Consider the following 339,362-nt stretch of genomic DNA (forward strand, 5'->3'; position numbering starts at 1 on the left):
GCACACCCGCGGGCCCCCCCGCCCAACCCGCCCCGCCCGCCCGACGGGACTACTGGGAGACGGTGCCGCCCGCAGCCACGATCTTGTCCTGGGCCGAGCCCGAGACCTTGTCGACCGTGACCGTGAGCGCCACGCTGATGTCACCCTGACCGAGAACCTTGACCTTCTCGTTCTTGCGGACCGCGCCCTTGGCGACGAGGTCGGCAACGGTGACGTCGCCACCGTTCGGGTAGAGCTCCGCGAGCTTGTCCAGGTTCACGACCTGGTACTCGACGCGGAACGGGTTCTTGAACCCGCGGAGCTTCGGGGTGCGCATGTGCAGCGGCATCTGCCCACCCTCGAAGCCGACGCGGACCTGGTACCGGGCCTTCGTGCCCTTGGTGCCACGACCGGCCGTCTTGCCCTTCGAACCCTCACCACGACCGACGCGGGTGCGGTCCTTCTTCGAGCCGGCGGCCGGACGAAGGTGGTGCACCTTCAGGATCTGGACGCGCTCGTTCTTCTCGTCGCTCATGCGTCGACCTCCTCGACCTTCACGAGGTGCGCCACCGTCGCGATGTACCCGCGGTTCTGGGAGTTGTCCTCGCGCAGGACCGTACGGCCGATGCGCTTGAGACCCAGGCTGCGGAGCGTGTCGCGCTGGTACTGCTTCTCGCTGATGACGGACTTCGTCTGCGTGATCTTCAGCATGGCCATCAGGCACCTGCCTTCTCGGTCGCTGCGGCACGTGCTGCCGCCTCGGCCTTCAGGAGGCGAGCCGGCACGACGTGGTCCACGTCGAGGCCACGACGTGCGGCGACGGCGCGGGGCTCCTCGAGCTGCTTGAGGGCCTCGACCGTGGCGTGCACGATGTTGATGGTGTTGGACGACCCGAGCGACTTGCTCAGGACGTCGTGGATGCCGGCGCACTCGAGCACGGCGCGGACCGGACCACCGGCGATGACACCGGTACCCGCAGCGGCCGGGCGGAGCAGGACGACACCGGCAGCAGCCTCACCCTGCACGGGGTGCGGGATGGTGTTGCCGACGCGCGGGACGCGGAAGAAGTTCTTCTTCGCCTCCTCGACGCCCTTGGAGATCGCCGTGGGGACCTCCTTGGCCTTGCCGTAGCCGACGCCGACGAGGCCGTTGCCGTCACCCACGACGACGAGCGCCGTGAAGCTGAAGCGACGACCACCCTTGACGACCTTCGAGACGCGGTTGATGGTCACCACGCGCTCGAGGAACTGGCTGTCGCCACCGCGGTTGTTGCGGTCGCGGCCCTGCTGACGGTCGCGTCCGCCACCACGACGGCCACGGTTGTCGGCCGAGTCGCGGTTGTTGGACGCGGAGCCCGCGGCGGTCTCGACCGGACGCTCGGCGACGGGGGCAGCAGCCTCCGCCTTGGCGTCGGTGGCCTTGGTCTCGGTGGCCTCGGTCGTCTGCTCGACGGCCGGGGTCTCCTCGGCACTGCTGTTGTTCGCGATGTCGCTCACAGGTTCAGCCCTCCTTCACGGGCACCATCGGCGATCGCGGCGACGCGACCGGCGTACTTGCTACCACCGCGGTCGAACACGACGGCCTCGACACCGGCGGACTTCGCACGCTCGGCGAGGAGCTCGCCGACGCGACGCGCCTTGGCGGTCTTGTCGCCGTCGAACGAGCGGAGGTCGGCCTCCATCGTCGACGCGCTGGCGAGGGTGTGGCCCTTCGAGTCGTCGATGACCTGCACGAACACGTGACGTGCCGAGCGGGTGACGGCGAGACGGGGACGTGCCTCGGTGCCGGTGATCTTCTTGCGGAGACGGTTGTGACGGCGGGCCTTCGCGGCCGCCTTGCTCTTGCCTCGAGTTCCGATGGCCATGATCACTTACCTGACTTTCCGGCCTTGCGGCGCACGTTCTCGCCCGCGTAACGGACACCCTTGCCCTTGTAGGGCTCGGGCTTCCGCAGCTTGCGGATGTTCGCAGCGACCTCGCCGACGGCCTGCTTGTCGATGCCGTTGACGGTGACCCTGTTGTTGCCCTCGACGGTGAAGCTGATGCCTGCCGGCGGCTCGACCGTGATCGAGTGCGAGTAGCCGAGCGCGAACTCGAGGTCCGAGCCCTTCGCCTGGACGCGGTACCCGGTGCCGACGACCTCCAGGCCCTTGGAGTAGCCCTGGGTGACGCCGGTGATCTGGTTCGCGATGAGGGTGCGGGTCAGGCCGTGGAGCGAGCGCGAGGTGCGCTCGTCGTCGGGACGCGTGACGAGGACCTGGTTCTCCTCGACGCTGGCCTGGATGGGCTCAGCGATGACGAGCGCGAGCTCGCCCTTCGGGCCCTTGACCGCGACGTTCTGACCGTCGATGGAGACGGTCACGCCTGCGGGGATGTCGATGGGGAGACGTCCGATTCGTGACATGTTCGATCACCAAACGTAGGCGAGGACTTCCCCACCCACGCCCTTCTGCTCGGCTTCGCGGTCGGTCAGGAGACCCGAGGAGGTCGACAGGATCGCCACGCCGAGGCCACCGAGGACCTGGGGGATCTCCGTCGACTTCGCGTAGACCCGGAGACCGGGCTTGGACACGCGCTTGATGCCGGCGATCGAACGCTCGCGCTCGGGGCCGTACTTCAGCTCGATGGTGAGGGTCTTGCCCACGCGGGCGTCCTCGACCTTCCACTCGCTGATGTAGCCCTCACGCTTGAGGATGTCGGCGATGGTGGTCTTGAGCTTGCTGCTCGGGAGCGAGACGGCGTCGTGGTGCGCCGAGTTCGCGTTCCGCAATCTGGTCAGCATGTCTGCGACCGGATCGGTCATCGTCATGATGTTGTCCGTTCTTCGCCTGGTTTCGACACCCGTTCCACGAATGCCGACCTGAGCGATCGAGTGACTCCAGGGCGATTCCCCGGAGTCTGGTGTTCGTGCGTGCGGGCCGGAGGACTCGAGAGTCCTTCGGCCCGCAGCGCCCGAAGTAGTTTAGACCGTCTGCTCGGCAGAGCGGAACGGGAAGCCCAGCTGCTTGAGCAGTGCGCGTCCCTCGTCGTCCGTCTTCGCGGTGGTCACGACGGTGATGTCGAAGCCGCGGACACGGTCGATGCGGTCCTGGTCGATCTCGTGGAACACGCTCTGCTCCGTGAGACCGAAGGTGTAGTTGCCGTTGCCGTCGAACTGGCGGTCGGAGAGACCACGGAAGTCGCGGATACGGGGAAGCGCCAGGGAGAGCAGGCGGTCCAGGAACTCCCACGCGCGGTCACCGCGGAGGGTGACGTGCGCGCCGATGGCCTGGCCCTCACGCAGCTTGAACTGCGCGATGGACTTGCGGGCCATCGTGACCTGCGGCTTCTGACCCGTGATCGCGGTGAGGTCCTTGATGGCCCCGTCCATGATCTTCGAGTCGCGAGCGGCCTCGCCGACACCGGTGTTCACGACGACCTTGACCAGGCCGGGGACCTGGTTGACGTTGCCGTAGCCGAACTGCTCGGTCAGCGCCGCCTTGATCTCGTCCTTGTACTTCTGCTTCAGGCGCGGCTGAACTTTCTCAGTCGTCGCGGCAGTCGTGTCAGTCATCAGAGCTTCTCACCAGACTTCTTGGCGTAGCGGACGCGGACGGTCTTCTTGACGCCGTCCTTCTCCACCTCTTCGGTGCGGAAGCCGACGCGGGTCGGCTTCTTCGTCTTGGGGTCGACGATGGCGACGTTGGACACGTGGATCGGAGCCTCGTGCTGCTCGATGCCACCGGTCTTCGAGCCGCGCTGCGTCTGGCCGACGCGGACGTGCTTCGTGACGAAGTTCACGCCCTCGACGACGACGCGGTTCTTGTCCGTGAGGACCTCGATGACCTTGCCCTGCTTGCCACGGTCGCCGCCACGCTCCTGCGTGGCGCCCGTGATGACCTGGACCAGGTCACCCTTCTTGATGTTCGCCATGGCTTACAGCACCTCCGGCGCGAGCGAGATGATCTTCATGAACTTCTTGTCACGGAGCTCGCGACCGACCGGACCGAAGATGCGCGTTCCGCGCGGGTCGCCGTCGGCCTTGAGGATCACTGCCGCGTTCTCGTCGAACTTGATGTAGGAGCCGTCGTTGCGACGCGTCTCCTTCTTGGTGCGAACGATGACCGCCTTGACGACGTCACCCTTCTTCACGTTGCCGCCGGGGATGGCGTCCTTCACCGTGGCGACGATGACGTCACCGAGACCGGCGTAGCGACGACCCGAGCCACCGAGCACGCGGATGGTCAAGATCTCCTTGGCACCCGTGTTGTCGGCGACCTTCAGGCGGGATTCCTGCTGAATCACTGCTGTCTCCTATTTCCGCAAGCGGGCCGCGAGGCCTACTTGGCCTTCTCGAGGATCTCGACCAGGCGCCAGCGCTTGGAAGCGCTGAGGGGACGGGTCTCGCTGATCACGACGAGGTCGCCGACACCGGCCGAACCGGCCTCGTCGTGCGCCTTCACCTTGGAGGTGCGGCGGATGACCTTGCCGTAGAGGGCGTGCTTCACGCGGTCCTCGACCTCGACGACGATGGTCTTGTCCATCTTGTCGCTGGTCACGTAACCGCGGCGCGTCTTGCGGTAGCCGCGGGTGAGGGCGGCGGAGTCCTTCTCTTCGTTCGCCATCAGTTCTCCTCGGCGGTCTCGGCCTCGGTCGACTCGGCCGGCTTGTCAGCCTTCTTCGTCGACTTCTTGGCCTTGGTTGCGGTCTCGACGGGCGCGGGGGTGGCACGGATGCCGAGCTCGCGCTCGCGGAGGACGGTGTAGATCCGGGCGATGTCGCGCTTGACGGCGCGGAGACGACCGTGGCTCTCCAGCTGGCCGGTGGCCGACTGGAAGCGGAGGTTGAAGAGCTCCTCCTTGGCCTTCTTCAGCTCGTCAGCAAGACGCTCGTTCTCGAACGTGTCGAGCTCCGTCGGACGGAGCTCCTTGGAACCGATCGCCATTATGCGTCGCCCTCCTCGCGCTTGATGATGCGTGCCTTGAGGGGCAGCTTGTGAATTGCACGGGTCAACGCCTCACGGGCGATGTCCTCGCTGACGCCGGAGAGCTCGAAGAGCACACGGCCCGGCTTGACGTTGGCGATCCACCACTCGGGCGAACCCTTACCGGAACCCATACGGGTCTCGGCCGGCTTCTTGGTGAGCGGACGGTCCGGGTAGATGTTGATCCACACCTTGCCGCCACGCTTGATGTGACGCGTCATCGCGATACGAGCGGACTCGATCTGACGGTTGGTCACGTAGGCGGGGGTCAGGGCCTGGATGCCGTAGTCACCGAAGGAGACCTTGGTGCCACCGGTCGCCTGACCCGAACGCTTCGGGTGGTGCTGCTTGCGGTGCTTGACTCGACGGGGGATAAGCATGGTTACGCCTCAACTCCTGCGCCGGCCGGCGCGTCCTGCGGGGCCTGCTGCTCGCGGCCGCCACGGTCGCCGCGGTCGCCGCCACGGCGGTCACCGCGGTCGCCGCGCGGGCCTCCACGACGCTCCGGGCGCGACGAACGCTGGTTCGCCTGCTCGCGAGCGAGCTCCTTGTTCGTGATGTCGCCCTTGTAGATCCACACCTTCACGCCGATGCGACCGAACGTCGTCCGGGCCTCGTAGAAGCCGTAGTCGATGTTGGCGCGGAGCGTGTGCAGGGGCACGCGGCCCTCGCGGTAGAACTCCGAGCGCGACATCTCGGCGCCGCCGAGACGACCGGCGACCTGGATGCGGACACCCTTGGCACCGGCGCGCTGTGCACCCTGGAGGCCCTTGCGCATGGCGCGACGGAACGCGACACGAGCGGAGAGCTGCTCCGCGATGCCCTGCGCGACGAGCTGGGCCTCGGTCTCGGGGTTCTTGACCTCGAGGATGTTGAGCTGGATCTGCTTCTTGGTGAGCTTCTCGAGCTCGCCACGGATGCGCTCCGCCTCGGCACCGCGGCGACCGATGACGATGCCGGGGCGCGCCGTGTGGATGTCCACGCGGACACGGTCACGGGTGCGCTCGAGCTCGATGCGGGCGACGCCGGCGCGGTCGAGGGTCTTCTTCAGGTACTGACGCACCTTGATGTCCTCGGCGACGTAGTCGGCGTAGCGCTGACCCGGCTTCGTGCTGTCGGTGAACCAGTGCGAGACGTGGTCCGTCGTGATCCCGAGACGGAAGCCGTACGGGTTGACCTTCTGGCCCATTACTTGCTCGCCTTCTTGCTCGTCGCGGCAGCTGCCTCGGCCTCGTCCGGGGTCGCGAGGACCACCGTGATGTGGCTGGTGCGCTTGTTGATCCGGAAGGCGCGGCCCTGTGCACGCGGCTGGAACCGCTTGAGGGTCGTGCCTTCGTCGACGAAGACGCGGCTCACGTAGAGGTCGCGCTCGTCCAGGAAGCTGTTCGTCGAGTCCGCCTTGACACGTGCGTTGGCGATCGCCGAGGCGACCAGCTTGTACACGGGCTCCGAAGCGCCCTGGGGGGCGAACTTCAGGATGGCGAGCGCCTCGTGGGCCTGCTTGCCGCGGATCAGCTCGATGACGCGACGGGCCTTCTGAGGCGTGACGCGGATGTGTCGCACGCGTGCGATCGACTCCACCATTTCGTTCCTCCTTCAGCGTCGCCGCGCTAGCGGCGACGGCCCTTCTTGTCGTCCTTCACGTGACCGCGGAAGGTACGGGTCGGCGCGAACTCGCCGAGCTTGTGACCGACCATCGATTCGGTGACGAACACCGGGATGTGCTTGCGCCCGTCGTGCACCGCGATGGTGTGCCCGAGCATGTTCGGGACGATCATCGAGCGGCGCGACCACGTGCGGATCACGTTCTTCGTGTTGGCCTCGTTCTGCGTGACGACCTTGCGAAGCAGGTGCTCGTCGACGAAGGGGCCCTTCTTCAGACTGCGTGGCATCTTCTGAACTCCTACTTGCGCTTCTTGCCGGCGTTACGGCGACGGACGATGAGCTTGTCGCTCGGCTTGTTCGGCTTGCGCGTGCGACCCTCGGACTGGCCCCAGGGGCTGACCGGGTGACGACCACCGGACGTCTTGCCCTCACCACCACCGTGCGGGTGGTCGATCGGGTTCATCGCGACACCACGCACGGTCGGGCGGACGCCCTTCCAGCGCATGCGGCCGGCCTTGCCCCAGTTGATGTTCGACTGCTCGGCGTTGCCGACCTCGCCGATCGTGGCGCGGCAGCGTGCGTCGACGTTGCGGACCTCACCCGACGGCAGACGGAGCTGCGCGTAGGGGCCGTCCTTGGCGACGAGACGCACCGAGGCGCCGGCCGAACGCGCGAGCTTGGCGCCGCCACCGGGGCGGAGCTCGATCGCGTGGATGACCGTACCCACGGGGATGTTGCGCAGCGGCAGGTTGTTGCCGGGCTTGATGTCGGCGCCGGGGCCCTGCTCGATGACGTCGCCCTGCTTGAGCTTGTTCGGCGCGAGGATGTAGCGCTTGGTGCCGTCCACGAAGTGCAGGAGCGCGATGCGCGCCGTGCGGTTCGGGTCGTACTCGATGTGCGCGACCTTGGCGTCGACGCCGTCCTTGTCGTGACGACGGAAGTCGATCACGCGGTACTGGCGCTTGTGGCCACCACCGATGTGACGGGTCGTGATCCGGCCCGAGCTGTTCCGGCCACCGGTCTTCGGCAGCGGGCGAAGCAGCGACTTCTCCGGCGTCGAACGGGTGATCTCGGCGAAGTCGGCGACCGACGAGCCGCGACGACCCGGGGTCGTGGGCTTGTAGTTACGAATAGCCATGATGTTTTCCCTCTGGTCCTCAGCCGACAGCCGTGAAGATGTCGATCGAACCGGACTTGAGCGTCACGATGGCGCGCTTGGTGTCCTTGCGCTTGCCGATGCCGAAACGCGTACGACGGGTCTTGCCAGGACGGTTCAGCGTGTTGATGCCGGCGACCTTGACGTCGAAGATCTTCTCGATGGCGAGCTTGATCTCGGTCTTGTTCGCGCGGGGGTCCACGAGGAACGTGTACTTGCCCTGGTCGATGAGGCCGTAGCTCTTCTCCGACACGACCGGCGCGATGATGATGTCGCGGGGGTCCTTGTTGAAGCCGCTCATGCGGAGATCTCCTTCGCGGTCTTCGACGCGATGAAGGCGTCGAGGGCGCTCTTGCTGAAGACGACGGCGTCCGAGACGAGGACGTCGTAGGCGTTCAGCTGGCCGTACGAGAGCGCGTGGACGTTCGGCAGGTTGCGGATCGACTTGAGCGTCAGCTCGTCGTCCGACTCGAGCACGACGAGCACGTTCTTGACGGGCGCGACCTTCTCGAGGAGCGTGCGGGCGGTCTTGGTCGACGGCACCTCGGCCGCGACGAAGCCCTCCACAGCGGAGATGCGGCCACCGCGGGCGCGGTCCGAGAGCGAGCCGAGCAGGGCTGCGGCGATCATCTTCTTCGGGGTGCGCTGCGAGTAGTCACGCGGGGTCGGTCCGTGGACGACGCCACCGCCGGTGTGCTCCGGAGCGCGGACCGAACCCTGACGGGAGCGGCCGGTGCCCTTCTGCTTGAACGGCTTGCGACCGGCACCGCGGACCTCGCCGCGGTTCTTGGTCTTGTGCGTGCCCTGACGCGACGCGGCGCGCTGCGCCGTGACGACCTGGTGGATCAGCGGGACGTTGGTCTCGACGTCGAAGAGCTCGGCGGGGAGCTCGACGGTGCCGGACTTGGCGCCCGAAGCATCGAGGACGTCGATCGTGGTTGCAGTCGTGGTGGCCATGATCACTTACCCTTCACGGCGGTGCGGACGAAGACGGAGCGACCGCGAGCACCGGGGACGGCGCCCTTGACGAGCAGCAGACCCTTCTCGGCGTCGACGGCGTGCACCGTGAGGTTGAGGACGGTCACACGCTCGCCACCCATGCGACCGGCCATGCGCATGCCCTTGAAGACACGCGACGGGGTCGAGGAAGCACCGATCGAGCCGGGCTTGCGGTGGTTGCGGTGCGCACCGTGCGAGGCGGAGACGCCGGCGAAGCCGTGGCGCTTCATGACACCCGCGAAGCCCTTGCCCTTGCTCGTGCCGACGACGTCGACCTTCGCGCCGGCTGCGAACGTGGCGTCGACGGTGAGCTCCTGGCCCAGCGTGTACTCGCTCGCGTCCGCGGTGCGGATCTCGGTGAGGGTGCGGCGCGGGGTGACCCCGGCGGCCTCGAAGTGGCCAGCGGCCGGCTTGTTCACCTTGCGGGGGTCGATCTGGCCCGCGGCGATCTGGATCGCCTCGTAGCCGTCGCGCTCGACGTTGCGGATCTGGGTGACCACGTTCGGGCCGACCTCGATCACGGTGACGGGGATGAACTTGTTGTTCTCGTCCCACACCTGGGTCATCCCGAGCTTCTTGCCGAGGAGGCCCTTGACGGTCTTGGTTGCGTTCGCCATCAGTCCAGCCCCCTTACAGCTTGATCTCGATGTTGACGTCGGCCGGGAGGTCGAGACGCATGAGCGAGTCGACGGCCTTCGGCGTCGGGTCGACGATGTCGATGACCCGCTTGTGCGTGCGCTTCTCGAAGTGCTCGCGCGAGTCCTTGTACTTGTGGGGCGAACGGATCACGGCGATCACGTTCTTCTCGGTGGGGAGCGGCACCGGGCCGACCACGGTCGCACCGGCACGGGTCACCGTGTCGACGATCTTCCGGGCCGACGTGTCGATGACCTCGTGGTCGTACGACTTGAGCCGGATGCGGATCTTCTGTCCCGCCATGTCTTCTCTGTCCTCTCTGCGCCGCGCACCCTCGGGCCGCCTGACGCCGCCGGGTTCCGCCCTGTGCGGACCTGGCTGTTTACGTGGATCACCGGACGCATCCGCTGGGGGATGACCGCTGTTCTCCTGTCAACCGCGCGGACGGTCATGCCGTGGTGCACACGACGGCCCGCGTGGACGTGTCGCCGCTCCCGCTGCCGGACACGGGTGTCCGTCACGTGGTGGAGCGTCGAGCTGTTCTGCTGCCTGCGGCCCAACCCAGCCCTGCTGGACAGGGGGGTTGTGCACTGCCAGAGCAGTGATCCGACAGAGCGCGAGCCCTGCGGAATTCCGGAACCGGACAAGTCTCCCATAGCCCGGGGATACGTGCAACCCGGGCGTGTCGCGCTTTGTCGGGCGTGTCGCCGCGGTGCTCCTCCCCCGTCCCGCCGCGGATCCACCGGCCTGGAGGCTCGGCTCGGCTCCGGCACGTTCGTCCCCGCGCGGACGTGCTCCGGGCCCACGCCCGACGCGACGCACCGCGCCCCCGCACGAGGACCGCGCCCCGCCGTGACGGGGCGCGATCGACGTGCGAGGGCGCGTCGCGGAGCTGGAGGTCAGTCCTCGTCCGGGACGACGGGCGGCACGAACCACGGCGGGAACACCGCGACGCGGGGCACGTGCCCGCCGTGCTCGGCGAGGATGTCCTTGACCGCGTGCCGGGCACGGTCGTTCGGCACGCCGATGACCGCGACCGAGGAGAACGGCACGCTCGGCCCGGCGAGGACCTCGAGACCGTGCATCTCCGGATCGGTGAGGTCCGTGCGGCGGAGCAGGTTCGCGGCGGCCTCCGGCCCGACGGCGAAGCGGACGTCCTCGGCGTCGGCGTCCTTGTCGGCGAGGATCACCGAGGCACCGAAGGCCGCCGTCGGGATGACGAGCACGACGTAGTCGGTCGCGCGGGCCTGCCGCGCGGCGTCCGACCAGCGCTCGGTGTCGAGGGCACCACGACGGACCTCGTCCCAGCGGGCGCTGTCCGGGGAGAGCGAGAAGGGCACGTGGCCCGCGACGCTCGACCCGTCAGGAGCGGTCGCCGCTGCGCGCGCCTGCCTGGTCGTCGGCGCGCTGATGTCGTAGGACGGCGTCACGGCGTCGGACGCGAGGATCGCACCGTCCGCGACGATGCCGTCGAAGTTGTCGATGTGCGTCACGTGGTGGGCGCGCAGCGTGCCGAACCGGCGCGGTGCCGGCATCTCCGGCTCGACGGTGCGGAGCGCGGTCGCCTTCGCCCGGGCAGGCGAGCCACCGGGCGTCGACCGGAGCGAGGTGCTGACGCGGGTGCGGCGGGGTGCCGGCACCTTGGGGACGTCGGGCACCTCGCGCTGGCGCGGCGCGCAGATGTCGCAGAGTTCGGTGGGGAATCCGTGGATGCACTCGTCGGTCACGACTGATGAGGGTCCTTCCGTGCCGCGTGGGGGTGGACGGCACGAGGGTCAACGGTACGTCATCGCGGGCCCGACCGGACACCCGCTGCCCTCACTGGCGGTAGAGCAGTGCCCGAACCTCGGCCTCCGCGGCGTGCAGACGCGCGGGGTCGATCGTCTCGCCGTGCTCGTACGCGTCGAGCAGCCGCGGGTCGATGTAGCTCGCGCGGGCGACCGTCGGGGTGTTGCCGAGCACCTCGCTCGCGGCCTTCACCGCGTGCGAGATCGCCTTCTTCCGCTTGGCCACCGTCGGCTCGGGACCGGTCTCGGCCAGGTCGACCGCGGCCGCCACGGTGCCGTGCAGCGTCCGGAAGTCCTTCGCCGTGAACTCGTCGCCCGCTCGCTCCTTGACGTAGGCGTTGATGTCCTCGGCGCTGAGCGGCTCCCACTCGGCGCCGCGGGCGACCCGGTAGGACAGCAGGCGCGCGTTCGGACCCCGGCGCTTCATGCCGCTGATCACCTTCGCCAGGTCGTGGTCGTGGATCGAGGACGACCACTCCTGGTGGCTCTTGCCGGGGAACGACAGCTCGATGTCGTCGCCGGACACCTTCGCGTGGGCGCAGAGCAGCGTCGACAGACCGCGGCTGCCGTGCTCGGTCGCGTACCGCTCGGACCCGACCCGGAGCGAGCCCTGGTCGAGCATCCGGAACGCGGCCGCGAGGGACCGTCGCTGGTCCGGCTCCGGACGGCGGAGGTCCTGCGTCACCATCCGACGCGCCACCGGGAGCGACTCGGCCAGGGCGAGGGCGCGGTCGTACTTGATCTTGTCCATCCGGTCACGCCAGGACGGGTGGTACATGTACTGCCGCCGGCCGGCACCGTCGATGCCCGTCGCCAGGATGTGCCCGTTGTCGTACGGCGAGATCCAGACGTCGTCCCACGCCGGCGGGATGACGAGCTCCTCGAGGCGGTCACGGACGTCCTCGTCCTGGACGGTCTGCCCGTCCGGGTCGCGGTAGCTGAAGCCCCGTCCGCTTCGGACACGGTGGTACCCACGGCCGTTGGTCTTGGATCTGCGGAGACGGGTCACGGATCGATGCAACACGACGGGGCCTGGACGTGACCACGGCGACGCCGGCGCGGGGCGTGGTGCAGGTCCGCACCACGCCCCACGCCCGGCAGCCGTTCGGCCGGTCAGCCCGTCAGCCCGCTGGCCCGTCAGCCGAGCAGCCCGTCAGCCGTCCGACCGTCGGCGGACCGTGGGCTGCCGCCGACGCAGCAGCATGACCACCAGGCCGGCCAGGACCGACGCGAGCGCCAGCGAGCCCGCGACGCCCAGACCGACCACGCCGGTGAAGGCGAGGTCACCCGACGGACGCGGCGCAGCCTCCACGGCGGCCGGGTCGGACGCCCGCAACGGGTCACCGGGCCGGACCGTCGTCGGGTCGGTCGGCGCCACCTGCGCCGTCGGGGTGGTGACCGTCGCGGTGTTCGTGATCCGGTCCGGCGCGTCCGCGGCGACCCGCACGGTCAGCTGGAACGCGACCTGCGCCCCGGCCGCGAGCGGCTGGCCGATCGTGCACGCCACCGTCGAACCGGTCGTGCACGTGCCGGCACGGTCGTCGACGCTCACGAAGGACAGCCCCGTCGGGAGCGCGTCGGTCACCGTGACGGGCCCCGGGTCCTCGGTCGGGCCGTCGTTCCGGACCGTGATCGTGTAGCCGACCGTCGCCCCGCGGACGACCTGACCGAGGTGGGTCTTCGTCACCGACAGGCTCGACGCGGCGGCGACGACGATCCGGTCGTCGGCGGTGTTGTCGGCCGTCGTCGACTCGGTCGTGCTCGTCGCCACCGCCGCCGACGGCGTGGTCCCGGGGTAGGCAGCTGCCGTCGGCGTCTGGTGCACCGTGATCACCGGGGCGAGTGCCCCGGCCGGCAGGGTGCCGGCGAGGGCGAACGACACCGTGGTGCTGCCGTCGGCGTTCGTCACCACACCGGTGACCGTCCAGGCGGGATCGGCCTCGGTCGAGACGTACGTCAGCCCGGCCGGCAGCGTGAAGGTCGCGGTGACCTCGGCCGCGTCGGAGATCCCGGCGTTCCGGACCTGCACGGTCTCCGGCAGGTCCTTGCCGATCACGGCGGTGCCGTCGTGCGCCAGGGCGATCTGCACGTTCGCGATCCGGTCCACGGGCAGCGCCGCGTCCGCGGAGCCTCCGGTGGTGCCGGGCAGGGCGGGGGTGCCCTGCGCGGTGATCGCCGCCGTGTTCTCGATGCTGTCCGCGGTCACGGCGGAGGCGACCTGCGTCGTCAGCCAGAGCCCGGGAGCGTCCGTGCCCGCGACGACCGTCGTCGGCAGCGTGCAGGTGACCAGCGTCGGGTCGGTCGTGCCGTCGCATCGCCACACCGAACCGTCGGACGCGGCCGACACGAACGTCAGCCCCGCGGGCAGCCGGTCGGTGACGACGGTGTCCGGCTGCGCGTCGGACGGTCCCGTCGAGTGGACCTGCAGGTACCAGACCTGCTGTCCACCGGCCGTGACCGAGATCGCACGGTCCGTGCCGCCGACCTCCGTCACCGGGGTCTTCGCGAGCGTCAACGCGGCGTGTGTGGTCACCGTCACGTCGTCGCCGGCGGTGTCGCCCCCCGGGTCCGGGTCGGTCGTCGCCGAGGACACCGTCGCCGTGTTCCGGAGCGTCCCGGCCGGCGTCGACGAGGCCACCGTGGCGGTCACGTGGAACGTCGCCGAGGCGCCGGACGCCATCGTGTCGGCGGTCCAGGTGCCGAGGTCGCCCTGCGTCCACCCGTCGGCGTCCGTGGTGACGGAGCGCAGCGTCATCCCGGCCGGCGGCGTGTCCGTCCACGTCGGGCGCTGTGCGTCCGAGGGACCGGCGTTCGTCACCGTCACGTCGTACGTCACGTCCGTCCCGGCGTCGGCAGCGGCCGGGCTCGTGCGCACCTTGGTGATCGACAGGTCCGCGCTGGTGGTCACGCCGACGGTGACGTCGTCGTGCGCGGTGGTGCCCTTCGCCGTGACCGGGGCGGCCGTCGCGACGTTGTCCACCGATGAGCCGGTGAACGACGACGGGACGTGCACGACGACCCCGATCGTGTGCGGGTCGTCCGTCCCGGCGGCGATCCCGTCGGTGCTGGTCAGGGTCAGGACCCGTCCCTCGAGCGACGCCACGCGCCAGTGTGCGGCGGTGCCGGGCGTCAGGCCGACGTACTCGAGGCCGGCGGGCAGGGTGTCCTGCACCTGCACGCTCGGGGTGTCCGCGGTGCCGGCCGGCAGGTCCGAGGGACCGTCCGGGTTGCCGACGCGGATCGTGTACGTCACGTCACGACCGGCGTCGACGGACGCCACGTCCGCCGTCTTCGTGACGGCGAGCCCGACGGTCTGGGTCGCGGCGCTCGAGGTCCGGGCGGACTGCGGCTGCGCGTTGTCCGCCTGCACCGTCGCGGTGTTGCCGAGCGTGCCGGTGAGGGACGACGGCGTGGTGACGGTGAAGGTGAACGAGGTGGTCGCGCCCGCGGCGAGGGTGCCGTCGAGCGTGCACTGCACCGGTGATCCGGCCGCGCAGGTCCAGTCGCCGTCCCGCTGCGACGCGCCCTGGAGGCTCGTCCCCGACTCGAGCGCGTCGGTCACCCGGACGTTCCGCGCGTCGGCCGCGCCGGTGTTGGTCACCGTGACGGTCCAGGTCGCCGGCGACCCTGCAACGAGTGCGCCGCTGGTGAACGCCTTCGCGATCGTCAGGCTCGTCGTGTCGTCGACGGGCGTCGTCGTGCCGGAGCTGTCGTTCCCGCGCGACGGGTCCGTCGTCGTGCGCGTCGGGTCGGAGCTCGGCGCGATGCGGACCGATGCGGTGTTGTCGACGGTCTGCGCCGCCGTGGTGTCGGCCAGCACGAGGGCGGTCACCGTGATCGTCGGGGCGGTCGTCCCGCTCGCCAGACCGTCCCGCGTGCAGGTGACCGTGTCGCCGTCGGTGTCGCACGTCCAGCCGCTGTCCGCCGAGGCCGTTGCGCTCTGCAGCCGCACGGTGTCCGGCAGCGTGTCGGTCACCGTGACGGTCCCGCGGGCGTCGGAGACGCTCTGCTCGGACGCGTCGCGGAGGTTCGCGACGGACAGCGTCCAGGTGGCGACGCGTCCGGCCGCGAACGTCGACCCGCCGGCGGTCTTCGTGATCGCGAGGTCGGCGACCGCGACCGGCGTCACGCTCGCGGTGTCGGAGTCGTCCGCACCGTTCGGGTCGAACGTCTGCCCGACGCCCTGCTCGATCGTCGCGGTGTTGCGGATCGCGGTGAGCGATGCGTCGGCGGGCAGGGTCAGCGCCACGTCGAGCTCCGGGAAGCCGTCACCCGCCGCGACGACGGCCCCGTTCACGCAGCGGTACGTGGTCGGGCCCGAGGTGGAGGGCTGCGGCGTGCAGGTCCACCCGGACCCGCTGAACGCCACCGTGGCACCAGCAGGCAGGGCCGGCGACTCCACGACGGTGGTGCCGTGCGCGTCGTCCGTGCCGGTGTTCGTCACGGCGATCGTCCACGCCTTCGCGGTGGTCGCGCCGGCGACGACACGGGTGGTCGTCGCGGTCTTGGTGACGGACAGGTCCGCCGCGCCGATCGTGGCGACGGCGGTCGCGTCGGAGCCGCCCTTCGGGTAGGACACGAAGGAGCCGTCCCCGCCGTCGTAGCTCGTGCCCCCGGTCGCGTCGGTCACCGTCGCGGTCACGTGGTTGACGTGCTGCACGCTCGACCCGGCCGCGCTGGCCGCGTCCGTCGTGGGGGCGGCCTGGTAGTGCAGCGTCAGGGTCTGCCCGGCGCCGAGCGCGCCGAGGTCGGCCCAGGTGAGGGTCCGGCCGTCGACGGTCGGGTCGGCGATCGACACCGCGGCGGCTCCCCCGACGGAGGCCGTCGCGCTCCCGGCGGTGAAGGTCCAGCCCGCGGGCAGGACGTCACGCGCCGAGACGTGCGTGGCCGCGCTGCCGGAGTTGGTGAACGTCACGGAGAAGTCCGACGGCACGCCGACGTAGCTCAGGCCGCCCGCGGTCGTGTTCGTCTTCGCGACGGCCACGTCCGGGAACGCCGGCGTCACGCTGGCCGACGCGGTCGCCGGTCCGTAGCTCGCACCGGCGCCGTCCGGCAGCGACGTGTACGAGCCCGTCGACGCGGTGTTCACGAGCGCGGCGCCGGACAGCTCGCTGTCCTCGGCGAGGGTCGCGGAGTAGGTGTGCGTGACGGGGTTCGTCCCCACGGTCGTGACGGGCCAGGTGATCACGCCACCCGGGCACGCGGCGGCGCCGGACCGGATGGTGCCGCCGTCCGAGATGCTCGTCGCGTCGACGACGATGCCGTCCGGCACGCAGTCGGTCACGGTGGTGCCGTACGCCGGGGAGCCGGTGTTCTTCACGCTGACGGTGTACGTGACCTGCTGGCCCGGCTCGGCCTTCGCGGTCGTCATGGTCTGGCCGGCGACCGTCGCGGTCTTCGTCATCGTGAGCGCGGGGGCGACCGAGCGTGCGTTCACCGCGTTCGACGTCACCGACGCGTCGGTCGGCGTGCCGCCCTTCGCACTGCGGTCGTAGGCGAAGGTCGCCGTGTTCCGGTAGGTGACGCCGGCGGCCTGCTCGCTGTCGACACGGACCGGCACGGTGATCGTGATCGTCGCAGGCGCGGCGAGACCAGAGGACACGTCGCCGAGTTCGACGACCACCGCGCGGGCTGCGACGCTCGCGGACGTGGTGACCGAGGCGTCGGACGACGTCACGGTCGGGGGGCCGGTCACGTCGAGCCCCGCCGGGACCTGGTCGGTGACCCGACCGTCGTAGATCGCGACCTTCGCCGGGATCGTCGCGGTGACCGTGTACGACGCGGCGTCACCGACGCGCACCGACCGTGCGGTCGCGGACGTCGTCGTGGTCGTCCCGGTGCCCGTCCCGTCGACCGCGTTCCACGTCGGCGCGGTGAGCGACTTCGCGATCGTCGGACCGGTGACCGTGACGTCGTTCGTGGCCTGTGCGACCTGAACGTAGGACGTGTTCGGCGTCACGTAGTCGGTGTCGAGGCTCGAGGCGAGGACGCGCGCGGTGTTCCGGTAGGTCTGCCCCGCGGGTGCGTTCTGGCGCACCGTGCCCGTCACCGTGACCGTGCTGCTCGCACCGGCGGCGAGGGTGCCGACGTTCCAGGTGTGCAGGGTGGTGCCGGTCGGGCAGGTGCCGAGCGCCGCCTGCTGGGGGTCGGTCGGCGTGCTCTCCGCGACCGAGCTCCGGGTCAGGTCGAGCGTGTCCGGGAAGCAGTCCGCGATCACGGTCGAGCGGGCGTCCGCGGCGGCGGCGCCGTTCGTCGCGGTCAGGGTCCACGTCACCGTGTCCCCGCCGGCGATCGTCCGGTTGCCGAGGTCGTTCTTCTTCGTGATGCTCAGCTGCGGGGCCTGGACCGCGGTGGTCACGGGCGCCGAGGGGACGGTCGTCGTGGTCCCGCCCTGCGGCTGCGAGGTGAACGTCGCGACGTTCTGCACGGAGCCGTTCGCGAACGGGGTGCCCGTCGGTCCGTGTGCACCGACCCCGGTGGTGACGCCGAGGCCCGTGACGGTGACCGTGAACGAGGCCGGCGTCGCGCCCGTGTTGTCGAACGTCGTCGGGAACAGCACCGCTCCGGCCTTCGCCGAGTTGCCGGTCCCGGTCAGCGTGAACTGCTGGCCGCCGTACGTCGCGGTGACGTCGGCGCCCTGCGCCGTCGCCGGCACCGTCGTGGTGCTGCCGTCCGGGAAGGTGAGTGTCCACGTCGTCGCCGACGTGATGGCGACGCCGGCGGGCAGCGGATCGACGAGCGTCGCCCTGCCGACGCTCGTCCCGGCGGGGACGGTGACCCCGTACGTGTACGTGAGCTGCTGACCGGGCGCGGCCGTGCCTCCCGTCAGGTTCGTCGCCGACGAGGCGACCGCACCGCCGGTCTTCGTGACGGTCGGCCGCGGGATCGTCACCGTCCGGACGGCGTCGGCGTTCGGCGCCGTGCCCTGCCCGGCGGTCGGCTTCGCGGAGAACGTGCTGTTGGCACCCGTCGTCGGGATCCACGTGGTCGTGGTGCCGCTGTCGGTCGCGGTCGTGAAGCTCGTCACCGACGCCGTGTTCGTGAAGGTGGTCCCGACGTACCCGGGCGTGGGCACGGTGACGTCGTAGGTGAGCTGCTCCGTCGCGCCGGCGGCGATGGCCGGGATCGTCCACTGCAGGTACTGCCGGCCGCTGAACTGCGACGCGGCGCCGGCGGGTGCGCTGTCGCACTTCCCGCCGTCGGAGATCGCGGTGACCATCCCGCACGTCACGCCGGCCGGGAGGGCGTCCCACACGGTCACCGAACCGATCGCCGCGGTCGAGCCGGACGCGGCCCGGTTGCCGACCGTCAGGCGCTGGTGGAGGACCTGCCCCTCGGTCGTCGTCGCCGGGTTCGTGACCGTGCCCTGGCCGTCGACGATGTCCTTCGCCAACGTCGCCGTCGGCGTGCCCGCGACCGGGTACCCCACCGATGCCCGGAGGCTGGACACCGCGCCGGCGGTGTTCTGCTGCGCGAACTTCATGAGGTTGTCGACGAGGTCCGGCTTCGCGGCCGAGGACCCCTGCGTGCCGATCCGCGCTGCCACGTACAGCACGAGGGAGGCACCGTCGGTGTCACCGTCGACGTACGTGCCGTTCGCACCCGACACCGTGTGGCCGACCGTGAAGACCGCCATCGTCGAGGACGACGTCTTCAGGCTGACGTCACCGGGTACGACCGTGCTCTCGGTGCCGTAGGTCCAGTCGGTGTCCCGCTGCCACGGCGACCCCGACGCGGTGGTGCCGACGGGCAGCATGTCCGTGACGGTCGCGTTGCGGCTCTGCACCCCGGCGGGGAAGTCGACCCGGAGCTGGAAGCACACGAGGTCGCCGAGGCCGAAGGCGTCGCTCGGGGTGGTGGTCACGTAGGACCCCGTGCGGCTCGTCGCGGCACAGTCCGCCGAGCTCGTCACGCCGCCGCTCTTGCCGGCGGGCAGCACGGCCTTCGTGATCGACGGCGCGTTCGACGCGATCGATGCCTTCGAGTCGTCGACGACCCGCTGCGTGCCGGCGTCCCCGTGCACGCCGGTCGACGTGCCGGTCATCCGGACGTGGTTGTCGAAGGAGTCGCCGGCGGCGGTGGGACCGCCGGACCCGGTCACGGAGTACGCGTCGCGCATCAGGGCCCGGTACGACACCGTGGTCGAGCCGTCCGTCGCCATGTCGGCGATGTGGAACGCGATCGTGAAGGTCCCGGCCGCGGCGTCGTAGGAGACGCGGTCGACGGTGCCGTTCGTCATCGGCTGGTCGAGCCGGCCCCCTGCGGTCGGGACGCAGTCCGCCGGGAACGTCCCCGACGTCGGGGTACCGACCGGGAACGCGGGGCACAGGCCGTCGTCGAGCGTGTCGGTGAACGTGATGCCGGCGGAGGACTCGTACTCGCTCGTACGGACCAGGAGCGAGTACGTCGCGAGCTGCCCTGCCCCGAAGTGGTCGTCGGCGACCGGCGTGCTGACGGACTTCCGCACGGCGAGGTCCATCGCTTCGACGGTCAGGGAGGTGGTCGCGGTCTGCGTCGTCGTCGCTCCCCCACCGACGGCGCCGGTGTAGGTGCCGGACGCGATGACGGTGTTCTGCTGACCGTGTCCGTTCGACGTGGTGTCGGACGTGTCCTGACGCGTCGACGGGCCGTTGTTGTTGTCGAGGTTCGCCTCGTCGTGGAAGGCCGTGGCAGCCGGAGCGGCGACCGTGCCCACCGGCGCGGCGGCACCCTGGCCCGAGAAGGACATCGTGTTCTCGAACAGCGGGACGGCCGCGAGGTACTTGATCGTCACCGCGTCGTTCGTCAGGGTCGGGATCGACCAGACGACCTTCGTGAACACGGCGGAGCCCTTGCCGGGGACGTCGTCGACCGTGGTGACGCTCTGCGGCGTCATGCAGTCCGCGGCGTCCCAGTCGCCGGTCGCGTTCGCGGGCGTCGCCACCTGGACGGACGGTGCGCCCGGGTACTCCGGGCCCGACGTGGTGTTGTCGATCGCGCCACACTGCAGGAACTCGAGCCCCGCCGGCAGGTAGTCCGTCACGGTGACGCCGGTGCTCGGCGCCGTCGCCGTGTTCTGCACCGTGAGCGTGTAGACGGTTGGGTGGTCGTGCACGCCACGGACGAGTTCGTTCTCCGGGCTCCCCTCGGCCTTGGCCACGGTGATCGCCGAGATCGTCGTCGCGTTCGACGTCGCCGTGGCGGTGTCCGAGGCGTCCGTCGCGGGCTTGCCCGTCGCGTCGAACGTGGGGACGTTCCGCGCGTCGCTGTTCGCCGCGGCCTGCACGCTGCCCGAGAACGACGTACCGACCGGGAACGTCGAGGCCGCCGCCTGCACCTGGAACGTCACCGACTTCTGGTCGCCCGTGACCAGGTCGGAGACGTTCGAGAACACGAGCAGCGTGCCCGCCCCGTCCGCGAGCGGTGTCTGCACCGGATCGGGCAGTACCGAACCATCTGCCTTGCCCGAGGCCGCCACGTAGGACACACCAGCCGGGAGCGTGTACGAGTACCCGAGGTTGTAGAGGTCGGTCCCGCCGGATGCGTCCGCGGTGTTCTTCGCGGTGAGCGTCACGGACGCCGGAGCACCACTGAGCACCGACGCGTCGGCCTTCGCCGTGACGCTGATCGTCGATGCGGCCGCAGCGGGCTGGACGATCACGACGACCGCCAGCAGGGCGGTGACGAGGGCCACGACGACGGTCATCGCGAGTGCTCGGGAACGGGCGGTGAGCAGGGTGAAGCGCATCAGGGTCCAACGGTTCGGGTTCGCTGACCCAGTGCGCGCACGTCGTGCTGTCGAGCGGACCCGTGCTGTGGTCTGCTCCGATGGTGTCAGGAGGGGTCGGGTACCCCTCGGTATCGACCGTATCGGCAGACTGGAACGGCCCAGAAGACCCCGAGCGGGGGCGCACCGACCTGTCTGCCCCGAGATGACGAAAGCGGGGCCGGGCCCGAAGGCCCGACCCCACTGACGCAGGTGACCGGAGTTACTTGATGATCTTCTCGACCGTGCCGGCGCCGACCGTACGACCACCCTCACGGATGGCGAAGCGGAGGCCCTCCTCCATGGCGATCGGCTGGATCAGCTCGACCGTCATCGAGACGGTGTCGCCGGGCATGACCATCTCGGTGCCCTCGGGCAGCGTGATGACGCCGGTGACGTCCGTGGTGCGGAAGTAGAACTGCGGACGGTAGTTCGCGTAGAACGGGTTGTGACGGCCGCCCTCTTCCTTGTTCAGGATGTACGCGTTCGCGGTGAACTCGGTGTGCGGCGTGACCGAACCCGGCTTCACGACGACCTGGCCGCGCTCGACGTCCTCGCGCTTGAGGCCACGGAGGAGCAGACCGGTGTTGTCACCGGCGACCGCGGAGTCGAGCAGCTTGCGGAACATCTCGATGCCCGTGACGGTGGTCTTCTGCGTCGCGCGGATGCCGACGATCTCGACCTCGGCGTTGACGTTCAGCTCGCCACGCTCGACACGACCGGTGACGACGGTGCCACGACCGGTGATCGTGAAGACGTCCTCGATCGGCATCAGGAAGGGCTGGTCGGTGGCGCGCACCGGGTCCGGCACGCTCTCGTCGACAGCGGCCATCAGGTCCTGGACGGACTTGACCCACTTCTCGTCGCCCTCGAGCGCCTTGAGCGCCGAGACCTGCACGACGGGGGCGTCCTCGTCGAACTCCTGCGAGCCGAGGAGCTCGCGGACCTCGAGCTCGACGAGCTCCAGGATCTCCTCGTCGTCGACCATGTCGGACTTGTTCAGCGCGACGACGATGTACGGCACGCCGACCTGGCGGGCGAGCAGCACGTGCTCACGCGTCTGGGGCATCGGGCCGTCGGTGGCGGCGACCACGAGGATCGCGCCGTCCATCTGGGCCGCACCGGTGATCATGTTCTTCACGTAGTCGGCGTGACCAGGAGCGTCGACGTGCGCGTAGTGGCGCTTGTCGGTCTGGTACTCGACGTGGGAGATGTTGATCGTGATGCCGCGCTGGCGCTCTTCGGGAGCGTTGTCGATCTGAGCGAAGTCACGGGCCTCGTTGAGGTCCGGGTACTGGTCGTGCAGAACCTTGGTGATCGCCGCCGTGAGCGTGGTCTTGCCGTGGTCGACGTGACCGATGGTTCCGATGTTGACGTGCGGCTTGGTGCGCTCGAACTTGGCCTTGGCCACTGTGGGTCCTCCTCAGGACTCGGATGCGGGCCCCCCGGGAGCACCCCGGTGTGGGATGCCGAACCGTTGGCTCGCGGTGTGTGTGTTGTTACTTTACTTGGTGGCGAGGGGCCCGTCGCCGGGCACCCCCGCCTGTGGAGAGCACGCTGTGGAGCGTTACTCGCCCTTGGACTTCGCGACGATCTCCTCGGCGACGTTGGCCGGGACCTGGTTGTAGGTCTCGAACGTCATCGAGTAGACGGCACGGCCGGAGGTCTTCGACCGAAGGTCTCCGACGTAGCCGAACATCTCGGACAGCGGCACGCTCGCGCGGACCACCTTGACGCCGGAAGCGTCCTCCATCGCGGCGATGTTGCCACGACGCGAGCTCAGGTCGCCGATGACGTCGCCCATGTACTCCTCGGGCGTACGGACCTCGACGGCCATGATCGGCTCGAGGATGACCGGACCGGCCTTGCGGGCCGCTTCCTTGTAGGCCATCGAGCCGGCGATCTTGAACGCCATCTCGGACGAGTCGACGTCGTGCGACTGGCCGTCCTTGAGGATGGCCTTCACACCGACGGTCGGGTACCCGGCGAGGATGCCGACCTGCATGGCGTCCTGGATACCGGCGTCGACCGACGGGATGTACTCACGAGGCACGCGACCACCGGTGACGGCGTTCTCGAACTCGTAGACCTTCTCCGCCGTGACCTCCATCGGCTCGAGCGCGATCTGCACCTTCGCGAACTGACCGGAACCACCGGTCTGCTTCTTGTGGGTGTAGTCGTAGCGCTCGACGGTCTTGGTGAGGGTCTCGCGGTAGGCCACCTGCGGCTTGCCGACGTTCGCCTCGACCTTGAACTCGCGCTTCATGCGGTCGACCAGGATGTCGAGGTGGAGCTCGCCCATGCCCTTGATCGTGGTCTGACCGGTCTCGGCGTTGAGCTCGACGCGGAACGTCGGGTCCTCTTCGGCGAGCTTCTGGATGGCCGTGGAGAGCTTCTCCTGGTCAGCCTTGGTCTTCGGCTCGATCGCCACCTCGATGACGGGCTCCGGGAAGGTCATCGACTCGAGGACGACCTGGTCCTGCGGGTCGCACAGGGTGTCACCGGTGGTGGTGTCCTTGAGGCCGATGACCGCGTAGATGTGACCAGCGGTCACCGCGTCGACCGGGTTCTCCTTGTTGGAGTGCATCTGGAAGATCTTGCCGATGCGCTCCTTCTTGCCCTTGGTCGAGTTGACGACCTGTGCGCCGGACTCGATGTGGCCGGAGTACACGCGGACGTAGGTGAGACGACCGAAGAACGGGTGCACGGCGACCTTGAAGGCGAGCGCCGAGAAGGGCTCGGAGGCGTCCGGCTTGCGGATGATCTCCTTGTCCTCGTCCTTGACGTCGTGGCCGATCATCGGCGGGACGTCGAGCGGCGACGGCAGGTAGTCGATGACCGCGTCGAGCATCGGCTGGACGCCACGGTTCTTGAACGCGGAACCGCAGAGCACCGGGTAGAGCTCGCTGTTGACGGTGAGCTTGCGGATCGCAGCCTTGATCTCGGCCACCGAGAAGTCGGTGTCGCCCTCGAGGTAGCGCTCCATGAGCTCGTCGTCCGCCTCAGCCACGCGCTCGATGAGCTTCTCGCGGTACTCGGCGGCGCGGTCTGCCAGGTCGGCCGGGATCTCTTCGATCTCGTACTTGGCACCCATCTGGACGTCGCCCTTGGCGTCGCCGCGCCAGGTCAGCGCACGCATCTCGACCAGGTCGACGACGCCCTCGAAGGAGGACTCCGCACCGATCGGGAGCTGCAGCACCAGGGGCTCGGCGCCGAGGCGCTTCACGATGGTGTCGACGGTGAAGTAGAAGTCCGCACCGAGCTTGTCCATCTTGTTGACGAAGCAGATGCGCGGGACGTTGTACTTGTCCGCCTGACGCCACACGGTCTCGGACTGGGGCTCGACGCCCTCCTTGCCGTCGAAGACGGCGACGGCACCGTCGAGCACGCGGAGCGAGCGCTCCACCTCGACCGTGAAGTCCACGTGACCGGGGGTGTCGATGATGTTGATCTGGTTGTTGTCCCAGAAGCAGGTCGTCGCGGCCGACGTGATCGTGATGCCGCGTTCCTGCTCCTGCGCCATCCAGTCCATCGTGGCGGCGCCGTCGTGGACCTCACCGATCTTGTGCGTGATGCCCGTGTAGAACAGGATGCGCTCGGTGGTCGTGGTCTTGCCGGCGTCGATGTGCGCCATGATGCCGATGTTGCGGACCTTGTTCAGGTCGGTGAGCACGTCCTGTGCCACAGGGTTCCTCCGGAAGAGTTTGTAGGAGAGATGGCGTCCGTCCGGGCGCCGAGGTTCTTGACCGCCGACGCCCGGACAGTGCCTGGACTACCAGCGGTAGTGCGCGAAGGCCTTGTTCGACTCGGCCATCTTGTGGGTGTCCTCGCGACGCTTGACAGCGGCGCCGAGACCGTTGGACGCGTCGAGGATCTCGTTCATGAGACGCTCGGTCATCGTCTTCTCGCGGCGGGCCTTGGCGTACGAGGTCAGCCAGCGCAGGGCCAGCGTGTTCGCACGGTGCGGCTTGACCTCGACCGGGACCTGGTAGGTCGAGCCACCGACGCGGCGGCTGCGGACCTCGAGGGTCGGTCGGACGTTGTCGAGCGCCTTCTTCAGCGTGACGACGGCGTCCTGGCCGTTCTTGGACGAAACGCCTTCGAGTGCGTCGTACACGATGCGCTCGGCGAGGCCCTTCTTGCCGTCGAGCAGGATCTTGTTGACGAGCTGGCTGACGATCGGTGCGCCGTAGACCGGGTCTGCGACGACGGGACGCTTGGGGGCGGGACCCTTACGAGGCATTGGCTCAACCCTTCTTCGCGCCGTAGCGGCTACGAGCCTGCTTACGGTTCTTGACGGCCTGCGTGTCGAGCGCGCCGCGGATGATCTTGTAGCGCACGCCGGGGAGGTCCTTCACACGACCGCCGCGGACGAGCACCATCGAGTGCTCCTGCAGGTTGTGGCCCTCACCGGGGATGTAGGCCGTGACCTCGGTACCGTTCGAGAGCTTCACACGAGCGACCTTGCGCAGTGCCGAGTTCGGCTTCTTGGGGGTGGTGGTGTAGACGCGGGTGCACACACCACGCTGCTGGGGGTTCGCCTTGAGGGCCGGTGCCTTGGTCTTGACGACCTTCGGCGTACGACCCTTGCGAACCAGCTGCTGAATAGTAGGCAACTGTTCTCCTGGTTCTTCGCTCGTGTTCTCTGACCGACGCGGTCCGTCGGCATCCTCGCCCACGCGAACGACCGCCGTTCAGGCGGACGTGGATTCGGGGGGCGGACTGTCCGGAGCGGGTCGGAGACCCGCCGGACTTTTCAGGCGCGCCCATGGGCGCACACCCAGAAGAGGCTACCTGGGCGACCGGGGGAAATCAATCCGGGCGCGTCGTCACCGGGCCCGTGGGATCGGCCCGCAGCGAACACGACGGCGACCGCGGTCTCGGCCGAGCCGAGGCGAGCCCGCGATCGCCGCACCGACGACGTCGGCGGCGGGTCGGGCCTCCAGTCCGGTGCGGTGTCTCGGTGGTCAGGAACCGGTGTCCGACGACCCGTTCCCCACCGCCGACCGGAACGTCGCTCCGGCGTCCGAGAAGCCCGTGATGATGCCGGTGGCGTTCACGTTGATCGGACCGGCCGTGGCGCGGCCGCTCCCGGCCGGGCCCGTGAAGTCGGCCGTGAACGTCGCCGATCCGAGCGACGACGTCGTGACCATCCAGCCGTCCGACAGCCAGCCGTCGACCCGCACGGTCGGACGTGCGTCGAGCGTCCACTTCTGGTTGGTGTACGTGTTCGCCGGGTTCTCGCCGTAGGCGTAGAAGCTGCAGCCGTCCGGCGCGGTGGAGGTCGACGCGACGCAGCCGTCCACCCAGGCGTTCACCGCGTTGGTCGCCGCCGTCGTGCCGTCCGCCGTGAGCGTCGTCGTCATCGTGACCGGCGTGCTGTCGCCCGTGCGGAAGCCCTGCACCTCGGCGCGCTGCGTGTCGGCGGTGAACCACTTCCCGCCGTCGACGCCCACGTCGTACGAGCCCGGCAGCGCGCGGAGCGTGACGTCGCCGCCCTTGCCCGTCGTCACGCGCTGCCCCGCGACCGTGACGGTGGTGCCGGCCGGAGCCTGCACCACCACGTCGACCGCGCCGAGGTCTGGTGCCTCGAGCTCCCACTCCGGGAACACGCCCCAGTCGGTGCCCGTGCGCTCCAGGGTGAACGTCGCGGGGACCTGCCGCCCACCCTGCGTGAGGTAGGCGCCGACCGTCGCGGAGTCGTCAGTGGTCTCCGTCGCGGCGATGCGGTACCCGGTGATGCGGGACGTCGCCTTCGCGTAGGCGGCGTCGGTCAGCAGGACGTCGTCCTTCCCGTGCTCGATCCCGGCGTCACGCAGGGCGCGGTCGACCTTGCCGGCCTGCAGGTCGTCGAGGAACGCCTCCACCTGGTGCTCGGGCGCATGACTGCTCGTGCCGACGGCGTACCCGACGCCCCCGGCCACGGCGAGGAGCACCACCGCTGCTCCGCCGGCGACGAGCCCGACCAGGGCGCCGCGGCGCATGCGCCTGCGCCGACCCGATGCGGGGACGTGTGCGGGTGCGGCCTGCGGCGCCGGTGCTTCCCGCGTGCCGCTGATGTCGGCGACGTGCGGTACGGATCCCCAGCCCTCCGGCTGGGTCGTGCTCGGCTCCGTCTGCATGGATCCCCCGTGGTGTCACTGCCGCGCTCGTCCGTCGGCACGTGGGATCCTACCGGCGGTCGCCGTCGCTGAGGTGCTCGTCGCCGTCCCCAGGACCGGTCGTCCGGTACCGAGCCGCTCGCCACATGCCGCCCGTCAGCGGGACCGTGTCGTCTGGTGCCGAGCCGCCCAGATCCCACCGATCACGCAGAGCAGCGCGACGACGACCGACCCGACCACGAACGGCCCGAGGGCGTAGCCGGCCGGGAACACCAGCAGCTCGGTGACGTCCTGCCGGATCAGCGCGTAGCCGACCGACCCGACGCCGAGCATGACCAGGTACGCCGTCGCCGCCGCCACCAGCCCGGTGACGCCGGGGTTGCCGTCCGGGATCCCGAACGCCGTCGCGAGGAAGACGACCACCGCTCCGCCCACCACCATCGCCGGGCCGAGGTACGGAGTGGCGTCGGGCTGCGTGATGACCTCGACGTTCGCCAGGAGCGCCTCGAACCCACTCACGGCGATGACGAGCGCGATGAAGAGGACCGACGTCATCGTCGCCACCAACCACCGGGACATGGTGCGATCGTATCGCCGCCGGGCCCGCTGGTGCGGGTGGGTGCGCGTCCGGGCGGGTGCCGCTCGTCCGCGGCGAGTGCTCGTCCGCTGCGGACCGGGATCCGGACACAGCACCGTGGAGATCCGCGGCGCTGTGTCCGCTCCGCGGTTCCCGGAGGACGTCAGCGCGCCTGCTGCGCCTGCTGCTCCTGCGCATCGCGCTCGGCACGGCGCTGTTCCTGTGCCGCGCCGACGAGCGCGATCGCGATGGTCGCCGTGATGACGGGGACGCTCGCGGTGATCGGGGCCACCGGCTCGGGCGCCACGGACGCGCCGGTCGGGCGAGCCGCATCGGTCGTGTCCGCCGGGCGAGCCGCGTCGGCCCGGCGAGCCACGTCGGTCGTGCCCGTCCCGCCCGTCGCGTCGGCAACGCCGGCCTGGAGGCTCGGGGCGGGGTCCGGCACGTCGGTCCCGGTCGCGGTCGCCACCAGGACGGGCGCACCCGGATCCGCCTCGTGCTGGCGGAGCGCTGGCCCGACCACGGGCAGCACGGCGGTCGTCGCCAGCGGCTCCGGGGAGAGCTCGGCGGCCGTCTCGAGTCCTGCCCGCTCGGCACCCCGGCGCGCCTTCGCCATCCGCACCAGGACGACGACGGCGACGATCGCCCAGATGCCGTTGACGATCGTGGAGGGGACGGCCCCGTGAGCGGCGACGTTGACCGCCACGGCCAGACCGCCGACCAGGTTGAAGAGCTGGTACACCGGGCCGTTCGGGAGCTTGCCGGTCGAGAACAGGATGTATCCCGCCAAGACAGTTACTGCTCCGAACCAGCCGAGGAACTCCACGATTCCAGACAACACGCGCGACTCCGGGCACGACGAGGAACGACCGATTCGAGCTGGCCGTTCGAGAGGGTGGGACGAGCCGCGGGACACGGCATCGGGAGCATCGTAGGCACAGCGGGAGCCGCCACGGAAGTCGGCCCGGCGTGGCGGCGGGTCCCCCAGTTGGTGGGGGTGCTGGAGCGGTGGACCGTCAGCCCTTGGTCTGGGGAGCTCCGGCTTCGTCACTGAGCACGTAGACGTACCCGCTGAAGGTCCAGCTCGGGGTGGCCGCGGCCGAATCGGAGGAACCCGTCGATGCGCTGCCGTTCTCGGTCGCGGACGAGATGGAGTCGATGAGGTAGAGCCGTCCGTCCGACTGCATGCCCTTCACGAAGGCCAGCGCCTGCGAGAACGACCCGTTGACCGACACCGCCACGGGGATCACCGAGAAGTTCTGCGACGTGATCGCACTGTTCGTGGTGGCTCTGGGGACCGCGGGAGTGCTCGCGGTGGGGGACGCTGTCGGTTCCGACGTCGCCGACGGGCTCGGGCTCGGGGTACTGCCCCCCGTGGCCGCGGCGGCGGACCCCGTCGGGCTGGTCGCAGCCGGCGGTGAGTACGCCTGCGGATCACCGATCGTGACGGTCGCGACCGTCACGCCAGCGGCGTCGGCCGTCGAGTTCAACTCCGTCAGCAGTCCGGACGTGTTCGGTACCGACGGGACCGACGTGCGGAGCGCTGCGAGGGACGCCTGCATCTGCGGGAGGGACTTCGCCTGTTCCCGCAGCCGGTCGATCTCGGCACGGGTCGTGGCGTTGCTGCTCGCCGTGTCCGCGGTGTCGCTCCGGGCAACGGATGCGCGGGCGAGCTGCGGCTGCACGCCGAGGAAGTAGCCGCCCAGGACGACGACGACGGCTGCGACGCCCGCGATCAGGAGCATCATCCGGTTGCGGCTCATCACTTGCCCTTCAGGTCGTACTTGCCGTCGAACACGCGTTGGTCGAGGTGGATGGTCATGTCGACCGTGTACACGTTCGACGAGGTGTCGAGCGTCACGGCATTGGCGTTCGCATCGACGAAGCCGTTGATGCCCTTGACGGACTCGAGCCATGCCGGGACCGAAGGCAGTGTCCGGCTCTGGGCGTCGATGGTCAGCGTCGCGATCCGCTGCCCCTGCAACGGCCCGTCGGCTTGGGCGTACGCCTCGAGTGGGGATGCGGAGTCGACCTGGACACCGGCGATCGTCACCCCGGCGGGCAGCGAGTCCTGGACACCCTGCAACGTCGACTGCCAGTCGACCTCCGTCGACCCGCCCACGGCCTGCGCGGCGCGGAGCAGGTCGGACTGCGTCTCCACGCTGCGGACGTCGCGGTAGCGCTGCTGTTCGAGCAGGAGCGAGTCGGTCTGACCGCGCTCGGCAGCGAGGCGGTCCTCGGCTTGGACCGCCGCTGCGGAGGAGACGACCACGGCCATCCCGACCGCGACCGCGACGACGACGACTCCGAGCCATGCTCGCCGTACGACCGCGCGCTGCCGACGGTCGACGAGCACCTCGGTCGGCAGCAGGTCGACGCGGGGCACCCCGCCGAGGACGAGCGACTGTGCGGAGCGCCCCTGGCGCTTCGCGCGTTGTGCGCTCTCGGCCGCGACCTTCGCCGCCTGTGCGTCTGCACCGCGAGGACGAGAGGACCTGGACGACCGCTTCGGTTCGAGGACCTTCGTCATGCTGCTGCGCTCCCGGAGGCGAGCCCCCACGCGACGGCAGCGGCGAGGCCACGGTCGGCGAGGTGCTCCTTGGTGATGGAACGGGTGGTCGCCGCGTCAGCGAACGCGTCACCGGCGACGACGGGGAGGCGAGCCTGGTCCTGCAACGCCTGAGCGAAGCCCGGCAGCTGTGAGCCGCCGCCCGCGAGCACGATGCTCGACACCGTCGAACCGGGTCGGGTGCTCACGTAGTAGTTGACCGTGTTGCGGAGGCTGCTGAGCAGTTCACCGGTGACGTCACGGAGCTTCAGCGCGGCGCGCACGTCGTCCGGTGTCTGCGCTCTCGTCCCCAGTCCGACCCAGCGCTTCACGGCTTCCGCCTGGTCGGTCGGGATCTCGAGGGACGCTGCGAGCGACTTGGTCACCTCGTCGCCGCCCGTCGGCACGATGCGGACGAACTGCGGGACACCGTCATGAGCGATGACGACCGTGGTCGTGTTCGCACCGACCTCGACCAGGGCGTGGGTTCCGGGGAACCGGGACGACGGGAGGTACACCCGGGTCAGGGCGAACGGGATGAGGTCAACGGCCACGGGGTTGAGCCCGGCCAGCTGCACGGCGCGGACGTTCGCCAGGACCGCGTCCTTGACCGCGGCGATGAGCAGACCGTGCACGACTGGGCCCTCCGGAGCGTCGGACTCGGAGATCGGGTAGAAGTCGAGGATGGCGTCGCCGACCGGCACCGGGAGCATGTCCTGCACCTGGAACGGCAGGGACTCGCGGATCTGCGCGAGTGGAGCGCGGGGCACGGTGAGGTCGCGGGAGAGCACCCGCTGGTTCCCGATGCCGAGCACCACGTTCTTCGACCGGAACCTGCCGACGCGCCACAGCTCGCGGAGGCTGCCGGCGATGGTGTTCGGTTCGAGCACCTCACCCCGGCTCGTCGACAGCGGGGGCAGCGGGACCTCGGCGATGCGGGAGATCACCGGTTCCGGCTTGTCCGGGTTCGTCACCTCGACACCGCGGATGAACTCGCCACCGATGTCGATCCCGACCACGCTCTTCGCCATGGGATTCCTTTCGCCCTCAGGCCAGACCGATGATCCGGAGGTACTCGTCGAGTACCTCCGGACCGAAGAAGATGCCGACCCACGCACCCCCGAGCATCCAGGGGCCGAACGGGATCCCGCCGCCGCGCTTCGCACGTCCGATGGCGATGAGGCCGATCGCGAAGGTACCGCCGAGGACGAACGCCGCGAAAGCTCCCACTGCGAGGGGTCCCCATCCGAGGTACGCGAGCACGAAGCCGAGCACACCGGCGAGCTTCACGTCACCGAGGCCCATCCCCCCGGGCACGGCGAGCGCGAGCGCGAGGTACGCGCCACCGAGCACGACCAACCCGGCGGCACCGCGGAGCAACGCCCACCAGTCCCCCTCGAGCACGGCAGCTGCGCCGAGCAGGACGACGAGGACGGGGTACGCGGGCAGCACGATCGCGTTCGGCAGCCGACGGACGTCGAGGTCGATGAGTGCCAGGGACACCGAGACCGCGACGAAGTACAGCATCGCCACGAGCACGCAGGTCGACACCAGGGCGCTGCGTGCATCGGTCGACTGCAGGAGGGAGGGCCCGAACCGCGCCACCACGACCGTGAAGGCGGCACCCGTCGCGAGCTCCACCAGGGGGTACCGGGCCGAGATCGGTGTCGCGCAGTCCCGGCACCGGCCGCGGAGGACGAGCCACGACAGCACGGGGACGTTGTCGCGCGCACGGATCTCGTGTCCACATCGTGGGCAGGCACTCGCCGGCGAGACGACCGACAGACCCGCTGGGACGCGGTACACGACGACGTTGAGGAAGGACCCGACCGCCAGGCCGACCAACGCCGTGAAGCCGACGATCATGAGCGCCCCGGTCATCGTGGAGCGCCGCTCGCGTCGTAGGCCGACCTGACCTCGATCTGAGACGTCACCTTGTACGTCGTCACGACCGGCTGCGGGAAGAAGGGCGGGGTGTAACTCCCCAGGCTGCTGTCGTAGCCGTACGCCTTCAGGTACCCGTTCGAGCCCTGACCGACTGCGCCGCGGTAGCGCTGCGCGATCGCCCCGTTGACGGTCAGGGTGCCCCGCGCACCGCCGACCGAGTAGTTCTGCACCGTGAAGGTCCCCTGGTTCGACAGGATCGCGGCCTCGATCCTGCGGTCGGCGTCGAGGATCGGCGTGCTGCCGACCATCGGGTTCCAGACCATCACCGCCTCCTGCCCGACGAGCCCGAGCACCGTCGATGCCGCTCGGGGCGTCGCGTAGACCAGGTCGTCCGTGATGTAGACGTAGTTCTCAGCGACGAGGGACACCGACTGGTCGACCTTGCCCGACACGAAGAGGTCGCCGTTCCCGCACCCGTAGGCGGTGGCGTAGTCGAAGCTGCCGCCGCTGGCCTTCACGGGCTTGGACTCCGTGTAGTTCACGGTCGTCGTCCCGCCCCACCATGTCGTCTGCTTCATGGTCCCGGTGGCGGGGAACCCGAGCCCGTTGTCGACCGTGCTCGGGCTCTTCATGCACGCCGAGGTCGCGGTCTTCGCGGTGAACGCGTTCCAGTAGTAGTTCGGGTTGGTCGTCGCTCCGGTGCCAGCGGAAGCGGGCTCGTCCTGCACGTAGAGGAGGTCGTCGGCGAGGAGCTTCGTGCTGACCGTCGCTCCGGAACCCTGCAGGTCGGAGATCGAGCCGCACTTCGCGGGGGCGGACCCGTAGGGGGACGCCTTCTGCAGATTGGTGGCTATCGTCAGCGGGGAACGGATCTTCATGGTCCCGTTGCCGAGGAACGTGATCTGCGTGGGCCCGGTGTACAGGCAGCCGGTCCCCGGCTTGGTTCCCGTGATCGCACTGTTGTCGGAGTACATCCGGTCGAGTCCGGCGCTGATCGTGGACGGGGGCGTGTAGGAGCCGACGACCTCGGGTTGGTACCCCGTGTAGTAGGAGAAGTTCGGGGTCTTCTTCGGCGAGCACTTCTGGTCGCTCCATCCGATGGCCGACTGCACGGTGCTCTTGAACGTGCCACCACAGATGAGCATCATGTCGTTCGACCGGATCGGTCCGTTCAGGGAGTCACCGTCCTGGAACTGGATCCTCGTGCAGGCCGGCTTGCCGGTCGTCGGCGTCACGGTGTACGCGGCGTTCTGGTAGACGTTCGTGCAGCTCTCGCCGGTCACGTCCGGGTCGCCGGACTCGTAGTCGGTCCAGTACAGGTAGTTCGAGAACCCGTCCGGCTTGACGTTCGCGACCAGGGTCCGTGTGGTCGTACCGGCCCTGCCGGTGACCTGCACCCTGACGATGCCCTGCTGTCCGTAGATGCTGTTGTCCACCGCGTACCGGTACGACGTCGTCCCGGTGGCGCCCGTCGAGTCGGGCACAGCGACCCAGCTGTCGAACGCCGCGTTCCCACCCTTGCCGTTCACGAACCGGTCGCCGGAACTGAACGGAGCCGTCTCGTCGCCGTACTTCGTCGCGTAGGCGTTGTCACCGTTCACCCGCGACTGGTAGTCGGCGAGCCCGGCGTACGCCGCTGCCATCGCGTTCGCGTAGTCGCGGTCCGAGGTCGTCTTGGCCGCGCCTGACGAGGCGACGCCGACCAGCGTGGCCGCCAGGATCATCACGACCATCCCGATGCCGAGCACGGCTGCGAGGGCGATGCCACGGTCGTCGTCGTGGGACCGGATGAGGTGCAGGATGCGTCGCATGGTCAGGGTCCGAACTGCAGGTTGGGCATGCTCACGGTGCTCGTGAGCGTCACGTTGTCGGCGGCGGCGAGCCGCGTCAGGTCCTTCTCGCCGACCGTGACCGAGAACGTCACCGATCGCACGGCCTGGAGGTCCGCATCGCTCAGCCCGGCTGCCGTCGGCGTGAGCGGGTTGTTGCCGGCGTCCCGGTAGGTGAAGAGCGTCCCGGGGACGACGTTCGTCCCGAGGATGATGGTGGAGGTCGGGGTGTCGGAGAGCGCCGCGGTCGCCGACCGGGGGAAGTCGAAGTAGGTCTTCGTGGGATCGGTCGGCGTGCCCGACCACTTCGTCTCGGTGATCGTGCCCTTCGTCGGGTCGAGCGTGAACTGGACCTCGACGGGTTGCACCTCGACCGCGGAGTTCAGGTTGATGTAGGCGAAGAACCGGACGGACGTCGCGGACGCGTACTGGAAGGCGTACTGCGTGTCGGTGCCGCTCTGCACGGGGTTGTTCGAGGCGACCCGGAGCATGCGCTGCACCTCCCGCATGACGGTCGTGGACACCCGGGTGTTGGCGTCGACGCCGGTTCCCGTCGCGGAGGCCCTCGCGACCGAGACGAAGAAGGCGCCCGCCATCGCGAGGACGAGGACGCCGACGCTCATCGCGACCAGGAGCTCGGCGAGGGAGACACCGCGATCCTCTCGACGGATGCGGTGGAGGAGGCGGATCACGGGGTCGGCACCCGTCGTGGGTCGAGCATGGTCTTCCCGGGGGTGATCGTCACACCGTTCGCCGGTGTCGCGTTCGCAGTGCCGGGTGAGAAGGAGATCTGGATGATGCCGCCGAGGATCTTGAGCACCTTGCCGGACGAGAACGTGTACGTGCCGTACGGGAGCGCAACGGTCGGGTTCTTCGACACTCCGGTGAAGGTGTACGTGGTGGTCGTCGCGCACCCGGGATCGCCGGAGTTCGCAACGGGCGTCGTCGTCGTCGCGGTGAGCACGTTGTCGTTCGGGTCGGCGAGGGTCACCTGGACCGCCTGCACCGGCGCGTACGCCGTCACCGGGTCACCGGCGTTCGCCGGCGCGACCGCCGCGACGGGAGGCACGACCGCCGCACCGTTGGCCGGCCAGTTGACCGGGTCGGTGCTGAGACACTTCGACGGGCTGCCGGCGACCGCACGGTACCCATCGGTGAAGGGGAAGGCCTGTGTGGTGGTCGTCGTCAGCGGACCGATGTCGGTGGTCTTGCGGCGGAGGGTCACCGGTGCGCTCGTCGGCAGGGTCATCGCCGCGGTCGTGTTCGTGGGGTCCTGCCACTTCAGCGTGTAGGTCGACGCGCTGTCGTAGTTGAAGTTCGCCGCCGACGTCTGGTTGGCCCCGACGGTCACCGTCGCCGACGGGGCTGTGGTCTGCGTGCCGAGGGAGTTCGCGGAGGTGCCGTCGTCGATGTTGCCCGACTTCGTCAGGGTCACGTCGTACCGGCCCGGTTTGACGTTGAGGGCGTAGCTGCAGCCGGTGGCGTCCGTCTGCGGGACGGCCGAGGTGATGGCGGTTGCGCCGCTCGGGTTGCTCGCGTTCGGCGTGATGGAGACCGACACCCCCTGGTTGCCCGCTCCGTTCGCGGCACGCGTGACGGAGACGATGACGGTGCCGAGGTTCGCTGCCGTGACCGAGGTCGAGGGCGCGACCATGCTGTTCATGGCGATGGACTGCGTCGCCCCACGGCCGCTGGCGGTCCAGCTGACGGTCATCGACACCCGCTTGTACGCGAGCGGGCCGCCGCCGGCGCCGCAGGCGTTCCCGGTACCGGCGGTCGGGATCCACCGCGCCACCTGGGTGACCGTGTAGGTCATGTTCCCGATCGTCGTCTGTGACGTCTTGTCGACGACCCCGAAGAGGTTCGTGCTCGTCCGCGCCTGGTCGATCGCGTCCTGGGCCAGGCCGATCGCGACCTCCCGCGATCGCGACCCCTGCGCGAGGTACAGCGATCCCACGATCCCGGTCGCCACGCCCGCCGCGATCAACGCGAACACCGTCATGGCCACGAGCACCTCGACGATCGAGAAGCCCTCGTCGTGCTCTCGGGCATCGCGGAGGAGGGTCGTGATCCGCAGCATGGTCACCTCCGGTTCGTGGTCGTGGTCGTGGTCAGACGCCAGGGGCGGACCAGGACTCGGTCCGAGTCGCGATCCGCCCCTGGTCGGGTCGTGGTCAGCAGCCCCCGGCCTTGACCGCCCCGTCGGCGTTCACGTGGAAGGGATTCGACGCAGTGCTCGTCGCGTCGATGCAGAACGTCCCGGCGGTTGCGTTCGAGCTCCGCAGGGCGGGAGCGACGCCGGGCGCGTCGTACGTGTTCCCGCCGTAGCCGTTCAGACCGGTGAGGGTCCCGTTGGCCGGGAACGTGTTCGTCTGGGTGAAGTTCGCGACGAGGGCGGTCTTGGCGCTCTGCAGGTCGGACTTCGCGGCCGAGTCCTTCGCGTTGTTCTGCACGTTGAGGTAGACCGGGATGGCGATCGCCGCGAGGATGCCGATGATGATGACGACGACGAGGAGTTCGATGAGCGTGAAGCCCTTCTCCTCCTCGGCGAGGAGGCCCTTGCGGCGAGCTTCGAGCTTGCCCATGAGAGCGAAGTACATTGTGGTTTCCATTCTTTCAGGAATGTCGGGAGAGGGGAATTCGGGCGGTGCTCGCCGCCGATGGACAGCGTATTCGTGGCATTTTCCCGCGGTAATCCCGAGAACGGGGGTCACTGCGACACGAAATGCCCCCAGAACCGGGGTGGAAAACCCCACGGCGCACCCCCAGAACCGGGGCGCAGACGATCTCGACCACCCCTGTCCGGGTGCCGGAACAGTCGACGGGCGACTACTTGACCAGCGTGGCGATCTGGAAGATCGGCAGGTACAGCGCCACGATCATGCCGCCCACGACGACACCGAGGAACGCGATGAGCAGCGGTTCGATCAGCGACGTCAGGGCCTCGGTGGTCGATTCGACCTCGCTGTCGTAGAAATCAGAGATCTTCTCGAGCATGATCTCGAGCGATCCCGCATCCTCGCCGACGGAGACCATCTGCGAGACCATCTGCGGGAACACCGATTCTTTCTCCATCGGACCGGCTATCGATTCGCCTTTCCGAACCGATTCCGCAACCCGCCCGAGGGCCTTTTCGACGACGTGGTTGTTCGACACCTCTCCGGCGATCTGCAACGCCTGCAGAATGGGCACGCCGGCGCCGATCATGTCGGAGAGGTTCCGCGTGAACCGCGCGATGACGATCTTGCGGTTCAACTGCCCGAACACCGGCAGTCTGAGCAGGATCGGGTCCACGAAGGACCGCACCCGCTCGGTGTTCTTGTTCGCCCGCCACCAGAGCCACGACAGCACGGCTGCGACGACGAGGACCGGCCCGACGTACACCATCGCGTGTGAGGCGTACACGAGCAGCATCGTCGGGAGCGGCAGCTGCCCACCGAGCGAGGCGAACATCTTCTGGAAGATCGGGACGATGAAGATGAGCATGATCACCACGGCGACGAGCGACATGACGAGCACGACGACCGGGTAGGTCATCGCGGACTTGATGGTCGACCGGAGCTTGTGCTCCTTCTCGAAGTTCGTCGCGATGGAGTCCATCGCCTGGTCGAGGAACCCGCCGGTCTCACCCGCGCGGACCATGTTGATCATGATGGGCGGGAAGTCGACAGGGTGCTTCGCGACCGCGTCGGAGAACCCGACGCCGCGCTCGACGTCGTCGCGCACCCCACCCAGGATGCCCTTGAGCTTCTTGTTCTCGGTCTGGTCCGCGAGGATCGAGAGCGCCTTGAGGAGCGACAACCCCGACGCGAGCATCGTGGACGCCTGCCGCGACATGATCGCCAGGTCCTTGAGCCCCACACCCTTCTCGAACCCCGGGATCTTGATCTCGGTCTGCAGCCCCGTGCCGGCCTTCGCCTCGGTGATGGCGATCGGCGAGACCCCCATCGACCGCAGCCGCTGGACGACGGCGCCTTCGGACGCCGCGTCGAGCCGCCCCTTGACGAGCTTGCCGCCGCCGTCACGGCCCCGGTAGTCGAACGCGAGTGACATCAGTGGCCTCCGGAGAACTTGTCGCCGAAGTCGATCCCGCTGGCGGCGATGGCCGCGGCGGACGAGTCGGACGGGGACTCGACGCGCTGCACGAGACGGTCGAACCCGTCGAGGTCGTGGACCTTCTCCATCGCCGCACGCCGCGTGATCGTGCCGACGTTGACGAGCTCGGCGAGGTCCTGGTCCATGGTGTGCATGCCGGAGTCACGGCCGGCCTGCATGGCCGACGTGATCTGGTAGGTCTTGCCCTCGCGGATGAGGTTCCCGATCGCGGGCGTCGTGGTCATGATCTCGGTCGCGACGACCCGGCCGACGCCGCTGGCCTTCGGCACGAGGGTCTGGCAGACGACGCCTTCGAGCGTGGCGGCGAGCTGCGTGCGGATCTGCCCCTGCTGGTGCGGCGGGAAGACGTCGATGACACGGTCGATGGTGCCGGGGGCACTCTGCGTGTGCAGCGTCGCGAACACCAGGTGACCGGTCTCGGCCGCGGTGAGCGCGACGGAGATGGTCTCGAGGTCACGGAGCTCGCCGATGAGGATGACGTCGGGGTCCTGCCGCAGGACGTGCTTCAGCGCCTTCGCGAACGAATGGGTGTCCGCACCGACCTCGCGCTGGTTGATGATCGCCTTCTTGTGCTCGTGCATGAACTCGATCGGGTCCTCGACCGTCACGATGTGGTCGGCGCGGGTCTCGTTGACCAGGTCGATGAGCGCGGCGAGGGTGGTCGACTTGCCCGAACCGGTCGGACCGGTGACGAGGACGAGGCCGCGGGGCAGCTTGGCGAAGTCACCGACGTGCTGGGGGATGCCGAGCTGCTTGAGCGTCTTGATCTTCGTGGGGATGATGCGGAACGCCGCGCCCCAGTTGCCGCGCTGCTGGTAGTAGTTCACGCGGAAGCGGTACTCCGGCGACAGCGAGTACGCGAAGTCGAGCTCCTGCTCGTGGTCGAACTGCCCGGCCTGCTCGACGGACAACAGCGTCTTGAGCGCCGCGATGACCTTGTTCCGCGCCCACGGGCCGCCGGGCACCGCGGGGCGGAGCGAACCGTCCACGCGCACGGTCGGCGGGGCGTCCGCCGTGACGTGCAGGTCGGACGCACCCTGGTAGACGACCTGCGCGAGGGCGGTGATCAGGTCGGCGTCGGCGACCTCGCGGGCGTGCCGCGTGAAGCCGATCTCCGGAGCCGACGGGTCGACCGCCGGCGTTGCGTCTGCGGGGGGTGCCCACCCACCGACGGTCGGGAGGACGGTGGTGGCTGACTCGGTCACGCCGACGGCGGGGAGGACGGTGGTCGGCTCGGCTTGCACGACCGGCAGGGACCGGGTCGCCTGGTCGACGGCACCGTGGTCGACGGCACCGTGGTCGACGGCACGGTGGTCGACGGCACCCGGGCCGGCTGCATCCAGGTCGTACCCGTAGCTCGCAGTGGACGCGGGGACCGCAGCCGGCGGCGTCGCCGGCGCAGCGTAGGGCTGCGCCACGGGCACGGCGACGGGCGCTCCCGACGGCGCAGGCCACCCGGCGAGGTCGTCGGAGAGGTCGTAGACGGAGGCGGCTGGGGCCGGCGTCGCCGGGACGGTGACGGCCGGCTGCTGCCCGGTCTCCGCCAGCCGTGCCGCGCGCCGGGAGCCGACCTCGGCACCGGGTCGGCCGGGGTGCCAGCCGTCGATGGGCTCGTTGACGTCGGGGATGTCGTACACGGAGTCAGTCATGCTCGTGGCCCTTCGCCTACGCCACCACGCGCAGGATCTCGTCGACGCTCGTCAGGCCGAGCTTCACCTTCTCCCAGCCGTCCTGTCGCAGCGTGAGCATGCCCTGCTCCTGCGCGACGCGGCCGATCTCCGCGCTGGACGCTCGTGCCACGGCCAGACGCTCGATCTCCTCGGAGACGGTCATGACCTCGTGCAGGGCGATGCGTCCGCGGTACCCGGTGTTCGAGCACACGGTGCAGCCGACGGGCGCGAAGAACGCCGGCACGCCGCTGTCGCCCTCGCCGACGAAGCCGAGGACCCGGAGCTGCTCGAACGTGTACTCCGCCGGCGCCTTGCAACGGTCGCAGAGCTTGCGGGCGAGTCGCTGGGCGACGACGCAGTCCAGGGCCGAGCCGACCAGGAACGGCTCGATGTCCATCTCGGTCAACCGGGTCACCGCCGACGGGGCGTCGTTCGTGTGCAGCGTGGACAGCACGAGGTGCCCGGTGAGCGACGCCTCGATGGCGATCTGCGCGGTCTCGTGGTCGCGGATCTCGCCGAGGAGCACCACGTCGGGGTCGGAGCGCAGGATGCTGCGGAGCGCCGACGCGAAGGTGAGTCCGGCCTTCGGGTTGACCTGCACCTGGTTGATCCCCGCCATCCGGTACTCGACCGGGTCCTCGACGGTGATGACGTTGATCTCGGGACGGGCGACCGCGTTGAGGGTCGTGTACAGCGTCGTCGACTTGCCCGAACCGGTCGGTCCGGTGACGAGGATCATGCCGTACGGCTTCGAGTACGACCGCCGGTAGGCGACGGCGTTCTGTTCGAGCAGGTTGAGGTCGTGCAGGGACATCGACGTGTTCGAGTTGTCGAGGATCCGCATGACGACCTTCTCGCCCCACACCGTGGGCAGCGTCGCCACGCGGAGGTCGATCTGTCGTCCACCGTGGCGCACGGACATGCGGCCGTCCTGCGGCTTCCGACGCTCGGCGATGTCGATGTCGCTCATGATCTTCAGCCGGCTGATCACGCCGTTCTGGATGTTCTTCGGCGCCGGGGCCATCTCGTGCAGCACGCCGTCGATGCGGTAGCGCACGCGGACCTCGTGCTCGCCCGGCTCGATGTGGATGTCGGACGCGTGGTCCTGGATGGCCTGCGAGACGAGCAGGTTCACGAAGCGGACGATGGGGACGTCGTCGAGCGAACCCTCGGAGATGTCGGCCTGCTGCTGGGCGGTTGCGGTCGCCTCTTCCTCGAGGGACGAGGTCAGGTCGTTGAGCTCGTCGTCGGCGCGCAGGTAGCGGTCGAGCGCGGCGGCGAGGTCGCGCTCCTCGACCTGGAGGGGCTTGATCGCCCGTCCGGAGGCCGCCCGGGCGTCGTCGATCGCGAGCACGTTCGTCGGGTTCACCATGGCGAGCACCAGGACGTCGCCCTCGAACCCGACGCCGAGCACGCCGTGCCGTCGGCAGAGCGCGGCCGGCAGGATCGACACCGCCGTGCCGTCGACCGGGTAGTCCGTCAGCGGCACCGTCTTGGAGTTGCTCGAGGCCGCGCGAGCGGTGATGAACTGGGCTTCGCTGACGACACCGCGGTCGACGAGCGACCGGATCGACCGTTCGTCGATCTCCTCGTCGCCGGTGAGCGAGTCGAGGTGTTCGATCGGGAGTGCTCCGTTGAGGATCAGGATCTCGGAGAGCGTCGCCATCAGTCTCGCTGCCTCCTTCGGGTCGAGGACGTCGGGTCGCGTCGACAGGGTTCGGCGCCTGACCACGCTACGGTCGGCACCTCCCGCCGACGCAGTCCCAGAATGAGGGGGCGAGGGGTCTCACGCGCACCCAGAACAGGGGACGGTGGACAACCGGCCGCTGACGAACCCGTGTGGAGGAATGCCGAGATCCCTCGACGAGCGGCCTGCCGCCGGGACATGATGAGTCATGGACATCACGAGCGTGACCGTGGGGCTGCCCGTCACCGACATCGAAGCGTCCTGCCTCTGGTACGGCGCGGTGTTCGAACGCGTCGAGCCGGACCTCGAGCCGGACGAGGGCATCGCCGAGTACGAGATCGGCGGCATCTGGATCCAGCTGTTCGAGGACGACGAGGCCGAGGAGAACGCGGTGGTCGTCCGTTTCGGCGTCGACGACGTCACTGCGCAGCACGCCAGGATCGCAGCACTCGGCATCGACGTCGGTCCGGTCGAGTGCGTCGACGGCGCCGTCGACTGGTTCGACGTCCGCGACCCCGACGGCAACGTACTGAGCCTCTACTCCCTCGCCGACGAGAGGGGCCGCGGATCCGGTGGTCGCGGCAGCGACGCCGGCCGCCGGATCTAGACGCCACCACGCTCCGGACGGGAGGCGCGGCGCCCGCCGGCACCACGCCTCCCGTCCGTGCGTTCGTCGCGACGCGATCCGCCTCTGGACAGCCGCGCGGACCAGTGCAACGATGGCCGCCATGCAGAACACACGCATATCAGATCTGAATCAGCGGACGTGGCTCGGCGGTGTGGTCGCGCTGGCGGTGGTCCTCGGGTCGCTCGCGACCGCGGCCCCGGCACAGGCCGCGTCGTTCTCGGCACGTGTCGGAGCCATCGTGCACAACGCCGGCGAGGTGACGATCACCGGTACGGGCGACGCCGGCGACCTCGTGTCGATCAGCCCGTCCGACGGCGAGCCCGTCGACACCCGGGTGAAGCCGGACGGCTCGTGGCGGGTGAAGGCGCACGTCGACGGGTTCGGCGATCACACCTTCGAGGTGGCCGCCTCCGGGGCGTCTCGGCCGACGACACTCCACGCCACGACGCGGCGGGTCGCCGAGGGGATCGTCGGTGTCGTCCGCGACGAACGCCAGCGGTGGGCGACGGTCAACGGCACCGGGCTCGAACCCCGCGCTCGCATCGACGTCGAACTCGACGGCGTGCTCATGACGACGACCGCCACCGACCGCGACGGCGCGTTCGCCCACCGGATCAACGGGGTGCCCTTCGGCACGCACCGCGTCACGGTCACGGAGCGGTTCGACGGAGCAGAACAGTTCCGCCGGAACGTGAACTTCCCCTTCGAGCCCTACACGATCGTCGACGAGGTCCGAGTGGATCCGATCGCCCGGGTGGTCCACCTCCAGGGCACTGGTCCGATCACCACCGAGATGCGGTTCGTCGACGAGTCCGGAGCACCGTGGTCGCTGACCGACGGACAGGACTGGGTGACGAACACGGACGGCACGTGGAGCGCCGACCTCGCCTACCCGGCCCCCGGTGTGCGGTTCATGGGGATCATCGCCCAGGTCTACGACGCCATGTACGAGACTCCACGTTTCGTCGGCTCCACCACCACCGGGGCCACGATCCCGTTCCCGGTGACCGCGACCGTGGCGAAGTCGACGCCGAAGCAGCTCGTCCTCACCGGCAGCGCCGAGCCGGGCGCCCGCCTGTCGTTCACCGATGCCGACGGCTCTCCCGTCACGGACGACGACGGCAACGCCGTGGAGCCGTCCGTGCCGGGCTCGTCGGAGTGGCGGGTCACGCTCGACCCGCGCCGGATGACCGGCGGGACCGTGACCGTGTCCGCCACCGGTGACGACGGTCCGCTCGGCAGCGTCACCCTGACGTACCGCTGACCGACAGCTGACCCCGACGGAGCAACGGGGAAGGGCCCCGCATCCTGGTGGATGCGGGGCCCTTCCCGGTGGTCACTCGGTTCAGTTGTAGGTGCCCGGCGTGAAGTCGTCCGACGAGAAGCTGTCGAAGTCGACGAAGCTCAGGTCGGCGTCCGAGAACGACGAGTCGTCCGCGAAGATGCGGTTCGGGTACCGCTCCGCCTTCGCTTCCTCCGTCGCGTTCACGTCCACGTCGCGGTACCGGCTGAGGCCCGTCCCGGCGGGGATGAGCTTACCGATGATGACGTTCTCCTTGAGGCCGACGAGGTGGTCCTGCTTGCCCTCCATGGCCGCCTGCGTGAGCACGCGGGTGGTCTCCTGGAAGGACGCGGCGGACAGCCACGACTCGGTCGCGAGGGACGCCTTGGTGATGCCCATGACCTCCTGGCGAGCGGAAGCGGTCTTGCGACCCTCCTGCAGCGCCGCACGGTTGATCTCGTTGTACCGCGAACGGTCGACGAGCTCACCCGGGAGCAGGTCCGTGTCGGCGTGGTCGACGACCGTCACCTTGCGGAGCATCTGGCGGACGATGACCTCGATGTGCTTGTCGTGGATCGGCACACCCTGCGAGCCGTACACGTCCTGCACACCGTTGACCAGGTGCTTCTGGACCTCACGGACGCCCTTCACGCGGAGGACCTCCTTCGGGTCCACCGTGCCGGCGATGAACTGCTCGCCGAGCTCGACGTGCTGGCCGTCCTCGATGAGGAGGGTCGCACGCTTGAGCACCGGGTAGATGAACGGCTCGTCGCCGTTGTCCGGCGTGAGGATGATCCGACGACCCTTGTCCGTGTCCTCGACCACGACGCGGCCGGGGGCCTCGGCGATCGGGGACGCGCCCTTCGGGGTGCGGGCCTCGAAGAGCTCCGTGACACGGGGCAGACCCTGGGTGATGTCGTCCGCGGAGGCCGACCCACCCGTGTGGAAGGTACGCATCGTCAGCTGGGTACCGGGCTCACCGATGGACTGGGCGGCGATGATGCCGACCGCCTCGCCGATGTCGACGAGGTTGCCCGTGGCGAGGGAACGGCCATAGCACTTCGCGCAGACACCGACGGCCGACTCGCAGGTCAGGACCGAGCGCACCTTGATGCTCTCGACACCGGCCGCGACCAGCTTGTCGATGAGGACGTCACCGACGTCCTCGCCGGCCTCGGCGACGACCGTGCCCTGCGCGTCCGTCGCCGGGGTGGCGAGGGTGCGCGAGTACACGGTGTTCTCGACGCGGGCGTCACGGACGAGCTTGCCGTCGGCGTCGACCGTGGCGATCGGCAGCTCGAGGCCACGCGTGGTGCCGCAGTCGTCCTCACGGATGATGACGTCCTGCGAGACGTCCACGAGACGACGGGTGAGGTACCCGGAGTCCGCGGTGCGCAGTGCGGTGTCGGCGAGGCCCTTACGAGCACCGTGCGTGGCGATGAAGTACTCCGCCACGGTCAGGCCCTCGCGGTACGAGTTGATGATCGGGCGGGCGATGATCTCGCCCTTCGGGTTGTTCACCAGACCACGCATACCGGCGATGTTGCGGACCTGCAGCCAGTTACCACGGGCACCGGAGGACACCATGCGGTTGATCGTGTTGTCGATGGGGAAGTTGTCCCGCATCTCCTGGGCGATCTCGTTGGTGGCCTCGGTCCAGATCTTGATCAGGTCGGCGCGGCGCTCCGCGTCGGTGATCAGACCCTTGTCGAACTCGCCCTGGACCTTCGCGGCCTGCGTCTCGTAGCCCGCGATGATCTCCTTCTTGCGCGGAGGCGTCACGACGTCGGAGAGCGCCACGGTCACACCGGAGCGCGTGCCCCAGTAGAAGCCCGCGTCCTTGATCCGGTCCAGCGCGGCGGCCGTCTCGGTCTTGGAGTAGCGCTCGGCGAGGTCGTTGACGATCGCGGAGAGGGTGCCCTTGTCGGTGACCTTCTGCACGAACGGGTAGTCCGCCGGGAGGGTCTCGTTGAAGAGCGCGCGACCGAGGGTGGTCTCGAGGAGGATCGGCTGACCGACCTCGTAGCCCTCGGGTGCTTCACCCTCGGCGAAGTGGACACCCGTCATGCGGATCTTCACCGTCGCGTTGAGGTGGAGCGTGTTCTGGTCCTTCGCCATGATCGCCTCGGCGACCGAGGAGAACGAACGGCCCTCACCGACGGCGCCCTCGCGGACGGTCGTCAGGTGGTGCAGACCGATGATCATGTCCTGTGCGGGCAGGGTCACCGGGCGGCCGTCGGACGGCTTGAGGATGTTGTTCGAGGCGAGCATCAGGATGCGGGCCTCGGCCTGGGCCTCGACCGACAGCGGCAGGTGCACGGCCATCTGGTCACCGTCGAAGTCCGCGTTGAACGCAGCACACACGAGCGGGTGGAGCTGGATGGCCTTGCCCTCGACGAGCTGCGGCTCGAACGCCTGGATGCCCAGGCGGTGCAGCGTCGGCGCACGGTTCAGCAGGACGGGGCGCTCGCGGATGATCTCCTCGAGGACGTCCCACACCTGCGGGCGCGAACGCTCGACCATGCGCTTGGCCGACTTGATGTTCTGCGCGTGCGACAGGTCGATGAGGCGCTTGATCACGAACGGCTTGAACAGCTCGAGGGCCATCTGCTTGGGCAGACCGCACTGGTGGAGCTTGAGCTGCGGGCCGACGATGATGACCGAACGACCCGAGTAGTCGACGCGCTTGCCGAGCAGGTTCTGGCGGAAACGACCCTGCTTGCCCTTGAGCATGTCGCTCAGGGACTTCAGGGCACGGTTGCCGGTACCGGTGACGGGGCGACCACGACGACCGTTGTCGAACAGCGCGTCCACCGCTTCCTGCAGCATGCGCTTCTCGTTGTTCACGATGATCTCGGGGGCACCGAGGTCGAGCAGGCGGCGGAGACGGTTGTTGCGGTTGATCACACGACGGTAGAGGTCGTTGAGGTCACTCGTGGCGAAGCGGCCACCGTCGAGCTGCACCATCGGGCGCAGCTCCGGCGGGATGACCGGGACGACGTCGAGCACCATCGCGGCCGGCGAGTTGCCGGTGGCGAGGAAGGAGGAGACGACGCGCAGACGCTTGATCGCGCGGATCTTCTTCTGGCCCTTGCCCTCGGCGATCTGCAGGCGCAGCGCCTCGGCCTCGGCGGTCAGGTCGAAGGCCTCGAGACGGAGCTTGATCGCCTCGGCGCCCATGTAGGCGTCGAAGTAGATCCCGAACCGGTCCTGGAGCTCGTGGAACACGGCGTCCTCGGGCTTGAGGTCGCCGACCTTGAGGTTGCGGAAGTCCTCCCACACGCGCTCGAGGCGGGTGATGTCCTCGTCGAAGGACTTGCGGACCTGCCCCATCTCCTTCTCGGCGGTGTCCTTGGTCCGACGCTTGACGTCGGCCTTGGCACCCTCTTCCTCGAGCGCTGCGAGGTCGTCCTCGAGCTTCTTGAGGCGGTCGGCGATGATCGAGTCGCGCTGGTTCTCGAGGTTCTTGATCTCGAGGCGCATCTCGTTCTCGAGACCGGGCATGTCGGCGTGACGGCCCTCGTCATCGATGTCGATGATCATGTACGCCGCGAAGTAGATGACCTTCTCGAGGTCCTTCGGCGCCATGTCGAGGAGGTACCCGAGGCGCGACGGGACGCCCTTGAAGTACCAGATGTGCGTGACGGGTGCGGCGAGCTCGATGTGGCCCATGCGCTCACGACGGACCGAGGACTTGGTGACCTCGACGCCGCAGCGCTCGCAGACGATGCCCTTGAACCGGACACGCTTGTACTTGCCGCAGGCGCACTCCCAGTCGCGGGACGGACCGAAGATCTGCTCGCCGAACAGACCGTCCTTCTCGGGCTTGAGGGTGCGGTAGTTGATGGTCTCCGGCTTCTTGACCTCGCCGTACGACCACTGGCGGATGTCCTCGGCCGTGGCGAGGCCGATCCGCAGTGCGTCAAAGGAAGTTGCTTCGAGCAATGTTCTTCTCTCTTGCTGAATTCGAGACGTGACGGGCGGGGCGGGATCAGATGTCGTCGACGGAGGACGACTCGAACCGCGAGGAGATGTTGATGCCGAGCTCTTCAGCGGCACGGAAGACCTCGTCGTCCGTGTCGCGGAGGCTGACCGCCTGGCCGTCGGCCGAGAGGACCTCGACGTTCAGGCAGAGCGACTGCATCTCCTTCATGAGGACCTTGAAGCTCTCCGGGATGCCGGGCTCCTGGATGTTCTCGCCCTTGACGATCGCCTCGTAGACCTTCACACGGCCGAGGATGTCGTCGGACTTGATCGTCAGGAGCTCCTGGAGGGCGTACGCGGCGCCGTACGCCTCGAGCGCCCACACCTCCATCTCGCCGAAACGCTGTCCACCGAACTGCGCCTTACCACCCAGCGGCTGCTGCGTGATCATCGAGTACGGGCCGGTCGAACGCGCGTGGATCTTGTCGTCGACCAGGTGGTGGAGCTTCAGGATGTACATGTACCCGACCGAGACCGGCTCCGGGAACGGCTCACCGGAGCGGCCGTCGAAGAGCTGGGCCTTGCCGGAGGAACCGATCAGGCGCTCGCCGTCGCGGTTCGGGAGCGTCGAGTCGAGGAGGCCCTCGATCTCACGCTCGTATGCGCCGTCGAACACCGGGGTCGCGACCTTGGTGCCGGGCTCCGCGCTGTGGGCGGCCTCGGGGAGGGCGGACGCCCACTCCTGGATGCCCTCGACGTTCCAGCCCTGCTTCGCGAGCCACCCGAGGTGGATCTCGAGCACCTGGCCGAAGTTCATGCGGCCGGGGACGCCGAGCGGGTTCAGCACGATGTCGACCGGGGTGCCGTCCGCGAGGAACGGCATGTCCTCGACCGGCAGGATCGTCGAGATGACGCCCTTGTTGCCGTGACGACCGGCGAGCTTGTCGCCAGCGGTGATCTTGCGCTTCTGGGCGATGTACACGACCACACGCTGGTTGACACCGGAGCCGAGCTCGTCGTCACCGTCCTGCGCGTCGAACACCTTGACGCCGATGATCGTGCCCTCTTCACCGTGCGGCACCTTGAGCGAGGTGTCGCGGACTTCGCGCGACTTCTCGTTGAAGATGGCGCGGAGCAGGCGCTCCTCGGCGCTGAGCTCGGTCTCGCCCTTCGGCGTGACCTTGCCGACCAGGATGTCGCCGGGGCGGACCTCGGCACCGATGCGGATGATGCCGCGCTCGTCGAGGTCGGCCAGCAGGTCCGGGCTGACGTTCGGGAGGTCGCGGGTGATCTCCTCCTTGCCGAGCTTGGTGTCGCGGGCGTCGACCTCGTACTCCTCGATGTGGATCGAGGAGAGCGTGTCGTCCTTCACGAGGTTCTGCGACAGGATCATCGCGTCCTCGTAGTTGTAGCCCTCCCACGGCATGAACGCGACGAGGAGGTTCTTGCCGAGCGCGAGCTCGCCGTTCTCCGTCGCGGGGCCGTCGGCGATGACCTCGCCCTGCTCGATCCGCTCACCGGCGCTGACGATCACGCGGTGGTTGTAGCTCGTGCCCTGGTTCGAGCGGTCGAACTTGCGGAGGTAGTACGTCTGCGTCCCACCCTCGTCGAGCTGCAGGGTCACGGTGTCGGCCGAGACCTCGGAGACGACACCGGCCTTGTCGGCGGTGACGACGTCGCCGGCGTCGATGGCGGTGTAGCCCTCCATGCCGGTGCCGACGAGCGGCGACTCGGAGCGGAGGAGCGGCACGGCCTGGCGCTGCATGTTCGCACCCATGAGGGCGCGGTTCGCGTCGTCGTGCTCGAGGAACGGGATGAGCGACGTCGCGACCGACACCATCTGGCGCGGGGAGACGTCCATGTAGTCGACCTCGCCCTTGGCGACGAGCTCGACCTCGCCGCCCTTCTTGCGGACGAGCACCTTGTCGTCGGCGAAGTGGAACGAGTCGGTCAGCGGGGCGTTGGCCTGCGCGACGACGAAGTCGTCCTCTTCACTGGCGGTGAGGTAGTCGATGGTCGTCGTGACCTGGCCGTCGACGACGCGACGGTACGGGGTCTCGATGAACCCGAACGAGTTGATCCGACCGAACGACGCGAGCGAACCGATCAGGCCGATGTTCGGGCCTTCCGGGGTCTCGATCGGGCACATGCGGCCGTAGTGCGACGGGTGGACGTCACGGACCTCGACGCCGGCACGCTCACGGGACAGACCACCCGGGCCGAGCGCCGAGAGACGACGCTTGTGCGTCAGACCGGCGAGCGGGTTGTTCTGGTCCATGAACTGCGACAGCTGGGAGGTCCCGAAGAACTCCTTGATCGCGGCGACGACCGGACGCACGTTGATGAGCGTCTGCGGCGTGATCGCCTCGATGTCCTGCGTGGTCATGCGCTCGCGGACGACGCGCTCCATGCGGGACAGACCCGTGCGGACCTGGTTCTGGATGAGCTCGCCGACGGCGCGGATGCGACGGTTGCCGAAGTGGTCGATGTCGTCCACGTCGAGGCGCAGCTGCACCGGCTCGCCGTCGCGGACGCCGTCCAGCGTGGTCTTCTCGGCGTGCAGGGAGACCAGGTACTTGATCGTGCGGACGATGTCCTGCACGGTCAGGACCGAGTCGCTCAGCTGCGCGTCGATGCCGAGCTTGCGGTTGAGCTTGTAGCGGCCGACCTTCGCGAGGTCGTAGCGCTTCGGGTTGAAGTAGAAGTTGTCGAGGAGCGCACGCGCGGCCTCGGCAGCGACCTGCTCGCCCGGACGCAGCTTGCGGTAGATGTCCTTGAGCGCCTCTTCCTTGGTGAGGATGGCGTCCTTCTCGAGGGTCGACTCGATCGAGGCGAAGCCCTGGAACTCCTCGAGGATCTCCTCGCTCGTCAGCCCGAGGGCCTTGAGGAAGACCGTGACGGACTGCTTGCGCTTGCGGTCGATGCGCACGCCCACCTGGTCGCGCTTGTCGATCTCGAACTCGAGCCATGCACCACGCGACGGGATCACGCGAGCCGAGTAGATGTCCTTGTCGGACGTCTTCTCCTGCTGACGCTCGAAGTACACACCCGGCGAGCGGACGAGCTGCGAGACGACGACACGCTCGGTGCCGTTGATGATGAAGGTGCCGCGCTCGGTCATGAGCGGGAAGTCACCCATGAAGACCGTCTGCGTCTTGATCTCACCGGTCATGTGGTTCATGAACTCGGCGTTGACGTACAGCGGTGCGGCGTAGGTCTTGCCGCGCTCCTTGCAGTCGTCGATGGAGTACTTCGGGTCCTCGAGCTCCGGGGACGTGAACGAGAGCTGCATGGTCTCGCCGAGGTCCTCGATCGGGGAGATCTCCTCGAAGATCTCCTCGAGGCCGGAGTGCAGCGCGAGGTCGGTACGACCCTGCTCCTGCCCCTCGGCCAGTCGGGCCTTCCAGACGTCGTTGCCGACGAGCCAGTCGAAGCTCTCCGTCTGGAGAGCGAGCAGATCAGGAACCGTGAGGGTGTCCGTGATCTTGGCGAACGAGAGTCGCGAGTGGTTGCGACCGTTCTTGGGGTTGGTGGATGCGTTGGGCGCAGCAGCCAAGGGTGTGACCTCCGGTTGGCCCCGTCGGGCCGATACTGACGGGCAGCATGTAGGTGAGTGGATTGACGCGTGAGCGCACCCTCGAGGAAACGCGGTCACGTGCTCGACGGCGGAGCGAGAGCACGTGTGCGATGATCTGGGCGAGCGGAGCCCGCCGACATATACGGGACCGACTACACCAGGGCATGTTCGGAATGAACGCTGCGTCGACCGCAATATGACGACACGGGATGCCAGGGAGCGCGAACTGCCATCATAGGCAGCGTCCGGTCAGGCTGTCCAGTCCTCGCTTGACCAAGTTCCGCGATGCCGTGTATAAGCGGCACGGACCCATCCACATTCCCGCCGGATCCGCATGCCACCGGGGCCGAGGCCGGCCGTCTCGTCAGCGCAGGCGTTCGCGCTCCACCCCAGCCGTGCCTCCCGTCAGTCCGGCGAGCGCACGGAACGCGTCCTCGGGACGTCGGGTCCGCACGAAGGTGACGCGACCACGCTCGTCGGTGAGCTCGATGCCGAGTCCCGGGGTGAGGAGGAGCGCCCGGACGCCGCGGCCGAGCCGCAGTCCGATGCCGCCGTAGGTACGGGCGTCCGCCTCGACGAGCCGGGCGTCCACGATCCGCCGGCGCGCGATGCGGCGCGGTGGGAGCGGGCGGAAGTGCAGGGTGACGTGGGTGTCGGTGACCGTGAAGCCGGCACGGGCCAGCAGGAGGAGGAGTCCGACGACGATCCCGACGACTCCCGGCACGACCAGCGCGGCTTCCGGCGCCTCGCCGGGCCAGCCGAGGACCGCTGCGGTGAGCGCCGTCCCGGCAGCGAGCAGTGCGGCGCCGACCGTGCGCATCCAGACGGGTGCCGGTTCGCGGTCCGCGTGGAACGGACGGGAGGCACGGGTCGCCGCCGGCGCGACGGGCACGTTGACGACGTGGTGCGTGGGGATGCTCGTGGTGTCGACGGACATGGTGGTGCTCCTGGGTGTGCGGGTGCCGGCACTCTGTATTTTACATAACGAGTGCGATGTGTTCAACGGTCGACACTGGTCGACGGGCGCAGCGCGGCTGCGGGTGACCGCGGTGGTCGGGACGCGCGTCACGGTCGGCCGCCTGCGGACCCGCGACGAGGTGGGGGCTCGTCCGGGTCGACGCCGTCGGCACGACGACAGCGACCGACGGTACGCGCCGACGCTTGGCGTTCACTGTCCGTTCATGTGGACGCATACATCTGGGCCCGGGGTGCGCGATTGCGCGAATGCACGACCCGGCAGGGTGCGCGACTGCGCGAATGCACGACCCGGCACGGTGCGCGACTGCGCGAATGCACGACCCGGCACGGTGCGCGACTGCTCGGCAGGCGTTCCCGCGCGCGGCGCTCGGCCCTCGGCGCTGCCGCGTCCGGCTCAGCGGAGGACGAGGGCGACGGCCTCCGCCCGGGTGCGGACCCCGAGCTTCTGGAACAGCTGGTTCACGTAGGACTTCACGGTCGGGACGGTGAGGAACAGCTCCGCGGCGATCTCCGGGTTCGTCCGGCCGTGGGCGATCCGCTCGAGCACGTCGGCCTCGCGCGGGGTGAGCTCCGGGAAGCGCTCACGCACCGGCACCCGGCCGGCGGGCGCGACGGGCTGCGTGGTGCCGGTGCGCGGCGCGGTCCCGGTGCGCGGCGCTGTCCCCGTGAGCTGCGCGGTCGCCGTGAGCTGCGCGACGAGTCGGGCGCCGACCGTCGCGTCGAACGTCGCCTGCCCGGATGCGACCGCGCGGACCGCGGTCGCGATCTCCGCGCGACCGGCGTCCTTCGTGAGGTAGCCGCGGGCTCCGGCCCGGAGCGCGGTGCTGATCGACTCGTCGTCGGCGAAGGTCGTCAACACGAGCACGGCGACGTCGGGGTGCCGGGCGGTGATGCGGGCCGTCGCGGTCGGGCCGTCGACGCCCGGCATCCTGAGGTCCATCAGGACGACGTCCGGTGTCGTCCGCTCCACGGCGGCGAGCGCCTCGGCTCCGTCGGCCGCGGCACCGACGACCTCGAGGTCCGGCACGAGCGACAGCACCGTGACCAGGCCGTCGCGCACGATGGCCTGGTCGTCGACGACGAGCACGCGGATGGTCATGCGTCCGGACCGGCCGATCGGTCGGCGTGAGTGCCTCGGTCGTCCACGGCGTCGGAGCGGCCGGCGGCGTCGGAGCTGGCGGCGGCGACGGGGAGGTGCATCGCGACGACGAACTCGTCCTCGGAGCGGCCGGCCTCGACCGTGGCGTCGGTGCCGAGCTCAGCGAAGCGCTCGCGGATGCCGACGAGGCCGTGCCCACCGCTGGACAGCGGGTTCGCCACGACCACGTCGAGGGCGTCGCCGTCACGGATCACCGAGAGCGAGACAGGGCGACCGGGAGCGTGGCGGCGGGCGTTGCTGAGGGCTTCGCGGGTCGTTGCGACGACGACCCGACGGTGCGCCTCGTCGAGATCGGCGAGGGCGAGGTCGCCGACGACCACCACCTCGCCCCCGAAGTCGCGGTGCGCGGTGACGAGGGCGTGGAGGTCTGCACGGGGTACCGGCGGCTCGTGCCGGGCGTCCTGACCGGAGGCTCGGGTCGCGTCCGTCACGTCGGCCGCCGAGCCGAGGCGGTCACGGTCCGACGTACCGTCGTCGCGGAGCGCGTGGACGGCCCGGCGGGCCTCGGCGAGACCGTCGGCGGCGAGGGTGCGCGCGGCTCCGGCACGCGTGGCGGCTTCGTCCACGCGACCGGCCTCGAGCAGGGCCTCGACCGCGTCGAGCTGCAGCACGAGGCCGCCGAGGGAGTGTGCGAGGACGTCGTGGACGTCACGGGCGGCCCGGGCGCGGTCGGCGAGGAGCTCGGCACGCTGCTGGTCGCGTTCGGCTTGGCGGGCCTGGGCCTCTGCTGCGCGGTACTGCCGGCGGCTGAACCCGACGAGGACGCCGAGCACGAGGCCGCCGCTCGTGCCGAGCACGAACTGGACGGAGGCGCCGTCGATGCTGGCGACCACCGCGATCTCGACGAGCGCCACGAGGGTTGCGACCGCCCCCGTCCACACGGGCAGCGCGATGCTGGACTGGAGGACGACGATGCCGACGATCACCGCGACGAGCATCAGGGAGCGCGTCGGCACGACCGCGGCGGCTCCGGCGACGACCATGACCGCCGCCGCAGCCGTCGTCACGCGCGGTGACCGGACGACCTCGCGGAGGGTCCATGCGGCGAGCGCCACGGCCCCGACGGTCCACGCCCAGACCGGGAGCTGTTCGAGGACGCCGTTCCGGACGAACCAGAACGCCACCGCGACGATCCCGACCGCGGTGAGCACCCAGCCCACACGCGACCGCGACCGGCCCGCGGACGGGTCGGTCAGATCGGGCTCGGACAGCAGGGTCACCGCACCATCATGCCGCGCGCGCGGCCCGGGATCTTCTGGTCGAGCACGAGGGCGCGGGCGGCCCGGTTGATCGCGAGCATGAGCAGGATCGCGCCGGTCGAGCTGAGGAGGTGCGCGCCCATGTGGCCGCCGAGGACGTCGAGGCCGACGCGGACGGCGATGAGCACGAACCACAGCCCCGCGCCGTACCAGCCGGTACGCGCCTGGAGCGTGCGGCCCTTGTCGTCCGGAGTGGCCGCGGTGCGGAAGCGGGTCATGCTCCCCATCGCCAGGCCGACGCCGACGGAGATGAGTGCCTCGATGCCCAGGAAGACGATGTCGGTCGTGGTGACGGCGGTCTTCGTGTTCGCGAGCATCACCACGCCGATGACGGCGAGGACGAGCGGCCCGCGCCACACGCGTGCCGGGTCGAGGTAGCGCCAGGTGGCCTGGCGGTAGGCCAGGAACCCGACGAGTGCGAGTCCGATGACGATGTTGGCGATGAGCTGGACCGACATGGTGTGTGCCTCCCGTGGTGTCCGGCGGGCCGTTCCCGACCGGTGCTCCCATCGTCGCCAGCGGGACGGATCCGCCCCACCAACCAGGGGTGGGGACGTGGGTGGTGATCCGGTGGTGTTCCATGGACCCATGGGTGATGCGTTCGACGGGTTCACGCTCGGTGCAGGGTTCTCGGTGATCGAGCCGGATCGACACCGGCCGGGGTCGTTCACGCTCGTGGTCGACGGGACGCCGCAGTCGCACGTGGACCTCGAGGACCCGACACACCTGGCGTTCGAGTACATCCGGCGGATCGGGCACGCGATCGACCTGCTGCCGCCGGGGCCGATCACCGCCCTGCACCTGGGTGCCGGTGCGCTGACCCTCCCCCGCTACGTGGCGGCGACCCGGCCGGGGTCGCGTCAGCAGGTCGTCGAGCTCGAGCGCGAACTGGTCGACCAGGTGCGCGAGGCACTGCCGTTCCCGCGGGGCGCATCCATCCGCGTCCGGTACGGCGACGCCCGCGAGGTCCTCGAGAAGCTGCCGCAGGGTCTCCGAGGCACCGTCGACCTGGCCGTCGTCGACGTCTTCAGCGGCGCGCGGACCCCGGCGCACGTGACGAGCCTCGAGTTCCACCGGGAGGTCGCCGAGTTCCTGTCGCCGACGGGCATCGTCGCGATGAACGTCGCCGACGGAGCCGGCCTGGCGTTCGCGCGTGGTCAGGCCGCGACGCTGCAGTCCGTGCTGCCCTCGGTCGCGGCGGTCGCGGACACCGGGATGTTGAAGGGCCGGCGGTTCGGCAACATCGTGCTGCTCGGGTCGCCCACCGACCTGCCGATCGCCGAGATGCCCCGCCGGTACTCCTCCGATCCGATGCCGGCGAAGGTCGTGCACGGGGCGGAGCTGCGGGCGTTCACCGCCGGTGCGCCGATCGTCACCGACGCGACGGCCGTCCCGTCGCCGGAACCGAACCGGTCGGTCTTCGGCGGGTAGGTCGCGCTTCCTGGCAACTCGGTGGTGCCGCTGCCAGGATGGTGCCGCACGTGCGCAGCTGCGCGGACGAACGAGAGGCGAGCGCTGATGACGAACGACGACCGGAGCAACGAGGACCGGCCGGACGACGGCCGGGCACCGAGCTGGGGCGAGCCGGCCGAGGAGCACTCTCACCACGACGACGCGCCCCGCTACGGCGAGCGCATCACGCCGTCGTCCGCTCCGCAGTCCGGCGAGCAGCCCCAGCAGTACGGGCAGCAGCCGCAGTACGGCGAGCGCACCGCGCCGCAGCAGTACGGGCAGCAGCAGTACGGCCAGCAGCAGTACGGCCAGCAGCAGGGCGCCCCGGCGTGGGGCGGCGGCGACCAGCCGTGGGCCGCCGCACCTGCGGCAGCGGGAGCACCGGCGTGGCAGCACCACGAGGAGCCGAAGGCGAAGAAGAAGACCGTCGGCGTGATCGCGTTCCTCGCGGCCGTCGTCGCACTCGTCGTCGGTGTCGTCGGTGGCTACGTCCTCGGCACCGCACTCGGTGCCAGCGGCGCGCTCCGGGGTGTCCTCGAGGGGACCACGACCGGCACCGACCCGCAGCAGCTCCAGCGCGAGGTGATGAACGACCCCGCGGTCGCCTCGCAGCTCATGGTCGGCTCGATCGTGATGTGGGTCGCGACGCTCTTCGGCCTGTGGGGCCTCGTGCAGGGCATCGTCGCGATCGCCACGAAGCGCGGCCGCGGCTGGGGCGTCGTCGCGCTGGTCCTCGCGGTCGTCGCAGCGATCGTCGCCGGGTCGGTCTACCTCGGCGTCGCGGTCTCGACCGTCTCCTGAGCATCTGGGTGTGGCACCGGGTGCTCCCGGCCGACCGCGGTTACGCTCGTCCCTGATGTCCCCCGACGACCGCCAGCACCACGACCAGGACGACCGCGTCCGGGAGCCGCGTCACGCGGCTCCCGCCAGCGCGGGCGTGAGCCCGGGCAGCACCTTCGCGCCGATCAGCCTCCGTCCGGCGGTCGACGTGCAGGCCGTGCAGGAGCGGCTCCGCGCCCTCGGTCAGAGCCGCAGCACCGACGCCCTCGCCGAGCGCGCCGAACTGTTGCGCCTGCTCGGCCGCCTCGACGAGGCACTCGTCGTCGCGGAGGAGGTCTTCCGGCTGACGATGTTCACCGGGGAACGCGCCGACAAGGTGGCGGCGCGGATCCGTCGCGCACACGTCCTGCACGACCTCGGACGCTACGAACGCGCGGCGACCGAGTCCGCGCTCGCCCGGGACACCGCCACGACCGAGGAGTGGCCGGAGCTCGAGGGTGCCGCCGCCGAGCTCGAGGGCTGGTCGCTGTTCGAGCTGAACCGCTTCGAGGAGGCCCGCGCGGTCCTCGGCCGCTCGTACGAGGCATTCCGCGCTGCCGGTGCCCCCGCCGAGCGGACCGAAGCCCTGCGCACCGCGGTCGAGGCAGCGATGCGCGCCTCCATCGCCCAGCCGGCCGCCGAGCCCGAGCGTCCCGCCGCCGACCGTCCGCGCACCGCCCGCGAGGCCGCCGTCCGCCGGGAGACCGACCCGGTCACGCGCGTCGCCGAACCCGTCAAGCAGGTGCCGCCGCCGACCCGCCGCCGTGTCCTCGGCGCACCCGACGCCGCGCGCACCGAGGCGGACAGCCTCTGGGGCAAGCTGGCCGACCGCGCGGACCGCGCCGACCGTCCGGAGCGGAAGGGCCCCGCCGACCGGTGACCACGCTCGATCAGGTGCGGTCCCGCGCCGCGGAGCTCATGACGGCGCACCTGGGGGTCGGGTCCTGGACGTTCGGCTTCGACAACGCCAAGACCCGGGCCGGGCAGTGCGACTTCGCGCGGCGACGGATCACGGTCAGCCGGCACCTCGCGGTCCGGTTCTCGGACGAGGACGTCGAACAGGTCCTGCTGCACGAGGTCGCCCACGCGCTGAGCGGTGCCCGCGCCGGACACGGCCCGACGTGGCGGCGCACGGCGGCGTCGATCGGGTACACCGGCTCCCGGCTCCACGACGGGCCCATCGCGAGCGAGCTCGCCCCGTGGGTGGGCGTCTGCCCGGCGGGCCACGAGCACTTCCGCTACCGCACGCCGACGAGACCGCTCGCCTGCGCACGGTGCTCACGCCGGTTCGACGAGCGCAACCGCATCACCTGGACCCGGCGCACCGCTGCCACACCCGCCGGTTCCACGCTGCCCGATCCCGCGCCGTCGACCCGCGTGTGACCCGTTAGCCTGGCGGGATGCAGACGGGGCAGCACATCCGCACGGACTCGGGGTCCAGCTGGTTCTTCGACGCCGGTCGCATCGCCCTCGACTTCGCGCACACCGGCGGCTTCGCGGACGACCCCGACGGCCGACGCCCCCGTGCCCAGCTCGGTGAACTCCTCGTCACGCCGGCCGACCTCGACGAGTGGCTGAGCGACCACACCGAACCGATCGACGTCGGTGCGACGGACCGCGAGCTGCAGGACGCCCGCGCGCTCCGCGCCGCGATCGGCCGCCTCGCCGTCGCCGCGGCACCGGCGGCAGCGTCCAGTGCTGCCGAACGCACCGCGGTCGCGGCGGGACTCCGTGCCGGGGCCGGCCGGACGCGCCCCGCGCCCGACGACATCGACACCGTCAACCTGTTCGCCGCCCTGCCGGACGTGCCCCCGAGCCTCCCGGGTGGACGACGCCGGGCCGGAGCGAACCGGGTGCGGCTCGCCCAGGCGCTGTCGAGCGTCGCCCGCGACGCGGTGGCCCTGTTCAGCGAGGTCGGGTTCGACGACCTCGAGGCCGACGGCCGACCGACCCGGCTCAGCCGTTGTTCCGCGCCGGACTGCGGGCTGGTGTTCTACGACTCCTCCCGCGGGGGCACGCGGCGCTGGTGCGCGATGCAGCGCTGCGGGAACCGGGCGAAGGTGCGGGCGCACCGCGCACGTCGCGCCGCCGCCTGATCTGCTGGCGGCTGGTCGCGCCGTGCGGGTCGGGGGTCGGCCGTGCTCGCGCCGTCGACTCGGAACGACACCGTCGCTGTCGTTCGACATCGACGCTGTCGCAACCCCGCGTGCGCAACCGTTGCCCATCGGAAGTAGCGACACTGTCGTCGTCGTACGACAGCGACTCTGTCGATCCGAGTCCGCTCGCACACCGTCGCGCCTCCACGCACGCACGCCGCGCCCTCGTCCCGCTCGCGCGTCCCGCGCTCCGCGCCAGCGCCTCAGCAGCCCGCGACGACGTCGTCCGGGTCGCCGAGGTCCTGCTCAGCACCCCAGTCGGCGAAGGTGAGGTCGACGGTGCCGGTCGTGTCGGACGCGCGGAACGAGTACGGCACGGGCTCCCCCACGGCGGAGACGACGAGCGTGCCGATCGGGGACGACCCGTTCGCGACGACGATCTGCACGCGGGCGTCCTTCCCCGTGCCCGTCACGGCGCCGGGGTGCAGCGTCACGTCGGAACCCGTCCCGAGCAGGCTCCGCAAGAGGTCGTCGGGCTCGGTGAACGGCGCGAGGTCGCGCATCGTCGCCGAGGTCGCCGGTACGCACACCCGCCCGCTCGTCGCCTTCGCCAACCCTGACTGTGCGGCGAACGCGGCGTTGCCGGACACCCACACGTCGTCGGCTCGGCGGCGGGCGTCGAGGGACACGTCCCCGACGGCGAGACGCAGGGCCGAGTCCTCGGCGGTGCCGCGGTAGTCGATCCGCACCGCGCGGCCGGGCACGGTGTCCCCGGAGCCGGCCGCTGCCGCGGGGTCGGGGACGAGCTCGGTGACGGTGCCCGTCGCGACGACGGACTCGGACCGCATCGCCGCGAGGACGTCCCGCAGCGCGGTCGCGCCGTCGACGGTCTCGATGCCGTTCGCCGATCCGTCGACCGGTGCCTGCCCGCCGAACCCGGTGGCGGTCGGGGTGACGGCGACGTCGGTCGGTGCCGGGCCGGAGCAGGCGGTCAGCGCGAGGGCGAGCACCCCGGCGGCGACTGCGACGACGAGCGGCCGACGGTCACCCCGCATCGCCCACGCAGACCTGCTTCGCGCCCTGGGCAGCCAGGGCACCGGCGTCCGTCGGGACGCTCTTGCCCCGGTTGTCGGCGGTGGCGCGGACCACGAAGCACGAGTCGGCGTCGTACAGGCCGGCCGACTTCGGGATCCAGACCTCGGTGCCACGGACCAGACGGGAGACGTCCACGGGCTTCGTGCCGGCCTCGACGACGAACACCGACCACGCGACGTCGTCGCCCTGCCACGACACCCGGACGTTGCCGCTGCCGGACTGCACGGCGAGGTCGGTCGGCGACGGTGGTCCCTCGGCGGTCACGGCGCGGACGACGAGCACGGCACCGACGACGACCGCGACGAGCGCGAGCGCCGCGGACACCAGGAACGCAGGGTGGCGCCAGAGCGGCCTGCGGTTGGTCTCGGTGCGCTCGAGCTCCGGCAGGACGCCGATGTCCGACCCCATCGCGCGCTTCGGCGTCGGGCTCGGCACGCCCCACTGCTCGTACAGCGCTGGCTGCCCGGGGTCCCAGCCGAGCCGGGTGCCCTGCCGCGCGGCGGTGCGCTCGTGCTCGGGCGACGGGGCGGACGGCACCGGGGCAGCGGGGATCGGCGGGACGACGGGCGATGACTCGCGCAACGGACCAGTTCCTCCCCCGGGCGGTGATGCAGACGGCACCGCCAGCATACGGACGCCGACGGGTCCCCGCGAGCACGCGGGGACCCGAGCAGCGACGTCAGGCGCACGTGGTCGGGGGTGTGCGCGCGGGTGTGGAGTCCGGCCAGCGCAGCAGCCGGTCGGTGTCGTCGCGCTGCAGCCACCACGCGAGTTCTCCGGGGAAGGAGTTCAGTGCGACGTGACGACGGTGTCCTGCTCGCGGGACTCGCGCCCGACGCGGAGCTCCTCCGGTCCGAGCGGCATGTCGACGGGCTCGGTGGTGGGCGGCACCTGTCGGGGAGGTGGAGCCCGCCTATCATGAGGGCGTGCTCCGGGGGCGTGCGACGACGGCTGGACGAGGGCGGCTCGGTGCCGTGCTCGCGTCCGTCGCGCTCGCTGCGGTCGGTGTGCTGGCCCTGACGGGAGGCCCGGCACCGGTCGCGTGGGCCGCCGACGCTCCGCGGGCGGCCGGCTCGGCCGACCCGGCGGCGACGGGTGCTGACCCGGTGCGGGTGTCGGTCCCGTACCGGGGGAAGGTCGACGTGGCGCTCGGGGACGGCTGGTCGGTCGCCGACTGCGGCCGCGTGAACGTGCCGACGGGCGTCTCGATGGCGTGCTCGGGCGACTCGCTCTCGCTGACGTCCGACGGGTACCGGACGGACTTCGGCACGGTGCTCATGACCGTGCCGCTGCACTCCGCGGCGTTCGACCTCGACGTCACCTACCTGGTGTCGATGGCACCGCCGGTGGCGCCGTCGCTCGACGGACAGACGTACGACTGGCCCTTCGCCGCCGGCAGCACGGCGTCCGTCCCCTGGTCCGACCTCGACGTCCGCTGCGACGGCTGTGCCGCGGGCCCGCGGATGCGCGTCATCACCGCCGGGCCGTCCGGGGTCGTCGCCAGCGTGACGGCGACCGGGCTGCTGGTCCGCGCTCCGGCGGACTGGACCGGCACGGCGAAGGTCCGCGTGCGCGCGACCGACGACCAGGGGCGCGCCGGGTCCGCGACCGTGCGGGTCGTCTTCGTGGCGGCCGGGGCGAGCGGGCTGACGGCGGACGACGTCGTGCGGCGGCTCGGCACCGACGGCACCGTGACGCTCGACCTGCACGACCTGGTGCACAGCGGGAAGGGCGCCGTGACGGTCGACGGGTGCGGCGACCCGGTCGCCGGCACGGTGACCTGCGCCGACGACGGCACCGCGGCCTACCGTCCGACGGGCACGATGACCGCTGCCGACCAGTTCTCCTTCCACGTCCGCACCGCCGCCGGCGACCAGGCCACCGGGACGGTGACCGTGCTCCCCGAGGAGGCTGCACGGACGGCCGCCACCGCGGCGGGGACGGTCGCGTCCGACGACGACCGCGGCGCGCGGTACCCGGCCACGGGCCTCCAGGCCGGCACCGGCACGACGACGGCCCGCAGCGTCGTCCGGACCCTGCCGTCCGAGGACGACACCGCGGCCGGAGGCCGGTCCACCGGGCTCCTCACGCCGCTCACCGCACCACTCGACCGCATCACGAAGGGGAACCGATGACGCTCCGCCTCAGCCTGCAGGACGCGACCTTCGTGGTCGACGCGACCGACGTGACGAGCGTCGCCGAGGTGGCGGCGGGCCTCGGGGTGGACCCGGCGTCGATCGCGCCGGGGACCGCGCCGGAGACCCCGCTCGTCGAGGCGGGGATCCTCAACGGGTCGACGCTGCCGGCCCGGGCACCGAGCGACCTGCCGCCCGGGCGGCCGCGACTCGAGGTCGTCGGCGGGCCCTTCGCCGGCGAGACCGTGCCGCTCCCCCTCGACGGCCCCCTGCGGATCGGCAGCTCCGGCGCGATGGAGCTCTGCGTCGCCGACCCGTTCCTGCAGCCCCACCACGCGACGCTCGCGCTCGACCACGGCGCCCCCGACGACCTGCCGACGCCCGCGGTGCCGGGTCCCCTGCGCGCCGTGCTCAGCGTGATGGACGGCGCAGACGGTGTCGTCGTCAACGGCCGTGCCGTGACCGGCAGCGCGGACGTCGTCCCCGCCGACGTCGTGCAGATCGGCAGCTCGGTGTTCCGCATCGGCGTCGAGCCGTACGTCGACGCCGACCTGGCGCCGGACGAGGTCGGCATGCGCGGCTTCAACCGGAGCTCCCGGATCATGCCGCCGGCGACCCCGCCGACCGTGGTCCTGCCGGGGGACCAGCCCGACGACGTCGACAAGACACCGATGCCGTGGCTGTCCGCCGTGATCCCGGTGGTGCTCGGCGTGACGATGGCTCTCGTGTTCGCGCGGCCGATCATGCTCATGATGGCCGCCGCCTCGCCCGTGATGGTCGTCGGCACCTTCCTGACCCAGCGCTCGCGGGCGAAGAAGAAAGGCGTGAAGACGTTCGAGGAGTGGCGGCAGGACATCGCCGACACCCGGGTCCGGATCGCGCAGCTCGTGCGTGAGCAGCGGCTCGACTCCTGGTACCGCAGCGTCGACCCGGTGGTCGTCCGGGACATCGCCACCCGGCCGCTCGCCCGCCTGTGGGAGCGACGGAAGCGCGACGCGGACGCCCTGCACGTGCGCGTCGGCGTCGCCGAGGTCCCGCTGCAGGCGAACTTCCAGGGCGGGAAGGCGAAGAACGCCGCACCGCACCACGTCGGCGTCGCCCCGGCACCCGTCGACGTCGACCTGTCCGCCGGCGTCGTCGGCATCGCCGGGCCGGAGGACGTCACCCGGGCACTCGTCCGGTCGATGCTCGCGGCCGTCGCCACCCTCAGGTCACCGCGGGACACCCGCATCGTCGTGGTGTGCGGGGACGAGGGAGCGGCCGGCTGGGAGTGGACGCAGTGGCTCCCGCACACGCAGCAGGCCGAGGACGGTGCCTTCGCGCTCATCGGGAACACCGACGACGCCCGTCGGGAGCGCGTCCGTGAGCTCGCCGCGCTGGTGCAGATCCGCTCACGCGCGGGCTCGTCGGTCAGCGCCAGGGACTTCGACACCGACGTGGTGCTCGTCGTCGACGGCGCCCGCGAGTACCGCACGCTCCCCGGCATGGTGCAGGTGCTCGAGCAGGGCGCCCAGGTCGGTGTGCACGTCGTCGCGATCGACAGCGACCGCGCCCGCCTGCCGGAGGAGTCCCGCACCGTGGTCGCCGTGGACGCGGACGACCGCTCGCTCGCCCGACTCGAGTCGGACGCCGAGTACCACGCCTCGGTGCTCCTCGACGGGCTCTCCGTCCCCACCGCCGAGCGCATCGCCCGCAGCCTCTGCTCGATCCGGCACGTCTCCGGCGTCGGCGACGAGGGCATGCTGCCGACGAGCGTCCGCTACGTCGACCTGCTCGGCGTCGACCTCGACGACCCCGCGCCGATCGTGGCCCGCTGGCAGCGCTCGCCGCGGCGGACGCACGTGGTGGTGGGTGCCGGCGCCGACGGCGAGTTCGCGATCGACATCGCCGCCGACGGTCCGCACGCCCTCGTCGCCGGCACCACCGGCTCCGGCAAGTCCGAGTTCCTGCAGGCGCTCGTCGTCTCGCTCGCGATGGCGAACCGGCCGGACGCGCTGAACTTCGTGCTCGTCGACTACAAGGGCGCGTCGGCGTTCGCGGACTGCTCCCGGCTGCCGCACACCGTCGGCATGGTGACGAACCTCGACGCCCGCGAGACCGAGCGGGCCCTGACCTCGCTCGACGCGGAGCTCAAGCGGCGCGAGACCGTCCTGCGACTGCCCGAGCTCGGCGTGAAGGACGTCGACGCCGCGTGGTCCAAGGACCCCGACGCCGCCGCCCGGAACGGCCTGGCCCGGCTGATGATCGTGATCGACGAGTTCGCCGAGCTGAAGACCGAGCACCCCGACTTCATCGACGGGCTGGTCCGCATCGCCCGCGTCGGTCGGTCCCTCGGCGTGCACCTCGTCCTCGCGACGCAGCGGCCGTCCGGGGTGATCACGCCCGAGATGCAGTCGAACATCAACCTGCGCGTGGCGCTCCGCGTGACCGACCGTGCCGACTCCACCGACGTGCTCGGCTCCCCCGAGGCGGCGCTCATCAGCCAGGCGACACCGGGTCGTGGGTTCGTGCGGGCCGGGCTCGGCGCGATGCCGAGCGGGTTCCAGACCGCCCGCGTCGCCGGGATCCGCCAGGGCGTGCAGCGCGTCCAGCGCCAGCTGCCGAAGATCGCCCCGGTCGACTGGGAAGGCGTCGGCTACGCGCCCCGGTTCCCGGTCCGCCGGCACGCGGCAGCGCCCGTCGACCACGACGACACCGACCTCCGAGCGCTCGTCGACGTCGTGACCCGGGCCACCGAGTCGCTCGGCATCCCGAAGAACTCGTCGCCGTGGCTGATGCCGCTGCCGTCGCTGCTGCCCCTGTCGCAGGTGGCCGGCGGGGCCGGCGCGCCGACGACGATCACGCTCGGCGTCGAGGACGTCCCCGGCCAGCAGACCCAGCGGCCGCTGACCTGGGACCTCGAGGCGGGGACGCACCTGATGGTCCTCGGTGGGGCCCTGTCCGGGCGGACCACCGCGCTCCGGACCGTCCTCGCCCAGGCCGTCGAGCGGATGAGCCCGACCGACCTGCACCTGTACGTGATCGACCACGGCAACGGCGGCATGCTCCCCCTCGTCCGGGCACCGCACACCGGGGCCGTCGTCACGCCGCTCGAACCGGCACGACTCCCCCGCCTGATGGACCGCCTGGTCGCGGAACTCGGCCGCCGCCAGGGCGTGCTGTCCCGCGCGGCTGTCGGCACCATCGTCGAGCAGCGCCGCAGTGCCGCCCCCGGCGACGCGCTGCCCTACGTGGTCGTCGCGGTCGACGGCTGGGACCGCGCCACGAGCTCCATGCAGCCCGAGGACCTGCTGCCGATCCGCGAGCAGATGACCCGGGTCCTCCGCGAGGGCCCCGCGGCCGGCATCCGCGTCGTCGTCACCGGTGACAAGACCGTCGCCGCCGACCGGATCGCCGGGTTCATCAGCGACCAGTACGTGCTGCCGATGCGCGACGTGAACGACTACCGCGGCGCGGGGGTCATGGTCCGCGAGCTCCCCGAGACCGTGCCCGCCGGACGCGTCTTCTTCGGCGCGACCGTGCGCGAGGCGCAGCTCGCCGTCCTCGGGCAGGACGCCTCCGCCGAGGCCCAGGCCGCGGCCCTGCGCAGCACCGTGGACGCCTCGGTGGAACGATGGGCCGACGCCACCGGACCCGCGCCCTTCCGCGTCGACGCCCTGCCGTCCCGCATCTCCCTCGCCGAGGCGCAGGACCTGCCCGTCGCGGGCGACCACCCCGAGGACGGCCCGACCGTCGGCGTCGGCGGCGACGAGCTCGCCCGCGTCACGCTCGACTGGCCGGCCGCCGGCGGGTTCCAGGTCGTCGGCGAGCGCGGCACCGGTCGGTCCACCACGCTGACCGCCATCGCGCACCAGCTCGTCTGGGGCGGCCGGCCGGTCATCGCCGTCGCGACGAAGCCCTCGGTCTTCCAGGAGTGGGCGCGCGAGGCGGACGTGCCGCTCCTCACCGACCCGATGGGCTTCATGCACCTCGCCGAGGCCCTCGGCCGGTACGAGGACCCCGCCGTCCCCGTCACGGTGCTCATCGACGACGCCGAGCTCGTCGCGAACACCCCGCTCGAGAACTCGCTGATGGGCGACCGCGCACGCTTCGTGTTCGTCGTGGCGACGAACCCGGACGCGGCCGCGAAGACCTTCAGCGGCCCGTACGGCGAGGTCCGGCGCACCCAGGAGGGCATGGTCCTCTCGCCCTCGAGCGCCCTGCAGGGGACCCAGCTGTTCGGGCAGAAGGTGCCGAAGTGGATGGTCGGGCGGCAGCCGGCCGGCGGTGGTGCGGTGCACCGCCGCGGTCTGTGGACGCAGGTGCAGGTGCCCGACCCGACCGCCTGAGCGCCGCGGGCTCCCTGCGGCGGCGATCCGGGCCTCCCGTAGGGTGGGTGGCATGGCTGCACGCTGCTCGTACTGCGGGGCCGAACTCCGTCCGAACAGCATGTTCTGTCTGGCCTGCGGCCAGCTCGCGACCGGTGGTCGGCGGTCGACGCCCGCGCCGGTGAGCGACACGTCCGAGGTGCCGCCGAAGCCGTCCGCGTCTGTCCCGCCGCCACCTGCCGTCGCTCCCGTCCCGCCACCACCTGCTGGTGCTGCCGGTCCCGACGCCCAGGGCCTGGAGGCCCGGATCGCCGCCGCCCCGTCGGTGGGCGTCCCCGGTCTGCCGCAGCTCGTCTTCACCACCGGACAGACGCTGGTCGTGCGGGAGGGCACCGTCCTGCTCGGCCGACGTCCCGAGGACATCGCGGCGGCGGAGGGGGCAGCGGCGTTCGCGCTCGACGACCCGGACCGGTCCACGTCGCGGGTGCACGCCGCGGTGGTGTTCGGTCCGACCGGGTTGCGCGTGGTCGACCGCGGGTCGGGCAACGGCACCGTGCTGCGGCGTGGCGACCGCGAGGACCGGTGCCCCGAGGGTCTGCCGGTGGAGCTGGTCCCGGGGGACGAACTGTGGTTCGGGTCGGTGGGGGCGAGGGTGCGGTGACGGACGTCGTCACCGTCCGGCCGGACCCCGACGCCTGGCGCGCCCTGCTGCGTCGCGAGCGGGTGACGTTCACCGTGGCGCCCGCGGTGGTGGTCTTGGCCGAGGCGGGGACGAACGCCCTCGGCCTGGTGGGACCGGTCGTCGTGGCGCACGCACTCACGCTGGTCGCCGCGTTCTGGCTGCTCGCCGCGCTCGGACTCCGGCGCAACCGGCTGGCACAGACCCTGGGTGACCCCGCACGTGCGATCCGGGTGTCGGACGCCGGAGTGGAGCTCCCGCTGCTCGGACTCGTGCCGTGGGACGAGGTCGTCGCGGTGCACTCGGTCGTCGACGAGGGCCGGATCGCAGCGATGGCCCGCTCGACCGGGGTCCGGCGCATCGCCGAGCGCTGGACCGTCCGACTCGGCTCGTCGAACCACCTCGTCTTCATCGGCACCGCCGACGGCCCCGCGCTCCGGGCACGCGCCGAACCGCGCCGGTTCCGACGCTGGGTCAGGCTCTGGGCGCGGAGCGGGGCCCCCGACTTCGGGCAGGTCCAGCTGGCGTGCGACACCTTCTACACGCCGGATGCCGCGGCGGAGCTCGACGCCGCGCTGCGCAGCGCGGCCGCGCAGCGCGGCCTGCCGGCCTCACGGAGCACGGACCTGTCCGAGATGGGCGAGTTCTACCGCACCAACTCACGGATCCCCGGTTTCGACGGCAGGACGTTAGGCTGATCCGCGCGTGACGGGACCGCGCACGCGCTGGGGAACCGAGGGGACGACGACGTGGCTGACGCACTCGCCGAACGGTGCACGATGCTGGGCGGACCGGTGATCGGTCTCATGCAGGCCGTGATGGGCAGCCAGGTGAACCCGATCCGCTTCGTCGAGGTCATCGAGCGTGCCCGCGAGATCCAGCGGATCGTCGCGCAGGGCGCGGACGACGTCCAGGACGCCGCGTACACCCGGTGGGCGGCGACCGCGCCGACCGTGCTCGACGAGATCGTCGACGGCGCGGAACACCGCGACCGCGAGCGCGTGTGGGCGGCGTTCTCGGACCCGGAACGTGGACTGAACGCCCTGGCCGCCGCATGCGCCGGGCAGCCCGGCTGGTAACGAGAGGACGACAGTGGACGACGCCACCCGGCAGAGCTGGCAGGGGTTCTTCGCGCAGGAGGGCCGTTTCGACGTGCACTACGACGCGGAGCGCTTCCGGAGGATCGAGCGCAGGAACCTCCGCGACGCCATCGTGCTCATCGCGTTCATCGTCGTGGTGCTCGCGCTCGTGCTGCTCTGGGGGCGCCTCGGCCCGATCATCCTCGGCGTGCTGCTCTTCGTCGTCGGCGGGGTCCTCGCCCTCGTGCTCCTGCGGCGTCGCCTCGCGCTCCTGCGGCCGGCCGGCGGCTCCCCCGGCCTGCTCCTCGGCGTCTCGAACCTCGGCCTGCACACGCCGATCGTGCCGCTCATCGACTGGACCAGCGTGCGCGCGGTGTTCGCGGTCGACGAGTCCGCGCGGATGGCGCAGAAGCGCGGACGACGGAACATGGCCGGGACGGCCGAGCACTGGGCGGCCGGGAACGGCAAGGCGACCAGACACCTCTGGTTCATGCTCGAGGACGCGCCGTCCCTCCGGTCGCAGGTGACCGACCGGCGGTGGGCGAAGGGCTTCGAGACGTTCCCGAACGCGAACGGCCCCGCCTTCGCGCAGTACGTCCTCGACCTCGACTCGGTGCTCTCGCTCGACGACACGAAGAAGATCATGGCCGCCGTCCTCGTCCAGGCGCAGGCGAGGGGCATCCACGCCGTCGAGTCGCTCGGCGCCTCCGACTTCACCGAGTACGCGAGCATGCTGAGCGGTGTCACCGTCGACGGTGTCGTCCCGCCGAAGCCGCAGGGCGTGACCGGCAACCCCTTCGTCGGACGGTCCTGACGCGCTCGACGCTTCGATGCGTGCGAATGCAAGCTCGACGGACATCCGACGGCCCGCGTAGCATCTGCTGCAGTGCGCAGCATCCGCTAGGCTGCTGCCGTCTGCCCCTCAGAAGGGGGACAGGACCAATCGGGGGGTAGGTCGTTCGATCGCCCCAGGACACGAAAGTCTCTTGGAGGAACCATGGCGGACATCCGCGTCACTTCGGAGTCGCTCTCAGGCGTCTCGAACCAGCTCCAGTCCGGCTCGCAGTCGATCGAGTCGCAGCTGCAGAACCTGAAGTCGCTCGTCGACGGCCTCGTCGGTGGCGACTGGTCGGGTGCAGCATCCGGCTCGTTCCAGGACCTCTACCAGCAGTGGGACCAGTCGGCGGTGCAGCTGAAGGAGTCGCTCGCGGGCATCAGCCAGCTGCTCTCGCGTGCGGCCCTCTCCTACGAGGAGTCGGAGAACTCGATCTCGGGCACCTTCCGCTGATCGACGACCACTGACGGCGAGTCGTCCCCATGGGGACGACTCGCCGCTCCAGCAGGGGGAACGACATGGTGCAGTACCGGGTCCGGCCAGAGAGCCTCGGCGAAGTCGCCCAGATGCTCCGATCCGTGGTCGCGACGTTCGACGGACACATCTCCGAGACGGACGCCGCCGTGCGGAACGTGGTCGACACCGCCTGGAAGGGCGAGGACGCCACCGCCTTCCACACGACGTGGGGCGAGTTCCAGGCGGGCGCGACACTGCTCCGCGGCGTGCTCGAGAGCCTCGCGGTGCGGCTGGTGAGCGCGGAGACGGCGTACCACGGCAACGAGACGGCACTCGGCGGCGCGTTCGCCGACACCAGGAGCCAGCTCACCCCGCAGGCAGCGCGCGAGAAGTCCGGCCTCACCGACCGGGTCAGCGCAGACGAACAGCGCGCCGACGCGGTCTGGGCAGAGCTCGAGGAGGACGGCGCATGAGCGACCAGCAGGCCGACATGGAGAGCCTCCACCACCTCGTCGACAGCATGCAGCGGCTGCACGACTACTGCGCGTTGCTCCAGCAGGGCGCCACGAGCTTCGCGTACATCCTGCCCAACGAGTGGCAGGGCCCGGCGATGAGTGCGTTCCTCGCCAGCTTCGAGCAGTGGAACGCCGGTGCCGGGGCGCTGACGTCGTCCGCGGGTGACCTCCACGAGCGTGCCCGCGCCATCGAGGCGACGTACCAGGCCACGATCGACGCGCTCGACCAGTCGTGGTCCAAGTTCCAGGGGGAGATCAGCGGATGACGATGGTCCGGCTCAACGCCTTCGGTCTCGCAGCCGACGGCGACGACGTCTCCGGCGTCGCACACGACATCGCGACGGCGTGGAGCACGCTCCACTCGGCGCTGCACGGCACCGCGGGGATGGCGGGCGACGACGAGAGCGCGGAGCAGTTCGCGAACGTCTACGACAGCCAGGCGAAGAGCGCGGCGACCTCCGCGAAGAACCTCGTCGGCATGCTCGCCGCGTTCGAGACGCTCCTCGCGGGCACGGGTTCGGCGTACAAGGACGCCGAGATGGCCAGCGCGGGCCAGCAGGGCGGTTCCGGCATCACGATCCCGTCGAGCCACTACACCGTCGCGACCGACCTCCCCTCGTCGCTCGGGGCCGGTTGGCCCGGCGGCTGGGGCAAGGTCGAGGACGTACTGCAGGACGCCCTCCGGGCGATCGGCGTCCAGCTGCCCCAGGGCGACCCCGACAAGCTCTCGTCGGCGGCGGAGTCCTGGAACCAGTACGAGTCGGCGATGCGGACCGCGTCGGGCAAGCTGAGCGCCGGGCTCGGCCAGGTGAACGCCGCGGACATCCCCCAGAAGGCGACGATCGTCGCCGCGAAGCACACGATGTCCGAGCACATCACCACCGCGGCCGAGGCGGCCACCGGTGCCGCGGCGTCGCTGAAGCAGATCAAGGCCAACTACGACCAGGCGGCCGAGGAGATCCGTTCGATGATCGAGCAGCTCCTCGCGGAGCTCGCGGTCGACGTGGGCATCAGCATCGCGCTCTCGTTCGTCACGTTCGGCCTCGGCGCACTCGCCGGAGCGGCCAACGGTGCTCGTATCGTCGTCACCTGGGCCACCCGGATCGCCAGCGTCATCAAGAAGCTCGCCTTCCTCAACAAGATCCACGCGGAGCAGTTCCTCAAGGCCGCGAACATGCTCCGGAAGCTCGAGCACGGCTCCTTCGTGACGAGGTTCACGTACGAGACGGTCAAGGGCACCATCAGCGGCACCGCTGCCCCGATCATCGTGAACGCCCTGCACGGCAAGGGCACGTCGATGAACGACATCCTCTCGGCCGCCGCCGGATCGGTCGTCGGCGGCGTGTTCGGCGGCTTCGGAGGCGCGGCGATGAACCGCCTCGGCCGCAGCGCCGCGGGCGACGCCGCCGGAGCCGTCGCGCCGTCGTTCTTCAAGGCGACCGCGGTCGAGGGCGCCAAGAGCGCCGCGACCGGTGCCGTCGGCGGCGCGGCCGGCAACGTGGCACAGGACGGCGTCGCCGCCGCACTGGACCCGGAGCACCACCACTTCAACGTCCTGCAGTCGCTCGCCAACGGGACGGTATTCGGCACCGTGGGCGGAGCGACCATCGGCGCGGGCAGCTACGCCGCCGGCAAGGGCTGGCATGCGGTCAGCGGGGGTGGCGACTCCTCGGGAGCCACCCCGACCGTCGACGTCGACGTCACCGCCGTGGACGGCGGTACGCACGTGGACAGCGGCTCGTCGGCTGGGCACGCGCCGGCGACGCACCAGGCGACGGCGACGCACGACCCCACGGCGACGCACGAACCGGCCGCGACGCACGAGCCGACGGCGACGCACACGACGACGGCCACGCACGAGACGACCGCGGGACACGAGTCACCTGCGGGACACGAGTCGCCGGCAGCAACGACCGACACCGCTGCGCACGCGCCGAGCATCGAGCACTCGGCTCCGGTCGCCGGTGCGGACGCGTCGACGACGCCGAGCCACGCTGCGGCCGGCGAGCGCCCGCACGTCGACGGATCGCAGACGCCGGTCGTGAACGAGTCCGCGCAGGCGAGCACGTCGGCGCACGGCGCGGGTGAGCGGCCGCACATCGACGGGTCACAGACGCCCGTCGTGAACGAGGCCGCGCACTCCGGATCGACCGCGGATGGCACCGGGAGCCACGTGGCGGTCGACCACGTCGACGCGCCCGCGCACGTGGAGACGCCCGCACACGACGGCACGTCGGCGCACGCCGATGGGCCGAACGCTCCGCACGAGGCAGCATCGTCGCACGGAGGATCAAGCGACGGCACCCCGGCTCACGACACCACCGGGACGCACGAGACGACCGTGGGGCGCGGCGCCGCGTCTGGCCACGAGCCGAGCGGCACCCACGACGGCACGACTGCTCCCGCGACGCCGAACGCGGCTGAACACAGCAGCGCTGCTGATCACAGCACCGCGGCCGCCGACGCTCCCACGTCCGGAGCGAACAGTGCCCCCACGATGCACGTCGACGCGACACAGACGCATCCTTCGGCTGAGTCGCCCACAGTGGTGGAAGGCGGAGAGCAGGCAACCCACACGGCAGGCGAGACGTCGAACTCGGCTCCGCACGAGGACCTCAGTGCTGGGACCATCCGCTCGGACGTCGCGGATCCGGGTGCGCCATCACACGCGGACCTCGCATCGGCAGAGTCGCGTGTCACGCACGACCCGAGCTCGGCGCCTCATGACGCTGCCCCATCGCAGATCGCCCGCGACGCTGCTCCCGGCGAGAACGCGGTCTCAGCTCCTGCCGAAGGGCATGACACCGGCCGCGCGGTCGGGACAAACGATCACTCGCCCGTCGGCGCCGGCTCGAACGGCCTGGCGGGCGCAGGGGGCGCTGCTGCTGCAGGCGCGGTCGCGACGCACCCGTCGGTCTCACGCGTCGCCGCGCCTTCCACGGCCGGCCAGGGCGGGCACGGACAGGATGCCGCTCCCGCCACGTCGGCAACGGAGTCTGAGACGGCGGCCGCTGGCGGACGAGGAACGGCCACCGCGGGCTCTGACGGCCCCATCAACGGAGAGGACCTCCGTACACGGCACCTCACGACGTACACCCGTTCGGAGTTGGATCGCGTCGCGTCGTTCAACGATGCGGACCGAACCATCCTGCCCGGCGAGGAACTCCGGAAGGTCCTCGATCCGAAGGACGTCAAAGCAGCGATCGGTGAACGTTTCGACCTCGAAGCCCGCGACTCGTACGGACCTGTCGAAGAATCGCAGTACGGCGCTCCCGCGAACGCGCGTGGGTTCCACGCACGCGCGTCGGCCTCGACCACGACCCGTGCGGACGAGTTCCGCGCGAGCCTGGGCCTGAACTACTCGGGCACGCCCTACTCCGGGCAGCCCGACCAACCCGTCTTCTTCCTCGACCACCGGGTGAGCAGCGCAACCGCCGCTCGCTTCATCTCGGAAGACGAGCCCCTCCAGATGGTGCGGGAAGTCGCGGCCGCACGACCGGATTGGGACGACCTCTCCACTGCGCAACGGCGCGAGGTCATCGAGCAGGGCTACCGGGACACCGAGCTGTACTCAGGCCTCGACCCGGACGCGGCATCGGACTTCCGGGGTCACCTCGATGCACGCGTCGCAGATGCGCTGAAGCCCTTCCCGATCGGCGGCGCTGAAGCGGACTCCTCGACGAATCCGTATCGCGGGAACGGTTGGGCCGGCATCGACGGGTACGCCACGCGTGAGTTCAGCGCACGCAACGAGGGCGGAGTTCCGTGGGGGACGTTGCCCGAGATCACGGACGGTGCGACGATCTCCGTCCGTCGCACCGGGGAGCCGGATCGTGTGCTCGCCGTCTTCCATCGCATCTCGCCCACCGAGGGCGAGTGGCTCCCGCTTTGGTGACTCCCGTCTCACGGCCGATCGCGCTGCGAGTCGTCGGTCGTGAGGGAGCTGCGCAGCAGATCGACGCATTCGCGGACGTCTACGCGTGGTGGCGCGGACTGTCGGTCCGGCTGGCCCACGATGTCGCAGACCGGCTGATCGGCGAGGGACAGAGCGGCCAGGCAGAGGTCGAACGTGCGGGCGCCCGGCTGCTCGATCGAAGCGGTGACTTCCTGGTCGAGCTCGACGACCGCGAAGGAGAGCTCGTCGGGCTGCGAACACGGATCGTCGTCCAGCACCCGGTCGACTCACGGCCGGTTCTGGATCGCAGCGCGCTCCCGGTTCTGGACCTGCCGACGGTGTTCTCCAGGACGACGCTCCTCGGGAGCTTCTGCGGATCGGACGCGGAGCTGGTGGCGGAAGACGACGACGCAGTGTTGCTTCACGTGTCGTCCGGCCCGATGCCCGCCAGTGGACTGCCGTTCGGACGCACCGGCGCATGGCGCGGGTGGGTGAAGCGGGAGGACTTCCTCGCGACGAATGCGAAGACGGTCGTCTGGGGTGGCGCATCTGCGCCCGGAGTGCGCGTCGGCACATGGGTCGAGGTCGACGGACGTCTGTACCCGCTCCGGTTCCCGGACCGGGACGGCCCTCTCGCAGCGCTCGACTCGAGCTTTCCGGAGTTCCCACGAGTCTCCGTAGCGAGCCCTCGGGTCGGAGCGTCTGCGGCCGTGCCATGGTCGGCCGTCACCGCGGCACCGGTCTTCGGCGCAACAGCGGAAGTGTCGGGAGTCCCCGTCCAGCTCGACGCCTCAGTTTGGCCGTGGCGCATGGACTCGATCCGTGTCAAGGCATCCGAGTCGTTCCCCGAACGTGCTCCGGACGGGTATGCGTGGCGTCTGCCGGGCTCGGATCCGACCGTCGCACACGTCCGGTACGTCGACCTCGATCACTTGTCCTCACCTGACGAGCACGCCAGGTTCCGTCACACGTCGTACACGAACGGTTCTTCCCACTGGCGATCCGTCTCCTAGGGTGGTCACAAACCCGAGATCGATTCCGAGGTCACACGAATGAGCGAGCGCGCGGTCGTCCAGAAGGCACTCACGCCTGCGATGTCGGACGCCATCTTCCGATCGAGCTACGAGCGGATCGCCGGGTACGTCATCCCCGCCGATGACGTCAGCGGTGTCGCTGGGATCCCTGACCTCCTCAGCGTCCATGGGCTGCGCTTCCCCGGTTCACCGTTCCACGACGAACTCTCCCAGGTCGACGTCCTCCGATTCCCCTCGGGATCCAATCTCAACGCCCAGCGAGCCCTCGGCGGCACGAGCGCAGAGGAAGCAGAGCGGAACGGCGGCACGTTCGTCGAGCATCCTCCGTTCACCGGTACGGGTTTCGCTGGCCTGGACCGCCCTGCGGTTCCGGTCTACTGGGTACCGACACACCGTCCGCCGGTCGGAACCGAGTTGTGGCGGTACGAGGTCAGCGGCTCGTCGAGGTTCCTCGCTCGTTACGGAGGGGTCGCGGACGGATGGACATTCCGGCAGGATCTCGAGGCTCGCCGGCCAGCCCACGGGCGAGACCTCAGCCGCTTCACCGGTGGTCTTGCGCGGATGGCCGGGGAGGTGTTCCTCGCCGATCTCGTCGAGGATGGTGTCGATGTCGTTGCCAGTGGGTCCGACGTGGCGCCATTCCTTTCGCCGTCGGACAACGGATTGCACGTCGCACATCTGGCGCTCGATGCAATCGAGGAGTACTTCGAACTCGATGTCCGGGTGAACTTCAACGGCATCGACTTCCGCGTCACCGGTCAACGTCGCGACACCCGATCCGGCGCAGTGCTCGAAGCCACGAGCCTCACGCACAACGTCCAGATCCTGGAGGCGCTCGGGTTGACGAAGGTCGACGCTGGCGTTTACGAGGCCGACCTGCCGCACGAACTCCTTGACACGGCGCACACCGAGCAGGTCCAACTCCCTGGCTGGCCCGGAACGATCCGTCAGCCGAGCTGAGCGGGTGCTGCGCCACACGATCGACAGTGAATTCCGTATCTGCGAAACCACTTGGGCGGGGATCGTCGGCGACGGATTCGGCGGGACGAGGTCCAGGAGTCGACGGATCCGGACGACGGCTGACGTGGAAGGACGACGAGTCGTGATCGACGCGCCCTGGAGCGGTCTCATGCAACAGGCCGTCGAGGTCCGCGCCGAGGACGCGGAGCCGGGCACCGTGTTCGCGCACGACGGCCATCCGATCCGTTTCCGGAACCGCGAGCAGGGCGTGACCGCATTCGTCCGCCCGTCCGATCTCCACAACCTGACGAGCGAGGTCGCATCGTCCGAGTGAGTTCCTAGGATGGGTGCAGCGACACCGGTGAGGACCGCAGGGGGGAGCACTTGAGCGCCACGATCATGCAGAAGGCGATCACGCCGCAGCTCAGCGACGGGTACTTCAACGGCTGGATCGAACGGGTGGCCGGGTACGTGATCCCGCTCGACGCAGCGGCGGGACTGCAGCAGATCGCCGACCTGATCGCCGTGCACGGCCTCGACTTCCCGGCGACGCCGTTCTCCGCGGACATGCCGTACCTCGACGTCCTGCGTTTCGAGGCGGCTCCCGAGCTCTTCATCACACCGGCGGTGGGCGGAACCGACGAACGCACCGCGGCGTTGCTCGGCGCGATGTGGGTCGACCACGAGCCCTTCACCGGTACAGGGTTCGTCCCGAACGACCTCGACCGGACGGTCCCACTTTCGTGGATGCCGTCCCACCGCATCCCGTACGGTGCCGAGATCTGGCGCTACGACGGCAGCGGCCCCTCGACCTTCGTCGCACGGTATGCCGGCGTCCACATCGGGTGGGTCTACCGTGACGACCTCCAAGCCCGACGCACCCTCCAGGGCCGGATGATCTCGCGGTACAGCGGGGGCATCGCGACGGTCGACGGCGAGCGCTACATCGGCGACATCCTCGAAGAGACCCACGTGGCGATCGTCCGGCCCGATCCGGCTGCCGAGCGGGACGGCTTCGTCCAGACGAGCCCCGTCGTCCCGATCGAGGACGTCTCGGAGTTCTGCGAGCTCGACATCAGGATCCGCTGGAACGGACTCGACCTCCGTGTCTCCGACGAGGTGCCGACCGGTCCGCGTGAGATCGGACTCGCCGCGACGTCACTCCAGCACGACTACCGCCGGAACGAAGGGCTCGAGCTGACCAAGCTCGACGCCGACTGGTACGAGGCGACGCTGCCGCTCGACGTCTTGTCGGGCGCCGAGGTCCGCCAGACGCAACGCCCCGGGTGGCCGGGAGCCTGATGCGCCGAAGCACTCGGCGCCTGCCCGGTCTGTCGGACGGCGTCGAACGCACGGCGCGCGCGTCCGGCGGATCCGGCTTCGCCGTTGCCCGGTGCCGCTGGGAGGTTGCCGCGGCTGCGACGTCGGAGCTGCAGCGGTGAACGGTACCCCACCGCATTCCGGCCACGCAGCCCGCACGCCGACGTGGTCCCGTACGGATCGGTCCGCGGCATCGGGTCGGGATCCCCGACCGAGCGCCTCGATCTCGGTCTGGGGAACACTCCTCGGCGTCGACGTCACGATGCAACGCGAGAGCGGTGTCGTCATCGCAACTGGCTCTGCTCGCCCACAAGACCTCGCCCGACCCGGCGTGCCGTCGACCGACCCGCAGACGTTCGCAACGTGCCGAATCCCAGAATTCGGCATCCCGAATTCTCTGGCATGCTGGTGCCCATGACCGACACTGCCGCCCGTCTGGCCGCCCCGGGTGACGCGCCGCGGAAGCGCGCTGCGAGCCTGACGCTCCTCGGTCCCGCGTTCGTCGCGGCCATCGCCTACGTGGACCCCGGCAACGTGGCCGCGAACCTCACGGCCGGGGCGAAGTACGGCTACCTGCTGCTGTGGGTCCTGGTGGCCGCGAACGCCAGCGCCGTCGTCGTGCAGTACCTGTCGGCGAAGCTCGGCGTGGTGACGGGGAAGTCGCTGCCGGAACTCCTCGGCATGCGGATGCGGCGCGCACCGCGGCTGCTCTTCTGGGCGCAGGCGGAGATCGTCGCGGCGGCAACAGACATCGCCGAGGTGATCGGCGGTGCACTGGCGCTGCACCTGCTGTTCGGACTGCCGCTCGTGGTGGGTGGTCTGATCACGGGGGTCGTGTCGATGGCGATCCTCGTGCTGCAGAACCGGCGGGGCGCACGCACGTTCGAGGTCGTCGTCACGGCCATGCTCGCGGTCCTGACGATCGGGTTCTGCGCGGGACTGCTGTTCGCGCAGGTCTCCCCCGGTGCGCTCGTGTCCGGACTCGTGCCGCGGTTCCAGGGCTCGGAGTCCGTGCTGCTCGCAGCGTCGATGCTCGGCGCGACGGTGATGCCGCACGCGGTGTACCTGCACTCGGCGCTCGCGCGCGACCGGCACGGGGACACCCCGGCGGGGCCGGAGCGGCGACGCGTGCTGGTGATGACCCGCTGGGACGTGGCGCTCGCGCTCATCGTGGCCGGCGGCGTGAACGTCTGCATGCTCGTGCTCGCCGCGGCGACGCTGCCCGGCGTGCCGGGGACCGACTCGATCCCGGGAGCGCAGGCCGCCATCGCGGTCCACGTCGGACCGGTCGTCGGGGTGCTGTTCGCGGTGGGGCTGTTGGCCTCCGGCCTCGCCTCGACCTCGGTGGGGTGCATGGCCGGCGCGGAGATCATGCACGGCCTGCTGCACCTGCGGGTGCCGGTGCTCGCGCGTCGGCTGGTGACGCTCGTCCCGGCGATCGTGCTGCTCGCGGTCAACGCCGACGCGACGATGCTGCTCGTCGTGAGCCAGGTGGTGCTGAGCTTCGGGATCGCGTTCGCGATCGTCCCGCTGGTCGCCTACACGTCACGCCGGAGCGTCATGGGGTCCGACGTGAACGCGTTCGGGACGCGGATCGTCGCGTGGGTGATCGCGGCGGTGATCGTCGCGCTCAACGTGGCGTTGGTCGTGCTGACGCTGGCCGGGTGACGCGGGCGCGGGCGCGGGCCGGGCGCGCGGGCCGGCCAGCGTCGTCACGCGCTGCGCGACGGTCCACGCGTGCTCGACGCCGTGGGGTGTCGCGCAGCGCGTGGGACCGCCGCGGAGTCGACGTGCTACTCGACGACCTCGACGCCCTTCCAGAAGGCCACGTAGCCGCTGTAGTCCTTGCCCACGCGGTCGAACGACGAGGGGATCGGCGTCGGGTACGACCACGCGGCGTCGGTGAGCGTCCGTCCGTCGGCGTGCACCGTGTAGTACTGCGTGTCGCCCTTCCACGGGCAGTGGTACTGGGTGTCGCTCTCGGTGAAGAGCTCGGTGTTCACGCTCGACGGCGGGAAGTACCAGTTGCCCTCGATCTGGATGAGGTCACCCTCGGGTGCCTCTGCGACGACGGTGTCTCCGGCTACTGCCTTCATGGTGCGCTCCTTCACTCGTGCATGAGCTCCTGCTCACTCGGTGGAGAACGCTACGCGCGCCGGTTGTGTTCCCCCGGGCGGATCGTGACGAGCTCCGGACCGCGGGCCAGCGCGGCGTGCACCTGCGTCGGCTCGAGCGTGCGCGCGGCCTCCGAGGCGCTCACGAGGTGCTTCACGGCTCGCCGGAGGCCCGTGTACGCGGCACTGGCGGCGGCCGCTTCGGGTGAGCAGTGGTCGATCCCGACGGCGGACAGGGCGTCGATGACGGCACCGGCGCCGAGCAGGTCCTCGACCGCGAAGTCGGGTGCGTCCGGCACGTCGGCCGACTCGCCCGCGGCCTCGGCGGCGTCGGCACCGGCTGCCGCGTGGTGCGATCCGGCGGCGACCACCGCGACGACGCACCGGTCACCCCGCTCGGCCTGGAGGCTCGTCACACGCTCGGCGACCGCCGTCGCGTTGCCGAGGTGGCCGGCCACCACCTCGGGGCCCACCGGGAGCCCGCGGGCCACGGCCCGGTGGTCCGTCCGGTGACGGTCGGGAGTGCTGTCGGGTCCGTCGGCGCCGACGGGCCCGTGCGTGCTGTCGGCGCCGTCGGGCTCGTGCGTGCTGTCGGGTCCGTGCGTGCCGTCGGGCCCGTGCGTGCCCTCGACACCGGCCGCGGTCCCGGCCGCGTCGGGCAGGACGTCGACCCAGACGACGACGTGGGCACCCGCGGCGACCCGGTGCGCCCCGGCCAGACCCCATCCGAAGCGGACCTGGTACTGCTGCTGCCCTCGTTCACGCACTCCGTCACGATAACCGCTGTGGAGCACCTGTCCCTTTCCACAGGGGAGCACCCTCGGAACCGTCGGCATCGAGGCCGCCGGTACGATCGAGTCCCATGGAGATCGCCCCTGCGCCCACCCTGACCGGCGACCGCGTGACGTTGGAGCCGCTCGGCTCCGAGCACGCCGACGACCTCCGTGCCGCGGTCGCCGACGGTGATCTGTGGCGGACCTGGTACTCCTCGATCCCGGCTCCGGCGCAGGTCGACGACGAGATCGAACGGCGACTCGCGGAGCACACCGCCGGGCGGATGGTGCCCTTCGCCGTGCGCGACCGTCCGACGGGCCGCGTCGTCGGCTCGACGACGTTCATGCACATCGACACGGCGAACCGGCGCGTCGAGATCGGGTCGACGTTCCTGGCGAGGTCGGCACAGCGCACCGGCATCAACACCGAGGCCAAGCTGCTCATGCTGTCGCACGCGTTCGACACCTGGCAGTGCATCGCGGTGGAGTTCCGGACGCACTGGCACAACCACCAGTCGCGTGCGGCGATCGCCGGGCTCGGGGCGAAGCAGGACGGTGTGCTCCGGAACCACCAGATCGGGCGGGACGGCACCCTCCGCGACACCGTGGTGTTCTCGATCACCGCGGCGGAGTGGCCGACGGTCCGGCTGTCGCTCGCGGAGCGGCTCCGGCGGCACGACCGGGCAGAGGGCTCGCGGCGTCGCTCCGCCCGGCACGCCTGACACCGAGCGGCTCCGAGTACCGTCGGCCGCATGCACGTCGGTCTCCGCCTGGTCCTCGATGCCCCTGTCGACGCCGTTCGCGACGCCCTGATGGCGCCGGAAGTGATGGTCGGGGTCACGAAGCCGTTCCTGGTGTACCGGTCGCTCGACCCGTCCGGGTTCCCGCGCCGGTGGACTCCGGGGCACCCCCACCCGATCGCGGCGAGTGCCTTCGGGGTGCTGCCGAGCGGCTCGAGCCACGTCGACATCGACCGGTACGAGGTCGACGGGGTCCCGGTGCAGCGCGACAACGGCGGCGGCACGAGCGGCCTGTTCGCCCGGATGACGATGCGCCACCGGATGGCCGCCACGGCGCTGCCCGACGGTCGGACGCTCTTCGTCGACCGTCTAGACTACCGGATGCGTCCGTGGGCGCTCGGGCTCGCACTGTGGCCGGGCATGTGGGTGATCTGGCAGTGGCGTGCGATCCGGATGCGTGCGCAGGCGCCGTCCTGGCCACCGGCCTGACCCGGCGCGCGCGGTGTGCTCGAGGCCGGTGGGGCCGTGCTCGACGCGCCGCCCGCTGTCCGGTCCCGACCGGCGGGGGCGATCCGAGCCTCCCGTCCGCCGCGGAGCGGGCGTAGCCTCGACGACGTGAGCCAGACGCGCCCCCAGGAGCCGACGACCGACGACCGCGTGCACAGCACGCTGGCGACCGTGGACTGGCGGCGCATGACGTTCGACCTGTACCGGCGGGTGCGGGCGACGCCGGACCCGGAGACCGCCCACGCGCTGTGGCGGGAGACCCGCGACGCGATGTTCGCCGAACACCCGGCCAGCCCGCTGCTCGACGAGGACGCGCGCGACTTCGAGGAGCTCCCGGTGCCGCCGTACGACCCGGAGTGGCGGTTCCGCGCCCGTGTCGAGGCTGCCGAAGCGCAGGTGATGGACGTCGAGACCGGTACCGACGGGATCGTGCACTTCGACCGACTCGGTGTCGTGACGCTGCCCGGCATCGGGACGCTCGACGTGTGGTCCCACGGCGGCTACGCGGGCGGCGTGTTCGTCCCGGTGAAGGACGCCAGCGCCGGGAAGGCCCGCGGGACCTACGGCGGCGGTCGCTACCTGCTCGACACCATCAAGGGCGCCGACCTCGGTGGTGACGACGGCGAGCTCGTGCTCGACTTCAACTTCGCGTACAACCCCTCATGCGCGTACGACCCGGCGTGGGCGTGCCCGCTCGCGCCTCCGGGGAACACCGTGGCCGTGGCGATCCCCGTCGGCGAACAGTACGACTTCTAGGGTGGGCGCGATGACTTCGACCGGGCTCGTCGCGATCGACGCAGGAGGGCGCATCCCCCCGTACGAACAGGTCCGGGCACAGATCGCGGCGCAGATCGCCGCCGGGTACCTGGTGGACGGGCAGCGGCTGCCGAGTGTGCGGGCGTTGGCCGAGGAGCTCCGGCTCGCCGCGGGGACGGTCGCGAAGGCCTACACGCTGCTCGAGGAGGCCGGGCTCGTGCACACTGCGCGCGGTGCCGGCACCCGGGTGGTGCGCCCGGCGGACGTCCCGGAGGACGTGGTCGGCGCGGCGCGGCGCGGGCGCTCGCTGCGGTGGCGCGGGCTGCCGGGTTGTCGGCGGACCAGGCTGTGGGGGCGCTCCGCGACGTCTGGCCGGCGTAGGAGCGGGGGCTCTTCGCACGGTGCGCGGTTCGCGGCCGGGCGGGTCTCGCACGGTGCGCGGTTCGCGGCCGGGCGGCACCCGCACGGTGCGCGGTTCGCGGCCGGGCGGCCTCGCACGGTGCGCGGTTCGCGGCCGGGCGGCCTCGCACGGTGCGCGGTTCGCGAGCGGGCGGCCCTCGCACGGTGCGCGGTTCGCGGCCCGTGCGCGTCTGATGTCCCCGTGCGGCGAAACAGGCACGCACCATGCGGCTGACGGCGCACCAGCGAGCAACTCCGCACCGTGCTCCCCGCGCAACCCGGCACCGTGCTCCCCCGCGCAACCCGGCACCGTGCTCCCCGCGCAACCGCGCAATCCCGCACCGTGCACCCGAGCAACCGCGCAACCCCGCACCGTGCTCCCCGCGCAACCGCGTGCCCGTACACCCCGGGTCAGCAGTGCTCGAACACGTACCCCGACTGCCCACGGGCGACGAGCTCCCGGTCGCGCAGGATCGTCATCGCGGGACGGCTGCGCATGCCGCAGACGTCGGACCACGGCCGCCCGACGTCGTCCGAGTACTCGACGTCGATGACCTGCGCCCCGTAGACGTCCGTGTACGCCCGGCACTCGTCGTACGTCACGCACTCCTCCGCGACGGCGAAGTCGAACCCGGCGTCCCGCTTGCCTGCGGCACCGAGCTGCGGCGTGTTCTTCTGCGCTGCCGCGAGCCCGTGCTCGTGTGCGACCTCGACGAGCGCCGACGCCAGCGCCAGGTTCCCCGACCGGGTCAGCGCACCGTGCGACCGCGTCCACGAGTCGAGGTTGTCGAACTCCACGGCCGCGAACCCACGGTCGGCGCACCGTGCGACGGACTTCGACAGCACTGCGACGATCGTCGAGCGGGCCGACGCCGAGGCGGTGTCGAGGAGCATCTCGTCCGGCCACCCCGGATCGGACACGGGGTCCCCGTCGTCGTCGCGGAGCAGGGCGTCCGGGTGGTCGCGCTTCCACGACGACGCGTCCTCGGGCTGGGTCTGGAAGCCGTTGACGTAGCAGATGCCGTAGGTGCCTGGCGCGGGGTGTGCCGTGCTGTCCCGTTCGACGACGGTCACGCCGGACGCCGGTCGGTACGCCCCGCCGAGCTGGTAGTCCGGGACCGCACCGGTGGGCAGCGCGGTCACGCCAGGCACGGCCGACGAACCAGCCCCACCCGCCGAACTCGACGAACCAACCCCGCCCGCAGAACCGGAGCCACTCGACGATCCGGAGCCACTCGACGAACCAGCCCCGCCCGCCGGACCCGCACCACCCGCGCACCCCGCCGTCAGCAGCACGCCCACGACGAGCACGGAACCGAGGACCAGGGATCGCGCATGCACGGGGCCGATCCTCCCACGCGGACCCCGCCCTACCGCCCGCGGGCCACCACCCGCTATGCTGGACGTACTCGAGGCGCCGATCGCCTCGTGCGTCGTACGGACGCCCCGAAACCTCCCGGTCGAACCCGACCGATGTGTATCACGCACCACCGTTCCCCCGGATCCCGTCCGGGTCGGGACACCGGTGCCAGGCTCTCTGCTGCGGCGACAGTGCCCGCACCGCCACGCCCGCTCACACGAGCAGGTGGGCCCCGCTCGCAAGAGCGGGCAGGCACGCTCCCGCCCGCGCGCCGATCGAGCGCGCACCATGGCCAGCACGGCCACGAAAGGTCACCATGACCACCCCCACTGCTGACGTCCGCTTCGCCGATCTCGGCGTCCCGACCCCGATGGTCGACGTCCTCGTCGCCCAGGGCAAGGAGAACGCCTTCCCGATCCAGGTGGACACCCTCCCCGACTCGCTCGAGGGCAAGGACGTCCTCGGCCGCGGCCGCACCGGCTCCGGCAAGACGATCGCGTTCGCGATCCCGCTGGCGGCCCGTCTCGCCGCGAACCCGCGGAAGCGCCGTGCCGGTCGCCCCCGCGCGCTCGTGCTCGCCCCGACCCGCGAGCTCGCGACGCAGATCGACGCGACCCTCGCCCCGCTCGCGAAGGCGATGGGCCTGAACACCACGACGATCTTCGGCGGCGTCTCGCAGGGCCGCCAGGTCGACGCGCTCCGCGGTGGCGTCGACGTCGTCGTCGCGTGCCCTGGTCGCCTCGCGGACCTGATGCAGCAGGGCCACGTGCAGCTCGACGCCATCGAGGTCACCGTCCTCGACGAGGCCGACCACATGGCCGACATGGGCTTCCTCCCCGGCGTGACGAAGATCATGCAGGCGACGCCCGAGCAGGGGCAGCGTCTGCTGTTCTCCGCCACGCTCGACAACGGCGTGGACAAGCTCGTCAAGAAGTTCCTGCACAACCCGGTGATGCACTCGGTCGACGACGAGTCGAGCCCCGTCGAGGCGATGACCCACCACGTGTTCGAGGTCGCCGACGCCGACGCGAAGAAGGACCTCGTCCGCACCCTCGCCTCGGGCACCGGCCGCCGCATCCTCTTCATGCGCACGAAGCACCACGCCAAGCGCCTGGCCAAGCAGCTGTCGAGCCAGGGCATCCCCGCGGTGGACCTGCAGGGCAACCTCTCGCAGGGTGCCCGTGAGCGGAACCTCGCGAAGTTCTCCGCCGGCGAGGCCCTCGTCCTCGTCGCGACCGACGTCGCCGCCCGTGGCGTGCACGTCGACAACGTCGAGCTCGTCGTGCACGTCGACCCGCCGACCGAGCACAAGGCCTACCTGCACCGCTCCGGCCGCACGGCGCGTGCCGGTTCGTCCGGTGACGTCGTGACGGTCGTGATGCCGGCCGAGCGCCGTGACGTCGCACAGATGATGCGCAAGGCCGCGATCACCGCGAAGCCGCAGCAGGTCTCCGCGACGTCCGCGCCGGTCACCGAGCTCGTCGGCGAGGTCGCCCCGATCCGCCACGTCGCCGAGGCGCCGGTCCAGCAGCAGCAGCCGCGCCGCCAGCAGGCGGCCTCCTCCGAGACGGCCGGCCAGGGCCGTGGTCGTGGTCGCGGTCGTGGTGGCCGGACGGGAGGCTCGGCGAGCGCCGGGCGCACCGGCTCGGCTCCCGAGACCGCCGGCGCAGCCCGCGAGGGTCGCGCCCCGGCACGCGGGTCGCGCCCGGATGCGGCGGGGCGCGACGGTCGCAGCGGGGCGCAGGGCGCCAGTGGTGCCGGCGGCCAGCGCCGCGGTAGCCGTCGCGCATCGAGCGACACCGTCCGCGGTGGCTCGGCTCCGGTCTGGTCGTCGGACGGTGGCTACGCCGCCGGTCGCACGCCGGGCTCGGAGTCCGGCGGCAACCGCCGCGGCGGATCCCGTCGGGCGTCGCGTCCGGCCGGCTCCGCGCGCTGACGCCGAACCTCAACGGTCGCTGCGAACGGGTGACTCCCGCGGCGTAGGTTCTGGTGCATCGCCGGGCAGGAAGTGCCCGCGATGGATCTGTCCGCTGACGGAAGGAGCCGCGTATGGCTGGCATCGAAGACATCAAGAACGCTGCCGAGAAGGCAGCCGGCAAGGCCAAGGAAGCCGTCGGCAACGTGACGGACAACGACCGTCTCAAGGCCGAGGGTCAGACCGACCAGGCGAAGGCCTCGGCGAAGCAGGGCGCGACCGACGTCAAGGACGCCGCGCACGGCGTGGCCGACAGCTTCAAGAACGACAAGTAGCACCAAGCACGGTCGTGACGACCGCGCTGCGAAGCCCCCGGGTCCGGACGGACACGGGGGCTTCGTCGTGCGTGCTGGCGTCGCGGGGCTAGAGCAGGGCGCCGACCGAGGCGAGGCCGGCACGCATGAGTGCCCCGCGCCCGCCCTCCATCTCGTCCGAGACCGCGGCGGAGGCGGCCTCCATCGGGCTCATCCACGTCAGCTCGAGCGCGTCCTGCCGGGGCTCGCACGTGCCGGTGACCGGCACGACGTACGCCAGGGAGATCGCGTGCTGCCGCTCGTCGGTGTAGACCGACGCCCCGGGCAGCGGGAAGTACTCGGCCACGGTGAAGGGCGCCGGGTTCGCGGGCAGCTGGGGGAAGGCCATCGGCCCGAGGTCCTTCTCGAGGTGCCGGAACAGCGCCGTCCGGATCGATTCGCCGAACATCACCCGGCCGGAGACGAGCGTGCGGGCGATGGAGCCGCTCGGTGCGACGCGCAGCAGCACACCGACCTCGGTGACGACCCCGAGGCCGTCGGTGCGGACCGGGATCGCCTCGACGTAACAGATCGGCAGACGACGGCGCACCGTCGCGAGCTCCTCGTCGGACAGCCAGCCGGAGTCAGGGTCAGGAGTGCGCAACGAGGCCATGCACCGTGTCTACCAGCTGCCCCGGCGAGTTCGACACACCGCGCGGCGTCTGTGGATGGATACCGTTGTCCCCATGATCGACCGAGGACTCGTGCAGTGGACCCGTCCCGAGGCCGAGCGCGCCGGGACGCCCCTGCTGGTCCTGCTCCACGGGGTGGGGTCGAACGAACACGACCTGCTCGGGCTCGCGCCGGCGCTGCCCCCGGCGTGGACGCTCGCATCGCTCCGCGCTCCGGAACCGTGGGGGCCCGGGTACAGCTGGTACCCGCTGGGGACGCCGGGCTCCCCCGACCCCGGGCCAGTCGACCTCGCCGTCGCCGGGGTCCTGGAGTGGATCGACTCCGTCGCGACCGACCACCCGCGCATCGGGCTGCTCGGGTTCTCGCAGGGCGGGTCGATGGCGCTGCAGCTCCTGCGCGACCGACCCGACGGGTTCGCGTTCGCCGTCTCGCTGTCCGGGTTCGTGGTGCCGGGCATCACCGACACCCGGGACGAGGCCGTCGCCGCCGTCCGACCCCGCGTGTTCCTCGGACACGGCGACCTCGACCCGGTGATCCCCGGCGAGGCCACGGCGCGGACGGCCGTCTGGGCAGCGGCGAACACCGACGTGACCGACCGGTCCTACGAGGGACTGCCCCACGCAGTGTCGGCGGCCGAACTGGCGGACGTCGCCGCCTTCATCGGCGACTGAACGACGGACGAGCGCTTTGGTGCCAGCTGGCACCGGGCCTCCAGGCACGGCCGGACGGCCGGTGCGTCCGCTAGTCGGCGAGGATCTGCAGGAGGTCCTTGCGGAGCTGGTCGACCTTGACGACGGCCGCCTTGGTCTGCTCCTCCGTCGCGCTGGTGCGGTACATGTGGAGCACGCCCATCGTCTTCCGGAGGGTCTCGAAGAACTCGCGCTGCGCGTCCGGGACGCCCGGGGTCGACTCCCATGCCGCGGCGATCTCGTCCGCCTTCGCCTCGGCCTCGGCCCTGCCGGCGTCGGTGAGCTCGAAGAGCGTCTTGCGACCGTCGCCGGTCGAGACGACGAGGTCCTCGTCGACGAGCTGCTGGAGCGTCGGGTAGACCGAGCCGGGGCTCGGCTTCCAGGCGCCGCCGGTGCGCTCGGCGATCGTCTTGATGACGGCGTACCCGTTCTGCGGTCCCTCGGCCAGCAGGCCGAGGATGGCGAGGCGGACGTCGCCGCGGCGGCGGCGCTCACGGCCGAAGCCGGGACCACCGAGGCCCATGCCGGGTCCCATGCCCGGGCCGAAGCCCATGCCGGGGCCGAATCCGCCACGGCCGAAGCCGCCGCGTCCGCCGTGGTCACCGTGGTCGCGGCCGGGGAAGCCGCCGCCGTGGTGCTGCCGCGCGCCGCCGAAGCGGGGGCCGCGCGGTCCGGAGCCGCGCTGCTGGCGGCCGTTGTCGTTGTTGTCGTAGTCATCCATGGTGCGCATGAGTGACTCCTTCCTTGGTTCGTGTTCGACGTTGTCTCGCGATCCCGAACTGTTCCGTCCGTATCGCGATGGGTTAACGATAGATCGGTAACTATCGCGTTGTCAACCCCTTGTTCTCGTTGGGCCGGTTGTCGGGGGTCGCGGGCAGGATGGGACGGACCATGACGGACGTGCTCGAGCGCTTCTCCCCCGCCACTGCGGAGTGGTTCCGTGGCGCGTTCTCCGCTCCGACCGCGGCGCAGTCCGGCGCGTGGGACGCGATCTCGACCGGCCGGCACGCGCTGGTGGTGGCGCCGACCGGGTCCGGCAAGACGCTGGCGTCGTTCCTGTGGTCGATCGACCGACTGATCAGCTCGACGGAGCACCCGCCGGCCAAGCAGCGCACGCGGGTGCTCTACGTCTCCCCGCTGAAGGCCCTGGGTGTCGACGTCGAGCGGAACCTCCGCAGTCCGCTCGTCGGCATCACGCAGACTGCTCGTCGGCTCGGGCTCGAACCACCGGACGTCACGGTGGGCGTCCGGAGCGGGGACACCCCGTCCTCCGACCGACAGAAGCTCCTGCGTCAGCCGCCGGACATCCTCATCACGACGCCGGAGTCGCTGTACCTGATGCTGACGTCGCAGGCGCGCGAGACCCTGGTGAACGTCGACACCGTCATCATCGACGAGGTCCACGCCGTCGCGTCGAGCAAGCGGGGCGCGCACCTCGCCGTCTCGCTCGAGCGTCTCGACGACCTGCTCGACAAGCCGGTGCAGCGGGTCGGCCTGTCGGCCACGGTGCGCCCGGCCGAAGAGGTCGCGCGGTTCCTCGGCGGACGCGCTCCGGTGGAGATCATCGCGCCGCCCGCGCAGAAGACGTTCGACCTGCAGGTGGTCGTCCCGGTCGACGACATGTCCGAACTCGGAGCACCGCCGGTCGGTGCCGACTCGTCCGAGGCGCCGTCGAACGGCTCGATCTGGCCGCACGTCGAGGAACGCGTGGTCGACCTGATCGAGGAACACCGGTCGACGATCGTGTTCGCGAACTCCCGGCGCCTGGCCGAACGGCTGACCGCCCGGCTCAACGAGATCCACGAGGAGCGGGTGCTCGCCGCCGCCGACGCCACCCTCGTCGGAGTCGCTGCGGGCGACGGCGGCCTTCCCGGCGGTCGGCCGCAGTCGCCGGGACGGGCTTCGGCGCACGCGCCGGTCGCCGCGCCGAAACGTCCTCCGGCACAGATCGTCGGGCAGTCCGGGCAGACCGAGGGCGGCGGCGCGGACCCCGCGGTGCCGGCACTCGCCCGCGCGCACCACGGCTCCGTGTCCAAGGACCAGCGCGCGATCATCGAGGACGACCTGAAGTCCGGGCGGCTCCGCTGCGTCGTCGCCACGAGCTCGCTCGAGCTCGGCATCGACATGGGTGAGGTCGACCTGGTCGTGCAGGTGGAAGCGCCGCCGTCGGTCGCGAGCGGATTGCAGCGCGTCGGCCGTGCGGGACACCAGGTCGGCGAGATCTCCCGCGGGGTGCTGTTCCCGAAGCACCGCGCGGACCTCGTGCACAGCGCGGTGACGGTGGAGCGCATGGTGTCCGGGCAGATCGAGTCGATCTCGGTCCCCGCCAACCCGCTCGACGTCCTCGCGCAGCACACCGTCGCCGCCGGGTCGATCGACACCCTCGACGTCGAGCACTGGTTCGAGCTGGTGCGTCGGAGCGCCCCGTTCAGCGGGCTGCCGCGGTCGGCGTACGAAGCCGTCCTCGACCTGATCACGGGACGCTACCCGAGCGACGAGTTCGCCGAGCTCCGGCCGCGCCTGGTCTGGGACCGGGTGCACGGCACGCTGACCGGACGACCCGGGGCACAGCGGCTCGCGGTGACGAGCGGCGGCACGATCCCCGACCGCGGCATGTTCGGCGTGTTCATGGTCGGTGAGCGGGCGTCCCGCGTCGGCGAGCTCGACGAGGAGATGGTCTACGAGTCCCGCGTCGGCGACGTCTTCGCACTCGGTGCCACCAGTTGGCGCATCGAGGAGATCACCCACGACCGCGTGATCGTGAGCCCGGCGTTCGGGCAGCCGGGCCGGGCGCCGTTCTGGAAGGGCGACGGCATCGGGCGCCCCGCCGAGCTCGGTCGCGCGACGGGTGCCTTCATCCGGGAGGTCGAGGGGTCCTCCGACGCCGACGCCCGCGCCCGCGTGACCGCGGGTGGCCTGGACGAGCGGGCTACGACGAACCTGCTGACGTTCCTCCGTGAGCAGCGCGAGACCACCGGACACGTGCCGAACGACACCACCCTCGTCGTGGAGCGCTTCCGCGACGAGCTCGGTGACTGGCGTCTCATCCTGCACTCCCCGTACGGCATGCAGGTGCACGCGCCGTGGGCCCTCGCGGTGGCGGCACGTCTGCGCGAACGCCACGGGATCGACGGGGACGCGATGGCTGCCGACGACGGCATCGTGGTGCGGATCCCGGAGACCGACGCCGAGCCTCCCGGGGCCGACCTGTTCGTCTTCGAACGCGACGACCTCGAGGCCCTCGTCACCGACGAGGTCGGCGGTTCGGCGCTGTTCGCGGCACGGTTCCGCGAGTGCGCCGCTCGCGCCCTGCTGCTCCCCCGGCGCGACCCCGGTCGCCGCTCGCCGCTCTGGCAGCAGCGACAGCGGGCGTCGCAGCTGCTCGAGGTCGCGCAGAAGTACCCGACGTTCCCGATCGTGCTCGAGACCGTCCGCGAGGTCCTGCAGGACGTCTACGACGTGCCGGCGCTCCTCGGCATCGCCGACGAGATCGCCCGTCGGCGGATCCGGCTCGTCGAGAGCGAGACCGAGCAGCCGTCGCCGTTCGCGCGGTCGCTGCTCTTCGGGTACGTCGCCGCGTTCATGTACGAGGGCGACACTCCGCTCGCCGAGCGCCGGGCGGCCGCGCTGTCGCTCGACTCGACCCTCCTCGGCGAACTGCTCGGACGTGCCGAGCTGCGCGAGCTGCTCGACCCGGCCGTGATCGCCTCGACCGAGCAGGACCTGCAGCGGCTCTCCCCCGACCGCCGCGCCCGCGACGCCGAAGGACTCGTCGACGTCCTCCGACTCGTCGGCGCGCTCGACCTCGACGAGGCGGTCGACCGGAGCTGGGTGGCCTCCGACGACGATCGCGATGCGGCCCGGACGACGATCCGGACGACGCTCGAGGCACTCGAGCGGGACCGCCGCGTGCTGTCCTTCTCGCACGCGGGGGCTGCGCGCTGGGCCGTCATCGAGGACGCTTCCCGACTCCGCGACGCCCTCGGTGTCCCGCTCCCCATCGGCGTCCCCACCGCGTTCGTCGAACCCGTGGCCGATCCGCTCGGCGACCTCGTCGGCCGGTACGCGCGGTCGCACGGGCCGTTCGCCGCGCAGGAGGCCGCCTCCCGGCTCGGACTCGGCGTCGCCGTCGTGCAGGACACGCTCCGGCGGCTCGTCGCCGACCGTCGTCTGGTGGAGGGCGAGTTCCGGCCGGACCGCCAGGGCGCCGAGTGGTGCGACGCCGAGGTCCTGCGCCGCATCCGCACGCGCTCGCTCGCGGCGCTCCGGCACGAGGTCGAGCCGGTCTCGCCGGACACCCTCGGCCGCTTCCTGCCGGCGTGGCAGCACGTCAGCGCACCTGGCGCGCGCGGCGGCCTGCGCGGGATCGACGGTGTGCTGCAGGTCGTCGACCAGCTCACCGGCGTCGCCCTGCCCGCCAGCGCCTGGGAGTCGCTCGTGCTGCCGGCCCGGGTGTCGGACTACGCGCCGAGCATGCTCGACGAGCTCACGGCCACGGGAGAGGTCCTCTGGTCCGGCGGCGGGACCCTGCCCGGCAACGACGGGTGGGTGCGTCTGCACCTCGCCGACACCGCCCCCACGACGCTGGCCGAGCCCTCCGGGGACGACACCACCGAGCTGCAACGCGACGTGCTCGGTGCCCTCGCCGGTGGCGGCGCCTACTTCTTCCGCCAGCTCGGCCAGGCGGTGGGCAGCACGGACGACCAGGCGCTGACGACCGCGCTGTGGGACCTGGTTTGGGCCGGGCAGATCACGAACGACACGTTCGCGCCCCTCCGCGCGATGCTCGGCGGGAAGGCGCGCTCGACTGCGGCGCCCCGCACGCGTGCGTACCGGGGACGCCGTCGCCCGACGCTGCCGTCACAGTCCGGTCCGCCGAACGTCGGCGGACGCTGGAGCCTGCTGCCCCTCGCCGAGGCCGACGGCACCGTCCGGGCTGCCGCGACGGCGGAGCAGCTCCTCGAGCGGTACGGCATCGTGACGCGTGGTGCCGTGCAGGTCGAGGGCGTCCGCGGCGGGTTCGCGGGCGTCTACCGGGTGCTCTCGCGCTTCGAGGAGTCGGGGCGGGCGCGGCGCGGGTACTTCATCGAGGGACTCGGTGCGGCGCAGTTCGCGACCAGTCCGACGGTGGACCGTCTCCGCACCTTCGCCAGGGACCTCGACGACGACGCTCGCGCCGACCGGGACCGGGCCCGGACGGCTCTGGCACTCGCGGCCACCGACCCCGCGAACCCGTACGGGGCCGCGCTGCCGTGGCCCACCGACGCCGCCCCGGTGTCGGACCCCGGCGATCCCGCACCGGTCACAGCGGCCGCGGCCCCCGCCGAGCCGAAGTCCCGCGGACACCGGCCCGGGCGGAAGGCCGGGGCGCTCGTGGTGCTCGTCGACGGGGAACTCGCGGTCTACGTCGAACGTGGTGGCAAGTCCGTGCTGACCTTCACCGAGGACCCCGCCGACCTCGCCGCGGCCGCGAGTGCCGTCGCCGCAGCGGTCCGGAGCGGCCTCGGGAAGCTCTCCGTCGAGCGTGTGGACGGCGTCTTCGTGCTCGAGTCGGCACTCGGCGAGGCCCTCCGTGCTGCCGGGTTCACGGCCACGCCGCAGGGGGTCCGGCTCCGTGCCTGAGGGTGACACCGTCTTCCGTGCCGCGCATCGGCTGCACACGGCGCTCGCGGGCAAGGTCCTGACGCGCAGCGACTTCCGGGTGCCGGCGTTCGCGACGCTCGACCTGGTCGGTCGCACCGTGGACGAGGTCGTCCCGCGGGGGAAGCACATCCTGCACCGCATCGGCGACCTGACCGTCCACTCGCACCTGAAGATGGAGGGCCGGTGGGACGTCTACGCGCCGGGTGAGCGGTGGCGACGACCGGCCTACCAGGCGCGCGCGGTCCTCGACGCGGAGGACGTCTCGACCGTCGGCTTCACGCTCGGCGTGCTCGAGGTCGTCCCCCGCGAGCAGGAGTCGGAGATCGTCGGGTACCTCGGTCCGGACCTGCTCGGGCCGGACTGGGACGCGGACGTCGCGCTGGCGAACCTGACGGCCGACCCCGAGCGTCCGGTCGGGCTCGCGCTGCTCGACCAGCGCGTGCTCGCCGGGCTCGGCAACGTGTACCGGAACGAGCTCTGCTTCCTCCGCGGCGTGCTGCCGACCCGTCCCGTGGGGCAGGTCTCCGACCCGGCACGGATGATCACCATGGCGCACCGGCTGATCCTGACGAACCGGGACCGCAGTCACCGCGTGACCACCGGCGTCGACCGGTCCGGCTCCCGGTTCTGGGTCTACAACCGGCGGGGCAAGCCCTGCCTGCGCTGCCGGACACCGATCCGCGCGGGGGAGCTCGGCGACACCGAGCTCACCCTGCGGGACACGTACTGGTGCCCGCGCTGCCAGACCTGAGCGGCGCTGCGGCTCCGTCCGGTCGACGCGGAACGACATCGTCGCTGTCGTACGACGTCGACTCCGTCGTCTGTTGCGCGGCGCGACCCGTGCGCCCGTTGCGTTGCGACACGGTCGATGTCGGACGACGACGACGATGTCGTTCCGAATCGGTCACGAAAGTCCGCGACGACGATGTCGTTCCGAGTCGGTCACGGGAGACCCCGCGCGCTCAGGCCGAGGCGGACCGCTCGACGACGGGGCGCCGGCGCAGCGCGGGCTGCAGGACCGCCGGCGGGTTGTACTGCTGGTCGAGCCGGCCGACGTCGGTGCCCGGCGGGACGATCGCGTCGATGCGGTCGAGGACCTCGTCGGTGAGTGCGACCTCGGACCCGGCGAGCAGGTCGTCGAGCTGCTCCATCGACCGCGGGCCGATCAGGGCGCTCGTGACGCCGGGGTGTGCGATCGCGAACGCCATGGCGAGGTGCGTCATCGGGATGCCGGTCTCCTCGGAGAGCGTGACGACCTGTTCCACGGCGTCGATGCGTCGTTCGTCCTGGTTGTGCCGGAACATCCCGACCCGTGCGAGGTCGCTGTCCTGGCCCTTCCGGAACCGCCCGGTGAGCAGGCCACCGGCGAGGGGGCTCCACACCAGCGTGCCCATGCCGTAGCGCTGGGCGACGGGGAGGACCTCGCGCTCGATGCCACGGTTGAGGATGGAGTACGTCGGCTGCTCGGTCCGGAAGCGCTCGAGTCCGCGACGCTCGGAGGTCCACTGCGCCTCCACCTGCATCGACGCCGGGAAGTCCGAGCTGCCGATCGCGCGGACCTTGCCGCTGCGCACCAGGTCCGTCAGTGCCGAGAGCGTCTCCTCGAGGTCGACGGTGTCGTCGGGTCGGTGTGCCTGGTAGAGGTCGATGTGGTCGGTCTGCAGGCGGCGGAGCGAGTCCTCGACCGCGCGCATGATCCACCGCCGTGAGTTCCCGCGCTGGTTCGGGTCCTCGCCCATCGGCCCGTTGAACTTCGTGGCGAGGACGACGTCGTCGCGGCGGCCCTTCACGGCCTTGCCGACGAGTGACTCCGAGCCGCCCTGGGAGTAGCGGTCGGCGGTGTCGATGAGGTTGATCCCGGCGTCGAGCGCGCGGTGGACGATCCGAATGGAGTCCTGTTCGTCGCCGTTGCCGATCCGGCCGTCGGTGCCGAGCATCATCGCCCCGAGTGCGAAGGGGCTGACCTGGATGCCGGTCCTGCCGAGGGTGCGGTACTGCATGGTTCCTCCTGTCGTGGCGTCCTGCTCGTCGGTGTCGTATCGTGGTCGTACTGGAACGCCTTTCCGGAAGCATACGGAATGGCTTTCCGTTTACGCAAGCCCCGTGACCGATCCGAGGAGGATCCGTGCGTGCCGACGCCCGTCGCAACCTCGACGCCCTGACCGACGCCGCCAAGTCGGTCTTCGCGACCGACGGCGTCGATGCGCCCGCCAAGGTGATCGCCGACCGCGCCGGGGTGGGCGTGGGGACGCTCTACCGCCACTTCCCGCAGCGCTCCGACCTCGTCATCGCGGTGTTCCGACGCGCCGTGGACGCCTGCGCGGACGCCGCACCGCAGCTCGTCGCCGAGCACGAGCCCGACGAGGCCCTGGCACGGTGGCTCCAGCGATTCACGGAGTTCGTCGCCACGAAGCGCGGACTCGCCGCGGCACTGCACTCCGGTGACCCGGCGTTCGAGGCACTCCCCGCGTACTTCCGGGAGCGCCTCGGGGGCACACTCACCGGACTCCTCGACGCCGCCGCGGCCGCCGGCACCATCCGCCCGGACGTCGACGCCGAACAGCTCCTGGCGGCCGTCGCGAACCTCTCCCACGGCGCACCGAACCCCGAGCAGAGCCAGCTCCTGGTCGGCCTGCTCGTCGACGGGCTCCGCTACCGCGCCACCATCGACGCCTGAGCACACCCGTGCCGGTCCCGACCGTGTCAGCGCGGCGGGTGCAACCGTTCCGCCGCCGTCGCCCGCACCGCGTCGGTCACCCGGTCGAGCAGCGGTGACGCGAGGTTCCACCGCTGCCACCACAGGGCGACGTCCGCTCGCCGACCTGGGGTGAGCTCGACGAGGGCACCCTGCTCGAGGGCGTCGAGGCACTGCGCCTCGGGCAGCATCCCCCACCCGAAGCCGAGCTGCACGGCACGCGCGAAGTCCGCCGAGGTCGGGACGAAGTGCCTCGGGCCGCCCGGTGCGTGGCCGACGACGCGGCGCAGGTACCCCTGCTGCAGGTCGTCGTCGTGGTCGTAGTCCACGAGGGGCACGCGGTCGAGCAGCAGGAGCATCCGGCGCTCGGTGTCCGCTCCGGCGAGGTACCGCGCGACGAAGGCCGGCGACGCCACGGCCCGGTACCGGTCGACGCCGAGCGCCACGGACGAGCAGCCCTGTACCGGATCGGACTCCGCCGTCACCGCTGCGGTCACCGTGCCGGAGCGCAGGAGTTCCGCCGTGCGGTCCTGGTCCTCCCGGTGCAGGTCGAAGACCACCTCGGTGTCGGAGCGGACCGTCGCCAGGGCGTCGAGGAACCACGTCGAGAGGGAGTCGGCGTTCACCGCGAGCGGGATCGACGGGACGACGTCGACGTCGTCCGGTCCGGCACCGAGCGCCCGGGCCGTCTCCTCGTCGAGCAGTCGGACCTGCCGGGCGTGCCGGAGCACGAGTGCGCCGTCGGCCGTCGGTCGGATCGGCGTCGTCCGCTGCACGAGGACCCGACCGGTGAGGCGCTCCATCGCGCGGATGCGCTGCGACACCGCCGACGGCGTGATCGAGAGCGCTCCCGCGGCGGCGTCGAAGGTCCCGAGGTCGACCGCCGCGAGCAGGGTCTCAAGGTGTTCGCGCTGGAAGCGGATCATGAGCTGAGCTTACGGTCCTGCAGGAACATGAGCTGGCCTACGACTGGACCCGCCTCTACGGTCGTCATGTGACCGCCCTGCTCCCCCTGCTCTCCGGCCTCGGTACCGGCCTCGCCCTCATCGTGGCGATCGGCGTGCAGAACACCTACCTGCTCCGGCTCGCCGTGAGCGCCGGTCTCCGGGTCGTCGTCGCCGCGGTCCTCGTGTGCGCTGCCTCGGACGCGGTGCTCATCCTGGCCGGTGTGCTCGGCGTCGGGGCGGTGGTCGAACGGTTCCCCGCGGCGCTCGTGGTGATCCGGTTCGTCGGGGCGGCGTTCCTGCTGACGTACGGGGTGCTGGCGGCACGACGGGCACTGCGGCCCTCCGGCGACGCGATCCGGGTGACCGCCGACGACGACGGGATCCCAGGCGTCGCCACCGACGACGACCGGGTTCCAGGCACCACCGCACCGGAGAACCGCAGCGGAGCCGCACCGGCGAGCCGCAGCGGGGCCGCACCGGCGAGCCGGAGCGAGGCCACGCCGACGTGGCGGAGCCGAGCCGAGCCTCCAGACAGGAGCCCAGGTACCGGCGGCGCCCCCGCGACCCGCACCGCGGTCCTGACCATGCTGGTCTTCACGTGGGCGAACCCGCACGTCTACCTGGACACCCTGGTGTTCCTCGGCTCCGTGGCGAACCAGCAGGGCGTCGACGACCGCTGGTGGTGGACCGCGGGTGCCGTCGCGGCGAGCTGCCTGTGGTTCGGAGCACTCGGGTTCGGGGGTCGACTGCTCCGGCCGCTGTTCGCGATGCCGGGCACCTGGCGGGTGTTCGACGGCTGCGTCGCGGTGGTGATGCTCGCGTTCGGGGTGCTGCTGGCCGTCGGCGCCTGACGCGGCCCGGACCAGCACAGCGCCCGGGAACGGACACGTCGCCCGCGGGCCAGCCGACTCCGGAGTCGCTACTGCAGCCCGCGCCCCACCCGGCTGTGCCGACGGCTGTACCCGAAGTAGATGGCGAAGCCGATCACGAGCCAGATGACGAAGCGCAGCCACGTCTCGACCTCGAGGTTGAGCATCAGCCAGAAGCACAGCACCGCGGACAGGATCGGGATGACGGGCGAGAGCGGCACCCGGAAGGAGCGGGGCGCGTCCGGGCGGGTGCGACGGAGCACGATGATGCCGATCGAGACGAGCACGAACGCCGACAGGGTGCCGATGTTGATCATGCCCTCGAGCTTGTCGACGGCGGTGAACCCGGCGAGGAACGCGACGACGATGCCCGCCACCACCTGCACGCGGACGGGGGTCTGCGTCTTCGGGTTCGTCACCGAGAACCAGCGCGGCAGCAGGCCGTCGCGGCTCATCGAGAACACGATGCGGGACAGGCCGAGGAGCAACACCATGACGACGGTGGTGAGTCCGATGAGGGAGCCGATCGCGATGATGCCGGCCGCCCAGGGCAGCCCGACCAGGTCGAAGGCCGAGGCGAGGGACGGCGCGTCCTCCTGCGCGAGCTGCCGGTACGAGACCATGCCCGTGATGACGATGCTGACGCCGACGTAGAGCAGGGTGACGATGCCGAGGCCGATGAAGATGCCGCGGGGCAGGGTCTTCTGCGGGTTCTCGGTCTCCTCGGCGCTCGTCGCGACGACGTCGAACCCGATGAAGGCGAAGAACACCAGCGACGCCGCGGCGAGCAGCCCGAAGACGCCGTACTGCGCGGGCTCCGCGCCGGTCACCCAGGACACGAGCGACTGCGTCCAGACGCTGCCCTCCGCACCCTTCGACGGCTGGGCCGGCGGGATGAACGGCGTGAAGTTCGCGGCCTTGACGAAGAAGGCGCCGACGACGATGACGAACACGACGATCGCGACCTTGATGACCGTGATGACTGCAGAGACGCGGCTCGACAGCCGGGTGCCGAATGCGAGCAGCGCGGTGAAGACGCCGACGATCAGGACGGGTCCCCAGGTGAAGCCGATCGGGCCGATCGCGATGGTGCTCGGCAGGGTGATGCCGAAGACGTCGAAGGCGGTGCTGAGGTAGATGCCCCAGTACTTCGCGATCACGGCGCTGGCCGTCAGGGTCTCGAGGATTAGGTCCCACCCGACGATCCACGCCAGGAGCTCCCCCATCGTGGCGTAGGTGAACGTGTAGGCGGACCCGGCGACGGGGATCGTCGACGCGAACTCGGCGTAGCACATGATCGCCAGGCCGCACGTGACGGCCGCGAGCAGGAACGAGATGATGACGCCCGGTCCGGCGAAGTTCGCCGCGGCGTTCGCCCCGACCGAGAAGATACCGGCGCCGACGGCCACCGCGATGCCCATCGCCGCGATGTCGAACGTCTTCAGGGAGCGCTTCAGCGACCTCCCCTGTTCGTCGGCGTCGGCGAGGGACGCCTCGATCGACTTCGTGCGGAGCTTCGGTGCCATGGGGTGGATCCCGTCATCGGCTGGCGGTGGACCCCGGAAGGGTACTGGTGTACCAGCCCGGCACGCAAAGCGTCCGTGTGGACGGGCCGACCCGCAGGTGGTCGCGTCGGCCGGCCTGGAGGCTCGGTGTCAGTCCGCCGCGCGCCGCCAGTCCGCCAGGAAGCGGGCACCTGCCTCGTCGTGGATCACGCCGTCGGGAGCGGTGAGCACGGGGTACGGCGTCTCCGGCACACCGTCGGACGGGCGGACGTCGACGTGCGCGACGTCGTGGCCGTTCGCGTGCAGCCAGTCGGCCATCGCGTAGTCGCTCCGGGAGTCGCCCATGGTCCGCCAGGCGACCGGCAGCTCGCCGTCCTCGGCGAGGAGCTCGAGGGAGCGCTCGGCGCCCAGGTCCTTGCCGCTGCGCATCGACTCGACGTCGGTCGAGATGATCGTCGGGTCGATCCGCCACTGCACGCTGCCGTCAGCAGCCGGGCGGACGTCGTCGACTCGGCCGACGCCGAGGCCACGACGCTCGAGGGCGGCCATCGCCCGCGCGTCGAACTGGGGCTGCCGCGCGAGGTACGTCGCGTTCGGCACGTCGACGCGCTGCTCGACCGACACCATCGCGCGCTTGGTCTCGTCGAAGAACACCAGGTCGGCGTAGTCGCTGCGGACGAGCGCCCGCATCTCGTCGGCGTAGTCCCGCGGCAGCGCGAGGTCCTCGGCAACGCTGATCGCACCCATCCCGTCCGGGTACTGCGGGCCGATCGAGCACCAGACGGCCCCCTTCTCGCAGATGGCGTGCACGCGACCACCCGGGGCGAGGCCACCGTCGAGGAGCGGCTTCACGACCTGCTCGCGGATGAACGCGTCGCTCCGGCCGGTGTTGAACACCACGGGGATGCCCTCCGCGGCGAGCGCGACGAGGTCGGCCACGATGCCGGGGATCGCGATGGTGCGGGAGACGGGACTGGCGATGGGGCCGTCGACGTCCAGCAGGAGTCCGAGTCGTGGTGCGCTCACCCGACAATCCTGCCGCACGTTCAGGGCTGGAGTTCCCGGACCCGGGTCAGGAGCCGGTCGAGTGTGTCCGCCCGGGGTGAGTGGTCCTCTCCCGGCACGACGACGAGTTCGGAGCCGGGGATCGCCTCGGCGGTCGCCCGTGCGGCGAGGCCGAGCCAAGCGGCGCTCTCCGTCCCGCAGCCGACGACGACCGGCACCCCGACCGCGGCGAGTGTGCGTTCCGGGATCGCGAGGCCGTTGAGCATCCGGACGTCACGGGCGAGGACGTCCGCGTCCGCCAGGAACGAGCGCCAGAGCGCCGGTCGGAGTCGGTAGGCGCTGACCTGCCCCATCGGCAGCCCGAGCACCTGTCCGAGGAACGCCCGGACCGCGGTCGCCCGGCGTCCGGCGGCGACGTGCTCGTCGAGGGTGTCGGCGAAGACGACGTCGTCCGCGTGCGGGTCGACGCTCGCCCGGTACGGCGGCTCCCACAGCACGGCGGCGTCCGCCGGCAACCCCGACGCGAGCGCGTGCAACACGACCCCGGCGCCGACACAGACGGACGCCACGGTCACGGGTCCGTCCGCCGAGGCGACGACGGCCCGGAGGTCGTCCACCTCGCGTTCGATGGACCACGGCGCGGTGTCCCCGCTGTCGCCGCGACCCCGCCGGTCGTAGGTGATCACCCGGCGTCCGGCAGCGAGGCCCTGGACGACCTCCTCGACGAAGGGGGTGCCGCGGTGCCCGAAGGCCCCGCCGACGACGACCACCGCCGGGCCGGACCCGACGTCGGTCACGGCGATGGCGGTGCCGTCCGTGGAGACGACCGTCCGGTCGACTGGTGCCTGCATGGTGTCCTCGGAGGTGCGTCGACGGCGCTGCGTCGGGTCCTCGGGGGACCGTGCGAGTCGGTTGTCTGCAGTGTCGCAGCTGTGGTGCCCTCGGCGACATCCCACCTTCCGGGGGCAGACCGGCCGGCCGTGGGCGTGTCAGACCAGTGCCGTTGTGCCGACGGACTCCCGTTCGAGCAGCGATCGCTTGACGTCGAGCCCCCACGCGAAGCCGCCGAGCGAACCGTCCGAGCGGAGCACCCGGTGGCACGGCACGAACAGGGCGGGGGCGTTCCGCGCACACACGCTGGCGGCGGCCCGGACGGCCTCGGGTCGGCCCATGCGTGCGGCGAACTCGGTGTACGTCAGGGTCGAGCCGGCGGGGATCTGTCGGAGCTCCCGCCAGCCCGCTTCGAAGAGCTCGGTGCCGACCTGCCGGACCGGGACCTGCATGACGTGGTCGACCTCGCCGGCGTAGAACGCGTCGACGGCGTCGACGGAGGTGATGGTGCCGGCACGGACGACCGTCGGGCGGTGACGGGCGGTGACCCGGGCGACGATGCGGTCGACGGACTCCGTCCACCCGGAGGCGAGGACGCGACCCTGGTCGTCCTCGAGCACCGTGAACGGGCCGTCGGGGGTGTCGATCGTGGCGATGACTGCGTCGGTCATGGGGTGTCCTTCCGAGAGAGCGAGTGGGCAGCGCGAGCAGCGGCTGTGGCGCGGTCGACGATCGGCCGCCAGCAGTGCATCGTGAGGTAGCTCCGCCAGGGCGCCACCTGCTCCGACCATAGGGAGAGCGCACGCGCCGCATCGGGCATCCCGAGCTCCTGTGCACCGTTGCGCACCGCGAGGTCGGTGTGGAGGAACAGGTCCGGGTGGTGCCGCACCCGGAGCGCGACGTAGTCGGCGGTCCAGGGCCCGATGCCCTTCACCGCGAGCAGGCCGTCGCGCAGCTCGTCGAGGGACTGCCCGCCGTCGACCACGAGGGACCCGTCCGCGAGCGCCTCGGCGACCCGCAGGATCGTCTGGACGCGAGCCGCCGGACCGCGCAGGACCGAGACCCCGCGCTCCGCGACGACCGCGGCGGAGGGGAACAGCAGCGCGTCGGGCGCGATCGACGCCGGCACCGGTGTCCCGAGTGCGGCGACGAGCCGGGTCTGCGCCGTCCGCGCGGCGGCCACCGAGACCTGCTGCCCGATGAGCGTCCGGAACACGACCTCGTGCGCGTCGACCGCCCCGGGGAGCCGGATGCCCGGGGTCCTGGCGACCACGGGCGCCAGGACCGGCAGCGACCCGAGCACGGCGTCGACGGCGACCGGGTCTGCGTCGAGGTCGAACAGGGCACGCACCCGGGCCACCAGGGTCGGGAGGTCGCGCAGCTCCGTGACCCGTACGACCAGGTCGATCCCGACGCCTCGAGCGGACGCACCGCGGTCGGTGGCTGCGGCCGTGGTCGCGCCGGACGGGAGCGATGCACGGAACCAACCGGGGCCTCCCGGCAGGTCGACCACGCGTCCGTACCCGGTGACCGACCCGTCACCGGCCCGCTCGACCTGCTCGAGGCGGTCGAGCGCGTGCAGGGCGTGCCAGTCGAGCAGGCCCTGCCCGTCGAACGGTGCCCTCGCCGGCAGGTGCACGTGCAGACCGCCGTCCTGCACCGGACGGACCCGGCGGCGGGCGCGGAGCTCGGTCGGCGTCACGGCGAAGACCTCACGCACGGTGTCGTTGAACTGGCGGATGCTCGCGAAGCCCGCGGCGAAGGCGACGTCGGCGACGGGCAGGTCCGACGACGTCAGGAGCGTCCGAGCGGTCTGCGCCCGGTGCGCCCGGCTGAGTGCCTTCGGTCCAGCGCCCAGTTCCGCCGTCATGATCCGGCTGAGGTGCCGCTCGGAGTACCCCAGCCGCGCCGCGAGCCCGGGCACGCCCTTCCGCTCGACGACCCCGTCGAGGACCAGGCGCATCGCGCGTCCGGCCACGTCCTCGCGGACGTCCCACTCCGGGCTCCCCGGCGTCGCCTCCGGCAGGCAGCGCTTGCAGGCGCGGAACCCCGCCAGGTGGGCGGCGGCACTGGTCCGGTAGAAGGTCACGCCGGACGACCGCGGGGTGCGGGCCGGGCAGCTCGGTCGGCAGTAGATGCCGGTGGAGTGCACGGCCGTGACGAACTGCCCGTCGAAGCGCGCATCGCGCGAGGCGGCGATGCGGTGTCGCTCGTCGTGCAGGGCGTCGGGTCCGGTGTCGGTCACGGACCAACCATGGCATGCGCCACCGTCAGCGACTGGCGGGAATCGGACGCCGCAGTGGGGCCGGCCAGGAGGCTCGGCTACCGTCGTCCGCGTGGCTCCCGGTGACGACGTGGTGACCTCCGACGCGCTGGGTCACGTCACGGCCGTCGAGGTCGCGATGCTCCTGGTGTCGCGGCGGCACCGGTACGAGGGACGTCCCGCCGACGGGGCACTGCCGGCCGACGAGGAGGAGCTCCGCGAGCGGATTCAGCTCCGGGCCGGCCTCGGGATCGTCGGCGACCGCTACTTCGGCTCGCGGGCACACGTCCACGCGTCGGTGACCGTCATCGGACTCGAGGCCCTCGACGATGTCGGTCGGGAACTCGGGACGACACTCGACGCGGCGAGGACCCGGCGGAACGTGTACCTCCGCGGCGTCGACGTCGAAGCGCTCCGCGGGGAGCCGTTCTCACTCGACACCGGGTCCGGCGCCGTGCTGTTCCGCGGGTACCGGCCGGCGAACCCGTGCGCGTGGATGGACCACGAGCTCGCACCCGGTGCGTTCCGGGCGATGCGCGGCCGGGGCGGGGTGCGGTGCGACCCGGAGTCCGACGGGGTGCTCACCGTCGGACCCGCGCTGCTCCGCACGGTCGGGCCGATCGCCGTCCCGCCCCCGGCTCGCTGATCAGGCGGTCGCGGGCGCCAGGGCTGCCTGGATCGCGTCGACGAACGCCGGCAGGTCGTCGGGGTTCCGCGACGTGATGATCGTGCTGTTCGTCTCGTCGACCTGCACCTCGCGGTCCACCCACTCGGCGCCGGCGTTCTGCACGTCGGTCTGCAGCGAGGGGTACGAGGTGATCGTCCGACCGGGCAGCACGCCGGCCTCGACGAGGGTCCACGGCCCGTGGCAGATCGCCGCGACGGGCTTGCCCTGCTCCACGAAGGCCGTGACGAGGTCGATCGCGGCGCGCTCTCCGCGGATGGTGTCGGCGTTGATCGTGCCGCCGGGCACCACCAGGGCGTCGAAGTCGCCCGCCGAGACGCTGTCGAACGTGGTGTCGGGGTCGAGGGTCTTGCCCGGGTCCTTGTCGCCGACGAGGGTCTGGATCGAGTCCGAGGACTTCGCCGCCACCGTCACCGAGGCTCCGCGCTTGCGGAGCTCGTCGACGGGGACGACGATCTCGTCCTGCTCCACGCCGTAGTTCGTGCTGATGACGAGGACGGTGCTTCCGTCGAGGGCTGCCATGGTCACTCCTTCTTCCGTGGGCCGGGGACTCCGACCACCGGCTCCACGCTGCCCTCCGGCGCTGGAAGCCGACTCAGCTGTGCCGGGACCGGGCGGCCGGCTGTTCAGCCGCGGAGCCGGAAGACGGGTGGCTCCGCGGTGACCTCGATCCCGTCGTAGCCACGCACGCGGGCGAGTCCGACCGTGACGTCGTGGTCGAGCTCGCCGACGACGACCGTGGTCGCGCCCGACGCGACCGCCGACTGCAGCCCGGCCGGCGCGTCCTCGAACGCCACGCACTCGTCCGCCCGGAGCCCGAGGAGCGCTGCGCCGCGGACGTACCCGTCCGGGTGCGGCTTGCCGTGCTCGACGTCCTCCGAGGTCACGACCACCGTCGGCACGTCGACGCCCGCTGCCCGCATCCGGTTGAGCGCGAGGTCCCGCGGGGCACTCGTCACGAGGGCGACGGGGACGCCGGCTGCCGTCAGCCGCCGGACGAACGCGGCGGCCCCGGGGATCTCGATGATCCCGTGGGTGTTCTCGACCTCGTCGGCGACGAGGGCGTCCGCCAGGCGGCGCTGTTCGGCGGGGTCGAGGTCGGGGAGGAAGTGCTGCACCGTGTCGATCGTCTGGCGGCCGTGCGAGAACGCGAGGATCGTCGACGGCGCGAGGTCGTGCTGGGCGCCGAACCGACCCCACGCTCCCTCGACGACCGAGGTCGAGTCCACCAGGGTCCCGTCCATGTCGAAGAGGACCCCGGACGCCACGATGTCGATCACGGCCCCGACCCTACCGTCGCAGGTACCGCGTCAGCAGGACGTCACCAGCGCCACGCAGCACGTGTGCCAGGCGCATCCGCCGCAGCTCCGGCGACGACCCCGTCGCGATGCGCGGTGCCGCCCCGCCCTCGAGCGAGGGGTCGATCGTCAGGCAGAGCTCGTCGACCTCGTCGGCCGCGATGAGGGCCCCGAAGAACGACGGCCCTCCCTCGCAGTGGATCGTGGTCAGGCCGCGCGCCACGAGGGTCCGCCGCACGAGCGCCGCGTCGACCGACTCCTCGCCGCAGGACACCACGTCCGCCACCGCCGACAGGGCGGCCCGGCGACCGGCGGGCGCGGACGACGACGTCAGCACGACCGGCCGCACCGGTGCCTCGGTGAAGACGGTGGACGCCGGGTCGAGGGAGAGCGACCCGGACACGATCGCGAACACCGGGTGGTCCGGCATCCCGTGCGCCCGTCGCCACGCGATGGCGGCGTCGTCCAGGCGCATCGGACCGTACCCCTCGTCCCGCACCGTTCCCGCTGCGACGAGCACGACGTCCGCCGTCCGCCGGAGCAGGTCGAAGACCCGCAGGTCGTCGTCACCGCCGAGCGAACCGGACAGACCGCCGGCCGATGCGGCCCCGTCGGCGGTGCTCACGAAGTTCACCCGGAGCCATCCGTCGGCCGACGGACCGGAGGCGGGGCGAGCCTCCCGGCCGTACAGGGCGACCAGTTCGTCGTCGGACAGGTCCGCGATCAGCGGCGGCAGCGTCGTCACGTGTTGTGCCGCGCTTCCACCGGCTCGCGCCAGCCGAGCGTCGCCTCGACCATGCGCATGGCGTCCACGGACTCGGCGACGTCGTGCATGCGGACGATGCGGGCGCCGAGCATCGCGCTCACCGTGGCGACCGCGAGCGACCCGGACAGACGCTCGCCCCGCGGCCGGCCGAGGGCCTCGCCGACGAAGTCCTTGTTGGAGACCGCGGCGAGCACCGGGTGGCCGAGCGCGACCACCTCGGGCAGCCGCCGGGTCAGCTCGAGCGTGTGCACCGTGTTCTTGTTGAGGTCGTGCCCCGGGTCGACGATGATCCGCGACTCCGGGATCCCGGCGGCGAGTGCCCGGTCGACCCGTTCGCGGAGGAACGCGACGACCGCGCCGGTGACGTCGTCGTAGTGCGGCGGCGTGGGGAGCTCGGTCCGTGGCGGAGCGACGGAGTGGGTGATGACGATCGTCGCGTCCGAGTCGGCGACGACCGATGCCATCCGCGGGTCGGACAGCCCGGTCGTGTCGTTGACGACGCTCGCACCCGCGGCGACGGCTGCGGCCGCGACCTCGGGGCGGAAGGTGTCGACGCTGATGGCCACGTCGGATTCCCCGGCGAGTTGCCGGACCACGGGGACGACGCGCTCGATCTCCGCAGAGGCGGGCAGTTCCGGACCCGGGGCGAACTTCACCCCGCCGATGTCGACCAGGTCGGCGCCCAGCTCGGCGGCACGCACGGCCGCGGCGACGGCCCGGTCGAGTTCGAAGGTGGCGCCGCGGTCGTGGAAGGAGTCCGGGGTGCGGTTGACGATGGCCATGACGGCGATGCGCCGGTCGAAGTCGACGGTGCGACGGCCGAGGGTCCGGACGGGGTGCCGGAGGGCGGGCACGACCCACCCCGGGGTCGCGGAACCCGCGGCGTCGGACTGGAGGCCCGGTGCGGCCGGTCCGGTCGTCATGCGTCCGCCTCGGCGCCGGTCCCGATGAGCGCGATCGCCTCCGCACGGCCGGCCGCGTCGGCGAGTTCACCGCTGGCCGCGACGGTGACCGTCGTGGACCCGGTCTGCCGCTCGCCCCGGGTCGTCACGCACTGGTGCTGCGCGTCGAGCACGACGAGGACGCCGCGAGCTCCGAGTCCGTCGTGGACGGCGCGGACGATCTCCTCGCCCAGGCGCTCCTGCAGCTGGGGTCGCGAGGCGAGGGCGTCGACCACCCGGGCGAGCGTCCCGAGTCCGATCAGCCGCTCCCCCGGGGCGTACGCCAGGTGGGCGACCCCGAGGAACGGCAGCAGGTGGTGCTCGCACACCGACCGGAACTTGACGTCCCGGACGACCACGAGCCGGCCGCGCTCGTGCGCCTCGGCGGCGACGGTGCCGTCGCGCGCGATGGCCGAGGCGTCCACGCCGATCCCCGCGAAGAACTCCGTGTAGGAGTCCGCCACCCGCTGGGGCGTGCGGGCGAGGCCGGGGCGGTCGGGGTCCTCACCGATCGCGGCGAGCAGCTCGCGAACGGCGGCTTCGACACGAGCACGGTCCACGCGAGACGTCACACCCCCAATCAAACACCAGGATCCGCACGTTGCCAGGTTCCTTTAAACTTCGTTGGTGAGCGCCACGCAGACAACCGACACGCCCTCCCGGAACCGATTCGCCTCCGGCCTCGACCGCTTCTTCTCGATCACCAAGCGCGGTTCGACCATCCCCCGCGAGGTCCGCGGTGGCCTGGTGTCCTTCGTCACGATGGCCTACATCGTCATCCTCAACCCGCTCATCCTCGGGGGCTTCAGCGCCGACCAGGCGGCGAAGGACGTCACCGGTGGCTGGCTCGAGAACGCCCAGGTGGCCGCCGCGACCGGGCTCGTCGCCGGCCTGATGACGATCGCCATGGGCCTGATCGCGAACCTGCCGTTCGGGATCGCGGCGGGGCTCGGGATCAACTCGTTCCTGGCCGTGAGCGTCGTGCACCAGGTCACGTGGGCCGAGGCGATGGGCCTCGTCGTCATCAACGGCATCATCATCGTGATCCTGGCGTTGACGGGGATCCGGACGATGATCTTCACCGCGGTGCCGGCGCAGCTCAAGGCGGCGATCACGGTCGGCATCGGACTGTTCATCGCGTTCATCGGGCTCGTCGACTCCGGGTTCGTGCGCTCCTCGGGCCTGGCGTCGCCGCCGCTGCAGCTCGGTGAGGACGGGTCCGTCGGCGCCCTCCCCACGATCGTGTTCCTCATCGGCCTGGTGATCATCGGCACGCTCATGGCCCGCAAGGTCAAGGGCGCACTGCTCATCGGCATCATCGCGACGACGGTCATCGCGATCATCCTGCAGGCGGTCTTCCACGTGCCGACCTCGGTCGACTCGAAGACCGGCTGGAACCTCAACGCCCCCGGTCTCCCGAGCGCACTGTTCGCCCTGCCCGACCTGTCGCTCGTCGGCCACTTCGACTTCGGCGCGTTCAGCCGCATCGGCCCGTTGGCCGCGTCGATGCTCGTCTTCACGCTGGTCTTCACGAACTTCTTCGACGCCATGGGGACGATGACCGGTCTGGCGAAGGCCGCCGGCGTCGCCAAGCCCGACGGCACCTTCCCCCGCCTGCGCTCGGCGCTCGTCGTCGAGGGCGCCGGGGCCATCGCCGGCGGTGGTGCGTCGGTGTCCTCGAACACGGTGTTCATCGACTCCGCGGCCGGCATCGGCGAGGGCGCCAGGACGGGCATGGCCTCCGTCGTGACCGGTCTGCTGTTCCTGGCCTCGATGTTCCTCACCCCGCTGACCCAGGTGGTCCCGCTCGAGGTGGCCGCAGCCGGGCTCGTCGTCGTCGGCGCGCTCATGGTCGCCCAGGTGAAGGACATCGACTGGACCGACTTCGGGTCGGCCCTGCCGGCGTTCCTGACGATCGTCGTGATGCCGCTGACCTACTCGATCGCGAACGGCATCGGCGCCGGCTTCATCAGCTGGGTGCTCATCAAGGCGCTGTCCGGCCGTGGCCGCGAGGTCTCGTGGCTCCTGTACGTCGTCGCGGCGGGCTTCCTGCTGTACTTCGCCCGCGGACCGCTGGAGAGCCTGCTCGGCGTCGGCTGACCGCCGCGCACGCCAGGCCCGGCTCAGTCGGGCAGGTCGGCCGGCGTCGCCTCGTGGTGGCGTCGGCCGTCCGTGCGGCGGTCCTCCTTCATGCTCGCCTCGAGGAGGTGGCGGCGACCGCCGACGAGTTCGTCCCGCGCGGTGCGCTCGAGGTCCTTCGCGAGGGCGTAGTAGCCGTCGTCGTAGTCCTCGACCACCTGGAACGTCCACCGGCCCGCGATGACGTTCCGCCCGATGAGCTCCGTCTCGATCCGGTCCGCGAGCTCGGCGTGGCCGGCCTCCCGGAGCTGCTCGACGGCGTCCCCGAAGCCGAGGTCCGCCTTGCCGGTGAGCCGGTGGAAGCCGTAGAGGTAGCCGCGTGCGTGCTCGAGGACCTCGAGCGCTGCGGACAGCGTCCCCAGGGCTTCGACCGTGGCGTCGGACACCCCCTCCGGTACCTGGTGCTGCTCGTCCGGGCCCTGTGCGTCGTCGCTCATGCGTCCCGTCTACACGAGCACTACTTGGTCTGGTTCGGGTGATGCGTGTGCACCTCGAGGATCTGGACGAGCCGAGCATCCTCGTCGACGGTGAACCAGATGCGCGCGCCCCGCTTCAGCTCGAGCTGCCGACGCGTCCACGACCGCCCAGAGTGGACGACCCGGCCGAGCTCGCCGCGGAGGGCGTGGCACGCGAGGTCTTCCGTGAGGGGATCGACACTGAGCCGTTCCCACGCCGACACGACGGCGTTCCGCTGTGTGGCGACGAGATCGCGCCATCCGACCTCGGCGGAGCGTCCGAGGAACACGATCGTGTACTCCGTCGTCCGGGTCGGCCGTGGGACTGCCTGGCGGCGACCGGCCATCGCGTCAGGGTTTCTCGACGACGACCGGGTCGGACAGCACCTCTTGCTCGGCAGAACCCCACCCAGCTGCGATCGCCTCGGCACTGTTGCGCCACGCCTGCAGCTCGAGGAGCAGCCGTCGAGGCTGCCGCAGGGAGAAGGAGCCGCGCGCGACCTCGACGATCTCCCGCGCGAAGCGCTTCTGGTCGTCGCGGCTGAGCATCGCGATCCACGGGTACGGCACGACGAGACGCTCGTGCATCGGGAGGTGTTCGTCGAGCGTGACGGCGGCGATCAACTGCGCCGCGATCTCGAGGACCGCGTCGTCCTCGTCAGAGCGCTCCTTCGTCGTGAGCACCAGCGGCTTGCCGTCACGGCGGGTGACCTCGAGCGGCTCCTGTTCCGCAGCGGCGAACACCGCCCGTGCGTGCCTGGAGAGATCCGACGACTGCACGGTACGGCGAGCACGGGGCGGCGCGGTGAGGGTCATGGCTCGATGCTATTCAGAACAGGTTCTGAACGCAATGCCAACCTCGGTCGCTCCATGAGCCGCCACGACCCACCGAGCAGGGGCGCGAGCGTCACCACCGTGTAGACGCACGCGATCACGCCGAACGTCGCGGAGACACCGATGCCGTCGGCGGCGACACCGGCGAGCAGACCGCCGAGCGGGATCCCGGCCCACGACCCCGCGCCGAGCAGCCCGAACACCCGCGCCCGCATGTGCTCCGGGATGCGCTCGAGCTCGACGGCGCCGAGGATCGGGTTGAGCGCCCCGGCAGCCAACCCGGAGACACCGGCAGCGGCGAGCACCCACGGCAGGTCGAGCCCGAGTGCCGGGGCGACGAGCGAGGGTCCGCCGGCCAGGACGAAGCACAGCACGAAGGGGATGCGGCGCGGCAGCCGGTGCGCGACGTACCCGAACACGAGCGAACCGAGGAACGCCGCACCGCCGAACGTCCCCGACACGAAGCCGAGGCCCTGCGCCCCACCGAGCCGCTCGTCGGCGTACAGCGGCAGCAGCGTGGTGGACCTCGCCGCGTCGAGCAGGTTCGTGACCAGCACCAGCGCGATGACCAGCCGGAAGAACGGATCGCGCACGCAGAAGCGGAACCCGTCGGCGAGGTCGCGCCAGTAGCCGCCGGAGGTGACCGCCTGGTCGGCCGTCGGCGACGCGTCGGAGGTGCTCCGGGCCTCCGTCCCGATCGCTGGCGGGTCCGCCTGTCGGACGGAAACCGCCGTGAGGAGTGCCGCCGCGCCGAAGGCGAGCGCCGTGCACGCGAGTGCGGGCAGCGGACCGAGCGAGGCCACGAGCAGTCCACCGACCGGGGCTCCGACGAGCACGGAGAGCCGCGCGGACGCCTCGAAGTGTCCGACCGCACGCTCGAGGGGTACCCCGGCGGCGGCGGCGAGTCCGGGGAGCAGGACGCGGCGTGCGGACTCCCCCGGCATGTCGAAGAGCCCACTGACGAACACCAGGGCGAGGAGCGCCCAGAACGGCAGCCCGACGGTCCACGCCAGGACCGGCATCGTCAGCAGCGTCGCGCCGCTGATGACGTCGGACCACGCGCTGGAGCGGACGAACCCGATCCGCTCGACGAGAGCACCGCCGAACGGGCCGCCGAGCACGATCGGCACCGTCGCCATGAACGCGGTGATCCCGACGTCGGTGGCGGAACCGCCGCGGGCGAGGACGACGAACGGGACGGTGACCGTGGTGACGACGTTGCCGACCCGCGAGACGACCTGGACGGCGAGGAGCGCCCGGAGTCGACCGCGGGCGGTCATGCGCGCGGCCACCGGTACGCCTGCTGGAGCACGAAGACCTGTTCGGACCCGTCGTCCGCGGTGTGCTCTGCGCTGACGGCGAGCCAGCGGGTGACGACGTCCCGCAGCTCGGTCCCGAGCCGCTCGAGCTCCGGTGCCGTGAGCCGGAGGACCCGGTCCGAGCTCAGCGCCGCGGCGACCCACTCGCGACCGAGCTGCGGAGCCTGGTCGACGAACGCCTCGAAGTTGGCCGCGTAGACCCGGGCGACGGCGCGGTCCAGTGCGCTCGCTGCCATCAGCCGCTCGGGGTCGTCCATCGCGTCGGCGAGGTACCAGGACGACGACTCGTGGGCGGCGCGCCACCAGCGCTCACGACGGTCGGTGCCCTGCCCCTCGGCGGGTTCGATGAGCCCGACCCCGGCGAGACGGGTGCAGTGGTAGCTGATCGTCCCCGGTGCCTCGTCGATGAGGTCACCGAGCATCGCGGCGGTCTGCGGACCGTTCGCGCGGAGCAGCCCGAGGATCCGCAGTCGGGTGGGGTGCGCGAGGGCCCGCATGTGTGCCGGGTCGTCGATCCGTCCGTCGTCCATGCCCAGGAGCGTAACTCCACAAGACCTGTTGCGCAACACTTCTTGCGGATAGCGGGGGGAGGTCATCCACGGCGCGCCGGGTTGTTGCACGCGCCGGTCGGGCGACCTAGCATTCGAACACACGTTCGAACGAAGGAGGCCTCTGATGATGGTCATCGATGCGGCAGCGACGGTCTGGTGGACGGACGGCGCACCGGTCCGGCTCGTGTGGCAGGGACGACGGTGGCGTGTCTCCGACCACCCGACCCGGCTGACCGTCACCCCGGCGGCACTCCCGACCGCCATCACCCACGCTCCCGAGCGCACCGTCGGCTGGCGCTTCCAGGTGACGGCGGAGGACGGCGAGACGCTGGTCGTCGACATCGTGCCCGACGGCGCCGGCTGGTCCGTCGCGCGGACGTGGAACTGACCGTGGGCCCGACCGTGGGTCCGAGCGCGGGTACGGTCGCAGCATGACCAGGTGGATCGCGCTGCTGCGCGGCGTGAACGTCAACGGGATCACGATCCGGTCCGCCGACCTGCGCGCCCTCGTCACCGAGCGCGGGTACCGCGACGTGCGGACCGTGCTGGCATCGGGCAACGTCGTCTTCGACGCGGACGTGGACGCCACCGGGGACCCGGCCGCGCGCGCCGGTCTCCGGCACGACGTCGAGCAGGCGCTCCGCGACCGCTTCGGGTACGACGCCTGGATCGTCCTGGTCCCGCACGCTGCTCTGGCCGCGGTCATCGACGGCTTCCCGTTCCCGAGCGGCCCCGACCGGCACGACTACGTCGTGTTCGGCTCCGAGGACACCGCGCTCGACGAGCTCCTGGACGGGCTCGACCTCGACCCGGCGGTCGAGCAGGTCGCCCGCGGCGACGGCGTCGTGTACTGGTCGTGCCCGAAGGGGTCCAGCACGGACACGGTGTTCGCCCGGCGTGCGGCGGCGGCGCGGTTCAAGCGCACGACGACCACCCGCAACGTGAACACGCTGCGGAAGCTGCTCTGACCCGAGCGTCGGGGATCAGGCGGTCGTCTCGTCCACCTCGTACTCGCGCACGAGCGAGATCGTCGGGATCGACGCGGTGATGACCGAACCGTCGGCGCGCAGCGTGCCCTGGATGTCGCTCGTGGTCGGCGCGTGGCCGTCCATCCGCGGTCCCTGGTGCGGCAGCGGCACGACGGTCGGTGACGCCGCCTCGATCTCGTACGGCTGGTTGTGCACCCACGCCGTGAACCCCTCGCCGGACTCGACCGTGAACGTGAGGCGCTCCTGCTCGAGGTCGACCCGGATCCGCGACCCGTGCACGGTGATCCGGTAGGTCAGGCGCTCCCACGACTTCGGCAGCCGCGGGTTGAAGGTCATCTTCCCGCCGTGGTCCCGCATCCCGCCGAAGCCGTTCACGAGCCCGCCCCAGATCCCACCCGTCGACGCGATGTGCACGCCGTCGGTGGTGTTGCCGTGCAGGTCGGCCAGGTCGACGTAGAGCGCCGTGTTGAAGTACTGCTCGGCGAGCTCGTGGTAGCCGACCTCGGCCGCCATGATCGACTGCACGACCGCCGACAGGGTCGAGTCACCCGTCGTCAGGGCGTCGTAGTAGTCGAAGTCGCGACGCTTCTCGGCCGGGGTGAACTCGTGCCCCTGCAGGAAGAGCGCGAGGACGACGTCCGCCTGCTTCAGGACCTGGAAGCGGTAGATGACCAGCGGGTGGTAGTGCAGCAGCAGCGGCCGCTTGGACTCGGGGGTGTTCTCGAGGTCCCAGAGTTCCTTGTCGAGGAACTGCGCGTCCTGCGGGTGGATCCCACGGTGCGGGTCGAAGGGGATCTCCATCGACTCCGCCGCGCGCTCCCAGTCCACGATCTCGCCCGCGTCGAGGCCGGTCCGCCGGACCATGCGGGCGTACTCCTCGGGGTCGTCGACGGCGAGCTCCCGGCACGCGTTGACCGCGAACCACAGGTTCGCCCGTGCCATCACGTTCGTGTACATGTTGTCGTCGACGACGGTGGTGTACTCGTCCGGTCCGGTGACGCCGTCGATGTGGAACTTCTGGTCACCGTTCGAGCGCCAGAAGCCGAGGTCCTCCCAGAGTCGGGCGGTCTCGACGAGGATGTCGATCGCCCCGCGCTTCAGGAACTCGGTGTCGCCGGACGCCCGGACGTACTGCATGAGCGCGTGGGCGATGTCCGCGTCGATGTGGTATTGCGCCGTGCCGGCCGCGTAGTAGGCGCTCGACTCCTCGCCGTTGATCGTGCGCCACGGGAAGAGCGCACCACGCTGGTTGAGCTCGCGGGCCCGCGAGCGCGCGGCGTCGAGCATGTTGTAGCGGAAACGGAGGGCGTTCCTGGCGACGATCGGCGCCGTGTACGACAGGAACGGCAGGACGTAGATCTCCATGTCCCAGAAGTAGTGGCCGCCGTACCCGGACCCGGTCACGCCCTTCGCCGCGATGCCGTGGCCGTCGGTGCGCGCGGTCGCCTGGGCGAGCATGAACAGGTTCCACCGGACGGCCTGCTGGACCTCGGGCTGCCCAGCGACCTCGACGTCACTCCGTGCCCAGTAGTCGTCCATCCAGGCGTGCTGCTTGGCGAACGTCTCCTCGACGCTCTCGGCATGCGCTCGGTCGAGCGTGCGCTCGCAGCGGTCCGCGAGCTCGCGCGCCGGTACGCCGCGGGAGGTGTGGTACACCATGTTCTTCGTCAGGCGGATCGGCTGCCCGGCCCGCGCGTTGATCCGGTAGACGTGCTTGGCGAGGTCGTCCTCGATGGACGAGGACTCGTCCCAGGTGTTCTCGGTCTCGATGCGGTGTTCGACGCCGACGCAGATCGTCATGCCGGAGCTCGACGCCTGGTAGCCGAGGAGCGACCGGGTGCCCGAGTTGCGCTTGAGCTTCGGCTCGAGCACCCGCTCGGTGAAGGTCTCGGCCTTGCGCGGGTCGAACGCGGTCGCCGCGGCGCGCATGCCGGCGTGGTACTCGTCGACGACGTCCTGGCGGTTGAGGATCTGGCTCGAGAGCAGGATCGACGCGTCATGGTCGAGCATCGTGACCTCGTAGTCGATGACCGCGAGGTGCCGGTCCGTGAACGACACCAGGCGTCGCGACCGGATCAGCACGCGCTTGCCGGACGGCGTCGACCACTCGGTCTCCCGCAGCAGGAATCCGCCGCGGAAGTCGAGCCGACGGGTGTGCCGGAGGATGTCCGCCTCGGCGAGGACGAGCGGCTCGTCGTCGACGTAGAGCCGGATCACCTTGGCGTCGGGCGCGTTGATGATCGTCTGGCCGGTCTTGGCGAACCCGAAGGCGTCCTCCGCGTGGCGGATCGGCCAGGTCTCGTGGAACCCGTTGACGTATGTGCCGTACTGCACCCCGCCGCGGCCCTCGTCGAGATTGCCACGGAGCCCGAGGTAGCCGTTGCCGACGGCGAAGTTCGTCTCCGCGACGCCCTGCTCGTCGGGTGCGTACTCCGTCTCGACGAGCGCCCACTCGTCGACGGGGTACCGCACACGGTCCAGGGGGTCCGAGGTGATGGGGTTCATGCGTGCTCCGTGGGGAGGGAGGTGGTCAGGGGCGGCCGGGAGGCACGGATCGCGCCGTGCGGGCCGTCTACAGTTCCGCCGTGGCCGGTCGGGGCAGGTCGGGGACGAGCTCGGCGAGGTCCGTCACCACGACGTCGGCGCCGTTCGCGCGGAGGTCGTCCGCACCCGCTCCGCGGTCGACACCGATCACGAGCCCGAAGGCGCCGTTCCGTCCGGCGGCGACACCGCTCGTGGCGTCCTCGACGACGACGCACTCGGCGGCGGTCAGCCCGAAGCGGCTCGCCGCGTCGAGGTAGGTGTCCGGTGCGGGCTTGCCGGGGAGGCCGTCCTCGCGCGCGACGACACCGTCCACGATCACCGGGAAGCGCTCGAAGATGCCCGCCGTGCGGAGGACCTGCACCGCGTTCGCGGAGCTCGAGACCACGGCCACCGACATCCCGGCGTCCGTCGCGGCGACCAGGAAGCGCAGTGACCCGGGGTAGGGCTCGACGCCGTGCTCGGCGAGCTCGGCGGTGAACTCGGCGTTCTTGCGGTTCCCGAGCCCGCACACGGTGTCCTGGTCGGGGCCGTCGTCGGGCGAGCCCTCGGGCAGGTCGATGCCGCGCGACTCCAGCAGCGAGCGGACCCCGTCGTACCGCGGCTTGCCGTCGATCGAGTCGAAGTAGTCCTGCTCGGTGTACGGGGCGACGCCGTGCTGCTCCAGGTACGGCGTGAAGAGCCGGCTCCACGCGCGCATGTGCACGTCGGCCGTCGGCGTCAGCACCCCGTCGAGGTCGAAGAGGAGCGCGCGCATGTCAGCGAGGCGCGCAGGGGTCCGTCGATCCGACGACGTCATGGACACACACCTTCCAGGCAGCGGAGTCGAACGAGTGCTGCCGTCGAGTCTAGGACCGCTCCAGCCTCCGTGTGCCGTCCGACCCACCCGGGTAGCGTCGGCTCCGTGCCAGCCGCTCCCGCCGCGCTCCGCCTCCGTGCCGTCGCCGTCGCCGTCCGCGACCACCGGGTGCTCGTCGTGCTCCGACACCGTGACGGGAACGCGTACGCGGTCCTGCCGGGCGGCGGTGTCGAGGCCGGCGAGACCCCGCAGCAGGCGTGCGTCCGGGAGCTCCGCGAGGAGACCGGACTCGACGGGGTCGCCGAGGCGCTGCTGCCGGTGGGCCTCGACCGGGACGCCCCGGCTCTGTACTTCCGGGTCAGCGTCGGCGACGCGACGCCGGCGATGCCCGCGGACGCGCCGGAGGCCCGGCGTGCGACCGCGACGAACCGCTACGACCCGACGTGGGTGCCGCTCGACGACCTCGACCGGATCGGACTCCGTCCCGAGCGGGCACGGCGAGCCGTCGAGCTCGCCGTCAGCTGAGCGCGCCGGACCGGAGCCGTTCGACCCACCGCTCGACCGCGGCGCTGATCTGCGCCCGGGCCGCCGCGGGCGAGATCGTCGCGACGCCGTCGCCCGGTTGCGGCCCGTATGCACCGAAGTCGGCGTGGTTCGCGCCCTGGACCTCGGTCGTCGTCGCGGACGCGGGGAGTTCGTGGCGGGCGGCGTCGACCTTCTCCGGGGTGGACAGCCCGTCGCGCGAACCGGAGACGCTCAGCACGTCGAGGCCGCTCCCGGACAGGTCGTTCGCGCAGTAGCTGCCGAGGAGCAGGAGCCCGGCCACGCCGGGGTCGTCCGCGAGCTGGCAGGCCCGGACCCCGCCGAGCGAGTGTCCGCCGACGGCCCAGGTCCGGACGTCGGGGGCGTGCGACTCGAAGGTGGACAGCGGTCGGAGGTCGAAGAACGCCAGGTGCAGCGTCGGCTTCGTGATGACGACCGTCGTGCCGCGCGCGACCACCTGCCGGAACGTGGCCATGTACGCGTACGGATCGACCTTCGCGCCGGGGACGAACACGACCCCCACGCCGTTCGCGGTCCCGGTCGGGGTCATCACCACGGCGTCCCCGGCGTCGCGCACAGCGACCCGGTCGTCGCGCCAGACCTGCAGTGCGGCGGACCGGGTGCCCTGCATGACGATGTTCGCCCACACCAGGAAGACCACCACGACGACGAGCAGCACGGCGACGACCCAGGCGGTCCAGCGCAGCGGTCGGCTCATCGGGCGTCCTCCGGTCGGCGGGCGGTGACGGTGAGCCACCGTTCCTCGGCTCCCGGCGCGGTGGTCTCACGGACGACGACGTCGGTCCAGCCGGTCTCGGACACCACCGACGCGAGCGCGTCCTCGGTCCAGTAGGTGAAGTGTCGTGGCCGGTCGAGCTTCCGCGTGCTCCAGTCCTCGCTGTCGCCGCGCTTCACGGTCGCGGCGAGCACCCCGCCGGGGACGACGGCCACGAGGGCGCGGCGGAGCACGCCGGGGAGCTCCTCGCGTCGGACGTGCAGGAGCACCGCGTTGGCGAACACGGCGTCGTACCCGCCGCCGAACACCCCGGTGCGGACGTCGAGCACGCGCGCGGTGTGCCCGTCGGCGCGGAGCCGGTCGACGAACGAGCGGGCGCCGTCGGTGCGGTCCACCCGGAGACCGGCCTCCTCGAGTGCCCTGGCGTCCCGCCCGGGGCCTGAACCGAGTTCCAGGACACGGGCTCCGACCGGGACGAGCCCGAGGAGGTCGTCGACGAGCCCGGCACGGTGGCCGTCGGTGCGGTCGGCGTACCGGTCGGCGGCGTGCTCGTAGGTGTGGAGCGTGCGGTCCGTGGCGAGGTCCCGCCGCATGCGGACCTCGTGCCGGCCGTCGGGCAGGACGTCGCCGGGCTCGTCGACCGCCCGGAAGCCGTGTCGCTCGTACGTCCGTCGCGCCGGGGCGTTGTCCGGCATCACCGACAGCTCGAGTTCGGCGGCGTCGGTCCCCGCCGCCCACCGGACGATCTCCTCGATGAGCCGATCGGCGACCCCGTGACCGCGGGCGGCCGGGTCGACCCACATCGAGATCAGCTCGACGCGGTCGTCGTCGCCGGGCGTGCCGCTGGCCATGCCCACGGCGCGGTCGCCCTCGGTCGCCACCAGGTCGAGTGCTCCCGGGATCGACAGTCGCGCCCGCCACCGGTCCTCCGGCGCATCCGCCCACTCGTCCAGGCGCGACCCGAACGCCTGCGGCGCATCGGTGAGCGCCGCCAGCCGGACCGGGCGCCACACCTGCCAGTCGTCGGCGGTCAGGGCGCGGAGCTCGATCGTCACGCTCTGACGCTACCGCGCGGACGTACCCGGACGACACGCGCTCCGGCTGCGTGCGCGGCCGGGCGCAGCGCCGTCGCCACGGGCGGTCAGAGCGGTCGGGACCACGCGACCTCGCGGTCGAGCTGACCCGTCGCCCGGAAGAGCGCCACCTGCGTCGTCGCACCGAGGACCGCGGCGAGTGCCGCCCGGTCCGCGGACTCGAACCCGAGGCCCTGCCAGAACGGACCGGACCGACGGCTGAAGAGCCACGCACGCTCCACTCCGACCCCTGCTGCCGCGGTCAGTGCGAACGCGGCGAGCCGGGTACCGGCACCGGAGCCGCGGAGGGTCGGAGCGACGGCGACGCTGCGGAGGAGGGCGTGCCTCCCGTCCGCGCTGCGCTCGAAGCCGGTCGAACCGACGACGGCACCGCTGTCGTCGCGGACGACCCAGAGCCGGACGCCCGGGTCGTCGAGCCCGGCGACCGTCAGGTCGCTCGCGGCGAGGAAGCCGCGCACGTCCGCGACGTCGGCGGGACCGACGGCGAGGGGTTCGTGCACGGCTCCCGAGACTACGCGGTGATCGCGGCGCGGATCGCGGCAGCAGCCGCACCCACGTCGGGGGCGCTGTAGATCGCGCTGCCGGCGACGGCGACGCGCGCGCCCGACTCCTGGACGGCGGCGACGGAGTCGGCGTTGATGCCGCCCGCGACCGAGAACGGCACTCCGGAGGCCTTGCCGTCGGTGAGCAGCGAGTCGAACGTGTAGCCGTCCTCGGCCTGCTCGTCGAGACCGGCGTGCATCTCGACGAACTCGGCGCCGAGGGCGATGACCTCGCGTGCGCGGGCAGCCTTGTCGGCGACGCCGATGAGGTCGACGACGATGCCCTTGCCGTGCTTCTTCGCGGCACCGATCGCACCGGAGATGGTGCTGTCGCCGGCGACGCCGAGCACGGTGACCAGGTCAGCGCCGGCCTGGAACGCGATGTCCGCTTCGAGCTCGCCGGCGTCCATCGTCTTGAGGTCGGCGAACACGATCTTGTCCGGGTGGGCTTCCTTGACGGCGGTGATCGCGGAGAGACCGGCGCTCTTGATGAGCGGCGTGCCGAGCTCGATGATGTCGACGTGCGGGGCGGCCGCCGCGGCGAGCTCGAGGGCGGCTTCGGTGGTCAGGGTGTCCATGGCGAACTGGAGCTGCATGGTGGTGCCTTTCATTCGAGGTTGGCGTGTCGGGGCCAGAGGTCGTCGGCGGACTGCCCGCCTCGGGCCCAGAGCGTGTGGAACAGCGCGTCACCGAGGAGCGCGACGGCCTGTTCGAAGAGGCTCCCGGCGTACTGGGCCGAGGCCGTGCCGGAGCGGTCGGTCTTCGTCGCGGCCGGCACCACGAGGGTGACCGTCGCGACCTCGGACAACGGGGAGTCGGCGGTGGTGGAGATCGCGACGACGTCGGCGCCCACCGATGCGGCGGTCTCTGCGGCGGCGACGATGCCGGCCGTCGTGCCGGAACCGCTCGCCACGACGAGCACGTCGCCGGACCGGATCGCCGGCGTCGTCACCTCGCCGACGACGTGGACGTCGAGCCCGAGGTGCATGAGCCGCATCGCCGTCATCCGGAGTGCGAGTCCGGACCGGCCTGCGCCGTGCACGAACACCCGGTCCGCGTCACCGATCAGCGCGAGGGCCCGGTCGGACGCGGCGTCGTCGCGGAGGTCCGCCACGAGGGCGCTGACCTCGCCGATGATCAGGTCGAGGGCGTCGGAGACGGTCGGGAGGGACATGGACCCAGCCTGGTGCCGTCGTCGTGAGCGCACCGCTACCCGCCGCGGCAGGGTCCCCACCCGATCGAGTGGCCCCGTCTCTCCGGGTGGGCCGGGTAGGTTCGCGGACGTGGACGACGGAGATCAGGACGGCCTGGAGGCTCGGCTCGGCCCCGCCAGTCGGCTCGCCGCCGCGGAACACGCCAGGACCGTCGCGGAGCAGGCCGACCGGCACGCGCTGACGCTCGAGTCCGTGCTCGCCGTGCTGCGCTCGCCACGGGTGGGTGACGCCGCAGCTCGCTCGGAGGCGGTCGAGATCGCCTCCGCCGCCCTTGTGGAACTCCGCACGCTGACCGATCGGCAGCGGAGCACCATGCTCGAACCCGTCACGGGGGCGTTCTCCCGGCTGCGGGCCGACCTCCGTCCGCTCGTCCGGTTCGGTGACCTCGACGTGCAGTTCGTCGAGCCCCCGGCGACCGGTCGCGCGCTGCCCGGCGACGTTGCGCACGCCGCTCGGGCGATCGTCCGGACCGCGGTGCTCGCGCTCGTCGACGCCGGCGAGGCCCGACGCGTCCGCATCCAGTGGGACTGCGACGGTCGGAACCTGCTCATGCAGCTCCGCGACGACGGGTCCGGAGCGCTCGACGCCCACGACGACACGATGCGGCCGATCGCCGAGCGGGTCGTCGCGCTCGACGGGCGACTGTCCGTCGAGTCCACCGCGGGGTGGGGGTCCGTGCTCGACATCTCGCTGCCGCTCGACCCCGCGCCGGGATCGGTGGACGTGGCCGACGACGCCGACCTGACCCCGCGGGAGCTCGACGTGCTGCGGCTCGTCGCGACGGGGATCGGGAACCAGGCGATCGCGGACGGCCTCGGGATCAGCGTCAACACGGTGAAGTACCACGTGGCGAACCTGCTCCGGAAGCACGGCGCCAGGACGCGGACGGAGCTCGCCGCGCTGCGGGGCTGACGCCGGGCCCGCTCGCCGGCACCGCGCAGTCGATCAGGGCACGAAGCGGTACCCCATGCCGGACTCGGTGACGATGTAGCGCGGGGTGGCCGGATCGGGCTCGAGCTTCCGCCGCAGCTGTGCCACGTAGAGCCGGAGGTACCCCGAGTCGCTGCCGTGCGACGGACCCCACACCTCGGTGAGGAGCATCTCGCGGGTCATCAGCCGGTCGGGGTTCGCCAGGAGGACCTCGAGCAACCGCCACTCGGTCGGGGTCAGGCGGATCGCGGGCCCCTCCGGCGGCAGGACCTGCTTGGCGACGAGGTCGACGACGAGGTCCCCGAACCGCACGGTCGGACTGGTCTCGGGCGTCGCGGCCGTCGCCGCCTGCCGACGCCCGAGCGCGCGGAGTCGTGCCAGGAGCTCGTCCATCTGGAACGGCTTCGTCACGTAGTCGTCCGCACCGGCGTCGAGGGCGTCGACCTTGTCGCCCGAGTCCGTCCGGCCCGAGAGCACGAGCACCGGTACCTGCGACCACGCGCGGATGCCCTGCAGCACACCGATCCCGTCGAGGCGCGGCATCCCGAGGTCGAGCATCACGATGTCCGGGCGCTCGGTGATGACGGCGTCGATCGCGGCACGGCCGTCGCGGGCGGTGACCACGTCGTAGCCGCGGGCAGTGAGGGTCACCCCGAGGGCACGGACGAGTTGCTGGTCGTCGTCGGCGACGAGGATCTTCACGGCGTCTCCACTCCGACGTGTTCGGCGATCGGGAGCCGCACCACCATCGTCAGGCCGCCGCCGGGGGTGTCGTCGGCCTCGATCGTGCCACCCATCCCCTCGGTGAAGCCCCGGGCGAGTGCGAGCCCGAGCCCCAGCCCGGTGTCGTTGTCGGTGTCGCCGAGCCGTTGGAACGGCTGGAACACGTCGGCACGCAGCGCCGCCGGGATCCCCGGCCCGTGGTCGGCGACGCGGAGCTCGACCCCGTCGCCGAACGCACTCGCAGCGACGCGCACGCTCGCACCGGTCGGGCTGTGCCGCACCGCGTTCGCGAGGAGGTTCACGACGACGCGCTGCAGGAGTCCGGGGTCGGCCAGCACCGGTGGCAGGTCCGTCGGCAGGTCGAGGTCGACGTCGTCCGGCCCGAGCTCCAACTCGTCGAGGGCCGGCGCGACCACGGTCTCCAGCGGCAGCGCGACGGGGGCGACCGCGAGCACCCCCGCCTGCACCCGCGAGACGTCGAGCAGGTCACCCAACAGCACCGCCAGCTGGCGGAGGCTCTCGTCGGCGGTGGCGAGCAGGGCCTCCCGGTCGGTGTCGGACAGCCGGATGTCGCTGGCACGGAGGGTCTGCACGGCGGCGGATGCCGCTGCGATCGGCCGCCGGACGTCGTGCCCGACGGCCGCGAGGATCGCGCTCCGCACCCGGTCCGCCGCCGCGATGCGTTCGGCGTCGACCGCGGTGCGGGTCAGCTCACGGTGCTCGACGGCGGCGTCGATCTGCTGCTCCACGACCCGCAGCAGCCGCCGCTGGGTCGGGTCGTCCGGAGCGCCGGCGAACTCCAGCACGGCACCGGACGGGAGGCCCGTGGTCGCGTCCGGCCCCTCGCCGAACGTCCCCGACGTGGCCGGCACGGCATCACCCTGCCGGACCCGCACGCCGGCGTACCCGAACGCCTCGCGTGTCCGGTCCACCAGCGCCTGCAGGGCGTCGTCGCCCCGCAGGACGCTCCCGGCGATGCCCATCAGCAGACCGGACTCCGCGGCTGCCCGACGCGCGGTCCGCGATCGCCGTGCGGACCGGTCGACGACGAAGCTCACGAGCACCGCGCTGACCACGTACATCACCAGTGCCACGAGGTGCCACGGCTGCTGCACGGTGACCTGGTGGAGCGGCTGCACGAAGAAGTAGTCGAGGCTCAACCCGGACAGCACCGCCGCGAACACGGCCGGGAGCATGCCACCGACCAGCGCCACGACGAGCACGAGCAGCTGGTACGCCAGCACGTCGACCGTGATCGCGTCCGGGTCGCCCGTGAACGACAGCAGCCAGGTCAGCAGCGGTCCGGCGACGAGGGCGAGCCCGAACGCCGAGAGCACACGGCTCCGGGACAGGCTCCCGCCGAGGCGCGGCAGCCGGGAGCCGCCGCCGGCGCGCTCGTGCGTGACGACGTGCACGTCGATGTCTCCGGACTCGCGGATCACGGTCGCACCGATGCCCGGACCGGTCAGCGCCGCGACCAGGCGGCTCCGACGGCTCGCACCCACGACGATCTGCGTCGCGTCGATCGACCGCGCGAAGCGGACCAGCGTCGCGGGGACGTCGTCGCCCACCACCTGGTGGTAGGTCCCGCCGAGCTGCTCCAGCAGGGTGCGCTGCTTCCCGAGGGCACCCGGGTACCGCTCACGGAGTCCGTCGTTCGTCGTCACGTGCACCGCGGCGAGCTCCCCGCCCGAGGACCGCGCCGCGATCCGGGCGCCGCGGCGGAGCAGGGTCTCCCCCTCCTGCCCGCCGGTCAGGGCGACCAGGACGCGTTCGCGGGCCTCCCACCGGTGCTCGATCCCGTGCTCCGCGCGGTACCGCCTGAGCGCGTCGTCGACCTCGTCCGCCAACCAGAGCAGCGCGATCTCGCGGAGTGCGGTGAGGTTGCCCAGCCGGAAGTAGTTCGACAACGCCGCGTCGACCCGGTCCGCCGGGTAGACCAGCCCCTCGGCGAGCCGCTCACGGAGGGCCTCGGGCGACAGGTCGACGACCTCGATCTGGTCCGCAGCCCGGACCACGGCGTCGGGAACGGTCTCGCGCTGCACCGCGCCGGTGATCTCGCGAACGACGTCACCGAGGGACTGCATGTGCTGGACGTTCACGGTCGAGACCACGTCGATACCGGCAGCGAGGAGCGCCTCGACGTCCTGCCACCGCTTCTCGTGCGCGCCGCCCGGGGCGTTCGTGTGGGCGAGCTCGTCGACCAGCGCCACATCGGGACGTCTGACCAGCACGGCGTCGAGGTCCATGTCGTCGAGGTCCACACCGCGGTGGCGCTCGATGCGTCGAGGGACGACCTCGAGGCCGTCGACGAGGGCGGCGGTCGCGGCGCGGCCGTGGGTCTCGACGACGGCGACGACGACGTCGCGGCCCTCGTCCCGCAGCCGGCGGCCCTCCTCGAGCATGGTGAAGGTCTTCCCGACGCCCGGTGCGGCACCGAGCAGCACCCGCAGCCTGCCTCGCTTCACGCGCTCATCTTCTCGCGTCTCGGCGGTGAGTGCGGAGCGGGAGTGTCCGGTGGTATTTTTCACACTCGGCTCCGGCACGGTTCCTCGTGGCACACAGCAAGGAGAACACGATGAAGGTCTTCACGAGTGTCACCTTCGCGGTCATCGTCTCGATCGGACTCCTGGTCGCAGGTTCCGCGTGCTTCGCCGCGACAGTAGGGACCTCGGCGCAGTGGTGCGGGTCACTCGCTTCCGGCGTTGCCGTCGGGCTGAGTGGGCTCTACGTCGGGACGATGGCTCGCCGACGCAATCAACGGGCAGCGCGACGGGGACGCGAGAGCGGGTAGCGGCGGTCGAGCCGGGGATCGATGACCGTGGCCATGAGGAACCGGGACACGAACTGGCCGCCGGCCCAGTAGGCGGGGATCACGAAGACCAGCACGCCCGCTCCGTGCCCGGCCCCGATGAGCCCGAGCACCGCGAAGGACACGAGCAGACCCACGCCGATGTAGAGGTAGCGCCACCCGCGGGTGTACGCGTCGCGTTGGTGCTGCTCCGTCTCCGCACGCTCGTCGAGGCCGCGGACGCCGGCGTCCAGGTCCTGTTCACCCGCTCCGTCCGTGGCGAAGAGGTCGCGCACCGGCACCTCGAGGGCGCGGGCGATCGCGGAGAGCGACTCCAGGCTGGCGTCGCTCCCGGCCTCGATCCGCTGCACCGTCCGCACGGCGACCCCGCTCGCCTCGGCGAGTCGTTCCTGCGTCCAACCACGCGTCTTGCGCAGTTCCCCGATCCGCATCTCGTTCATGACCGGAACTCTATGGACGCCGTCGGATTGGCACCACGACAGGGACACGACACGAGGACGACAGCTACCCGACAGCAGCCCGCAACCGGCCCGCCAGCGCGGTGCACTCCGTGCGGAGGTCCTCCGGCCCGTCGACGGTGAAGTCCACGTCGAACCCGGCGAACCGTGCGGCGAGGGCGGTCCACGACCACGCGCCGATCGTCAGTCGGCAGCGGTCGGGGCCGAGGTCCTCCAGGACGGCGTCGGCATCCGCTTCGAGGTACGGCGCGACGGACCGCGCCGCGACGTCGAGCACCGCCGTCCCCACGCACCGCCAGACGTCGCGACCGCCCGAGCCCTTGAACCGCGTCGCGAGGAGCGCCGCCGGGTCACCGCCGGGGATCGGTCTCGGCGTGAACCGGACACCGGTCGCCGCTCGCGGGCGCATCCGGTCGATCCGGTAGGTGCGCCAGTCGTCCCGTGCGTCCTCCCACGCGAGCAGGTACCAGCGGCCGTTCCGCGCGACGACCGCGTGCGGCTCGACCCGACGCGGGGGCTCGACCCGGTCCGCGTCGCCCGGCCACGCCGGCACGTGGTCGAACCGCAGGACCTGCCGCGTCCGGACGGCGTCGCTCACGGCGACGAGCACCTCGGGGTCGACCGTCGTGGTCCCCGGCGTGGTCACCACGTCCACGGCGTCGACACGGTGTCGCAGCCGGGACGGCATCACCTGCCGCACGGCCCCGAGTGCGCGGGCAGCAGCCTCGGCGATGTCGGCTCCGGACGCGGGCGCGACGGCCAGGGCGAGGGCGATCGCCACGGCCTGCTCGTCGTCGAACAGCAGTGGCGGCAGCTCCGAGCCGGCGGACAGCCGGTAGCCGCCGGCCGGACCGCGCAGCGCCTCGATGCGGTAGCCGAGCTCGCGGAGTCGGTCGACGTCACGCCGCACCGTGCGCGGACTGACCTCGAGACGCTCCGCGAGGACGTCCCCCGACCAGTCACGGCGGACCTGCAGCAGGGACAGGAGCGCGAGCATGCGCGAGGAGGGGCCGGACACGGATCCAGTGTCCGTCGAGAAGCGGACATGATCTGACCGCAATGCCGATCAGACTCGCTTCCATGACGATCACGACGACTGCCCACCTCAACTTCGACGGCAACGCCCGCGAGGCGCTCGACTTCTACGCCTCCGCACTCGGCACCGAACCCGTCGCCATGACCTACGGCGCGATGGGTGCCACCGACGACCCCGCCTGGGCCGACCGCATCGTGTGGGGTCAGGTGCAGACCGCGAGCGGCGTCCGGGTGATGGCGTTCGACGTCTGGCCCGGGCAGCCGTACGAGCAGGGCACGAACGCCTTCTACGTCTACCTGAGCGGCACCGACGCAGACGAGATGACCGCGGTCTGGGAAGGCCTGTCCGAGGGTGCCGAGATCCGGCAACCATTCGGTCCGGCCGCCTGGTCACCCCTCGCCGGACAGCTCCGCGACCGCTTCGGTGTCGTCTGGGCGCTCGACGTGACCCCGGAGTCCACGGACGACTAGCGCACCGGCGACCAGGTGCTCACGGTCACGGCGGCGGTCACCACGGCAGGGGCGAACACCGCGTCGGGAGCGACGTGGTGGTGACTCGGCCCCATGTGCACGACGTCGTGGACGTCCTCCGCGGTGAGGTCCATGCTCCACGTCAGGTCCTCGGAGGAACGGAGCCCGAACGACGGCTCGAGCGACTCGTGCAGGCGCCGCTCCTTCTCGGGGTCGACGCTGATCGTGGCCTCCGCGAGCTCGGCCAGGTGGCCGGCTCGCGGGGTCACGACGACGAGGACGCCGTCGGGATGCAGCACCCGGCGGTACTCGCGCTGGTTGCGCGGGGCGAAGACGTCCAGCACGACGGCGGCGACGCCGTCGACGACCGGGAGGCGCTCGGTCACGTCACCGACGACGGCCCCGACCGCCGGGTGGACGCGAGCTGCCCGCCTGACGGCGACCGGCGACAGGTCCAACGCAACCCCGAGTCGCCGGGCCGGCTCACCGCCCACAGGCACAGCGCTCGCATCGGCGACCCCGAGTCGCCGGGCCGGCTCCCCGCCCACAGGCACAGCGCTCGCATCGGCGACCCCGAGTCGCCGGGCCGGCTCCCCGCCCACAGGCACAGCGCTCGCATCGGCGACCCCGAGCCTCCCGTCCGCCGCGCGCAGCGCATGGGCCAGGTAGGTCCCCGGACCGGAGCCGACGTCGAGCACGACGCCGGGCGTGGTGGCCGCCGCGACGACGTCGGCGAGCGCCCGCTCGACGGGCGCGTAGTGCCCGCGGCCGAGGAACCGGATGCGCGCGTCCACCATCTCCGGGGTGTCCGCGGTGAGGGCGCGCCGCTTGGCGGGCAGGAGCGTCAGGTGGCCCTGCTTGGCCTCGTCGAACCGGTGTCCGTTCGCGCAGCCGGCATGCCCTGGTGCCGTCCGCGCGAGCGGCTCGGTGCACACGGGGCAGGCGAGCACGGGGAGCAGGTCGTCACGCACCGCACCAGCGTACGGGCGTGGGCTCCTGGCCGGAGTCGGTGCGCTAGCGTCGGGCCATGGCCGTCATCCACAACGCCGAACTCCGCCCGTCGAAGACCGAGGCGATCGCCGCGTGGCTGCCCGCGCAGCCGTGGAGCGGCGTCGGAACCGGTTCCGAGGTCACCGTCGACGGCCGGTTCCGCTTCGATGACCCGGACGGTGAGGTCGGGGTCGAGACCTACCTGGTGCACGTCGGCGACGGCCCGGTCCTGCATGTGCCGCTCACGTACCGTGGTGCGCCACTCGACGGCGCTTCCGCGTTCCTCATCACCGAGATGGAGCACTCGGTGCTCGGGCGGCGCTGGGTCTACGACGCCGTCGGCGACCCGGTGTACGCCGACGTGCTGCGGCGTGCGATCGCCACCGGCGGGCACGAGGCCCCGCTCGTCGCGGCCGTGGCGTCGGACGCGCCGCCGCCCGTCAACGGCACCGCGGTCGGGAGTGGTTCCGCGCCGGCGTCCCCCACGGTCGACGCGGTCCGCCCGGTGACGGTCGGCGCGCTGACGACCATCGGCGACCTCACGGTGCTGCGGGTCGTCGGGACGCCACTGCCCGCGGGTGGGACGCTCACCGCCACGTGGCAGGGGTCCACGCCGACCGTCCTGGCGGTGCTGACCGTCTGACGGGTACGGGCAGGGCCCCGCTCGTCGGCCGTGGTCCTGGCAGGATCGAGGGCGTGAAGACACTGGAGTTGCCACAGACGGACCTCACCGCTTCCGACGTCGTCGTCGGCCTGATGCGGATCAACGACATGAGTGACGAGGACATCCGTTCGCTCTACGCGGCCTCGCGCGATGCGGGCGTCACCATGTTCGACCACGCCGCGGTCTACGGCGGCTGGCACGGCTGCGAGGAGCGCTTCGGTGCCGCGGTCACGCTGTCGTCGTCCGAGCGGGCGGACATCCAGCTGCAGACCAAGGTCGGGATCCGGCCGACGGACCACGGCGCGTACTTCGACTTCTCGTACGAGCACATCCTCGAATCGGTGGAGGAGTCGCTCACCGCGCTCCGCACCGACTACATCGACGTGCTGCTGCTGCACCGCCCGGACGCCCTGGTCGAGCCCGACGAGGTCGCGAAGGCGTTCGACGAGCTCCACGCGGCGGGGAAGGTCCACCACTTCGGTGTCTCGAACCACACGCCGGGCCAGGTGGAGCTCCTGAAGCAGTCCGTCCGGCAGCCGCTCGCGTTCAACCAGGTGCAGCTGAGCATCACTCACGCGAACGTGATCACGCAGGGCCTCACGGCGAACATGGGCGGCGTCGACCAGTCGATCGACCGCGACAACGACATCCTCAACCACTCGCGTCTGCACGACGTGACGCTGCAGGCGTGGTCGCCGTTCCAGAAGGGCTTCTTCGACGGCGTCTTCCTCGGCGACCGCGAGCAGTACGGCGAGCTGAACGACGTGCTCGAGGAGCTCGCCGACGCGCACGGGGTCACCCCGACCGGCATCGCCGTCGCGTGGATCACCCGACACCCCGCACACTTCCAGGTGGTCCTCGGGACGACGAACCCGCAGCGCGTCCGGGACTCGGCGGCCGGCAGCGACGTGCAGCTCTCGCGTCCGGAGTGGTACCGCGTCCTGACCGCGGCGGGGCACCTCGTTCCCTGACCCTTCCCGCGCAGGGGACCATCGGGCAGGGTGGAGTCGTGCTCCACGACCTCACCCTGCCCGTTCCGCTGTCCACGCGGACCGGCACCGTCACGCTGCGTTCCGCGGCGCCCGGCGACCTCGACGCCCTGGTCACGCTGCTGTCCGACGACCCGATCAGTGCTGCGCGCGGGGACGTCGCCGGCGCAGACGACCGGGACGCCTCCGCCACAGCACTCCGGGCGGTCCTCGACGACCCGGCGAACGACCTGCTCGTGGTGGTCGACGGGTCCGACGCCGTCGTCGGGACGATGCAGCTCACCCGCATCCCGGGGATGGCCCGACGTGGGTCGACCCGGCTGCTCGTCGAGGCCGTGCGGGTCTCCTCCGGGGTCCGATCGGGGGGCATCGGGAGCGCGATGATGCGTTGGGTTACGGACGTGGCGGCGCCGGCGCTCGGTGTGACGCTCGTGCAGCTCACGTCCGATGCGGCGCGGACGGATGCGCACCGGTTCTACGAGCGGCTCGGGTTCGTCGGGTCACACGTGGGGTTCAAGCACCGGGTGGGGTGACGACTCAGCGCCCGGCGGCGTAGTGGTTCGCGACCTGTGTGGGCGTGAGCACCGCGTTGTAGACCGCCGCGAAGCGCATCGACCCCGTGAAGTAGTAGTTGCTCGGCGATCCGGGCCACCCGGTGACGGTGTCGTAGCCGACCCGCCAGTACCCGGTGGCGTTCTCCGGCGCCGTGTACGCGGTGTTCGAGGCGACGAGGGAGCCGTCGACGTAGAGCCGCATGCCGGTGCTGGCGGACATCGTCGACACGACGTGGTGCCACGCGCCGTCGGTGTACGTCTTCGGCGACGTCACGACCTGCGTGGTGCCGTTGTACGCGCCGAAGACGAGCTGTCCCGTGGTGTTGATGTAGATCTGTCGGTCGTGCTGCCCGGACGTGGCGGACTGGTTGCTGCCGAAGCCGATGAGCATGCCGCCGGCGACGGTCGTGCGGAACCAGACCTCCTCGCTGAAGGTCGTCGGGTTGCGGACGGTGCTCGGCGTGGAGACGAAGCTCGACGAGCCGTTCAGCACGTAGGCGCTGCCGGTGTCCCGGGGGCAGGCGATCGGTGACGGCGTCGCGGCCACCATGGAGCCCTGGTAGGTACCGTTCGCGCCGGCCCCGGAGGAGTCGGCCGCGGTGCGGGAGCCGCTCGGCTCACCGAGGCGGTAGACGAACGCGGCACCGGTGTCGTCCGCGTCGACGGCGGCGGCGCAGGTGAAGTACGGGGCCGTGGCGGCGGTGTTGCCGCCGTTGGCGACGGTCGCGCTGAAGGCCGACCGGGTTGGGGCGATCTGGGCGGCGACCACGACCACGGCGAGTGCCACGACGAGCAGCAGGGCGATGAGCCGGCCGTCGCGCAGGCGGGTCGGGATCACGAGGGACGCACCGTGTGGACGCGCCCGACGAACAGGCAGAGGACCAGGGGGACGAGGCAGGCGCAGATGAGCAGTGCCCAGCCGACCGGGTCGAGGGCGATGTTCGACGTGAGCTGGTAGTGCCCGTGCCGGTTGAGCTCGTGGATGACCACGCGGCCGACCTCGCCGTCCACCAGGTGGACGCTGTTCCCGCCGTGCGCCTGGACGCGGACGGGGAAGATGCCGGAGGACACGACCGTCGCGACGACGGAGTCCTTGTTCGCGGTGTTCGTGATCGTCGTGACGTTGACGAAGGGGCGGAGGACCCAGGCCGCGTAGGACATCGTGAGCGAGCTGCCGGCGATGCGGAGCGAGCTGCGGGTGATCCGGTCCGTGAAGGGGCTGGTGAGCACCGCGATGACGAGCGTGCCGATGAGCAGGATCGGGGCGGCGCGGAACAGCCAACCCAGGTGCGGGACGAGGAGCGCCGGGGCGCCGATCAGGTTCTCCTGCGTGAGGGTCCAGGGGTCGGTCGCCCCGTTGACGTCGCCGCGGGTGTGGATCCCGCCGTCGGCGTCGATGCCGATGATGCGGTGGGTGTAGATCGTGTCCGGGGCGGCGCTGACACGGAACGAGACGATGTCACCGACCGCGAGCGACGACGCCTGCACGGGGAGGTCGAGGACGAGGGTGCCGACGGGGGCCGCCTCGCCCATCGAGGGCGTCTCGACGACGAACATCCGGCCCCCGCTCGTCAGGAACAGGGCGGCGGCGGTGAGGAGCACCGCAGCGACGCTGGCGATGGTCCAGGCGAGGACGACCTCGAAGCGGCTGGCCGTGTGACCGCCGACGAGCGGGCGGGAGAGGGTGCCGGTCAGGGGGACGGCTGCGGTCTGGCTCATGGTCGTCCTCTCTCAGGCGGGCGGTGCGTTCGATGTGGTGTGGGGGCGGGTGACACCTCGGCCGTCTCGGGACCGGCCGAGGTGCCACCCGGAGTGGGGAGGGGGTGGATCAGGCGGTGAAGGTCCAGGTCATCGGGACGGACGCCGCGAGGCCCTGGTAGGTGTTGCCGGCGCTGCTGTCGAGCGTGACGGCGAAGTTGAACGGGACCGAGGCGCCGGCGGCCGGGGCGGCGGGCATCGTGAACGCCGAGGCAGCAGCGCCCTTGAAGCTGGCGAGCGTGCCGGAGAAGACCGTGGTGGAGCCCGACGTGATCACGAGGTTCATCTTCGAGCAGAGGTCGGTCGCGGTGCCGTTCTGGGTGCCGTTGGCCGACTGGGTGCAGGTCGCGCCGGGGGTCAGCGTGAAGGTGCTCGCGGCCGAGGTGCCGGTGTTCTTGATCGTGATCGGGGTGTTCACCGTCACGCCGGGGGTCATCGTCGTGCTGCCGCCGAACTTGTTGATGGTGGAGCACGTCGCGGAGTTCGTCGAGACCGAGCCGCCGTCGGTGCTGAGGCAGGTGACGGAGGCGTTCGCGTTCTGCTCCTGCATGACGAGCGTGCCGCTGGCGGCGGTGTTGCTGCTGTTGGTGATGCTGGCCGCGAACCCGGAGAGGGTGCCGGTGAGCGAGAGGGAGAGCAGGACGGCGGCGAAGATGCCCGCGATGAGCGCAACGGGCGCGAAGCGGAGCCGCTTGACCGGGGAGATGCGGTTCAGGTTGGACACGGGGATACCTCGATGACTGTTGTTGGTGTTCAGGACGTTTGCTTAATCATTAAGATAGCCAACAATTCAGATAGTTGGAACCCGCACAGCATCCCCAGAGTGGGGGGCACGGATCAGGCCCCGCGATCGGCCGTGCCATCCTTGAGCGGCAGCGCACGAGACGGGGAGCACACGGGTGGCGGGACCAGCAGACGACGAGGTGGGTGACCTCCTCGCAGCGTTCGACGCCGTGGTGCGCGCGGAGAAGGGGCTCGTCGCGCGGCTCAGCGCCCTCGCCGGCATCCACGAGACGGGCATGCGTGCGCTCGCCCTGATCAGCGACACCGGGTACTCGACCGCGACCGAGCTCGCCGGCTACCTCGGCCTGACGTCGGGCGCGGTGACGAACATGGTCGATCGCCTGTCAGCAGCCGGCCTGGTGGAACGGCGCCCGAACCCGTCCGACCGTCGCGGCTCCCTCATCGCGCTGAGCCCGGCGGGCGAGAGCGTCATCGCGGGCACCCGGAAGCGCTACGCGGCAGTGCTCCGCGAGGTGAGCGCGTCGGTCGGCGTCGACCTGACCAGCGTCTTCAACGACGTCGCCACGGGGCTGCTCCAGCAGGCAGCGGACCCGACCGACACGGACGGGTCCTGACTAGTCGGACTCCTCAGGAGCCCGGGCGGCGTCCAGCCGCGGGGACGACTGCGGCTCGAGGAACATCGCGGCTGCGGCCGGGTCCGCGGCGTCACCGCTGACCACCTCGACCGCGATGTCGAGTCCGAGCGCGGGGTCCTGGTCGAGCTCGAGACCGTTCTCGGTCGCCGTCTCCTCCGGGATCGCCAGACCCTTGGACGGATCGAACGCGCTGCTCATCGACATCCCCCGAGCATGCCGTGCCCGGGTGTGCAGCGTCTAGGAGTCCAGCTCCGAGTCCGCCGTCAGTTCCTCGGCGTCGAGTCGGTCGCCCGCCTGCGGACGTCGGAAGACCGGGCCACCACCGGCCTCGTCCTCGTCGTGCTGCCGCGCGGGGGACGCGTCCGCGTCGGACACCTCGGCGGACCCGGTGAGGTCGGCGCGGTCCTGGTCGGCGCGACCTTCCTCGACCGCGAGTTCGTCGGCGTCGCTGCCGTCCACGGGGACGTCGCTGCCCTGCTGTTCCGGATCGAAGGGTGTGCTCATCGACATGGGGAGAGCATGCTCCGGCCGGGTGGACACTCGGTCAACGCTGTCCGTCCGACGCGATGAGCTCGAGCTGGGTCACGACCATGTCGGTCCGCGGCGTGAACGAGAACGAGGCACCCCCACCCTCGATCCGGAACACGCGCGTCTGCCCCGCCCACGTGAACACCGCGTCCTCGACCACCGTCGTGCCGGGGCCGTCTCCGAGTGCCACCGCCCACGAGTACGTCCCGGGCGCGGCCACCGTCACCGTGTACAGCGACGCCGACCGGACGTCGACGGGGAACGACACCGTGGACCCGGCCGCGAGCGCCGTCGGCGTCCGCCCGGTGTCGTCCGTCAGTGCCGACGTCCCCACCGGCAGCACGTCGGCCGGCGCGTCCCGGTACCCGTGCAGCTCCGACGCCGAGACGGGCCGGGTGTCCGACGCCCAGGCCACCGGGGTCTCGGACAGCTCCACCTCGATCCGCGAGGCCGCGACCACGACCGCGTGCGGGATGCTGATGGACGTCCACGGCACCCCGTCGACCGTCACCGATGCGATGTACGCGCCGGACGAGCCGGGGGCCGTCTCGATCACCGTCGCCGAGCCGCTGCCCACCGACACGGCCTGCCCGTCGCTGGCGCGCCGGTCAGGAACCGGCGGCGTGGGCCCATGGGGTCGCAGCACCGACCGGCGGACCGACGGCGGCACGATCACCCAGGACCCGCTCGACGGCGCCAGCGGGTACAGCCCGATCATCGCGAGGACGTACCAGGCGCTCATCTCCCCGTTGTCCTCGTCGCCCGGGTAGCCCTGGCCGAGGTCGGAGCCGACGAACAGGCGGTCCACTGCCTGCCGGACGATGCGGTGTGCGTCGTCGTGCCGCCCGGTGAACATCGGGAAGAACGGGATGTGGTGCGCGGGCTGGTTCGACAGTCCGAGCATCCCCATGCGGACGTCGCGGGCCTCGGTCATCTCGTGGATCGGGAAGCCGTAGTGGCCGGAGCGGTCGGTCGCGCCGGTCTCCGGTGTTGCGAAGAACCGGTCGATCGCGGCGTCGAAGCCGTCCCGCCCGCCGTGCAGGTCCACGATCCCGGCACCGTCGTGCGGAGCCGTGAACATGGTGCCCCAGGCGTTGGTCTCGGTGTAGTCGCCACCCCACTGGGCCGGGTCGAAGTCCTCGCCGGCACGCCAGTCGCCCGACGGCGTGCGCCCGATGAAGAACCCGCGGCGACGGTCGAACACGTTCCGGTACTGCAGCGACCGGCGGGCGAACCACTCGGCCTCCGCCGCGTACCGCTCCCGCTCGGCGGGGTCGGTGGTCCGGTCCGCCAGGGCAGTCGCCATGACCGCGGTGCTCCAGTCGTTGATCGCCGCGTCGAGGGTCCAGGACATCCCCTCGGAGGTGTCGGTGTCGACGTGGCCGCGGAAGGCGCCCGGGAGGCTCCCCTTGCGTCCGACGCGCTCGTCCCGTGGCGGGACGGTCGCGTTCTTCACCGCGCTCCGGTACGCCTGCTCCAGGTCGAAGCCGTCGACGCCCCGCGACACGAGGTCGCCGAAGACGGTGTCGCTCGTCGTGCCGGTCATGCAGTCCTCGGCGCCCGGTGCGCTCCACCGCGGGGTCCAGCCGCCGTCGTGGAAGTGCTCGACGAAGCCCTGCGCGAGCTCCGACGCGGTGTCCGGGGTGAGGAGCGCGAGGAGCGGCCAGGCGGTGCGGTACGTGTCCCAGAACCCGTTCGTCGTGGTGAACGGGCCGTCGACGACCTCGGGGCCCGGTTCGTCGCGGATCGGCTCCGCGAGGACGTCGCCGTACGGGGAGCGGTGGTGCGGCGTGCCCGTGAGCGCGGTCTCGCCGGCGCGGTTCGGGTAGAGGAACAGTCGGTAGAGCCCGGAGTACAGCGAGGTCAGCTGGTCCTCGGTGGCACCGTCGACCTCGAGCGTCGCGAGCTCCGCCGTCCACGCCTGCTCGGCGCGCTGGCGCATGGTGTCGAACGGACCGGCGGCCTCGAGGTTCGCCGTCGCGTCCGCGAACGAGACGGTCGAGATGCCGAGGAGCACGTCGGTGTCCCCCTCGACGGTCAGCCAGCCGCGCAGCTGCTGGTCTGCGACCGTCGTGTGGTCCGCCGTGACGCCCGGGATCCGCACGTGCACGAAGTGCGGCGGGGTGCCTGGACGGTCGTCGAGGTGCGCCTCGACCACCGCGGTGCCGGCGTCGTCGACGTGCACGCTCGCGTCGAGCACCCGTCCGTGGTGGTCGAGCACGATGCTCCGCGCGCCGGTGAAGCGGAAGCCGAGGGCGAACTCGCCTGCGGTCATCTCCGCGGTGACCCCGTGCTCGAGCGGCACCCGGTAGCGGTGCGGGCCGTCGAGCTCCTCGTCGTGGTCGAACGCCAGTGCCCGGGCGGTGCGGTCGGTGTCCGGGTCGGCGAGCGGGGACGGCATCACCTGGAACACGCCGCGGTCCCCCATCCACGGCGACGGGATGTGGCTGGTCGCGAACGCCTGGATCGCGGGACGGTTGTCGCTCGCCCGGTTGTGCTCCTGGTACGCGTACGGCCACCGGTTGCTCGCGGCGTCGGTCATCGGCAGGCCGAACACGCCGCCGTGCGGGAGCCCGACGAGCGGGGCGTTGTTCCCGCGGGAGAACCGCGAGGACGCCTGCGTGCCGCGGGTCGTCCGGACGTGGTCGAGGGGACGCGTCGGGGTCGGACGCCGGCGCGCACCGACGCGGACGTCGTCGAGCCAGCCGCGGAGCTCGGGGCCGGTGTCCCCGCCGTCCGCAGGGGGCGTGGCGGAGCCGAGCCGGGCCTCCAGGCGGTCGACCACCCGGCCCGCGAACGGCGTGAGGTCCACCGCCCGGCGGTTCCACTGGTCGACCCACTGTCGGCGGCCGGTGTCCTGTGCCTCCGGGGTGAGGGCGTCGCCGTACTGGTCCGTGGCCTGCTCGCCGAGCCGGGATCCGTCGGTGAAGACGACGTCGAGGGTGCAGGCCGTCGCGTCCCAGAAGTGCGCGAGGTCCCCCTCCTCCGGCTCGGTCCGGCCCTCCGGCAGCACGCGCTCGGGGAACCAGACCCAGGAGAGCTCGTCGCCGGCCGCGATCGTCCGGCCGGCGAACCCGGGCACGACGGCCTCGGCGGTGCCACCACCTGCCGGGCGCTCGACCAGGAACGCCTCGAGCGACGTGAAGCCGACACCGTTCTTCGCGGCGACGGCCGTCGAGGGGCCACCGCTCCGTTGCAGTTCTCGCACGGCCCCACCCTATTTGCTCCACTCGATGGACGAAACCCTCCCGGTGCGCCGTCGGCGGAGTTCCGCGCGAACCGACACGTCACGCGTGGCCGAGCCCGCGGAGTGACGGTCAGCCCGAGATCGCGGACGCGGCGGAACCGTCCGGACCAGCCGACGCGCCGGCGATCCGGACGAGCCAGTCCCGCATCAGCGCCCGCTCCGCCGGCGACAGCGCGGCGAGCACCTCGTCGTCGGCGGCGAGCCGCACCGCCGCCGCGCGCGCGTCGGCCGGCGGAAGCGCGGTCGCCGCGGCCCGCGTTGCGCCCGTCGGCGCCGAGGGGGACGTCAGGATCGCGGAGGCGAGCGCCTCCCACCCCGCGTCGACGAGCACCGGGTCGCGGTCGTCGGCGGGCGTCCCGATCAGGTCGAGGACGACGCCGACGCCGATCGCGTGCACGAGCGACACCGCCCGGGCCTCCGGGACCCGCAGCCGCCCGGCGAGTGCGACGCGGTGGATGCGCTCGCGCAGGACGGCGATCCCGGACTCCTCGGTGCCGGAGTGCGAGCGCAGCGGGTCGGAGAAGAGCGCGGTGATGCCCGGGTTGGCGAGCCCGAAGGCGATGTGCGCGTCGAAGGAGTCCCGCAGGTGCTCGACGGGGTCGACGTCGTCCGGCACGGACTTGCCCGCGACGTACGCGGCGAACACCCGGTCGGCCACCGCCTCGAGCAGACCGTCCTTGTCACCGAACTGCCGGTAGATCGTCGGCGCCTGCACCCCGGCGGCGGCGGCGACGGCGCGGGTGGTCACCCCGGTCGGCCCGGCGGTGGCGAGCAGGTCGGCTGCGGCATCGACGATACGAGCGCGGACGGAGTCGATCACGGATCAACGATAACGGGTTCTTGTTAGCGCGGTGTTTCCGATGCTACTGTCCGAGTGTTTCCATTGATAACGAAAGGACGTCACCATGATCGTCGTCACCGGCGCCACCGGCGCACTCGGCTCCGCCACCGTCCGCGCGCTCCTCGACCGCGTCCCCGCCGACCAGCTCGGCGTGAGCGTGCGGGACCCCGAGAAGGCCGCTGACCTCGCTGCCCTCGGTGTGCGGGTCCGCGCGGGGGACTTCGCCGACCCGGCGTCCCTCGCACACGCCTTCGACGGGGCCGACCGTGTCCTGCTCGTGTCGGGCTCGACGCTCGGGCCGGAGGGCGTGGCGCTCCACACCGCCGCCGCCCGGGCTGCGGTGGACGCGGGCGCGCAGCGCGTCTTCTACACGGCGCACCAGAACACCCGGGCGGCGTCCCCCGTGGCGTTCTCCGTCGACCACGCCCAGACCGAGGCCGCCCTCGCCGAGGTCGGCGCGCCCTGGACGTCGCTCCGGAACGGCTTCTACGCGCACACCGTCGGGTGGCTCATCGCCGGGGCGGTCGAGTCGGGCGAGCTGCTCCTCCCCGAGGACGGCCCGATCTCGTGGACCGACCGCGACGACCTCGCCGTCGCCGACGCCGTGCTCCTGTCCGGCGGCCCGGAGTTCGACGGCCCGACCCCCGCACTCACCGCACCCGAGGCGGTCACCTTCGCCGACGTCGCACGGATCCTCTCCGACGTCTCGGGGACGACCGTCCGCCGCACCGTCATCGACGACGACGAGTGGGTCGACCGGCAGGTCCGCCACGGCATGCCCGACGCAGCGGCACAGCTGATGCTCGGCATGTTCCGCGGTGCCCGGGCCGGGGAGTTCGACGAGGTCGACCCGCTGCTCGGCGAACTGCTCGGCCGTCGGCCGGTGTCGATCCGGACGGCGATCGAGCGCGCCGTGGCCTGACGCGCACCCGGCGGACCGGTCAGCCCCCGCCGTGGCCCGGAGCGTCGCCCGACTTCCCGGGTCCGGCGGCGGGGCCTCCGGGACCGGTGCCCTGCCCGCTGCGGTCCGCGACGGGCGTCTGCACCGGCAGGGTCGGCTGGACCGACGGCTCCGGACCGCGCGAGGGCTCGGTGGGCTGGGAGGGCTCGGCGGGCTCCGACGGCTCGGGTGCGACGGTCTCCGACGGTTCCGGAGCCGTCGTCTCGGACGGCTGCTCCTCGGGCTGCGAGGGCTCGTCGCTCGGCTGCTGCTCGACCGGCGCCGTGGGCGAGCTCGACTCCGTCGGCGCCGGGGCGCTGCCACCCCCGCCGAGCGCGAGCACCGCGGCGACGATGCCGGCGAGCACGAGCACGCCGACGACCACGAGCGTGATCACCAGACCCCGACGGCGCTTCCCCGCCGGCTCGTCCGACGAGGCGGGCGGCGCGGCCACCGGCACGCCCCCTCCGCCGCTCGGAGCGCCGGATCCGCGCTGGGCACCGAGCACGGTGGTCGCCACGTCGTCCTGCCGGGAGGCTCCGCTCGCCGGCATCACCCGGGTCGCGTCGTCCTGGGGTCGGGTCACGGGCATCGCCCGGGTCGGCTGGTCCGCGCCCGACATCGCGCGGGTCGGCTGGTCCGCGCCCGACATCGCCTGGGTCGCCTCGTCAGCCGACGCCGCCGCGGCGGCACCGGCCACCCCGGCGGCCGCAGCCGCCGGTGTCAGCGTGCCCGGGCCTCCCGGCAGCAGCTGGGTGGCCGGTGCCGCGTCGTCGTACGACAGTGCCCGGAGGCGGTCGGCCGCCTCGGACGCGGTCGGTCGCTCCGCCGGGTCCGTCGCGGTCATCACGTGCAGCAGCACGCGCCACGCCGTGGGCAGGGCGGCGTCGATCTCCGGCGAGCGCGTCAGCCGCGCCGTGGCGGACTCGACCGCCGTCCCCGGGAACGGCTGCCGACCGCTGAGGCTCTCGAGCAGCATCAGGCCGAGCGCGTAGACGTCGGCCTTGCCCGTCACCGGGTGGCCGAGGACCTGCTCCGGGGCGATGTAGGCGGCGGTGCCGACGACGGTGCCGGTGCCGGTGACACGGGCGGCGTCGCGGAGCAGGGCGATGCCGAAGTCGGCGAGCTTGACGTGCGCGCCGTCGGCCTCCAGGAGCACGTTCGCCGGCTTGACGTCCCGGTGCACGATGCCCTGCGCGTGGACCGCGGCCAACCCGTCCGCGACCTGGGCGCCGACGCGCGCGGTGGTGGCACGGTCGAGCGGCCCTTCGCGGAGCCGCGTGGCGAGGTCGCTGCCGGGGACGAGCTCCATGACGAGGTACGAGTCGCCGTCGGCGTCGTCGAGTGCGGCGTCGTACAGCGTGACGAGCGCCGGGCTCCGCAGGCCCGCGAGGACGTGGATCTCCGACTCGGCACGGGCGCGTTCCCCGTGGTCGACGGCCCCCATCCGGAAGACCTTGACCGCGACCTCGCGCCCGAGTTGCTCGTCGACGGCGCGGTACACGGAGGCCATCCCGCCGTGTCCGAGTGTGCCCGTGACCCGGTACCTGCCGCCGAAGACCCGTTCTTCCATGCGGGGAAACCTACCGGCTCCGCCTGACGGACGCGGTCGCGCCGGTCGCTTCCGCACCGTGGTGGAGGGCCGTCAGGGAGAAGCGGTGGGCGGTGATCACCACCGCGAGCCACGCCAGGCCCAGCGCCCAGGCCGCGAGCACGTCGGTCAGCCAGTGGTGCCCGAGGAACACCCGGGACAGGCCGATGGAGACGACGAACACCGTGCCGAGCGCCACCGTCCAGACCCGCGTCACCCGCCGCGACTCCCGGAGCAGCAGCAGGTACACGATGGTGCCGACGACGACGGTGGCGTTCAGGGTGTGCCCGGACGGGAACGACGGCGAGTGCTCGTACGGCGGCACCGCGTCGGCGAGCGGTGGGCGGGCGCGACCGACGAGGTCCTTGCCGGCGACCGTCATCAGCAGGGACCCGGCGCTCGCCGCGACCAGGAGGACGAGCGGGGTCCACGCCCGCCGCTGGATCGTGAAGCCGACCAGGAACCCGACGGCCACGACGGGCATCCCGATCGTCCCCGCGACGTTCGTCCACCACGTCACCGCGGTGTCGAGCCCCGGGGACCGCAGTGTCGTCATCCAGTCGAGCACCGGCCGGTCGAGCACGGCGACGTCGTCGGCCTCGCGGACGGCGTCGTAGACCTCCGAGGCGACCCACGTGCAGACCGCGGCGATGCCGATCCCGAGGAGCAGGGTGACGATCAGCATCGGCAGCACACCGAAGCGCTCCCCGAGCCGCGTCCACGCCCGTGCGGACACCTGACCGGCGCGGGTCCGCCAGGTGGTCAGGTCGACGTCGCCGACCCTCCGGTCCTCTGCGCGTGCTCCGTCGGCGTCCATCCGTCCACCCTGCCCGACGCTGATGTGCGCGGCACGGCCCGGACGGTCAGTCCTTCGCGCTGCCGTAGTCGTCGACGACCGCGACCGACAGCGGGAACGTGATCGGGAACGACCCGAACAGGATCCGCCCGGCGTCGACCGCGGCGGCCTCGACCTGCTCGGCGACCCACGCGGCGTCGGACTCGGGCACGTGCAGGACGATCTCGTCGTGCACGAAGAACACCAGGTGCCCGCCGTCGCGGAGCGGACCCTGCCACCGCGCGGCGAGCCGGCCGCGGAGGGACGCCATCCACGACAGCGCCCACTCGGCAGCCGTGCCCTGCACGACGAAGTTCCGGGTGAACCGCCCCCAGCTCCGGGCGCGTGACTCGACCGCGCGCTGCATCGCTGCCGTGCCGTCGACGGACCACGCCCGGCTGCGTGCTGCGAACCACGCGGGGTCGGGAACGGGCGACGTCCGCCCGAGTCGCGTCGTCACCGGCTCGCCGCGCTCCCCCGCGGCAGCAGCACGCGCGACGAGGTCGAGCGCGCGGGGGTACGCCCTGGCCAGCCGCGGGACGAGCCGGCCGCCCTCGCCCTGGGTGGCGCCGTACATGGCGCCGAGCATCGCCCCCTTCGCCTGCTGTCGCGTCTCCACGGCGCCGGAGGCCACGACGCCGTCGTAGAGGTCCCGTCCGTCGCCGGCGGCCGCCATCGCCAGGTCGCCGGCCATGGCGGCGAGCACCCGGGGTTCCAGCTGCGCGGCGTCGGCGACGACGAGCTTCCACCCGCGGTCCGCGACGACGGCCGACCGGATCGCCTTCGGGAGCTGCATCGCGCCGCCGCCGTTCGCGGCCCAGCGGCCGGTGACGACCCCGCCGACGGCGTACTCGGGGTGGAAGCGGCCCGCCTGCACCCACTCGTCGAGCCACGACCAGCCGTTCGCGGTGAGCAACCGGTACAGCCGCTTGTACTCGAGCAGCGGCTCGATCGCCGGGTGTTCCAGCCGCTGGAGCTCCCACTTCCGGGTGCTGTCGACGACCAGGCCCGCACGGCGCAGGGAACGCAGGACGTCGGCGGGCGAGTCGGGGTTCAGCGCGGGGTCGTCGAGGCGCTGCCGGAGCACCTCGGCGATCTCCTCGAGCCGCCGTGGTCGCACGCCGGCGGGCACCCGGGGGCCGAGGGCGTCCTCGAGCAGGCGCTCGTGCACGTCGGCGCGCCAGGGCAGCCCGGCGAAGCGCATCTCCGCGGCGACGAGCGCACCGGCGGACTCCGCGGCGAGGAGCAGCCGGAGCCCCCCGGGGTCGGTGGAGCCGGCCACCGCGGCGAGCTGCGCCCGGAACTCCGCGACCGGGTCGTCGTCGTCGGCCGGACGGCTGCCGTCGAGGAGCGCGTCGTCGAAGAGCTGCGTCTGGGTCGACCGGACGGGCCGCTCCTGGTGGGTCGGTGCGTCCCACGTGCCGTCCGGAGCCGCGGCGAGCGCCGAGTCCCGCGTGGCGACGGCGGTCCGCAGGATCCGGTGGCAGAGGCGCAGGTCGACGCACCGGGCGACCCGACCACCAGCGGCCAGGACGCTCGGGTACCAGCGAGCGGTGTCGTCCCACACCCACCGGAGCGGGCCGCCCCCGGTCGTGCCCCGGGCCTCCTGGTCGGCGACGTACCGGGGCAGGTCCGCGTCCGCGACGGTGACCGGGTCGCCGTCCGGTTCGCCGGAGGCCGTCAGGGGCGTCGCGAGGACGCCGCCGTCGACGCGGCTGAGGACGAGGTGCACGCATCGATCATGCCGTGTGCCGCCGTCCATGCCGCACCGGCCGCCGACCCGCGGGCAGTCTCCGGGTCGGCCGGAGACCGCCCGGTGCTCAGCGGTCTCGCGTGCGTCGGCGCAGCACGGAGACGGTCACCCCGGCGAGGAGCAGCAGGAGCGCCGCACCGGCCGAGGCGGCGAGGGACCCCGTCGCACCCGTGAACGCGAGCGCGGCGGGCTCCGGTCGGGCCGCGATGCGGAACGTCTCGCGCACCTCGTTCGACGCCACGGGGACGGTGCGTGCACGCTGCGCGCCCGGTGCGTCCTCGCCGGGCACCGGCGGACCGTCCGGGCGGACGACGGCGCCGGTGGCCTGGGCGTGGAACGCGACGACGCCGGCACGCTCGTCGTCGTCCGAGACCCGCGAGGGCGTCACGGCGGTGCACGACGTCGCTGCCCCCGGGGCGAGCACGACGGCATCGCACCGGGTCGCCCCGGCACGGGTGCTCGTGACCGCGAGGGTGTCCACCACGAGGTTGCTCGTGTTCGTCACCCGGTAGCGGGATGCGACCGTCGCGTCGACGCGCAGCGGGGTCGTGGACGGTGTCCACTCGGCGGCGAGGAACAGCGCGGACGCCGCGTCGAGTCCGACCGTGACGGTGCTGTCCGCGGAGACCGTCACGCCGTCGGGGGCGGAGGCCGTGGCGGTCTCCGGCAGGTCGAGGGAGCCGTGCTCGATCGCCGGCTGGTCGAGCACGAGCGCCTGGACGGAGCACGTGACCGTGGCTCCGGGTGCGAGCGGCTCGGCGGGGCAGTCCACGGCGAGGTCCGGGTGCCCGGTCAGCGTCGCCGCCGGGTCGATCAGCGTGGTCGTCCCGGTGTTCGTGACGGTGATCGCCGACGCGACCAGGTCGCCGGCGAGCGGGACCGGGTGCTCGGACGCCGCCAGGTGCGCGGTGATCTCCGTCGCGATCGAGGACGTCCGCGGCACGACCACGGTGTCGTCGGCGCTGGCCTCGACCGGCTCCCCCGCGGGGTCGATGCCGGTGGCGTGGTGGGTGAACGACACGCGTCCGGCGTCGACGTCCTCCTGGGTCAGCTCGTGGTCGCCCACGGTGCACTCGGCGTGCTCGCCGGGCGCGAGGACGTCCGGGCAGCGGACGGGGAGGCCGTCACGCCCCGCGATCGCACCGCGGACGTCGTGGAGGGTGACGTTGCCGGTGTTCACGACGGCCACCACGAGGTGGACGGGATCACCGGGCTCCGGTCGCGCACCGGCCAGGGTCGCGGTGATCGTCGTGCCGATCGCCGGCGCGCGCTGCTCGGTGGGCTGCTCGGCGTCCGCGGAGGCGCGGACCTCGGCGCCGCGCGGGGACACCGCCACGGCCTCGACGGTGTCGCGGATCGCGCCGGCGTCGACGTCGGCCTGCCGGACGGCGCGGGCCGGGGTCGTGCACGTGGTGCTCGCGCCGACGGCGAGGGTGCGGTCCTGACAGGTGACGGTGCCGTTCGCGCCGGTGAGCGCGAGGTCGGACACGGTGCGGGTCCCGGTGTTCGTCACGACCTGACGGAACGCGATCTGCTCGCCGACGTCGGCGAGACCGTCCTCGTCGCCGCCGGTCAGCACCGGAGTGTCGGTCACCGCGAGGGCGTTCTGCTCGGCGAGGAAGGTCGTGCTCGCCGGCCCCGGGAGTTCCAGTCCGACGTGGTCGCGGACGGTGGACGCATCGACCGTGTAGGTGGTGGCCTGCTCGGAGGTCACGTCGACGGACACCGAGCAGGACGCCTCACCCGACCGGAGCCCACCGACGACGCCGACGGTCGAGCCGCCGCCGGTGACGTCCACCCGACCGGCGTCGCAGGTCGTCGTCGCCGCCGGGTCCTGCGCGAGCACCAGACCCGCCGGCAGGGCCTCGGTGAACGACCATCCCGGCTTCGCGCCGAGCTCGGTGGTGTTCCGGACGGTGAAGGTCAGGCGGGTGGTCTCCCCGACGAACGGCCGGGTGCCGTCGAAGGCGTTCTCCAGCTGCGGCGTCGCGTCGTACACGGTGACGGCGTCGACGGCTCCGTCGTTCCCGACCGAGTTCGCCTGCCGGTTGCGCATGACCCAGCCGAGGGAGTCGCTCTGCATCAGCACCGCCGCGTCGGACACGAAGTGACCACCGCGCACGGTGAACCCGCCCGCCGTGTAGCTCTGGGACCCGGGCGAGGAGCACGGGTCGATCGACCGTGCGTTCACCGGCCGCTCGGTCGTCCCGTCCACCAGGGCGAAGTCGAGCAACGGGTGGGCCTGGCCACAGGACCCGGCGACGGCGTCGACGCCGAAGGTCACGAACCGACCGGGCTGGCCGACGTCCGTCCGGCCCACCGTCCGGAGCTGCACGGCGCGGGCGGGCGTGTCCCGTGAGCGGGTCCAGGCGCTCAGCGAGTGGTTGGTCTGCGGGTCGGTGCCCGTGATGCGCCCGAGGACCTCGCTGAAGGTGCTGATCGCCCCCTCCGCACTCTGGCAGGCGCCGCTCGGCACGAGTGCGTTCATCACGACGCCGTTGCACTCGGCTCGGTCGATCCACGCGGGATCGGCGGTGTACCGGGAGCCCTGCGCGCCGACGTACTGGTCGATCATCACCGCTGAGGAACCCACACCGTTCTCGAAGTCCTCGGTGAAGAACCGTCGGGGTGGGGACGCAGCAGCGGGAGTGGCCGCGGCGACCCCGGTGGTGTCGGTGCGGGGTGCGGCGACGGCGGGCGACGGGAGTGGGACGACGAGGGCGGTGGCCGCGACGGCGAGCACCGCGCCGGCGACCACCCGCAGCGTGGCAGGGGAACAGGGAGGGAGCATGGAATGCAACATATCGACGCACCGAGGCGGTGCGAGGGCTGCATCCGTCAGCGCGGTGCGACACGCGCGATGATCGCGAGATCATCGACGATCCGGCACCTCGGGAGGGCTCACTGCTCCGTGCGACCCGTTCCACCCGGGCGGACCGCGGCGGTGTCGGCGACGTCGATGCGCACGGTGCCGTCCTGCTCCTCGTGGACCTCGACGCGCGGGGCCTCGTCGTGGGCGTCCGACCCGGACATCCGGCGGAGGGTGTCGTGCCGTCGCTCCTCGAAGGACATGTCGACGCCGTCGTCCAGGTGGTCACGGTCTGGTTCGCTCATGCGGGCGACGGTACGCCGGATCACCCGGGCGGGAACGACCGAGGCGGTGTCGGGGGCGGTGTCGGGGGCAGCGGGCGCCCGCGTCGGAGCGACAGTGTCGACGTCGTACGACAGCGACGATGTCGCTCCTTGCCGGGAGCAGCAGTTGCGCGCGCGTCGCGGCGACAGGGTCGACGTCGTACGACAGCGACGATGTCGTTCTGGGTCGCGTCCGCCCACGTGGCGCACCCCGCCGCCCGTCACGCGACGGGCGCGGTCCCCGTGCGCTCGGTCCAGTGGCCGCCGGCGGCCCACCGCTCGTGCACGGCCCGCTGCAGGCGCCCGGCGGGACGCGCAGCGCGGGCCGCCTCGAGCGAGGACCCGAACACGAACTTCGCGACGCTGGCGTCCCCCTCCCCGGCGTCGTGCGGCCCCGGCGGGAGCAGCCGGAACCGCCCGGCGAACCGCACGAGGTTGGCATCGGGCCCGAGCGCCGCCGCGAGCCCGGGGTCGAGCATCCACGACCGGCAGCTCCACACCGTCGCTCGGTGACGGGGCGCGAGACGACGGAGGAGTCCGGGTGCGTCGGCGAGCGACCGGTCACAGGCCTCCGGATCGAGCGGGCCGGTCTCCGGGACGTGCACGCCCCACGCCGGCGTGCCGTCCGGCAGGTGCGTGCCCAGTTCGACCTGGAGGCGCCCCACGGCCACCACACGCCCGGTCGCGACCGCGCAGAGCCAGTCCCACCCGGTGCCAGCCACCCCGTACCGCTCGCGTTTCCGCGCCACGTCCGCGACGCTCGCAGCCGCCTGGTCGACCGTCGCGCCGTGCGCGAGGAGCCACGCGGTCGTCCGCGGCAGCACGGCGTCGACGGCGGCCATCGCGAGGTCGTCCCGATCGCCGACCGGGGCGCCGGCGACGCTCGCCGCGAGCTGCGTGGCGAGCGTCGCCGGGTCCTGCAGGCGACCGACGGCGGCGGCGAGCAGGGCGACGGAGGCGGGCAGCGCCTCCCGGCTCACTTGAGGCCGGACGAGGCGAGCCCGTCGATGACCCGACGCTGCAGCACGATGAACATGATCAGCACGGGCGCCATCGCCATGAGGCTGGCGGCCATGAGCACCGGGTAGTCGATCGTCCGGTCGCTCGACAGCGTGGCGAGACCGGCCGCGAGCGGCATGTCCTCTGCGCGGGTGGACACCACGAGCGGCCAGAGCAGCTCGTTCCACGACCAGAGCACGGTGGTGATCGCCAGGACGCTGATCGACGGACGGGCCAGGGGCAGCATGATCCGCCAGAAGACCTGGAACGGGTTCGCTCCGTCCATGCGGGCCGCTTCCTCGAGTTCCGGCGGCATGTTCAGGAACGCGGTGCGCATGAGGAACGTGCCGAACGCGCTGAACAGTCCCGGCGCGACGATCCCGGCCAGGGTGTCGAGCCAGCCGAGCCCCTGCACGATCTGGTACTGCGAGATCAGGTAGACCTGCGACGGCACCAGCAGGATCGACAGCACGATCCCGAGGAGCACGGCGCGACCACGGAACCGCATCCGGGCGAAGGCGTAGCCGGCGAGCGTGCAGAGGACGATCTGCGCGAGGGTGCGGATGACCGTGACCCAGATCGACGTGCCGAGCTGGCTGAGGAAGGGCAGCCGTTCGAACACCGCCGCGAAGTTGTGCCACTGCAGCTCGCCGGGCCAGAAGGTCGGGGTGACCGACTGCACCTGCGCGTTCGTGGACAGCGACATGATGATCTGCCAGAGGAAGGGGAACGCCATCACGAACCCACCGACGCCGAGGACGACGTGGATCCACCAGTGGGACCCGCCTCGACGTCCCGGGCGGCGGCCGGTGCGGACCGGCGTGGAGGATGCGGCACTCATGACTGGACCCACTTCCGCTGCAACCGGAACTGCACGAGCGTCACGATGCCGATGAGCACGAAGATCACCATGGCGATCGCTGCCGCGAAGCCCTTGTCGTTGTCGATGAACCCGGCGCTGTAGAAGTAGAAGACGAGGGACATCGTCTTCGGGATCACCGGGTTGGTGCTGCCGAGGATGGCGTAGAGCAGGTCGAACAGCTGGAAGCTCGAGATCGTCGTCACGATGACGACGAAGAAGATGCTCGGCGTCAGGAGCGGCACGGTCACCGAGCGGAACTGCCGCCACCGGCTGGCGCCGTCGAGCTCCGCGGCCTCGTACAGCTCCGGCGGGATGTCCTTGAGTCCGGCGCCGAGGATGATCATCGAGAACCCGAGCGACGACCACAGTCCGACGAGGCTCACGGCGACCAGGGCGAACCCGGGCGTCGAGATCCAGTACGGGCCGTCGATGCCGAAGCGTCCGAGGAACCAGTTCACGATCCCGTAGTCGCCGTTGAACATGATGCGCCAGACGAGTGCGATGGCCGCGGGCATCGCCACGTACGGCAGGAAGAACAGCACGCGGTAGAACTGGGCGAACCGCAGTCCCGGCGTGTTCAGCAGGCTGGCGAGCCACACCGCGATCGGGATGCCGATCAGGACGATCGCGGTGTAGATCACGGTGTTGAGCAGCGACTGGTACAGCTGCGGGTCGGCGAGCAGGCGACCGTAGTTCGCGAGCCCCGAGAAGGTTGCGCCGCCGAACACGCCCCACGTCGTGAACGAGTACCAGAACGTCTGAATGATCGGCCAGATGTAGAACGTCCCGACGCCGACGAGCAGCGGCAGCACGAACAGCCACGGCCAGACGCCGTCGGTGCGGCCCCTGCGGGGTGCGCGGTCGCCGCCGGGGGCGCCCCGCCCGGACGCGTGCTGCGTCCGGGCGGGGCCGGCGACGGGAGTGGTCGCCGTGTCGGGTTCGGGGGTGCTGGTGGACTCCGTGTGGATCGTCATCGGGTCACTCCGCGACGCCGGAGCGTCACTGCTCCTTCGCGAGGGCGGCGTCCATCTTCTGCGCGAGGTCCTTCGCGACCTCGTCGACGGGCTTCGACCCGTCGAACGCACTCGGGAGCAGGTTCGTCTCGAGGGTGTTCCACGCGGCCGTGTTCTTCGACACGGGCAGCGGCTTCGCGTAGTCCACCGCGTCGAGGAAGACCTGCAGGTCGGCGTCGGGCATCGTCTTCGTGAAGGCGTCCTGCGTGCCGGTGTACGCCGGGATGATCGCGCCCATGTCGCCCTGCTGCTGCTGGGCGGCCTTGCTCGCGAGGTAGACCTGGAGCGCCTGCGCGGCGGCCTTGTGTGGGGAGTTCGCCGAGACCACGTTCGAGACACCGTGGATGACGGTGGCCTGCTCCTTGCCCTTCGGCAGCGGGTAGACCACGACGTCCTTCTCCATCGCCGTGCCGGTCAGTGCCGAGCGGAACCAGCTGCCGCCCTGGTACATCGCGAGCTTGCCGGACGTGAACCACTGGTCGGCGGTGGTGTCGGTGAGCTGCTTGATCGACGGCGACGCCCCCGACGTGATCAGGTCGGTCCAGAACTGCAGGCCGGCCTCGGACGCCGCCGTGTCGTACTCGGACTTCGTCCGGTCCTTGTTCAGCACCGACCCACCGGCCTGGAAGATCGTGTCGTAGTAGGTCGTCTGCCCGTCCATGCCCGCTGCAGCGCCGTACGCACCCTGCGCCTTCAGCTTCTGGGAGAGCTCGGCACCGGTCTTCTGGAAGTCGTCCCAGGTCCAGTCCTTGGCGGGCAGCGGCACCCCGGCCTGCTCGAACAGGGCCTTGTTCACCCAGACACCGATCGTGTCGAAGTCCTTCGGGACGCCGTACTGGGTGCCGTCGTAGGTGTAGAGGTCGTTGAGCGCCGACGAGTAGTTCGACGGCGTGATCGCGCCGGACTTCACCTCGCCCGTGATCGGCGCGATCTTGCCGTTCGCCGCGTAGAGCTGGAAGTTCGGCCCGTTCATCCAGAACACGTCGGGCAGGGTGTTGCTCGAACCCTGCGTCTGCAGCTTGGTCCAGTAGCTGGCGAAGGGGGTGACATCGACGTTGACCTTGATGTCGGGGTACTCCTCGTTGAAGCCCTTGAGGTTCGCCTTGATCGCCGCCACCTGGTTCTCGTCCCAGACGGCGTAGTCGATGGTCGCCTTCGTGTCCTTCGCGGCCTTCTCGTAGGAGCTACCGGATCCGGTCGCGCCCGAGGAGGTGGAGCAACCGGCGAGCAGTGCGGCCGCGCCGAGTGCGGCGACGGCGCCGAGGAGCAGGCGGCGACGGCGGCGGCCGCCTCCGGTCGCTCCGGCGGGGGTGTGTGCGGGCATCGGGTGGTCCTTTCGCACGGCCGTCAGCGCGTGACGGTCTGGGTGGGGAGGGTGAAGTGGGCGATCGTCTCGGCCGGGAGGCTCGGGACGTCGATGGGCACGGAGCCGTTCCGGAGCGAGCGGGTCGCCAGGGCGCCGGCGGCGACCGCGGCACGGGCCGCGATCGGGGACAGTGCGGTCGGTTCGCCGAGGGCGACGCTCCGCAGGAACTCGGTCATGGTGAGCAGGTCGGCGTCCGCGTGGCCGTCCTCGACGCCGTCGATCGGGTACTCGCGGTCGCCCTGGACGTCCCACCCGCGGCGGTGGTTCCAGACCTTGACCACGCCGCCGCCGGTGTCGCCGACGTTCTCGAGCCGCCCCTCGGTCCCGATGACGGTGTAGTTGCGCCAGTAGTCCGGGGTGAAGTGGCACTGCTCGTAGCTCGCCTGGACGCCGTTGTCGAGGGTCATCATGACCATGGACACGTCCTCGACGTCGACGACCGGGTTGAGGCCGGCCTGCTCGAGCGGCGGCCAGTTGTCGAGGGAGAACCAGTCGCCCATCAGCTCGCCGCTGCGGTCGCGTCGGTCGGTCACGTCGCCGTACACGGACAGCGACCCCATGCCGACCACGCGCTGGGTGAAGCCACCGGCGAGGGCGTGGATGACGTCGAGGTCGTGGCTCGCCTTCTGGAGGAGCAGCGAGTTCACCTTCGTCCGGTCGGCGTGCCAGTCCTTGAAGTAGTAGTCCCCGCCGTTGCCGACGAAGTGCCGGCACCAGACGGCCTTGACCTCGCCGATCTCGCCGCGGTCGACGATCTCGCGCATCAGCCGCACGACGGCCGCGTGCCGGAAGTTGTGGCCCACGTACAGCGGCGTGCCCGACTCGGCCGCGGCGGCGAGGACGGCGTCGGCGTCCTCGACCGTGATCGCGAGGGGCTTCTCGAGGTAGACGGCGATGCCCGCGCGGAGCAGGTCGATGGCGATCTCGGCGTGGGTCCAGTCCGGGGTGGTGACGATCGCGGCGTCGACGTGCCCGACGAGGTCGCGGTGGTGCTCGACCACGAGGGCGTCCGGGTAGTCGGCGTGCCCGCGCTCGCGACCGGCGGCGGTGACGTCCGCGACGGCCGCCACACGGGCCTCCAGGTCGGGGGCGGCTGCTGCCGCCTCGGCGACGTGCCGGGCGATGGCGGACCGCTGGCCCATCCCGACCACCGCGACCCGCAGTGTCGTGTTCGTGTCGTCGCTCATCTCGCTCCCTTGCGTGAATGTGACCACCATGATGCCCAATCGATCATGAATGCACAATAGGCGCTCATGGATCGCTCATGGAAGCGAGATGCAGGGGTTTTACACGCCGGTAACGTCCGGCCCGGCTCGACGGCCGTCGCCGTCGGTCCTCAGTCGGCGACGACGAGCTCCACGCCTGCGGCCGCGAGGTCGGCCGCGAACGACGGCGGCACCGGCTGGTCGGTGACCAGCACGTCGATCCGGTCGAGCGGGCAGATGCGCGCGAACGTCGCGCGCTCGACCTTGGTGGAGTCGGCGACGACGACGACCCGGCGACCGACCGCCGCGAAGTGCCGGCTGACCTCGGCCTCGCCCTCGTGCATGGTCGTGGCGCCGTACTGCCCGGTCAGCCCGTCGACGCCGAGGACGACCACGTCGAGGGCGAACTCGTCGAGGGTGTCCCGGACGAGCGGCCCGACGAGTTCGTAGGACTGCCGTCGCGCCACGCCCCCCGTGACGACGATCTTGACGTTCGCGCGGACGGAGAGTTCGTACCCGATGTTCAGGGCGTTCGTGACGATGGTGATGCCGTACTCGCCGTCGGCGCGGATGAACCGTTCGCTCTTGCCGAGGGCGCGGGCGACCTCGGTCGTGGTCGTCCCGCCGTTCAGGCCGACCGTGTCCCCGGGCGACACCAGGGCGGCCGTGGCACGGGCGATCGCCGTCTTCGCCTCGGCCTGCCGTGCGATCTTGTACTGCAGCGGCAGCTCGTACCCGGCGCCGAGCGCGGCGGCCCCGCCGTGCGTGCGGGTGACGAGCCGTTGGTCCGCGAGCGTCGTGAGGTCCCGCCGGGCGGTCGCCGGCGAGATGCCGAGCATCTCGCCGATCTCGGCGATCGACACGTTGCCCCGTTCACTCACGAGTTCGAGCAGGGCGTTGAGCCGCTGTTGCGGAGTCATGCCCGACATCCTACGGGCGCATCCGATCGGGCCACATGATCGGAAATGACGTTTTTCTCTCGCTTCGAGCACGATCGCTCGCTATGCTGCCGTCCATCCTGATCACCCGGATCGGGAACGGACCGGAAGGCTCCCATGACCGACACCTTCGTGAGTGCAGAGCTCACGTCGCAGCCGGAGACCTGGCGCGCCGCCGCCGCGCTGCTCCCCTCCTTCGGCGACTCCCTCCCCCAGCCGGGCGAACGCGTGGCCGTCGTCGGCTGCGGCACCAGCTGGTTCATCGCGATGAGCTACGCCGTCGCCCGCGAGCAGGCCGGCCTCGGTGTCACGGACGCCTTCGCCGGCTCCGAGTACCCGACCGGCCGCGAGTACGACCGCGTCGTCACGATCAGCCGCTCCGGCACGACGACCGAGATCATCTCGCTGCTCTCCGAGCTCACGACGCAGCGCACCGTCCTCATCACCGCCGTCCCGGACAGCCCCGCCGCCGCCGTCGCGGACGCGGTCGTCGCACTGCCCTTCGCCGACGAGCGTTCGGTGGTCCAGACCCGGTTCGCGACGACGACGCTCGCGCTGCTCCGCGCGGCGCTCGGTGACGACGTGCAGGCGCTCGCCGCCCAGGCCGAGCGCGCGCTCGCGCTGCCGATCGACGACCTCCTCGACGCCGAGCAGGTCACCTTCGTCGGCCGCGGTGCCGCGGTGGGCCTCACCGCCGAGGCCGCGCTCAAGACGCGGGAGGCCGCGCAGTTCTGGGCCGAGTCGTACCCGGCGATGGACTACCGGCACGGACCGATCGCGATCGCGCAGCCCGGCCGCCTGGTCTGGTCGCTCGGACAGGCGCCGGAGGGCCTCGAGGACGAGGTCGCCGCGACCGGCGCCCGGTTCGTCCACCACGACCTCGACCCGATCGCCGGACTCGTCGTGGTGCACCGGTTCGCGGTCGCCCTCGCCGAGCGCCGCGGGCTCGACCCGGACCACCCGCGCTCCCTGACCCGCTCGGTCATCCTCACCTGATGGCCGGCGTCGGGGCCGTGCTCGGGGTCGACGTCGGCGGCACGGGCATCAAGGCGCGGCTGACCGACCTCGACGGACGGGTGCTCGCCGAGCACCGCGTCCCGACCCCGCGGGACGACCACGACGCCGTGGCCCTCGCAGCGACGATCGCGACGATCGCCACCACCGTCACCGCGCCGGGGTCGCCGTCGCTCGACGCGATCGGCGTCGTCGTCCCCGGCGTGGTGGACGAGCGCGCCGGCACCGTCGCGCTCGCGGTGAACCTCGGGTGGCGGGACGTGCCGGTCCGTGCCCGGATCGTGGAGGCGCTCCGCACGCAGGGCGTCGACGTGCCGCTCACCTTCGGGCACGACGTCCGCGCCGGGGCCCTGGCCGAGGTGCGTGGCCGCGGCGTCGACGGTCCGGGCAGCCCTGACGCGCTGTCCGGCTCCGTCGCCTTCGTGCCGGTCGGCACCGGCCTCGCGAGCGCGCTCGTGGTCGACGGTGTCGTCGTGGACGGGAACGGTTGGGCGGGCGAGATCGGCCAGGTGCGGATCCAGCACGGCCCCCACGCCGGGGCCCGGGTCGAGGAGGTCGCCTCGGCGAGCGCCGTCGCCCGCCGCACCGCGGCGCCCAGCGCCCTCGCCGCGGTGCTCCGCGTCCAGCAGGGCGATCCCGACGCCGTCCGGGTCTGGCGGGAGTGCGTCGAGACGCTCGCCGACGCGATCGGGTGGATCACCGCCGTCGCGGGGTGCCACACCGTCGTCGTCGGAGGCGGGCTCGCCGAGTCCGGACCGCTCCTGCTCGACCCGCTCCGCACGGCCGTGGCGGACCGCCTCGTCGGCCTGGGGCAGCCGAGGATCGTCCGCGCCCGGCACGGCGACGCAGCCGGTGCCATCGGCGCCGGACTGCTCGCCCGCGACGTGCTGGTCGGGCTCGACGACCGGGCGGTGCTCCGGTGAGCGTCCTGGTCCGCACCGATCGGCTCGTCACGGCGACCGCGGTCGTCGAGCACGGCTGGGTCCTCGTCGAGGACGGTCGGGTCGCCGCCGTCGGCTCCGGCGAGGCCCCGCGGCACGACTCCGTGGTCGAGCCGACGGGCACCGTCCTGCCGGGGTTCGTCGACCTCCACGCGCACGGCGCGCTCGGCCACGACTTCGCGAGCTGCACGGCGGACGAGGCCCGTACTGCGGTCGCCCACCACGCCGGTCGCGGCACCACCGCGGTCGTGGCCTCCGTCGCCACGGGCACCCCGGACGCCACCGAGGCGGCCCTCCGACGCCTCCGCCCGCTCGTCGCCGACGGCACGCTCGCCGGTCTGCACCTCGAGGGGCCCTGGCTCGCCCCGTCCCGCCGCGGCGCCCACGCCGCGGACCTCCTGCACGCTCCGACCACCGCCGAGGTCGAGCGGTTCCTCGACGCCGGCGGGGGTGCGCTCCGGATCGTGACCCTCGCTCCGGAGCTCCCCGGGGCGTCCGACGCGATCACGCGCCTGGCCGACGCCGGTGTCGTCGTCGCGATCGGGCACACCGACGCGGACGCGGACACCACCCGCCGGGCCGTCGACGCGGGTGCCACCCTCGTCACCCACCTGTTCAACGGCATGCCGCCGCTGCACCACCGCGCACCGGGGCCCGTCGGGGTCGCCCTCACCGACGACCGGCTCACCGTCGAGCTCATCGTCGACGGACACCACCTCGACGACACCACGGTCGACCTCGTCCTGGACGGTGTCGGCGGTCGGGCGGTGCTGGTGTCGGACGCGATGGCGGCGACGGGCTGCCCGGACGGCGAGTACCGCATCGCCGGGTCCGCGGTGGTCGTCACCGACGGGGTGGCGATGCTCGCCGACGGCTCGTCGCTCGCGGGCAGCACGAGCACGGTCGCGGACGGCGTCGCCCGTCTGCTCGCGCGCTCGGGTACGCCGACGACGGCCCAGCTCGTCGAGGCGGTGACCGTGTCGTCCGCGAACGCTGCCCGGCTGCTCGGGCTGCCCGGACCGCTCAGCGTCGGCTCCCGTGCCGACCTGGTCCACATCGCGCCGGGGACGGACTCCCCGCGCCCACTCGTCGTGGAGGCATCCGCATGATCGTCGTCGTCACCCCGAACCCCGCCGTGGACGTCACGTACCGCGTCGACGAACAGCGCATCGGGACGACGCAGCGCGTCCGCCACGTCGAACGGCGTCCGGGCGGCAAGGGGCTCAACGTCGCCCGGGTCCTCGAGGGCGAGGGCGTCCGCACCCACGCCGTGCTGCCACTCGGCGGCGCCGCCGGGGTGTGGGTGGCCGACGCCGTCCGCGGGCTCGGGCTCGACGTCACCGCGGTGCCGGTGCCCGGCGAGACCCGGACGACGGTCACCGTCGTCGACGACGCCGCGCACCCGACGATGTTCGGGGAACCCGGTCCGGTCGTGCCGCCCGCCGCGTGGTCCCGCGTCGACCAGGCCGTGCGCGACGCCGTGCACAGCACCGGCACCGGCACCGGCACCGGCACCGGCGACGACGGTGACCGTGGCGACCCGGCACGGGCGCTCGTCGTCGCGGGGTCCCTCCCCGCTGGTGCCGACCCCGCCGTGGTGACGCCGTGGGTGACCGACGCCGTCGCCGCCGGGCTCCTCGTCGTCGCCGACCTCTCCGGGCCCGCACTCCTCGCCGCCGCCGACGCCGGCGCCACCGTCTGCAAGCCGAACCGCGACGAACTCGCCGAGGCCACCGGGCAGCGGGACGAACGGGCCGGTGCGCTCGAACTCCTCCGCCGCGGCGCCGGGCTCGTCGTGGTCTCCCGCGGTGCGGACGGCATCGCCGCGCACACGCCGGACGACGTCGTCGAGGTCCCGGCCGTCCCCGGGGTCAGCGGGAACCCGACCGGCGCCGGGGACGCGGCCACCGCCGGGCTCGTCCTCGCACTCACCGACGGAGCCGACCTCGGCGCCGCCCTCCGTACCGCGGCGGCGTTCGGCGCCGCCGCGGTCCTCCGGCCCGTCGCGGGCGAGATCGACCGCGACGCCGCCCACCGTTTCCGCTCCGCCACCACCCCCACCGGGAGTCCCGCATGATCACCGACCTCGCCCTCTCCGGGCTGCTCGACACCGCCCGCACGGCCCGCCGGGGCGTCGGCGCCTTCAACGTCGTCCTGCTCGAACACGCCGAGGCGATCGTGCAGGGTGCGTCGGCCGCCGGACTGCCGGTGGTCCTGCAGATCAGCGAGAACTGCGTGCGGTACCACGGCGGCCTCGCACCGATCACGTCGGCGACGCAGGCGATCGCCCGGGCCGCGGACGTCGAGGTCCTCGTGCACCTCGACCACGTCGAGGACCCGGAGCTCGTCGCCGAGGGGATCGACCTCGGCGTCGACTCGATCATGTACGACGGGTCGCACCTCGACTACGCGGCCAACGTCGAAGCCACGCGGGTCCTGTCGGAGCGCTGCCACGCCGCCGGCATCGCGATCGAGGCCGAGCTCGGCGAGGTCGGCGGCAAGGACGGCGTCCACGCGCCCGGCGTCCGGACCGACCCCGCGGACGCCGCCGCGTTCGTCGCAGCCACGGGGGTGGACGCCCTCGCCGTCGCGGTCGGGACCTCGCACGCCATGCAGACCCGGGAGGCCTCGGTCGACCGGGAGCTCATCGCACGACTGCACGACACCGTCCCGGTGCCGCTCGTGCTGCACGGGTCCTCGGGCCTGTCCGACGAGGAGCTCCGTGGCGCGGTCGCGGCCGGGATGACGAAGGTCAACATCTCCACGCACCTGAACGGGCTGTTCACGCGGGCGCTCCGGGACGTGCTCGACGACCGGCCGGAGCTGGTCGACCCGCGGCGCTACGTCGCAGCCGGGCGGGACGCCGTCGCCGCCGAGACCGCGCGGCTCCTGACGCTCCTGCACGCCTGACCGGGACCACGAGCGGACCCGGGGGGGCCGTCAGCAGAGCGGGACGTTCACCGCCAGACCGCCCATCGCGGTCTCCTTGTACTTGCTCGACATGTCGGCGCCCGTCTGCCGCATGGTCTCGACCACCTGGTCGAGCGACACGTGGTGCACGCCGTCGCCCCGGAGCGCCATCCGCGCCGCGTTCACGGCCTTGTTCGCGGCGATCGCGTTGCGCTCGATGCACGGGATCTGCACGAGGCCGCCGATCGGGTCGCAGGTCAGTCCGAGGTTGTGCTCCATCGCGATCTCGGCGGCGTTCTCGACCTGCTCGGGTGTGCCGCCGAGGACCTCGGCGAGCCCGGCGGCGGCCATCGACGCGGCCGAACCGACCTCGCCCTGGCAGCCGACCTCGGCGCCGGAGATCGACGCGCGCTCCTTGTAGATCGACCCGATCGCGCCGGCGGTCAGCAGGAACCGGACGACGGTGGCGTCGCGGTGGTCGGCCGTGATCCCGGGGACGTAGGTCAGCGCGTAGTACAGCACCGCGGGGATGATGCCCGCGGCACCGTTCGTCGGCGCGGTGACGACCCGACCGCCGGACGCGTTCTCCTCGTTCACGGCCATCGCGGTGAGGTTGACCCACTCCATCGCGAAGAGCGGGTCGTGGCCGGGGTCGTCCCGCGTGAGCTGCTCGAACCAGGTGGCCGCGCGGCGGCGGACGTCGAGCCCGCCGGGGAGCGTGCCGGAGCGGCGGACGCTCCGGTCGACGCACGCCTCCATGACGTCGTGGATCCGGAGGAGGCCAGCGCGGACCTCGTCCTCGCTGCGGGTGGCGACCTCGTTCGCGAGGGCGATGCCGCTCACGGGGAGCCCGGTGGCGGCACAGGCGGCGAGGAGTTCGGCGCCGCTGGAGAACGGGTACGGCACCGCGTCGTCGACCGGGATGGCCGCCTCGGACACCGTCGTCGGCTCGTCCTCGCCGTCGCGGGTGATGAAGCCCCCGCCGACGGAGTAGTACGTCTCGACGGCGAGCTCGGACCCGTCGGCGTCGAAGGCCCGGAGCCGCATGGCGTTCGGGTGGCGCGGCAGCATCGTGAGGGGGTGCTGCACGACGTCTCGGAGGCGGAACGGCACGGTCTGGCCGCCGGAGAGCCGGAGCGTGCCCGACTCCTCCAGCGTGTCGAGCGCCGCGGCCATGGCGTCCGGGTCGACGTCCTCGGGCTGCTCGCCCGTGAGGCCGATCGCCACGGCGCCGAGCGTCCCGTGCCCCTGCCCCGTCGAGGCCAGCGAGCCGTACAGGTCCACCCGGATGGTCACGAGCGGCAGCTCGGCTACGCGCTCGGCGAAGTCGGCGGCGGCGCGCATCGGCCCCACCGTGTGCGAGCTCGACGGGCCGACACCGACGCTGAACAGATCGAAGACGGAGACCGGCACGCCCGCCACCCTAACCCGTCCGGACGGCCGGTTCCCCGATGGGGACGACCGTCACGGGACGAGGACGATCTTCCCGCGCGTGTGCCCCTGCTCGAGCTCCTCGTAGGCGTCCTGCACGCGCTCGAGCGGGTAGGTCGCGGCGACGGGGAGCTCGATGGCACCCTCGGCGACCATGTTCGCGAGGGCTCCGAGGATCTCCGGGTCGGCGGTGTCGGTGCTGCCGGACGCCTTCGCGCCGACCTCGCCGGCCGCCTCGAACGCGATGATCGTCTCGATGCGGTCCGCCGGGATGCCGAGCGCGATGCCGAGCCGCACGTACTCCTCGCCGTGCGTGTCGATGAGCGCGTCGACGCCGTTCGTCGCGAGCTCCTGGATGCGTTCCTGCAGCCCGTCACCGTAGGCGACCGGACGTGCGCGCTTCGAGGCGAGCCACTCGTGGTTCGCCTCCGAGGCGACGGCGATGACGTCGACGCCCTCGTTGGTGAGCAGCTGCGTGACGAATCCACCGACGCCACCCGCCGCGCCGGAGACGACGACGGTCTCACCCGGGCGCGGGTCGACGGCACGAACCGCGGCGGCGGCGGTGGTCGCGACGACGTCGAACCCGCCGGCCACCGACCAGTCCAGCAGCCGGGGCTTCTGGACGACCTGTTCGGCTGGCACCGACACGTACTCGGCCTGGCTGGCGCGGTCCCACGACCAGCCCATCACCTCTTCGCGCTCGTCGACGCCGTCGACGCCCTCGCCCACCGCGACGACGATGCCGGCGAAGTCGGTGCCCTGGCCGGACGGCAGGTCCCCGCCGAACGCGCCCTGACGGATCGCGGACTCGCCGGGGTTGATCCCTGCCGCGCGCACCCGCACGAGGACACGGCCCGGCTCCACCGCGGGAACGGGGACCTCGGCGACGTGGAGCACGGATCGGTCACCCCACTCGTCGAAGCGGACGGCGCGCATGGTCTCAGGAAGATCACTCATCGACAGTGACGCTACGCCTCAGCGCGGACCACTTCCCGGTTGGAGCGCTCCTTCGCTGCCGTGTCGGCGGTCGCCCCCGTGGCACACTGATCGCATGCCGATCCTCCACAAGGACATGCAGGTGTGCATCTCCCTCGCGGCCCGGCCGAGCAACATCGGCACGCGGTTCCACAACTTCCTCTACGACGAGCTCGGGCTCGAGTTCGTCTACAAGGCGTTCACCACGACCGACCTGCCCGGGGCCGTCACGGGCATCCGCGCGCTCGGCATCCGGGGCTGTTCGGTCTCGATGCCGTTCAAGGAGGCGGTCATCCCCCTCGTCGACGTCGTCGAGGACTCGGCGACCGCCATCCAGTCCGTCAACACCGTCGTGAACGACGACGGCGTGCTCACCGCGTCGAACACCGACTACGAGGCGGTCGCCGCCCTGCTCGACACGCACGCGGTTGACCGGGAGGCTCGGGTCCTGCTCCGCGGGTCCGGCGGCATGGCGAAGGCGGTCACCGCGGCGTTCCGGGGTGCTGGGTTCGCGCACCTCACCGTCGTGGCGCGCAACGCCGAGACCGGCCGGGCGCTCGCCGACCAGTACGGCTACGGCTGGGTCGGCGCCGAGGACGAGGCCGGCGACGCCGACGTGCTGGTGAACGTCACCCCGCTCGGCATGGACGGCGACGAGGCGGAGACGCTCGCCTTCGCGACGGACCGCATCGACGCGGCGCACACCGTCTTCGACGTGGTCGCCTTCCCCTCCGAGACACCGCTGGTGCGCGCGGGACGCGACCGCGACCGGCACGTCATCACCGGCGCCGAGGTCATCGCCCTGCAGGCGGCCCGCCAGTTCGAGCGCTACACGGGCGTCGCGCTCACCGACGACCAGGTGCGTCGCGCCAGCGCGTTCTCGCGCGCCGTCTAGGCGACCGGACGACGGCCGGGAGGCCCGGTGCCAGCTGGCACCGGGCCTCCCGGCGAGCGGTCAGTGCTTCCCGGCGCGACCGGTCGCGACCCAGCTGAGCCGGCGGATGCTCTCGTGGTTGCGGAACCAGATCCCCGGCTGCGCGATGAACCCAGGCACCAGCGATCCCGGTCCCGCCACCGGGTTCTCCCGCAGCGTGACCCGGCAGCCGCGGGGGTGCGGCTCCACCTCGACCTCGACACGGGCCTCCCCGACCGGCCACCCGCGTGCCTGGATGACCAGCCGTCGCGGCGCGTCGAGCTCCAGGACGGTGGTCGTGTCGTTGATGACCAGGGGCCAGACGCCGAACGAGTGGTGGATGCGCGTGCCCACGGCGGGCCATCCCGCGTCCTCCCCACGCATCCGGGACGCCCCGACCACCCAGGTCGTGTAGAGCCAGCCGTCGCCGAGGACGTCGAAGACGTCCTCGGGCGTGCAGTGCATGATGCGGACGTTCTTCGCCATGATCAGTCCTCCGGTGCGAGATCGACGTCGACGGGCAGTCCGAACGTGTGTCGGAGCGCACTCTTCGCCGCGTGCCACCCTGCCATGCCGTGCACCCCGGGGCCAGGAGCGGCCGCCTCCGAGCACAGGTACATGCCCCCGCCCATCCGCCACGGATCACTCGACAGCAGCGGACGCTTGACCAGCTGCCAGAAGCTCGCGGCACCGGCGGCGATGTCGCCGCCGACGTAGTTCGGGTTGTACCCGGCCATCTCCACGGCGGTCCGGGAGCTCGACGCGAGCACGGTGTCACGGAAGCCGGGTGCGAAGCGCTCGATCTGGCGGGTGACGGCCTCGGTCTGGTCGACGTCGGAGCCCGCGGGGACGTGCGCGTACGCCCAGAACACGTGCTTGCCCTCGGGCGCCCGGGACGGGTCGACGACGGTCGGCTCGGAACCGAGGACGTACGGCCGGTCCGCGTGGCGACCGTTCGCCACGGCGTGCTCGGCGGCGGCGATCTCACCGCGGGTCCCGCCGATGTGCACCGTGCCGGCCCGCCGAAGGCCCGGGTTCGTCCACGGCACCGGGTCGGAGAGCGCGAAGTCGACCTTCGCCGCGGCGTTGCCGAACCGGAAGCGACGGAGGGCACCGCGGCGCGGCCTCGGGATCTGGGCCCCCGCGATCTGCAGCATCCCGGGGACGCTCGTGTCGAACAGCACCGCCTTCGCCTGGGTCAGGTCGCCGAGCGACCGGACGTGCTGCCCGGTGACGATCCGTCCACCGTGGGCGACCAGGTCGTTGGCGAGCGCGTCGACGATCGCCTGGCTGCCCCCGATCGGCACCGGCCAGCCCCTGGCGTGCGCGTACACGCCGAGCGACAGGGCTGCAGCGGCGGTCGCGAGGGAGGGCATGTGCTGGATCGAGTGCGCCGCGACCCCGGACACCATCGCCGGGGCGACGTCCCCCCGGAACCGGGCGTTCCACGCTCCCGTGCCCTGCTCCAGGGCGCGGAGGCCGAAGCGCAGGACCGTGATCGGGTGCTGTGGGACGTTCAGCAGCGCTCCCGTGGCGAAGTGCGACACCCGGTCGGCGTTCCGCGCCAGCGGGGCCATCAGGTTCCGGAACGCCGGGCCGTCCACGCCGAGCTCCGCGACGGTCTGCTCGAGGTCGCGGTGGGCGAGTCCCGCGCGGCCGCCGTCGAGCGGGTGCCCGTACTGCACCTCGGGCAGGCGCAGCTCGATCCGTCGCTCCATCTGGAACGCGCGGAAGAACTCCGACTGCAGGGCCATCGGGTGCACGGCGGAGCAGACGTCGTGGTGGAAGCCGGGCAGCGTGAGCTCAGCCGTCCTCGCACCGCCGCCGATGGTGTCGTTCCGCTCGACGACCTCCACCGACAGACCGGCGCGCGCCAGCGTCACTGCTGCGGCGAGCCCGTTCGGACCTGCCCCGACCACCACCGCATCGACCATGGCCCGAGCCTACGAGCCGCAGATCATGCTGGTTCAGGTACCGCGCTCGACGCCGAGCAGATGGTTGCAATCTGATGTTCTACATGGCAGTTTCGTCCCACGACCTCCTTGGTCGAAGAGCTCCCGACGCCGATGTCGGGAAGAAGGAGACAAGAATGTCCATCTCGTCCATCCGCCGCACCCGCGCCGTCCTCGTCATCGGAGCGGTGACGTCAGTCCTCGCAGCTTCGCTCGTCGCCTCACCCGCGGTGGCGGCTGATCAAGCGCCATCTGCGGTGTCGGACTCCTCCTGGTCAGCACTTGATCGGGCGATCGATGGTTCGACGTTCGACGGCAGGACCGCCCTGGAGGCCGGTGTCGACCCCGCGCTGGTGGAGGACTTCGCCACGGGCTGGGCGATCACCGGCAAGCCGACCGAGAACGTCGATGTCGACGTCGATCTCGTACGGGAGCTCGGGCAGATCTCCGCTCGAGCCTGCTCCGGGAAGAACCGGCTGGACTACACGGGGATCCAGCTGAACGCGTACCTGGACTCGTGCAACAGCTCGAAGCTCCTGGGAATGGTCCAGCAAGCCGCCGGTGTCGGTGTCATCGCCGCAGCGATCACGTCCTGGACGGGAGTCGGCGGCCTCGCGGCCGGGACGATCGCCGGGGCGTTGGCCATCAGTGCTGGTGTGCTCCAGGTCTGCTCATCGAACGGTCGGGGCATCGCGGCACACATGATCCCTCCGACCGCCGTCATGTGGTGCAACAACCAGTGACCGCCTCCGCCAACGACCGCCGGGTCCGGATGGCTCGTTTCGCGTCGAAACTCCTCGCGATCGTCTCGGCGGCGCTCGGGGGTGGCGCTGTCGCGCTCAGTTTCGCGGCGACGACGGTCCTCCTACCCGATCGTGCGGCCACCGACACCCTTCATCACTGGGCATTCATCTTGATCGCTTCCGGCCTCATCGGCGTCGGCGTGGCCTCGATCCTTCGGCATCACGCCCGCGAGCGATGAACTCAGGTACCGCGATCTCGCAGCACCAGCGGTAGCGAGATCGCGGTACCGCGTCAGGACCGGGGCGCGTCGGTGTCCGCGGGGTCGGAGCCCTCGTCGGACTCGTCGAGGTCGTCCGGCTCGTCGGTGTCCTCGAGCGCCGCCGGCCCGGAGCCGACGGGGTGCTCGGCGAGGAGCGACGCGAAGTCCTCGTCGAGCATCTGCTGGAGCCGCTCGTCCCGCCCGATCTCGTAGCCTTCGGCGGGACGCTGCGCCCATCCGAGCCGCCCGACGACCGTCGTCCCGATGTCGTCCCAGGCGCGGGCCCGGGCCGCCAGGACGATGCCGTCGACGAACACCCGGTCGTCACGGCGGCGGTCGAGCATCGCCGCGAGTTCCTCGTACGTGGCCTCCCGGGTGCGGAGCTTGAGGTCGTCGCCGCGCTTGTAGTCGTGCTGGTGCTTCGAGCGGCCCTTCTGCTTGATGGCCTTCGAGCGGATCTCGCGCATGCGCGCGGCGTCGCCCCGCTGCTCCTCGGCCATCCGGTGCAGCTCCTGCCGGACGGCCTCGGCGGCGACGGCGTGGTCGAAGTACCCGTCGTCGCGGAGGGAGGTCGTGATGATGCGGTTCGCGACGGCGATCGTGATCGCGGCCTTCGAGATGAGGAAGCCCTCGTCGACCGCACGACGGAGCTCGACCTGGCTGAGGGGTCGCTCGGTCGTGTCCTTGCTGCGCCGTCCGAACAGAGCCATGCTCCGACGATACCGGCGACGGACGACCGTCAGCCCGCAGGTGGACCCGGATCACCGTCGGGAGGGACGACGCGCGCCCGACGGGTCCGTAGCGTCGGATGCATGGTCACCACCACTGCTCCCGCCCCTACCGGACTGGGGACCGCCAGTCTCGTCCTCGGCATCTGCTCGCTGCTCGCCGGGTGGACGTTCTTCGCGCCCGTCGTCGGCCTCTGCCTCGGGATCGCGTCACGCCGCCGCGAACCCCTGGCGCGGGGTCGTGCCGGGTGGGGCGTGTTCCTCAACCTCGTCGCGCTGGCGGTCTGGATCGTGCTCGTCGTCGTCTTCGTCACGGTCGGGACCTTCGCGGCCTGGCACCACGCCACGAACGGCGCCTGAGTCGCGAGCGCGGCCTGGCCGCACGCCTCGACGACGACTGCGCGCGCGGGCGCATGCGCAGTCGTCGTCAGCACGTGCAGGTCGAGGCGCAGCCGCCCCGTCACTCGTAGCGGAGCGCCTCGATCGGGTTCTGCCGTGCGGCCCGTCGTGCCGGGAGGGTCCCGGCGAGGAACGCGATGAACATCACCACGAGCACGATCGTGATCACCGAGGACGGCGCGAACTGCAGGATCTGCAGGCCGGGCAGGTCCTTGAGCACGGTCCCGGCCAGGACATTCGAGATCCCGGTGCCGAGGGCGATCGCCACACCGGCACCGATGGCGCTGCCGAGGAACCCGATGAACACCGCCTCGAGCGAGAACAGCGTGTAGACCTTCCCGCCGCCCATGCCCATCGCCTTCATCAGGCCGATCTCGCGGGTGCGCTCCTGCACGCTCATGAGCAGCGTGTTGATGATGCCGAACCCGGCGGCGATGAGGGCGATCACCGCGAAGGCGTTGAGCACCCCGACGATGCCGTTGATGACGGTCTGGAACTGCCCGAGCTGGTCCTGGATCGTCTGCCCGGTGAAACCGTCCTTCGACAGGGCGCTCTTCACGTCGGGCACGCTGGCCCCGTCGCGCAGGGTGGCCGAGGCGCTGGCGTACGAGGTGGCGATGGACGCGGGCTTGCCGGTCTCCTGCGCGGCCTGCATGGCGTCCGTCAGCGCGGTGTTCGCGCCGGCGCCGCCGCCGAACAGCGACTCGTTCTGCACGCCGACGACCGTCGCGGTCAGGGTGTGCTCCTGCCCCTGGTAGTCGTCCACCGCGAAGGTGAGCTCCTTGCCGACGGCGGCCGAGCTGCTGCCGAGGCCGAGGTTCTTCAGGTAGTTCGTCGGCAGGACCACCTGGTTCGCGCTGGTGCTGTCGTCGAGCTGCTCGCCGTCGGCCAGGTCGGCCTTCAGCTCGCCGGCGTTGGCGGACAGCGGCACGACGTACTTGCCGTGGCCGTCGTACTCGGCGTACTTCGGGCTGAGTGCGACGGCGGGACGGACGCTGGCGATGCCGTCGATGCCCTTGACCTGGTCCACGTCGGACTGCGACAGGTACCCGAAGGACGCCGGGCCGCGGTTGACGCTCTGGGTGGACGCGTTCGGGTCGTACTTCGCCGGGCCGCTGTCGGCGGACGAGCTGTCGACGGTCTTCGTGACCGTCAGGGCCCCGGTGTCGCCGATCGACGCGACCTGCGTGTCGATGTAGTTGCCGACGCCGGTGCCGATCGCCGAGGTCAACGTGATCGTGAACGCGCCGATGAAGATCGCGATGACCGTCAGCGTGGTGCGGAGCTTGGAGCGGAACGTGTTGCCCACAGCGGTGCGGAGGAGGTCGAGGAAGTTCATGCGGAGTGCCTTCCGTGCATCGAGGAGAGCTCGGCGGGTGCCGCTCCGCCGGTCCCGCTGACGATGACCCCGTCGCGCACGTTCACGCTCCGGTCGCACCGTGCCGCGAGTTCGTCGTCGTGTGTGACCACCACCAGGGTGATCCCCCGCTCGCGCTGCAGGCCGAAGAGCAGGTCCTCGACGACCTCGCCCGTGTTCGTGTCGAGGTTGCCCGTCGGCTCGTCCGCGAAGATGACGCTCGGCTCCCCCACGAGTGCCCGGGCGATGACCACCCGCTGCTTCTGTCCGCCGGAGAGGTCGTTGGCGTCGTTCTTCGCCTTGTCCGCCAGGCCCAGGGCGTCGAGGGCCGCCATGCCGCGACGCTTCCGCTCGGCCCCGGAGACGCCGGCGATCTTCAGCGGCAGCACGACGTTGTCGAGCACCGAGGTCTTCGGCGTCAGGAAGAACTGCTGGAACACGAACCCGAACGTGCTGTTGCGGGTGCGGTTCACGTCACGGGCGCTCAGCGTCGCGGCGTCGGTGCCGTCGAGCAGGACCTCGCCCGAGGACGGCTTGTCGAGCAGGGCCAGCAGGTGCATGAGCGTCGACTTCCCCGAGCCGGACTTGCCGACGATCGCCAGGCTCTCGCCCTGGTGCACGGCCAGGGACACCCCCTTCAGCGCGTCGAAGCGGGTGGAGCCTCGGCCGTAGGTCCTCGTGAGGCTCCTGGCCTCGAGCACGGGAGTGGTCATGGCCCGAGCGTACTGTCCGTTGCACGACTGAAAGTTTGCGTTTGCTGCAAGACAGGTGACGTTCCGGTTACCGTCGAGTCATGCACGACACCGAGATGGGCCTGCGCGACCGCAAACGCATCGAGACCCGCACCCGCATCGCCGAGTCCGCCAGGACCCTCGCGCTGGAGCAGGACATCGACCGCACCACGATCGAGCAGATCGCCGCGCGGGCGGACATCTCGCCGCGCACCTTCTTCAACTACTTCGAGAGCAAGGAGGACGCGGTCCTCGGGCACACCGAGCTGGACCTGTCCGCCGAAGCCCTCGAGGCGCACCTCCGGACCGTCGCGGGCGAGCCGGCGGCGCAGGCGGTGGTCGACCTGGCGTTCCTGGTGTTCGGCGACACCTTCGGGGACGAGCGGCACCGGAACGAGCGCAAGGAGCTCATCGTGCGCTTCCCGCAGCTGATGCGCCGACAGGTCACGCGGATGACGGCCGTGGCCGAGGCGATGACCGGCGCGGTCCGCACCGTGCTGGAGCGCGACCCGGCCTGGGGACCGGAGGCGGCGACCCCGCAGGCGGCCGAGATGCTCCTCGGCATGGTGATGACGGCGCTGCGGACCTCGGCCAGGAGCGACGGCTCGGACCCGGAGCAGGTGCGCACCCAGGTGGTCGCCCTGATGCGCGACACCGCAGCCCGCATCACGGCGGACTGACGGACCGACGGACTGACGGGCTGACGGACGGGAGGCCCGTGGCGATGCCGCCACGAGCCTCCCGTCCGGTGCTCCCCCGTGTCAGGAGCGCGAGATGAAGCCCTCGTCGACCATCCAGTCGAAGGCGACGTCGGCGGGCTCCCGCCCCTCGACGTCCACCTGCCGGTTGAGCTCCTGCAGCACCGCGTCGGTGAGCTTCGGCGAGATCTGGTCGTACACGCCCTTGAGCTGCGGGTACTCCCGCAGGACCGACGTCGAGAGCACCGGCGCCACGTTGTAGGCCGGGAAGAAGCCCTCGTCGTCCTCGAGCACCTGCAGCCCGAGCGACTTGATGCGACCGTCGGTGGTGAAGACCTCGCCGAAGTTGCAGCGTCCCCGGTCGGTCGCCGTGTAGACGGTGCCGGTGTCGAGGATGTCGACGTTGCTCTTCGGGATCGACGTGTCGCCGGAGCCGCCGAGCTGGAGGCCGTACTTCGCGAGCATCGGCTTGAAGCCGTCGGCGCGCGAGTTGAACTCGGACTCGACGCAGAACGTGCGCTGGTCGGCGGGCAGGTCGGCGATCTGCGAGAGCTTCGTGATGCCCCCGAGCTGCTCGACCGCCTCCTTGCGCACCGCGAACGCGTACGTGTTGTTCATCGGGGCCGGCGGCAGCCAGGTGAGGCCGTTGCCGGCGTCCTCGTCACGGACGGCCTGGTACTGCTCCTGCTTGTCCGGGATGCCGGCCTTGTGCCCCATGTAGGTCAGCCACGCGGTGCCGGTGTACTCGTACGTCATGTCCGCGTCGTGGCCCGTCATGAGCTGGCGGACCGCGACACTGCCGGGAACGTTCGTCTCGTCGGTGACCTCGAAGCCGGCGGCCTTCGCGGCGAGCACCGCGATCTTCCCGAGCACGAGCTGCTCGGTGAAGTTCTTCGACGTGACCGTGAGGTGCGCGCCGTCGGGCAGGTCGTCGATCTTCTCGATGGTGCCGGGCGCGGCGGCCGGGACGAAGGACGCCGCCGGCTGCAGGCCGCAGCCGGTGAGCGCGAGGGCCGCGGCGCCGGCGACGAGCGTCGCCGCGATGCGCCGGGTGCGCCGCTGGGTGCGGTTCGTCATCGGAGTCCCTTCGGTCGGGCGACGGTCTCGACGATGCGTCCGAGCCAGTCGATGGACAGCGCCAGGAGCGCGATGAGCAGTGCGCCGGAGACCAGCACCTTCGGCAGGAACAGGTTCACGCCGGTGGTGATGAGGAGTCCCAGGCCGCCGGCACCGATGAAGGTCGCCAGTGCGGCCGAGCCGACGAGCAGGACGAGCGCGGTCCGGATGCCGGAGAGCATGACCGGGACGGCCAGCGGCAGCTCGACCTTCACGAGCACGGCGAAGGCGCTCATGCCCATGCCCCGGCCGGCCTCGACCAGGCGGGCGTCGACGCTCTCGATGCCGATGATGGTGTTCCGGAGCACCGGCAGGATCGCGTAGAGCACGAGCGCGACGACCGCGGCCCAGAACGAGAAGCCGAGCCAGAACGCGAGCAGCACCACGAGGCCGACCGCCGGCGCAGCCTGACCGAAGTTGGCGACCGCCAGGATCGCACCGCTGGCACGACGGAGCGGTCCGCGGGTCAGCACGATGCCGAGCGGGATGCCGACGAGGAGCACGATGACGGTCGACACGAGCGTCAGGAGCACGTGCTGCCAGGTCAGCGACACCAGGTCGGCCGGGTTCAGCGTGGTGCGCTCGGTCGCGGTCAGGTCCGCCGTGTTGAGCCAGACGGCGAACGCGGCGAGCACGACGAGGATCGCGACGGGCTGGATGACGAGCCCCCGCCAGCTCGACCGCTTCGGCGCGGTGGTCGGTTCGACGACGACGTCACTCATCGACCGGCTCCTCGACGCGGAGCGGGGACGAGGACACCGGGCTCGGCGGCATCGTCTCGATCGGGTTCGTGTTCGTCCCGACCGGCGTGTACGCCTGCTCCTCGGCCGCCGCGGCGCGCGAGCGGGTGATCGCGTCCATCACGGTCTCGACCGTGATGACACCGCGGAAGGCGTCGCGTCGCCCGGTGACCAGGGCGGCGCCGGCGCTCGAGACGAGCATGGTGTCGAGCGCGTCGTTGAGCGTCGCGGCCTCACCGACGACGGGCAGGTTCGGCTCGATGCCCTCGGGGATGCGCTCGAGCCGCTCGAGCTGCCGGCGCGAGGGCCAGCCGATCGGCCGCTGGCGGCGGTCGACGACGACGGCGTGCCCGTGGCCCCCCGCCTCGCGCATGCGCTGCAGGACGGCCTTCGTCTCCTCGCCGGGCGAGCAGGTGACGGCGTCGACGACCTCGACGTCGCGGACCCGGTTCAGCGTGAGCTGCTTGAGGCCGGCGCCCGAGCCGATGAAGTTCTCGACGAACTCGTTCGCCGGCTCGGCGAGGATGCGCTCCGGGGTGTCGTACTGCACGATGTGCGCACCCTCGGAGAAGATCACGATCCAGTCGCCGAGCTTCACGGCCTCGTCGAAGTCGTGCGTGACGATGACGATCGTCTTGTGCAGCTCCTCCTGGATGCGGAGCAGCTCGTCCTGCAGCCGCTGTCGGGTGATCGGGTCGACAGCGCCGAACGGCTCGTCCATGAGCAGCACGGGCGGGTCGGCCGCGAGCGCCCGGGCGACGCCGACGCGCTGCTGCTGGCCGCCGGAGAGCTCGCGGGGGAAGCGGTCGCGGTAGGTGTCCGGGTCGAGGGAGACCAGGTCGAGGAGCTCGTCGACGCGAGCGGCGATCTTCTCCTTCGACCAGCCGAGCATCTTCGGGACGATCGCGATGTTCGCGGCGACGGTCATGTGCGGGAAGAGGCCACCCGCCTGGATCACGTAGCCCATCCGGCGACGGAGCTCGTCGCCGTCGATCGCGGTGACGTCGTCGTCGCCGACCACGATGCGTCCCTCGGTCGGCTCGATGAGGCGGTTGATCATCTTGAGCGTGGTGGTCTTGCCGCAGCCGGAGGGGCCGACGAGCATGACGATCTTGCCGGCGGGGATCTCGAGCGTGATGCCGTCCACGGCGGGCCTGGACTGCCCCGCGTACCGCTTCGTGACGGTGTCGAGCAGGATGCTGCGACCGGTGACGTCGTCGGCGCCGACGGTGGGGGACATGGGAGCGTCAGTGCTGGACACGGATACCTCGCGAGATGGTCAGGCGGCCGAGGCCGAGGAGCAGGAGGTCGAGGACGAGCGCGAGCAGGACGACGCCCACCACACCCACCACGACCGAGTTCAGGGAGTTCGCGCCGCCGAGCCGCGAGAGGCCGGAGAAGATGAAGCCGCCGAGACCCGGGCCGAGTGCGTAGGCGGCGACGGCGGCGACGCCCATCACCATCTGCGCGGAGACGCGCACGCCGGTCAGGATGATCGGCCACGCCATCGGCAGCTCGACCTGCACCAGGGTGCGGAAGCGGCTCATGCCGATGCCGCGCGCCGACTCGACGACGGCTGGGGAGATCTCGGACAGGCCGACGACGGCGTTCCGCAGGATCGGCAGGGCGGCGAAGAACGTGACCGTGACGACCGACGGCACGACGCCGAACCCGAGCGGCACGAGCAGCAGACCGATCACGGCGAACGAGGGCAGCGTCAGCCCGATGGTCGACACCTCGTTCGCGAGTGATCGGAGCCGCGGGATGCGGTAGACGAGTGCTGCGATCAGCACGGCGATGATCGTGGCGAGCACGGTGCACTGGACGACCAGTGAGAAGTGCTGCCACGACGCGAACCAGATCTGGTCCCATCGCTCCTGGACGTAGTTCGAGAACACGTGGAGCAGGTTCCCCTCGGGTCGGTCGTTCGGCCCACGGATCGGGGCACGAGGTCCGCCCACGGTATGCAGTCGGGGTACGGCTTGTACAACCGCAACTGTCCGCCAGCGCCGATTCCTGCAGAATCGCGAAGACAGAAAGCCCAGTTCAGCGATGGGTCAGTCGTCCGACCCTGGGAGAACGATAACGATCGACAGGGGTACGCGGCTACAGGCCGGTCGCCCGGAGTCCTGCCTGCTCGGCGATCGACACGAGCCGCTCCCGCCACTCGACCCACTCCTCGGGGGTCTTCTGCGCGAGGTTGCCGTCACCGTCCCCCGCCAGCCCGTCGAGCATCTCGCGGACGATGTCCGCGTGGCCGGCGTGCCGAGCGGTCTCGTACGCCATGTGCACCAGGACCCGGTGCAGGGTGACGTCGCGGTGTTCCTCGGGCCACCACGACACGACGCCGCGGGCGTCGAGGTCGAGCGCGGCGATGGTGGCGTCGGCGTGCGCGGCGCTGGCGTGGTGGAAGGCGACGACGTCTGCCATCGTCTCGTCGAGCGATGCGTACATGTCGCGGTCGTCATCGGCGTCGAACCACGCCGGTGGGTCCGGCAGCGGGCGGTCGAACACCTCGCCGAAGTACTGCGCCTGCACCGCGGCGACGTGCTTGACGAGTCCGAGCACGTTCGTGCCGGTCGGGGTGACCGGCCACCGGGCCTGCCGTTCGGCGAGCCCGTCGAGTTTGCCGAGCAACGCCGCACGGTGCTTCTGGAGGTAGCGGTGCAGGGTCTCCTTGACGACGGCCTGGTCCGTGACCGGCAACGCCCCCTCGTTGACGAGGGCAGCGCTGCCGGACGCGGCGACGGAGTCGGTCGGTGGTGCCGGGTGGACCGCCGGGGGCTCCTCGGTGACGTCGCTCATGCCCTCGATCGTGCCACCGCACGCTCGCGGATGCGCTCCGCCTCGCCCACCGCGACGCGCTCGGCGGTGAGCAGCAGGCCGGCGACCTCGGCGGAGGTCCGCGCCGGGGCGTCGTTCCAGCTCGTCAGGTCGCGGACACGACCCATCCGGACGTCGGGTGCCGGGCACCAGAGGACGGGCGTGCCCTCCTCGACCGCGAGTGCGTGCCAGACGACGTCGAGCGCGCGCTGGACCCGCTGCGAGTGCACCGCGTGCGGCCCCCCGGCGGCGTAGACCACTGCGCCGACGAGGCACGCGCCCATGAGCGGCCGGCCGGCCACGTCCATCGCGGCGGCACTCGAGGCCTTGCGGGTCCGGCCCTTCTCGTCGACGTAGGCGAACCACGCGTGCTGGATCCAGCCGCGTTCGACGACGCCACGGGCACCGGAGAGCAGGCTCCCGAGGTCGGCGAGTTCGCGGAGCTGCGCCTCGGTCCGGCGTGCCCGGAGGACGTCGCGACGCCGCGCGAACCGGTCGAGGAGTCCGCGGAAGCCGGTGCGGGAGGAGGTGGGGAGGGAGGGAGAGGCGTCGGTGTCGACGTCGTGCTGGACGCGGAACTCGAGGGTCATCAGGCCCCTCCGATCTTCACGTGCACGGATGGTGTGGAGAGACGATAACCCGGTTCGGCCTAGCCGTCGAGAGCGGCGTCGATCCCCCGCCGAGCCACCGTCCGGAACGCGCTGTCGTCGCTCAGGTGCATCGCCGACGCGATGGAGACGGCCCAGCCGCGTGCCCTGGTCCAGGTGGCGTCGTCGGCCGGGACGAGCGCGCGGAAGGTGCGCCGAGCCTCCCGGTCGAGCGTCAGCCAGGACGTCGCGAGGTCGACGGCCGGGTCACCGGCGGTGACGTCCCCGAAGTCGAGGACCGCCGACAGGCGGTCGCCGCCGTCGTCCCCCGGTTCGACGAGCAGGTTGAACGGGTGCAGGTCGCCGTGCACCCAGACGGGAGGCCCGGCGTGCGCGGGTGCAGCGGCTGCGGTCCGCCAGAGCGCGGCCAGTTCGTCCACGCGGTGCACGTCCGCGGTCGCGAGCCGTTCCAGCACCGACGCGGAGCGCGTGGCGAGCGGGACGGCGCGGACCGGGTTCACCGGTGCGTCCGCGGGTGCCGGCACGTGCAGCAGCCGGACGAACGCGGCGAGCGCCTCGGCCATCGCCGTCCCGCCGGCTCGGGTACCGGGCGGTTCGCCGGGGAGCCAGCGCACCACGCTCCAGGACCAGGGGAAGCCGAGTGCGGGGCGGCCGGTCCGGATCGCCACGGGCACGGGCACGACGGGGGCGACCCGCCGCGCGAGCAGCGGGAGCCAGTGCTGCTCGTGCTCGATGAGCCGCGCCGCCGCAGCCCGGCGTGGAAGTCGGACGGCCAGGTGGTCGCCGAGTCGCAGGATCACGTTGTCCCACCCGTTCGCGACGACCTCGAGCGGCATCGCGGCCAGGTCGGGGTGCTGGTCCGCGAGCAGCGCGCGGACGAGTGGTGCGTCGACGTGCACCTCGGCGGCGGGGGTGGGCATCGGATCAGGCTAGTGGCTGGCTCCCCGCGAACGGGGGCGTTCGCCGAGGGCCTCTCACTTGCTACCGTCGACACGTCGGAGACGTGGGTGTCGCATGGGGGGATCCACGACCCGTGATCGCGCCGGACCGGCGGCTGGGCGCCCGGGTCGGCGCGATGTCCGTTCCCGCTTGGTGACCGTTCCCGCGTGGTGACCGTCCCCGCTTCTGTGCAGCCGACCGCCGGGGTCCTCACGGCAACGGTCAGGTGCGGTGCCCTACGGTTCCGGCATGCACGCATGGCGGAACCCGGCGCACTGGGCCCGGACGGGTCGGTGGCTGCTCGTGCCCATCGCCGTCCTCGACTGGTTCGCGCTGCCGTCCCAGGTCGTCTTCGTGGTGGCGTTCCTCGTCGCGGTCGTCGGACTCGCGGGGATCGCCGCGGCGCTCGTCGCCCGGATGCTGCGCGCCTCCCGCGGGGCGATGGCTGGTCTCGGGGTCGCGATGCTGCTCGGCGGGCTCGTCGTCTTCGCGCTCGACCCGTTCCCGGGGTCCTTCCCCCTGATCGACCCCTGGTGGCCCGACGCCGTCACGCAGCCGCAGCACGTGGGGAGCGCCTACTGGCAGCTCGCGGGGCTCGGCATCGAGCTGTGCGGGTTCGGACTGCTCGCGACGCTGCTCGTCGTCACGCTGACGCGTCCGACGCTGGACGGCGGGCGAGCACCGCGAGGGTGACGTCGGCTGCCGGGTGCTCGTCGAGCAGCGTCCGGACGTGCTCGACGAAGGCTGTGCCGTCACCGGCAGCCGCTGCCGCCGCGACGGCGTCGACGTCGTGCAGACCGGTCAGTGTCAGGAGCCCGGCGGTGAAGAGCACCAGCCGGTCCCCGGGTGCGAGGACGACGTCGACGTGGGTGCGCCCGGCGCCGTCGGGCTGCAGACCGATCGGCAGGTCGAGCGTCCGGAGGCGCGTGCACGAGCCGTCGGCACCGAGGTGCAGGGCGAGCCCGTGACCGGCGTCCACCCACGATCCGCGACCGGTCTCCGGGTCGATCCGGACGTGGAGGAGTGACCCGACGGCGTCCGCGGCCTCGAGGTCGGCGCCGATCTGGGCCTCCAGTGCGGGGCCGTCGGAACCGAGGGGCACGTCCGTCCGGGCCACGACGGCGGCGCGCACGGTCGACGCGAGCAGCGTGGCGGCGCTGCCGGCCGCGCTGACGGAGCCGACCGTGAGCCGGACCGTACCGTCGGCGGCGACCCGCCAGTCGGCGACGTCCCCAGAGCCCTCGTGCGCCGCGACCACGGCGGCGAAGTCGTGGCCGGGCACCGTGAGCGGTTCGGGGGCCAACGCGTCGAGGACCCGGCGCACGCGGTCCCGGTCCATCGCGTACCCGAGCTCGCGTTCCGCCCAGCGCGCGAGGTCTCCGAGCATCTCGACGTCGGCGGCCGAGAGCGTGCGCGGCCGGGGGTCCATCACGCACAGCGTGCCGACCCTGGTGCCGTCCGGCATCGACAGCGGTGCCCCGGCGTAGAAGCGGATGCCGGGGTCTCCCGCGACCGCCGCCGTGCCGCTGAACCGCGGGTCGAGGCTGGCGTCGGGGATGATCATCGGTTCGTCCTGCAGGACGGTCACCGAGCAGAACACGTCGTCCGCCGGGACCCCCTCGCCCTGGTGCCAGCCGTGCGTCGACTGCGCAGTCACGAGGCCGTCGTGCACCAGGTTGAGGAAGCTCAGGGGCACGTCGAACGCGGCCGCCGTCATGCGGGTGATGCGGTCGAATCGTTCCTCCGGGCCGGACCCGAGCACACCGAGCGCCTCGACGAGGGCGGTCCTGCGGTCGGCTTGACTGTCTGTCACACGTCCTGTCTACCCGCACCGTCGGACAGGAACCAGTCACGGGGGTGCTGGTCGGCCGTCAGCACCTGACGCGGCGTCGTCGGGGCTGCCCACCGCGCGGCGTTGGCGAGCACCCGCTGGATGTCCGGGTGGTGGTAGACGGGGTACTCCTGGTCGCCGGGCGAGAAGTAGAACACCTTGCCACGGCCGCGGCGGTAGGCGACGCCGGAGCGGAAGACCTCGCCGCCGGCGAACGTCGACAGGAAGACCTCCTCGTCGGGGCGCGGGATGTCGAAGTACTCGCCGTACATCTCCTGGCGGTCGATGACGATGGGGTGCGGGACGCCCTCGGCGATCGGGTGGTCGGGCGCGGTCGTCCAGACGAGTTCTCGCTCGCCGTCGTTGCGCCACTTGAGCGAGCACGTCGTGCCCATCAGGCGCTTGAACGGCTTCGAGTAGTGGCCGGAGTGCATGACCACGAGGCCCATCCCGGCGTGCACGGCGTCCACGACGCGCTGCACGACCTCGTCGCTGACCTCGTCGTGCGCCGCGTGGCCCCACCAGAACAGGACGTCGGTGGCGTCGATGCGCTCCTGGGTCAGTCCGTGTTCGGGGTCCTGCAGCGTCGCCGTGCCGACCTCGGCGTCGGGCAGGTGTCCGCGGAGGGCCTCGGCGACCACGGTGTGGATGCCGTTCGGGTAGTGGCCGATGACCGTGGCGTCGCCGCGGGTCTCGTGCACGTTCTCATTCCAGACGACGATGTTCGTCGTCGTGTCGGTGCCGGCCGTGTCGGTGCTGCTCGTTCCGGTGTCGGTGCCGGTGCTGGTCGTGTCGGTGCTGCTGGTCACTGCTCGATCTCCATCTCGTGTCCCGCCTGGGCCGACGCGTAGATCGCGTCGACGACCCGGCTGCGGTGCAGGGCGAACTCCCCGTGGTGGCCCTCGTGCAGGCCGCTGCGGATCGTGGCGATGAACTCCTCGATCACGCGCTGGTGGTGGCCGCTCGGGACGTGCACGTCCGGACGCGTCACCGTCGGGACGCCCTGCTCGTCGGAGTAGAGCGTCACGGTGCCCTCGGTCGCGTACTCGCGGACGAAGAGCCGCGCGCCGCCGGTGGAGCCGAGCAGTTCGACCTGGATGTCCTCGACGTCCTGCGAGTAGCTCGCCCACGACGCCTGCAGCAGCAGGCTGGACCCGTTGTCGAACCGCAGGAGCGCACTCGCGAAGTCCTCGACGTCGAACGGACGGTCCGTCGCCGCGGACACGGGCGTCCGCTCGCTGCCGCCACGTCCGGCGCTGCCGAGCTCGTTGTACGTGACCGCGCTCGCCGTGACGACGCGCGGTTCGCCCATGAGGTGCAGCGCGATGTCGAGCACGTGCGAGCCGAGGTCGATGAGGGGGCCGCCGCCGGCGGTCTCCTTGTTCGCGAACCAGCTGCGGATGCCGGGGATCCCGGCGCGACGGAGCCAGCTCGCGCGGGCGTGGTACACGTGGCCGAGCGGGTTCTCGCCGCCGTCGTTCCGCAGGTGGTTCGCGAGGAACTGCACGTCGGCGCGGCGGCGGTGGTTGTACGCGACCTCGAGCACCCGGTCGTTCCGCACCGCGGCGTCGACCATCTCCTGCGCCTCGGCACCCGTCGTCGCGAGGGGCTTCTCGCAGAAGACGTGCTTGCCCGACTCGAGCGCGGCGATCGCGATCGGGTGGTGCAGGGCGTTCGGGACACCGATCGACACGATGTCGAGGTCGTCCCGCGCGACCAGGTCCTGCCAGTCCTCGTACGTGTTCGGCACGTGCCGGGACTCCGCGAGCTCGGCGAGCCGCGCGGGTTCCTGTCCCGCGAGCGCCACCACCTCGACCCCCGGGAGCGCCGTGAAGGCATCGAGGTGCGTGGTCCCGGCGAACCCGAGCCCGACCACCCCGACGCGGAGTGTGCGTGCTGCATCCGTCGTCGTGTTCGTCGTCATCGACATGACATCGACGCTACCGGAGACGTGGGTCGAATCGATACGACCGTCGGCGTGTTGCGATGTCGATGCTCCTCCCATCCGGAGTCCGGGACGATGTCGGACATGACGCCTCGATCCCTGTTCCGCGCCCTGGCGGTGGCCGAACTCGTGACCTGGACGATGCTCCTGGTGGGCATGCTGCTGAAGTACGTCGTCGGGCTCGGCGACCTGCCCGTGCGCATCGGCGGGAGCGTGCACGGCTTCGTGTTCCTGGCCTACCTGGTCGTCACGACCGTCGTCGCGGTGAACCAGCGCTGGTCGTTCGGTGCCCTGCTCCTCGGGTGGGCGAGCGCGATCGTGCCCTACACGACGCTCCCGTTCGAAGTCGGGGTCGCCCGGCGCGGGATGCTCGAGGGGCCGTGGCGCCGGGCGGCGGCGGACGGTGTGCGGCCCGGCGTGTGGGACCGGCTGCTCTTCGCGGTGGTCGCGCGCCCGGTGGTGGCCGCCGCGGTCGGCGCCGTGCTGGTCGTGCTCGTGTTCGTGGTGCTGCTGACGCTCGGGCCGCCGGTGCCGTCGCGCTGATCGCCGGTGGGTGCCGGGGGGTGCGGGGTGCGCGTTGCGGGGTGCGGGGATGCGGGGTGCGGGGTGCGGGGGTGCGGGGTGCGGGGGTGCGGGGTGCGCCTGGCCCCGAGGTTCCACGACTCGCCGCTCAGCTCCCCCGAGGTTCCACGACTGCCCGGTTCCCGCCCCCGAGATGCCGCAATTGCGGAACCTCGGGGGGCGGGGGGGGGGGGGGGGGGGGGCGGGGGGGGCGGGGGGGGGGGGGGGGGGGGGGGAGGGGGGGGGGGGGGGGGGGGGGGGGGCGGAAGGGCGGAGGCGGCGGGCAGACGGACGGGAGGCCCGGTGCCGACCGGCACCGGGCCTCCCGTCTGCGGAGTGGTCGCGACTACAGCGCGGCGAGCACCGCGTTCAACGTGGCGGACGGGCGCATGACCGCGCTCGTCTTGGCGTCGTCGGGACGGTAGTACCCCCCGATGTCCGCCGGGGAGCCCTGCACGGCGATGAGCTCCTCGACGATCGTCTGCTCCTGGGCGCCGAGCTGCTGCGCGATCTCGGCGAACGCCGCCGCGAGCTCGGTGTCCTCGGTCTGCGCGGCGAGCTCCTCGGCCCAGTACTTCGCGAGGAAGAAGTGGCTGCCGCGGTTGTCGATCGTGCCGATCTTGCGGCCAGGCGACTTGTCCTCCTCGAGGAAGGTCCCGGTGGCACGGTCGAGCGTCTCGCCGAGGATCTTCGCGCGCTGGTTGCCGGTCACGCCCGCGAGGTGCTCGAGCGACACCGCCAGCGCGAGGAACTCCCCGAGGCTGTCCCAACGCAGGTAGTTCTGCTGGACGAGCTGCTGGACGTGCTTCGGCGCCGAGCCACCCGCACCCGTCTCGAACAGTCCGCCGCCGCCGAGCAGCGGGACGACGGAGAGCATCTTCGCCGAGGTGCCGAGCTCCATGATCGGGAACAGGTCGGTGAGGTAGTCACGCAGCACGTTGCCGGTGACGGAGATCGTGTCCTCACCACGGCGGATGCGCTCGAGCGAGAAGCGCATGGCTTCCTCGGGCGACATGACCTCGATCTGCAGGCCGTCGGTGTCGTGTTCGCCGAGGTACCGGTGCACGAGCTCGATGAGGGCGGCGTCGTGCGAGCGGGACTCGTCGAGCCAGAACACCGCGGGGGTGGCGGAGGCGCGGGCGCGGGTGACGGCGAGCTTCACCCAGTCACGGATGGCGACGTCCTTGGTCTGGCAGGCGCGCCAGATGTCGCCCTGGGCGACCTCGTGCTCGATGACGACGTCGCCGGCCGCCGTGGTGACGCGGACGCTGCCGTCGCCGGGGACCTCGAACGTCTTGTCGTGCGAGCCGTACTCCTCGGCCTTCTGCGCCATGAGCCCGACGTTCGGCACGGAGCCCATCGTCGACGGGTCGAAGGCGCCGTTGGCGCGGCAGTCGTCGAGCACGACCTGGTAGATGCCCGCGTAGCTCGAGTCCGGGATCACGGCGAGGGTGTCGTGCTCGTCGCCGTCCGGTCCCCACATGTGGCCGGAGGTCCGGATCATCGCGGGCATCGAGGCGTCGACGATGACGTCGCTCGGGACGTGCAGGTTCGTGATGCCCTTGTCCGAGTCGACCATGGCGAGCTCCGGGCCGGCCGCGATGCCGTCGGTGAACGCCTGGCGGATCTCGGCGCCGTTCGGCAGCGCGTCGAGGCCGATGAGGATCGAGTTCAGGCCGTCGTTCGGCGTCAGGCCGGCAGCGGCGAGGTCGGCGCCGTAGCGGTCGAAGACGTCGGGGAAGAACGCGCGGATGACGTGGCCGAAGATGATCGGGTCGGAGATCTTCATCATCGTGGCCTTGAGGTGCACCGAGAACAGGATCCCCTCGTCCTGGGCGCGCTTGATCTGCGCCCGGAGGAACTGCTCGAGCGGTCCGACGTGCAGGACCGTGCCGTCGATGACCTCGCCCGCGAGCACGGGGATCGACTGCTTCAGGACCTGCTCGGAGCCGTCGGCGCCGACGAACGTGATCGTCAGGGTGTCGTCCGCCGGGGCGACCCAGGTCTTTTCGTTCGTCCGGAAGTCGTCGACGCCCATGGTCGCGACGTTCGTCTTCGAGTCGGCGCTCCACGCACCCATGCGGTGCGGGTGCTTGCGGGCGTAGTTCTTCACCGAGAGCGGCGCGCGTCGGTCGGAGTTGCCCTCGCGCAGCACCGGGTTCACGGCGCTGCCCTTGACCGTGTCGTACCGGGCGCGGACGTCGCGCTCGGCGTCGGTCGACGGCTCGTCCGGGTAGTCGGGCAGGTCGTAGCCCTGCGACTGGAGCTCGGTGATCGCGGCCTTGAGCTGAGGGATCGACGCCGAGATGTTCGGCAGCTTGATGATGTTCGCCTCCGGCGTCGTCGCCAGGTCGCCGAGTTCGGCGAGTGCGTCGTCCAGGCGCTGCTCGTCGGTGAGCCGCTCCGGGAACAGGGCGATGATGCGGCCGGAGAGCGAGATGTCCCGCGTCTCGACGTCGACCCCGGCGGTGCCGGCGAACGCCTGGATGACGGGGAGGAAGGAGTGGGTGGCGAGGAACGGTGCCTCGTCCGTGAGCGTGTAGATGATCTTGGCCATGTTGGCGGGTACTCCCTTGTTCGCGCGTCGGTGCTTCCACGCTACTCGTCGTGGGGGTTATCTCGACATCAAGATACATGTCCTGTGGAGAGCGTCGACCGGGTACCTCCCTGTGCGGTGGATGCCAGGGTGGACGCGTGACCGAACTCCTCGTCGTGGGCGTCCTCGCCCTGCTGGTGATCGCTGCGGCCGCGGTGGTCGGACCGCGGGTCGGCGTCGCGGCCCCGCTGGTGCTCGTCGCGGTCGGGATCGTCGCCAGCCTGGTGCCGTGGATCCCGAACGCCGAGATCGACCCGGAGTGGATCCTCGCCGGCGTCCTGCCACCGCTGCTGTACTCCTCGGCGGTGTCGATGCCGGCCATGAACTTCCGGCGCGAGTTCGGCGCGATCAGCGGCCTCTCGGTCGTGCTCGTCGTCGCGAGCTCCCTGGTCCTCGGGGTGTTCTTCGCCTGGGTCATCCCGGGGCTCGGGCTCGCCTGGGGCATCGCCCTCGGCGCGATCGTCAGTCCGACGGACGCCGTCGCCACCTCGATCGTCAAGCAGACCTCGGTCTCCCGGCGGGTGATCGCGATCCTCGACGGCGAATCGCTCCTCAACGACGCCACCGCGCTCGTGCTGCTCCGCTCGGCGATCGCCGCCGGCGCCGCGTCGTTCTCGTTCTGGGGTGCGGTCGGGGACTTCGCCTACGCCGTCGCGGTGGCCGTCGCGATCGGCGGGGTCGTCGGTTGGCTGAACCTGCGGGTGCGGTCTCACGTCCCGAACCCCGCGGTGAACACCGCCCTGTCCTTCGCGGTGCCGTTCGTCGCGTCCGTCCCCGCCGAGGCGATCGGCGCGTCGGGCCTCGTCGCCGCGGTGGTGGCCGGCCTGGTCACGGGCATCCGGGCGCCGCGGGTGCTCCCGCCGAACCACCGCCTGTCCGACGCGCAGAACTGGGGCACCGTCGAGTTCGTGCTCGAGGGCGCGGTGTTCCTCGTGATGGGTCTGGAGCTCGCCTCCATCGTCGCCGACGTGCAGGCCGACCACGCCGGCGTCCTCCCGGCACTCCTCATCGCCGTCGGGGCACTCCTGCTGACGGTGCTGGTCCGAGCCGCGTACGTCGCACCCCTGCTGTTCGGCCTGTCCAGGGGTGCCCGGCGCGGCCAGCGCCTGCAGGGACGGCTGGAGGAGTACCAGGAGGCGGACGACGACGCCGCGGCACGGGCGCTCCAGGACCACCGCTTCGGCCGCCGGACGCCGTCCGAACGCGACCTGCAGCGGTTCGGGACGCGCGTCCGTCGGATGCTCGCGGACATCCGGTACTTCCGCAAGGCGCCGATGGGCTGGCGCGAGGGCACCGCGGTGGTCTGGGCCGGCATGCGCGGTGCCGTCACGGTCGCGGCCGCGCAGACGCTCCCGGAGCACACCCCCGAACGGTCCCTGCTCGTGCTGGTCGCGTTCGCCGTCGCCGGACTGTCGTTGCTGGTCCAGGGCGGCACGATCGGACCCCTGCTGCGCCGGATCAGCCCGCCGAGGGCCGACACCACGAGCGACGACGGCGAGGAACGGGGTCGCCTGATGGCGGTGATGCGCTCGGCCGCCGAGGCGGTGCGGACGGACGACGTCGACCGCCTGACACCGCGCACCCGCGAGGAGCTGCAGGCGGCCGACCCCGCCGAGCTCCGCGCGTGGTTCGGCCGCGAGAAGACGCGGCGGCTCCAGGTGCTCGACGCGCAGCGGGCCGCGCTGCTCGACGCCCGCGACGACGGCGTGTTCGACGCCGAGGTGCTCGAGTCGGTGCTGCGGAACCTCGACGCCGAGCAGATCGCACTCGAACTCCGCGGCGACGCGGCGGGCTGACCGCTGCACCGCGGCGAGCGCGCGGCACATGCGGGCACTCCCCGGACTGGAGGCTCGTGGTCGCGCCCGGCGGTCCCCGTCAGTGTCCGAGCGTGATCCGGAAGACCCGGACCCCGGCGGTCTGCAGCGCCGCGAGCCCGAGCCGCATCCGCAACGTGCGGAACGGCCGCGTGACGGTGTTCAACGCGGCGGCCGACCCCATCTGGTGGAGCACCTCCGTCGTCAGCGTGCGTTCGAGCTTCGGCACCAGCCGCGTCGCACCCGACACCGTCACCACGATGCGGACCGCGTTCGGCGCGAGCAGGGGACCGATGCGTTCCGCCGTCTCCTGCGCCCGGTGGAACGCGGGGTCGTCGCCAGGGCGGCGGATCGCGATGACGGCGAGGTCGGCCGACCCCTTCTCGGTCGGGTCGGGGAGGTCGTCCGCCTCGACGACACGCATCCGGGTGGCGTCCACGCCGGCGCGCACCGACGCCGCCCGGAGCACCGGGAGGAGGTCCTGGGTGCCGGCCAACACGACGTGCGCCGTCCGGAGGTCGATGGGGTCGTGCCGCTCCCGCGATGTTCGGGCCATGAGGGGTCCTTCCGCTCGCTTGCTGTGGACACTACTGATCCCGACGGGGAGACGCCGCCCGGGTGGGGCTCTCCGAGGGCCGGTGGACGACACGTGACGCCGACGGGGGGCTGTACAACCGGACAGGTTCGTGCAGAATGGTCTGCGGCCATGACGACTGCACCCGACACAGACCAGCATCCCGGCACCCCCGTGGTGCACACGTCCCGTCGTGCTGCCCTCGCAGCAGAACGCGCCGCAGCGCAGGCCCGGCCGTCGAAGCCGATGCGGCCGGCCGAGCCGAAGGCGCCCTCCACGCCGGCGCGCGTCGCCCGGACGACGCGCACCACCGCGCCGGCCCGCGTCACCCAGACGACGCGCACCACCGGTGCCGCACGCACGACGAAGCACCGCACCAGCCGCCTCACGGTCACGAGCGCCGTCGCGGCCGTCGCGATGTTCGCCGCCTCCGCGATGCCGGCCCACGCGAGCGCCGGCACGTCCAGCGCCACGTCCACCCTGGCGCCGACGGTCCGCACGCAGGACTACGCGGTCACCCAGGTGGTCGCGACGGCCACCACGACCCGTGACGGCTTCACCGTCGGCGGTGGCCGTTCCGGAGGCGACGCCGCCGCCGGCGCCGAGGTCACCTTCGGCGGCGAGGTCCGTTCGCCGTTCCCCGGCCCCGTGCGGATGAGCTCCGGCTTCGGGTACCGGCCGGCCCCGTGTGCGGCGTGCTCCTCGCTCCACCAGGGGCTCGACTTCAACCCGGGGATGGGCGCACCGATCGGGGCCGTCGCCGCGGGCACGGTCCGCGTCTCCGGCACGTACTTCTCCTACGGCAACGCGGTCATCATCGACCACGTGGTCGACGGCCGGAAGGTCTCGACCCTCTACGGCCACATGATCCCGGGCTCGTCTCCCCTGCAGGTCGGCGACGAGGTGACCGCGGGGCAGTTCGTCGGGCTGGTCGGGTCGTCGGGTGTCTCGACCGGGGCGCACCTGCACCTCGAGGTCCTCATGGACGGGTCGCTGCCGATCGACCCGCGCGCCTGGATCCAGTCCCACACCGGCCGCGCGCTCTGACCCGAACGCTCAGCTGCCTCCGGGGCAGAGCCCAGCGTCCCTGTGCAGGATCACAGCATGGACGACTGCCACAGACCTGACAGCCTGACCGTCACCCGCACCACCACCACCACCACCACCGGCCGGACGAGCCGCTGATGGGCGCCGACACGTGGATCGCCTTCGGGCTCGTGGTCCTCTTCGTGCTCGTCGGCGGGGTGTTCGCCGCCGCCGAGATCGCGCTCGTCTCGCTGCGGGAGTCGCAGCTGCAGCAGCTCGAACGGCGTGGGAACCGCGGCGCCCGCGTGGCCGCACTCGGCCGCGACCCGAACCGCTTCCTGTCCGCCGTGCAGATCGGCGTCACCGTGGCCGGCTTCTTCTCCGCCGCGTACGGCGCGTCCTCGATCGCCCCGGACGTCGCGCCGCTGTTCGCCGGCCTCGGGCTCGACCGGGCGGCGGCCGAGACGGTCGCGCTCGTCGCGATGACCCTCGTCATCGCCTACCTCTCGCTCGTCTTCGGCGAACTCGTCCCGAAGCGCCTCGCCCTGCAGCGCGCCGAGGGCTTCTCGATGCTCGTCGCACCGACGCTCGACCGGTTCGCGGCCGTGATGCGCCCGGCGATCTGGGTGCTCTCGACGAGCACCGACGCCGTCGTCCGGCTCCTCGGCGGGGACCCGGACGCCCGCAGCGCGTCGATGAGCACCGAGGAGCTCCGCGGGCTCGTCGCCGAGCACGACGCCATCGACGAGCAGGGGCGCCGGATCGCCAGCGGGGCGCTCGACGCCCAGGACCGCATCCTCCGTGAGTCGATGCGCCCGTGGTACGACGTCGCGACGCTCGACGCCGGGCAGCGGATCGCCGCCGCCACCGAGGCCGCGCTCGACCTCGGGCACACGCGCTACCTGGTCACCGCCGGCTCCCGCGACGAGGTGACCGGGTTCGTGCACCTCCGTGACCTCCTCCGTGCGGCGGACCCGACCGCTCCGACGTCGTCGGTCGTCCGACCGGTGGCGGCGTTCCCGGAGACGAAGTCGCTGTCGAGCACGATCGCGGAGCTCCGCACCGCCGGACAGCAGATCGCCCTCGTCGTCGACGAGTACGGGGGCAGCGCCGGGATGGTGACGCTCGAGGCCCTGCTCGAGGACCTCGTCGGCCCGATCCGCGACGAGTACGACCGTCCGTCCTCGGAGGACGGCGTCGACGGGTCGACCGTGCTCGAGGACCTCGCCGCGGAGGGCGGCCCGGTGCTCCCGGACGGCGACTACGAGACGGTCGGTGGCCTGGTCCAGGTGCACCTGGACCGTGTCCCACGTGTGGGCGACGTCGTCGAGGTGGGCGGACACCGGGTCACGGTGACCGCCATGGACGGTCACCGGGTCGCCCGCGTCACGGTCGAGCAGGACGTCGAGCAGCACGCCGAGCAGGACCTCCAGCACGACGCCGAGCGGCTCGCGACCGGTTGACCGACCCGACGCATCGCCGACCGACGGACGCAGCGGGCCACCGGCTGACGGGTCCCACCGGTACCTGCCGCCTTCCCGGGCGCAGGACGTAGCCTTCTCGTCATGGGTATCGACGTGCGCAGCGAGATCCGCGACTTCCTCTCCTCACGACGGGCCCGGATCACGCCCGACCAGGCGGGCATGCCGTCGTTCGGCGGCGGCGTCCGGCGTGTCCCCGGTCTCCGCCGGCACGAGGTCGCGATGCTCGCCGGCGTCAGCGTCGACTACTACACGCGGCTCGAGCGCGGTTCGCTCAAGGGCGTCTCGGACAGCGTGCTCGACGGTCTCGCCGGCGCGCTGCAGCTCGACGAGGACGAGCGGACCCACCTGTGGGACCTCGCGCGGCTCGCGAACTCCGGCGTGAAGACCATGCACCGGACCATGCCGACGCGGGTCCGCCCCGGCGTGCAGCGCCTCCTCGACGCGATCACCGGCGCCCCGGCGTGGGTGCGCAACGAGCGCGGCGACGTGCTCGCGGCGAACGAGCTCGGCCGTGCCCTGTACGCGCCGATGTTCGCCGGTCCAGGACGCCCCGTGAACACCGCCCGCTTCACGTTCCTCGACCCGGCCGCCCGCTCGTTCTTCCGGGACTGGGCGCAGACCGCCAGGGAGTCCGTCGCGATCCTCCGTGCCGCGGCGGTGGCGAACCCCTGCGAACCCGGACTCGTCACCCTGGTCGGCGAGCTCTCCACCCGGAGCGAGGAGTTCCGCACGTGGTGGGCCGAGCACGACGTCCGCGTGCACCGGACCGGCCGCAAGCGGATCGACCACCCGGTCGTCGGCGACCTCGACCTCGACTTCGAGGCGCTCGAGCTCGTCGCCGACCCGGGGCTCACCATGTTCACGTACAGCGCGGAACCGGGCTCGCCGTCCGAGCGGTCGCTCGCGCTCCTCGGCACCTGGGCCGCGACGGAACGGGCGGAGCAGGTCGCCGCCCTGCGCGCCGCGGAGTCCGAGTCCGTCGAGTGACCACGGGCGACCGCCGACCGGAGCCCGTGTTCGTCCGGGCGGTCAGGACGGCCCTCGGTCCGGCGCGCACGGTCCTCGTCGTCGGTGGCGGGACGGTCCCCTACGACCCTGCGGACCGGGACGTCACCGTCGTGGAACCCGTGCAGGACCTGCCGTTCCCGGACGGTGCGTTCGACGCGGCACTGACGGCGTTCTCCGTGCACGCGTGGGCCGAGCCGGAGCACGGGCTCGCCGAACTGCGCCGCGTCACGTCCGGACCGGTCGTCGTGCTGACGCGCGACCCGGACCGCGTCCGGGCGCACTGGCTCGCCGAGTACGCGCCCGACGTGGTGGCGGCGGACGCCGGGCGGCTCCCCGCGGTCGACCGCATCGCCGCCGCCCTCGGCGGGGACGTCACCACGACGCCGCTGCCCGTGCCCTTCACCTGCGTCGACGGGTTCGCAGAGGCCTACTACGGCCGGCCGGAGCGGTTGCTCGACGCCGGCGTCCGGAAGACCGACCCGGCATGGGCCCTCGTCGACGAGATGACCGCGGCCCGGAGCGTCGCGGCACTCCGCAGCGCCCTCGAACGCGGCGCCTGGGACGACCGGCACGGCCGTCTCCGGGTCAGCCCGTCGCACGAGGGGTCTGTCGTCCTGGTGACGGCGACGCCTACACTGGGCGCATGAGCACCCGTTCCGAGGAGGTCGTCGGCGCCCCCAGCGCCGGCATCAGGGCCTGACGCCCCCCGGTCGTGTCCGTCGGACACGACCGCCGATCGTCGATCCCACTCGGCGTCGTCCCTCCTCCCGGAACACCCGCTCGGTGCGGCGCACGCCTGCGCCCCGAGCGGCTCGACAGAACGGTGCACCATGCTCCCCCTCGACGAGAAGACCATCCGCGCGTCCTTCGTCAACGCCTCCCGCAAGGAGACCAGCGTCCTCACCCTGCCCACGGGCTTCGACGAGGTCGTCTGGGACGACCTCGACTTCATCGGCTGGCGCGACCCGAAGACCGCCCGGCGCGCGTACGCCGTCGTGCCGACCCTCGACGGCACGGTCGTCGGCATCCTGTTCCGGCAGGCCGACGCCGCACCGAACGCCCGGGCGCAGTGCTCGTGGTGCCAGGACGTGACGCTCCCGAACGACGTCGTGTTCTGGAGTGCGAAGCGCTCGGGTCCGGCCGGCCGGAACGGCAACACCGTCGGCACGCTCGTCTGCGCGGAGTTCCAGTGCTCGCGGAACGTCCGGAAGCTGCCGCCGCTCGCCTACGAGGGCCACGACCGCGAGGCCGCCAGGACCCGCCGCATCGAGGACCTGCAGCTGCGCGTCGCGGCGTTCGCCGCGGACGTCTGAGCCGATCCACGGCGGACGGGAGGTCCGTGGCCGGACCGCAACGAGCCTCCCGTCCGACGCCGCCCCGTTCCAGGGCCGTGCCCACCGACCCAGGGGACATCGGACGGAAACTCCCGTGAAACACGCGTTCCATAGCGTGGCCGCATGGAGATCGGCGACCTCGACGACGCGACCGCCCCCGACGCCGCGGCCGTGGTGCGGGGGTGGGCCGACGTGCCCGCCTGGGTGGACGCGCTCGTCGCGGCCCGGCCGTTCGGGTCGGTCGCGGCACTGATCGCGCGTGCCCGGACCGAGGCGGCGCACTGGGGCGCGGCCGAGCTCGACGCGGCGCTCGCCCACCACCCGCGCATCGGCGAGCGCGCGACGGACGCGTCCTCGGCTCGTGAGCAGTCATCGATGCGGACCGCCGACCAGGACGTCGTAGACCGCATCGCCGCCGGGAACGTCGCCTACGAGGAGCGGTTCGGCCGGGTGTTCCTCGTGCGCGCCGCCGGACGGACCCCGGACGAGCTCCTCGGCGAGCTCACGCGTCGGCTCGGGAACGACCCGGCTGCCGAGACGGCCGCGGCGGTCGACGCGCTGACCGACATCGCCGTGCACCGGATCCGCGCGACCTTCGCGGTGCCGCACCTGACCACGCACGTCCTCGACGCCACGTCCGGGACTCCGGCCACGGGCATCGGTCTGACCCTCCGCACCGCGGCCGGCGACGTGATCGCGTCCGGCACGACCGATGCCGACGGGCGCGCTGCCCTCGGCCCGGACGTGCTCCCCCGCGGCGACCTCGAGCTCCGTTTCGCGACCGGTGCGTTCTTCGCCGCCGCCGGCGTCCCGACCTTCCACCCGTCCGTGACCGTGGCGTTCACCGTCACCGGCACGGAGCACCTGCACGTGCCCCTGCTGTTGAGCCCCTTCGCCTACAGCACCTACCGAGGGAGTTGACCCGATGCCCGAGACCACCGTCCACCTGGGACCGAACAAGTACGGCAAGGCCGAGAACCGCCTGGTGCGCATCACCCGACACGGCGACCGGCACGAGATCGCCGACCTGACGGTGACGTCGCAGCTCATCGGGGACTTCGTCACGTCGTTCACCGCCGGGGACAACGCGTCGATCATCGCGACCGACACCCAGAAGAACACCGTGTTCGCCTTCGCGAAGGAGTACGGCGTCGGGGCCCCCGAGGAGTTCCTCGCGACCCTGGCCACGCACTTCACCGACGAGTTCGACTGGGTGACCGGCGGGGTCTGGCAGGCTGAGATGCACCCGTGGGAGCGGATCACCGTCGCCGGGCAGCCGCACGACCACTCCTTCCGGCGGACGGGTGCCGGCACCAGGCTCGCGACCGTCCAGGTGTCCGACGGGGTGCGGCACGTCACCGGCGGCGTGCAGGACCTGGTGGTGCTGAAGTCGACGGGCTCCGAGTTCCACGGGTACCCGCGGACGCGGTTCACCACGCTGCCCGAGGTCACCGACCGGATCATGGCGACCGAGGTCACGGCGCGGTGGCGGTACCTCCCGGAGGCGGTCGAGGCGGGGATCGACTACGACGGCCTGTACGACGAGGTCGTCGCCGTGATGCTCGAGCAGTTCGCCACCGTGCACTCGTACGCGCTGCAGCAGACCCTCTTCGCGATGGGCCGTGCGGCGATCGAGCTCCGGCCGGAACTGGCCGAGGTGCGGTTCTCGATGCCGAACAAGCACCACTTCGTCGTCGACCTGTCCCCGTTCGACATGACGAACGAGAACGAGGTCTTCATCGCCGCCGACCGCCCCTACGGCCTCATCGAGGGCACCGTCGTCCGCGACGGCGTCGAGGACGCCCCGGCGGCCTGGGAGCACCTGCCCGCCTTCATCTGACCCACGTCCCGACGGACGGACGGGAGGCTCGGTGCCAGCTGGCACCGAGCCTCCCGTCCGCGCGTGGCCGGTGGGACTACCGGCCGATGCCCGACATGTCGGGGTAGCGGTCGCCGGTGGGCGCGGGGAGCGCCGACAGGCGCGCCACCTGGTCCGCCGTGAGCGAGAGGTCGGCTGCGCCGACGTTCTCCTCGAGCCGGGTGACCTTCTTCGTGCCGGGGATCGGGACGACGTCGTCGCCCTGGGCCAGCAGCCAGGCGAGTGCGACCTGCGCCGGGGTGGCCCCGGCCTCGTCGGCGACGGCCTTGACCTCGTCGACGATGCGCATGTTCGTCTGGAACGCCTCCTCCTGGAAGCGCGGGTTGTGGCGACGGAAGTCGTCGTCGTCGAGGTCCGACGGCTTCGTGATCGCGCCCGTCAGGAACCCGCGTCCGAGCGGCGAGTAGGGCACCAGGCCGATGCCGAGTTCGCGGAGCGTGGCGAGCACGCCGTCCTCGGGGTCGCGGGTCCACAGCGAGTACTCGCTCTGCAGGGCCGTGACCGGGTGCACGGCGTGGGCCTTCCGGATCGTGTCGACGCCCGCCTCGGACAGCCCGACGTGACGGATCTTGCCCTCCTGTACGAAGCCGGCGAGCTGACCCATGACGTCCTCGATCGGCGTCTTCGGGTCGACCCGGTGCTGGTACCAGAGGTCGATGTGGTCGGTGCCGAGCCGCCGCAGCGACCCCTCGAGGGCGATGCGCACCGAGTCGGGGTCGGAGCTGACCTCACGCTCGGTGCTCGGCGTCGTCTCGCCGGGCGTGTGGGTGATGATGCCGAACTTCGTGGCGAGGACGACGTCGTCGCGGCGGTCCTTGATCGCGCGGCCGACGAGTTCCTCGTTGACGTAGGGGCCGTACATCTCGGCCGTGTCGATGAGCGTGACGCCCAGGTCGAGTGCGCGGTGGATCGTGCGGATCGACTCGTCGTCGTCCGTCCCGGCGCCCGAGTAGAAGGCGCTCATCCCCATGGTGCCGAAGCCGATCGCGCCGACCTCGAGATCTGCGAGCTTCCGTGTCTGCATGGTCCCGGTCTACTCCGGGTGCCCGGTTGGAGGGAGGCACCGGTCGTACCGGTCAGGGAGCGACCCCGTTCGGTGTGGATCCTCCAAGGTCCTGGTCAGCCGGTGCCGTGTCTGCTGGAGTCGGGTCCGTGAACCTGTACTTCCGGCTGTTCCTGCTCCGCCTGCGCGTCCGACGCGGACCACGCCTGTCGCTCTGGGACGAGGCGAGGACGCCGTTCCGGGTGACGCTCACCGACCTGGACCCGCTCCGGCACGTGAACAACGGCAAGTACCTGTCGCTGCTCGACCTCGGCCGACTCGACCTCATGCTCCGCGCCGGGTTCTGGGACGCGCTCCGTGACCGCGGGTGGTTCCCGGTCGTGGCGGCGCAGACGATCACCTACAAGCGGTCGCTGACGCTCGGGCAGCGGTTCGACCTCCGGACGCGGGTGCTCGGCGTGGACGAGCGGTCCGTGTACCTCGAGCAGACGTTCGTCCGGCGCGGCGGGGTCGTCGCCCGCGCGGTCGTCCAGGCGCGGTTCCTGCGGTCCGGTGGCGGGCACGTGTCGCCGGCGGAGCTGCTCGACGCGGTCGGCGGGGCGCCGGAGGACCTGGCCCTGCCCGCGTGGGTGGCGGCGTGGGCGAGCGCGGTGCGGATCAGCGGCGACGGGTCGTGACGCGCACGACTCGGTCCGGACGGGTCGGCGCGGCCGGCACGGCCCGGACGGCTCGGTCCGGACGGGCGAGTAGACAGGTCGCGTGACCGAGGGACGCAGCAGCGCACGCAGGACGACCACCCGCCGAGGACTCATCGCGGGGGGTGTCGGCCTCGGGGTCGCCGGAGTCCTCGCAGCGTGCACACGGGCCCCGGCACCGCGACCCTCGTCGTCGTCCTCGGCGACCCCGTTCACGCCGCCGTCGTCCGGGCCGGACTCCTGGGACGCGCTCGCCGCCGCGGTGTCCGGGACGCTGCTGCGCTCGGGGTCCCCGGGGTGGGACGGGGCACGGGTCCTCGAGAACCCGCGGTACGACGACGCCGACCCGCAGGGCATCCTCCGGGTGGCGAACGCCGACGACGTCGTCGCGGGGCTCGCGTTCGCCCGGAACACCCGGACCCCGGTGGCGCTCCGGGCCGGCGGGCACTCCTACACGGGCTGGTCGGCGGGCGGTGCAGCGGGGACGGACGTGCCCCGGTCGCTCGTCATCAGCACGCAGGCCCTCGACCACGTCGCCGTCTCCGGGGACTCCGTCACGATGGGCCCCGGCGCACGGCTCGCCGACGTGTACGCCTCGCTCGCCCGGGCCGGGCGGGCGATCGGCTCCGGGTCCTGCCCGACGGTCGGCATCGGCGGGCTGACGCTCGGCGGTGGGGTCGGTGTGCTCGTCCGGTCCTTCGGGCTCACGTGCGACCAGCTCACCGGCGCGACGGTCGTCACCGCGGACGGGGCCGTTCACGAGGTCTCGGCCAGCCGGGAGCCGGACCTGTTCTGGGCCTGTCGGGGCGGTGGCGGCGGGACCGTCGGCGTCGTGACCTCGCTGACCTTCCGGACCCAGGCCGCGCCCGATGTCCTGCTGTTCCAGATCGCCTTCCCCTGGTCGGCGGCCGCGGACGTCGTGCGCGCCTGGCAGGACTGGGCGCCGAAGGCCGACCGGCAGCTCTGGTCGACGCTGAAGCTGCTCGGAGGATCCCGGCACAGCACCCCGAGCGTGACCGTCACCGGGACGTGGACGGGTGCCAAGTCGGGCGCGGACAGCAGCGTCGACGGCTTCATCCAGGCGACCGGAGCCACGCCGACCTCGCACACGGCGACGGAGCTCACCTACGGGCAGGCGATGGCGCAGCTCGCCGGGAAGGCGCAGCGGGTCTCCGAGGCGGCGACCTCGTCGATCGGCGGCACGGCCCTGAGCGACGCGCAGATCGGCGTGCTCGTGCAGCAGGCCGCGGATGCCAGCACGGTCGCCGGCCTGCTCGAGGGCGGCGTCGCGCTCGACGCGCTCGGCGGGGTCGTGGCCGACGTCGGCCGGACGGACAGCGCCTTCCCGTGGCGGTCGGCTCTCTGCACGGTGCAGTACACCGCGGTGTTCGCCGACGGTGCCGACCCGGCGCCCTTCGACGCGTACGTGCGGGGGTTCCGGGCGGCGATGGTGCCGGCGTGGGGCGACGGCGCGTACGCGAACTACTGCGACGCGGCGATCACCGACCCGGCGGCGTACTTCGACGTCAACACCTCGCGCCTGCACCGGATCGCGGAACAGGCCGACCCGGACGGGCTGTTCGCCCAGCCGCACTGGGTGTGACCGGTCGACGAGCCCACGCAGCACTGCAGAACGGACACAGCACCGCGGATCTCCGCGGTGCTGTGTCCGTTCGGTGGTTCGGTCGTGGTGCTCGCGTCAGCGACGGAAGTAGGCGTTCGAGGAGGGGAGGAACATCAGGACCGTGGCGATGATCACGGCGATGAGGCCGATCGTCCCGAGGATGCTGAACGCGCTCACGACGCCGAGGACCTGCAGGATCGCCAGGACGAGCAGCACGATGCGCGCCCAGTTCCGGCCGTCGCGCATGCGGAACACGATGAAGAGCTCCACGATGGCGATGATGATGGCGATGACGCCGCCGATCACCACGGCGGTGCCGGCAGCGGCGCCCTGGACCTGCGATCCGGCGGCGATCAGGCCGACGATGCCGCCGATGATCCCGACCAGGACCGTCACCAGCCACAGGACGAACGAGATGGTGACCGTTGTCGGACGACCCGACGCGGAGGAGCTGCTCATGGTGTGTTCCCTTTCGTGACCGGCACTGGCCGCGGCAACCCGATGGTTGCTCAGCGCCGAACGTAGTCGTGTACCCCGCTCCCGTCCGCACTCCTACGATGTGCGCATGGACATCGAGCCGTTCGTCGTCGCCGACGCCGCCGCCTGGCGGGCGTGGCTCGACACGCACGAGGACACATCCGACGGGGTCTGGCTCGCGCTCGCGAAGAAGGGCACGACCGAACCGACGACGCTGACGTACGCGCAGGCCCTCGACGAGGCGCTCTGCTCCGGCTGGATCGACGGCCAGAAGCGGAGCCTCGACGCCGCGGTGTTCCTGCAGCGGTTCACCCCGCGTCGGAAGGCGTCGCTCTGGTCGGAGCGCAACATCGGACTCGTCGCCGCGCTGGTCGCCGCCGGTCGGATGCGGGACCGCGGCCAGGCCGAGATCGACCGCGCGAAGGCCGACGGGCGGTGGGAGCGCGCCTACGCCGGGGCGGCGAGCGCGACCGTGCCGGACGACCTGCGCGCGGCACTCGATGCCGTGCCCGCTGCAGCGGTTCTCTTCGCCGAGCTCGACGCGACGAACCGGTACGCGGTGCTGCACCGGGTGACGACCGCCCCGAGTCCGGGTGCCCGGGCGGACCGCGTCGCGAAGCTGGTCGGGATGCTCGACCGCGGCGAGACCCCGTACCCGAGGACGCCGGCGCGACGACGTAGCGGGTCCGAGAGCGCCGGGCCAGGGGGACATCCCCGCTGAGGACGGTCCACCGCACCGGGGTAGACCGGATGCATGACCACAGGTACTGACACCACCACCCGTCCCGCGGACGCCTCCGGCACCTTCCGGATCGGCGGCGACCTCGAGGTGAACCGCCTGGGCTACGGCACCATGCAGCTCACCGGACCCGGCGTCTGGGGTCCGCCGAAGGACCACGACGAGGCGGTCCGCGTGCTGAAGCGCGCGGTCGAACTCGGCGTGAACTTCTTCGACACCGCCGACAGCTACGGTCCCTACATCGCCGAGGACCTGCTCCGTGAGGCCCTGCACCCCTACGGCGACGACGTCGTCATCGCCACGAAGGCGGGCCTGACCCGGACCGGCCCGAACGAGTGGCCGCCGGTCGGTCGTCCCGAGTACCTCCGCCAGGAGGCCGAGATGAGCCTCCGCCGCCTCGGGCTCGAGCGCATCGACCTGTTCCAGCTGCACCGCATCGACCCGAAGGTCCCGCTCGAGGACCAGGTCGGCGAGCTCAAGAAGCTCCAGGACGAGGGCAAGATCCGCCACATCGGTCTCTCCGAGGTGCAGGTCGACGAGGTGAAGGCGGCGCAGGAGATCGCCACGATCGTCTCCGTGCAGAACCTCTACAACCTGCAGAAGCGCGACGCCGAGGAACTCCTCGACTGGTCGACCGAGCAGGGCATCGGCTTCATCCCGTGGTTCCCGCTCGCGACCGGTGGTCTGACCGGCGACGACTCGCCGCTGACCGACCTCGCGAAGCGCAAGGACGCCACCCCGGCGCAGGTGGCCCTCGCCTGGCTGCTCAAGCGCTCGCCCGTCATGCTCCCGATCCCGGGCACGTCGAGCGTCGCGCACCTCGAGGACAACCTCGCCGGTGCGACCATCGAGCTGTCCGACGACGAGTTCGCCGAGCTCTCCCGCCTCGGCGAGTGAGCCCGTCGACCCCGGTGTCGCCCCACGCGGGACGGCACCGGGGTCGCTCCACGTTCAGCCCGTGATGGCGGCCAGCGCGGGCGCGACGACGGCGCTGAGCTCCTCGGCGGGGTGGCTGAGCAGGCCCTTCACCATCCGGGTGTCGTCGTCGGCGAGGACCTCCGCCACCCCGGCGACGACCCCGTCGTACGCCTGCGCGACGACGCTCTCCGGGCTCGTCTTCGGCACGTCGAAGCGCGCGCCCATGTCGGTGTCGACCATGCCGACGAAGACGCCCGTCACGGTCGTTCCCTGCGCCGCAAGCTCGGTCCGCAGACCGTTCGTCGCCCCCCACGCTGCGGCCTTCGACGCCGCGTAGACGGTCGGGATCGGGATCCACGCGGCGAGGGACAGCACCGTCAGCACGGCACCGCCGCCGTTGCGGGCGAGCACCGGTGCGAAGGCCCCTGAGACCTTCATCGTGCCGAACACGTTCGTCGCGAAGACCGAGCGCAGCAGGTCGTCGTCGGCGTCCGCGATCGAGGTGTCCTCCGCGGGCGCGATGGCCGCGTTGTTCACGAGGAGGTCGACGTCGGGCGCCGCCTCGGCAGCCGCGGCGATCGAGCGGGCGTCGGTGAGGTCGAGGACGAGCGGCACGATGCGCGCGTCGTCCCACTGCCGGGGTGAACGCGCCGTCGCGTACACCTTGGCGGCGCCGCGCTCGAGCGCCTCGCGCACGAACCGCTCGCCGATCCCGCGGTTCGCTCCGGTCACGAGCGCGATCCTGCCGTCGAGTCGCTCAGTCATGGTCACTCCTGTAGGTTGGACGGAAAACGGGGACTTCCCCCGGATCAGTATGTGGGGAGTAACCCCACTTGTGTCAACCGCCGACGCGCAGATCGGAGACGCCATGGACCCGGCGACCACCAAGCCCCTGCGTGCCGACGCCCGTCGGAACCGCGACGCCATCGTCACCGCGGCACGGCAGGTCTTCGAGCAGGACGGCATCTTCGCGCCGATCGACGGCATCGCCACCGCAGCCGGGGTCGGCAACGCCACGCTCTACCGGAACTTCCCGACCCGGGACGACCTCCTCGCCGCGGTCATGACGGAGGCGTTCCAGGCCGCGCTCGACGACTCCCGCGAGCTCGAGGACCTGCCCGCCGGCGAGGCCCTCGCCGAGTGGATGTTCCGCGTGACCTGGCAGCTCCGGATCTGGCAGAACCTGCCGACCTGCATCGCCGGCGCCATCGGCGACGAGGACTCACCGGTCAGCGCGGTCTGCACGGGGCTGACCGAGCGGACGGCGGCGTTCCTCGCCCGGGCACAGGCCGACGGCGCCGCCACCGACGCGGCGAGCGCCGAGGACCTCTTCCAGCTGCTGACGTCGGTGTCCTGGGGGGTCGACCGCTTCGGCGACGACCGGCACCGCGCCCGTGACCGCGTCCGCCTCGCCACCGCCGGCGTCTTCCGCTGAGGACCCGGCACGACGGTCACCGCCCGACTACCGTTGGCCTCATGCAGCGACGCACCCTGGCCAGCACCGGCCGCGAGACATCCGTGATCGGCCTCGGCACCTGGCAGTTCGGCGGCGACTGGGGCCCGGTGGAGGACGCCGACGCCTTCGCCGTGATGGACGCCTCGTTCGAGTCCGGCGTGACGCTCTTCGACACCGCCGACGTCTACGGCGACGGCCGCAGCGAGGAGCTCATCGGCCGCTGGTTGCGGGCGAACGCCGACGCCGGCGTGACGGTCGCGACGAAGATGGGCCGGCGGGTCGAGCAGGTCCCGTCGAACTACACCGCGGCGGCGTTCCGGGGCTGGGTCGACCGCTCCCGGGCGAACCTGCAGCAGGACACGCTCGACCTCGTGCAGCTGCACTGCCCGCCGACCGCGGTGTTCGACGACGACGCCGTGTACGACGCCCTCGACGCACTCGTCGAGGACCGGTCGATCGCGGCCTACGGCGTCAGCGTCGAGACCGCGGACCAGGCGCTCACCGCGATGCGCCACACGGGTGTCGCCAGCGTCCAGATCATCCTCAACGCGTTCCGGCTGAAGCCGCTCGACGCCGTGCTGCCGACCGCGGTGGAGGCCGGTGTCGCGGTGCTCGCGCGCGTCCCGCTGGCCTCGGGGCTGCTCTCCGGCAAGTACACGACGGCGACGGACTTCGCCCCGGAGGACCACCGTTCCTACAACCGGCACGGTGAGGCGTTCGACCAGGGTGAGACCTTCAGCGGCGTGCCGTTCGAGGACGGCGTGCGGGCCGCGCAGGAGTTCGCCGCAGCCCTGCCCGAGGGGGTCTCGGTGCCGCAGGCAGCGCTCGCCTGGATCGTGGCGCAGGACGGCGTCACGGCGGCGATCCCCGGCGCGCGGAACGCCGACCAGGCACGGTCGAACGCCGCGGCCGGATCGCTCGACCCCGTCCCGGGACTCGACGCCACGGTGCACGAGCTCTACGACCGCTGGTTCCGCGCCACCGTCCACGAGCGCTGGTGACGCGCCGCACGGATCGACGCACCACGTGACGGACGGGAGGCACGGACCCAGCTGGATCCGTGCCTCCCGTCCGTGGGGTGGTGACGTCAGCGCGTGGTGATCACCTTGGTCGAGCCCGCGATCACCGCGGCGTCCTCACCGAGCGCGACCAGGGGGTCGCGCAGGCCGGTCGTCGTGCCGATCGCCTTGCGGAGGAAGTACCCGACGTAGCTGCCGACGATCGCGCCCACGGCGCCGAGGACGGCGCCCTCGATGCGGCGGTCGCGCTTGCCCGTCGTGGCGATGGCCGCTCCGACGAGCGCACCGGAACCCGCCCGGCCGATGAGGCCGGCGCCGGCGATCCGGTTCGGGGTCTTCGGCAGCTTGTCCCCGATGATCTCGCCGATCGCGCCGGCGACGAGCAGCCCGCGTCCCAGGTCGGTGCGGAACATCGGCCAGTCCTGCCAGGCCCCGGAGAGCCCTCGGTGGTCGCGGTTCAGGGCCAGCACGGCCAGGGGTGTCGCGCTGCGTCCGCCGCTCAGGATGCCGAGCAGCAGTGCTCGCGTGCCGGTGTGCTTGGTGTTCTTCGCCATCGTTCCTCGTCCTCCAGGAGTGTCGTGACCGACGCTACGCCCGCGCGCTGACGACGCTCAGCTCAGATGCCGAACTGCCGGTAGAACGAGGACGGGTCGGCGGCCAGCGAGGCCTTGACCATGGCGCTCCAGTCGTCGACCACGACCTCCATGGCGTCGCGCTGCACGCCGTCGAGCGCGGCGACCGCGGCGTCCATCGGATCGATCATCGGGCCCTCGTACCCGGCCATGATGTCGGTGTCCGCGGCGCCGAGGTGCAGCCCCAGCACGCTGATCCCCCGCGGTGCGAGTTCGAGTCGCACGGCGTTCGTCATGTTCCACTCCGCCGCCTTCGCGGCCGCGTAACCGCCGCTGCCGGGGTACGCGAACCACGAGAGCGCGGACAGGACGTTGACGATCCCGCCGCCGCCGTTGCGCTCGATGACCGGCGCGAAGGCCCTGATGACCGACAGGGTCCCCCAGAAGTGCGTGTCCATCTCGCGGCGGACGTCCTCGAGGTCGTCGAAGACGAGCGAGGACGTCGTCGCGATGCCGGCGTTGTCGACGAGCAGGGTCACGTCACCGGCACGCTCGGCGGCGGCCGTGACGGACGCCTCGTCGGTGATGTCGAGCGGCAGCACCTCGACGCCCTCGATGTCGACGAGCTCGGGTCGCCGCGCGGTGGCGTAGACCTTCGCGGCGCCACGTTCCAGCAGCTGCGTGACGAAGCGGCGGCCGATGCCGCGGTTCGATCCGGTGACGAGTGCGACCGATCCGGCGATGTCCATGGTGTCCTCCCGTCGCCCGGGCCCTTCCCGGGTGCGACGGAGGTACGCTAAGACCTCACGTGGATGTCAGGGGCAAGTCGGGGAGGGCACATGCGCATCGGAGACCTCGCGGCGGCGGCCGGGGTGAGCGTCCGGTCGCTCCGGTACTACGAGGAGCAGGGGCTGCTCACGGCGACCAGGACGGCATCAGGGCAGCGGACCTACGGGGACCAGGCGGTCGAGCGCGTCCGTCTCGTCCAGCAGCTCTACGCGGCCGGACTCGCGAGCCGGAGCATCGCCCGACTGCTGCCGTGCGTGGACGCCGGGGTCGCGACGGACGAGAGCGCCGCGCTCCTCGCCCGGGAGCGCGACCGCATCTCGACGCAGATCGCCGAGCTCGAGGCCGCGCGCGACCGACTCGACGAGGTCATCCAGATCAGCGAGCACCCGACGGCGGAGCACTGCCCGGCACTCCGCTCCGAAGCGACCGCGGCCGCGTGATGCTCCGCGTGGTGCGGTGGGCCGGGGCGACGGTCGTGCGGGTGCTGCAGGTGATGGCCGGGGTCGCGGACGCGATGGGGTCCGGCGGGGCGACGGGTCCGCGGGTCCCGCCGACGACGCCGCCCCGTGCTCGGCGCGACGACCACCGACCCTGACGTCGGTGGTCAGCCGCGTGGACTGACCACGCGCCGGTCCCCCGCGCACCAGCGCAGCACGAAGCCGGCGACGACCGCGCCGAGGGTGTCGGCAGCGAGGTCCCCGATCGTGTCGTCGTACCCGACGTAGATCGACGCGTCGAGGTACGTGTGCCCTGCCCACTCGAACATCTCCCACAGGCCGCCGATCGCCAGGCCGACGACCCCGCACACGACGACCGCCGTCACCCGGTGCACCGACCGGGCGTCGGGCAGGACGCCGAGGTCCGCACCGATGACACCGACCAGGGCGCTCAGCGCACCGAGGAGCAGCAGGTGCACGATCTTGTCCCAGCCGAACACCGTCGTGTACCACTCCAGGACGCTGCTCCAGCCGGCGACGAACACCAGCGCGCAGAGTACGACGTCGAACCCCGGTCGGAGTCCGAGGACCCGCGGGACGACGACCCCGAGCAGGGCCAGGGTCATCACCGCGAACGAGATCGCACCCCACCCGACCGCCGCGACCGGGATGCTCACGAGCGTCAGCACCCGGATGGTGTCGGCGGCCCACTCGGCCCCCCGCGGACGACGGAGGACGGTGGGCCCGGCGGACCGGACGATCGGGTGGCTCAACGGGGCTCCCAACGGAGGACGGCGTGCACGGGCAGGTGGTCGGAGGGCCAGGCGCCCGCCGGACGACGGGTCGAGATCGCCACGCGCTCCACGGTCACGCCCGTCTCCGGTGTGGTGTGGACGAGCACCCGGTCGAGTCGTGGGCGCCCCGGCCGCGGCTGGCCGTAGTGCGCGTACGTGCCGAGGGACGTCGGCGGGTCGGACACGAGGTCCCACGTGTCGCGGAGGCCACCGGCGCGGAGCACCTGCGCCGACGCGGACCGCTCGCCGGCGTTCCAGTCGGCCATCGCCACCGCCGGCAGCCCCGCGTCCTGCACGACGCGACCGAGGAGTTCCGCGGACTGGGTCCTGGCGAGCGGGGAGAACGGGTCGACGTGCGTCGCGACGCCGAGGAACCGCACGCCGGTGACGAGGTCGTCGAGCTCGACGAGGACCGCGATGCGCGGGAACGGCGCGCCCCATGCCCGGGACCCGATGCGTCCGGGGTCGGGCGCGAGGGCGATCGTCCGCGACCGCGCGACGCGCAGCCGTTCGGTGTCCACGAAACAGCCGACCCGCTCCCCGCCGCCACGTGCGCCGCGTCCGGCGACCACGGGCTGCCAGCGCGACCCGAGCGCCGTGGCGAGGTGGTCCACCTGGGTGGGCACGGCCTCCTGGACGGCCAGCAGGTGCGGCGCCTCGGACCGGACCAGGGTGGCGACGGCCGGGGCCCGCCGGGCCCACGCGTCCGGATGTCCCGGACGGAGATGCGGGACCGGGCGTCGCACGTTCATCGTCATGCAGTGCAGCGACTCCGGTGCGACGAGCCCGACCAGGGGGACGTCAGCGGTCATCGGCGGCGCACCACGGGCACCGGGCGTGTGCCGGCGAGCACCCGGCGCATGATCCGCCCCGGGGAGAACGCCCGGAGTCCGGACGTCCACATCGTCCGACCGGCCTTCCGGGTCCGGACCACGAGGCCCCACGGCTCCCGCACCGGCGTGCCGGACACCGAGGCGACGAGCCGCGCGTCGAACACCGTGCGCCAGGACGGGTCGAACTGGATGGACAGGTCCACGTCGTCGTGCACGAGCGGGTCGAACCGGTGCACGCGGTGCCGGACCGCCAGCCACGCCGCCCGACGCATCACCATGTTCGAACCGAAGAGCGGCGGCCGGGCCAGCGCCCCGGTCATGAGCAGGAAGTACGCGCGCATGTAGGCGATGTCCCAGAACACCGCGGCGACGGGACCGAGCCCGCGGAACACGCCTGGTCCGGTGACCGCGGTGACGAGCGGGTCGTCGAAGCGTGCGGCGGCGCGCTCCACCCAGTCGACGGGGAGCACGGAGTCGGAGTCGATGCGGGCGATCAGCGGCGAACCGGCGGCGTCGTACCCGCGGCTCGCGGCCGCCGCGATGCCGCGGACCGGCTCGTGCAGCAGGGTCGCGCCGGCAGTGCGGGCGACGGCGACGCTGTGGTCGGAGCTGCCGTTGTCGACGACGATCACCTCGGCGGGCGGCACCGACTGCGCCGCGAGCGACGCCAGGCAGTCGGCCAGCTGGTCGGCGTCGTCGAGCACCGGGATGACCACGGAGACGGCGCGCATCCTCCCAGCCAACCAAGGTGGTGCTGCGAGGTCCCGAAGCTCGGGCGCGGGGCGGGGGCGCGGGCGCGGACGCGGGCGCGGGCGCAGGGCGCGTCGAGGTTCCGGAATTGCGGCATCTCGGCGCGGTGGACCGGTCCGTCACGGAACCGGGGCGGACGTGAGCGGCGAGTCGTGGAACCCGGAGGGCACGGCCGGGAGGCTCGGCTCGGCTCCGCCACGCGCGACCGGCGCGCGGTGCGGCTAGGTTCGGGGCCATGACAGCAGCGCAGGATCGCGTCACCACCGCGGACGGCACCGCGATCGCGGTGTCACGGCGCGCGGGCGACGGGGACTCGGTGGTGTTCCTGCACGCGAACGTGGCTGATCGGCGCTCGTGGGGAGGCGTCGTCGAGGCGCTCGCCGGGACCGACCTCGACCTCGTGTCGTACGACCGGCGCGGTTTCGGGGACACCCCGCCAGCGGCCGACCCCGAGTCGTTCTCCCACCTCGACGACCTCGTCGCCGTGCTCGACGCCCTGGGGCTCGGACGGGTGGTGCTCGTCGGCAACTCGATGGGCGGGGCACTCGCGCTGGACGCGGCACTGGCGTGGCCCGGCAGGGTCGCCGGCGTGCTGCTCCTCGGTGCCGGAGTCTCGGGGATGACCGACGAGGACACGGCGTTCGACTGGGAGCTCGACCCGGCGACGGCGCCGCTGCTCGCCGTCACCGAGTCGCCCGATGCCACGCTCGACGACCGGCTCGCGGCGCTCGCGCACCTGTGGCTCGACGGCCCCGCCGCACCGGAGGGTCGTGTCGGCGGTCCGCCTCGCGCGCTGTTCGCGACCATGAACCGGCACATCCTCACCGTGGACGTGCCGGACGACGCCGGGTGGACCGGGACGGACACGTGGGCACGCCTCGGTGCCCTCCGCACGCCGGTGCTGACCACGTGGGGTGAGCTCGACGTCCCGGCGGACCTCCCCTTCTACGCGGAGACCGCCAGGCGCATCGGGCAGGGAGCCGGACGAGCGCTGCCCGGGGTGGCGCACCTGCCGGGGCTCGAACGCCCGGAGCTCGTGGCGGAGCTGGTGCGCGAGGTGGTCGCCGGCACCGCCTGACGACCACCACGACGACGGCGGTCAGGGTTCGACGTGCTCCAGGTCCTCGAGGAGGCTCTCGTGCGTCGGCTCCCAGCCGAGTGCCTCCCGCGTGTGGGCGCTCGACGCCGGCTGGTCCATCGCGAAGATCGGCCCGAACGGCCCGAAGGTCTCGTCCGCGACCCGCTCGACCGGCAGCCCGAGGCGACGGCCGATGACCTCGATGAGGTCGCGGACCCGGTCACCCTCGTCAGCGACGGCGTGCCACGCGGTCCCCGCCGGCGCCCGCTCGAGGGCGATGCGGAAGAGCACGGCGGCGTCCCGCGCGTGCACGGCCGGCCACCGCTGCTCCCCATCGCCCGGGTAACCAGCGACGCCGGACCGCCGCGCGGCCTCGGTGAGGAGGCCCGCGAACCCGCCGGTGCCGTCCGCGTGCACCGTGCGGGGTAGTCGGATCGCGGAGCCCCGCACGCCGCGCTCGGCCAGGTCGAGCGCGGCGATGACCGATCGGGCACGGTCGGCGACCGGCCCTTCGAGGGGCAGCGGGTCGGACTCGGTCGACGGTCGACCGGGCGCCCAGGGTGTTCCCGAGACGACGACGAACGGCCGATCGGAGCCGACGAGCTCCTCGCCGAGGGCAGCCATCGCCGCGGACTCCTCGGCCATGCCGGCCGCGAGCGACTCGGGCGAGCCGTAGTCGTTGGAGAACGCGAGGCTCACGACGCCCTCGGCAGCGCGGGCACCGGCACGGAGGACGTCGAGGTCGGCGAGCGCTCCGGCGACGGGGGTCGCGCCGGCGGCGGTGAGCGTCGCGGCGGATCGGTCGGACCGCGCGAGGGCGGAGACGGTGTGGCCAGCCGAGACGAGTTCGGCGACGACGGCGGTGCCGATCGTGCCGGTCCCGCCGGTGATGAAGACGTGCATGGGTGCTCCTCGAGTGATGGGACTGTTGTCTCATCACCGTACACCTGCGATGGGACGATTGTCCCGTCGCGTATGATCGTCGCATGGTGCGATGGGAACCCGGGGCTCGGGAACGACTGGTCCTGGCCGCGGTCGACCTCTTCTCGGAGCAGGGCTACGACGCCACGACCGTCACGCAGATCGCCGAGCGCGCGGGCGTCACGAAGAGCACCTTCTTCCGGCACTTCCCCGACAAGCGCGAACTCCTCGTCGCGGGGCAGGAGACCCTCAGCCGACTGCTCGCCTCGGGCATCTCCGACGCAGCACCCGGGTGCACGCCACTCGACGCCGTCGCCGCCGGACTCCAGCGGGCATCGGAGGAGATGGGCCCGATGAACCGGGAGCTCGGCCCCCGACTCAAGGCCGCGGTCGCCGCGAGCGCGGAGCTCCAGGAGCGGGACGCCCTGAAGCGCGTCGGGATGGCGGCGGCCATGACCGAGGCACTCGTCGCCCGCGGTGTCGCCGAGCCGGCCGCCCGGCTGGCGAGCGAGATGGGCGTGCTGGCCTTCAAGCAGGGGTTCGACCGGTGGTCGGGTGGCGACCGGTCCGACGACGACCGTCTCGACCACCACGCCCTCGAGGCACTCGCGGAGCTCCGGGCGGCGGCAGCGGCGCTGGGCTGAGGCCCGGGTCCGGGTCCGGGTCCGGGTCCGCCGAGGTTCCGGAATTCTGGAACCTCGGGGCGCCCGACCAGCAGGTTGCGGAACCTGGGCGGACGTGAGCGGCGAGTCGTGGACCCCCGAGGAGCCCGCCCGCCGCATCAGTCACGCGCGGTCGTGCAGCGTGATCTGGTAGCCGTCGGGGTCGGCGAAGGCGAACGTCCGGCCGAACGGACCGTCGAAGGGCGCGGTGACGATCGTGTGGCCGTCGGCGACGAGCGCGTCGTGGATCTGCTGGACGTCCGTGGCGTGCATCCAGATCGCGACACCGATGCCGGGCTGCGGCGTCGACTCGATGTCGGTGCCCGGGATGACGTCGCGGAGGGCGAAGGCGATCGGCTTGGTTTCGAAGACGACCGCGTGCGGGGGCCCGGCCGGCGAACGGACCAGCCCGAGGTACCGCTCGTAGAACGCCTGCGAAGCGGCGAGGTCGGTCGCCTGGAGGTTGATGAAGTCGGGGCCGGTGACGGGCATGGAGTGCTCCTTCGTTGTGTGTCAGTCTTCTGACACGGCTCAACCTATGTCAGACTACTGACATGCGTCAAGACGACCCCGGCATCGATCTCGAGACGTCGCTCGGCTACCTGCTCAAGGAGGCGGCGAGCGCACTCCGAGCCGCGATGGAGGCCGTACTGCGTCCCCTCGGACTCACGATCACGCAGTACTCGTGCCTGGAGCTGCTGGCGCAGCGGCCGGGGCTGTCGAACTCGGAGCTGGCGCGGGGCGCGTTCGTCACGCGGCAGTCGATGAACGTGCTGTTGCAGGCGTTCGAGCGGGACGGCCTCGTCACGCGGCCGGCAGCGGCGCCGGTCGGGAAGACGCTCCCCACGGAACTGACCCCGCGCGGGCGGGAGGTGCTCGAGGGAGCGAGCGCCGCGGTGCGCTCGGTGGAGGAGCGGATGCTCACGGGGATGTCGCCAGCGGACCGGGCCGGTGCGTTCCGGAGCCTCCGGGGCATGGTGCAGGCGCTGCAGGAACACGGCTGAGCCCGGACTCCCGCTTCGAGAGCACGGCTGAGCCCGGACTCCGGCGGGGGCCACACACGACGAACGCCGGCGTCGCTGCCCGTCGACGTTCGGTCGGCGGGCCGGCGAGCTGCCGGCGTTCGGTCGTGTGGAGCGGTCAGTCCTGCGCGTTGATCAGCCCGAGGTACCGACCGAAACGGGGGGCCGGCTCGTCGTGCAGTGCACGATGGGCAGGCCAGCAGTCCTGGTCGTCGATGGTGAGGGTCGTCCGGTCGAGTTCGTGGCTCATGGGTTGCTCCTTCGCATGGGGTGAGGGATACGACACCCGGGAGCCTCGGGACATTCCCGCTGCTCCGTTCGTGGGACTCGACGGTACTGATCACCACCTCGGTGCGCTGTCGGGGAACGGGGTGCAGCGGTCACCGGACCGTCGTCGCGGCGCCGGAGGCGAAACCGTCGATGGCCTCCTGCGCGATGCGGATCTCGACCGGGCCGCCGTGCCCCTCCTCCTCGACGATCTCCAGACGGCTCCCCGGCCATGCTCGGTGCAGCAGCCACGGGGTGACGGCCGGACCGCTGATGTCCCGCCGGCCGTGCACGAGGACACCCGGGATTCCCGCGAGTTCTCCGGCTCGCTCCAGGACCTCGTCCGCACCGAGGAAGCAGTCGGCCGCCCAGTAGTGCGTGACGAGCGTCGCGAAGTTCTGCCGCTGTCGGTCGTCCGGGTGCCGGGGACCAGGACGCCATGCCGGGTCGAGCGAGACGTGCGTCGACTCCCACTCGTCCCATCGCTCGGCAGCGGATCGTCGGACGGCGGGGTCCGGGTCACGGAGCCGCTCGGCGTGGTGCTCCACGACGCGCCTGCCGGGCTCGACGCCCGCCGCGAGTCGCGCCCACGCCTCCGGGAACACCGCGCCGACGCCCTCGGTGATCCAGTCGATCTCGCGTTGGGCCCCCGTGGTGACGGCCACGAGGACGATCTCGGTGACGCGCTCGGGGTGTGCCAGGGCGTACGCGAGGGCGAGGGTGCTGCCCCAGGAGATACCGTGGACGAGCCAGGCCTCGATGCCGAGCGACTCCCGCAGTGCCTCGATGTCGGCGATGAGGGCCTGCGTGGTGTTCGTGTCGAGCGCATCGAGGTCGTCGATCGCCCACGGGGTGCTGCGCCCGCAGCCGCGCTGGTCGAACCCGACGATCAGGTACCGGTCGGGGTCGAACCGACGCCGGTACCCGCCGGATCCGAGACCGGAGCCGGGACCGCCGTGCAGGAAGAGGGCCGGGCGGCCGGTGGGGTTCCCCGAGGTCTCCCAGTGGATCCGGTTGCCGTCCGGGCGCTCGAGCATGCCGGTGTCGAAGGGTTCCACGTCCGCGTGCATCCCGGCAGCCTAGGAGGAGCCGTGATCGCAGTCCACGGTCCCGACGTCAGTGGACGTGAGCAGGGCTCCGTCGTAGGGTGTCGGGAAGTCGACGAGGGGAACGTCATGGGGAAGTGGACGACGGGTGACGTCGTGATCGCGATCTGCGCGGTGATCTGCATCGTGCTCGGGGTGGTGGTGGCACCGATCGCCTCGGGGTCGGTCTGGATCCCGCTCCTGCTGGGCTTCGCACTGGTCGCGATGCTCGTGCAGACCCGGCGGCAGCGACTGCGTCGCGGCCGCTGACCTCGGCGTCGGGTCGACCCTGCGGCGCCGAGATGCCGTGATCGCGGAACCTCGGCGGGACCGAGCGGCGAGTCGTGGAACCTCGGCGGGACTGAGCGGCGAGTCGTGGAACCAGGACCGCAGCCCGCGATCCGCAGCGCGCCATCCGCAGTCCGCCATCCGCAGCGCACGTTCGGGGCCCGTGCACCGAGCCCTGGCAGGCTGGACCCGTGCACATCACGATCGACTCCGCGACCGAGGTCGTCTCCGGCATCCGCTTCCCCGAGGGCAACCGCTGGCACGCCGGCCGCCTCTGGTACTCGGACATGCACACCGGCGAGGTGTTCTCCATCGACCCGACGGTCGAACCGACCGGCGACCCGACGGCCGACCCAGCCGCCGACCCGACGGTCGACCCGGCCGGCGACCGGACGGCCGACCCATCCGCCGACCCGACCATCGGCACCGGCACCGGCCCCCGACTCGAGGCCACGGTCGACGGGCAGTCCTCCGGGCTCGGCTGGCTCCGCGACGGACGACTCGTCATCAGCTCGATGGAGTCCCGCACCGTCGCGGCCGTCCAGGACGGCGCGACGAGCGTCTTCGCGGACCTGTCGGCCGACGAGCCCTCCCTCCTCAACGACCTGGTGGTCGACGAGGCGACGGGCCGGACGTACATCGGCGCCTTCGGCTACGACCTGTACGGCGGCGAGGAGCTCCGCCCCGGCCCGCTCCACGTCATCGAGCCCGACGGGAGCCACCGCCTCGCGGCCGAGGGACTCGTGTTCCCGAACAGCGCGAACATCCTGCCGGGCACGAGGACGCTCGTCGTCAGCGAGACCTGGGGCCACCGCCTGACCGCCTTCGACATCGAACCGGACGGCTCACTCACCGGCCGTCGCGAGTGGGCAGCGCTCCCCGACGGCGTCACCCCGGACGGCAGCACCGTCGACAGCGCGGGGGCGATCTGGGTCTGCTCCGTGGACACCGGCGAGTTCCTCCGCGTCGTCGAGGGCGGCGAGGTAACCGACCGGATCGACGCCCCCGGCCTGTGCGCGATCGACTGCGCGCTCGGCGGCCAGGACGGCCGCACGCTCTACCTCGCGACCGCGGACAGCTACGACCCCGCCGTCACCGTCGGGTCGCGCGCCGGCCGCATCAGCGCCGTGCGCGTCGCGGTCCCCGGCCCGTCGACCGAGGGCTGAGGACCGGACGCACCCATCCGCCTGCAGGACCGGCCACGGTCGGACTGGAGGCTCGGTGCGGGCCCGACCCGAGCCTCCAGGCCGGCACACCACTGGTGTCCACCGGAGGCGCGTGGCAGGGTGCAGGCATGCCGTCTCCGCAGACCCTCGACGAGGACGAGCGCCGGACCGTCGCCGCCTGGGCCGCGGACTGCGCGGAGCGCGTCCTGCCGCTCTTCGAGGCCGAGGTACCGGACGACGACCGCCCGCGGGACGGGATCCGTCGCGCTCGCGCGTTCGCGCGGGGCGAGCTCGACGCGGCCGGCGAGATCCGTCGGCGGTTCACCGCCGGTCGCGCCTCCGCGGTCGTGGCCTCACCAGCGGCCAAGGCGGCGGCGTGGGCGGCCGGTCAGGCCTCCGGTGTCGCACACATGGGCGCGCACGCCCTCGGCGCAGCGGCCTACGCGGCGAAGGCCGCTGCGGCCGCCGACCCGGCAGGCGGCGCCACCGACGAGCTCACCTGGCAGATGGCGCACATGAGCGCTCCGGTGCGGGCCGCACTCCGTCGGCTGCCGCCACTCGGGACCGACCCGTCCGGTCCGCTCGGGTCGGGTCTGCTCGCGTCCGGAGCACTCGGAGCCCACATCAGGGCGGTCCAGGCGGCGCTCCTCGATGACCGGTGACGGAAGCCCGATCGACTCGTGGGGTGGGGCGATGAGTGACAGGGCGGGTCGGATCGTCGGGGTGGTCGGCGGCGCCGCCGTCACGGTTGCGGCGCTGCTCGTGCTCGGGACGTGGTTCCCGGTGACCCTGTGGGTCGTCGTCGCCTGGGTGGTGCTCGTGGTCACCGAGGCGGGGATGCCGTCATGGGCACGGCGATCCGGCCCATGGTCGCTGCCGGCCGGGTTCACCCTCGCGATGACCGGGCTCGGGCTGCTGGTCGGCGCCGCCGAGGGCGCAGCGCCGCGCGACCACGTCGGTACCGGTGTCGGCCTCGGGGTCGTGCTCTTCGTCGTGGGACTCGTCGTCGCAGTGGTCGCGCAGCGACGGTTCAGCGCGCAGGAGGTCGAGGCCGAGGTCGAGCGCCACCGGTCGGTGGAGGACGGGGAGCGCTGAGCGCGATCGCGCCGCGCGCTGACCCTCCGGCGATCGGGACCAGGGTCCTGCGCGCCCGGCGACCCGGCTCAGTCGGCCGCAGGAGCGTCGGGCGTGGGCGCCCACAGACGAGCGACCAGCGCATCGGCGTCGGGCACCATCGCCGTGAAGATCCGGTAGAGCGTCTCCGAGCGGTCGACCGGGCCCACGGCCCAGCAGCGCTTGCCGAGCCCGAACGCGATCCCCGCCTCGACGTGTGCCGCGGCACCCGCCGGGAGGACGAGCACGAAGTGGTCGGCGGCACGCAGCGCGGCGAGGTCCTGCTCGAAGAGCTGCTGGACACCGGGGGCGTCGAGCGGAGCGTCGTCGGCACCTCCCGGGACGGCGAACGCCGCCGCGTCCGGGTCGTACGCGGCCCGGACGAAGCTGTACGTCGAGGCCCCGGTCGCGTCGAGCGCGGCGACGACCTCGAGGATCGCGTCCCGGTTGCGCCAGCTGCCGGCGACGAAGCAGTCGGTCATCACACCACCCTACGGATGCCGCGTGCCCGGGCCGTGGGACGTCAGGGCACGGTCGTCTCCACGCTCGGGTCGTCCTCGCGGGCCGCGCGGATCATCGAGTTCGCCGTCGCGGCCAGGGGCACGGCGAAGAACCCGCCGGCGATCCCGCCGATCGTGGTGCCCGCGATGACGGCCACCAGGACCGCGAGCGGGTGCACCGACACCACCGAGCCGGTCAGGAACGGGTGGAGCACCTGGCCCTCGAGTTGCTGGACGAGGACGACCACGCCGAGCATGACGAGCGCGACGACCCAGCCCTTGAAGAGCAGGGCGAGGAGCACGGCCACGGCGCCCGCGGCGAAGGCGCCGACGACCGGGATGAAGGCCCCGATGAAGACCACCACGCCGATCGGCCCGGCGAGGGGCACGCCGAGCAGGAACGCGCCGAGGGCGATCCCCACGGCGTCGGTCGCCGCGATGACGACCTGTACGCGGATGAAGTGCGTGAGCGTCACCCATCCGGCCTCGCTGGCGACGTGGAGCCGGTGCTGCGCCCGGTGGGGGAACAGGGAGACCACCCAGCCCCACATGGAGCGGCCTCCCGTCAGCGCGAAGATCGTGACGAACGTGACGATGAACAGCCCCTCGCCGAGCCGCACGAGCACCCCGCCGGCGACGACGATGCCCTGCTGCAGCTCGGTCGCGTGGCGTTCCACGTAGCTCCGGGCGTCCCGTGACAGCTCGTCGAGGTCGACGGACGGCAGCCCGAGCGGCGGGTGCCGGAGCACGTCCTGCACGTTGCCGATCAGGCTGACGGTCCGGACCTCGAGCGCCGGGAGCTGCTCGGTGACCCGCCAGACGACGAGGAACACGAGCACGGCGATGCCGGCGAGCAGGGCCACCAGCGCTGCGATGATCGCCAGCCACTTCGGCACGCCGTGGCGCTGGAGCAACGCGCTGAAGGGGACCAGGAGCGCGGCGACGACGAGCCCGATCAGGAGCGGGACGACCACGTTCGCCAGGGTGAACGCGATCCAGCCGACCAGGCCGACGGCGGCGGCGATGACCAGCAGTCGACCGGCGAACACGGCGCCGGTCCTGAGGGCGGAGGGGCGCTGGACCCCGACGGGTCGGGCTTCGGTCATCGGGGTTCCGTTCCGGTGGTGGTGGTGATGGTGGCGTGGCGGCGCCAGGTGTGTTGGACGTGGTCCATCCAGGTCACGACGACGGCGTGCGGTGTCGTGAGGGCCGCGATGAGGGCGAGGTAGACGCCGAGGTCCGCGCGCCGGAGGACGAGTGCGAGGACGACGAGCATCGCGACGGCGACCGCGGTGATCGGCCACGCCTGCCGCATGAACCGCAGGAACGGGGCGAGGAGCCGGCCGCGGTGCAGTTGCACGGCGGACCGTTCGTCGGTGAGCTCGAGCCGGAGGACGTGCCGGACGGAGTGCCACAGCGTGAAGTACAGCCCGACCGCCAGGACCGGCGGGACGGCCGCGAAGAACAGGACCAGCGTGACGTCCTCGACGGCCTGCCGCCAGACCGGTGCGCCGGAGCGGTGCACGACGACCAGGTGCAGCACGACGAGTGCCAGGACCAGCAGCGCACCCCCGATGCGAGCGGCGACGGGGATCGACGCGGGTCCGCTCCCACCGACCGCCCGCGTCGTCGAGGCGATCACGAGCACGGTGGCCCCGGGGTGCGCGACGAACGGGAGCACCATCGGGAGTGCACCGCGCACGGCCACGGTGAGTGACGCGCCGAGCCGGCCGGACGCACCGTCGTCGAGCAGCCGGTCGACGTAGAGGTCGCCCTGGCCCCAGTGGAACCAGGTGATCCCGATGAAGACGACGAACCCGGCGAGCGGCGCGACGGCCCAGAGCGCGGCGGTGACCGTCCCGACGACGAGGTAGAGCACGACGACGACCGCGATCGACGTCCACGTGCCGGTCCCCGGGCGCAGTCGGGCAGGCACGAGGTGGTCGAGCGCCCCGTGCGGGAGCCCGAAGACGAGGATGCTGATCGCGAACGGCACGAGCTGCACCGCCATCGGGATGGTCGTCCCGGTCAGCCGCACGACGACGCTGCCGATCGCGACGACCAGCAGGACGAACGTCACGGGGGCGAGGATCCGGTCGGTGACCCAGGTCCGGAGCGCCGGCGGGACCTCGACGACGGTCCGCGACCCGGTGACGCTGCGGGTGAGCGCGGTCACGACGACACGTCCGAGCGACGACGAGCGACGACGCGGCCGCGCGCGCCGACGGTACGGCGGACGCCGGCGGTGCGGCGGACGCCGGCGAGGCCGCGCGTCCCGGCGTCGAGCAGGGTGCGGGCGAGTGCGACGAGGAAGGGGCCCTTCTGCAGGGCGAGCACGATCCGCAGGTCGTCGGCGAGCGTGGACCGCTCGCTCATGAACCGGACGACGAGCGGGCCGGGGAGCGCCAGGAGCCGTCGGAACGTCTCGGCTGCCCGGTCGGGCTGGTCGCGGAGGAACCGGAGGAACACGGCGTCGAGGAACCGCGTCCGTGCTCGGTCACGATGCTCGGGAACGGGTGTGCCGTCGGCGAGGTGCTGCGCGACGCGGGCAGCGTGTCGGTTGCTCCGGGCGAAGCCGTAGCCGCTGCTCGGCCGCGTCGTGCCGGTCACCGACGCCACCGCCGCCCCGGCTGCGCCTGCGGGACGCCAGCGTTCGTCGTGCGCACCCGTGAGTGCGGCCGGCGGGAGGTCCGTCATCGGGATGCAGCCCTGTTCCTCGTCCGTCACCCGCCACTCGTCCGGCCCCAGGTCCCAGCGTCGGCGGACGTGGTCGGCGATCGCGGACCGGTGGTCGATCGGGTCGGCGGGGTCGGGCGTGAAGATCGTGGACTCGACGAGCGCGGACGTGGTCGAGACCGGCAGGACGTAGACGAAGCGCACCGGGCCTCCGGGGGTCTGGCCGGTGAAGTCCATCAGGGTGACGGTCGTCGGGTCGAACACCGGCCGGGTCGTGGTGATCCACTGCCCGACGAACCGCTGGTGCAGCAGGACCCGGCCGGCCGGCACCTCGTCCGGGCAGCGGGGTCCGCGGGCATCGAGGACCCTCCGCGCACGGACGTCGCCGGTACGCGCCTGGACCAGTACCCCCTCCGGCGAGGCGACGACGCTGCGCACGGGCGTCCCGTCGACGATCGTGGCGGCCCCGGCGAGCCGGCGCGCAGCCGCCGCTCGCCGGTCCGCCCCGCGCACGAGCACGTACGGGTGTCCCGGGTCGGTGCCGGTGCTCGTGCCACGGTCGGTGCGGACCTCCCACCGGTCCCACGAGGCCGATCGGGCCTCGGGGAGCGGATCGGTCTCGTCGTCCCACGAGCACCAGGACCGCGGGTCGTCGCCGGACCGTCCCTCCAGGACGAGCACGGTCCGCTCGCCGGGCAGCGCGGCGAGGTGCACGGCGGTCGCGAGTCCGGAGGCGCCGGCGCCGACGATCGCCACGTCGACGCTCGTCGGCAGTTCCGGCCGGACGGGCCCGGGGGCCGGAGCGTCGTGCGCTCCGGCCCCCGGGGTGCCCTCGACCAGCAGGTCAGTGACGGTCACGGTGCTCACCGGCGACCGTGGCCGTGTGCTGCGCGTGGTGCGCCGTCGCGGTGTTCGGGATCGTGCCGTCCGACAGCTTCTCCGACGAGATCCAGAGCGCCTCGGGGAGCGTGTCGACACCGTCGCGGACGTCCTCGGCGGAGCGGAGCTTGGCGATCTTGTGGATCATCGCGCCGTAGCCGACCTTCGCGACGGTGTCGGCTGCGGAGAGGATGACCTGCATCCAGGTGATGACGGCGCCGCCGTGGCCCCAACCCTGCAGGCCGAAGATGATCGGGTAGGCCATCCAGGTCACGACGAGCAGGATGCCGGCGTTCCGGAGCGTCGCCGCGGCCGGGGTGCCCTTGAGGTCACGGCCGCCCTTGACGACGACGTAGATGACCAGGAAGTACAGGATCACCATGAAGACGCCGGAGATGACGCCCCAGAGCCAGAGCGCCCCCATGTCCGTGCCGGAGTCCACGACCACGCCACCGATGTAGCCGGTGCTGATCATCAGGAACGCCGCGGCGATCCCGACCGCGCGGAGGCGACGGGCTGCGGCACCGGCCAGGGTGGCGACGGCGATGAGCTCGATCACGAGCAGCGGGACGGTGACCGTCCAGTCGAAGTAGCGCGGGGCCCAGGACAGGATCGCGTTCGCGTTCGGCACCCACGAGTCGCCCTTGCGGACGTACCCGAGCGCGAACTCGATCGTGAGCAGCACGTAGGACAGGAAGGCGATGCCGGTGATGCACATCCCGGCGTAGACGCCGGTGCGGTACCGGCCGGTGACCTCGTTCGTCGAGACCCAGGACTTCACGAAGAACGCGAAGAGGGCGAGCCCTGCGACGGAGAGTGCGTAGACGATGATCGAGTGCTCCGCGAGCGTGAGCGTCGCGCTCCAGGGAGCGAGTGCATCGGACATGGATGGTGCCTTTCGTGTTCAGGGGCGGCGGCCGGGGGATCCACCGAAGAGGAATTTGCTCTCCTACAAATGTCCCGGCCTCCAGGTTCGACTGCGAACGGGGTACATCCCGGTCCGTAGCGTGGTCGTTCCGAGCGAACGCCCGGGCCGTGACCGTCGTTTCACCCCCAGGGGTGAAAGAGGAGAGGACTCTCATGTCGAAGCGCATCCGCGTCGCGCTCGTCAACGACTACGAACTCGTCCTGCGGGGCCTGGCCCACATGCTCGCGCCGTTCGACGACCGTCTCGAGGTCGTCCAGCTCGACGCGCGGGAGCGGGTGGACGCCGACGTCGACGTCGCGCTCTACGACACGTTCGCGCAGCCCGAACCCGACGACGAAGACGTGTCACGGCTCGCGTCGAATCCCCTGATCAAGACCGTTGCCGTGTTCACCTGGAAGATGGACCAGGAGCTGATCGACGCCGCCACGCGTCGCGGCGCGACGGGGTACTTCGCGAAGAGCATCTCCGGGGACGAGCTCGCCGACGGCCTGCTGCGCGTGGCCGCCGGCGAGACGGTCCTCGGCTCCCCCCGGCGTCGTGTCCCGAGTGGACCAGGGGTCGACTGGCCCGGCCGCGACCACGGCATCTCGGACCGGCAGTCCGAGATCCTGGCGCTCATCACGCAGGGCAAGCGCAACGCCGAGATCGCCGAGCTGACCCACCTCAGCCCGAACACGGTGAAGACCCACATCCGCACGCTCTACAGCAAGATCGGTGCCGTCACGCGCGTCGACGCGGTCCTGTGGGGCACCGAGAACGGGTTCCGTCCGGACCACCGCAGCATCGACCGCTGACCGCTCCGGCCCGTCGCGCGCCCACCTTCCGGACGGGAGGCACGGTGCGGGCCCGACCCGCGCCTCCCGTCCGCGGAGCGGTCACCGCCCGTCGTCGAAGCGGTACCCCATCCCGGCCTCGGTGACGAACCACCGCGGCTGCGCCGGATCGGGCTCGAGCTTGCGCCGCAACTGCGACATGTAGAGCCGGAGGTACCCGTTGTCGCTGCCGTGCGACGGCCCCCAGATCTCGGTGAGGAGCATCTCGCGGGTCAGGAGCTTGCCCGGGTGCGCCAGGAGCACCTCGAGCAGGCGCCACTCCGTCGGCGTCAACCGGATCGGCGGCCCCTCCGGCGGCAGGACCTGCTTCGCGCCGAGGTCGACCGTGAGCGCGCCGATCCGCACGGTCGGCTGGGTGTCCTCGGGCGCCGTCCGGCGCCGACCGACGGCGCGGATCCGGGCGAGCAGCTCGTCCATCGCGAACGGCTTGGTGACGTAGTCGTCCGCGCCGGCGTCGAGCGCGGTGATCTTGTCCGCCGAGTCGGTGCGTCCCGAGAGCACGAGCACCGGCACGGCCGTCCACGGGCGCAGCGCCTGCAGCACCCCGATGCCGTCGACCCGGGGCATGCCGAGGTCGAGCAGGACCACGTCCGGGTGCGCGGCGATCACGGCGTTGATCGCCGCGCGCCCGTCCGCCGCGGTGACGACGTCGTACCCGCGGGCCTGCAGCGTGACGGCGAGGGCGCGGGCGAGCTGCGCGTCGTCGTCGGCGATGAGGACCTTCACCCGGCGGCCTCGCCGTCCGGTGCCGTGGTGTGCCGATGGGTGGTGGGTTCGAGGTCGAGGTGTCCGGCGATCGGCAGCCGAACGATGACGGTGAGCCCACCGCCAGGGGTGTCGTCGACCTCGATGCTGCCGCCCATCCCCTCGGTGAACCCGCGGGCGAGCGCCAGGCCGAGGCCGAGCCCGGAGTCGTTGTCGGTGTCCCCGAGCCGCTGGAAGGGCTGGAACACGTCCTCGCGGCGGTCCTCCGGGATGCCCGGCCCGTGGTCCGCGATGCGGAGTTCGACGTTGCCCGCGAACGCGCTCGCGCCGACGCGGACCCTGCTGCCGGCCGGCGCGTGTCGCACGGCGTTCGCGAGCAGGTTCACGACGACGCGCTGCAGGAGCACCGGGTCCGCCGTGACCGGCGGGGTGTCCTTCGGCAGGTCGAGGTCGACGTCGTCCGGCCCGAGCTCGAGCTCGTCGAGTGCGGGAGCGATCACCGTGCTGAGCGGCGTGGTCGCGCGGTGCACGGCCAGGGCTCCGGCCTGGACCCGGCTCACGTCGAGCAGGTCCGCCAGCAGGGTCGCGAGGGCACCGAGGCTCTGGTTCGCGGTGTCGAGGAGCGCGGCCTGGTCCGCCGCCGTCAGGGTGATGTCGCGTGCCTGCAGGGTCTGGACCGCAGCCGAGGCCGCGGCGATCGGCCGCCGCACGTCGTGGCTCACCGCGGCGAGGATCGCGCTGCGCACCCGGTCCACGGCCTGGATCCGCTCGGCGTCGGTGGCGGTCTCGGTCAGGGCGCGGTGCTCCAGAGCCGCGTCGATCTGCTGCTCCACGACCCGCAGCAGCCGCCGCTGGGTCGGGTCGTCCGGAGCGCCGGCGAACTCGAGCACCGCACCGGACGGGAGGCCCGTGGTCGCGTCCGGCCTGTCGCCGAACGTCCCCGACGTGGCCGGCACGGCATCGCCCTGCCGGACCCGCACGCCGGCGTAGCCGAACGCCTCGCGTGTCCGGTCCACCAGCGCCTGCAGGGCGTCGTCCCCACGGAGGACGCTGCCGGCGATGCCGACGAGCAGACCGGACTCCGCGGCGGCCCGACGGGCCGTGCGCGATCGCCGTGCGGACCGGTCGACGACGAAGCTCACGAGCACCGCGCTGACGACGTACATCACCAGTGCCACGAGGTGCCACGGCTGCTGGACGGTGACCTTGTACAGCGGTTGCACGAAGAAGAAGTCGAGGCTGAGCCCGGACAGCACGGCCGTGAAGACCGCGGGGAGCATGCCGCCGGTGAGGGCGACCACGAGGACGAGCAGCTGGTACGCCAGCACGTCCACGGTGATCGCGTCCGGGTCGTTCCCGAACGACAGCAGCCACGTCAGCAGCGGTCCGAGACCGAGGGACACCCCGAAGGCGGCGAGGACCCGGGCCGGCGACAGGCTGCCCCCGAGCCGCGGCAGGGCGAACCCGCCGCCGGCGCGCTCGTGCGTGACGACGTGCACGTCGATGTCGCCGGACTCCTGGATGACGGTGTTGCCGATCCCCGGCCCGGTGAGCGCGGCGACCAGGCGACTGCGGCGGCTCACCCCGATGACGATCTGGGTCGCGTCGATCGACCGCGCGAAGCGGACGAGGGTCGTCGGCACGTCGTCGCCGACGACCTGGTGGAACGTGCCGCCGAGCTGCTCGAGCAGGGCCCGCTGCTTCCCGAGGGCGCCCGGGTGCCGGTCGCGGAGCCCGTCGTTCGTGGTGACGTGCACGGCCGCCAGCTCCCCGCCGGCACCGCGGGCGGCGATGCGCGCACCCCGGCGGAGCAGGGTCTCCCCCTCCGGTCCACCGGTCAGGGCGACCAGGACGCGGTCCCGTGTCTCCCACCGGTGGTCGATGCCGTGCTCGGCGCGGTAGGCCTTCAGGGCGTCGTCGACCTCGTCCGCGAGCCAGAGCAGGGCGATCTCGCGGAGCGCGGTGAGGTTGCCGAGCCGGAAGTAGTTCGACAGCGCCGCGTCGATCCGTGACGCCGGGTAGACCAGGCCGTCGGCGAGCCGGTCCCGGAGGGCCTGGGGCGACAGGTCGACGACCTCGATCTGGTCGGCGGCGCGGACCACGCCGTCCGGGACGGTCTCGCGCTGGACGGTGCCGGTGATCTCGCGCACGACGTCGCCGAGGGACTGCATGTGCTGGATGTTGACCGTCGAGATGACGCTGATGCCGGCGTCGAGCAGCGCCTCGACGTCCTGCCAGCGTTTCTCGTGCGCGCCGCCCGGGGCGTTCGTGTGGGCGAGCTCGTCGACCAGCGCGACGTCCGGGCGGCGGGTGAGCACGGCCTCCAGGTCCATGTCGTCGAGGGTGACGCCCCGGTGCAGTGCCTCGCGACGCGGGACCACCTCGAGCCCGTCGACGAGGGCGGCCGTGGCGGCGCGGCCGTGGGTCTCCACGACCGCGACGACCACGTCCTTGCCCTCGCCGCGGAGTCGGCGGCCCTCCTCGAGCATCGTGAAGGTCTTGCCCACTCCGGGCGCTGCGCCCAGCAGCACCCGGAGCTTCCCGCGTCGCATGGTCAGGACAGCTTCGTCAGCGCGATGTTGAGTTCCAGCACGTTGACGGTCGGGTCGCCCAGGAAGCCGAGCTGCCGGCCGGCCGTGTGCTCGTCGACCAGGCGACGGACCGCGTCGGCGGACAGCCCGCGGGCCGTGGCGACCCGGTCCACCTGCTGCAGCGCGAATGCCGGGCTGATGTCGGGGTCGAGTCCGGAGCCGGAGGCGGTCACCGCGTCCGCCGGGACCTCGCTGGCCGGCACGCCGTCGGCCTCGGCGAGCTGCTGCTTGCGCTCCTCGATGCTCTTCCGGAGGTCGGGGTTGTTCGGACCGAGGTTCGAGCCGGACGAGGCGTTCGCGTCGTAGCCGTCACCGGCGGCCGAGGGGCGCGACTGGAACCACTCGTCGATGACCGCGCCCTTCGCGGTGGTGAACGACTGACCGATCTGCGACGACCCGACGACCCGACCGTCGGCGCCGCGGACGGGGGACCCGTTCGACTGCGACGGGAAGGCGACCTGGCCGACGCCCCAGACGGCGACCGGGTAGGCGACGCCGAGGGCGACGGTGCAGATGACCATGAGCCGGACGGCGGTGCCGAGACTGCGGAGTGTTCCGCGGGACTGTGCCATGAGTGTGCTTCCTCCTGCCCGGCTGTCAGAAGCCGGGGATGAGACCGACGACGAGGTCGATCAGCTTGATGCCGATGAAGGGGACGATGACGCCACCGAGCCCGTAGACGAGCAGGTTGCGACCGAGGATCGACGAGGCCGACGCCGCGCGGTACTTCACGCCGCGCAGGGACAGCGGGATGAGCGCCACGATGACGAGGGCGTTGAACACCACCGCGGAGAGGATCGCCGACGCGGGGCTGTGCAGACCCATGATGTTCAGCAGTCCGAGCCCCGGGAACGTCGCCTGGAACATCGCCGGGATGATCGCGAAGTACTTCGCGACGTCGTTGGCGATCGAGAACGTGGTGAGGGCACCGCGGGTGATGAGCAGCTGCTTGCCGATCCGGACGACGTCGATGAGCTTCGTCGGGTCCGAGTCGAGGTCGACCATGTTGCCGGCCTCCTTCGCCGCGGTCGTCCCCGTGTTCATCGCGACGCCGACGTCCGCCTGGGCCAGCGCCGGGGCGTCGTTCGTGCCGTCGCCGGTCATCGCGACGAGGTTGCCGCCCTCCTGCTCCTTCCGGATCAGGGCGAGCTTGTCCTCCGGCGTGGCCTCGGCGAGGAAGTCGTCGACGCCCGCCTCGGCCGCGATGGCCTTCGCGGTGCGCGGGTTGTCGCCGGTGATCATGACGGTGCGGATGCCCATCTCGCGCATCTGCGCGAAGCGGGCCGCCATGCCGTCCTTCACGACGTCCTTGAGGTGCACGACGCCGAGCAGCGTGACGGTGCCGGACGGGTCCTTCCGCGCGACGACGAGCGGCGTGCCGCCCTGGTCGGAGATCTCGGCGACCGTGGCGTCGATCGCCGCGACGACACCGGCATCCGAGCGGGTGGCCCAGGCCAGGACCGCGGCCGCTGCGCCCTTCCGGACCTCGGTGCCGTCGGTCAGGTCGAGGCCGGACATGCGGGTCTGCGCGGTGAACGGCACCTCGACCGCGCCCGCGGGGAGCCCCGCGCCGATCCCGGCCTGGGCGGCCAGGTCGACGATGGAGCGGCCCTCCGGGGTGCTGTCCGCGGCGGACGACAGCGCCGCCGCCTCCATGAGCTCCGCCTCGGCGACCCCGGGGACGGGCACGACGCGGGACGCCTGCCGGTTGCCGTAGGTGATCGTGCCCGTCTTGTCGAGGAGCAGCGTGGTGATGTCCCCGGCGGCCTCGACCGCGCGGCCGGACATCGCGAGCACGTTGTGCTGCACGAGCCGGTCCATGCCGGCGATGCCGATCGCGGAGAGCAGTGCGCCGATCGTGGTGGGGATCAGGCAGACGAGCAGGGCGATGAGCACGGGGACGCTGACGGACGCGCCGACCAGGCCGGCGATGGGCTGCATCGTCAGACAGACGATGACGAAGACGATCGACAGCGACGCGAGCAGGATGTTCAGCGCGATCTCGTTCGGCGTCTTCTGGCGCGCGGCCCCCTCGACCAGGCGGATCATGCGGTCGATGAAGGTCTCGCCGGGGGTCGAGGTGATGCGCACGACGATGCGGTCGGAGAGCACACGCGTGCCACCGGTGACGGCACTGCGGTCACCGCCGGACTCGCGGATCACCGGGGCGGACTCGCCCGTGACGGCGGACTCGTCGACCGAGGCGATGCCGTCGATCACGTCGCCGTCACCGGGGATCACCTCGCCGGCGGCCACGACGACCACGTCGCCCTTGGCCAGGTCGACCGAGGCCACGTCCTCGGTCGCGTTGCCGGTCGCGGCCGGGTCGGACGTGTCGTACCCGACGACCCGACGGGCGCTGGTGGTGGACCGCGTCTTGCGGAGGGTGTCGGCCTGCGCCTTGCCGCGGCCCTCGGCGACGGACTCGGCGAGGTTGGCGAAGACGACGGTCAGCCAGAGCCAGACCGCGATCGCCCAGGTGAACGACGCCGGGACCGCGGTGCCGCCGTCGCCGCCGGAGAACGGCTCGACGACGGCGGTGACGGTGGTCAGTGCGGCGCCGACCTCGACGATGAACATGACGGGGTTGCGCCACATCGAGCGCGGGTCGAGCTTCCGGAACGCGCCGGGGAGCCCCGCGACGAGCTGTCGGGGACCGAAGGCGCTGCCGCGGCCCTCGGTGGTGGACGTGGTGGTGTCGGTTTCGGGTGCGATGGTGCTCATCGGACGAGTCCTTCTGCGAGCGGGCCCAGTGCGAGCACCGGGAAGTACGTGAGTGCGGTGACGATCACGGCGACTCCGGTCAGGAGTGCCACGAAGAGCGGACGGTGCGTCGGCAGCGTGCCGGCGGTCGCGGGGACCTTGTCCTGGGCGGCGAGCGACCCGGCGAGTGCCAGGACGAACACCATCGGCACGAACCGACCGAGCAGCATCGCCACGGCGAGCGCCGAGTTCAGCCAGGTCGTGTTGCCGGTCAGGCCGCCGAACGCCGAGCCGTTGTTGTTCGCCGCGCTGGTGAAGGCGTAGAGCAGTTCGGACAGGCCGTGGTTGCCGGGGTTGGCGATCGACGTGCCGATGACCTGCTCGCGCACCCCCGGGATCACCAGGGACACCGCGGTGCCGAGCAGCACGAGCGTCGGGGTGACCAGGATGTAGAGCGCGGCGAGGCGGATCTCCCGTGAGCCGATGCGCTTGCCGAGGTACTCCGGCGTCCGTCCGACGAGCAGCCCGGCGATGAACACCGTGATGACGGCGAGGATGAGCATGCCGTACAGGCCCGAGCCGGTGCCGCCGGGGGCGATCTCGCCGAGCATCATGTTGAGCATCGCCATCATGCCGCCGAGCGGGGTGTAGCTGTCGAGCATCGAGTTGACGGCGCCGGTCGACGTCAGGGTCGACGTGGTGTCGAACAGCGTCGAGCCGAGGATGCCGAACCGGACCTCCTTGCCCTCCATCGCCGCTCCGGCCGCCTGGGTGGCCGATCCGGTGAGCGACACCTCCGCCAGGGTCATCGCGACGAGCGAGACGAGGAAGAGCACCCCCATCACGGCGAGGATGGCGTAGCCCTGACGCTTGTCGCCGACCATCACGCCGAACGTGCGGGGCAGGCTGAACGGGATCACGAGCATGAGGAAGACCTCGACGAGGTTCGTCCACGGCTGCGGGTTCTCGAACGGGTGCGCGGAGTTCGCGTTGAAGAACCCGCCGCCGTTCGTGCCGAGCTCCTTGATGGCCTCCTGCGACGCCGCCGGGCCACCGGGGATGTGCTGCGTGGCACCGGCGAGGGTGTGCACGGCGGTCGGGTCGAGGAAGTTCTGGATGACGCCACCGCCGATCAGGATGACCGCGAAGACGAACGACGCCGGCAGCAGCAGTCGCCAGAGCGTTCGGACCGTGTCGACCCAGAAGTTCCCGATCGTGCCGGACCTGCGGCTCGCGAAGCCGCGGACCAGGGCGATCACGACGACCATGCCGACGGCGGCGGAGACGAAGTTCTGGACGGCGTAGCCGGCCATCTGCACGGCGTAGCCGACGGTGGCCTCTGGCGAGTAGTTCTGCCAGTTCGTGTTCGTGACGAACGACACGGCGGTGTTGAACGCCAGTGCCGGCGTCATCGCGGGCAGCCCGAGGTCGTAGGGCAGCACGGCCTGGAGCCGTTCCATCCCGTAGACGAGGAAGACCCCGACGATGCTGAACAGGAGCACGCCGCGCAGGTACGTCTGCCAGGACTGCGCCGCGTCGGCGTCCACGCCGATCAGCCGGTAGACACCGCGCTCGACACGCATGTGCCGCACGGAGGTGTACATGCGGGCCATCCCGTCCCCGAGGGGGCGGTGCGCGAGCACGAGCAGCAGGACGAGGGTCGCGACCTGGGCGATGCCGGCCCAGACGGTCCCGGCGCCCATCAGAACCGCTCCGGACGCACGAGCGCCCACACGAGGTACCCGACAGCGGCAACGCCGAGGACAGCGGCGAGGATGGTGACGACGATCACAGCCGTTCCACCCCCTTGGCGATCAGCGCGACCACACCGAACAGTGCGATGACACCGATGACGACGAACACGTCGAACACGACCAACTCCTGGAGAGGATCCAGCTCACCGCGGCTGCGGTGAACGGCACCGTGCGCGGTGCCAGAAGGGATCCTGTCCGCTCGAGGGAGGCCGTTCCGGCGTCCTAACGGGTCGCTAACGCGGTCGGCGCGAACCTCAACGCGTTCCTAACCGGAGTCGCTCCGCCCCGGCCCGGTCGGATGAGGAGCGCGTCAGGGTTCCCGCCGTCGGCGTCAGGGTTCCGACAGGGCGTCTTCCGCCCGGCCGGCGCCGTGGCGACGCTGGTCCGGTGACCCTCACGACCCTGATGCCGACGCTGCGCGCGTCGCTGCCCGACCCCATCGACGCCACGGCGTGGCCCGCTCGCACGACCACGACGCTGGACGACGTGGCCGTCGCCGCCGTGTCCATGACGCGCTTGGCGGACCTCGCCGGGACCCCCTGCGTGCACACCGCCGAACAGCCCGCGCCGGACTGGCGACCTCCGGGGTGGACGCCGGCGTCGGTGAGCGTGGCGGTCGCGTCGGTGCTCGGGGTCCGTCGGCCACGACCCGGCACGGTCCTCATCGAGCTCGACGCAGCCTTGCCCACCTGCGCGGTGCTCGACCAGATCCGCCTCATCGGCCGGACGAGCGTCGCCCGTCTCGTGTCGACGAACGTCGTGGCCCCGGCGGTCGCCGGCGTCGAGAAGCCCTTCGCGCTGCTGCCTGCGCCGCTCCCCGCCGACGTCCGCGAGGGCGACCTCGTCTGCTTCCCCTGCCGGACGGCGCTCCGCCACCGGGACGTCGCGGTACCGGTCCGGGCCGAGGTCCGGCAGGACGCCCGATGACCGTCACGACGGCGGCGGCGCGGGTGCTGCACGGCCCGCACGTGTGGGGTCGGCTGGAGGACCGTCCGGTGACCAGGGCGATGGTGAGCAGCCGCACGCTCGTGGTCTTCCCCCCGGGCACGGACACCCGGGAGCGCCTGCTCCTCGGCGCCTGGCACCACTGGTTCCTGGTCGGAGCCGTGGTGGCGGTGGCGGTCATCGCGGCCACCTCGGCGTCGGTCGCCGGGTTCGTCGCAGCGATGGTGGTCGACGCGGCCGGCTTCGTCGTCCTGGGGCGGTGCACGAGGCGGGTCCGTCCGCTCGTCCGGACGATCACCGTCACCACGTTCCACGGGTACGGCGGACCGGAGGTGCGCGGCGAGGTGCAGCGCCTGCTGCGCGCCCACGAGGCACTCACGCTCGCCGAGGTCTCGGTGCACAGCGGCGCGATCGCCCCCGCGGAGTTCGAGGCCGCATGGGGCGTCGTGTGGCGGAGCCTGGCCCCCGACCCCTGCTAGTCCTCGTGCACGGGCGGGTCGGTACGGAGCCGCTTGGCCTCGGGCTCGGCGGAGTGGCTCGACGCGGCGTCGATGAACCGGCCGCCACCGACCGCTGCGGTCCGCCGGACGAGCTCGTTGACGAGGTCGTCGTCCTCCGGCTCGAGCTCGTCGTCCGGAGCCGACTCCACCATGACCTGGGACGCCGGGCCGAGCAGGACCTCGGCCGTCACGCCGAACCCGTCGTCGTCGGCGGTCGGGATCTCGACGATGTCGGTCGTGCCGTTCTCGCCGAGGGCTGCGGCGTACGCCAGCACCGCCTCCGCGATCGCGTCACTGGTCATCACCCGGTTCTCGCCGTACACCACGAACTTCATGGCACCGACTCAACGCCGCGCCGCTGACGGCACGCTCGGCCACCACGCCAAGCGGACAGCCACCCCATGCTCGGAGGACGTTCACCCACGGGCCACCGATGTCAGCCGTCTCATCGGCGGAGCGCAGCACTTCGCGAAGGACCGGGACCACGCTCGCGTCATGAACGTGAAGCAGCGCCTCTGGGTGGCCATCGGCCTCGGCGGCGCACTGGTCCTCGGCGGCGCCGGTGTCCTCGGCGTCCTCCTCGTCCCGGCGGGGGCACACACCGACGCCGGCGCCGTGCTCACCGGCACCGTCCGACAGGGCACCGTCTCGGCGAGCGTGAGCACGACCGGGAACGTCGCGCCGGTGTCGGAGACCGCGGTCGGGTTCGCCGTCCCCGGGACGATCGCGTCGGTCGCGGTGCAGCCCGGCCAGCAGGTGACCGCCGGGCAGACCATCGCCACGATCGCGACGGGGACGCTCTCCGGAGCGCTGACCGACGCCCAGGCGACCCTCGCGAGCGACAGCACGGCCCTCGCCGACGCGCAGTCCGCGCTCGCCGCCGCGGAGGCTGCGCCCACCACCGGCACGACCACCGGCACGGCACGTGGTGCGACCACGACCAGCGCCAGCACGGCCAGCACCGCGTCGAGCGTGGCGCAGGCGCAGACGCAGGTCTCCAGCGACCAGGCGAAGGCCACGGCGGACCAGACGGCCGTGACCACCGCGCAGACGGACCTGGCGGACGCCACGCTCGACGCACCGGTGGCCGGTGAGGTCCTGGCGGTGAACGCCGCGGTGGGGCAGAGCGTGTCGGCCAGCGGGACCACCGCGGTGACCACGCCCGCGGCCACGTCCAGCGGCACGGGCAGCGGGAGCGGTGGCGGCGCAGCGAGCAGCAGCAGCGCGAGCGGCGGCACGAGCGGCTCGTCCGGCGGGAGCTCGTCCGGCGGGAGCTCCTCCGGCGTCGTGACGATCGCCGACACCGCACAGGACGTCGTGACGACCGACGTCCCCGAGTCCGAGGTGGGCTCGCTCCAGGTCGGGCAGGCCGCCTCGGTGACGTACCCCGCGGTCACGAGCGTGACGAGCACCGCGAAGGTGACCGCGATCGCCCCCGTCGGGACGTCCTCCGGCGGGGTCGTGACCTTCCCGGTGACCGTGACGCTCTCGGCGCTGCCGACCGGCATCCGCTACGGCGACACGGCGGACGTCGCCGTCACGACCCAGTCCTCACCGGCGACCGCGCTCTCCGTGCCGGCCGCGGCCATCCACTCCTCGGGGTCGTCGTCGTACGTCGAGGTGCTGTCGGGCACGACCACGAAGGACGTCACGGTCACCACCGGGGTCGTCGGGACCGACGGCACCCAGGTCAGCGGCACCGGCCTGCACGCCGGCGAGCGCATCTCGCTCGGGTCCGCGGCGTCGACCACGACGACCGGGACCGGCGGCACCGGCACCGGGGCGGGCGGAGCCGGGCTCGGCGGCGGCGGGTTCGGCGGCGGTGGGTACGGCGGTGGCCGGTACGGCGGCGGCCGCTCCGGCGGAAGCGGCACCGGGACCGGCGGCGCGGGCGCCGGTGCGGGCGGAGCGGGCCGATGACGGACGACGTCGCCGTCGAGCTCGTCGGCGTGCACCAGGTCTACGGCACGGGCGACGGCGCCGTGCACGCGCTGCGCGGCGTGGACCTGCGGGTCGACCGAGGCGAGTACGTCGCGGTGATGGGCCCCTCCGGGTCCGGCAAGTCGACGCTGATGAACATCCTCGGCTGTCTCGACGTCCCCTCGCACGGCGTCTACCGGCTCGGCGGGACCGACGTCCGGTCGCTCGGCGACGACGAGCTCTCCCGGGTGCGCAACCGCGACCTCGGGTTCGTGTTCCAGTCGTTCAACCTCATCCAGAGCATGTCCGCGCTCGCGAACGTCGCGCTGCCGCTGGCCTACGCGGCGGTGCACCGGCACGAGCGGGCCCGGATCGCGACGGCGGCACTCGAGCGGGTCGGCCTCGGTGAGCGGGCGCAGCACGCTCCCGTCGAACTGTCCGGCGGGCAGCAGCAGCGCGTCGCGATCGCCCGGGCGCTCGTCATGGAGCCGACGCTGATCCTCGCGGACGAGCCGACCGGCAACCTCGACTCCCGCGCGACCGACGAGGTGCTCGACCTGCTGGACTCCCTCGCCGACGAACGCCGCACCATCGTCGTGATCACCCACGAGGACCACGTGGCCGAACGGGCGCACCGCGTGCTCACCGTCGCCGACGGACAGGTCGTCGACGACCGTCGCCGAGCCGGGACCGACCGATGAGACCCGGCGAGGTCCTCCTCAGCGCCGTCCGCGGGGTGACCGCCAACAAGCTCCGCTCGGTGCTGACCCTCCTCGGGGTCCTGATCGGCGTCGCCGCGGTCATCCTCCTGCTCGCGGTGGGCAACGGGTCCGCGCAGCAGGTCGCGGCGTCCATCGACGCCCTCGGGACGAACACGCTCACCGTGCGTCCTGGCGGCACCACCACGACGGGCGACGCCACGCGGCCGATGACGGAGCAGGTGACCACGCAGCTCGCCCACGCCGGGCTCGGGCACGTCGGCCGGGTCGTCCCCGAGGTCACGGCGACCGAGACCGCCGTGGCCGGCACGGTGTCCGAGTCCGGGACCGAGGTCATCGGGACCACCCCGTCGTACTTCACCGTCAGCACCGCGAAGCTCGGCGCCGGGCAGGCGTTCCCGACCGGTGCCGCCCGCGATGCCGTCGTCGGCCCCACGCTCGCCGCGGAGCTCTGGCCGGGTCGGTCGCCGATCGGACAGACGATGACGATCGCCGGGGAGTCGTTCACGGTCACCGGCGAACTCGCCGAGCAGACGAGCGTGGGCTTCCAGGACCCGAACTCCGAGGTCGTCGCACCCCTGGCGGCCGTGCAGGACGACTTCACCGGCTACGGGCAGGTGTCCGCGGTCCTCGTCGCCGCCACCGCCCCCGGTGCCGTGACGCAGGCCACCGACGAGGTGACCATCGAACTCGACCAGCTCCTCGGTGCCACCACGGCGGACCAGCCTTTCACCGTGACGAGCGCCGCCACCCTGCTGCAGACCCGACAGGCGAGCGCGCAGAGCTTCACCGTCCTCCTCGCGGCGGTGGCGGCCATCAGCCTCCTGGTCGGCGGGATCGGCGTCACGAACGTCATGCTCGTCACGGTCACCGAGCGCACGCGCGAGATCGGCATCCGCAAGGCGATCGGCGCCACCCGACGGGCGATCCTGTCCCAGTTCCTCGCCGAGGCGGCGATCCTCACGCTCGCCGGCGGCGTCCTCGGGGTCGTCGTCGCCGTGGTCGGCGCGCAGTTCCCCATCGACGGCACCACCCCCGTCCTCGTCTGGTCGAGCATCCCCCTCGCCCTCGGGGTCTCCGTCGCCATCGGCCTGTTCTTCGGCGTCTACCCCGCGGCCCGCGCCGCCGGGATGCGGCCGATCCAGGCACTCCGCACCGTCTGAACCGAGAGCAGGACACCATGACCACGCCCGCCACACCCCAGCCCGCCGCCGGATGGCCGGGTCCCACCCCGGACCGTCCGCGCTCCTCGCCCCTGCGGTGGATCATCCCGACGCTCGTGGTGCTCGTCGCGATCGTCGCCGGGCTCCTCGGCGGGATCCTCATCGGTCGCCACACCGCCGCGGCAGCGGCACCCGGCGCCCGTCCCGGGACCGGGCAGTACGCCCAGTACGGCGGCGCGGGTCGGTACGGCACCTCCCCGACGGCGGGCAGCACGCCCGGTGCGTTCGGCGGCGGGGCGTTCGTGAGCGGCACCGTCACCGCCGTGCACGGGTCGACCCTCACCGTCACCACCCAGCAGGGCACGACGGAGACGATCACCGTGCCGTCCTCGGCGAGCGTCACCGCGACGCAGCGCAGCTCCCTCGGCGCGCTCAAGGCCGGGCAGCACGTCACCGTGACGGGGACACCGGGGTCGTCGTCCGGCTCGATGACGGCCACCCGGGTCGCCGAGGGCCAGTCCGGGTTCCGCGGCGGCCGCGGCGCGCGCACGTCCGGCGGCGACTGAGCGGACCGCGACCAGCGGACGGGAGGCTCGGCGCACCACCGGCACCGAGCCTGGCGTCCGTCCGGTGCGCACCACGCGGCGCACCGCGCCGCTCAGAGCGACGCGACCCACGCGTCCGTCGTCGTGACGACGGCCTGCCGCGGGAACACCTTCTCGGTGAGGACCCGGTGCACCTCGGGGTCGCCGTCGGCACAGGCGTCCTCGAGCACGGTGATCCGGAAGTCGAGGTCGGCCGCCTGGCGGACCGTGGAGAGCACCACGCCGCTCGTCGAGATGCCGGCGAGCACGACGGCGTCCGCGTCGGCACCGCGGAGCAGGACCTCGAGGTCGCTGCCCGTGAACGCGCTGATCCGGCGCTTCGTGACGATGGGCTCGCCGGGGCGTGGCGCGAGGTCCGCGTGGATCTGCGTCGCGGGGCCGTCCTCGTGCATCGCGTCGCCCCGCGTCGCACGGGCCGCGCCGAAGCTCTGGTTCGTCGCGGCGACCTCGGGGTATCCCGGACGGAAGGCGACCCGCACGAAGAAGACGGGGACGCCGGCGGCGCGTGCCGCGTCGACGGCCCGGGCGGCGGCAGCGACGACCTCCGTGGTCCCGAGGCGTTCGACGATGCCGCGCTGGAAGTCCATGACCACCAGGACGGTGCTGCGTTCGCTCATGCCCGCAGCGTAGATGCCGCCGACGTGACGGGAGGCCCGGCGCACGTCGTGCACCGAGCCTCCCGTCCGTCTGCTGGTCACCCGGGTCGGTGGTCGGCTGCGCCGACCGTCACCACGGCTCCCGTGTCGGTCTCGTCCGCTCGAGGCGGCTCGAACAGGCCCCGGTAGCCGCGGACGGCACTCCACCCCGCGATGAGGAACACCGTGCCCGCGACGGCGGCGATCCACGGCAGGACGACCGCGTTCTCCCACGGCGTCGGGAGCACGAGCCAGAGCAGGAAGTTCCCGACCAGGCTGCCGGTCGCGCCGAGCAGGACGGCCGTCCGGCGGTCGAGGCTGGACAGCACGAGCGCGGTCGTCACGGCCGTCATCGCGACGAGGGCGTTGACGATGGCGAACACCGCTGCTGCCCCTAGTCCCCCGTGCCGACGGCGAGCTGCTCGCGCCCGCCGTTCGTGGTGACCGCGATCTTGCGCGGCTTCGCCGACTCCTTGACCGGGATCGTGACGCTCAGCACGCCGTTGTCGTAGCCGGCCGTGATGCGCTCGGCGTCGAGCCCGTCACCGAGGGTCAGCTGTCGCACGTAGGTGCCGGGCTGGCGCTCGCGGGTGATCCACTGCGATCCCTCCGGTGCGCCGAGGGTCCGCTCGGCACGGATGGTCAGGACCGAGCCGTCCACGTCGATGTCGACGGAGCCCGGGTCGATGCCGGGCAGGTCGACGTCGAGGACGTAGTGGTCGCCGGTGCGGTACAGGTCCATCGGCATCGAGCGCGGGCCGGCGGACCCCAGGAGGGAACCAGCGAGACGGTCGAGCTCACGGAACGGGTCGAAGTTCATCGTCATCGGAATCAACTCCTTCGTGTCTGGTGTTGAGTCCCCTCGACTCAACTGGCACCGTTTTAGCACTCGAGCCTGGAGAGTGCCAAAAGACGGCTCGGAGATCGCTCGGAACGCCGGCTCACGTTCCGCTGCCGTCGAAGAACGCGGCGAGGGCCGGGGCCGTGTCCGCCACCGTGGAGAGGTTCGCCACGAGGACGATCCCGAGGAACAGCAGCAGGCCCGGGAGCAGGACACCGGCGGCCGCGAGCACCCGGCGGAGACGCCGAGCGGGCTCCGGCGTGCGGGTCCGCCGCACCCAGACCACGACCGTGAGTGCGGCGACCACGACGATGGCCGCGACGGCGGTGACGACGAGCGCGGCGTGGTACACGCGGAAGTCGTCGACGAGCGTCGCGACCGGCGGAGTCGACACACCACCGGCGAGCGCACTGCGGACCGCACCGACCGCAGGTCCGTCCATCGGCAGGAAGGTGAGGACGGACGACAGCGGCGCCACCGCACCCTGCACGTTCGCCATCGTCATCAGCAGCACGACCGGCGCGACGGGCGCGCCCAGCACGCCGACCAAGAGCAGGAGCGCTCGACGGCCGCCGGACCGGGCCCGTGCATACGCACCCCAGAGCCGTCGACCGACCGGCACCAGGACCACCAGGAGGGCGATCGCGACGACTGCCTTCACCGCGTGGAAGACGGCCCAGAACGCGACGGCGTCGGCGAGCGGGGCACTCGACGCCCGTCCGGACCGTACCCATGCCGCGAACCCGGAGGCGACGGCCTCGGGGAGCGCTGCGACCGACAGGTGTGTGCCGGTTGCCCACCCGGCGACTGCCGCAGGCCCGAGCACCACGGCGATCGTCAGCGCGGCCGCCAGGACGAGCCACACGGCACCGCGTCGATCCGCCCCGGACGATCCGTTCGTCGTCGTCGTCGTCATCATCAACCTCCCCGCCGTCGGGACCGTCCCGACGGGACGACGCTACGGAACGCCGTGGGGCCGCCGCGTCATCCTCCGCGATGACCTTCCCCTGCCGCGGATCGGCCGCCGAGCGGACGTCGACGTCGAACCGAGGGCTCTGCACAAGGCTCCGCGCCCTGGTAGGGCTCGTACCGGACGGTCGTTCCCCACCGCGTCCACCCCGGCAGCACCACGAGGGCGGTCAGGCACCCTCGGTAGCCCGTCTCGGTCGCAGTGGCGCCGTCGTCGAGCGTGACCACGACCCGGGAGCGACCGGGAGCGGTGGTCTCGACGACGCGCCCGGCGACGACGCCCGCGAGCAACTGCTTCGCCATCGCGACCCCGGCGTCGTCGTGGCCGAGCTCCCAGCGACCGCCACCGTGCCGTCCGACCTCGACGACGAGCCACTGCTCGCAGACGATGCTGCACGCGGCTGCCCCCGGTCTGCGTGGAGCGACGAAGGCTGTCCGGATCGACGGCGCTCCGGCTTCCCCGACCGTCCGGGCCTCCTCGGCCCCCTCGGCCCCCTCGGCCTCCGAGGAGCCGATGTCGTGGGTGGTCACCTCCGCCGTGTCGCCCGTCAGGGCGCGCAGGAACGGGAGCAGCTCCTGCATCGCCGCCGCCTGTTCGCAGGACGGCGGCACGGGGCCGTCGGCTGCACTGCTCACGGGCTCACGATGGCACACCGAGCGTCGGGCGCGTCAGCGGCGACGAGGCTCGCGGTGGAAGTACACCGTCATGGTGAGGTCGTCCTCACCTTCGCTGACGGCACTCGTGAAGGTGATGTCCTGCACGCTCACGTCGCCGAGGCCGTCGAGCGTGCCCGCCACCCGGCGGAGCAGCGCGGCCACGTTCCCCTGGCCGCTGCCGACCGGGTTGCTCTGGGAGAAATGAGAGATCGTCCAGTCATCGGGCATCATGACACGACAGTACGGTCACGTCGTGTGTACTGGCGTCGGAGGGCACCATGGAACAGATCACGAAGCGCCTGCTGAACTGGGCGAGCATCCTCGAGCCGCACACCCGGGAACAGGCGGAGCGGCTGTCGCGGCTGCCGTTCATCCACCCACACGTCGCCCTCATGCCGGATGCGCACCTCGGCAAGGGCGCCACCGTCGGCTCCGTCATCCCCACCGTCGGCGCGATCGTCCCGGCCGCGGTCGGCGTCGACATCGGATGCGGCATGATCGCCGTCCGGACGCAGTGGATCGAGAGCGACCTCCGCCGCGCGGTCGGTGACCACGGCCTCCGGACCCTGCGGGAACGGATCGAGGAGCAGATCCCCCTGTCGGCCGGGAAGTACAACCAGCGGATCGAGGAGTCCGCGAGCCCTCGCATCGTCGAGCTCGAGGCGCTCGCCGGCGAACTCGGCTTCGATCCGGCCACGGCCGCACCGAACTGGAGGCTGCAGCTCGGGACGCTCGGCTCCGGGAACCACTTCATCGAGGTCAGCGTGGACGAGGAGGAGCGCGTCTGGCTGTTCCTGCACTCCGGCTCCCGAGGCGTCGGCAACAAGATCGCCCAGCACCACATCCAGGTCGCGCAGGACCTCGCCGCGCGGTGGTTCATCCCGCTCGAGGACCCGGACCTGGCCTACCTGGTCGAGGGCACGCCCGAGTTCGACCGCTACATCGCCGAACTCCGCTGGGCGCAGCACTTCGCACTCCTCAACCGGGAGGAGATGATGGACCGCGTCGTCGCGCAGGTCGAGCTCGTCACCGGTGTCCCCGTCGAGGAGTCCGAACGGGTGAACTGCCACCACAACTACACCGCGCAGGAACGGCACTTCGGCAAGGACGTCTGGCTGTCGCGGAAGGGAGCGATCGATGCGTCCGAGGGCGCACCCGGGCTCATCCCCGGCAGCATGGGCGACCTGTCCTACGTGGTCCGTGGTCGCGGCAACCGCGTCGCCCTGGACAGCAGCCCGCACGGTGCCGGCCGGAGCCACTCCCGCTCCGCCGCTCGTCGGGAGTTCACCCACGAGCAGCTGCGCGAGGCGATGACCGGCATCGAGTACCGCGACACCGACGCGTTCCTCGACGAGATCCCCGCCGCCTACAAGCCGATCGACGTCGTGATGCAGGACGCCGCCGACCTCGTCGAGGTCGTCCACACCCTGCGCCAGATCGTCAACGTGAAGGGCGACTGACCGTGCCACGCGTCGCTCGTACCCCTGGCGGGGTGGTCGGTGCCGTCGTCAACGTCGTCGCCTGCGCGGCCCTCGTGGTCGGGTTGCCCGTCGTCGCGCTCACCACTGGCCACGACCAGACACACGTCGTCTTCGCGATCGTCGGGTTCGCGATCGCCGTGGTCCTGGAGACGACGTTCGTGCGGAACCTCCGTCGGCAGCTCGCAGCGCGGAGGAACCGGTGAACCCGCAGCTCGTCTTCGGCATCGGGGGTGCGGTCGTCGGGCTGTGGGGCGTGACGATCGCGGTGTTCAACGGATGGGCGCAGCGGCTCGGCGGCGACCAGCTCGCGAACGGGCGGCCGCTGACACCGCGGTTCGTCCGGGGCATCGGCGTCTTGCTGGCGGTGGGCGGGACACTGTTCGTCGTCCTGGCACTGACCGGGGTGTTGCCCGACCACGGGTGAGCGCGAGCGAGGCGCGCGCAGCGGGCCGACCGGACGACGCGAGGCGCAGTTCCCACCCACACCGCGCCTCCCGTCCGGTCATCCCACCGCAGCGGGGCGGACGTCAGGCCGACGCGGCGGTCACCACGGCACGACCTCGCCGCGGAAGTCCCGGTACGTGATGCCCCTCGTCGCGAGGCAGTCGACCAGCACGTCGACGACCTTCGGCACGTTCTCCTCGAGGGTGAACGGTGCGTCGTCGCCGCCGAGCGTGGTCTTGATCCATCCCGGAGCGACGACGACGATTGCCCGCTCGTCGTGCGCTTGGCGCACCGCGAAGCTCTTCATGAACATGTTCAGCGCCGCCTTGCTGCCGCGGTAGAGCTCGCGCGATCCGGTGGTGTTGTTCGCGATGCTGCCCTGCCCGGACGACATCACCCCGATCAGGCCGTCCTCGGTCACCAGGTCCTCGAGCGCCTCGATCACGTGCATCGGGCTGAGCGCGTTCGTCACCATCACCTCGACGAAGTCGTGGGTCGACACCTGCCCGATCGGCGTCTCGGCGTTGTTCGTGGTCCCGGCGTTGACGAAGAGCACGTCGAGCGACACGTCGTCGAGGCGCGACCGGAGCTCCGCGACCTGGTCGGCGCGGGTGATGTCGACCTGTTCGATCCGCAACCGGTCGCCGGCGGCTGCGGCGAGGTCGTGGAGCGGCGTCGGAGCGGACCCGCGGACGGTCCCGATCACGGTCCACCCCCGTTCGACGAACTCGGCGGCGAGCGCCTGCCCGATGCCCCGCGAGGCTCCGACGATGAGTGCTGTCCCTGTCCTGTCCATGCCGCCACTGTGCGTCGGCCACCCGCGATCGGACCGTTCCGGGCGCCCGTTCCGTAGGATTCCTGCAGTGGATGCTGATCACAGGACCGGATCCGGCGGGGTGACGCACGACGACCTCCGCCTGCTCCGAGCGGTCCAGATCGCACCCCGTGCGCCGTTCGCCGCGATCGCGTCGACGCTGGGGCTGAGCGAGACCACGGTCGCGCGGCGCTACCGGAAGCTCGTCGCCACGGGCGTGTGCCGAGTCGTCGGCGTTCGCGACCCCGGAGCGCAGGGGACGAGCGAGTGGTTCGTCCGGATCCGCTGCCGCCCGGGCAGCGGCGGGCGCATCGCCGACGCGCTGGCGCAACGCCGAGACGTCTCCTGGGTCAGCCTCGGCGCGGCGGGGACCGAGATCGCCTGTGTCATCAGTTCACCCACCACCGCGCAGCGCGACGAACTCCTCGGGCGGCAGCTCCCCGGCACCGCGGCGGTCCTGGAGATGTCCGCCGCGGTGATGCTGCACCGCTTCACGGGAGGCCGTGCCCACTACTGGGCCGCCCTCACGGGTGTGCTGACGGTCGCCGAGGAGGCCCGGCTCGGCTCCGACGGGACGCGCCCGTTCACGGATGCTCCGGTCGTCCCCCGTGCAACCGTCGCGGTGAGCCACGACGACGAGCGTCTGCTGTCCGTCCTGGCTGCGGACGGGCGGGCGAGCCACGTCGCCCTGGGCGAGGCGGCGGGGCTCACCCCGGGGCAGGCCGCACGTCGGCTCCGGGGCCTGCTCGACCAGGGCGCCGCACACCTCGACGTCGAGATCGTCCCGGAGGCGCTCGGCTTCACGGCCCGCGCCGGCCTGTGGATGCGCGTCCACCCCCGGTCCGTCGCCGAGGTCGGCGCCCTCCTCCCCCAGCAGCCGGAGATCGCCTTCGCCGCGGCGGTGTCCGGTCAGGACAACGTCCACGCGGTCGCACACTGCCGGGACCTCGATGCGCTCTACCGCTTCACGTCCGAGCGCCTGGGGACGCTCCCCGGGCTCCTCGCGCTCGAGGTCTCCCCGATCGTGCGGCAGGTGAAGCAGGCCGGGACGCTGCTGGACGGCGACCGCCTGGTGCCGGGTCGCACGGTGTCCTGACGGCCGTCGGCGCGGACGCTGTCAAGCCGACCTTGACTGTCGACCATTGTCAAGGGTAGGTTGACGCCGTGGACAACGGAGAACAGGTCATCCGCGACGGCATCGCCGCGATCGTCCGGGACCTCGAACCGGGCATCGAGAACGCACTACCCGACGGTCGCAATGCGTACCTGCGACTGATCACGATCACGGCGGGCATCGAGGCGGAGGCCGGCTCCAGCCTGCGGAGTTCGGTCCTCGCCGGCAGGGCGGCTGGTCTCAGCTGGGAGCGCATCGGTGCCGTGCTGGGAACCTCGCGCCAGGCCGCGCAGCAACGCTTCGGGGAGGTGCGGCCAGCGGCCCCCCACGCACACACGCGTCGGTTGACGCCCGTGACGGCGTTCGACGAGATGGACCGCCTCGACGAAGCCGGCAAGCACGGCTGGCACTCCGTGTCCTTCGGGACGCTGTACCACGACCTCGAGCACTCGGACCAGCAGTGGGAGCACCGCCGCGTGAGCGTCTTCGGGTCCCGGCGCGCGCTGGAGGACGAGGGGTGGCAGCGCATCGGCGCGATGTGGATCCCGTGGGCGTACTACGCGCGACCCACCGGCACGCCGGCGCTCCCCGACGACGCACTCGACTGAGCGGTGCAGCACGAGCACCGGCTCCTCGGTGCGGACGCTCCGCCCGGTGAAGCGAGGCCGTCCGGGTGCACCGTGACCGGGGTCAGACCCGCTGCACGGCGACCGGGGAGGACGGCACCGACGATGACCGCGAGGTCCGTCAGGCGCCCCGCGTTGTGCTCCGACCGACCGAGGATCTCCATCCTCGTGACCGAGGCGGCGGCGATGCCCGGTTCGTCACTCCTCCGGGTGATGCCGCGCCCCACGGGACGGCGTAACGGCCCTAGCGGCGCGAGTGCGAGGCACCCTCGAACTGGGGTTGGTCGGCGATCACGAGCAGGAGCGACCCTCTCCGGTATGACGGCTCCCCTGCAGACGGAACACCCGGCGCGACCGATCCTGGCCTCGCGCCGCATCGTGCTCGCGATCACCGGCGTCGCGATCGCGGTCTGGCTCTACGTCGGGTTCGTGCTGGTGCTCGTGGGAGGCAACAAGGCGGTCATCCCGATCTGGATGCTCATCGGCTCGTTCACCCTCGCCGTCGATCTGCTCACCGTGTTCTCTAGACGTCTCGGGACCCAGACCACGCTCACGCCGCGGTTCCTCGTCATCGCCTTCGTCATCGGCGGCCTCGGCTCCGTCCTCATCGGCGGCTCCCTCGACACCCTCACCTTCGACGGCCTCGGGCGCGAGGGCGCCTTCCTCCTCGCCGGCTTCGTCGAGGAGGCCGCGAAGATCGCGCTGGTGGTGGTGCTCTGCCGACGGCTCGCCGACAAGACGGTGCGCAACGGCCTCATCGTGGGTGGCACCGTCGGCCTGGGCTTCGGGGCCTTCGAGGACCTCGGGTACGCGTTGCACCCGTTCCTCGGCGCGCCGTTCAACGGGCACGAGGTCCTCCAGTCGATGATCGCGCAGATCGCTCGCGCCGCGTCCGGGCCGTTCGGACACCCGCTGTGGACGGCACTGCTCGCCGCAGCGCTCTTCGCCGGGGTCCGGAACGGGCGGTTCCGCGTGACGCTGCGTCTCGTGGCTGCCTACGTCGGCGTCGCGGTGGCGCACGGGCTCTGGGACGGCGCGACGGGAGCCGGGCAGGAACTCGGTCGGTTCGGCGCGGGGTTCGGCACGCTCGGCTCCGCCGTCGGCGGGCTGCTCGCGTTGGGCGCGGTCATCGTCACCGTCCGTGTCTGGTTCCGCCTCGCACGGCGGGTCGGCGCCGAGTACCGGCAGCAGGAACCCGCTGGTCCAACCGGACACGACGGCCACGGACCGGAGGCAGTGCTCCCGTCTGCGGGTGATCCGCACGTCGTCAGCGGCTCGGGCTCGTCGTGATCCGGTCACGCCCCGAGTAGCGCCGTCGCCGACGACGGTCCGCCGTCCAGCGCCGGGTCTCCGCGCTCGACAGCGCGAAGAGGATGGCACTGTCGAGCGCGAACCCGGCCAGTCCCGCAGCCGTCGTCAGGTCGTCATGACCGCCGAACCAGGACACGGCCGCCGACACGACCGCGATCGTCGACAGGACGAGACCCCATCCACGCGCTGCGGAACGCCCGACGAACACCCCGACGGCGATGGCCGCCCACACGAGGACGACCACCGCGCTGAGGCCGACCGCGACCACGACCACGACCGGGTCGGCGCTCCGCCCACGGCCGTCGACGCCGGTGAGCCAGGCAACGATCGTCACCGTCGCGGCGACCGGACGAGCCGCCAGCAGCAGCGTCGCCAGGACGACGTCGACGGGGCGGGTCTGCGCCTCCGCCGTGGCGTCGATCAGCCGGACCTCCGAGGTCGCGACCTCGACGTCGCGGAGGTCGACGACCGGCAGGCCGCCGTCGGTCGTGATCGCGTCGCCGCCGCCGTTGCGCGAGTGGTACCCGGTGGAGAAGTGCTCGAGCATGGAGGCCGATGCGACCTCCGACCCCTCGAGGACCGACGCGACGACGTGGTCGCGCTCGGTGTCGACGTCGTCGGCGATCCGGTGCGTGACCTGCCAGGTGAACGCGCTGAACCCCACGCTCCGGTCGAACGTCGCCGCGGCGAGCCAGTCGACCCGCTGGCCGCCCGGGAGGAGCCAGCCGTCCGGGGTCGCCCAGAACCGGACGTGGTGGCGCTTGCCCGGACTCCCGTCGACCTCCTGCTGGTAGCAGAACGCCTGGCGGCGGCCGAAGAGGAACAGGTTCGACACCGGCGCGCTCGGGTAGCTCCGTCGGGACAGGGTCGCCACCGCGATCCGGAGGTTCGCTCGGACCCCCAGGTCGTCCGCCAGCGTCCACCCCGCCGCGAGCATCGCCGCGTGCACCTGGGCGAGGCTGCCGAGACCGGAGACGTTGACCGGGTCCCCGAGGATCCCCTCACGCGTCCGGGTCCTCCCGATGAAGTAGTCGGGCAGGTAGACCGCGGCGAGCGCCGTGTGGATGCGCGGGAGCACGAGGTACGCGATGACGACGTAGACCACGACGACGAACCACGACTCGCGCCAACCGTGGGAGAACGCCTGCGTCGCGAGCACGATCGCCAGCAGCGCTGCGGCTCCGGCGCCCAACCAGCCGAAGGCGCCGTCCGCGGCACGGCGGACCGCGTGCCGGCGTGGAGCGGTGGCGGAGGTCCTCGACGGCCTCGACGCTCGACGCGAACCCGGGGTCACGTGCGCAAGCGTAACGCCGGGGGTGCCGCCCGTCCCGCTGCGGTCGCGTTCCAGGAACTGGCGGCCCGGAGCCGACACCCCACGGACGGGAGGCGCGGTGCCGGCTGGCACCGCGCCTCCCGTCCGGACCGGGTCACCCGCGGACCGCGCCCCGCTTGCGCTCCTTCACCGCGCGGAACCACGCGTTGGACGCGGGCAGGAACGTCAGGACCGCCGCGATGATCGAGGCGAGGACGCCCACGGCACCCACCCCGTAGCCGCCCACCACACCGGTGATGCCGAGGATCGTGACGATGAGCAGGACGATCCGCGCCCAGTTCGCGCCGCGACGCATGAAGAGGTCGAAGACCACGAACGCGATGATGTACAGCACGCCGATCACGATGCCGACGACGAGGGTCGCGCCGAGGATCCCGTTGACGTCGACGCCGTCGGTGGAGGTCCCCGACCGCTGGAGCTGGTCCTTCGCCGCCTGTTGAGCAGCGGGGAGCTGCGTCGCGCTGATGATGATGCCGACGATGTGCGCGAGGACGGTGAGCAGGTAGAGCCAGAACGCGACCGTCACGAGGCGCGGCGGTGTCAGCGACGCGGATCGTTGGGCGTCCGACTGGAACGGGTTCGACGTCATCGGGGTGGTCCTCCTCTCGGCCTCGACCATCGAGACCGTGGAGCCGATGCTGCCCGCGCCGCGAGGTCCCTGCCCGGATCCGGCGGCCTCACGGACTTCACGCTCGTCTCATCGACACGGTGCGATGCTTCCGGGCTGGGGAGCGGAACCGCTCGACGGCCGAGCAAGGCCACGCGTCGTGACCCTGGACGGACCTGGTCGTGTCCACCGTGCCAGCGGCTGGCGGTGACCGACGACCCGACGACCGAACGCCACCGAGATGAAGGGTGCACCAGCATGACCCCACCGACCCTGCGTCGTCCCTCCGCCGGAGCACGGCCGACCGGGGTGGCCGTCTGATGCGCCGCGAGCTGACCCCGGCCGCTCGACACGGCCGTCGACGCCCGTCGAGCGTGCTCAGGACCGGGGCGAAGCTCGTCGCGGCCGTCGCCGCCGTCGGGCTGGTGAGCACCGGTTGCGTCGGGGCGATCGCGTCGTGGGAGGTGCTCGGCCACGCGAAGCCGACGGTGACGCTCGCGATGGACGGCACGAGCGCCAAGCCGCTGCCGCAGCTGACGGCACAACAGGGCGAGGTGGACATGCTGCTCGTCGCGACCGACACCCGAGAGGGGCAGGGAGCCGGCTTCGACGACGCCCTCAACCAGCGAGCGAGCTCCGGCGTCGGGAACAACGACTCGAACCTGTTGGTCCACATCTCCGCCGACCACTCCAGCATGGCGGTCGTCTCCTTCCCTCGCGACCTCGTCGTCCCGATCCCGGCGTGCGAGAACGACCAGGGGACGACGACCCCCGCTTCCGCTGCGGCCCCGCTCAACACCGCCCTGCACCGCGGCGGTGAGCAGCACGGGCTCGCGTGCGTGGCGAAGACGATCGACCAGCTCACCGGACTCCAGATCGGGTACGCCGGCATGATCACCTTCGACGGCGTCGTGGCGATGGCCGACGCCGTCGGGGGCGTCGACGTCTGCCTCGCGACCCCCATCCACGACGACTACGTGACACCGGCGCTCGACCTGCCCGCGGGCGACCACAACCTCTCCGGGGCACAGGCGGCGGCGTTCCTCCGTTCACGGCACGGTGTCGGCGATGCGAGTGACCTCGCACGCATCAGCAACCAGCAGACGTTCATGGCGGCGCTCGCACGCCAGACGGTGTCCGCGCACACGCTCACTGACCCGGGCAAGGTGCTCCGACTCGCGATCACGGCGTCGAAGCACATGACCCTCTCGGACACGCTCGCCGACCCGACGACACTCGCCAGACTCGCACTCGCGGTGAACACGGTGGGCCTGGCGAACATGACCTTCGTGCAGTACCCGACCGTCGCCGATCCCGCGAACGACAACCTCGTCATCGTCGCGCAGGACGCGGCGAAGACCCTCGACGGGGTGCTCCAGCGTGACGAGCCAGTCGTGCTCGGCGCCGACAGCCTGGGCCGTTCCGCCGTCAGGAGCCCGTCGGCCGCGCCGACGCCGGCACCGCAGGCGTCGGCCCCCGCGGCCCAGCCGTCGGCGCCGGCGCAGTCGACGGCTCCGTCGCCACAGGCTGCGCTGCCGGACAGCGTCTCCGGCCAGAGTGCGGCGACCGTGACGTGTGCGGCGAAGCGGTGACGGTGCGGCCGCCGACCGCATCGGTGCCGGTGGCGGGACCCCGTTCCGGACGGGAGGCTCGGTGCCAGCTGGCACCGCACCTCCCGTCCGGACGCTGGTCGCGATCCTGACCTGCCGCGGAGGCGCAGGGCGGCACCTGACGGCGCGCTGTCCCGGGTGGGACGGAAGCGATCACGATCCGGTGACGGTGCTCGTGTTCGCTCGTCGAGTCGAGGACTGCTCGGCGATCATCGTCACATGAGCGTCAGCGCGCCCCAGAAGTCCACCCGTCGTCGCGTCGCAGCGGTGGCCGCCGTCGGCGCGGTCGCGCTCCTGCTCAGCGGTTGCTCGTCCTCGGGCGTCTCCGCTGCGGCACCGGCGACGCCGACCGCGAGCGCCCGCACGGTGGCCCTCCAGCCGGGAGACGCCGACACCGGCACCCACGCCGTCTGTGGCCACGTCAGTGCCTACCTGACCATCACCACCAACGCCCAGGCCGGTCTCGCGGCCGGCGACATCGACGCGACCCAGGAGCAGACCCTGTTCTCGGCCGCTCGCTACGGGTACGAGCGGCTGCCCTCCGAGGGTCCCCTCAGCGCGGGCGTCACGGCTGTCCAGAAGTGGCTCGCCGCCCACCCCGAGACCCCCGGTTCCCTCGCGATCGACCTCGACGATGCAGGGTGGGGCGACGCCTTCCAGACCCTGACCACGGCGTGCGCTGCGAACGGCTCGCCGCTGGGCGTCGATGCGCGGTACGGCGGCTAGGGCGATCCGGAGGACCCGATGAAGGACGTCGCCGGGACCGTCGTCCCGCGCGGGGCGGGCTGGGGTGCACCGCTCCACGCGCTGGTCGCGGCCGCCATCGGTGTCGGCACCGCGTTCTCCACCCACGCCGCCGTGGTGGCGACGTTCATGACCGGCGTCGCCGGGCTGGTGGCGATCCTCGTCGTCGGCGTGGTCGCCGGTGTGGCACTCGCGGTCACCGGCGTGCTCGCCACCGGACGCCGTGCCGTCGCGTGGCTGGGGCTCACGACGCTGGTCCTGCTCCCGGCGGTGCTCGTCCCAGAGGTCACGTCCGGGCTGCTCAGCGGGTCCGCTGGCGACTCCGGCGAGGTCGATCTGTCGTCGTCACCGCTGTCGTTCGTGGCCGGCGCCGTCGTCGCGGTGGCCCCAGCACTGGTGGTCCATCCCGGTCGCGCCAGGGTGCTCGGCCTCGTCACCATGGGCGTGCTCGCCGTCGGCGTGACGACGGCGATCGTGATCGCGGTCGTCGTGACCACCCCGCCCCGGTAGCGCTGCCGCGTCCGGAACCCGCCAGACGTCGCGGGTCCCGATCAGGAGACTCGGTGTGCTCCGCGACCGACGCGAGCACCCCCAGAGAGGCCTTCCGTGCAGCACACCGTGATCGATTCCGCCATCCTCTACTTCGGCACACCCGTGGCGCTCCTGAGCACCGTCGACCGCCACGGCGCCACGAACACCGCGCCGATGTCGTCGGTGTTCTGGTCGGGGAGCACCGCGGTCCTCGGGATGGGTGGCCGGTCACAGACAGCCAGGAACCTCCTGGCCACCGGTGAGTGCGTCATCAACCTGCCGTCGGCCGACCTCGTCTCCGCGGTGGACACCCTGGCCCTCACGACCGGTCGCTCCCCCGTTCCCGCGGGCAAGGAGTCGGTCGGCTACCGGCACGTGCGGGACAAGCTCGCCGCCGCCGGGTTGCACGGCCGGCCCGGGGACACCGTCCGGGCCGAGCGGATCGACGAGTGCCCCGTCAACCTGGAGGCACGGGTCGTCCACGCGCGACCACTCGCGGACCAGGAGCCGGGCGACGACGCCACCTACCTGTTCGAGGCATCCGTCGCACGGGTCCACGTGCACGAGGACATCCGCGCGGCAGGGACGACGAACCGCATCGACCCGGACCGGTGGCGTCCGCTCGTCATGGCGTTCCAGCAGTTCTACGGGCTGAGCGGACGACTGCGGCCGTCGCGCCTCGCCGGCATCGACGAGGAGTGGTACCGGTGACGCCCCGGACCGGACCCGGGCACGCTCAGGAACCGGTCGCGGCCGAGGCGTCGGCGTGGGCGTTCCGGTCGCGGCGTCGCGCGAGTGCGAGGGCGGCGGCGGCGAGCAGTCCGCCGACGACCGCGCCGATCGAGTTCGTCACCCAGTCGCCGGTGTCACACGCCCGACCGATGCCGAGGACGAGGGCCTGCACCGCCTCGATCACGACGGAGAGTGCGCTGCCGGCGAGGATCGCGGACACCGGGCGAGCCGAGCGGAGCCCGACCAGGAAGGTGACGGGCACGAAGAGCAGGACGTTCCCGACGGACTCGCTCGCCGTCGGCGCGAGGTACGGCAGCCCGACCGAGCACGCCACGCCGGGCGACGGGTCTCCGTCCGGGGAGAGCGTGAGCCCGAGAACGGCGACGGACGACAGGACGGCCAGCACCAGGGCCAGCCTCGGGGTGCGCGTGAGCAGGACGCCGAGGAACGGGGCGACGACGACGACCGCGACGAGGACCCCGAACGGCAGCCACGGCACGTGGGTGAGGAGGGTGGAGAGCAGGGGCGTCGCCTTCCTCGCGCGGGGTGGTCGTCGACCATGATCCCGCACGCGGGCGGCGCACGGGTCGCTCAGAGCGTCGAGGCGACCGCCCAGGAGTCCGGTCCGGGCTTGCTGATCAGCCGCTGGTCGGCGAACGACCCGTCAGCGAAGGTGATCCGAGCAACCGGGACACCACCCTGCGCCGTCGTGCCGGTGTCGACGATCGAGGCCACCTGGGTCCGCGGAACGGTGACGAGGTGCTCGGCCCGCAGCTGGTTCCCCGCCGAGGTCACGAGGTTCACCAGCCGACCGTCGACGCCGTCGCCACCCCCACCGCGCCTGAAGCCGCTCGGGATCACCTGGCAGTGGACCAGGACGCGGTCCCCGTCCGGGAGCACCCTGCCGATCTCCGATGCGACGTCGATCGGCGGCCCGGTGAAGAGCGCCTCGTACCTGGAAGCGCTTACAAAATCGGCGCGCTCGCGGTCGGGAGAGGATTTTCGAGACGGTTCCCGCAAGAAACAGATGTGAGATACGGTCCTGGCCGTGACTTCTCAGCAGCCCTCCACGCAGTACCCGTCAACCGCGCACCACGCCCCTGCGCCGCGGACCAACACGCTCGCGATCGTGTCGCTCGTGCTGGCCTTCTTCGCTCCGCTCATCGGCTTCGTCCTGGGCTTCGTCGCGCTCGCGCAGGTGAAGTCCCGTTCGGAGAACGGTCGCGGGCTCGCACTGGCAGCAGTGATCGTCGGCGGGGTCATCACCGCGCTGTACGTCGTCCTGATCATCGCCGTCGCCGTGGTCGGTTCCTCGACGCCGACGCAGTACTGATCATCGCCGATGAGCACGACTGATCCGTCCGCCGCAAGGCAGAGCCGCGAAACGCGTCTCCGTGGCAGCGCGGTCGCCCTGACGATGACACTGGTCGGCGGGGTCCTCGTCGTCGCCGCGGGCGCCGTGTCCGGCTACGCCCTCGGATCGTTCACCGGCGTGTTCCGGGAGATGCAGCTCAACAGCGTCTTCTCGCACTCCCCCGACCCGGATCATCCGTGGTGGGCAGCACCGACGGCCGCCTTCGGATCCATGGTCGCCGTGGCGGTGTACTCGCGATGGAACCACCGCTTCACCGGCAGGTCGGCAGACTTCGCCGGCGCAGGCCCCGGGAGCCTATGGCTGATCGGAGCCGCTGCTGGACTGTGGTGGACCACCACCGTCCTCTGGCCCGCCCCCGACCGCGTCGGTACCGCCGTCGACCCGGAGTTCGGCCGTGACACGGCGTGGGGGATCGGCGGCTGGGTCTGGTACGCATCCGCCTGGTGGCTCCCCGGCCTGTTCACCGCGCTGGCGCTCGTGGCGCTCCTGCTGGGCACCATCGGCCGCCGCGGACAACGCAACCGTCGCGGTCGCGTCACGGCGCTCCTTACGGCTGGACACCGGACCTCGGGGACCGTCACCGCCGTGAGCGGCACGACGACCCCCGATGCGGCGCTCACGCTCCTCCGCTGGACCTTCACCTTCACCGACGCCACTGGCCAGACTCGATGGGTCGAGCGCACCAACGGGTTCCCCCACGGGTCGGCCCCGACGGTCGGTGCGACCATAGCCGTCCTCCACGACCCGAAGAACCCGGCGGACAAGCGGTCGATCTTCGCGGCCGTGACCGGTGGCGACAGCCCTGATGACTACCTCCGGCCCGGGATGTGACGACGTGCAGGACTCCCCTCGTGCGCCACTTCCGACGCCCTCCCGCCGCAGGGTGCGCGCCGATCACACCGTCCCGGATCGAGCTCCGCACCGGTTCGAGGCCGGGGACACCGTCGCGGTCGGCAAGCGTGACACCGAATGGCCGGCGTTCGTGTTCGTCACCGCTCGGGACGGGAGCGGGTGGGTGCCCGTCCGTCACGTCGACACGACGAGCTCACCGCCCAGGATGCGCACTGCATACGACACGCAGGAGATCCCCGCCTCCGAAGGGGAAGTCGTGCACCTGCTCCGGGACGACCCCGAGAGCGGTTGGGTGTGGTGTCGCAAGACCGACGGACGCGAGGGGTGGCTTCCCCACCGGGCACTCGAACTCAACCGAGGCTGATGCGATGAACAGTGCCGATCCGCTCTTCACTCCGGTCGTCCGTGGGACGTTCCACCGGGCCATCGACCCGCGCTTCCACCGGTTCGCGATCGCCGGGTCACGCGCCGCTGGCCGCTACTCACGAGCAGATGAGCCCACCCTGTACCTGAGTTCCTCGGTCGAAGGCGTCGACGCGGCGCTGATCGCCCACAGGGACACCAGGGCGAGCGCACTCGAGATCATCGAGCTCGACGTCGAAGCAGCCGGCATCGTCGACCTGCGGGACCCCGACGCCCGGTCGCGCATCGGGATCGACCTCGCCGACGCGATGGCACCGTGGCAACAGGACGCCGAAGCCGGCGGCACGCCGGCGTCCTGGTCGGTGCGCGACCGCCTCGTCGAGGTCGGAGCGACGGGTCTGATCGATCCCTCGCGGAGACGACCCGATCTCTGGCATCTCGTTCTCTTCCGCTGGAACGAACCGAGCGCCCCCACCGTGCGCATCCGAGAGCGTGACCGCTGACTGCCGAGGGTGGTGCGCCTCCTGTCCGGGAGACGCGACCAGCCGCCGCCCCGTCACGCACTCGGATCAGGACCAACCGGCGATCCCGCGTCGACGTCGCATGCGGTATTGATCTCAACCATCGTTGAGATCGTACGGTGACGGCATGACCACCCCCTCCCACGACGAGATCGCCATGTCGGAGTTCCGCCCATCGAGTCCGGAAGGAGCTCAGCGGGAGATCGGGGTGTTCGGCCCGCAGTACCGGTGGGTCACGATCGGCATGTTCCTGCTGGTGCTGCTCGATGCCTTCGTGGCCCTGGCTGTCTCGACGATCATGCCGACCATCAGCGCAGAGCTGGACGGCGCCCGACTGTACGCGTTCGCGTTCGCCGGTCCCGTTGCCGTCAGCGTGGTCGGGATGGTCCTCGCCGGGATCTGGTCCGACCGGGGGAATCCGCGGAGCGCCCTCTTCGTCTCCGTGGTCGTCTTCGCAGCGGGGCTCATGATGGTGGCGCTGGCGCCCAGCATGGTCGTCTTCGTCAGCGGACGGTTGGTCCATGGTCTGGCTGGCGGGGCCGTCACCGTAGCGCTGTACGTGATCGTGGCCCGCATCTACCCGCAGGCCCTCCATGCGAGGGTGTTCGCGGCCTTCGCCACCGCCTGGGTCATCCCTTCCCTCGTCGGTCCGGTCATCGCCGGGCTGGTCGCCGAGACGGTCGGGTGGCGTTGGGTCTTCCTCGGGGTGGTGGCGCTCGTCCTGCTGGCGATGCCGTTGATCGTCCCCGCGATGCGCGTCGTCCACGCTCCTGAGGACCGGTCCCGGCTCGGCCGCACGGAACTCGCGCGGATCGGCCTCGCCGTGCTCACCGCGTCGTCCGCGCTCGTCATCGCTCTCGGCGCGGAGTTGCGCGGACCGACACAGTGGCTCGTCCCGATGGTCGCCGCCGCCGTCGCGCTGATCGCACTCCGTCCACTGCTGCCAGCCGGAACGCTCCGTGCCCGTCGCGGGTTGCCGAGCGTCGTCCTCGAGCGTGCGGTGGTGGCGGCCACCTTCTTCGCCGCGGAGGTCTACGTGCCGCTCCTGCTGGTCTCCCACTACGGCACGTCAGCTGCGGTCGCCGGTCTCGCGCTCACCGCTGCCGCCCTGAGCTGGTCAGCAGCGTCGTGGCTGCAGGGGCGGTTCCCGGGGATCGGTCATCGGATGGCAGCACGGCTGGGCACCGCGAGCCTGGGCTTCGCCGTCGCGTGTCTGTTCGTGACGGCACTCGTCAGCGCGACGCCCGTCGTCGTGGTGATCGGTTGGGCCTTCGCCGGGGCTGGGATCGGACTGATCTACCCGCGGCTCGGCGCACTCACACTCGCGTACTCGGACGACACGAACCAGGGTTTCAACAGTTCCGCGCTCACCATCGCTGAAGCGACTGCGTCGGCGATCGCACTCGCCGCCATGGCCATCGTCTTCTCGACGCTCGGCGGCACGGCATCGACGAGTTCGTTCGCCGGGGTCTTCGCCCTGGCGGGAGCCCTCTGTGTGTTCGCTCGGCTCTGCGCTCCGCGGATCGTGCCCCGCTCCAGCGACTGACGCCGGGCTCTCGTCGACGGGGGCGAGGTCCGCCTGCCAGCCCCGGACACGCCGGTGGTCGGAACGCTGCCCATGTGCACGCGGCAGCCGACCGGCCCCCGTCCGTCGGCCAGCGCCCGTCCCGGTGGCCCATCGTTCACCGAGACGGGTGGTTGGGTGCCTCGATCTGCCGGACCCAGCGCTCCTCGTACAGCCCGGGCCCCGGATCGATCCGCCGATCTCCTCGGCGCTCGAAGCCGTTCCCGGCGGAGAAGCGCTGACCCCGCTTGTTGCACGAGGACACGAGGACCGTCGTGGCCGTGTCCTGTCGACCGGTGGGGAGCGGGACGGGGCGGTAGACTGTCGACGACGAAACCTCCGCCGACCACGGCGGAGGTTTTCTCGTATGACCACCCCGACGCCCCTGACCATCACCACCGCCGACGAACGACACCGCCCTCAGCTCGAACAGCTCTGGACCATGTTCCGACACGAGATGTCCGCGTTCACCGGCACGCTCCCCGACGAGCGCGGCCACTTCCGCCGAGAACGACTCGACGCCGGCCTTGCGGAGCCGGGCTGGTCGGCACACCTCTTCCACCTCGGACCACACCCGGTCGGACTCGCGGTCCTCCGCGGACTGGACACGGACGAGCACGTCATCAGCAGTTTCTTCATCACGCACGGAGCGCGACGCGCTCAGATCGGACGTGCCGCCGTGACGGAACTGACCGCGGCGCACCCGGGGAGATGGGCGGTCGCCTACCAGGACCGTAACGAGGTCGCAGCGAACTTCTGGCGCACGGTCGCGACCGAACTCGACCCGACCTGCACGTTCGAGCACCAATCCGTCCCGGGCCAGCCGGAGCTCCCTGCAGACTCCTGGGCACGATTCAGGGTCCGACAGCCGATCGGCTGACGAGACGTGGCCGAGCGGCGGGAAGGGGTCGAAGAGCTATCGTGTGCCCGTGAGCAGGCTCCTGATCGCCGGCATGTCCGGCGCTGGCAAGTCGACCTTGCTCGACGAATCGGACGCCGCGGCCACCGCACGGTCGACACGGACTACAGGGGCTGGACCGCCGGCAGCGGCGGCCCGTGGCACGCCGACCAGATGGCTCACCTCCTGCGGACCCACCACCATGTCGTGGTTGCTGGGACTGCCGAGAACCAGGCCGACTTCTACGACCGCTTCGATCACGTCATCCTCCTCAGCGCACCACTCCACGTGCTGCTCCATCGTGTTCGTCATCGGACGAACAACCCCTACGGGAACTCGTCGCGCGAACGCGAGGCGATCCGACGGCACGTGGCCGAAGTCGAACCGCTCCTCCGCCACGGAGCTGACCTCGAGCTCGATGGGCGACGCCAGGTCCAGGAGCTCGCCGACGCCATCGAGCCCCTGATCGGTACCGAGCACTGAGGGGAGAGTGCTCAGCTGCTTCGAGCCGTTGCAGGACGGCGCAGCGAGACTCCTCGTGCTCCTCTCGTCCGTCGGTCCGACGCGCGCGATGAGAACCGTCTTCTGTGACCATCGCTCGTGTTGCTATCGTTCGCGGCGAGGGGGATCGACATGCATCATCGGAACGACGTACGTGTCGGCGTTCGACACGGCCGATTGGCTCGCCGTCCCGCGTGGCTCGAAGCGGCGCGCCTGCTCGGCATCGCTGCCGTGGTCGCTGTGACGAGCGCGACGAGTGTCGCGGCGGTCGCGGTCGGCAGTCTGGGTTCTTCGGTGCAGACCGTCGGGATCGGGGTCGGCGGAAAGCCGAGCACGACCGGCGCCGAAGCCCTCCGTGGTGCTGTCGACTTCGTCGTCGTCGGCAGCGACACCCGCCAGGGCCAGACCGCGGCGGCGGAAGGTGACCCCGGGACCCTGAACAACGACGTCACCATGCTGATCCACATCTCCGCGGACCATCAGCAGATGACCGCCGTCAGCATCCCGCGCGACACCATCGTCGAGCTGCCAGCATGCGTGGACATAGACTCCGGGCAGACCCGACCTGCGGTGCGTGCGATGTTCAACGAAGCCCTCGCCCGAGGCGGTGACCAGGGCGGCCTGCGCTGCGTCGTGGCAGCCGTGCAGTCGCTGACCGGCGTCGAGGCGCAGTTCGCCGGCATCCTCAAGTTCGACGGCGTGGCAGCCATGTCGACCGCAGTCGGCGGTGTCGACGTCTGCGTCGCGACACCGATCCACGACCACTACGTCGGCCTCGACCTCGAACCCGGCATCCACCCCATCGAGGGGCAGACCGCATCAGCGTTCCTCCGCAGCCGGCACGGCATCGGAGACGGCGGCGACCTCGGACGCATCAGCAACCAACAAGTGTTCCTGTCCGCCCTGGCACGGAAGGTCCTCGCACCGGGCGGAGCGCTGTCGCACCCGGTGAAGCTCTACGAACTCGCGCGAGCTGCGCTCTCGAACATGATCCTCAGCGACAACCTGACCAGCCCCGACACGATGGTGTCGCTTGCCTTGACCCTCAGAGGCATGGACCTGTCGAAGGTGCTGTTCGTGCAGTACCCCACCCTGCCCGATCCGGCAGACGGCAATCGCCTCGTCGTCGACGAGCAGCCTGCGCAGGCCCTCACCGTCGCACTGCGGACCGATGCGAAGACGAACCTGGACGATTCACCCCTCGGTGGAGGTGCCACGAAGCAGTCCTCGGACAGCGCAGCACCCTCGGAGCCCAGCTCTGCTCCCTCATCCGCCGGTCCGACCGAACCCACATCCCCCGCGAGTGGACCCACGGACGCCACACCGGGCACATCAGCAACATCCACTGCCCTCCCCTCGGCGATCACGGGCCAAACGGCAGCAGAAGCCACCTGCTCCAGGGGCTCCGGCTAGACCCGCGAGGAGCAGGAGGGCGTCTCGAGAAGCAGTTCGAGCCGGGCCCGGTGTGGGCCTCACGTCGCTGCGGGCGATGTCGGAGGTCATCACCAGCGCTGTTCGATGAGCCCTGGTCGTAGGCGTCGGTAATCACCGCCGACTACGGGACCCGTGGTGGCGCGATCAGTTCGAGGAACCCGCCGAGCGCACCCTCGAGGTAGATGATGCGTGTGCCGGCCCGGGCTCCGCCGGTCATCAGGTGGGGTGTCCCGACCGGTCGCCAACCATGGCGCGAGCACAGCTCGAGCACACGATCGAGGTCCGAGACCGTCAGCGCGATGTGCACCGTGCCGACGTGGGCGGGAGAGGCGGCCGCCTCGAGCGTCCGCGACGGGGTGTACTGCAGCAGCTCGACTCGGTGGTCCCCGAGCGCGACCGTCGCTGCGCGGATCACCGCTCCGTGGACGCCGGTGGTCGCGACCGTGGTGTCCGCGTCCAGCGTGAAGGTGCGTTCGAGCGCGAAGCCCAGACCGGAGCACCACAGTGCCAACGCGTCGTCGAGGTCGGCCACGGTGAGGCCGGCGTGGGCCACGTCCGAGACGAGCGGTGACGTCATCACACCAGTATCGGTCTCGGCGTGGGGAGGGTGCGACCCGGTTCGTGCTCCGGGCCGCACCCTCGAGGGGGTTCGCGATGAACGTCGCGGTGTCAGCTCCGGATGAACGCGAGGATGTCCGGGTTGATGACGTCCGCGTGGGTGGTCAGCATGCCGTGCGGGTAGCCCTCGTAGATCCTGAGCGTCGCGTCGCTGAGGAGTTCGGCCTGCTTGACCGCGGCGTCCTGGTAGGGCACCACCTGGTCGTCGTCGCCCTGGAGCACGAGGACGGGCACGGTGATCGCCCGGAGGTCCTCGGTCTGGTCCGTCTCGGAGAACGCCTTGATGCCCTCGAGGTGTGCGATGGCACTGCCGGTCATGCCCTGGCGCCACCAGTTCGCGATCACCGGCTCCGACGGGGTCACGCCGTCGCGGTTGAAGCCGTAGAACGGGCCGGAGGCGACTGCCTGGTAGAACTCGGCGCGGTTGGCGGCGAGCGCTTCGCGGAACCCGTCGAAGACCGCGATGTCGGTGCCCTCGGGGTTCGACTCCGTCTTCACCATCAGCGGCGGGACGGCGGAGACGAGGACTGCCTTCGCGACCCGCCCCTGCGGCTGCCCGTGGCGGGCGACGTACCGTGCCACCTGTCCGCCGCCGGTGGAGTGACCGATGTGGATCGCGTTGCGCAGGTCGAGGTGCTCGACGACGGCAGCGACGTCGCTGGCGTAGTGGTCCATGTCGTGGCCGGTGCCGATCTGCGACGACCGGCCGTGCCCGCGGCGGTCGGACGCCACCACCCGGTAGCCCTCGGCCAGGAAGTAGAGCATCTGCGCGTCCCAGTCATCGGAGGACAGCGGCCACCCGTGGTGGAACACGATCGGCTGCGCGTCGTGGCTCCCCCAGTCCTTGAAGTAGATCTCTGCACCGTCGTCGGTGGTCACGTAGCCCATGGTCGTTCTCCTGTGTGTGCGGTGGTGGTGGTCGGTCGGGTGCGGCGACGAGGAGGAACGGTCGCCTAGTCGGTGGTGGTCTCCCGGACGGCGGTCTCGATGACGTCGGCGACGTCCTGGGGGTGCGTGTGCATCACCAGGTGCGGTGCGGGCAGTTCGACGACGTTGCGCAAGCCGGCACGCTCGTAGCCGAAGCGCTCGACGTCGGGGTTGATCGTGCGGTCGTCCGCGGACACGATGCCCCAGCCGGGCGTCGTCTTCCACGCGGCGACGGAGGCCGGCTCACCGAACGCGGCGCCGGTGAGTGGGCGCTGGGAAACGGCGAGGACCTGCGCGGTCCTCGGGTCGACACCCTCGGCGAACACCGGGGGGAACGCCTCGACCTTCACCGACACGTCGGTGCCGTCCTCGGCCCCGGCGATCGGGTACGGCGTGGAGACGAGGTTCGCGGCGAGGTCGGAGTCCGGGAATCCGCCCTGGAGCTGACCCAGGCTCTCGCCTTCCTCGAGGACGTACCCGGACACGAAGACGAGTCCGACGACGTTGTCCGCGGCACCCGCGACGGTGATGACGGCGCCACCGTAGGAGTGTCCGGCCAGGACGACGGGGCCGTCGATCTGCTCCGCGAACGCTCGGATGGAGGCGCCGTCCTCGGCGAGGCTCCGGTTGTAGACCGGTGGCACCAGCACGGTGTGGCCACGGTCGAGGAGCTCGCGGGTGACGGGTGCCCAGCTGGCGGCGTCGGCGAACGCGCCGTGCACCAGGACGATGGTGGGGGTGTGCATGGTCGGTCCCTTCGATCGGGCGCCGCAGGTGTCGGCGCGGTGGCGAAGTGGTCACCCATGTCCCTGGATCGACGCATCTCGCCTCCCCGGACGTCCACGACGTCGTTCGCCTCATCGGTGCGGAGCACGGTCATCGTCCCCCGGCTCATGTGCGGTGATCGTCACGTTCGCCTGCTGACAAGGAAGCGGACGTGTGACGACAAGTCCGGTGCGGGGTCAGTCAGGACGCGGTGTCGTGGTGACCAGAGCGCCAGTCGCGAGGGCTCTGCCCGAACCGGGCAGCGAACGCCTTGCTGAACCGCTGCGCAGAGGCGAACCCAGCCCGCTGCCCGATGTGACCGAGGAGGACGGCCGTCGATTCTCGGTCGATCAACGTCCTGGCACGCTGGAGACGCGATTCCAGGAGCTGCCCCGTGATCGTTCGGCCGTGCTGCTGGAACGCCTTCTGCAACACGCGCAGCGACACCCCGAGTCCGTCCGCCACGTCGTCTGGACGGATGGTGGGACTTGCCGAGTACAGATCGATGAACCGCTCAGCGCGCACCACCAGGTTCCGCTGTTCCTTCTCCGGTGCCGTGTGCCGCCCGAGGAAGTCGTCGGCGAAGGCCCCGGTCAGGTCCACCAAGGACTGCGCGATCCCGGCTTTCGAGGACTCGCCCAGTGAGTCGAAGTTCCGGAGTGCCTCCCGTGCCATGGAGAACAGCACCAGGGGCAAGCCTTCACGGCCGGGGAAGGCGACGTTGCTCATGGCGCTCACCGCTGACGAGCTGAGCCCCACCGAGGAACGGTCGAGCCGGATGGACACGGATCCGAAGTCGGGGGTGTGCCGGAAGAGCCGGAGCCGTGACACCTGCGACATGCTCATCACGCCGACGGGCGTCTCGAAGTCGGACTTCCGCTCGAACACCGACACGGCGCCGGTGAGCGTGAAGGCCCACACGAGGTCGTCACCGGGATCGCGGTAGCCCGCCGCCGGGTCGTCTCCCGGCGACCTCGATCGGATCCGCCGCACCTCGACCGGCCCGAGCTGGAGGGACTGCACCGTCGTGGCTGCCGAGGGGGAGAAACCGTTCGGTCCGCGCACCTGATCCCGCATGTACATGACGGCGGTTCCTCACTTCCATCGCGACAGCATGCAGATGACCAGGAACCGTACCACCGCCTCGACGCACCCGAGACGGAGGGGCCGCGCCGGCGAAGACGGCCGCGCTCGTCGGGGAACGTGCCGGTGTCAGTGCCGCGTCAGCGGGACGTGAGCGGCCGGGCGGATGGTGGTCCCACCGACACGAGGAGCCCCCATGACCAGCATCCTGATCTCCGGCGCGAGCATCGCCGGCCCCGCTCTCGCCTTCTGGCTGAGCCGTTCCGGCCACGACGTCGCCGTCGTCGAGAAGAACGACGGCATCCGCCCCGGCGGGCAGGCCGTCGACTTCAAGGGCGCGACCCACATGCAGGTCCTGCGGGAGATGGGGATCCTCGACGAGCTCCGTCAGTACGACATCCGCGACGAGGACGCGGCGATCGTCGACGAGCACGGTCGCACGATCGGTGTCGCGCCCGGCGGGCTCGGCTCCGGCGAGCTCAACGTCCCGCGGGACACGATCGCGACCGTCCTGTACGAGCGGACGAAGGACGACGTCGACTACCGGTTCGGCGACCGCATCTCGGACCTGGTCGACGACGGCGAGGGTGTCACGGTGACGTTCCGGAGCGGGACGACGGAGCGGTTCGACCTCGTCGTCGGCGCCGACGGCGTGCACTCCGGCGTGCGCCGCCTGGTCTGGGGTCCCGAGGAGCAGTTCGTCGAGCACCGCGGACACCACTACGTCCTGGCGGACCTCGACCTCGGCGACGACGACGTCGTGTACAGCCAGCCCGGGATGACCGTCATGCTCGGCGGATCGAAGGCACCGACCTTCATCGTCGTCGCCGCAGACCGGTTCCCGGAAGCCCGCGACGACGTCGACGAGCAGAAGCGCCAGATCGCGGGCGCGCTGCGCGGCGGACGGTGGCGCATCCCGGAGATCGTCGACCGGTTCCCCGAGGCGAGGTCGTTCTACACCGACTCCATCAGCCGGGTGACCGTCGACCAGTGGAGCCGCGGACGCGTGGTGCTGCTCGGTGACTCCGCCTGGGGCAACGCCCTGAGTGGCTACGGCACCGGCCTGGCCCTGGTCGCCGCGTACGTGCTCGCCGGCGAGCTGCGGCTCGCGGCCGGCGACGTCGCCACTGCCCTCGCCGAGTACGAGGCCCGCTTCCGGCCGTACACGAACGCGTCCCACAAGGTCAACGCCGGCGCACTCCTGGCACCCATGACGATGCGAGGCATCCGTCTCCGGAACCTGTTCTTCCGCGCCGCATCGGTCGCCTCGCCGCTCATGCGGATCCTCGACCTGCCAGCCAAGGGCATGGACCTCCGCCGGTACCGACGCGCAGGAGCGCTCGTCGAGGGATGACCCACCGGTCGAGTCACGAACTCCTCGCGGGTGTGGTCAGGAAGGGGTGGGCTCCGACTCCCCCGCTCGGTCTGCTGTCGGGTGGTCCTCGACGTCGCGCGGGGCGACCATGGGTGGTTCCAGGCGCCGCAGCCGACTCCCGATCGGCACCCACAGCGGCGCCCGAGCAGACACGCTCGCGACCACGACGACGACCGCTGCGACGGCGTCGACGGCGAGCAGGGCGAGGAAGGTACGCCGCAGGTACCTGCTCGGGCCTGACGTCGTCCGGTGGTCGGGACACATCGGTCCCCTTCCGACCAGAGCGGGTCACGTCGTCCTCGGCCCACGGACCGGTCGGGGACCGGACGACGGACTGGAGGCGCGGTGCCAGCTGGCACCGCGCCTCCAGTCCGCGCTGCGCGTCGGTGTCCTGTTGCTAGTTCTGGGCGACGCAGACCTGCTTCAGGCTCGTGACGTGGCCGGTCGATGCACCGATCTGGAACGTGAAGGTGTGGTAGCCGGAGTTGTAGCTGTACGAGCCGTTCTTCTTCACGATGCGGAGCAGATTGGTGCCGGCTGAGTCTCGATCAGGCGAACCGAAGAGGTGGACCTCTCCCGTGCTCGTCCAGTTCAGCTGCGCTGTCTTGTTCCCGCACCCCAAGGTCAGCAGCGAACCGATCTTCTCGGCATGCGCCGGGCTGCCGGTGAAGGTGCTCACGGTGAGCACGGCCGCTGCGACGAGCAGGAGGGCGGCGAAGCGCATACGGCCGGTGACGGCGTTCGTCGGGTGTTCCGTGTGGTTGCTGATGGTCATCTCTGCCTCGATCACTGTGCTGGTCCGGCTGACAAATTCCAGGGGATCGACCCCCCGATCGGACGCTAACAGCCGCTTCGTTCGGCCCGCAGTCCGCCGTTCTGCCGACAGCGGCCCACACGCAGGGAGGTGTTCGACACCGACCCACGCCCAGTCGACGATCTGCGACCGGGCACGGCACGCCCGGCGGAGTCGCGAAGCTTGCTACCGCCACCCGATGGCAACGCAACTCGAGATCGAGCTCTCGTCGCACCGCTCGGATCCATTCCCAGCCAGCGTGCCCGGGGGCGCTGTCTACGGTCCAGTCGACGCCGTCATGGTGGGCTCCGACGTGTGGGGCCTCGCTTCGAAGGTCGCGAAGCAGGGGGCCCTTGATGCGCTCGAGCTGCAGCAGCTGGCGGAGATGATCTCCGGGCTCGCTTCATCCATCTGGGCGTTCCCGCACAGCGCTCGGCCGTACTACGCACGGTTGCTCCTCATCGCCACGCTGGCCTACGACCAGAGCGTCCCCGAGGACTCGTAGCGTCAGGAGCTGGCGGCTGGATCAGGGTCGGCTCCTGGACGGACTCGGAGAGGTCGTCTTCCGTACCGGCTTCCCGGATACTGGCGCCGGACGACGCATCGCTACTCGCTGGACGAAGTGGAGCACTGAACCATCAGTCAGTGGGCAGGGCCGGCGGCGCTGCCGTCTTCCCACACGAGCGCTGTCGTCTGCCCATCGCGGATGAGCAGATCGCGGATCAGGTGCGAGCGCACGTCGGGGCAGGAGAGGGCGATGAGGTTCTCGGAGATCGGGTCGACGAGGCACCCGCGCTGGGCGTAGCGCGCCACGATCGACAACCACGTCGCGGCGAGCTCGGGATCTTCACCGAGCCAGATCCGGAAGGTGGCCTGATCGCCACGCTGGCTCACGTTCGCCCCCACGAGCGCCCCCTCCGCCGACCTGACGGTGGCCACGGTGTCGCCGAAGTTCACCCCGTACACCCAAGCGGGTACTGCGTTGACCTGCGCCAGGTCCGACCCGACGATCTTCGCGTTCAGCCCCTCCCAGAACACGTCGCCGGAGTCGGAGGGCAGCGCGAACCACACCTCGGCGTCGGACTCCGATCGCAGCGGCACGAGCGAGGATCCCGACCACTCGGCCGTACGACTCGGGTGCTGCCGGTACTCGTCCACGTCAGGAATCTACCCGCGCGACGGGTGCCGACCCGTGCTCGACCTCCGAGCGATGCCCGCTCCGGGCTCTGCGCCGTGTGCTCGCCGATCGGCTACGGAGATGTCCGCTCGGATCGCAACCAGCTCAGGATTGCTCAGTGCCGTTGCAGATGAGCGTGCGAACGTCATCATCGGAGGGGAAGACCTGTCCTGGGCTACGCCCCCTACGACGGCGGTTCCGACGTGATCCTCTCGACGAAGGCCCGTCGCGACGCCCTGCGCCGCCGTGACCTGCAGTGCCTCGGACGACGCTTCGGCTGTGCTGCCGTGGAGCGGGCAGTCGTCGAGGGCGTCGTACGCTTCGGGCATCGCCGTCCGAGCGTCCGGTAGCCGATCGGCTACCGGTTGATCCGCGCGAGCCAGTCGCGGATCAGGGCGGCGGTGATCCCGGGTTGCTCGAGGTGCACGTTGTGACCAGCACCGTCGAGGACGACGAAGCTCCCTCGCGGGTAGTGGTCCCGGAGTGCGAGCCCGTCCTCGTAGCCGACGACGTCATCCTGCCGACCGAACAGGTGCAGGGCCGGAGCGGTGAACGGTTCCGGGTGGCGCTCCTCCGGCACGGCATCGAGTGCGTAGTCGGCGGCGATGCGGTCCATCACCGCAGTGTCAGCGCCACGGAGACCCGGCAGCACGTAGCGCTCGAACGCTGCGAACGCGCCGGCGTCCTGGATGACGCTGACCTCCTCGAACGCTTCTCGCGCGTCACCGGCGGCTTCGAGGACGGCCGGTTCGGTGTGCAGCACGGAGCGCTCGGGAACGAGGCGGTCCGCGTGGGCAGGATGCACGACACCCGCCAGGGTCGCGACGCCGAGGACGTGGTCTCGGCGTTCGTGGGCGACGTGTCGGGCGATCATGCCGCCGAAGGAGTTCCCGATGACGGCGAACGGCTCGTCGCCGACGTGGTCGTCGATGTCGGCGAGGACCTCGTCGGCCACGTCGACCGCGCTCGACGCGGTCGCGGTCACCGCGGCGGCTTCAGTCCACGGCAGATCGAGGAACACCACCCGCCAAGGCAGGTCCTGCACCGCGTCCGCCAGCGGCAGCATGATCCGGTGGTCCACCCCGAACCCGTGGAGGGCGACAAGCGGACGACCAGAACCAAGAACGCGCGCGATCACCCAGCAAGCCTATGAGCAGCCCGTCCCGACAGCCGATCAGTCAACGAGACGCGTCAGCGGCATCTCGGTCTCGTTCGTACTGCGGCGAACGTCCTACGGCAGATTTCTCTGCGCAGAGCTGCTCCCGGATCTACGCTGACGGCATGTCCGCGAGTGAGCGAACCGGCCCTCGGTCGAGGGATCATGTCGTGCTGCCCCGGATCCTGTGGCAGCGGCTCTTCGGATGGCCGTCTGACACCACGTCGGAACCGGTCGGCCTGTCACCGGTTCCGCGGACTCCAACGACGTCTGTCTCACCCGAGGATCCTGTTCCTGCGCTGACCGACGGGGAGACGGATGTTTGGCTGACCGAGTGGCAAGTCGAGGAAGACGGGTTCGATGTCGTGGTCGGCGAGCACATCACATGGACCTTGTACGAATCAGATCAGCCATGGATCGACCTGATCCTCGCGGTCCCGAGGACGGTCCCCCTGCAGCGCGACACCGACGATCACGAACGCAGCGAGGACGAGCTATCGACCAGACGCGACCTCCGCGGTGTCGTGACCCGCATCGACCAGGTGTCCGTGCGGTTCGTGAGCTCGGAGCGCCGCGGCTACGCCGCGCCGGAACCTCGGGCCGGGCAACAGCACTCTGTGTCCTCCCTCTCCAACCGCCGGCCGCACCACGGGGACGTCGCGGGATGGATCGTCCGCGTCCGCTCCTGAGGACACGAACGAGCTCTCAATGGTCGGCTCGGTGGTCGCGGTCGCGGGCATCCTCGTAAGAAGCTCCCGTGGTTCCCGATCATCATCACTGGTTGGGCGCTCTGCGCCGCTGGCGTGCTGACCGGCCGCATCGGCACCGGCGGACATGGGTTCGCATGACCATCGCAGCGGAAGAATTGTTCTGCCGCTGTCGCCGCACCGAACCAACCTGGGCAGGCCGCGAGCGAGCGCCAAGCTGTCCCGCAGAACGATGGGTCAGCGGGACTTGCCGTCGTCTCCGCGCTGCTCGGAGGCGGACACCGGTTGCGCGTCAGGTTCCGGCTGATTCGACTTCCGACGCCTGGCTCGACGATCCCGAAGGAAAGCGATCACCACGCAGATCGCGAGAACTAGGAAGATCGGACCCGCCCAGTGGCCCGCTTCGGGTGAGAACATGCAGCTAGCCTCCTCCGCGGGCCAGCGGCCGTCGCTGAGAAGACCGAGAGACGATCACGATTCAGTGGTCTCAGCGCCGTTCGGTCGCAGATCGGCTACCGGCACCCCTTCCTCTGACGGCGGCCAAGCTCCTCGAGGTCGTCGTCGAGTCGAGCGAGGACTGACGCGGGTGCTTCCGAGGGCCAGAGACCACGAAGCCACTGCGCCGCCTGTAAGAGCTCGCTTCGGCCATCGTCTTGCTGCACCACGTGAGCGTGTACGTGCTCGGCCGCGAGTTCGAACGCGCCAGGGTCGGGAGGGACGTCTGCGGCGATCGAGAGTTCGATCGAGCGGCCTCCGAGTCCCAGGATCGGGTGAAGCGCCGGGGGCGTACCCGAGCCATGAGCTGCATGCTGACGCGCCCGACGGTCTTGGTACCGCCGGAAGATCTGCGCCGCGAGCCAGGACATGGAACCACTGTGCCCCATCGCTCCTGCGTCCGATAGCCGATCGGCTACCGGACGCCGGCGACGGTCAAGGTTCGCGCCGGTAACGGATGGTCTCCACGTCCGAGCCGCTACCGACGTGAGATTCCTGAGCGGCGTTCTCGTCAGCGCGCAGGCGGGGCGTCAGGGGTCCCGGCTCCGTCGTTAGGGAGCTGAAGTGCGACCTCCACCGCTTCGGCGAAGCCGCGCCGAGATCGGGTCCAGCCGTCCGCCGGCTCGTCTTCGGTCTCGTCCCCCTCCTCGGCTTCGTCGTCGAGGAGGACGGTGCCCCAGATCGCTATGCCCAGGCGGCCGAGGTCGCGAAGGAGGTCCTCGTCGAGGACGAAGCCTCCCTGCCAGCTGTCCGATGAACCCGTCCAGGTGATGGACACGTCGCAGTCCAGCTTGAGTTCGGCGATCTGGGCAGTCTTGGTACTGATCTGGTTCAGAAGCAGGCGGAGCGTGCGGAACCCGGTTTCGTCTTCGGGATCGGCTGCTTTCTCGTCTGCGTCCAGACTCCAGGACGCAACCGCTCGTGTCGCGGGGCGATCAGGCGACGTGTTCCCGTGTACGGCGGAGCGGGTGGGTTCTCCTCGTTCGGCCGACCGTGTCGGTTCCAGCCCCATCACCTCAGAGATCGCCCGAGCAGTACGGTGCTCACTGACGATGGACAAGGTTGCCAGGTCGCTGACGATCACCTGCTCATTCTGGCGTGGAGTGCACGACACCCGAGCGACGACCTTCGCCGGGAGGGGCGTCTGGTACCCGATGGGCACAACCATTGTCAGAGGCAGGCGAATCCAGTCCGCCAGGTCGACCACCGGCGCGCGAAGCCGAGTACGCGGACAGGACGGTTCGACACCGGGCGTCCGGGGTCGCCGCCCTGCTTGACTCGCGGCACCGGCCCGTCCACCGCGGCGGCGAAGCCCGACACCCATTCGGTGCCGGCTGCGGGATCGTCGTCCTCGACATTCCAGACCACGGCTCGCCACCCCAGCGGGGCCACGACGGCCGCCGCAGCGTCGTCGACGTGCAGGGACGAGGTCACCACCTCCATCGCAGGGAGCGGACCAGCACGAGCGGCCTCCCCGAAGCGACCGTCGGACGCGGATCAGGTACCAGCTCTGTCTCCCCCGCCGTTCCGCACGTCGGCGCCCGTGTTCCAGGGCTTCCAGCGCAGGCGCCACGCGGGTCACTCTTCCGGGCCGGCACAGGTGGACTCGTTGTGAAGTTTGATAGACCTCTTGTGATCGGTCTCGCAGAGGAGTATCCCTTACCTCGTGGGGGTCATAGGGGAGCCCCACGGACAGGGGGATCAGCATGAAAAAAGGTATGCGTTCTGCCATTTGTGCCGCGGCCGTGACTGGAGCACTCGCTTCCGTGGGCCTTCTCGGGGCAGCACCTGCGGGTGCCGCGACGCTGGTGTCGTCAACTGACCATCAAATGGTGATCACCGGGTACGACGCGAGCGTCGCTGAAGCACACGGCTTCAAGATCGTTCACAACGCCGACGGCACCGAATCCTCGATCCCGGTCACCGCAGCGGCCAACGAAGCCATGGCGCAGCTCACGGCGGCAGAGGCAAATCGCCTCTCCACTTCCGCGAAGCATTCAGCGGTGACACCGTTGGCCCAGGGTAACTGCGGCACCGATCACCTCGACGTCTACGCTCGACCGTCGGCCGGTGCGATCGTGATCAACACGGCCTACTCGGTGAACACGACGAGCATCGGCCAAGTCTGGCACGTCGTGGGAAACACGGCCAACGTCGCCTTCAACGAGAGCTTCAACGGCGCGAACTTCTCGACGACCTGGACTGCAACGCACGTCGTGCCGATCTCGGGGTACGGTCACGGGCAGGCCGAGATCCAAGCTGGCTCGCACGCAATCCTCATCAACGGAGGCACGTGCACGGCGATCGTCGAGGGTGACAGCTGGTAAGCGTAGCTTGACTGTAGAGGGGATGGGCCCATCAGCTCGTCGCCTCCCGGAGGGAAAGGGGAAGAAGACGTGATCGGAAACGTGGTCGGTAGGCCCGATTGGCCTCGCGAGATGGTGATCCGAGTCGACGAGAAAGATCCCGTCCTGCTCGAATTGCTTTTCGCCCGCGCCTATTGGAATCTCGACACCTATTCTGAGATCCCGAGAGAAGACCCGAGGGTTCCCACCAGGGCTTCGGGTGTTCCCAGTCCGGCCCTCGCTTCGCGTTGGGGGCAAGATTGGAACGAGCGAGTCACTGCTCTCGACGATGGGGACACGCGGCCACCGGCGACCTCGATCGCTGACCCAGCACAATTCAATCAGTGGCTCGCCGCGCAGCCTCAGCGCTGGAGTGATCTCCTTCGCGCCGACTGGCCCGGCGACGCCTATGCCGACTGGCTCGAGAGCGTGCTCGCACCAACGAGAGGCATCCCTCTCGAACGCTCGCCGGAGCGGATTGCTGTCGACTCGCTGCGGGAGGCATGGTCACGTGGCCTGCGCGAGATCGTCGTCATTCCGGTCGAGGGCGAGTACAGCCGGCGGCTGCGCGATGATGCCGTGCTCGTGAGTTCGGCGCTTCGAGGTCGGGCGGATGCCTACGCGGAGGTCCTGACCGCCTGGCGCTGACTCGACCGATCAAGCCCACTACGACAGAACCCCCGCAAGCTCTTCGGAGACTGCGGGGGTTCTGCTTCTTTCTTGCCGATCAGGCGACCGGCGACCCGGGGTCTCCATCGGTCAAGTGTTCCGCGCCGGGTTCAGTGGAGGCTCGGTAGTGCCGCTTCGACGGTAGTCGGAGCGGGGGCGTGCCGGTAGTGGTCGTGTTCGAACTCGACCGGTGGGACCATGCCGAGTTCTCCGGGGAGACGTCGATGGTTGAACCAGATGCGGAGCCGGAGCTTCTTGGCGACGTCGGGACGCTTGCGCTGCATCTTGCGCCCGTTCGTGCAGACCTTCTCGAGACGGTTGTCCTTGGCCCGGGGTGCTTGTGAGGGCTTCGGACTCCTACAGCCCCGCGCTGGAGCAAGCCCCGTCTCACATAGGTGGTCCGCGAGCTATCTCAAAGCACGCACGCCAAACGGGCGCGTCGCGACGCACGAAGGCGGAGCTCCACCCGAGTGACGATGCTCATCGCCGCTGCCAAACAACTTGTCCAACCCCGTATTTCAGGACACGTGTTATGACAGTTGGACAAGTTAGCTGGCGGACGACAACAACTCTGTCGACGGCTCGTAGTTCTTGTCGCGGATACGAGCACGACCATGCGGGTCTTGAGCAGTTCTGTCCGCTCGCTCCGCCACGCAGAATGTCCGGACCTCCTAACGCCTCCTCGACGCCTCGACACCGTTGAAGTGCTGACCCCAAGCTGAGGTTGGTGAGGCCAGCAGCCCCGCCACGTCAGAACCCAGACTGCGAAGCGTCGGCAACCGCTCCCCGGAGTTGAGTTCGACGCGCCTCGCTGATGACTCCGAGGAGGCGGCGCTCAAGGAGAGCGCTCGAGACGTTCCTGACCGCGTCGATCTGGTTGCTGGAAACTAATCTGGTCTTGCCATGAACGAGTCGACTGCGGAGTCCCTGCAGCCTGCCGACAGCAGAGGCGCATTGCTCGCGCGGGCCGCCGACGAGTGCATGCACTGCGTCCTTCAGCGGAGCGATGTTCGTGCCGTTCATCTCGAGCGTTTCGATGGTGAGCCAGTGCGCGATGAAGGCTTGAACGGGGTCGGTCTCCGCGTCGGCGCGCCAGTACCACTGAGACGCGATCCGCAGGCGCGCGCGATCCTCCTCGGAACGACCAGTATTCGCATCGAAGACGGCGCCGATCTGTGCCATTGCGGCATCCGCGTCGACATACTCGAGTTGGGCTTGCGCTTCGAGTGCCACTGTCGGTCCGTCGAGTCGGCGATTCCAGTGCCAGTCGTCGAACACCTCGCCGATTTCCTCAGTGATACGGAGCCCAAGAAGTCGAGGCCCGAAGACCAGGTCGAGGGAAGCCAGCAGCGTCGAGATCGCTGCACGCGCGGCGGCAAGACGGTCGCTGTGACCTCCCTCCGCGTCAATATCATTGAACACATAGAGCACCTCGACGTAGTTCATCGGAGGGGTGGTCTCTTGATGCGCCTCCATAGGAATGGTGTCGTCGGCCTCGCGAACGTATCGGACCGGGTCGTAGAAGACACGCCCCCAGTCCGGGACGAGGAACCGGTCCGGTCGTCGCCAAGGGAGCGCTCGTCCGAATCTCGGCTCGCCCCAAGCGACACGATCGTTCGCGAACATCACCCTGCAATTCGCAGCGACGACCGCTGCAGGATGGGTGGGGACTGTTCGCAGCGTCTTGTAGACGACTCGGTAGGCCGGTCGACCAGATCCCGGAGCATGGTTCTCGTCACTGCCCTGCCACCCCTGGAACCGCATCTCGGGAGGCACATCGAAGGCTCGCCGAAGCGAGTTGGCGAAGTCGTCGATTCCCGTCAGTTGATCTCGGCGCACCCGTTTGCGTCGACCGGTTGCGCGATCCTCGATGTACACCCTTGGGTCGAACTCGTCAGACAGACTGGCTCCTTGTCACACTGCTGGCTTATCTCGAGAGCGTCTCACAAATCAGGAGTATCGGGCGAACGAGTGACACTTGATACCACGCGCTGTGGTCGCAGCTCAGGACAGGTCAGCCACGGTCGCTGAATCACCTTCCGCCGGCCGGCAAGATCACAAATCAAACAGCGCGACTGCCGGAGCGGGAGGCTGCACGCCGGGACCGCGGCGACCGCCGTCGTGCCGACGCCAGTCAGGGTCGTCGATCTGCATCCCCATGTCATGGCCGAATAGCACCAGTGCTCTTGCAGTCATCCGCAGCTGGCCACTGACACGGAGTCGGTCGCCGTGCCGTGTCAACGACCAGCCCTCCTCGACGTACGCGCCGCTGGGCAGGATCGCTTCGAATGTGACGAGTGTGTCGAAGTCGTACTCGACGACGTCGGCGCCCTCACCGGACTTCGGCTCCCCGACGCGGACGCCCTCTGCGGCCCATGCGATTTCTTCGACACGAAAGGCAAATGGGGCGCGATCGAACCCGATGTCTTCCGCTTCCGGCTCGACGTCATCCGAGAAGTCAGACGACATCATGTATTCACGGAACTCCTCGTCCTGCGCCGTCGCGACCGCATCGCTGGCTCTCTCCGACTTCCACGGCAGATGCTCCAGCAGCCACCGAGTCAGGTCCTGCACAATGACCACGCTCCCCGCGGCGTCTTCGATGTCGGATTGAAGCAAAGCAGTCAGGCCGCCGCCGTCGTCGCGAAAGATCTTGTCTGCTGTGACAAGCGCCACGTCAGTGCCCGCGCGTGCGAGATCGGCGACGTTCGCCCACACGAGCGAATCGCGATATCCGCTGCCCCGATCATCGAAAGGCGGGATCCGGCCCACTGCTCGTCGAAGCAGCTCCCAGTGCGCAACGTTCGGGAGCGGCATGATGTCGAAGCCGAGGTGCTCATCAAGGCGAGTCTCGACGTACGCCCGGTAGTCGAGGGCGGCGGGCGCGGACGGGACTTCCAAGCCGAGTCGTCGGTATGACTGTGATGCGCGTTCCCAGAGCGTGTGCGCCTCAGTCACCTGCCGTCCGTGGTGGGCGACGAGTTCCTCGACGCACACCGTCGGGACGCGCACATCAAGGAACCGGTGCCAAGACGCGTACCCAAGCAACCGCATCGTGAGGCCGGTGAGCATCCAGTCCCGCCGTAGCTCAGTGGTGTCGAGGACAACCGTAACCATGACTCCACGCTAGGGGTTGGTGATCGGGTTTCGTGACCTATCGGGAAGCATTCGATGATTCGCGCGCAGCGATCACGGCATCAATCTCCGAGGACTTGAGGGGAACGGTGGAGAGATGGTGCTGCTGCGCAAGACGGCGCTACAACATCCCGAAGTGTGAGCTGTCGAAGACCTCCTCTTCCGGTAGGTGGGCGTCGGAGGTGTACGTTCGGATGCTTTAGGGGAGCCGCAGGAGTTCCGGTAGCCAGTCAATCGGAGTGATGAGCGCCCCGGAGGGCAGTGGATGTGCGCTGATCGCCCACCGGACGTGGCGTGGTGTGCGTTCGACCGCGTCGGCGAGCGTCCAGAGTGCGTGAGTGCCGCTGTCGAGCATGTCGTGGATTCGGACGATGTCGATGTCGTCGAGTTCGGGTCCGAGTGCGGCATTGTTGTGCACGAAGCGTTCCGGGGACCAGGAGACGGTGACGGTTGCTCGCACGTTTTCAGCCGAGCGAGGTGCGGTCGGCGGTTCGAATCGGGTGATCCAGGCGGTGAGGTAGCTGTCGAGCGCGGTTTTGAGTTCGGCTGTCATGGCAAGGGTGAATTGTGTGTATTCGGCAATATCCGGTCCAGGCTGGAACTGCAGGCCCGGCGGTAGGTCCCGCGGGCCTGCGAGCAGGTTCAGACAGTCAACGACGCCCTCCTGCAACTCCGCCCCGCACTCAACGCGATCCGCCTCGACCCCGACCAGATGCCGGGGTACCGGTGGCTGAACCGATGGAACGACCGGTCATTGTTGGAGCACTTACGGACGTCGTCTGGGCCGTGACGAGGCAAAGCGCCAGTGCCCCTCAGCCTGTACGCGGCTCCCACGTCGACACCCTGACCCCAGCGCCGCACGCAGATGCGCCCTCGACCATGACCGTGGCGTGCTTAACGTCAGATCGGACTCCCGCCCTGGCGCTTGGCTTCCCGGACACGCCGGGCACGACTATCCACAGCCTGTGGAATCTCCGCACGCCGTTGGGTTCACCACGAGCCCGCACCCAGATATTCCGCGGGCTCGCGGGGTACAGCGATAGTCCCCCTTGTGGAGAGCGGTGTGGAGAATTACACGGCTGTAACACTTTATGTTGTGGTCGGCGATGATGTCGGCCCCAAGATGTAGGCTCGCCACGAGAGCAAGGCCCCTGTCGGAACGTCCGACCGAGGTCGACCGTTACGCAGGGGCCCATGGATTCCGGCAAGAATCTCCATGAGCCTAAACCGTCAGCGGCAGGTGTGGCACATCCGTGCCACATCGAGGCTGACGAGCGCAACAGTCCGCTGGATTGGATGCTCATGCCCACTCGTCGGATCACGTACCGGGTGCAGACCCGGACATACACGATCACGTGCCCGCACTGCAGGCACGCGTTCCGGAACATCACCGCGTTCGTGCGCGGCGTTGACGTCCGCTGCGACTCCTGCGGCCGGACCTTCCGGACGCCCTGACCGCTCCGCCCCCGACCTTCGAGGGGAGGTGATTCATGATGGCGAAGTCCTCGTCTCGCACCACGTCTAAGTCCGTCGCGCACAAGGCGTCCGCTGCGTTGCGTGACGGGCGTTCCTCGGCCCGCACCCGCAGCATCGCCGCCAGCGCACTCGCGCAGGCGAAGTCCAAGGGCTCCAAGTAGCAGTACCGGTGGGCGCACCAGCCCGGTGCGCCCACCGCGACCCATCGAGAAGGGAAACGCATGTCCAACGGTTTCAAGATCAACCGCACCGAGATTGCGAAGATGACGAAGGAGCTGCAGCGCGAGTTCGACAAGCATCCGATCCAGGTACCCGTGCAGCCGGGCACTCGCGGCGCCACCGCTGCTCCTGCAGCTGTCGTTCACCACCATGGCACGACGGTGAACATCACGGGTGACGGCGCCCAAGTGGCCTGGGGAAACAGTGGACCGGTGACGCAGAATCGCGTCGAAGCTGTCGCGCCCGGCCTCGAGGCAATCGCGGAGCTCCTGGCCACGGTCCTCGGAAATGCCGGCGCATACGGTCTCGGCTCGGACGATGAAGCGGAACTGCGGCAGGCAGCGGAGGACGCACTCGCGGAAACTACCGGAGAGGCGCCAGACGTGCACAAACTGCGGCGCAGCGTCACCTTCATCAAAGGGCTTCTCGCACCCGTAGTGGCGGGAGTGAGCGCCGGCGTCACCCACGAGTCGACGGAACTCGCTCGTCACACCATCTCCGCGCTCACCTCAGCGTTCGCTTCGTAGCAGCCTCCCCACTCTGGCTCGGTCGCCTCAGTAGCCGACATCAGCGCGCTCCCTATCCGGTCCGGACCTCGAAGCCACCACGACGACATGACCGCGCCTTTCGAGTACGAGTCGAGATCTCGCTCGAAGCCGCGGTGCGGCGGCCCGGATCGCCACTACGGCGTCACCCCGATGGCAACAGGCAGAGCGCCAGCCTCAAGAGGTCCTTGTATGGCGCTGTCAACTCGCGAGTCGGTACGGCTCCATGCTTGTGCCCCGAGTGCTCGCAGGTCGCGTCGGTGCAGCGTGGGTGCCCGTCCTGTGTGCGCGTGCCGGATGCGGCGTGCGGTGAACAGGTCCCAGTCGAGATTCGTGGAAGTGGGCAGGGAGTGGCGCTGCCCAGATCAGCGCTCTTGTTGCTGTGACTCCTCCGCACTAACAGGCCAAGCGTTCCTCACCTCTAGACTCATGCAGACGACTTTTGAGGGGGACCGTGCTTCCGGCTCTGGATGAACGAGGGATGTTGCCACCCGCGGAGCACCCGTACACGACAACACTCGAGGAGCTGCATCAGCGGTTCGTCGTCGAAGCGCCGCATCGCGAACAGCGACAGCGGATATTCAGCGCGCTCTCGCTCTACGCAGAACTGATCTGGGTCTCACTCCCGTCCGCGCGACTACGGATCGACGGCGGCTTCGTGACCCACAAGGATTGGGCCGCTCCGGAGGACGCCGATGTCGTCGTGGTCTACGACACCCCGGCTCCGTCCGGGAGTCTGAGCGCGATCGTGCGAGCACCACTGTTCACCGTGTCAGACGTCAGCGGCAAGGTCTCGGGCCAGCCGCTGAACATGCCGAAATCAGCAGTGATGGGTGGTCTGATTGACGCGTACCCGGCGCCTGCGGGCAAGCCGGCACAGCTCGCGTACTGGGATCGCATGTGGTCAAACGTCACTGGTCCGGACAAGACTCTGGTTGCTGGGGAACGGAAGGGCTACGTGGAGGTGAGCAACCCGCATGTCGAGCAGTGACCAGAAGTCCCTCGAGCAACTCTTCCGGGAGGCGCTCCGCGAAGCTCTCGCCGACGTTGATCGGGATCTGCTCATCGGCGCGCTCCTTGCGTCTGCTGCGCATACTCCGAGTCTGCAGCTCGTCGCGGAGGAGGAGCTCGCACCGGAAGCGGCGGAGCTGGAGCTTCATCTTGATGACGGCGATGTGAAAGAGCATGCGACGAACGCTCGTTCGTTCGGTTTGTTCGTCACCGCGATGGCCGAGGCGTCCAAGGAGTTCGTGAAGAGTTCCCTCCGGCTCGGAGCGATGAGCTCCCCGCTGCGCATCGCTCCTGGACCTGGCTCGGTTCGAGCCACGTTCATCGCCCCGTCGCCACATGAGCGTTCCGATGCACGGCACACACCTTTGGGCGGGGCTCCGACGGACGATCGGGTGTGGACTGAAAGCGATGTGTTCTCTGAGTCGTTGTGGGCCATCGCCACGGTGTTCAGCAACGCCGAGCCGGACCAGGAGAACGATGCGCTCGACGGCATCATCCAGACCATCCCAGTTCGAGCACGCATCCAGCTGCGAAAGGTGGCTGAGCAAGTTGCTGCGCGCGACTGGCAGGTTACGGGTGAGTTCCGTAAGCAGGGACTGCGCACGCACTGTGTGTCGCTGTCGAGCAGGGGTGCCAAGAATCTGGCGGAACAGCTCGCTGTGCAGGACGTCCATCGTGCCCAGTGGACGACGTCCGGAGCGATCACAGGCCATCGGTGGGACACAGGAGTGATGTTCTTCTCAGCGGACGACCGCGTCCGCACATTCGCTGCCAGTTTTGAGTCCTCAGATCTAGAGCAACGCGTCGCTCAACTCGCCACGGTGGAAGACCGGCGTGTGGAGGCGCGCTTCACGATCTACACCGCGGTGGGACGAGGCGCGGACGAGGGCCGTCGGAGCTACGTGTTGGAGGCAATCCAGGCCGTCGCGCCCGACGTGGAGCTGGATCTGCCTTCCGCGGACTAGCCGCGCTGGCACTCGCAGGGAGTGCTCTAAACCGCCGGCGACGACGCTCCACGTAGGTGGCGGCCTGGGTTGTGGTCGGCGTTCGAAGGGCGCTCGTCGTCGCTGGCTGCACGACTTTGAGAGGCGGACGACTGTCGCTCGCGGACCGGGGCGCGTTTGCGCCCGGCGACCCTCCAGGTTGAAGCAACGCAACCTCGTCGTGTTGGGGTTCGGGTCGTTGAGAAGCCGCCCTCGCGTCCCGGCGCGTTTGGGGGGAGAAGACACCCGACTGCCCGGCGCGGCTGAGGATTGACGCCCTCATTCGTAGGAGGCCGACGGTGCGGCATCGAACCCCGCCACCCAATCTGTCTCGGAGCGCCACCTTGACAAGGATTGTGGCGGATGGACAGTTAGTACAGGCGGTCGACAAACTCCCCTACTGCGGCATGTCCACGAACCGCGAGAACATCCCGTGAAACGCCACCGTGATCGTGTCCGTCGGCCCGTTGCGGTGCTTCGCCACGATGAGGTCCGCCTCCCCCTGCCGCGGGTTGTCCTTCTCGTACGCGGACTCACGGTGGAGCAGGATCACCATGTCGGCGTCCTGCTCGATGGACCCGGACTCACGCAGGTCGGAGATCATCGGCTTCTTGTCCGCACGCTGCTCGGGTCCACGGTTCAGCTGGGACAGCGCGATGACGGGGACCTGGAGCTCCTTCGCCATGAGCTTCAGCGCACGCGAGAACTCGGAGACCTCCTGCTGGCGGCTCTCGACCTTCTTGCCGGAGGTCATCAGCTGCAGGTAGTCGATGACGACGAGCTTGAGGTTGTGCTGCTGCTTGAGACGACGGCACTTGGCGCGGATCTCGACGAGGGTCATGTTGGGGGAGTCGTCGATGAAGAACGGGGCGTCGTTGATGCGCCCACGGGTCTGCGCGATGGTGGTCCAGTCGCGGGAGTCGACGGTGCCCTTGCGCATGTGCTGCAGCGGCACGCTGGTCTCGGCGGAGAGCAGACGCATGGCGATCTCGGCGCGGCCCATCTCGAGCGAGAAGAACGCCGCGGTCTGGTCGTGCTTGACGGCGGCGGCACGGCAGAGGTCGAGCGCCAGGGTCGACTTCCCGAGTGCGGGTCGGGCGGCGATGATGATGAGCTGTCCGGGGTGGAAGCCGTTCGTCAGACCGTCGAGCTGGGCGAACCCGGTGGGCACGCCGGTCATCTGGCCGTCACGGCCCTTCGCGGCCTCGATCTCGTCGATGGCGGCGCCGATGGCGTCGGTGAGGGGCACGTAGTCCTCGGTCTGGACGCCGCCGGCGACGTTGTAGACCTCGGCCTGGGCGCTGTTGACGAGGTCGGTGACCTCACCCTCGGACGCGTAGCCCATCTGGACGATGCGGGTACCGGCGTCGACGAGTCGACGGAGGACGGCCTTCTCGGCGACGATGCCGGCGTAGTACCCGGCGTTCGCCGCGGTGGGCACCATGCTCGTGACGCTGTGCAGGTACTCGGCGCCGCCGGCCCGGCTCAGCAGACCGGTCTTCGTCAGCTCGTCGGTGACGGCGATGACGTCGGTCGGCTCACCGTGGGAGTACAGCGACAGGATCGCGTCGAAGATGACCTCGTGCTTGGGGATGTAGAAGTCCACGCCACGGGCGGTCTCGATGACGTCGGCGACGGCGTCCTTCGACAGGAGCATGCCGCCGATGGTCGACTGCTCGGCGAGGAGGTCGTGCGGCGGCGTGCGCTCCATGCCACTGCGCTCCGCGTAGTCCTGCGGTGCGGGGTCCAGATGCGCGATCGACACACGGTCTCCTCTTCTTGGTGTTCCACGGTCCCGGCCTGCTGGGCCGCGGCTTCGTCGTGCCACGGCCGGACCGGCCGCCATCTCGACGCGCCCCGACCGAACCGGCCACGGCAAGTTCTACCCCGAACGACCGACAACCCCTGGTCGCTGGGCCAAGCTACGGGTACGAAGTTATCCCCACAAAATGGGGCTGTGGATAACTCTGTGGAGAGCGTGCGGAACACGCCGGAAGTTCGTGTGGACAACTGTGGACAGTGGTGTGGAGAACCCCGGTACCGAACACACTTTCGACGCTCTGACCTGGGATTTCGATTTCCACACTGTGTGTGGACAAGTGGGGTTCAACGTGCAGTCGAAGGTTCTCGATTTGACGTTTCCGCTGTGTAAAACGACTTGACAAACGCGAGCCTGAGGACAACTTTCCCGGCGGGCTCCCAGGCTCACCCGACCCCGCGCCGGACGTAACCGCTCAGGCCAGCGCACCCGAGCCTCCCGTCCGCCGCGCAGCGGATCGGTAACCCGCCAGCGCCACCAGCGAGCGCGCAGGAGAGCACGCCCCTCAGGACGCCAGCGACACCGCGACGCTCCCGGTCCGCGTGGTCGCCGTCACGAGCGGCACCTGCAGTGTCGACGCCAACCCGGTCCCGAGGTGCACGAACGCCGTTCCCGGCTCGATCCGCGTGGAGATCGACGACCGCGAGATGCGGACCCCGATGAGGTCGCCCGCGAGCGTGTCCTGCGGGGACAGCAGTGCCCCGCGCCGGTTCTTCTTGGCGTCCACCTGCCACCCGCCGAACCCTGCGGCGAGCCCGGTGGTGTTCCCACCGAGGAGCATGCCCTGCCGGTTGTCCGCAGCCGCGCGGCCCCAGTCACGCAGCCACCGGGCGGCGGAGCAGTCGATGAGCAGCTCGCCGTCGTCGACGACGAGCACGACGGGGGTGCCGTCCGGGGTCAGGACGGGGGCGAGCTCGGCCTCGGTGACGTCGTCCCCGGTGAAGACCGCGCGGACACCGGGGAGCCCCGCGAGATCACGCACGGCTCCCTGCCGCGGCGCCAGCACCACGAGCTGCGTCCCACCCGCCAGGAGCGACCGCGCCATCGACGCGAGCATCGTGGAGCGGCCGGAGCGCGACGGCCCGGCGACCACGAACGTGCCGCCGCCGGTGGACAGGTCGACGGTCTGCAGCTCCATGTCGTCGCCGCCGATGCCGGTGACCGCCACCATCGGTGCCGGCTGTGGCGCCGACTCGAGTGCGAGCGCTCCGTCCAGGTCGAGGTCCTTCGGCAGCGCGTCGACGCGGAACGGCCGCGGGGCCGGCAGCCCGCCGGACACGCCGGCCACTCCGGACATGCCGGCAGCCCCAGCCACCCCGGCACCGCCGGACGCGCCAGCCGCAGCCTCGGCAGCACCGGCACCGGCACCGGCACCGGCACCAGCACCAGCACCAGCACCAGCACCAGCACCAGCACCAGCACCAGCGGCGTACTCCGTCCGCAACGACGCCGCCAGGTCACGGATCGCCGCCGCCTGCCCCTGCCCGGAGACGTCGGACCCGAGCGAGGCGAACTGCACCTCGATGCCGGACTCCGCACGGAACCCGCGCCCGGGCGGGATCGACGCGGGCAGCTTCCGGTGGTTGATCCCGCCGAGGGAGTAGTCGAGGCGGTCGGTCAGGCGCAGGACGATCTTGTCGTCGGTGAGCGTCGACATCCGCGACGACAGCAGCGTCCGGTCGCCGGAGATGACGACGTGGATCCCGGCGGCTGCTCCGTCGCGCAGGAGCGACTGGAGCGCGTCGGTCAGGGCACCGCCGTCGACCTCACCGAGCGAGGTCGTGAAGTTCTCCCAGCGGTCGATGAGCACCAGCACGTGGGGGAGTCGCTCACCCGGTGCCGCGAGGAGTCGCTGCTCGGTGATGTCGGAGGCACTCGCGGCCGCGATGACCTCGTGGCGCCGGGCGGTCTCCCGGGACAGCCGGTCGATCAGGCGTGTGGCCCGCTCGACCTGGGTGCGCTGCACGACGGCACCGCAGTGCGGCAGCGCCTGCAGGGACGCGAGCGCCCCGTTGCCGCAGTCGATCGCGTAGAGGTGCAGGTCGGTCGAGGGCACCGAGGACGCGGCGGACGCGGCGATGGTCCGGAGGGCGAGCGAGCGCCCGGAGCCGGGTGCGCCGACGATGTAGAGGTGGCTGAAGCGGTCGAGGTCGATCTCGGCGGCACGCTGCTCCTGCGTGTCGGGCAGGTCCTCGGTGCCGAACGGGAACCGGAGGGCGTCCTCGGCGGCGGTCAGCGCGCGTCCGGCACCGACCGCGGCTGCGCCCACGGCGTCGAGCGGCAGCAGTTCCGGCAGCGGCGGCAGCCACGGGCTGTGCAGGGGACCGATGCCGAGGCGCTCGCGTGCGTCGCGCATCGCGCCGACCAGGACGGACAGGTCGGTCGCGGCCGACGCCGCGTCGCTGCGGACGGGACGGGCGGGTGGTGCGGTCGCGAAGTCGCGCCAGTCCAGGACACGGACGAACGGGAGGCTCGTGGCCGGGTCCTCGTCGCCGGCCCACTTCCCGCCGACACGCGCCGACTGGAACGGCACGACCGACGAGTGCCCGAGGCGCGCGTACGCGCGCCCCGGGACGCTCTTCGGGATGCGTGCGGCGTCGGCGACGTCGATGACGTCGGTGCTCTCCCCGGAGTCGGTCATCCGGAGCGCGACGCGGAGGTTCGTGTTCGCGCGGATGTCCGGGCCGACGACACCGCCGGGTCGCTGCGTCGCGAGGATGAGGTGCACGCCGAGGGACCGGCCGCGCTGGGCGATGCCGATCAGTCCGGACACGAAGTCCGGCAGCTCGGTGACCATCGCCGCGAACTCGTCGATGACGAGCACGAGCCGCGGCATCGCCTCTCCGCTGCCGCCACGGGCCAGGTGCGCCTCGTGGTCCTCGATGTCCTTCGCCCCGGACGCGGCGAGGATGTGCTCGCGCCGGGTGAGCTCGGCGCGGAGGGACCGCAGCGCACGCTCCACGAGGTGCTGGTCGAGGTCGGTGACGAGCCCGACCGTGTGGGGCAGGTCCGATGCGACGCTGAACGCGGCACCGCCCTTGTAGTCGACGAGCACGAACGTCATCTGGTCCGGCCGGTTCCCGAGCGCGAGCGACGCGACGAGGGTCTGCAGGAACTCGGACTTGCCCGAGCCCGTGGTGCCGGCGACCAGGCCGTGGGGGCCGTCCTTCACGAGGTCGAGCGCGAACGCCCCGTCGATGCCGACACCGACGACGGCGGACGTCGTCGCACCGCCCTGCCGCCACCGGTCGGCCACGAGTGCGCCGGACGGCTGGGGGAGGTCCACCACGTCGAGCAGCCGGGCGGCGTCGGGCACCAGCCCGTCACCCTCGGATCCGCTGGTGTCCCGGAGCGGGGACAGCGCACGGGCGACGTCGTCGTACCAGTCGTCCGCCACCCGGTCGGCGAGCACGAGCTCCACCGGCGCGGAGAGCTGCCGACGGAGCACGAGTTCGGTCGGGGTGCGGTGCGTCACGGTGGCGACGCACTCCTCGGGGAGCTGCCACTCCTCCTCGTCGATGCAGACCAGGCGGATCCCGCACGCGGGCCCGTCGCGGAGCAGGCCGACGACGCCGGGCATCGCGCGGAGCCGTCGGGCACCGTCGAGCACGACGACGATCTCCGGCGAGAACCGGGAGCGCATCGACCCGTTCTTCGTCCGTTCCGCGCGACGCTCGGCGAGCACCTGCGTGAGCTCCGCCAGCCGTCGTCCGATCGTCTCGCCGTCCGCACCGAGGAGCGCGAGGGCGTCCTGCCCGCCGGTCGGCCGCAGGTGGGGGAGCCACATCGACCATGCCCACTCGGGCATGTGCTGCTGCGCGGTGAGCACGACGAACTGCACCTCGCGCGGGCTCTGCGTCACCGCGAGCTGTCCGAGGACCCAGCGGCCGAGCTCCCGCGGCGTGGAACCGGCACCGGCGATGCCGAGCACGCCGACCTCCGCGAGCGGCACGGTCACCGGCACGCCCCGCGTCACCCGGTCCTCGTGCGCGAGGCCGTCGAGGTCGCGGTCGTCCTCCACCGTCACGGTCGACGGCAGGTCGCCGACGCCGATCCGGACGTGCAGGTGGTCCTTGTCGGACGGCCGGCGCTCCCAGAGACGCCGGCCCGGGGTCGTCGCGACGACCCGGAGCGATCCGGCGTCCGCCGACGAGGTCCGCCGCGCGTCCCGTTCGGCGAGCACTGCGGCGTCGATGGCCCGCTCGAGCGCGGCCACACGCTCCCGGTGCTCGGCGACCTGCTTCCGGTGGCTCTTCTTCCCCGTCCGACGCGAGGTCACCGTCTGCCCGACGACCATGATCGGCGTCATCGCCGCGAACAGCAGGTAGAAGGGCGAGTGGAACACCGTGGCCATCACGATGCCGAACATCGCCGGGACGAACACCATGATCCAGGGGATCGCCGAGCGCTGCGGCGGCACCGGCGGCTTCGGGATCCGGAACTGCGTCGTCAGGAACGGCGGGAGCAGTCGCGGCGGCCGGTTGAAGTCCAGCTGGCCGGAGTCCGGCGGCCGGAGGAGCATGCGGTCGACGACCTCGACCGGCCGCACGGTGAGGACGGTCGAGCCGATGGTGACCAGCGCGTCGGGCACCCACGCTGCCCACTCGTCGCCGATCGCGTCCTGCTCCAGCCGAGCCGTCAGCGAACCTGCTGAACCGGTTACCGCCTCGCCACTGTGGGCCCGCCGGACCGTCACGGTCCCGTCGAAGGCGATCCGGGCCTCCAGGCCGGGCAGGTCGGCCGCTGCGGCGCCCACCAGGGGCGCGCCGTCCTCGTCGAGCGCGATGCGGACCGTGCCGGGGGAGAGCCGGCGTGCGCGCCCGGCGTCGACGCCGCCGACGACGAGCAGGTGCACGATCCCACGCTCGGTCTCGGGCCGGTCGGTTCCGCCGACGTGCAGGACCGCGCCGTCCACGAGCCCGCTGCGGGCGAACGGCACGTCGCCGTCGGAGGCATCGGACGGCATCGTCGCGCCGCCCGTGCGCCGCGCCATCGCGTCGACGACGCTGCGCATCGGCGTCTGCGCGGGGGCGTCGACGAGGACGTCCGAGCTCTCGCCCGTGACGTCGTCGACGACCGTGACGACGACGCGCATCAGGCGTCCGTCTCGACCGGATCCGGCTGCCCGACGGGCGACGTCGGGACGGATGCCGCGAGCGGCATGGAGAGCCCGAGGTCCATCCAGCGCACCGTGCCGAGGACGTCCGAGACGTGCGTCCCGTCGCGGCGCGCCTCGATCGTCCACCGCGCCAGTGCGTGCGGCGCCGCCGCGACGCAGGCCCACCGGCCGCCGGGGCGCTCGAGCAGGCGGGCGAGTTCTCGACCGTCCTCCCCGGACGGCACCTTCGCCACGACCAGGAGGCCCGGGGTCGCGTCCGCCGCGACCGCAGCGACCGCCTCGCGGACCGACACGGCGACGCCGCCGGTGGACCCGACGCCGACGGTGAGCACCGCGGTGCCGGTCGACCAGGGGTCGGTCCTGACCTGGTCCACGATCCGCCGGAGCACGGCGTCCCGGGCTGCCGACTCGCCGGCCAGGGCGACGATCCCGCGCACGCGCCGCAGGTCGACGAGCACCGTGTCGTCCCCCGCGGTGCCGACGGACACGACCGCGGTGAACTCGGTCGGGGCGCTGCCGACGAGCGGGACCGCCTGCAGCGCCCACATCGGCGCCGACCACGACCGGCCGTCCGGCGTGGCGGTCCACGGCTGGGGCGGGGCCGTCGTCGGCGATGCCAGGTCGAGCCGCACGGTGGTGCCGACCGTGATGCGGAGGGCACCGGGGAAGACCACGCCGGCGGCCTCGCAGGACGCCGCGACCGCGCGGAGCACCCGGTCGATGCCCCACGGCGCGGCCGGGTCGCGGCGGGCCTGGTCGGCCCAGGCGACGGCGTCGGTCGCGGTCCGCCGTCGGACGGCGACGATGGTCGGGATGACGAACGCGAGTGTGCCGAGGAACAGCACCGCCGACATCGTCAGCAGCAGGTGCGACTCCGGGTGGACGAAGGACCAGGTCACGCGGCGCCCCCGAGCTCGTGCAGCCGATGCTCCAGCGTGGTCGGCTCCGCTCCCGGGACGTCGGCCCAGCGGAAGGTCGTCATGATCGCGTCGAAGAGGGCGACGAGCGCGTCGGTGAGCCGCTCGTCGGTCCCGGGTGCGCTGATCGCGGAGAACGACATCACCACCCAGCGGCCGGGGCGGTGCGGCACCGGGATCGTGTAGACCACCTGGCGGTCGTCGACGACGGGGAGGTCCTGACCGAGCTCCGGCAGCTCCGCGGCGGGGTCGACCCGCCGGACGACGGTCTCGGTGCGGGCCGCGATGCCGCCGTCCACCTCGCGGATGCCGGGGTCGTCCTCGTCGCGACGATCGGGGAGCGCGTCGGCGAGGAGCTGGGCGATGACCTGCTCCGGCGCCTCGTCGGACTCGTCGTCCACCTCGGTCTCGATGACGGAGACCGGCGGGGTGAAACCGTCGACCGGGCGCACCGGCAGGTACACGGCCGTCGCGCCGTTGTCGCCTGCCTCGACCACGGTCGCGGTGAGGCGCTTCCGCATCTCCTGCCGGAGCGGTTCGGCACGGTCACGGGGCAGGTCGTCCGGGAGCGCGCCAGCGATGACCTGCCGCACGATCGTCGCGAGCTCCTGCCGGGACTCCTCGCGAGCGGGGAGCCGGGCCCACCCCGGCGGGACGACCATGACGAACGAGGCGGTGAGGTCGGTCATGCGGCGACTCCGTTCCGGACGGCGGCGAGCAGGTCGACGACCTCGGTGCCGAAGACGGGCACGACCTCGAGGTCACGGGTCCGCCAGAGGACCCGCGTGTCGACGCGGGTGCCGTCGTCGAGCGCCTCGCGGCGGACCGCGCACACGGTCGCCCAGACGGCACCGTCGTCGTCGAGGTCGTACCGCGTGACGACGGGACCCTCCCCACCGATGTGCTCGGGGAGCTCGTCGACGGCCGGCCGCTCGACCGGCAGGCCGCCCTCGGCGCCCGCGAGCTCGAGCAGCCCCTCGTCGCCGTCCTCCGCGAGGCCCACGGACACCACCACGGGGAGCGGCCACCGGTTCGGCACGCCGAGGCCGGCGACGAGCCGGTCGCCGCCGTCGAGCGCTGCCCGGAACTCGAGCAGGGTGTCGAGCGCCGTGACCGGGTCGACCTCGCTTCCGTCGGCGAAGAGCCGCTGCTCACCCTCGGCGTCGCGGTCGACCTGCACGATCGCCGCGAAGAGCCGGAGGGCCTCGGCCCGCCAGGCCGGGGTGGCCTCGGCGACGTCGGGGACGACGAGCCACTGCGGGGGCTCGACGTCGATCCGTGAGGTGAGGGCGGGTGCTGCGCCGGAGGGTGCTGCGCTCATGGGCTCCACTGGTCCGTGCTCCTGTGCTGCTCGGGTCGTGCTCGGTGTCTCGGAGGTCGACCTCAGACGCTGATCGGGTGCTTGATCGCGTTCCAGTCGTCGGTCCACGGACGCTTCTTGTCCGCGCCGTCACCGATCGGGTTGATGACGAGACCGGCGATCGAGTAGTCCCTGCCCCAGACGGCCATGCCGCCGTTGACGTAGGTGTGCCACTTCGGGGCGGAGCCGACCACGGCGCCGAGCCCGTTCGCGCCGCCCCACTTGCCGAGGTCGTTGCGCAGCAGCTGGAAGTCGACGCCGCCGATCCGTTCCGCCCAGCCAGTGAACCCCTGCTTGGTGAACAGATCGGAACCGAACTGTTTCGAGATCGTGGCCCAGTCGTTCCGGATCGTCGTGCCGATCTTCGGGATGTTCCACCAGTTCGGGTTGTCCGTGAACTTCCCCATCAGGTCGTCCATCCGCTTGATGGCGATCTGGGTGACGTCCCCGTCGAGCTTGTCCGCGACCTTCATGTCCGCGTACGCGTCGTCGAGGCTCTTCGTCTTCGAGAGCCACCCGCCGATCGCGTCGTTCCGGAGCTTGGCGATCTTGCCGAGGTCGACCTTGAGTCCGTTCTGCACGGCGGACTTCCCGGCGGTGATGCCCTTGCTCACGGCGATCGACGTCGCCTTCGTGATCCCGACGCCGACGCCGAGCGTCACGACACCGACGACCGCCATCACCAGGTCGAAGACGTTGCCCTCGCCGAGCGCGGTGAGCCCGATCTGTGCGACGAGACTCACCCCGGCCGCGACCGCACCCATGATCGCGAGCACGCCGACGCCGGGGATGAGGATCGCCAGTGCCGCGAGGGCGATGCCGATGTAGGTGAAGATCTTGACGAGGATCTTCAGCAGCTTCGAGAAGAACGCCTTGATCTTGTCGCCGAGGGTGTCGTGGAGCCCGTCGTCCCACGCCGCACGGATGGTCGACGCCGCGGCCTTGCCCGCGCCGTCGAGCGCCGACAGGGCGTTCCGCAACTTCGCCTTCGCGGCGTCCATCGCGTCGTTCGCCCGTGTCGTCGCGGAGTGCTTCGCGTCGATCGCGGACTGTTCGTCGTCCGTCAGCGGGGGAGCGTCACTCGCGCGGTTCTGCGACGGGTCCGGCATCGCCGACGCCGCGGCACCGGACTGCTGCGCGGCCTCGGCGTCCTGCAGTGCGGCGGCCGATTCGCTGAGCCCCTGCTCGAGCGACGGTACGTACCCCGCGAGGGCCTTGAGGATCGCGTCGTACCGGCCCGAGATCTTCTGCAGGGACTCGGCGACCTCCTTGCTCTTCTTCCGGACCGCGTCCGCGGTCTCGCCCTTGAACTTGCTCTCGTCGCCGTCGCCGATGCTCTTCAGGACCGCGGCCTCGGACGTGATCTCCGCCGCCATGGCCGTGTAGTACGCGATGAGCTCGCCGATGACGACGGTGTCCGCGATGACCGGGTCGGTCGACTCGCCGAGCAGGCCCCAGTTCCCTGCGCGCACCGGCATCAGGCGTTCCCCGCGTCCGTGGTCTCGGTGGTGAGCTTGTCGTGCAGGTCCTGCTCGAGGTCGGTCCAGTTCTGGGTGGCCTTCTGCATCTTGTCGCGCAGGTCGGCGATCGCGCCCTTCATCTTGTTCCGGTGGATCTTCCAGTCACCGGAGAAGTCGTGCATCGCCTTGTACACGTCGTGCTGCCCGTACACCTGGTCGAGTGCACGGTCGTCGGACTTCTGGTGCTCGAGCTCGTCCGAGATGTGCTGCAACTTCGTCGTCGAGTCCTCGAGGACTTCCTTCGTGATGATGAGGTCGGCCATGGATCCTCCGGGGTCGGATGGTCAGCAGCGGATCCGGTGCTCCGTGTGGGCGCCGGGGTGGAACCGGATCGGTCCGCGCCCCGGATCGGGACGCGGACCGGCGGTGGCGGGACTACTTGATCGCGTTCGCGAGTTCCTGGTCCGTCTGCTGCAGCGCCTCGGCCGCCTTGTTGAGGTACATCGACATGCCCTCGAGGCCCTCGATGGTCTTCGTCGCACCGTCGTTGAACTCCTGGTACGAGCTGCCGAAGGCGACCGACGACTGGTCGGTGACGTAGCCACCCGAGATCAGCGAGTCCACCAGCGACTTCAGCTCGCGCAGCTTCGACGTGATGTCCTGCTCGCCGTTCACGAGTCGGGTCGCGGCGTCCTGCATCTCGCCGTAGGTCACGTTCAAGTTGGGCATTGCCTGCTCCTGTCGTTCGTCTTCACCCCCGATCGAGGGACAGATGAGACGTTATTTCACGATGGAACCAGTTCGCGGGGTACGTTTTCCCGGATCAGCGCGGTGATCGCCTACACACGATTGTGCAGATTCCAGCATTTCGGCAGCGGCGTCGACTCGATACGGTTCGGTATTCGTATGTCACCCGTTATGAAATACCAGTCGGAACGGCGTGTCGCACGTTGCCGACGGAACGCGATGTCCCCCGTTCTGCGGACCGGACATGTCCCGCGGACGGGTCAGAACCCGTGCACGAGCGCTCCGGACGCCTCCTCGTAGCCCGGCACGCGCTCCTGGTCGGAGCCCCACCCGGTGGGCTTGATGCCTTGGCCGTAGACGAAGGTGTTCGTCCAGCTCAGCACGACGCGACCGCCGGCGACGACCTTGTGCCACGCGGGCAGGGCAGCGATGTCGACGCCGTAGTCACCCTTCATCGCGACCTTCATCGCGTCCATCTCGATCTGCCGATCGACGCTGAACAGGCGGTCGGCGCGCCAGTTCCCCTTGACGAGCACGTCCGAGATCTTGCCCTTGTCCTCGGCCCACAGTGTCTTGTTCGGGTGCCACCAGTTCGGCTTCTCCTTGAAGCCGCCGAGCACGTTCTTCATCGTGGTGTCGAACCGCACGTCGGTGAGCCGGTTGATGTGCCGGTCGATGGTGCCGACCGTCCGCGCGGCGGAGGAGTCGTCGAGGGCGTTCTCGATCGTGCGTGCCCGGACGTCCTGCAGCTTCTTGATCTTGTCGAGGTTCATCTTCTCGAACCCCTTCATGCCCTTGGCGAGCCCGGCGGTCTTCGCGACCGAGGCCGCCTTCGTGACGATGCCTCCGACGCCGACGAGCACCAGACCGACCGCCGAGGTGATCACGTCGAGCCACGAGCCCTCGCCCATGCCGGCGAGCGCGATGTTGGCGACCAGGGTCACCGAGGCAGCCACCGCGGCCATGAAGGTCAGCATCCCGACGCCGGGGATGAGGATCGCGAGCGCCGCCAACGCGATGCCGATGTAGGTGAAGATCTTCACGAGGATCTTCAGCAGCTTCGAGAAGAACGCCTTGATCTTGTCGCCGAGGGTGTCGTGCAGCCCGTCGTCCCACGCCGCGCGGATCGTCGACGCCGCCGCCTTGCCCGCCGCGGTGAGCCCGTCCACGGCTCGACGCAGCCGGGCGACCGCGGCATCGGCGCTGTCACTCGCGGCGCTCTCCGCACGGTGCTTCGCGTCGATCGCGCCCTGTTCCTCGTCCGTCAGCGGGGGAGCGTCACTCGCGCGGTTCTGCGACGGGTCCGGCATGGATCCGGCACGCGTCCCCGCGGCCGCCGCGTCCTCGGCGTCGCGGAGCGCTGCGGCGGACTCGGTGAGCGCGGTCTCGAGGCTCGGCACGTACCCGGTGAGGGCATCGCGGATCGCCTCGTAGCGGCCGGCCGTCTTCTGCAACGAGGCCGCCACCTCCTTGCTCTTCGCTCGCACGGCATCGGCGGACTCGCCCTTGAACCGGCTCTCGTCCCCGTCGCCGATGCTCTTCAGGACGGCGGCTTCGCTCGTGATCTCCTGGGCCATCGTCGTGTAGTAGGCCACGAGCTCCTGGACGACGGGTACGTCGGCCACGATCGGGTCGGACGACTCGTGCAGGAGTCCCCAGTTGCCGCTGCGGGCGGGCATCAGGCGTTCCCCGCGTCCGTGGTCTCGGTGGTGAGCTTGTCGTGCAGGTCCTGCTCGAGACCAGCCCAGTTCTCCACGGACTTCTGCATCTTGTCCCGGAGCGTCGACACGGCGCCCTTCATCTTGTTGCGGTGGATCTTCCAGTCGCCGGAGAAGTCGTGCATCGCCTTCTGGACGTCGTGCTGGCCGTACACCTCGGTGAGTGCGCGGTCGTCGGACTTCTGGTGCTCGAGCTCGTCCGAGATGTGCTGCAGCTTGGTCGCGGAGTCCTCGAGGACGGCGCGGGTGATGATGAGGTCGGCCATGGGTGCTCCCGATCGACGGAGGTGGACACGAGCGGTGCCCGGGGTCCCGCGCGGCGGCGGGACTCCGGGCGGCCCGACTACTTGATCGCGTTCGCGAGTTCCTGGTCGGTCTGCTGCAGCGCCTCGGCCGCCTTGTTGAGGTACGTCGACATGCCCTCGAGGCCCTCGATGGTCTTCGTCGCACCGTCGTTGAACTCCTGGTACGAGCTGCCGAAGGCGACCGACGACTGATCGGTGACGTACCCGCCGGAGATGAGCGAGTCGACGAGCGACTTCAGCTCGCGCAGCTTCGAGGTGATGTCCTGCTCGCCGTTCACGAGTCGGGTCGCGGCGTCCTGCATCTCGCCGTAGGTGACGTTCAAGTTGGGCATGGCGTGCTCCTTGTTCGCGGTGTGCCTGGCTCCCCCGGGTCGGAGGCAGCAACGACGCTATCGACCCGGATGCCCCCGAACGGGGGTGTTCGGATGCTGTTCACCGCGATTTCCCCAGCACGCGAGATGCCCGCTCGTGCCCCCCGGATCGGGAGTGCCCACCGCGCGGTGCCCGTCCTGGGCTCGCCCCATGACCGACGTCCAACGCCCGCCGCGCCCCCGCGCCGTCCTCGTCGCTGCCGTGCTGTGGTGGCTCTCGCTCGTGCCCTCCGTGGTGTTCGTGGCCGTGCAGATGGTGCGTCTTGCGGCGCGCCGTGTCCCGGGTGCCGGTGCCACAGACGTGATCAGCGGCCTCGTCGTCCTCGGCGTCACGGTGTTCATCGGCTGGGTGGTGCTCAGGATGTCCCGCGGATCTCGTACTGCGCGGTTCTGGCTGGCCGTGCTCGCGGGCATCGGCGTGCTGAGCGTCGTCATCGAACTCGCGACGGGGACCGCGACGATCCGGGTCCTCGAACCCGTCGCCGCCGGGGTCGCGTCGGCACTCACCTTCCTCCCGAGTGTGCGGCCGCACTTCCCGAAGCCGCCGCCCCGCCAGCGCAGGGCACCGGAGCGGAAGGTCGTCGCCTGGGACCCGAACACGGGGGAGCCCATCCGCGCGTCGGAGTGACGCGCGCAGTCACGACCTGCGCACACTGACGACGAGTGCGCACGCGGGCGCAGGCGCACCTGTCGCCACGGCGAGCAGGAACCGGAGGGAACCGGCAGGACCCGGCACGGAACCGGCGAGCAGACCCGGACGGAACCCGGCACGGCACCGGGCCGCATCCGGCAGGAACGACGGAAGGCGGGCCTCCCGTGGGGGAGACCCGCCTTCCGACGGAACCGACGCTGCCTTACTTGGCGGCGACGACCTTCAGCGAGATCGTCGCGATGATGTCCTCGCGCAGACGCACGGTGGCCTCGTGGTCACCGACGGTCTTGATGGTCGCGGGGACCTCGACCTTGCGCTTGTCGAGCGAGCCGACGCCCTGGGCCTCCACGGCCGAGGCGACGTCCGCCGGACGGACGGAGCCGAACAGGCGCCCGTCCTTGCCGGCCTTGACGGACAGCTGGATGGTGGCGTTCTCGAGCTTCATCTTGAGGTCCTGTGCCTCTTCGATGGTGGCGAGCTCGCGAGCGGCACGGCCGGCGCGGATCGACTCGACCTGCTTCTCGCCGCCCTTGGACCACGCGACGGCGAAGCCCTGGGGGATGAGGTAGTTGCGGGCGTAGCCGTTCTTGACGTCGACGACGTCACCGGCGGAACCGAGGCCGGAGACCTCGTGGGTGAGGATGAGCTTCGACATGTGTCGACCTCCGATCAGCGGCCGGAGCCGGCGTAGGGGAGGAGCGCCATCTCACGGGCGTTCTTCACGGCACGGGCAATGAGGCGCTGCTCCTGGACGGAGACGCCGGTGATGCGACGGGCGCGGATCTTGCCACGCTCCGAGATGAACTTGCGCAGGGTCGCAACGTCCTTGTAGTCGATGACACCGACCTTGATGGACTTCGCGGGAGCGGCGTTCTTGCCGCCCTTGCCGCGAGGCTTGCGGCGGTCGCCGCTGCTCTTTCCAGCCATTGTTTTTTCCTTAGGAGAAGAAGTTGTCTACCGTGTGATCGCGAGGATCAGAACGGGGTCTCGTCGTCGTAGGTGCCACCGGGGGTCGACCAGACGTCGTTCCCCTGCTGACCACCCTGCTGGCCGCCCTGCGGGGACCACGGAGCGTCGGACTGGCCACCGCCGGAGCCGGACTGCCCGGCACCGCCGTTGTTCCAACCACCGCCGCCGTTGCCGCCGCCGGACTGCCCAGCGCCGCCGCCGACCTGGCCACGACCACCGCCGCCACCCGCAGCACGGGTGACCTGCGCGGTCGCGTAGCGGAGCGACGGGCCGATCTCGTCGACCTCGAGTTCGATGCTCGTACGCTGCTGGCCCTCACGGTCCTGGTACGAGCGCTGACGCAGACGACCCTGCGCGATGACGCGCGAGCCCTTCGTCAGCGACCCCGCGACGTGCTCGGCGAACTCGCGCCACACGCTCGCACGGAGGAACAGCGCGTCGCCGTCCTTCCACTCGTTCGCCTGTCGGTCGAACGTGCGAGGGGTGGAGGCGATGGTGAAGTTCGCCACCGCGAGCCCGTTCTGCGTGTAGCGCAGCTCGGGGTCAGCGGTGAGGTTGCCCACCACCGTGATGACGGTTTCGCCGGCCATCGGTTACTCGGCGTTCGCGGTCGCGGCGGCCGGGGCGGCGGCAGCGTTCGCTGCCTTGCGGGCGGCACGGGCCTCGTCGCGCTGCTTCTGCGCGGCGACCTGCGCCATGCCCTCTTCGGCGCGGAGGACCTTGGTGCGGAGCACGGCCTCGGAGAGACCGAGCTGACGGTCCAGCTCCTTGGCGGCGTCGGCCGAGGACGTGAAGTTGACGACGGCGTAGATGCCCTCGGTCTTCTTCGCGATCTCGTAGGCCATGCGACGACGGCCCCAGACGTCCACGTTGTCGACGGTGCCACCGTCGTTGCGGATCACGGCGAGGAACTTGTCCAGGCTGGGAGCGACGGTGCGCTCATCGATCTCGGGGTCGAGGATCGCCATCAGTTCGTACTGGTGCATGCGGAACCCACCTCCTTTGGTCTCGAACGGCTCCGGGCGGTTCCCGGAACAGGAGGGTTGATGCATGTGCGCCGGACCACAGGTGCGGTCGGCACAACCCCGCAAGCTTAGCGGACTGCCTGGAGGCACGCCACCGATCCGGCAGATCGGCCCGCCCGGTCAGTCGGTCGCGTCGCGCGCGGCCCACCAGGTGCGGAGGCGCTGCTCGGCGTCGTCCTGGCCGAGCGGCCCCTCGTCCATCCGCGTCTCGAGGAGGAAGCGGTACGCCTCGCCCACCGCACGCCCCGGCGGGATGCCGAGGATCCGCATGATGTCGTCACCGGTCAGGTCGGGTCGGATGGAGTCGAGCTCCTCCTGGTCCGCCAGCACGCGGATGCGGTCCTCGAGGTCGTCGTAGGCGAAGGCCAGACGGTCGGCCTTGCGCCGGTTGCGCGTCGTGACGTCGGACCGGGTGAGTTCGTGCAGCCGCTCGAGCTGCGGGCCGGCGTCCCGGACGTAGCGGCGGACGGCGGAGTCCGTCCACGCGCCGTCGGTGTAGCCGAAGAACCGCAGGTGCAGCTCGATCAGGCGGGCGACCGCGGCGATGGTGTCGTTGTCGAAGCGGAGCGCCCGCAGCCGCTTCTTCGCGAGCTTGGCACCGACGAGGTCGTGGTGGTGGAAGCTCACGGCGCCCCCGGGTTCGAGCTTCCGGGTCGCCGGCTTGCCGATGTCGTGCAGGAGCGCCGCGAGCCGGAGCACCGTGTCGGGTGCCTCGCCCGCGTGCCGCTCGTGCTCGTACCCGATCGCCTGCGTCAGCACCGTGAGCGAGTGCTCGTACACGTCCTTGTGGTGGTGGTGCTCGTCGATCTCGAGCCGCATCGCGGGCAGCTCCGGCAGGAACCGCTCGGCGAGGCCGGTGTCCACGAGCAGCCGCAGCCCCGGGACGGGGTCGAGTGTGCCCAGGAGCTTCACGAGCTCGTCGCGGACGCGCTCGGCCGAGACGATCTCGATCGAGTCGGCCAGTTCCTGCATCGCCGACCGGACGTCGTCGGACACCGTGAACCCGAGCTGGGCGGTGAACCGTGCCGCCCGCATCATGCGGAGGGGGTCGTCGCGGAAGGAGACCGTCGCGGACTGCGGGGTACGGAGCCGTCCCGCGAGCAGGTCCTCGACGCCGCCGTGCACGTCGACGAGCTCCCGTGCGGGGAGTCGGAGCGCCATCGCGTTGACGGTGAAGTCGCGGCGGAGCAGGTCGTCCTCGATGGTGTCGCCGAACGCGACCTCGGGCTTGCGCGTCGCACCGTCGTAGACGTCGCTGCGGTACGTCGTGATCTCGACCTGCTCACCCTCGACGCGCGCGGCGATCGTGCCGAACTGCCGACCGACGTCCCAGGTCGCGCTCGCGATGGGCTCGACGATCGCCAGGACGTCGTCGGGGCGGGCGTCGGTCGTGAAGTCGAGGTCGGTGACCGGACGACCCAGGAAGGCGTCGCGGACGGGTCCACCGACGAGCGCGAGTTCGTGGCCGGCGTCCGCGAAGGCGCGGGCGAGGACGGCGACGGGCGCGGTGGCGGCGAGTGCGTCGAGACGCTCGACGGCCTGGGCAACGGACTGCATGACGTCCTCGATCATCCCAGACCCTGCCGGTTGTCCACATCCCTGGCGCGCACGCGAGGCTCTCATGGTCGTGCCTCATACACTCTTCCGAGGCCCGAACCGACCCCGGGCCACCTCGCATGCACATTCTCCGCACCTCGCTCGCCGCCGCAGCGTCCGCCCTGGTCGCCCTCGGTCTCGTCGTCACGCCCGCCGCCACGACGGCCGCGCAGGCGACCACGGCACCGACGACGACCACTCGGACGGCACACCCGACGTCCTCGGACGCCGGCAAGACGACCGTCGAGATCGTGCCGGCGGACCGGGGCGTCCTCACGCCCGGACAGGAGCTCTCGCTGTCCGTGACGGTGACGAACGACACCGACACCGACCTGCCGGCCGGCACCGCGGAGTTCGACGTCTACCGGCAGTACGCGGGCACCCGGGACGTCCTGAGCGACTGGCTCGCTGACACCAGCACGACCGGTTACCTCGGTGCACCCATGGACTCGGTGGACGTCCCGGCCGTCCCCGCACACCGTTCGGTGACGCTCGACGACGTCCGGATCGCATCCGGCAACGTCGGCCTCGGCGGGTACACCTCGTTCGGCGCCCGACGCATCGCGGCCGACTACCGCGCAGGCTCCACGAGCGCCGTCGACCGGTCGGCGATCACCTGGTACCCGGACTTCGAGCAGACCCCGGTCGGTGTCTCGGTCGCGATGCCGATCACGATGCCGGCCGACGCCGACGGCCTGATCTCGGCGAAGGACCTCGCGAGCGCGACGAGCCTCGACGGCACGCTCACCCAGCAGCTCGACGCCGCGCAGGACCACAACGTCGCGCTCGGCATCGACCCCCGCATCATCGCCTCCATCCGGATCCTCGGCGAGAACGCGCCGTCCTCGGCGACCACGTGGCTCGAGCGGCTCGAGCGGATGCGCAACGAGACCTTCGCGCTCTCCTACGCCGACGCGGACGTCACCGGCCTGCACCAGGCGGGGTCGTCCGGCATCCTCGCGCCGATCTCGCTCGACCAGCAGGTCGACCCGAAGGACTTCCCCGGAGCCGCGACGCCGACCCCGACGCCCAGCGCGACCCCGGGCGGCACGAGCACCCCGACCCCGAGCAGCACGCCGACGTCCGGCGCGACGGACGACCCGGCGGCGGCGCAGTCCGACGCGACGCCCACCCTGCCCACCACGCAGTCGCTGCTCGACTTCCCGTACTCGATGTCGTCGGTGTCGTGGCCCGTCGAGGACACCGTCGCCACCGGTGACCTCGAGGCCCTGCACGACGCCGGCACGACCGCGACGATCGTCGCCAGCGGGAACACCTCCGCCGGTCCGGACACCACGGTCAGCGCCTCGGAGAAGATCGGCGACGACCAGGTCCTCGTGTCCGACACCGGCATGTCGGCGCTCCTGCGCGCGGCCGCCACCGCGACGACGCAGCACGCGTGGTCGGACGCCATGAGCAAGCTGACCGCCACCCTCGCCACGGCGGCCCGGCAGGGCGGCACCAGCGGACCGGTCCTGCTCACCCTCGGTCGGGACTGGCCCACGGACTCCCTCCGGCTCAGCCAGGCACTCGACGCGCTGGAGAGCACCGCATGGGCCTCGCCGGCCGACCTCACCACCGCTGCAGCGACCACACCGGGCTCGCTGTCGCTGACGAGCGAACCGAACAGCGACGCCCGACTCGACCAGCTCGAGCGCCTGGTGCAGGCCGAGCGGAACACCACCGACTTCGCCTCCGCGATCGCGACGCCGGCGGACCTCACCGCGCCGATGCGCCTGTCGGTCCTCGCGGCCGCGTCGAACGCCTTCCGCTCGGACGACACCGCCTTCGTGAAGGCCGTCGACACGCAGGTGAAGCAGTCGGCGAAGACCGTCTCGAGCATCGGGATCCTCGACGGCAGCAGCATCACCCTGCTCGGGGACCGGTCCTCCCTGCCGATCTCGATCCGGAACCGCTCCGCGTTCCCGGTCACCGTCTACCTCACCGTGCAGCCGTCGAACTCCTTCCTCCGCATCGAGAAGAACGCGGTGAAGGTGACCGTGCAGTCCGACTCGTCCAGCCGGGTGACCTTCCCCGTGCAGTCGGTCGCCAACGGCAAGGTCGAGCTGACGATGTCGCTGACGAGCGCCACCGGCGTGCGGATCGCCGACCCGGCGACGGTCGAGATCAACGTCCAGGCGCAGTGGGAGACGTTCATCACCGGGGCAGCGGCGATCGCGGTCATCGCGATCTTCGGGCTCGGGATCTACCGCAACGTCCGCCGCCGCCTGCGCCGTCGTCGCGGGGAGCCGGACGACGAGGACGACGACGACCCGAACCGTCTGCTCGCGGTCCAGCCGGACGCGCCGGGCCAGCCCGCCACGGTGACGACCGGGCCAGGAGGCACGGCCTCCGGATCCGCGTCGGCTGCTGCAGTGCCCGTGGTCGGCTCACGTCTCGACACCGCGTCCGCGCACGCCGCGGCCGAGCCGAGCCTGGCGACCGGCACCAGGGCCGACGACGTCGTGCCAGCACCCGACCTGGAAGACTCCCTCATCAGCACCACCCAGCAGCAGCCCGACGTCGACGCCGAACCCGTCGCGGACCGGAACCTCGGGCGGGCGAGTGCCATGCTCGCGGCCGGCACCATGGTGTCCCGGGTCCTCGGCTTCGCCAAGACGTTCGTGCTCGCCTACGCGATCGGCCAGAACGCGAGCCCCTCGGCCAACGCCTTCGCGGTCGCGAACCAGCTGCCGAACAACATCTACGCGCTCATCGCCGGCGGGCTGCTGTCGGCCGTGCTGATCCCGCAGATCGTCCGCGCGATGCAGAAGAACACCGACGGTGGTCAGGCGTACGTCAACAAGATCGTCACGCTCGGCGGGTCCGCGTTCATCGTCATCACGATCGCCGCGACGGCCCTCGCACCGCTCCTGGTGCGCTTCTACACGAGCGACACGCTGGGGTCCGACGGCGCCGCCTCAGACCTCGCCGTCGCGTTCGCGTTCTGGTGCCTGCCGCAGATCCTCTTCTACGCGATGTACTCGCTCCTCGGCGAGGTGCTCAACGCCAAGCAGGTCTTCGGCCCCTTCACCTGGGCGCCGCTGCTCAACAACGTCATCGCGATCGCCGGGCTCGTCGTGTTCATCGCGATGTTCGGCCACGGGCACAGCACCCCCGGCGAGTGGACGCCCCTGAAGATCGCGGTCCTGGCCGGCAGTGCCTCGGTCGGGGTGTTCGCGCAGGCCGCCTTCCTGCCGCTCTTCTGGCGACGGGCCGGGCTGACCTTCCGCCCCGACTTCCGGTGGCGCGGCGTCGGCCTGAAGTCGACCGGCACCGCCGCGGGCTGGCTCTTCGCGATGATCCTCGTGACCCAGGGCGCCGGTGTCGTGCAGTCGCAGGTCGCCTGGCTCGGGCAGGACGCCGGTCCCGGCAACGCCGTGCTCGGCAACGCGTGGCTCATCTTCATGCTCCCGCACTCGATCATCACCGTGTCGATCGCCACCGCCTACTTCACGCGGATGAGCCACGACGCCGAACGCGGAGACCTGGCTGCCGTGCGGCGCAACCTGTCGACGTCCCTCCGGATCGTGGGCCTCTTCACCGTGTTCGCGTCGGTCGCGCTGATGGTCGTCGCGGTCCCGTTCGGTCGGCTCTACGAGGGCACGTTCGAGAGCTCGCTGCAGGTCGGCGCCGTGCTCGTGGCCTACATGCCCGGACTGGTCCTGTTCAGCATGCTGTTCGTGATCCAGCGGGTCTTCTGGGCGATGCACGACCACCGCACGCCCTTCCTCATGCAGCTCGTCCAGTCCGTGCTGTTCGTCATCGGCGCCCTCGCGGTCACGACCTTCCCCGCGTCCGTCATCGGCATCGGGGTCGCGGCCTGCACCACGATCGCCGGGTCCGCGCAGACGATCGTCGCGCTCGTCGTGGTGCGTCGCCGGCTCGGCAGCATCGACGGTTCCGCCGTCACCCGCTCGCACGCGCAGTTCGTCATCGCGGCGCTGATGGCCGGAGTCGCCGGACTCCTCACGGTGAACTTCTTCGGCGCGTTCTCCGAGGACGGGTTCGCCATGTCGGACCGCACCGGCGCACTCATCACCATCGTCCTGACCGGCGCGGTGATGACCGGCGTGTACGCCCTCGCGCTCGTCGTCGCGAAGAACGGCGAGGTCCGCGGTGCGGTCGACATGGTCAAGGCACGACTCGGACGCTGACGGTCGTCGTTCCCGGGTGTCACGGAATGCCGCGCCGCTAGCATGTGTTGACCCGGTCAGAAGCAACGGAAGGGCACCCAAGGCATGCGCCAGCTCATCATCATCGGTTCCGGCCCGGCCGGGTTCACCGCCGGCATCTACGCCGCGCGCGCCCAGCTCAAGCCGCTCATCGTCGCCTCGAGCGTCGAGACGGGCGGCGAACTCACCAAGACCACCGAGGTCGAGAACTTCCCCGGCTTCCCCGAGGGCATCCAGGGCCCCGACCTCATGATCAAGATGCAGGAACAGGCCGAGCGCTTCGGTGCCGAGGTCCTGTACGACGACGCCGTCTCGGTCGAGCTCACCGGCGAGGTCAAGAAGGTCACCGTCGGCTCCGGCGAGACGTACGAGGCCCTCGCGGTCATCTACGCGACCGGGTCGGCGTACCGCCAGCTCGGCCTCGCGGACGAGGAGCGGCTCTCCGGCCACGGCGTCTCGTGGTGCGCCACGTGCGACGGCTTCTTCTTCCGGCAGAAGAACATCGCCGTCGTCGGCGGTGGCGACTCCGCGATGGAAGAGGCGACGTTCCTCACCCGCTTCGCGGACAAGGTGACCGTCATCCACCGCAAGGACACCCTCCGTGCGTCGAAGATCATGCAGGACCGGGCGATGAACGACCCGAAGATCGAGTTCGCGTGGAACAAGGAGGTCGTCGGGATCACCGGTGCCTCGTCGGTCGAGGGCGTCACGCTCAAGGACACCGTCACGGGGGAGACCTCGGAGCTCGCGCTCGACGGCCTGTTCATCGCGATCGGCAACGACCCGCGCGTGCACCTCGTCCACCAGCAGCTCCAGCTCGCGCCGGAGGGCACCATCGCCGTCGAGGGTCGCACCTCCCGCGCCGTCGGCGTCCCCGGTGTCTTCGTCGCCGGTGACGTGCTCGACCACACCTACCGCCAGGCCATCACGGCGGCGGGCTCCGGTGCGGTGGCCGCACTCGACGCCGAGAAGTACCTCGCCGACCTCGAGGACGCACTGACGGACCAGGCCGAGGGCGAGACCCCGGCCGAGCCCGTCACGATCTCGGCCTGAGCCTCCCGGGAATGGACCGGCGGCCCTCGCCGTTCCACCCACCGACCGACTTCTCCGAAGGAGTACACATGTCCAACGCCAAGGCAGTCACCGACGCCACCTTCTCGGACGAGGTCCTCAAGTCCGACAAGACGATCCTCGTCGACTTCTGGGCCGAGTGGTGTGGCCCGTGCCGCGCCGTCTCCCCGATCCTCGACCAGATCGCCGAGGAGCACGCCGGCAAGATCGAGATCGTCAAGCTCAACGTCGACGACAACCCGCAGTCGGCGATGAACTACCAGATCACCTCCATCCCGGCGATGAAGGTCTTCAAGGGCGGCGAGGTCGTCAAGACCGTCATCGGCGCCAAGCCGAAGCCGGCCCTCGAGGCGGACCTCGCGGAGTTCCTCGCGTAGGACCCGCACACGGACCCGAACGCCCCGTCCTCCATTCCATCGGAGGGCGGGGCGTTCGCCGTTCCCCGGGGGGCCATCGGAGGGCGGGGCGTTCGCCGTTCCTGGGCGACCGTCGGACGTCGGCCGACCCTCTCGGTCCACAGGTTCAGGATCGGACCCCACCTCCCACGGGGGACACGGCGACGGATGTCGTAGTGTGGCGGGAATGTCCCACTGAACGGAGCACGCGATGACGAACGGCAACAGCCTCGACCCCTGGTACGACTCCTACGCCCAGCGCACCGCCGGGCTGAGCGCCTCCGAGGTCCGAGCCCTGTTCGCCGTGGCCTCGCGGCCCGAGGTGGTCTCGCTCGCCGGCGGGATGCCCTACGTCTCGGCGCTCCCACGCGAGCTCGTCACGGGCTCCCTGGACCGGGTGATGGCCGAGGACGCCGCCATGGCCCTCCAGTACGGCGGCGGACAAGGGCTGCGTTCCCTCCGCGAGCACATCGTCGACGTCATGAGCCTCGAGGGCATCCGTGCCAGCGCGGAGGACGTCGTCGTGACCACCGGCTCGCAGCACGCGCTGGACCTCGTCACGCGGCTGTTCATCGACCCGGGTGACGTCGTGCTCGCCGAGTCACCGTCGTACGTCGGTGCCATCGGCGTGTTCCGGTCGTACCAGGCCGAGACCGTCCACGTGGCGACGGACGAGCACGGACTCGTGCCCGAGGCGCTCCGCGAGACGATCGCCCGGCTGCGGGCCGCCGGCAAGCGGATGAAGTTCCTCTACACGATCCCGAACTTCCACAACCCGGCCGGCGTCACGATGAGCCGGGAGCGCCGCATCGAGGTCCTCGACATCTGCCGCTCGAACAACATCCTGGTGCTCGAGGACAACCCGTACGGGCTCCTCTGGTTCGACGAGCCCGCGCCCCAGGCCATCCGCTCGATCGACGACGAGGGCGTGGTCTACCTCGGCTCGTTCTCGAAGACCCTCGCACCCGGCTTCCGGGTCGGGTGGGCCCTCGCCCCGCACGCCATCCGCGAGAAGCTCGTGCTCGCGAACGAGTCCGCCGTCCTCGCGCCGAACTCGTTCGGACAGTACGTCGTCAACGCCTACCTCGACGCCGCCGACTGGAAGGGCCAGATCGACACCTTCCGCGGGCTGTACACGGACCGTCGGAACGCCATGTTCCAGGCACTGGGGGAGTTCCTGCCCGACCTGACGTGGACCCGTCCGAACGGCGGGTTCTTCGTCTGGCTGAGCCTGCCCGAGACCCTCGACTCGAAGGCGATGCTCCCCCGCGCCGTCAAGGAGCTGGTGGCGTACACGCCCGGCACCGCGTTCTACGCGGACGGTCGTGGTCAGCAGCACATCCGACTGTCCTTCTGCTACCCGACGCCGGAGCAGATCCGCGTGGGCGTGAAGCGTCTGGCCAACGTCGTCAACGACGAACTCGAACTCCTCGACACCTTCGGCCCGGCCACGCGGCCGAACACGGTGGTCCGTCCGTCGACCTCGGTCACCGCTCCGCCACCGAACATGTCCTGACCAGGACTTTCGCGCACCACTCGCCGATCCGGAGGACTTCCGAGCACATGGCTGATCTCACCCGCCGTCACGTCGTCGTCGTCGCCGGCGGCATCTCGCACGAGCGGGACGTCTCGCTCCGCTCCGGCCGTCGGGTCGCGGACTCCCTGACCGGGTACGGCTGGCAGGTCGACCTCCGAGACGCCGATGCGTCGCTGTTGCCGGCGCTCACCGAGTCCCGGCCGGACGTGGTGTGGCCGGCGTTGCACGGAGCGTCCGGCGAGGACGGCGCACTCCGTGGCGTCCTGGAGGCCCTCGACATCCCCTTCGTCGGCTCACGGTCCACGTCGGCCCGGTTGGCGTGGGACAAGCCCACCGCCTCGTCCCTGGTCGCCCGTGCTGGCGTGCGAACCCCGCGTTCGGTGACCCTGTCGCACGACGTCTTCCGCGAACTCGGTGCCGTCGGCGTCCTCGAGAGCATCGCCGCCGAGCACCCCGTTCCCCTGGCCGTCAAGCCGGCGCGTGGCGGGAGCGCCCAGGGCGTCACCCTCGTCGAGGATGCCAACGACCTGCCCCGTGCCATGGTGACGGCGTACACGTACTGCGACGACGTCGTCGTCGAACAGCTCATCCGCGGTACCGAGGTCGCGGTGGGCATCATCGACACTGGTGACGGTCCGGTCGCACTGGCCCCGGTGGAGATCGTCCCGAGGGGCGGCTTCTACGGGTTCGAGGCCCGGTACAACGCGGGGGAGACCACGTTCTACACGCCGGTGCGTCTCTCGGAGGAGCACACGGCAGCAGCATCGGCCGCAGCCGTCGCCGCGCACGAGGCACTCGGGTTGCGCCACATCTCCCGTGTGGACCTGATCATCGACGGTGCCGGGACGCCCTGGTTCCTCGAGGCGAACGTCCTCCCCGGGCTCACCGAGACCTCCCTCGTCCCGCAGGCGCTCTCGGCGTCGGGCTTCGACCTCGGGTGGACCTACGCCGAACTCGCTGAGCAGGCCATCCGCGACGACCGAGGCTGATCACGATGCGGTCGCGCCGTGTTCCACGTGGAACATTCGCGATCGCCATTGCAGCCGGCCTCTCCATCAGCGCGTGGCTGTGGAGCGAGGCCGTCGAGAGCAGTGCGGTCCGACGACGAGTCGGGTCTGCTCGGCCGACATCGGCCCCCGGCGTCGTCGTACTCGGCTTCGCGAATTCCGGTTCGGAGCCGAATGCGATCAACCGCTGGCGAGCGAGGATCGCGATCCGCGCCGCATCTCCGTCGACCACCATCGTCACCAGCGGGGGAGCGGTTGCCGGGCCGAAGCCCGAGGCGCGACTCTTGGCAGCGGAACTCCGTCGCGTCGGCTGGGCAGGTCCACTCATCGTGGAGGACACCAGTGCCACAACGTGGGAGAACGTCCGGAACGTGATCCCGTTCCTCGAGACTGCCGAGTGGATCGTCATCGCCTCGAATGGCCTCCACGCCGAGAAGGCGCGAGAGTACCTCCGTCGGCAGCGTCCTGACCTCGCGAACCGGCTCGTGCGCGGGCAGGAACACCGCTTCGGGGAGATGTTCCACGTGAAACCCGTCTTCACCGCAGTCGGACTACTGAAGCTCCGCGCTGCGCTTCGGTATCCCGGCCCGCACGCCAGCTGACGGCTCCGCCGTCGTTCCACGTGGAACGTCCGCCTGCGGTCAATTCTGGGGAACCGGTCCCCGTCTCGTCGACGCTCGGACCAGGACGAGCTCAACGAGGCGCAGGAGCCTCCTGGCCGGCACTGCAGCTCCAGCCCGGTACGGGAACACCGTCTTGCCGGTCAACGCCGCTGAGACGGGCGGAGAGCGTCTGGGCGGACGTCACACTCGGCAGTCAGCCGCCCTCAGCTCGATGACAGCGATGTTCCACGTGGAACACCACTCGGCGGATCAGCCGTTGATGTCCTCCGCGCCGAGTTCACCCAGGATCCGGTTGAGATCCGCAGCGTTCGCGAAGTCGATCGTGACCCGACCCTTGCGGGCGCCGACAGCGATGCGCACGCGGGTGTTGAGCCGATCACCAAGCCGCTCCGCAACGTCGGCGAAGTGGGCGTCACGCTTGGTGGGCTGCACCGGAGCCTTCTTCGGCGTCCCGTGTGCGAGCTGCTGCGCAGCAGCCTCGGCCTGGCGTACGGAGAGGTCCTCGTTCACGATCTTCTCGGCCAGGTACTCCATCGCCTCGGCGTCGGGAGCGGCCAGGATCGCGCGGGCGTGCCCGGCCGACAGGACCCCGGCCGCGACGCGACGCTGCACGGGGGAGGGCAGCCGGAGCAGTCGGATGGTGTTCGTGATCTGCGGTCGAGACCGACCGATCCGCTGCGCCAGTTGCTCTTGCGTGATCCCGAAGTCCGCGAGGAGTTGCTGGTACGCCGACGCCTCCTCCAGCGGGTTGAGGTTGGCACGATGGAGGTTCTCGAGCAGTGCGTCGCGGAGCATCGCGTCGTCCGGCGTGTCCTTGACGATCGCCGGGATGGTCGCCAGCCCGAGCTCCTTCGTCGCCCGCAGACGACGCTCGCCCATGATCAGCTCGTACTGTGGCTCAGAACCCGTGGCACCCGCGAGCGGCCGGACCACGATCGGTTGGAGGACACCGATCTCCCGGATGGAGTGCACCAGCTCCTGCAGCTCCTCCTCGCGGAACTCGGTCCGCGGCTGCTGGGCGTTCGGCACGATGTCGAGCGGGTTGAGGTTCGCGAGACGGGCCCCGGGCACGGCCACGAGGTCCTCCGCAGTCCCACCCTGCGTCGCCGGCGCCGAAGCGGGGGTCCCGCCGGTGGGGAAGAACACGTCGACCGGGCGTTCCTGCTGGTCGGTCGCCGTGGGGATCAGGGCGCCGATGCCTCGGCCGAGTCCGGTGCGCTTGGGGGCCATCAGTGCTTCACTCCTCGTGCTGCGATCTCAGCAGCTGCTTCCAGGTAGGACAGCGAGCCGGATGAGTTGACGTCGTACGCCACGACACTCTGACCGTAGCTCGGCGCTTCGCTGACCCGGACGGACCGCGGGATCATCGCCTTCAGGACCTGCTCGCCGAAGTGTTCCCGCACGTCCGCGGCCACCTGGTTGGCGAGGTTGGTCCGACCGTCGTACATCGTCAGCAGGATCGTCGACACGCGAAGGTGCGGATTGAGGTGACGCTCGATGAGCTCGATGTTCCGGAGGAGTTGGCTGAGGCCCTCGAGCGCGTAGTACTCGCACTGGATCGGGATCAGCACCTCCTGCGCGGCGACGAAGGCGTTGATCGTCAGCAGTCCCAGCGACGGCGGGCAGTCGATGAAGACGTAGTGGTACGGCTCGTCGAGCGACGCGAGGTACTGGTCGAGCGCGGTCCGCAGCCGCTGCTCACGGGCGACGAGCGACACCAGTTCGATCTCGGCACCGGCCAGGTGGATGGTCGCCGGCACGCACCAGAGGGTCTCCGACTCGGGGGAGCGCTGCACCGTGTCCGCGATCGGCGCCTCGTCGACGATGACGTCGTAGATGCTCGCGACCTCCGCCTGGTGGTCGACACCGAGCGCGGTCGAGGCGTTGCCCTGGGGGTCGAGGTCGATCACCAGCACCCGAGCTCCGCCGTGCGCGAGGCCAGCCGCCAGGTTCACCGTGGTCGTCGTCTTGCCGACCCCACCCTTCTGGTTCGACACGGTGATTATCCGTGTCGAGTCCGGTAGCGGGAACTGCTGATTGGCGATCGCTCGGCGGCGCCGGTTCAGGTCCGCGATCTCACGAGCGAGCGGTGTCGACGCGTCGTAGTCGGTCGATGAACTCAACGAGTGCCTCTTCCCCGGTTCGATGTTTCACGTGGAACGCGGGGCGCTGCACACGATCGACGGACGATCTCAGCGCCGCGCGGCGTCAGTCAACTGTAGCCCGGAACACGCGCGTGGTCTCCTCGACCACACCGACCCCGAGCTCCAGAACCTCGACATCAGCGAGACGCTTGCGGAGGATCACCTTGCGCGCAGCGGCCACCTCGTCATCGACGCGAGCACCCTTCATCAGGAGGAGCTGCCCGCCGGAGCGGGCGAGCGGAACCGTGAGGGGGATGAGCTTGGAGAGCGCACTCACGGCGCGCGCTGTCACCTGGTCGAGCACGAGGTCGTCGGCGACGTCCTCGGCCCGCGCCCGGAGCACGGTGACGTTCTCGAGGCCGAGCCGATCGGCCTCCGATTGCAACCAGTCCACACGCCGTTCCATCGGCTCGATGAGCGTCATCGCAACGTCCGGCCGTGCGATGGCGAGGACCAGACCCGGCAACCCGGCACCGGAGCCGACGTCACCGACGTGTCCCTCGGCCTCCAGGAGGGGAGCCAGCAGCGCAGAATTGAGGATGTGTCGCGTCCATAACCGAGGCAGCTCGAGCGGGCCGATGAGGCCCAACTCCTCGCCTCGGCGAGCGAGTTCGTTGGTGAACGAGCGCACGACGTCGACCCGGTCCCCGAACAGGGTCGCGGCGACCGCGGGCTCGGCCTCGAGCACCGGGGCGTCGGTCATCGGGTGATGACCGTGTGCCGGTCGCGCCCCTCGCCCTCGGACTCCGAACGGAAGCCCTTCTCGGCGACGAGGTCGTGCACCAGCTTGCGCTCGTAGGACGACATCGGGGGGAGTGCTGCCGAGGCGGAGCCAGCCTCGATGCGCTCGACCGCGGTGTCCACGAGCCGCTGCAGCTCGGACGCCCGGGCGTCCCGCGAGCCACCGATGTCGAGGATCAGCCGGCTGAACTCGCCGGTCTCCGCCTGCACCGCGATGCGCGTGAGCTCCTGCAGCGCCGAGACCGTGTCCGGCTTCGCGAGGACCCGGAGCGCGTTGCCCTCGTCCGTCACGGACAGGTACACGCGACCCGCGCGCTCCTCGATCTCGATGTCACCGTCGAGGTCGCAGATGTCGAGGAGCTCCTCGATGTAGTCGGCGGCGATGTCCGCCTCGTCGCGGGCGTCCTCGGTGGCGTCCTGGTCGACCTCGGTCGGCTCGACGACGGCGGCGGTGTCCTGCTCGGTCACTTACTTCTTCCCGTTCTTCTTGGAGCGCTGCTTGCCGACGGGCTGCTGTCGCTGCGTGGTGACGCGGACGGCCTCCATCTCGGCGGCACCGGCGCCGGCGCCGGCCTCGGCGAGGACGGCCGCGGGGGTCCCGCGACGCTGGGCCTTCTTGGCCAGACGCGCCTCGCGGGCGAGGGCCGCCTCGGATCCGGGCGTCGGCATGGACCGGATGACGAAGTACTGCTGCGCCATCGTCCAGATGTTCGAGGCGAGCCAGTAGAACATGACGCCGAGCGGGAACGACAAACCCGAGATCACGAAGATCAGGGGGAGCACGTAGAGCATCATGCGCTGCTGGCGGTACATCGGAGACTCCTTGGTCTCCGGGGACATGTTCTTCGCGACGAGCTGCAGCTGTGTGATGAACTGCGACGCCGTCATCACGACGATCATGAAGCCCGCGATGGCACGGACCTCCCAGCCGGAGGCGTTCGTGAACGTCTCGTGCAGGGGAGCACCGAACAGCGACGCGTTGCCGAAGGACTTCGCCAGGTCGTTCGTCAGCAGGCCGATGCCGACCTTGTTGATCTGCGCCTCGTGCAGCACCGAGTACAGCGAGAAGAAGATCGGCATCTGCAGCAGCAGCGGCAGGCAGGACGCCAGCGGGTTGGTCCCGGTCTCCTTGTACAGTGCCATGGTCTCGCGGCTCATGGCCTCGCGCGAGAACTGGTCCTTCTTGCCCTTGTACTTGTCCTGGATCTTCTTCAGCTGCGGAGCGACCTCGAGCATGCGTCGCTGCGACTTGATCTGCCGCACGAAGATCGGGATGAGCGCGGCCCGGACGACGAACGTCAGGAAGATGATGGACAGCACCCAGGTGATGCCGGCCGAGGGGTCCATGCCGAGGGACTCGAAGACCGCGTGGAAGCCGACGAGGATGGCGGACACCACCCACTTGAGCGGCCAGAGGATCGTTCCGATGAGGTCCATGAGGACGGTCACGCCTTTCGAGTGCGCTGGGGGAGCAGGACCGGGCGGACGACGCCGACCGGAGACTGCGACTGCTGCTGGACCGGTGCGAGCACGAAGCCGAACCGGTTGACGGCGAAGGGCCTGCGCCGCTCAGGGACGTCGTCGATGCCGCCGGCCGACCAGGGGTTGCACCGGCCGATCCGCCAAGCGCCCATCGCCGTGCCGCGGACGACGCCGTACTGCTGGATCGCCTCGAGTGCGTAGCGCGAGCACGAGGGGTGGTACCGACACACGTTGCCGTAGAGCGGGGAGATGACGGCACGGTAGGCCCGGAGCACGACGACGCAGGCGTTGCGCGGGAGCAACGCTGCCACCCACAGGGCCCGCATCAGGAGCGTCCGGTTCATGCTGCCTTCTCCACACCGCGCGCGAACGATCGCGAGACGTCTTCGAGCAGGGTAGGCCATCCGGCCTGCGCGGCGGCTGGCAGTGCACGGACCACCACGTCGTGCCCGGACGGCACCGAGACGAGCAGTTCGTACGCGATGGCCTTGAGCCGCCGGCGCACGAGGTTCCTGGTCACCGCGTTGCCGACGGTCTTGGCCACGATGAAGCCGAAGCGCGTCGGTCCCGCATCCGTCGCGGGTCGACGAACGACCGACACCACGACGTTCGCCGTGGCGCTCCTGCGACCTCGACGGACGGTGTTCCGGTAGTCGTCCCCTCGGACGATGCGGTTCCCACGGGCGAGCACGGCGTCACCACCGGACCGGAGCACACACCGAAGCGCCGCCCGGTGGGACACGGAGTCCCACCGGAGCGGCGCCGAGTGCTGCTACGACCAGGTCTGATCTACGCGGAGAGCTCGGTGCGGCCCTTGGCACGGCGAGCGGCCAGGATGGCGCGGCCGGCGCGGGTGCGCATGCGGAGACGGAAGCCGTGCTTCTTGGCGCGGCGACGGTTGTTCGGCTGGAAGGTGCGCTTGCTCATGATCTTCTCCACACGGCTGCTCGAGGCGAGCCGTCACGAATACGTTGGTCGACGTTGGTGGGCGCGACCAAGGGGCCGCAGTCAACTGGATAACGGTACGTGACAGCGGCGACCAGGTCAAACCCTGATCGCTCCGAGGGCGCACCGGCCTGTGGGAACAGCGTTGTCCACATTGGGGACAACTTCCGTTCGGTGGGACCCGTGTCGGTCCTCTACAGTTGGTGGATCGATCAGCCCGCAGGCCCGGCAGGACGGGGGAGACCCCGACCAGCGCGCTCGTGGGTGATCGTGGACACGACTGTGGACAACCCTGTGGGAAGTCCGCGGCACGACGGCGCAGGTCCAGCTCCCCGAGAGCCACCGCCGACACGCGGGTGCAGCGCCGCGCGCACCCGCGCGCCGCGACCGACCCGCACCGCTGTCCGCCCACGAGCGTCCGCAAGCACGAGACAGCACGACCCCGCACGAGCCCTGCACGAGACCCTGGAGACGAGCGCGCCATGACGATGCCGGCCGACCCCGTCGAGGACCTCTGGTCAGCGGTCCTCAACCTCCTCGCCCAGGACGACCGGATCACCCCGCAGCTGCACGGCTTCCTCAACCTCGTCGAGCCCAAGGGCGTCCTCGCCGGCACGCTCTACCTCGAGGTGCCGAACGACCTCACCCGCGGCATGCTCGAGCAGCGGATCCGCATCCCGATCACCGAGGCGATCGCCCGCATCGGCGACGACACCGTCGCGAACTTCGCCATCACGGTGAACCCCGACATGGCGTCGGAGCCCCGGGTCGACCCGTCGGTGCCGGCCTACGCCGAACCGTCGCCGCAACCGGTCGAGCAGAGCGTCGCGCCCCGGCAGTACATCGAGGCACCGTTCGTCCCGAGCCAGGTCGACGCCCCGGGCACCGGCGGCCGCCCCGAGTCCCGGCTCAACCCGAAGTACAACTTCGACAACTTCGTCATCGGCGCCTCGAACCGGTTCGCCCACGCCGCGGCCGTCGCCGTCGCCGAGGCCCCCGCGAAGGCGTACAACCCGCTCTTCATCTACGGCGACTCCGGGCTCGGCAAGACCCACCTCCTGCACGCGATCGGCCACTACGCCGAAAGCCTCTACCCGGGAATCCGGGTGCGGTACGTGTCGAGCGAGGAGTTCACGAACGACTTCATCAACTCGATCGCGAACAACCGCTCGAACCAGTTCCAGCAGCGGTACCGCGACATCGACATCCTCCTCATCGACGACATCCAGTTCCTCCAGGGCAAGGACTCGACGCAGGAGGCGTTCTTCCACACGTTCAACACGCTGCACGACCACAACAAGCAGGTCGTGATCACGTCGGACGTCGCTCCGAAGCACCTCACGGGGTTCGAGGACCGGATGCGCAGCCGCTTCGAGTGGGGCCTGATCACCGACGTCCAGGCGCCGGACCTCGAGACCCGCATCGCCATCCTCCGGAAGAAGGCGCAGTCCGACCACCTGCAGGTGCCGGACGACATCCTCGAGTTCATGGCGTCGAAGGTGTCGAGCAACATCCGGGAGCTCGAGGGGACGCTCATCCGCGTCACCGCCTTCGCGAGCCTCAACCGCACGGCCGTCGACATGGCGCTGGTGCAGACGGTCCTCAAGGACCTGATCACCCTCGACGAGGACAACGTCATCGCGCCGACGGACATCATCAACCACACTGCGGAGTACTTCAAGCTCTCCGTCGACGACCTCTACGGCTCCTCCCGATCGCAGGCGATCGCGACCGCCCGGCAGATCGCGATGTACCTCTGCCGTGAGATGACGAGCCTGTCGCTGCCGAAGATCGGGCAGCTGTTCGGCAACCGGGACCACACGACGGTGATGTACGCGAACAAGAAGATCGCGGAGCTCATGAAGGAGCGTCGGTCGATCTACAACCAGGTCACCGAACTCACGAGCCGCATCAAGCAGGACCGCCGCTACCGCTGAGCGTTCCGCTCGCGATCCGCAGAGCATCTGTTCACGCGGCCTGGAGGCTCGGCTGGCGACAGCGAGATCGGCCCGCCCTGGCGCGCATCCACCATCTGAGACGGTTCCATCGGCCGGACTTCTCACAGTGTGGAAAGCCTGTGGATAACTGTGGAGGACACGCCGCCGTGTTGTTCACAGCGATGGGGCCATCTGTGGAAACTGGGGATGGAAGTGGATAGCTGAGATTCATTCATCCCGATGCCGCTCACACGCCGCTCACAACTCACACGGTTGTAGTTCCCTGTCGCCGAGCGGCATCAACAGGGTTGTCCACAGTGTGCACAGGCGTTAACACTCTTGTTCCTGTTTCATGATCACGATCCCTGGGCCAACCTTGTGGACGGCGGGATGACAAGAAATCCGGGCCCGTCCGGGCTGTGCCACAATGGGGCGGCCGGACAGTCCAACGATCGACAGGGGTCCCAGCTGTGAAGTTCGAGGTCAACCGGGACGTCTTCTCCGAAGCCGTCTCATTCGCGGTGAAGCTCCTCCCACAGCGCACGACCCTCCCGATCCTGTCGGGTGTCCTCATCCACGCCGAGGGCGACCGGCTCACGCTGTCGTCGTTCGACTACGAGGTCTCGGCGCAGACCTCCATCACGGCCCAGATCGACGACGCCGGCACGGTCCTCGTCTCCGGTCGACTGCTGAACGACATCGCGAGCCGTCTGCCGAACGCCCCGGTGACGTTCTCCACGGACGAGTCCCGGATCACCGTGACCTGCGGCTCCGCACACTTCACGCTGCTGAGCATGCCGGTCGAGGAGTACCCGACCCTCCCGGAGATCGGTGCGCAGACCGGGGTGATCCCCGGGGACGCCTTCTCCGAGGCGGTGTCCCAGGTCGCCGTCGCCGCCAGCCGCGACGACGTCACCCCGGTGATCACCGGCGTGCAGCTCGAGGTCGGCGACAACGACCTCTCCCTCATCGCGACGGACCGCTACCGCGTCGCCGTCCGCACGATCGCGTGGGACTCCGGACGCGTCGGCTCCGACCCGATGCACGCGCTCGTCCCGGCCCGCACCCTGCAGGAGGTCGGCCGCACGTTCGGTTCGGCGTCGACGGTGTCGGTCTCGATCAGCGGCACGTCCGACCGCGAGCTCATCGCGTTCCACGCCGACGACAAGACCGTGACCTCGCTGCTCATCAAGGGCAACTACCCGCCGGTCCGCCGGCTCTTCCCCGAGGCCGTCCAGGACCACGCGGTGATCAACACCGCGGAGCTGGTCGAAGCCGTCCGACGGGTCTCCCTCGTCCTGGAGCGCGAAGCCGCGCTCCGGTTCTCCTTCACGGTCGACGGGCTCACGCTCGAGGCGATCGGTTCCGAACAAGCGCAGGCGTCAGAGTCGATCGATGCGTTGCTGACCGGTGAGGAAACGGTGGTCTCGCTGAAGCCCGCCTTCCTCCTGGACGGGTTGAACGCGGTGCACTCCGAGTTCGTCCGGATCTCCTTCACCAAGACGGAGAACCCCAACAAGCCGGGTCCGGTGCTCATCACCGGCCAGTCCTCGCGCGAGGAACCCGCGACGGACGGATACCGGTACCTGCTGCAGCCCAATCTCCTGCTGCGCTAGCGGCAGCCGAACACTGCGCTGACGCGCCCCGGGCACATCAGCGCGACGACGAACAGAAGAGGAAATCATGCAGATCGGTCTTGTCGGCCTCGGGAAGATGGGCAACAACATGCGTGCGCGTCTGCGCAACGCAGGGATCGACGTCGTCGGGTACGACGCCAACCCCGCCGTCTCGGACGTCGCCGACCTCGGGGAGCTCGCGAAGGCCCTCACCGGCCCGCGTCTGGTCTGGGTCATGGTCCCCCACGGGAAGATCACGGACGACGTCATCACCGACCTCGCCGAGGTCCTCGAGCCGGGCGACCTGGTCATCGACGGCGGCAACTCCAAGTGGCTCGACGACGAGAAGCACGCCAAGCAGCTCGACGCCAAGGGCATCCGCTACATGGACGTCGGTGTCTCCGGCGGCATCTGGGGCAAGGACAACGGCTACGGCATGATGGCCGGCGGTGACGTCAAGGACCTCGAGTTCGCGATGCCGGTCTTCGACGCACTCCGTCCCGAGGGCCCTCGCGAAGAGGGCTTCTCTCACGCCGGCCCCGTCGGCGCCGGGCACTACGCCAAGATGGTCCACAACGGCATCGAGTACGCGATCATGCAGGCGTACGGCGAGGGCTACGAGCTCCTCGAGGCCAAGGACATCATCAAGGACGTCCCCGCCGTGTTCGCCGGGTGGCAGCGCGGCACGGTCGTGCGCTCCTGGCTGCTCGACCTGCTCGTCCTCGCGATCAACGAGGACCCGAAGCTCGACGAGCTCGAGGGCTACGTCGACGACTCGGGCGAGGGCCGGTGGACCCTCGAAGAGGCGATCGACCTCGCGGTGCCGATGCCCGCGCTCTCCGCGGCGATGTTCGCGCGCTTCGTCTCGCGCCAGGGCAGCGAGTCCCCGACGATGAAGGCCGTCGCGGCGCTCCGCAACCAGTTCGGCGGCCACGCCGTCAAGAAGTCCTAGGACTCCTCGGGGCAACCCGACCGGCCCGCGTGCACGTCGACCACCTGCAACTGACCGACTTCCGGAACTACCGGGAGGCGGACGTCGACCTCGCACGCGGGCCGAACCTCTTCGTCGGGAGGAACGGCCAGGGCAAGACGAACCTCGTCGAGTCCATCGCCTACCTCTCCACCCTCGGCTCGCACCGCGTGCCCACCGACGCGGCCCTCGTCCGGCAGGGCTGTGACGCGGCGATCGTCCGCGCACGCCTGGCGCACGAGGAACGGAGCATCCTCGCCGAGGTGCAGATCAACCGCTCGGGGTCGAACCGTGCGCAGATCAACCGGGCGCCGATCAAGCCCCGCGAACTGCCGCGCTACTGCACGAGCGTCCTCTTCGCGCCGGAGGACCTCGCCCTGGTCCGCGGCGAACCGTCCGGTCGTCGACGCATGCTCGACGAGCTGCTCGTGCAGATCGCCCCACGGATGCAGGGCGTCCTCGCCGACTACGACCGGACACTCCGGCAGCGGAACACGCTGCTGAAGTCGGCCCGGGCGACGGGTGCGAAGTCCGGGTCGCTCGCGACGCTCGACGTCTGGGACGAGCGCCTCGTGGCGTTCGGGTCCGAGATCATCGCCGCGCGCGACCACCTGACCCGCCGACTGGCCCCGTTCGTCGCCGAGTCCTACGCGACCGTCGCCGGCGAGCGGCACGAGGCCGCGATCACCGGCGTGCTGAGTGTCCGTGGCGGCGACCCCGAGGACGCCGACGCGACGGACCCGGTGCTCGGGACGCCGGACGGCCCCGTCACCGTGCCGGCTGCGGCTGAGGCGTTCCGGGGCGCGCTCGAACGGCGTCGGCGCGACGAACTCGACCGCGGGCTGACGCTCGCCGGGCCGCACCGCGACGACGTGCTCTTCCAGCTCAACGGGTTACCCGCGCGCGGGTACGCCAGTCACGGCGAGTCGTGGTCGTTCGCGTTGGCGATCCAGCTCGCGAGCGCGTCGATCCTCCGCGCCGAGTCGACGCTCGGTGACCCGATCATCATCCTCGACGACGTGTTCGCGGAGCTCGACGAGTCCCGGCGCGAGCGGCTCGGGAACGCGGTCGCGGACTACGAGCAGGTGCTCATCACGGCCGCCGTCTTCGGGGACGTCCCGGCGCAGCTGGCCGCGCACACCGTGCGGATCGAGCACGGCACCATCGTGACGGACGAGCCGGACCCGACCAGTGCGGACGAACCGACCACGGCCTCCGACCCGACGAGCGCAGCGGCGGACGCCTGATGCCGCGCCCCTGGAAGCCCTCGGAACCCAGCCGGGTCTACATGCACTTCAAGCAGGTGTTCGGCGACCCGTCCAAGCGGGGCGTCGACGCCCGCCGCCGGCGGGCCAAGGAGTTCGAGTCCGACACCGTGCCCTACGGCCGCGGTCGGGAGCCGCGGGGCCTCGGCGACGTCGTCGGATCCCTCGCCGCCGACCTCGGCTGGACCGAGCCCCTGGCACGCTCCGAGCTCTTCGTCGACTGGCCGGGCGTGGTCGGCGACGAGCTCGCCAAGCACTCGACGCCGGTGACGATCGAGGACGGGGCGCTCGTCATCCGGTGCGACTCGACGGCCTGGGCGACCCAGCTCCGACTCATGCGCGCGAGCGTCACGACGACGATCGCGGAACGCCACCCGGAAGCGGGGGTCCAGTCGATCCGGGTTTCCGGCCCGGACGCCCCCACCTGGAAACGCGGCCTCAGGACGGTCCAGGGGCGCGGCCCTCGCGACACCTACGGTTGAGCCGACGAAATCATCCTCTGGTCGCGAAATCGGCCGTCAAACGCCCGATTCCGCCCCGTCGGAGGGGTCCGCTGGGATAGACTGGGCGGTGCAGTGCGTGGGTGTTCCGCGCGCAGGCAGGAGCTCTCTCGACATGACATCAGGATCTGAAGACGACCGCCAGACCACGCCCGAACCGTCGTACGGCGCAGACCAGATTCAGGTGCTCGAGGGGCTCGAGGCCGTCCGGAAGCGCCCGGGCATGTACATCGGCTCGACCGGCCCGCGCGGCCTCCACCACCTGGTGCAGGAGATCGTCGACAACTCCGTCGACGAGGCCCTCGCCGGCTACTGCGACACCATCGACGTCACCATCCGCGAAGACGGCGGCGTCCGCGTCGTCGACAACGGCCGCGGCATCCCGGTCGACGTCCACGCGGCCGAGGGCGTCTCGACGCTGCAGGTCGTCCTGACCGTGCTCCACGCCGGCGGCAAGTTCGGCGGTGGCGGGTACGCCGTGTCCGGCGGGCTGCACGGCGTCGGGTCGTCGGTCGTGAACGCCCTGAGCTCGGAGCTCGACGTCGAGGTCCGTCGCCAGGGACACGTGTACCGGCAGAGCTACACCGACGGCGTCCCGGTCGCACCGGTGTCCGAGGACGAAGCCACCGACGAGACCGGCACGACGATCACCTTCTGGCCGAACGCCGAGATCTTCGAGACCGTCGTCTTCGACTACGAGACCCTGCGTGCCCGCTTCCAGCAGATGGCGTTCCTCAACAAGGGGCTGCGGATCAACCTCCGCGACGAGCGCACCCCGGACGAGGGCGAGGAGTCGCGCCACGACTCGTTCCGCTACGAGCGCGGGCTCGCCGACTACGTCGAGTACCTGAACGCGCAGAAGAAGGCCGACCTCGTGCACCCGGACGTCATCGGCTTCGAGGCCGAGGACCCGGAGCGCAAGATCGCGCTCGAGGTCGCGATGCAGTGGAACACCTCCTACCAGGAGAGCGTCCACACGTTCGCGAACACGATCAACACGCACGAGGGCGGGACCCACGAAGAGGGCTTCCGCGCCGCGCTCACCACGCTGGTCAACCGCTACGCGCGCGAAGCGAAGATCATCAAGGAGAAGGACGACAACCTCACGGGTGACGACATCCGCGAAGGGCTGACCGCCGTCATCTCCGTCAAGCTCGGCGAGCCGCAGTTCGAGGGCCAGACGAAGACGAAGCTCGGCAACACCGAGGCGAAGTCCTTCGTGCAGCGCGTCGTCGGCACCGAGCTCACGCACTGGTTCGAGAGCAACCCGGCGCAGGCCCGTGACGTCGTCCGCAAGGCGATCCAGGCGTCGCAGGCGCGTCTCGCCGCCCGCAAGGCCCGCGAGACCACCCGTCGCAAGGGGCTGCTCGAGTCGGGCGGCATGCCCGGCAAGCTCAAGGACTGCCAGTCGAAGGACCCGACGCTGTCGGAGATCTTCATGGTCGAGGGTGACTCCGCCGGCGGGTCCGCCGTGCAGGGCCGCAACCCGATGACGCAGGCGATCCTGCCCCTCCGCGGGAAGATCCTGAACGTCGAGAAGGCGCGGCTCGACCGTGCGCTCGCGAACCAGGAGATCCAGTCGATGATCACGGCGTTCGGCGCCGGCATCGGCGAGGACTTCGACCCGGACAAGGCCAGGTACCACAAGATCGTGCTCATGGCCGACGCCGACGTCGACGGCCAGCACATCACGACGCTGCTGCTGACGCTGCTGTTCCGCTACATGCGGCCGCTCATCGAGCGCGGCTACGTCTACCTCGCCCAGCCGCCGCTGTACCGCCTGAAGTGGTCGAACTCCGCCCACGAGTACGTCTTCAGCGACCGTGAGCGCGACGCCCTGCTGCAGTCCGGCATCGCGTCGGGCAAGCGCATCCCGAAGGACAACGGGATCCAGCGCTACAAGGGCCTCGGCGAGATGGACTACAAGGAGCTCTGGGACACCACGATGAACCCGGACACCCGCACCCTCCTGCAGGTCACGCTCGAGGACGCCGCCGCCGTGGACAGCGTGTTCGCCACGCTCATGGGCGAGGACGTCGACGCCCGTCGCTCCTTCATCCAGCAGAACGCCAAGGACGTCCGCTTCCTCGACATCTGATCGGACTGGAGGCACGGCGCGAGCCGTGCGCTCCGGTCCGGACCACCTGTGGTCGCGCCCGGCGCGACGCACGGAACCACGGCCTCCAGGCCGGTCGGCGGAGCCGACAGAAAGGGACTGAAGCCAGATGGCTGACGACAACGACACCACGGACGACCAGCCCGAGATCGTGCACGGCGACAGCGGGGACATCGTCGTCTCCGGTGACCGCATCTCGCAGGTCGACCTGCAGCTCGAGATGCAGCGCTCGTACCTCGACTACGCGATGAGCGTCATCGTCGGTCGTGCGCTGCCCGAGGTCCGTGACGGCCTGAAGCCGGTCCACCGCCGCGTGATCTACGCGATGTACGACGGTGGCTACCGACCCGACCGGGCGTTCTCGAAGTGCTCCCGTGTCGTCGGCGACGTGATGGGCCAGTTCCACCCGCACGGTGACAGCGCGATCTACGACGCGCTCGTCCGCCTGGTGCAGCCGTGGTCGCTCCGGTACCCGCTCGCGCTCGGCCAGGGCAACTTCGGGTCGCCCGGCAACGACGGCGCCGCGGCCCCGCGGTACACCGAGACCAAGATGGCGCCGCTCGCGATGGAGATGGTCCGGGACATCGACGAGGAGACCGTCGACTTCCAGGACAACTACGACGGTCGCACGCAGGAGCCCGCGATCCTGCCGGCGCGCTTCCCGAACCTGCTCGTCAACGGATCGGTCGGCATCGCGGTCGGCATGGCGACGAACATCCCGCCGCACAACCTGCGCGAGGTCGCAGCCGGCGCGAAGTGGGCGCTCGAGAACCCCGACGCCACGCGTGAGGAGCTCCTCGCCGCCCTGATGCAGCGCATCAAGGGCCCGGACTTCCCGACCGGCGCGCAGATCCTCGGCGTCAAGGGCATCCAGGACGCGTACCGCACGGGCCGTGGCTCGATCACGATGCGTGCCGTCGTCAACGTCGAGGAGATCCAGGGTCGCACCTGCCTCGTCGTCACCGAGCTACCGTACCAGGTCAACCCGGACAACCTCGCGATCAAGATCGCCGAGCTCGTCAAGGACGGCCGTCTCGCCGGTGTCGCCGACATCCGCGACGAGACCTCCGGGCGCACCGGCCAGCGCCTGGTCATCGTCCTGAAGCGCGACGCCGTGGCGAAGGTCGTGCTGAACAACCTGTACAAGCACACGCAGCTGCAGGAGAACTTCGGCGCGAACATGCTCGCGATCGTCGACGGTGTCCCGCGCACCCTGGCGCTCGACGGCTTCATCTCCGCGTGGGTCGACCACCAGATCGACGTCATCGTCCGGCGGACCCAGTACCGGCTCCGCGAGGCCGAGAAGCGCGCACACATCCTGCGCGGCTACCTGGCAGCGCTCGACGCACTCGACGAGGTCATCGCGCTCATCCGTCGCTCGCCCGACGTGGAAGAAGCGCGCACCGGCCTGATGGACCTGCTGAGCGTCGACGAGATCCAGGCGCGCGCGATCCTCGAGCTGCAGCTGCGCCGCCTGGCCGCCCTCGAGCGTCAGAAGATCCACGAGGAGGCCGAGGCCCTCGAGGTCAAGATCGCGGACTTCAACGACATCCTCGCGTCGGAGACCCGCCAGCGCTCGATCATCGGCGAGGAGCTCGACGAGATCGTCGACCGCTTCGGGGACGACCGGCGCAGCGAGATCATGCTCGGCTACGACGGCGACATGTCCATCGAGGACCTCATCCCCGAGGAAGAGGTCGTCGTCACGATCACCCGCGGCGGGTACGTCAAGCGCACGAAGAGCGACCAGTACCGCTCGCAGCACCGCGGCGGACGCGGTGTCCGGGGCGCCCAGCTCCGCGCGGACGACGTCGTGGAGCACTTCTTCGTCACCACGACCCACCACTGGTTGCTGTTCCTCACCGACCAGGGCCGGGTCTACCGCGCCAAGGCGTACGAGCTCCAGGAGGGCGGCCGCGACGCCAAGGGTCAGCACGTGGCGAACCTGCTCGCCATGCAGCCTGACGAGCAGATCCAGCAGGTGCTCGACATCCGCGACTACGAGGTCGCCCAGTACCTCGTGCTCGCCACCGAGCAGGGCCTCGTGAAGAAGACGGCGCTCACCGAGTACGACACGAACCGCACCGGCGGCATCATCGCGATCAACCTGCGCGACGGCGACAAGCTCGTGCAGGCACTGCTCGTCGACGAGACCGACGACCTGCTCCTCGTCTCCCGCCACGGGATGTCCCTGCGCTTCACGGCGACGAACGACACCCTGCGTCCGATGGGTCGGTCGACCTCGGGTGTGAAGGGCATGTCCTTCCGCGACGGCGACTCACTGCTCGCGGCCCGGGTCGCCGCGGACGACGCGTTCGTCTGGGTGATGACCGAGGGCGGCTACGCGAAGCGCACCTCGGTCGACCAGTACCGCGTCCAGGGGCGCGGTGGTCTCGGGATCAAGGTGGCCAAGCTGGCAGCCGACCGAGGCGACCTTGTGGGTGCTCTCATCGTGGGTGAGGACGACGAGGTGCTCGTCGTGCTCCAGTCGGGCAAGGTGGTAAGGTCTGCCGTGGCCGAGGTCCCTGCCAAGGGTCGAGACACGATGGGCGTGGTCTTCGCGAGGTTCGCGGAGAACGACCGGATCATCGCGGTGGCCCGGAACAGTGAGCGGAACCTGGACGACCAGGACGACGCCGAGATCGAGCCCGCGGGCCCGGTGGAGACGGTCAGCCCAGCTGAGGCGGCGCCGGAACCCACTGATGCCGCATCCGACAACCCCGCGCCCGTCGACGACGAGGCCGGAGAGGACCAGTCAAGCAATGAGTAGTGTCGCCGAGAAGCTCCAGAAGAAGGCGAAGCGGCCCGTCGGCACCCGTCAGGTGCGGCTGCGGCTCGTGTACCTCGACTTCTGGTCGATGGTGAAGCTGTCCTTCCTCATCGCCCTGGCCGGCAGCATCGTGATCGTCGTCGCGACGGCGCTGGTCTGGGTGATCCTCAACCAGACGGGCGTCTTCACCCAGATCGACTCCCTGCTCAAGGACGTCACCGGGCAGAACAACTACTCGATCATGGACCAGTTCTCGCTGGGCCAGGTGCTCGGGTTCTCGGTCGTCGTGGGCATCCTCAACGTCGTCGTCGGCACCGTGCTCGGCGCGATCGTGAGCGTGCTGTACAACCTCAGCGTGCGGATCACGGGCGGCCTGCTCGTGGGGTTCACGAACAACTGACACACCCGGCCCGGATGGGTCCTCCCGCTCGATTTCGTTCCGGCGACTTCGTACGGTAGGCTTTCATCCGGTCTGAGGGGCTATAGCTCAGGCGGTTAGAGCGCTTCGCTGATAACGAAGAGGTCCAAGGTTCAAGTCCTTGTAGCCCCACCATCTCGTCCGACACTGCACCACATGGGTGTCACGGGGCCTTAGCTCAGTTGGTAGAGCGCCTGCTTTGCAAGCAGGATGTCGGGAGTTCGATTCTCCCAGGCTCCACTCCACCGGCCCCTGGTCGGCGATCCGGTCGCCGTCGCAGGGGCTTCGTCGTGCGTGGGGGCTGCTGCTGCTTCAGCGCGCTGAGGTTCCGCGGCTCGTGGGTCACGCGGGCCGAGGTTCCACGACTTGCCGCTCGGTTCCGCTGAGGTTCCACGACTTGCCGCTCACTTCCGCCGAGGTTCCACGAACGACCGGTCGGCGGCGCCGAGGTTCCACGATTGCGGGACTTCCCCGCGGCGGCGAGACGGTCTGCTCCGACGTGCACGAGTGGTCGAGACTCCCCGCTCGGGTTCGCCGAGTGGTCGGACATCGTCGCGGCCGACGAGTTGCGCCGACATCTCGTGCCCGATCGGCGGACGTGAGCGGTGTGTTGCGACCAGTCGGAGGCTCCGGGCCGGGTGCCCTGAGGTTCCAGGACTTGCCGCTCAGTTCCGCCGAGGTTCCACGAACGACCGGTCGCCGCCGCCGAGGTTCCAGAATTACGGAACCCCGGAGGGGCGCAGCACGACCGGCACCGGACGACGAAGGGCCCCGGCGAGTGCCGGGGCCCTTCGTGCGAACCGTGGGAGGTCAGGCGGCGGGCTTCTCCGCCGAGTCGCTGTCGTCGGCGACCCAGAGGTCGTCGTCGGCACGGAGCGTCTGGTACGCGGCGTAGGCGGCACCGGCGACGGCGACCACACCCACCACGATCAGCGCGACACCGCCGAAGCCGATGCCCTTCTTCTGCTTCGGCACGTACTTCACCGCAGCCTTCTTGGCCTTCTTGCCCCGCTTCTGGGCGTCCTTCACGATCTTCTTCACGCGGGGGTCCTTCGCGAGGTCGCCCACGCTCAGCACCGAACCCGCGGTGGAGACCAGGCCGGGGATGACCTCGGTCTGGAAGCGGTGCGAGGCGGACTGCGCCGCCGAGGTGGCTGCGTGCACACCGGTGGCGACAGCGGGACGGACCCCGTTGTCGATCGCGTGCTGGACGCGGGGGGCGATGTCCTTGCGTGCTGCGTCAGCGGCGTGCGCACGTGCTTCCGCCAGGATCTCGTTCGCGTGCTCGAGCACCTTGCGCTGCTCGCCGAGGAGCGAGGCGGTCTTGCCCTTGAGCTTCTTGATCTGCTTCCGGCGCTTGCGCGGCAGTTCGATCGTCGTCATCTGGTACCTCCATCGGAACGGCGTGGACCCCATCCTGCCACCGCATCACCTGACAGGTCACGGAGCCTCACCTGTGGGTACCGTCTGTACCCGGCGGACGCATGCGAGAATCGGTACATGTCTCTGCACACCGCTGTCGCAACGATCCACACGAACAAGGGCGACATCCGCGTCAACCTGTTCGGCAACCACGCTCCGAAGACCGTCAAGAACTTCGTCGACCTCGCGACGGGTCAGCAGGAGTGGACCCACCCGGGCACCGGCAAGGTCTCGACCGACAAGCTCTACGACGGCGTCATCTTCCACCGCATCATCAAGGACTTCATGATCCAGGGCGGCGACCCGCTCGGTCAGGGCATCGGCGGCCCCGGCTACCGATTCGACGACGAGATCTCCCCCGAGCTCACGTTCCAGAACCCCTACATCTTCGCGATGGCGAACGCCGGCATCCAGGGCGGCCGCGGCACCAACGGGTCGCAGTTCTTCATCACGACGGTCGCCACCCCGTGGCTCCAGGGCAAGCACACCATCTTCGGTGAGGTCGCCGACGACGAGTCGCGCGCGGTCGTCGACGCGATCGAGGGCGTGCCCACCGACGGCCGTGACAAGCCGCTCGAGGACGTCGTCATCACCAGCGTCGACGTCGAGTCCGTCTGACCTTGACCGACCAGGCGTACAACCCGGCCAACTACTGCTACCGGCACCCGGACCGGCAGAGCTTCGTCCTGTGCCAACGGTGCGGACGGACGATCTGTCCCGAGTGCCAGACACCGGCGGCGGTCGGGGTGCACTGCCCGGAGTGCGTGCGTGAGCAGCGCGCCAAGTTCACGGCGAACCGACGTGCGTCCGGCGGCCCGAGCCGGGTCACCGTGGCCGGACGTCGGTTCGCCATGCTCGACCAGAAGGCGACGGTCGTCATCGTCGCGGTCTCGGTGTTCATCTGGTTGCTCGACCAGGTGACCCGGGGCGCGCTGACCCAGCTCCTGGGGTTCAACGCGTACTACCTCCCGACGCAACCGTGGCGGATGGTGACCTCGCTCTTCGTGCACTCGGGCTTCTTCCACATCGCCTTCAACATGTGGGCGGTCTGGATCTTCGGCCGGATGCTCGAGAACATGCTCGGGACGTGGCGCTTCCTGGCGCTGTACTTCATCTCGGGCCTCGCCGGCTCGATGGCGGTCACGCTGCTCGCCCCGCAGACCTCGGTCGTCGGGGCGTCCGGCGCCATCTTCGGGCTCTTCGCCGCGTTCTTCATGATCCAGCGCAGCCTGGGGAGCAACGCCGTGTCGCTGCTCGTGATCATCGGACTGAACCTGGTGATCGGGTTCCTGCCCGGGACGAACATCTCGTGGCAGGCGCACATCGGTGGCATCGCCGCGGGCTTCCTGACGGGGTTCATCTTCGCCAAGACGCGGAACGTCCGGCAACGTGGTCTGCAGATCGGCCTGCTCGTCGCCGAGGCCGTGGTCATCATCGTCCTGGCCTACGTCGGCTACGCGATGGCGGTCAGCTGACACCGGACGCGTCGACGACGACCACGAACGCCCCGCGCTCCTCGGAGTGCGGGGCGTTCGCTGTTCTCCACAGCTGTGGAGAACCCGGTGAGTTACACGCGTGTGATTATCCCCACTGTGGACGGCGCTGTGGATAACTCGGGGCAGGAGGTGTGGAACGTCGTGTGGACAACTCGCAAACCTGTGGAGAATGAGGGCAACGGCGGCGATCCGACCTGGAGACTGTGGAGAACGAGAACGCCCGCCGCACCGATCGGTGCAGCGGGCGTTCGACGGAGCGTGTGGCCGGCGGTCAGCGCCAGCGCGTGGTCATGAGGAAGCCGATGAACATGATCCCGAAGCCGACGAGGATGTTCCACGAGGCCAGCGACGGCACCGGCAGGGTGCCCTGGGAGACGTAGAAGACGATGACCCAGGCCAGGCCGACGAGCATGAAGCCGAACATGACCGGCTTGAACCACACGGGATTGGGCTGGTCGCCCGCCGTGTCGACCGAGTCGGCTCGGGTCCTCCGGGCGGGCTTGGTGCGGTCCTTGTCCTTGGCCATGGCCGGTATCCTACCGTGAACATGTGTGTGCACCGGCCGTACGGAGCCTGCACCCGACCCACACGAGTACGGTGAACCGACCATGACCAGGATCCTCGTCGTCGACAACTACGACAGCTTCGTCTACACGCTGAACGGCTACGTCCAGCAACTCGGTGCCGAGACCGACGTCGTCCGGAACGACGCCTTCCCGGAGTCCGAAATCGCGGACCGCATCGCCGAGTATGACGGCGTGCTGCTGTCCCCCGGTCCCGGGACACCTGCCGACGCCGGCGTCTCGATCGCGACGGTGCACGCCGCCATCGCTTCGGACACGCCCCTGCTCGGCGTCTGCCTCGGGCACCAGGCGATCGCCGAGGCCCTCGGCGCGACGGTCACCCACGCCGAGGAACTCATGCACGGCAAGACGTCGCAGGTCGACCACGACGGCAGCGCCCTGTTCGCCGGTGTCCCGCACCCCTTCACGGCGACGCGGTACCACTCGCTGGCGATCGTCGACGGCACGGTCCCCGACGTCCTCGCGGTGACGGCACGGACCGCCGGCGGCGTCATCATGGGCGTCCAGCACCAGGACGCCCCGCTCTTCGGTGTGCAGTTCCACCCGGAGTCCGTCCTCACCGAGGGTGGCTACCGCATGGTCGGCAACTGGCTCGAGACGACCGGACTCGACGGCGCTGCCGAGCGCGCGGACGGCCTCGGGCCGCTCATCGCCGGCCGACGCGACTAGACGCCCATCGGCGGCCGCCACGGCGGCCTGCGATCCGGACCCGGGTCCGACTGGAGGCACGGTGCGGGCGGGAGCAGAGCCTCCAGTCCGCGCTGTCCGCGACGGCGGCTTCGTTGCGCGATGCGCTTCAGTTGCCGTCGCCGGGAGGCGTGTCCCCGCCACCGGTGTCGCCGCCGCTCGGCGCACCCGACGTGGGCGGCGACGTGGGCTGGACGGAACCGGCGCAGTAGGTCAGCACGACCGTGCTGCCCTGGGCGATGTCGCCCTCCGGGTGGTCCTGCTGGGTCACCGTGCCACCGGTGCACGAGTAGGTGGGCTGCTGCTGCACCGTCAGCCCCAGGTTGGCGAGGGTCGTGTTCGCGGTCGAGACCGGCTGCCGGGTCACGTCCGGCAGCGACACCAGACCGTTCGAGACCGTCAGGTTCACGACGGTGCCCTTGGTGTGCATGGAGCTCGCGGCGGGATCGGTGGACATGACGGTGCCCTCGGGCACGCTCGGCGAGTACGTCGACGTGACGGCCCCCACTGCGAACCCGGCGGCCTCGAGGGCCTGCTGCGCGGCGTCCTGGGTCTGGTTCGCGACGTCCGGCACGGCGAGCTGCTGCGGTCCGAGGGAGACGACGACGCGGACGTTCTGCTTCCGCGCCACGTTCGTCCCCGAGCCCGGCTCCGTGCGGATCACCTTGCCGCTCTCGACGTCGTCGGAGTTCTCCTCGACCTTGACGGCGACGAGGCCCCGCTTGTCGAGGGCCTTCGCCGCGGCGTCGTAGGAGTCCCCGACGACGCTCGGCACGCTGACGGACGACGACACCGGTGCCTGGCCCGGCTGGAGGTTCGCGACCCAGAAGACGACCCCGGCGATCACCGCGATCGTCAGGACGATGCCCACCCAGATCCACGCCACCGGGGGCCGGTTCTGCGTGCGCTGCGGGCGGTGCTCCTGGGTGTCGTCGAGCTCACGGAACGCCACCTCGGGGTTCGAGGTCGTCCGGGGGTTGACGCCGAACAGCATCGTCGAGGCATCGCTCGCGCGCTGCTGCAGCTTCTTCGTCGACGCCGGGACCTGACCGGCCGCTGCCTGCTCGAGGTCGCGGCGGAACTCGGCGGCGTTCTGGAACCGACGCGTGCGGTCCTTGACCAGCGCGTGGAGCGTGACGGCGTCGAGGGCCGGGGAGACCACGGGGGTGATCGTCGACGGTGCGACGGGCTGCTCGCTGACGTGCTGGTAGGCCACGGCGACGGGGGAGTCGCCGAGGAACGGCGGCCGACCCGTGAGGAGCTCGAAGAGCACGATGCCGGTGGAGTACAGGTCGGTGCGGGCGTCGACGGTCTCGCCGCGCGCCTGCTCCGGGGAGAAGTACGACGCGGTGCCGAGGATCGACGTCGTCTGCGCGACCGTCGCCGAGGTGTCCGTGATGGCGCGGGCGATGCCGAAGTCCATCACCTTGACCTGGCCCGTGGTGGTGACCATGACGTTCGCGGGCTTGATGTCCCGGTGCACGACACCGGCACGGTGCGAGTACTCGAGCGCGGTGAGGATGCCGCTGGTCAGCCGGACCGCCTCGTCCGGTTCGACGGGGCCGTCGGCGATGACGTCGCTGAGCGGTCGTCCTTCGACGTACTCCATGACGATGAAGGGGACCTGCACCTCGGCGCCGGAGGGCTCGGTGACGGTCTCCTCGCCGGCGTCGTAGACGCGGACGATCGTCGGGTGGGCCATGCGGGCCGCCGCCTGTGCCTCCTGTCGGAAGCGGGTGCGGAACGCCGGGTCGTTGGCGAGGCTCGGCTTGAGGAGCTTCACGGCGACACGACGACCGAGCCGGGTGTCCTGGCCGACGTGGACGGTGGCCATGCCGCCGCGACCGATGACGTCACCGATCTCGTAGCGATTGGCGAGGAGCGTGATCCCCGCGGTCACACCTTCAGGCACGTACTCCTCCGAATGTCCGTCCGGGCAAGTGTACGACAGCGCATCCTGGTGAGACGCTGGCTGCGGGGCCACCGCACGAACCGTTACCGGAACGGTGTGCGGAGCCCCGCGGTGCGCATCGCTACTTCTGCGACGGAGCGCCGGGCGTCGCCGTGCTGGTCGGCGTGCTGGTCGGCGTCGGCGTGTACGTCGCCGAGGCGGTGTCCGACGTCGCGGACTGCAGCTCGCCGCAGTTCACCACGTAGCTCAGGCTCACGTCGCCGGGCTGCGCCGCGGAGACCTGGACGGCCGTGCCGCGGGTCGCACCCGAGCTGTTGCCGGAGGAGTCCGTGCCGTTCGTGATCGTGTACGTGTAGCCGGTCAGCTCGTACCCGGCCGGGCAGGTGCCGTACGCGGCCCACGAGAACGTGACCTTGCCGTCCGCAGACACGGTGCCCGCCGTGGGCGCGGCCGGCCCCTCCAACGTCGGCTGGGCGGTGTAGGCGCGCAGCACGATCACGGAGCCGGGGGTCAGGCTGCCGGTCGGGCTGATGGACTGGACCGTGCCCTGCTTGTCCGCGCTCGGAGCGGCGTCGCCGTCCTCGATGCTCGTCTGGAAGCCCAGTGCGTCGAGCTCCGCCTTCGCCTGGTCGGCGTTCTTGCCGACGTAGTCGCTCTGGTTCACGGTGATCCGCGCCTGGGTCGGCGGCGCGGTCGGGGTCCGCGACGGGCTCGGTCGAGCACTCGGACTCTGGCTCGTCGATGCCGAGGGCTTCGGGTCGGAGCCGTTGTTCGCGAAGGCGAACGCCGCGACGACACCGGCGGCGACGAGCACGACCGCGGCCGCCACGACCCACCAGATCCAGGCGCGCTTCTTCGGCTCCTCGTCCTCGGTCCCGGTCGGGGACCCCGGTGCACCAGGCGACCGGGGCGCGCCGCCGACCGCACCGGCGGCCTGCGTGCCGATCAACGCGGTCGCGGCGTCGTTCCCCTGGGGCGGGTTGAACGCGACGGTGCCGGCGCCCCCGAGTGCCGGGACCGCCACGGTCGCGGCCGCGACGTCACCACGACGGAGTGCCTGTGCCGCACGGGCGAGGTTCGCCGCGGTCGCGGGACGGTCCGCGGGCTTCTTCGCGATGCAGGACATCACGAGTGCGGCGACCGGCTCCGGGACGTCCCCGGGGAGCGCGGGCGGCTGCTCGTTGATGTGCGCCATCGCGATCGCGACCTGCGACTCGCCCGTGAACGGACGCCGACCGGCCAGGCACTCGTACGCGACGATCCCGAGCGAGTAGATGTCCGTCGACGGCGACGCGGGGTGCCCGCTCGCCTGCTCCGGCGACAGGTACTGGACCGTGCCCATGACCTGACCGGTCGCGGTCAGCGGCACCTGGTCGGCGATGCGCGCGATGCCGAAGTCCGTGATCTTGACGCGGCCGTCGGGCGTGATGAGCAGGTTGCCGGGCTTGATGTCCCGGTGGACCAGACCGACGGCGTGCGCGGCCTGGAGCGCGTTCGCGGTCTGGGCGACGATGTCGAGGACCTTGTCGACCGGCAGGGTGTGCTCGCGCTCGATCATCGTCGAGAGCGCCTCGCCGGGGACGAGCTCCATCACGAGGTAGGCGCTGCCGTCCTCCTCGCCGTAGTCGAAGACGTTCGCGATGCCCTCGTGGTTGACGAGTGCGGCGTGCCGGGCCTCGGCGCGGAACCGCTCGAGGAACCCGGGGTCGCCGAGGTACTCGTCCTTGAGGATCTTCAGGGCGACGGTCCGACCGATGACCAGGTCCGTCGCCTGCCACACCTCTCCCATGCCGCCGATGGCGACCCGGGACGAGAGCTGGTACCGCCCACCGAAGGTGAGTCCGCTGGTGGGTCTCATTTGTTCAGCACCGCCTCCATGACCTTCTTCGCGACCGGAGCCGCGACCGTGTTGCCGACGCCGGACTGTCCGCGTCCACCGCCGTTCCCGACGACGACGGCGACCGCGACCTCGGGGTCCTTCGCGGGCGCGAAGCCGGTGAACCACAGGGTGTACGGATCGCCCGGACCGTTCTCGGCCGTTCCCGTCTTGCCGGCGACGTCGACCCCGTTGATCATCGCATTCGTGCCGGTGCCGGCGCTCACGACGCTCTGCATCGCCTCGGTGAGGTCGGCGGCCTCGGAGGAGGACAGCGGGTCGCTGTACTGCTTCGCGGAGAACGTCTCGACCTGCTTGAGGTCACTCGTCGTGATCGAGTCGACGAGCGAGGGCTGCATGACCCGACCGCCGTTGGCGATGCCCGCGGAGACCATGGCCATCTGGAGCGGGGACACCCGGACGCTCGCCTGACCGAAGGAGCTCAGCATGAGCTGGGCCGTCGAGTCGACGTCGGGGTACTGGCTCGCGGTCGCCTTCATCGGGACCGCGATCGCGTCGCCGAAGCCGTACTTGTCGGCCATCGTCTTGATCGTGTCGTACCCGAGCTTCTGGCCGAGTTCGGCGAACGGGATGTTGCACGAGTACTGGATGGCCGTGCGGAGCTTGACCGTGTCACCGCCGCCGCAGCTGCCGCCCTCGGCGTTGTTGATGTACGTGTTCGTCCCCGGGAGCTGGAGTCGGTCGGGGTTCGGGAACTCGGAGTCGAGGTCGTACTTGCCGCCTTCGAGCGCCGCCGACGCGACGACGAGCTTGAAGACGGACCCCGGCGTGTAGAGGTCACCGCCGATCGCCCGGTTCTGCAGCGGTGTCGGGGACTGCTTGAGGAGCGCGTCGTACTGCGCCTTGACGTTCGCGGTGTCGTGCGAGGTCAGCGAGTTCGGGTCGTAGTCCGGCTTCGACACCATCGCGAGGATCTTGCCCGTCTTCGGCTGGATCGCCACGACCGCGCCGGAGTTCGACCCGAGGGCGTCGTACGCGGCCTGCTGCACGTCGGGGTCGATCGTCAGGTTGACGTTGTCGCCCTGGACGTCCTGGCCGGTGAGGATCGCGTTGAGGTTCTGGAAGAACGAGTCGTCGGAGTTGCCGGACAGCACGGAGTTCTCGGCGCTCTCGATGCCGGTGTTGCCCTGCCCGATCGTGAAGTAGCCCGTCACCGCCGAGTAGAGCGCCCCGTTGGAGTACTTCCGCTGGTATCGGTACTGGTCGTCGACCGCGGTCGACTCGGCGATCGGCGTCCCGTTCACCAGGATGGCGCCGCGCTTGGTCGAGTAGCTGTCGAGGATGGTGCGCGAGTTCCTGGGGTCGGCGCGGAGCGAGTCGGCCGCGAAGAACTGGATGGAGGTCGTCGACACGAAGAGTGCGACGAACATGAGCACGACGACGGTGGAGACGCCGCGGAGCTGCCGTTTCATCGACGCCCCTTCCTGGTCCGGCCGAGGGCGTCGCCGCGCTCGGAGAGGACCCGTTGTTCCGCCGGGATGGAGTCGGTCAGTCGGAGCAGCATCGCCGCGATGATCCAGTTCGCCACGAGGGAGGACCCACCGGCGGCCATGAACGGCGTCGTCAGGCCGGTCACGGGGATGATCCGGGTGATGCCGCCGACGACGACGAAGACCTGCAGCGCGATCGTGAAGCCGAACCCGATGCCGAGGAGCTTGCCGAAGTCGTCCTGCGCCATGAAGCCGACGCGGATGCCGCGCGAGACGAGGACGATGAACAGGCCGAGGACCGCGAAGACCCCGACCAGCCCGAGCTCCTCGCCGATGGACGCGATGATGTAGTCGGCGTTGGCGACCGGCGTGATGTACGGGCGACCCTGACCGAGCCCGGTCCCGGTGATGCCGCCGTTCGCGAAGCCGAACAGGCCCTGCACGAGCTGGTAGCTGGCCTGCGAGGTCGCGTTGTAGATCGCGGGGTCGAAGGGGTTGAGCCACTGCTCGAACCGGCCGTGCACGTAGACCAGGGCACTCGCCGCGACGAGGGCACCGCCGACGAACAGGACCAGGCCGATGATCACCCAGCTCAGCCGGGCGGTCGCGACGTAGATCATCACGAGGAACAGGCCGAAGTACAGCAGCGCCGTCCCGAGGTCGCGCTGGAACACGAGGACGCTCATCGCCGCGCCCCAGACGATGAGGATCGGCCCGAGGTCACGTGCCCGCGGGAACGTCATCCCGAGGAACTTCCGGCCGACGATCGACAGGCTGTCCCTGGCGGTCACGAGGTACCCGGCGAAGAAGAGCGCCATCGTGATCTTCGCGAGCTCGCCCGGCTGGAACGAGAACGGGCCGAAGCGGATCCACACCCGTGCGCCGCCCGGCGCGTAGCCGATGCCGGGCAGCATCGGGAGCAGGAGCAGCACGATCGTCAGGAACATGAAGATGTACCGGTACCGCTGCAGGAACCGGTGGTTCCTGACGAGGATCAGGGTCACGATGGCGAGCACCATCGCGAGCAGGGTCCACACGATCTGCTTGACGCCGATCGCGTTCCACCCCGACAGGTCGTTGTGGATGTCGATGCGGTAGATCTCGGCGATCCCGATCCCGTTGAGCACGAGGGCCACGGGGAGGATGAACGGGTCGGCGTTCTTCGCGACGACCCGCAGGACGACGTGCATGACGAGCGCCAGGCCGAGGATCGTCGAGCCGACCCAGAGCACCGACGTGTCGAACAGCCGGCCCTTGGTGCCGAGCTCGACGAGGACCATGGCGCCGGCGCAGATGCCGCACGCGATGACGAGCAGCACGAGTTCGAGGTTCCGGGCGCGCGCGGGCTCCCGGAGCTTGATCGTGATCGCCTGGGTCAGGGACTGGGGCGCGGTCGCGGTCATCCGGCGTCTCCTGACGGGGACGGGCTGGGTGACCCGGAGCGGTCCGGCGTCGGCGTGGGGGACGACGTCCCGCCGGAGCCCCCGGTGCCGCTCTGGTCCTGACCGGTCTCGGCGGCGGTCCGGAGCCGGTCGACGATCTCTCGCGCGTCGGACAGCGACTGGGCGTTGATGGTCGAGCGGACGTTCTCCCTGGTGTACTCGGGCAGGTCGGACACGCGGATGTCGGAGTCCTCGTACACGTCCGACAGCTTCACCGGGCCGATCTGCTGCTGCACGCCCTTGTAGATCGCGACCTGGCCGCGGTCCGTGCCGACGTAGTAGTGGTCCTGCACGATGCGCCAGCCGATGAACACCGCGCCGACGAGGACGGCGACGGCGAGCACGAGGGCGATCGCCCACGTGATCCGTCGACGCACCCGGCGCCGGCGGTCCTCGGCGATGAGCTCGGCGAAGTACTGGTCGCTCTCCGGTTCGAAGTGCGAGTCCTCCGGAGCGGTGGTGACCTTGAGCGGGTGCAGCAGGATCGTGGGGAGGCGGATGGGCTTCCGGCCCGTCGACGCCTCGAACGTCAGCGGTGCCGCTGCTGATCCGACCGTGGTGGCCGCGTCGTCGTCGTCCTCGGTGGGGACGGCGTCGGTGACGTCCATCACGACGACCGTGACGTTGTCCGGGGCGCCGTGGTCGAGCGTCTCCTTGACCAGACGCTGCGTGACCTGGTTCGCGTCCATGTTCGACGCGAGGGCGTGGCGGATGCGTTCCTCGGCGAGGTACGAGGACAGGCCGTCGGAGCAGAGCAGCCAGCGGTCGCCCGGCCGGATGTCCATGATCGCCGTGTCGACCTCGGGAGCGGCGTCGACGTCACCGAGGACGCGCATCAGGACCGAGCGCCGCGGGTGCACGGCGGCTTCCTCCGGCGTGATCCGGCCGCTGTCGACGAGGCGCTGCACGAAGGTGTGGTCCGACGTGATCTGCTGCAGCTCGCCGTCGCGGTGCCGGTAGATGCGGGAGTCGCCGATGTGGGCGATCGCGACCTGGTCGCCGACGCGGATCATCGCGCTGACGGTGGTGCCCATCCCGGTGAGCTCCTGGTGCTCGAACACCGTCTCGGTGATGAGCTGGTTCGCGGCGATGAGCGCCGACTGCAGCGCGAACTCGGCGTCGTGCGCGGAGGGGAACTCCCGGTCGACCTCGCGGATGCGGCGGATGGCGATCGCCGAGGCGACGTCACCGCCGGCGTGGCCGCCCATGCCGTCCGCGACGGCGAACAGGTGCGCTCCGGCGTAGCCCGAGTCCTGGTTGTTCGCGCGGATGCGTCCGACGTGGGACACAGCGGCGCTCAGCGTACGAGCCGTCATCTCCGGGTTACCGCCGCAGCTCGAACGTCGTCGTCCCGATCGTGATCGGCGTGCGCTCCGCGACGGTCACGGGGGCGCTCACCTTCTGACCGTTGACGAAGGTGCCGTTCGTGGAGTCGAGGTCGATGACGACCCATCCCGACGGCTGCAGCTCGAGCCGGGCGTGGTTGGTGGACGTGTAGTCGTCGCGGATCACGACGTTGCTCTCACTGGAGCGTCCGATGGTGATGGGGCCGCGGCCGAGCGGCATCTCCATGCCCTCGCGTGCGCCCTCGGTGATGACGAGTCGGGTGGCGACGTCCGCCGCGGGCTGCTGGGAGCCACCGGACGGTGCCGGGCTGATGACGTCGGTGAACGCGCCGGCGCCACCCGCCGGCGGGGCCGATGCCGGGATCGTCGGCGTCGTCGGGCCGGAGGGGCCGCCCTTGGGGTCGGTGGGGATGGTGCGGACGCGCTGGCCGAAGAGGTCGCTCCGGAGCGCGAACACGATGACGAAGACGAACAGCCACAGCACCGCGAGGAACGCGAAACGCAGGACGAGCAGGGTCAGTCCTGTGGTCATCGCGCACCTCCTGTCTCCGGGATCACCCGGAACACCATACGGGTACGACCTATCTCGATGGTCGAGTCCGGCTCGACGATGGCCTGCTGGAAGCGTTCGCCGTTGAGCTTCGAACCGTTCGTGGAGCCGAGGTCGTTGGCCTGCGCGTGCTTGCCGTCCCAGATGATCTCGACGTGCTTCCGGCTCGTCCCGGTGTCCGCGACGGTGATGTCCGCGTCCGTACCGCGGCCGATGACCGTCCGCCCACGCTGCAGGTGGTGCCGCTGCGAACCGATGTCGAGGACGGCGACCCAGGCGACGTCGCGCTGCACGGTGGTCGCGTCGATCTGCAGGATCCCGGTCGACAGCGTGCCGTCCTGCTGCAGACGGATCGTCACCGGCCCGGAGAACGAGTAGTTCTGCGCCACCGCGTGCTGCTGCACCATCTGCGTCAGTTCGTCGACGAGGGGCCGACCCACGTCGTTCATGCGCGTGAAGTCCGGCGGGGCGAGCCGCACGGTGAACTCGTTCGGCACGAGGATGCGGTCGCGGGAGACGACGGCGGCCCGGGTGTCGAGCTCGCGGCGCAGGGCGCTCGAGATCTCGACCGGCTGCACACCGGAGCGGAAGGTCTTCGCGAACGTGCCGTTGACGGCGCGCTCCAGCCCCCGCTCGAAGCTGTCCAGCAGTCCCATGGGTCTCCCACGTTCTCGGTCGTTGACCCCTGCATGGTAGTCGGTGGCGGTTGAGGGGCTCTGTGCATGGTAGTGTTCCAGGGCTGGCGCGAGTGGCGGAATTGGTAGACGCGCACGGTTCAGGTCCGTGTGCTGGAAACGGCGTGGGGGTTCAAGTCCCCCCTCGCGCACCAGGGCCCGCCTGGGACCAGATCCAGAGATGGATCCGGAAACAGGCGGACATCGAAGGCCCCCGATCGAGAGATCGGGGGCCTTCGTCGTCTCGGCGACCACCCCCGGACTGGAGGCGCGTGGCGGCGGCGAACCGAGCCTCCCGTCCGTCACCTGGTCACCATGGCGAGCCGACGGCCTACCGTGACCGCCATGAGCAACGGACAGCGCGTCGTCGTCATCGGCGGCAGCGGACACATCGGCACGTTCCTGATCCCGCGCCTGGTGCGCGCCGGTCACGACGTCGTGACCGTCAGCCGGGGCCGGCGTCGGGCCTACGTCGACGCGCCGGAGTGGCAGCAGGTCGAGCAGGTGACGGCGGACCGCGAGCAGGAGGACCGCGACGGCACCTTCCCGGACCGGATCGCGGCGCTGCGGCCGGACGTGGTGGTCGACCTCGTGTGCTTCACGCTCGACTCGGCGGCGGCGTTGGTCGAGCGCCTCCGCGGGACCGACGTGCACCTGGTCCACTGCGGATCGGTGTGGCGAGCAGGCCCGAGCACGCTGCTGCCGATCACCGAGGAGACGATGACGCCGCCGACGGGCACCTACGGCATCGAGAAGGACCGCATCGCGCGGATGCTCAAGCAGGAAACCGCCGATGGTGGTGTCGTGACGACAAGTCTGCACCCGGGACACATCAGCGGTCCGGGCTGGGCGCCGATCGGACCGCTCGGCAACCTCGACCCGTCGGTGTGGCGGCGCCTGTCCGCGGCGGAGCCGCTCGAGGTCCCTGGCATCGGCGCGGAGACGATGCACCACGTGCACGCCGACGACGTGGCGCAGGCGTTCGAGCTCGCCGTCGCGCACCGGGACGCCGCTGCCGGCGAGGACTTCTCGGTCGTGGCACTGGACGCGCTGACCGTGCGTGGGTACGCGGCGCTCGCGGCGTCGTGGTTCGGGCAGCAGGCCCGGCTCGAGCCCGTCTCCTGGGAGCGGTTCCGCGCGTCCACCGACGAGGACGCGGCGGCGACGAGCTGGGACCACCTCTGGCGGAGTCAGGTCTTCAGCATCGCGAAGGCACGACGGCTGCTCGGCTACGCCCCGCGGTACACCGCCGGCGAGACGGTGACGGAAGCGGTGCGCTGGCTCGTCGACCACGGCGAGCTCGACGTGGCGCGGCCGTTCGTGGGCGACTGAGGTGACCGCGTCACCGCTCGGGGTGCGGCGGGTCGCCTCCGGACAGCGCTGAGAACGCCGCCCAGACGTCCGCCCGGGTGGCGAACCGGGCGAGGTCGCGGTCCAGGATCCGGGCGGCGTGCTCGATCCGTGCGCGGACGGTGTGTCGGTGCACGCCGAGCACCCGGGCGGCACGGTCGTACTCGCAGTCCTGCTCCAGCCAGGTCCGCAGCGTCGCGGTCAGCTGTGCGCCGGTGCGGGCATCGTGTTCGACGACGGGTGCGAGGAACGCCCGCGCGATCGTCGCGGTGTCGCCGTTCGCGAGGTGGGCGATGACCCCGCCGCGGGTGAGGTCGTCGAACCGGACGACCCCGGAGCCGCCAGCCCGGCTCCGGTCGAGCGCGTCCAGCGCCTCGGCGCGTGCGCGGTCGAACGCGGCCCAGTCGGCGACGTCGGAGAGTCCGGTGTGGAGGCCGTACCGCTCGGTCAGCCGCTCCACGGGTCCTGTTGCGCCCTCCGGCACGCACAGCACGAGCGTGTCGTCGTCGACGGCGAAGAAGAGCTGCCCCGGCGTCTCCTGCACCCACAGCTCGAGGAGGTCCACGACGGTGTCGAGCTGTGCGGCGGGGATGTCGACCGCGGCGACGCGGACGGGCTCGACGGGCAGTGGTCCCCAGAGTCGGCGGGACGTGCGGTCGACCAACCCGGGGTCGCCCGCCGAGAGCACGGTCAGGAGTCCGGTGCGGAGCAGCCCGCGGGCCCTGGCGAGCGCACGGTTCTGCTGCAGGGCGACGCCGGCGAGGGCGATGACGGCCGTGACGACCTCGCGCCCGGCCCGGTCGAGCGCACCGGTCGCGATCGCGAGGACGCCGTCGAGGTGCCCGCCCGCCCCGAGTGTCTGCAGGGTGAAACCCCCGTGGGCGGTGCTCACCGGCAGGCTCGCCCGCTGGCCACCGCGGAGCAGACGACCCGCCTCGGCCTCGAGCTGCTCGCGTTCGGCGGCCGGGATCCCGTCGACCGGGAACCCGCGGTCGAGGCGCCCCGTCGCGTCGAGCAGGCCCACCCAGCAGTCGAGCTGTCGGGAGAGCTCGGCGAGCGTCGCACCGAGTCCGTCGGGTCGGAGCGCAGCGCGGGAGATGGCGCGCTGCGCTGCCAGGCCCCAGGCGTTCCGCGCGTTGGCGTCCCGCGTCACCGTCTCGGCGTTCGCCTGGGCGACCGCGATGAAGGAGGTCGCGTACGGCACCTCGAACAGCGGCAGGCCGTGGTGTCGACAGGCGTCGACGAGGACTCCCGGGGTGCCGGCACGGACGACCTGCGTGCCGAAGCCGAGCGCGACGACCCCGCGTGACCGCAGCCGGGCGACGTAGGCGTCGGCGTCCTCCGCGTCGACCTCGGGGCGCTCGCCGAACTGCGTCCCGGTCGTCAGGAGCGCCTGGCCGGGGGAGAGGAACGGGGTCGGGTCGGCGAGGTCGGAGCTGTGCACCCAGCTGATCGGTACGTCGGTGTCGGCGTCGGTCAGCATCCGGAGCCCGAGCGCGTGGTCGTCGAGGAGGGAGCGCAGGGTGGCCGGCATGGAGCCAGGGTAGCCACGACGTCCATCAGGGCGGCCAGAACTGGCCACGGTGGACGGTGCCGGCCGCCGGTGCGGCTCCTACCATCGGGCCATGACCTCCACCGCGTCCGCACCGACCACGATCGGTGGCCCCGGCCTCCCGCAGGAGCGCCGCCTGGTCACCGCCGTTCCCGGGCCCCGTTCCCAGGAGCTCCTCGCCCGGAAGGCCGCCGCGGTGCCGGCGGGCGTCGGGGTGGCCGTGCCGATCGCGGTCGTCGCGGCCGGTGGCGGCGTCGTCGTCGACGCAGACGGCAACTCGCTCATCGACCTCGGCTCCGGCATCGCCGTGACCAGCGTCGGGAACGCCCACCCCGGGGTCGCCGCCGCGGTCACCGCCCAGGTGCAGGCGTTCACCCACACGTGCTTCACGATCGCGGCCTACGACGGCTACGTCGAGGTGGCGGAGGCGCTCAACCGCCTGACGCCCGGCGACCACGAGAAGCGGACCGCGCTGTTCAACTCCGGCGCGGAGGCCGTCGAGAACGCCGTGAAGATCGCCCGCAAGCACACTGGTCGGCAGGCCGTCGTCGTGTTCGACCATGCGTACCACGGCCGGACGAACCTGACGATGGCGCTCACCGCGAAGACCATGCCGTACAAGAGCGGCTTCGGCCCCTTCGCCCCGGAGGTGTACCGCGTCCCGACGTCGTACCCGTTCCACGACGGCCTGACCGGCGCCGAGGCGGCGCAGCGGGCCGTGACCCAGATCGAGCAGCAGATCGGCGCGGAGAACACCGCAGCACTGCTCATCGAGCCGATCCAGGGAGAGGGCGGCTTCGTCGTCCCGGCCGAGGGCTTCCTGCCGGCGCTCGCCGACTGGGCCCACGCGAACGGCATCGTGTTCATCGCGGACGAGGTGCAGACCGGGTTCGCCCGCACGGGTGCGATGTTCGCGAGCGAGCACGAGGGCGTCGTCCCGGACATCGTCACCACGGCGAAGGGCATCGCCGGGGGTCTGCCGCTCTCCGCCGTGACCGGACGCGCGGAGATCATGGACTCCCCGCACGCCGGCGGCCTCGGCGGGACGTACGGCGGCAACCCGATCGCCTGTGCCGCAGCGCTCGCCGCGATCGACGCGTTCGAGCACGACGGACTCGTCGACCGTGCCCGGGAGATCGAGCGGATCCTGCTCGACGCCCTGCACACGGCGCAGCGGCAGGACCCGCGGATCGGCGACGTCCGCGGACGCGGCGCCATGATCGCCATGGAGCTCGTCGACCCGGCGACCGGCGACCCCGACCGCGGACTCACCGGACGTGTCGTCCGGTACGCGTTCGAACACGGCGTGATCGCGCTGACGGCCGGCACGTCCGGCAACGTCGTCCGCTTCCTCCCCCCGCTCGCCATCGACGACGCGCTCCTCGCCGAGGGTGTCGGCGTCGTCCTGGAAGGACTGGCATCCGCATGACCCACGACCTGCTCTCCCGCATCCCCACCGGCCTCTTCATCGACGGCGTCTGGCAGGACTCCTCCGACGGGGGCACCTTCGCCGTGCACGACCCGGCGACCGGGGACGTACTCGCCCGGGTGGCCAGCGCCACCGCGGAGGACGGCATCCGCGCGCTCGACGCCGCGGACCGCGCCCGCGCCGGATGGGCCGCGACCGCGCCCCGGAAGCGCGCCGAACTCCTGCGTGCGGCGTTCGACCTGCTCCAGGAGCGCCGCGACGACGTCGCCCTGCTGATGTCCCTGGAGATGGGCAAGCCCCTCGCCGAGGCGAACGGCGAGGTCACCTACGGCGGCGAGTTCCTCCGGTGGTTCTCCGAGGAGGCCGTCCGCATCGGCGGCTCGTACGGCTCGAACCCCGAGGGCACCGGCCGGACGATCGTGTCGCACCGGCCCGTCGGCCCCGCCTACCTGATCACCCCGTGGAACTTCCCGCTCGCGATGGCGACGAGGAAGATCGCACCGGCGCTCGCCGCGGGCTGCACCGTCGTCGTGAAGCCCGCCGAGCTCACCCCGCTGACGACCCTGCTGTTCGTCGACCTGCTCCGCGAGGTCGGCGTGCCGGACGGTGTCGTGAACGTCGTCCCGACGATCGACGCCGGCGCGGTGTCCGAGCCCGTGATCGCCGACCCGCGCCTCCGGAAGCTGTCCTTCACGGGCTCGACGCCCGTCGGCCGGAAGCTCCTCGCCCAGGCCGCTGGCAACGTCCTGCGGACGAGCATGGAGCTCGGCGGCAACGCCCCGTTCCTCGTGTTCGCCGACGCCGACCTGGACGAGGCCGTCGAGGGGGCGCTCGCCGCGAAGTTCCGCAACACCGGCCAGGCGTGCACCGCCGCGAACCGGTTCCTCGTGCACGAGGACGTCGCCGAGGCCTTCGCCGACCGGCTCACCGAGCGGGTCTCGGCGATGACCGTCGGCCCGGGGACCCAGGAGGGTGTCGCGATCGGTCCGCTCATCGACGACCGCGCGGTCGCGAAGGCCGACCGCCTCGTCACCGAGGCCGTGGGCCGTGGCGCCGTCGTCCGCACCGGGGGGCACCCGATCGACGGCCCAGGGACGTTCTACGCGCCGACCGTGCTCACCGACGTGCAGCCCGGCAGCGCGATCCTCGACGAGGAGATCTTCGGCCCGGTGCTCGCGATCGCGACCTTCGCGACCGAGGACGAGGCGGTCGCGCGCGCGAACGACACCGAGTTCGGGCTCGTGGCCTACGCCTTCACCGAGGACCCGGCCCGCGGGCAGCGGCTGATGGAGCGGCTCGAGACCGGGATGCTCGGACTCAACACCGGCGTGGTGTCGAACGCGTCGGCTCCGTTCGGCGGCGTGAAGCAGTCCGGCATGGGTCGCGAGGGCGGTGCCGAGGGCATCCACGAGTACCTCGAGACGATGTACACGCTGACGCCGGACCCCTTCCGGCGGTCGTAGGCGACGGGCGTCAGGGCCGGCGCATCTCCTGCGTCGGCCCGAGCGACCCCGCGTAGGGCTCGCCGAACGGGGTGAAGCCGACCTTCTCGTACGCCCGCACCGCCCGCGCGTTGCCGGTGTGCACCGACAGGCGCAGCGGTCCGCCCCACTCCCCGAGCGCGTCGAGGAGGGCGCCGAGCGTCCCGCTGCCCCGAGCCTCCGGCGCGACGTAGACCCCCACGACCGCGCAGCCGTCGACGGGGACCTCGCGGCCCTCGTAGTCCTGGTCGCCGAGGTGCTCGCGGAGCCCCGTGGCGCTGCCGACCCAGGTACCGGAGGCGTCCTCGGCGACGACCTGACGCGCGGTCGCGGAGTCCACGGCGCCACCGGCGGCCCGGCCGCGCCAGAACGCGTCACCGTGTGCCGCCGTCTGTTCGACGGTGTCGACGAAGGCCATCGCCGCGACCGGGTCGGCGACCGCGCGCACACGGAGGTCACGGACGCGCTCCCACTCGTCGGCGCGGATCGGACGGACGGTGTACCCCTGCATGACCGCAGTCTGCCAGAGCAGGGGTCAGACGAGGCGGGCGGCTGCCGATCGTGCTGCCGACGCCCATGGCCGAGCGGGATCGGCCTGGGCGCTCGCCATCGAGCCGTCGTAGAGCAGGCACAGCTGCAGTGCGGTGCCGGCCGGGTCGTCGACACCGGCCTCGGTCAGGAGCGACTCGAACAGGCCGCGGACCCAGTCCCGGTGCGCCAGCGTGACCTCGTGCGTGGGGTGGCCGGCGCCGTACTCGGCCTCGACGTTGATGAAGGGGCAGCCGCGGTACCCCGGCGCGACGAACCACTCGCCGAGCAGGTCGAACACGGCGAGCACGCGGTCGCGAGCAGTGGCGCCCCGGTTCGGGAGCTCGGCGGCGACGTGCTCCTGCCACGCGGTGCTCCGACCGCGCAGGTAGCCGATGACGAGCTCGTCCTTCGTCCGGAAGTGCGTGTAGAGGCTCGCCTTGGAGATGTCGGCCTCGTTCGCGACCTGGTCGACGCCGACGGCGTGGATGCCCTGCTCGTAGAACAGCCGGTCCGCGGTGGCGACGGCGCGTTCGTAGGCGGGGCGTCGGCGGGGGCGGATCGGGCTGCTTGCGGGCATGGTTTGACATTACCGGACAGGTCGGTACAGTTACCAGCACCAAAACCGAACAGATCTGTTCAGATAGGACGACGACATGACCACGACCGCTCTCATCACCGGCGCCACCAGCGGCATCGGCCGCGCAACGGCGGAGCGCCTCGGCGCCCGTGGCGTGCACGTCCTCGTCTCCGGGCGTGACGCCGGCCGTGGCGACGAGGTCGTCCAGGGCATCCGCGCCGCAGGCGGCACGGCCGACTTCCTGCCGGCCGACCTCCGCGACGCCGCGGGTGCCCAGGACCTCGCAGCCCGCGCCCTCGAGGTCGCCGGTGGCCGCATCGACGTCCTCGTCAACAGCGCGGGGATCTTCCCGTTCGGCCCGACCGCGGACACCACCGCCGAGGGCTTCGACGAGGTCGTCGCGATCAACGTCAAGGCGCCATACTTCCTCGTCGCGGCGCTCGCACCGGGGATGGCGGAGCGCGGCGAGGGCGCGATCGTCAACGTCACGACGATGGTCGCCGAGTTCGGTGCCGCCGGCATGGGCCTCTACGGCTCGAGCAAGGCCGCACTCGTCCTGCTCACGAAGTCGTGGGCGGCGGAGTTCGGCCCTTCGGGTGTCCGCGTCAACGCCGTGAGCCCCGGCCCGACCCGCACCGAGGGCACCGCCGCGATGGGCGAGGCGCTCGACCAGCTCGCCGCCGGCGGCCCGGCGGGCCGGCCGGGGACCGCCGGCGAGGTCGCCGAGGCGATCGTGTTCCTCGCGACCGACGCGGCCTCCTTCGTGCACGGCGCGGTGCTGCCGGTCGACGGTGGCCGGATCGCGGTCTGACCGGACCCTGACGGACGGGAGGCGCGGTGCCAGCTTGCGCCGCGCCTCCCGTCCGGCGCGTGCGCGCCCCGGCGACAGGTGCACACGCGCCCGCCTGCGCACTCGTCGTTCCGGCGCGCAGGATGCCCCTTGACCGAAGTGTAATGTATCACTACTTTCGACGTACTCCGCAACGAGGCGGAGCAGCACTCGAGGGGAAACACCAATGCGCAAGAAATGGGTGATGTCGGTCTCGGCCGTCGTTCTGGCGACGAGTCTCGTTCTGGCGGCAGCGCCAGCGAATGCCGGCGAGGTCGTCTCGACGAACTCGACGTCCGGACAGGAAGTCGTCGAACACGTGTTGGCCGGTGTGGACCAGTCGACCAAGACCTTCGACGGCGCCGCTGCGATCGCAGCCGGCGCGACGCAGCAGGACATCGACGAGTTCGCGGCGGGGTACGTCGCAGCGGGTGGTTCTGCAACGAACGTCGTGATCCCGCAGCGCGCGGTCGATGAACTCCGCGGGTTGGCGGGAGACGTCCGAGCGTGTTCAGGACGGAACTCGGCGGACATCACCGGCTTGCAGGCCAACCTCTACCTCGATTCATGCAACGCGAACCGTATCGTTGCCGCACTCGGGGGAGGGGCGGGCGTCGCTGCTCTCGTCGGCATCATCACCGCTGCGACCGGGGTGGGGGGTGCAGCCGGAGGCATCGCGGCGGCCCTCCTCACGATCGGGACTGCGGCGGTCGCGTACTGCGCTGCGAACGGTCGGGGTATCGGTTTCCACGTGCTCGTCGTCGGTCCTCCGTGGTGCGCGTCGCAGTGAGGCATCCGGGAGGGCCCTCGAGACGGCTGATCCAGCTCGTCGCCCTGACGACGTCAGCGCTGCTGCTCGGAGCAGGACTCGCCCTGCTCGCCTGGTCGACGGCAGTGGTTGAGGGGTCCGAGCTGTGGCAGCGCACGATGGCTACGGGGACCGCGCTGGAGATCGCGGCGGCGATCGTCGGCATGATCGGGACGATCGCAGTCCGGTCCGGCCGGAAGCGACGCTGACGGACGGGAGGCTCGGTGCCAGCTGGTACCGCGCCTCCCGTCCGGCGTGTGCGCGCCCCGGCGACAGGTGCACACGCGCCCGCCTGCGCACTCGTCGTCCCGGCGCTCAGGAGCGGCAGCAGCCGCTGACACGAGGGTCAGCCGATGCGGATCAGCTTCTTGTTGACGAACTCGTCGGCTCCCAGCCGGCCGAGCTCCCGACCGAACCCGCTGCCCTTCACACCGCCGAAGGGCAGCTCCGGGCTGTCCGCGCCGACGATGTTGACGTAGACCATGCCCGCCTCGATGCGGTCGGCCACGCGGAGTGCCTGCTCCGGATCCGTGGTGAAGAGATACGACCCGAGGCCGTACGGGGTGTCGTTCGCCAGACGGATCGCGTCGTCCTCGTCGGCGACGCGGTGCACGACGGCGACGGGGCCGAAGAACTCCTCGCGGTAGGCGTCGTTCTGCCGCGTGACGCCGGTGAGCACGGTCGGGGTGAACGCGTTGCCGGAGCGCTCGCCGCCCGTGACGACGGTCGCTCCCTGGGCCACCGCCGCGGCGAGCTGCTGTTCGAGCCGGTCGGCGGCGGCCGTGGACGAGAGCGGACCGAGCTCGGCCCCCGGGACCGTCGGGTCGGTCGGCGCGACGGCGGCCATCGCCGTCGTGAACGCCGCGAGGAAGTCGTCGTACAGGTGGTCGACGACGAGGAAGCGCTTGGCGGCGTTGCAGACCTGGCCGTTGCCCTCGAGCCGGCTGGCCACGGCGGACTCGACCACGGCGTCGAGGTCGTCGGTCGAGAGCAGGATGAACGGGTCGGAGCCGCCGAGTTCGAGGACGACCTTGGTCAGGTTCCGGCCGGCGACCTCGGCCACGGCTGCCCCGGCTCGGGCGGACCCGGTCACGGAGACCCCGCGGACGCGCGGGTCCGCGATGACGTCGGCCGCCTGGTCGTTCGTCGCGAAGACGTTCGTGTACGCCCCCTCGGGGAAGCCGGCGTCGCGGAAGACGGCCTCGATGGCGAGGGCCGACTCCGGGCACTGCGGCGCGTGCTTCAGCAGGACGGTGTTGCCGATGAGCAGGTTCGGTCCGGCGAACCGGGCGATCTGGTACGCGGGGAAGTTCCACGGCATGATCCCGAGCAGCACGCCGACCGAGTCCTTGCGGATGAACGCACTGCCCGCGGAGCCCTCGGCCAGGGTGATCGGCTCGTCCACCAGGAACTCGCCGGCGTGCGCGGCGTGGTGGTCGTAGATGTCGGCACAGAAGTCGACCTCGCCGAGGGCCTGGTCGATCGGCTTCGCCATCTCGCGGACGATCGTGGCGGCGAGGTCCTCGCGGCGCTCGCGGTGGAGGTCGGCGACCCGGTGCAGCAGGGCGGCGCGGTCGGCGACGGTCGTCCCGCGCGACCACTCCGCGTGCGTGCGGTCGGCCGTCGTGATCGCCGATCGGAGCGCGTCGTCCGTGATCGTCGGGAAGGTGCGGAGCACCTCGCCGGTCGCCGGGTCGGTGACGGCGTAGACGGTGGTGTCCTGGGTGGTGCGGGTCTCGGTCACGGTGCTCCTGTCCCTGTTCGTCGGTCAGCTGCTCCACGGCACCGAGCACCGGCTGGTCCTCGTCGAAGCCGTCCGCCCCATCCTGCCGCACCGACGAACGTCGAGAACGCTCAGGTTCTGGGGGTGTGCCGGGGGACGGTCCCGAGCGGGTACTCCCTACGATCGGCACTGCCATGCGTCCAGCACACCCGACCCGAGCCCTGACCGTCCTGGTCGTCGTCCTGTCGGTGCTCACCGTCGTGAATCTCGGCGCCTCGGGCATCTGGTGGCTTCGCACGGCGGGGTCGGGAGCCACCGCCGCACATGCGTCGCCGTCGGCGACCGCATCCGCGACCGCCGCGGCGCCGAGCGCCTCCGCCACGGCGACGGGACCGTCGGCCTCCGTAGACGGCATCCCCGCCCAGGAGGCTCCCGGCACGTCGGCAGCGCCGGCGACGGTGGACCTCGCCGCGAGCTGGAAGCCGCCGACGGACATGCCCACGGCCGGCCGGCTGTTGCGCGTGGACATCCCCGGGACGACATCGCACTTCCGGGCACGGGACGCGCTGCTCTGGCTCCCACCGGCGGCACTCACCGCTGACCCCCCGTCCCTGCCGGTCGTCGTGCTCATGTCCGGCCAGTCCAAGGGCGCCGGGCCCGAGGACCTCGCGAGCGCCGGTCACATCGAGGAGACGATGGACGCGCTGGCGACGCTCCACGAGGGCCTCGCACCGATCGTCGTCGTCCCCGACCAGCTCGGGCCGGACTCCGGCAACCCGATGTGCGTCGACGGTCCGCTCGGGAACAGCCGCACCTACCTCGAGGACGACGTGCCGGCGTGGATCACGTCCCACCTGCGCGTGCAGACCGCCCCGTCGGCGTGGACCGTCGGGGGGTTCTCCCAGGGCGGCACCTGCGCGATCCAGCTCGGCGCGGGGGACCCGGGACGGTTCGGCAACCTCATCGACGTGTCTGGCGAGGACGGTCCGACCCTCGGCTCGACCGCGACGACCATCGCGAAGGGGTTCTCCGGCAACGCCGCCGCCTTCCGCCAGGCGCAGCCGGCAGCCCTGATGGCTGCCCACGCTCCCTACCGTGCGACCAACGCGTTCTTCGCGGCGGGCGGGGACGACCACTCGGCAGCGCCGGTGATGCCGGTGCAGGCGCAACGGGCGCGCACGGCCGGGATGCACGTCACCACCTGGGTGTTGCCCGGCGCCGGACACAGCTGGGGCACCGCTGCTCCGGCGATCGCGGCCGGGCTGACGTGGCTCGTCCCGCTGGTCCACCTGTCGCCGTCCTGACCCGGAGGTCACGGAACGGTAACGGCAGCGAACCGGTCCAAACCGTTCTGGTGAGGGTGTCGAATCACTTGCACAGTCCGGGAAACACCCGGGGCGCTCACCAGCCGCAGTCAGCTGGTTCTCCACTCCCGTGCCGGGTCACCGGCGTGCTGGGGGTGTGGTCGGCGCGTCATCATTCACGCCGCGCCGAGCGCGACACAGCAAAGGAACGGTTCATCATGCGTAAGTCCCTGAAGACCTCGATCACCCTCGCCACGACCGGCGCCCTCGTCCTGGGCGGCGCGGCGTTCGGGGTGTCGGCTGCGAACGCGTCGACGCCGACCGTGCACACCGTCGCGTCGTCCTCCTCCAAGATCCCCGCCCCCGTCGCATCCGTGCCGGATGTGCTCGGTGGGAACACCTCCGTCGCGCTGGACAAGGGCTTCACCGACGCCCTCACCAGCCTG

345 protein-coding genes, 3 tRNA genes and 2 pseudogenes are annotated in these 339,362 nt (G+C 71.1%); 142 read left to right on the forward strand and 208 right to left on the reverse strand.

Annotation, left to right across the window (positions count from 1 at the left end):
- Positions 1 to 49: 49 nt before the first annotated feature.
- The 41 genes from rplO to FS641_RS04755 form a co-directional block, all read right to left on the reverse strand.
- Positions 50 to 514, reverse strand: a complete 465-nt coding sequence (rplO, locus tag FS641_RS04555; RefSeq protein WP_144760588.1) for a 50S ribosomal protein L15 — start codon at positions 512 to 514, stop codon at positions 50 to 52.
- Entirely contained in the window at positions 511 to 696 is a 186-nt protein-coding gene (gene rpmD, locus FS641_RS04560) for a 50S ribosomal protein L30 (RefSeq protein ID WP_082517835.1), read from the reverse strand. Before rpmD ends, rplO begins: the two co-directional genes overlap by 4 nt.
- Entirely contained in the window at positions 696 to 1,466 is a 771-nt protein-coding gene (gene rpsE, locus FS641_RS04565) for a 30S ribosomal protein S5 (RefSeq protein WP_395879059.1), read from the reverse strand. Before rpsE ends, rpmD begins: the two co-directional genes overlap by 1 nt.
- A gap of 5 nt (positions 1,467 to 1,471) precedes the next feature.
- Entirely contained in the window at positions 1,472 to 1,843 is a 372-nt protein-coding gene (gene rplR, locus FS641_RS04570; protein ID WP_144760594.1) for a 50S ribosomal protein L18, read from the reverse strand.
- A gap of 2 nt (positions 1,844 to 1,845) precedes the next feature.
- On the reverse strand, positions 1,846 to 2,382 hold the full coding sequence (rplF, locus tag FS641_RS04575; protein WP_144760597.1) for a 50S ribosomal protein L6: 537 nt from the start codon (positions 2,380 to 2,382) through the stop codon (positions 1,846 to 1,848).
- A 6-nt stretch (positions 2,383 to 2,388) separates the two neighbouring features.
- A complete protein-coding gene (gene rpsH / locus FS641_RS04580) occupies positions 2,389 to 2,787 on the reverse strand; it encodes a 30S ribosomal protein S8 (protein ID WP_071276748.1) in 399 nt (132 codons plus the stop codon).
- A gap of 153 nt (positions 2,788 to 2,940) precedes the next feature.
- Complete coding sequence (gene rplE / locus FS641_RS04585) at positions 2,941 to 3,531, reverse strand: 50S ribosomal protein L5 (RefSeq protein ID WP_144760600.1); 591 nt, start codon at positions 3,529 to 3,531, stop codon at positions 2,941 to 2,943.
- The gene (gene rplX / locus FS641_RS04590; RefSeq protein ID WP_144760603.1) at positions 3,531 to 3,890 is read right to left on the reverse strand and encodes a 50S ribosomal protein L24; all 360 of its coding nucleotides are present in this window, start codon (positions 3,888 to 3,890) and stop codon (positions 3,531 to 3,533) included. The genes rplE and rplX overlap by 1 nt, the downstream gene beginning before the upstream one ends.
- Before the next feature lie 3 nt (positions 3,891 to 3,893).
- Positions 3,894 to 4,262 carry a 50S ribosomal protein L14 gene (rplN, locus tag FS641_RS04595; RefSeq protein ID WP_071299494.1) on the reverse strand — a complete coding sequence of 123 codons (369 nt, stop codon included), beginning with the start codon at positions 4,260 to 4,262 and terminating at the stop codon, positions 3,894 to 3,896.
- 35 nt (positions 4,263 to 4,297) lie between these two features.
- A complete protein-coding gene (gene rpsQ / locus FS641_RS04600; protein ID WP_071276754.1) occupies positions 4,298 to 4,582 on the reverse strand; it encodes a 30S ribosomal protein S17 in 285 nt (94 codons plus the stop codon).
- A complete protein-coding gene (rpmC, locus tag FS641_RS04605) occupies positions 4,582 to 4,902 on the reverse strand; it encodes a 50S ribosomal protein L29 (RefSeq protein WP_144760606.1) in 321 nt (106 codons plus the stop codon). The genes rpsQ and rpmC overlap by 1 nt, the downstream gene beginning before the upstream one ends.
- Positions 4,902 to 5,321 carry a 50S ribosomal protein L16 gene (gene rplP, locus FS641_RS04610; protein ID WP_123654821.1) on the reverse strand — a complete coding sequence of 140 codons (420 nt, stop codon included), beginning with the start codon at positions 5,319 to 5,321 and terminating at the stop codon, positions 4,902 to 4,904. Before rplP ends, rpmC begins: the two co-directional genes overlap by 1 nt.
- 2 nt (positions 5,322 to 5,323) lie before the next feature.
- Positions 5,324 to 6,130 (reverse strand): 30S ribosomal protein S3, encoded by an 807-nt coding sequence (gene rpsC, locus FS641_RS04615; protein ID WP_144760609.1) that lies wholly within the window; start codon positions 6,128 to 6,130, stop codon positions 5,324 to 5,326.
- On the reverse strand, positions 6,130 to 6,525 hold the full coding sequence (gene rplV, locus FS641_RS04620) for a 50S ribosomal protein L22 (protein WP_123654823.1): 396 nt from the start codon (positions 6,523 to 6,525) through the stop codon (positions 6,130 to 6,132). Before rplV ends, rpsC begins: the two co-directional genes overlap by 1 nt.
- A gap of 26 nt (positions 6,526 to 6,551) precedes the next feature.
- Complete coding sequence (rpsS, locus tag FS641_RS04625) at positions 6,552 to 6,833, reverse strand: 30S ribosomal protein S19 (RefSeq protein ID WP_017885529.1); 282 nt, start codon at positions 6,831 to 6,833, stop codon at positions 6,552 to 6,554.
- An 11-nt stretch (positions 6,834 to 6,844) separates the two neighbouring features.
- A complete protein-coding gene (gene rplB, locus FS641_RS04630) occupies positions 6,845 to 7,684 on the reverse strand; it encodes a 50S ribosomal protein L2 (RefSeq protein WP_144760612.1) in 840 nt (279 codons plus the stop codon).
- Positions 7,685 to 7,703: 19 nt separating this feature from the next.
- Positions 7,704 to 8,003 (reverse strand): 50S ribosomal protein L23, encoded by a 300-nt coding sequence (gene rplW / locus FS641_RS04635; RefSeq protein ID WP_111009849.1) that lies wholly within the window; start codon positions 8,001 to 8,003, stop codon positions 7,704 to 7,706.
- Entirely contained in the window at positions 8,000 to 8,659 is a 660-nt protein-coding gene (gene rplD / locus FS641_RS04640; RefSeq protein ID WP_144760614.1) for a 50S ribosomal protein L4, read from the reverse strand. The genes rplW and rplD overlap by 4 nt, the downstream gene beginning before the upstream one ends.
- 2 nt (positions 8,660 to 8,661) lie before the next feature.
- Complete coding sequence (gene rplC, locus FS641_RS04645; RefSeq protein ID WP_144760617.1) at positions 8,662 to 9,318, reverse strand: 50S ribosomal protein L3; 657 nt, start codon at positions 9,316 to 9,318, stop codon at positions 8,662 to 8,664.
- A 13-nt stretch (positions 9,319 to 9,331) separates the two neighbouring features.
- On the reverse strand, positions 9,332 to 9,640 hold the full coding sequence (rpsJ, locus tag FS641_RS04650; protein WP_017885534.1) for a 30S ribosomal protein S10: 309 nt from the start codon (positions 9,638 to 9,640) through the stop codon (positions 9,332 to 9,334).
- 596 nt (positions 9,641 to 10,236) lie between these two features.
- Positions 10,237 to 11,064, reverse strand: coding sequence for a DarT ssDNA thymidine ADP-ribosyltransferase family protein (locus FS641_RS04655; protein WP_144760619.1), 828 nt, complete (start codon positions 11,062 to 11,064; stop codon positions 10,237 to 10,239).
- A 91-nt stretch (positions 11,065 to 11,155) separates the two neighbouring features.
- Positions 11,156 to 12,133 carry a DNA topoisomerase IB gene (locus FS641_RS04660; protein WP_144760622.1) on the reverse strand — a complete coding sequence of 326 codons (978 nt, stop codon included), beginning with the start codon at positions 12,131 to 12,133 and terminating at the stop codon, positions 11,156 to 11,158.
- Between the two features lie 144 nt (positions 12,134 to 12,277).
- Positions 12,278 to 20,851: an isopeptide-forming domain-containing fimbrial protein gene (locus tag FS641_RS04665; protein ID WP_144760625.1), complete on the reverse strand. Its 8,574-nt coding sequence runs from the start codon at positions 20,849 to 20,851 to the stop codon at positions 12,278 to 12,280.
- A gap of 241 nt (positions 20,852 to 21,092) precedes the next feature.
- A complete protein-coding gene (tuf, locus tag FS641_RS04670; protein WP_144760628.1) occupies positions 21,093 to 22,280 on the reverse strand; it encodes an elongation factor Tu in 1,188 nt (395 codons plus the stop codon).
- Between the two features lie 156 nt (positions 22,281 to 22,436).
- Positions 22,437 to 24,554, reverse strand: coding sequence for an elongation factor G (gene fusA, locus FS641_RS04675; protein ID WP_144760631.1), 2,118 nt, complete (start codon positions 24,552 to 24,554; stop codon positions 22,437 to 22,439).
- A gap of 87 nt (positions 24,555 to 24,641) precedes the next feature.
- A complete protein-coding gene (gene rpsG / locus FS641_RS04680; RefSeq protein WP_144760634.1) occupies positions 24,642 to 25,112 on the reverse strand; it encodes a 30S ribosomal protein S7 in 471 nt (156 codons plus the stop codon).
- A gap of 4 nt (positions 25,113 to 25,116) precedes the next feature.
- On the reverse strand, positions 25,117 to 25,485 hold the full coding sequence (gene rpsL, locus FS641_RS04685) for a 30S ribosomal protein S12 (protein ID WP_058728453.1): 369 nt from the start codon (positions 25,483 to 25,485) through the stop codon (positions 25,117 to 25,119).
- Positions 25,486 to 25,836: 351 nt separating this feature from the next.
- Positions 25,837 to 26,991 carry a hypothetical protein gene (locus tag FS641_RS04690; RefSeq protein WP_144760637.1) on the reverse strand — a complete coding sequence of 385 codons (1,155 nt, stop codon included), beginning with the start codon at positions 26,989 to 26,991 and terminating at the stop codon, positions 25,837 to 25,839.
- Between the two features lie 135 nt (positions 26,992 to 27,126).
- Complete coding sequence (locus FS641_RS04695) at positions 27,127 to 27,549, reverse strand: DUF6121 family protein (RefSeq protein WP_144760640.1); 423 nt, start codon at positions 27,547 to 27,549, stop codon at positions 27,127 to 27,129.
- 161 nt (positions 27,550 to 27,710) lie between these two features.
- A complete protein-coding gene (locus FS641_RS04700; protein WP_144760643.1) occupies positions 27,711 to 28,337 on the reverse strand; it encodes a hypothetical protein in 627 nt (208 codons plus the stop codon).
- A gap of 226 nt (positions 28,338 to 28,563) precedes the next feature.
- Positions 28,564 to 29,310: a hypothetical protein gene (locus FS641_RS04705; RefSeq protein ID WP_144760646.1), complete on the reverse strand. Its 747-nt coding sequence runs from the start codon at positions 29,308 to 29,310 to the stop codon at positions 28,564 to 28,566.
- A complete protein-coding gene (locus FS641_RS04710) occupies positions 29,310 to 30,077 on the reverse strand; it encodes a hypothetical protein (protein ID WP_144760649.1) in 768 nt (255 codons plus the stop codon). Before FS641_RS04710 ends, FS641_RS04705 begins: the two co-directional genes overlap by 1 nt.
- Positions 30,074 to 31,126, reverse strand: a complete 1,053-nt coding sequence (gene pilM / locus FS641_RS04715) for a type IV pilus assembly protein PilM (protein ID WP_144760651.1) — start codon at positions 31,124 to 31,126, stop codon at positions 30,074 to 30,076. Before pilM ends, FS641_RS04710 begins: the two co-directional genes overlap by 4 nt.
- A gap of 16 nt (positions 31,127 to 31,142) precedes the next feature.
- Positions 31,143 to 31,976 carry an A24 family peptidase gene (locus FS641_RS04720; protein ID WP_144760654.1) on the reverse strand — a complete coding sequence of 278 codons (834 nt, stop codon included), beginning with the start codon at positions 31,974 to 31,976 and terminating at the stop codon, positions 31,143 to 31,145.
- Positions 31,973 to 33,793 carry a hypothetical protein gene (locus tag FS641_RS04725; protein ID WP_144760657.1) on the reverse strand — a complete coding sequence of 607 codons (1,821 nt, stop codon included), beginning with the start codon at positions 33,791 to 33,793 and terminating at the stop codon, positions 31,973 to 31,975. Before FS641_RS04725 ends, FS641_RS04720 begins: the two co-directional genes overlap by 4 nt.
- Positions 33,794 to 33,795: 2 nt before the next feature.
- Entirely contained in the window at positions 33,796 to 34,503 is a 708-nt protein-coding gene (locus FS641_RS04730) for a type II secretion system protein J (protein WP_144760660.1), read from the reverse strand.
- Positions 34,500 to 35,891: a prepilin-type N-terminal cleavage/methylation domain-containing protein gene (locus FS641_RS04735; RefSeq protein ID WP_395879061.1), complete on the reverse strand. Its 1,392-nt coding sequence runs from the start codon at positions 35,889 to 35,891 to the stop codon at positions 34,500 to 34,502. Before FS641_RS04735 ends, FS641_RS04730 begins: the two co-directional genes overlap by 4 nt.
- Positions 35,892 to 35,985: 94 nt before the next feature.
- Positions 35,986 to 36,411, reverse strand: coding sequence for a prepilin-type N-terminal cleavage/methylation domain-containing protein (locus FS641_RS18530; protein WP_313957792.1), 426 nt, complete (start codon positions 36,409 to 36,411; stop codon positions 35,986 to 35,988).
- 229 nt (positions 36,412 to 36,640) lie between these two features.
- Positions 36,641 to 37,864 (reverse strand): type II secretion system F family protein, encoded by a 1,224-nt coding sequence (locus FS641_RS04745; protein ID WP_144760665.1) that lies wholly within the window; start codon positions 37,862 to 37,864, stop codon positions 36,641 to 36,643.
- Positions 37,864 to 39,576, reverse strand: coding sequence for a type IV pilus twitching motility protein PilT (locus FS641_RS04750; RefSeq protein WP_144760668.1), 1,713 nt, complete (start codon positions 39,574 to 39,576; stop codon positions 37,864 to 37,866). Before FS641_RS04750 ends, FS641_RS04745 begins: the two co-directional genes overlap by 1 nt.
- Positions 39,577 to 39,592: 16 nt before the next feature.
- Complete coding sequence (locus FS641_RS04755; protein ID WP_144760671.1) at positions 39,593 to 41,263, reverse strand: GspE/PulE family protein; 1,671 nt, start codon at positions 41,261 to 41,263, stop codon at positions 39,593 to 39,595.
- Positions 41,264 to 41,492: 229 nt separating this feature from the next.
- On the opposite strand from FS641_RS04755, the gene FS641_RS04760 reads away from it, so the two are divergent.
- Both FS641_RS04760 and FS641_RS04765 read left to right on the forward strand, forming a co-directional pair.
- Entirely contained in the window at positions 41,493 to 41,891 is a 399-nt protein-coding gene (locus tag FS641_RS04760) for a VOC family protein (RefSeq protein WP_144760674.1), read from the forward strand.
- A 121-nt stretch (positions 41,892 to 42,012) separates the two neighbouring features.
- Positions 42,013 to 43,176 (forward strand): hypothetical protein, encoded by a 1,164-nt coding sequence (locus tag FS641_RS04765; RefSeq protein ID WP_144760677.1) that lies wholly within the window; start codon positions 42,013 to 42,015, stop codon positions 43,174 to 43,176.
- Between the two features lie 81 nt (positions 43,177 to 43,257).
- On the opposite strand, the gene rpoC is transcribed toward FS641_RS04765, so the two are convergent.
- The 6 genes from rpoC to FS641_RS17930 form a co-directional block, all read right to left on the reverse strand.
- Positions 43,258 to 47,139, reverse strand: coding sequence for a DNA-directed RNA polymerase subunit beta' (gene rpoC, locus FS641_RS04770; protein WP_144760680.1), 3,882 nt, complete (start codon positions 47,137 to 47,139; stop codon positions 43,258 to 43,260).
- Positions 47,140 to 47,185: 46 nt separating this feature from the next.
- A complete protein-coding gene (gene rpoB, locus FS641_RS04775; RefSeq protein ID WP_144760683.1) occupies positions 47,186 to 50,674 on the reverse strand; it encodes a DNA-directed RNA polymerase subunit beta in 3,489 nt (1,162 codons plus the stop codon).
- Between the two features lie 385 nt (positions 50,675 to 51,059).
- Complete coding sequence (locus FS641_RS04780; protein ID WP_144760686.1) at positions 51,060 to 51,632, reverse strand: hypothetical protein; 573 nt, start codon at positions 51,630 to 51,632, stop codon at positions 51,060 to 51,062.
- A 435-nt stretch (positions 51,633 to 52,067) separates the two neighbouring features.
- On the reverse strand, positions 52,068 to 52,772 hold the full coding sequence (locus FS641_RS04785; protein WP_144760689.1) for a response regulator transcription factor: 705 nt from the start codon (positions 52,770 to 52,772) through the stop codon (positions 52,068 to 52,070).
- Positions 52,769 to 54,052 (reverse strand): sensor histidine kinase, encoded by a 1,284-nt coding sequence (locus FS641_RS04790; RefSeq protein WP_186317576.1) that lies wholly within the window; start codon positions 54,050 to 54,052, stop codon positions 52,769 to 52,771. The genes FS641_RS04785 and FS641_RS04790 overlap by 4 nt, the downstream gene beginning before the upstream one ends.
- Positions 54,049 to 54,549 (reverse strand): hypothetical protein, encoded by a 501-nt coding sequence (locus FS641_RS17930; protein ID WP_186317577.1) that lies wholly within the window; start codon positions 54,547 to 54,549, stop codon positions 54,049 to 54,051. The genes FS641_RS04790 and FS641_RS17930 overlap by 4 nt, the downstream gene beginning before the upstream one ends.
- Before the next feature lie 130 nt (positions 54,550 to 54,679).
- On the opposite strand from FS641_RS17930, the gene FS641_RS04795 reads away from it, so the two are divergent.
- From FS641_RS04795 to FS641_RS04815, 5 genes are all read left to right on the forward strand, one after another.
- A complete protein-coding gene (locus FS641_RS04795) occupies positions 54,680 to 55,522 on the forward strand; it encodes a spermidine synthase (protein ID WP_144760695.1) in 843 nt (280 codons plus the stop codon).
- 87 nt (positions 55,523 to 55,609) lie between these two features.
- A complete protein-coding gene (locus FS641_RS04800; RefSeq protein WP_144760697.1) occupies positions 55,610 to 56,344 on the forward strand; it encodes a hypothetical protein in 735 nt (244 codons plus the stop codon).
- 55 nt (positions 56,345 to 56,399) lie between these two features.
- Positions 56,400 to 57,242, forward strand: coding sequence for a hypothetical protein (locus tag FS641_RS04805; RefSeq protein ID WP_144760700.1), 843 nt, complete (start codon positions 56,400 to 56,402; stop codon positions 57,240 to 57,242).
- On the forward strand, positions 57,239 to 57,745 hold the full coding sequence (locus FS641_RS04810) for a SprT-like domain-containing protein (RefSeq protein ID WP_144760703.1): 507 nt from the start codon (positions 57,239 to 57,241) through the stop codon (positions 57,743 to 57,745). Before FS641_RS04805 ends, FS641_RS04810 begins: the two co-directional genes overlap by 4 nt.
- Positions 57,746 to 57,762: 17 nt before the next feature.
- On the forward strand, positions 57,763 to 58,458 hold the full coding sequence (locus FS641_RS04815; RefSeq protein WP_144760706.1) for a CGNR zinc finger domain-containing protein: 696 nt from the start codon (positions 57,763 to 57,765) through the stop codon (positions 58,456 to 58,458).
- Positions 58,459 to 58,721: 263 nt separating this feature from the next.
- On the opposite strand, the gene FS641_RS04820 is transcribed toward FS641_RS04815, so the two are convergent.
- Positions 58,722 to 59,513, reverse strand: coding sequence for a hypothetical protein (locus tag FS641_RS04820; RefSeq protein WP_144760708.1), 792 nt, complete (start codon positions 59,511 to 59,513; stop codon positions 58,722 to 58,724).
- Positions 59,503 to 60,135, reverse strand: coding sequence for a hypothetical protein (locus FS641_RS04825; RefSeq protein WP_144760711.1), 633 nt, complete (start codon positions 60,133 to 60,135; stop codon positions 59,503 to 59,505). The genes FS641_RS04820 and FS641_RS04825 overlap by 11 nt, the downstream gene beginning before the upstream one ends.
- 344 nt (positions 60,136 to 60,479) lie before the next feature.
- Between FS641_RS04825 and FS641_RS04830 the strand changes: the two genes are divergently transcribed.
- The 10 genes from FS641_RS04830 (at position 60,480) to FS641_RS04875 (ending at position 73,454) form a co-directional block, all read left to right on the forward strand.
- Positions 60,480 to 61,688 carry an Ig-like domain-containing protein gene (locus tag FS641_RS04830; RefSeq protein WP_144760714.1) on the forward strand — a complete coding sequence of 403 codons (1,209 nt, stop codon included), beginning with the start codon at positions 60,480 to 60,482 and terminating at the stop codon, positions 61,686 to 61,688.
- Positions 61,685 to 66,016: an FtsK/SpoIIIE domain-containing protein gene (locus FS641_RS04835; RefSeq protein ID WP_144760717.1), complete on the forward strand. Its 4,332-nt coding sequence runs from the start codon at positions 61,685 to 61,687 to the stop codon at positions 66,014 to 66,016. Before FS641_RS04830 ends, FS641_RS04835 begins: the two co-directional genes overlap by 4 nt.
- A 52-nt stretch (positions 66,017 to 66,068) precedes the next feature.
- The gene (locus tag FS641_RS04840) at positions 66,069 to 66,656 is read left to right on the forward strand and encodes a zinc-ribbon domain-containing protein (RefSeq protein WP_144760720.1); all 588 of its coding nucleotides are present in this window, start codon (positions 66,069 to 66,071) and stop codon (positions 66,654 to 66,656) included.
- Positions 66,653 to 67,372 (forward strand): hypothetical protein, encoded by a 720-nt coding sequence (locus FS641_RS04845; protein WP_144760723.1) that lies wholly within the window; start codon positions 66,653 to 66,655, stop codon positions 67,370 to 67,372. The genes FS641_RS04840 and FS641_RS04845 overlap by 4 nt, the downstream gene beginning before the upstream one ends.
- A gap of 51 nt (positions 67,373 to 67,423) precedes the next feature.
- Positions 67,424 to 67,753: a hypothetical protein gene (locus FS641_RS04850; RefSeq protein ID WP_144760726.1), complete on the forward strand. Its 330-nt coding sequence runs from the start codon at positions 67,424 to 67,426 to the stop codon at positions 67,751 to 67,753.
- A gap of 13 nt (positions 67,754 to 67,766) precedes the next feature.
- Positions 67,767 to 68,567 (forward strand): hypothetical protein, encoded by an 801-nt coding sequence (locus tag FS641_RS04855; protein WP_144760729.1) that lies wholly within the window; start codon positions 67,767 to 67,769, stop codon positions 68,565 to 68,567.
- A 183-nt stretch (positions 68,568 to 68,750) separates the two neighbouring features.
- Positions 68,751 to 69,041: a WXG100 family type VII secretion target gene (locus FS641_RS04860; protein WP_071299535.1), complete on the forward strand. Its 291-nt coding sequence runs from the start codon at positions 68,751 to 68,753 to the stop codon at positions 69,039 to 69,041.
- Positions 69,042 to 69,106: 65 nt separating this feature from the next.
- Positions 69,107 to 69,517, forward strand: a complete 411-nt coding sequence (locus tag FS641_RS04865) for a WXG100 family type VII secretion target (RefSeq protein ID WP_186317578.1) — start codon at positions 69,107 to 69,109, stop codon at positions 69,515 to 69,517.
- The gene (locus FS641_RS04870; RefSeq protein ID WP_144760735.1) at positions 69,514 to 69,825 is read left to right on the forward strand and encodes a WXG100 family type VII secretion target; all 312 of its coding nucleotides are present in this window, start codon (positions 69,514 to 69,516) and stop codon (positions 69,823 to 69,825) included. The genes FS641_RS04865 and FS641_RS04870 overlap by 4 nt, the downstream gene beginning before the upstream one ends.
- A complete protein-coding gene (locus FS641_RS04875; RefSeq protein WP_144760738.1) occupies positions 69,822 to 73,454 on the forward strand; it encodes a hypothetical protein in 3,633 nt (1,210 codons plus the stop codon). The genes FS641_RS04870 and FS641_RS04875 overlap by 4 nt, the downstream gene beginning before the upstream one ends.
- Positions 73,455 to 73,462: 8 nt before the next feature.
- On the opposite strand, the gene FS641_RS04880 is transcribed toward FS641_RS04875, so the two are convergent.
- The gene (locus tag FS641_RS04880) at positions 73,463 to 73,732 is read right to left on the reverse strand and encodes a hypothetical protein (protein WP_144760740.1); all 270 of its coding nucleotides are present in this window, start codon (positions 73,730 to 73,732) and stop codon (positions 73,463 to 73,465) included.
- Between the two features lie 774 nt (positions 73,733 to 74,506).
- On the opposite strand from FS641_RS04880, the gene FS641_RS04885 reads away from it, so the two are divergent.
- The 4 genes from FS641_RS04885 to FS641_RS04900 all read left to right on the forward strand — a co-directional run bounded on the left by FS641_RS04885 (position 74,507) and on the right by FS641_RS04900 (position 78,436).
- Complete coding sequence (locus tag FS641_RS04885; RefSeq protein WP_144760743.1) at positions 74,507 to 75,448, forward strand: hypothetical protein; 942 nt, start codon at positions 74,507 to 74,509, stop codon at positions 75,446 to 75,448.
- A 4-nt stretch (positions 75,449 to 75,452) separates the two neighbouring features.
- Positions 75,453 to 75,782: a hypothetical protein gene (locus FS641_RS04890; RefSeq protein WP_144760746.1), complete on the forward strand. Its 330-nt coding sequence runs from the start codon at positions 75,453 to 75,455 to the stop codon at positions 75,780 to 75,782.
- 50 nt (positions 75,783 to 75,832) lie between these two features.
- Positions 75,833 to 76,750, forward strand: a complete 918-nt coding sequence (locus FS641_RS04895; RefSeq protein WP_144760749.1) for a hypothetical protein — start codon at positions 75,833 to 75,835, stop codon at positions 76,748 to 76,750.
- Positions 76,751 to 77,182: 432 nt separating this feature from the next.
- A complete protein-coding gene (locus FS641_RS04900; RefSeq protein WP_144760752.1) occupies positions 77,183 to 78,436 on the forward strand; it encodes an Nramp family divalent metal transporter in 1,254 nt (417 codons plus the stop codon).
- Between the two features lie 125 nt (positions 78,437 to 78,561).
- Here the strand turns inward: FS641_RS04900 and FS641_RS04905 are convergent, their stop codons facing one another.
- Positions 78,562 to 78,864 carry a DUF427 domain-containing protein gene (locus FS641_RS04905; protein WP_144760754.1) on the reverse strand — a complete coding sequence of 101 codons (303 nt, stop codon included), beginning with the start codon at positions 78,862 to 78,864 and terminating at the stop codon, positions 78,562 to 78,564.
- Positions 78,865 to 78,914: 50 nt separating this feature from the next.
- Positions 78,915 to 79,649 (reverse strand): 2-phosphosulfolactate phosphatase, encoded by a 735-nt coding sequence (locus tag FS641_RS18375; protein WP_260855686.1) that lies wholly within the window; start codon positions 79,647 to 79,649, stop codon positions 78,915 to 78,917.
- 95 nt (positions 79,650 to 79,744) lie between these two features.
- Between FS641_RS18375 and FS641_RS04920 the strand changes: the two genes are divergently transcribed.
- The 4 genes from FS641_RS04920 to FS641_RS18250 all read left to right on the forward strand — a co-directional run bounded on the left by FS641_RS04920 (position 79,745) and on the right by FS641_RS18250 (position 82,292).
- A complete protein-coding gene (locus tag FS641_RS04920; RefSeq protein ID WP_144760763.1) occupies positions 79,745 to 80,377 on the forward strand; it encodes a GNAT family N-acetyltransferase in 633 nt (210 codons plus the stop codon).
- A gap of 30 nt (positions 80,378 to 80,407) precedes the next feature.
- Positions 80,408 to 80,884, forward strand: coding sequence for a hypothetical protein (locus FS641_RS04925; RefSeq protein WP_144760766.1), 477 nt, complete (start codon positions 80,408 to 80,410; stop codon positions 80,882 to 80,884).
- Between the two features lie 204 nt (positions 80,885 to 81,088).
- Positions 81,089 to 81,658, forward strand: a complete 570-nt coding sequence (locus FS641_RS04930; protein WP_144761528.1) for a DUF1684 domain-containing protein — start codon at positions 81,089 to 81,091, stop codon at positions 81,656 to 81,658.
- A 10-nt stretch (positions 81,659 to 81,668) separates the two neighbouring features.
- A complete protein-coding gene (locus FS641_RS18250; protein WP_222122044.1) occupies positions 81,669 to 82,292 on the forward strand; it encodes a GntR family transcriptional regulator in 624 nt (207 codons plus the stop codon).
- Between the two features lie 176 nt (positions 82,293 to 82,468).
- Here the strand turns inward: FS641_RS18250 and FS641_RS18380 are convergent, their stop codons facing one another.
- The gene (locus tag FS641_RS18380; RefSeq protein WP_260855687.1) at positions 82,469 to 83,200 is read right to left on the reverse strand and encodes an endo alpha-1,4 polygalactosaminidase; all 732 of its coding nucleotides are present in this window, start codon (positions 83,198 to 83,200) and stop codon (positions 82,469 to 82,471) included.
- A gap of 533 nt (positions 83,201 to 83,733) precedes the next feature.
- Here FS641_RS18380 and FS641_RS04945 point away from each other — a divergent pair.
- Positions 83,734 to 85,353 (forward strand): DEAD/DEAH box helicase, encoded by a 1,620-nt coding sequence (locus tag FS641_RS04945; protein ID WP_144760769.1) that lies wholly within the window; start codon positions 83,734 to 83,736, stop codon positions 85,351 to 85,353.
- Between the two features lie 113 nt (positions 85,354 to 85,466).
- Positions 85,467 to 85,667: a CsbD family protein gene (locus tag FS641_RS04950; protein WP_144760771.1), complete on the forward strand. Its 201-nt coding sequence runs from the start codon at positions 85,467 to 85,469 to the stop codon at positions 85,665 to 85,667.
- Between the two features lie 88 nt (positions 85,668 to 85,755).
- On the opposite strand, the gene FS641_RS04955 is transcribed toward FS641_RS04950, so the two are convergent.
- A complete protein-coding gene (locus FS641_RS04955; RefSeq protein WP_144760774.1) occupies positions 85,756 to 86,298 on the reverse strand; it encodes an NUDIX hydrolase family protein in 543 nt (180 codons plus the stop codon).
- 73 nt (positions 86,299 to 86,371) lie between these two features.
- On the opposite strand from FS641_RS04955, the gene FS641_RS04960 reads away from it, so the two are divergent.
- Positions 86,372 to 86,989, forward strand: coding sequence for an alpha/beta hydrolase (locus tag FS641_RS04960; RefSeq protein ID WP_144760777.1), 618 nt, complete (start codon positions 86,372 to 86,374; stop codon positions 86,987 to 86,989).
- 70 nt (positions 86,990 to 87,059) lie between these two features.
- Here FS641_RS04960 and FS641_RS04965 read toward each other — a convergent pair whose 3' ends face one another.
- Positions 87,060 to 87,728 carry a PadR family transcriptional regulator gene (locus FS641_RS04965; RefSeq protein WP_144761534.1) on the reverse strand — a complete coding sequence of 223 codons (669 nt, stop codon included), beginning with the start codon at positions 87,726 to 87,728 and terminating at the stop codon, positions 87,060 to 87,062.
- Positions 87,729 to 87,898: 170 nt separating this feature from the next.
- Here FS641_RS04965 and FS641_RS04970 point away from each other — a divergent pair, with 170 nt between their 5' ends.
- Entirely contained in the window at positions 87,899 to 92,629 is a 4,731-nt protein-coding gene (locus FS641_RS04970; protein ID WP_144760779.1) for an ATP-dependent helicase, read from the forward strand.
- The gene (locus FS641_RS04975; RefSeq protein WP_144760782.1) at positions 92,622 to 93,401 is read left to right on the forward strand and encodes a DNA-formamidopyrimidine glycosylase family protein; all 780 of its coding nucleotides are present in this window, start codon (positions 92,622 to 92,624) and stop codon (positions 93,399 to 93,401) included. The genes FS641_RS04970 and FS641_RS04975 overlap by 8 nt, the downstream gene beginning before the upstream one ends.
- Before the next feature lie 211 nt (positions 93,402 to 93,612).
- Here FS641_RS04975 and FS641_RS04980 read toward each other — a convergent pair whose 3' ends face one another.
- Positions 93,613 to 94,650, reverse strand: a complete 1,038-nt coding sequence (locus FS641_RS04980) for an aldo/keto reductase (protein WP_144760785.1) — start codon at positions 94,648 to 94,650, stop codon at positions 93,613 to 93,615.
- Positions 94,651 to 94,775: 125 nt separating this feature from the next.
- On the opposite strand from FS641_RS04980, the gene FS641_RS04985 reads away from it, so the two are divergent.
- Positions 94,776 to 95,327, forward strand: coding sequence for a TetR/AcrR family transcriptional regulator (locus FS641_RS04985; RefSeq protein WP_144760787.1), 552 nt, complete (start codon positions 94,776 to 94,778; stop codon positions 95,325 to 95,327).
- A 26-nt stretch (positions 95,328 to 95,353) separates the two neighbouring features.
- On the opposite strand, the gene FS641_RS04990 is transcribed toward FS641_RS04985, so the two are convergent.
- Complete coding sequence (locus FS641_RS04990) at positions 95,354 to 96,271, reverse strand: LysR family transcriptional regulator ArgP (protein WP_222122045.1); 918 nt, start codon at positions 96,269 to 96,271, stop codon at positions 95,354 to 95,356.
- Between the two features lie 68 nt (positions 96,272 to 96,339).
- On the opposite strand from FS641_RS04990, the gene FS641_RS04995 reads away from it, so the two are divergent.
- Positions 96,340 to 97,143 carry a LysE/ArgO family amino acid transporter gene (locus FS641_RS04995; RefSeq protein WP_144760790.1) on the forward strand — a complete coding sequence of 268 codons (804 nt, stop codon included), beginning with the start codon at positions 96,340 to 96,342 and terminating at the stop codon, positions 97,141 to 97,143.
- A 68-nt stretch (positions 97,144 to 97,211) separates the two neighbouring features.
- Here the strand turns inward: FS641_RS04995 and FS641_RS05000 are convergent, their stop codons facing one another.
- The 5 genes from FS641_RS05000 to FS641_RS05020 all read right to left on the reverse strand — a co-directional run bounded on the left by FS641_RS05000 (position 97,212) and on the right by FS641_RS05020 (position 102,747).
- Positions 97,212 to 98,687 carry an APC family permease gene (locus tag FS641_RS05000; protein ID WP_144760793.1) on the reverse strand — a complete coding sequence of 492 codons (1,476 nt, stop codon included), beginning with the start codon at positions 98,685 to 98,687 and terminating at the stop codon, positions 97,212 to 97,214.
- Positions 98,688 to 98,816: 129 nt separating this feature from the next.
- Positions 98,817 to 99,692: a hypothetical protein gene (locus FS641_RS05005; RefSeq protein WP_144760796.1), complete on the reverse strand. Its 876-nt coding sequence runs from the start codon at positions 99,690 to 99,692 to the stop codon at positions 98,817 to 98,819.
- Between the two features lie 20 nt (positions 99,693 to 99,712).
- On the reverse strand, positions 99,713 to 100,522 hold the full coding sequence (locus FS641_RS05010; RefSeq protein ID WP_144760799.1) for an alpha/beta fold hydrolase: 810 nt from the start codon (positions 100,520 to 100,522) through the stop codon (positions 99,713 to 99,715).
- A gap of 138 nt (positions 100,523 to 100,660) precedes the next feature.
- Positions 100,661 to 101,173, reverse strand: coding sequence for a methylated-DNA--[protein]-cysteine S-methyltransferase (locus tag FS641_RS05015; protein WP_144760802.1), 513 nt, complete (start codon positions 101,171 to 101,173; stop codon positions 100,661 to 100,663).
- Entirely contained in the window at positions 101,170 to 102,747 is a 1,578-nt protein-coding gene (locus FS641_RS05020; protein ID WP_144760805.1) for a DNA-3-methyladenine glycosylase 2 family protein, read from the reverse strand. The genes FS641_RS05015 and FS641_RS05020 overlap by 4 nt, the downstream gene beginning before the upstream one ends.
- 157 nt (positions 102,748 to 102,904) lie before the next feature.
- On the opposite strand from FS641_RS05020, the gene FS641_RS05025 reads away from it, so the two are divergent.
- Entirely contained in the window at positions 102,905 to 103,411 is a 507-nt protein-coding gene (locus tag FS641_RS05025; RefSeq protein ID WP_144761540.1) for an MOSC domain-containing protein, read from the forward strand.
- On the opposite strand, the gene FS641_RS05030 is transcribed toward FS641_RS05025, so the two are convergent.
- The 5 genes from FS641_RS05030 to folE all read right to left on the reverse strand — a co-directional run bounded on the left by FS641_RS05030 (position 103,412) and on the right by folE (position 107,027).
- Positions 103,412 to 103,972 (reverse strand): type 1 glutamine amidotransferase domain-containing protein, encoded by a 561-nt coding sequence (locus tag FS641_RS05030; RefSeq protein ID WP_144760808.1) that lies wholly within the window; start codon positions 103,970 to 103,972, stop codon positions 103,412 to 103,414.
- Positions 103,973 to 104,076: 104 nt separating this feature from the next.
- Positions 104,077 to 104,730 carry an HAD-IA family hydrolase gene (locus FS641_RS05035; RefSeq protein ID WP_144760811.1) on the reverse strand — a complete coding sequence of 218 codons (654 nt, stop codon included), beginning with the start codon at positions 104,728 to 104,730 and terminating at the stop codon, positions 104,077 to 104,079.
- A 10-nt stretch (positions 104,731 to 104,740) separates the two neighbouring features.
- Positions 104,741 to 105,493, reverse strand: coding sequence for a pyrimidine reductase family protein (locus FS641_RS05040; RefSeq protein WP_260855689.1), 753 nt, complete (start codon positions 105,491 to 105,493; stop codon positions 104,741 to 104,743).
- Complete coding sequence (folP, locus tag FS641_RS05045) at positions 105,490 to 106,437, reverse strand: dihydropteroate synthase (protein ID WP_144760814.1); 948 nt, start codon at positions 106,435 to 106,437, stop codon at positions 105,490 to 105,492. The genes FS641_RS05040 and folP overlap by 4 nt, the downstream gene beginning before the upstream one ends.
- On the reverse strand, positions 106,434 to 107,027 hold the full coding sequence (gene folE, locus FS641_RS05050; RefSeq protein WP_260855690.1) for a GTP cyclohydrolase I: 594 nt from the start codon (positions 107,025 to 107,027) through the stop codon (positions 106,434 to 106,436). Before folE ends, folP begins: the two co-directional genes overlap by 4 nt.
- Before the next feature lie 52 nt (positions 107,028 to 107,079).
- Between folE and FS641_RS05055 the strand changes: the two genes are divergently transcribed.
- Positions 107,080 to 108,555 carry an NCS2 family permease gene (locus FS641_RS05055; RefSeq protein WP_144760817.1) on the forward strand — a complete coding sequence of 492 codons (1,476 nt, stop codon included), beginning with the start codon at positions 107,080 to 107,082 and terminating at the stop codon, positions 108,553 to 108,555.
- 23 nt (positions 108,556 to 108,578) lie between these two features.
- Here FS641_RS05055 and FS641_RS05060 read toward each other — a convergent pair whose 3' ends face one another.
- From FS641_RS05060 to FS641_RS17935, 5 genes are read right to left on the reverse strand one after another with little or no spacing between them, the layout of a single operon-like run.
- On the reverse strand, positions 108,579 to 109,031 hold the full coding sequence (locus FS641_RS05060) for a hypothetical protein (protein WP_144760820.1): 453 nt from the start codon (positions 109,029 to 109,031) through the stop codon (positions 108,579 to 108,581).
- 20 nt (positions 109,032 to 109,051) lie between these two features.
- Positions 109,052 to 109,396, reverse strand: a complete 345-nt coding sequence (locus FS641_RS05065) for a hypothetical protein (RefSeq protein ID WP_144760823.1) — start codon at positions 109,394 to 109,396, stop codon at positions 109,052 to 109,054.
- A gap of 4 nt (positions 109,397 to 109,400) precedes the next feature.
- The gene (locus tag FS641_RS05070; RefSeq protein WP_144760826.1) at positions 109,401 to 109,865 is read right to left on the reverse strand and encodes a prevent-host-death protein; all 465 of its coding nucleotides are present in this window, start codon (positions 109,863 to 109,865) and stop codon (positions 109,401 to 109,403) included.
- Positions 109,862 to 111,163 (reverse strand): MFS transporter, encoded by a 1,302-nt coding sequence (locus tag FS641_RS05075; protein ID WP_260855691.1) that lies wholly within the window; start codon positions 111,161 to 111,163, stop codon positions 109,862 to 109,864. The genes FS641_RS05070 and FS641_RS05075 overlap by 4 nt, the downstream gene beginning before the upstream one ends.
- Entirely contained in the window at positions 111,160 to 111,732 is a 573-nt protein-coding gene (locus FS641_RS17935; protein WP_186317579.1) for a helix-turn-helix domain-containing protein, read from the reverse strand. The genes FS641_RS05075 and FS641_RS17935 overlap by 4 nt, the downstream gene beginning before the upstream one ends.
- A 145-nt stretch (positions 111,733 to 111,877) precedes the next feature.
- Here FS641_RS17935 and FS641_RS17940 point away from each other — a divergent pair, with 145 nt between their 5' ends.
- Together FS641_RS17940 and FS641_RS05085 are read left to right on the forward strand one after the other, a co-directional pair.
- Positions 111,878 to 112,141 carry a hypothetical protein gene (locus FS641_RS17940; RefSeq protein WP_186317580.1) on the forward strand — a complete coding sequence of 88 codons (264 nt, stop codon included), beginning with the start codon at positions 111,878 to 111,880 and terminating at the stop codon, positions 112,139 to 112,141.
- A gap of 43 nt (positions 112,142 to 112,184) precedes the next feature.
- Entirely contained in the window at positions 112,185 to 112,721 is a 537-nt protein-coding gene (locus FS641_RS05085) for a DUF1697 domain-containing protein (protein WP_144760835.1), read from the forward strand.
- A gap of 15 nt (positions 112,722 to 112,736) precedes the next feature.
- On the opposite strand, the gene FS641_RS05090 is transcribed toward FS641_RS05085, so the two are convergent.
- Positions 112,737 to 115,247, reverse strand: coding sequence for a glycoside hydrolase family 65 protein (locus FS641_RS05090; RefSeq protein ID WP_144760839.1), 2,511 nt, complete (start codon positions 115,245 to 115,247; stop codon positions 112,737 to 112,739).
- Between the two features lie 67 nt (positions 115,248 to 115,314).
- Entirely contained in the window at positions 115,315 to 116,082 is a 768-nt protein-coding gene (locus tag FS641_RS05095) for an HAD family phosphatase (protein ID WP_144760842.1), read from the reverse strand.
- 105 nt (positions 116,083 to 116,187) lie between these two features.
- Here FS641_RS05095 and FS641_RS05100 point away from each other — a divergent pair, with 105 nt between their 5' ends.
- On the forward strand, positions 116,188 to 116,607 hold the full coding sequence (locus FS641_RS05100) for an NUDIX domain-containing protein (RefSeq protein WP_222122046.1): 420 nt from the start codon (positions 116,188 to 116,190) through the stop codon (positions 116,605 to 116,607).
- Here FS641_RS05100 and FS641_RS05105 read toward each other — a convergent pair.
- From FS641_RS05105 to hxlB, 5 genes are all read right to left on the reverse strand, one after another.
- Positions 116,600 to 117,343: an alpha/beta hydrolase gene (locus tag FS641_RS05105; RefSeq protein ID WP_144760848.1), complete on the reverse strand. Its 744-nt coding sequence runs from the start codon at positions 117,341 to 117,343 to the stop codon at positions 116,600 to 116,602. The genes FS641_RS05100 and FS641_RS05105 overlap by 8 nt on opposite strands.
- A complete protein-coding gene (locus FS641_RS05110) occupies positions 117,340 to 118,416 on the reverse strand; it encodes a bifunctional GNAT family N-acetyltransferase/class I SAM-dependent methyltransferase (protein WP_144760851.1) in 1,077 nt (358 codons plus the stop codon). Before FS641_RS05110 ends, FS641_RS05105 begins: the two co-directional genes overlap by 4 nt.
- Before the next feature lie 86 nt (positions 118,417 to 118,502).
- Positions 118,503 to 118,955, reverse strand: a complete 453-nt coding sequence (locus tag FS641_RS05115) for a GNAT family N-acetyltransferase (RefSeq protein ID WP_144760854.1) — start codon at positions 118,953 to 118,955, stop codon at positions 118,503 to 118,505.
- An 11-nt stretch (positions 118,956 to 118,966) separates the two neighbouring features.
- Entirely contained in the window at positions 118,967 to 119,593 is a 627-nt protein-coding gene (gene hxlA / locus FS641_RS05120) for a 3-hexulose-6-phosphate synthase (RefSeq protein ID WP_144760857.1), read from the reverse strand.
- An 11-nt stretch (positions 119,594 to 119,604) separates the two neighbouring features.
- On the reverse strand, positions 119,605 to 120,171 hold the full coding sequence (gene hxlB / locus FS641_RS05125; protein WP_144760860.1) for a 6-phospho-3-hexuloisomerase: 567 nt from the start codon (positions 120,169 to 120,171) through the stop codon (positions 119,605 to 119,607).
- Between the two features lie 109 nt (positions 120,172 to 120,280).
- Between hxlB and FS641_RS05130 the strand changes: the two genes are divergently transcribed.
- Entirely contained in the window at positions 120,281 to 121,123 is an 843-nt protein-coding gene (locus tag FS641_RS05130; protein WP_260855692.1) for a LuxR C-terminal-related transcriptional regulator, read from the forward strand.
- Between the two features lie 33 nt (positions 121,124 to 121,156).
- Here the strand turns inward: FS641_RS05130 and FS641_RS05135 are convergent, their stop codons facing one another.
- From FS641_RS05135 to FS641_RS05150, 4 genes are all read right to left on the reverse strand, one after another.
- Complete coding sequence (locus tag FS641_RS05135) at positions 121,157 to 121,843, reverse strand: response regulator (RefSeq protein WP_144760866.1); 687 nt, start codon at positions 121,841 to 121,843, stop codon at positions 121,157 to 121,159.
- Positions 121,840 to 124,332 carry an ATP-binding protein gene (locus FS641_RS05140; RefSeq protein WP_144760869.1) on the reverse strand — a complete coding sequence of 831 codons (2,493 nt, stop codon included), beginning with the start codon at positions 124,330 to 124,332 and terminating at the stop codon, positions 121,840 to 121,842. Before FS641_RS05140 ends, FS641_RS05135 begins: the two co-directional genes overlap by 4 nt.
- Positions 124,333 to 124,621: 289 nt before the next feature.
- The gene (locus tag FS641_RS05145) at positions 124,622 to 125,116 is read right to left on the reverse strand and encodes a helix-turn-helix transcriptional regulator (protein WP_144760872.1); all 495 of its coding nucleotides are present in this window, start codon (positions 125,114 to 125,116) and stop codon (positions 124,622 to 124,624) included.
- Positions 125,117 to 125,180: 64 nt separating this feature from the next.
- Positions 125,181 to 126,152: a YafY family protein gene (locus tag FS641_RS05150; RefSeq protein ID WP_144760874.1), complete on the reverse strand. Its 972-nt coding sequence runs from the start codon at positions 126,150 to 126,152 to the stop codon at positions 125,181 to 125,183.
- Positions 126,153 to 126,214: 62 nt separating this feature from the next.
- Between FS641_RS05150 and FS641_RS05155 the strand changes: the two genes are divergently transcribed.
- Entirely contained in the window at positions 126,215 to 126,640 is a 426-nt protein-coding gene (locus FS641_RS05155) for a VOC family protein (RefSeq protein ID WP_144760877.1), read from the forward strand.
- On the opposite strand, the gene FS641_RS05160 is transcribed toward FS641_RS05155, so the two are convergent.
- The gene (locus FS641_RS05160) at positions 126,637 to 127,611 is read right to left on the reverse strand and encodes a putative RNA methyltransferase (protein WP_144760880.1); all 975 of its coding nucleotides are present in this window, start codon (positions 127,609 to 127,611) and stop codon (positions 126,637 to 126,639) included. The two genes, FS641_RS05155 and FS641_RS05160, sit on opposite strands and share 4 nt — an antisense overlap.
- A gap of 56 nt (positions 127,612 to 127,667) precedes the next feature.
- Here FS641_RS05160 and FS641_RS05165 point away from each other — a divergent pair, with 56 nt between their 5' ends.
- Genes FS641_RS05165 through FS641_RS05175 form a run of 3 tightly spaced genes read left to right on the forward strand, consistent with a single transcriptional unit; the run spans position 127,668 to position 129,816 of the window.
- Entirely contained in the window at positions 127,668 to 128,273 is a 606-nt protein-coding gene (locus FS641_RS05165) for a CG0192-related protein (protein WP_144760883.1), read from the forward strand.
- A 53-nt stretch (positions 128,274 to 128,326) separates the two neighbouring features.
- The gene (locus tag FS641_RS05170; protein WP_144760886.1) at positions 128,327 to 129,265 is read left to right on the forward strand and encodes an aldo/keto reductase family oxidoreductase; all 939 of its coding nucleotides are present in this window, start codon (positions 128,327 to 128,329) and stop codon (positions 129,263 to 129,265) included.
- A 38-nt stretch (positions 129,266 to 129,303) separates the two neighbouring features.
- Entirely contained in the window at positions 129,304 to 129,816 is a 513-nt protein-coding gene (locus tag FS641_RS05175; protein WP_144760889.1) for a GNAT family N-acetyltransferase, read from the forward strand.
- 4 nt (positions 129,817 to 129,820) lie between these two features.
- Here the strand turns inward: FS641_RS05175 and FS641_RS05180 are convergent, their stop codons facing one another.
- The 3 genes from FS641_RS05180 to FS641_RS05190 all read right to left on the reverse strand — a co-directional run bounded on the left by FS641_RS05180 (position 129,821) and on the right by FS641_RS05190 (position 132,319).
- Positions 129,821 to 130,675, reverse strand: a complete 855-nt coding sequence (locus FS641_RS05180; protein WP_144760892.1) for a LamG domain-containing protein — start codon at positions 130,673 to 130,675, stop codon at positions 129,821 to 129,823.
- Positions 130,672 to 131,556: a S26 family signal peptidase gene (locus FS641_RS05185; RefSeq protein ID WP_144760895.1), complete on the reverse strand. Its 885-nt coding sequence runs from the start codon at positions 131,554 to 131,556 to the stop codon at positions 130,672 to 130,674. The genes FS641_RS05180 and FS641_RS05185 overlap by 4 nt, the downstream gene beginning before the upstream one ends.
- A 109-nt stretch (positions 131,557 to 131,665) precedes the next feature.
- Complete coding sequence (locus FS641_RS05190) at positions 131,666 to 132,319, reverse strand: hypothetical protein (protein ID WP_144760899.1); 654 nt, start codon at positions 132,317 to 132,319, stop codon at positions 131,666 to 131,668.
- A gap of 175 nt (positions 132,320 to 132,494) precedes the next feature.
- Between FS641_RS05190 and FS641_RS05195 the strand changes: the two genes are divergently transcribed.
- Positions 132,495 to 132,953, forward strand: coding sequence for a MarR family transcriptional regulator (locus FS641_RS05195; protein ID WP_313957793.1), 459 nt, complete (start codon positions 132,495 to 132,497; stop codon positions 132,951 to 132,953).
- Here FS641_RS05195 and FS641_RS05200 read toward each other — a convergent pair whose 3' ends face one another.
- From FS641_RS05200 to FS641_RS05215, 4 genes are all read right to left on the reverse strand, one after another.
- Positions 132,954 to 133,178: a hypothetical protein gene (locus FS641_RS05200; RefSeq protein WP_144760902.1), complete on the reverse strand. Its 225-nt coding sequence runs from the start codon at positions 133,176 to 133,178 to the stop codon at positions 132,954 to 132,956.
- Positions 133,179 to 133,211: 33 nt separating this feature from the next.
- Positions 133,212 to 133,484 (reverse strand): hypothetical protein, encoded by a 273-nt coding sequence (locus tag FS641_RS05205; RefSeq protein ID WP_144760905.1) that lies wholly within the window; start codon positions 133,482 to 133,484, stop codon positions 133,212 to 133,214.
- Between the two features lie 34 nt (positions 133,485 to 133,518).
- Positions 133,519 to 136,710 (reverse strand): GH92 family glycosyl hydrolase, encoded by a 3,192-nt coding sequence (locus FS641_RS05210; protein WP_260855693.1) that lies wholly within the window; start codon positions 136,708 to 136,710, stop codon positions 133,519 to 133,521.
- A 109-nt stretch (positions 136,711 to 136,819) separates the two neighbouring features.
- Positions 136,820 to 137,569 carry a TetR/AcrR family transcriptional regulator gene (locus FS641_RS05215; RefSeq protein ID WP_144760908.1) on the reverse strand — a complete coding sequence of 250 codons (750 nt, stop codon included), beginning with the start codon at positions 137,567 to 137,569 and terminating at the stop codon, positions 136,820 to 136,822.
- 85 nt (positions 137,570 to 137,654) lie between these two features.
- Here FS641_RS05215 and FS641_RS05220 point away from each other — a divergent pair, with 85 nt between their 5' ends.
- Positions 137,655 to 138,512, forward strand: a complete 858-nt coding sequence (locus FS641_RS05220; RefSeq protein WP_144760911.1) for an NmrA family NAD(P)-binding protein — start codon at positions 137,655 to 137,657, stop codon at positions 138,510 to 138,512.
- Positions 138,513 to 138,531: 19 nt separating this feature from the next.
- Here FS641_RS05220 and FS641_RS05225 read toward each other — a convergent pair whose 3' ends face one another.
- The 11 genes from FS641_RS05225 to FS641_RS05275 all read right to left on the reverse strand — a co-directional run bounded on the left by FS641_RS05225 (position 138,532) and on the right by FS641_RS05275 (position 152,206).
- On the reverse strand, positions 138,532 to 140,103 hold the full coding sequence (locus FS641_RS05225) for a serine/threonine-protein kinase (protein WP_144760914.1): 1,572 nt from the start codon (positions 140,101 to 140,103) through the stop codon (positions 138,532 to 138,534).
- Between the two features lie 10 nt (positions 140,104 to 140,113).
- Positions 140,114 to 140,938: a phosphatase PAP2 family protein gene (locus FS641_RS05230; protein WP_144760917.1), complete on the reverse strand. Its 825-nt coding sequence runs from the start codon at positions 140,936 to 140,938 to the stop codon at positions 140,114 to 140,116.
- 46 nt (positions 140,939 to 140,984) lie between these two features.
- Positions 140,985 to 142,688, reverse strand: coding sequence for a bifunctional 3'-5' exonuclease/DNA polymerase (locus FS641_RS05235; protein ID WP_144760920.1), 1,704 nt, complete (start codon positions 142,686 to 142,688; stop codon positions 140,985 to 140,987).
- An 88-nt stretch (positions 142,689 to 142,776) separates the two neighbouring features.
- A complete protein-coding gene (locus tag FS641_RS05240) occupies positions 142,777 to 145,500 on the reverse strand; it encodes a hypothetical protein (protein WP_144760923.1) in 2,724 nt (907 codons plus the stop codon).
- A gap of 110 nt (positions 145,501 to 145,610) precedes the next feature.
- Positions 145,611 to 145,823: a multidrug transporter gene (locus FS641_RS05245; protein ID WP_144760926.1), complete on the reverse strand. Its 213-nt coding sequence runs from the start codon at positions 145,821 to 145,823 to the stop codon at positions 145,611 to 145,613.
- A 239-nt stretch (positions 145,824 to 146,062) separates the two neighbouring features.
- Complete coding sequence (locus tag FS641_RS05250) at positions 146,063 to 146,821, reverse strand: hypothetical protein (RefSeq protein ID WP_144760929.1); 759 nt, start codon at positions 146,819 to 146,821, stop codon at positions 146,063 to 146,065.
- Positions 146,818 to 147,681, reverse strand: coding sequence for a carbohydrate ABC transporter permease (locus FS641_RS05255; protein ID WP_260855694.1), 864 nt, complete (start codon positions 147,679 to 147,681; stop codon positions 146,818 to 146,820). The genes FS641_RS05250 and FS641_RS05255 overlap by 4 nt, the downstream gene beginning before the upstream one ends.
- The gene (locus FS641_RS05260) at positions 147,678 to 148,676 is read right to left on the reverse strand and encodes a carbohydrate ABC transporter permease (protein WP_144760932.1); all 999 of its coding nucleotides are present in this window, start codon (positions 148,674 to 148,676) and stop codon (positions 147,678 to 147,680) included. Before FS641_RS05260 ends, FS641_RS05255 begins: the two co-directional genes overlap by 4 nt.
- A gap of 25 nt (positions 148,677 to 148,701) precedes the next feature.
- Complete coding sequence (locus tag FS641_RS05265) at positions 148,702 to 150,039, reverse strand: sugar ABC transporter substrate-binding protein (protein ID WP_144760935.1); 1,338 nt, start codon at positions 150,037 to 150,039, stop codon at positions 148,702 to 148,704.
- 23 nt (positions 150,040 to 150,062) lie between these two features.
- Positions 150,063 to 151,268, reverse strand: coding sequence for a Gfo/Idh/MocA family protein (locus FS641_RS05270; protein WP_144760938.1), 1,206 nt, complete (start codon positions 151,266 to 151,268; stop codon positions 150,063 to 150,065).
- 149 nt (positions 151,269 to 151,417) lie between these two features.
- Positions 151,418 to 152,206 (reverse strand): DeoR/GlpR family DNA-binding transcription regulator, encoded by a 789-nt coding sequence (locus FS641_RS05275; RefSeq protein ID WP_186317582.1) that lies wholly within the window; start codon positions 152,204 to 152,206, stop codon positions 151,418 to 151,420.
- Between the two features lie 135 nt (positions 152,207 to 152,341).
- On the opposite strand from FS641_RS05275, the gene FS641_RS05280 reads away from it, so the two are divergent.
- Genes FS641_RS05280 through FS641_RS05300 form a run of 5 tightly spaced genes read left to right on the forward strand, consistent with a single transcriptional unit; the run spans position 152,342 to position 157,089 of the window.
- Entirely contained in the window at positions 152,342 to 153,220 is an 879-nt protein-coding gene (locus tag FS641_RS05280; RefSeq protein WP_144760944.1) for an SIS domain-containing protein, read from the forward strand.
- Positions 153,220 to 154,161, forward strand: a complete 942-nt coding sequence (locus tag FS641_RS05285; RefSeq protein WP_144760947.1) for an ROK family protein — start codon at positions 153,220 to 153,222, stop codon at positions 154,159 to 154,161. The genes FS641_RS05280 and FS641_RS05285 overlap by 1 nt, the downstream gene beginning before the upstream one ends.
- Positions 154,158 to 155,288, forward strand: coding sequence for an N-acetylglucosamine-6-phosphate deacetylase (nagA, locus tag FS641_RS05290; protein ID WP_260855695.1), 1,131 nt, complete (start codon positions 154,158 to 154,160; stop codon positions 155,286 to 155,288). Before FS641_RS05285 ends, nagA begins: the two co-directional genes overlap by 4 nt.
- Positions 155,285 to 156,256, forward strand: coding sequence for a 1-phosphofructokinase family hexose kinase (locus FS641_RS05295; RefSeq protein ID WP_144760950.1), 972 nt, complete (start codon positions 155,285 to 155,287; stop codon positions 156,254 to 156,256). Before nagA ends, FS641_RS05295 begins: the two co-directional genes overlap by 4 nt.
- The gene (locus FS641_RS05300; protein WP_144760953.1) at positions 156,253 to 157,089 is read left to right on the forward strand and encodes a class II fructose-bisphosphate aldolase; all 837 of its coding nucleotides are present in this window, start codon (positions 156,253 to 156,255) and stop codon (positions 157,087 to 157,089) included. The genes FS641_RS05295 and FS641_RS05300 overlap by 4 nt, the downstream gene beginning before the upstream one ends.
- A gap of 30 nt (positions 157,090 to 157,119) precedes the next feature.
- On the opposite strand, the gene FS641_RS05305 is transcribed toward FS641_RS05300, so the two are convergent.
- Together FS641_RS05305 and FS641_RS05310 are read right to left on the reverse strand one after the other, a co-directional pair.
- A complete protein-coding gene (locus FS641_RS05305) occupies positions 157,120 to 158,502 on the reverse strand; it encodes an L-serine ammonia-lyase (protein WP_144760956.1) in 1,383 nt (460 codons plus the stop codon).
- 51 nt (positions 158,503 to 158,553) lie between these two features.
- Positions 158,554 to 159,480 carry an NADP-dependent oxidoreductase gene (locus tag FS641_RS05310; protein WP_260855696.1) on the reverse strand — a complete coding sequence of 309 codons (927 nt, stop codon included), beginning with the start codon at positions 159,478 to 159,480 and terminating at the stop codon, positions 158,554 to 158,556.
- A 94-nt stretch (positions 159,481 to 159,574) separates the two neighbouring features.
- On the opposite strand from FS641_RS05310, the gene FS641_RS05315 reads away from it, so the two are divergent.
- Complete coding sequence (locus FS641_RS05315; protein WP_144760959.1) at positions 159,575 to 160,393, forward strand: shikimate 5-dehydrogenase; 819 nt, start codon at positions 159,575 to 159,577, stop codon at positions 160,391 to 160,393.
- A gap of 60 nt (positions 160,394 to 160,453) precedes the next feature.
- Here FS641_RS05315 and FS641_RS05320 read toward each other — a convergent pair whose 3' ends face one another.
- A complete protein-coding gene (locus tag FS641_RS05320) occupies positions 160,454 to 160,897 on the reverse strand; it encodes an SRPBCC domain-containing protein (protein WP_144760962.1) in 444 nt (147 codons plus the stop codon).
- A 2-nt stretch (positions 160,898 to 160,899) separates the two neighbouring features.
- The gene (locus FS641_RS05325; RefSeq protein ID WP_144760965.1) at positions 160,900 to 162,345 is read right to left on the reverse strand and encodes an NAD(P)/FAD-dependent oxidoreductase; all 1,446 of its coding nucleotides are present in this window, start codon (positions 162,343 to 162,345) and stop codon (positions 160,900 to 160,902) included.
- A gap of 155 nt (positions 162,346 to 162,500) precedes the next feature.
- Here FS641_RS05325 and FS641_RS05330 point away from each other — a divergent pair, with 155 nt between their 5' ends.
- A complete protein-coding gene (locus FS641_RS05330; RefSeq protein WP_144760968.1) occupies positions 162,501 to 163,106 on the forward strand; it encodes a hypothetical protein in 606 nt (201 codons plus the stop codon).
- A complete protein-coding gene (locus tag FS641_RS05335) occupies positions 163,103 to 163,345 on the forward strand; it encodes a hypothetical protein (RefSeq protein WP_144760971.1) in 243 nt (80 codons plus the stop codon). Before FS641_RS05330 ends, FS641_RS05335 begins: the two co-directional genes overlap by 4 nt.
- A gap of 53 nt (positions 163,346 to 163,398) precedes the next feature.
- On the opposite strand, the gene FS641_RS05340 is transcribed toward FS641_RS05335, so the two are convergent.
- Positions 163,399 to 164,076, reverse strand: coding sequence for a hypothetical protein (locus FS641_RS05340; protein ID WP_144760974.1), 678 nt, complete (start codon positions 164,074 to 164,076; stop codon positions 163,399 to 163,401).
- Between the two features lie 102 nt (positions 164,077 to 164,178).
- On the opposite strand from FS641_RS05340, the gene FS641_RS05345 reads away from it, so the two are divergent.
- Positions 164,179 to 164,454, forward strand: coding sequence for a hypothetical protein (locus tag FS641_RS05345; protein WP_144760977.1), 276 nt, complete (start codon positions 164,179 to 164,181; stop codon positions 164,452 to 164,454).
- A 100-nt stretch (positions 164,455 to 164,554) separates the two neighbouring features.
- Here the strand turns inward: FS641_RS05345 and FS641_RS05350 are convergent, their stop codons facing one another.
- Together FS641_RS05350 and FS641_RS05355 are read right to left on the reverse strand one after the other, a co-directional pair.
- Positions 164,555 to 165,832: an ABC transporter permease gene (locus tag FS641_RS05350; RefSeq protein ID WP_144760980.1), complete on the reverse strand. Its 1,278-nt coding sequence runs from the start codon at positions 165,830 to 165,832 to the stop codon at positions 164,555 to 164,557.
- Entirely contained in the window at positions 165,829 to 166,563 is a 735-nt protein-coding gene (locus FS641_RS05355) for an ABC transporter ATP-binding protein (protein ID WP_144760983.1), read from the reverse strand. The genes FS641_RS05350 and FS641_RS05355 overlap by 4 nt, the downstream gene beginning before the upstream one ends.
- An 80-nt stretch (positions 166,564 to 166,643) precedes the next feature.
- Between FS641_RS05355 and FS641_RS05360 the strand changes: the two genes are divergently transcribed.
- Entirely contained in the window at positions 166,644 to 167,261 is a 618-nt protein-coding gene (locus FS641_RS05360) for a TetR/AcrR family transcriptional regulator (RefSeq protein ID WP_144760986.1), read from the forward strand.
- An 81-nt stretch (positions 167,262 to 167,342) separates the two neighbouring features.
- On the opposite strand, the gene FS641_RS05365 is transcribed toward FS641_RS05360, so the two are convergent.
- The 7 genes from FS641_RS05365 to FS641_RS05395 form a co-directional block, all read right to left on the reverse strand.
- A complete protein-coding gene (locus FS641_RS05365) occupies positions 167,343 to 168,356 on the reverse strand; it encodes a glycine betaine ABC transporter substrate-binding protein (RefSeq protein ID WP_144760988.1) in 1,014 nt (337 codons plus the stop codon).
- A complete protein-coding gene (locus FS641_RS05370) occupies positions 168,353 to 169,117 on the reverse strand; it encodes an ABC transporter permease (protein WP_144760991.1) in 765 nt (254 codons plus the stop codon). The genes FS641_RS05365 and FS641_RS05370 overlap by 4 nt, the downstream gene beginning before the upstream one ends.
- Entirely contained in the window at positions 169,110 to 170,375 is a 1,266-nt protein-coding gene (locus tag FS641_RS05375) for an ABC transporter ATP-binding protein (RefSeq protein WP_144760994.1), read from the reverse strand. The genes FS641_RS05370 and FS641_RS05375 overlap by 8 nt, the downstream gene beginning before the upstream one ends.
- A gap of 7 nt (positions 170,376 to 170,382) precedes the next feature.
- Complete coding sequence (locus FS641_RS05380; RefSeq protein ID WP_144760997.1) at positions 170,383 to 171,033, reverse strand: ABC transporter permease; 651 nt, start codon at positions 171,031 to 171,033, stop codon at positions 170,383 to 170,385.
- 208 nt (positions 171,034 to 171,241) lie between these two features.
- Positions 171,242 to 171,940, reverse strand: coding sequence for a DinB family protein (locus tag FS641_RS05385; protein ID WP_144761000.1), 699 nt, complete (start codon positions 171,938 to 171,940; stop codon positions 171,242 to 171,244).
- On the reverse strand, positions 171,937 to 172,548 hold the full coding sequence (locus FS641_RS05390) for a hypothetical protein (RefSeq protein WP_144761003.1): 612 nt from the start codon (positions 172,546 to 172,548) through the stop codon (positions 171,937 to 171,939). Before FS641_RS05390 ends, FS641_RS05385 begins: the two co-directional genes overlap by 4 nt.
- Before the next feature lie 59 nt (positions 172,549 to 172,607).
- The gene (locus FS641_RS05395) at positions 172,608 to 173,486 is read right to left on the reverse strand and encodes a phosphotransferase (protein WP_144761006.1); all 879 of its coding nucleotides are present in this window, start codon (positions 173,484 to 173,486) and stop codon (positions 172,608 to 172,610) included.
- A 268-nt stretch (positions 173,487 to 173,754) separates the two neighbouring features.
- Between FS641_RS05395 and FS641_RS05400 the strand changes: the two genes are divergently transcribed.
- On the forward strand, positions 173,755 to 174,198 hold the full coding sequence (locus FS641_RS05400) for a hypothetical protein (RefSeq protein WP_144761009.1): 444 nt from the start codon (positions 173,755 to 173,757) through the stop codon (positions 174,196 to 174,198).
- Here FS641_RS05400 and FS641_RS05405 read toward each other — a convergent pair.
- From FS641_RS05405 to FS641_RS05415, 3 genes are all read right to left on the reverse strand, one after another.
- Positions 174,149 to 175,318 (reverse strand): PP2C family protein-serine/threonine phosphatase, encoded by a 1,170-nt coding sequence (locus tag FS641_RS05405; protein ID WP_144761011.1) that lies wholly within the window; start codon positions 175,316 to 175,318, stop codon positions 174,149 to 174,151. The genes FS641_RS05400 and FS641_RS05405 overlap by 50 nt on opposite strands.
- Positions 175,315 to 176,058, reverse strand: a complete 744-nt coding sequence (locus tag FS641_RS05410) for a ThuA domain-containing protein (protein ID WP_144761564.1) — start codon at positions 176,056 to 176,058, stop codon at positions 175,315 to 175,317. Before FS641_RS05410 ends, FS641_RS05405 begins: the two co-directional genes overlap by 4 nt.
- 83 nt (positions 176,059 to 176,141) lie before the next feature.
- Positions 176,142 to 177,266, reverse strand: coding sequence for a Gfo/Idh/MocA family protein (locus FS641_RS05415; protein ID WP_260855697.1), 1,125 nt, complete (start codon positions 177,264 to 177,266; stop codon positions 176,142 to 176,144).
- A gap of 99 nt (positions 177,267 to 177,365) precedes the next feature.
- On the opposite strand from FS641_RS05415, the gene FS641_RS05420 reads away from it, so the two are divergent.
- Positions 177,366 to 177,824, forward strand: coding sequence for a DUF3817 domain-containing protein (locus FS641_RS05420; RefSeq protein WP_144761014.1), 459 nt, complete (start codon positions 177,366 to 177,368; stop codon positions 177,822 to 177,824).
- 364 nt (positions 177,825 to 178,188) lie between these two features.
- On the opposite strand, the gene FS641_RS05430 is transcribed toward FS641_RS05420, so the two are convergent.
- A complete protein-coding gene (locus tag FS641_RS05430) occupies positions 178,189 to 180,399 on the reverse strand; it encodes an NADP-dependent isocitrate dehydrogenase (protein WP_144761017.1) in 2,211 nt (736 codons plus the stop codon).
- Positions 180,400 to 180,536: 137 nt separating this feature from the next.
- Between FS641_RS05430 and FS641_RS05435 the strand changes: the two genes are divergently transcribed.
- Complete coding sequence (locus tag FS641_RS05435) at positions 180,537 to 182,234, forward strand: sodium:proton antiporter (protein WP_144761020.1); 1,698 nt, start codon at positions 180,537 to 180,539, stop codon at positions 182,232 to 182,234.
- Positions 182,235 to 182,313: 79 nt separating this feature from the next.
- Here FS641_RS05435 and FS641_RS05440 read toward each other — a convergent pair whose 3' ends face one another.
- Entirely contained in the window at positions 182,314 to 182,808 is a 495-nt protein-coding gene (locus FS641_RS05440) for a hypothetical protein (RefSeq protein ID WP_144761023.1), read from the reverse strand.
- Between the two features lie 150 nt (positions 182,809 to 182,958).
- Here FS641_RS05440 and FS641_RS05445 point away from each other — a divergent pair, with 150 nt between their 5' ends.
- The 8 genes and pseudogenes from FS641_RS05445 (at position 182,959) to pucL (ending at position 189,518) form a co-directional block, all read left to right on the forward strand.
- A complete protein-coding gene (locus tag FS641_RS05445; protein WP_144761026.1) occupies positions 182,959 to 183,873 on the forward strand; it encodes a M23 family metallopeptidase in 915 nt (304 codons plus the stop codon).
- Between the two features lie 137 nt (positions 183,874 to 184,010).
- Positions 184,011 to 185,315: a hemolysin family protein gene (locus FS641_RS05450; RefSeq protein WP_144761030.1), complete on the forward strand. Its 1,305-nt coding sequence runs from the start codon at positions 184,011 to 184,013 to the stop codon at positions 185,313 to 185,315.
- A gap of 102 nt (positions 185,316 to 185,417) precedes the next feature.
- Positions 185,418 to 186,323: a helix-turn-helix transcriptional regulator gene (locus FS641_RS05455; RefSeq protein WP_186317583.1), complete on the forward strand. Its 906-nt coding sequence runs from the start codon at positions 185,418 to 185,420 to the stop codon at positions 186,321 to 186,323.
- Positions 186,320 to 186,991, forward strand: coding sequence for a methyltransferase domain-containing protein (locus tag FS641_RS05460; RefSeq protein ID WP_144761033.1), 672 nt, complete (start codon positions 186,320 to 186,322; stop codon positions 186,989 to 186,991). The genes FS641_RS05455 and FS641_RS05460 overlap by 4 nt, the downstream gene beginning before the upstream one ends.
- A 183-nt stretch (positions 186,992 to 187,174) precedes the next feature.
- On the forward strand, positions 187,175 to 187,657 hold the full coding sequence (locus FS641_RS05465; protein ID WP_144761036.1) for an FBP domain-containing protein: 483 nt from the start codon (positions 187,175 to 187,177) through the stop codon (positions 187,655 to 187,657).
- Between the two features lie 144 nt (positions 187,658 to 187,801).
- Positions 187,802 to 188,260, forward strand: a pseudogene (gene uraD, locus FS641_RS18390) (2-oxo-4-hydroxy-4-carboxy-5-ureidoimidazoline decarboxylase); the annotation flags it as partial.
- 18 nt (positions 188,261 to 188,278) lie between these two features.
- Positions 188,279 to 188,599: a hydroxyisourate hydrolase gene (gene uraH / locus FS641_RS18395; RefSeq protein ID WP_260855708.1), complete on the forward strand. Its 321-nt coding sequence runs from the start codon at positions 188,279 to 188,281 to the stop codon at positions 188,597 to 188,599.
- Positions 188,600 to 188,603: 4 nt separating this feature from the next.
- Positions 188,604 to 189,518 (forward strand): factor-independent urate hydroxylase, encoded by a 915-nt coding sequence (gene pucL, locus FS641_RS05475; protein WP_144761044.1) that lies wholly within the window; start codon positions 188,604 to 188,606, stop codon positions 189,516 to 189,518.
- A 76-nt stretch (positions 189,519 to 189,594) separates the two neighbouring features.
- Here the strand turns inward: pucL and FS641_RS05480 are convergent, their stop codons facing one another.
- Positions 189,595 to 190,581 (reverse strand): aldo/keto reductase, encoded by a 987-nt coding sequence (locus FS641_RS05480; protein ID WP_144761047.1) that lies wholly within the window; start codon positions 190,579 to 190,581, stop codon positions 189,595 to 189,597.
- Between the two features lie 128 nt (positions 190,582 to 190,709).
- On the opposite strand from FS641_RS05480, the gene FS641_RS05485 reads away from it, so the two are divergent.
- Positions 190,710 to 191,237, forward strand: a complete 528-nt coding sequence (locus tag FS641_RS05485; protein WP_144761050.1) for a thioesterase family protein — start codon at positions 190,710 to 190,712, stop codon at positions 191,235 to 191,237.
- An 82-nt stretch (positions 191,238 to 191,319) separates the two neighbouring features.
- The gene (locus FS641_RS05490) at positions 191,320 to 192,858 is read left to right on the forward strand and encodes an FAD-binding oxidoreductase (protein WP_144761053.1); all 1,539 of its coding nucleotides are present in this window, start codon (positions 191,320 to 191,322) and stop codon (positions 192,856 to 192,858) included.
- 96 nt (positions 192,859 to 192,954) lie between these two features.
- Here the strand turns inward: FS641_RS05490 and FS641_RS05495 are convergent, their stop codons facing one another.
- Positions 192,955 to 193,338, reverse strand: a complete 384-nt coding sequence (locus tag FS641_RS05495) for a hypothetical protein (protein ID WP_144761056.1) — start codon at positions 193,336 to 193,338, stop codon at positions 192,955 to 192,957.
- A 106-nt stretch (positions 193,339 to 193,444) separates the two neighbouring features.
- Here FS641_RS05495 and FS641_RS05500 point away from each other — a divergent pair, with 106 nt between their 5' ends.
- Together FS641_RS05500 and FS641_RS05505 are read left to right on the forward strand one after the other, a co-directional pair.
- The gene (locus FS641_RS05500; RefSeq protein ID WP_144761059.1) at positions 193,445 to 194,077 is read left to right on the forward strand and encodes a YdeI family protein; all 633 of its coding nucleotides are present in this window, start codon (positions 193,445 to 193,447) and stop codon (positions 194,075 to 194,077) included.
- Positions 194,078 to 194,110: 33 nt separating this feature from the next.
- Positions 194,111 to 194,992: an aldo/keto reductase gene (locus FS641_RS05505; protein ID WP_144761062.1), complete on the forward strand. Its 882-nt coding sequence runs from the start codon at positions 194,111 to 194,113 to the stop codon at positions 194,990 to 194,992.
- Positions 194,993 to 195,046: 54 nt separating this feature from the next.
- Here the strand turns inward: FS641_RS05505 and FS641_RS05510 are convergent, their stop codons facing one another.
- Positions 195,047 to 195,778, reverse strand: coding sequence for an SDR family oxidoreductase (locus FS641_RS05510; protein ID WP_144761065.1), 732 nt, complete (start codon positions 195,776 to 195,778; stop codon positions 195,047 to 195,049).
- Between the two features lie 70 nt (positions 195,779 to 195,848).
- Here FS641_RS05510 and FS641_RS05515 point away from each other — a divergent pair, with 70 nt between their 5' ends.
- Together FS641_RS05515 and FS641_RS05520 are read left to right on the forward strand one after the other, a co-directional pair.
- A complete protein-coding gene (locus tag FS641_RS05515; RefSeq protein WP_222122047.1) occupies positions 195,849 to 196,448 on the forward strand; it encodes a TetR/AcrR family transcriptional regulator in 600 nt (199 codons plus the stop codon).
- Positions 196,449 to 196,489: 41 nt separating this feature from the next.
- Positions 196,490 to 197,470 (forward strand): aldo/keto reductase, encoded by a 981-nt coding sequence (locus FS641_RS05520; RefSeq protein ID WP_144761068.1) that lies wholly within the window; start codon positions 196,490 to 196,492, stop codon positions 197,468 to 197,470.
- 86 nt (positions 197,471 to 197,556) lie between these two features.
- Here FS641_RS05520 and FS641_RS05525 read toward each other — a convergent pair whose 3' ends face one another.
- Entirely contained in the window at positions 197,557 to 198,042 is a 486-nt protein-coding gene (locus tag FS641_RS05525; RefSeq protein ID WP_144761071.1) for a DUF4126 family protein, read from the reverse strand.
- 62 nt (positions 198,043 to 198,104) lie between these two features.
- Entirely contained in the window at positions 198,105 to 198,809 is a 705-nt protein-coding gene (locus tag FS641_RS05530) for an SDR family oxidoreductase (RefSeq protein WP_144761074.1), read from the reverse strand.
- A gap of 90 nt (positions 198,810 to 198,899) precedes the next feature.
- On the opposite strand from FS641_RS05530, the gene FS641_RS05535 reads away from it, so the two are divergent.
- Positions 198,900 to 199,289: a MerR family transcriptional regulator gene (locus FS641_RS05535; RefSeq protein ID WP_144761077.1), complete on the forward strand. Its 390-nt coding sequence runs from the start codon at positions 198,900 to 198,902 to the stop codon at positions 199,287 to 199,289.
- Entirely contained in the window at positions 199,286 to 199,444 is a 159-nt protein-coding gene (locus FS641_RS17945; RefSeq protein WP_186317584.1) for a hypothetical protein, read from the forward strand. The genes FS641_RS05535 and FS641_RS17945 overlap by 4 nt, the downstream gene beginning before the upstream one ends.
- A 9-nt stretch (positions 199,445 to 199,453) precedes the next feature.
- On the opposite strand, the gene FS641_RS05540 is transcribed toward FS641_RS17945, so the two are convergent.
- From FS641_RS05540 to FS641_RS05550, 3 genes are read right to left on the reverse strand one after another with little or no spacing between them, the layout of a single operon-like run.
- Positions 199,454 to 200,059: a hypothetical protein gene (locus FS641_RS05540; RefSeq protein WP_144761080.1), complete on the reverse strand. Its 606-nt coding sequence runs from the start codon at positions 200,057 to 200,059 to the stop codon at positions 199,454 to 199,456.
- Complete coding sequence (locus tag FS641_RS05545; RefSeq protein ID WP_144761084.1) at positions 200,056 to 200,892, reverse strand: endonuclease/exonuclease/phosphatase family protein; 837 nt, start codon at positions 200,890 to 200,892, stop codon at positions 200,056 to 200,058. The genes FS641_RS05540 and FS641_RS05545 overlap by 4 nt, the downstream gene beginning before the upstream one ends.
- The gene (locus tag FS641_RS05550; protein ID WP_144761087.1) at positions 200,889 to 201,644 is read right to left on the reverse strand and encodes a glycosyltransferase family 2 protein; all 756 of its coding nucleotides are present in this window, start codon (positions 201,642 to 201,644) and stop codon (positions 200,889 to 200,891) included. The genes FS641_RS05545 and FS641_RS05550 overlap by 4 nt, the downstream gene beginning before the upstream one ends.
- 254 nt (positions 201,645 to 201,898) lie before the next feature.
- On the opposite strand from FS641_RS05550, the gene FS641_RS05555 reads away from it, so the two are divergent.
- A complete protein-coding gene (locus FS641_RS05555; protein ID WP_144761090.1) occupies positions 201,899 to 202,741 on the forward strand; it encodes an alpha/beta fold hydrolase in 843 nt (280 codons plus the stop codon).
- Positions 202,742 to 202,762: 21 nt separating this feature from the next.
- On the opposite strand, the gene FS641_RS05560 is transcribed toward FS641_RS05555, so the two are convergent.
- The gene (locus FS641_RS05560; RefSeq protein WP_144761093.1) at positions 202,763 to 203,644 is read right to left on the reverse strand and encodes an NAD-dependent epimerase/dehydratase family protein; all 882 of its coding nucleotides are present in this window, start codon (positions 203,642 to 203,644) and stop codon (positions 202,763 to 202,765) included.
- An 83-nt stretch (positions 203,645 to 203,727) separates the two neighbouring features.
- On the opposite strand from FS641_RS05560, the gene FS641_RS05565 reads away from it, so the two are divergent.
- Positions 203,728 to 204,306: a TetR/AcrR family transcriptional regulator gene (locus tag FS641_RS05565; RefSeq protein ID WP_144761096.1), complete on the forward strand. Its 579-nt coding sequence runs from the start codon at positions 203,728 to 203,730 to the stop codon at positions 204,304 to 204,306.
- A gap of 141 nt (positions 204,307 to 204,447) precedes the next feature.
- Here the strand turns inward: FS641_RS05565 and FS641_RS05570 are convergent, their stop codons facing one another.
- Positions 204,448 to 204,816, reverse strand: coding sequence for a VOC family protein (locus FS641_RS05570; RefSeq protein ID WP_144761099.1), 369 nt, complete (start codon positions 204,814 to 204,816; stop codon positions 204,448 to 204,450).
- A gap of 62 nt (positions 204,817 to 204,878) precedes the next feature.
- Between FS641_RS05570 and FS641_RS05575 the strand changes: the two genes are divergently transcribed.
- Positions 204,879 to 205,328 carry a MarR family winged helix-turn-helix transcriptional regulator gene (locus tag FS641_RS05575; RefSeq protein WP_144761101.1) on the forward strand — a complete coding sequence of 150 codons (450 nt, stop codon included), beginning with the start codon at positions 204,879 to 204,881 and terminating at the stop codon, positions 205,326 to 205,328.
- 136 nt (positions 205,329 to 205,464) lie between these two features.
- Here the strand turns inward: FS641_RS05575 and FS641_RS18400 are convergent, their stop codons facing one another.
- Together FS641_RS18400 and pip are read right to left on the reverse strand one after the other, a co-directional pair.
- Positions 205,465 to 205,596 carry a hypothetical protein gene (locus FS641_RS18400; RefSeq protein WP_260855698.1) on the reverse strand — a complete coding sequence of 44 codons (132 nt, stop codon included), beginning with the start codon at positions 205,594 to 205,596 and terminating at the stop codon, positions 205,465 to 205,467.
- Between the two features lie 130 nt (positions 205,597 to 205,726).
- Positions 205,727 to 206,683: a prolyl aminopeptidase gene (gene pip, locus FS641_RS05580; protein ID WP_144761104.1), complete on the reverse strand. Its 957-nt coding sequence runs from the start codon at positions 206,681 to 206,683 to the stop codon at positions 205,727 to 205,729.
- A 105-nt stretch (positions 206,684 to 206,788) separates the two neighbouring features.
- Here pip and FS641_RS05585 point away from each other — a divergent pair, with 105 nt between their 5' ends.
- The 4 genes from FS641_RS05585 to FS641_RS05600 all read left to right on the forward strand — a co-directional run bounded on the left by FS641_RS05585 (position 206,789) and on the right by FS641_RS05600 (position 209,247).
- Positions 206,789 to 206,968: a hypothetical protein gene (locus FS641_RS05585; RefSeq protein ID WP_144761107.1), complete on the forward strand. Its 180-nt coding sequence runs from the start codon at positions 206,789 to 206,791 to the stop codon at positions 206,966 to 206,968.
- Positions 206,969 to 207,177: 209 nt separating this feature from the next.
- Positions 207,178 to 208,152, forward strand: coding sequence for an SMP-30/gluconolactonase/LRE family protein (locus FS641_RS05590; RefSeq protein WP_186317585.1), 975 nt, complete (start codon positions 207,178 to 207,180; stop codon positions 208,150 to 208,152).
- Between the two features lie 128 nt (positions 208,153 to 208,280).
- Positions 208,281 to 208,814, forward strand: coding sequence for a putative immunity protein (locus tag FS641_RS05595; RefSeq protein WP_144761113.1), 534 nt, complete (start codon positions 208,281 to 208,283; stop codon positions 208,812 to 208,814).
- A gap of 31 nt (positions 208,815 to 208,845) precedes the next feature.
- Complete coding sequence (locus FS641_RS05600; protein WP_144761116.1) at positions 208,846 to 209,247, forward strand: hypothetical protein; 402 nt, start codon at positions 208,846 to 208,848, stop codon at positions 209,245 to 209,247.
- Between the two features lie 68 nt (positions 209,248 to 209,315).
- Here FS641_RS05600 and FS641_RS05605 read toward each other — a convergent pair whose 3' ends face one another.
- From FS641_RS05605 to FS641_RS05625, 5 genes are read right to left on the reverse strand one after another with little or no spacing between them, the layout of a single operon-like run.
- On the reverse strand, positions 209,316 to 209,747 hold the full coding sequence (locus FS641_RS05605) for a hypothetical protein (RefSeq protein WP_144761119.1): 432 nt from the start codon (positions 209,745 to 209,747) through the stop codon (positions 209,316 to 209,318).
- Positions 209,748 to 209,788: 41 nt separating this feature from the next.
- On the reverse strand, positions 209,789 to 210,871 hold the full coding sequence (locus tag FS641_RS05610) for an AI-2E family transporter (RefSeq protein ID WP_144761122.1): 1,083 nt from the start codon (positions 210,869 to 210,871) through the stop codon (positions 209,789 to 209,791).
- Positions 210,868 to 211,941, reverse strand: coding sequence for a Brp/Blh family beta-carotene 15,15'-dioxygenase (locus FS641_RS05615; protein WP_144761125.1), 1,074 nt, complete (start codon positions 211,939 to 211,941; stop codon positions 210,868 to 210,870). The genes FS641_RS05610 and FS641_RS05615 overlap by 4 nt, the downstream gene beginning before the upstream one ends.
- Positions 211,938 to 213,308, reverse strand: coding sequence for a lycopene cyclase family protein (locus tag FS641_RS05620; protein WP_186317586.1), 1,371 nt, complete (start codon positions 213,306 to 213,308; stop codon positions 211,938 to 211,940). Before FS641_RS05620 ends, FS641_RS05615 begins: the two co-directional genes overlap by 4 nt.
- The gene (locus tag FS641_RS05625) at positions 213,286 to 214,206 is read right to left on the reverse strand and encodes a bacteriorhodopsin (protein WP_144761131.1); all 921 of its coding nucleotides are present in this window, start codon (positions 214,204 to 214,206) and stop codon (positions 213,286 to 213,288) included. Before FS641_RS05625 ends, FS641_RS05620 begins: the two co-directional genes overlap by 23 nt.
- A gap of 194 nt (positions 214,207 to 214,400) precedes the next feature.
- Here FS641_RS05625 and FS641_RS05630 point away from each other — a divergent pair, with 194 nt between their 5' ends.
- A complete protein-coding gene (locus tag FS641_RS05630; RefSeq protein ID WP_144761134.1) occupies positions 214,401 to 215,042 on the forward strand; it encodes a response regulator transcription factor in 642 nt (213 codons plus the stop codon).
- 81 nt (positions 215,043 to 215,123) lie between these two features.
- Here the strand turns inward: FS641_RS05630 and FS641_RS05635 are convergent, their stop codons facing one another.
- The 6 genes from FS641_RS05635 to kdpF are packed head-to-tail and all read right to left on the reverse strand — an operon-like array spanning position 215,124 to position 222,872.
- Entirely contained in the window at positions 215,124 to 215,807 is a 684-nt protein-coding gene (locus FS641_RS05635; RefSeq protein ID WP_144761137.1) for a response regulator, read from the reverse strand.
- A complete protein-coding gene (locus tag FS641_RS05640) occupies positions 215,804 to 218,338 on the reverse strand; it encodes an ATP-binding protein (protein ID WP_144761140.1) in 2,535 nt (844 codons plus the stop codon). Before FS641_RS05640 ends, FS641_RS05635 begins: the two co-directional genes overlap by 4 nt.
- A gap of 2 nt (positions 218,339 to 218,340) precedes the next feature.
- Complete coding sequence (gene kdpC / locus FS641_RS05645; RefSeq protein WP_144761143.1) at positions 218,341 to 218,949, reverse strand: potassium-transporting ATPase subunit KdpC; 609 nt, start codon at positions 218,947 to 218,949, stop codon at positions 218,341 to 218,343.
- 25 nt (positions 218,950 to 218,974) lie between these two features.
- Positions 218,975 to 221,101, reverse strand: coding sequence for a potassium-transporting ATPase subunit KdpB (gene kdpB / locus FS641_RS05650; protein ID WP_144761145.1), 2,127 nt, complete (start codon positions 221,099 to 221,101; stop codon positions 218,975 to 218,977).
- Positions 221,098 to 222,783 (reverse strand): potassium-transporting ATPase subunit KdpA, encoded by a 1,686-nt coding sequence (kdpA, locus tag FS641_RS05655; protein WP_144761148.1) that lies wholly within the window; start codon positions 222,781 to 222,783, stop codon positions 221,098 to 221,100. Before kdpA ends, kdpB begins: the two co-directional genes overlap by 4 nt.
- Entirely contained in the window at positions 222,783 to 222,872 is a 90-nt protein-coding gene (kdpF, locus tag FS641_RS05660) for a K(+)-transporting ATPase subunit F (protein ID WP_144761151.1), read from the reverse strand. Before kdpF ends, kdpA begins: the two co-directional genes overlap by 1 nt.
- Before the next feature lie 349 nt (positions 222,873 to 223,221).
- Here kdpF and FS641_RS05665 point away from each other — a divergent pair, with 349 nt between their 5' ends.
- Positions 223,222 to 223,761, forward strand: coding sequence for a hypothetical protein (locus FS641_RS05665; RefSeq protein WP_144761154.1), 540 nt, complete (start codon positions 223,222 to 223,224; stop codon positions 223,759 to 223,761).
- Positions 223,758 to 224,258 (forward strand): DUF6611 family protein, encoded by a 501-nt coding sequence (locus FS641_RS05670; protein ID WP_144761157.1) that lies wholly within the window; start codon positions 223,758 to 223,760, stop codon positions 224,256 to 224,258. Before FS641_RS05665 ends, FS641_RS05670 begins: the two co-directional genes overlap by 4 nt.
- Here FS641_RS05670 and FS641_RS17950 read toward each other — a convergent pair.
- A complete protein-coding gene (locus tag FS641_RS17950) occupies positions 224,255 to 224,614 on the reverse strand; it encodes a hypothetical protein (protein WP_186317587.1) in 360 nt (119 codons plus the stop codon). The two genes, FS641_RS05670 and FS641_RS17950, sit on opposite strands and share 4 nt — an antisense overlap.
- Positions 224,615 to 224,774: 160 nt before the next feature.
- Here FS641_RS17950 and FS641_RS05675 point away from each other — a divergent pair, with 160 nt between their 5' ends.
- The 4 genes from FS641_RS05675 to FS641_RS05690 are packed head-to-tail and all read left to right on the forward strand — an operon-like array spanning position 224,775 to position 228,647.
- Positions 224,775 to 226,199 carry an efflux RND transporter periplasmic adaptor subunit gene (locus FS641_RS05675; protein WP_186317588.1) on the forward strand — a complete coding sequence of 475 codons (1,425 nt, stop codon included), beginning with the start codon at positions 224,775 to 224,777 and terminating at the stop codon, positions 226,197 to 226,199.
- Complete coding sequence (locus FS641_RS05680; RefSeq protein ID WP_144761164.1) at positions 226,196 to 226,900, forward strand: ABC transporter ATP-binding protein; 705 nt, start codon at positions 226,196 to 226,198, stop codon at positions 226,898 to 226,900. The genes FS641_RS05675 and FS641_RS05680 overlap by 4 nt, the downstream gene beginning before the upstream one ends.
- Positions 226,897 to 228,081, forward strand: coding sequence for an ABC transporter permease (locus tag FS641_RS05685; protein WP_144761167.1), 1,185 nt, complete (start codon positions 226,897 to 226,899; stop codon positions 228,079 to 228,081). Before FS641_RS05680 ends, FS641_RS05685 begins: the two co-directional genes overlap by 4 nt.
- Before the next feature lie 17 nt (positions 228,082 to 228,098).
- Positions 228,099 to 228,647 (forward strand): hypothetical protein, encoded by a 549-nt coding sequence (locus FS641_RS05690; RefSeq protein ID WP_144761171.1) that lies wholly within the window; start codon positions 228,099 to 228,101, stop codon positions 228,645 to 228,647.
- Between the two features lie 92 nt (positions 228,648 to 228,739).
- Here FS641_RS05690 and FS641_RS05695 read toward each other — a convergent pair whose 3' ends face one another.
- The 6 genes from FS641_RS05695 to FS641_RS05720 form a co-directional block, all read right to left on the reverse strand.
- Positions 228,740 to 229,303, reverse strand: a complete 564-nt coding sequence (locus tag FS641_RS05695) for a cysteine hydrolase family protein (protein ID WP_144761174.1) — start codon at positions 229,301 to 229,303, stop codon at positions 228,740 to 228,742.
- 77 nt (positions 229,304 to 229,380) lie between these two features.
- A complete protein-coding gene (locus FS641_RS05700) occupies positions 229,381 to 229,704 on the reverse strand; it encodes a hypothetical protein (protein ID WP_144761177.1) in 324 nt (107 codons plus the stop codon).
- 11 nt (positions 229,705 to 229,715) lie between these two features.
- Positions 229,716 to 230,147, reverse strand: a complete 432-nt coding sequence (locus FS641_RS05705; RefSeq protein WP_144761180.1) for an Hsp20/alpha crystallin family protein — start codon at positions 230,145 to 230,147, stop codon at positions 229,716 to 229,718.
- A gap of 115 nt (positions 230,148 to 230,262) precedes the next feature.
- Positions 230,263 to 231,078: a hypothetical protein gene (locus tag FS641_RS05710; RefSeq protein WP_144761182.1), complete on the reverse strand. Its 816-nt coding sequence runs from the start codon at positions 231,076 to 231,078 to the stop codon at positions 230,263 to 230,265.
- Positions 231,079 to 231,146: 68 nt separating this feature from the next.
- Positions 231,147 to 231,767 carry a hypothetical protein gene (locus tag FS641_RS05715; protein WP_144761185.1) on the reverse strand — a complete coding sequence of 207 codons (621 nt, stop codon included), beginning with the start codon at positions 231,765 to 231,767 and terminating at the stop codon, positions 231,147 to 231,149.
- Between the two features lie 33 nt (positions 231,768 to 231,800).
- Complete coding sequence (locus FS641_RS05720) at positions 231,801 to 232,019, reverse strand: hypothetical protein (protein WP_222122048.1); 219 nt, start codon at positions 232,017 to 232,019, stop codon at positions 231,801 to 231,803.
- Positions 232,020 to 232,066: 47 nt separating this feature from the next.
- Here FS641_RS05720 and FS641_RS05725 point away from each other — a divergent pair, with 47 nt between their 5' ends.
- The 3 genes from FS641_RS05725 to FS641_RS05735 are packed head-to-tail and all read left to right on the forward strand — an operon-like array spanning position 232,067 to position 233,693.
- Positions 232,067 to 233,248 carry an RtcB family protein gene (locus FS641_RS05725; protein ID WP_144761188.1) on the forward strand — a complete coding sequence of 394 codons (1,182 nt, stop codon included), beginning with the start codon at positions 232,067 to 232,069 and terminating at the stop codon, positions 233,246 to 233,248.
- Positions 233,249 to 233,250: 2 nt separating this feature from the next.
- Complete coding sequence (locus FS641_RS05730) at positions 233,251 to 233,472, forward strand: hypothetical protein (protein WP_144761191.1); 222 nt, start codon at positions 233,251 to 233,253, stop codon at positions 233,470 to 233,472.
- On the forward strand, positions 233,469 to 233,693 hold the full coding sequence (locus tag FS641_RS05735; RefSeq protein WP_144761194.1) for a hypothetical protein: 225 nt from the start codon (positions 233,469 to 233,471) through the stop codon (positions 233,691 to 233,693). Before FS641_RS05730 ends, FS641_RS05735 begins: the two co-directional genes overlap by 4 nt.
- A 120-nt stretch (positions 233,694 to 233,813) precedes the next feature.
- Here the strand turns inward: FS641_RS05735 and FS641_RS05740 are convergent, their stop codons facing one another.
- Positions 233,814 to 234,509 carry an SDR family NAD(P)-dependent oxidoreductase gene (locus FS641_RS05740; protein ID WP_144761196.1) on the reverse strand — a complete coding sequence of 232 codons (696 nt, stop codon included), beginning with the start codon at positions 234,507 to 234,509 and terminating at the stop codon, positions 233,814 to 233,816.
- A gap of 67 nt (positions 234,510 to 234,576) precedes the next feature.
- Between FS641_RS05740 and FS641_RS05745 the strand changes: the two genes are divergently transcribed.
- The 3 genes from FS641_RS05745 to FS641_RS05755 all read left to right on the forward strand — a co-directional run bounded on the left by FS641_RS05745 (position 234,577) and on the right by FS641_RS05755 (position 237,557).
- Positions 234,577 to 235,623 (forward strand): Lrp/AsnC family transcriptional regulator, encoded by a 1,047-nt coding sequence (locus tag FS641_RS05745; protein ID WP_222122049.1) that lies wholly within the window; start codon positions 234,577 to 234,579, stop codon positions 235,621 to 235,623.
- Positions 235,624 to 235,691: 68 nt separating this feature from the next.
- Positions 235,692 to 236,249 (forward strand): hypothetical protein, encoded by a 558-nt coding sequence (locus FS641_RS05750; protein ID WP_144761199.1) that lies wholly within the window; start codon positions 235,692 to 235,694, stop codon positions 236,247 to 236,249.
- Between the two features lie 336 nt (positions 236,250 to 236,585).
- Entirely contained in the window at positions 236,586 to 237,557 is a 972-nt protein-coding gene (locus FS641_RS05755) for a PrsW family glutamic-type intramembrane protease (protein WP_186317589.1), read from the forward strand.
- On the opposite strand, the gene FS641_RS05760 is transcribed toward FS641_RS05755, so the two are convergent.
- On the reverse strand, positions 237,535 to 238,872 hold the full coding sequence (locus FS641_RS05760) for an LssY C-terminal domain-containing protein (RefSeq protein ID WP_186317590.1): 1,338 nt from the start codon (positions 238,870 to 238,872) through the stop codon (positions 237,535 to 237,537). The genes FS641_RS05755 and FS641_RS05760 overlap by 23 nt on opposite strands.
- 133 nt (positions 238,873 to 239,005) lie before the next feature.
- Positions 239,006 to 239,500 (reverse strand): hypothetical protein, encoded by a 495-nt coding sequence (locus tag FS641_RS05765; RefSeq protein ID WP_144761208.1) that lies wholly within the window; start codon positions 239,498 to 239,500, stop codon positions 239,006 to 239,008.
- A gap of 338 nt (positions 239,501 to 239,838) precedes the next feature.
- On the opposite strand from FS641_RS05765, the gene FS641_RS05770 reads away from it, so the two are divergent.
- From FS641_RS05770 to FS641_RS05785, 4 genes are all read left to right on the forward strand, one after another.
- On the forward strand, positions 239,839 to 241,110 hold the full coding sequence (locus FS641_RS05770; RefSeq protein ID WP_144761211.1) for an LCP family protein: 1,272 nt from the start codon (positions 239,839 to 239,841) through the stop codon (positions 241,108 to 241,110).
- Between the two features lie 237 nt (positions 241,111 to 241,347).
- The gene (locus tag FS641_RS05775) at positions 241,348 to 241,854 is read left to right on the forward strand and encodes a hypothetical protein (protein ID WP_144761214.1); all 507 of its coding nucleotides are present in this window, start codon (positions 241,348 to 241,350) and stop codon (positions 241,852 to 241,854) included.
- An 18-nt stretch (positions 241,855 to 241,872) separates the two neighbouring features.
- Positions 241,873 to 242,382 (forward strand): hypothetical protein, encoded by a 510-nt coding sequence (locus FS641_RS05780; RefSeq protein WP_144761217.1) that lies wholly within the window; start codon positions 241,873 to 241,875, stop codon positions 242,380 to 242,382.
- 108 nt (positions 242,383 to 242,490) lie between these two features.
- Positions 242,491 to 243,114, forward strand: a complete 624-nt coding sequence (locus FS641_RS05785; RefSeq protein WP_260855699.1) for a flavin reductase family protein — start codon at positions 242,491 to 242,493, stop codon at positions 243,112 to 243,114.
- 25 nt (positions 243,115 to 243,139) lie between these two features.
- Here FS641_RS05785 and FS641_RS05790 read toward each other — a convergent pair whose 3' ends face one another.
- Together FS641_RS05790 and FS641_RS05795 are read right to left on the reverse strand one after the other, a co-directional pair.
- The gene (locus FS641_RS05790; RefSeq protein ID WP_186317591.1) at positions 243,140 to 243,634 is read right to left on the reverse strand and encodes a VanZ family protein; all 495 of its coding nucleotides are present in this window, start codon (positions 243,632 to 243,634) and stop codon (positions 243,140 to 243,142) included.
- A 92-nt stretch (positions 243,635 to 243,726) separates the two neighbouring features.
- Entirely contained in the window at positions 243,727 to 243,939 is a 213-nt protein-coding gene (locus tag FS641_RS05795; RefSeq protein WP_144761223.1) for a hypothetical protein, read from the reverse strand.
- A 244-nt stretch (positions 243,940 to 244,183) separates the two neighbouring features.
- Between FS641_RS05795 and FS641_RS05800 the strand changes: the two genes are divergently transcribed.
- The 6 genes from FS641_RS05800 (at position 244,184) to FS641_RS05825 (ending at position 248,690) form a co-directional block, all read left to right on the forward strand.
- Positions 244,184 to 244,468 carry a DUF4190 domain-containing protein gene (locus tag FS641_RS05800; protein WP_144761225.1) on the forward strand — a complete coding sequence of 95 codons (285 nt, stop codon included), beginning with the start codon at positions 244,184 to 244,186 and terminating at the stop codon, positions 244,466 to 244,468.
- A gap of 9 nt (positions 244,469 to 244,477) precedes the next feature.
- The gene (locus FS641_RS05805; RefSeq protein ID WP_144761228.1) at positions 244,478 to 245,341 is read left to right on the forward strand and encodes a DUF3592 domain-containing protein; all 864 of its coding nucleotides are present in this window, start codon (positions 244,478 to 244,480) and stop codon (positions 245,339 to 245,341) included.
- Between the two features lie 226 nt (positions 245,342 to 245,567).
- Entirely contained in the window at positions 245,568 to 245,726 is a 159-nt protein-coding gene (locus tag FS641_RS18405; protein WP_231564086.1) for an SH3 domain-containing protein, read from the forward strand.
- Positions 245,727 to 245,730: 4 nt separating this feature from the next.
- The gene (locus FS641_RS05815) at positions 245,731 to 246,228 is read left to right on the forward strand and encodes an RES family NAD+ phosphorylase (protein WP_144761234.1); all 498 of its coding nucleotides are present in this window, start codon (positions 245,731 to 245,733) and stop codon (positions 246,226 to 246,228) included.
- A 145-nt stretch (positions 246,229 to 246,373) separates the two neighbouring features.
- Positions 246,374 to 247,792: an MFS transporter gene (locus FS641_RS05820; RefSeq protein ID WP_144761237.1), complete on the forward strand. Its 1,419-nt coding sequence runs from the start codon at positions 246,374 to 246,376 to the stop codon at positions 247,790 to 247,792.
- Positions 247,793 to 248,177: 385 nt separating this feature from the next.
- Positions 248,178 to 248,690: a GNAT family N-acetyltransferase gene (locus FS641_RS05825; RefSeq protein WP_144761240.1), complete on the forward strand. Its 513-nt coding sequence runs from the start codon at positions 248,178 to 248,180 to the stop codon at positions 248,688 to 248,690.
- 36 nt (positions 248,691 to 248,726) lie between these two features.
- On the opposite strand, the gene FS641_RS17955 is transcribed toward FS641_RS05825, so the two are convergent.
- On the reverse strand, positions 248,727 to 249,188 hold the full coding sequence (locus tag FS641_RS17955) for a hypothetical protein (RefSeq protein WP_186317592.1): 462 nt from the start codon (positions 249,186 to 249,188) through the stop codon (positions 248,727 to 248,729).
- Positions 249,189 to 249,386: 198 nt separating this feature from the next.
- On the opposite strand from FS641_RS17955, the gene FS641_RS05835 reads away from it, so the two are divergent.
- A complete protein-coding gene (locus tag FS641_RS05835) occupies positions 249,387 to 250,622 on the forward strand; it encodes an LCP family protein (protein ID WP_186317593.1) in 1,236 nt (411 codons plus the stop codon).
- Between the two features lie 142 nt (positions 250,623 to 250,764).
- On the opposite strand, the gene FS641_RS05840 is transcribed toward FS641_RS05835, so the two are convergent.
- The 4 genes from FS641_RS05840 to FS641_RS05855 all read right to left on the reverse strand — a co-directional run bounded on the left by FS641_RS05840 (position 250,765) and on the right by FS641_RS05855 (position 254,036).
- Positions 250,765 to 251,220 carry a VOC family protein gene (locus FS641_RS05840; RefSeq protein ID WP_144761246.1) on the reverse strand — a complete coding sequence of 152 codons (456 nt, stop codon included), beginning with the start codon at positions 251,218 to 251,220 and terminating at the stop codon, positions 250,765 to 250,767.
- Positions 251,221 to 251,312: 92 nt separating this feature from the next.
- On the reverse strand, positions 251,313 to 252,149 hold the full coding sequence (locus FS641_RS05845; protein ID WP_144761250.1) for an alpha/beta fold hydrolase: 837 nt from the start codon (positions 252,147 to 252,149) through the stop codon (positions 251,313 to 251,315).
- 65 nt (positions 252,150 to 252,214) lie between these two features.
- Entirely contained in the window at positions 252,215 to 252,934 is a 720-nt protein-coding gene (locus FS641_RS05850) for an alpha/beta fold hydrolase (RefSeq protein ID WP_144761253.1), read from the reverse strand.
- Positions 252,935 to 253,154: 220 nt separating this feature from the next.
- Positions 253,155 to 254,036, reverse strand: coding sequence for a helix-turn-helix transcriptional regulator (locus tag FS641_RS05855; protein ID WP_144761256.1), 882 nt, complete (start codon positions 254,034 to 254,036; stop codon positions 253,155 to 253,157).
- Positions 254,037 to 254,232: 196 nt separating this feature from the next.
- Between FS641_RS05855 and FS641_RS05860 the strand changes: the two genes are divergently transcribed.
- On the forward strand, positions 254,233 to 255,390 hold the full coding sequence (locus tag FS641_RS05860; RefSeq protein ID WP_144761259.1) for an FAD-dependent monooxygenase: 1,158 nt from the start codon (positions 254,233 to 254,235) through the stop codon (positions 255,388 to 255,390).
- Positions 255,391 to 255,426: 36 nt separating this feature from the next.
- On the opposite strand, the gene FS641_RS05865 is transcribed toward FS641_RS05860, so the two are convergent.
- Together FS641_RS05865 and FS641_RS05870 are read right to left on the reverse strand one after the other, a co-directional pair.
- A complete protein-coding gene (locus tag FS641_RS05865) occupies positions 255,427 to 255,675 on the reverse strand; it encodes a hypothetical protein (protein WP_144761262.1) in 249 nt (82 codons plus the stop codon).
- A 133-nt stretch (positions 255,676 to 255,808) separates the two neighbouring features.
- A complete protein-coding gene (locus FS641_RS05870; RefSeq protein WP_144761265.1) occupies positions 255,809 to 256,186 on the reverse strand; it encodes a hypothetical protein in 378 nt (125 codons plus the stop codon).
- Between the two features lie 316 nt (positions 256,187 to 256,502).
- Here FS641_RS05870 and FS641_RS05875 point away from each other — a divergent pair, with 316 nt between their 5' ends.
- Positions 256,503 to 256,709, forward strand: a complete 207-nt coding sequence (locus FS641_RS05875; protein WP_186317594.1) for a hypothetical protein — start codon at positions 256,503 to 256,505, stop codon at positions 256,707 to 256,709.
- A 137-nt stretch (positions 256,710 to 256,846) separates the two neighbouring features.
- Here FS641_RS05875 and FS641_RS05880 read toward each other — a convergent pair whose 3' ends face one another.
- Both FS641_RS05880 and FS641_RS05885 read right to left on the reverse strand, forming a co-directional pair.
- On the reverse strand, positions 256,847 to 257,362 hold the full coding sequence (locus tag FS641_RS05880; RefSeq protein WP_186317595.1) for a DUF4265 domain-containing protein: 516 nt from the start codon (positions 257,360 to 257,362) through the stop codon (positions 256,847 to 256,849).
- A gap of 377 nt (positions 257,363 to 257,739) precedes the next feature.
- Positions 257,740 to 258,519, reverse strand: a complete 780-nt coding sequence (locus FS641_RS05885; RefSeq protein ID WP_144761274.1) for an alpha/beta fold hydrolase — start codon at positions 258,517 to 258,519, stop codon at positions 257,740 to 257,742.
- 143 nt (positions 258,520 to 258,662) lie between these two features.
- Between FS641_RS05885 and FS641_RS05890 the strand changes: the two genes are divergently transcribed.
- Positions 258,663 to 259,226, forward strand: coding sequence for a DUF6578 domain-containing protein (locus FS641_RS05890; RefSeq protein WP_144761277.1), 564 nt, complete (start codon positions 258,663 to 258,665; stop codon positions 259,224 to 259,226).
- A 1,024-nt stretch (positions 259,227 to 260,250) separates the two neighbouring features.
- Here the strand turns inward: FS641_RS05890 and FS641_RS05895 are convergent.
- Together FS641_RS05895 and FS641_RS17960 are read right to left on the reverse strand one after the other, a co-directional pair.
- Positions 260,251 to 260,823: a DUF4279 domain-containing protein gene (locus FS641_RS05895; protein ID WP_186317596.1), complete on the reverse strand. Its 573-nt coding sequence runs from the start codon at positions 260,821 to 260,823 to the stop codon at positions 260,251 to 260,253.
- Positions 260,824 to 260,909: 86 nt separating this feature from the next.
- Entirely contained in the window at positions 260,910 to 261,182 is a 273-nt protein-coding gene (locus FS641_RS17960; RefSeq protein WP_186317597.1) for a hypothetical protein, read from the reverse strand.
- A gap of 389 nt (positions 261,183 to 261,571) precedes the next feature.
- On the opposite strand from FS641_RS17960, the gene FS641_RS05900 reads away from it, so the two are divergent.
- Together FS641_RS05900 and FS641_RS05905 are read left to right on the forward strand one after the other, a co-directional pair.
- Positions 261,572 to 262,066 carry a hypothetical protein gene (locus tag FS641_RS05900; RefSeq protein WP_144761284.1) on the forward strand — a complete coding sequence of 165 codons (495 nt, stop codon included), beginning with the start codon at positions 261,572 to 261,574 and terminating at the stop codon, positions 262,064 to 262,066.
- Between the two features lie 69 nt (positions 262,067 to 262,135).
- Positions 262,136 to 262,732 (forward strand): hypothetical protein, encoded by a 597-nt coding sequence (locus FS641_RS05905; RefSeq protein ID WP_144761287.1) that lies wholly within the window; start codon positions 262,136 to 262,138, stop codon positions 262,730 to 262,732.
- 131 nt (positions 262,733 to 262,863) lie between these two features.
- Here the strand turns inward: FS641_RS05905 and FS641_RS17965 are convergent, their stop codons facing one another.
- The 4 genes from FS641_RS17965 to FS641_RS05920 all read right to left on the reverse strand — a co-directional run bounded on the left by FS641_RS17965 (position 262,864) and on the right by FS641_RS05920 (position 266,441).
- Positions 262,864 to 263,037, reverse strand: coding sequence for a hypothetical protein (locus FS641_RS17965; RefSeq protein WP_186317598.1), 174 nt, complete (start codon positions 263,035 to 263,037; stop codon positions 262,864 to 262,866).
- A 466-nt stretch (positions 263,038 to 263,503) separates the two neighbouring features.
- Positions 263,504 to 264,631: a hypothetical protein gene (locus FS641_RS05910; RefSeq protein ID WP_144761290.1), complete on the reverse strand. Its 1,128-nt coding sequence runs from the start codon at positions 264,629 to 264,631 to the stop codon at positions 263,504 to 263,506.
- A gap of 177 nt (positions 264,632 to 264,808) precedes the next feature.
- The gene (locus FS641_RS05915; protein WP_144761293.1) at positions 264,809 to 265,870 is read right to left on the reverse strand and encodes a PIN domain-containing protein; all 1,062 of its coding nucleotides are present in this window, start codon (positions 265,868 to 265,870) and stop codon (positions 264,809 to 264,811) included.
- A gap of 217 nt (positions 265,871 to 266,087) precedes the next feature.
- Complete coding sequence (locus tag FS641_RS05920; RefSeq protein ID WP_144761296.1) at positions 266,088 to 266,441, reverse strand: hypothetical protein; 354 nt, start codon at positions 266,439 to 266,441, stop codon at positions 266,088 to 266,090.
- Positions 266,442 to 267,381: 940 nt separating this feature from the next.
- Between FS641_RS05920 and FS641_RS17970 the strand changes: the two genes are divergently transcribed.
- The 4 genes from FS641_RS17970 to FS641_RS05935 all read left to right on the forward strand — a co-directional run bounded on the left by FS641_RS17970 (position 267,382) and on the right by FS641_RS05935 (position 270,104).
- The gene (locus FS641_RS17970; RefSeq protein WP_185040718.1) at positions 267,382 to 267,525 is read left to right on the forward strand and encodes a hypothetical protein; all 144 of its coding nucleotides are present in this window, start codon (positions 267,382 to 267,384) and stop codon (positions 267,523 to 267,525) included.
- Positions 267,526 to 267,585: 60 nt separating this feature from the next.
- Complete coding sequence (locus FS641_RS05925) at positions 267,586 to 268,110, forward strand: hypothetical protein (RefSeq protein WP_144761299.1); 525 nt, start codon at positions 267,586 to 267,588, stop codon at positions 268,108 to 268,110.
- 472 nt (positions 268,111 to 268,582) lie between these two features.
- Positions 268,583 to 269,119 (forward strand): DUF6932 family protein, encoded by a 537-nt coding sequence (locus FS641_RS05930; RefSeq protein ID WP_395864949.1) that lies wholly within the window; start codon positions 268,583 to 268,585, stop codon positions 269,117 to 269,119.
- Entirely contained in the window at positions 269,106 to 270,104 is a 999-nt protein-coding gene (locus FS641_RS05935) for a hypothetical protein (RefSeq protein WP_144761302.1), read from the forward strand. Before FS641_RS05930 ends, FS641_RS05935 begins: the two co-directional genes overlap by 14 nt.
- Positions 270,105 to 270,519: 415 nt before the next feature.
- On the opposite strand, the gene dnaB is transcribed toward FS641_RS05935, so the two are convergent.
- The 11 genes from dnaB to FS641_RS05990 form a co-directional block, all read right to left on the reverse strand.
- On the reverse strand, positions 270,520 to 271,887 hold the full coding sequence (gene dnaB / locus FS641_RS05940) for a replicative DNA helicase (protein WP_144761304.1): 1,368 nt from the start codon (positions 271,885 to 271,887) through the stop codon (positions 270,520 to 270,522).
- A 559-nt stretch (positions 271,888 to 272,446) separates the two neighbouring features.
- Positions 272,447 to 277,036, reverse strand: coding sequence for an FtsK/SpoIIIE domain-containing protein (locus FS641_RS05945; RefSeq protein ID WP_144761308.1), 4,590 nt, complete (start codon positions 277,034 to 277,036; stop codon positions 272,447 to 272,449).
- On the reverse strand, positions 277,036 to 277,959 hold the full coding sequence (locus FS641_RS05950) for a hypothetical protein (protein ID WP_144761311.1): 924 nt from the start codon (positions 277,957 to 277,959) through the stop codon (positions 277,036 to 277,038). The genes FS641_RS05945 and FS641_RS05950 overlap by 1 nt, the downstream gene beginning before the upstream one ends.
- Positions 277,956 to 278,666 carry a hypothetical protein gene (locus FS641_RS05955; RefSeq protein ID WP_144761314.1) on the reverse strand — a complete coding sequence of 237 codons (711 nt, stop codon included), beginning with the start codon at positions 278,664 to 278,666 and terminating at the stop codon, positions 277,956 to 277,958. The genes FS641_RS05950 and FS641_RS05955 overlap by 4 nt, the downstream gene beginning before the upstream one ends.
- Positions 278,663 to 279,298 carry a hypothetical protein gene (locus FS641_RS05960; protein ID WP_144761317.1) on the reverse strand — a complete coding sequence of 212 codons (636 nt, stop codon included), beginning with the start codon at positions 279,296 to 279,298 and terminating at the stop codon, positions 278,663 to 278,665. Before FS641_RS05960 ends, FS641_RS05955 begins: the two co-directional genes overlap by 4 nt.
- A 62-nt stretch (positions 279,299 to 279,360) precedes the next feature.
- The gene (locus tag FS641_RS05965) at positions 279,361 to 280,815 is read right to left on the reverse strand and encodes a hypothetical protein (protein WP_144761322.1); all 1,455 of its coding nucleotides are present in this window, start codon (positions 280,813 to 280,815) and stop codon (positions 279,361 to 279,363) included.
- Positions 280,815 to 281,120, reverse strand: a complete 306-nt coding sequence (locus tag FS641_RS05970) for a hypothetical protein (RefSeq protein ID WP_144761325.1) — start codon at positions 281,118 to 281,120, stop codon at positions 280,815 to 280,817. The genes FS641_RS05965 and FS641_RS05970 overlap by 1 nt, the downstream gene beginning before the upstream one ends.
- A 112-nt stretch (positions 281,121 to 281,232) precedes the next feature.
- Positions 281,233 to 281,526, reverse strand: coding sequence for a WXG100 family type VII secretion target (locus tag FS641_RS05975; RefSeq protein WP_126889958.1), 294 nt, complete (start codon positions 281,524 to 281,526; stop codon positions 281,233 to 281,235).
- Between the two features lie 278 nt (positions 281,527 to 281,804).
- Positions 281,805 to 283,223, reverse strand: coding sequence for a WXG100 family type VII secretion target (locus FS641_RS05980; RefSeq protein WP_144761328.1), 1,419 nt, complete (start codon positions 283,221 to 283,223; stop codon positions 281,805 to 281,807).
- Positions 283,223 to 283,528 carry a hypothetical protein gene (locus FS641_RS05985; RefSeq protein WP_144761331.1) on the reverse strand — a complete coding sequence of 102 codons (306 nt, stop codon included), beginning with the start codon at positions 283,526 to 283,528 and terminating at the stop codon, positions 283,223 to 283,225. The genes FS641_RS05980 and FS641_RS05985 overlap by 1 nt, the downstream gene beginning before the upstream one ends.
- A 77-nt stretch (positions 283,529 to 283,605) precedes the next feature.
- The gene (locus FS641_RS05990) at positions 283,606 to 283,899 is read right to left on the reverse strand and encodes a WXG100 family type VII secretion target (protein WP_144761334.1); all 294 of its coding nucleotides are present in this window, start codon (positions 283,897 to 283,899) and stop codon (positions 283,606 to 283,608) included.
- A 190-nt stretch (positions 283,900 to 284,089) separates the two neighbouring features.
- On the opposite strand from FS641_RS05990, the gene FS641_RS05995 reads away from it, so the two are divergent.
- Positions 284,090 to 284,566 (forward strand): hypothetical protein, encoded by a 477-nt coding sequence (locus FS641_RS05995; RefSeq protein ID WP_144761337.1) that lies wholly within the window; start codon positions 284,090 to 284,092, stop codon positions 284,564 to 284,566.
- A 226-nt stretch (positions 284,567 to 284,792) separates the two neighbouring features.
- Here FS641_RS05995 and rplI read toward each other — a convergent pair whose 3' ends face one another.
- From rplI to FS641_RS06020, 5 genes are all read right to left on the reverse strand, one after another.
- On the reverse strand, positions 284,793 to 285,245 hold the full coding sequence (rplI, locus tag FS641_RS06000) for a 50S ribosomal protein L9 (protein WP_144761340.1): 453 nt from the start codon (positions 285,243 to 285,245) through the stop codon (positions 284,793 to 284,795).
- A gap of 14 nt (positions 285,246 to 285,259) precedes the next feature.
- Complete coding sequence (gene rpsR, locus FS641_RS06005; protein ID WP_071278496.1) at positions 285,260 to 285,517, reverse strand: 30S ribosomal protein S18; 258 nt, start codon at positions 285,515 to 285,517, stop codon at positions 285,260 to 285,262.
- 47 nt (positions 285,518 to 285,564) lie between these two features.
- On the reverse strand, positions 285,565 to 286,149 hold the full coding sequence (locus FS641_RS06010; RefSeq protein WP_144761343.1) for a single-stranded DNA-binding protein: 585 nt from the start codon (positions 286,147 to 286,149) through the stop codon (positions 285,565 to 285,567).
- 3 nt (positions 286,150 to 286,152) lie between these two features.
- Positions 286,153 to 286,545 carry a 30S ribosomal protein S6 gene (rpsF, locus tag FS641_RS06015; RefSeq protein ID WP_144761346.1) on the reverse strand — a complete coding sequence of 131 codons (393 nt, stop codon included), beginning with the start codon at positions 286,543 to 286,545 and terminating at the stop codon, positions 286,153 to 286,155.
- A 159-nt stretch (positions 286,546 to 286,704) separates the two neighbouring features.
- Positions 286,705 to 288,141, reverse strand: a complete 1,437-nt coding sequence (locus FS641_RS06020) for a CCA tRNA nucleotidyltransferase (RefSeq protein WP_144761587.1) — start codon at positions 288,139 to 288,141, stop codon at positions 286,705 to 286,707.
- A gap of 119 nt (positions 288,142 to 288,260) precedes the next feature.
- On the opposite strand from FS641_RS06020, the gene FS641_RS18255 reads away from it, so the two are divergent.
- The 6 genes from FS641_RS18255 (at position 288,261) to FS641_RS06055 (ending at position 296,967) form a co-directional block, all read left to right on the forward strand.
- Positions 288,261 to 292,337: a DUF6049 family protein gene (locus tag FS641_RS18255; RefSeq protein ID WP_222122050.1), complete on the forward strand. Its 4,077-nt coding sequence runs from the start codon at positions 288,261 to 288,263 to the stop codon at positions 292,335 to 292,337.
- Between the two features lie 84 nt (positions 292,338 to 292,421).
- Entirely contained in the window at positions 292,422 to 293,408 is a 987-nt protein-coding gene (trxB, locus tag FS641_RS06035) for a thioredoxin-disulfide reductase (protein ID WP_144761352.1), read from the forward strand.
- A gap of 68 nt (positions 293,409 to 293,476) precedes the next feature.
- Entirely contained in the window at positions 293,477 to 293,803 is a 327-nt protein-coding gene (gene trxA, locus FS641_RS06040) for a thioredoxin (RefSeq protein WP_017887828.1), read from the forward strand.
- Between the two features lie 229 nt (positions 293,804 to 294,032).
- Complete coding sequence (locus tag FS641_RS06045) at positions 294,033 to 295,337, forward strand: PLP-dependent aminotransferase family protein (protein ID WP_144761354.1); 1,305 nt, start codon at positions 294,033 to 294,035, stop codon at positions 295,335 to 295,337.
- Positions 295,338 to 295,384: 47 nt separating this feature from the next.
- Positions 295,385 to 296,347 carry a D-alanine--D-alanine ligase gene (locus FS641_RS06050; protein WP_144761357.1) on the forward strand — a complete coding sequence of 321 codons (963 nt, stop codon included), beginning with the start codon at positions 295,385 to 295,387 and terminating at the stop codon, positions 296,345 to 296,347.
- A 5-nt stretch (positions 296,348 to 296,352) separates the two neighbouring features.
- The gene (locus tag FS641_RS06055) at positions 296,353 to 296,967 is read left to right on the forward strand and encodes a YdcF family protein (RefSeq protein WP_144761360.1); all 615 of its coding nucleotides are present in this window, start codon (positions 296,353 to 296,355) and stop codon (positions 296,965 to 296,967) included.
- 270 nt (positions 296,968 to 297,237) lie between these two features.
- Here FS641_RS06055 and FS641_RS06060 read toward each other — a convergent pair whose 3' ends face one another.
- From FS641_RS06060 to rpmH, 8 genes are all read right to left on the reverse strand, one after another.
- The gene (locus FS641_RS06060; protein ID WP_144761363.1) at positions 297,238 to 298,218 is read right to left on the reverse strand and encodes a ParB/RepB/Spo0J family partition protein; all 981 of its coding nucleotides are present in this window, start codon (positions 298,216 to 298,218) and stop codon (positions 297,238 to 297,240) included.
- A complete protein-coding gene (locus FS641_RS06065) occupies positions 298,218 to 299,111 on the reverse strand; it encodes a ParA family protein (protein ID WP_313957794.1) in 894 nt (297 codons plus the stop codon). The genes FS641_RS06060 and FS641_RS06065 overlap by 1 nt, the downstream gene beginning before the upstream one ends.
- A gap of 85 nt (positions 299,112 to 299,196) precedes the next feature.
- Entirely contained in the window at positions 299,197 to 299,835 is a 639-nt protein-coding gene (gene rsmG, locus FS641_RS06070; RefSeq protein WP_144761369.1) for a 16S rRNA (guanine(527)-N(7))-methyltransferase RsmG, read from the reverse strand.
- Positions 299,832 to 300,341: a R3H domain-containing nucleic acid-binding protein gene (locus FS641_RS06075; protein ID WP_144761372.1), complete on the reverse strand. Its 510-nt coding sequence runs from the start codon at positions 300,339 to 300,341 to the stop codon at positions 299,832 to 299,834. The genes rsmG and FS641_RS06075 overlap by 4 nt, the downstream gene beginning before the upstream one ends.
- Positions 300,342 to 301,310 (reverse strand): membrane protein insertase YidC, encoded by a 969-nt coding sequence (yidC, locus tag FS641_RS06080; RefSeq protein WP_144761375.1) that lies wholly within the window; start codon positions 301,308 to 301,310, stop codon positions 300,342 to 300,344.
- Positions 301,311 to 301,318: 8 nt separating this feature from the next.
- Positions 301,319 to 301,699: a membrane protein insertion efficiency factor YidD gene (yidD, locus tag FS641_RS06085; RefSeq protein ID WP_395879043.1), complete on the reverse strand. Its 381-nt coding sequence runs from the start codon at positions 301,697 to 301,699 to the stop codon at positions 301,319 to 301,321.
- Positions 301,696 to 302,046: a ribonuclease P protein component gene (gene rnpA, locus FS641_RS06090; protein WP_144761379.1), complete on the reverse strand. Its 351-nt coding sequence runs from the start codon at positions 302,044 to 302,046 to the stop codon at positions 301,696 to 301,698. The genes yidD and rnpA overlap by 4 nt, the downstream gene beginning before the upstream one ends.
- A gap of 98 nt (positions 302,047 to 302,144) precedes the next feature.
- Positions 302,145 to 302,282 carry a 50S ribosomal protein L34 gene (rpmH, locus tag FS641_RS06095; RefSeq protein ID WP_071299798.1) on the reverse strand — a complete coding sequence of 46 codons (138 nt, stop codon included), beginning with the start codon at positions 302,280 to 302,282 and terminating at the stop codon, positions 302,145 to 302,147.
- Positions 302,283 to 302,782: 500 nt separating this feature from the next.
- Between rpmH and dnaA the strand changes: the two genes are divergently transcribed.
- The 10 genes from dnaA to FS641_RS06145 all read left to right on the forward strand — a co-directional run bounded on the left by dnaA (position 302,783) and on the right by FS641_RS06145 (position 314,132).
- Complete coding sequence (dnaA, locus tag FS641_RS06100; protein ID WP_144761382.1) at positions 302,783 to 304,237, forward strand: chromosomal replication initiator protein DnaA; 1,455 nt, start codon at positions 302,783 to 302,785, stop codon at positions 304,235 to 304,237.
- 470 nt (positions 304,238 to 304,707) lie between these two features.
- A complete protein-coding gene (dnaN, locus tag FS641_RS06105; RefSeq protein WP_144761385.1) occupies positions 304,708 to 305,853 on the forward strand; it encodes a DNA polymerase III subunit beta in 1,146 nt (381 codons plus the stop codon).
- Between the two features lie 67 nt (positions 305,854 to 305,920).
- The gene (gnd, locus tag FS641_RS06110) at positions 305,921 to 306,805 is read left to right on the forward strand and encodes a phosphogluconate dehydrogenase (NAD(+)-dependent, decarboxylating) (RefSeq protein ID WP_144761388.1); all 885 of its coding nucleotides are present in this window, start codon (positions 305,921 to 305,923) and stop codon (positions 306,803 to 306,805) included.
- 29 nt (positions 306,806 to 306,834) lie between these two features.
- Positions 306,835 to 308,070, forward strand: a complete 1,236-nt coding sequence (gene recF / locus FS641_RS06115; protein ID WP_144761391.1) for a DNA replication/repair protein RecF — start codon at positions 306,835 to 306,837, stop codon at positions 308,068 to 308,070.
- Positions 308,070 to 308,570 carry a DUF721 domain-containing protein gene (locus FS641_RS06120; RefSeq protein WP_144761394.1) on the forward strand — a complete coding sequence of 167 codons (501 nt, stop codon included), beginning with the start codon at positions 308,070 to 308,072 and terminating at the stop codon, positions 308,568 to 308,570. Before recF ends, FS641_RS06120 begins: the two co-directional genes overlap by 1 nt.
- A 133-nt stretch (positions 308,571 to 308,703) precedes the next feature.
- Positions 308,704 to 310,686 (forward strand): DNA topoisomerase (ATP-hydrolyzing) subunit B, encoded by a 1,983-nt coding sequence (gyrB, locus tag FS641_RS06125; protein WP_144761397.1) that lies wholly within the window; start codon positions 308,704 to 308,706, stop codon positions 310,684 to 310,686.
- Between the two features lie 127 nt (positions 310,687 to 310,813).
- Positions 310,814 to 313,474 (forward strand): DNA gyrase subunit A, encoded by a 2,661-nt coding sequence (gyrA, locus tag FS641_RS06130; RefSeq protein ID WP_144761400.1) that lies wholly within the window; start codon positions 310,814 to 310,816, stop codon positions 313,472 to 313,474.
- Positions 313,467 to 313,874: a DUF3566 domain-containing protein gene (locus FS641_RS06135; protein ID WP_144761403.1), complete on the forward strand. Its 408-nt coding sequence runs from the start codon at positions 313,467 to 313,469 to the stop codon at positions 313,872 to 313,874. Before gyrA ends, FS641_RS06135 begins: the two co-directional genes overlap by 8 nt.
- 76 nt (positions 313,875 to 313,950) lie before the next feature.
- Positions 313,951 to 314,027, forward strand: a tRNA-Ile gene (locus FS641_RS06140).
- Positions 314,028 to 314,059: 32 nt separating this feature from the next.
- Positions 314,060 to 314,132 (forward strand) — tRNA-Ala (locus FS641_RS06145).
- A 570-nt stretch (positions 314,133 to 314,702) separates the two neighbouring features.
- On the opposite strand, the gene FS641_RS06150 is transcribed toward FS641_RS06145, so the two are convergent.
- Positions 314,703 to 315,275, reverse strand: coding sequence for a hypothetical protein (locus FS641_RS06150; RefSeq protein ID WP_144761406.1), 573 nt, complete (start codon positions 315,273 to 315,275; stop codon positions 314,703 to 314,705).
- Positions 315,276 to 315,392: 117 nt separating this feature from the next.
- On the opposite strand from FS641_RS06150, the gene FS641_RS06155 reads away from it, so the two are divergent.
- Both FS641_RS06155 and FS641_RS06160 read left to right on the forward strand, forming a co-directional pair.
- Positions 315,393 to 315,932 (forward strand): peptidylprolyl isomerase, encoded by a 540-nt coding sequence (locus FS641_RS06155; protein ID WP_144761409.1) that lies wholly within the window; start codon positions 315,393 to 315,395, stop codon positions 315,930 to 315,932.
- Between the two features lie 2 nt (positions 315,933 to 315,934).
- Complete coding sequence (locus tag FS641_RS06160) at positions 315,935 to 316,789, forward strand: rhomboid family intramembrane serine protease (protein WP_186317600.1); 855 nt, start codon at positions 315,935 to 315,937, stop codon at positions 316,787 to 316,789.
- Positions 316,790 to 317,081: 292 nt separating this feature from the next.
- On the opposite strand, the gene FS641_RS06165 is transcribed toward FS641_RS06160, so the two are convergent.
- Positions 317,082 to 317,336: a cell division protein CrgA gene (locus tag FS641_RS06165; protein ID WP_144761414.1), complete on the reverse strand. Its 255-nt coding sequence runs from the start codon at positions 317,334 to 317,336 to the stop codon at positions 317,082 to 317,084.
- 82 nt (positions 317,337 to 317,418) lie between these two features.
- Here FS641_RS06165 and FS641_RS06170 point away from each other — a divergent pair, with 82 nt between their 5' ends.
- Complete coding sequence (locus FS641_RS06170; protein WP_144761417.1) at positions 317,419 to 318,063, forward strand: aminodeoxychorismate/anthranilate synthase component II; 645 nt, start codon at positions 317,419 to 317,421, stop codon at positions 318,061 to 318,063.
- A 127-nt stretch (positions 318,064 to 318,190) separates the two neighbouring features.
- Here FS641_RS06170 and pknB read toward each other — a convergent pair whose 3' ends face one another.
- The 7 genes from pknB to FS641_RS06205 form a co-directional block, all read right to left on the reverse strand.
- Positions 318,191 to 319,993 carry a Stk1 family PASTA domain-containing Ser/Thr kinase gene (gene pknB, locus FS641_RS06175; RefSeq protein ID WP_260855700.1) on the reverse strand — a complete coding sequence of 601 codons (1,803 nt, stop codon included), beginning with the start codon at positions 319,991 to 319,993 and terminating at the stop codon, positions 318,191 to 318,193.
- Positions 319,994 to 320,114: 121 nt separating this feature from the next.
- Positions 320,115 to 321,851: a serine/threonine-protein kinase gene (locus FS641_RS06180; protein WP_144761419.1), complete on the reverse strand. Its 1,737-nt coding sequence runs from the start codon at positions 321,849 to 321,851 to the stop codon at positions 320,115 to 320,117.
- Complete coding sequence (locus FS641_RS06185; protein ID WP_144761422.1) at positions 321,848 to 323,302, reverse strand: penicillin-binding protein 2; 1,455 nt, start codon at positions 323,300 to 323,302, stop codon at positions 321,848 to 321,850. Before FS641_RS06185 ends, FS641_RS06180 begins: the two co-directional genes overlap by 4 nt.
- Positions 323,299 to 324,723: an FtsW/RodA/SpoVE family cell cycle protein gene (locus FS641_RS06190; protein ID WP_144761425.1), complete on the reverse strand. Its 1,425-nt coding sequence runs from the start codon at positions 324,721 to 324,723 to the stop codon at positions 323,299 to 323,301. Before FS641_RS06190 ends, FS641_RS06185 begins: the two co-directional genes overlap by 4 nt.
- Entirely contained in the window at positions 324,720 to 326,078 is a 1,359-nt protein-coding gene (locus FS641_RS06195) for a Stp1/IreP family PP2C-type Ser/Thr phosphatase (protein ID WP_144761428.1), read from the reverse strand. The genes FS641_RS06190 and FS641_RS06195 overlap by 4 nt, the downstream gene beginning before the upstream one ends.
- Positions 326,079 to 326,085: 7 nt before the next feature.
- Positions 326,086 to 326,640: an FHA domain-containing protein gene (locus FS641_RS06200; protein ID WP_144761431.1), complete on the reverse strand. Its 555-nt coding sequence runs from the start codon at positions 326,638 to 326,640 to the stop codon at positions 326,086 to 326,088.
- Positions 326,637 to 327,314 (reverse strand): DUF3662 and FHA domain-containing protein, encoded by a 678-nt coding sequence (locus tag FS641_RS06205; protein WP_144761434.1) that lies wholly within the window; start codon positions 327,312 to 327,314, stop codon positions 326,637 to 326,639. Before FS641_RS06205 ends, FS641_RS06200 begins: the two co-directional genes overlap by 4 nt.
- 86 nt (positions 327,315 to 327,400) lie before the next feature.
- On the opposite strand from FS641_RS06205, the gene FS641_RS06210 reads away from it, so the two are divergent.
- A tRNA-Leu gene (locus FS641_RS06210) sits at positions 327,401 to 327,487 on the forward strand.
- 190 nt (positions 327,488 to 327,677) lie between these two features.
- Positions 327,678 to 328,664: an NAD(P)-dependent oxidoreductase gene (locus FS641_RS06215; protein ID WP_144761437.1), complete on the forward strand. Its 987-nt coding sequence runs from the start codon at positions 327,678 to 327,680 to the stop codon at positions 328,662 to 328,664.
- Positions 328,665 to 328,674: 10 nt separating this feature from the next.
- Here FS641_RS06215 and FS641_RS06220 read toward each other — a convergent pair whose 3' ends face one another.
- Positions 328,675 to 330,216: a PucR family transcriptional regulator gene (locus FS641_RS06220; protein WP_144761440.1), complete on the reverse strand. Its 1,542-nt coding sequence runs from the start codon at positions 330,214 to 330,216 to the stop codon at positions 328,675 to 328,677.
- A gap of 91 nt (positions 330,217 to 330,307) precedes the next feature.
- Between FS641_RS06220 and gabT the strand changes: the two genes are divergently transcribed.
- Together gabT and FS641_RS06230 are read left to right on the forward strand one after the other, a co-directional pair.
- The gene (gene gabT, locus FS641_RS06225) at positions 330,308 to 331,663 is read left to right on the forward strand and encodes a 4-aminobutyrate--2-oxoglutarate transaminase (RefSeq protein ID WP_144761443.1); all 1,356 of its coding nucleotides are present in this window, start codon (positions 330,308 to 330,310) and stop codon (positions 331,661 to 331,663) included.
- Positions 331,660 to 333,126: an NAD-dependent succinate-semialdehyde dehydrogenase gene (locus tag FS641_RS06230; protein ID WP_144761445.1), complete on the forward strand. Its 1,467-nt coding sequence runs from the start codon at positions 331,660 to 331,662 to the stop codon at positions 333,124 to 333,126. The genes gabT and FS641_RS06230 overlap by 4 nt, the downstream gene beginning before the upstream one ends.
- A gap of 10 nt (positions 333,127 to 333,136) precedes the next feature.
- Here FS641_RS06230 and FS641_RS06235 read toward each other — a convergent pair whose 3' ends face one another.
- Both FS641_RS06235 and FS641_RS06240 read right to left on the reverse strand, forming a co-directional pair.
- A complete protein-coding gene (locus FS641_RS06235; protein WP_144761448.1) occupies positions 333,137 to 333,655 on the reverse strand; it encodes a GNAT family N-acetyltransferase in 519 nt (172 codons plus the stop codon).
- 24 nt (positions 333,656 to 333,679) lie between these two features.
- Complete coding sequence (locus FS641_RS06240) at positions 333,680 to 334,252, reverse strand: TetR/AcrR family transcriptional regulator (RefSeq protein ID WP_144761451.1); 573 nt, start codon at positions 334,250 to 334,252, stop codon at positions 333,680 to 333,682.
- A 76-nt stretch (positions 334,253 to 334,328) separates the two neighbouring features.
- Between FS641_RS06240 and FS641_RS06245 the strand changes: the two genes are divergently transcribed.
- The 3 genes from FS641_RS06245 (at position 334,329) to FS641_RS06255 (ending at position 336,098) form a co-directional block, all read left to right on the forward strand.
- Positions 334,329 to 335,063: an SDR family NAD(P)-dependent oxidoreductase gene (locus FS641_RS06245; protein ID WP_144761453.1), complete on the forward strand. Its 735-nt coding sequence runs from the start codon at positions 334,329 to 334,331 to the stop codon at positions 335,061 to 335,063.
- Positions 335,064 to 335,286: 223 nt separating this feature from the next.
- Positions 335,287 to 335,871, forward strand: coding sequence for a hypothetical protein (locus tag FS641_RS06250; RefSeq protein WP_144761456.1), 585 nt, complete (start codon positions 335,287 to 335,289; stop codon positions 335,869 to 335,871).
- Positions 335,868 to 336,098 carry a hypothetical protein gene (locus FS641_RS06255; protein ID WP_144761459.1) on the forward strand — a complete coding sequence of 77 codons (231 nt, stop codon included), beginning with the start codon at positions 335,868 to 335,870 and terminating at the stop codon, positions 336,096 to 336,098. The genes FS641_RS06250 and FS641_RS06255 overlap by 4 nt, the downstream gene beginning before the upstream one ends.
- Before the next feature lie 137 nt (positions 336,099 to 336,235).
- Here FS641_RS06255 and FS641_RS06260 read toward each other — a convergent pair whose 3' ends face one another.
- Positions 336,236 to 337,633, reverse strand: a complete 1,398-nt coding sequence (locus FS641_RS06260; protein ID WP_144761461.1) for an NAD-dependent succinate-semialdehyde dehydrogenase — start codon at positions 337,631 to 337,633, stop codon at positions 336,236 to 336,238.
- Positions 337,634 to 337,806: 173 nt separating this feature from the next.
- Between FS641_RS06260 and FS641_RS06265 the strand changes: the two genes are divergently transcribed.
- Positions 337,807 to 338,916 (forward strand): esterase family protein, encoded by a 1,110-nt coding sequence (locus FS641_RS06265; protein WP_144761464.1) that lies wholly within the window; start codon positions 337,807 to 337,809, stop codon positions 338,914 to 338,916.
- A 218-nt stretch (positions 338,917 to 339,134) separates the two neighbouring features.
- Positions 339,135 to 339,362, forward strand: a pseudogene (locus FS641_RS06270) (hypothetical protein); the annotation flags it as partial.

Source organism: Curtobacterium sp. 9128 (genome assembly GCF_007673775.1).
In the GTDB taxonomy this organism is placed as follows: Bacteria; Actinomycetota; Actinomycetes; order Actinomycetales; family Microbacteriaceae; genus Curtobacterium.

Excerpts from the sequence above, each read along its gene's own strand:
- FS641_RS06265 (WP_144761464.1), top strand. The coding sequence starts at position 337,807 with ATGCGTCCAGCACACCCGACCCGAGCCCTGACCGTCCTGGTCGTCGTC.
- FS641_RS05720 (WP_222122048.1), bottom strand. The coding sequence starts at position 232,019 with ATGATGCCCGATGACTGGACGATCTCTCATTTCTCCCAGAGCAACCCG.
- FS641_RS05535 (WP_144761077.1), top strand. The coding sequence starts at position 198,900 with ATGCGCATCGGAGACCTCGCGGCGGCGGCCGGGGTGAGCGTCCGGTCG.
- FS641_RS05360 (WP_144760986.1), top strand. The coding sequence starts at position 166,644 with ATGCACGACACCGAGATGGGCCTGCGCGACCGCAAACGCATCGAGACC.
- FS641_RS05505 (WP_144761062.1), top strand. The coding sequence starts at position 194,111 with ATGACCACAGGTACTGACACCACCACCCGTCCCGCGGACGCCTCCGGC.
- FS641_RS05025 (WP_144761540.1), top strand. The coding sequence starts at position 102,905 with ATGCTCCTGGTGTCGCGGCGGCACCGGTACGAGGGACGTCCCGCCGAC.
- rplC (WP_144760617.1), bottom strand. The coding sequence starts at position 9,318 with ATGGCGAACGCAACCAAGACCGTCAAGGGCCTCCTCGGCAAGAAGCTC.
- FS641_RS05560 (WP_144761093.1), bottom strand. The coding sequence starts at position 203,644 with ATGCACGTCTTCATCACCGGCGGGACCGGCACGATCGGCACCGCCGTC.
- FS641_RS06250 (WP_144761456.1), top strand. The coding sequence starts at position 335,287 with ATGTCGGTCTCGGCCGTCGTTCTGGCGACGAGTCTCGTTCTGGCGGCA.
- FS641_RS05415 (WP_260855697.1), bottom strand. The coding sequence starts at position 177,266 with ATGTCGATGACGACGAACACGACGACGGATGCAGCACGCACACTCCGC.
- FS641_RS05000 (WP_144760793.1), bottom strand. The coding sequence starts at position 98,687 with ATGGCACCGAAGCTCCGCACGAAGTCGATCGAGGCGTCCCTCGCCGAC.
- FS641_RS05740 (WP_144761196.1), bottom strand. The coding sequence starts at position 234,509 with ATGGACAGGACAGGGACAGCACTCATCGTCGGAGCCTCGCGGGGCATC.
- FS641_RS05980 (WP_144761328.1), bottom strand. The coding sequence starts at position 283,223 with ATGCCCGCCCGCAGCGGCAACTGGGGACTCCTGCACGAGTCGTCCGAC.
- FS641_RS06055 (WP_144761360.1), top strand. The coding sequence starts at position 296,353 with ATGCGGTCGCGCCGTGTTCCACGTGGAACATTCGCGATCGCCATTGCA.
- rsmG (WP_144761369.1), bottom strand. The coding sequence starts at position 299,835 with ATGACCGACGCCCCGGTGCTCGAGGCCGAGCCCGCGGTCGCCGCGACC.
- FS641_RS05865 (WP_144761262.1), bottom strand. The coding sequence starts at position 255,675 with ATGTGTCCCGACCACCGGACGACGTCAGGCCCGAGCAGGTACCTGCGG.
- FS641_RS05805 (WP_144761228.1), top strand. The coding sequence starts at position 244,478 with ATGAGCACGACTGATCCGTCCGCCGCAAGGCAGAGCCGCGAAACGCGT.
- rpmD (WP_082517835.1), bottom strand. The coding sequence starts at position 696 with ATGGCCATGCTGAAGATCACGCAGACGAAGTCCGTCATCAGCGAGAAG.
- FS641_RS05420 (WP_144761014.1), top strand. The coding sequence starts at position 177,366 with ATGACGCCTCGATCCCTGTTCCGCGCCCTGGCGGTGGCCGAACTCGTG.
- FS641_RS05325 (WP_144760965.1), bottom strand. The coding sequence starts at position 162,345 with ATGGTCGATGCGGTGGTGGTCGGGGCAGGTCCGAACGGGCTCGCCGCA.
- FS641_RS05890 (WP_144761277.1), top strand. The coding sequence starts at position 258,663 with ATGTCCGCGAGTGAGCGAACCGGCCCTCGGTCGAGGGATCATGTCGTG.
- FS641_RS04840 (WP_144760720.1), top strand. The coding sequence starts at position 66,069 with ATGGCTGCACGCTGCTCGTACTGCGGGGCCGAACTCCGTCCGAACAGC.
- FS641_RS04750 (WP_144760668.1), bottom strand. The coding sequence starts at position 39,576 with ATGACTGACTCCGTGTACGACATCCCCGACGTCAACGAGCCCATCGAC.
- pip (WP_144761104.1), bottom strand. The coding sequence starts at position 206,683 with ATGCACGCGGACGTGGAACCCTTCGACACCGGCATGCTCGAGCGCCCG.
- rpsG (WP_144760634.1), bottom strand. The coding sequence starts at position 25,112 with ATGCCTCGTAAGGGTCCCGCCCCCAAGCGTCCCGTCGTCGCAGACCCG.
- FS641_RS05870 (WP_144761265.1), bottom strand. The coding sequence starts at position 256,186 with ATGACCATCAGCAACCACACGGAACACCCGACGAACGCCGTCACCGGC.
- FS641_RS06010 (WP_144761343.1), bottom strand. The coding sequence starts at position 286,149 with ATGGCCGGCGAAACCGTCATCACGGTGGTGGGCAACCTCACCGCTGAC.
- FS641_RS04690 (WP_144760637.1), bottom strand. The coding sequence starts at position 26,991 with ATGCAGACGGAGCCGAGCACGACCCAGCCGGAGGGCTGGGGATCCGTA.
- FS641_RS04865 (WP_186317578.1), top strand. The coding sequence starts at position 69,107 with ATGGTGCAGTACCGGGTCCGGCCAGAGAGCCTCGGCGAAGTCGCCCAG.
- FS641_RS05605 (WP_144761119.1), bottom strand. The coding sequence starts at position 209,747 with ATGACCGACTGCTTCGTCGCCGGCAGCTGGCGCAACCGGGACGCGATC.
- rpsR (WP_071278496.1), bottom strand. The coding sequence starts at position 285,517 with ATGGCTGGAAAGAGCAGCGGCGACCGCCGCAAGCCTCGCGGCAAGGGC.
- FS641_RS06180 (WP_144761419.1), bottom strand. The coding sequence starts at position 321,851 with ATGAGACCCACCAGCGGACTCACCTTCGGTGGGCGGTACCAGCTCTCG.
- FS641_RS05530 (WP_144761074.1), bottom strand. The coding sequence starts at position 198,809 with ATGGACATCGCCGGATCGGTCGCACTCGTCACCGGATCGAACCGCGGC.
- FS641_RS05240 (WP_144760923.1), bottom strand. The coding sequence starts at position 145,500 with ATGCTCCCTCCCTGTTCCCCTGCCACGCTGCGGGTGGTCGCCGGCGCG.
- FS641_RS05185 (WP_144760895.1), bottom strand. The coding sequence starts at position 131,556 with ATGAGCCAGACCGCAGCCGTCCCCCTGACCGGCACCCTCTCCCGCCCG.
- FS641_RS04710 (WP_144760649.1), bottom strand. The coding sequence starts at position 30,077 with ATGACGAAGGTCCTCGAACCGAAGCGGTCGTCCAGGTCCTCTCGTCCT.
- FS641_RS05510 (WP_144761065.1), bottom strand. The coding sequence starts at position 195,778 with ATGACTGAGCGACTCGACGGCAGGATCGCGCTCGTGACCGGAGCGAAC.
- FS641_RS04950 (WP_144760771.1), top strand. The coding sequence starts at position 85,467 with ATGGCTGGCATCGAAGACATCAAGAACGCTGCCGAGAAGGCAGCCGGC.
- FS641_RS17930 (WP_186317577.1), bottom strand. The coding sequence starts at position 54,549 with ATGTCGGTCCAGCTCATCGCCAACATCGTCATCGGACTCGCACTCGTC.
- FS641_RS18255 (WP_222122050.1), top strand. The coding sequence starts at position 288,261 with ATGCACATTCTCCGCACCTCGCTCGCCGCCGCAGCGTCCGCCCTGGTC.
- rplV (WP_123654823.1), bottom strand. The coding sequence starts at position 6,525 with ATGGTGGAGTCGATCGCACGCGTGCGACACATCCGCGTCACGCCTCAG.
- FS641_RS18400 (WP_260855698.1), bottom strand. The coding sequence starts at position 205,596 with ATGAGCCACGAACTCGACCGGACGACCCTCACCATCGACGACCAGGAC.
- FS641_RS05555 (WP_144761090.1), top strand. The coding sequence starts at position 201,899 with ATGACAGCAGCGCAGGATCGCGTCACCACCGCGGACGGCACCGCGATC.
- FS641_RS18405 (WP_231564086.1), top strand. The coding sequence starts at position 245,568 with ATGCGCACTGCATACGACACGCAGGAGATCCCCGCCTCCGAAGGGGAA.
- FS641_RS05060 (WP_144760820.1), bottom strand. The coding sequence starts at position 109,031 with ATGAGCGACGACGCACAGGGCCCGGACGAGCAGCACCAGGTACCGGAG.
- FS641_RS05220 (WP_144760911.1), top strand. The coding sequence starts at position 137,655 with ATGATCGTCGTCACCGGCGCCACCGGCGCACTCGGCTCCGCCACCGTC.
- FS641_RS06220 (WP_144761440.1), bottom strand. The coding sequence starts at position 330,216 with ATGCCGGCCACCCTGCGCTCCCTCCTCGACGACCACGCGCTCGGGCTC.
- FS641_RS05105 (WP_144760848.1), bottom strand. The coding sequence starts at position 117,343 with ATGAGCCGACCGCTGCGCTGGACCGCCTGGGTCGTCGCCGTGCTGCTC.
- FS641_RS05450 (WP_144761030.1), top strand. The coding sequence starts at position 184,011 with ATGGGCGCCGACACGTGGATCGCCTTCGGGCTCGTGGTCCTCTTCGTG.
- FS641_RS05400 (WP_144761009.1), top strand. The coding sequence starts at position 173,755 with ATGCACGCATGGCGGAACCCGGCGCACTGGGCCCGGACGGGTCGGTGG.
- FS641_RS05255 (WP_260855694.1), bottom strand. The coding sequence starts at position 147,681 with ATGAGTGCCGCATCCTCCACGCCGGTCCGCACCGGCCGCCGCCCGGGA.
- FS641_RS05095 (WP_144760842.1), bottom strand. The coding sequence starts at position 116,082 with ATGACGTCGTCGGATCGACGGACCCCTGCGCGCCTCGCTGACATGCGC.
- FS641_RS04875 (WP_144760738.1), top strand. The coding sequence starts at position 69,822 with ATGACGATGGTCCGGCTCAACGCCTTCGGTCTCGCAGCCGACGGCGAC.
- FS641_RS05390 (WP_144761003.1), bottom strand. The coding sequence starts at position 172,548 with ATGACCCTCGAGTTCCGCGTCCAGCACGACGTCGACACCGACGCCTCT.
- FS641_RS05960 (WP_144761317.1), bottom strand. The coding sequence starts at position 279,298 with ATGAGCGCAGCACCCTCCGGCGCAGCACCCGCCCTCACCTCACGGATC.
- kdpB (WP_144761145.1), bottom strand. The coding sequence starts at position 221,101 with ATGAGCACCATCGCACCCGAAACCGACACCACCACGTCCACCACCGAG.
- FS641_RS05845 (WP_144761250.1), bottom strand. The coding sequence starts at position 252,149 with ATGGGCTACGTGACCACCGACGACGGTGCAGAGATCTACTTCAAGGAC.
- FS641_RS05975 (WP_126889958.1), bottom strand. The coding sequence starts at position 281,526 with ATGCCCAACTTGAACGTGACCTACGGCGAGATGCAGGACGCCGCGACC.
- FS641_RS05155 (WP_144760877.1), top strand. The coding sequence starts at position 126,215 with ATGACGATCACGACGACTGCCCACCTCAACTTCGACGGCAACGCCCGC.
- FS641_RS04955 (WP_144760774.1), bottom strand. The coding sequence starts at position 86,298 with ATGGCCTCGTTGCGCACTCCTGACCCTGACTCCGGCTGGCTGTCCGAC.
- FS641_RS17970 (WP_185040718.1), top strand. The coding sequence starts at position 267,382 with ATGGCGAAGTCCTCGTCTCGCACCACGTCTAAGTCCGTCGCGCACAAG.
- FS641_RS06190 (WP_144761425.1), bottom strand. The coding sequence starts at position 324,723 with ATGACCGCGACCGCGCCCCAGTCCCTGACCCAGGCGATCACGATCAAG.
- FS641_RS04990 (WP_222122045.1), bottom strand. The coding sequence starts at position 96,271 with ATGATCCGCTTCCAGCGCGAACACCTTGAGACCCTGCTCGCGGCGGTC.
- FS641_RS06150 (WP_144761406.1), bottom strand. The coding sequence starts at position 315,275 with ATGACGACGATCGAACTGCCGCGCAAGCGCCGGAAGCAGATCAAGAAG.
- FS641_RS05285 (WP_144760947.1), top strand. The coding sequence starts at position 153,220 with ATGGCCGGCGTCGGGGCCGTGCTCGGGGTCGACGTCGGCGGCACGGGC.
- FS641_RS06240 (WP_144761451.1), bottom strand. The coding sequence starts at position 334,252 with ATGCCCGCAAGCAGCCCGATCCGCCCCCGCCGACGCCCCGCCTACGAA.
- FS641_RS05205 (WP_144760905.1), bottom strand. The coding sequence starts at position 133,484 with ATGTCGATGAGCACACCCTTCGATCCGGAACAGCAGGGCAGCGACGTC.
- FS641_RS04805 (WP_144760700.1), top strand. The coding sequence starts at position 56,400 with ATGTCCCCCGACGACCGCCAGCACCACGACCAGGACGACCGCGTCCGG.
- FS641_RS05395 (WP_144761006.1), bottom strand. The coding sequence starts at position 173,486 with ATGCCCACCCCCGCCGCCGAGGTGCACGTCGACGCACCACTCGTCCGC.
- folP (WP_144760814.1), bottom strand. The coding sequence starts at position 106,437 with ATGACGACCGGACCGGCCGCACCGGGCCTCCAGTCCGACGCCGCGGGT.
- hxlB (WP_144760860.1), bottom strand. The coding sequence starts at position 120,171 with ATGTCCCTCCCGACCGTCTCCGACGCCCTCGACCTGATCATCGGCGAG.
- FS641_RS05370 (WP_144760991.1), bottom strand. The coding sequence starts at position 169,117 with ATGAGTGACGTCGTCGTCGAACCGACCACCGCGCCGAAGCGGTCGAGC.
- FS641_RS05725 (WP_144761188.1), top strand. The coding sequence starts at position 232,067 with ATGGAACAGATCACGAAGCGCCTGCTGAACTGGGCGAGCATCCTCGAG.
- FS641_RS05300 (WP_144760953.1), top strand. The coding sequence starts at position 156,253 with ATGATCACCGACCTCGCCCTCTCCGGGCTGCTCGACACCGCCCGCACG.
- rpmH (WP_071299798.1), bottom strand. The coding sequence starts at position 302,282 with ATGAGCAAGCGCACCTTCCAGCCGAACAACCGTCGCCGCGCCAAGAAG.
- rplE (WP_144760600.1), bottom strand. The coding sequence starts at position 3,531 with ATGACTGACACGACTGCCGCGACGACTGAGAAAGTTCAGCCGCGCCTG.
- FS641_RS04870 (WP_144760735.1), top strand. The coding sequence starts at position 69,514 with ATGAGCGACCAGCAGGCCGACATGGAGAGCCTCCACCACCTCGTCGAC.
- FS641_RS05570 (WP_144761099.1), bottom strand. The coding sequence starts at position 204,816 with ATGCCCGTCACCGGCCCCGACTTCATCAACCTCCAGGCGACCGACCTC.
- FS641_RS18250 (WP_222122044.1), top strand. The coding sequence starts at position 81,669 with ATGACTTCGACCGGGCTCGTCGCGATCGACGCAGGAGGGCGCATCCCC.
- FS641_RS17950 (WP_186317587.1), bottom strand. The coding sequence starts at position 224,614 with ATGAAGTTCGTGGTGTACGGCGAGAACCGGGTGATGACCAGTGACGCG.
- FS641_RS04980 (WP_144760785.1), bottom strand. The coding sequence starts at position 94,650 with ATGCAGTACCGCACCCTCGGCAGGACCGGCATCCAGGTCAGCCCCTTC.
- FS641_RS05495 (WP_144761056.1), bottom strand. The coding sequence starts at position 193,338 with ATGAGCAGCTCCTCCGCGTCGGGTCGTCCGACAACGGTCACCATCTCG.
- rplP (WP_123654821.1), bottom strand. The coding sequence starts at position 5,321 with ATGCTTATCCCCCGTCGAGTCAAGCACCGCAAGCAGCACCACCCGAAG.
- FS641_RS17935 (WP_186317579.1), bottom strand. The coding sequence starts at position 111,732 with ATGGACGACGGACGGATCGACGACCCGGCACACATGCGGGCCCTCGCG.
- FS641_RS05915 (WP_144761293.1), bottom strand. The coding sequence starts at position 265,870 with ATGGTTACGGTTGTCCTCGACACCACTGAGCTACGGCGGGACTGGATG.
- FS641_RS06155 (WP_144761409.1), top strand. The coding sequence starts at position 315,393 with ATGTCTCTGCACACCGCTGTCGCAACGATCCACACGAACAAGGGCGAC.
- FS641_RS06185 (WP_144761422.1), bottom strand. The coding sequence starts at position 323,302 with ATGAAACGGCAGCTCCGCGGCGTCTCCACCGTCGTCGTGCTCATGTTC.
- rpsQ (WP_071276754.1), bottom strand. The coding sequence starts at position 4,582 with ATGGCGAACGAAGAGAAGGACTCCGCCGCCCTCACCCGCGGCTACCGC.
- FS641_RS05695 (WP_144761174.1), bottom strand. The coding sequence starts at position 229,303 with ATGAGCGAACGCAGCACCGTCCTGGTGGTCATGGACTTCCAGCGCGGC.
- FS641_RS05820 (WP_144761237.1), top strand. The coding sequence starts at position 246,374 with ATGACCACCCCCTCCCACGACGAGATCGCCATGTCGGAGTTCCGCCCA.
- FS641_RS05280 (WP_144760944.1), top strand. The coding sequence starts at position 152,342 with ATGACCGACACCTTCGTGAGTGCAGAGCTCACGTCGCAGCCGGAGACC.
- FS641_RS04800 (WP_144760697.1), top strand. The coding sequence starts at position 55,610 with ATGACGAACGACGACCGGAGCAACGAGGACCGGCCGGACGACGGCCGG.
- FS641_RS04785 (WP_144760689.1), bottom strand. The coding sequence starts at position 52,772 with ATGACCATCCGCGTGCTCGTCGTCGACGACCAGGCCATCGTGCGCGAC.
- FS641_RS05270 (WP_144760938.1), bottom strand. The coding sequence starts at position 151,268 with ATGAGCGACGACACGAACACGACACTGCGGGTCGCGGTGGTCGGGATG.
- yidD (WP_395879043.1), bottom strand. The coding sequence starts at position 301,699 with ATGAACCGGACGCTCCTGATGCGGGCCCTGTGGGTGGCAGCGTTGCTC.
- FS641_RS05385 (WP_144761000.1), bottom strand. The coding sequence starts at position 171,940 with ATGAGCGACGTCACCGAGGAGCCCCCGGCGGTCCACCCGGCACCACCG.
- FS641_RS05710 (WP_144761182.1), bottom strand. The coding sequence starts at position 231,078 with ATGACGACGACGACGACGAACGGATCGTCCGGGGCGGATCGACGCGGT.
- rplD (WP_144760614.1), bottom strand. The coding sequence starts at position 8,659 with ATGGCCACCACGACTGCAACCACGATCGACGTCCTCGATGCTTCGGGC.
- gabT (WP_144761443.1), top strand. The coding sequence starts at position 330,308 with ATGACCTCCACCGCGTCCGCACCGACCACGATCGGTGGCCCCGGCCTC.
- FS641_RS05640 (WP_144761140.1), bottom strand. The coding sequence starts at position 218,338 with ATGCGACGCGGGAAGCTCCGGGTGCTGCTGGGCGCAGCGCCCGGAGTG.
- rplX (WP_144760603.1), bottom strand. The coding sequence starts at position 3,890 with ATGGCGAACATCAAGAAGGGTGACCTGGTCCAGGTCATCACGGGCGCC.
- gyrA (WP_144761400.1), top strand. The coding sequence starts at position 310,814 with ATGGCTGACGACAACGACACCACGGACGACCAGCCCGAGATCGTGCAC.
- FS641_RS04725 (WP_144760657.1), bottom strand. The coding sequence starts at position 33,793 with ATGCGACGCATCCTGCACCTCATCCGGTCCCACGACGACGACCGTGGC.
- FS641_RS05575 (WP_144761101.1), top strand. The coding sequence starts at position 204,879 with ATGCGTCAAGACGACCCCGGCATCGATCTCGAGACGTCGCTCGGCTAC.
- FS641_RS06020 (WP_144761587.1), bottom strand. The coding sequence starts at position 288,141 with ATGCAGTCCGTTGCCCAGGCCGTCGAGCGTCTCGACGCACTCGCCGCC.
- FS641_RS06195 (WP_144761428.1), bottom strand. The coding sequence starts at position 326,078 with ATGACGGCTCGTACGCTGAGCGCCGCTGTGTCCCACGTCGGACGCATC.
- FS641_RS05295 (WP_144760950.1), top strand. The coding sequence starts at position 155,285 with ATGATCGTCGTCGTCACCCCGAACCCCGCCGTGGACGTCACGTACCGC.
- FS641_RS05225 (WP_144760914.1), bottom strand. The coding sequence starts at position 140,103 with ATGGAAGAACGGGTCTTCGGCGGCAGGTACCGGGTCACGGGCACACTC.
- FS641_RS05070 (WP_144760826.1), bottom strand. The coding sequence starts at position 109,865 with ATGACCCTCACCGCGCCGCCCCGTGCTCGCCGTACCGTGCAGTCGTCG.
- FS641_RS05840 (WP_144761246.1), bottom strand. The coding sequence starts at position 251,220 with ATGACGTCACCGCTCGTCTCGGACGTGGCCCACGCCGGCCTCACCGTG.
- FS641_RS04735 (WP_395879061.1), bottom strand. The coding sequence starts at position 35,891 with ATGCTGCGGATCACGACCCTCCTCCGCGATGCCCGAGAGCACGACGAG.
- FS641_RS05065 (WP_144760823.1), bottom strand. The coding sequence starts at position 109,396 with ATGGCCGGTCGCCGCCAGGCAGTCCCACGGCCGACCCGGACGACGGAG.
- FS641_RS05565 (WP_144761096.1), top strand. The coding sequence starts at position 203,728 with ATGGTGCGATGGGAACCCGGGGCTCGGGAACGACTGGTCCTGGCCGCG.
- kdpC (WP_144761143.1), bottom strand. The coding sequence starts at position 218,949 with ATGGCACAGTCCCGCGGAACACTCCGCAGTCTCGGCACCGCCGTCCGG.
- FS641_RS06245 (WP_144761453.1), top strand. The coding sequence starts at position 334,329 with ATGACCACGACCGCTCTCATCACCGGCGCCACCAGCGGCATCGGCCGC.
- FS641_RS05850 (WP_144761253.1), bottom strand. The coding sequence starts at position 252,934 with ATGCACACCCCCACCATCGTCCTGGTGCACGGCGCGTTCGCCGACGCC.
- FS641_RS05875 (WP_186317594.1), top strand. The coding sequence starts at position 256,503 with ATGGTGGGCTCCGACGTGTGGGGCCTCGCTTCGAAGGTCGCGAAGCAG.
- rplI (WP_144761340.1), bottom strand. The coding sequence starts at position 285,245 with ATGTCGAAGCTCATCCTCACCCACGAGGTCTCCGGCCTCGGTTCCGCC.
- FS641_RS05310 (WP_260855696.1), bottom strand. The coding sequence starts at position 159,480 with ATGAGTGATCTTCCTGAGACCATGCGCGCCGTCCGCTTCGACGAGTGG.
- FS641_RS05260 (WP_144760932.1), bottom strand. The coding sequence starts at position 148,676 with ATGACGATCCACACGGAGTCCACCAGCACCCCCGAACCCGACACGGCG.
- FS641_RS05465 (WP_144761036.1), top strand. The coding sequence starts at position 187,175 with ATGCTCCCCCTCGACGAGAAGACCATCCGCGCGTCCTTCGTCAACGCC.
- FS641_RS05705 (WP_144761180.1), bottom strand. The coding sequence starts at position 230,147 with ATGACGATGAACTTCGACCCGTTCCGTGAGCTCGACCGTCTCGCTGGT.
- FS641_RS04905 (WP_144760754.1), bottom strand. The coding sequence starts at position 78,864 with ATGAAGGCAGTAGCCGGAGACACCGTCGTCGCAGAGGCACCCGAGGGT.
- FS641_RS05985 (WP_144761331.1), bottom strand. The coding sequence starts at position 283,528 with ATGGCCGACCTCATCATCACCCGCGCCGTCCTCGAGGACTCCGCGACC.
- FS641_RS05265 (WP_144760935.1), bottom strand. The coding sequence starts at position 150,039 with ATGCCCGCACACACCCCCGCCGGAGCGACCGGAGGCGGCCGCCGCCGT.
- gnd (WP_144761388.1), top strand. The coding sequence starts at position 305,921 with ATGCAGATCGGTCTTGTCGGCCTCGGGAAGATGGGCAACAACATGCGT.
- FS641_RS05340 (WP_144760974.1), bottom strand. The coding sequence starts at position 164,076 with ATGGCTCTGTTCGGACGGCGCAGCAAGGACACGACCGAGCGACCCCTC.
- FS641_RS05610 (WP_144761122.1), bottom strand. The coding sequence starts at position 210,871 with ATGACCGAAGCCCGACCCGTCGGGGTCCAGCGCCCCTCCGCCCTCAGG.
- FS641_RS05625 (WP_144761131.1), bottom strand. The coding sequence starts at position 214,206 with ATGTCCGATGCACTCGCTCCCTGGAGCGCGACGCTCACGCTCGCGGAG.
- FS641_RS05600 (WP_144761116.1), top strand. The coding sequence starts at position 208,846 with ATGAGTGACAGGGCGGGTCGGATCGTCGGGGTGGTCGGCGGCGCCGCC.
- FS641_RS05765 (WP_144761208.1), bottom strand. The coding sequence starts at position 239,500 with ATGACGTCGAACCCGTTCCAGTCGGACGCCCAACGATCCGCGTCGCTG.
- FS641_RS04705 (WP_144760646.1), bottom strand. The coding sequence starts at position 29,310 with ATGAGCCGCAACCGGATGATGCTCCTGATCGCGGGCGTCGCAGCCGTC.
- rpsC (WP_144760609.1), bottom strand. The coding sequence starts at position 6,130 with ATGGGCCAGAAGGTCAACCCGTACGGCTTCCGTCTCGGGATCACGACG.
- FS641_RS04815 (WP_144760706.1), top strand. The coding sequence starts at position 57,763 with ATGCAGACGGGGCAGCACATCCGCACGGACTCGGGGTCCAGCTGGTTC.
- FS641_RS04755 (WP_144760671.1), bottom strand. The coding sequence starts at position 41,263 with ATGGCGACGCTCTCCGAGATCCTGATCCTCAACGGAGCACTCCCGATC.
- rpsH (WP_071276748.1), bottom strand. The coding sequence starts at position 2,787 with ATGACGATGACCGATCCGGTCGCAGACATGCTGACCAGATTGCGGAAC.
- FS641_RS05480 (WP_144761047.1), bottom strand. The coding sequence starts at position 190,581 with ATGCAGACACGGAAGCTCGCAGATCTCGAGGTCGGCGCGATCGGCTTC.
- FS641_RS04780 (WP_144760686.1), bottom strand. The coding sequence starts at position 51,632 with ATGTCCGTCGACACCACGAGCATCCCCACGCACCACGTCGTCAACGTG.
- FS641_RS05970 (WP_144761325.1), bottom strand. The coding sequence starts at position 281,120 with ATGGCCGACCTCATCATCACGAAGGAAGTCCTCGAGGACTCGACGACG.
- FS641_RS17965 (WP_186317598.1), bottom strand. The coding sequence starts at position 263,037 with ATGCAGCGCAAGCGTCCCGACGTCGCCAAGAAGCTCCGGCTCCGCATC.
- FS641_RS05815 (WP_144761234.1), top strand. The coding sequence starts at position 245,731 with ATGAACAGTGCCGATCCGCTCTTCACTCCGGTCGTCCGTGGGACGTTC.
- FS641_RS05090 (WP_144760839.1), bottom strand. The coding sequence starts at position 115,247 with ATGAACCCCATCACCTCGGACCCCCTGGACCGTGTGCGGTACCCCGTC.
- yidC (WP_144761375.1), bottom strand. The coding sequence starts at position 301,310 with ATGGACCTCATCGGAACGATCCTCTGGCCGCTCAAGTGGGTGGTGTCC.
- FS641_RS05585 (WP_144761107.1), top strand. The coding sequence starts at position 206,789 with ATGGGGAAGTGGACGACGGGTGACGTCGTGATCGCGATCTGCGCGGTG.
- FS641_RS05925 (WP_144761299.1), top strand. The coding sequence starts at position 267,586 with ATGTCCAACGGTTTCAAGATCAACCGCACCGAGATTGCGAAGATGACG.
- FS641_RS05520 (WP_144761068.1), top strand. The coding sequence starts at position 196,490 with ATGCAGCGACGCACCCTGGCCAGCACCGGCCGCGAGACATCCGTGATC.
- FS641_RS05920 (WP_144761296.1), bottom strand. The coding sequence starts at position 266,441 with ATGACAGCCGAACTCAAAACCGCGCTCGACAGCTACCTCACCGCCTGG.
- FS641_RS05375 (WP_144760994.1), bottom strand. The coding sequence starts at position 170,375 with ATGTCCCCCACCGTCGGCGCCGACGACGTCACCGGTCGCAGCATCCTG.
- FS641_RS06045 (WP_144761354.1), top strand. The coding sequence starts at position 294,033 with ATGACGAACGGCAACAGCCTCGACCCCTGGTACGACTCCTACGCCCAG.
- FS641_RS04665 (WP_144760625.1), bottom strand. The coding sequence starts at position 20,851 with ATGCGCTTCACCCTGCTCACCGCCCGTTCCCGAGCACTCGCGATGACC.
- FS641_RS05145 (WP_144760872.1), bottom strand. The coding sequence starts at position 125,116 with ATGAACGAGATGCGGATCGGGGAACTGCGCAAGACGCGTGGTTGGACG.
- FS641_RS05345 (WP_144760977.1), top strand. The coding sequence starts at position 164,179 with ATGGTCACCACCACTGCTCCCGCCCCTACCGGACTGGGGACCGCCAGT.
- rplO (WP_144760588.1), bottom strand. The coding sequence starts at position 514 with ATGAGCGACGAGAAGAACGAGCGCGTCCAGATCCTGAAGGTGCACCAC.
- FS641_RS05770 (WP_144761211.1), top strand. The coding sequence starts at position 239,839 with ATGCGCCGCGAGCTGACCCCGGCCGCTCGACACGGCCGTCGACGCCCG.
- FS641_RS05855 (WP_144761256.1), bottom strand. The coding sequence starts at position 254,036 with ATGTACATGCGGGATCAGGTGCGCGGACCGAACGGTTTCTCCCCCTCG.
- FS641_RS06215 (WP_144761437.1), top strand. The coding sequence starts at position 327,678 with ATGAGCAACGGACAGCGCGTCGTCGTCATCGGCGGCAGCGGACACATC.
- FS641_RS04795 (WP_144760695.1), top strand. The coding sequence starts at position 54,680 with ATGGGTGATGCGTTCGACGGGTTCACGCTCGGTGCAGGGTTCTCGGTG.
- FS641_RS05550 (WP_144761087.1), bottom strand. The coding sequence starts at position 201,644 with ATGCGCGCCGTCTCCGTGGTCATCCCGGTGCTCGACGACGCCGACCAG.
- FS641_RS04965 (WP_144761534.1), bottom strand. The coding sequence starts at position 87,728 with ATGGATGACTACGACAACAACGACAACGGCCGCCAGCAGCGCGGCTCC.
- FS641_RS05945 (WP_144761308.1), bottom strand. The coding sequence starts at position 277,036 with ATGCGCGTCGTCGTCACGGTCGTCGACGACGTCACGGGCGAGAGCTCG.
- FS641_RS05690 (WP_144761171.1), top strand. The coding sequence starts at position 228,099 with ATGACCACGCCCGCCACACCCCAGCCCGCCGCCGGATGGCCGGGTCCC.
- rplB (WP_144760612.1), bottom strand. The coding sequence starts at position 7,684 with ATGGCTATTCGTAACTACAAGCCCACGACCCCGGGTCGTCGCGGCTCG.
- rpsJ (WP_017885534.1), bottom strand. The coding sequence starts at position 9,640 with ATGGCGGGACAGAAGATCCGCATCCGGCTCAAGTCGTACGACCACGAG.
- FS641_RS05355 (WP_144760983.1), bottom strand. The coding sequence starts at position 166,563 with ATGACCACTCCCGTGCTCGAGGCCAGGAGCCTCACGAGGACCTACGGC.
- FS641_RS05545 (WP_144761084.1), bottom strand. The coding sequence starts at position 200,892 with ATGACCGCTGACGTCCCCCTGGTCGGGCTCGTCGCACCGGAGTCGCTG.
- FS641_RS04920 (WP_144760763.1), top strand. The coding sequence starts at position 79,745 with ATGGAGATCGCCCCTGCGCCCACCCTGACCGGCGACCGCGTGACGTTG.
- FS641_RS05015 (WP_144760802.1), bottom strand. The coding sequence starts at position 101,173 with ATGACCGACGCAGTCATCGCCACGATCGACACCCCCGACGGCCCGTTC.
- FS641_RS05230 (WP_144760917.1), bottom strand. The coding sequence starts at position 140,938 with ATGGACGCCGACGGAGCACGCGCAGAGGACCGGAGGGTCGGCGACGTC.
- FS641_RS05685 (WP_144761167.1), top strand. The coding sequence starts at position 226,897 with ATGAGACCCGGCGAGGTCCTCCTCAGCGCCGTCCGCGGGGTGACCGCC.
- FS641_RS06230 (WP_144761445.1), top strand. The coding sequence starts at position 331,660 with ATGACCCACGACCTGCTCTCCCGCATCCCCACCGGCCTCTTCATCGAC.
- rpsF (WP_144761346.1), bottom strand. The coding sequence starts at position 286,545 with ATGCACCAGTACGAACTGATGGCGATCCTCGACCCCGAGATCGATGAG.
- FS641_RS18530 (WP_313957792.1), bottom strand. The coding sequence starts at position 36,411 with ATGTACTTCGCTCTCATGGGCAAGCTCGAAGCTCGCCGCAAGGGCCTC.
- FS641_RS04930 (WP_144761528.1), top strand. The coding sequence starts at position 81,089 with ATGACGTTCGACCTGTACCGGCGGGTGCGGGCGACGCCGGACCCGGAG.
- FS641_RS06050 (WP_144761357.1), top strand. The coding sequence starts at position 295,385 with ATGGCTGATCTCACCCGCCGTCACGTCGTCGTCGTCGCCGGCGGCATC.
- FS641_RS05075 (WP_260855691.1), bottom strand. The coding sequence starts at position 111,163 with ATGACCGCCCGCGGTCGACTCCGGGCGCTCCTCGCCGTCCAGGTCGTC.
- kdpA (WP_144761148.1), bottom strand. The coding sequence starts at position 222,783 with ATGGGCGCCGGGACCGTCTGGGCCGGCATCGCCCAGGTCGCGACCCTC.
- FS641_RS06170 (WP_144761417.1), top strand. The coding sequence starts at position 317,419 with ATGACCAGGATCCTCGTCGTCGACAACTACGACAGCTTCGTCTACACG.
- FS641_RS05965 (WP_144761322.1), bottom strand. The coding sequence starts at position 280,815 with ATGCCGGTGCGCGCAGGGAACTGGGGCCTGCTCGGCGAGTCGACCGAC.
- FS641_RS06200 (WP_144761431.1), bottom strand. The coding sequence starts at position 326,640 with ATGACCACAGGACTGACCCTGCTCGTCCTGCGTTTCGCGTTCCTCGCG.
- FS641_RS04695 (WP_144760640.1), bottom strand. The coding sequence starts at position 27,549 with ATGTCCCGGTGGTTGGTGGCGACGATGACGTCGGTCCTCTTCATCGCG.
- FS641_RS05455 (WP_186317583.1), top strand. The coding sequence starts at position 185,418 with ATGGGTATCGACGTGCGCAGCGAGATCCGCGACTTCCTCTCCTCACGA.
- FS641_RS04945 (WP_144760769.1), top strand. The coding sequence starts at position 83,734 with ATGACCACCCCCACTGCTGACGTCCGCTTCGCCGATCTCGGCGTCCCG.
- FS641_RS05010 (WP_144760799.1), bottom strand. The coding sequence starts at position 100,522 with ATGCAGGCACCAGTCGACCGGACGGTCGTCTCCACGGACGGCACCGCC.
- FS641_RS05085 (WP_144760835.1), top strand. The coding sequence starts at position 112,185 with ATGACCAGGTGGATCGCGCTGCTGCGCGGCGTGAACGTCAACGGGATC.
- FS641_RS05500 (WP_144761059.1), top strand. The coding sequence starts at position 193,445 with ATGGACATCGAGCCGTTCGTCGTCGCCGACGCCGCCGCCTGGCGGGCG.
- FS641_RS06135 (WP_144761403.1), top strand. The coding sequence starts at position 313,467 with ATGAGTAGTGTCGCCGAGAAGCTCCAGAAGAAGGCGAAGCGGCCCGTC.
- FS641_RS05755 (WP_186317589.1), top strand. The coding sequence starts at position 236,586 with ATGACGGCTCCCCTGCAGACGGAACACCCGGCGCGACCGATCCTGGCC.
- pucL (WP_144761044.1), top strand. The coding sequence starts at position 188,604 with ATGCCCGAGACCACCGTCCACCTGGGACCGAACAAGTACGGCAAGGCC.
- FS641_RS05330 (WP_144760968.1), top strand. The coding sequence starts at position 162,501 with ATGTCCATCTCGTCCATCCGCCGCACCCGCGCCGTCCTCGTCATCGGA.
- FS641_RS05030 (WP_144760808.1), bottom strand. The coding sequence starts at position 103,972 with ATGGCAGCCCTCGACGGAAGCACCGTCCTCGTCATCAGCACGAACTAC.
- rpmC (WP_144760606.1), bottom strand. The coding sequence starts at position 4,902 with ATGGCGATCGGTTCCAAGGAGCTCCGTCCGACGGAGCTCGACACGTTC.
- FS641_RS04960 (WP_144760777.1), top strand. The coding sequence starts at position 86,372 with ATGATCGACCGAGGACTCGTGCAGTGGACCCGTCCCGAGGCCGAGCGC.
- hxlA (WP_144760857.1), bottom strand. The coding sequence starts at position 119,593 with ATGCAGCTCCAGTTCGCCATGGACACCCTGACCACCGAAGCCGCCCTC.
- FS641_RS05320 (WP_144760962.1), bottom strand. The coding sequence starts at position 160,897 with ATGGCGAAGAACGTCCGCATCATGCACTGCACGCCCGAGGACGTCTTC.
- FS641_RS05935 (WP_144761302.1), top strand. The coding sequence starts at position 269,106 with ATGTCGAGCAGTGACCAGAAGTCCCTCGAGCAACTCTTCCGGGAGGCG.
- FS641_RS06165 (WP_144761414.1), bottom strand. The coding sequence starts at position 317,336 with ATGGCCAAGGACAAGGACCGCACCAAGCCCGCCCGGAGGACCCGAGCC.
- FS641_RS05825 (WP_144761240.1), top strand. The coding sequence starts at position 248,178 with ATGACCACCCCGACGCCCCTGACCATCACCACCGCCGACGAACGACAC.
- rplR (WP_144760594.1), bottom strand. The coding sequence starts at position 1,843 with ATGGCCATCGGAACTCGAGGCAAGAGCAAGGCGGCCGCGAAGGCCCGC.
- FS641_RS04900 (WP_144760752.1), top strand. The coding sequence starts at position 77,183 with ATGACCGACACTGCCGCCCGTCTGGCCGCCCCGGGTGACGCGCCGCGG.
- FS641_RS05245 (WP_144760926.1), bottom strand. The coding sequence starts at position 145,823 with ATGAGCGAACCAGACCGTGACCACCTGGACGACGGCGTCGACATGTCC.
- dnaA (WP_144761382.1), top strand. The coding sequence starts at position 302,783 with ATGACGATGCCGGCCGACCCCGTCGAGGACCTCTGGTCAGCGGTCCTC.
- FS641_RS05315 (WP_144760959.1), top strand. The coding sequence starts at position 159,575 with ATGCCGATCCTCCACAAGGACATGCAGGTGTGCATCTCCCTCGCGGCC.
- FS641_RS05995 (WP_144761337.1), top strand. The coding sequence starts at position 284,090 with ATGACCGACGTCCAACGCCCGCCGCGCCCCCGCGCCGTCCTCGTCGCT.
- rplF (WP_144760597.1), bottom strand. The coding sequence starts at position 2,382 with ATGTCACGAATCGGACGTCTCCCCATCGACATCCCCGCAGGCGTGACC.
- FS641_RS04720 (WP_144760654.1), bottom strand. The coding sequence starts at position 31,976 with ATGACCGGGGCGCTCATGATCGTCGGCTTCACGGCGTTGGTCGGCCTG.
- FS641_RS05990 (WP_144761334.1), bottom strand. The coding sequence starts at position 283,899 with ATGCCCAACTTGAACGTCACCTACGGCGAGATGCAGGACGCCGCGACC.
- FS641_RS05860 (WP_144761259.1), top strand. The coding sequence starts at position 254,233 with ATGACCAGCATCCTGATCTCCGGCGCGAGCATCGCCGGCCCCGCTCTC.
- FS641_RS05165 (WP_144760883.1), top strand. The coding sequence starts at position 127,668 with ATGGCCGTCATCCACAACGCCGAACTCCGCCCGTCGAAGACCGAGGCG.
- FS641_RS06060 (WP_144761363.1), bottom strand. The coding sequence starts at position 298,218 with ATGGCCCCCAAGCGCACCGGACTCGGCCGAGGCATCGGCGCCCTGATC.
- FS641_RS05630 (WP_144761134.1), top strand. The coding sequence starts at position 214,401 with ATGTCGAAGCGCATCCGCGTCGCGCTCGTCAACGACTACGAACTCGTC.
- FS641_RS06120 (WP_144761394.1), top strand. The coding sequence starts at position 308,070 with ATGCCGCGCCCCTGGAAGCCCTCGGAACCCAGCCGGGTCTACATGCAC.
- FS641_RS06205 (WP_144761434.1), bottom strand. The coding sequence starts at position 327,314 with ATGGGACTGCTGGACAGCTTCGAGCGGGGGCTGGAGCGCGCCGTCAAC.
- rpsS (WP_017885529.1), bottom strand. The coding sequence starts at position 6,833 with ATGCCACGCAGTCTGAAGAAGGGCCCCTTCGTCGACGAGCACCTGCTT.
- FS641_RS05365 (WP_144760988.1), bottom strand. The coding sequence starts at position 168,356 with ATGACGAACCGCACCCAGCGGCGCACCCGGCGCATCGCGGCGACGCTC.
- FS641_RS05445 (WP_144761026.1), top strand. The coding sequence starts at position 182,959 with ATGACGACTGCACCCGACACAGACCAGCATCCCGGCACCCCCGTGGTG.
- FS641_RS05595 (WP_144761113.1), top strand. The coding sequence starts at position 208,281 with ATGCCGTCTCCGCAGACCCTCGACGAGGACGAGCGCCGGACCGTCGCC.
- FS641_RS04820 (WP_144760708.1), bottom strand. The coding sequence starts at position 59,513 with ATGCGGGGTGACCGTCGGCCGCTCGTCGTCGCAGTCGCCGCCGGGGTG.
- FS641_RS04860 (WP_071299535.1), top strand. The coding sequence starts at position 68,751 with ATGGCGGACATCCGCGTCACTTCGGAGTCGCTCTCAGGCGTCTCGAAC.
- FS641_RS05350 (WP_144760980.1), bottom strand. The coding sequence starts at position 165,832 with ATGAACTTCCTCGACCTCCTCCGCACCGCTGTGGGCAACACGTTCCGC.
- FS641_RS05780 (WP_144761217.1), top strand. The coding sequence starts at position 241,873 with ATGAAGGACGTCGCCGGGACCGTCGTCCCGCGCGGGGCGGGCTGGGGT.
- FS641_RS05680 (WP_144761164.1), top strand. The coding sequence starts at position 226,196 with ATGACGGACGACGTCGCCGTCGAGCTCGTCGGCGTGCACCAGGTCTAC.
- FS641_RS05275 (WP_186317582.1), bottom strand. The coding sequence starts at position 152,206 with ATGACTCCGCAACAGCGGCTCAACGCCCTGCTCGAACTCGTGAGTGAA.
- pilM (WP_144760651.1), bottom strand. The coding sequence starts at position 31,126 with ATGGCGAAGAGCGTGGTCGGGATCGACATCGGTGGCGAGTTCATCCGC.
- FS641_RS05440 (WP_144761023.1), bottom strand. The coding sequence starts at position 182,808 with ATGGCCCGAACATCGCGGGAGCGGCACGACCCCATCGACCTCCGGACG.
- FS641_RS05525 (WP_144761071.1), bottom strand. The coding sequence starts at position 198,042 with ATGGCGAAGAACACCAAGCACACCGGCACGCGAGCACTGCTGCTCGGC.
- rplW (WP_111009849.1), bottom strand. The coding sequence starts at position 8,003 with ATGAGCGGCTTCAACAAGGACCCCCGCGACATCATCATCGCGCCGGTC.
- FS641_RS04970 (WP_144760779.1), top strand. The coding sequence starts at position 87,899 with ATGACGGACGTGCTCGAGCGCTTCTCCCCCGCCACTGCGGAGTGGTTC.
- FS641_RS04835 (WP_144760717.1), top strand. The coding sequence starts at position 61,685 with ATGACGCTCCGCCTCAGCCTGCAGGACGCGACCTTCGTGGTCGACGCG.
- FS641_RS04925 (WP_144760766.1), top strand. The coding sequence starts at position 80,408 with ATGCACGTCGGTCTCCGCCTGGTCCTCGATGCCCCTGTCGACGCCGTT.
- FS641_RS04760 (WP_144760674.1), top strand. The coding sequence starts at position 41,493 with ATGGACATCACGAGCGTGACCGTGGGGCTGCCCGTCACCGACATCGAA.
- gyrB (WP_144761397.1), top strand. The coding sequence starts at position 308,704 with ATGACATCAGGATCTGAAGACGACCGCCAGACCACGCCCGAACCGTCG.
- FS641_RS04765 (WP_144760677.1), top strand. The coding sequence starts at position 42,013 with ATGCAGAACACACGCATATCAGATCTGAATCAGCGGACGTGGCTCGGC.
- FS641_RS05430 (WP_144761017.1), bottom strand. The coding sequence starts at position 180,399 with ATGGCCAAGATCATCTACACGCTCACGGACGAGGCACCGTTCCTCGCC.
- FS641_RS05955 (WP_144761314.1), bottom strand. The coding sequence starts at position 278,666 with ATGACCGACCTCACCGCCTCGTTCGTCATGGTCGTCCCGCCGGGGTGG.
- FS641_RS04885 (WP_144760743.1), top strand. The coding sequence starts at position 74,507 with ATGAGCGAGCGCGCGGTCGTCCAGAAGGCACTCACGCCTGCGATGTCG.
- trxB (WP_144761352.1), top strand. The coding sequence starts at position 292,422 with ATGCGCCAGCTCATCATCATCGGTTCCGGCCCGGCCGGGTTCACCGCC.
- FS641_RS05670 (WP_144761157.1), top strand. The coding sequence starts at position 223,758 with ATGACCGTCACGACGGCGGCGGCGCGGGTGCTGCACGGCCCGCACGTG.
- FS641_RS05200 (WP_144760902.1), bottom strand. The coding sequence starts at position 133,178 with ATGTCGATGAGCAGCGCGTTCGATCCGTCCAAGGGTCTGGCGATCCCG.
- FS641_RS17940 (WP_186317580.1), top strand. The coding sequence starts at position 111,878 with ATGATGGTCATCGATGCGGCAGCGACGGTCTGGTGGACGGACGGCGCA.
- FS641_RS05775 (WP_144761214.1), top strand. The coding sequence starts at position 241,348 with ATGAGCGTCAGCGCGCCCCAGAAGTCCACCCGTCGTCGCGTCGCAGCG.
- trxA (WP_017887828.1), top strand. The coding sequence starts at position 293,477 with ATGTCCAACGCCAAGGCAGTCACCGACGCCACCTTCTCGGACGAGGTC.
- FS641_RS06235 (WP_144761448.1), bottom strand. The coding sequence starts at position 333,655 with ATGCAGGGGTACACCGTCCGTCCGATCCGCGCCGACGAGTGGGAGCGC.
- FS641_RS04745 (WP_144760665.1), bottom strand. The coding sequence starts at position 37,864 with ATGTCACTCGCGTTCGACTACCGGGGCCGTGACGGCGGCGGCAAGCTC.
- FS641_RS17960 (WP_186317597.1), bottom strand. The coding sequence starts at position 261,182 with ATGGAGGTGGTGACCTCGTCCCTGCACGTCGACGACGCTGCGGCGGCC.
- FS641_RS05675 (WP_186317588.1), top strand. The coding sequence starts at position 224,775 with ATGAACGTGAAGCAGCGCCTCTGGGTGGCCATCGGCCTCGGCGGCGCA.